Source organism: Mycobacterium sp. SM1, assembly GCF_018361265.1.
Classification (GTDB): domain Bacteria; phylum Actinomycetota; class Actinomycetes; order Mycobacteriales; family Mycobacteriaceae; genus Mycobacterium.
Genome location: NZ_JAFLNH010000002.1, coordinates 1 through 461373, shown reverse-complemented (window position 1 = coordinate 461373; position 461373 = coordinate 1). Strand labels below are relative to the sequence as shown.

The following is a 461373-nucleotide window of genomic DNA, read 5'->3' as shown; positions in this document are numbered from 1 at the left end:
GCACTGGTTGACCAGGGGGCGGCTTTTGCCGCCAGCCGCTTGGGCGCAACCGCTCCCGGCACCGGGGGCGGCAGCGCTTCGTCTCCGCCGGGAGGGTTCGGCAGCTGAGGTGCCGGCTGGATCAGCCGGGCGCATCGCCCCGGGCCGGCGCCGGCTCGGGGCGATGCGGGGCGGGCGGGGGTGTCGGCCCGCTGATAAGGCGCTTCATCGATTTGCCGATGAGCGCCCGACGAGAAATTGTCAAATTGTCACTAATGTGCGGTGAGATAGCACCGGCACGTTAACATCGGTGTCATGCAAGCGAGGCGCCGGCGGTTATCCCCGGACGACCGGCGCGCCGAGTTGCTGGCGCTGGGCGCCGAGATCTTCGGCCAGCGCCCCTACGACGAGGTTCGCATCGATGAGATTGCCGAGCGCGCCGGGGTGTCGCGGGCGTTGATGTACCACTACTTCCCCGACAAGCGGGCCTTTTTCGCCGCGGTCGTCAAAGACGAGGCCGACCGGTTGATCGAGGCCACCAGCCACCTGCCGCTGCCGGGCCAGACGCTGTTTGATGAGGTACGGACCGGCGTGCTCGCCTACATGCAGTATCAGCAAGAGCATCCGCACTCCGCTTGGGCCGCGTATGTGGGCATCGGCCGCTCGGACCCCGTGCTGCTCGGCATCGACGATGAAGCCAAAAACCGGCAGTTAGAGCACGTGATGAGTCGTATCACCGCGATCGCCGGTTCCGACGCGGACTTTGATCCGAAAGTGGAGCGCATCCTGCGGATGGTGGTGCACGGTTGGCTGGCGTTCACCTTCGAGTTGTGCCGGCAGCGGATCATGGATCTTTCGACCGATGCCGGCCAGCTTTCCGACGCCTGCGCGCACGCCCTGCTGGACGCGGTTTCCCGGGTGCCCGGGATTCCGGCCGAGTTGGCCGCCGCGCTGGCACTCGAACGGTGCTGACCACACGAGGGTCGGGTGAGCGCTTCCGCGTCGGCAGACCCGCTGGCCCGGTTTTCCGGGCCGACGCGGGAATGGTTCGCCAGCACGTTCACCGCGCCCACCGCGGCTCAGGCCGGTGCCTGGTCGGCGATTGCCGAGGGCCACAACACGCTGGTCATCGCGCCGACCGGCTCCGGTAAGACACTGGCGGCGTTCCTGTGGGCCCTGGACAGCCTCGCGAGCGCACCGGCTCGCCAAGCGGGTACCCGGGTGCTGTATGTGTCACCGCTCAAGGCATTGGCGGTCGACGTCGAACGCAATCTGCGCGCGCCGCTGACCGGGATAACCCGAATCGCCCAGCGCCGCCACCGGCCCGTCCCGCGGGTCGGCGTGGGCGTGCGCTCGGGTGACACCCCGCCCGCGCAGCGCCGCCGGCTCATCGCCCAGCCGCCCGACGTGCTGATCACCACCCCCGAGTCACTGTTTTTGATGCTGACCTCCGCCGCGCGCCACACCCTGGCCGGGGTGCAGACCGTGATCGTCGACGAGGTGCACGCGATCGCGGGCACCAAGCGTGGCGCGCACCTGGCGCTGTCGCTAGAGCGCCTCGACGATCTCTTGCAACGCCCGGCGCAACGAATCGGGTTATCGGCGACCGTACGCCCGCCCGAGGAAGTGGCGCGGTTTTTGTCCGGGCAATCCCCGACGACCGTCGTCGCGCCCCCCTCGCCGAAGACCGTCGAGCTAACCGTGCAGGTGCCGGTGCCCGATATGGCAAACCTGGCAAACCACACCCTCTGGCCCGACGTCGAGGCTCGCCTGGCTGAGTTGATCGAATCGCACAACTCCACGATCGTGTTCACCAACTCGCGGCGACTCGCTGAACGACTTACCGCCCGGCTCAACGAGATCCATGCCCTACGCTGCGGTGTCGAGTTGCCCGCCCCCGGCAACCCGCAGGTCGCCGGGGGCGCGCCGGCGCAGCTTTTGGGCAGCGGCCAAACCTATGGCGCCCCACCGGTGCTCGCGCGCGCGCATCACGGTTCGGTCAGCAAGGAGCAACGCGCCGCGGTCGAAGAGGATCTCAAACGGGGCCGGCTCAAAGCCGTGGTGGCGACCTCGAGCCTGGAGCTCGGCATCGACATGGGCGCGGTAGACCTGGTGATCCAGGTGGCGGCGCCGCCGTCGGTGGCCAGCGGCCTGCAGCGGATCGGCCGGGGCGGCCATCAGGTCGGCGAAATCTCGCGGGGTGTGCTGCTTCCCAAGCACCGCACCGACCTGATCGGCTGCGCGGTGGCAGCCCAGCGCATGCTCACCGGGCAGATCGAGACGATGCGGGTGCCCACCAACCCGCTGGACATCCTGGCGCAGCACACCGTGGCAGCGGCCGCGCTGGAGCCGCTGAACGCCGAGCGCTGGTTCGACACCGTGCGTCGCAGCGCGCCGTTCGCCACGCTGCCGCGCAGCGCCTTCGAGGCGACGCTGGATCTGCTCAGCGGCAAGTACCCGTCCACCGAGTTCGCCGAGTTGCGGCCACGGCTGATCTACAACCGCGACACCGGTACCCTGACCGCGCGGCCCGGTGCGCAGCGGCTGGCCGTCACCTCCGGGGGCGCGATCCCTGACCGTGGGCTGTTCACCGTCTGGCTGGCCACCGAAAAGCCCTCGCGGGTAGGGGAACTCGACGAGGAAATGGTGTACGAGTCACGCCCGGGTGATGTCATATCGCTCGGCGCGACCAGCTGGCGGATCACCGAGATCACCCACGACCGGGTGCTGGTCATCCCCGCGCCGGGCCAGCCCGCCCGGTTGCCGTTCTGGCGCGGCGACGACGCCGGGCGCCCGGCGGAGCTGGGCCGCGCTATCGGCGCACTCACCGGCGAACTGGCCCACCTCGATCGCAAGATATTCGATGCCCGTTGCGCTGAATTGGGTTTCGATGCCTACGCCACCGATAACCTGTGGCGGCTGCTGCAGGATCAGCGCAGCGCCACCACAGTCATCCCCACCGACACCACGCTGCTGGTGGAGCGGTTCCGTGACGAGCTTGGGGATTGGCGGGTAATCCTGCACTCGCCGTACGGGCTGCGGGTGCACGGCCCGTTGGCGCTGGCGGTCGCTAGACGGCTGCGGGAACGCTACGGCATCGACGAGAAACCGACGGCCGCCGACGACGGCATCGTGGTGCGGCTGCCCGACACGTTCCCCGATTGCGGGCCGGACGGCGGTGGCGCGCCGCCCGGCGCGGAGTTGTTCGTGTTCGACGCCGACGAAATCGACCCGATCGTCACCGCCGAGGTGGGCGGTTCGGCGCTGTTCGCGGCGCGGTTTCGGGAATGCGCGGCCCGCGCGCTGCTGCTGCCGCGGCGCCACCCGGGGCGCCGCTCGCCGCTGTGGCACCAGCGGCAACGCGCCGCCCAACTGCTCGACGTGGCCCGCAAATACCCCGAGTTCCCGATCGTGCTGGAAACGGTGCGCGAATGCCTGCAAGACGTCTACGACGTGCCGGCCCTGACCAGGCTCATGGCCGACATCGCACAGCGCCGGGTGCGCGTCGCCGAAGCCGAGACCGCCACGCCCTCGCCGTTTGCGGCGGCGCTGCTGTTCGGCTACGTCGGGGCGTTCATCTACGAGGGCGACAGCCCGCTCGCCGAGCGCCGCGCGGCGGCGCTGTCGCTGGACGCCACGCTACTGGCCGAGCTGCTGGGCCGTGTCGAGCTGCGGGAACTGCTCGACGCGGACGTGGTGGCCGCCACCGGACGCCAGTTGCAGCAGCTGTCGCCGGAACGGGCGGCCCGGGATGCCGAGGCGGTTGCCGATTTGTTGCGCCTGCTGGGCCCGCTGACCGAGCAGGAGGTGTCCGCGCGCGCCGGCGGCGCCAACGTGGGTGGCTGGCTGGCGGGTTTGCGCGCCGCCAAACGCGCGCTGAGCGTGTCATTCGCCGGACGAACCTGGTGGGTGGCCGCCGAGGACATCGGCCGGCTGCGCGACGGGCTGGGGGTCGCCGTGCCGCTCGGGGTGCCGGCCAGCTTCACCGAGGCGGTCGCCGACCCCTTGGGCGAGCTGCTCGGGCGATACGCCCGCACGCACGCGCCGTTCACCACCGCCGACGCGGCCGCCCGGTTCGGCCTAGGGGTGTCGGTGACCGCCGACGTGCTGGGACGGCTGGCTGCCGACGGCCGTCTGGTGCGCGGCGAGTTCAGCGCGGACGCGGCCGGCGAGCAATGGTGCGACGCCGAGGTGCTGCGGATCCTGCGCCGCCGCTCACTGGCGGCGCTGCGCGCCCAGATCGAGCCGGTCAGCACCAGCGCCTATGCCCGCTTCCTGCCGGCCTGGCAGCAGGTCGGCGCGGAGTCGACATCCGGGATCGACGGGCTGGCTGCCGTTATCGATCAGCTCGCCGGCTTCCCGCTGCCGGCCTCGGCGGTCGAGCCGCTGGTGCTGGCATCGCGGGTGCGCGACTATGCGCCGGCCATGCTCGACGAGCTACTGGCCTCCGGCGAGGTGATCTGGTCGGGCGCCGGGTCGATCTCCGGCAACGACGGCTGGATCGCTTTCCACGCCGCCGACTCCGCGCCGCTGACGCTGGCCGGTGGCGTCCAGATCGAGCTCACCGACGCCCACCGGGTGATCCTGGACACGCTCGCCGGCGGCGGCGCATTCTTCTTCCGCCAGCTCGCGCAGACCGGAATCACCGAGCAGCAGCTTAAAGCCGCGTTGTGGGAACTGGTCTGGGCCGGCTGGGTCACCGGCGACACCTTCGCGCCGGTGCGGGCGATGCTGTCCGGCGGCCCCGGCACCCGCGGACGCGCCACACCCGCGCACCGGCCCCGCCGCTCACCGCGGTTGAGCCGCTACAGCGTCGCGCACGCGACGGCCCGCGCCGCCGACCCGACCGTCGCCGGGCGGTGGTCCGCGCTGCCGGAGCCCGAACCGGACTCCACGCTGCGGGCCCACCACCACGCCGAGCTGCTGCTGAACCGCTATGGCGTCGTGACCCGGGGCACGGTCACGGCCGAAGGAGTGCCAGGTGGTTTCGCCACGCTCTACAAGGTGCTGACCGGATTCGAGGACGCCGGGCGCTGCCAGCGCGGCTACTTCATCGAATCCTTGGGCGGCGCCCAGTTCGCGGCCGCCTCCACGGTCGACCGACTGCGCAGCTACCTCGACGGCCCCGGCTTCGCCACGGACCCCGAGCGCCGCGAACACCACGCCGTGGCGCTGGCCGCGGCCGATCCGGCCAACCCGTATGGCGCGGCGCTGCCCTGGCCGTCCCCCACCGCCGCAGACGATGCGGGAGCCCGCCCCGGCCGCAAGGCCGGGGCCCTGGTGGTGCTGGTGGACGGGGAGCTGGCGTGGTTTTTGGAGCGCGGCGGACGCTCGCTGCTGAGTTTCACCGACGATCCCGGGGCCAACCACGCGGCCGCCGCCGCGCTGGCGGATCTGGTTAGCGCACGCCGAGCCGACTCGATCCTGATCGAACGCGTCAACGGCGTGTCGGTGCTGCAGCTACGGGAGTCGCCGAGTCAGGAGGCACTGGTCGATGCCGGCTTCGCCAGCACACCCCGCGGATTGAGGTTGCGCTAAGCGATGCCCGAGGGTGACACCGTCTGGCACACCGCCGCCACGCTGCGGCAGGCGTTGGCGGGTCGCACCCTGACGCGCTGCGACATCCGGGTGCCCCGGTTCGCGACCGTCGACCTCAGCGGCCACGTCATCGACGAGGTGCTCAGCCGGGGCAAGCACCTGTTCATCCGCGCCGGGTCGGCCAGCATCCACTCGCATCTGAAGATGGACGGCAGCTGGCGGGTGAGCGGCCGCGGCCGGTGGCCCGATCACCGCACCCGGATCATCCTGGAAGCCGGCGATATCCGGGCCCTCGGCATCGACCTGGCCGTCCTGGAGATCCTCGACCGCGACCACGACGGCGACGTGGTCGCGCATCTGGGACCGGATCTACTTGGGGAGGACTGGAACCCCCACGTCGCCGCGGCCAACCTCGTCGCCGATCCGGGCCGGCCCCTCGGGGAGGCGTTGCTGGACCAACGGGTGATGGCCGGGATCGGCAACGTGTACAGCAATGAGTTGTGTTTCGTCAGTGGACATCTGCCGAGCACACCGGTCGGCGTCATCGCCGACCCGGCACGGCTCGTAGCTCGTGCGCGAGATATGCTGTGGGCCAACAGATTCCGTTGGACTCGCTGCACCACCGGCGATACCCGTGCGGGTCGCCAACTGTGGGTCTATGGACGCTCGGGGCAGGAGTGCCGTCGCTGTGGCACGCCGATCCAGCGGGACAACAGCGGCAACCGTGTCACGTTCTACTGCTCGTCGTGTCAGCGTTGACAACTGGATGCCAGCGTGCGCCGCGCGTGCAGATGCTGTTCACGCGATGTTGCGCCCCCGATACCGGGCTGTCATCCACACCCCGGTAACCTGGAAGGCCGAGACGCCGGAACAGCGATCCGGCGCTTTGATGCGGGACCTGTCCCGCGCCACCCGAGCGCGGACCGCGGCGCCGCGTTGCCCTCCCCGTCGGCCGTCGCCGAAGACCACTCAACGACCTCGCCGGATAACGGAGGACACCAACGTGCTAACACTGCAGAACCGTCTCGGCATCAGCGCTCTCGCGACCATCGGCTCCCGCAAAGCGGGCTCCCTGACGACCCGCGCGTGGGGCACGCTGCGCGCCGTCGCGCAGGGTGCGGCGCCTACCCGGGCGGTGGCGTCGCTGTGCAACACCACCCTCGTGTTCGATGCGCTTCGCATGCCCAACGGGACTTGCCGAGGCGCCACGGTCCCCGCACGGGAGCCGGCGCCGAGGGGCGATAAAGAGCTGCTGCGCATCATGCCCCGGGGGGCCGAGCGTTGCTAACGGCACCGACCCGGCCGTCGCCGCCAGACAAGCTCACGCCGCGGGACCCGGGGAAGGCGCCTGGGCCTGAAGCGCACGGCGGCTGACGAACCGGCGCGGCTTGCCGGTGAGCGGGTCGTCGAATTCCAGGGTATGCGCCAGTAATTGCAGAGGCGTCGTGAAGTCGTCGGGCGCAACGTCAATAACGTCGGGATACAGCGGATCGCCCTGAATCGGCAACCCCAGTGAGGCCATGTGCACCCGCAACTGGTGGGTGCGTCCGGTCCGCGGCGTCAACCGGTAGAGGCCATCCGGCGACGCCAGCTCCACCAGGGTTTCCGCGTTGGGCTCACCGGGCTCTTCGACGGCCTGTAAACAGCCGCGCCGTTTGACGATCCGGCTGCGCAACAGGCACGGCAGATCGATCTCCGGATCGCCGGCCGCGCGTGCCAGATAGGTTTTGCGCACCCGGCGGCGCGCGAACAGCGTCTGGTAGGCCCCGCGTAGCTCGCGGCGGACGGTGAACAACAGCACCCCGGCGGTCAGCCGGTCCAGTCGATGGGCCGGGCTTAGCTCTGGCAACCCCAGTTCGTGCCGCAACCGCACCACCGCGCTTTGCGCCACGTGGCAGCCCCGCGGCATGGTTGCCAGAAAGTGCGGCTTGTCGACCACCACGATGTCGTCGTCGCGATAGATCACCGGGATGTCGAACGGCACCGGCACTTCGGCCGGCAGCTCCCGGTGGGGGCGCACCCCGGTACCGGCCGGTTCCGGCCTCGTCACCGCGGGACTCAACTGAGCGGCACCGGTTCGAGGATTTCGGCGCGCGCCTCCGGCGCACTGGCGCGCAACGCGTCCGCCGAGGCGTCATCGGGCTGGGTCTGCGACAGAATCTCGGCTTCCACGCGCGCGGCGTACATGTCGACCTCACGGTCGATCTGCCGATCGGTCCACCCCAGTATCGGCGCGACCACCTCGGCCACCTCGCGGGCGCAGTCGACACCCCGGTGCGGGTATTCGATGGAGATCCGCATCCGCCGGGTCAGGATGTCCTCCAGATGCAGCGCACCCTCGGCGGTGGCGGCGTAAGCGGCTTCCACCCTCAGGTAGACCGGCGCCGCCGCGATCGGGTCCAGCAGGTCGCGGCGGTCGGCCGCCAGAGCGAGCACGTCGCTGATCAGCGACCCGTAACGGTCGAGCAGATGGCGCACCCGGTAGGGGTGCAGGCCCGCCAGGTCGCCGACCCGCTCGGCCTGGTTGACCAGCGCAAAGTAGCCATCGGCGCCCAGCAACCGCACCTTCTCGGTGATCGACGGTGCCACCCGCGCCGGAATGTACTGCGCCGCGGTGTCGATGGCGTCGGCGGCCATCACCCGATAAGTGGTGTACTTGCCCCCCGCGATGGACACCAGGCCGGGGGTGGGCACCGCCACCGCGTGCTCCCGGGACAGCTTGGACGTCTCGTCGCTTTCCCCCGCCAGCAGCGGCCGCAGCCCGGCGTAAACGCCGTCGATATCGGCGTGGGTCAACGGAATGGCCAGCACGGTGTTGACGGTGCCGAGGATGTAGTCGATGTCCGCCTTGGTCGCCGCGGGGTGCGCCAGGTCAAGGCCCCAATCGGTGTCGGTCGTGCCGATGATCCAGTGGCTTCCCCAGGGGATGACGAACATCACCGACTTCTCGGTGCGCAGGATGATAGCGACGTCGCTGACGATCCGGTCCCGTGGAACGACGATATGCACACCTTTGGAGGCCCGTATCTGAAAGCGCCCACGCTGCTTGGACAACGCCTGGATCTCGTCGGTCCACACACCGGTCGCATTGACCACCACGTGCCCGTGGACCTCGGTAACCGCGCCGTCCTCGGAGTCGCGCACTCGCACACCGATCACGCGGTCGGCTTCGCGCAGCAACGCGATCACCTGGGTGGAAGACCGCACCACCGCGCCGTAATGCGCGGCGGTCCGCGCGACCGTCATGGTGTGCCGCGCGTCGTCGACAACGGTGTCGTAATAGCGGATACCGCCGATCAGCGAGTTGCGCTTCAAGCCAGGGCACAGCCGCAGCGCGCCGGCTCGCGTCAAATGCTTTTGCGGCGGAACCGATTTCGCACCTCCGAGCCGATCGTAGAGGAGCATGCCGAAGGCCACGTATGGACGTTCCCAGAACCGCCGGGTCAGCGGGTACAGAAACGGCAGCGGCTTCACCAGGTGCGGCGCCAATGTGGTCAACGACAGCTCGCGCTCGTAGAGCGCCTCACGCACCAAACCGAACTCGAGCTGCTCGAGGTAGCGTAGCCCGCCGTGGAACATCTTCGACGACCGGCTCGAGGTGCCGGAGGCGAGGTCGCGCGCCTCGACCAGCGCCACCTTCAGCCCGCGGGTCGCCGCGTCCAGCGCGCATCCCGAGCCCACCACGCCGCCGCCGATGACCACGACATCGAACTGCTCGTTGCCCAGTCGCTCCCAGGCCGTGGCCCGCTGCGAAGGCCCTAAAAAAGACGCCGGCCAGGCCTGCGCGTTACCCGGCGCGCGGATCGGGTCGCTCACGGAAAGGCCTCCCAGTCGGTTACTCATCGGTAGGCGAGCTGATCCCCAGGCTACCGCGGCTAGTCCAGGTCACCGTGGGCCATCAGCCGGCGGGCCGCCTCGGTGATCGACCCCGACAGCGACGGATAGACGGCCAGTGTCTGCGCCAACTCGTCGACCGTGATGCGGTTTGTCACCGCCACCGCGATCGGCAGGATCAGCTCGGAGGCGATCGGCGCCACCACCACACCGCCGATCACCACACCGGTGGCGCGCCGGCAGAAGAGCTTGACAAAGCCGTGCCGCAGCCCGGACATCTTGGCCCGGGCATTGGTCCGCAACGGCAGCATGATGGCGCGGGCCGGCACGGACCCGTTGTCGATCGCCGACTGGGGCACACCGACGGCCGCGATCTCGGGATGGGTGAACACCGTCGCGGCCACGGTGCGCAACCGGATCGGCGTGACGGCTTCCCCCAATGCGTGATACATCGCGATCCGGCCCTGCATCGCCGCCACCGACGCCAGCGGCAGCAGCCCGGTGCAGTCCCCGGCGGCGTAGATCCCGGGCGTCGACGTACGCGACACCCGGTCGACCCGCAGATAGTTGTCGGGTGATAGCTGGATGCCCACCCGCTCCAGGCCCAGGCCGCCGGTGTTCGGGACCGATCCGATGGTCATCAGGGCATGGCTGCCCGCCACGGTGCGCCCATCGGCCATGCGCACCACAACCCCCTCGCCGGTGCGGGTGACCGATTCCGCTCGGGCGTTTTTGACCAGCCGCACGCCGCGTTCGGCGAACGACTCCTCCACGACCAGCGCGGCGTCGGCGTCCTCGTACGGCAGCACATGGTCCCGGCTGGCCACCACCGTCACCGCGACACCCAGTTCGGTGTAGGCGTTGACGAACTCGGCGCCGGTAACGCCCGAGCCCACCACGATGAGGTGATCGGGCAGCGAGTCCAGGTCGTAGAGCTGGCGCCAGGTCAGGATGCGCTCGCCGTCGGGCCGCGCCGACGGCATGATCCGCGGGGTGGCGCCGGTGGCGATCAGCACAACGTCGGCATCGTGCTCGCTGGCCGCACCGTCACGGCTGGTCGCTTTGATGCGGTGGCGCGCTCGATCCGGGCCGGGGTCGACCAGCTCGCCCCGCCCCGCGATCACCTCCACGCCCGCGCTGTGCAGCTGGGCGGTGATGTCGGCCGACTGCGCGGCGGCCAGCGTTTTGACCCGCTCATGGATCTGTCCCAGCGAGATCTTGGCGTCGTCGATGTCGATGTCAAAACCCAACCCGGAGGCTCGGCGCAATTCGGTGCGCAACCCCGAGGAGGCGATGAAGGTCTTCGACGGCACGCAGTCGGCCAGCACGGCCGCCCCGCCGATGCCGTCGGAGTCGATCACCGTCACCTGGGCGTCGCGGGCGGCGGCGACCAGCGCTGCCTCGTAACCGGCCGGCCCTCCCCCGAGGATCACAATGCGGGTCGCCACAGCTTTAACCTAACCACGGCGTCGAAGCTTCGCCGGGCGGGCGCGTGCCATTTAAGCTTTCTCCGTGCCGCTCTACGCCGCCTACGGCTCGAACATGGATCCGGAGCAGATGGCACAGCGGGCACCCCACTCGCCGATGGCCGGGACCGGCTGGCTGCACGGGTGGCGGCTGACATTCGGTGGCGAGGACATCGGCTGGGAGGGCGCGCTGGCCACCGTCGTCGAGGATCCGCAGTCGAAGGTCTTCGTTGTGCTCTACGACGTCACCCCCGCCGACGAACAGAACCTGGACCGGTGGGAAGGCTCCGAGCTGGGTATCCACAAGAAGATCCGGTGCCGGGTGGAGCGCATATCCTCCTACACCACCACGGATCCGGTGCTCGCCTGGCTCTACGTGCTGGACGCCTGGGAGGGCGGGCTGCCATCGGCGCATTACCTGGGCGTGATGGCGGATGCCGCCGAAATGGCCGGAGCGCCACCCGATTACGTTCATGACCTGCGTACCCGCCCGGCCCGCAACATCGGGCCGGGGACTTAGCTTAGCTTCCCGAACTCGGCTGGCTGCGGGGGATCGGCTACTGCCGCAAGGCTTCCTCACAAGCGGGGTGACAACCGGGATGGCCTGCGGCCACGTGGAGCCGCCGACACGCACTCCGGCCGCGACAGCGGTGCCGCCCGGGCGGATGCTGGAGACCGGTGCACCGTAGTCACCGCGCCCGCCGGGCGCTGCGAACGCCGTCACTGATGACGACCCTCCCGCAAGCCGGTGCCCTCGTGATCGGTTCGGGCCAGTGCAGGCCCGAGCGGGCGGTCAGCAGCCGAAGGGTTAACCCGACCGGGGTAGCCGCTTTGGCTCAGTCCTGACGGGTCGCGGCCACCGCCCAGAACGGCATGTGCAGCAGGTTGGTTTTCAGCAGCGGCCCGATGACGCGAAGTTGCTCCTGCATCGGCTTCACCCGCTCACCCCAGCCAGACGCGCATGCTCGGGTTAACCACTCGTCAAACCCTTCGGGAGTCATGTGAGCTTGATAGGTGGTGGGGCCCAGGTAGTCGATGCGCCACCCCGCCGCGGGCAGCACCCGCTCGAAGTTTTCCGCGGGCAGACCGTGCGTCTGAATCCCATTGACGTTGTGGCATCCGGCCTCGAACATATACAGCCGCGCCCCCGGCCTGGTGGCCCGGTGCAGAGCTTGGGCATACTGACCCTGAAGGTCCTCGTCCTCGCCGAGCACATGGTAAAACGCGCTGTCCAGCACGGTGTCGAATCGGTTCTCCAGCCCCTCGAGCTTGGTCGCGTCGGCCACCTGAAAGTTCACCTGAACCCCGGCACGCTGCGCGTTGCGCCTGGCCCGCTCGATCCCGGCCGCTGAGCTGTCGATCCCGGTGGCCGCATAGCCCTGCTGCGCGAAGTAGATCGCATGATGGCCCGGCCCGGTGCCTGAGTCGAGCACCTCTCCCCTGACCCCGCCGAAGGCCACTAACTGCTGGACCGCCGGCTGCGGTCCCCCGATGTCCCACGGCGTCATCGTCGGCAAGCCGTCTACCGTGCGCTCGTCACGGTAGAACTCCTCGAAATCATACCGCTCAGCTTCGTTAGACATGCTCAGCATTTTAGGCTCGGAAACTTTGGCCGCCAAGGCATCTAATGCTCCAACAGCCGGATGTCCTGGCGACCATAGTCAGCCAGCGACAGGTCGGCGACCTTGAACTTGATCCCAGTCGCTTCGTCGCGCGGGTCGAAACCCGGTACGACAACTCAACTGAGCAAACAAGCCAACCCGGGCCCGCGCAATTCGTCACGGTGACCCCTGGCTAGACGTCAAAACTGTTGTTGCACAATAACGTTACGGCATCATTCATAGATAATTGTCGTTATCCATGAATTCCTGCCGCATGTTTCATCAGATGATCAACGCTCTCTTCGGCGATGGGCGATATCCTTTATTGGAGCGTATTGGAGCGGCACGTGAGATGCTTGACACGATGAGGCCGGCGCCGCCGCTTTGGTGTCACCAAAACGACCCGTTAACCAGACGGGACACCACGTTAGGCATAAATCAATGAACCGGGCAGCCGTGTTGGATGCGCTCAGCGGCGGATGGCGGCGCAGATTCGGTCCCAATTGCCAGACGCGATCTTCTCCCGCTCGACCTCGGTGAGGTTTGCCTCCTCCAAAAAGCGGCGCGCGCCGCCATGAGGGGCAAACCGATAGGGATAGTCGGTGGAGAAAAGGATGCGGTCGACTCCGATGACCTCAAGTGCCCAGCGCAGATACCGCTGACTAAAGATGCCGCTGGGCGTGACGAGCACGTTGGTGCGGAAGTAGTCGGAGATCGGGCGTGCCCGTTGGGCGGCTGTGGCCACGTTGTCGATCCTGTCGAGGTAGAACAGCACCATCTCGCCCCAATGACCGACTATCACTTCTAGATTTGGAAAGTGGTCGAAGACGCCGCAGAGGATCAAACGCAGCAGCGCAATGCCCGCGTCGTAGTGCCAGCCGATACCGTAGGTGGCCAAGCCGGCATCGACTGCGTCATCGACGCCGCTGTAATAGACGGCCTGTACCGGCGGCGGCGGCACCTGCGGATGTAGGTAGAGCGGCGCGTTGAGGGCAGCCGCGGCCTCGAAGATCGGCCAGAAGTCGCGGTGTTCCAGGCTGCGCCCACGGCTACGGGGGAAGATCATCGCGCCGTTGAGGCCCAATGTGGTGACCGCACGCTCCAACTCGCTGGCGGCTTTGACCGGATCGGTGGTGGCCAGCGTCGCGAAGCCCTGCAGGTGGTTGGGGTGCGCGCGCGCGGCGTCTGCCACGAGATCGTTGCAGATCATCTGCAGCGTCACCCCGTCGTTGGGAGCCAGGTTTTGGACACCAGGGCTTGTCAGGGAGAGAACCTGAACGTCGAGCCCGGTGTCCTCCATTGCGGCGAGGCGCTCTCTGTCGAGCTCGGCGAGGCGGTGCGCGATATCGTCGCGGGCGGATAGCCGCGGCGGGTTTTGCCAGTGTGGCTCGAGACGACGCCACGCCTGCACCACGTCGGCCGTAACGAAATGCTCTTCCAGACCAATGATTTTCACGACTGCGACCCTTCCTCACATTCTCTCTTTTGATAATTGTTGTCTCTGAGGTCCGGTATCGAGTAGCTCCGCATCGAATGGTCAATATTGCTGCAGACGCCAAACGAGTCTCCAGCTGGGTGACGGACTCACGAGCTGACGTTGGAGGCCTCATGCGCTGGTGGCAGCGGCGCAACGCACGAGATGAGGCACTGATGGCCGTCGCCACCCCGGCTGTCCCGACCGCGCGCCGCCTGAGGGGAGACTCGCGAGCATAAGACCTCAGGTGCGTACGTCCGCAACGGCCACGTCACACAGTCACGTCACACAGTTGACTGACAAGTTGCAGGCGGCGGTGCCGGAAAACGAGCCGAGCACTGGTGCCGAGGGGTGGCCGGGATGAAACGTGCTGCTCAGCCGCGGCGGCGTGGTCAGCACCGCAGCCCGTGACTGCCGAGTTCCCGAAAACCGCGGATCTCGCAGCTTCGCCAACTACCGGTTCCGACTCCTTCTCAACCACGGACGAATCCGGAACAATCACCAAACATCACGCATCCCAACCCATTGTCCCAGTTGCCAGCTTGGTGGCGTAGAACTCGAAGATGGTGGCCGGTTCTATAACAATGCCGACTGCTCGACGATGTTGACCATCACGCGCACCCCGACCGCCAGGGCTCGCTCGTCGAGATCGAATGTCGGTTGATGCAGGTCCAATTGCGGTCCCCGGCCCGACCACACCCCGAGGCGCGCCATTGCGCCGGGAACTTCCTCCAAATACCAGGAGAAGTCCTCGCCGCCCCCTGACTGCCGGGTGTCGGCCAAAGCATCCGGGCCCAGGGCTTCGATGGCGTGGGTGAGGATGCGCGTGGCAACTTCCTCGTTGACCACCGGCGGCACTCCGCGGCGGTAGTCCAGCGTGTGCCGGATATCCAGCGGTGACAGCAGCGCGGACACCGCCTGGCGGATGACGTTCTCCAGCGAATCCCACGTCTGGCGGCTGGCGGTGCGCACGGTGCCGGACAGCGCACCGGTCTGGGGGATGGCGTTAGCCGCCGTGCCCGCGTTGACCGCCCCCCACACCATGACGGTGCCGTGACGCGGGTCGATGCGGCGCGACAGCACACCGGGCAGCCCGACGATCAAGGTGCCCAGGCCGTAGACCAGATCGGCGGTCAGGTGCGGCCGCGATGTGTGTCCACCCGGTGAGTACAGGGTGATCTCGACCTGGTCGGCCGCCGACGTGATAGGCCCCTGCTTGACCGCCACCTTGCCGACCACGAGGCGGGGGTCGCAGTGCAAGGCGAAAATCCGTGTCACCCCGGTCAGCGCCCCAGCGGCAATCGCGTCCAGCGCGCCACCGGGCATCAGCTCCTCGGCGGCCTGGAAAATCAGGCGCACCGCCACCGGCAATTCCGGTGCCGATGCCAGCGCCAGGGCGGTGCCGAGCAGGATCGCGGTGTGCGCATCATGACCGCAGGCGTGCGCGACATTGGGCATCGTCGACGCGTACGGCGCGCCGGTCCGCTCGGCCATCGGCAGCGCATCCATGTCGGCCCGCAACGCAATCCTGGTCTCCTTCTCCGGGCCCAAGTCACAGGTCAGGCCGACCCCTCCGGGGAGCACCTTCGGGTTAAGCCCGGCGTCGGCCAACCGCTCAGCGACGAACTGGGTGGTGGCGTACTCCTGGCGGCCGAGTTCGGGGTAGCGGTGGATGTGCCGTCGCCATTCGACCAGGTCGCCGTGGTGCGCAGCCAGCCATGTTTCGGCGCGGTCGGCCAGGCTCATGACGGTGCCCGCCAGTCCCGACCCGCTTGCACCCTCTCAGGCTCGGTCAGCGTCTCGGCAACTTGAACGATTCTGCGCCCCACCAGGTTCGCCTTGGTGTGGACGGCGTGAGATAACTCCCCGAGGTCGCTGCCCCGGCGTCGCGCCGCATCCTGCGCGGCATCTAACGCGGTGGCAGCGGGCACGTCGACAGTATCTCACCCAGCGCACCCGCGCCGCTCCGCGGCGCGCATCGTCGCCGGGCCCAGCCCGATTGCCCGGCTCCTCCCCGCGCCGCTCCGCGGCGCGCATCGTCGCCGGGCCCAGCCCGATTGCCCGGCTCCTCCCCGCGCCGCTCCGCGGCGCGCATCGTCGCCGGGCTAGCCTCGATGACCGTGACCGGCCCACCCGATCCTGACGCGCTCGCGCGGCAGGCGGCCAACATCGTCGCGGAGCGAACCGGGATTACCGAACATGACGTCGCGATCGTCCTCGGATCGGGCTGGGGCCCGGTTGTCACCGAACTAGGAGCCGCGACCAGCGTGCTGCCCATGGCCGAGCTGCCCGGATTCACCCCGCCCACCGCGGTCGGGCACCGTGGTCAGGTGCTGTCGGTGCCCGTCGGGGAGCATCGGGTGCTGATACTCGCCGGGCGCCTGCACGCCTACGAGGGCCACGACCTGCGCCACGTCGTGCACCCGGTCCGGACGGCGTGCGCGGCGGGGGCGCGCACCGTCGTGCTCACCAACGCGGCCGGGGCCCTGCGGCCCGACCTGCGGGTCGGCCAGCCGGTGCTGATCTGCGACCACCTGAATCTCACCGCGCGTTCCCCGTTGGTCGGGCCGCAATTCGTCGATCTCGTCGACGCCTATGCTCCTCGGCTGCGAGAGCTGGCCCGCGACGTCGATCCGCAACTCGCCGAGGGCGTGTACGCCGGCCTGCCCGGCCCGCACTACGAGACTCCCGCCGAAATCCGGATGCTCCGGCTGCTGGGCGCCGATCTGGTGGGCATGTCCACGGTGCACGAGACCATCGCCGCACGCGCGGCCGGCGCCCAGGTGCTGGGCGTATCGCTGGTGACGAACTTGGCGGCCGGGATCACCGGTGAGCCGCTCAGCCACGCTGAAGTGCTCTCGGCCGCCGCGGCATCGGTGACCAAAATGGGTGCCCTGCTGGCCGCCGTGATCAACCGGCTGTGAGGCGCGCCGTGACACCGCAGGAGTGGATCGCTCACGACCCCGACCCCGTGACGGCCGCCGAGCTTGCCGCCTGCGCGCCCGATGAGCTTGCCGCGCGGTTCGCACGCCCCCTGACCTTCGGCACCGCAGGACTGCGCGGGCCGGTGCGGGGCGGGCCGGACGCCATGAATCTGGCCGTGGTGCTACGCGTCACTTGGGCGCTGGCCCATGTGCTCACCAAGCATGGTCACCGTGGTTCGCTGGTGATCGTCGGTCGCGACGCCCGGCATGGGTCGCGCGAATTTGCTGTTGCTACTGCTGAAGTGCTTGCCGCCGAGGGCTTCTCGGTAGTGTTTCTGCCCGATCCGGTGCCCACGCCCGTGGTGGCGTTCGCGGTGCGTCACATCGGCGCGGCAGCCGGGGTGCAGATCACCGCATCACATAACCCGGCGAGCGACAACGGCTACAAAGTGTATGGCGGCGACGGCGTCCAGATCACCTCCCCCACCGACCAGGAGATCCACGCCGCAATGGCCGCCGCTCCATTCGCCGACCAAATCCGCAGAAAGCCCGTCGAGCCCAGCGGAACCGGGCTCGTCGAGCACTACATCCGGCGGGCGGCGCAGGTCCGGCACGGCAAGGGTTCGGTTCGGATCGCCCTGAGCCCGTTGCATGGGGTGGGCGGTGCGCCGGCCGTGGAGACGTTGCGCTGCGCGGGCTTCGCCGATGTGCACACCGTCGCTGCGCAGTTCACGCCGGACCCCGACTTTCCCACGGTCACGGTCCCCAATCCCGAGGAGCCGGGCGTCACCGACGCGCTGCTCGCCCTGGCCGGCGACGTCGGTGCCGACATCGCCATCGCATTGGATCCCGACGCGGACCGGTGCGCTGTCGGCATACCCACCCCGTCGGGGTGGCGGATGCTCTGCGGTGATGAAACCGGTTGGCTGCTCGGTGATTACATTTTGTCTCGGGCCGACACACCGGCGAGCAGCGTGGTGGCCAGCACCGTGGTCTCCTCACGGATGCTCGCGGCGATCGCCGCGCGTTACGGCGCACGGCACGTCGAGACCCTCACCGGCTTCAAATGGCTGGCACGCGCGGACGCCGATCAGCCGGGGGCCACCTTGATCTACGCCTACGAGGAGGCGATCGGATACTGCGTGGATCCGGCAGCGGTGCGCGACAAGGATGGCATCAGCGCCGCGGTGCTGGTGTGTGATCTGGCCGCGGCGCTAAAAGCTCAGGGACGCTCAATGCTCGACATGCTCGACGAGCTCGCCCGGCGACACGGCGTGCACGAGGTCGCCGCGGTGTCCCGCCGGCTCAACAGCGCCGATGAGGCCGCCGGGCTCATGGGGCGGCTGCGCACGGACCCGCCGAAGCGGCTGGCCGGGTTGCCGGTGACCACGGTCGATCTGCTGCGCGGGCCTCACCGCGCCGACGTGCTGGTCTTCACCGGCGCCACCGCCGGCGTGTCGGCCCGGGTGGTCGTGCGGCCCTCGGGCACGGAACCGAAACTGAAGTGCTATATCGAGGTTCGCTGCACGGTCACCGATGCCCTGCGAGACGCCCGGGACCGCGCGGGCAGGCTGCGCGATGAGCTGGTTGCCGCGGTGCGGCGCTGGTAGCTAACGCGGCCCAAACTGGCGGTCGCCGGCGTCGCCGAGACCCGGAACGATGTATGCGATCTCGTTGAGCCCCTCGTCGATGGCCGCGGTAACCAACCGCGCGTTCGGCGCCGCTCTCGTCAACGCGGCGACACCTTCCGGCGCCGCGACGACGCACACGACGGTGATGTCCGCCGCGCCACGGCAGTGCAGCAGACCGACGGTGTGCGTCATCGACCCACCCGTGGCCAGCATCGGGTCCAGAACCATCACCGGCAGGGAGCTCAGGTCATCGGGCAGCGACTCCAGGTACGGCACCGGCAGGTGGGTGCGCTCGTCGCGGGCCATGCCGACGAAACCCACCCGTGCTTCCGGTATGAGCGCATGGGCCTGATCGACCATACCCAGCCCGGCGCGCAGCACCGGTACCAGCAGCGGCGGCTTCGCCAGCCGTGCTCCGAGAGTCGCGGCAATCGGGGTGCGCACCGGAGTCGGCTCGCATGGCATGTCACGGGTGGCCTCGTAGACCAGCATCAGCGTCAGGTCGCGCAGCGCGGTCCGGAACCCGGCGTTGTCGGTGCGCTCGTCACGCAGCGCCGTGAGCCGGGCCGCCACGAGTGGGTGATCGACGACACGCACCTCCACGAGGTTCGACACTAACGGGTGCCGGACACGCTCACGGGCGGACTCGTCGAGGTGCAAGCGCCTCCTATACTCCGGGCATGCGTACTCCGGGCATGCGACGGCCGCGGTGCCGGGCGCTCGGCGGATATCCAACCGGCTGGCCGGCCGGCGTACTAGCGGTATGCGCGGCGACCGCTTTTGCTCTTTCGGCGCCCTTCGTCACGCCAAGCGCCAAGGTGAAATTCGCTGCGACCGCCCTGCCGACCCCCGCGCACGTCGTCATCGTCGTGGAGGAGAACCGCTCTCAGGGCGCTATCATCGGCAACGCGTCGGCACCCTACATCAACGCGCTGGCCGCCAACGGCGCCATGATGACCCAGTCGTTCGCCGAAACCCACCCCAGCGAGCCAAACTATTTCGCCCTGTTCGCCGGCAGCACGTTCGGGCTCAACGAGAACAGCTGCCCCGTCAACCTTGGCGCAACCCCTAACCTGGCCTCCGAATTGCTGGCCGCCGGATACACATTCGCGGGCTACGCGGAAAGCCTGCCTGCTGTCGGCTCGACCGTGTGCAGCTCCGGTAAATACGTGCGCAAGCACGTGCCGTGGGTCAGCTTCACCAACGTGCCGAAAACCTGCTCGGTGCCGTTCTCCGAGTTCCCGGCCCCGGCGAACTACGCCGGCCTGCCCACGGTATCGTTCGTCATCCCCAACGCCGACAACGACATGCATGACGGCTCGGTCGCCCAGGGCGACGCCTGGCTGCGCAACAACCTGTCCGCGTACGCCGAATGGGCGAAAGCCAACAACAGCTTGCTCATCCTGACGTGGGACGAGGATGACAACACCGCACGCAACCAAATCCCTACGGTCTTCTACGGTGCGAATGTCAAGTCCGGAACCTATGCCGAGCCGATCAGCCACTACAACGTGTTAGCGACCCTGGAACAGATGTACGGGCTCCCTAAAACCGGCTATGCGGCAAACGCTCCTGCGATCACTGATATTTGGAGCACCTAGCCGCCTCGGCGCCCGGGCACCGAGGCGGCCGCCCGCGGACTCGGCGCCGCGCGGGGGCCGTCCATCGCTATCCTGTGCCGCATGGCTGCTGAGCTAGTGCCCATCCGCTTGAGCCTGACCGCCGGCGAGCGCTACACGTTGTGGGCGCCCCGCTGGCGTGATTCCGGGGACGAGTGGGAGGCGTTTTTGGGTAAGGACGACGACCTCTACGCCTTCAAGACCGTCGCCGACCTGGTCGCTTTCGTGCGCACCGACACCGACAACGATCTGGTGGACCATCCGGCGTGGCCGGATCTAACCAAGGCGAACGCGCACAAGCTGAAGCCGGCCGAGGACAAGCAGTTCGACTTGGCCGCGGTCGAGGAGCTGGTTGCGCAAAAGCCCACCGAGGAATCGGTTACCGCACTGGCCGGCACGCTGGCAATCGTCTCGGCCATCGGGTCGGTCTGCGAGCTGACGGCGGTGTCGAAGTTCTTCAACGGCAACCCCAGCCTGGGCTTGCTGGCCGGGGGCATCGAGCACTTCACCGGCAGGGCCGGCCGCAAGCGGTGGAACGGGATCGCCGAGATCATCGGACGAAGCTGGGACGGTGTGTTGGCCGCGATCGATGGCATCGTCCGCACCCCCGATGTGGACCCGCAGCTTGCGGCGCGGGCCGCCGACGAACTCGCGGAGCCTCTTGCCGACGAGGAGCCGGACAGCGGCGACGGCGAATTACTCGCCGCCGGGGAGGCGGCCCCGGTCGACGCCGCCGACGACGCCGGTGAGACCGAGGACGCCGAGGACGCGCCCCCGGGCGGTGACAGCGTCGTCTTAGGCAGCGACGCGGACTTCTGGCTCAAGGTGGGCATCGACCCCATCCGGATCATGACGGGCACGGGCACCTTCTACACGCTGCGCTGCTATTTCGACGACCGCCCGATCTTTTTGGGCCGCAACGGGCGGATCAGCGTGTTCACCTCCGAGCGGGCTCTGGCGCGCTACCTTGCCGATGAGCATGACCATGATTTGTCCGACCTGAGCACCTACGACGACATCCGCACCGCGGCCACCGACGGTTCGCTGGCAATCGAGGTCACCGACGAAAACGTCTACGTGCTGACCGGGCTGGCCGACGATCTCGCCGCCGGGCCGGACGCGGTGGACCGGGAACAGCTCGACCTGGCGGTTGAGCTGCTGCGCGACGTCGGCGACTACGCCGAGGACAACACCGTCGACAAGGCGCTGCAAACCGACCGGCCGCTGGGCAAGCTGGTGGCCTATGTGCTCGAACCCGACTCGGTGGGCAAACCCGCAGGCCCGTACGCCCAAGCGGTCCGCGAATGGGAGGAGCTCGAGCGGTTCGTGGAGTCGCGGCTAAGGCGCGAATAGCGCCGCCGGCCGCGACGACATCGGCCCCAGGGTCGCGGCTGCGCCGCGAATAGCGGCTTGCCCTCGGCTAGCCCCGAAGGTGGCCGCTATTTCGCGGCATCCCTCAGCAGCAGCGACCGAACTAGCGGACGTGGCCCGTAGGCCCGGAGCAGCTGGCTGGCCGGGCGCGGGCGCACGCGTTGCGGCCACCAGAACCAGCGCCCCAGCAGCGTGGCGATGGAAGGCGTCATGAACGCGCGCACGATCAGGGTGTCGAACAGCAGCCCGAGGCCGATGGTTGTCCCGATCTGACCGAGAATCCGCAAGTCGCTGAACACAAACGAGGCCATGGTGGCGGCGAACACCAGGCCGGCAGACGTCACCACCGAGCCGGAGCCGGCCATCGCGCGGATAATGCCCGTCTTCAATCCGGCGCCGATTTCCTCTTTGAACCGGGAGATCAGCAGCAGGTTGTAGTCGGATCCCACCGCCAAGAGCAGGATGACGGCCAACGCCAGCACGATCCAATACAATTGGATACCAAGCATATCCTGCCAGAGCAGCACCGCGAGCCCAAACGAGGCGCCGAGCGAAAGCGCTACGGTACCCACAATGACGATGGCGGCGACCAGACTCCGCGTGATGAGCATCATGATGAGCAAAACCAGGCTCAGCGCGGATATTCCGGCAATCATGAGATCGTATTTAGCCGCGTCTCGGATGTCCTTGTAAGCTGCCGCGGTGCCTCCCAGATAGAACTTGGCATCCGCGGCGGGGGTGCCCTTCACGGCCTCGTGCGCCGCCTTCATGATCGGATCGATATGCGAGATGCCCTCGGGTGTCGCGGGATCACCCTCATGGGTGATGATCATGCGAGCGGCCTTGCCGTCCGGCGAGAGGAACAGTTTCAGGCCCCGCTTGAAATCAGAGTTGTCGAAAACCTCCGGAGGCAAGTAGAAGGAATCGTCGTTCTTGGCGGCATCGAAGGCTTGTCCCATCGCGGCCGCGTTTTCGATCAGCGCCGACGTCTGGTCATAGATCCCGGACATGGTGGCGTAGTTCGACAGCGTCAGCTCCCGAAGGGTCTGCTGGCTGTCGATCTGTTGCGGTATCAGCGCCAGCAGTTGCGGCTGGAGCGCATCCAGTTTGTCGAAGCTGGCCGCGAGCTTTCCCAGTTGCTCGCTGAGCTTGTCAAGACCGTCGAGTGCGTCGAAGATGGACCGGAAGGCGAAGCAGGCTGGGATATCGAAGCAGTGTTTTTCCCAGTAGAAATAACTGCGCATCGGCCGGAAGAAGTCGTCGAAATTCGCGATCTTGTCTCGCAAGTCATTCAGCGTGACAAGTGATTCGTGAAAGCTTTCGGTCTGGTCGTGGGTAGCGGCGGCGAGCTCTTGCTGCAGGACGTACTGACGCTTGAAAGTGTCGATGGTCTTCGCAATCTCCGCGGCCTGCGTCAACATGTCGCGGGCACGGTCTTTCTGGTATTTCAGGTTCTCGATCTGCCCGACGCTTTGCATGCTGATCTGAAACGGTATCGAGCTGTGGTCGATCGGCGTTCCCAACGGCCGGGTCATCGATTGCACCTGGGCGATGCCGGGGACGTGGAAGACGCTTTTGGCCACCCTGTCCAGGATGAGCATGTCCGCCGGATTACGCATATCGTGATCGGTCTGGATCATCAGCAGTTCGGGATTCAGCCGGGCCGCAGAAAAATGCCGCTCCGCTGCCGTGTAGCCAATATTGGCTGGGGCAGTGGCCGGCATGTAGGGACGGGGATCGTAACTGGTCTGGTATCCCGGCAGCGCAAGCAGGCCTACGAGAGCGACCGCGCACGTCACCGCAAGAATGGGCCCGGGCCAGCGCACGATCGCCGTGCCTATCCGCCGCCATTGCCGGGTTCTCATCATGCGCTTGGGTTCCACGAGCCCGAAATGGCTGGCCACCGTCACCACGGCCGGGCCCAGGGTGAGCGCGGCCGCCAGCGAGACAAGCACGCCTATTCCGGCGGGTACGCCCAGGCTTTGAAAATACGGCATGCGGGCAAAGCTCAGACATGACACCGCGCCGGCAACGGTCAGTCCCGAGCCCAGCACCACGCGGGCGGTGCCGCCAAACATGGTATAAAAAGCGGTTTCCCGGTCCTCACCTGCGCCACGAGCCTCAAGATAGCGACCGAGGAAAAATATCGCGTAGTCCGTGCCCGCGGCGATGACCAGTAAGGTGAGCAGATTCGTCGAGTACACCGAAAGCCCGATGATCCCGGAATTTCCAAGAAAGGCAACGAATCCCCGGGCGGCGGCCAATTCAATGAGGACCGTGAGCAGCACGAGGATCATGGTGACGACGGAGCGGTAGACGAAAAGCAACATCACCGCGATCACCAGGAAGGTTATCCCGGTGACCTTCGCGGTGCTTTTGCTGCCCACCGTGAACTGATCCGCGAACTGCGGCGCCGGGCCGGCGACATAGGCTTTGATGCCCGTCGGCGGCTGTGCGTGGTCGACGATGTCGCGGACAGCGGCGACGGACTCGTTCGCCAACGCGCTGCCTTGATCGCCGGCGAGATACACCTGGACATACGCGGCCCTGCCGTCCGTGCTCTGCGAGGCCGACGACGTCAGCGGATCCCCCCACAAGTCCTGAATGTGCTGCACATGCTTGGTGTCCCGGGACAGCCGGTGGATCAGGACGTCGTAAAACCGATGGGCCGCATCGCCGAGAGGCTGATCGCCTTCCAGCACGATCATGGCCAGGCTGTCGGTATCGAATTCGTGAAACACCCTGCCCAGGTGTTTCAGCGCCAGCAGCGACGGCGCATCCGGCGGGCTCGCCGCCACGTTATGTGCCCTGCCGACCTCCTCCAATTGCGGCACCGTGGCATTCGTTATCGCAACGGTGGCGAGCCAGAACAGCAGGATCGGCACCGAGAGCCGGCGAATGGTGCGCGCCAGGAACGGCCGGTGACCGGGATAGCTACTCATCCGGACTTGTCCAAGCAATAGGTGTAGGCGTTCATTTCGTTGACGGTCCTTTCGTCTTTGACCTCACCGTTGATGGTGATGCGACAGCCAATGAAATTGCCGTTGCCTTGCGCCACCACATTGGCCACGACCGCAGGCAGGGTGGTCGTGATTTCATACCTCCACGGCAGGGCCGCGTCGTCGACTCGCTGCGGCTGGGCATTGACGTCCAGGTAGTTGATGGTTGCGACGGCGCCGGGGGCGCCGAAGACCTCGAGGATCACATGCTTGGGGTTGAAAGGGATGATTTCGTTGGAGATGCCGGCGTCAGCCGATGTTTTGTGGTGCGAGCCGAATATGCCGTGCAGTCGATAGACGCCAAACCCCGCGACCGCCACCACGGCCACGGCCACCAGGAGCATCCACCCTCGCCTAACCAAGCTGGTTATCGTAATACCGTTCACCCGTTAGCCTTTCGATAACCGGTGACACGATCGCTCGGGGGGTCGTCTTTCCTGGGCTAGTTCCGGGGCAGCGACGGCTATAACAGTACGGTACGGGACCGGACGCCACAAGAGAGTACCCGGTGCCCGATGGCCGGTGCCCGTCTTAAGCGATGGGCCGGGTCAGGCCGGGGAGGATCACGTCGTCGACGAGGGTTTGCACGGTGTGACGGGTGGGGGGCCGGCCGGAGATGATGGACCGAAAGATCAGGTAGCCCGGTAGCAGGTCCCAGAGTTCGTCGCTGATCGCGGCGGCGTCGATCTCACCGCGCTCGACGGCCTGCTGCAGGATGTGGCAAATCAACGCTTTCCGCTGATCGACGAAGTGGTGCTGCATGACGTCGTTGAGCGCGGGGTTGCGCGATATCTCGACGAGTACCGCGCGGATGGTGCTGGCATGCTGGCGCGCCTGCTGGCAGACCATGTTCCCCACGTGCAGCAGATCGCCGCGCAGCGTGCCGGTGTCGGGCGGCACCGCGACCTGGCGGATGCCTTCGATGAACGCGGCCAGCACCAGTTCGGCTTTCGAGGGCCAGCGCCGGTAGACGGTGGCCTTGCTGGCCCGGGCGGTGGCCGCCACCGCATCCACCGTCAACCGGTCGTAGCCGTGTTCCTGCAGCAGTCGCAACGTCACCGCGAGCAACTCGGTCTCCCGCGGAGACCATGGCGAGGGCTCGGCGGTGCGATCAGCGGTCGGGGCCACGGCGTTCACGATAGGACGATGTCACAGTACGGGTGAGTACAGTACCGTTTCGGCGAAAGCCCCGCGGGCCCCGGCCATCGCCACACGCTCGCCTTGGGGAGCCAGCGTTTGACGCCGGATCAAGATTGCTCTTTACTGGCGTCGCTAGCAGAGAGGGCGTCCCCCCGCGGGTGGCGGCGCTCAGAGGCGTCAGAGGTGGAGGTGAGCCGGTGGCGCAAGACGGCCCACCGCCGGTTCAACACGATGTATGACACTGCCAGGGATAGGCCCGCTGCCGCTGTCGGGGTTCCAGCGTCCGGGCATGTTGCTCTTCGGGCTGGTTCCGCTGGCGCTGCTCGCCGTCTATCTGGCGACCCAGGCTCGACGCCGGCAACGGCTGCGGCGGTTCACCGAGGAAAGTGTTCCGCAGCCGGCCTGGCGGCACGTACCCCTCGTCGTTGCGCTGGTCGGCTTGGCGCTGCTGACCGTGGCGCTGGCCACGCCCAGCCATAGCATCCGCATACCGCGCAGCCGAGCCATCATCATGCTGGTGATCGACGTCTCGCAGTCGATGCGCGCCACCGATGTCCCGCCTGATCGCCTGCAGGCCGCCGAGCAGGCCGCCGCCCGGTTCGCCGGCCAGCTGACACCGGGGATTGACCTCGGACTTGTCGCCTTTGCGGGAACGCCGTATCTCCTGGTGCCGCCCACGGTGCGCCACCAGGAGACCCTGGCGGCGCTGAAGAACCTTCAATTCGCTAACAGCACGGCAACCGGCGACGCGATCTTTACCGCACTGCAGGCGATCGCCACCACCGCCACCGTCACCGGGGGTGGGCCGTTGCCGGCCCGCGTCGTGCTGCTTTCCGACGGCGCCGAAAACGTGCCGGAAGACCCCAACAACCCGCACGGCGCCTACACCGCGGCTCGTCTAGCCAAGAATCAGGGAGTGCCCATCTCGACGATCACGTTCGGTACCCACGCGGGCTCCGTCGACTTGGACGGCCAGCTCATCCCGGTGCCCGCCGACCCCGAGCAGATGAAGACCATCGCCCGGCTATCCGGCGGCCAGGCCTACGCCGCCGGCAACATTGGCGAACTCAATCAAAGCTACGACGCGATCCAGCAGGCGATCGGGTATCGCACGGTCCGGGGCCCCGCAAGCGCCGGTTGGCTGCGCCTGGGCGCCATCGCCGCCGTGCTGGCCGCCGTGCTGGCGTTGGTGATCAACCGGCGAGCTCCCACGTGACTCACGAAGGAAGCCTGCGGTTCAGCAGCAGGCCCGCCAACACGGCGCCGGCCATGGCGATCGCGCCGAGCGCGATCCACCCGAAGCTGGCGTCCCCGTGCACGGTCTCGAAGCCGACCTGCTGCTGCAAGGTCGTGTAGACGTTTTTCAGCGCCGCTAGGCTGTCGGCGTGCAACGTCTTGCCACCGCTGATCTCGGAGATTTTCTGCAACGTTTGGTCATCGACGGGCACCTTAAGGGTGGCACCGTCGTAAATGACAGTGCCGTTGGGTGTGCCGAAGGAGATCGTCGAAATCTGCACGCCTTCGGCTTTCGCCGCCCGGGCCGCGGTAAACGCGCCCTGCGGGGCATCGGGGTTCATCGGCACGTTTTCGGCGCCATCGGAAAGCAGCAAGATCCGCGCGGGCGGCGGACCGGGGCCCCCGGGCATCACCGCGCCGACTGTGGCGATCGCCTGCAGCGCGGTGTAAATCCCTTCTCCGGTCGCAGTTCTCGGTGATGGCTTGAGGCTCTTGATCGCTGCCTTCACGGCGCTGCGGTCCGTCGTCGGGGCAACCAACAGCGTCGCGGTGGCCGCGAACTCCACCAGACCAAGGTTGATACCCGGCGTGAGTTCGTCGGTGAACTGCGTAGCGGCCTGCTGCGCGGCGCCCAGTCGACTCGGCGCGACATCGGTGGCCGCCATCGATTCGGAGACATCCATGACCAGCATCACCACCGCGCGGTGGACCGGCACCCGGATATCGTGAGTCGGCCCGGCCATCGCGGTGGTCAGCAACACCAATGACAGGACGAGCAGCAGCGTCGGGACGTGGCGCCACCGGCCGGGGCGATGCGGCGCGACCTGCTCCAGCACGTCCATGTTGGCAAAGCGCAAAGTCCGGCGACGGCGGGTGAGCTGGACCGCCACATACAGGCCGACCAGCAGCAACACGATCAGCAGGAACAGGAAAAACCAGGGATCCTCGAACCCCGAGAGCGTCAACGGGCCCAGCAATGGCAACGTCATCGCCGTCAAGTACAGACCGCGCAGCGCAGGACAGTCAATCCGGTCGATAAAGAGTTCACGCCCACGTCACTCCGGCGGCTTGCGCTAACCGATCAACACCGCGTACCGCGGTTTGATCACCTCGTCGATGATCGCCAGCCGCTCGTCGAAAGGAATGAAAGCCGACTTCATCGCATTGATGGTGAAGCGTTCGAGGTCGCTCCAGCCATAGCCGAACACCTCGGCTAGCCGGTGCATCTCACGGCTCATCGACGTGTCGCTCATCAACCGGTTGTCGGTGTTGATGGTCACCCGGAACCGGGCCCGGGCCAGCAAGTCGAACGGATGCTCGGCGATGCTGTCGACCACCCCGGAGTGCACATTGGAGCTGGGGCACAACTCCAATGGGATTCGCTTGTCTCGCAGGATCGACGCCAGGCGACCCAGCCGCACCGTGCCGTTGTCATCGACGTGGATATCGTCGACGATCCGCACACCGTGACCGAGCCGATCGGCGCCGCAGAACGCAATCGCCTCGTGGATGGACGGCAGCCCGAACGCCTCGCCAGCGTGAATAGTGAAGCGGGCGTTGTTGTCCCGCATGTATTCGAATGCATCCAGATGCCGGGTGGGCGGGTAGCCGGCCTCTGCGCCGGCGATGTCGAACCCGACCACCCCCTTGTCGCGGAACCGGATCGCCAGCTCGGCGATCTCCCGTGACAGCGCGGCGTGGCGCATCGCGGTGACCAGGCAGCGCACCGTGATCGTGCGGCCCTCGGCCGCCGCCGCCTTCTCGCCGTCGGCAAAACCCGCCAGCACGGCGTCCACAACCTCGTCGAACGATAGCCCACGCTCGATATGCAGTTCGGGGGCGAACCGCACCTCGGCGTACACCACGTTGTCCGCGGCGAGGTCTTCCACGCACTCATAGGCGACCCGGTGCAGCGCCTCGGGGGTCTGCATCACCGCCACGGTGTGGGAAAACGGCTCCAGGTAGCGCTCCAGTGAGCCGCTGTAGGACCGGGTGTGAAACCAGCGGCCCAGCTCCTCGACATCGGTCGCGGGCAGCTCGTCGTAACCGATCCGGCCGGCGATGTCCAGGACGGTGGCCGGGCGCAACCCGCCGTCGAGGTGATCATGCAGCAGCGCTTTCGGCGCTTTCTCGATCATCTCCAGCGTCAGCGGTGTCGTCATGCGGTGATCCGGTCGATGATCAGTGGCCGCCGCGGAGGCGGTGTGGCACCAACGCTCCAGGCGCCGTCCAGCGCGGCCATCGCCGCGCCGAAACGCTCGGGGGTATCGGTGTACAGCGTAAAGAGCGGCTCACCGGCCATGACCGGTTCTCCCGGACGCCGATGGATCCGGATGCCGGCACCGGGCTGCACCCGCTCACCGGGACGGGCCCTCCCCGCGCCGAGCCGCCACACCGTCATCCCCACCGCCATCGCGTCGATGTTGCCCATTGTGCCGCTCCGATCGGCGGTCACGGTCTCAGAACACGCACCGATGGGTAACGGTACCGACAAGTCACCGCCCTGCGCGGCGACGAGCGCCCGGAAGACGTCCATCGCGGTGCCATCGCGCAGCGTCTGCGCCGGATCACGGCCCTCGATGCCGGTGATCTCGAGCATCTCGCCGGCCAGCCGCAGCGTCAGCTCCACGACGTCGGGTGGGCCACCGCCGGCCAGCACCTCCAGCGCCTCGGCGACCTCAAGCGCATTGCCGGCGCTGGCGCCCAGCGGGCAGGTCATGTCGGTCAGCAGCGCGCGGGTGGGCACCCGGTGCGCCGCGCCCAGCCGCACCATGGTGTGCGCCAGCTCGCGGCTTCGTGCTTCCGAGTTCAGCAACGATCCGCGGCCCACCTTCACATCGAGCACCAGCGCACCCGCTCCCTCGGCCAGCTTCTTGCTCATCACCGAACTGGCGATCAGCGGCAGGGATTCCACGGTTGCGGTGATGTCACGCAGGGCATACAGCTTGGCGTCGGCTGGCGCGAGCCGCCCGGCCGCGAAGATGGCCGCACCGAGATCGCGAAGTTGTTGGCGGACTTGCTGATTGGACAGGCTCGCGGTGAAGCCCGCGATGGACTCCAGCTTGTCCAGGGTGCCACCGGTGTGCCCGAGCCCACGGCCGGCCGCCTGGGGCACCGCACCGCCGCAAGCGGCGATCACGGGCACCAGCACCAGCGTGATCTTGTCTCCGACCCCGCCGGTGGAGTGCTTGTCCACCGTCGCCAGCGGCTTGCCGTCGCGGCGCAGATCGGTGAAGTCCAGCCGATCGCCGGAGGCCACCATCGCCGCCGTCCAGCGCGCGATCTCCCCGTAGTCCATGCCGCGCAGGAAAATCGCCATCAGCAGCGAGGCCATCTGCTCCTCGGCGACGCGCCCGCGGGTATAGGCGTCGATCACCCAGTCGATCTGGGCGTCCGAGAGCCGGCCGCCGTCCCGCTTGGTCCTGATCACCGTCGGAGCGTCGAAACTCACGAGAATCGCCCGGTTGGCTCGTCGGCTCCGAACGCGTCCGGCAGCAGGTCACCGAGCCGGCGGGGCCCGCCCGGATGATCGACCAGCAGCTGCGGCCCGCCGTGTTCGAGGAGCACCTGGCGGCACCGTCCGCACGGCATCAGCAGCGAACCCTGCCCATCGACGCACACCAGCGCCACCAGCCTGCCCCCACCGGTCGAATGCAGGGCGCACACCACCGCGCATTCGGCGCAAAGACTTAGGCCGTAGGAGACATTTTCCACATTGCAGCCGGTGACCACCCGCTGATCGTCGACCAACGCCGCCGCCCCCACCCGTAACCGCGAGTACGGTGCATACGCCGTCGCTGCTGCTTGGGTTGCCTTGTCGCGCAGCATATTCCAGTCAATTGTGTCGGTCATATGAGTAGCGTGGCCATCCTCTGAACGCATCCGGCGGCGCAGTGCGGCCGTCGGTCGATTCCCTGGCCACCTTAACTTTGCCGCCGGCGCAGGCGCCGGCTGCCGCGACCGGGTGCAAAACCGGTGCCGCACGCGCGGCCGCGGTACCCGCGGGAGCCCTGCCCGCGCGGTGAAGCGCCCGCTGATGCTGCGCGCCGGGCGGGCGCCCGCCCCAGTAGTGGCGAGGACACCAGCAGGTAACATCCGCCACGTCTGCCACGAGAGTCACAGCGCGGGTGTGATGCTATGTGCCCGGCTCTGAGCGATTTTCGCTTTCGGGATTTGCTCTTTCGCGGCGCAGTGCCAGCACCCGCTGGTGAATGCGATGCTCCGTGCCGCGTGGCATCCGCCCCGGACCATAGCGGCCGCGCCCCAGGCGGCGCACCCGGCCCCGTCGCATTTCCCACCGCATCGCATCCGACACCGATTTCGGCGCCGGCTGAGCAACGTCGAAGCCCTGCGAGGCGAGCGCCTCGACCAGGTTGGTGATGGTCGCGGGGCCATAGTCGAACAGGTGCGTCGTGAGTGTGTAGCGCAGCTCGATTCCACGCAACCGCAGGCGCCGCACGTCGTTCATCATCAGAGCATCGCATGCCGCTACGACATCACCGTGAAATCGCTCGAAGGCGGGCAAATACCCACTTGACCGCGGAGTGGATGTCGTGACAGACCCTGACAGACCCTGACAGATCGTGACAGATGACGCGCCGTGTTGGACGCTGAACCTCCGGCCCACGTTGCCGCGGTGTCGTGACACATTCCGCGCAGCGCACCCTCGCCGGTGAACGCGGGATGCCGCTGCGACGGGCCCGCGGCGCCAACTGCGGTCCTGGCCACGCTTCCTGGCCAATGCCCTCGGCGCCGGCGCGTGCGGGCAAGATGACTGAGATGGAGTTCCCCGATTTGTCGGCCAAGGCCGATCGCTACCTGTGGGGCCATTTCGCCCGCCACGGCGCGGGCATCACCCCGCCGATCATCACTCGCGGCGAGGGTGTGCGAATCTTCGACGACCGCGGCAAGAGCTATCTCGACGCGACGTCCGGGCTGTTTGTGGTGCAGGTCGGGTACGGGCGTGACGAGCTCGCCGAGGCCGCCGCCCGGCAGGCCCGCACGTTGGCGTACTTCCCGCTGTGGTCATATGCCACGCCGCCCGCGGTCGAGCTCGCCGAGCGCCTCGCCCGGTACGCGCCGGGTGATCTTAACCGGGTGTTCTTCACCACCGGCGGCGGCGAGGCCGTCGAAACCGCGTGGAAGCTCGCCAAGCAATATTTCAAGCTGGTCGGCAAACCCGGTAAGTACAAAGCGATCTCGCGGGCGATCGCCTACCACGGCACCCCGCAAGGGGCGCTGGCGCTCACCGGCGTGCCGAGGTTCAGGGCCCCGTTCGAGCCGCTGACACCGGGTGGGGTGAAAGTGCCCAACACCAACGCCTACCGCGCACCCGAACCGCTGCGCAGCGACGTCAAAGCCTTCGGACGGTGGGCCGCCGATCGCATCGCCGAGGCGATCGAATTCGAGGGGCCGGACACCGTCGCAGCGGTCTTCCTCGAGCCGGTGCAGAATGCCGGCGGCTGCATCCCGCCGCCCCCAGGGTATTTCGAGCGGGTGCGCGAGATCTGCGACCACTACGACGTGCTGCTGGTCTCCGACGAGGTGATCTGCGCGTTCGGGCGGATCGGGTCGATGTTCGCCTGCTGTGACATCGGGGACGCCGGCTATGTGCCCGACATGATCACCTGTGCGAAAGGCCTGACGTCCGGATACTCGCCGATCGGGGCGATGATCGCCAGCGACCGGCTGTTCGAGCCGTTCGCCGACGGTGAGACGATGTTCCCGCACGGCTACACCTTCGGAGGGCATCCGGTGTCGGCGGCCGTCGCGCTGGCCAACCTCGACATCTTCGAGCGTGAAGGCCTCAACGACCACGTCAAACGCAACGCGCCGCTGCTGCGCGCGGCGCTGGAGAAGCTGTGTGATTTGCCCATCGTCGGCGACGTGCGCGGCCAGGGGTACTTCTATGCCGTCGAACTGGTCAAAGACAAGGACACCAGACAAACGTTCACCGCCGGGGAACGCCGACGGCTGCTCTCCGGGGTGTCCTCGGCGCTTTTCGAGGCCGGGCTGTATTGCCGCCTTGATGACCGCGGTGATCCGGTGATTCAGGTGGCACCGCCGCTGATCAGCGGTCCGGCCGAGTTCGACACCATCGAAGCCATCCTGCGCGCCGTCCTGTCTGGCCGCTGATCTGGCCGCGGAGTTGCGTCCATCGATTACAGCGCGGCGCCGCGAGATCCGGGTGCTCATCGCCTAGTCTGCACAGACGATGGCTTTTGTCCGTTTCGCATCGTGCCTGGCGGCAACGGTTGTGTTGGCGTTCGCGCTGCCGGGCACGCCGGGCGCGGGCGCCGAGCCGAACGTGGCGCCTGACGGTTGCCCCTACAAGCTGTCTACCCCGCCCGCGGTGGACTCCTCGGAGATCCCCAGGGTCGGCGACCCCCCTCTTCCGCTGCCCGTGCCCGCTAGCCCCGTCGGCGGGGATGCGCTGGGCAGTTGCGGTGTGATTACCGCACCCGGCGCACCGCCGGTGCCCGGTGATGTGTCCGCCGATGCCTGGCTGGTGGCCGACCTGGACAGCGGCGCGGTCATCGCGGCCAAAGACCCGCACGGGCGTCACCGCCCCGCCAGCGTCATCAAGGTGCTGATCGCCCTGGCAGCGCTCAACGAGCTCAACCTCAACACCGCGGTGGCCGGCACCGCCGAAGACGCGGCGGTCGAAGGCACCAAGGTCGGCGTGGCCCCCGACGGCGCCTACACCGTCAACCAGTTGCTGCATGGGTTGCTGATGCATTCCGGCAACGACGCCGCTCACGCTCTGGCCAGGCAGCTTGGCGGCATGCAGATCGCGCTGGAGAAGATCAACGTGCTGGCCCGCAAGCTCGGAGGCCGCGACACCCGGGTGGCAACGCCGTCCGGGCTGGACGGGCCCGGCATGAGCACCTCGGCCTATGACATCGCCCTGTTCTACCGCTACGCCTGGCAGAACCCCACCTTCGCCGGCATCGTCGCGACGCGGGCCTTCGATTTCCCCGGCCATGGCGACCACCCCGGCTACCAGCTGGAAAACGACAATCAGCTGCTCTACAACTATCCCGGCGCGCTGGGCGGCAAAACCGGCTACACCGACGACGCCGGGCAGACGTTCGTCGGCGCCGCCAATCGGGACGGGCGCCGGCTGATGGCGGTGCTGCTGCACGGGACCCGCCAGCCGATTCCGCCGTGGGAACAGGCGGCTCATCTGCTGGATTACGGGTTCACCACCACCCCGGGCACCCGGGTCGGGACGCTTGTCGAACCCGATCCGGCGCTGGTCGCCGCCAAAGCCAATGCCGATGGGGCCCGCAACGCCGTCCCAGACGGCGCGATCGCCTCGCCCAACGATGCGCTTCCGGTGCGGGTGGGAGTGGCTGTCATCGGCTCACTGATCGTGTTCGGGCTGATGACGGTCGCACGCTCGATGAACCGCCGATTGGCGCCCTAAATCGCCCTAAGTCCGATTACCCGGCTCTCGCCGCGGCCCGCTGCGCCCGTCAGCGCCCGCCGCCTACCTCCCTGGGCGTCCCGAGCAAGCCACCAAGCGCAAAGCAAACGTTACGGCGTGTCCAACTTGTATGTGACCGGGTTGCACAGATATATTACCTGCAACTGACAGATACATATAACTGGAAGGTGCCATGCCCAACGACTTGACCCACGAGCAACTGCTGGCAGCACTGGAGCCGACGGTGGAGCACCTTCTCAACCGTCACCTTGCGAAGTTCAAGGAGTGGAATCCGCACGACTACATTCCCTGGTCCGACGGCAAGAACTTCTACGCCCTCGGCGGTCAGGACTGGGAGCCCGGGCAGTGCCAACTCTCCGACGTCGCCCGAGTGGCAATGGTGCAGAACCTACTGACCGAGGACAACCTCCCCGCATATCACCGCGAGATTGCGATGAACTTCGGCATGGACGGCCCCTGGGGGCAGTGGGTGAACCGCTGGACCGCCGAGGAAAACCGGCACAGCACCGCACTGCGCGACTACCTGGTGGTGACCCGTGCGGTCGACCCGGTCGAATTGGAGAAACTGCGCGTCGAGCAGATGACACGGGGCTTCAGCCCGGGCCAGAACCATCAGGGCGACTTGTTTGCCGAAAGCTTGTTCGATTCGGTGGTTTACGTCTCGTTCCAGGAATTGGCTACCCGGGTGTCTCACCGCAATACCGGCAAGGCCTGCCACGAGACAATCGCCGACCAGCTGATGGCCAGGGTGTCGCATGACGAGAACCTGCACATGATCTTCTACCGCGACGTCACCGCCGCCGGCCTGGAAATCGCGCCCAACCAGGCGATGAAATCGGTGCACCGGGTGCTGCGGAATTTCAAGATGCCGGGGTACACGGTGCCGGAGTTCCGCCGCAAGGCCGTCATCATCGCCGTCGGAGGTGTGTATGATCCCCGGATCCATCTCGACGAGGTCGTGATGCCGGTGCTGAGAAAATGGCGCGTCTTCGAACGCGACGATTTCACCGGTGAGGCCGCCCGGATGCGTGATGACCTGGCGCTGCTGGTCAAGGAGCTTGAGGAGGCCTGCGACAAATTCGAGGTGTCCAAACAGCGCTACCTGGAGCGAGAGGCCCGCAAGGCGGAGAAGATCACCGCCGCGAAGGTGCTCACCACCAAAGGGACCCTCACGATGAGCAAACGCTAACCGGGGTTGGCAACGCTCCTTCGGGTGAGGCGCTTCGCCGACAGCACGCCACGCGGTCGAAACGAGATCATGCAGACGTTGTGACGCTGATCGCCGCCGGCGGATCCTGGATTGCGGCGCCGGCGAACCACCCCGGCCGGCGACCGCCGTCTTCCCGGATTCGATTGCGACGCCCGGGTTCATTGACATGCACGTGCACGGCGGCGGCAGTGCCTCTTACACCGTCGCGAGCGCAACGCAAATCGCGCGCGCCGCCGAGTTTCACTTGCGGCACGGCACCACCACGACGCTGGCCAGCCTAATCGCCGCATCTCCCGGTGATCTGCTCAGCGGGGTGCGGGCGCTCGCCACCGCGGCACGCGCCGAGATCATCGCCGGTATCCATCTGGAGGGGCCGTGGCTGAGCTCGGCACGCCACGGTGCACATGATCCCGAACAGCTGCGGCGCCACGGTTGGCACCCATTTGTTCAACGCGATGCGCCCGATGCATCACCGCGAGCCCGGGCCCGCCCTTGCCCTGCTGGACGATCCGAGGGTGACAGTCGAGCTGATCACCGACGGGGTACATGTTCACCCCGAGGCCGCTGCCGGTCGACATCGTCTCGGGCGTGGCGCGGGTGCGTACAACGTCGACCAGCGCCGGCAGCACCGCTACCATGGATCAGCTCTTTCGCACCGTGGCCGGCGCGCATTCGGATGCGGCGCTGGTCGCCGCCGTGCGGATGACCTCGGGCACACTGGCCCGCGTCCTCGGGCTTGACCGGGTCAGCTGTTAGCCCTCTTTTACGGATCGGGAGGACAGCCGGGCGCCGCGCGAAGGTTGTCCGGTGAGGTCGCCGCCCATGCGGTGGCGAACAGCACCAACCGAGCGGTGATGTACGCGAACACCATCAGGCCCACTACCGGACCAAACGTCGCACCCGCCGGGCTGCGCAGAACCAACCGCAGGTAGATCGACGCCACCTGCTGGAACAACTCGAAACCGATCGCCGCGATCAAGCCTGCCCGGATCGAGCTTTTAAAGCTGATCGCTTCCCGCGGCAGCCTTGCTATCACCCACGTGAACAGCAACCACGACACCACCCAGGACATCACCAGAGATGCACCGCGAAGAAACCCGCCTAACACTGGAAAATAATGGACTCCAAGCCATCGCAATACATTAGCCATTGTCGCCGCATCCCCCAGCGCGGTCAGCGCTACGGTGACGAGGGTCACCACAACCGCTGAGGTCATGGCTGCCAGGTCCGAGAGTTTGGTTCGCGCAAAACCGGCTGACCTCGTGCGTTGTTTCCACATCTGGCTCAGCGCTTCACGCAGATTCGCCATCCACCCCAGACCTGCCCAGGCCGCGGCGACCAGGCCGATGACACCGACCGACGTGCGCGAGGCGATCGCTAACCCCATCAGGTCGATCAGTTGGCGGCCCAACTCGCCCGACACCGACGACCTGATTTTGTCGTCAATCTGAGCCAGCAGATCGAGCCGACGTGACAGGATGAATCCGGTGATCGCGAAACCAACCATCAGCAACGGGAATAACGCGAAGATCGTGTAGTAGGCGAGGCCGGCTGCATAGAAATTACCCTTGCAGTCGGTGTAGCGCTCGTTGGCCCGCACGGCGTGGTCGACCCATCCGTACCTCGCTCGCAGCCGATGCAGAATTCCGGGTGCGGCCGCTTCGCTCATGCCGATACCAGCCTACGAGCGCTGTGGGAGAAACCCGAGCCGATCATAAACGCGGTCAACCGTTTTAGCGGCCACATCCTGAGCCCGTGCCGCTCCCGCAGCAAGTACGGCCTCCAATTCCGCAGTGTCGGCCATCAACTCGTCCACCCGGCTTTTTATCGGCGTCACGAACTCGATGACGGCCTCGGCGGTGTCTTTTTTCAGATCCCCGTAGCCATGCCCGGCGTATCGCTGAACCAGGGTGTCGATTTCGACGCCGGTGACGGCCGACTGGATGGCCAGCAGGTTCGACACTCCTGGCTTGGCTTGCGGGTCATAACGGATTTCGCGCTCGCTGTCGGTCACTGCCGAACGAATCTTTTTGGCGGACACCGCCGGGTCGTCAAGTAGGCTGATCAACCCGGCGTCCGTGGCCGCGGATTTGCTCATCTTCGCCGTCGGATCTTGCAGGTCATAGATTTTGGCGGTTGCCTTGGGGATCAGCAACTCGGGAATGACGAAAGTGCTCGGAAAGCGGCTGTTGAACCGCTGCGCAACGTCGCGCGCCAGCTCGAGGTGCTGACGCTGGTCCTCGCCGACCGGCACCAGGTCGCTGTCATAGGCCAGCACGTCGGCGGCCTGCAACACCGGGTAGGTGAACAAACCGACGGTGGTCGATTCACTACCGTGACGCGTCGACTTGTCTTTGAACTGCGTCATCCGCGCGGCCTGCCCGAAACCGGTGAAACAGCCCAGCACCCACGCAAGCTGGGTGTGGGCGGGCACGTGGCTTTGCACGAAAACAGTGCTGCGGGTGGGATCGATGCCCAACGCCAGATACTGCGCGGCGGTAAGCAGGGTCCGCCGTCGCAGGTCCCCGGGATCCTGCGGGACGGTGATGGCATGCAGGTCAACCACACAGAAGAATGCCTCGTAGTCGTCCTGCAGCGCGGCCCACTGCGTGATGGCGCCCAGCGCATTGCCCAGGTGAAGAGAGTCGGCGGTGGGCTGCACGCCGGAGAAGACCCGCCGAGGTCCGCTGGCAGTGCTCATGATGGTCCGATCTTGTCACGTTGTTGCCGGCCGGCACGCTGCGGCCACCCGGTATGCGACCCCCCAGCACGGCGACACACCTGCACGCGCCTTGCGGTACCGGCGGTATCACCCTTAGTGTCGGCACCATGCCTCGGACCACGACCCGGACACCGATCCACCTGGGAGCCGGTGAACCGGTCCTGCTGCTCCATCCGTTCCTGATGTCACAGCTGGCCTGGGAAAACGTGGCGCAGCGGTTGGCCGATACCGGCCGCTACGAGGTGTTCGCGCCGACAATGGCCGGCCACAACGGTGGGCCGCCCCCGCACACCCGATTCCTCAGTTCCGCGGTGCTGGCCGACCACGTCGAGCGGCAGCTTGACGACCTGGGCTGGAACACCGCGCACATCGTCGGCAACTCGCTCGGCGGATGGGTGGCGTTCGAGCTGGAGAGTCGGGGACGGGCGCGGACTGTCACCGCGATCGCGCCCGCGGGTGGCTGGAAGCGGTGGAGTGTGACGAAATTCGAGGTGATCGGCAAGTTCGCCGGAGGTCTGCCGGTGTGGGTGCTGGCCCGCTGGCTGGGTCCGCGCATGTTGCTTCTGCCGGGGAGCCGGCGAATAGGCACCCTGCCGATCAGTGGATCTCCCGATGGGGTAAGCGAACGCGAACTCAGCGCGATCATCGACGACCTCGCGCATTGCCCGGCTTACTTTCAGTTGCTGGTTAAATCGTTGCTGCTGCCCGGGCTGATGGACCTGGCCGCTACCGCCGTGCCCACGCAACTGGTGCTCTGCGAAAAGGATCGGGTGGTGCCTCCGCGCAGGTTCAGCGCGTATTTCACCGACCACCTGCCTGCCACCACCGTGGTCAGGACACTGGACGGTCTTGGGCACATCCCGATGTTCGAGGCGCCACAGCGGGTCACGGAGGTCATCGCCGACTTTCTCGACCAGCACAGTCGGCCGATCCACACGGTCGAACCGTCGGCGGGTTAGCCGAGTGCCTTTTTCAAATTGTCGGCGATAGCACCGAGGAACTCCTCGGTGTTCAGCCAGGACTGCTCCGGCCCGATCAGCACGGCCAGGTCCTTGGTCATCTGCCCATCCTCGACCGTGCCGATCACGACCTCCTCCAACTTCCGGGCGAAGCCGATCACCTCGGGGGTGTTGTCAAGCTTGCCGCGGTGCTGAAGTCCGCGGGTCCAGGCGAAAATCGAGGCAATCGGGTTGGTGGACGTCGGCTTGCCTTCCTGGTATTGGCGAAAATGCCGGGTGACCGTGCCGTGGGCGGCTTCGGCCTCCACCGTGTTGCCGTCTGCTGTCATCAACACCGACGTCATCAACCCCAGCGAGCCATAGCCTTGCGCAACCGTATCGGATTGGACGTCGCCGTCGTAGTTCTTGCACGCCCACACATAGCCGCCTTCCCACTTGAGGCAAGCCGCGACCATGTCATCGATCAACCGGTGTTCATAGGTCAGCCCGGCCGCTTCGAACTCGTCCTTGAACTCCTCGTCGTAGATGCGCTGAAACTCGTCTTTGAACATGCCGTCGTAGGCCTTGAGGATGGTGTTTTTTGTTGATAGATATACCGGGTAGTGCTCTTGCAGCCCGTAGGCGAATGACGCCCGAGCGAAATCCTGGATGGATTTTTTAAAGTTGTACATCCCCATCACCACACCGCCGTCCTCGGGGATGCGCACCATCTCATGCACGATCGGCTCGCCACCGTCCTCGGGAATGAAGGTCAGTGTGACGGTGCCCGGCCGGTCAACCTTGAAATTGGTCGCCCGGTACTGGTCGCCGAAGGCATGGCGGCCGATGACGATCGGCTTGGTCCAGTGCGGAACCAGCCGTGGGACATTCGAGATTATGATTGGTTCGCGAAAAATAGTTCCGCCCAATATGTTTCGAATCGTCCCATTCGGCGAGAGCCACATCTTCTTCAGATTGAATTCCTTGACCCGCGCCTCGTCGGGAGTAATAGTGGCGCATTTGACGCCGACACCGTGCTTTTTGATCGCATACGCCGCGTCGATCGTCACCTGGTCATCGGTGGCGTCACGATGCTCGATACCCAGATCGTAATACTCGAGATTGATGTCCAGGTGCGGAAAGATCAGCATATCTTTGATGAGCTTCCAGATGACACGCGTCATCTCGTCACCATCGAGTTCTACTACGGTGCCTTCGACTTTGATCTTGGATCCGCTGGACATGTGAACCCGGTCCTCCTGCGCAACGATCGCCTGGTGAGCGCTTGTGGCCGGCCGTGTGAGCGCAGCGGTCGGCCACTCCCAGGCCAGACTACAAGGAGCCATCTGACCGCCCACAGTCGAGCGGAACGCCCTTGCAGCTACTGATGAGTACTTTCGGTCCGGTAGCGCTGTCGCGGAGCCCTGAGCGTCGCTCACTCGCCGTCGCCTTCGGTGCCTGCTACTCGGCTCCTCGCTCGTGAGCGTCGCTCACTCGCCGTCGCCTTCGGTGCCTGGGTGGCGCGGGGTTGGGGTCATGCGATAACCTTTCTCTCGGTCATGAGCGCCAGCGCCAAGCCCCGGCTTGCTGGCCGGCAACCCTCCAACCGCGGTGGGGTGCCCCGGGTGATGACCAGGTTGAGTAGCCACCACCGGCTACGCGGCAAGCGCGGGTCCGCCATGACGGGCCCCCCGAGTAGACAGGGAAACCTGATGCGCTCCTCTGTGGGCCGGCCCGCTATGTGTCGTTGTCACTGAGCCGATGGCCGCCAACTGACGTCATCACCGATGGCGTCGCAGGTGACTGCGGGCACCGCACCCACCCTTACTAAATACCTTTACTAAACCCCGAGCAGAAAGCCACCGAGGTGAGCCTCCAAAACGACACCGGCAACGACAACGACCCGACCGCACACTGGTCGTTTGAGACGAAGCAGATCCACGTCGGCCAACGGCCGGACCCGGTTACCAACGCGCGCGCCCTGCCGATCTATCAGACCACCTCCTACACCTTCGACGACACCGCGCACGCCGCGGCCCTGTTCGGTCTGGAGATCCCGGGCAACATCTACACCCGGATCGGCAACCCGACCACCGAGGTTGTCGAACGGCGCATCGCCGCGCTGGAAGGCGGTGCGGCAGCCCTGTTCCTGGCGTCCGGACAGGCCGCTGAGACCTTCGCGATACTCAACCTTGCCGGTGCGGGCGACCACATCGTGTCTAGCCCGCGGCTCTACGGTGGCACCTACAACCTGTTTCACTATTCGCTGCCCAAGCTCGGTGTCGACGTCAGCTTCGTCGACGACCCCGACGACCTGGACTCGTGGCGGTCCGCGGTCCGGCCGAACACCAAGGCGTTCTTCGGCGAGACCATCTCCAATCCCCAGATCGACATTCTCGACACGCCCGGAGTGTCGGCGGTCGCCCATGAAAACGGCGTACCGCTGATCGTCGACAACACCATTGCCACCCCCTATCTGATCCAGCCGATCACCCACGGCGCCGACATCGTGGTGCACTCGGCTACCAAATACCTAGGCGGGCACGGCGCCGCGATCGCGGGGGTGATCGTCGACGGCGGCACCTTCGACTGGACGAGCGGACGCTTTCCCGAATTCACCACGCCCGATCCGAGCTATCACGGCGTGGTATACGCCGAGCTGGGTCCACCGGCGTTCGCGGTTAAGGCCCGCGTCCAGCTACTTCGCGATTACGGCTCGGCGGCTTCACCGTTCAACGCGTTCCTGGTGGCCCAAGGCCTGGAAACGTTGAGTCTTCGCGTGGAAAGGCACGTCGCCAATGCACAGCGGGTGGCCGAGTTCCTTGCCGGCCACGAGGACGTCCTTGCGGTCAACTACGCGGGACTGCCCGGCTCACCCTGGTTTGAGCGCGCGAAAAAACTGGCGCCCAAGGGAACCGGAGCAGTGCTGTCGTTCGAACTGGCCGGTGGTGTCGAGGCCGGCAAGGCGTTCGTCAACGCACTCAAGCTGCACAGCCACGTCGCCAACATCGGTGACGTGCGCTCGCTGGTGATCCACCCGGCCTCGACGACCCATTCCCAGCTCACCCCCGAGGAACAGCTGTCCACCGGTGTGAGCCCCGGGCTGGTGCGGCTGGCCGTCGGCATCGAGGGCATCGAGGACATTCTCGCCGATCTGGAGCTCGGCTTCGCGGCCGCGCGAGCGCACCGCGGAACCGCCGCCGATCCGCAGTCCGTGGCGGCCTTTTGAGGAGTCTGAGATGACGATCTCCGATGTGCCGACGCAGACCCTACCCGCCGAAGGCGAGGTGGGGCTGATCGACATCGGCTCACTGAGGCTGGAAAGCGGCGCGGTAATCGACGACGTCTGCATCGCGGTGCAGCGCTGGGGAGAGCTGTCTCCCGCCCGCGACAACGTCGTCATGGTCTTGCATGCGCTCACCGGTGATTCGCACATCACCGGGCCCGCGGGACCGGGGCACCCGACGCCGGGCTGGTGGGACGGCGTGGCCGGGCCGGGCGCGCCGATCGACACCACCCGCTGGTGTGCGGTGGCCACCAACGTCCTGGGTGGCTGCCGTGGCTCGACCGGTCCCAGCTCGCTAGCTCGTGACGGAAAGCCTTGGGGATCAAGGTTTCCCAAAATTACGGTGCGCGATCAGGTGGAGGCCGATGTGGCTGCGCTGGCCGCCCTCGGCATCACCGAAGTCGCCGCCGTGGTCGGCGGGTCGATGGGTGGTGCGCGAGCACTGGAATGGATCGTCAGCCATCCCGACCGGGTCCGCTCCGGGTTGCTGCTGGCGGTGGGGGCACGTGCCACCGCCGATCAGATCGGAACCCAGACAACCCAGATCGCGGCCATCAAAGCCGATCCGAACTGGCAGGGCGGCGATTACCACGGCACCGGGCGCACCCCTGACACCGGACTTCAAATCGCCCGCCGCTTCGCGCACCTGACCTACCGCGGCGAGCTGGACCTGGATATCCGATTCGCCAACGACCCCCAGGACGACGCAGACCCGATAACCGGCGGGCGCTACGCGGTGCAAAGCTATCTGGAACACCAGGGGCAAAAACTGGTGTCGCGCTTTGACGCTGGGACCTATGTGGTGTTGACAGAGGCACTGAACAGCCACGACGTCGGCCGCGGACGGGGCGGTGTGGCTGCGGCGCTGCAAAGTTGCCCGGTGCCGGTGGTGGTCGCGGGTATCACCTCCGACCGGCTTTACCCGCTACGCCTGCAAGAGGAGTTGGCCGAGCTGCTGCCGGGCTGTGCCGAGCTGCAGGTTGTCGACTCGATCTATGGGCATGACGGGTTTCTGCTGGAATCGCAAGCTGTCGGCGAGCTGATCCGTCAGACACTGGAGTTGGCTCTTCGACCAGCCACCGCAGAGGGCGTGCATTCGCGGTGACCCGCTCCCGGCACGAGCGTTCGCTGTCGTTCGGCGCGGAGGCCGCCGCCTACGAGCGGGGCCGTCCGTCCTATCCGCCCGAGGCGATCGATTGGCTGCTGCCCGAAGGGGCCCGCACTGTGCTGGACCTGGGTGCCGGAACCGGAAAGCTGACCACCCGGCTGGTCGAACGCGGTTTGGACGTAGTGGCGGTTGACCCGATCCCCGAGATGCTCGAGGTGCTGCGCAGCTCGCTGCCCCAGACACCCGCACTACTGGGTACTGCGGAGGAGATTCCCCTGGCAGACAACAGCGTTGACGCTGTCCTGGTCGCCCAGGCGTGGCACTGGTTCGACCCCGCCCGGGCAATTCCGGAAGTGGCCCGCGTGCTTCGGCCCGGTGGGCGACTGGGTCTGGTGTGGAACACGCGCGACGAACGGCTCGGCTGGGTGCGCGACCTGGGGCGCATCATCGGCCGCGACGGCGACCCCGTGCGCAACAAGGTGTCCCTGCCCGCGCCGTTCGCCGAACAGCAACGCCATCACGTCGAGTGGACGAATTACCTGACGCCACAAGCATTGCTCGACCTAGTCGCCTCGCGCAGCTACTGCATCACATCGCCAGCCGAGGTGCGCGCCAAGACCCTGGACCGAGTCCGCGAGTTGCTGGCCACACATCCGGCATTGGCTAACACCACCGGTCTGGCCCTGCCCTACGTCACGGTCTGCGTCCGGGCCACGCGGGCCACGTCATAGCGCGCCGGACAGCGTCACACGCCACCGCGCTAACGCCGAGGAGCGACGGCTCCTCCTGGCCGTCGCATCGGTGGTATCGCGCCGTGCACGAATCTTTATCCCGTCGTGTCGTCGATGTGACGCCGATAGACCATGGTCATGCAAGAAACTGTCGAGTGCCGTGAGCGCACTCCAAACACCTGAGGAGCGCGAGATGCCGGCGAAGCGGGCGGCCCGAAAGCCGATGATCATTCCCACGCTGGCGGTGTCTCTCGGTGTCGCAGCCGCCGCAGGGGCGGCTGCGACACCGGCACAGGCAAACTCGATCGATGACGGATTCCTGTCCGCCTTAACCGGTGCCGGTATCAACTACGGCGACCCCGGCAGCGCGGTGGCGCTTGGCCAGTCGATCTGTCCCATGCTGGCCCAGCCCGGCGGGACGTTTGCCTCCGCAGTGTCGAGCATCACCGGCAGCAGCGGGATGTCGCCGGCCATGGCGGACATGTTCACCAGCATTGCGATATCGATGTACTGCCCGTCGATGATGGCATCAATCGCCAACGGCAACCTACCAAGCCTGCCGCAATTGCCGGGTGTGCCGAGTATCTAGCGCGTCCCCAGCGGGTCGATCGTCGACGCGATGTACACCATCGCCGCCGCGACCGCCGCCATCATGACGAAGTCGATTCCCTTGCTGCGCACCACCAGCAGACCGGCCCGCTCGTCGGACAACAGCAGCCGCAGTGCCGCCGCCACCCCCACACCGATGCCGATGAGCAATGCCCCGCGCCGCCAGAAATTCGCCGCCACCAAACCGAACCCCGCGAGGAAGATCAGCCCAACCAGCAGTATCGGCGCTTGGCCCCGGATCGTCTCGCGGGCACTCATAGCCGCTCTGCCAGCTCGACGACATTTGTCAGCAGAAACGCCCGGGTGAGCGGTCCGACGCCGCCGGGATTCGGCGAAACGTAACCGGCGACCTCCCACACCTCCGGATGCACATCGCCGACCAGCCCGCTCTCGGTGCGGCTGACGCCGACGTCGATGACAGCGGCTCCGGGGCGCACCATGTCTGCGGTCAGCAGGTGCGGCACACCCGCTGCCGCGACAACGATGTCTCCTTGTCGGGTCAGCCGAGCCAGATCGCAGGTTCCGGTGTGGCACAACGTCACCGTGGCGTTGTGCGAGCGCAGGATGAGCAACAGCCCTAGCGGGCGACCAACGGTCACGCCGCGACCGATGATGACCACATGGGCGCCGGCGATCTCAACGCCGTAGCGACGCAAGAGATGCACGATGCCGCGCGCAGTGCACGGCAGCAGCGCCGGGGCGCCGAGCACCAGCCGACCCAGGTTCATTGGATGCAGACCGTCGACGTCCTTGGCCGGGTCGACACGCTCCAGGGCCGCGTTTTCATCGAGATGCTTCGGCAGCGGCAACTGCACGATGTACCCGGTGCACTCGGGATTGGCGTTCAGCTCGTCGATAGTCTCGTTCAGCTTGACTTGAGAGATATCGGCGGGCAGATCCCGGCGGATGGAGGTAATGCCCACCTTGGCCGAATCGGCGTGCTTGCCGCGGACGTAGGCCTGTGACCCGGGGTCGTCGCCGACCAGGATGGTACCAAGCCCCGGTGTGCGGCCTGCTGCGGTCAGCGCGGCCACCCGCCGCTTCAGGTCGGCAAAGATCTCGTCGCGGGTAGCCTTACCGTCCAGCGTTATCGCAGTCACATCTGACAGTCTGACACCCGCCCGGCCGCCCAGCGCGCCCGGCTACGCAGGCTGCCGAGGCGTCTGCGGACCCGGGGTAATTGTTGCTGGCCAAAGCCTCGGCCGGCGCACCGCCGGCCATCGGCCAGTTTTAGCGCCGTCGAAACCTATTGGGCCACAGTTGATTCGCTAGCCGGTTGCGCTGCTCACTCACGGGCCTGGGACGACACCGAAACAACAGCCCAAAACAACAGTCCAATAAATCAACGAAGCTCGATTGCCGAGGCGTCATCGCGGAGAAACGAGAAATAAGGAGAAACAAGCCGAGACGCAAAATTCCGCGAACCAGCTGGCGGGTCGTTCGTAACCCCCGTCGCCGCAAACCACTACAGTCGGTGCGGTGAGCCAACCCGCTACAGTTGGTGCTGCAATGAATCAGCCAGCCCCGCCCGTGTTGACGGTCCGCTACGACGGGTCACAACGTACCTTCGCGGCGGGCCACGACGTGGTCATCGGGCGTGACCTGCGCGCCGATATGCGCATCACCCATCCGCTGATCTCCCGTGCGCATCTGCTGTTGCGCTTCGACCAGGGTAGGTGGCTGGCGATCGACAACGGGTCGTTGAATGGAACCTTCGTCAACGGTCGCCGGGTACCCGTCGTCGAAATCCACGACGGGCAGAGCATCAACATCGGCAACCCTGATGGGCCGAGGCTGACATTCGAGATCGGGCGGCACCAGGGGATGGTGGGCCGGCCGCCGCTGACGTCGTCGATGCGGATGGTCCAACCGCCCGGCGCGCCATCGCAGCCCATGCGCCCGACAACCAGGTGGGCTCCGGGGCCGCCGTCGCGCCCGCATCCCGGCGCGCCGCCGCGGCAGATGTATCCGGCCGGCGGTGGGCAGCGGGGGCCTGGCTACGGCGCGCCGCAGCCGGTGAACTGGCGAGCGCACGGCGCCGCGCGTCCCGCGCCGCCGTCGAGCTATCAGCCGCGGACCCAGATGGCGCCCGCCGCCGCCAAGCCTCCGGAGGTGTCGAACCTGGCGACGAAGATGATCCAAGCGCTGCGGCCCGGAGCCGCGGCTCCCGCCAAGCCGGCCGGCTCGGCGACGATCGGGCGCGCCACCGACAACGACATCGTCATCCAGGACGTGCTGGCCTCACGTCATCACGCGTTTCTGGTGCCGACGCCACTCGGCACCGAGATCCGAGACGCCCGCAGCGTCAACGGAACGTTCGTCAACGGGGTCCGGGTGGGGTCCGCGATCCTGAATGAGGGCGACGTGGTCACCATCGGCAACGTCGATTTGGTGTTTACCGACGGCACCTTGGTGCGCCGCACCGAAGCCGACACCCGCACCGGCGGCCTGGAAGTCAACTCGGTCTGCTTCAGCATCGACGGAAAGCAGCTGCTCGACCACATCTCGCTGACCTGCCGGCCCGGTACCCTGACCGCGATCATCGGCGGATCCGGTGCCGGCAAGACCACGCTTTCCCGGCTAATCGCCGGATACACTCGCCCCAGCTCCGGCACGGTCACCTTTGAAGGCCACGACATCCACCGCGAGTACGCGTCGCTGCGCAGCAGGATCGGCATGGTTCCCCAGGACGATGTGGTGCACCGCCAGCTGACGGTCAACCAGGCGCTGAGCTATGCGGCCGAGCTGCGTTTGCCGCCCGACACCAGCAAGGCCGACCGCGCCCAGGCGGTCGCACAGGTGCTCGAGGAACTCGAGCTGACCAAGCACGCCGATACCCGGGTGGACAAGCTCTCCGGTGGGCAGCGCAAACGCGCCTCGGTGGCGCTGGAGCTGCTCACCGGACCGTCGCTGCTGCTCCTCGACGAGCCGACCACCGGCCTAGACCCCGCGCTGGACCGTCAGGTCATGCTGATGCTGCGCCAGCTGGCCGACGCCGGCCGCACCGTGCTGGTGGTCACCCACTCGGTGTCCTACCTCGACGTCTGCGACCAGCTGCTGCTGATCGCACCCGGCGGCAAGACGGCGTTTTTCGGCCCGCCCGACCAGATCGAGCCGGCCATGGGAACCAGAAACTGGGCAGACATCTTCGCCAAAGTGGGCGCCGACCCCGACGAGGCCAACCGCCGCTTCCTGGAAAGGGAGGGGCGGCATCGCCAGCAGGTACAAACCACTTCAGCGCCAAGGGATTTGGGTGAGCCGGTGCGCACCGACGTGCTGCGCCAGTTCTCCACGATCGCGCGCCGCCAAATCCGGCTGGTCGTTTCCGACCGTGGATACACGGTGTTCCTGGCGCTGTTGCCGTTTCTCATCGGGGTGCTGTCGGCGACCGTGCGCGGCAAAACCGGACTGGGAATCGCCAACCCGATGAGTGACAATCCCGATCAGCCGGGGCAGATCCTGGTCATGCTCAATGTCGGCGCGGTCTTCATGGGCAACGCGTTGACCATCCGCGACCTCATCGGCGAGCGCCCGATCTTCCAGCGCGAACAGGCCGTCGGGCTCTCGACCAAAGCGTATCTGATGGCCAAGCTCGCGGTGTTCTCCGTGTTCGCGATTGCCCAGGCGGCGATCGCCACCACCATCACGGTGGCCTACTGGGGCCCGCCCCCCACGAACGGCGTGGTCCTGGGCAATGTCAGCTTCGAGCTGTTCGTCACGGTCGCCGCGACCGCCGTGGCCTCGGCGATCCTCGGGATGGCCCTCTCGGCGATCGCCCGCACACAAGACCAGATCATGCCGCTGTTGGTGGTATCGATCATGTCGCAGCTGGTGTTCTCCGGCGGAATGATCTGGGTGACCGACCGCATGGTGCTCGACCAGCTGTCCTGGGAGACGCCGGCGCGCTGGGGATACGCGGCGTCGGCATCCACAATCAACATCGACAAGCTGGTGCCGGGCCCGACCAGCCCGAAAGACCAGCACTGGGCGCACAAGCCGAGCGCTTGGCTGTTCGACATGGCGATGCTGGCGGTGGTGTCGGTCGCCTACACCGGCATCGTGTGGTGGAAAATCCGGCTGAAGCGTCGCTGAGCGGTTCCCGCGAATCACCGGTAACGGCCCGGCGAATTCCGCCCGACACGGCGCGAAATAACCGCCGCGGCACCCAATACTAATGACGTGACCGCATCCGCGCCGCCGGTGCTAACGGTTCGCTATGACGGCGCAGAACGGAGCTTCGCCCCCGGCCATGAGGTGGTTGTGGGGCGTGACCTGCGCGCAGACCTGCGCGTCGCTCACCCATTGATCTCCCGATCGCATCTGTTGCTGCGCTTCGACCAAGGCCGGTGGCTGGGGATCGACAACGGTTCGCGGAACGGAACTTTCGTCGACGGTCAGCGAGTGCCGCTGATCGACATCCACGACGGCCAAAGCGTCAACATCGGAGATCCCGAGGGGCCACGGCTGACTTTCGAGGTGGGGCGCCAGCACGGTGCCGCCCGCCGGCAAGCGCACCCCTCCCCCGGTCCCCAGCGGCCACCCGGCTCCGTCACGATCGGTCGCGCCACCGATAACGACATCGTCATCCAGGATGTCCTGGCCTCGCGCCATCACGCGGTGTTGCTGTCGACGCCGCGCGGCACCGAGATCCGGGACCACAGCATCAACGGCACATTCGTCAACGGGGCCCGGGTCGAATCGGCGGTGTTGACCGCCGGCGATCAGGTCACGATCGGCAACGTCGACCTGGTGTTCAGCGACGGCACCTTGATCCGCCGGACCGAGGCCGCGACCCGGGCCGGCGGGTTAGAGGTGCGCGCGATCGATTTCAGCATCGACCACGGCCGCACATTGCTCACCAACATCTCGTTGACGGCCAAACCCGGCACGCTCACCGCGATCATCGGCGGCTCCGGTGCCGGTAAGACCACGTTGGCCAGGCTGATCGCCGGCTACACCCGCCCCACCCGCGGCTCGGTCACCTTCGAGGGGCACGACATCCACGCCGAGTACACGGTACTGCGCAGCCGGATCGGCATGGTCCCGCAGGACAATGTCGTGCACCGCCAGCTGACGGTCAACCAGGCGCTGGGGTATGCCGCGGAGCTGCGGCTGCCGCCCGACACCAGCAAAGCTGACCGCGCGCGCGTCGTGGCCCAGGTTCTCGAAGAGCTCGAGCTGACCGAGCACGCCAATACCCGGGTGGACAAGCTCTCCGGAGGGCAACGCAAACGTGCCTCGGTAGCGCTGGAACTGCTGACCGGCCCGTCGCTGCTGATCCTCGACGAACCGACCTCGGGTCTGGACCCCGCGCTGGACCGTCAAGTGATGCTGATGCTGCGCCAGCTGGCCGATGCCGGCCGCGTCGTGCTGGTCGTCACCCACTCGCTGACCTACCTCGACATCTGCGACCAGGTGCTGCTGCTGGCGCCGGGCGGCAAGACCGCGTTCTACGGGCCACCCGCCCGCATCGGCCCGGCGATGGGAACCACCAATTGGGCCGATATTTTCGCCAAGGTTGGCGACGACCCGGACGCCGCCAATCAGCGTTTCCTCGCCCAAAACCGCCCACCGCCGCTAGCGATGGCACCGTCAAAAAAGGCAGAGCTGGGTGCCGCTGCGCACACCAGCGTGTGGCGGCAGTTCTCCACGATCGCCCGTCGCCAAGTTCGGCTGATCGTGTCCGACCGCGCCTACTTCGCATTCCTGGCACTGTTGCCGTTCGTCATGGGTGCCCTGGCGCTGGCCGTTCGCGGCACAACAGGATTCGGCCCCGCCCCGCTGCGAGGTGACACCCCGACCGAACCCGAGCAGCTGCTGGTGCTGCTCAACGTCGGTGCTGTCTTCGTGGGTACCGCGCTAACAATCCGGGACCTCATCGGAGAGCGTCCCATCTTTCTCCGGGAGCAGGCGGTCGGCCTATCGACCGGAGCGTACCTGCTGGCCAAGGTCGGTGTGTTTAGCGTGTTCGCGGTCGCTCAGTCGGCGATCACAACCACCATCGTCGTACTCGGCAAGGGAGCGCCGACCAAGGGGGCCGTCGTCTTCGGTGCCACAAAGCTGGCCGCCAGCGCCGAATTGTTTGTGGGTGTCGCCGCGACCTGCGTCGCGTCGGCGCTTCTGGGCCTGCTCCTGTCGTCGCTCGCCCGCTCCAGCGACCAGATCATGCCGCTGCTGGTGGTATCGATCATGGCGCAGCTCGTGCTCTCCGGCGGGATGATCGCGGTGACCGACCGGCAGCTTGACCCGCTGTCGTGGCTGACGCCGGCGCGCTGGGGCTACGCCGCGACCGCGTCGACCGTCGACGTGCGAGCGCTGATATCCCCCAACCTGTGCCCGCAGGACAGCCACTGGGCGCACACCCCGCACGCGTGGGCGTTCGACATGGCGATGCTGGGAGTATTGCTCGTGGCTTACACCGTTTTCGTCCGGTGGCAGATCAGGCTCAAGCGTCCCTGATCGGCTCCTCAGCGGGCCGTCTCGGCCCGCATCGTCGCCGGGGGGAGGCTCGACATTGCGTATTCACTGACGGCGATCAGCGCGTCGGTCGCTGAGCGGCGGTCCCTCGCGTCGATGTTGATAACCGGGATATGCTCGGGCAGCGTCAGTGCCTCACGTACCTCGGCAATGGGATATCTTGGCGCGCCGTCGAACTCATTGACGGCGATCAGGAACGGCAGGTTGCGATGCTCGAAGAAGTCAACCGCGGCGAAGCTGTCTTGGAGGCGACGGCAGTCGACCAGGACGATCGCGCCGATCGCGCCGCGTACCAGGTCGTCCCACATGAACCAGAATCGGCGCTGTCCGGGTGTGCCGAACAAATAGAGCACCAGGTCCTCGTCGAGGGTGATCCGGCCGAAGTCCATCGCCACGGTCGTCGTGCGCTTTTGCGGGGTCGCCTCCAGCATGTCGACGCCGGTGGACGCGTCGGTGACCATCGCCTCGGTGCGCAGCGGCATGATCTCCGAAACCGCGCCCACAAACGTGGTCTTTCCGGCGCCGAATCCGCCCGCGATGACGATCTTCGTCGAGGCGGGGGCCCTCTCAGAGCGCTCGTAGGCCACGGAGCGTCCTTCCTATGAGTTCGCGGCGTTCGTCGGTCGTCGACTGATCGGTGAGCGTCGGCAGCACCCGAAGGAAGCCGGACGTGACCAGATCGCCCACCAAGACCCGGACGACACCGATCGGCACATCCAGACGGGCCGAGATTTCCGCAACCGAAGGGCCATCGATGCACAGGTGGATGATCTCGCCCCGGATGTCGTTGGGTGGCCATCGAGGTAACGGCGCCGGCTGCAGGGTCTGCACCGGAGCTTCCAGGGGAAGATCGACACTGGTGTTGGTGCGTCCGGCCGTCAGGGTGTACGGGCGGACGAGGCTCGCCTCACGCGTGGGTTGTGGCGTCTCGTGTCTGCCCATCGCGGCTCACGGCTGCGCGAAACCCGGCGACGATGCGGGCAGATCGGGCACATCGGGCGCAGTTCGCCGGGACGACTGCACCACCCCGCCCACCCGTTCCACCAGCATGGCCATCTCGTAACCGATCTGGCCGATGTCGCACGAGCTGGCAGCCAGCGCCGCCAGATGCGAGCCGTCGCCCACCCGCATCAACAGCAGGTAGCCGTTTTGCATCTCGACTACCGACTGCAACACATGTCCACCCTCCAACAGCTGTGCGGCGCCGGTGGCGAGACTAGCCAGTCCGGACGCGACCGCCGCGAGCTGATCCGCCCGGTCGGGAGGTAGATGCTCGCTGGCGGCGATCAGCAGGCCGTCAACGGACACCAGCACCGCATGCGACACGCCGGGAACCTCGCGGGCAAAGTGAGAAACCAGCCAATCCAGCGAATTGTTATGCGCGAGATGGGTCATTCGTGATCAGTTCCTCGATTCGTCTCGCGGGCATGCGATCGTGCCGCGTGCACGCCACCGAAATGGCTGCCGATGGAGGCGCGGATGGCGTCCGGGTCGCGGGCCGGCACCGTATTTGCCGGCGTCTGTCGTGCCTGGGATCCGCCGTTTGATGCCGCCGCGCTCTCCCGGTGCTGCTCGGGAGCCCGGTGCCGCGCCGTGTTGACGGGCGAGCCGGCCGATGACGAAGTTTCGGGGAGGGCCGTCCCGGGTACTAGCCGGGCACCGGGATCTCGCACCGGCAGGCCGTGATCGGTGTGCGCGCGGATCGGCACCTTCTCGGCCTCGGCGGCCGCCGACCAGCCCCGGTCCCATACCGACCTCCAATCGAGGTCGGCGCTTCGGCCCAGCTCGCGCGGGTCGACGAGGTACTCCGACAGCATCCGCTGATAGATCACGTCCTCGGCGGAGGTGTCGGCGGGCCGCGGGTCGGGCTCGCCACCCCGGGCCGCATCGTCGCCCGGGGCGCCTGCGCGAGCGGCCCGTGGCCGTGCGGAGGAATACCCCGAGATATCCGATACCCCTTGGTCCGGCGGTTGTTCCGGGTCTTGCCGAGCAGCGTGTTCCCACCACGGCCGGGCGGGCTCCCGTCGCGGGCGTCGGCGCGAATGCTCGGCGGCGTCGCCGGGTGTCGTCGGCCGGGCCGGAAGGTCGGTGATACCGCTGGATCCCGGGTCGCGACGGGGTAATGGCGTGACCGGCGGGCGCGGCCCGTCGCGCTGCGAGGCGTCGGGGTCCGCGGGCCCAAGGTTCGTGGCCGCCACCGTAGAGGCAGCGGTTTGAGTGTCGGGCGCGGCATGCGCCGTGGTCGCGCGCGATGGCCCAGCGCCTGCCCGGGCGCGCGGGCGGGGGACCCGGCCGTCGGCGGAATGGCCGGCGAGGACGCCCGGGGGCAGATAGACCTCGGCCGTGGTGCCGGAGGCACGCTCCTCGGTTGCCGAACTGCGCAGCCGTACCCGCATCCCGTGCCGATCGGCCAGCCGGCCGACCACGAAGAGACCCATATGGCGGGCATTGTCCGGGGTAACTTCGCCCCCGGCACGCAGCCGGATATTCGCCATCCGCCGGTCACCGTCGGTCATCCCCAGTCCGTGATCGATGACCTGCACCACAACTCCCCCGTCGTTTCGTCGCTCCCCGCACACCCGGACCAACGATGTCGGCGGCGAGTAGCGCAGCGCGTTGTCGATCAGCTCCGCGAACAGATGAACGACGTCCGCGGCAGCAGCGCCGGTCACCGTGCACTCGGGCAGCATTGCCGTGCGCACCCGGCGATAGTCCTCCACCTCGGACGCCGCGGCGTTGATCACCGCTGCCAGCGGCATGAAGCCCCGTGGTTCACGCGAAACCCGGGCGCCCGCCAGCACGAGCAGGTTGGCGGCATTGCGGCGCATCCGGGCGGCCAGGTGATCGAGCCGAAAAAGGCTCTCCAGCCGCTCGGGATCCTCCTCGTTGCGCTCCAGTCGGTCGATGAGCGCTAGCTGCTGATCGACCAGCGAACGGCTCCGCCGCGACATGGTCTCGAACATGTCGTTGACGAGGAGCCGCAACCGGGCCTCTTCGCCGGCCAGCAGCAACGCCTGCGAGTGCAATTCGTCGACCGCGTGGGCGACCTGGCCGATTTCCTCGGTGGTGGACACCGGCAACGGCTCGGGGGCACGCTCGTCGCCGGCACGGACCCGGGCGATCTCACGCTCGAGATCCTCGTGGGCAACCTTCAGCGCGCCGTCGCGCAACACCCGCAGCGGCTGAATCAGCGATCGCCCGACAAGCACAATGATGACAAGCGCGGTCGCAATACCGGCCAGGATCAGCGCGGTGTCGCGGATCGCCGCATCGCGCCGGGCCGCGGCCTGGTCCCGGATCGTCTTGGTCAGCGATGCTTCGGTGTCTTTGATCACCCGGTCCGCGATCGCGTCGGTGGTCTGTATCGAGCGCAACAACTGGGGGTTGTTGACGAGCACACTGGCCGGATCGGACATGATCGCCATTCGGCTGACCATCTGCTGCTGCAGTGTCCTGGCTTCGGGCGAGCCGGCTCCGAGCACCTCGCCCAACGCGTAAAGGGTCGATGGCTCGGTGCCGGCCAGGGTAATCATCGAGACCCGCAACTCCGGCTCGGGCAGGTCGGCGCCCCGGGTCACCATCAGCCGCTGCATCATCATCTGGCCGCGCACGCCAACCGCACGGCTCAAGCCCGCTGCCTTGGCCCGCTCCCGCTCGCTATCGACCCGCACCGACCCGGTGATCGCATTCTGCGCGGTCATCAAGATCGGCGCATACGAGGTCACCCGTTCCCGCAAACCGATGTCATTGGACGCCACCTTGTCCAGCAGCGCCTGCCCGCTATCGAGCACGGTGTTCAGCGCGGTGCGGACGTCGGGGGCCACGTCGGTGTCGGCCAGCCGGGCCCGCAGCTCATGTCTGCGTGCGTCGTAGTTTTTGTTCGCCCCCGCGACGTCGCCCACGCCGGAGTTTGCCAGCAACGCGACGTCCAGAGCCGACATGTATTTCGCTATCGCTGGGACCACGTCGGCACGCTCGGCCGCCAGCCGGAGGTCGTGGGCCTCGGTCACCGCCCCATAGATACGGATGCCGCCGAAGCCCATCGACAGCAGCAGCGGCACCAACGCGATCGCGACGACCTTCCACCGAACGGGCCAGTTGCGCAGCGACCAACTCGGTGGACGTTTGGCCGGCGCGGTTTGCGCGGCCGGGGCATTCGAGTCATCGTCGGTAGCCGCCGCGGCCGCCTTGGCCGGGCCGGCAAACACCGTCACTGAGCCGCGGCCGTGCTACCGACCGCCCCCGCATGCAGTGTTAGCGCGTCGTTCATGAGACTTCCTGCTCAATCCGCCCGCCCTGGGCAGATAGGCGAGCGATTTACGCCTGGCAATTCGACGAGTATGACAGGCCGCGCGCGCGGTCGCCACCATTCCTACTGACAACCGGGAGTCCGCTGACCGGGTCCGCGCCCCGAGAGGCGGGCGTGGCAAATCGGCACCGGCGACGGGCGCGCGCAACTGCGATGATCGACGGGTGTTCCGGCTGCTGTTTTACTCGCCGCGCATCGCACCCAACACCGGCAATGCCATCCGGACAGCGGCCGTCACGGGCTGCGAACTGCACTTGGTTGAACCGCTGGGCTTCGAGCTCTCGGAGTCCAAGCTGCGCCGGGCCGGGCTGGACTATCACGACTTGGCGTCGGTCACCGTTCACCCCTCCCTAGAGGCCGCCTGGGGTGCGTTGTCGCCGGCGCGGGTTTTCGCGTTCACGACCCAGGCGACAACGCTGTTCACCGAGGTCGGCTACCGGGCGGGCGACGTGTTGATGTTCGGGCCGGAGCCCGGCGGGCTGGACGCGGTGATCCTGGCCGACGACCACATCACCGAACGGGTGCGAATCCCCATGCTGGCGGGCCGACGATCATTGAACCTCTCGAACGCCGCCGCGGTCGCCGTCTATGAGGCGTGGCGTCAGCATGGCTACGCCGGGTCGACGTGACGGCTACCAGGTGTTCCAGTGCGTCACCTGCGGCGCCGGCAGCCGCTTGGCACGCCTGAAGTCGGTGCCCTTGGTGTAGGCGATCGGAAGCAGCCCGCCCTGGCTGTACTCCTCGACGGGGATCCCGACAATCTCGGCGACCTGTTTTTCGCCGTCGCCCAGCAGGTGCAGCGTCGTCCAGCACGACCCGAGCCCGCGCGAGCGCAACGCCAGGCAAAAACTCCACACCGCCGGGAACAGGGACGCCCAGAATGACGCGCTCCCCAGCGGCGCCCGTTCCACCCGGCCCTGCAGGCAGGGGATCATCAAGACCGGCACCTGGTGCATGTGCTCGGCCAGGTACCTCGCGGAGTCACGGACGAGCGGCATCCGCTCGCCGCGGGTGTCCCCCTGCGGGTATTGCGGTGGGGGCAGGCTGAGGTAGCCCTTCGCGTTGGCCAGGTAGATGTCGGCGATCGCCTGCTTCTTGTCGGCGTCGTCGACGAACACCCACTGCCAGCCCTGCGCGTTGGAACCCGTGGGCGCTTGCAGCGCCAGCTCGAGGCATTCCATCAGCACCTCCCGGCCTACCGGCTTGTCGAGGTCGAGGCGTTTGCGCACCGAGCGGGTGGTGGTGAGGACGTCGTCGACGGACAGGTTCAAGGTCATGTGCGCAGACTACATTTCTACATTTGTACATTTGCCGCTCCGGTCCCCCAGAACCGCCGAACGGACGCAAGACGTTTCCGGCGGGCCCGGCATAGGCCACTGCGGATGGACGGCGCCGGCGGGTGGGCCGTTGCCGCGAAAGTGCGCTCCACGACGCATTGTGCGAGTGAATGCGTCGTTAGTGGCACGCTGGCGGTGTCAGCGGAAATCCCGCGATGTCGATCCCGCTCTCAAGGTAAGCCCCGCCAACCGCTCAGCCACGACGGTGACTGCCCCACTGGCATTTTGGACTTGACCGCGAATCAACAGGGCCGGCGCCGCCTGCGCCAGCTTACGGTGCCGCGCCCATACTCCCGGCGTGCAGAGCACATTGACCATCCCGGTCTCGTCTTCGAGGTTGATAAACGTCACCCCCTGGGCCGTGGCGGGCCGCTGCCGATGAGTCACCGCCCCGGCGATCAGCACCCGCTCGCCATCGGGCACGCCGAGCAGTTTCTCGGCGGGCAGCACCCCCATCGCATCCAGATCCGCCCGCAAGAACTGCGTGGGGTAGCTGGCGCAGGAGATGCCGGTGGCCCACACATCGGCGGCGGCCAGTTCCGGCTCACTCATCCCCGGCAGCGCCGGGATGTGCGGCGCGCAGCCCACGCCGGGCAGCCGGTCGGGCCGCTCCATGGCGGCCGCTCCGGCCGCCCACAGCGCCTCGCGCCGGGAGAGCCCGAAGCAGCCCAGCGCTCCGGCGGTCGCCAGCGCTTCGGCCTGGGGTACGGAAAGCTGCACCCGAGACGTCAAATCCAATAGCGACATAAACGGCCCATGGGCTTTTCGCTCCTCGACCAGCTTCTCGGCCAGCGTGTCTCCGATATGACGCACCCCGCCCAGCCCCAGCCGCACCTCCGTTCCGGCGTTCTCGAGAGTGGCGTGCGCCAAGCTGGCGTTGACATCGGGGCCGTGCACCACCACGCCGTGGCGGCGGGCGTCGGCCACCAGTGACTGCGGGGAATAAAACCCCATCGGCTGGGCGCGCAGCAGCGCCGCGCAGAACGCCGCCGGATGGTGCAGCTTGAACCATGCCGAGTAGAACACCAGCGACGCGAAGCTTAGCGCGTGGCTTTCGGGAAAGCCGAAATTGGCGAAAGCTTCCAGCTTTTCGTATACCCGGTCGATCACCTCGTCAGGGGCGTTATGCAGCCGGCGCATGCCGTCGTAGAACCGGCCGCGTAGTCGGCGCATGCGCTCCGCCGAGCGCTTGGACCCCATGGCACGCCGCAGCTGATCGGCCTCGGCGGCGGAAAACCCCGCGCAGTCGACCGCGAGCTGCATCAGCTGTTCCTGAAACAGTGGTACTCCCAACGTCTTTCGCAACGCTCGCACCATCGACGGATGGTCGTAGACCACGGGGTCAATGCCGTTGCGCCGCCGGATATACGGATGCACCGAGCCGCCTTGGATGGGCCCGGGGCGGATCAGCGCAACCTCGACCACCAGGTCGTAGAACACCCGCGGGCGCAACCGCGGCAAGGTGGCCATCTGCGCCCGGGACTCCACCTGGAACACCCCGATGGAGTCGCCGCGGGCCAGCATCTCATACACCGCCGGCTCGGAGAGGTCGAGCTGGGCCAGGTCCACTTCGACACCCTTGTGCTCGGCCACCAGGTCGATGGCGTAGCGCAGCGCCGAGAGCATCCCCAGCCCAAGTAGGTCGAACTTCACCAAACCGATTGCCGCACAATCATCTTTGTCCCACTGCAGGACGCTGCGATCCTTCATGCGTGCCCACTCCACCGGGCACACGTCGGCGATCGGGCGGTCGCAGATCACCATGCCGCCCGAATGGATGCCCAGATGCCGTGGCAGATTCTGGATCTGGGTCGCCAAATCGATCACCTGCCGGGGGATACCCTCGGCGTCGGGTGATCCAGCCGGCCCGCTCCCGAGGCTGACCTGCTTGCTCCAGGCGTCCTGCTGACCCTGCGAAAAACCCAGGGCACGGGCCACGTCGCGCACCGCGATCCGTTCCCGATAGGTGATGACGTTGGCCACCTGCGCGGCGTAGTCACGGCCGTATTTGTCATAGACGTACTGGATGACCTTTTCCCGCCGGTCCGACTCGATGTCGATGTCGATGTCGGGCGGGCCGTCGCGCGCGGGCGACAAGAAACGCTCGAATAACAGCTCGTTGGCCACCGGGTCGACGGCGGTGATGCCTAGGGCATAGCAGACCGCGGAGTTGGCCGCCGACCCCCTGCCCTGGCACAGGATGTCGTTTTCCCGGCAGAACCGGGTGATGTCGTGCACGATCAGGAAGTAGCCGGCAAACCTCAGGTGAGCAATGACTTTCAGCTCGTGCTCGATCTGCGCGTAGGCGCGCGGCGCCTGCTCGGGCGGTCCGTAGCGCCGCAGCGCCCCGGCCATCACCAGCTCCCGCAGCCAGCTCTCCTCGGTCTGCCCTGCCGGCACGCCGAACGGCGGCAGCTGCGGGGCGATGAGCGCCAGCCCGAAGTCGCACTGCTCGCCGAGTTCGGCAGCGGCGGTGACCGTCTCGGGGCACCAGGCGAATAGCCGCGCCATCTCCTCACCGGACCGCAAATGCGAGCCGCCCAGCGGAGCCAGCCAGCCGGCGGCGGTGTCCAGCGACTGCCGGGCCCGGATCGCGCCCAAGGCCATCGCCAGGCGGGCCCGCGACGGGCCGGCGAAATGCGCGCCGGTGGTCGCGACCAGCCCCACGCCGAAGCGCGGCGCCAACGCCGCTAGCGCCGCGTTACGTTCGTCGTCCAGTGGATGGCCATGATGGGTCAGCTCGACGCTGACCCGCTCCGCGCCGAACCGGTCCACCAGCTCGGCCAGCGCCGCGGCGGCGGCCTCCGGACCGCCTTCGGAAAGCGCCTGGCGGACATGGCCTTTGCGGCAGCCGGTCAGGACGTGCCAGTGCCCGCCCGCCGCGTCGGAAAGCCCGTCGAAATCAAAGCGCGGCTTGCCTTTTTCGCCGCCGGCTAGGTGCGCGGCGGCCAGCTGGCGCGACAACCGGCGATAGCCTTCCGGGCCGCGGGCCAGCACCAGCAGGTGCGGGCCGGGCGGATCCGGCTCGTCGGTGCGAGCACCGGGCCCCAAGGACAGCTCGGCGCCGAATATGGTACGGACATCCAGTTCTGCCGCCGCTTCGGCGAACCGCACCGCCCCGTACAGCCCGTTGTGGTCGGTCAGCGCGATGGCACGCAGATCCAGCCGGGCCGCCTCCTCGACCAGCTCCTCCGGTGTGCTGGCCCCGTCGAGAAAGCTGTACGCCGAATGCGCGTGCAGCTCGGCATAGGCGACCAGCGAGCGGACCCTTCGGCTACCGCCCGGCGGCGCATACGCCGCACGTTTGCGCGAGCACGGCGCGTCATCGCCCGGCTCACCCGCAAGCGACGCGCCGGCGCGACGCGGCTTGCCGTCGAGCACCCGTGCCATCTCCGCCCAGCTCGGCGGTCCGTTACTCCAGCCCACATCGCCACAGCGTATCGAATATACGTTCGATTATCCAGCCGCTCGGCCCCGTGGCACTGCCACGCAACCGAAAAACAGCTGTTTAGAAGATTTAATCTTCCGGCTACATCTCGTGGGGGGATCCGGCGGATACTCGTAGCCATTACCTAGCCAATACCCATTCCCACAGGCAACGGCGGTGACCGGTATGGAGCAACTCAAAACGCTCGATGCCGGCTTCCTCATGGCTGAAGACGCCGACCGCCACGTGAGCCTGGCAATCGGCGGGATCGCGATCATCGAGGGCCCCGCACCCACCGACAGCCGGTTGAGAAGTGTACTGGCAGAACGGATTCGCGCGATACCTCGGTGCACCCAGGTGCTGCGGACACACCCCTTCGATGTGGGCGCCCCCAAGTGGGTCGACGATCCCGGCTTCGACCTCACTCGTCACGTGCGCCGGCTGGCGCTGCCCCGGCCCGGCGGTGATTCAGAGCTGTTCCGGGTGGTCGCGGACGTGCTGGAGCGGCGCCTGGACCGGGATCGTCCGCTTTGGGAATGCTGGGCCATCGAGGGGCTGCAGGGCAACCGGTGGGCGATCTTGATCAAGATCCATCACTGTGTCGCCGACGGGGTCTCGGCGACCCGCATCCTCACCCGGCTGTGCGATAACGCCAACGGTCGCGATGGCCCCGTCTTCGCCCAGCACTTCGGCCCAAGCCGGACCGCACGCCCACCAGCCCAGCTGCGGGCGGTGCCCGATGCCGGCGCGCGCGGGCCGGTCGGCGAGCTTTGGCGGGCTGCCGGCGCCGTCACCAACGCCGCTGCGCGAGCGGTCAGCGGCGCCGCGGAAATCGCCGTCGCCCTGATGCGTCCGGCGGCCGGGTCTTCGCTGGTGGGTCCCGTTACCGCCATGCGGCGCTACCGCGCGGTCCGGGTCCCCCTCGCCGATGTCGAGCGGGTGTGCCGCAGGTTCGGCGTGACGATCAACGACGTCGCCCTTGCGGCGATCACCGAGGGCTTTCGGGAGGTCTTGCTGCACCGCGGCGAGCAGCCCCGCGCGAATTCGCTGCGCACCCTGGTACCGGTCTCGGTGCGCTCCCCGGACGCGCTGGAGGAACTCGGCAACCGCATTTCGGTCATGCTGCCGTACCTGCCCGTCGAGCAGGACGACCCGATTCAGCAGTTACGCGTCGTGCACAGCCGGTTGCGCCACGCCAAGCAGGGTGGCCAGCGCCATGCCGGCCACGTCCTCGTGGCAGCCGCCAATCACGTTCCGTTTGTGGTGTCCTCCTGGGTGATTCGGTTGCTGACCCGGCTGCCGCAACGCGGCGTCGTCACGCTGGCCACCAACGTTCCCGGGCCGCGACACCCGTTGCAGATGATGGGCCGCACGGTGGTGCGGTTGCTGCCGATTCCTCCGATCGCGCTGCGGTTGCGCACCGGGATCGCGGTGCTGAGCTATGCCGATGACCTGGTGTTCGGTATCACCGCCGACTACGACGCGGCACCCGATGTGGAGGAGTTGGCCAAGGGTATCGCAGCAGCGGTGGCGCGTCTGGAGGCGCTAAGCCAAGACGCTGTGTTGCTGTTCGCGAAGTAGCCGTTCGGGCCGACAGCCTGAGCCGGCGTCGCGCCTCAGCACTCAGTAGAGGATGGCCGGCAGATAGGCGCCGCGCGGGGTCGAATAGAGCCCGGTGGCCATGAGGGTGCGCATGTCCACAATCCGCAGGCCGTTGCGCAGGCACCACCGGAACAGCTCGGCGTTGGTGGTGGGCACCAGCACCCCGGTGCCCTCGATCCGCTCGACTGAGGCTATCAGCGCCTTGAGAGCCTCGCTGCATTCGCCGACCGCGTGATCGAACAGGCCGATCCCGGTGGCGTAGCCGGTTATTCGCCCGTCGTGTTCGACGACCATCGCCTTGCCCAGCGAGATACCGTCCGCCAGCTCTGTACCGCGGTCGTGCCTAGGCACATTGCGGCACAGGGTATTACAGGCGTCCAGATCGTCGCTCGTGGCCCGACGGACCCGATAGCCGGGGATTGCGATTCGCGGTGGCGCACCCTGTAGGCAGCCAAGCAGGTCGCGTACTTCGAACCCGAGCGTGGCGTACAGGGCCAGTGAGCGGTTGTGGTAGGCGATTTGCAACAGCCGTACGCTCGGCGCTCCAGGTTGGCGCCGCGGCGCAGGACGTCGAGCATCAGCCGCCGGCCGACGCCCCGGTTCTGCACGGCGGGATCGACCGAGGCCGGGCCAACTCCGCATACCCGGCCGCACTCATCAAGGAAATTGCTCCCAACAATCCGGCCCTCGGCTTCGGCCACGACCGAGTAAAACCCTGGGTGCGCAAGCAGGTGCGCCAACGTCTCCGTCGCGGCCTCCGGCGTGGGGAAGTCCGTTGGAAAGTTGTGCTCGGCGGCGATCGTGCGGAACGCCGAGTAGCAGATCCGCCCACAGATCTCGGCGTCATCGAGTGTGCCCGGACGAAGTGTGATGTCCGTGGTCAACCTCCTCCAGAGTTGCCGCCTGCGCCTCGACGAGTGCGAGCGGGTCGCGAAGGCGTTGCCGGCCGGGGCATCGGCGTTTGGGGAAACGTCATCACCACCGGCGGGGCGAGCACGTGGACCAACGTGAGCGGGACAGCGCGTGTGACTTCTCTGACGGCTGGAAGCCGCCAGCTTCTTCTCACGCCGCGTGGGCGTGAAGGGCCAGTCCAGCCCGTAAGACGTTACGTGCAGCGTGTTCATCTGCTTGAGCGCGATGCGAGCATCGCTGGCAGACGAATTCCGCTTGGGTGACGCGGTTCTCGCGGGCTGCATATCCACATTTCTCGCAGCCGTCGGAGGTGTGCCGGGGGTCGACCTCAATCCAGACACGCCCAGCCTCTTCCGCTTTGGCGCGCAGTTTTGAGACGAAACCTCCCCAGCCCGCGTCGCTGATACTCCGGTTCAGCCCGGACTTCGCCCGGGCACCGTTCTTGAGGAACCGCCCCGGGGTGTCCGGGTCGGGCGCGGGTTTAGCCCGCCGCAACATGTTGACGATCTTCAGATCCTCCACCACCAGCACGTCGTAAGACTCAACCAGAGCCCGTGCCAGTTTGTGATGAAAGTCCTTGCGCTGGTTGGCGATCTTGCGATGCCGAGCCGCCACAGTCTCCCGCCGCCGTTGCCGGTTCTTCGAACCGCGCTTGGCGCGCTGCATTCGCTGCTGCGCGGCGCCGAGCCTCTCACCGGCGGCCCGTCCCCAACGCGGATTGTCGATGTGCTCACCATCGCTGGTGGTGGCGAAACTCGCGATCCCGACATCGATACCGGCCGAGCGGCCGGTGGCCGGCAGCGGATTGGCCGGCACGTCATCGCAGGACAGAACCAGCATCCAGCGCCGCCCCTGGCGCTTGATCTGGATCGTCTTCACCCGGCCCACCACCGGGCGGTGCAGTTCGACCTTGACCTGTCCAATACCCTGCAGATACACCCGCTTGATCTCGGGTAGCCAACGCGCACCATCGCCGTCTTTGGGCCACTCCACGCTGTCGAATCGGGCCTTACCTCTAAAACGCGGATACCCAGCCTTGACACCGGGCTTGGCGGTCTTGACCCGCCGGAAAAAACCCTGGAATGACTTGTTGAGTCGCCGCAGTGTGGCCTGCTGGCTGGAAAACGACCAGACCGCCTGATCCGGGCATGCCTGCCGGATCTCGGTCAACTGTGCCGACTGATCCCCGTAGTAGATGCGAGTCTTGCTGTGAGACCAGGCATCCCGGCGCTCCTGCAGCGCCGCGTTGTAGAGTTCGCGGTGCGCATCCAGGCACCGCGCCAACGCGAGGTGCTGGCGCGCGGTCGGGCGCAGCCGAAACACGTAGGCGCGCCTCACGAGACCACCGCATCCCACTGATGCTCGATATAGCGGCGCACCGTCGACTCCGACACATACCCGACCGACGCGGCGAAATACGACGGCGACCACAACACCTTCGCAAACCGCCGCAGATACGGGAACTCCTCGCGCAGCACCCGCGACGAGCGGCCCTTGAACGCCCGCACCACCTGCGCCGGGGCATCGGTTGGGCCGACCCGCACGAACAGGTGCACCTGATCGGGCATCACTTCCTTGGCCACTATTTCCCAGCCGTGCTCGCCGGCGATTTGTTCCAGCAGCTCGCCACACCGCGCCGCTACACGCCCGCCCAGCATCCGACGCCGATACTTCGGACACCACACCAGGTGCAGCCCCAGCGAGCACACACCACCCGGGGTGCGGCGAAACCGGCGCTCGGACATGCCGCACACGTTACGAGAAGGGACCGACATTTAGTCTCGGTGTGAGTCCACGGGCAGGTCCGAGGGTCCGACTGGGACACCTGGTGATCCCTGAGATTTGAGCGGCCTCCCGTGGACTTTGGTGTCTGGTCGTGCGGTGTTCTTGTTCGGGAACTTGGAGCCAGCCCGTGGTGTGGACTCCTGCTTAGAGAATGTCTGGACCGTGGCCGTGGCGCTCAGTCACCTGGTGATCTGGAAGAGCTTGTGGCAGGAGGGTTGTGCAGTGGCATTGACGTTGGGGATCGACGTCGCGGTCCGGGCGGCGCATCAGGCGACGCTGGCCCGTGACGGCAAGACGGTGTGGCGGGGCCGTAAGTTCTTGACCCGCCCCGACGAGCTGGAGCGGGTGTGGGCCGATGTGGGTGCCGAGGATCCGGGCGAGCTGACGGTGGTGCTCGAGCCCACCAGAAACGCCTGGATTGTGGTGGCGGAGTGGTTTCGCCGGCGCGGCGCGAAGGTGGTGATGGTGCCGACGACTCAGTCAGCGGACCTGCGCAAGTACTACTCCAAGCACGCCAAGAACGACCGGATCGACTCAGAGCTGTTGGCCCGGCTGGCGCTGCTGCGCCCTGAAGGATTGCGTCCCTACACCGGGCAAGGCCCAGCTGATCCGTTGCGGCGGCTCACCAAGCAGCGTTGCACGATGGTCAAGCGCCGCACCGCGGTCTATGCCCGCCTCGACTCCCTCATCGAGCTGCTGGGACCGTCCTGGTATGCGGTGCTCGGGTCGAACTACGGCAACGCCGCGCTGCAGTTTCTGGCGCACTACGCCAATCCCCACGCAGTGATCCGGCTCGGCCAGGCCAGGCTGGCCAGGTTTCTCGCCACGCGGTCCCGTGGCGCCTGGCGTGACGAGCATGCCGCCGGCCTGATCGTCGCGGCCAAAGAAACCCTCGCCCTGTGGAATGTCGACGGCACCGATGGGATGAACTTCGCCGAACTGGCCGCCGACATCGCCCACGAGGCCGAACAAGCGCTGTTTTTGACCCGTCAGATCAAAGAGATCGACGAACGGATCGCAAACCTCTACGCCCAGGCCGACCCGCAGGGGATTGTCGCGTCCGCGCCCGGCCTCGGAGCCACCATCAGCGCGGTCATCGCCGGCCGGATCGGTGATCCGCACCGGTTCACCTCGCTCGCGGCGATCCGCGCCTACACCGGACTGGTCCCGAAAGTCAGCCAATCGGGGGTGGTCAAGACCGAGTCGTCGATCACCAAGGCCGGCGACCCGCTGCTACGCGAAATGCTTTACACCGCAGCCGATCAGGCGCGCAAAGTCGATCCCCAATTTGCCGCGAAGTACCACCGTCTAATGGCCGGGGACCGCCACCATGACTCGGCGATCTGCCACCTGGCCACCATGCTGATCACCCGCATCGCCACCTGCATGCGCAACGGGCAGCCCTACCAACTGCGCGACGTCGATGGCACCGCGATCACCGAATCGGAAGGCCGAGCCATCGTCAAAGAGCGCTACCAACTCGATCCCCGCCGCCGCGACCACGTCCGCCACAAACTCATGCGCCAGCGCCGCAAAAAGGCGGGCCAGGAGTCACAGGAGTCGCCACGCGCTCCAACATCCCAGCCCGCTAAACGCAAGCCTACGAACCCCCAAGTGGCTTGACTTCAGTTAGGAACTCAAACTCACCGCCCACACGCTGTTCACCAGGCCAGATTCCCCCGACGGCTAAAAGCCGCCGGTCCCCTCGGGCCGCACTGATGGCGCTGTCGCGGACCGCCCAGTCAACTGCCGTTTTTGCCGACGATGCGGCGACACCGACCACGATTCCGGGATGCGTCAGCGGGGCCGGCATGTCGTTCCCGCCCTTCTTGCAGGGTATCGACATCGCGGATGGGCGACCCGCTACCACCATGCTAAACCGGCGAGGCCTGCGATTAACTGTCTTTGGCTAGCGCGGACACCCGACGCCCGAGGCCGTGCTCACCACGTTGGTCGCCGACTGCGGGACGCCGGTGTCGGCAGCGCAATGGTGTCGTCGAGCCTGCGCTGCATTTCCGGAAGAGCCCGTTTTATCGGCAAGCGCACAGCAACCATCGCTGCGCTGAAAACACCTGTAGTACAAGATGATTAGTGTTTTTGATGACTGGTTTGGGGGGTGTGGAGGGTGTGATGCTTCGGTGGGGAACTCTTTGGTAGCGGGATGCGACTACTTAAATAGCGCAACCGAATTTGTTTCGCAGATCGGCGCGGGATGATCAAGGAGGGCAACTGGGACGTTCAGGCGGTGGCCGCGCAGAGCGCGCCGACGCAGAACGAGCGCCCGCTCAGCGGCTAGTAGCCCACCGAGTACCCCACCAACACGTTAGGAGAACACCCATGACGATCAACTACCAGTTCGGCGACGTGGACGCCGCCGGGGCGCTGATGGGCGCCCCGGTCGCCGCCGCGCGGGCCGAGCATCAGCCCATCATCCGCGATGTGCTGGCCACCGGGGATTTTTGGGGCGGCGTGGTGCTGGCCATCTTGGCGCTGGCGGCTTGCGCCTTAACGCCGTGGGCGTTGGCCTGGTCGTCGATCACCTGAAAGTTGCGGCCCAACTGGGTGATGAACTCTGGTAGCCCGCCGAGCCCGACCGACAGCGCGGTGGGCCGCCGCGGGTGGACACCACCAACACCCAACCGCAGGGTTTATCGCCGGCGAGGATTTTGCTGTTCCCGAGTGGGCCGCCAATCCTGTTATACGGCAACGTATTCCACCGCACCATCGTCGAGTACCACCCGCGCGCCACTGCCGTCGGGCGCGGCGGCCTCGGTGCGAAACACCGCCCGGCCCGGTTGGGTGCGCCAGATCAAGGTGGTCAGCGTCTCGCCGGGGAACACCGGGGCGCTGAACCGGGCGGCCATCGAGATGATGTTGGCCGCGACACCCTGGCCGAGTTCGGCGACCAGCGCGCGTCCGGCGAAACCGTAGGTGCACAACCCGTGCATGATCGGCCTGGGGAAGCCGGCCATCTGCCTGGCGAACCAGGGGTCGCTGTGCAGCGGGTTGCGATCACCGGAGAGCCGGTAGATCAGGGGCTGATCCTCCCGGGTGGGCAGCGCAATCCGGGCGTCGGGCTCACGGTCGGGGATCTCCGGTGCGGCCGGACGCCGGCCGGGCACTCCGCCGAAACCACCGCCACCGCGGATGACCAGCGTGGTGAGGGTTTCGGCGACCAGCGCACCCGATTCGGGGTCACGGCCGCGGGCGCGCAGCATGACGATGGCGTTCTTGCCTTCGCCTTTGTCCTGAATGTCGGTGACCTCGGAGACCACCGAGAGCTTTCCCGCCGCCGGCAAGGGGGCGTGCAACCGGATGCCCTGCGAGCCGTGCAGCAGCATGGCCCAGTTGAACGTTCCGATCTTCGCCGCCGCGCCGAAGGCTGGGCAGCAGATCACCGCATAGGTGGGCAGCACCTGCTGGGTGATGCCGTGGCTGTTCTCGGTGGTAAAGGACAGGTCTTCGGTGCCGGCGCCCACCCCGAGCGCGTAGAGCAGGGTGTCGCGGTCGGTCCACTCGACGAGCATCGGATCCGTCACCGCGCCGATGGCATTCGGGTCGATCGCCATGCGGGTCTCCTAATCTAGGTAATCTGTGCGGGAAAGCCCCGGTCAGGGGTGTGGTGGCGATAGCCCATAGTGTGGCGCGGGGACCGCTGGCCGGTCAGGGCAGGGGTCAGCGGCACAAGCACACCGGGCATCGGAGCCATTATTTCTTCATCCAACCGCGAAAACACACCACATCATCGCCGTCGGCAAGGCAGGCTATCGCCATGCCCACTCACACTGTCTGGAAAGCCACCCTCGCCCTCGTCGTCACCGTGGCCGTCGGCGCCTGTTCCGGCGGCAATCCGCACCCGCGGTCGATCACCTTGACGTTCATCCGGCATGCCCAGTCGCAAAGCAACGCCGAGAGCATCATCGACACCGAGGTGCCCGGGCCGGGCCTGACCGAGGAAGGCCGCGGGCAGGCGCGGCAGCTGGCCCATCAACTCGCCCGTAACGGCTACGACGCCGTTTATGCCTCCAGCATGGTCGAAACCCAGCAGACCGCCGCGCCGCTGGCCGAGGAGCTGGGCAAGCAGGTCGAAATCCTGCCCGGCCTGCGCGAAATCGACGCCGGCTGGTTTGACCGCAAGCCCCAATCGATGGCCAACTCCACCTATCTGCTTGCCCCCAAGGACTGGCTGAACGGCGACCGCCGAGACGCTATCCCGGGATCGATCAACGGCAACGAGTTCAACGACCGGTTTAGCGCCGCCGTCCAGAAAATCTACGACAGCCACCACAGCAAGCCGGTCGCGTTCTCGCACGGCACCGCGATCATGATCTGGACGCTGATGAACGTCAAAAACCCCAAGGACAGCCTGCTCACCAGTCATCCGCTGCCCACCGGTGGCCGTGTGGTGATCACCGGCAGCCCGACGGCCGGCTGGACGCTGGTGGATTGGGACGGCATCCGCGCCTTCAACTGAACGCCCCCCACGCGCCCGCCCGCCGCGTCACACGTCGGTTGACGGGCGCGGCCGGCGACGGCCACCATAGACGGCATGCGTTATCTCGTTACCGGCGGTACCGGATTCATCGGGCGCCGCGTGGTATCCCGTCTCCTGCAGGCCCAGGCCGGGGCCGAGGTCCGGGTGCTCGTCCGCCGCCGGTCCCTCGGCCGCTTCGAACGCCTCGCCAGCGGGTGGGATGAGCGGGCAAAACCGCTGGTCGGTGACCTGACACAGCCCGACCTCGGATTGACCGAGGACGCTGTCGCCGATCTCGGAGGCATCGATCATGTGGTGCACTGCGGTGCGATCTACGACATCACCGCCGGTGAGGCCGAGCAGCGCGCCGTCAACGTCGGCGGCACCCGAGCCGTGATCGCGCTGGCGCGGCGGCTCGACGCCACGCTGCATCACGTGTCGTCGATCGCGGTCGCCGGCGATTTCGCCGGCGAATACACCGAAGCGGACTTCGACGTCGGCCAGCAGCTGCCCACCCCGTATCACCAGGCCAAGTTCGACGCCGAGCTGCTGGTGCGCTCGACGCCGGGCCTGCGCTACCGCATCTACCGGCCCGCCGTGGTGGTGGGCGATTCACGCACCGGCGAGATGGACAAGATCGACGGGCCGTACTACGTCTTCCCGGTGCTGGCCCGGCTGGCCAAGTTGCCCCGGTTCATCCCGGTCGTGCTGCCCGACGCCGGGGGCGCCAATATCGTGCCGGTCGACTACGTCGTCGACGCGATGGTCGAGCTGATCCACGCCGCGGGCCGCGACGGCCAGACATTTCACTTGACCGCTCCGAACAACATTGGGCTGCACGGCATCTACCGAGGAGTCGCGAAGGCTGCGGGCCTGCCGCCGCTGCGCGGGCCGCTGCCGCGCGCGGTGGCGGCACCGCTGCTCAACGCGCGCGGCCGGGCCAGGGTGGTCCGCGATGTGGTGGCCGCCCAGCTGGGTGTGCCCGCCGAGGTCCTCGGCCTGCTCGACACCGCGCCCACCTTCACCTCCGATAACACCCGCAGCGCGCTGTCCGGCACTGGAATCCAGGTTCCGGAGTTCAACACGTACGCGCCCGCGCTGTGGCGGTACTGGGCTGAGCGCCTGGACCCGGATCGGGCGCGTCGCGATGATCCGGCCGGGCCGCTGGTCGGCAAGCACGTCATCATCACCGGCGCGTCCAGCGGTATCGGCCGGGCCTCGGCGATCGCGGTGGCCGCGCGGGGAGCCACGGTGCTCGCGCTGGCCCGCAACGCCGCGGCGCTCGACGAGCTGGTCGCTGAGATCCGCGCGAACGGCGGTCAGGCACATGCTTTCACGTGTGACGTCACCGACTCCGCGTCGGTGGAGCACACCGTCAAGGACATCTTGGGCCGCTTCGATCACGTCGACTATTTGGTCAACAACGCCGGCCGGTCGATCCGCCGCTCGGTGGTCAACGCCACCGAGCGGCTGCACGACTACGAGCGGACGATGGCGGTGAATTACTTCGGCGCGGTCCGGATGGTGCTGGCGCTGCTGCCGCACTGGCGCGAGCGGCGCTTCGGCCACGTTGTCAACATCTCCAGTGGTGGCGTGCTGGCGCGCAACCCCAACTACAGCGCATACCTGCCGACCAAGGCCGCCCTGGACATGTTCGCCGACGTGGTGGCCTCCGAGACCGTGTCGGATCACATCACCTTCACCAACATCCACATGCCGCTGGTGCGCACCCCGATGATCGAGCCGTCAGCGCGGCTGCCCCCGGTGCGCCCGATCAGCGCCGAACACGCCGCGGCGATGGTCGTGCGGGCGTTGATCGAAAAGCCGGTGCGCATCGACACCCCGCTGGGCACACTCGCCGAGATCGGCTACTACTTCGCGCCGCGGCTCTCACGGCGGATCCTGCACCAGCTCTACCTGGGCTACCCGGATTCCCCGGCGGCACGCGGCCTGGCGTCCCCCGACCCGGAGCCCGCGGCGGCGATCCGGGCCGCAACGGCCGAAGGAGCGGGCGCGGCAGCCAGCACGGGGCATGCGCGCCCGCGGCGCCGGCCGAAACCCCCGGTCCCCGCCATCACCGGGATGCGCGTTCCCGGGCTTGTCCAAAAAGCGGTCCGCCTGCTGCCCGGAGTGCACTGGTAATCCAGCGATCTCATCCAGCGATCCGGGGATGGCTCGCGCCCGGTATCCTTGCCGCGGTGAACGTCGTGGTGTCCCCGGTTTTCGCCGATGTGGACACCGGCGTCGACGACGCGCTGGCGTTGGTGTATCTGCTGGCCAGCCCGGACGCCGACCTCGTCGGTATCGCCTCGACCGCCGGCAATGCCGCGGTGGGGCAGGTTTGCGCCAACAACCTCGCGCTGCTCGAATTGTGCCGCGCCACCGAAATACCGGTGTCCAAAGGAGCCGACCAACCGTTGAGCTCCCCGCTGCGCACCGGTGAGAAAACCCACGGGATACGGGGGTTAGGGTATGCCGAGCTGCCATCCAGCAACCGCCGGCTCACCAGCTATGACTCCGCGACGGCCTGGGTGCGGGCGGCGCGCAGCCATCCGGGCGAGCTGATCGGTGTGGCCACCGGGCCGCTGACGAATCTGGCGCTCGCGTTGCGCGCCGAACCCGCGCTGCCGCGGCTGCTGCGCCGGCTGGTGATCATGGGCGGGGCCTACGACTACCGGGGCAACGCCACGGCGGTGGCCGAATTCAATATCAGCGTGGATCCCGAGGCCGCGGCCGCGGTGTTCACCGGCTGGGCCGCGGAGGCGAGCGAGGGAGGGCCGCGGGAACTCCCGATTGTGTGTGGATTGGAGCTGACCCGAAGGATCGTCATGACGCCGGAGATCCTCGGGAAGTTGGCGGCCGCCGCGGGCTCGAGGACGACGGTGATGAGCCCGGCGGACGAGCGCGGCACCCGCTCGACGGCCACCAACCCGCTGATCCGGGTGATCGAGGACGCGATGCGGTTTTACTTCGAGGCCTACCAGGACCGCGGCCACGGGTATCTGGCGCCCCTGCATGATCCGCTGGCCGCCGCCGTCGCGCTGGATCCGCAGCTGGTAGCCACCCAAGTGGCGACGGTGGACATCGAGCTGACAGGTAGCCTGACCCGCGGCATGACGGTTGTGGACCGGCTAGGTTGTTGGGGCCGAAATCCCAACGCGCAGCTCGGTATCGATGTTGATCCGGCGGCGTTCTTCGACCGGTGCATCCAGCGGGTTGGGCTGTTCGCTCGGCGGCTGGGCTCACCGGGGGTGCCCTGATCACGCTCGGTGCAAGCGAGCTACTCGTAGCGGCCCTCCAGATACCAGCGTCGCTGGCGGTAGCACAGCAGCAGCGCGATACCGGGGTCGCCCTCCAGCAACATCTGGGCGCGCGCGGCGCGGCCCCGCCGGGCCGCCCCGCGATCCGGATCCCACCACCGCTCGTCAACCGGCCAGGGTCCGGCCCACCAGCGCAGCTGGTTGTCTCGACCGTGGGCGATCAGCCGCGCCGGATCGGCGGAGAACAGCCCGCGGCTGGTTACCCTTACTGGATTGCCTTGAGCATCAAGCAAATCCACCGGATCGTCGAGCAGCACCGCCGGTGAGGGCTCGGGCAGCTGACCGGGCCACGGCCGGCCCGGGTCGGCTCGGGGCACCGGCGGATCCCCCAGCGGCGACAAGGTGATGCGCTCGGCCGGCCCGCGGCCCCCGCTGAGCACCGGTGCCTGCACCGCCTGGTGGCCGAGCAGGCTCTGCACCCGCGCCAGTGCCCGACGGGCCCGCAGCCTGTCGTCCTCACCGGGACCGCCCCACAACGGCAACTGCAGCGCCTCGCCGGAAACCACCTCCACCGCCTGCAGCCGTAACAGCACCACCGGGGCTGCGGGGCGATCGGCGGCGGTTCGATTGTGCAACCACCCATCCAGCTGCCAGCGCACCCGATCGGCGGTGGCATCCTCTGTCAACGGCTCGGCGCACCGCCATACCCGTTGCAGCTCTTCGCCATTGGCGGTGACGGCATGAATGGCCAGCCGGGTGCAGGCCACCCCGGCAGCCAGCAGCGTCTGATGCAATGTGGCCGCCAGCGAGCGCCCGGCAAACGCTGCGGCGTCAACCCGGTCGACCGGTGGATCGCAGCGCAGCACGGCCTCGAGCGCCGCCGGCGGCACCCGCCCCGACGGCGCGCGTTCCGGTTCGCCACAGGCGAATCGGTGCGCGGCCACCGCGTCGGCGCCGAACCGCGAAGCGACGTCGGCGCGCGCCAGCGCAGCGAACTGCCCAATAGTGCGAATCCCCATCCGCCACAGCAGATCCGTCAACGCTTCCCGCCCCGGACCGGACAAGCTGGGCTCGACGCAGAGTTGGCGGATCGACAGCGCCGACAGAAACCGCGCGTCTTCTCCGGGCTCCACTACACGGCCCGCACGCGCGGCGAACACCGCGGTGGACAACCGGTCGGCGATGCCGACCTGGCATTCGACGCCGACCGCGGCCACCGCGTCGGTCAACCGCTCGGCGGCGTGCTGCTCGGACCCGAAGAAGCGGGCCACCCCACGCACCGGCAACACCAGCAGTCCCGGCCGCAGCACCTCAGCGCGGGGCGCCAGCTCGGCTACCGCCGCGACTACCTTTTCGAAAAAGCGGGCGTCGCGGTCGGTGTCCGCCGTCACGGCGTGTAGTTGCGGGCAGCGGGCCACCGCGTCCCGCCGCCGCAACCCCCGCAGCACTCCTGCCGAACGCGCAGCCGATGAGCAGGCGATCACCCGGTTGGCCAGGGTTATCGCGACCGGGGCCGTCGCGGGCAGCCCCGCGGCCGCCGCCGCGGCGACCGCGGGCCAGTCCATGCACCAGAGCGCCAGGACCCGGGAAACCACCACGCCCACCTCACCCCGTCGGCGTCCGGACCGCCCGTCCCCCCACCCGGCGGACCTGAAGCCGCACCCCAGCGATCCGTCCGAAACCGGGAACGGCAGTGCCGCAGGTGGTCTCATAGCCGCAGACCCGGGCCTGCAGACGTATCGCCGTCCCGCGCCAGTCGCCGTCGGTGACTAGCAGGGTGCAGCCTTTATGACGGGCACGGGCTGCTACCGCGCGCGCCCGCGCCGGCGGCACCGAGCGACCGCTTAAGCCGAGAACAACCACATCCATCCCGTCCAGAAGCACCGCTGCCACCTCCACCGGATCGGTCCCGGGATCGGGAATCACCGCAAGCCGGCTCAGGTCCGCCCCCATCTCCACGGCGGCGAGCAGTCCGATATCGGGCTGCCCGACAAGGACCGTGTTCCCGCCCGCCGCAGTTACCGCGGCCACCATGCCCAGCAGCAGCGAGCGGGCCCCCGACAACACCGCCACCGTTCCCCGTGGCACCGCATCAGGCAGCACGTCTGCCAGCGCCTGCGGAATGGGCAACCGAGTTTCTGAGTCCAGAACGTCCCGGTCAGCGTGCCCTCGCCGCCCGGCACCGACCTTCCCGGACACCGCCGCCATCTGCCCGCGCAGCACCGTCAGCCGCTCGGCGAGGCCGCCATCCCGGTGGTCGCGAACAAGGAGCGCCGCCATAATCACCTCCGGCGTGACCCTCGAGCCAGGTTGGTCCACTGTTTTCGAATAAATGTTCGATCAATTGAGTAAACACCGCCTCCCCGACAACGTCAAGGGCCCCGAAGGCGAAGCTGGGCTCTTACGGGCTTTACGGGCTACTCCCACTCGATGGTGGCCGGCGGCTTGCTGGTGATGTCCAGCACCACGCGATTGACCTCGGGAACCTCGTTCGTGATCCGGGTCGAGATGCGCTCCAGCACCTCGTAGGGCACCCGGGCCCAGTCGGCGGTCATCGCGTCCTCGCTAGACACCGGCCGCAGCACGATCGGATGCCCATAGGTGCGGTCGTCACCTTGCACGCCGACCGAGCGGATGTCGGCCAGCAGGATCACCGGGCACTGCCAGATCAGGCCGTCCAGGCCGGCGGCGGTCAGTTCCTCCCGCGTGATCGCGTCCGCGCGCCGCAACGTGTCCAGCCGTTGGGCGGTAACCTCCCCGACAATCCGGATAGCCAGACCCGGGCCCGGAAAGGGCTGGCGCGCAACGATCTCCTCCGGCAGGCCTAACTCGCGACCGACCGCGCGCACCTCGTCTTTGAACAGCAGGCGCAGCGGCTCGACAAGTTTGAACTTCAAGTCGCCGGGCAGCCCGCCGACGTTGTGGTGGCTTTTGATGTTCGCGGCGCCGCTGCCGCCCCCGGACTCCACCACGTCCGGATACAGCGTGCCCTGCACCAGAAACTCGATGTTTTCGCCAGCAGCCCCAGAAGCACTGTCGCCCAGGATGTCTCGCACCGCGCTCTCGAAGGCCCGAATGAACTGCCGGCCGATGATCTTGCGCTTGCCCTCGGGCGAGGTCACCCCCGACAGCGCATCCAGGAAGGTCGCCGCCGCATCCACGGTGACCAGGTTGGCGCCGGTAGCGGCTACGAAATCGCGCTGCACCTGCGCGCGCTCTCCGGCGCGCAACAGGCCGTGATCGACGAAGACGCACGTCAACCGGTCGCCGATGGCGCGCTGCACCAGCGCCGCAGCCACCGCGGAATCCACACCGCCGGACAGCCCGCAAATCGCGCGGCCAGCACCGATCTGGTTGCGTACCTGCTCGATCAGTGCATCGGTGATGTTGGCTGCGGTCCACTGGGCACCGATCCCGGCGAACTCGTGCAGAAACCGGCTCAGCACCTGTTGGCCGTGCGGGGTGTGGATCACCTCGGGGTGGTATTGCACCCCGGCCAGGCGCCGCGTGCGGTCTTCGAAGGCCGCCACCGGCGAGCCCGGGCTGGTGGCCACCACGTCGAACCCATCCGGTGCCACGCTGACGGCATCCCGGTGGCTCATCCAGACCGGCTGGGTCTCGGGCAGCTCTGAATGCAATTCGCCGCCCAAAGTTTTCAGTTCGGTGCGCCCGTATTCGCTGGTCCCGGTGCGTTCGACGGTGCCACCGAGGGCCTGGGTCATGGCCTGAAAGCCGTAGCAGATGCCGAACACCGGCACGCCCAGCTCGAATAGCGCCGGATCAAGTTGCGGGGCCCCCTCGGCGTAGACGCTGGCCGGCCCACCGGAGAGCACGACGGCCCGCGGCCTGCGGGCCTTGATCTCCTCGATCGAGGCGGTGTGGCCGATGACCTCCGAAAACACCCGCGCCTCCCGGATCCGCCGGGCGATCAGCTGCGCGTATTGAGCGCCGAAATCGACGACCAGCACGGGGCGGGGCCCGGCAGTATCGAGGTCAGCGGATTCGGCCATTAGCAGCGAGTTTAGTGGCGCCGCGCGTCAGCCCTGAGCCGGTTTGTGCCCCAGCGCAGTCGGCTCTGCCCACACCGCCGGGCGCTTCTCTAAAAAGGCGGCCATGGCTTCCCGGGCGTCGGGAAGCTGGCTGGCCGCGGCCATCACTTCGACGGCATGCGCATAGGCTTTGGGCTGGTCGAGATCGACCTGGGCGTAAAACGCCGCCTTGCCCAGCGCCTTGGAGGCAAAGCTCCCCCGGGTGGCACGAGCCAGCAGATCGGTGGTGGCGGCGTCGAGCTGGTCGGGGGGGACCACCCGGTTGACCATGCCCCACTGCAGCGCGGTGTGGGCATCGATGGGGTCGCCGGTGAAGGCCATTTCCAACGCTCGCTTGCGCTCGACCGACCGCGCCACCGCGACCAGCGGCGTGTGGCAAAACCAGCCACCCTTCCCGCCGGGAAGAGCGAAACCCGCCTCGGTCGATGCCACCGCCAGATCGCACGAGCACACCAACTGGCAGCCCGCCGCGGTGGCCAGCCCCTGGACTTTCGCGATCACCGGCTGGCGGATCGACTGCATGCTCGCCATCAGCTCGGCGCAGACACCGAGAAGGTGACGCATAAAGCCGAGGTCTTGACCCACCATGTCGGCGAAGTCGTGGCCGGCGCAAAACACCGGGCCCGCGCCGGCCAAGATGACTCCGCTGCAGTCCGAGGCGCCGGCGACCCGAAACGCGTCGATCAACTCCAGCATGTGATCGAGGGACAACGCGTTGCGGCGCTCGGGGCGGTTCATGCAGATGGTGACGAACCGGTCACCGTCGACGGTGATATGCCGATAGCTCATGGTGTGGCCCTCTCCGGAGCGGAGCGTCGGTCGTGTGCCTCCCCCTTGAACGGCGATCTCTCAGACTACCCGCAGACTACCCGCGCGGGTGTTTCATGGGCGCGCCGGCGCGCCTGATATATAGGTGAAGACGTGCATTCGCTGACTTCATGCCCGGATTCGCGCCGGGGAACGCGTCCGCGCTTGGTCCGAGGATGCGCAATCAAGAGATCGACGTGATACTGGCCTAGCCGCGTACTGGCCGCGGACTGGACTGGCCAGTGCCACCCAAGCGGGCATGCTGACGCGGTGCCGCCCGACCTGCCCGGGAAGCGAGGTCCAATGCTGGGTCTGCCGAATACCGTGCGCGCCTGTCTGTTTGACCTCGACGGTGTGCTCACCGACACCGCGAGCGTGCACGCCAGGGCGTGGAAGGCCACGTTCGATGAGTACCTTTCCCGGCGGGCCGAGCGCACCGGCGAGAAGTTCGTCCCCTTCGACGTGGACACCGACTACCTGCGATACGTGGACGGCAAGAAGCGCGAAGACGGCGTGCGGTCATTTCTGGACAGTCGCGGCATCCGGCTGCCCGACGGCGGCCCGGACGATCCCCCCGACGCCGAGACCGTGTACGCGCTGGGCCGCCGCAAAAACGACATGTTCCAGAAGACCTTGCATGAGGATGGGGTCGCGGTGTTCGAGGGCTCGCGACGTTACCTCCAGGCGGTCACCGACGCCGGCCTCGGCGTGGCGGTGGTATCCGCCAGCGCCAACACCCGCGAGGTGCTGCAGGCCAGCGGTTTGGACAGGTTTGTCCACCAGCGAGTCGACGGCGTGACCCTGCGCGAGGAGCACCTCGCCGGCAAGCCCGCGCCGGACTCGTTTTTGCGCGCCGCCCAGTTGCTCGACGTCACCCCCGATGCGGCGGCGGTCTTCGAGGACGCGGTGTCCGGCGTGGCGGCGGGCCGGGCGGGCAACTTCGGCTTCGTCGTCGGGGTGGACCGGGTGGGCCACGCCGAGGAGTTGCGCCGCAACGGCGCCGACGTCGTGGTGACCGACCTTGCGGAACTGCTGGAGGCCTGATCATGATCACCGAGGAAGCCTTTACCGTCGAACCCTGGCACGTCCGCGAGACCCGGCTGGACTTGAACATCCTGGCGCAGTCGGAGTCGGTGTTTGCGCTGTCTAACGGCCACATCGGGTTACGGGGCAACCTTGACGAGGGCGAGCCGTGGGGGCTGCCGGGCACCTATTTGAACTCTTTCTACGAAGTTCGCCCGCTGCCGTACGCCGAGGCCGGCTACGGGTATCCGGAGGCCGGCCAGACCGTTGTCAACGTCACCAACGGCAAGATCCTGCGGCTGTTCGTCGGCGACGAGCCGTTCGATGTCCGCTACGGCGAATTGATCAGCCACGAGCGGGTTCTCGACTTGCGGGCCGGGACACTGACCCGCCACGCGCACTGGCGCTCACCGGCGGGCAAGCAGGTCAAGGTCTGCTCCACCCGGCTGGTGTCGCTGGCGCACCGCGCCGTCGCCGCGATCGAGTACATCGTCGAAGCGCTCGACGAATTCTGCCGGATAACGGTGCAATCCGAGCTGGTGACCAACGAGGATCAGCCGGAGTTCTCGGGGGACCCGAGGGTGGCGGCCGTCTTGGAGCACCCATTGGAGGCCGTCGAACACGAGCAGATCGGCCAGGGAGCGCTGCTGATGCACCGGACCAAGGCCAGCGGACTGATGATGGCCGCGGCGATGGACCATGAGATCGAGGTGCCCGGCCGGGTCGAAGTCTCCACCGACGCCCGCCCGGATCTGGCCCGGACCACGGTGATCTGCGGGCTTCGCCCGGGGCAGAAACTGCGCATCGTCAAATACCTCGGTTACGGCTGGTCGAGTCTGCGCTCCCGTCCCGCGCTGCGCGATCAGGCCGCCGCTGCGCTGACCGGCGCCCGCTATTCCGGCTGGCAGGGGCTGCTGGACGCGCAGCGCGCCTACCTCGACGACTTCTGGGACAGCGCCGACGTCGAAGTCGAGGGCGATCCGGAAAGCCAGCAAGCCGTGCGGTTCGGGCTCTTTCACCTGTTGCAGGCCAGCGCGCGCGCCGAGCGGCGCGCGATCGGGGCCAAGGGACTCACCGGCACCGGCTATGATGGGCACGCCTTTTGGGACACCGAGGCCTTCGTGTTACCGGTGCTCACCTATACCGCCCCGCGCGCGGCCGCCGACGCGCTGCGGTGGCGGGCATCGATACTGCACCTGGCCAAGGAGCGCGCGGCCCAGCTCGGTCTTGCCGGCGCGTGCTTCCCCTGGCGCACCATTCGCGGGCAGGAATGCTCGGCCTACTGGCCGGCCGGCACCGCAGCCTGGCACATCAACGCCGACATCGCGGCGGCATTCGAGCGCTACCGGGTGGTCACCGGGGACGACTCGCTGGAAAAGGAGTGCGGCCTGGCGGTGCTGGTCGAAACCGCGCGACTCTGGCTGTCGCTCGGACACCACGATCGCCACGGCGTTTGGCACCTCGACGGAGTGACCGGCCCCGACGAGTACACCGCCGTCGTTCGCGATAACGTGTTCACGAACCTGATGGCGGCGCACAATCTGCGCACTGCCGCCGAGGCGTGCACCCGCCATCCGGACGCGGCACACGCGATGGGTGTCAGCACCGAGGAGATGGCCGCCTGGCGCGACGCCGCGGACGCGGCGCACATTCCCTACGACGACGAGCTGGGCGTGCACCAGCAATGCGAGGGCTTCACCACCCTTGCGGAGTGGGACTTCAAAGCCAACACGACCTACCCGTTGTTGCTGCACGCGCCGTATGTCCGGCTCTACTCGGCCCAGGTGATCAAGCAGGCCGACCTGGTGCTGGCGATGCAATGGCACAGCCACGCGTTCACCCCCGAGCAGAAGGCCCGCAACGTCGACTACTACGAACGGCGCACGGTGCGCGACTCGTCGTTGTCGGCCTGCACCCAGGCGGGGATGTGCGCGGAGGTCGGGCATCTGGATCTTGCGCACGACTATGCCTATGAGGCGGCGCTGATCGACCTGCGCGACCTGCACCACAATACCCGCGACGGCCTGCACATGGCGTCACTGGCCGGCGCCTGGATTGCGCTGGTCGCCGGCTTCGGCGGGGTACGCGACGACGAGGGTGTGCTATCGCTGAACCCGGCCCTGCCTGATGGCATCTCGGATCTGCGGTTTCGGTTGCGCTGGCACGGGTTTCGGCTCACCGTCCATGTCACCCACGCCGATGTCACCTACACCCTGCGCGATGGGCCGGGCGGTTCGCTGACCATCCGCCATGCCGGCGAGGATCTCACGCTGAGCACGGATGCGCCCTCGACCGTTGGCCTGCAACCCCGGGTGCCCTTGCTGCCGCCCCCACAGCAGCCGCCGGGCCGTGAGCCGACACGCCGGAGGCTCGTCAGGCCTCGGGCGCCCGCGGTCAGCCAGGTGGACTGACGGCGCATCGGTGGGCCGTCCGTAGCTGTCCCGGGGATCTGCTGCGCTCAGCGCGGCTCGACGATCCGGGCGGCCTCGGCGCGTACCGCCTCGCGCAGCTCCGCTTCGGTCATCTCGTCGATGCCGGCCGCCGAGCGCAGGAACGACTCGAATAGCCGCCAGCCCAGTTGCAGGGCAACGGCGTGGGCGACCGCCAGTCGCGCGCTGCGGTCGTCATGGTGGCGCGGGCGCACCCGGTCGAGCAGCTGCGACACGCCGGGAAACCGCGTCTGCAGCTGCCCGGCCGGATAGCCGTCGAGAAGTGCCCGGGCCATCACCCGGATGTGCCGGTCGAAAGCCCGTTCTACCTCCCGGGCGGGCGCCCCGGCCTGCGCCAGTTTGTCGGTCGTCATGCCCAGGTGATCGAGCACCGCCCCGACCAGCTGGTCTTTGGTGCCGAAATGGCGAAACACCAGGCCGTGGTTCACCTTCGAGCGGGCCGCGATGTCGCGGATCGACGTCGCGGCCGGACCTCGCTCGGCGAACAGGTCGGCCGCGGCGGCCAGCACGGCCGCCGCCACCTCTTCCCGGCCGACGGGTATTTCGGCGCGCTTCGCGGTTGCGCCCTCCGTAGTCACATGACTACACTAGCCCATAAGCAGTGTAGTCGCATGACTACACTGCCGGGTCAATTGCTGAAAGGAACACCATGACCCCCTCGACCATGAGACCCTCGACAACACCGCTGACCGTGACGAAGCTGGGCAGTCGCATCGGCGCCCGGGTCGACGGGGTGCGGCTCGGCGGCGACCTCGATGCCGCCACGGTCTCCGAAATTCGCCGGGCGCTGTTGACCCACAGGGTGATCTTCTTCCGCGACCAGCACCACCTCGACGACGACCAGCAGCTCGCGTTCGCGCGGCTGCTGGGCACGCCGATCGGCCACCCGGCTACGAAGTATCTCGCGCTGGAGAACGAGCCGATCATTACGCCGATCGACTCCGACTACGGCAAAGCCACCCGCTGGCATACCGACATGACGTTCGCCGCCAACTACCCCGCGGCATCGATCCTGCGGGCGGTCACGCTGCCCAGCTACGGCGGGTCGACGCTGTGGGCCTCGACCGCGGCCGCCTACGCGGCGCTGCCCGAACCGCTCAAGCGCCTTACCGAAAGCCTCTGGGCGCTGCACACCAACCAATTCGACTACGTGCACCCGCAAGCGCGGACCGACAAGCAGCGGGCGTTTCGCGATGCGTTCGAGACGCCGGACTTCCGCACCGAGCATCCGGTGGTGCGGGTGCACCCGGAGACCGGTGAGCGCACGCTGGTGGCAGGGGGTTTCGTGCGCGCGTTCCTCGGCCTGGACGACCACGAGTCACATGCGCTGCTGGAGTTGCTGCAACGGCGTATCACTATGCCCGAGAACACGATTCGGTGGAACTGGGAGGCTGGCGACGTCGCCATCTGGGATAACCGGGCCACTCAGCACCGGGCAATCGACGACTACGACGACCAGTACCGGCTCATGCACCGCGTCACCGTGATGGGCGACGTGCCCGTCGACGTGCACGGTCAACCCAGCCGGGTGGTCGGCGGCGCGCTCCTGGAGCCGGTCGCGGCCTGACGGGCGTTCGCCGCAGCGAGTTCAGCGCGCCCAACCGAGCGGATCGGTCGGCGACCAGCGCAGCGCGCCCCAAGCGCCGGGCGGCACCACCGGATGGCGCGGTGGGATCGGGTCCAGCCGGCGATACGGCTCGCCTTGGCGTGGCCGTTGGTCGTCCTCGCCCTTGTTCGGCCATAGCGAGACCGCCCGCTCGGCTTGCGCGGTGATGGACAGTGCGGGATTGACACCGAGATTGGCGGAGATCGCCGCCCCGTCATGGACCGAGAGCGTCGGATACCCGTACACCCGATGATACGGGTCGATGACGCCGGTTTGCGGACTGTCGCCGATTGCCGCACCGCCGAGGAAATGCGCGGTCAGCGGAATGTTGAGCAGCTCACCCCAGGTGCCGCCGGCGACACCGTCGATTTTCTCGGCGATCCGGCGTGTGACCGTGTTGCCGATCGGAATCCACGTCGGGTTGGGCTGCCCGTGGCCCTGTTTGCTGGTGTAGCGGCGCCGGCCGAAGATCCCCCGCTTGGTGAACGTGGTGATCGAATTGTCGAGGTTTTGCATCACCAGCACGATCACGGTGCGCTCGCTCCACCGCCGCGGCAGCAGCCACAGCAGGACCCGCGGATCCCGGCAGACCCGGTAGCACAACTGCAGCCATCGCGGCACGGCGGTGCCCTCCGGGCCGGGACCGTCGGTCATCAGGGTTTGCAGCAGGGCCATGGCGTTGGAGCCCTTGCCGTAGCGGACCGGCTCGATGTGGGTGTCAGGGGCCGGGTGTATCGAGGAGGTGATGGCCACCCCGTGGGTCAAGTTCATGTCGGGTTTGACCCGCATACGGGACGCGCCGACGATCGACTCGGAATTGGTCCGGGTCAGCACGCCCAGCCGATCCGACAGCTTGGGCAGCTTGCCCGTGTCGCGCATCGTGAACAACAACCGCTGAGTGCCCCACGTGCCGGCGGCCAGCACCAGATGCGTGGCGGTGAACGTGCGTTTCTGCTTGCGCAGCCAGCGCCCGGTGCGCACGCCGTACACCTCCCACACCCCGTCGGCCCGTTGCTGGAACCCGGTCACCGTCGTCATCGGAATCACCTGCGCACCAGCCGATTCCGCAAGGCCAAGATAGTTCTTCACCAGGGTGTTCTTGGCACCGTAGCGACAGCCCGTCATGCACGAGCCGCATTCCACGCATCCGGTGCGCGCCGGTCCCGCCCCGCCGAAGTACGGGTCGGGCACCTCCCGGCCCGGCATTGTGGCGCCACCCGGACCGAAGAACACCCCGACGGGGGTCGGCACCCAAGTCTCGCCGAACCCCATCTCGTCGGCCACCTCCTTGATGATGCGGTCGGCGTCGGTGATGGTCGGGTTGCGCACCACGCCCAGCATCCGTTGCGCCTGCGCATAGTGCGGCATCAATTCGGCGTACCAGTCGGTGATATGCCCCCACTGTCGGTCGGTGAAAAACGACTCCGGCGGCACGTAGAGCGTGTTGGCATAGTTCAGCGATCCGCCGCCCACGCCGGCGCCGGCCAGGATCATGACGTTGCGCAACAAATGGATGCGCTGGATGCCATAGCAGCCCAGCTTCGGCGCCCACAGGAACTTGCGCAGATTCCAGGAAGTCTTGGCGAAGTCCCCGTCGGAAAAGCGGCGGCCGGCCTCGAGCACTCCGACGCGGTAGCCCTTCTCGGTCAGCCGCAGCGCGGAAACGCTGCCCCCGAAACCCGATCCGACAATCAAGACGTCGTAATCCGGCTGCATCGCACCAGCTTAGGCGAGCAGACGCAAAGATCCCCGACACGACGACAATTTGGGGCCGTTTGCGTCTGCTCGTGCCGAGACTCAGCCGCTGACGGTCAGGCCGACCTTCTGGAACTCCTTCAGCTCGCAGTACCCGGCTTTGGCCATCGACCGGCGCAGCCCACCGACCAGGTTCAGCGAGCCGAACGGATCGTCGGATGGCCCGGTAAGGACCCGCCGCAGCGGCGGTCGTTCCCCGGCGGCGATCTGCAGCAGCGCTCCGCGCGGCAGCGACGGGTGCGCGGCGGCGGCCGGCCAGAACCACCCGTCGCCAAGCGCCTCAGCCGCCCCGGCCAGCGGTGTGCCCAGCACCACCGCGTCGGCACCGCAGGCGATGGCCTTGGCCAGCTCGCCGGAGGTATGGATATCCCCATCGGCCAGCACGTGCACGTAGCGCCCCCCGGTCTCGTCGAGATATTCCCGGCGGGCGGCGGCGGCGTCGGCGATAGCGGTGGCCATCGGCACGCTGATGCCCAGCACCTCATCGGTGGTGGTCGCCCCCCGGGTCGAGCCGTAGCCGACGATCACCCCGGCGGCCCCGGTGCGCATCAGGTGCAGGGCGGTGCGATGGTCGAGCACCCCGCCGGCCACCACCGGGACATCGAGCTCGGAGATGAACGTCTTCAGGTTGAGCGGCTCGCCGGTGCCATCTCGATCCTGGGCGACCCGCTCGGCGGAGACGATCGTGCCCTGGATGACGAGCAGGTCGATGCCGGCCGCCACCAACACCGGGGTCAGCGCCCGCGCGTTTTGCGGGCTCACCCGCACCGCCGTGGTCACCCCCGCCTCACGGACACGCGTGACCGCCTCGCCCAACAGATCGGGATCCAGCGGCGCAGCGTGCAGCTGCTGCAGCAACCTGATCGCCGCCGCGGGCTCGGGCTCTTTTTCAGCGGCCTCGATGACCTGCGCGATTTTGGCGTGGTAGTCGGGGTGGCGCCCGATGAGGCCTTCGCCGTTGAGCACACCCAGCCCGCCCAGCCGCCCGAGCTCGATGGCGAATTCGGGTGACACCAGCGCATCGGTGGGATGCGAGACCACGGGGATGTCGAATCGGTAGGCGTCGAGCTGCCAGGCGGTCGAGACGTCTTTCGAGGACCGGGTGCGCCGGGACGGCACAATGTTGACGTCGGCGAGCTCGTAGGTGCGCCGCGCGGTTCGGCCCATGCCGATCTCGACCAGATCACGCATCAGGGGTCAGCCTTGGCACTTGTCGAGGTCCAACACGAGGAGCTCGCTGAAGCGGGTCTCACTCAGCGCTCGTAATAGTTCGGCGCTTCGACGGTCATGGTGATGTCATGGGGGTGGCTCTCCTTGAGACCCGCCGCGGTGATCCGGACGAATTGCGCCCGCTGCAGCGCCTCGATGGTAGCGGAGCCGGTGTATCCCATGGCGGCGCGCAGGCCACCGGTGAGCTGATGGATCACCGTGGCCAGCGGCCCACGGAACGGCACCCGGCCCTCGATGCCCTCCGGCACCAGCTTGTCCTCAGACAAAACGTCGTCGGCGAAGTAGCGGTCCTTGGAGTAGGACCTCCCCTCACCCCTGCCCTGCATCGCGGCCAGCGAGCCCATGCCGCGGTAGCTCTTGTACTGCTTGCCGTTGACGAAGATCAGCTCGCCGGGCGCCTCCTCGGTGCCGGCCAGCAACGATCCCAGCATCGCGGTGGAGGCGCCCGCGGCCAGGGCCTTGGCGATGTCGCCGGAGTACTGCAGCCCCCCGTCGGCGATTACCGGCACACCCGCCGGGGCGCACGCCGCGGCGGCTTCCAGAATTGCGGTGATCTGTGGGGCGCCGACGCCGGCCACCACTCGCGTGGTGCAAATCGACCCCGGGCCCACACCGACCTTGACCGCGTCGGCACCGGCTTCCACGAGCGCGGCGGCCGCGGCTCTGGTGGCGACGTTGCCGCCCACCACCTCAACCCGGTCACCCACTTCCGCCTTGAGCTTGCCGACCATGTCGAGCACCAACCGATTGTGGGCATGCGCGGTGTCGACGACCAGGACGTCGACACCGGCGTCGACCAGCGTCATCGCGCGCACCCAGGCGTCATCGCCCACGCCGACGGCGGCCCCCACCAGCAGCCGACCGTCGGTGTCTTTGGTGGCCAGCGGGTGCTGTTCGGTTTTGACGAAGTCCTTGACGGTGATCAGCCCGGTCAGCTTGCCGTGCCCGTCGACAATCGGCAGCTTCTCGATCTTGTTCCGGCGTAACAGGCCCAGCGCGGCGTCGGCGGACACGCCCTCCTGGGCGGTGATCAGCGGAGCCTTCGTCATCACCTCGGCGACCCGCTTGGAGTGGTCGACCTCGAAGCGCATATCGCGGTTGGTGATGATGCCCACCAGCGTGCCGGAGTCGTCGACCACGGGCAGCCCGGAGATCCGGAAGCGGGCGCACAGCGCATCGACTCGCGCCAGCGTGTCGTCGGGGCGGCAGGTGACCGGATCGGTGACCATACCTGCCTCGGATCGCTTCACGGTTTCGACCTGCGCGGCCTGTTCGGAGACGGGCAGGTTGCGGTGCAGCACCCCAAGGCCGCCGGCGCGGGCCATCGCGATAGCCATCCGCGACTCGGTCACGGTGTCCATCGCCGAGCTGATCAGCGGCACCTTCAGCCTGATCTTCCTGGTGAGGTTGCTGGCGATGTCCGCGGTGGCCGGCACCACGTCCGAAGCCGCCGGCAGCAGCAAGACGTCGTCGAAGGTGAGCCCCAGCATCGCTACCTTGCGCGGATCGTCGCCGCCCGTCGGCACGGTGTCCCCGGCCAAGGCGCCGACGCGGGCGGGGGGGCCGGCGATTCGGTTGGCCCCGCCTTCCACAGGGGGCATGCCAGCAGACATGGATGAGGCCCTTCTGACGTGCGGTGCGAAACCTATCCTATCGGCTCTCCGCCGCCCCGACGACGACGCGCGCCGCGCAGCCACCGGGACGAGGCGGGCACGTCGCGACCCGGTGAGTGCACGACGTGGCACCCGGGGACCGCCGACGCGCTGCGACGGCCGAGTCGCTGGCGCGATACCCGCGAGGCTGGCGTAATGTGGAGACGTGCGCGACTATCTTCCACCGGGTTTGCCACCCGACCCGTTTGCCGACGACCCCAATGACCCGTCGGCGGCATTGGATGACGTCGAGTCCGCCCAGCCGCTGGATCCGCAAGAGCGGATGGCAGTCGAAAGCGACCTCGCGGATCTGGCCGTTTACGAGGCTCTACTGGCGCCCAAGGGGATTCGCGGGCTGGTGGTGTGCTGCGACGAATGCCAGCAGGACCACTACCACGATTGGGACATGTTGCGGGCCAATCTGCTGCAACTGTTGATCGACGGCACGGTGCGCCCGCACGAGCCGGCTTACGACCCGGAGCCAGACGCCTACGTCACCTGGGACTATTGCCGCGGTTACGCCGATGCTTCGCTGAACGAGGCGACATCGGACGCCGACAGGTACCGCCGGGGTCGCTGACCGTACGACCGGCATCAGCGGCCGTACCATGTCCCGCCGCCGCGGCGCACCTGCTGCACGCATCCGTCGCGAATCGTACACAGATATTGTGTTGGGTACCTTGAGCTTTCGATATCGATCAACAGACAAGCCAGTGCCCAGCGCAGCGGAATCAGCCCCAACCGACCGCAGGCGTCCAGAGCGGCATCGGCGATGACGCGCGCCCGATCAAGGGTGCCGCTGCCGCACAACGCGGCGGCCAGTATCGCCTGGCTTTTCACGCGGTGCCGTACCGACGCGAAGCCCGTGCGCGCCGCCTCAACCGCCCGCTGAGCATGACCGACCGCGGCGGCACCGTCGCCGACGGCCATCGCCAGCTCTGCGGTCACCCACTCCAGGCGCACCGCCAGCCGGAGCGCGGGCTCCGGCGACCCCTCGAACGCGGTCAGTATGGACCCCGCGCGGCTCAACAATGTCCCCGCAACGGCGAAGCGCCCGACCCCCAGCGCGTCGGCGGCCAGTCCGATCAGTGCGTCGCCGGTGGCTTCCGGATCGGTGCCGGCCAGCGCCAGTGCGCGCCCGTCCCAACGCCGGGCCACCTGGTGCCAGCCGAGCTGACGCAAAAACGATCCCTGCGCACTGTGGGCCAGCGAGGCCAATCGCCCGGGTGGGCGACCGCGTAGCAGCGCGGCGAGATCGGCGCGAGCGCTGCCGTAACGGCCCTGTCCCGCGGCGGCGACGGCCCGCAGCCACAGTTGTTGTGGTGTGCGCGCCGCCGGCAACGGCCAGAGGCCGGGCTGGCTGCCGAAGGCAATGGCGGTCAGCCTCGCGTCCACCGTCTCGATCGCCGGATCGCGGCCGGTGGTAATCACAGAGATCGTGGACCGCATTAGTTAAAACTTCGTGGTCATTATGTTATCGCAATATTAAACCGCAGGAACCGGCTGGCCAATTCTGACTTCTCTCGCAGCTGGACTTAAGCTGCTAAATCGCGGCATCTGCCGACTTCATGATCGGGTCCTCACCGGGGGTAAATTGCATCACGGCAGTGAACGAGACGTAAATTTGTAAGCGATCATTACGCTTTCGGCAACCCGATCCGCTATTGACTAAATTTGTGCGGCACCCGTACGTTTAGCATCGGCGAGCAGTCATCGGCGACAACCGCTCGAATCAGTTGCACGACTCACGCGTTCGCGAACTTGCCTCGATAGGGGTTAATGAGAGAGGGAATATAATGCCACAGCCGGAGCAACTACCCGGGCCCAACGCCGATATCTGGGACTGGCAGCTGCAAGGTCTTTGCCGGGGTATCGACTCCTCGGTGTTCTTCCACCCCGACGGTGAGCGTGGCCGGGCTCGCCTGCAACGCGAGCGGCGCGCCAAGGAAATCTGCCGGCGCTGCCCGGTGATCGAGCGATGCCGGTCGCACGCCCTGGAGGTGGGCGAGCCGTACGGCATCTGGGGCGGCATGTCCGAGTCCGAGCGCGACCTCGTCCTCAAGCGCGGCCTGGGCCGCACCCGGGGGATTCGCCGCACTGCCTGACACCCGACGGCCGGACGATCGCCTGCGCTGCCGCGGGCCGCGCGCTTGTCTTCACGTGGCCGGGTCAATACCCTACGCACCGTGGTCGATCCGACGGCGATTGGTACCGGCACAGACAGGGGACGCGCGCAGGCTCTGAGGTATGTGCTCGGCCACTCCGAGGATGAACTGGATCGGCTAGCGGCCCAGGCCCGGGTGATCGAGCCGATCACCCGCCGGTTCTTTTCGGCGGCCGGGATCGCGCGGGGGATGCGGGTGCTCGACGTCGGCAGCGGCATCGGCGACGTCGCGTTCCTGGCGGCCGAGTTGGTCGGTGACGCCGGCGAGGTCGTCGGCGTCGAGCGCGCTCCGGTCGCGCTGCAGGCCGCCAGGCGACGGGCGAACTCGCTGGGTGCCGCCAACGTGAGGTTCCTTAGCGGCGATCCGGCGGAGTCGACGTTCGATCGCCCATTCGATGCGATCGTCGGCCGGTACGTCCTGCTGTTCCAACCCGATCCGGTGGCGTGGCTGCGTGGGCTGCTGCGGCATCTAGCCCCCGGCGGCGTCGTCGTGTTCCAGGAGCCGGAGTGGGCGCGCGCGCACTCGGCGCCGCACGTGCCGAGCTGGCAACGCTGCTGTCGCCTGGTGGTCGAGGGTTTCATCGCCGGGGGTGCCGATCCGGAGATGGGCACCAAACTCCCGGCCGTGTACGCCGCTGCCGGTCTTCCCGCGCCGAAACTCGCCATGGAGACCGTGATCGGCGCCGGTGCCGGCAGCATCGAGCAGGTGCGGCTGACCACCGACGTGCTGGTAACCCTGTTGCCTGAGCTGGAACGGCGCGGCCACGTCGCACCGGGCGAAATCGATCCCGCCACCCTGGCCGATCACGTCATGGCCGACATCGCCGCGCGCGGTAGCGTCTTTGTCGGCCGCTCTGAGATCGGCGCCTGGTCTACCAAGCCGGCCTAAGCTGGTCTAAGCCGGTCTAAGCCGGCCTCACCTCGTCCCGGAGCGGCCCTGGCGGTCCCGCGACCGGCAACACCAACCGCATCCGGGTGCGGGTTTCGCGCGGCCATTTTCACCGCGACAGGAAAGCATCCCCGATCCGTTGGATCCGGGGATGCTCCCGCACGCAAGCGCGCGCAGCGCTAGTGCGCGTGGCCGTGATGATTGTGCGCGCCGTTTTCGTCCTTCTCCGCGGGTTTCTCGACCACTGCGGTCTCGGTAGTCAGCACCATCCGAGCCACCGACGCGGCGTTGAGCACCGCCGAACGTGTGACCTTGACCGGGTCGATGACACCCTCCGAAGCCAAGTCACCATAGCGCAGCGTTTCGGCGTTGAGCCCATGACCCGGGGGCAACTCGCTCACCTTGCTGACCACCACCGAGCCGTCCAGGCCCGCGTTGGCCGCGATCCAGTGCAGCGGTGCGCTGAGCGCCTCGGAGAACACGTCGACGCCATGCGCCTCGTCGCCGCTCAGCGAGGCACGCAGCTCGTCAAGCGCCTTGCGGGCCTGCAACAATGCCACCCCGCCGCCGACGACGATGCCTTCCTCCACGGCGGCCTTGGCCGCCGCCACCGCGTCCTCGACGCTTTCCTTGCGTTCCTTGAGCGCCGTTTCGGTTGCCGCGCCCACCTTGATCACGGCCACCCCACCGGACAGCTTGGCCAGCCGCTCTTCGAGCTTCTCGCGATCCCAGTCGGAGTCGGTCGTTTCGATCTCCGCGCGCAGTTGCTTGGCGCGGTTTGCGATCGCCTCCGGGGTGCCGCCGCCGTCAACGATGATGGTGTCATCCTTGGTGACCACCACCCGGCGCGCCGAGCCCAACACCTCCAGACCCACCTCGCGCAGCAGCAGGCCGACATCGGGGTTGACCACCCGGCCGCCCGTCACCACCGCCAGGTCTTCCAGGAAGGCCTTGCGACGGTCACCGAAATACGGCGCCTTGACCGCGACCGCCTTCAGCGTCTTGCGGATGGCGTTGACGACCAAGGTTGCCAGCGCTTCCCCCTCGACGTCCTCGGCGATCACCAGCAGCGGTTTGCCGGTTTCGGCCACCTTCTCCAGCAACGGCAGCAGGTCGGGCAGCGAGCTGATCTTGTCGCGGTGCAACAAAATCAGGGCGTCCTCCAGCACGGCCTCTTGGGCCTGGGAGTCGGTGACGAAGTACGCCGACAAAAAGCCCTTGTCGAACCCGATACCCTCGGTGAACTCCAACTCGGTGGTCAGCGTCGAGGACTCCTCGACGCTGACCACGCCATCGTGGCCAACCTTGGTCATCGCCTCGCCGACCAGCTCGCCGATCTGCGGATCCCGCGAGGACACGGTGGCGACCTGGGCGATGGCCGTCTGGCCGGACACCGGCGTCGCCGCCGCCAGCAGCGCCTCGGACACCGCGTCGGCGGCCTTGCCGATCCCCGCCCCCAGCGCGATCGGGTTGGCACCGGCCGCAACGAGGCGCAACCCGCCGCGGATCAGCGCTTGCGCCAGCACCGTGGCGGTGGTGGTGCCGTCACCGGCGACGTCGTTGGTCTTGGTCGCCACCGCCTTGACCAACTGCGCACCCAGGTTCTCGAACGGGTCTTCCAGGTCGATCTCCCGCGCGACGGTGACCCCGTCGTTGGTGATGGTGGGCCCGCCGAACGCCTTGGCCAGTACCACGTGCCGGCCCCGTGGACCCAGCGTCACCCGCACCGCGTCGGCGAGCTTGTCGACTCCGCTCTCCAAGGCGCGACGCGCGATTTCGTCGTATTCGAGCAGTTTGCTCATGGGTCGGTCCTGTCTCGTCTCACCAGCCCGGCACCGACGCCGTGCGCAACGTGCCCAACGTGTCGGGGCCGGGCAATGTGGCCTGTGCGGTGCACCGCCCCGGAAATCGCCCACGGGTTGTCGCGGGGATCGCCGGGGCGGGACATCGCCTGCGTTACTTGTTGACGACAGCCAGCACGTCGCGGGCCGACAGAATCAAGTACTCCTCGCCGTTGTATTTGATCTCGGTGCCGCCGTACTTGCTGTAGATCACGGTGTCGCCCTCAGACACGTCCAGCGGGATCCGCTTTTCGCCGTCCTCGTCCCACCGGCCCGGGCCGACGGCGACGACGGTGCCTTCCTGCGGCTTCTCCTTGGCGGTGTCGGGAATGACCAGCCCAGACGCGGTTGTGGTCTCGGCCTCGTTGGCCTGGACGAGGATCTTGTCCTCGAGTGGCCTAATGTTCACCTTCGCCACGATTGGAGCCCTCCACTAGTTGCGATCGGGGTCCGGGGCCATCGCCCCGAACCGGTCTTGGTAGTAGGTGCGGGATCGATCCCGTACCCGTCGGATTACCAGGTGCTTCGGCATTCGTCCGTGCCCTCGTGCCGTCGTCGCGGGTGCCGACACGCGGATTGTCCGATTGCCACCTAGCACTCTATACAGGAGAGTGCTAGCACTCAAGGGAGGGTGGCTGCGCTCGCCGCGCTCCTGAAGAGGCGCCTGGCCATCACGCCGGTCACCGGGTCGCCGATGTGCACACCGGCCGGCGCGCAGGCGCCAAGCGTTCTTGCCAAGGTGATCGCCAAAAATCGCTGATCCCAAAAATTCGCTAATAATTGAGGTCATGTTCACCGGCATCCTCACCGCGAACCGCGCCGCCCGGGTGGCCACGCTGATCGTGGCGGCCTGCGTCGGTTCGGCCGGGGTCGGCACCGGGCTAACCAGAGCCGATCCGGACGGGCAAATGTACGGCAACCCCGAGGCCGCCGCCCCCTACTGGCGCTACCAGCACCAGCAAGACTGCGGCCTGATGGCCGTCGCCGACGTGGTCGGCCAGCTCACCGGCAAGGAGCCCTCCCAAGTCGGGATCGAGCTGCGCGGCATATTCACCAAAAGCGAAGCCCACCGCGGCGACATCTACTTCTTCGACGGCACTGCTCCCCAAGACATGGTCGTGCTGCTGCGCAAATACGGCATCCAATCCACCCTCAGCGAGGGCAACACCATGCAGACCGTGGAGCAGGACCTGGCCGGCGGCCACAAGGTGATCGCCGGGGTCAACGCCGAAACCCTCTGGGGCTATCCCCCCGGCAAGGGGCAGCGGACCCGGGCCGACCACGCTGTCGTCGTCACCGGTGTCGACACCCGCAGCGACATCGTCCACCTCAACGACAGCGGCACCCCCAACGGCCGCGACGAGCGGATCCCCATGGCCACCTTCACTCAAGCCTGGGCAACCAGCGACGACCTGCTCATCGTCACCCAGGAAACCAACGACATCTGACGAGCGCCCATGACCGGCGGTCAGGGCAGCCGCCCGCGCACCACCGGCAGACCCGGGTCGCTGGGGGTGTCCAGCGGCGACGGGGGCGCCCCGGCGGCCAGCAAATGCGCCGTGAACGCGGCGATCATCGCGCCGTTGTCGGTGCACAGCCGCGGCTTGGGGATCCGCAGCGTCACGCCCGCCCCCGCGCAGCGCTGCGCGGCCAGCTCCCGCAGCCGCGAGTTCGCCGCCACCCCGCCGGCGATCAGCAAGGTTGACACCCCCAGGGCGGTGGCGGCGCGCACCGCCTTCATGGTCAGCACGTCGGCGACGGCCTCCTGAAACCCCGCGGCGACATCGGCCGGGCGGACACCGCCGTGATTCGCCCGGGTTTCCAGATAGCGCGCGACCGCGGTTTTCAGCCCAGAGAAGCTGAACGCGTACGGGTCGTCGCGCGGTCCGGTCAGGCCGCGCGGGAACACGATGGCGTCGCGGTCCCCGCTGCGGGCCAGCTCGTCGAGCGCCTTGCCGCCCGGATAGCCCAATCCCAGCAGCCGCGCCACCTTGTCGTAGGCCTCCCCGACGGCGTCATCGAGGGTGCCGCCCAGCTCGATGATGGGCTCCCCGAGCGACCGAACGTGGAGCAGGTGCGTGTGCCCGCCCGACACCAGCAAGGCCACGCTCTCCGGCAGCGGCCCGTGCTCGTAGACGTCGGCGGCCAAGTGTCCGCCCAGGTGGTTCACCCCGTAGAACGGCACCCCCCAGGCGGCGGCGTACGCCTTGGCCGCGGCCACGCCCACCAGCAGGGAGCCCGCCAGGCCGGGCCCGACGGTGGCGGCGACGACGTCGGGTCTCGCTCGATCCGTGAGCCCCGCCGCGGCCAGCGCGCGACGCATGGTCGGGCCCAGCGCCTCCAAGTGCGCCCGGGAGGCGATCTCGGGGACCACGCCGCCGAAGCGGACGTGCTCGTCGACGCTGGAGGCGACCTCGTCGGCCAGCAGCGTCACCGTGCCGTCGGGGCCCAGGCGTGCAAGGCCGACACCTGTTTCATCGCAGGACGTTTCGATCGCCAGGATGACCGTCATACGGGATCCCGCCGCATCGTGTAGGCGTCGGCCCCGCTGACCCGGTAGTACCGCCGGCGCAAAGCGACCTCGGTAAATCCCACGCTGCGATACAGCGCGATCGCCGGCGCGTTGTCGGTGCGTACCTCCAGGTAGACGGGGCTGCCGGCAGCGAACTCCAGCAGCGCCTCCAGCAGCCGCCGGCCGATGCCCCGGCCCTGGTAGGCCGGGTCGACGCCGATGGTGTGCACCTCGTAGTCGAAGGGCGGCGTGCGCCCCAGCCGGGAGATGCCGGCGTATCCGACGAGCACGTCGCGGGCGCGCGCGCCCACATACCGGTTGTGCGTGCTGGTGATTTCCCGGACGAACGCCTCCTTCGGCCACGGGCCGTCGCCGCCGAACAGCTGGGCCTCCAGCTGGGCGCATCGATCGGCGTCCCGGGGTGTCAGTGCGTCGATGACGACGGGCTCCCGGCCCGCCGTGGGGGCGCCGATGGCGCGGGTGCTTGCCGGGTGCGCGCCGCCCGCGCCGTCGCCGCGGGCGGCGGCGCGCTCCAGCAGTGTCTTGGCGTCCGGCCGGCGCAGATACATTGGCGCCGGCGGCGCCGCGCCCCCGGACCAGTCGGCCACCGCGGCCACCAGACCGGCGGGTGTGGGGTAGGCCGGCCCGCGCCGCGGCAGGCCGAACAGCTCCGCCTGCTCGGGTGGGCCGGCCACCGCTTGGGCGGCGCGGGTGTCGACGTCGGCCGGGGCGCTGACCGCCGGGCCATGGGTGCGTCGTCCGTTACGGTAACGCGCCCAATAGATTTCGCGTCGACGGGCATCGGTGGCCACCAGCGTCTCACCGGTGGTCAGCACGCCGATGGCGTCCAGGCTGCACACCCCGTGCACCGGTATGCCGAGCGCGTGCCCGTAGGCGGCGGCGGTGGCCATCCCCACCCGCAGGCCGGTGAACGGCCCGGGACCGCAGCCCACCACCACAGCGTCGAGGTCCGCCATCGCCAACCCGGCATCGGCGAGCGCGGCCAACACGTTCGGGGTGATGTGCTCGGCGTGTGCCCGGGCGTTGATGGTGACCCGCTGCGCCAGCACCTCGACCGGGCCACCGGGCGAGCAGCTCCGCCGCACGATCCCCGCGGTAATCGCGGGAGTAGCGGTGTCCAGTGCGAGCACCAGCCCGGCGGAATCACTGCTCATGAGGTCCATGATCCGCGCCATCGTCAGGTCGCGACCCGCTCCAGCGCCAGGTCGCGATCCGGGTGTCGGAGTCACCGGCACGCTCGAGCCGGACGTCGAGATACCGCTCGGAGAGCCTCTCGGCCAGGCCGGCGCCCCACTCCACCACGACAACCGCCTGGTCGAGTTCGGCGTCCAGGTCCAGCGAGTCCAGCTCGGCCAGCAGCTCGGCACCATGGTGATCCAACAGCCGGTAGCAGTCGGCGTGAATCATCGCCGGCGCGCCGGGCCTGCGGGGCCGATGCACCCGGGCGAGCACGAATGTCGGGGAGATCACCGGCCCCTCAACATCCATTCCCTCGGCTATCCCCTTGGCCAGCACGGTTTTCCCAGCTCCGAGCGGACCGGACAGCACCACCACGTCGCCGGCGCGCAGCTGCTTACCCAGTTGCGATCCCAGCGCCACGGTGTCCTCGACGCGCGCCAGCATCGCCCTGCCGGACCGTGGCGAACGCGAGTCCGGCGCAACCGGTTCCTGCGGCCGGATCTGTGGATCACGCATGAGGACGGGCTCGCGCACGCAACCGCCGGGTCAATGCGACCAGCCTGGCCGGGGTGGCCCGCTCGACGAGCCGGACCAATCCCTCGTTGATGGCGCCGGGTTGTTCCAGCTGCACCAGATGCCCGGCGTCAGAGACGATGTCCAGTTCGGCATCCCAGAGCGCGGCCGCCATCGCCCTGGAATACCCCGGCGGGGTGAGCAGGTCGTGATCGCCGCAGGCGATCAGCGTCGGGATTTTCGAGAGCGTGGGCAACGCTGCGCTTTCGTCGTGCACCTCCAGCGCGTGCAGAAAGCCCACCACGGTGGCGATCGGGGTGTCGTGCATCATCTGCTCGGAGAATGCCACCACACTGGGGCTGATCTTCTCGTCCCCGTAGGAGGCGGCCCGCAGTATCGGGCCGACCAGCGGCCGGGCCACGCCCCGGCCGCGGTGCAGCAGGTTGGGCGCGTATCGGGCGGTGAGCTGCACGGCCTCCAGCGCCGGATTCTTCAGGATCTCACCCAGCGGCGATCGTGACACGCCTTTGGCGGCCGATGAGATCAGCGCGGCGCCGACGATCCGGGTGCCGTAGTGGTGCGGGAACTGCCGGGCGTGCGACAGCACCGTCATGCCGCCCATGGAATGGCCGACCAGCACGACCGGGCCGCGCGGCGCCGTCGCCCGCAGCACCGTTTCCAAGTCCACCCCAAGCTGCGGCACCGTGTAGGTGTCAGGGGAGGCTTCGCCGGAGCGGCCATGCCCGCGCTGGTCGTAGAACACCATTCGCACCTGCGGGCCCCACTCGTCGGTCAGCCGAACTCGCTGGAAATAAAACGAATCCATGCGCAGGCAGAATCCGTGGGCGAACACCACGGTCAACCGCGCCTCCCTGGGCCCGACGTCGCGCACCGCCAACCGCACCCCGTCGGGGGTAGTCACCCACGAGATCCGGTCGCCGTCGAGCATCGTGAAGTCCTCGCCGGCGTACGGGTCCTCGGTGGTGGTGCGCCGGGTCATCGAGCGCGCGATGCCGACCCCGGCGACCGTGCCCACCGCGGTCAACCCGGCGGCGCCCGCCAGCCAGCGGGTGCGCCAGCGCACGCGCCGCGCGTCGCTAGTGCTCAACGGTTTCGGCCTCGCGATACGTCCTGGTGATGCGCCCCCGGGGGCTGGTCACCACCTCGTAGTGAATGCTGCCGAGCAGGTCGGCCCAGTCCTGGGCGGTGGGTTCACCGTGGGTGCCGGGCCCGAACAAAATCGCCTCATCCCCCTCGGCGACATCGACCTCGCCGGGACCGAGATCGACGACGAATTGGTCCATGCAGATCCGCCCGACCCCCCGCCGGCGCCTACCGTTGATCAGCACCTCCAGGCGCCCGCCCAGCGCCCGGAACACGCCGTCGGCGTAGCCGACCGGCAGCAACGCCACGGCGGTGTCGCGGTCGGCGATCCAGGTGTGCCCATAGGACACCCCTTCCCCGGCGCGGACCGACCTCACAAGTGCGACAGCGCATTTCACCGTCATCGCCGGCGCCAAACCCATATCGCCGCGCTCGGGGATGGGGCTGAGGCCGTAGACGGCAATGCCCGGCCGCACCAGGTCGAACGCCATGTCAGGGCGAGTCAGGGTGGCCGACGAATTCGCAAGGTGCGCCACCTCGAAGCGCACACCCTGGCTGTCGGCCTGCCTCAGCATCTCGCGAAACCGTTGCGCCTGCAGCTCGTTGGTCGGATGGTCGGGATTGTCGGCATACACCAGATGCGACATGATCCCCCGCAGCCGGATGGCGTCATCGCCGATCGCCCGGCGCAACGCGGCCAACATCTGCGGGTATTGGGCCGCGCCGACCCCGTTGCGGTTCAACCCGGTGTCGACCTTGACGGTCACCGTTGCCGGCCGCCCGGTCCGGCGCACCGCCTCGAGCAGTTCCCCAAGCTGGCGCACCGAGGACACGGCGATCTGCACATCGGCCTGCAGCGCGGGCCCGAAGTCGGTACCGGGCCGGTGCAGCCACGCCAGCACCGGTGCGGTGATGCCGTCGGCGCGCAACTGCAGCGCCTCGTCGATGGTGGCCACCCCGAGTTCGGCGGCTCCGGCCGCCAATGCGGCGCGCGCCACCCGCGTCGCGCCATGCCCGTAGCCGTCGGCTTTGACGACCGCCATCAGCTGCGCGGAGCCAGCACGCTCACGCAGCACCCGCACGTTGTGCGCGATCGCCCGCAAGTCAACCGCCGCCTCGGCGAGCAGGCCGGAGGACGTCGGTGTCCTGGCGGACAGCGGGGTTGTCTGCATGGGTTTCTCGCATCCGATTGTCCCAGAGGCCGATGGTCTCAGAGGCGCTGGCGGCGTCACCGGCCCGGTGACGCCGCATCGTCGCCGGGCGTCAGTGGGCAAAGTGCTTGGCGGTGAAGTAACCACCGGGTTTGAGCCTATCCAGGTGGGACAACGCGGTGCTGATATCGTCGCACAACGCGCGGGCCAGATCCGCGGAGAATCCCTCCCGCACCACGATGCGCAGCACGGACACGTCGGTGGCGTTGGCCGGCATGGTGTAGGCGGGCACCTGCCAGCCGCAGGTCCGCAGCTCGTGGGACAGGTCGCACTCGGTGTAGTCGCGGGCCCCGCGAAGCCGGGCACACACCACCGGGATCGCCGAGCCGTCGGAGATCAGCTCGAAGTGCTCGCTGGCGGCGAGCCGGTCGCCCAGCCAGCGCGCGGTCTGGGCGAGAGTGCGCATCACCGTGGTGTACCCCTCGCGGCCCATCCGCAGGAAGTTGTAGTACTGGCCGACCACCTGGTTGCCGGGGCGGGAGAAGTTCAGCGTGAACGTCGGCATATCCCCGCCCAGGTAGTTAACCCGGAAGATCAGTTCCTCAGGCAGGTGCTCGCGGCTGCGCCACACGACGAACCCGATACCGGGGTAGGTCAGCCCGTATTTATGGCCGCTGACGTTGATGGACACCACCCGGGCCAGCCGAAAATCCCACACCAGGCCCGGGTGCAGGAACGGCACCACAAAGCCGCCGCTGGCCGCGTCGACGTGCACCGGGACATCCACCCCGCCGGCGGCGGCCAGGGCGTCCAGCGCCGCGCAGATCTCCGCGACCGGCTCCAGCTCGCCGGTGTAGGTGGTGCCCAGAATCGCCACCACGCCGATGGTGTTCTCGTCGACGGCCGCGACCACTTGCTCGGGGGTGATGACATAGCGGCCCTTCTCAACGGGCAGATAGCGGGGTTCGACGTCGAAGTAGCGGCAGAACTTCTCCCAGACCACCTGCACGTTGGAGCCCATCACCAGATTGGGGGTGCGGGCCTTCCAGCCGTTGCCGAGGCGCTCTCGCCAGCGCCACTTCAGGGCCAACCCACCCAGCATCACGGCCTCACTGGATCCGATGGTGGACACCCCGGTGGCGGTGGCCGGGTCGTCATCACGCAATCCCTCGGCGTGGAAGAGGTCGGCCACCATCGCCACGCAGCGCGCCTCGATGGCGGCGGTGGCCGGGTACTCGTCCTTGTCGATCAAGTTCTTGTCGAACGCCTCGGCCATCAGCTTCTCGGCCTCGGGATCCATCCAGGTGGTGACGAAGGTGGCCAGGTTCAGCCGGGAACTGCCGTCCAGCATCAGCTCGTCGTGGACGAAGCGGTAGGCGGCCTCGGGATCCATTGACTCGTCGGGCAGCCGCAGCGCCGGGACCGGCGCGGTGAACAGCCGCCCGGTGTAGGCGGGGCTGATCGAGTGCGGGATGGGTGGGTGCTGGGGCACGGCAATCCTTTCTTGAAGCCTTTCTTGAAGCCTTCGTGAAGCCTTTCGTGAAGTGCTGCTAGAGGGCGGCCAGGGCGGCTCTGATGTGGTCGATGATTCGCGACGCCGAGGTCGGTGCGTGGCCGGGCCCGGGATCGGCGGCCGACAGGTTGGCCGCACGCGCGTGCACGAACGCCGCGGCGGCCGCCGCCTCGGCTGCCGGCAGCCCGGCGGCCAGCAGCGCGCCGATCATCCCGGACAGCACGTCACCGGAGCCCGCGGTGGCCGCCCATGACTGGCCCGCTGGGTTCACGTAGACCGGGCCGCCGGGCTCGGCAATGATGGTGACATTCCCCTTCAGCAGCACGGTCGCGCCGAACGTGTCGGCGAGCTTGCGGGTGGCCCCGACGCGGTCCTCGCCCGGTGGGGAGCCGGCCAGCCGGGCAAACTCGCCGGCATGCGGCGTCAACACCGTCGGCGCGCCGCGGTTGACCACCAGCTCGGGGTCGGCCGCCAGCGCGGTCAGCCCGTCGGCGTCGACAATCACCGGCAGGTCGGTGTCCAGCGCGTGCCTCAGTGTGGCGGCGCCGTCCTGGTCGGTGCCGATGCCCGGCCCGACGACCCAGGACTGGACTCGCCCACAGGCAGCGGCCGTGGGCACGGCGATGACTTCTGGCCAGCGCGCGAGCACGTCGCGCAGCGCGCTGCCGGCGTAGCGGACCATGCCGGAGGTGGCCGCGACCGCCCCCCCGGTGCACAGCACGGCCGCGCCCGGATACCTCGACGAGCCCGCCAGGATGCCGGTCACGCCCTGGGTGTACTTGTCATCGGTGGGGCCGGGCACCGGCCAGCGGGCCTTGACGTCGGCGGCCTCGAAACCCAGCATGTCGGCCTTCGGTAGCTCGAGGCCGATATCGACCAGCTCGACGCGGCCGCAGTCGGCGAGCGCGTGCACGGGTTTAAGCCCGCCGAAGGTGACGGTCAGCGTGGCGTGCACGGCAGGGCCGGTGATCGCCCCGGTGTGCACGTCGATCCCGCTGGGAATATCGACGGCCACCACCGGGATCCTGGCCCTCTCCACGGCGGCGAACACCTGTGCCGCCTCCGGGCGCAACGGCCCGGAGCCCGAGATGCCCACCACCCCGTCGATGACCAGATCGGTCTTCGGGTGCCGCGTCGCGACCCGTTCCACAACACGCCCACCGGCTTTTCTGAATGCCGCCAGTGCCGTGCGGTGGGCACGCTGGGGGTTGAGCAGCACCGCGTCGGCGGCGGCCCCGCGGCGGCGCAGGAAGGTCGCCGCCCACAAGGCGTCACCGCCGTTGTCGCCGGTTCCGACCACCGCGCACACCCGCCGGCCGACAACCCCGCCGGTGCGGGCGATCAACTCCCGGATGCACGCGGTGGCCAGCCCGAACGCGGCGCGTCGCATCAGGGTGCCGTCGGGCAGGCTGGCCAGCAGTGGCGCCTCGGCCGCACGAATCGTGTCAACGGAGTAGTAGTAGCGCATCAACGTCAGGATTCCACGCTTGCGGGCGATGCTCTCCCCGACACCCACAGTTCGCCGGCGATTCGTCGCGTCGGCCGGCCGTCGAGCCGCGCACGCTTCTCGGCCACGACCGAAGGCTTGGCTATTCGACGGTGACGGACTTGGCGAGGTTGCGCGGCTTGTCGACGTCGTAGCCGCGGGCCTGCGCCACCGACGCGGCGAACACCTGCAGCGGGATGGTGGACAGCAGCGGTTGGAAAAGTGTTGACACCGCTGGAATCTCGATCAAATGATCCGCATAGGGCCGCACCGTGTCGTCGCCTTCCTCGGCGATCACAATGGTGATCGCCCCGCGGGCCTGAATCTCGCGGATATTGGACAGCAGCTTGGCGTGCAACGTGGCGGCGTTCTTCGGCGAGGGCATCACGACGATGACCGGCAAACCGTCTTCGATCAGCGCGATCGGACCGTGCTTGAGCTCGCCGGCCGCGAAACCCTCGGCGTGCATGTAGGCCAGCTCCTTGAGCTTCAACGCGCCTTCCAGGGCCACCGGGTAGCCGACATGGCGGCCCAGGAACAGGATGGTCGAGGCCCGCGCGAATCGGCGGCCCAGCTCGGCCACCGACCCGGTGCCGGTGAGCACCCGGGCCACCAGCTCGGACATGGCCGCCAGCTCACGGTATTCGCGCTCGACCTCGTCGGGGTATTTCGTTCCCCGGGCCTGAGCCAACGCCAGCCCCAGCAAGTAGTTGGCGGCGATCTGCGCCAGGAACGTTTTCGTCGCGGCCACGCCGATCTCGGGGCCGGCGCGGGTGTAGAGCACCGCATCGCTTTCCCGCGGGATCTGCGAGCCGTTGGTGTTGCAGATCGCCAGCACCTTGGCCTTCTGCCCCTTGGCGTGCCGCACCGCTTCCAGGGTGTCGGCGGTCTCACCCGACTGCGAGATGGCCACCACCAGCGTGCTGCGGTCCAGCACCGGATCCCGATACCGGAATTCGCTGGCGACTTCCACCTCCACCGGCAGCCGGGTCCAGTGCTCGATCGCGTATTTGGCCAACAGCCCCGAGTGATACGCGGTGCCGCAGGCGACCACGAAGACTTTGTCGATTTCGCGCAGCTCCTGATCGGAAAGCCGCTGCTCGTCGAGCACGATCCGGCCGTCGACGAAATGGCCCAGCAGGGTGTCGGCCACCGCGGCGGGCTGTTCGGCGATCTCCTTGAGCATGAAGTACGGGTAGCCGCCCTTCTCCGCGGCCGCCAAATCCCAGTCGATGTGGAACCGGCGGGCGCTCGCGTCATCGGGGTTGCCGTGGAAGTCGCTGATCCGATAGCCATCGGCGGTGATCACCACCGCCTGGTCCTGACCCAATTCGACGGCCTGGCGAGTGTGCTCGATAAATGCCGCCACGTCCGAACCGACGAACATCTCACGCTCACCGATCCCGAGCACTAACGGCGTCGACCGGCGGGCGGCGACGATGGTGCCGGGCTCATCGGCGTTGGCGAACACCAGGGTGAAGTGGCCCTCCAGCCGGCGCAGCACGGCCAGCACCGACCCGACGAAGTCACCTGCGGTATCGCCATGGCGATACGCCTGCGAGACCAGATGCACCGCAACCTCGGTGTCGGTGTCGCTGGCGAACTCCACGCCGGCCGACTCCAGCTCGCGGCGCAGGCTCGCGTAGTTCTCGATGATGCCGTTGTGGACGACGGCGATCTTGCCGGCGGCATCGCGGTGAGGGTGCGCGTTGCGGTCGGTGGGGCGCCCATGGGTGGCCCAGCGGGTATGGCCGAGGCCGGTGGTGCCGGTCAGCGACGCCGGCGCCAGCTCTGCCACCGCGGCGTCCAGGTTGGCCAGCCGCCCGGCGCGCCGGCGCACGGTGAGGGTGCCGGTTCCGTTGACCAGGGCGATGCCGGCCGAGTCGTAGCCGCGGTACTCCATCCTGTGCAGCGCATTCATGACGACCTCGCGGGCGCAGCGATGCCCGACGTAGCCGACGATCCCGCACATAGCCCCTCAGGGTAGTGCAGCGGCCCCAAAGAAACGGCTGCACCACGAACGGCCGCACCCGGGCCGACCCCGCTACTGGCTAGTTTCCGGACTGCACACGTAGGTCACGGGTGCTGTGTCACCTCAGTGCTGCCATTGATCCCGGTCGCCGGGGCCGCCGGGTTGCCAGTTACCGGGGCCGCCGGGTTGCCAGTTACCGGGGCCGCCCGGGCCGTCGGGATGCCAGGGACCCTGGCCGTGCCAATGGGCCGCGTCGTGGGGCTCGCCGTCGTAGTAACCGTCGTCGTGGCAGCGGTTCCAGTCCCAGTTGACGCCCCAGGCAGGATCCCACGCTTGACCGGGGCACCAGTGATAATCCGGTTGGGCCTGGGCGACACCGGCCGCACCCAAACCGGCAAGCCCCAACCCCGAAACGGCGACGGCTGTGGCCGCCGCGACGCGTTTGACGTTTTTCATCCGCCTTTCATAGCACATGAGCCGGCCGCCCCACCGTTTCCCAGTGCTCGACACACCCCCCAACGAGATTGCTCTGGCGGGTTTTCACGAGCTGCTGCGGCCGATCTTGACCGCCATGCCTCCCCTCGCCGCCCCGGTCGTCGCGGTGACGGCCGCGGTGACAACGGGCCGCGCGGCGCTGCGGTGCGCTACCGTCGACGGGTGGCTCGTCCTCGCAACCTCGTTGCCGCCCTCGTCCGGCGTGGGCCGCACCATGTCCTGCGTGGCGACTTGGCGTTCGCCGGCCTGCCCGGGGTGGTGTACACGCCCGAGGCGGGGCGGAATCTGCCCGCCGTCGCGTTCGGCCACGACTGGCTGACCGGCGTCGATCGCTACTCCGCTCTGCTGGAGCACCTGGCATCCTGGGGCATCGTGGCCGCCGCCCCCAAGACCGAACGAGGTCTGGCGCCCTCGGTGCTCAACCTGGCCTTCGACTTGGGCACCGCGCTCGACATCGTCTCGAGTGTGCGTCTCGGGTCCGGTGACATCAGCGTGCACCCCGCCAAGCTCGGCCTGGCGGGCCATGGTTTCGGTGGTTCGGCAGCGGTGTTCGCCGCGGCCGGCATGCGACCTAAGCCGGCAGCGGTGGCGGTCATCTTTCCGGCGGTCACCAAGCCATCCGCGCAGCAGCCCGCCGCGGCACTGACCGTCCCGGGTGTGATCTTCAGCGCACCGGGTGATTCAAAAACGTTGCTTTCCAACGCTGTTGAATTGTCCCAGGCTTGGGGCACCGCGCCGCTGCGCATCGTCAGCAAAGCCAGAGCCGAAGGCCTGGCCGAGGGCCGTCGGGTGACGATGGGGTTCGGGCTGGGCGGGCCGCACCGCAAGACGCAAAAGGCCATTCGGGCGCTGCTAACCGGATATCTGCGCTACGCGCTGAGCGGCGACAAAGCTTATCGCGACTTCGCCGATCCGGATGTGCGCCTGCCCTTTACCGCGCCGGCAGACCGGGCCGCGAAGCCCGTCGGCCCGGAGGACAAAATCGTCGCCTTACTGAAGCAGTAGCGCCGGCACCCGCGCGCCGCAGGGGGCGCCGCAGCCCGGCGTCGCCGCCGTGATATGTGTCGGTGGTGCGAATCGGCGTCGTCGTAGACTACTCGGGCGGCTTTCGCGAAGCCGTCGATCAGATCGTGGAACTGGAAAAGACCGGCATCGACATCGCCGTCGTCGCCGAGGCGTATTCCTTTGACGCCGTCAGCCAGCTGGGGTATCTGGCCGCCAAGACGTCGACAATCGAGCTGGCGTCGGGGATCTTGCCGATATACACGCGCACCCCGACGCTTTTGGCAATGACGGCTGCTGGTTTGGACTTCGTGTCCGGTGGCCGATTCCGCTTGGGTATCGGCGCCTCCGGGCCGCAGGTAATCGAGGGGTTCCACGGGGTGGAGTTCGACGCCCCCCTGGGCCGAACCCGTGAGGTCGTGGACATCTGTCGGCGGGTGTGGCGTCGCGAGGCAGTGCACTACACCGGCACGTATTACCAAATCCCGTTGCCGCCAGACCGCGGCACAGGGTTGGGCAAGGCCCTACACATCATCAATCGTCCTGTGCGCGAGCGAATTCCGATATCCATTGCGGCTCTGGGGCCGAAAAACGTTGAGCTGACCGCCGAAATCGCCGAAGGTTGGCAGCCGGTATTCTTCTATCCGGAGAAGGCGCAGTCGGTTTGGGGTGCGGCGTTGAAAGCCGGCTACGCCAAACGGGATCCGGCGTTGGGCGCGCTGGACATCATGGTGGGCGCGGCGCTAGCCGTCGGCGAGAACGCCGATGAGCGGCTGGCGTGGATCAAGCCCCAGCTGGCCCTCTATGTCGGGGGCATGGGCGCCAAAAACCGCAACTTCTACCACAACCTGGCCACCCGCTACGGGTTCGGCGGGGTGGCGGACCGGATTCAGGAGCTGTACCTCGCGGGACGCAAGAAGGAGGCCATCGATATGGTACCCGACGAGTTGGCGCGGGCCATCTCGCTGATCGGTCCGCGCGGATTCATCGCCGAACGCGTCGCGGCGTTCGCCGATGCCGGGGTGACGACGCTGTTGATCAACACCCTGGCGGCAGACCGCGCCGAATCTGTGCGCTACATCGAAGAATTGCGGCGGGTGCTGCCCACCTGACCCGGTGTCGTTAGCGCGGTGCCGCTGGGAGCCGTCATCGCCCGGCCTGGGGAAGGTCGTCCGCGGCGATCTCGCACGGGGTCGATCCACCGGGCTGCGGGTCTGGCGGTGAAGGTCGCGACGGCTCGGCGGGCGGTGACGCGCCGACCGGCGCACCCGGGGCCGGGCCGTCCGGCGCACCCGGGGCCGGGCCGTCCGGCGCACCCGGGGCCGGGCCGTCCAGCGCACCCGGGGCCGGGCCGTCCGGCGCACCCGGGGCCGGGCTATCCGCCGGCGACGCGGTGCCTCCAGAGGTCGCCTCGGCGAGATCGTCCGGTGGGCCGTCGGCGGCCGACCCGGTGGCTTTGTCGTCGTCGGGCAGCTCGCCGGCCTTCGCGGCCTCGGGCAGATCGTCGGGATCCTCGTCGGACCCGTCGCCGTCGGATCCCTCGTCGACCAGGTCAGCGACACCGGGCGGATCGCCCAACGGGGATTCGTCACTGCCGACCGGATCGGCCAGCCCCTCGGCCAGCGACCCCACCAGGCCGCTGATCGCCTCGGCGATCCGACCGACAAGGCTGCCAAGGCCACCCAGAACGCCACTCCCACCGAGGTGTCCGAGGTCCCCGGGGCCAGTGGGCAGGCCCCCGGCCTCCCCGAACGGCGCCATCTGCGGCATCGGCGGCGCAGTCCCCAGATCTCCATAGTCGGCTATGGGATCGCGCGACGGAGTTTCCGGTGTTGTCGGCAGCGGATGCGGCGTGGTGAGGAGATGGGCTTCGGGAGCGAGAGGCAGCGGCTCGGCCGCCGGCGACACCGCGGTGGCGCCCTCGGAAGACGATCCCGCCGCAGTCGGCGTCACCGCAACGCTGGTGGCCGGTGCGACCGAGGGCACCGGTTGGCCCGCGGGTACCGGGCAACTCCACGCGGGATCACCGGGAAGCGGGAAGCTTGCCGCGGGCAGCGTTGCCAGCCGGTCGGTGAGCGCGTCGTAGGACGCCGCCACCGACTCCAAGGTCGAGCGCATCGCGGTCAGCCAGTCCACGCGAATAGCACTGTCTACGTAAGGCGTTATCTCATGGTGCACGATCTCGTCGGCGGCCTGCCGCTCGCTCGCCCCGGCCGTCACCGCCTGCGCCGCGGCCACCCATGCCGCGCGCTGCGCCACGGTGCGATCATCAATGGCTACGGCCGTCATCACCTTGGCGTCGATCAGCTGCCAGAGGTGGTCGCGCAAGTCCGCGCAGCCCTCGGCGGCAGCTCGCACACCGGTCACCACCGTATTGGCGGCGTCACAATGACGCTGCAGCGACCCGGCCATGGCGGCCGCTGCCGATCCCGCCCAGGCCGCCGCGAGTTCGCCGACCTGTTCTCGCTGGATCCGCAGCGCCTCCTCGATCGCGGTGCCCGCCGCCCACAGCTCGGCGCAGTCGCGATCCAGCGCATCCAGGTCGAGACCGGCTTCGCCGGCATACCAGTCGCGGACCTGCGAGGCGTGTGCGGTCAGGCCGGGATGCTGATAGCCCAGCAGGTGGCAGGCCCACACGTAACTTTGGGTGCGCTCCACGGCGGCTGTGCCCTCGGCGTGGCGCGCGGCGACGTCATACCGCTCGGCCACCGGTCAGCCTATCCGGGCCGCGACGCGCAGCTCGGCGTCGGCGTAACGGTCCGCACTCACCCGCAACGCCAGGGCGATCTCGCCGGTCGCCCGCGACCATTGCGCCACCTCGACAGCCAACCGCGTCAGCGCGGTGTGCAGCGCGTCCCCCCGGGCGATGTGCGCCCGTCCCGCCGCCGTCCCGCTGAAAGCCAACCGCGCCAAGTGGTTACGTACGGCCTCGTCGAGGATCTCCGCGGAGGCGTGGAAGTGGCCGGCGACCGCCCGCACCGCCGCGACGTCGATACTGGCCGCGTTCCGATATCCCATACCCGCTTACGACGCCCGGCGCCGCGCCACGGTTCCATCGGGCCGGCTTCAGCGCACCGCGCGCACCGCCTCCGCCACCCGGGTGGCCAGCCGTCGCGCGACACCTTCGTCGGCCGCTTCCACCATGACCCGGATCAACTGCTCGGTTCCCGAGGGCCGCAACAGGATTCTCCCGGTGTCGCCGAGCTCGGCCGCCGCCTGCCGTACCGCGGCACGGACCGGCGCTGCGGCGACGGCGCCGGCCTTATCGGTGACCTCGACGTTGATCAGCACCTGTGGCAGCGCCCGCATCGCCGACGCGAGGCTGGCGAGCGACGACCCGGTCTGCGCCATTCGCGACATCAGCCGCAAGCCGGTGAGGATCCCGTCCCCGGTGGTGGCCAGCGCGGGCATTACGATATGCCCGGACTGCTCGCCGCCAAGGCTGTACTCGCCGGCGCGCAACTCCTCGAGAACGTAGCGGTCGCCGACGTCGGTGGTGCGAACGGTGATGCCCGCCGAGCGCATGGCCAGGTGCAACCCCAGGTTGCTCATCACGGTGGTCACCAAGGTGTCGCGGGCCAGCTCACCGGCCTCCCGCATCGCCAGGGCCAGCACCACCATGATGTGGTCGCCGTCAACCACCTCACCGTCCGCGTCGACCGCCAGGCAGCGGTCGGCGTCCCCGTCGTGTGCGAGGCCCAGATCGGCGCCGTGGGCCAGCACCGCCGAGCGCAGCGCATCCAGGTGCGTCGAGCCGCACCCGTCGTTGATGTTCAGCCCGTCGGGCCGGGCGTTGATCGCAATGACCCGGGCCCCGGCGGCCCGGTAGGCGCGCGGCGCCGCCACCGACGCCGCGCCGTGGGCACAGTCGACGACCACGGTCAGCCCGTCGAGCCGCGTCGTGCATGCCTTGCCCACCTGGCGCAGGTAGCGTTGCATCGCGTCCCTCGCCTCGATGACGCGCCCGATTCCCGCGCCGATCGCCCGCAGACCGGGCCCGGCTGCCAGCAGATCCTCGATCTGGTCCTCGGTGGCATCGTCGAGCTTGCACCCGCCCGGGCCGAAAATCTTGATGCCATTGTCGGGCATCGGGTTGTGCGACGCCGAGATCATCACCCCGAAGTCGGCGTCATAGCAACGGATCAGGTACGCCACCGCGGGGGTGGGCAGCACACCGACCCGCAGCGCGTCCACCCCCTCACTGGTCAACCCGGCGATCACCGCGGCCTCCAGCATCTCGCCGCTGGCCCGGGGATCGCGGCCAACCACCGCGATCTTCCGTCGTCCGGGGCGCGGGCTCGTCAGTCTGCGAGCCGCCGCGCCGCCCAGGCCAAGCGCCAGCTCGGCGGTCAGCTCGCGATTGGCGGTTCCGCGGACACCGTCGGTGCCGAACAGCCGACCCATTCGAACACACCTCCCACCGTCGACGGACCGTATCCCCGTGGCGGAGCTATCGCCGGATGCGCTGGCCACCGATTCCGCATCCCGACGCGGGTGGCTGCCGCCCGACGGAGGTCAGCGCTTGCTGTACTGCGGTGCTTTGCGGGCCTTTTTCAGACCGTACTTCTTGCGTTCGGTAGACCGCGGATCCCGGGTGAGAAATCCCGCCTTTTTCAGCGCGGGCCGGTCCTCGGGCGAAACCAGAATCAACGCCCGGGCGAGAGCCAGGCGCAGCGCGCCCGCCTGGCCGGATGGCCCACCGCCGTTGAGGTGGGCATAGATGTCGAAGCTGTTCAGCCGGTCGACGGTGACCAGCGGAGCCTTGATGAGCTGCTGGTGCACCCGGTTGGGGAAGTAATCCTCCAGGCTACGGCCGTCCAGGTCAAACTTGCCGGTGCCCGGCACCAACCGCACCCGCACGACGGCCTCCTTGCGGCGGCCGACGGTCTGAATCGGGCGCTCGAAAACAACCGAGGCGGGGGCTTCCCGCTGCGGCGCCGCGCCGGCGGAAGCCTCCGCGGGCGCGGTGTCGCCGACGTCGGTTTCAGCGGTCTGTGTCATTGCCTCACCTGCCTGATCTCGAACGGAACCGGCCGCTGGGCGATATGGGGATGCTCGGGGCCGGCGTAGACACGCAGCTTGCGCTTGATCTGCCGGCCGAGCTTGTTCTTGGGCAGCATGCCGGCGATCGCTTTTTCGACCACCCGATCAGGGTGTTTGGCCATCAGGTCACCGATGCTGCGCTGATGCAGGCCGCCGGGGTAACCCGAGTGACGGTAGGCCATTTTGGTGCGCAGTTTGTTACCGCTGATAGCGACCTTGTCGGCGTTGACGATGATGACGAAATCACCACCGTCGACGTTGGGTGTAAAGGTCGGCTTGTGCTTGCCGCGCAGCAAGGTGGCCGCGGCGACGGCTAGGCGGCCGAGCACCACGTCCGTGGCGTCGATGACATACCACGACCGCGCGGTGTCACCGGCCTTCGGCGTGTATGTAGGCAAAGCGCTTACCCCACTTTCTCTGCAAGCCCGTCTTCCGGGAGCTGGATCCCCGGGTATGTCACCCGGGTGCCGGTCCGGCGTCGACGGCGGGGGAATGCTCCCGGCGACCGACATTGACCCGGGCCCCTGCACACCCTACGGCGTACCGCACGCCAACCCGACAGCTTACCGACGGGTATCCGCGCAGGTCAAAACGCCGACCCGGGTCGTCAGGCAAATGACCTGTGTGGTCCCGACGGCTCTCCTCCATCGGGACCACACAGGCTCCACCCAGGCCGGGTGCCACCGGCCGCTAACGGGGCGTCGGGTCGCTACACCGCCCAGCTGCCGGCCGCTCGACGATCCGTGCCAGCCATGTCCTCAGCACCGTCTCGCACCGCGTTGCCGAGGCCGACCAGGATCTCGTTGAGCGCGCTGGCCGCCTGATGCCATCTGAGCTGCTCCGCTCGGTAGGCGGAGCCGGCTTCTCGCGTCCAGAGTTCCTGCAGGGGCGCGATCTGAGACCTCAGCTGCGCCAGGGCGGCGTTGAGGCGGGCCGAGGTGGCGTGGATCTCTTGACGAACGGAGTATTCGATCTCGTCAAAGTCATATGACAACATCGGGTCCACGAGTGCCTCGGCTCACAGGGCCTGGCCGGCAACGGCGATGTGATGGGCATGGATCTCGCCCGCCTGGCGCAGCGCGGCCTCGTTGCGCCGGATGGTCTCGGCGATAGTGTGCAGGGCGTCGTGCAGCCTCAGTGACTCCGTGTTCCAGCGCTCGATCATTGCTTTAAACCGGACGGCCGCAACCCCGCCCCACACCGACGGGGGCACGCTGCTCATCCGGGCGATGAATGCCTGCAGCATCGCCCGGATCTCTTCGTTACGGGTATCCGTCGTCGCGGCGACGGAGCGCATCAAATCCAAGTCGGTATTAAGCGTGTTGGTCGCTGACGATGTGGTCACACTAGGTACGACCGCGGGGGTTGACGTTCGGTTCCCGGTTTTTTCCGGCTAATTGGCCCCGCGTTGCACGGCCCGGGCGGAGCGCACGGCCTGCTCGCAGACCTCGCGCACGGCGTCCTCGCCGCCGCGCCGGCTCTGACATCCGACACCGATGCGGACCGCGCCGTCGAGCACCACCGTCCACCGGATGTCATGCCCGGCGCGCACCTCGCGGTAGGTGACCGCCGGGCGCCCGGCGGTGTGCCCGGCCGGGTCGAAGTCGACGAAAACCCCGGCCGGTTGCGCATCCAGGGCGCGTTTCAGCGATTCCGCGATGCCGCGCAGCGTTTTCTCCCCGACCGGCGCCTGCGTAATGTGCAGCGCCGCCTCCGGATCCGACGGGGACGTGAGCTGTATTCGCGCCGACCCGGGCCCGGCGTCGAGGCGCTGCGCGGGCCACGCCGCGGGAACCGTCAGCGCGACCCGTCCCGTTACCAGGAACACCGTCGGCGGTCCCCCGGTGGCCGGCGCGCGCCGGTTCCCGAGCGAGACGACCACCGGCACCGCAGCGGCGAGCGCGAGGCCCGCAAGCAGCACCGGCACCAGCCGGTTCCGGCGCCGCACCCCGGCGCCGCACGCACGTTCTGCGGAACCTGGTGGGGGCCGCCCGGTCGCGGCCGGCACCCTCGTGAGGGCAATCCGTTGCAGCCGACGGTCGTCAACCACCGCCGCGGTCAATCCGCCGCCGCCGCGGCGCACCGCGGTGGCCACCATCGCCGCCAGCGCCGCCGCCCCGCTGATCGCGTCCGGAGCGTCGATCAGCACGGCCGCCCCCGAACCCCGGGTCATTTCCGCGACGACCTGCGCGATCCGCTCGGCGATGCGGCGCGGGGGTCCGCGGCGGGGCTCGGCCACCCGCTCTGCCCCGGTGACGAGCACCAGCCGCTCGGCGATCTCCACGACCACAGTCGCTCGCCCCTCGGGAGCTGCCCGCGCGAGCAGCCAGCACCTCCGGTATGTCTCGACCTTGTCGGCGAAAGCCCCGGCGGCGGTGGTGAGCACCTCGACCCGCGCCGGCGACCACCACGACGGGTGGATGAGGGCAATGTCGGTGCGGGTGTCGTCTGTGCGGGTGTCGTCGTTGCGGGTTTCCGGGTGCCCACAGTCCAGCGACCCCAGCACCGTGCGCCACAACGCGGCGACGGCAACCGGGCGCTCGTTTACCAGGGCGACCGCGTCATCCATTGCCTCCAGCGCCGTGCCGGCCGTCTCGGTGTCGACGATGGCTGTTCCGCAGCACAGTCGGCGTATCACGCCGGGGCCCGTCTCGATGACCGCGCAGTGGGGGCTCACGGCGGGGGACTCCAGGCCACCTGCACCACCTGCTCGTCACCGTCGCCCGTGATCAGGATGCCGCGCCCGGGTGGCAGCGGTACCGCGCCGACGGACCCGATCAGCGGTCCCTCCTCCGGAGAGCCACTCATGATCAATCCCTGGCAGCCGAGGTCGCGCAGGCTTGCCAGCAGCGGCTCGAACAAGGCACGTGCCGCGCCCCCGCTGCGGCGGGCCACCACCAGATGCAGGCCGAGATCCCTTGCGTACGGCAGGTATTCCACGAGCGGCAGGAGCGGGTTGGCGGCGGACATGGCGACCAGGTCGTAGTCGTCGACGACGACGTACACCGATGGGCCCGACCGGCAGGATGCGGCTCTCAGCTGCGCCTGCGTGGCGTTCGGCGGCGGCAGCCGCCGGCGCAGCAGTCCGATCAGATCGGGCAGCAACGCACCCAGCGCCGGCGCTGACATCGCATAGCCGGCCAGGTGATCCGATTCAACGACCCCGAGCAGGGTCCGCCGGAAATCGACGAGGAGCAGTTGCGCGTGCGCCGCGGTTGTGGTCCGCGCGATTTCGCGGCACAGCAGCCGCAGGGCGCTCGTCTTGCCGCACTCGTTCTCGCCGAGGATCAGCAGATGCGGCCACCGCGCGAAATCCAGAGGGACCGGGCGCAGCCGGCGGTCCTCCACGCCCAGCAGAATATGCGAGCGTAACCCCTCGCCCGCCCGCTCGACGAGGCCGTGCCGGTCCACCTGGGCGGGCAGCAGCGGTATCGGCGGTGCGCCGGATGTGCCGTGCCGGCGGCGCAGCAGCTCGCCGGCCCGCGCGCCGGCCTCGGCCAGTCCGGCCTCCGACGACACGCCGTCCAGCCTGGGCAGGGCGATCACCATGTGCCGCCCCTCGCGGGACAGCCCCCGGCCCGGGCGATCGAGGGGAACCAGCTGCGCCTGCTTGCGGTCCAGTTCGGAATCGGCGGGATCGCCCAGCCGCAACTCGATTCGGGTGCCGAGCTGATCTTTGAGGGCGGGCCTGATCTCCGCCCACCGTGTCGCCGATAACACCACGTGCACGCCAAACGACAGGCCTTGGGCCGCAAGAGCAGTGATCGGGCCCTCGAGTGTGTCGAACTCACGGCACAGGCCCGCCCATCCGTCGATCACCAGAAACACGTCGGCGCGGCGCCCGGCAGCGGTGTGCCCTGCGGGCTGCGGACAATCGCGGGTGCTCACGTCGACGCCGCGCTCGCGCAACTCCGCTTCCCGCTCGCGAACCACCGACTCCAGCTCGGCGATCATGCGTCGGGCCAGCTGCGGCTCGGCCCTGCTGGCCACCGACCCGACGTGCGGCACCGCGCGCGTCCAAGCCAGCGTGCCCCCGCCGAAGTCCAGGCAGTAGAACTGCACCCGGTCGGGATCATGGGTGGCGGCGAGCGCGGTGATCAGGGTGCGCAGGGTAGTCGACTTGCCCGATCGGGGTGCGCCCACCACCGCCACATTGCCTGCGACCCCGGATAAGTCGACGATCAGCGGTGCCCGGCGCTGCTCGAATGGGCAATCGACGATGCCGATCGGCACGGCCAGCCGGTCGGGGCCGAGCCCACCGGTCACCGAGGCGGCATCGCGGAGCACGCTGTCCAGCGCCGGTGCCGCCCCGAGCGGCGGCAGCCACACCTCACGCGCGGGTGGTCCATGCCCGGCCAGCTGTTCGACGACGGCCTGCAGCACGGTGCGCGCGGGCGTCTTACGGCCCCCGGTGCGAGCGGGTGACCCAGGCCTGACCCGCCCGGCCGGCGCCGCGGTGAACCGGTATACCGATGACGCTCTTTGCGCGCCGTGGGGGGGTGCGCTCGAGGCTGGGCACGGCCCGGAAACGAACGCGCCCTGGAAGGGGATCAGCTCCGCCGTCGCCGTCCGCAGCACGGCCGCACCGGGCGTGCTCGGCAGCTGATAGGCGTCCTGGGTTCCAAGCACGATCCGAGACTCGTTGGCGGAGAGGGTCTTCAGGCACACCCGATATGAAAGGTGAGATTCCAGCCCGCGCAGCCTGCCCTCGTCGAGTCGCTGACTGGCCAGCAGCAGGTGCATCCCCAAAGACCGTCCCAGCCGCCCGATCGCCACGAACACGTCGGCGAAATCGGGGTGCTGGCTCAACAATTCGGAGAACTCGTCGACGATGATGAGCAACGCCGGCAGCGCGGCCAGCCGGGCGTCGGTGCCGCGCGCCTGGGTGTAAGCGGTGACGCTCACGAAACTGCCTGCCGCCCGAAGCAGCTGCTGGCGCCGGTTCATCTCACCGGTCAGCGCATCTCGCATCCGGGCAACCAACGGCGCCTCGTCGCACAGGTTGGTGATGACGGCGGCGACGTGCGGCGCCCCGTCCAGGCCCAGGAACGTCGCACCGCCCTTGAAGTCAACCAGCACCAGGTTCAGCACGTCGGGAGGGTTGCGGGCCATCATGCCCAGCGCGACGGTGCGCAAGAACTCCGATTTGCCCGATCCGGTGGCGCCGATGCACAGCCCGTGCGGGCCGACGCCGTTTTCGGCGGGCTCCTTGATGTCGAGCTCCAGCACCGTGCCCGCAACGGTGGTGCCGATCGGAACACGCAGCCGATCGCCGTGGTTTCCGTTGCGCCACAGCGTGGTCGGGTCGAACGCGGCGACGTCGTCGATGCCCAGGAGATCCTGCCAACGCACGGCTTGGCGGGCGCTGTCGACGCTCGGCCCGGCCAAACGGTAGCCCGCCAGCCGCCGGGCGCACACCAGCGCGTCCACGAGATCCATCCGGTCCGGCCGGGCGGTCGCCTCGCCGTCACGCCCGACCACCAGCTTCTCGGGGGCGACGCACAGCCGCAGGCCGGCGGCGACCGCCGGACCGCAACCGCTGCCGACCTGCAGGACGGTCAGGTCTGCGATCCCGCCGGCGGTGAGGCGGTCACCGACGCGCACCCCGTCGACGAGCGCCACCACGTGCGGTAACGCGGCCCCTGGCGGCCGGCTCAGCCGCAGGTGCCGAAGCGCGGCGTCGGCCTCGGCCGCGGACGCGTAGCTCATCCGGGTGGCGCCCACCGCGTCGGTGACATGAGGATGTTGGTTGTGCGGCAACCACTTCAGCCAGTCCCAGTGGCCTCGGGCGCAGTCACCGATCACGCCGATGATCAGCAGCCGGTCCGGGGGGTGCAGCACGGCGAGCTCGCAGAGCATCGCGCGAAGAAGTCCCCGCGCCAGCGCCGGGTCGCCGTCCACCGTCACGACGGCCAGCTCACTCAGCGCGATGGTGAGCGGAGCCTGCGTGATCGCCGAGTGCGTGTCGATGAAGCGTCGCAGCGCCGCGGCGGTGACCGGATCCGCCCGGTGCCCCGGCCCGGGTTTTGGTGGCACCAAGGGGGTGGCAAGCGGCCGGGTGCCGACGCCGACCCGAACTTGGCAGAAGTCGGGGTCGGAGTCGCGACGCTCCCACATCCGGCAACCGCCGATCACCGTCCACAACGAGCCCGGGTCGGGATGGCACCAGCTCAGTGATGAGCGCTGCGCGGCCGCGGTCGCGGCAACGGAGTCGCGCAGCCCGCTCAGGTAGTCGAGGTAGTCGGCGCGGTTAGCGGCGATCTCGCCGCCGCGCCCGCCAGCACGTCCGGCCGCCACCGTCACGGCCACCGAAACCAGCATCATCGCTGGGAAAACCACGAACATCGGGCTGTGCGCAGCGGCCGGGCCGGCGCGCCAGACCGTGGTCGTCATGACAGCCGCCCCGAGAGCCGTGATGACCGGAAGCAGGCGGAGCGGCAACCCGGATCGTGACGAGCGCGGTAGCGCCGGGGGGAGCGCGACCGCGATCTCGGTGGTCGCGAACGCCGGCGGCGCCCGCCGCGGCGCCGGGGTGAAACCCGCCGTCGCGGCGTCGCGGTCGCGGTGCGTCATCGGGGCACCGTAAGCGGGGCGCCCGCACGCCGCAAGCCGGTTGTGGATCGGCGGGCGCACCCCCGGGCGCTAGCGCCTAGCGTGCCGATAGCGGCTCGTGGATCGAAGGGGGTGCGGGTGTCGGACTCCGATCGCTGCCTGCGGCGGGTCTCGGTGTACGCCGATGCCGTCCAGGTCGACCTGGCGCTGCCCGCCGCGGTGCCGGTGGCGGTCCTGATACCAGCGATCGTCGATATCCTGGCGGGCGGCGACGGCCGCGGCACCGGCCGGCCCGCCGAAGCGGTGCCGGCGGGCTATCAGCTGTCCCGCCCGGGCGTCCCGGCGCTGGATGCTTCGGCGACATTGGCGCAGAGCGGTGTCCGCGACGGCGCCGTCCTCGTCCTGACCCGATGCACGACCGAGTTGCCCGCCCCGCGTTTCGACGATGCGGCCGAGGCGGTGGGCGCGACACTGAAGCGGGTGGCACACCCGTGGACCCGCCGGACGGGGGTGCTCACCGCCGCCGTGTCGGCGAGCTGGCTGGCGGGCAGCGGCGCCCTGGTGCTGATCCGCAACGCGCATGCCGCGGCGGTGCCCGTCGCGGCGACGGCCGCCGGCGTGGCCCTGCTGGGCGCGGTGTGGGCGCAGCGGGCCTACCGGCAGCCGGTTGCCGCGCTGACGCTCGGCCTGCTGGCCGTTGGATTCTCCGCGGTTGCCGGGTTTCTCGCGGTGCCGGGCAACGCGGGGGCCCCCAAGGTGCTGCTCGCCGCGCCGGCCGGGACCCTCGCCGCCGTTGCCACGATACGGGCCGCGGGCTGCGGCACTCTCACGCTGACCGCCATCGGGTGCTTCGCGGCTCTCATGGCCCTCACCGCGCTGGCCGGTGTCCTGACCGCGGCCCCGCCGGCGGCGGTCGGCTCGTTATTGGCGGTAATATCATTGGCCCTGCTCGAGGTAGCCCCGCGGGCCTCGATCATGCTGGCCGGCCTGGCGCCCCGGTTACCGGGCCCTCACGACGCCCCAATACCCTCACCGGACCCGGATTCTGTCGGCGGCAAGGCGATCCGTGCAGACACCTGGCTGACCAGCCTGACCGCGGCATTCTCGGCGTCGGCCGCCGCGGATGCCATCGTGGTCGGCGTGGATCACCCGGCGACACCGCGCTGCAGCGGGATTGCCTTCACCGGCCTGGTCGGCGCGGCGCTGTTGCTGCGCGCCCGCGCACAGGTCGACCCGCGGCGCATCCTGGTGCTCGTCGGCGCTGCGCTGGCCGCGATCAGCGCCACCCTGGCCGGGGCGGCAGCGGGTTTTCCGCGGCAAGCGGTCTGGATCGGTGCGGCGGCCTTGATGCTTGCCGGGTTCCCGCTGGCGCTGGGACCTCTCACCGCGGCGATCACGGCCTCACCCGTCGCGCGCCGAGCGGTTGAGCTGGCCGAGTATCTGCTGTTGGCTGCGCTGGTGCCGATGGTGTGCTGGATATGGGGCGTCTATGACGCCGCTCGCGGCCTGAACCTGAGGTGAACGTGTCGGGGTCCCCGGTGCTGGGTCTGGTGGCGGGTCTGGTGCTGCGTTTGGTGCTGGTGATGGTGGTGACGCTGCTGTCGCTGGGTATCGCCCCGACGGCGCAGGCCGTTTCGCCTCCACCGATCGACCCCAGCCGGCTGCCCGAGCCGGCGCCGCCGGCGCCGCCGGAACCCACGGCGCAGCGGGAAGTATGCGCGACGCTGGCGGCGGACCCGGATCGTGGCACTGCTGGCGGTCAGCTTGCCGGACTTGGCTTACCGCAGGCCTGGCAGCTCACGCGCGGATCGGGGCAACGGATCGCGATCATCGACACCGGCGTCTCGCCGCATCGACGGCTGCCGCATCTGGTGGCCGGCGGTGACTACGTGTTCACCGGTGACGGCACCCGCGATTGCGACGGGCACGGTACCGTGGTGGCGGGAATTGCGGCGGCCGTGCCGGATTCGAATTCCGACGGTTTCAGCGGCGTGGCTCCCGAAGCCACCGTGATCAGCATCCGCCAGTCCAGCACCAAGTTTGGTCCGCTCAGCAACCGCTCAAGCACCGGTGTCGGCGATGTCGACACCATGGCGAAAGCCGTGCGGACGGCCGCCGATCTCGGCGCGTCGGTGATCAACATTTCGTCGGTCGCCTGCGTTGCGGCCACGTCGGTGCTCGACGATCGGGCACTCGGTGCCGCGCTGGCCTACGCGGTCGACGTCAAGAATGTCGTCGTGGTCGCCGCAGCCGGCAACACCGGCGGCACCGGGCAGTGCCCGAGCCAGCGACCACCGGCGACCTGGGACGAGCTCACCGTAGCGGTCAGTCCAGCGTGGTATGACGACTATGTGCTGAGCGTCGGCTCGGTGAACGCCGCAGGTGCGCCGTCGTCGTTCACGCTCGCCGGACCGTGGGTGGATGTCGCGGCCCCCGGTGAGGCGGTCACCTCCCTTAGCCCGACGGGCGAGGGAATAGTCAACGCGGCGCAAGGACCGGGAGGGTCGACGGTGCTGTCGGGCACCAGCTACGCCGCGCCGGTCGTCGCCGGACTAGCGGCACTGATCCGGTCCCGGTTCCCGGTGTTGACCGCGCGGCAAGTGATGCAACGCATCCAGACCACGGCACACCACCCGCCGGGTGGGTGGGATCCCTTGATCGGCAACGGCATTATCGACCCCTTGGCGGCGGTCAGCACGGATTCTCGGCCACCGGACGCCGGTCCCGAGACCGGCAACACGCCGGCGGTGATCACTCCGCCACCCCCGCCCCGGCCCCCCGACCGTCGCGCACGCACCACCGCGCTCACCGGCGCGGCAGCCTGTCTGGCGCTCCTGGTCGTGGTCCTCGCCGTCACCACCGCGGCGGGTCGACTACGGCGGCCGGGAATGTCGCCGGACCGGCGCGGCCGTGACGGTGTCCCAGGCGGTTAGGGCGCTATCCCTGCCCAGATCGGGTCCGGCCGGCAGCGCCGTCAGCACCGGCCAGGGTGCCGGAATCGCTGCCACCGGGAGCCCGAGGTCTCGCGCCGCATCGTCGTCGTGGATGCTAAACCGGGTACCGGTGTCCGTGATGAGGTATCGGGTGCCGGACTGGGGGTGATCCCCGGACAGGCCGGTGGACCGCACATAGGCGCTGCGCCCGGGCGGAAGATAGACACGGTCCAAGGCCGGTCCGGTGCCGTCGGCCTGCGACAGGGTCACCGCCGCCTGACCGTCCGGGATAGGCGGGGTGCCCACGGCGCGCAACGAGGCCTCCGCGTGACCGGGTTGGGTGGACGCCCAGGTCACGCACAGCGTGGAGAAATCCCCGGTCAACGGTGGTGAAGCCCGGTCCGGAAATGTCGACACCGGCAGCGCGCTCACGATCGGGTTGGCGCCGATCACATCCGGCGCCACCGCGATGATGGTGGCGGCGCCCTGCGAATCGGCAAGGCGAATCAGGTCGGCGGCGACTTGTCCGATGCGCTGGACACCCGTGCTGAGCACCACGTAGTACTCCTGGCCGTCGGCGCGGGCGGTCACGAGGACGCTGCCCACCGGAAATCCCGGCAGCGTTCGCGGTCCGCGGCCGCCCGCACCCGGAACCCGGGGCGGCGCGATCGGTGGCACCTCCGGCACCGCGTTCAGCAGTGACCACGAAACGGTATGTGGAACAACGCTTTCCAAGCGCAATGCCTGGACAACCGTGCGGTCGGAGAGGTTCACCAGCGCCCGTCGCCCGTGGTAGAGCAGGTAGGTCGATAAACCGGAGTCGGGCGTCACCAGCACGGCCTGCTCGGCCGGCCGCGGGGCACCCGGGCCGTCCCGGGGACCGACGATGAGGGTGGTGCCCGAAGACGCGCCGCTGTGGGTGTCGCAGAGTGTCCAGGCGGGTTCGTCGATCGGTGGGCCCAGCAACTGCGGAGCACCCGGAATACCCAGAAGCGAACCGCGTTTGGTGCGGCGCAGCTCGGATTCGGCCACCGGCGTCGGGTCGGCGTCCGCCGCTGCGATCAACCGTGCCGATGCCAGGTTCAGCACCGGATGCCAGGTGTCACCCACGCGCACGTACAGCGCCCCGGAGTTTTGGCCCATCACAATCGGCTCGTCGCCCAACACCGGCTGCGGGCGGATGACCGCGAGCAGGGCGCATCCGGCCGCGGCGGCGGCGGCCAGTGCGCACCCCGTGATCAGTGACACCGCCGGCGCGCGCAGCGGCTCGTCGACGACGGAGACGTCCCTGCGCAGCAGGGCGCACTCGAGGCGGCGCATCAGGAATCGGTAACCACTGACCTGCAGCGCTGTTGGTGGCTGGCGCGCCATTGTCGTCCCCTGCTCGGCAACCATGCAGCCTCACCGTAGGCCGCAGGCAATGACGGCGGCGCCATCGATCCACAGCACCAGCCCGGCACGCTCACACACGGTCGCGCACCCGGCGTCATCCGCGCCACCGGCACGGACAGCGCCCGCGACCCGCTACCCGCCTGGCGCCCGGTACCATTTTTTCGTGCATAGCCACCGCCAAAGCGTCCTGCGGCCGGGCCACCCCCGAGACACTGGTGTGCGGCGTGCCCGTCGCCGTGCGGGCATCGGCGCCGGCGCACTGCTCGCTGCCGGGGCGCTGTGGATCGCGCCCGGTGCGGTTTCGGCGAGCGGCCCGGTCGCCAACGCCGGCGACTGCCCGGATGCCGAGGTGATCTTCGCCCGCGGCACCGACGAGCCGCCCGGCATCGGGCGAGTCGGCCAGGCCTTCGTCGACTCGCTCCGCCAGGACACCGGTATGAACATCGGGGTGTATGCGGTCAACTACAAGGCCAGCCTGCTTCAGCTGCACGGCGACGACGGCGCGAAAGACGCCATCAACCACATCGAGTCCATGGCTAGCAAATGTCCGAACACCCCGCTCGTGCTGGGCGGATACTCGCAGGGCGCATCGGTTATCGACATTGTGACCGGGGTGCCCGTCGGGGGCATCAGCTGGGGCAGCCCGTTGCCGGCCCAATACGCCAATATGATCGCGGCGGTTGCCACTTTCGGCAACGTGGCCGACCGCTCCGGTGGGCCGATAACGACCCAGAGTCCGCTCTTCGGCTCCAGGGCCATCGACCTGTGCAACCCCACCGACCCAATCTGTCACGCGGGCCAGGGCAACGAGTGGAGCGGGCATACCGAAGGCTATGTACCCGTGTACACCAGCCAGGCAGCGAGTTTCGTCGCGGCCCGGCTGTTGGCAATCCAACCCTCCACGCCCGGGCCCGGCGAGTCCCCCGTCGCCGAACCGCCCACCGGTGTCCATTAAGACGACCGCTCAGAGCCGGTCAAGCACCGCAAACCGCTGGGCCAGGTCTGCGCTGACCGGTTTGCTTGGCGCCACACTGACCACCGTGGCGGCAACGGTATCAGCGCCCGCCGAACGGGTGCCCACGGCCTCCGCCGCGTCCTGTCCCGATGTCGAGGTGGTGTTTGCCCGGGGGCGGCTGGAGCCACCCGGTGTGGGGGTGGTCGGTGGCGCCTTCGTCAGCGCGTTGCGCTCCAAAGTCAACAGGGACATCGGTGTCTACCCGGTGCGCTACCCCGCCGACACCGAAGTCGACATCGGCGCCGACGACATGAGCCGCCACGTCCAGTCCATGATCACCAACTGCCCGAACACCCGCCTTGTGCTGGGTGGCTATTCGCTTGGCGCGGCGGTCACCGACATGGTGATCGCGGTCCCATACCGCATGCTCGGTTTCCACAATCCCCTACCACCGGGAGCCGATACCCACATCGCCGCGATCGCCCTGTTCGGCAACGGAAGCCAATGGGTCGGCCCCATCACAAACTTCAGTCCCGTATACGCCGACAGGACAATCGATTTGTGTCACGGCACCGATCCGGTCTGCAACCCGGCCGACCCGAACAGCTGGGCGGAGAACTGGCCACAGCACGGCGCGGACGCCTACATCCAGTCCGGCCTGGTCAATCAGGCCGCCGACTTCGTGGCGGGCAAACTGCGGTAACCCCGCAGCCGGCGCGCGTCCGGGTCGGCCGTGCGCGGGAATTCAGCGAGAGGCCTGCGAATCAACGGGACGCGAACGAAGATCGCGGGTGATCCGGGCGCGCGTGCGCAGGTCGCCATCGGGTGGATAGTCCACACCCGTGAGCGTCAAACCCTGGGCCGGGGCGACCGCAAAATCGCTCGACCGCTGCGGGGACGTGAGCAGATCCCGGCACCAGGAGACGGGGCGCCGGTGCTCCCCGATGGCTAGCAGCGCACCAACCAGTGAGCGCACCATCGACCAGCAGAACGCATCCGCGGTGACGGAGGCAGTGATCAGATCGCCGTCACGGGACCAGTCGAGCCGCTGCAGCTCGCGGATCGTGGTGGCACCGGCACGAGGTCGGCAAAACGCCGCGAAGTCATGCAGACCCAGCAAGTGCTGCGACGCTGCCGCCATCGCGTCGACGTCCAGGGCCCGCGGCCACGCCGTGACGTAGCGGGCGTGGTGTGGCTCGGCCCCGAAGGGCGCCGTCGTCAACCGATAGGCGTAGTGACGCCGCAGCGCGGAGAACCGCGAGTCGAAACCCGCTGGCGCCCGGACGATCCGGCGAACGCGGACGTCGGGCGGCAGAAACCGGCTCAGGCGCCGCACCAGCGGCAGGAATTCCGGATCACCGGGGCGGGACGAGCGCGGATAGGCATTGAACAACGCGTCGACGGGAACATCGACATGGGCCACCTGGCCGCTGGCGTGCACACCGGCATCGGTGCGTGCGGCCACTCGCAGCCGAACCGGCGTCCGAAACACCGTGGACAGCGCCTCATCGAGAACGCCGCCCACGGTCCGTTGCCCCGGCTGAGCTGCCCAGCCCGCGAATTCGGTTCCGTCGTAGGCGATATCGAGTCGCAAGCGAACGTGCCCGCCACCGGCACCGGTGGCGGGCACCCGGTTCGCGCGGGAATCGTCGGCAGACAAGCCGGCCGAGCCACCGTCGGGGGGGTTCACTGCGGCCGGTCGGCGTCCTCGCCTGACTCCCGCGGCTCGGGTGTCTGCGCCTCGGTGGCCGCTGAGGCCAGCTGGGCGCCCTCGGCCGAAGCCGCGGCACCCTCGGCCGGAGCCGCTGCGCCCTCGGCCGAAGCCGCGGCTTTCTCGGCCGGCGCCTCCTGGGGCGGCTGAGCCTTCCCGGGCTCCGCTTCCCGCTCCTCGGCCTTCTGGGACTCGGCCTTCTTGATCTTCGCCTGTGCGGCCGCCGCTCGGCGCGCCCGGTTCGCCTCCGAGGTGACCGTCTTCTGCTGCACCAGCTCGATTACGGCCATCGGGGCGTTATCGCCCTGGCGCGGCTCGACCTTGATGATTCGGGTATAGCCACCGTTGCGATCGGCGAAGAACGGACCGATCTGCGCGAACAAGGTGTGTACCACGTCCTTGTCGCGGATTTTCTTGAGCACTTCACGCCGGTCGTGCAGCGTGCCCTTCTTAGCGCGGGTAATCAACTTCTCCGCGTATGGCCGCAGCGCCCGGGCCTTGGGCTCGGTGGTCTTGATGCGACCATGCTCGAAAAGCGACGTGGCCAGGTTGGCCAGCAGCGCCTTCTGGTGCGAGGACGACCCGCCGAGGCGACGACCCTTGGTGGGCTTGGGCATGAGCGATGCTCCTGTCTTGAGTGCGGGCTCGGGCCTGTCAGCCCCACTTCTCCGCGGGCCGTCCCCCGCAAGCTGGGGTCCCCCGCACGGCCCGCGTCGGTCGTGGAGCTGTCAGAGTTGTTCGGTTTCGGCGTAGTCCTGGTCGTCGTAACCACCGTTGTTGGACCAGGTTCCCGTGGCGGCGTCGTAACCGGCAACCTGCGACGGATCGAAACTGGGTGGGCTGTCTTTGAGCGAGAGCCCCAGCTGGTGCAGTTTGACCTTCACCTCGTCGATGGATTTCTGGCCGAAGTTACGGATGTCCAGCAGGTCAGACTCGGTGCGTGATACCAGTTCACCGACCGTGTGCACGCCCTCGCGCTTGAGGCAGTTGTACGACCGCACGGTGAGGTCCAAGTCCTCGATCGGCAACGCAAACGCCGCGATATGGTCGGCCTCCGCGGGCGACGGCCCGATCTCGATACCCTCCGCGTCGACGTTAAGCTCACGTGCCAGGCCAAACAACTCCACCAGCGTCTTACCCGCCGACGCCAACGCATCCCGTGGGGTGATGGAGCTCTTGGTCTCCACGTCGATGGTCAGCTTGTCGAAGTCGGTGCGCTGCTCGACGCGGGTGGCGTCCACCTTGTACGTCACTTTGAGCACCGGTGAGTAGATGGAATCGACCGGGATACGGCCGATTTCGGCTCCCGACGCCTTATTCTGGACGGCCGGGACATACCCGCGCCCACGCTCGACGACAAGCTCAATTTCCAGCTTTCCCTTGTCGTTCAACGTCGCGATGTGCATATCCGGGTTGTGCACGGTGACGCCGGCGGGCGGCACGATATCGCCGGCGGTGACCTCGCCCGGACCTTGCTTGCGCAGATACATCGTCACCGGCTCATCTTCCTCGGAAGACACCACAAGGCTCTTGAGGTTCAAGATGATTTCGGTGACATCTTCTTTGACTCCGGGGACCGTGGTGAACTCGTGCAGCACGCCGTCGATGCGAATGCTGGTGACCGCCGCGCCGGGGATCGACGACAGCAGCGTGCGGCGCAGCGAATTGCCGAGGGTATAACCGAACCCCGGTTCCAACGGTTCGATGATGAATTGAGATCGGTTGTCGCTGATGACCTCTTCAGAGAGTGTGGGTCGCTGGGAGATCAGCATGTGTTTCCTTCTCCTTCTCGACACCCGCTATTTGATGTCGCTTAGGTTCCTGCGCCGGCGGGGCAGGACGTTTACTTCGAGTAGTATTCGACGATCAGCTGCTCGGTGAGGGGGACGTCAATCTGCGCCCGCTCGGGTAGCTGATGGATCAGGATGCGCGGGCGCTCCCCGACAACCTGCATCCAGCTCGGGACCGGCCGATCGCCGATGGTCTCGCGCGCGATCTGCAACGGCACGGTGTTCAGCGACTTGTCCCGCACGTCGATGATGTCATACGGCGAGACCCGGTAGCTGGGGATGTTGACCTTCACGCCGTTGACCAGGAAGTGGCCGTGGCTGACGAGCTGGCGGGCCATCCGGCGGGTACGGGCCAACCCCGCACGATAGATCACGTTGTCCAGTCGGCTTTCCAGAATCTGCAACAGCCGCTCGCCTGTCTTCCCGGTCTGGCGATTCGCCTCTTCGTAGTAGCGACGAAACTGCTTTTCCATCACGCCGTAGGTGAAACGGGCCTTCTGCTTCTCCTGCAACTGCAGCAGGTATTCGCTCTCCTTGACCCGGGCGCGCCCATGCTGACCGGGTGGATAGGGACGCTTCTCGAACGCCTGGGAACCACCGACGAGGTCGGTGCGCAACCGGCGCGATTTCCGGGTAACGGGTCCCGTGTAACGAGCCATGGGTTCTTCTCTACCTCCTGGACCCCGACTAGACCCTGCGCCGCTTGGGTGGCCGGCAGCCGTTGTGCGGCTGGGGGGTGACGTCGGCGATCAGACCGACTTCCAGCCCAGCGGCCTGCAGCGACCGGATCGCGGTCTCGCGACCCGAGCCCGGGCCTTTCACGAACACATCCACCTTGCGAACACCATGCTCCTGCGCCTTGCGGGCGGCATTCTCCGCGGCCAGCTGCGCGGCGAACGGGGTCGATTTGCGTGAACCCTTAAACCCCACGTGGCCAGATGATGCCCACGCGATCACATTGCCCTGCAGGTCGGTGATCGTCACGATCGTGTTATTGAAAGTGCTCTTGATGTGGGCGGCGCCATGCGGCACGTTCTTCTTTTCCCGCCTGCGGGTCTTCTGACCCTTCTTCGGCGCAGCGGTTGCCTTCTTCGGTGGCATGAGTTACCTGGCCTTCTTCTTGCCTGCGATGGTGCGCTTGGGACCCTTGCGGGTCCGGGCGTTCGTTTTGGTCCGTTGGCCGCGCACCGGCAGACCGCGGCGATGCCGCAGACCCTGGTAGCAGCCGATCTCGATCTTGCGGCGAATGTCGGCCTGCACCTCGCGGCGCAGGTCACCCTCCACCTTCAGGTTGCCCTCGATGTAGTCCCGCAACCGAGTGAGTTGCTCCTCGGTGAGATCCTTGGTCCGCAGATCCCGGTCGATGCCGGTTGCGGCCAAGATCTCGTTCGAGAGGCTTCGACCGATGCCATAAATGTAGGTGAGGGCGACCTCCATGCGCTTATCGCGGGGCAGATCGACACCGACAAGTCGAGCCATGTGTGGCATTACCTCTTTCTTGGCGGAGGTCTGGTCCCAGTCCGCTCCCGCCTGCCGACGGGCCCCGGCCTCCGTTCCGGGCGTGGGTGAGCGGCCTATCCGCTCACAGGTACTGGGAGGTCTGCATTCAATTGTGTATGGATTGCGTATGGATCTGTGGTAGGGATCTGCGGTACGGATCGCGCGGCTAGCCCTGGCGCTGCTTGTGACGCGGATCGGGGCAAATCACCATAACCCGCCCATGCCGACGGATTACCCGGCACTTATCACATATCGGTTTGACGCTTGGCTTCACCTTCACGGCGCTTCGGTCCTGTGTCTCTCGCTCGGGTGGTCTTCGATAGGGTCGTTCGGGCGTGCTGCTACTTGTATCGGTACACGATGCGCCCCCGGGACAGGTCATAGGGCGACAACTCCACCACCACCCGGTCCTCCGGCAGAATGCGAATGTAGTGCTGGCGCATCTTGCCACTGATGTGAGCGAGCACCTTGTGTCCGTTCTCCAGCTCGATGCGAAACATCGCATTGGGCAGGGGCTCGATCACACGGCCCTCGACCTCGATGGCACCGTCCTTTTTGGCCATTACCTTTCGGCCATCCTCCGTGTCCTTGCTCTTCGTATGCTCTTCGTATGCTCGTCGTTACTGCTCGTCGCTCATGCTCACGCTAATGTCGGTGCACCCGATTCGGCGCAGCACGTGTTCGAACTGCAAACGTGAACAGGTGGCAGGAAGTTCCGCGGGTACTGGACACGCAAAAAACCGGCACGGGCGCCGCACCGTTGTTCCACAATACCCGTAGCGTCGCGCCGCACGCAAAATGCCATGGCAGCCCGGCCGGCGGGGCATTGCCGGCGCCGTATCGGCTGTTTCGTGGCACTGCGGATCGGTCAACCCGGCGACAGGAATCGGGGTGCTCGGCTACGGGTGGCCCGGCATGAAGTGACACCGCCGAGCCCGCACCCAGACGACTGCGTAACGGGCCGACCGCGTCGCCACCGTCTGGCCGGTGGCTGATCTGGGCGGCGACGGGACGCGCCGCCGGTCGCAGCGCCCCGACACCTCGGCCCTCGCACTGCCCTGGTTGCCGACGGCCCGCCTGAGGTCATCGCGGAGAACTCAACGAACGCCCCGGTGCGCACCCGCAACCCGTCGCTGGCCGGATCCTCGTCCGAGGTGAGAAACTGACACCGGCGCCGGGCGGGCCGACCATCCGCTGAGCGAGGTTTCCGTCCAGCCACAGAAAGCCTTCCGGCCACAGAAAGCCACAGCAAGAAAAGGATGTCGATGGGCGAGACAGTGTCGCTCAAACCCAACCTGGGCCGGTTCGGTGTCTGGTTGGGAACCCGCTCCATAACTCCCGCCTTCGCCAAACAGATCGAGTCGCTTGGCTACGGCGCCGCGTGGGTCGGCGGGTCACCGGACGCCGACCTGGCCTGGGTCGAGCCCGCCCTGGCCCAAACCACATCCCTGCGGCTGGCAACCGGGATCATCAACATCTGGTCGGCCCCCGCCGCGGTGGTCGCCGAGTCCTACCGGCGCATCGAAACGCGCTACCCGGGACGATTCTTACTCGGTATCGGGGTAGGCCACCCCGAGCGCACGAAGCAATACGCAAAGCCCTACGCCGCGCTCGCCGGCTACCTCGATGACCTGGACGCCGCGTCGGTGCCGACCAGCCGCCGGGTGATCGCGGCGCTCGGGCCCAGGCTGCTGACGCTGGCGGCGCGCCGCAGCGCCGGTGCCCACCCGTATCTCACCACACCGGAACACACCGCCTGGGCCCGCGAGTTGGTGGGCGAGACCGTATTCCTGGCACCGGAGCACAAGGTGGTGCTCACCAGGGACATTGAGGAAGCCCGCGCGGTCGGCCGCGCGTTCATCGACTTCTACCTGGGCTTGAGCAACTACGTCAACAACTGGCGCCGACTCGGGTTCACCGACGACGACATGCGCAAGCCCGGCAGCGACAAATTGATCGACGCGCTGGTCGCCTCGGGCACCCCGGAGGCCGTTGCCGAACGGCTCAACCAGCATCGTGACGCCGGCGCCGACCACGTGGTGATCCAAGTGCTGGGCAAACCCGACGAGCAGCTGCGGACGCTGGCCGAACTGGCCGGCCCGCTATCGCTGGCGGGCCCGAGCTGATCGCCCACCTCCTCCTCGGGCCTACGGCCCGCATCGTCGGCGGGCCCGAGCTGATCGCCCACCTCCTCCTCGGGCCTACGGCCCGCATCGTCGGCGGGCCCGAGCTGATCGCCCACCTCCTCCTCGGGCCTACGGCCCGCATCGTCGGCGGGCTATGGTTTGAGCATGCGACTGCTGGTCACCGGCGGCGCCGGATTCATCGGCGCCAATTTCGTGCACAGCGCGGTGCACCAACATCCCGAGCACACGGTGACCGTCTTGGACGCGCTGACCTATGCGGGTAGTCGCGAGTCTCTCGCCGACGTCGCCGGTGAAATCCGGTTGGTCCAGGGCGATGTCACGGACGCGGAACTGGTTTCCCGGCTGGTTGGCGAGTCGGACGTGGTTGTGCACTTCGCCGCCGAGACCCACGTCGATAACGCTCTGGCCGATCCCGCGCCCTTTCTGCGCACGAATGTCATCGGGACGTTCACCATTTTGGAAGCGGTGCGCCGCCACGGTGTCCGGTTACACCACGTCTCCACCGACGAGGTCTACGGTGACCTCACGCTCGATAACCCCGCGCGATTCACCGAGTCCACGCCTTACAACCCCTCAAGCCCGTACTCGGCGACCAAGGCCTCCGCCGATATGCTGGTACGATCCTGGGTGCGGTCTTACGGTGTGCGCGCGACTATTTCCAATTGCTCGAATAATTACGGGCCGTACCAGCACGTGGAGAAGTTCATTCCGCGCCAGATCACCAATGTGCTCACCGGGCGGCGTGCCAAGCTCTACGGCAGCGGAGCCAACATCCGCGACTGGATCCATGTCGACGACCACAACGAGGCGGTGTGGCGAATCCTCGAAAACGGCCAAATCGGACGAACTTACCTCATCGGAGCCGAAAGTGAGCGAGACAACCTGACCGTGTTGCGCACACTGCTGCAGCTAATGGGCCGCGACCCCGACGACTTCGATCATGTCCCCGACCGCGCCGGCCACGACCTGCGCTACGCCATTGACCCATCAGCGCTATATAGTGAATTATGCTGGGCTCCAAAGCACGTCGATTTTGAAGAGGGGTTACGCGCTACCATCGAGTGGTACCGTGCCAACGAATCATGGTGGGGCCCACTCAAGGACGCTGTGGAGGCACGGTATGAAGAGCGCGGTCAGTGACATGCGCGTGCGAGAGCTCGAGGTTCCTGGTGCCTGGGAGATCGTCCCGCTGTTGCATTCGGATCCTCGGGGACTGTTCTTCGAATGGCTTACCGAGCGAACGTTCACTGCGTTTGCCGGTCATCGCCTGGATGTCCGCCAGGCCAACTGCTCGGTGTCGTCGGCCGGTGTGCTGCGAGGCCTGCACTTCGCCGAGTTGCCGCCAAGCCAGGCCAAATATGTGACCTGCATTTCTGGCGCCGTATTTGATGTCATCGTCGACATTCGGGTGGGCTCACCGACATACGGTCGGTGGGCCTCGGTGCTGCTTAACGATCGAGAGCGCCGATCGGTGTACATCTCCGAGGGTCTTGCACATGGTTTCCTTGCACTGCAGGAAAATTCCACGGTGATCTACCTGTGCTCCAGCGAATACAACCCCGCGCGAGAGCACACCATCTGTGCGACGGATCCGGTGCTGGGAATCGACTGGCCGGAGGTCGACGGGTCCCCGGTGTTGTCGGAGCGGGACGCCACAGCGCCCACCCTGGCCGAGGCTCGGGCCGCTGGTCTGCTGCCCTCCTGGGATGACACCCGAGCGTTCATCGACCGGCTGCGCCAGAGCTAGCCCTTAAACCGAAGTTACTGCTGTTTGGGTAGGGGTTTTTGGCTTTGACCTGGGGTTTTGCTGGTTTTCTGGTTTGTGTTTGTGGCTACGCGGTGATGGTCAGGGGGATGGTGGCTTCGATGAGGTCGAAAGCCCGACGTTGTTGAGAGGTTGGGTCGGCGAGTTTGTCTATCTCGATGTCGGTGTCCTGGTAGCGGATCCTATCGCGGGTAAGGGTTTTGAGGTGTGCGAGCAGGCCAGCGAAGCTGCGTATGGGGTTAGCGTCGGTGTCTTGTTTGTGGGCGGCTTTGGTGTCAGCGTCGGTTGAGCGTTGGGCGGGGGCTACGGGATTGTCGCGGGCTGGTGGGTTTTCATCGGTGAAAGTCAATGGCGCCCAGGCTTTGCGGAGATGCCATACCAGGTAGCGGGCCAGCATGCAGATTAGTAGGTGCGCTTTGACACGGTCGTCGAGGCGGTGGCGGATGGGCCGCACTTGGAGGTCGTCGGTTTTGATGCTGCGGAAGTCGCGTTCGATGTTGGCCAGGTCTTTGTAGCTTTGCACCACAGCGGCCGGGGTGAGTTCTGCGGCATCGACGCTGGTGCGTATCACGTAGATGCCGTCGATGGCGGCTTCAGTGTCGATGGCGGTTTGGTTGCGGCGGTAGGTGAAACTCTCATCGCTGATGGTGGTGTCAAAATGTTTGGCCATCTTGTACTTTCCCAACACTTTGCCCACAGCCTTGCCGATGTCAGCGGCGCCGGACAATCGGCCGGCCGCCACCCGCTTTTCGATGGGCGCTAACAGTTTTTCGGTGGCGGCCAGCAGCTGGGTGCGTTTGGCCGCACGCTGGGCGGCCAACAGTGGGTCGCGGCACGCGATCAGCCGTTCGCCGGGATAGTCGGGGTGGTTGATCTCGACCAGATCCTGTTGGTCGAACAGGCTCATCTGCAAAGGGCCCCGGTCGGCGGCCAGCGCGGCGATCGCTGGTGCGCGTAACGCGGTGATCCACCCGAAATCGGCTCCGGCATTGTTGAGTTCGCGCAGGGCGTTGATGCGGGCGGTGGTGATCATTCCCCGATCACCGACCATCACCAGATTGTCCAATCGAAACGTGTCTTGCAGATCGCCCACGATCGTGGTGAACGCCTTGGGATCAGCAGTGTTGCCAGGGAATACCCGCACCGCTATCGGGCGGCCCTCGCGGTCGCCAAGCAACCCGAAGTTGATCTGCGGCAACCCTTTTTTACCGTCACGGGAATACCCGCGTGCCGCCAACTCGCAGTGACGCCCGGTCATCCACGTACTCGACAGATCGAACAACGCCATCTTCGACGGGTTAACCCGCGGCCCAAGATGTTGAGCGACCAGCTTGCGCTCTATAGCGTCTTGGCGCCCACGAGCCAGTCCATCGCGGCGTAGATCTCGTCGGTGCAGGCGTCGGCGATACCCAGGTCGGTGCCCAAGGTGGTCTCAGCCCACCACGCCCGTGTGTCCAGCTTGCTGGCTGGTCGCACCACTCGGGAGATGATCAACCCCAACACCAGATCCCGTGACCGGCCAGAAGGCCCCAGCAGGGCGGGCATACCCACCTTGCGGGCCATTGCCGCTACCGCTGCCACATGCCCGTGCGGCAAGGCGCGGGTGATGGCGAACTCAGTACCGGCCTCCACCAATGTTTGACCTTTCAAGATGGCCTCGAACGCGGTGACCGCCTCGGCCGGCAGCTTGGACAGGTTGGCCAGCGTTTCGTGACGCACCTTGCCGCCCTGGCGGAACGTGCGGCGCACCAAGATCGATTCGTAGTGGCGAACATTGCCCCCCTTGTCCACATAGTTACTCGACGTCCGGGCTACATGCATGCCGGCTGGTTTTGTCACATCCCAATGCTACAACGTGAATTCGTAATAGCAGCAGCATAGACACACCTAATTTAGTGGCCACATTTTTGGCTCTTCTGACGCTTCCGTGGGCCGGTTGTTGATGTAAGGGGCGCACGTCGTTGTGGCTTAAGGTTTCTGGCTTGTGGAAGGTCAGGAACCAAAGGAGCCAACAACGACGTGCGCAATGTGAGGCTATGGCGTGCGCTGCTAGGTGTCGACCAGCGCACCGTGATCGAAGACATCGAGTTCGAGGAGTTCGGGCAGGAAGACGCCGACGGCGACACGCTGGTGGTGGCGCGGGTGCGGCCGCGAAGTGGTGTTTCGCGCCCTTGTGGCAGCTGCGGTCGCAGGGCGCCCTGGTATGACCGGGGTGAGGGTCGGCGCCGGTGGCGGGGCCTGGACTGGGGCACGATGCAGGTGGTGCTGGAGGCCGATGCGCCGCGGGTGAACTGCCCCGCCCATGGGCCTACGGTGGTGGCGGTGCCGTGGGCGCGCCATGCCGCCGGGCACACTTTGGCCTTTGATGACACGGTGGCCTGGCTGGCGGTGGCGTGCTCGAAAACCGCGGCGTGCGAGTTGATGCGGATCGCCTGGCGCACCGTCGGCGCGATCGTGGCCCGCGTGTGGGCCGACACCGAAAAGACCGCTGATCGGTTCGCGGACCTGCGCCGGATCGGCATCGATGAGATCTCCTATAAGCGTCACCACAAGTACCTATAAGTTACGTGGAATTAGACCAGCGTGTCGATCGGCGGGGACCACGGCGCGGCCCAGTAACGTCACGGATCAGCGTGATTGGGCGACGGGGTGGTCTGCGGCGTGCCTGAGGCTATGGAGACGAAGTGGCCGGTACTGGCTCGGCATGAGCGGGCCATGGAGTGGCTGCGGATTTGGATCGATTTGGGGCGCGCGCCGCGGACCATCGATGCATATACGCGGGGATTGGCCGAGTACCTGGAAGTCTGCGAACGGGAGGAGATCGACCCGCTGACCGCGACCCGAGCGCACGTGGCGGTGTTCGTGCGGGAGCTGAAGAGCCGGCCGAGTCGGCGCGGCGTCAACGTGGTGGCCTTGGACTCGGGGTCAGGGCTGGCAAACGCGACCTTGCAGCAGCGTCTGGTGCCGGTTCGGCTGTTCTACGACTTCCTGGTCGAAGAAGGCGTCCGGGAGTCGAATCCTGTTGGCCGGGGCCGTTATACGCCTGGCGCACGATCCGGTGCAGGGGTGGGCTCGCTGGTGCCGCGGATGGTGAAATTGCCGTGGATACCCAGCGAGGCCGACTGGCTGAAACTGCTGGGCGTGGTCGCCGACGAGCCGATCCGCAACCGGGTAATGCTCGCACTGGCCTACGACGCGGCGCTGCGGCGCGAGGAACTGTGCTCGCTGCGCAGCGACGATCTCGACCCGGCGCATCGCACTGTGCGGGTGCGCGCGGAGACAACCAAGACCCGCCGTGAGCGGGTGGTGCCGTACTCGGCGCCCACAGGCGTGCTGCTGTCGGCCTACCTGCAGCACCGGGCGACAGTGAGCCGGGCGCGGGGAGCGTTGTTTTTGTCGGAGTCGCGTCGCAACCGCGCCGAACCTATCACGGTGTGGACCTGGTCGAAGGCGGTGCGGCGACTCGCTTTGGCGGCCAACCTTCCTCGATTCTCTACTCATACCACGCGGCATTTGTGTCTAACGGACCTGGCGCGGATGGGCTGGGAGCTGTACGCGATCGCCACGTTCGCCGGGCACCGCAGCACCGACTCCACGCTGCAGTACATCCACCTGTCCGGGCGGGAGTTGTCGGCGAAGCTGAGCTCCTCCATGGCGCAGATCCACGCGTGGCGGATCGGCATGCTCACCGGACCCGACGCGCACGGGCAGGACTCGCCGTGACCGCCGTGACGCCGGCGTTGCCGGCCGGGATGCGCCCGGACCAGCAGCCGTCTGGGCAGCTTCGGCGGGACGGTCGCTGGGATCACCGGGTCGCTTTGGGCGAGGACGAATCCGCGGCGCTGGCCGCGCTGGGTTGGGTAGGGCTGCGGCGCCGGGTGGCCGGCATTCCACGACGAACCGCAGGACACTGGGATGCGCTGGCGCGGCTGACCACGCCGCTCGATGAGACCCTGGCCGGGCTGCATCATGGCGATCACGTCCGTTTCCGGCGTGCCGGTACCCAGGCTGCGGCGATTGTGTTGCAGCGCTGCGCCGACACCGGTCAGTCCTGGTGGGGCTGGACGCCGTGGGAGTGGGCACGGCTGTGCGGCCCCAGCGTGCGGGAGTTCATCACCTGCCAGCCGCTGTCAACCGAGTCGACGCTTCGCCCGTTCGTGGTGGCGCTGGCCTACCTGCTGGGCGGGTTTGAGCGACTTTCACCGGCTGGGCATGTTCAACCGGCTTCACTTGGCCTGCTTGATCTTTGGTGAACCCGCCGTCGAGGAGTCGCTGCGGCGGGCCAGCGAGGTGCTCGACCGGTGGGGATACCGCGATAGCTTGGGCGCCAAGCACCGGTTGCGGGGCGTGTTCAGCCAGGCCCTGCTGCTCAACCGCAGTCCCCGGCTCGACGATTTGAGCGCCGAGGCGTTCGCCGCGTTGCGTGCCCATCCGGCCACCGACGGGCACCAGGGCTCGATGCTGTATGCGCTGCAGCGGGCGGTCGCCGCGCTGGGCTACTGTGATCCGCCGGTGCGCACCGAAAACAACCACTTCACCCACATCGAAGGCGCCGATCCGGCGTGGACCGCCTGGATCCAGCGCTGGCAGGCAACCTCGACACTGACCCCGAAGGTGCGCGCCACGACCCGCACCATCATGGCCAAGGCCGGGCGGTGGATGGCCGCCGAGCACCCCGAGATCACCGAGCCTGCTCAGTGGACCAGGGCGACCTGCGCGGCCTGGGTCGCCGCGGTCGACCGAATGAGCGTCGGCGACGGGGTTCAGCGTCACGACGGGCTCGGCGACCGCGTCGGACAACCGATCTCGCCGCGCACCAAAGCGCACAACCTCGTGGCCACGCGCATGTTCTTCCACGACTGCCAGGAATGGGAATGGATCCCGCGCCGGTTGGACCCGAATCGCGCGCTGGCCCTTCCGCGTAGCATCGCCGCCCTGATCGGCGCCACTCCACGCGTGATCGCCGACCAGGTGTGGGCCAAGTTGCTGTGGGCGGGGTTGAACCTGAATTCTGCTGATCTGCCCGGTAGCTCCGCCGAAACCTACTATCCGATGGAGTTGATCCGCGCGGTCACATTGACCTGGCTGTTTTCCGGGCTGCGCAGCGACGAGATCTCACGACTGCGGGTCGGATGCATCCGCTGGCAGCACGCAGGGCAACCCATTTGCGACGACTCGCGTGAGATTCTCGCCGAGGACTCAGCCTGCCTGCTCGACGTGCCCGTGCACAAGACCGGCACCGCCTTCACCAAGCCCGTCGACCCGATCGTCGGGCAGGCCATCGAGGCCTGGCAGGCGCTGCGCCCCAACCAGCCCAAACGGCTGGACCGCAAGACCGGCGAACACGTCGACATACTTTTCTGCGTGCGCGCCCAGCCCGTCGCCAAGGCTACATCAACCACACGATCATCCCGGCGTTGTGCGCTAAAGCCGGTGTCCCCACCTCCGACGTCCGCGGCAACATCACCAGCCACCGCGCCCGCTCCACCATCGCCAGCCAGCTCTACAACGCCAAGGAGCCGATGACGCTGTTCGAGCTGCAGGCCTGGCTCGGGCATCGCAGTCCCACCACCACCCAGCACGACGCCAAGATCACCCCGAACACGCTGTCGAAGGCCTACTCCGAGGCCGGATACTTCGCCCGCAACGTCCGCGCTATCGAGGTCCTCGTCGACCGCGACGCCGTCATCGCCGGCGCGGCCGCCGCGGGAGAACCATGGCAGCACTATGACCTCGGCCACGGCTGGTGCGCCTACAGCTTCTTCGAACAATGTCCGCACCGAATGGCTTGCGCCCGTTGCGATTTCTACACCCCAAAAGGCTCGACCAAGGCCCAGCTGCTTGAAGCCAAGGACAACCTACAGCGTATGCGCGCCACCATCCCGCTCTCCGGCGAAGAACGCGCCGCCGTCGACGACGGTCACGCCGCCCTCGACGCCCTCCTCCACCGGCTCGCCGACGTCCCCACCCCGGCCGGACCAACACCCCACCACATCGGAGCCCGCCCGACCCCGACCATGCTGCCCATCGTCGAGATCAGCCACAAATAAGCCCCCACCTGAAACCGGATTCGATCGAAAAATCCGCCCGGGGTTTGACGCCGGATCAGATTCCACATAATCACGGTGGTGGTCGACCACGACAGCGGCCGGCTGGTGTGGGCCGCCCCGGGCCGCGACACCAAGACGCTGCGGCGGTTTTTCGACGCTCTGGGCGCCCAGCGGTGCGCGCAGATCACCCATGTGTCCGCCGATGCCGCGGAGTGGATTGCCGATGTGGTCACCGAGCGCTGCCCGGGCGCGATCCGCTGCGCAGATCCGTTTCATGTGGTCGCCTGGGCCACCGAGGCGCTGGACGCCGAGCGGCGCCGGGCCTGGAACGACGCGCGAGCGATCGCGCGCGGCGAGGCCAAATGGGGCCGTGGTCGGCCCAGCAAAGACACCCCGCCGCGGCCGGGTCATGAGCGGGCCCGCACGCTCAAGGGCGCCCGCTATGCGCTGTGGAAAAACCCCGAAGACCTCACCGAACGCCAAAGCGCCAAACTGGCCTGGATCGCCAAGACCGACACCCGGCTCTACCGCGCGTACCTGCTCAAAGAGGGCCTGCGGCATGTGTTTTCGGTCAAAGGCCAGGACGGCAAAGACGCCCTCGACAAGTGGATCTCCTGGGCGCGGCGCTGCCGCATCCCGGTCTTCGTCGAGCTGGCCCGCCGCATCAAACGCCACCGCGAGGCCATCGACGCCGCCCCCGACCACGGCCTGTCGCAGGGACTGATCGAATCCACCAACACCAAGATCCGCCTGCTCACCCGCATCGCATTCGGATTCCACAACCCCGCCGCGCTGATCGCCCTGGCCATGCTCGCCCTCGGCGGCCACCGCCCCACCCTGCCCGGCCGCGACTAACACCCCTCCACCAGGGCACCCCTCGGGTTTCCCCTCTCAGACGTCGCCGATTCTGCGCTACCCGCTCGTCGGTGTCCATGTCGTTCCGCCTCGCTGCGCTCGGGGGCTCCACATGGACACCTCCCACCCGGGCAGCGCTACAGGCAACTATCGCGGAAGCGAGCACAAACGAATTCAACCATCAGATCACGGCCCCGAATCGGCCCCACCCACCCACGGATACGTCAGGAGGGCCACATTTTTTATGTCCGATCATCACAAATTCCAGCTCAGCGCCCCATTTCCCCCACTCACCACCAGTAACTTCGGCTTAAATAAGCGAGTCGCTGCCAGCGGATTGCAGGATTGTGCGGGAGTTCGATTTGGTTTGGCGGTCGGGCGGTGTCTGGGGCGTCGATGACTGTTTTCGGATGGGTGAGCGGTCGTCGATTGGCTGGATTATTGCTTCTGCGTGGGTTGTTCGGGTGTGAGGGCATGCGGGGACGCCGCGAGGTGCGCTGGTTTGGACAACGGAGACAGGGCTGGCGTGCTGTGGGGTGCGGCAGGGCCGTAGGCGAGTGGCGGGTGTGGGTGTCAGCCGAAGCGAGTGCGCTCAATGGTGTTGTAGGCGCTGAAGAATCGGTCCAGGCTGGGGTGGTAGCCGATGATCCGGACGGTAATGGCACGGGCGCGGCGGATGATCATGGCGGGGATGAGGATCACCTGGGTGCAAAAGCGGCGGAACTCCATGTTGATCCAGTCGCGCCGGTCGGCCTTGTGGTGCAGCATCATCGCAAACCAGGACTTGATGTTCCAGGCCAGGGCGGCGATGACCATGTGGGCCCAGTTGGAGACCAGGTCATAAAGGGGCACCCGCAGCGCGTTGACACCGTTTTTCAGCTGCTCGATGACGTTTTCCTGGTCGCAGCGGTCGTTGGCGCAGGCCACGACCTGCGCGGGGGTCAGATCGGTGCGGGTGGTGATGTAGAAGAAGTAGCGGACCTCGTCGATGAGCGCCTGCTCACCGCGGGTCTTGCTGATGTTCTTGCGCAGCGCGATCACCCGGTAGGGTCGGCCACACTTGCCGGGCTGGGAGGTGAACTCGGCGACATCCTCGCCGTTGAGTTCAAGGTTGACATAGCCGCGTTCAGCGACGATGCGCCGCTTGTGGTTGGGCTCGCGCCGGCGCTGCTGCCCGCTGCGCGGCGGCGCGGCTGCGGGCCGCTGCAGCGGTGTCCAGCAGGCCTCGGCCAGCGCCTCGGCGCGCGAGCGCAGCGCGGCACTGGCGTCCATGCCGAACACGAAGTCGACCTGCTTGGCCCATCGGTCGAAGTGCGCGGTCAACGAGAAGTCGGTGTCCCCGCGCAAACACACCCGTGCGGCGTGCGGGGTGACCAGCTCGATGGCCTTGTCGATCCACTGCGCCGCCCCGGCGTGGCTGGGCGCGTTGCCGGGCCGGTTGACCAGGTAGAGCACTTCCTTGGTGTTGGCCAGCGACACGATCAGCGGCGCATACCCCCAGATGCCCTTGTAGGACATGTCCATCCCGGCCTTGTGTTGGCCGTAGGTGGGTGCGATGGTGCCGTCCACGTCAAGGTAGGCGATCGGGCCCAGCAGCTCAGCGCCCCGGCCCGCCCACAGCTGTGGGCGCACCGCGTTGATGGCCTCCATCAACGTGGCCACGTCGGCCTCGCTGAACCGGCGGCAGAAATCGCCGGCCGTGGTCGGATCCGGGATCAGCTGCGCGCCCAAAGCGTTCATGTAGGCGCTGTCGTGGCGCAGCCGCTCGATGTCTTCAAGGCGGGTGCCGCCACAGGCCACGTTGTAGGCCAAGTTCAACACATGGTCGGATTCGTGATAGGGCAGGTGCACCTTCAACAACTGCAGATCCTCGTCGATCCGCTCGACCAGCCCCAGCTTGGTCACCAGCCGGTGCACCGCGGCGATCCCCCCGAAGGCGGTGGCGTCGATGTTGGCGCCAACCTCGTAGCGCACCGGACCCGAGTTCAGCATCGGCTTGGGCCGCGCGCCCCAACGCCCCGCCCGCGCGTGCCGCACCGCCACCCGACGCCGCCGCCGCGCAATGTTTCGCCGACTCTGCTCATGCGGTATCTTCTTCACCACAAAGGCCTTTCTTGCTGGGCTGCGTTGATGTCGCAAACCCAGTCAGGGTAAGGCCTTTGCCCTATCCACCCCAGCCGACACGCTTACTGAGGGACTAGTCCTTAAATAAGCGAGTCGCTGCCAGCGGATTGCAGGATTGTGCGGGAGCTCGATTTGGTTTGGCGGTCGGGCGGTGTCTGGGGCGTCGATGACTGTTTTCGGATGGGTGAGCGGTCGTCGATTGGCTGGATTATTGCTTCTGCGTGGGTTGTTCGGGTGTGAGGGCATGCGGGGACGCCGCCAGGTGCGCTGGTTTGGGCAACGGAGACAGGGCTGGCGTGCTGTGGGGTGCGGCAGGGCCGTAGGCGAGTGGCGGGTGTGGGTGTCAGCCGAAGCGAGTGCGCTCAATGGTGTTGTAGGCGCTGAAGAATCGGTCCAGGCTGGGGTGGTAGCCGATGATCCGGACGGTAATGGCACGGGCGCGGCGGATGATCATGGCGGGGATGAGGATCACCTGGGTGCAAAAGCGGCGGAACTCCATGTTGATCCAGTCGCGCCGGTCGGCCTTGTGGTGCAGCATCATCGCAAACCAGGACTTGATGTTCCAGGCCAGGGCGGCGATGACCATGTGGGCCCAGTTGGAGACCAGGTCATAAAGGGGCACCCGCAGCGCGTTGACACCGTTTTTCAGCTGCTCGATGACGTTTTCCTGGTCGCAGCGGTCGTTGGCGCAGGCCACGACCTGCGCGGGGGTCAGATCGGTGCGGGTGGTGATGTAGAAGAAGTAGCGGACCTCGTCGATGAGCGCCTGCTCACCGCGGGTCTTGCTGATGTTCTTGCGCAGCGCGATCACCCGGTAGGGTCGGCCACACTTGCCGGGCTGGGAGGTGAACTCGGCGACATCCTCGCCGTTGAGTTCAAGGTTGACATAGCCGCGTTCGGCGACGATGCGCCGCTTGTGGTTGGGCTCGCGCCGGCGCTGCTGCCCGCTGCGCGGCGGCGCGGCTGCGGGCCGCTGCAGCGGTGTCCAGCAGGCCTCGGCCAGCGCCTCGGCGCGCGAGCGCAGCGCGGCACTGGCGTCCATGCCGAACACGAAGTCGACCTGCTTGGCCCATCGGTCGAAGTGCGCGGTCAACGAGAAGTCGGTGTCCCCGCGCAAACACACCCGTGCGGCGTGCGGGGTGACCAGCTCGATGGCCTTGTCGATCCACTCCGCCGCGCCGGCGTGGCTGGGCGCGTTGCCGGGCCGGTTGACCAGGTAGAGCACTTCCTTGGTGTTGGCCAGCGACACGATCAGCGGCGCATACCCCCAGATGCCCTGGTAGGACATGTCCATCCCGGCCTTGTGTTGGCCGTAGGTGGGTGCGATGGTGCCGTCCACGTCAAGGTAGGCGATCGGGCCCAGCAGCTCAGCGCCCCGGCCCGCCCACAGCTGCGGGCGCACCGCGTTGATGGCCTCCATCAACGTGGCCACATCGGCCTCGCTGAACCGGCGGCAGAAATCGCCGGCCGTGGTCGGATCCGGGATCAGCTGCGCGCCCAAAGCGTTCATGTAGGCGCTGTCGTGGCGCAGCCGCTCGATGTCTTCAAGGCGGGTGCCGCCACAGGCCACGTTGTAGGCCAAGTTCAACAGTTGTAGGCCAAGTTCAACACATGGTCGGATTCGTGATAGGGCAGGTGCACCTTCAACAACTGCAGATCCTCGTCGATCCGCTCGACCAGCCCCAGCTTGGTCACCAGCCGGTGCACCGCGGCGATCCCCCCGAAGGCGGTGGCGTCGATGTTGGCGCCAACCTCGTAGCGCACCGGACCCGAGTTCAGCATCGGCTTGGGCCGCGCGCCCCAACGCCCCGCCCGCGCGTGCCGCACCGCCACCCGACGCCGCCGCCGCGCAATGTTTCGCCGACTCTGCTCATGCGGTATCTTCTTCACCACAAAGGCCTTTCCCGCTGGGCTGCGTTGATGTCGCAAACCCAATCAGGGTAAGGCCTTTGCCCTATCCACCCCAGCCGACACGCTTACTGAGGGACTAGTGCAGTGAGAGGCCTTCCGGAGACAGATGTTGCGCGGGTGCAGCGGTGGTGCCGGGACAGGGTGCCTGAGCATGTCCGTGATCAGGTGCGCGTGGAGGCCGACGTTGCTGAGCGTCATCTGACGATCGTGGAGTGCCGCCCACCGTGGCGGGCGGATATGGGGACGGAGTGGACCCGCGTCCCGATTGCCCGGCTGCGCTACACGAAGACCAGCGGAGTGTGGTCGCTGTATTGGCGCGACCGCAACTTGCGCTTCCATGCCTATGACTTGGTGTCGCCCACGGCCGTTATCGAGGAGTTGTTGGCCGAGGTGGATCGCGATCCGACAGCCATCTTTTGGGGCTGACTCTGCTTGTCGGGCAAGCGAATGCGAGATGAATCGCCACCCCGTTGTTGATGGGCCAGGATCGGGTCAACTCGAATGATGTCGATGTCGCCCGATCTGGTCGTGCAAGCTTGCCCGCAATGGTTGTGCCCCTGCGGGCCTTCGGCCGTGCGGCGTTTATCTTATCTTGTCCAGCCTCAGGAGGGGCGATGTGAGGATGAACGCTCCGCCGGGGAGGTTGCGCCCGCTTATGCGGTCTTGGCGGCAGCGCCGGTGATCAGATCGGCTGGACGGGCCCAACCGAGAGTTTTGCGTGGCCGGTCGTTGATTTCGTCGGCGACCCGCTGTAGTTCCTCGGGCGAGATGAGCGACAGGTCGGTGCCTTTGGGGAAGTAGTCCCGTAGCAGGCCGTTCATGTTCTCATTGGAGCCGCGCTGCCATGGTGAGTGCGCGTCGCAGAAGAACACCCGGGTGCCGGTGCGAGCGGTGATCTGCTGGTGCAACGCAAGTTCCTTGCCCTGATCCCATGTCAGTGTCCGTCGAAGATCGGGGGCCAGCTCACCCAGCGCGTCAACGACGCCGTCACGCATCGCTTCTGCGCTCGGGCGCCCAGTGCACACGTGGACCAGGATCACAAATCGGGTGACGCGTTCGACGAGAGTGCCGATCGCTGAACGGTTTCCAGCTCCCATGATGCAGTCACCCTCCCAATGCCCGACCTGCACCCGATCGTCAACCTCGGCAGGTCGATCAGCGATCATCATCATACTGGTGAGCCGACCACGCCGTTCCAGGCCCTGGATGCAGCGGCGGCGCCGCCGGCGCCGCCGCTTGGCTGGACGGGTCACACCGATCCGCGGGTCATAGATCGCCTGGTAAATGGATTCGGTGCATAGGCGCCGTTCGGGTTGGTCAGGGAACCGGATCACCAACTCGTGGGCGATCTGTTCGGGACTCCACCTCTTGCCCAGCAGCTCAGAAACAACAGCACGGAGTTCCTCATCACGCACTACGCAGCGAGTGCGTGATGGCCGGGACTGCCGCTCAACGGTCAGCCGCTGCGCAGTAGCGGGCAAGTAGCGGCCCTGATCGTCTACGTTGCGGCGCAACTCCCGGGAGACCGTCGAGGCCGCCCGACCCAGCTCCTCGGCGATGGCGCGCACGCTGACACCCGCGCGGTGCAAGTCGGCGATCGTCGTCCTCTCGGCCAACGACAAATATCGAGGATGACGTGGTTTGGGTGCTGTAAGACTCACCGGTGGATAGCGCACCGGCTCGCCGGCCCTATTGCGGATTGTGCGCCCGCAGCGCCAGCGTGTCCCGGTCCTGCGGTCGATCCCCACGATCCGGCACGCTTGGCGGTTGCTTACCCCTTGGGCAATCAGCCGACCGAACCACTCCTGCTTCTCCACGTCGCCGTGTCGGGTCTTTCGCTGTGCTTCCACCGCAACCTCCGCATAGCCTCGGTGTTGCGACGTTGACTGGAATCCGCCCTGTCAGCGCTACCGCAAAGGATCATGAACGCAAGCGAGCGGAATCTACGTCAGGCCACTTTTACACCGCTCCTGGGACGCCACTGTGCCGTTCGAGCGCCGGGCTGAGTGGTCGCGCTGGCGCCGCGCGGTGGAGGCGCAGCAGGCGGGCCAGGCTCCAACTTATCCGTCGCGTGCGGTCCCAACGGTCACGGAATCTTATGGCTTTTTCACACGGACCCGTTCGCCAATTGGGGTGCTGTGACCGGAGGTGGTTGTTCCGGGTGATTAGAGGCTGCCTGGCGTGCCGGCGGGTACTTGCATACCCCACCAGTTACAGGGCATCCAAGTCATCCACGCGACCAAGCCGCACTGCTGCTCAGGCGTAAGTGGCCCAGGACCAGCACACGGCGGCAGCCCCGGTGCGTTACAGACTGGCCCAGGAGGGTCAGCGTGGCTCGCAGGCGGGTTAACCGCTATGTCTGCGGCATACGTGACCATGGCTCCGGCCGCCGCAGCTATACATAGGGCAATTTTGCATTTCATGGTGCCCTCCGCCAAACCTCGTTGTTTGACTCCTACAGCGTAAGCACCGTCCGAGTCGGCGCGATAACATTTGGGCTCTTCTGACGCTTCCGTGGGCCGGTTGTTGATGTAAGGGGCGCACGTCGTTGTGGCTTAAGGTTTCTGGCTTGTGGAAGGTCAGGAACCAAAGGAGCCAACAACGACGTGCGCAATGTGAGGCTATGGCGTGCGCTGCTGGGTGTCGACCAGCGCACCGTGATCGAAGACATCGAGTTCGAGGAGTTCGGGGAGGAAGACGCCGACGGCGACACGCTGGTGGTGGCGCGGGTGCGGCCGCGAAGTGGTGTTTCGCGCCGTTGTGGCCGCTGCGGTCGCAGGGCGCCCTGGTATGACCGGGGTGAGGGTCGGCGCCGGTGGCGGGGCCTGGATTGGGGCACGATGCAGGTGGTGCTGGAGGCCGATGCGCCGCGGGTGAACTGCCCCGCCCATGGGCCTACGGTGGTGGCGGTGCCGTGGGCGCGCCACCATGCCGGGCACACTTTGGCCTTTGATGACACGGTGGCCTGGCTGGCGGTGGCGTGTTCGAAAACCGCGGTGTGCGAGTTGATGCGGGTCGCCTGGCGCACCGTAGGGGCGATCGTGGCGAGGGTGTGGGCCGACACGGAGAAGAGGATCGACCGGTTTGCGGGTCTGCGTCGGATCGGCATCGATGAGATCTCCTATAAGCGTCACCATAAGTACCTCACGGTGGTGGTTGACCACGACAGCGGCCGGCTGGTGTGGGCCGCCCCGGGCCGCGACACCAAGACGCTGCGGCGGTTTTTCGACGCTCTGGGCGCCCAGCGGTGCGCGCAGATCACCCATGTGTCCGCCGATGCGGCGGAGTGGATTGCCGATGTGGTCGCCGAGCGCTGCCCGGGCGCGATCCGCTGCGCAGATCCGTTTCATGTGGCGGCCTGGGCCACCGAGGCGCTGGATGCCGAGCGGCGCCGGGCCTGGAACGACGCGCGAGCGATCGCGCGCGGCGAGGCCAAATGGGGCCGTGGTCGGCCCAGCAGGAACACCGCGCCGCGGCCGGGTCATGAACGAGCACGGCGGCTCAAAGCCGCCCGCTATGCACTGTGGAAAAACCCCGAGGACCTCACCGAACGCCAAACCGCCAAACTGGCCTGGATCGCCAAGACCGACACCCGGCTCTACCGCGCGTACCTGCTCAAAGAGGGCCTGCGGCATGTGTTTTCGGTCAAAGGCCAGGACGGCAAAGACGCCCTCGACAAGTGGATCTTCTGGGCGCGGCGCTGCCGCATCCCGGTCTTCGTCGAGCTGGCCCGCCGCATCAAACGCCACCGCGAGGCCATCGACGCCGCCCTCGACCACGGCCTGTCCCAAGGATTGATCGAATCCACCAACACCAAGATCCGCCTGCTCACCCGCATCGCATTCGGATTCCACAACCCCGCCGCGCTGATCGCCCTGGCCATGCTCGCCCTCGGCGGCCACCGCCCCACCCTGCCCGGCCGCGGCTAACACCCCTCCACCAGGGCACCCCTCGGGTTTCCCCTCTCAGACGTCGCCGATTCTGCGCTACCCGCTCGTCGGTGTCCATGTCGTTCCGCCTCGCTGCGCTCGGGGGCTCCACATGGACACCTCCCACCCGGGCAGCGCTACAGGCAACTATCGCGGAAGGGAGCACAAACGAATTCAACCATCAGATCACGGCCCCGAATCGGCCCCATCCACCCACGGATACGTCAGGAGGGCCAACATTTGCCCAAATTTGTCATCGGCGACCACCGCCGGTGCCGCTGCAATGGCGCAAAGCGATAAGCACCCGAAAGCTGGCCTGGCGCATCGAACTTACTCGCGTGCTTCGTTCTTCTTGCTTGGACCAGGATAAGGCACTCCGGTGGGGGAACGACCTGATTGGCGCGTTTCCGCTTGGGGAGCCTGTTTGGCGTTGGCTTCCGCCTCGCGCCGCAGCCGGATTGCGCGCGCCCGCGCCTCGGCAGCCAGCGCTTCGGCTTCGGCTGCATCCGCCTCGGCTTCTAGCTCCATTCGTGCCCGCTGGCGCTTGAGTTGCGGCCTCGGCTGGTCGGGGCACTTCTTTGTTTCCGCTTCCGTCCGGGCCGCAACTAAAGGATCGTCCAGAGCGCGCTGCTTTGCGCTCTGAAGGAGTATCAGCGAGCCAATGAGGGCGGCAGCGACTCCCGCCCCCGCAACGTAGATGGCGATGCCAAGGCTGGCGACCATCCCAGGTTGGCTGGTGTCGACAGTTCCGTCGGAGCGGACCGGGTAAAGAGTCCGCACGTCCTTGTCATTGGCATCGAGGAGGACTAGTGCCGCTGCAATGGCGCACAGGATGATGGGCATCCACCGCTCCTTCGGCCTGCCCCGGCTAACCCGATAGCCGCTGGTGGCGATCCCTAAGGCAAGCGCGATGAGCACCCAACCACCGTGCTGGATAAGGGTGTTGTCCTCGACCATGCGTAACGCGCTCACCGGTTGGACAAGCGGCAAGAACGCGGAGATAGCCAGGGCAGCCGCACCGACGATGATTAGTCCCAGCCCGAGAGGATTCTCGGACGCCGCGCTATTCACGCGCCCAAACCTCCATGTTCGACGTTTGTCGAAAAGCGTATGCCCCCACGAGCTTGCTCACTCGGTGTTTGGCGAAGCGTCCACCCGGTGAACGCCAGCCAGCAACCGCAGCTCGGAGTCGATGGTCTCGCGGTCGCGCATGGTGCCGAAGCCTAACGATCGAGTGGGACCGCGCGAGTGGGACCGCGCAAGTCAGCAGCCGAGCCCCGCCATCGCGGCGCCGACAATCTCCCCAGCAGCGAAATCTGACACGGACAAGTCCGACTTGACCATGTTAATCGCTCCCATCTCATCGTCGCCTTGCTCATCAATGTCGTCGCACACCTTGTACCCTTCGCTGAGCAGCACTTGCGGACCAAGCTCCTGGTAGAAGTATTTGTCCGAAAGCGCATTTAGGTAGTCGCTGTCATCGGCGCGCGCGTGCGGCGCAGCCGCGCCGAGAGCTATCGCCGCTATCGCGGCTGCTATCCAAATCTTCACCTTCGCCTTCCTACGGCAAGTACTGTGCAACGCCGCCATGGCCGTGGCATGTGCCACCGGAGTGGGGGTGTTCGCTGAATGAGTAGTCACCGTCTCGACAAATCGCGGTTGCACCTGGCGGTGCTGTGGGTGCCGCTTCTGGGTCATGGACACAGTCGCCCGAGGCGGCCACGTAGTCCGGCCCGTCTCCGCATTGCGATTGCGGACCCGCACTCACCGGTGGTGCAGCACCAATAGGCGCCGCCGCTATGGCTGAAGCAACCAAAATTGGACGACAGAACACAAGCCCACCTACCTCGTCGACAGTGGTGGCGTCCCAATCGCGGTGTAAAAGTTCGGGCATAGATTCCGCTCACTTGCGATTGTGATTTTATGCGATGGCGCCGACAGCATCGGCCGGCGCCGCTCCGGTTTCGGCGCGTACTTCCGAATTTCGTTGCGGCAGTTTGGTCGGTGGGTCATGCAACGACCTTCGCAGGTCCTGTAGTAGCCGTAGCCCGGCCGGTGTCATGGTGAACCCGCGCCAGCCGGCCGAGGCGCGGTCAAGTACGGCCCACACCAGCTTCAGGCAGGAGTGCTCGCCGGGCAGTCGGCCGATGACCTTGACTCGGCGGCGGGTCTCCCCGAAGGTCCGCTCGATGAAATTGGAGTGGCGCACCCGGGCCCAATGCTCCCGTGGGAACCGCAGGTAGACCGTCAGCGAGTCACGGTCATCAAGCAGACACCGCACCGCCGCCGGATACGAGTCGCGCCAACGCTTGGCGAACGCGTCGATCCTCTTGTGCACGTAGGTGACCGCGTCGCGGCCAGGCGCGATGTTCTCGGGCACATCGAAGATCGCCCAGTAGTCGGCCTTCACCTCGGCTTGGGCGTTTTTGGGCACTTTGGCAAGGATGTTATCCGTTAACCGGCCCTCGCAGGGGCGACACGCTCGGCGCAGGTGAGGTCCCACTAGTGGGGCTCGTGTGTGTTCACACTGGAGGTCGGTGGCTTTCCGTGTGGAGGTGCCGATGGGGCTTCGGGTGGCCGGCGATGGAGACGTCTTTCTGATTGCCGGTGAGGTTGCCGCTGGGCAGCGCGACGACGTCGCGGTGGTGAACCGGTTCTTGGCGCATCTGCAGGGCAGAAACTTCGCTCGGGCGACGCGACGCGCGTATGCGTATGACGTGTTGAACTTTTTGCGGTTTCTCACCGGGCAGGGCGTTGGTCTGGCCGAGGTGCGGCCGACCGACTTGTTTGATTATCTGGACTGGCAGACCCAGCCCAAGCGCACTGCGGGTTCGACAGTGGTCCGGTTATCCGAGCGGCGGGGCGCCGCTGCCGCGACGCAGAACCGGCGCATCGCCGCGGTGCGGGCCCTGTTCGAGTTCGCGGTGATCACTGGCGTGGTGATGGCCAGTCCGGTGCCGGCGGCGCGGCGCACCAGCGGGCTTCGGGCGCGTCGGGGCTTGCTGGGCCATATCCGGGCTCGTCACTCGCGGTCAGGCGGCCGGCTGGTGCGCCAGCAGCGGCTATTGCCGGAAAGCCTTGAGCTGGCTGAGATTGAGGCGTTTCTGACTGACCTGGGCACCCATCGCGACCGCGCGATGGTGCTGCTGATGCTGCTCGGCGGACTACGCGCCGCCGAGGTCCGCGGTCTGCTGTTGGCCGAGGTGGACATCGCCCGCCGGCAGTTGCGGGTGGCCGGCAAGGGTGGTCGGGAACGGGTGGTTCCGGTGGACCGGCCGTTCTTCGCTGAACTGGCTGCTTATCTACGGCTTGAGCGTCCAACAGATTGCACGACCGAGCAGTGTTTTGTCGTGCTGCGCGGGCCGACCGCAGGGCAGCCGTTGACCGAGGCTGGGATGCGTCGAATCTTCCGCACCCACCGGGCCAGCTCGGGCGCAGCCCGGGTGCGCCCCCACCGGCTGCGCCACACCTACGGCACACAGTTGGCCGCGGCCGGGATCGACCTGCTGGTGCTGCGGGACTTGATGGGACATGCCAGCCCCGAGACAACGGGAAAATACGTGCACCTATCGGCTGAGACCCTCTGCGCCGAGTACAGCACCGCTCGCAAGGCATCGCCGTGGTAAGTGTCGCGGTTAGCGCGGCCGACGCCGCGCCGTTGCCCGGCGCAGCCGGGCTGATCGCTGCCTACGACGCGCACGTCGAGGCGGTGTCGCTTTGCGCGAGTGTGCGATTCGCACGGCGTCGCAGTGCGCGCCGCTTCGTGGACCGCTTTTCCGACCTGGCGGTGTGGATGCGTCGGCCCACTCCTGCCCGGCTGACAGACCTACACCGGTTCAAAGCGTGGTCGTTCGTCTCGTGGTGTTTCATTCAGCGGCACCTGGTCCCCGACGTGGAGCTACTGCTGGCCAAACCAGCCGGGTGCGGGCTACCGGTCGAGTGGGCTGCCCACGAGCCCGACAACGTGGCCGCAGTCGCCGAGGCCGCTGCGGTGCTGGGCTGGAGCGCCAACTGGCAGCGTCAGGTCGGGCTGCTGGCCGCCTCGACGATTTGCCTGCACGTGGGAAAACCCGTGCGGCGGTTGACCGAGGACGACTTCGCCTGTGTGCTCGGACAATTGGATGGATCGGCCGCGCTGTCTGCCTCGGCGCGCCACCATGCCCGCACCCGGCTGTTCGCCTTGCAGCAGGCCTGTTATCAGCTCGGCAGCCTGAGCACCCCGCCGCGGCAGAGCCGACCGGTGGCGGTCGGGCCACTCGTGCATGCCTCCGGTGTGCGCCAGCCGCTGATCCGCACCGAGGTCGTTCGCTATGTGCAGACGATCACCACCACGCTGCGCCCCTACACCGTGGCCGGGCCAACCAAGGCGCTGCGGGTGTTCTTCGACTACCTCGCTGAGCACCACCCCGAAGTGACCCGGCTGCAGGAGATCGAACGGACCCGCCATATTGAGCCGTATCTGGCGTGGGCGCGGGCCCGGCCGTGGCGCGGCAAGAACCGCCAGCGCCGCACCATCGGCGTGGTCGCGTTCCACCAAGACGTGGTCGACCTGCGCTGCTTCTTCGAAGACATCGCCGGCTGGAGCTGGCCGTCGGCCCCGCCGCGGCGGCTGCTGTTCTACGCCGACATCCCACGCACCCCCGACGCGCTGCCCCGAGCCCTGACCCCAGACGTCGACCGGGCGCTGACGACGGCCGTCGCCAACCTCGATGACGCACTCGCGCGTACCGGCCTGCTGCTGCTACGCGCCACCGGCATGCGCCTCGGCGAACTGCTCGACCTGGAACTGGACTGCCTGCTGGACTTCGCCGGGCATGGCACCTGGCTGCGAGTGCCGGTCGGCAAGCTGAACTCCGAACGCATGGTGCCGCTGGAGCCGGATACCGTGCAGGTGATCGATGCCTGGATCGCCCAACGGGGCCGCCAGCGTGCGCTGCCTCACCCCCGCGGCGGCCGGCTAACTGAGTTCTTATTCCTCGAACACGGCCGTCGGCCAACGTCATTGCGGCTGCGCAAGGGCCTGCTCGATGCCGTCGCCGCCGCCGGGCTGCGCGGCCGCGACGGGCAGCTGCTGCACGTCACCCCACACCAGCTGCGGCACACCTTCGGCACCAGCCTGATCAACGGCGGTATCGGGTTACCCGCGCTGATGGCGCTCATGGGCCACGTCACCCCGGAGATGACGTTGCGCTACGCCAAGCTCACCACCCCGACCATCCGCAGTGCCTACCAGGCGGCGATGGACAAGGTCCGCGCCGGTCAACTGCTGCCACTGACCGCCGTCAACGCCGCACCGCCAGTACCTGACAAGGTCGCCTGGATGCACGCCGAGATGCTCAAAACCCGGCTCGCGCACGGCTTTTGCGCCCGGCCCAAAGCCGCCGGGCCTTGCCCCTACGCCAACATCTGCGAACAGTGCGACTTCTTCGTCCCCGACCCAGCGGCCACCACGACGATCAGCGCGCAACTCGACGACATCCGCGCCCTGCAAGCCGATGCCCACGCCCGCGGCTGGGACGACGAGGCCGCCCGGCATCAGCGCGTCGCGGCCAATCTCGATCAACACCTCCAACGACTACGCCGCCATCACTCGACCGATCTGCCTTCTTGACTCCGGCCGCGAGGGCCGGTTAATTCTGGCGCGATGCACCAGACACCGCTGGCGCAGCGCGGCACCCATGGTGCGCTCCACCGCGCCGATCAACCCCGGCGCGCCATCGGACGATCACCAGCAGCGGGCACGCCAGCCCGCGCTCGCCGAGCCCGCGCAAAAACCCCTCCCAGGCATCCCCGGACTCACTGCAGGCGGCCTCCAGCCCGACGAACACCGGTTTGCCGTCGGTGTCGATGCCCCACGCGGCCAGCACCGGCTCGGCCGAGGCGTTGGCGTGGTACGTGAAATGGCTGCCGTCCAAAAACAGGTAGTCCAGCTCCACCTCGTCGAGGCGCCGACGGCTCCAGGACTCGACCTGGGTCTTGATGTCTTCGCAGACCCGCGACACCGTCGACTTCGACACCGCCGCGCCCTCGCCGAGCGCCTCGACCAAGGTGGCCTCCACGTCGCGGGTCGACAACCCGCGCACGAACCCGGCGATCACCAGCGACTCCAGCGCGTTGGTCTTGGTCACCCCCGTGCCGAACAACTGGCTGGCGAACCGCTCGGTGGTGCCGCGCACCTTCGGCCGCTCCAGCGTGATCGGGCCGGCGGTCGTGGTCGGGCAATACCCGTTACGCATCCCAGCCCGCGGATCCTCGCTGGTAGCGGCCCGCTGGTAGCGATCCCGGCCCAAAAACGCGCTCACCTCGGCCTCCAACGCGCACTGCAGCAGTAGCTGCGCGCCCAACTGGGCCACCCGCTCGACTGCACGCGACAAATCCTCACCACCGGCGAACACCCCATCAATCTCTGCCTGCAACCGCTGCGCAGGCGATATCCTCTTCGACACGGACGTAGGCTCCTTTCCTCAGACTTCCCGTCTTGGAGGGAACCTACGTCCGAACCCTTTTACACCGCCGCAGGGACACGACCTCGACAGTCGCCGTCCGATGGATTAGGAGAGTAAGCCTGGCGCGCATGATCCATCCCGTGATTGGCAAAAACGCAGTCGGCCACCGCAGCGCTACTCGCGCGGGCACCGGCTCGGCGCCGACCGGGTCCCAGCGGCGGCTGGGCGGATTGCAGTGAACGTCGCAACACCGAGGCTGTGCGGAGGTTGCGGTGGAAGCACAGCGGAAGACCCGACACGGCGACGTGGAGAAGCAGGAGTGGTTCGGTCGGCTGATTGCCCAAGGGGTAAGCAACCACCAAGTGTGTCGGATCGTGGGAATCAACCGCAGGACCGGGACACGCTGGCGCTGCGGGCGCACAATCCGCAACAGTGCCGGGGATCCGGTGCACTATCCACCGGTGAGTCTTGCAGCACACAAGCCGCGCCATCCTCGATATTTGTCGTTGGCCGAGAGGACGACGATCGCCGACTTGCACCGTATGGGTTTCAGCGTGCGCGCCATCGCCGAGGAGCTGGGTAGGGCGGCCTCGACGGTCTCCGGGGAGCTACGCCGCAACGCCGACGATCAGGGCCGCTACTTGCCCGCCACGGCGGAGCGGTTTAGCGTCGAGCGGCAATCCCGGCCGCGGACGCGCCGCGTAGCGCGTGACGAGCAGCTATGTGGTGTCGTCGCCGAGCTGTTGGGCAAGCGGTGGAGTCCCGAGCAGGTTGCCCATGAACTGCCGGTGCGGTTCCTGACCAACCCGAGCGCGTCTGTGTACCGAGTCGATTTATCAGGCGATCTACGATCCCAGGACCGATTTAACCGGTCCGGCCAAACGGCGGCGCCGGCGGCGCCGACGCCGGGTCCAGGGCCTGGAACGTCGTGGTCGGCTCACCAGTATGGCGATGATCGCTGATCGGCCCGCCGAGGTCGAAGACCGGGTGCAGGTCGGCCACTGGGAGGGTGACTGCATCATGGGCGCCGGAAACCGTTCGGCGATCGGCACTCTCGTCGAACGCGTAACCCGCTTTGTGATCCTTGTCCACGTGCCCACGAGCCGACCGACCGCGGAGGCGATGCGCGATGGCGTCACCGACGCACTGGGCGTTCTTCCCGCCCATCTTCGGCGGACACTGACCTGGGATCAGGGCAAAGAACTTGCGTTGCACCAACAGATCACCGCCCACATCGGCACACGCGTGTTCTTCTGTGACGCGCACTCGCCGTGGCAGCGGGGCTCCAACGAGAACACGAACGGCTTGCTGCGCCACTACTTTCCCAAAGGTGTTGATCTGGCCCACATCTCACCCGGGGAACTGCAGCGAGTCGCCGACGAACTCAACGACCGGCCCCGTAAAACCCTCGGCTGGGCCCGACCCGCCGACCTGATCACCGACGCCGCCCTAAAGACGACATAACACCGCGTGCTCCATTCGGTAGGCTCAGCGTCCATGGCAGAGCCGATAGGCCCCTTCCTCGGTCTCGACGCCGCCGACGCGGTCGAGCTCGGCGAACTTTTGGCCTTCCTAAGCCTAAGCGACTGGCTAGCCAGCGACCCCAACCGACTTGACACGTCGCTACACGACTACGTCGCGCCACCCGACCACAACGCAGCCGCCTGACCGCGAACCCCCCGAGATTCTGACCATGATGGCCGACCCGCTGCTGGCCCAGTCCGCGATGGACCGGCTGCAATCGGCAGCCTACGAACTGGTCGTTGAAGGCGAGTCCTACCGACAACGCCAAAAACCCCGGCTCGCCAATCCGGCCGAGCCGGATTGACTCGCAGACCAGTCCTCAGTCACCATCACCACACGGCCCGCGACCGGAACAAGCCGGTCCCATCCTTATGGCAAAGCGGTGGTCCCATCACCCTGGCAGGCGACACAATACCGCCCCTGCTGACAGGCTTCGGCACTGTAAACGCGAACCTGAAGATAATCCGTCAGCAACAGGCTGAAGCGTTGTCTGCCTGCACCCATCGTGGACGTCGACTCCACGGGTTCGCCACCGATCGTTGCGGCATTGACCCCGACCATACGATCCCGGGGCGGGTCCCCGCATGCGTCGAAGGTGAGGGTTCTGGGCCGGGTTACCGGCCGGGGGCTACAGTCTCGGCGCCAGCCCTACAGCGGCCTCTTGCGCTGCGGCGCGTAGCCGCTGGTCCCACACGGCGAACACGCCGTCGTGGACCCCGATAGCAAGGACGCTGGCAAGGTGGACCGCATCGGCGCCACGCAGCGCATGCGCTGTGGCTAAATGCCCGGCGTGGTGGGCGATGTTCTCAGTCAGCTCCACCGCCCGGGTGGCTGCCCAGTACTCTTCCCACATCGTCTGCGCGGCGTCGCAGCCATCCCATAGCGCCGCCCGGCGATGTCGCTGTGATCCTCCTCAACCAGGAGTTTGACGAACGCGCTGCTGTCGAAGTAAACGATCGGCACGGATCAGCGCCGTTATTCCCTTACCAGGTCAGAGCCTGTTCGTAAACTTGTGTTGCTGTAGTGACTGGTGGTAACAGTGTGATAACGATTGGGTGTCGTTCAACGGCACAAGACGGGGCTCGCGGTAGCAGATGGACACCATATCCCTTGCTGCCGGAGCCCCGTGAATGCCTGTCTACCCTGTCGAGTTCCCGAAGACCAGTTGCGCCGCGGCGGGTTGCCTTTGTCGTTACCGAAAACCGCAGTATCCATCTGATCTGACCGATGAGCAGTGGACGCTTTTGCGCCCGGAGGTCGAGGCGGTGATGGCCGAGTTGCGCCGCGGCCCAGGCGGGCGGGCGATGGTCCACGATCTGCGGGCGGTGCTGGATGCGATCGGTTACCTCACCCGCTACGGTATCGAATGGCGGGCTCTGCCAGCCGATTTCCCGCCGTGGCGGGCGGTGTATGCGTTCTTTGAACGCTGGAGCCAGCGGGGGATGCCGCAGCGGCTGGTCGACGGGTTGCGCGCCCGGCTGCGTGTGACGTGGGGCCGGGCCGCGCTGCCCACGGCCGGAGTGATCGACTCACAGTCAGTCAAGGCCGCCGACACCGTGGGCGCCGCCACCCGCGGCTACGACGCCGGCAAGAAGATCAACGGCCGCAAGCGCCACATCGTGGTGGACTCGCTGGGCCTGCTGCTGGTCGTGGTCGTCACCGCGGCCTCGATGCAGGACCGCGACGCCGCGTTTCGGGTGCTGGGCGTGGTGCGGGAACGCTTCGCCACGATCTCGCTGGTATGGGCCGACGGCGGCTACGCCGGACGTTTGGTCGACTGGGCGAAATCCGTTCTGGCACTTACCGTCCAAATCGTCAAGCGCAGCGACGACATGGTCGGCTTCACGGTGCTGCCGCGCCGCTGGGTCGTCGAACGCACCTTTGGCTGGATGCTGCGTCATCGCCGCCTGGTCCGCGACTACGAACGCCGCCCCGACCATCACGAAGCCATGGTGCTCTGGGTCAACGTCACGATCATGACCAGAAAACTCCAACAAGCGACCTCAGGGGCACCACCGGATACCAGATGGGGACGCCCCCGCACCGGCCCGCCCGCGCCCATCGAGCGGGCAGCGTAACCGTTTACGATGTCACACAGGGGGGTCCACCGCTGGATGTCTTCAGAGAACTCGGCCAACACAGCCTCGGTCAGCGAGGGCCGGGTTTCGGCGATCGCGGTCAGGTAGTCCTTGGTGCGGGCCGGCTCGCCGCGGCGGAATTCGACCTCGCGCTCGAACCCGAACTGCGCGCCCTTGCGGGCAGCGAACTCGATATCGGCCGGGGTGAACATCTCACTGGCGGCGACCAGTTCGTCGACGTCGACCGCGTCGGCCGCCGGACCGAGATATCGGGTCCAGATCGCCGCCCGCGCGGCCGCATTCGGGGGTCTAACCGGAATGATGTAGTCGAACCGTCCAGGCCGCAGGAACGCCGAGTCCAGTGAGCGCACCGAGTTCGTCGCGCAAATCAGCAGCCGCTCGTCGCGCTGGCGAAACGCCGGGATCAACTTGAGCAGCTCGTTGGTGACACCGTGCGCCGGATCGGATGGCATCCCTGAGCGTGAGCCGGCGATTTCCTCGACCTCGTCGATGAACACCACGACGGCTTCCAGCTCCATTAGCGTGGTGAACGCTTCCCGCAGCGCGCTGGCCATCGCCATGTCCGGGGCCGCCAGCCGCGACGGGAATAGCTCGACGAACGGCCAACCGAGCCGTCCGGCGACCGCCTTGGCGAAGCTGGTCTTGCCGGTACCCGGGGGCCCAAAGAGGATGACCGCCTTCGGCGGCGAAACGCCGTACCGCTGGGCGGCTTCCGGCTCGGTCAACGGCAACACGATCCGCCGCTCGATGACCTGCTTTTCGGCTTCCATCCCCGCCATCGCCTGCCATAGGCCACGGGGAATCGCCTGCCCACCCAGCTCGGCCAGCAGGCCCGCATCCGAGGGGCCGACATGGTCGACCTTCTCGAAAAACGACAGATCGGTCCGCTCCTGGTAGCCGGAGTTGCGCAGCGCTGCCGTCCCGGTCGCCTCCGGTGGGAGCAGCGCACTGATTCGCCGGACACCAAGGGTGCGCAGCCGCAGCTCGAGCTCGCCGAGTAGTGCGCTGCCCACACCCCGGTTCCGCCACCGGCTGCTCAGCCCGACGATCGAAATCCACGCTCGTTCCCCCTGGAACTCGGCGACGGCTATGCCCACCAGTTCGTCGCCGACGACGGCGACCACCGCAGGCTGCCCCGGCCTGGCCGCCGACACCACCGCAGAGATCGGAAAGACCGGTGGCGGCTCACCGGGATGGCGACTTTGGTCCCAGACCGAGATCGCCTCATCAAGGTCGTCGTCGTGAAAGTCGCGCAGCCGCCACGGGGGCATTGGGGCACCTCCCTGCTCCGGTGGCGGTAAACGGCAGGGCACACACGGTGCAGCAATTACAGGCGGGGCGAACCACCCATTCGGGTGTCCGCGCGGGTGATTCGCCAGTCCGGACGCATCGTTAGCCACGGGAACAAACTCGTCGTCCCCAGGGTTGAGCGCAGCAGGCTTAACTTTGGAGGTTTGATGGCTGACGCCAAATCATTGCCGGTTTTGTTCGTGAGCAACCCGATTGTGCTGCCCGGCATGGTAGTGCCGATTGCGCTGGACGACGCCGCGCGTGCGGCTGTCGATGCAACTCGCGCCAGCGAGTCGGGCAAGCTATTGATCGCGCCCCGGCTCGAGGACCGCTACCCGTCGTGCGGGGTGGTTGCGACGATCCTGCAGGTCGGACGCATCGCCGGCGGTGGAACCGCCGCCGTGGTTCGCGGCGAGCGCAGGGCCCGTATCGGGTCGCTGATCCCGGTGGTGACGTTCCTCGGCGCGGACCTGGGTGCGCTGATGGGCGGGGCGATCGTCACCGAGGGCATCTTCAACATCCACGGCATCGGCGGTGCGCTGTATCAGGCGGTCATCCGGCAGGAGGCGCCCACGGTGGTGTCGATCGTGACCGTATTGGTGGTCGTCTACCTTTTCACGAACCTGCTCGTCGACTGCTGTAGCAATGCTGGACCCACGGATTCGCTATGGGTGACGGGCAGCAGCGTTTCGTCGCCGCCGACGAGCCCGAGACCGTGATGCAAACGGCTGCGTCGGTGGGTTTCTGGCGAACCACATGGCAGCAGCTGCGCCGCCGTCCGAAGTTTGTGGTGTCGGTGGCGCTCATCGCCGTGATGGTGGTGATGGCGGCGTTCCCGCAGCTGTTCACCAGCACCGACCCCACCTACGCCGACCCGTATCAGAGCCTGCTGCCCTGCTCCGCGAATTTCGACCAATAGCTCTCGATGTAGCGTTCCGGATCACCCCAGATGTTGCGCAGCATCGCCGGCCACGGCTGGTCCACGACCAGGTACCCGGTGACATGTTCGCCATGGTTGGGGCATGGTTGCAGTTGATTGCCCTGGTCGTCGACGATCTTGGCTGAGATGCCCGGCAGCGGCGTCATCGCCGAACCGGGTTTGGCCGCCGCGATGCCGGGCAGCGGCGAGATCATCGCGGCGCCGGTCTCGGTCTGCCACCAGGTGTCCACGACCGGTGTGCGGCCCGCGCCGATAACGTCGCGGTACCAGCGCCAGGCCTCGGGGTTGATCGGTTCGCCGACCGACCCGAGTAGGCGCAGGCTGGACAGGTCGTGGGCGTCCGGGATCTCACGGCCCCACCTCATGAATGTCCGGATGAGTGTCGGCGCCGCGTAATAGATTGTCACGCCGTATTTTTCGATGATCTGAAAATGGCGGTGCTGGCTGGGTGTGGCTGGTGTGCCCTCATAGATGACTTCGGTGATGCCGTTGGACAGCGGGCCGTAGACACCGTAGGTGTGCCCGGTGACCCAACCGATATCGGCGGTGCACCAAAACACGTCGGTCTCCGGTTTGACGTCGAAGACGCTGTAGTGCGTGTACGAGGACTGGGTGAGATACCCGCCGCTGCTGTGCATGATGCCCTTGGGTGCACCAGTGGTTCCGGAGGTGTACAGCAAAAACAGCGGATGCTCGGCGTGGAACGCCTCCGGGGTGTGTTCGGGCGAGGCGGAGTCGACGACCTGGTGCCACCACAGGTCGCGGCCCTGGGTCCATGGCACGTCGATCCCGGTGCGCCGGACCACCAGGACGTGCTCAACCGGACTGTCGGGCCCGAGCGCTTCGTCGGCGGCGTGCTTGAGCGGCACCGGCTTACCGTGCCGGAACTGTCCATCGGCGGTGATCAGCAGCTTGGCCTGAGCATCCGCGATCCGGGCCCGTAGCGCCGTCGCGGTGAAACCGGCGAATATGACGCTGTGCATCAGACCCAGCCGCGCGCAGGCCAGCATGGCGACGACGGCCTCCGGGATCATCGGCAAGTAGATGGCTACCCGGTCGCCGGCGACCAGACCAAGGTCGCTCAGCGTGTTGGCGGCCTTGCATACCCGCGTCAGCAGGTCGGAATACGTCAGGGTGCGGCCGTCGCCGGGCGGCTCGCCCTCCCAGAAGATGGCGACCCGGTCGCCGTGGCCGGCCTCGACGTGGCGGTCGAGGCAGTTGTAGGCGACGTTGAGTTTGCCGTCGGCGAACCACCTGGCGAATGGCGCCTGTGACCAGTCCAGCACCTGGGTAAACGGCGTGGCCCAGGACAGCCGGTTGGCCTGCTGGGCCCAAAACCCAAGCGGGTCTTTCGCGGCCTCACGGTACACCTCGGCAGTGACGTTGGCCTGCTGGGCGAATTCCGCCGGCGGCGGGTACGACGGCGATGCTCCGGCGTTTATCTCGGTCACGCGTGCGAGCCTAGTCAGAGAGCGCTTCTTCGGCATCGCCGACGGCCTGGATGGTCGGTAGCGCCTGCCTGGATTTTTCATCGAATGTGGAACTCAGGGGTGTCGCTAACGTGAAAGGTGCACTACCGCAAGGATAATCGGAGTATTCGAGGCTCGGTTATCCAGGATGGGAGTGCACCTGTCAGATGCAGGATACTACGGGTTGGTCGAAGAATGTCCGAGTTGAGGTCCGTGGCGACGACGTGGTCGGGCACGCCGGTAACGTGATACCCCGGTTGCTGGCCGACAATCTGGGTTTGACCAGCGGTTTGTCGTCGGTGCTGTCGCGCCCAGAAGTCACCCACGACCGAGGCGCGGTGTTGCGCGATGTGGCGGTATCGATCGCGGGCGGCGCACAGAACCTGGCCGGCACCGCGGTGCTGCGCGATCAGCAGCGGTTGTTTGAGGCGGTGGCGTCGGTTCCGACGATGTGGCGGTCCCTGGGCGAGATCGACAAGCAGAGCATCACCGAGGTCACGGCCGTGCGCAACAAGGTCCGCTCTCGGGTGTGGGAGGCGATCGAGGCCCGCCACGGTGCGATCCCGGCTTCGCAGACCTGCTATGGGGACCTCGGGGACACGATCGTGATCCGCATCGACGCCTCGCTGATTTAGTCGCACAGCGATAAGCAGCACGCCGCAGGCAATTTCAAAGGCGGGTTTGGCTTCCACCCGCTGTTGGCGTGGTGTGACAACACCGGCGAACTGCTGGCGGTGATCGCCCGTCCCGGCAACGCCGGCTCGAACACCGCGGCCGATCATATCGCGATCATCGACGCCGCGATCGCGGCGATCCCGGCCACGTGGCGCCGCAAGTTGCTGGTCACCATCGACGGCGCGGGTTCAAGCCACGCCGTCGTCGAACACCTGGAGAAACTCAACGCCCGGCCGGGGATGTCGGTGGGCTACTCGGTCGGATTCGACCTCGATGAGCGGGTCCGGGTCGCGATCGGCCAGATGCCCGATGCGGGATGGCAAGCCGCGCTGGATGCCACCGGGGCGGCCCGCGACGACGCCCAGGTCGCCGAGTTGACCGGGCTGCTGCGCCACAGCACCGGAGGGGATCAGCTGGTCGGCTGGCCGGCCGGCATGCGCGTCCTGGTGCGGCGCGAAGAAATCGAACACGGCACCCAGTTGTCGTTGTTCGAGCAGCTGGCCGGCTACCGCTACCAGGTCCTTGCCACCTCGACTGCCGGTGGACAACCCCAGCGACTAGAAGCCCGCCACCGCGTCCACGCCCGGGTGGAGGGCTTCATCCGCACCGGCAAAGACACCGGCCTGGCCCGCTGGCCCTCACACTCGTTCGCCATCAACACCGCTTGGGTCACCGCCGTCGCGATCGCCATCGACCTGCTGTGCTGGATGCGACTGCTACTGCTGGACGGCCCACTGGCCAAAGCCGAACCCGCCACCCTGCGCTACCGGCTGCTGCACGCCGCGGCCCGGCTGATCAAAAGATCCCGCTACCTGATCCTGCGGATCCCCCAAACCTGGCCCTGGGCAAAAGAATTCGCCGACGCCCTCAACAGGGTCCGCGCCATACCCTGACCCACAGGCCCCTGTGCCCGCTCGACCCCAAAAAAGGAGTAACCACCCCCGGGATAAAGGACCCGGCGTCACCGCACGACACGCGGCGCCGCCGCCTACCCCCAACCTCAAAACCTCGACAAAGCTGCCACCTCGCAGACCGCCACAGCAGAACCCGGGCCACCGTGAAATTCTGAGGCCTGCAAGAATTGGACAAAGCGCAACGGCAACAAGCAGGTTGGCGCTACTGAACGAAACGGCGGTTTCGGATTGTAAGGTCGCTGGGTGGGCTTTCTATTGAGGCGGTACGCTGATGAGGTTACTTGCAGGGCGGGCAAGGTGTGAGCTATGGATATTGCCAGCGAAAAAATACTCGTTGAGGGTCTCGACGACTCGGTGGATCTGAGCCAAGTTCATTGGCACGTTGCTCGTGAAAATCCCTCGGCGCCTCTGTCCGAGGTGCAGAAGAAAACTCTGGAGACGATTCGTTCCCTGGTGGAAGGTGGATTATTTACATTGGGGTCCATGTCAGGAGAGGGCGGACGCTTTGTTGCCTGGGATACCCCGCTCGATGAATCGATAAAAGAAATTCACGATGTCTATGTCAACCAGTTCGACGATCGACCACAATGGGTTTGGTACTGTTGGTTGGACCTCACTGACAAAGGTCGGCAGATCGCACAATCATTTTATGACAAATATAAAGATACGCTCTTAGACTAGTGGAAGCTTTGACCTTTAAACCATTAAATTCTTCCAGTGGGGACAATTGTATTGGTGGCCATCACATCAGCTGAAGGTCGTGTCCCTGCGGCGGTGTAAAAGGGTTCGGACGTAGGTTCCCTCCAAGACGGGAAGTCTGAGGAAAGGAGCCCACGTCCGTGTCGAAAAGAGTATCGCCTGCGCAGCGGTTGCAGGCAGAGATTGATGGGGTGTTCGCCGGTGGTGAGGATTTGTCGCGTGCAGTCGAGCGGGTGGCCCAGTTGGGCGCGCAGCTACTGCTGCAGTGCGCGTTGGAGGCCGAGGTGAGCGCGTTTTTGGGCCGGGATCGCTACCAGCGGGCCGCTACCAGCGAGGATCCGCGGGCTGGGATGCGTAACGGGTATTGCCCGACCACGGTCAAAACGACCGCCGGCCCGATCACGCTGCACCGGCCGAAGGTGCGCGGCACCACCGAGCGGTTCGCCAGCCAGTTGCTCGGCACGGGGGTGACCAAGACCAACGCGCTGGAGTCGCTGGTGATCGCCGGGTTCGTGCGCGGGTTGTCGACCCGCGACGTGGAGGCCACCTTGGTCGAGGCGCTCGGCGAGGGCGCGGCGGTGTCGAAGTCGACGGTGTCGCGGGTCTGCGAAGACATCAAGACCCAGTTCGCGTCCTGGAGCCGTCGGCGCCTCGACGAGGTGGAGCTGGACTACCTGTTTTTGGACGGCAGCCATTTCACGTACCACGCCAACGCCTCGGCCGAGCCGGTGCTGGCCGCGTGGGGCATCGACACCGACGGCAAACCGGTGTTCGTCGGGCTGGAGGCCGCCTGCAGTGAGTCCGGGGATGCCTGGGAGGGGTTTTTGCGCGGGCTCGGCGAGCGCGGGCTGGCCTGCCCGCTGCTGGTGATCAGCGACGGCGCACCGGGGTTGATCGGCGCGGTGGAGCGCACCATGGGTGCCGCGCTGCGCCAGCGGTGTCTGGTGCATCGCGCCAGAATTAACCGGCCCTCGCGGCCGGAGTCAAGAAGGCAGATCGGTCGAGTGATGGCGGCGTAGTCGTTGGAGGTGTTGATCGAGATTGGCCGCGACGCGCTGATGCCGGGCGGCCTCGTCGTCCCAGCCGCGGGCGTGGGCATCGGCTTGCAGGGCGCGGATGTCGTCGAGTTGCGCGCTGATCGTCGTGGTGGCCGCTGGGTCGGGGACGAAGAAGTCGCACTGTTCGCAGATGTTGGCGTAGGGGCAAGGCCCGGCGGCTTTGGGCCGGGCGCAAAAGCCGTGCGCGAGCCGGGTTTTGAGCATCTCGGCGTGCAGCCAGGCGACCTTGTCAGGTACTGGCGGTGCGGCGTTGACGGCGGTCAGTGGCAGCAGTTGACCGGCGCGGACCTTGTCCATCGCCGCCTGTAGGCACTGCGGATGGTCGGGGTGGTGAGCTTGGCGTAGCGCAACGTCATCTCCGGGGTGACGTGGCCCATGAGCGCCATCAGCGCGGGTAACCCGATACCGCCGTTGATCAGGCTGGTGCCGAAGGTGTGCCGCAGCTGGTGTGGGGTGACGTGCAGCAGCTGCCCGTCGCGGCCGCGCAGCCCGGCGGCGGCGACGGCATCGAGCAGGCCCTTGCGCAGCCGCAATGACGTTGGCCGACGGCCGTGTTCGAGGAATAAGAACTCAGTTAGCCGGCCGCCGCGGGGGTGAGGCAGCGCACGCTGGCGGCCCCGTTGGGCGATCCAGGCATCGATCACCTGCACGGTATCCGGCTCCAGCGGCACCATGCGTTCGGAGTTCAGCTTGCCGACCGGCACTCGCAGCCAGGTGCCATGCCCGGCGAAGTCCAGCAGGCAGTCCAGTTCCAGGTCGAGCAGTTCGCCGAGGCGCATGCCGGTGGCGCGTAGCAGCAGCAGGCCGGTACGCGCGAGTGCGTCATCGAGGTTGGCGACGGCCGTCGTCAGCGCCCGGTCGACGTCTGGGGTCAGGGCTCGGGGCAGCGCGTCGGGGGTGCGTGGGATGTCGGCGTAGAACAGCAGCCGCCGCGGCGGGGCCGACGGCCAGCTCCAGCCGGCGATGTCTTCGAAGAAGCAGCGCAGGTCGACCACGTCTTGGTGGAACGCGACCACGCCGATGGTGCGGCGCTGGCGGTTCTTGCCGCGCCACGGCCGGGCCCGCGCCCACGCCAGATACGGCTCAATATGGCGGGTCCGTTCGATCTCCTGCAGCCGGGTCACTTCGGGGTGGTGCTCAGCGAGGTAGTCGAAGAACACCCGCAGCGCCTTGGTTGGCCCGGCCACGGTGTAGGGGCGCAGCGTGGTGGTGATCGTCTGCACATAGCGAACGACCTCGGTGCGGATCAGCGGCTGGCGCACACCGGAGGCATGCACGAGTGGCCCGACCGCCACCGGTCGGCTCTGCCGCGGCGGGGTGCTCAGGCTGCCGAGCTGATAACAGGCCTGCTGCAAGGCGAACAGCCGGGTGCGGGCATGGTGGCGCGCCGAGGCAGACAGCGCGGCCGATCCATCCAATTGTCCGAGCACACAGGCGAAGTCGTCCTCAGTCAACCGCCGCACGGGTTTTCCCACGTGCAGGCAAATCGTCGAGGCGGCCAGCAGCCCGACCTGACGCTGCCAGTTGGCGCTCCAGCCCAGCACCGCAGCGGCCTCGGCGACTGCGGCCACGTTGTCGGGCTCGTGGGCAGCCCACTCGACCGGTAGCCCGCACCCGGCTGGTTTGGCCAGCAGTAGCTCCACGTCGGGGACCAGGTGCCGCTGAATGAAACACCACGAGACGAACGACCACGCTTTGAACCGGTGCAGGTCTGTCAGCCGGGCAGGAGTGGGCCGACGCATCCACACCGCCAGGTCGGAAAAGCGGTCCACGAAGCGGCGCGCACTGCGACGCCGTGCGAATCGCACACTCGCGCAAAGCGACACCGCCTCGACGTGCGCGTCGTAGGCAGCGATCAGCCCGGCTGCGCCGGGCAACGGCGCGGCGTCGGCCGCGCTAACCGCGACACTTACCACGGCGATGCCTTGCGAGCGGTGCTGTACTCGGCGCAGAGGGTCTCAGCCGATAGGTGCACGTATTTTCCCGTTGTCTCGGGGCTGGCATGTCCCATCAAGTCCCGCAGCACCAGCAGGTCGATCCCGGCCGCGGCCAACTGTGTGCCGTAGGTGTGGCGCAGCCGGTGGGGGCGCACCCGGGCTGCGCCCGAGCTGGCCCGGTGGGTGCGGAAGATTCGACGCATCCCAGCCTCGGTCAACGGCTGCCCTGCGGTCGGCCCGCGCAGCACGACAAAACACTGCTCGGTCGTGCAATCTGTTGGACGCTCAAGCCGTAGATAAGCAGCCAGTTCAGCGAAGAACGGCCGGTCCACCGGAACCACCCGTTCCCGACCACCCTTGCCGGCCACCCGCAACTGCCGGCGGGCGATGTCCACCTCGGCCAACAGCAGACCGCGGACCTCGGCGGCGCGTAGTCCGCCGAGCAGCATCAGCAGCACCATCGCGCGGTCGCGATGGGTGCCCAGGTCAGTCAGAAACGCCTCAATCTCAGCCAGCTCAAGGCTTTCCGGCAATAGCCGCTGCTGGCGCACCAGCCGGCCGCCTGACCGCGAGTGACGAGCCCGGATATGGCCCAGCAAGCCCCGACGCGCCCGAAGCCCGCTGGTGCGCCGCGCCGCCGGCACCGGACTGGCCATCACCACGCCAGTGATCACCGCGAACTCGAACAGGGCCCGCACCGCGGCGATGCGCCGGTTCTGCGTCGCGGCAGCGGCGCCCCGCCGCTCGGATAACCGGACCACTGTCGAACCCGCAGTGCGCTTGGGCTGGGTCTGCCAGTCCAGATAATCAAACAAGTCGGTCGGCCGCACCTCGGCCAGACCAACGCCCTGCCCGGTGAGAAACCGCAAAAAGTTCAACACGTCATACGCATACGCGCGTCGCGTCGCCCGAGCGAAGTTTCTGCCCTGCAGATGCGCCAAGAACCGGTTCACCACCGCGACGTCGTCGCGCTGCCCAGCGGCAACCTCACCGGCAATCAGAAAGACGTCTCCATCGCCGGCCACCCGAAGCCCCATCGGCACCTCCACACGGAAAGCCACCGACCTCCAGTGTGAACACACACGAGCCCCACTAGTGGGACCTCACCTGCGCCGAGCGTGTCGCCCCTGCGAGGGCCGGTTAACGGATAACATCCTTGCCAAAGTGCCCAAAAACGCCCAAGCCGAGGTGAAGGCCGACTACTGGGCGATCTTCGATGTGCCCGAGAACATCGCGCCTGGCCGCGACGCGGTCACCTACGTGCACAAGAGGATCGACGCGTTCGCCAAGCGTTGGCGCGACTCGTATCCGGCGGCGGTGCGGTGTCTGCTTGATGACCGTGACTCGCTGACGGTCTACCTGCGGTTCCCACGGGAGCATTGGGCCCGGGTGCGCCACTCCAATTTCATCGAGCGGACCTTCGGGGAGACCCGCCGCCGAGTCAAGGTCATCGGCCGACTGCCCGGCGAGCACTCCTGCCTGAAGCTGGTGTGGGCCGTACTTGACCGCGCCTCGGCCGGCTGGCGCGGGTTCACCATGACACCGGCCGGGCTACAGCTACTACAGGACCTGCGAAGGTCGTTGCATGACCCACCGAACCAACTGCCGCAACGAAATTCGGAAGTACGCGCCGAAACCGGAGCGGCGCCGGCCGATGCTGTCGGCGCCATCGCATAAAATCACAATCGCAAGTGAGCGGAATCTATGCCCGAACTTTTACACCGCGATTGGGACGCCACCCAGCTGAAGGCCGATAGCACCATAAGGTTAGCTGCTTGGTGCGGTGATTTCCGTGCCGGAGCTAGACCCGACTTAGGACAATTTAGTGTGCATGGCCGGCGTTGATCTTGGCGAGGATCTTGGCGAGCGCGTCACGGAGGTCGTCGGGTAGCGGGTCGGCGGCGGTCAGTATTTGTCTGCCGGCCTTGATGCGCACGGTGCGGCAGCGGCGGGCGGTGCGGACGAATTTCTTGATGGTCCAACCTGTTTGGTGCTCGATCCAGTGGCTGACGGCCAGGGCGGCGAAGACGATCGTCAGGTGGGCATCGATCGATTCGCGTTTGTGGTGGTAGATCGGGCGGGCTTGCAGGTCGTGCTTGGACATGCGGAAGCTTTTCTCGATGCGCCACAGCTGGTGGTAGGCGTCAATAACGAACTCGGGTATCTGGCTGGTGAGGTTGGTGGTGTAGCCCTTCAATCCGGCCAGGCCGCGGGCCTTGGCCTCCAGATCCCTGTTCACCGACTTCGTGGCCCCCGACAGCTTGATGAACCGGTTGCGCTTGACCGGGGCGTGACCGCCCACGGCACGCTCTGCTTTGGCGACCTGCTCGTCGATGCCGCGCAGGGTGCGCCGGGCCCGGTCGTGGCGGTACTGGTAGTAGATGACCCGGTCGGGTATCCCGCGGGCCTTTTCTGCGCTGGTGGCCGGCCAGGGCTGGGTGAAGATCTGCCCGTCGGGGATCTGCTCACCGGGGTGTTTGTCGCGCCACCGGGCGAGCACGTCGGGCACGAACGCGATCTTGGTGCCCAGGATGAACGACAACCTCGAGGCCTGCAGTGCGATCTGATTGGCCTCCGAGATCATCCCGGCATCAGCGACCACGGTGACGTCGGTCAACTGGTGGGCGGTCTTGAAGGTGTTGATGACCGGCAGCATGGTGGCGGTCTCGGCTTTGTTGCCCTCGAAGGCTTCCACGGCCAGCGGGAACCCACTGGCGTCGGTGAGTAGCCCGATGGTGATCTGCGGTTCTAGCTTGCGCTCTTTGGAATACCCGGGCTCGCGAAACCCATCGCCGATGTCGGTTTCGAAATACAGCGTGCTCACGTCGTAGAGCACCAGCGGCGCCGGACCCAGCCCGGCACGGGCGGCGCACCCTGCTGATAGTGCTTGGCGCACTTTCGGTTTGGCGATCACCGGCAGGCGCCGTGTCACGGTCCGATAGTCGACCGGCTCGACGCCGGCCTCGGCGAGCACCCGCAGCGAGTCGACCTTGCTGGTCGGTTCGATGATCCGCGCCAGAACCAGATCGCGAAATACCTCGTCTCCGCCGGTGGCGGTATCAAAACCGAGGATCTGGTAGGCCCGGCACAAGCCATCCCATAGGTGGCTAGCCTTGGAGGCGGCGATCTCCAACGGTTCGCCGTCGACGCCGACGGTGTTCAGCCCCAGATCCAGCGCACCCTGGCCCTCGGAAAGCCGTTGGCGCGCGGCGGCCTTGAGCGCTTCGACCTCGGCGTCGTCATGGGCTGAGCCCAGATGCTCGATCTGGCGCGAACCGCGCCGTGTGGACCACACGATCTGCACCGCGGTCGCCCCCGAGCTGGTCTTCACGGTGCGCACGTAGGCCACCACAGCACCCTACGAACCCGAAACTCGTGTGCAAATATCAGCTCGACAACGATGAAAACTGCAGATCAGCGGTCCGTACGAACGTCAACAGCCGAAAAAGTCCTAAGTCGGGATCCACGACGTCTATGTCATTCACCCACTTCGACGATGACCTGACGTGGACGGTATTTTGTTGGTTGAATCTCACCGACAAAGGCGAACGGATCGCACAGTCACTCGAAGATGATCACGAAGACTCACTCAATTGACTAAGCTAAAGCGGCGGACATTTTCAAGTCGCCTCATTCGCCAACCTCCAGTTCGTTTTCAGCGTGCTCCAACAGAGGTGAGGAATGCACGGTGGATGGCGTTGCTGAGCCGGGTGATGTCGTCGTTTAGCGCTGCTCGAGAGCCTGATTCGACGAACATGCTGTGTTGGATCAGGCGGCCCTTACCCGGTTGATTTGAGCCGGCGATGTAGGTGCTGTATTGGGCCCACACGCGTAGCCCGGTGGTGTTGAAGTATCCGCTGCTGCGCACCGCGATCACCCCTGGAACTGGCGGTGTCATCAGAGTCTGGGCGGTGATGTCGTTGGCACGCAGGTCGCGCAGCGTGCAGTCGGCGTTGGCTCGCACGACATCGACGGGAGCGATGCCGGTGAATCGAAACACGCTGATCGTCTCACACGCCTCCCCGCCGCCCTGGGATTGCCGACTGCACACCGCGATCCGTGAGGGCTGAACAGCGTTGCCGTCCAACCGGGCGATACGCCAGCCCGCGGGCACACCCAACACGGTCAACCACTCCGGTAAGCGCTCGGCGGGGAGCTGAATTAGGTCGTCAACGTGGCGCGCCACCACATCGACCAGCGAGGACACCGCCGCCAACCGGTGCCACTCTGAAGGTTCCTGCGCCGCGGCTGTCATGGGCTGAACGGGTGCGAGAGCTTACGCAGTTGGGAGAGGATCCACGCTCCGACCGCTCCGGCTCCTGCAAGTGCTCCTCCGACGGCTGCATCGCCAGGCGACACGGGGGGAGGCGACGGGATCGTGATTGGTGGGCCAGACGGCGGTGGCATAGGCGCGACCAGAGGTGGCGCATCGGGAACGTCCCAGTCGAAGATTGGCGGGGGCTGGCTGGGGGTGACCTGAAACCCGGGTGGTAAAGGGTTTTGCAACCACGGCGGGAGCGTCGCTGGATCGACGACCTGCGTTGGCGGCAGCGTGATCGGTGGATGGCCAGATTGCACCGGCAGCGGCGCAACGGGGGGATGATTTAGCTCCGGCGGCAGCGTCGGAGGAGCACTAATTACTGGCGGTGTTTGCGGGCTTGCGGGTGGCGGTTTGGCACCCTCCACGGGTTCCGGCAGATGAACCTTCTGATTAGTTCCGTCCGGGTAAGTAACGTCTAATGTCGGCCCCCATTTCTGGCTCTCTCGTATGCCGATAATGGTTCCATCATCGAGAATGCGCCGCGTCCCTGCATAGGGTCTCTTGGTAGGAGGCGCATCGGGCGCATTCTGGGTGAGGATCCCAAACTTCTCTCGAATTTCCTCCGGCGTGGGAAGCTCTTTGACGCCCTTGTTCATCCCACTGGGAAGCGGATCTAGCGCCTTGTGTACATCTTGCGCTGTTTTGGTCGGTTTGTGCGGAGGTGTGGGATTGCCGGGGCTCGGTGCCTCCGGTTGGTGGCCGTAGCCGACCAGCTGCACCCCGTTGTGCTCTGTCTTCGGTGATCGCATCTGGTCGATGCCGAGGAGCGGAGTGTCGCCGAAGCCGATGGTGCCGAGCCCTTGGGTGGCGGCCAGCATGTTAGCCGAAATTTCGCGATCGACGGCGACCAGCCCGGCGGCGCAGTGGCGGATATAAGCGGCATGTGCTTTGGCTTGGGCTTGTCGGGCGGCCTGCCCCTCGCGCGAACCGCCCGTGCGGGTGTCAGTGACCGACAGGTCTTCAGCCACCCGGAACCCGTCGGCGCGGGCCTCCGCCACCGCATCCAGCGTGTGCTGCTGGGCGCCGTCAAGCTGATCGGCACCCCGCTCGGCGATGTCCGCGGCCTCATGCAGCTGATTGGCCTTCCCGACGGTGATCACCCAGTCGTTGTAGGTGCGCGCTTCCAGGGCATCGGCGGTCGCCCCCTGCCACACCACCTTTTGCGCGGCCTCATCGCGCAGCTGGGCGGACACCTGCTCCCAGCGGGTGCCGGTGGCCCGCCAAATGCGGGCGGCTTCGCGCAGCTGCTCGCTGGGCACCGACTGGATCTGCGACAGCGTCGGCAGCCACCCCGCCGCAGCCATTTACACCGTCGCCGACTTGTCCACCGCGGCCAGCTCGGTCGCCGAGTCCGCCTCGTGGGCGACAAAGGAGGCGTCGGCCGCGGCGATCTTGGCGGCCGTGGTCTGTGTCCGTGCAGCCAGCGCATCACCAGTCACCGTGGCAGCGGCATGCACAATGTTCACCGCTGCCGAGCTGTCCCAACACGAGACCCCAGGCGCCGTCGGCGCCGTCCCGGCGACCAGCTCGCTGGCCAGGCCCTCGGTGCGGCCAACCAACGCCTGCACGCCACCGACGTCGACCCGCAGCTTTTCCATTCCCGGGAGTGTAATCGGTATCCCAGCATCGAAGCAGTCGAGAGCAATTGTCAAGACCTAATAGCCGGGTAGGGCACAGGACGATTCCTTGTCAAGACCGTGGGGCTGGACCCCTGTCCACAGGCTGGAGCTGGCCTGCTGCTTTGCGACCTTTCGAGTGGGTGGTCGGTCATCAAGTGTGTCGGCGGAATGCCTGACCGATACCGCGGTCGGCAAGACCCCGTCGGGAGAACGGCGACGTCGGCGTGTCGTGACCGGCCGCTCCTCGGAAGGGGTTGAGGCTGGATTCGTGGTTCGAGCCCGCCTGCACGATCGACACCTGGTGGCGTCCCAATCGCGGTGTAAAAGTTCGGGCATAGATTCCGCTCACTTGCGATTGTGATTTTATGCGATGGCGCCGACAGCATCGGCCGGCGCCGCTCCGGTTTCGGCGCGTACTTCCGAATTTCGTTGCGGCAGTTGGTTCGGTGGGTCATGCAACGACCTTCGCAGGTCCTGTAGTAGCCGTAGCCCGGCCGGTGTCATGGTGAACCCGCGCCAGCCGGCCGAGGCGCGGTCGAGTACGGCCCACACCAGCTTCAGGCAGGAGTGCTCGCCGGGCAGTCGGCCGATGACCTTGACTCGGCGGCGGGTTTCCCCGAAGGTCCGCTCGATGAAATTGGAGTGGCGCACCCGGGCCCAATGCTCCCGTGGGAACCGCAGGTAGACCGTCAGCGAGTCACGGTCATCAAGCAGACACCGCACCGCCGCCGGATACGAGTCGCGCCAACGCTTGGCGAACGCGTCGATCCTCTTGTGCACGTAGGTGACCGCGTCGCGGCCAGGCGCGATGTTCTCGGGCACATCGAAGATCGCCCAGTAGTCGGCCTTCACCTCGGCTTGGGCGTTTTTGGGCACTTTGGCAAGGATGTTTCTGGCGCGATGCACCAGACACCGCTGGCGCAGCGCGGCACCCATGGTGCGCTCCACCGCGCCGATCAACCCCGGTGCGCCGTCGCTGATCACCAGCAGCGGGCACGCCAGCCCGCGCTCGCCGAGCCCGCGCAAAAACCCCTCCCAGGCATCCCCGGACTCACTGCAGGCGGCCTCCAGCCCGACGAACACCGGTTTGCCGTCGGTGTCGATGCCCCACGCGGCCAGCACCGGCTCGGCCGAGGCGTTGGCGTGGTACGTGAAATGGCTGCCGTCCAAAAACAGGTAGTCCAGCTCCACCTCGTCGAGGCGCCGACGGCTCCAGGACGCGACCTGGGTCTTGATGTCTTCGCAGACCCGCGACACCGTCGACTTCGACACCGCCGCGCCCTCGCCGAGCGCCTCGACCAAGGTGGCCTCCACGTCGCGGGTCGACAACCCGCGCACGAACCCGGCGATCACCAGCGACTCCAGCGCGTTGGTCTTGGTCACCCCCGTGCCGAACAACTGGCTGGCGAACCGCTCGGTGGTGCCGCGCACCTTCGGCCGCTCCAGCGTGATCGGGCCGGCGGTCGTTTTGACCGTGGTCGGGCAATACCCGTTACGCATCCCAGCCCGCGGATCCTCGCTGGTAGCGGCCCGCTGGTAGAGATCCCGGCCCAAAAACGCGCTCACCTCGGCCTCCAACGCGCACTGCAGCAGTAGCTGCGCGCCCAACTGGGCCACCCGCTCGACTGCACGCGACAAATCCTCACCACCGGCGAACACCCCATCAATCTCTGCCTGCAACCGCTGCGCAGGCGATATCCTCTTCGACACGGACGTAGGCTCCTTTCCTCAGACTTCCCGTCTTGGAGGGAACCTACGTCCGAACCCTTTTACACCGCCGCAGGGACACGACCTAATCGACGGGGAGCCGCTGAGCTCTGATCGTAAAGACCGGGGTCGTGCGGGTTGCTGGGATCGCGAACGGCTCAATCGGAGGTCAGGCTGGGGTGTTCCCGGTGAATGAGTCCGCCTTGTTTTAGAGTCTTGTGGCCCCCGTGGATGGGTGTGGAAGGGACGATGAAACACATGGCTGGTCGGAAGCGGCATTCCGCGGAGGACATCGTGCGCAAGCTGCGCCGTGCGGATGAGCTGGGGGCGGCAGGCAAGACCGGTGAGGAGATCGCCGCCGAGCTGGAGGTGTCGCCGGCGACGCTGTATAACTGGCGGCGCACCTATGGCGGGATGGATATCGATGCCGCCAGGCAGCTCAAGGAGTTGCGGGAGCAGAACGCGAGGTTGAAGCGGCTGCTGGCCGAGGCGGAGTTGGAAAAGGATGCGTTGCGGGAGGTTGCGAAGGGAAAATTCTGAGCCCGGCCGCCAAGCGTCGCGCCGTGGACATGCTCAAAGAGGTGTTGAGCATGTCGGAGCGGTTGGCGTGCAAGGCGGTTGGGCTGGCTCGTTCTACCTACCGGCGCACTCCGGTCGCGCAGACCCCGGCCGACCCGGATGCCGATCTGCGGGCCTGGCTGCGCGCCTATGCCACCAAACATCCGTGCCAGCCAAAGGCACCGGGAGGGCTTTCTATTGAGGCGGTGTGCTGACGGTGGTCGCACGATTGACAGGTGTGAGGGATGAGTACAGCGCGCGAGAACATACTTATTCAGGGGCTAGCACGCGCAGGTAAAAGCACCCGCACAGCATCAAGATCGTTGAGCTTGGCACCGGGGCTGAAAATATCCGCCGACGCCTCCCCGACGTCCCGACGTCACCCGCCGCGCATCTTGCCAAGCCGGCCCTTCGTTACTAGGATGTCCTAGTATTCCTGATGTTCACTCCGTCGCCAAGGACGCCCCATGACCACACAGATTCCACACTTCATCGACGGCAGGCGCACCACCGGGCAATCCAAGCGCAGCGGTGACGTGTTCAACCCCAACACCGGCCAGGTCCAGGCCACCGTGCCGATGGGCACCAAGGCCGATGTCGACGCTGCGGTGGCATCGGCCGTGGAAGCACAGCAGGGCTGGGCCGCATGGAACCCGCAGCGCCGGGCGCGAGTGCTCATGCGCTTCGTCCAATTGGTCAACGACCACATGGATGAGCTGGCCGAGTCGCTCTCGCTCGAACACGGCAAGACACTGTCGGATTCCCGTGGCGACATCCAGCGGGGGATCGAGGTGATCGAGTTCTGCATCGGCATACCCCACCTGCTCAAAGGCGAGTTCAGCGAAGGCGCCGGACCGGGCATCGATGTCTACTCGCTGCGCCAACCGCTCGGCGTGGTCGCCGGTATCACCCCGTTCAACTTCCCGGCGATGATCCCGCTGTGGAAGGCCGGTCCCGCCATCGCGTGCGGAAATGCATTCATTCTCAAGCCTTCTGAGCGAGACCCGTCGGTACCTGTGCGGCTTGCCGAGCTGTTCGCCGAAGCCGGACTGCCGCCCGGTGTCTTTCAGGTCGTCCACGGCGACAAGGAGGCCGTCGACGCCATCCTCGGTCACCCCGACATCAAGGCGGTCGGTTTCGTCGGCAGTTCCGATATCGCCCATTACATCTACGCGACGGCCGCCGCCAACGACAAGCGTGCCCAATGCTTCGGGGGCGCAAAGAACCACATGGTCGTGATGCCCGACGCCAACCTGGATCAGGCCGTCGACGCCCTGATCGGTGCCGGATACGGCAGTGCCGGCGAACGCTGCATGGCGATCAGCGTTGCGGTTCCCGTCGGCGAACAAATTGCCGAGCGGCTGCGCGCCAGACTAATTGAGCGCGTCAACGCCCTACGGGTGGGCCACAGCCTGGATCCCAAGGCCGACTACGGGCCCCTGGTTACCGAGGCCGCGCTAAAGCGAGTGCGCGATTACATCGGCCAGGGGGTGGCGGCGGGCGCTGAAGTGGTGGTCGACGGCCGCGAGCGCCGCAGCGATGACCTGACGTTCGGTGACGCGAACCTCGAGGGCGGATTCTTTATCGGGCCCACCCTGTTCGACCATGTCACCCCGGACATGTCGATCTACACCGACGAGATCTTCGGACCGGTGCTGTGCATCGTCCGCGCCCACGACTACGAGGAAGCGCTGCGACTGCCATCACAGCACGAGTATGGAAACGGGGTGGCGATCTTCACCCGCGACGGGGACACCGCGCGCGACTTCACCTCCCGGGTGCAGGTCGGCATGGTTGGTGTCAACGTGCCAATCCCCGTCCCGGTGGCCTACCACACCTTCGGTGGCTGGAAGCGCTCCGGTTTCGGTGACCTCAACCAGCACGGACCGGCGTCGATCCAGTTCTACACCAAGGTGAAAACCGTCACCTCTCGCTGGCCATCGGGCATCAAAGACGGTGCCGAGTTCGTCATCCCCACGATGAAGTAGCGCCAGCGATGCAACTCTTCGGTCTCAATGACGACGAACGGGTGATCGTGGAGACGGCGGCGGCGTTCGCCGAGAAACGGATCGCCCCGCATGCCCTGGAATGGGACGCCACCAAGCACTTCCCGGTGGACGTGTTGCGTGAGGCGGCCGAACTCGGGATGGCGGCAATCTACTGCCGCGACGACGTGGGGGGCAGCGGGCTGCGCCGGCTTGACGGGGTGCGCATTTTCGAGCAACTGGCCATCGCCGATCCGAGCATCGCCGCATTCTTGTCCATCCACAACATGTGCGCCTGGATGATTGATGCCTTCGGCACCGAGGAACAGCGCAAGATCTGGGTGCCACGGCTGGCGACGATGGATTCCATCGCCAGTTACTGTTTGACCGAGCCTGGAGCGGGATCGGATGCCGGCGCGTTGCGCACCCGCGCCGCCCGGGAAGGTGGTGACTACGTTCTTGATGGTGTCAAGCAGTTTATTTCCGGCGCCGGAGCCTCGGACGTGTACATCGTGATGGCTCGCACCGGAGCCGAAGGCCCCCGCGGGATATCGACGTTCGTCGTAGAAAAGGGAACCCCCGGGTTAAGTTTCGGTACTCATGAAGAGAAGATGGGCTGGAATGCGCAACCGACGGCCCAAGTGGTGTTCGAAGGGGTACGGGTTCCCGCCGACGCGATGTTAGGTGGCGCAGACGGCGAAGGCGCCGGTTTCGGCATCGCGATGAACGGCCTCAATGGGGGCCGGATCAACATCGCGGCGTGCTCGCTCGGTGGCGCTCAGGCCGCGTTCGACAAAGCGGTGCCGTATTTGCGGGATCGCCAGGCGTTCGGTGGCAGTTTGCTCGACGAGCCGACCATTAGGTTCGCCTTGGCCGATATGGCCACCGCGTTGGAAGCATCGCGAATGCTCTTGTGGCGGGCGGCGAGCGCGTTAGACAGCGACGACGCCGACAAGGTCGAGCTGTGCGCGATGGCCAAACGCTATGTCACCGACGCGTGCTTCGACGTCGCCGATAAGGCTCTGCAGTTACACGGCGGCTACGGCTATTTGCGCGAGTACGGTTTGGAGAAGATCGTGCGTGATCTGCGGGTGCACCGAATCCTCGAGGGAACCAACGAAATCATGCGGATGGTCATCGGCCGCGCCGAGGCCGCGCGCGTCCGCGCCACCGCGTAGGAGAGCCGATGGCCAATTCCGTCAGGATCGCGTTCCTAGGTTTGGGCAATATGGGTGGGCCGATGTCGGCGAATCTGGTTGCCGCGGGCCATCTCGTCCATGGCTTCGACCCGATGCCCGAGGCCGCGGCCGCCGCCGCCGAACACGGTGTCGTCATGTTCGACAGCGGAGCCGAAGCGGTAGCCGGGGCGGAGGTGGTCTTCACCATGCTGCCCAACGGTGACGTCGTCAAACGCTGTTACGCCGAGGTCCTGCCCGCCGCGGCATCGGGAGCGCTGTTCATCGATAGCTCTACCATCTCGGTCAGCCACGCCCGCGAGGTGCATGCCTTGGCCGACTCGCGGGGAAACCCCCAACTCGACGCTCCCGTCTCCGGTGGCGTAGCGGGTGCGGTGGCGGGCACATTGGCCTTCATGGTCGGTGGCGACGAAGCCGCCCTCGAACGCGCGCGCCCGGTGCTGGAACCCTTGGCGGGCAAGATTATCCACTGCGGGGCGGCTGGAGCGGGCCAGGCCGCCAAGCTGTGCAACAACATGGTGCTCGCGGTGCAGCAGATCGCGATCGGCGAGGCCTTCGTGCTGGCCGAGAGGCTGGGATTGTCCGCGCAGTCGCTGTTCGACGTCATCACCGGCGCGACCGGCAACTGCTGGGCGGTGCACACCAACTGCCCGGTGCCCGGGCCGGTGCCCACGTCACCGGCCAACCATGACTTCAAGCCGGGCTTCGCCACCGCCTTGATGAACAAGGATCTGAGCCTGGCGATGGATGCGGTGGCCGCCACCGGCTCGGCCGCCCCGCTGGGCAGTCATGCCGCGGAGATCTACGCCAGGTTCGCCGCCGAGCATCCCGACAAGGACTTCAGCGCGGTCATCGAGATGCTGCGCGGGAGCTGACGGGGGATCCGGACCGCTTCCGGCGGGTCCACCATTGCCCATGCAGCCGCTGGCAACCCGCGGCCAGCAACGGCTCGGGTTCCCCACGTCGCGAGTCGTAGCCGGATCGGACAGCGACCGCACCGGGGAACTTCTGGCCGGCGGTGTAAGCGGTGGTGACGACGACAGCGGGTAGCCCGGCGGCGCCGGCCGCTGCGAGTCCCTGAACCGAACCCGTCACAGCCAGGGCGCTTTCGGGCGTCACTCCCAGCTCCCACAACGCTAGCCGGTATAGCTCGACATCCCCGTCGCGCGGGTCCACATCGTCACCGGTCACAATGGTCTCGGCAAGCCCGTCGCCCACGAGTTGGCGTACCAGCGATTCGACTAGCCCCCGAGGCTGGGCGCTGAGCACGCCCACCCAGATACCGGCGACGAACAGGCTCATGATCAACTCGATGAGCCCGGCCCTGGGCGCAACATCGCCACCGAGGACGCACTCGCCGAACACCGCTGTCTTGGTTCGGTAGATCTGGGCCGCAAGCGCGCCGGCGGAGCGGCCGAAGCCCCGCCGCCGAAGCTCTGTCGCGACACGGCGCTCACCGTCGGAAATGCGCAACAGCCGCCCGTACTCTTCGGCTGCCCAACTGATGTCGAGACCGTGTGCGGCAAATGCGGCGTTGTACGCCACCCGATGGCCATCCCGTTCCAGGTCGGCCAGCGCGGTCTCGGCATCGAACAACACCGCACGCAGGGGCTGGACCGCGGTGCCCGCCGGACGTGCCCGCTCCCACCAGAACGTCCGCGTCTGCATCGGCACGGTTCGCACACCGGTAGCCTGCCCGGCAGCGTCGCGCTGGTCGTCCCCCATGAGGGGGATTGCCATGGCTAATCACGGCGGGACGCCGGCCGGCGCCGGGCCTCTGCCCCACCCCTGGTGGCCGTGGTGCGCTGCGCGGACGACGCGTTCTAAGGTGTTGCCATGGTGGTCGCGTCCGCCAGCAAACCTGTGCGACTCGTGCTCGTCGACGACCACGAAATGGTCATCGAGGGTCTCAAGGCGATGCTCGCCGCATTCGGCGATAGGGTCCAGGTGATCGGGCAGGCGGTAGGGGCGGAACGCGCGATAAGCGTCATCGACCGCCTGGATCCCGATATCGTGCTGTGCGATGTCCGCATGCAAGGCTGCAGCGGATTAGACCTGTGCCGGGCGCTGCGCGAGCGCAACCCGCACCGCAAGGTCGTCATGTTGTCGGTGTATGACGACGAGCAGTATCTGTTTCAGGCGTTACGGGTGGGCGCACGCGGCTACCTGTTGAAAAGCGTCAGCAGCGACGAGCTGGTGCGCCAGCTCGAGTTGGTTCGCGACGGGGAGACGGTCATCGATCCCGGAATGGCGGCCCGGGCGGCGGACACGGCGGCGCGGCTGCAGCGCGACGAGTTCTGGCCGGGCGCGCGGCAGGGATTGACGCAACGCGAGAGCGAGATCCTCGCGTGCATCGTCAGCGGGTTGTCCAATCGCGGCATCGCCAACAGGCTCGTCATCGGCGAGGAGACGGTTAAAAGCCACTTGCGGTCGATATATCGCAAGCTCGGTGTCAGCGACCGTACCGGCGCGGTGGCGACCGCCCTGCGCGAGGGAATCTACCTGTGACGCCCGCGGGCCGGGATAAACCCGACAAACGTGGACCACATGCGGTGCGCGACCTCGTCGACGCCGATCGCGAACTGGTCCTGCTGCGCGAGCTCATCCAGGCCGCCTCGAGCGGGCCCGGGGTCGAACCGCTGGCGGCGGCCGCCGCGCGGATGATCACCGCGGCCACCGGGACCGACGTCTGCTTCGTGCACGTCCTGGACGACAGTGGTCGCTCGCTTACGCTCGCCGGCGCGACACCGCCGTTCGACGCGCAGGTGGGCAAGATCCGGTTGCCGCTGGGCTCCGGGGTCTCCGGATGGGTGGCGACGCACCGGGAGCCCGTGGTGATCACCCACAACAAGGAGGGCGACCCGCGCTACCTGCCGATCCCATCGTTGCGTGGACGGGATTTCACCTCGATGGTGTCGGTCCCCATGGAAACCGACCCGGGCGGCCTGGTCGGCGTGCTCAACGTGCACACGGTCGCGCGGCGGGAGTTCACTCACGGTGATGTCGAGCTGTTGTCGGTCATCGGCCGGCTGATCGCCGGGGCCATGCATCAGGCGCGGTTACACCGGCAGCTGGTGGCTCGAGAACGCGCCCACGAGCTGTTCGTCGAGCAAGTAATCGAGGCGCAGGAGATCGAGCGCCGCCGGCTTGCCGGCGATATCCATGACGGGATCTCGCAGCGCTTGATCACCTTGTCATACCGCCTGGACGCCGCGGCCCGCGCCGTCAGCGACGATCCGGTCGAAGCCGCTCGACAACTCGATGAGGCCCGCCAGCTCGCCCAGTTGACTTTGCAGGAGGCGCGTGCCGCCATCAGCGGGCTGCGCCCGCCGGTGCTCGACGACCTCGGCCTGGCCGGCGGTCTAGCCAGCCTGGCCCGCTCGATGCCGCAGCTGGATGTGCGCGTGGATGTCTCTGATGTCCGGCTGCCCGAGCACATCGAGCTGGCGCTTTACCGCATCGCGCAGGAAGGCCTGCAAAACGTCGTCAAACACGCCCATGCGACGATCGCCCGGTTGAAGTTCGCAGTCGAGGATGGCGCCGCCCAGCTGGAAATCGTCGACGACGGCGTGGGTTTCGACACTTTCGAGAATCCGCTCGGCGGCGACGAGATGGGCGGCTACGGTGTGCTGTCGATGGCCGAGCGCGCCGAACTCGTCGGCGGCAAGCTGAACATCCGATCGCGCCCCGGCGCCGGGACGGCGGTGATGGCCACCATTCCGCTGCCGTCTGCCTAGTCTGTTCGCGTCCCCTAGGGGCCTGCGACGCGACGGTGGCCCGCACCGATCGTGTTTGCCTTGGCGCACACGCGAACCGGTGCGGCGATCCTTACGGGTCGTCTTCGTTGTCGTCGTGGAGGAGTTTTTCGGGGTGGTGAAAGGTGTTGACTCTGGGTTGGCCGTGGTCGAGGTGTGCCGGGGGGATCCATTCGGTGTCGCCGTTGGCGCGTTTGCGGGTGCTCCAGCCCCCGGGGGTGATCAGCCGGTGATGGCTGCCGCAGCCTAGGGTCAGGTCATCGATGTGGGTGGTTTTGGTGTGGGCCCACTGGCGCACGTGGTGCACCTCGGTGAGATAGCCGGGCACATCGCAGCCCGGGGCGCTGCACCCGCGATCTTTGGCGTAGAGCACGATTCGCTGACCCGGTGAGGCGAGTCGTTTGGTGTGATAGAGCCCGATCGCGCGCCCCTTGTCGAAAATCGCCAGGTAATGGTGGGCGTGCTGCGCCAGGCGGATGACGTCGCTCATGGGCAGCAGCGACCCACCCCCGGTGAGCGCGCGCCCGGCGCAGGCCTCCAACTCGCGCAGGCTGGTGGTGACGATGATCGACGCCGGCAACCCGTTGTGCCGCCCCAGTGTCCCCGACGCCAAGATCGCCCGCAGCGCGGCGTGCAGCCCGTCGTGGTTGCGCTGGCCGCTGCTGCGGGTGTCGTGGGTGATGGCCTCCTGCGACGGCGCGCCATCCAGGACCGGGGTGGGATCCTCGGGGTTGGCCATGCCGGGGGCGGCCAGCTTGGCCAGCACCGCCTCCAGGGCGGCGCGCGCGGCCGGGGACAGCCAGCCCCGCAGCGGCGCCATGCCGTCGGGGCCTTGGGGGCCCACCGTAAGCCCGCGCCGGCGCGCGCGATCCTCATCGGTGAAATTCCCGTCCGGGTTCACACAATCGCTGAGCTTATCGGCCAGCTTGGCCAGCTGCTCGGGGCGAAACAGCGCGGCGTGCTTCGCGAGCTGCGCCTCGGCGCACTGCCGGGTGTCGACATCGACCCAGCAGGGCAGCTGGTCGAAAAACCGGCGGATCACCGCGACGTGTCCGGCACCGATCTGGCCCTCCCGCTGCCCGGCGGCGGTCGCGGGCAGCCGTGGCGGCAGCGGCTCGCCGGTCACCGCCACCCGCCGCCCCAGATCCTGGGCCTCACCGATGCGCCGGTTGGCCTCCGCGCGGGTGATGCGCAGCCGCTCGGCCAGCGCCTGCGCCAGCGTGCCGCCCAGCTCCGCGGCGCTGGCCTGCCGGCGCACCCCGTTGATCAGCTCGTGGCGCGGCACCGGAAGCCGGCGGGCCTCCCGCTCCAGATCCTCCAGCAATCGCAACCGCTCCGGTGTGGTTAACACCTCAAAAGACAGCTCCAGCAGCCCGGAGACCGCCTCGTGCAGCGCGTCGAAACGCCGCGCGATCTGCTCCCGACTACTAGAAAACATGTTCGAACACTATCAGGCGGCGCCGACACACCGGCCTGCGCGCACGGCGTCCTGTGGATCAACCGCAGGCTGTGGACAACTCCCTGCCGCCAGGGCCCAGGGGCCAGGGGCGACGCAGGTGAGTGACACAAGTCAATTCGGTGATCCGTCGGCGAGCCCGACCCATTCAGAAATCCCCGGCGTTGTGCCGCAACGTTTCGATCGACGACACCAGCGCCCGGGCTTGTTCGACGGACATCCCGATATCGGCGAACACCTGCTCGTTGAGGGTGACGGTGGCGTCTTCGACCGTGGCTCGGCCCAGGTCGGTGATCTGCACCAGGGTGGTCCGGCCATCGGTGGGGTGCGGCAGCCGCTTGACCAGCCCGTCGGCCTCCAGCCGGCGAATCGCATGGGTGACGCTGGTGACGTGCACTTGCAACCGGTCGGACGCCTTGGTGATCGGCAACGCCCCGGTGCGGCTAAACGCCAGCAAGCGTAATAACTCAAAGCGGGAGAAACTCAGGTCGTATGGGCGCAAGGCCGCCTCGACGCGGGCGAGCAGGATCTGGTGCGCCCGCATCACCGAGGTCACCGCGACCATGCCGTCGGCAACCTCGCCCCAGCCGGCACGCTCCCAGTTGGCCCTCGCCTGAGCGATCGGGTCGGGTTTGGCGGATCGCTTGTCGGGTTGCTCGGCAGCCACGCTTTTTCTTACCGCACTTTTGCCGCGAGCGGGTCAGCCCGGCGCCTTTCCCAGCGCGGACAGCACCGCTAGGGTGGACGCCCGGCCGCCGACGGCGATGCGCACCGCACCATCGGTGTAGTGGCGCACCCGCAGTCCGGTACCGGCGAACACCTCGTGCCATGGCCGACCCCTCGGCGGCAGGTACACAAAGCTCGCGTGTGAATCGGTGCTGTAGACGCTCATGGCGCACAGGCGTCGCCGCAGGTAATTGCGCTCGGCGTTGATCCGCCGAATGCGTTGCCGTAACTGATCTTCGGCGTCATAGGACGCCGCGACCGCCACCGCGCTGGTGTTACTTACGCCGAACGGCAATTGCATGGCCCACAGCGTGCCGGCCAACTCGGGTGCCGCGAACCCGTATCCGATACGCAGTCCGGCAAGTCCGTAAGCCTTGGAGAACGTCCGCAGCACAACGACATTCGGAAAATGCTGGATCAGCTCCGGTCCATCGATGCGATGCCCCGGGGCGACGAACTCGATATAGGCCTCGTCGAGCAGTACCACCGTGTCACGCGGCACTCGCGCCAGGAGCCACTCCACGGATGCCAGTGGCTCCAGCGTTCCGGTGGGATTGTGCGGGCGGCACAAGACGACCACCCTTGCGTCCGCGGCGGCGTCGGCCATCGCCGCCAGGTCGTGATGGCCGTACTTGTCCAGCGCCACGATGGTCGGTCGCAGCCGGGCCATCTCGGCGAAAATCGGATACCCGTCGAATGTGGGCTGACTCAGCACAATCCGATCCCCCGGCAGCGCCACCGTGTGCAACACCTGCATCGCGACCCCGGACGCCCCCGCTCCCAGCACCACCTGATCGTCGCGAACGCCGATGCGGTGTGCCACTAACCGGCGCAACCGGTCTGGCCGGAACTCCGGATAGCGGTTGGCGGTGTCGATAGCGCGAGCCAAAGCCGAGCGCACCGCCGGTAATGGCGGGAAAGGGTTCTCGTTGAGGGACAGCGCGAACGGATCGACCGCCGGCGAAAGCGCGCCGAAGATCGCAGCGGTGGCCGAACTCGGCCGCGCCGCTTCACTCATCAGTCTCGCCCACCCCACCGCACGGCGGCCGCGCCGGCAAAGTCACCGGCATGGGCGAAGGCCGCCATCAAGACGACATCGCCGGAGTGGAGCTGTCCCTCGGTTATCGCGCGGTGCAGATTGATCGGGATACCGGCACCGAAGAGGTTGCCGCATTCGTCGAAGGTATCCCGATGGCGTTCGCATGGCACCCCGAGGGCTTCGCGCCAGTTACGCAGGAACACACGGCTGGGCTGGTTGGTGACCAGGAGATCAATGTCTTTGGGCGATATACCGATTCGATCGCACACCGCAAGCGCTACCTCGGGAACCAGGCGGTTGCCGCGGGCGAGCACCTTGGCGATCTTGGTGTCGGTGAAACCGATGAAACCCTCGCCGGGCCCGGGCTGCCACCACTTGCGGGGTGGGTCGATGGCGAGGGTCATGTCGCCGGCGTATGCGCCGTAGGTGCGGCACTCGACGTCGAGGATGGGTGATCGATCGGAGAGCGTGACAAGGCCGACCGCCGCACCATCGCCGGGAATCGCCGCCTGCGCCTTGCGGCGCACCGCGGGTTGGTCGAAAACCTGGCCGGCGGCATTCTGTGCGACCGCGATCAGCGCGGTCCGCCCTTCACCGGACGCCAGCAGGCAGCGGGCGACCTTGAGCCCCAGCACGAATGCTGCGCACCCGCCGTTGTGCAGGTCGAGTACCCAGGAGGGGTGCATGCCCAGCCGGTGAGCGATCCCACCGCCCGCGCCGTAGAACGGGATGTCGGGCAGCTGGGTGTGGGTGATCAGCACATCGACATCGGCGATGACGTCTCGGCCGTGGCGTTCGACCAGTCCTTGCGCGGCGCGCTCCACCATGTCGATCGCGGTTTCCTCCGGCCCGACGTGGTGACGAAACGCAGGCGCGCGAAACATGAGATTGCCGCGTAACTCGTCGGAGTCGGCGAATTGTGCGTAGTAGTCGGCGCTGACCGGCTCACCGGGCAGGTAGCTGGAGACATCGATCAGGCTCACGGGGGGCTGGCTCACGCTGGCCTCATCTCATCCAGGCCGGCGTAATCGGCAGGCCGTTGCGGTGCCGGTATTCGGCGATCGTCTTCAGGTTGTTCAGCTCCAGCCCGTGACCGGCACCGAACAGGTCCCAGAAGTCGCCGACCCAGCCCGTGCGCCCGGGTGGGGCGGTTTCGGGGTAGGGGTTCTCGTCGTAGAACGGGTGACGGCAATTGGTCCACAGGACAACCGAACCCGGCTTGTTGAGCACCACCTGCGCGTCGAGCACCCGCATCAGATAGATCATCCACAGGTGTTTACCCTGATCCCAGGCGCAGTGGTAGTCGACGGTCCGCGCCTCGGCATTGGCCACGGTGCGGGTGTAGATCTTGGTGTCCGGCAGCAACCGGTCGTAGGCCACCCAGAGCCCGGGCTCCTCGGTGGGCGTGAAGCCGCGTAGGGTGTAGGTCCACTCCTCGCAGCTGCGGGTGTCGGCCAGATATTCGAGCAGCTCGCCCGGCGGGCAGTCGATGTAGTCGTTGACGGTGCAGTACCGGCCGAAGACTTCGTCGTGCGGGTACACCGCGCGCATCTTGGCCATCATGACCGGGGCGGTCTGCTCCAGTGGCGAGGTCTCGATTCGCACCAAGCCCTCGATCGGCTCGGTGGTGCGCCGATGGGCGACGATATCGTCAAGCGCTGGCAGCGACATCGTTTCTGTTCTCCTTGCTAGTTGGGATATGTTGTCTAGCAGTGATGTTGGTTATCTGACCGGTGAGAAATGGTGCAAACGGAGGGATTTCGTCGGCCGCGCATTCGACGCTGATCACCGCCGGCCCGTCGAGATCGAGGACCGTGCGCATCGCCGCGCTTAACCCGTCGGCGTCGCTGACCTCGACACAGGTCAGTCCCGGGAACATCGCTGCCAGGCCGGCCCCGAGCCGGCTTGGAGCGAACCGGTTGTAGCTGTAACGGCCGCCGTAGAACAGCTGTTCGCGGGTCACGCACATCGCGTGGGCGTTGTTGTTGAACAATACGAACGTCACCGGTAGCCGATACTGCACCGCGGTGTGCACCTCCATACCATGCATGAAAAACGCACCGTCCCCGGCGATCACCACCACACGCCCGCCGGGTGGCTGTTGCTTCGCCCGGGCGAACGCCATCCCGATACCGGCACCGAAGCTGTAACCCATGCCGCCCATGCCCAGCGCCACGGCGAACCGGCCCCGGCGCCGCGCGGGCAGATAATGCACGGCCGCCGCGCCGGTGTTGCCGGCATCGACGACGATGTCGACACCGTCGGGTAGGACGCGATCGAGCACACCCATGGCGTCGCGGTAGCGCACCCCGGCACCGTCGAACACCGGCGGCCTTAACTCGGCGCTCGACACCACATCGGGCACCCGGATCCCCGTTGGCCGCCCGGGACCGGTGAGCGCTCTGGTCAGCATCCGCAACGATGTCCGCAGGTCGTCGGTGTGCACGTGGGTGCACGGAATGTATGGCGGCGCGGACCCGATCGAGATCGTGCGCACCGCCGCCAGCGCGTCGTCGAGACCCGTGCGCGCGGTCACCGGCAGCCGGGTGCCCACCACCAGGCACAGCGCGCTGGCCGCCACCGCCTCCGCCACACTGGGGTGGCCCATAACCCCGGTGACCCCGAGTGCCGACGATAGCCCGAAACCCGGTGTGCCGGCGGCATCTTTGGCATCGGGGACACACGCCACCCGGGCCCGCAGCACCGACCGCAGCGATGCCAGTTCGGCCTGCGCGTCATCGCGGGCGACTTGTTCGCCGGCGATAATGGTTACCGGTCCGGTCACCCGGCGCAGCGCTTGCACGATCGGGTGTGGGTCACCGATAGCCCGTCGGTCACCGACAGCCGGTGGGCGCTCGCCAGCCCCCATAAAACCGCTGGTCGGCACGTCGGACTGTTGAATGTCTTTCGGCAGCAGCAACACCGCGGGTCCGCCGGTTCGGGCCGCCGCCACGGCGGCCGACAATGCCGCGGCGATGTCGGCGGGCGTCAGCACCCGTCGGCAGAATACCGACACCGCGGAAAACAGCGCCTCGGCGTTCAGCGAACCGTTGCGCCCGCTGGTGTCCTGGAAGCTGCCGCGGCCATCCATCGTGGTCGCCGGCTGGCCCACCAGCGCCAATACCGGAACCCGGCTGGCGAACGATTCCCCCAGTCCTGGAACGAGGTTCAGCGCGCCTCCGCCGGAGGTCGCCGCTACCACGCCCAGGACGGCTCCGCTGCGGCTGTAGCCGTCGGCCATCGTGGCCGCCGAGAACTCGTGCTTGGCCAGCACGGCGGTGATGTCGGGCCGGAAATACGCGGCGTCGTAAAGATCTTCGATGTTGGCGCCGTCGACACCGAAGATGTGATCGGCGCCGATTCCCGCGAGGTGCCCGACGATGTGGTCGACCACCCGGTGCTTTCTGAGCATGTCATGTACACGACGCGCGGACGACGTGAGTTCACGGCGTGGGAAATTCCGCAATTAGCGCGTGGCCTCGACCACGCTGAGAGGCGAAGCTGTCCGCACCACCCGAGCCATCCGGAATCCGGCTTGGTGGAGCAGGTTTCGGTACTGAGAAACGCTGCGTTCACGGGAGCCCAAATTCAGCAGCATCTCCAGATCCGACCAATTCCCCGGGAAGTCACGCCCGTGCTCGGGGATCACCAGTTCGATCAGCAGCACCGCGGCGCGTGGCCCGGCTGCCGCGTGAACATTACGCAGGATCTGCACAGCCCGCTCGTCGGGCCAGTCGTGCATGATGTTCTTGAGGATGTAGGCGTCACCGCCGCCCGGAACGCTGTCGAAAAACGACCCTGCGACGATACGCACCCGCTCGGCCACACCGTGCTCGCGCAACAGGCCGGGGGCCCGTGCGACGACCCGCGGCAGGTCGTACAGGACCCCCCGGGAAGCCGGAGCCGCCTCCAGGATGGCCGCCAGCAGATGTCCCTGCCCGCCGCCGACGTCGACGATCGTGCGGTAGGCGCTGAAGTCGTAGCCGGCGACCAGGGGTGCGGTTGTCAGCCCCGAAATGCTTGTCATGGTCTGGTTGAACAGCTCGGCAAGCTCGGGTTTTTCGGCGAAGTAATCGAAGCTTTCCTTGCCGCGCAACTCGGGGACAACCGAATCCCCGGTCCGAACCGAATGCGCAAGCAGGGTCCAGCGTTCGCGCTGCTCGGGCGACCCGTAAAACCGCGCCGCACACGCCATCGACACCGGCACGTTTGCGCGCAGGGTTGCGCCAAGGGAATTCAGCTCATAACGGCCGTCTCGGCGCTGACGGAAGATACCCCGGCCGATCAACGCCCGCAGCAGCCGTTGCAGCGCATCGGCGTCCGCTCCCACCCGGGCCGCCAGCTCGTCGATCGGCAGCGGCCCGTCAGCGAGGGCATCGGCCACACCGAGTTCGGCCACCACGGTGATCGCCTGCGACGCCCAGGCGGCAGTGATCATTTCCATCATCGCTGCCGGCGCGGGTGTCAGCCGCTGATGAAGCCGGTACAGGTGGTGGCGCATCCACTCGACAACGCGGGCCAGCGTGGCCGGCGGCACCCGAGACGTGGTCATCGCGGTCGAGCACCGGGGACGGTCCTCGCGGTCAGCAGGTCCCGGCAGATCTCCGCGGACACCCGCCGGTGACTCACCGAACGCAGAAACCTCGCAAGCGCCCAGGTCATGACCCGGTCCGGAAGCATCCCCGCCGGTCGAAGCACCGACTCGGGACGGGATACCTGCAACGTGGTTACCCAGGACACCGCCTTGAGCTGGCGTCGCCTCGTTTTCTCGTACCAGCGCAGCGCCGTCGGCAGATCGCCATTGCTGCCGTTGCTTGAGTTCCGGACATCCGACAGCGCCTTGCGCAGCACCATCGCGTCGAGCAGCGCCTGATTGGTTCCCTGTGCGAGGGTGGGCGGCATCGTGTGCGCGGCGTCGCCGAGCAGCGTCACCGCGCCCCGGCCCGGGCCCGGAATCGGATGCCGGAAATGCGGGAACGGCGAACCGGCGAGATCGTCATCGGTCAACGTTGCCAGCACTCGATCCGCTGCGTCGCACCATCCGGTGAAACACGACCGGATCATGTCCATCGGACGCGCCGGCCTGACGAACTCGGGCGACCATCGCAGGTCGAACCACCACTGAAGCTTCGAACCGCCGGCCGGCCACAGGCCCAGGTTTGCCTGCCGGCCGATAGCCATCAGGGCGATGGGCGTTGCGCAGACCTCCGGAAGCGTGACCAGTCCCTGCCAGCTGCACCAGCCGGTGGGCTTCGCGGGCTGCGCGCCGACGAGACGCCGAACCATCGAGTGCAGCCCATCCGCGCCGATCAGCACGTCTCCTGCTGCCGCGCTGCTGTCTTGGAACTCGACTCGCACGCCGGTGCGGGTATTGACCGCCGCGACCGCCCGGGAGTTGCACCAAATGCGCTCGCCGGGAAAGTCTTCCAGCAGCCGTTCCAGCAGGATCCGGCGAGGGGCCATCCGCACGGGCGCGCCCAGCCGGGCCGCGAGCGCGGTCAGGTCCACCGTGGTGATCGGGTGACCGGTGGCGGTCACGACCCGAACGCTGGACAGCGGCTGCCCCGCCCCGTCCATATCGACACCCAGCTGGCCCAAAACCGTCGCGCCATTGGGCCAGATGGTCACGGCGCCGCCGCCCGGCGCCACATCCGGCCGCTGTTCGAAGACGGTGACGTCGTGGCCGTCGCGCAGTAATCCCCGGGCAACGGAAATTCCGCCCACCCCGGCGCCGACAACGAGAATGCGAAGCTTCGGCGGCGGGTTTGGTACCGGCAGCAGCCTCGCCGAACGCCGGCCAAATGGCGCAATCGGCTCCCGATCCGCTCTGTCAGGACGCCTCAAGTCGACACCTCACCTCGCCTCACCTAGTCTTCTGCGTGCCGTTCATAAGCCCATAGCTCCAGTCGTGCTTGCAGCTTCAGCAGGCCAAATCCGGCGAACGGCGTGGCCGCCGAAAATAAGGCCACCACCCACGGACTCATCTCCAACCTCCTGGTGCTGACACGCTGCACGCCGACGAGAGGTTCACCACGGCGCCACCCGAGCCCGATGAACCACACGGGGTCCCCGACCGTGTTACCGGCGGACCCGTGGATAGCCCGTGGAGAGACGTCATGCCGCCTCAGCAATCGCATGTCTGCCCTGGACGGACCCGCAACCGCGCGACTCAACACCGCGAAACGCTGGGAGATGATGAGATGACCTGTGCCGGTCGGCAAAGCCGCTCCGACGTCGTTGTCATCGGAGCGGGACCTTCCGGTCTGGCTGTGGCACGCGAGCTGGGGCATCGGCACCGAATCACGGCGCTTGTCGTCGAGAGGGCCGAGGCGCCGGCGGTGTCGTGGCGCACCCGCTATGACGAGTTTCGCCTCAACACGAGCGGTTTCTTGTCGCATCTTCCCGGACAGCGAATCCCGCTGGCGGCCGGCCGTTGGCCCACCAAAGAGGACATGGTCCGCTACTTCGACCGCTATGTGCGGGTTCAGCGCATCGCGGTGCAGCTCGGCTGTGAGGTCAACCGCATCGAGCGCGCCGCGGGCTGCTGGCTACTGGAGACCTCGTCGGGCGAAATCCGGGCACGCGTCGTGGTGCTCGCCACCGGCAGGTACCACACGCCCGTCGTCCCTGCCTGGCCCGGCCTTGCGTGTTTCACCGGCGAGCTCGTGCACTCCGGCGAATTTCGCAATGCCTGGCCGTACCGCGGCCGCGACGTCCTGGTTGTCGGCGCCGGCAATTCGGCCGCCGACATCGCTGTTCAGCTCGCCAACGACGGGGCGCGCCGGATTTGGCTCGCGGTGCGCACCCCGCCGCATCTGGTGCGCCGCGCGATGGGACCGTTCCCGTCGGACATCTTTCTCGAGCTGTTCGCCCGGGTGCCGGCGGGGGCGATCGATCCGCTGATCGCACGCCTCAGCCGTCTGTTGTGGGGTGACCTGTCGCCCTACGGCTTTCAGCAGCCCCCGCTCGGACTAAAAGCAACAGTGGAACAGAAAGGCCGCATTCCCACCCTGGCCGACGAGCTGATCCCCTTGGTACGGGCCGGGCGTGTCGAGGTGGTCGGTGCGGCGCAGGCGGTCGAATCCGGGCGGGTGGCCCTCGCCGACGGCAGGTCGGTCGAGCCGCAGGTGATCCTCGCCGCCACTGGCTTTCGCGCCGATCTCGACCGCCTGGTTGGGCACCTCGGCGTACTCGACGAGTGCGGCAACCCGCGCGGCGGCTTTTCCTCGCACCTGGGCGACGGGATGTTCGCGATCGGATATGGCAGCCCGCCCAATGGCCCACTGCGAGCGATCCGCCTGCACGCCACACCCTTGGCCCGTGAGATCGCGACCTACCTGGTCACGGCATCATCTCGTCCCGCTCAACCTGAGCGGTCGGTAACGGCATTGCCTTAACCGGTGCCGCCGCGCAAAAGTCAAAAGGAGATCAGTGGTTTCACTTGCTGCGGACAGAACCTTCTTTCGGGGCACGGACGGATACGAAGCCACCCGCCGCCAGACGGTGTGGAACGGTCTTGTGCCAGAACGCTTCCCCGATGTGATCGTGCAAGCGTGTGATATCGAAGACGTTGTCGCGGCGATCCACTATGCGTGCGCCCACGGCCAGCAAGTCGGCGTGCGCTCCGGTGGTCATAGCTGGACGGCCAGCCACCTGCGCGACGGCGGCATGTTGCTCGATGTCAGCCGCCTCGATCACTGTGCCGTCGACGCAGATCGGATGACCGCGCGTGTCGGGCCCGGCAAGGGGGCCAGCGTATTTGCTGCCGAACTGGATGCGCAAGGCCTTTTCTTTCCGGCCGGTCATTGCGCTGGCATCTGTCTCGGAGGCTATCTTTTGCAGGGCGGTTACGGCTGGAACAGCAAGGTGGTCGGGCCGGCGTGCGAGAGCGTGCTCGGGCTGCAGGTCGTCACCGCCGACGGCGAGACGATCTACTGCGACGCCGATAACCATCCCGATCTGTATTGGGCCGCCCGCGGCGCGGGGCCGGGTTTTTTTGGGGTGGTCACCTCGTTTACCCTGCGGCTGCACCGGCGCCCGGCGGTCTGGGGCACCTGTTTGTACCTGTACCCGATCGACGTCGCCGACGAGGTGTATGCCTGGGGGCGCTCCATCAGTCCCGAGATCGACGACCGGGTCGAACTGCAAATCCTCGCGTCGCGCAGCTTTCCGGTGGCCGGGCTCGACCACCCCGGCGTCGCCGTCGCATCGCCGGTTTTTGCCGAAACCGAAGAGCAGGCGGTGAAAGCCCTTGCGCTGCTGGGTACCTGCCCGGTCGCCGATCAAGCGATCATCAGTGTTCCCTACGCGCCGACAACCTTGGCCAGTTGGTATGCGACAACCGCGGGCAACTATCCGAAGGGCCACCGGTATATCGCCGACAACATGTTCACCTCGGCTTCCGCCGAAGAACTACTGCCCGGCGTCCGCATGATCATCGAAACGATGCCGCCGCACCCCTCGCACTTCGTCTTCGCCGGATGGAAGCCCTCCCCGAGCCGAGCCGACGCGGTGTACGGCTTGGAGGACGAGATCTACCTGGCGCTCTACGCCGTCTGGAGACATCCAGCCGACGACGAACGCTACCGCAATTGGGCCGGCTCCAACATGGCGGCGATGTCGCACCTTGCGACCGGCAGCGCGCTCGCCGATGAGAATCTCCCCCGGCGTCCAGCGAAGTTCATCACCGACGCAAACATGGCACGCCTCGACGAAGTGCGATCGGCCTACGACCCGCACGGTCGATTCCATGGCTGGATGGGAAGCGGGATGGGACGGTAAATGCGAACCGCCGTTCGGCTCAGGCGGCCCGCGGCATCCACGTGAGGCTGCGCATTTCGGGAAGTCGCGGCGCCAGCGCGTCAGCGACGCTGCGACCGATCCGATCGGCCGCGGCGAGTGTGGTGTCGGGATCCAGAAAGCCTTCGATGTCGACGCGTAGGGTCCGCCCCGTCCAGCGGGCCCGGGCATGCGCATGGTTGACACCGTGCACCGTGGCGGCGACGGTTTCGGCGATCGTGATGATCTCGGGGTCGACTCCGTCGAGTAGCCGGTGCGCGATATCGGAGGTCACCTCCCATCCGACATGGCAGATGAACCCGGTGACCATGATTCCGGCGATCGCGTCGGCCCAGGTCCAGCCGAGCGCCACGCCGATCAGCCCGGCCATTGCCCCGGCTGAGGAGAGCGCGTCCAGCCACGAATGCTTGGCATCGGCCACCATGGTCGCCGAGCTGATCCGCCGTCCCACCACCAGCTTGTAGCGAGCCACAAGCTGGTTGCCCACGATGCCCACCACCGCCGCGGCGATCCCCCAGCCCAGGTGTGTGGTGCCACCATGACGGAGCAGCTTGGTGACACTTTCAACGCCGGCGACGCCGGCGCTGCCCCAAATCACCAGTGCCACACCCATCCCCGCGAGGTCCTCGGCGCGTTCGTAGCCGTGGGGATATCGCGCGCTGGCGATCCTGCGGGATGCCCGGAACCCGACGAACACCACGATGCTGGTCGAGACGTCCGACAAGTTGTGCAGCGCATCACCTAACAGCGCCACCGAGCCCGACACCAGCGCGATAGCCAATTCGATGAGCCCGGTCAGCGCCAGGCCGATGGCACTTACTACCACCGCACGGTTGGCCTGCCGGCGCTCGCCCGCATCATCCACGGCGGTGGTAAGTGGAAATCGTGCCGCCGGGTCGCGCACTCCGGTAATCAGATGCATGCAGCAAGCATGCCCCGTCCGCGCGACACCAACCACCCCTGGGTGCGATCCGCACCACGCCGCGCGACCGGGCGAGTGGGATCAGCGCTAGTGACGGCGTCGTTCCTCGCCGCCACTACCGGGCGAAGTTCACAGCGTGCGCTCCAGCAGCACCTTGCCGTTGTCGGCCGAAACCACTTGCACCGCGGCGATCTGGTCAACCGGCGTCGAGATGCTGGCCGCGGGTGTCGCAGTGTGTCCGGGTTCGGCCACCCAGGTTGCCAGCCGAGTCTGACTGCCGTCGCGACCGACCACCGCCATCGCCAGCCTGTCATGGTGTGCATACACCGGGGCCAAGCAGACACACTTCATGGTGATAAAGGTGCCCCAGCGTTGGCTGCTCACCGACACCGTCGAAGCCAGCATCGTGGTCCCGACCTGCGCCATCGGCAGCGCCGACACGCTGGTCTGCGGCGGCGGAGAGGTCGCCGAATAGCCGGCAACGCCGACGAGCACACCGATCGCCAGTGCCACCGCGGCCGCCGCCGAACACGTCCAGGCTAGCAAGCGGGCACGGCGGCGGCGTAACCGCACAGTCGCCAGCAACGATGACAGCAGCTCCGGAGAAACCTCCGGCGATGCCTGGTCGGCATCGCCTATCGCGGCCACTTCGTCCCGGTCGAGCTGTGACAGCACGGCCGGCATTCCGCTCAGCTCACCGACTGCCTCCCGGCATGCCGGGCAGGACGCCAGGTGCGCCTCGAATTCGCGCCGGTCGGCAGCGGACAGTGATCCCAGCACGTACGCGGCGTCCCACATCGCGTAGTGGTGCTCGCCATTCTGAGACAGGCCGCCAACGTCGCTGCCCGCAACCCCCCGGATCTTCCGCGGCGCCGTCACCGTGTCACCCCCATCTCTTGCAGCATGAGCCGCAGTGCCCGAAGCCCGTAGTGCAGTCGTGACTTCACCGTTCCCTCCGGGATCTGAAGGTCGGCGGCCACCTGAGCGGTGGTCCATCCCCGGTAGTAGCACCGATCGATCACTGCCCGGTGTTCGGCCGACAGTTGGGCCATCGCGTCGGCGATCAGCAGCCGGTCCAGCGCCGCGTCCACCTCGTCCGGTGTGAGCCGCTCGGGCGCGCTCGGGTCGTCGAGCGAACCGGCCTGATTGCGGAATCGTGGGCTGCGTCGCTCGTCGATGATCATGTTGCGGGCCACGGTGAATAGCCACGCGCGCGCCGACCGGTCGGTGTCACCGGTGACTTCTGGATGCTGCCACGCCCGCAGCAGCGTCTCCTGGACGACGTCTTCGGCCCGGCCGGGGTCGCCGGTCAACCGCAGCGCATACCGCCACAAAACCGCCGCGTGCTCGTCGTAGAGCACCCTCATCAACGCGGCTTCGTAGTCCAGGGTGCTGGTGACACGAGGCACTCGATCACCTCCTGGTATTGACACGAGTCGAGTGCCTGCGTGGTTCAGCGCCGCCCCCGCATCCGCGATCAATCCGGGATCCAGTTTCCGTGGAATCCGTGCGGCACCCGCCGCGGAAGCCGTACCCGGGCCACCGGCGCGCCCTCGAAGTCCGACGCGTCGATGATCACCAGGTCGCTGCCATCGCGCACCGGATCGTAAACGTACGTCAAATACCAGCCGGATGATTCATCCGACAGTCCGGGCGACGGGGCGAACACCGCCTCGCCGGGGGTGCCGGGCGAACCGGCGGCGCCGAAACGATGCTCGGATGCGGCATCGCGCTCGAGGTCGTAGCGGACCAGGGCGCCGCCGCCGACAGCCACCGAGAAGCGCGCGGCCGTGCCGACCAGTCGGTCATCAACGCGCGGGAATTCCACAGCGCGGTCGTCGAGCTGGCTTTCCGCGACGTTACCGGTGTCCAGGTCGATCGTCCAGCGCCACAGCGCGGCATCGACTTGGAACTCGCTGCTGCCCCGCCACATTTCGGGATAGCGGACTACCTCCAGCACAATGGAATTCGCGCTGGTCGATGTCGCATCGTAGGCATTGGCAATGTGGAAGACGTAGCACGGGTCGATGTCGAACCAGCGCACCGGGCCATAGGGGTCGTCACGGCGCAGCACACCGAGCCTGGCCCCGTAGCGATCGTCCCACCGGTAGGGCACGTCGCTGCGTTCGTCCAGCTGCGCGAGCGCGACCCGGACGTCGAACACCAGTGGCAGGTCCAGGAAAACGACGTGCTCGGCGGTCAACGCGAAATCGTGCATCAACGTCAGACCCGGAACGTCAAGAGGCCGGCTGATGATCAGCTCACCGTCGGCGTTGGCGCGATGATAGGTCACATGCGGCTCGAAGATGTTGCCGCTGCTGAAAAAATGCAACTCCCCCGTGGCGGGGCAGATCTTCGGGTGCGCGGTCATCGAATTCATCAGCTTGCCGCCAAAGTCGTAGACGCCCACCGTTTTCAGATCGTTGGTGATTTCGTAGGGCAGCGAGAACTCCATCAGCGCCAGGGTTTTGCCGGCGTGGCGGACGACATGAGTGTTGGCGATGCTGGAGTGCAGGTTGCGGCTGCCGTCGGGGTTGTACAGCGGGAACGGCCGCTCGAAGCTCTCGGTGCGCACCCAGCGGTTGCGGTACCAGGCCGCCCGGCCGTTCTCCAGCCGGACCCCATGGATCATGCCGTCGCCGGTGCACCAGTGGCCGGCGGCCTCCCGCGGGTTGGGCCCGTTGCGCAGATACCACCCGCTCAACTCGGCAGGGATGGCACCCTCGACGGGCAAATCGAAGGCGGTCAGCTCGTCGGGCACCGGAGCGTAGTTGCCGGTGCGAAAGATCGGCAAGACGGTCTCCGGCGCATAACCCACGGCCGCCAGCGGACTTCGCGAAGCCCGCGTGTCAAAGGGGGCCGGCGCACCGCGCAACCGGCCGGCGGTCGCGAGCATCACGGGCCGCGGCGACGGCGCCCGCACCGCCGCCACGTCATCGTCGTCGGTGATCTCGTCGCGGTCGAGGAGCGACAGCAGGGCGGGCATGCCGGAAAGTTCAGTCACCGCGTCCCGGCAGGATGCGCATTCGCCCAGGTGCGCCTCGAATTCGCGCCGGTCGGCGTCCGAAAGCGACCCCAGCACGTAGGCCGCGTCCCACAGGGCGTAGCGGTGGCCGTCCTGGCCGCGCGGTTCAGGGGCGGGCGCTCCCTGCCGTGGAAACGTGGTCATTGGGCCACCCCCATCTCCAGTAGCGTCTGCCGCAGGGTTCGCAGCGCGTAATGCAACCGTGATTTCACGGTATCGTCAGCGATTCCCAGGTCGGCACCGATTTGCCCGGTGGTCCAGCCGTGATAGTACGCGCGTGAAACGATGGCCCGATCCTCGGCGGGCAGCTGGGCTATCGCGTCGGCGACCAGCGCCCGGTCGAGCGCCGACCCGCCGTCAGACGGGCCGGACTCCGGCGCTGCAGGGCCGTCGGGTGAGACCACCTCCGCGCCGAAGCGGACACCGCGCGCGTCATCGAGGATCAGGCCGCGCGCGACGGTAAACAACCAGGCGCGCGCCGACCGCTCATTGCCGTCGAGGACCTCCGGATGCTGGCGTGCCCGCAGCAGCGTTTGCTGCACCACAGTGTGGGCGTGCGCCGTATCCCCGGTCAGCCGGTACACATAGCGCAACAACGCCGCGGCGTGCTTGCTGTGCAGCGTCCGCATCGCGCCGGTTTCCGGCCTGTCCATCACCAGCCTCTCGGTGGTGACACGAGTGTCGGCCCCAATTTGGTTCACGAATTTGGTTCACGGTTCGTGCAGTGCTAGCCGAGGGTCGAAACGCGCGAACCGGTTGGGGCTACCGCTGCGGGTGTGCCCCCGCAGCGCCGACGATGCCCCTCACCCTACTCGGCTCAGATCGGAAACACCATGGCGAGGAACTCGATAGCCATGCCGGTGGCCATCATCGCTTGCTTCAGGTCATGCACCGGCCGGAGCCCGGCTATCCCGTGCCGGTGCTCCCTGACGTACCTGGCTGTCCAGAAAACGGCGGCAGCCGCGAAACTGAAGGTACCGAGCCAGTTCACAGCGCTGAACCATGCCGGCGGCCCGCCGCCCGCCGGCATGTCCATCGCGGTCATCGCCAGGGCCATGCCCGGCATCGACGCCGACATTGCCCGGTTCGTGCTGGCAAACATCCAGGCGCATGCCAGCATCATAAAGCCGTGATAGCCATACAATTCCCGCAAGGTGGTCGTTCGGGCGGCAAAGATCGCCAGGGCCACAAACCAGACGGTCGCCAGCGAGAAAAACGCTACCGGTCCTGCCTGCGGGAATCGCCCCATCCACGGCCAGGCCATCACCGCCATCGCCACCGCCATCGCGAAATGCAGCCCGTGGGTCAGCACCGTCGTCCACGGCCGGCGTTCACGGATGGCCAACCGGGCAGATTCAACGGCGCTCACCGCGAATAACCCGGTGACCATCCAACGAAGCAACAGGTCATGGATCATGTGAGGCTTGGCGGCTCCGATCGGAAAACGGCATGGCGAATCGGTGGTGCAGCTGCTGCAGCAGTCCCCCCTCGGCCGAAGCGGCGCAGCCGCAGCGAGTTGCTGACCACGCTGACCGAGGAGAATCCCATCGCCGCGCTGGCGAGGATCGGGTTGAGCAGGCCCAGCGCGGCCAGGGGGATGGCGGCGATGTTGTAGCCGAACGCCCACCCCAGGTTTTGGTGGATGGTGCGCAGGGTCTGCCGGGAGAGCTGGATCGCGCGCACGACACCGTCGAGCCGGTCGGACATCAGGGTGATGTCGGAGGCCTCGATGGCCACATCGGTGCCGGTGCCGATCGCGATGCCCAGATCGGCCTGCACCAGCGCGGGGGCGTCGTTGACGCCGTCGCCGACCATCGCCACCCGCCGGCCCTCCCGTTGCAGCCGGCGGATCTCGCTGACCTTGTCTTGGGGCAACACCTCGGCCAGCACCCGCTCGATACCCAGCTGCCCGGCGATCGCGGCCGCCGTGCGGGCGTTATCGCCGGTGATCATGGCGACCTGCAGCCCCATGGCGTGCAGCCGGCGCACCACGGCGGCGGCCTCGTCTTTGACGGTGTCGGCCACCGCGAGCACCCCCACAACCCGCCCGTCATAGCCGACGAACACCGCGGTGAGCTCCCGTTCTTCGAGCTCTGTGGCCGCCGCGGCCAAATGCTCGGGCAGCAGGCAGCCGTGCTCCTCGATTAGGGGGCGCCGCCCCACGCACACCGGTGCGCCGTCGATCTCGGCGCGCATCCCCAGCCCCGCGCGGTTGGCGAAACCCGTGGCCGCGGGGATCGCCAGCCCCCGCTGGCGGGCGGCCGCCACGATCGCCGCCCCGATGGGATGCTCCGAGCCCGACTCCGCCGCGGCGGCCACCCGCAACACCGGATCGGCCTGCTGGCCCCGCTCGGGGATCACCTCGATGAGCTGCATCCGCCCGCGGGTGAGGGTGCCGGTCTTGTCGAACACCACGGTGTCGATCCTCTTGGAGCCCTCCAGCACCTCGGCGCCTTTGATCAAAATCCCCAGATCCGCGCCCCGGCCGGTGCCGACCATGATCGCGGTGGGGGTGGCCAGCCCCAGCGCGCACGGGCAGGCGATGATCAGCACCGCGATCGCGGCGCTCATCCCGGCCAGCGGGTCGAGGATGACCAGCGCCCACTCGGCGAACGTCAACACCGCAATAGCGATGACCACCGGCACAAACACCGCCGAGATCCGGTCGGCCAGCCGCTGCACCGGGGCCTTGCCGGCCTGGGCCTGCTCAACCAGGCGCACGATCTGCGCCAGCGCGGTATCAGAGCCCACCGCGGTGGCCCGCACGCTCAACAGCCCATCGGTGTTGAGGGTCGCCCCGGCGACATGATCGCCCACCGCTTTCTCCACCGGCGCCGACTCCCCGGTAAGCATCGACTCGTCCACCGCGGCGCGCCCCTCGATGACCTCACCATCGACGGGGATCTTCTCCCCCGGGCGCACCCGCATCACATCCCCGACCCGCACCCGCTCCACCGGCACCAGCCGCTCCCGGCCATGCACGAGCAACCGGGCCTCCTTGGCGCCCATCTCCAGCAGCTTGCCGATCGCCTCGGAGGCCTTGCCCCGCGCCCGGGCCTCCAAAGAGCGGCCCAACGTCAAAAACGCGATAATCAGCGCCGCGGTGTCAAAAAACAGCGGCCCGCCCACGAAAAGCCCATAGGTGGAATAGCTGAACGCGGTCAGCGTGCCCAGCGTGATCAGCGTATCCATGTTCGCGCTTAGCGCCCGCGCCCGCTGCGCGGCCCCCCGAAGAAACGGCCAACCGGCCACGAACTGCACCGGTATCGTCGCGGCGAACGCCGACCAGCGCGCCCACGAGTAATCACAGCAAAACATGGTCAACACAAACACCAGAAGCCCCAGCGGCCAGGCCAGCCACACCCGCCACAACCAGGTGCGCTGCGCGCGCCGACTCTCCTCGCCCGGCGAGGGTGGGCTCGCGGTGACCGGCTCCAGGTGATAGCCCAGGCGCTCGATCGCCTCGCGCAGCCGCTCGACATCCACCTCACCGGGCCGGCAATCCACGTGCGCGATCCCGGTGGCGAAGTTCACCTCCGCCTCGGCCACCCCCGGCTGCTTGGACAACGTCTTCTGCACGCGGGCCGCACACGACCCACACGTCATGCCCGCCACCGCGAACTCGACCCGCGCCGTCAGGGCCCGATCGGCGGCCTTGGCATCGGTGGCCTTAGTAAGGCCCAGCGCTTTGGTCATGATGCCTCTTTTTTCTTCCCGACAAGCCGCATCACCACGGGTGCCAACGCAGCATTCGGGGCCGGCCCCTTCAGTCTATGATCGTTCCTCTTCGCCCAGGCTGAGAATTTGCGGTGCATCGCTGAAGAGGCCGAACACCATAGCGTGCAGCCGAGCCCCTGCCCTACTTTCGGCCGCGTCACCCGGCCCCGCCGGTGCGCGATTCCGTGCCGGTGCTTAGCCGAGGGTCAAGATGCGGGGGCCGTCCTCGGTTGCCGCGACGGTGTGCTCCCAGTGTGCGGCACGCGACCCGTCGACGGTGGTGACCGTCCACTGGTCATCGAGCACAACGGTTTTGCCGGATCCCAGCGTCAACATGGGTTCAATCGCCAGCACCGAACCCGGGGCCAGCAGCGGACCGCGCCCCGGAGATCCCTCGTTGGGTACGAACGGCTCCATGTGCATGCGCCGTCCGATGCCATGACCCCCATAGCCTTCGACGATGCCGAACCTGCGCCGATAGCGGACCTCGGCGGCGTGCGTCCCCGTTTCGATGGCGTGGGACACATCGCTCAGCCGATTGCCGGGAGTCATCGCGGCGATCCCGGCCTCCAAAGATTCCCTGGTCGCCCGTGACAGCGCGTCGTCGTCGGCGCTGAGCGCCTCGACGCCAAAGGTGATGGCGGCGTCCCCGTGCCAGCCCTCCAGGATTGCGCCGCAGTCGATGGACACCAGGTCACCGGGTGCCAGGATCTCCGCGGCGGACGGGATGCCGTGCACCACCCGATCGTTGATCGACACGCAGATCGACGCCGGATAGCCGTGGTACCCCAGAAATGACGGGGTGGCACCGGCATCGCGGATCACCGATTCGGCGATCTCGTCCAGGGTCAGGGTTGACGTCCCGGCGATTGCGGCGCCCTGCACCGCACGCAGCGCGGCGGCGACCACGGCACCGGCCGCGGCCATCGCGTCGAGTTCGCCCGCGCTGCGCCGCGGAACCACCTTGCGCTGGCGCAGTCCTGCCAGGGTGATCACCGTTATTTCCCTAACGCTCGCAGCGCTCGGGCGGACACCTCGTCGACGGCGCCGACGCCATCGACGCTCTTCAGCTGGCCACGGTAATACGCCAACAGCGGCGCGGTCTCCTCGCGGTAGACCTTCATACGGTTCACGATGACGTCCTCGGTGTCGTCGGGGCGCCCCCGCCCGTTGAGTCGCTTGAGCAACTCCTCTTGCGATACCCGCAATTCCAGTACCGCATCGATCTTGGCGCCACGGCGTTCCAGCATGTCGTGCAACGCTTGGGCCTGCTCGAGGGAGCGCGGATAGCCGTCCAAGACGAAGCCGGCCGCGGCGTCGGGCTTGCCGAGGCGGTCCTCGACCAGCGCGTTGGTCAGCTCGGAGGGCACCAAATCACCGGCGTCTAGGTAACGCTTGGCCTGCAAACCCAGCTCGGTGCCCGCGCGGATGTTTTGCCGGAACAGCTCTCCGGTAGAGATGTGGGGAACCCCGAGTTTCTCGGCCAACCTCTCAGCCTGGGTGCCCTTTCCCGCCCCGGGCGGCCCCAGCAAAACGACTCTCACTTCAAAAATCCCTCATAGTTACGTTGCATGAGTTGGCTCTCGATCTGTTTCACCGTGTCCAAACCGACGCCGATCATGATCAGAACCGCGGTGCCGCCGAACGGCAGATTCTGCACCGTCCCGGTGGTGCCGATCTGCAGGAACAGATTGGGCAGCACCGAGATCACACCGAGATAGATCGAGCCCGGCAGCGTTATCCGGCTCAGCACGAAGCGCAGGTAGTCAGCGGTCGGCCGGCCCGGCCGGATACCGGGAATGAAGCCGCCGAACTTTTTCATCTCGTCGGCACGCTCGTCGGGGTTGAACGTGACCGAGACGTAAAAGTATGTGAAGAAAATGATGAGCCCGAAGTAGATGGCGATGTACACCGAGTTGCCGGGGTTGGATAGATAGCTGGCGACGAATTTGTCCCACCAGCTATTGCCCAGGCCGCCTCTGCCGCTGCGTACCAGCTGGGTGATCAGCTGCGGAATGTAGATCAGCGAGGACGCGAAGATCACCGGGATAACACCGGCCTGGTTGACCTTCAGCGGCAGATACGTCGAGGTGCCGCCGTACATGCGCCGGCCGACCATGCGCTTGGCGTACTGCACCGGGATGCGACGCTGCCCCTGCTCCACGAACACCACGCCCACGATGATGATCAGCGCGGCCACGCACACCGCGGCAAACACCACCCCACCCCGGCTGTCCAAGATGGATTTGCCCTCGACCGGGATGCGGGCGGCGATACCGACGAAGATCAGCAGCGACATGCCGTTGCCGATGCCACGCTCGGTGATCATCTCGCCCATCCACATCACCAGCGCCGCGCCGGCGGTCATCACCAGCACGATGACGACCAGGGTGAAAATGCTCTGGTCGGCAATGATGTTCAGGGTGCAGCCCTGCAGCAGCCCGCCGTTGGCCGCCAGCGCGACAATGCTGGTGGCCTGCAGGATGGCCAGCGCGATCGCCAGGTAGCGGGTGTACTGGGTCATTTTGGCCTGCCCGGACTGGCCCTCCTTGCGCAGCTCCTCAAATCGCGGGATCACCACGGTGAGCAGCTGCACGATGATGCTGGCGGTGATGTAGGGCATCACCCCGACCGCGAACACCGTCAGCTTCAGCAGCGCGCCGCCGGAGAACAGGTTGATCAACGAGTAGATCTGCCCCGCTTCGCCGCCGCTGACCTGCGCGATGCACTTCTGCACATTCGGGTAGTTCACGCCCGGAGACGGCAGGGAGGCCCCGATCCGGTAGACGATGACGACGCCCAGCGTGAACAGGATCTTTCGCCTCAAGTCGACTGTCCGCAGCGATGAGATGAAAGCCGAAAGCACTTTTCCTCCTGCGCGGCCGAACCCCGGTCACGGCTTGCCGACCGGGCCGGCCGGCGTCGGGCAATCCATGTCACGCGCCCAGCACCCGCAGGCTGGGGAGCGGTCCGGGCACGCGTCGAACAGTCTTATGAGACTATGTCGAACAGTCTACGAGACTAGCAGCGCGAACAGCGGGTCCCGACGCCAGGCGTACAGTTGCGGTGAGTTGTTATATTGGCTAAGTATCAGCTGGGCTTTAGCTGTCGCCTGGAGAGCTGGGGAGAGTCCTATGACACGCAGCGATAGGGATACCTGGGATTTGGCCTCCAGCGTGGGTGCGACGGCGACGCTGGTCGCCGCGGCCCGGGCGCTGGTCAGCCGGGAAGCCGACCCGATCATCAGCGACCCGTTCGCCGCGCCGCTAGTGCGAGCGGTGGGCATCGACTTTTTCACCCGCCTGGTCGACGGTGAGATCGTAACGGCGAAGGCCCCTGACGAGGCACGGCGAGAGCTGCAACTGGTGACCGACTCGATAGCGGTGCGCACCCGCTTCTTCGATGAGTTCTTCACGAACGCCATGGCCGCCGGTATCGGTCAGGCGGTGATCTTGGCCGCCGGCTTGGACGCCCGGCCGTACCGGTTGGCGTGGCCGGCGGGCAGCGTCGTCTACGAGGTCGACCAGCCCAAGGTCATCGCGTTCAAAAACGAGACCATGTCGCGGCTGGGCGCCACGCCGGCCGCCGAGCGTCGCACGATCGGCATCGACCTGCGAGACGACTGGCCGACCGCGTTGCGGCGCCACGGTTTCGATGACACCAGGCCGTCGGCCTGGAGCGCCGAGGGCCTATTGATGTACCTGCCGCCGCAGGCCCAGGACCGGCTGTTCGACGACATCACCGCGCTTAGCGCTGCCGGCAGTCGACTCGCCACCGAATACCATCCGGATGGCGATGCGACGATGACCCAGCGCGCCCGGGCGTTCCACGATCGATGGGCCAAGCTCGGCTGCGACGTCGATTTGTCGGGTCTTTTCTACGAAGGCGAGCGCAGCAACGTCGTCGACTATTTGACCGAGCGGGGTTGGCAGGTAGCCACTAGGCTGCGGCGGGAGTTGTTCGCCGACTACGGCCGCAATTTTAATTTTCCGGACGACGATGACACCGTGGCCCCGTTCCGCAATGTCGTCTCCGTCATCGCCACCCGCCGTTGACTTGCCGGCTGCACGGTCGGCTGCTGCCGTGGCCACCGCCAGGTCACTTCTGGTCTTCGGCCCTCGACCGTGATACCTGGCCCTGGACCGCGCGAACTTCTTACACTGGCTAAGTAAGCATCCGTAGGGAAGGGATTGATTGATGGCGGGCGCCGGCACAGCACGATCTGAGGGCGATAGCTGGGACCTGGCGACCGGCGTCGGGATGACCGCCACCATGGTGGCGGTCTCGCGGGCGCTGGCCTCGCAGGGGCCTAACCCGCTACTGGATGATCCGCTGGCCGACCCGCTGGTGCGGGCGGTGGGGCTGGAGCCGTTTGTGCGGATGATCGACGGCGAGATCGCGTTCGAGGATGACGCATTTCTGCGTCCGCAGACGATGAGGGAGCGAATCACCGTTCGCACCCGATACTTCGATGACTTCTTCACCGCGGCCGCCGACGAGGGGGCGCGTCAGGCCGTGATCCTCGCCTCAGGCCTGGACACCAGGGCCTACCGGTTGCGATGGCCCGCGGGCATGGTGGTCTACGAGATCGACCAGCCGCAGGTCATCGGCTTTAAGACCCGCACCCTGGCCGGTCTGGGTGCTCGTCCGGCAGCAGATCACCGTGCGATCGGCATCGACCTGCGAAACGACTGGCCAACCATGTTGCGCCAGCATAGTTTCGATACGCACCGGCCGACAGCGTGGAGCGCCGAGGGCCTGTTGCCGTATCTGCCGCCCGACGCCCAGGATCGGCTATTCGACAGCGTCACCGCCCTCAGCGCACCCGGCAGCTGGGTCGCCACCGAATATCTGCCAGACCCCGACGCCTTCTTCGAGCAGCGAGCACCGCGACTCGCCGAGCGGTGGCGGCGGCTGGGCCTGGACCTGGACATGGCGGAGCTCGTCTACCGCGGTGAACGCAGCAGCGTCATCGACTACCTGACCGCTCACGGCTGGCAGGTGACCGCACACACTGCCAGAGAACTGTATGCGCGCAACGGTTTTGAGTTTCCCGACGATGACACGATGACTAACTTCGGCGATATGAGCTACGTCACCGCGAAACTACCGGAATCGTGACTCTCCCAGCCACAGCACGCTGACCCCCGTCGACGTCTGCTCGGCCTGCCCGATGATCCCGGCAACCGCCCGGCCCAGTACGCCGGCCACGCCGGGCAGCGACACCGCACCCGGCTGTGAGGACGGCCGTTGCCGGATGAGCTCCCGCAGGGAGGCGCTGGGGTAGCTGACGAGCCGGACCTCGGTGTCTTCATCCAGGCCGGCCAGAATTTTGGCGCGGCGCACCGCTGCGCGCAACCCGCCCAGCTCGTCGACCAGGCCCCGCTCGAAGGCGTCCACTCCGGTCCAGATCCGGCCCCGCGCAACAGCCTCCACAGCTTCGGTGCTCAGATGGCGCCCCTCCGCGACGCGCTGCACGAAGTCGCGGTAGCACAGGTCTATTTCGGCCTCGACCCGGGCCTGCTGCTCCGGTGTGAAGGGCGCGTTGATCGACCAGGCATCCGCGTTGGCGTTGGTGCGTACGCCGTCGAAGCCGATGCCCAGCCGGTCCTTGAGCTCCCGCGCCACGAACTTGCCGGCCAGGGCACCGATCGAACCGGTGATGGTGCCCGGGTTGGCCACGATTGCGTTGGCGCCCATTGCAATGTAATAACCGCCCGAGGCCGCGACGGCACCCAGCGATGCCACTACCGGCTTGCCGCGTTCGCGGGCTTTCGCTACCGCCCGCCAAATGGTTTCCGAGGCGGTGAGGGTACCGCCGCGGCTGTCGACCCGCAGCACGATCGCCGACACCGAGTCGTCGGCGGCCGCGTCGCGCAGCGCTGCCGCGATGGTGTCGCCGCCGGCGACGGAAGGACCGAAAGGCACCATCGTCGGGCCGCCGCGTCCGTTGACGATCAGCCCGGCCACGGTGACAACCGCGATCTTCGGTTTGGGTTTGCGGCCCGGAACCCGCGGCAAGGGTGGCAAAGGCAGTGTGGACCGCGGCCCGCTCGCCCGGGCGTAGCGCGCCAGATACCGCCGCGGCGGTGCGTTCCGGTCCGTGTCGGCATCTCCGGTATCTGGTGAAATTCCCTCCGCGCCAACGAGTTCCGCGATCCGGGCATAGGCTTGGTCACGAAATCCGATCCGGTCGACCAAGCCCGAGGCCACCGCCTCGTCACGCAGCAGCGGTGCCCGGTCGGCAAGCCGGTCAATCACGTCGGGTGCGATCTTGCGGGACTCGGAGACCGCCTGCCACACCTGGGCGTGCAGGCTCTCCAGCAACCTCGTGTCGGCTTCACGGTGCGCGTCGGTGTAGCGGTCCTGGGTATAGCGATTCGCCGCCGACTTGTATTCACCGCGCATGACCAGCTGGGCTTCGATGCCCACTTTGCGCAGCGCGTGGCGTAAGAACACGGCGTGGGTGGCAAAGCCGACCAGCCCGACGGTTCCCGAGGGCTGCATCCAAATCTCGCCGAACGCCGACGCCAGGTAGTACGACAGCGTGCCCGGGTAGGTTTCGGCCCAGGCCAGCGACGGCTTCGCCGCGGTAAACGCCGTGATCGCATCGCGCAGCTCTTGAATGGGCCCCACCGGCTCCGCCGTAAGCTGCACGCGCGCAATCAACCCGGCGACGCGCCGATCGTCGGCGGCGCGGTGGATCGCGGCCACCACGTCGCGGAGCACCAGCGGTCGGCCGCTGCCGGTGATGATCGCAAGCGGGTCAAAGCCGGCGGTCTCCGGCGGCGCGGAGCGCAAATCCAGCTCTAGCACGCACCCGGTGGGCACACCGTGATGGCGGGCGGCATCGACGCGGCGAGCCAGGGCCCGCACTCCGCCGATGCCGGGAAGCTCAGGCAGCAAGGCGAACATGCGTCGAGCCTACCGGCGCGCGAACCGCGCACTGCCTTACAGCTCGGTGACCGACCCGCCGGCGGCGGTGATCTTCTCCCGCGCGCTGCCGCTGAACTTGTGCGCGGTCACCTCGACTTTGGCGGTCAGCTTGCCGTCGCCGAGCACTTTGACCAACGAATTCTTGCGTACCAAACCCTTGGCCACCAGGTCGTCGACACCGATCGACCCGCCGGCAGGAAACAGCCGGTTGATATCGCCCACGTTGACGATCTCGTATTCGATACGAAACCGGTTGCGGAAACCCCTCAACTTCGGCAGCCTCATGTGAATCGGCATCTGACCGCCCTCGAACGTCACCGGAACGCTCTTGCGGGCCTTGGTCCCCTTGGTGCCCCGACCGGCGGTCTTGCCTTTGGAGCCCTCACCGCGACCGACACGAGTGCGTTTGGTTTTCGCCCCGCGCGCGGGGCGCAGATCGTGAAGCTTGATCGTCACTTCTCACCTCCGCTGGGCGCCTCGACGGGTTCCACCCGGACCAGATGGCGCACGACCGCGATCAGCCCGCGGGTTTGCGCGTTGTCCTCCCGGATCACCGAATGGCGGATCCGCCGCAGGCCCAGTGTGCGCAGGCTCTCACGCTGGCGCCAGCGCGCCCCGATCGTGCTGCGCACCTGGGTGATCTTCAGCTCAGCCATGGTATCCCGCTCCCTCACGCGCAGCGATCGTCGCCGCCACTCCACTCTCCCGGCGCGCCTTGAGCATCCCCGCCGGAGCGACGTCCTCGATTGGCAAGCCGCGCCGCGCCGCCACCTCCTCGGGGCGCTGCAACAGCTGCAGCGCGGCCACCGTGGCGTGCACGACGTTGATCGCGTTGTCGCTGCCCAGCGACTTCGCCAAAATGTCCCGCACCCCAGCGCATTCCAGCACAGCGCGGGCGGCACCCCCGGCGATCACGCCGGTGCCGGGGCTGGCCGGACGCAACAGCACCACTCCGGCGGCAGCCTCACCCTGCACCGGATGGGTGATGGTGCCGTCCAGCAGCGGCACCCGGAAGAAGTTCTTGCGCGCCTCCTCGACCCCTTTGGCGATCGCGGCCGGGACTTCTTTGGCCTTGCCGTAGCCGACCCCGACCAGGCCGTTGCCGTCGCCCACGATGACCAAAGCGGTGAAGCTGAACCGCCGGCCGCCCTTGACCACTTTGGAGACGCGGTTGATCGCGACAACACGCTCCAGGTAATTGGTCTTCTCGCCGTCGCGGCCCCGACCGCCCTCCCGGCGGCTTCGGCTTTCCCGCGTGTCTCGGCCCTCGGCGCGGGTGTCGGCACCGCCTATGGTCGCCGACCCTTCCTGCGCGGCCGCCCCGGCCGGTCGCTCCGCCATTATGCGGTCCTTCCCGTCATGTTCGAAAAGTCGATGAGCGCGCTGGTCATCAGAACTTCAATCCGCTCTCCCGCGCGGCGTCGGCCAGTGCCGCGATCCGCCCGCCATACTTGTACCCGCCCCGGTCGAACACCACGGTGTCGATGCCCGCGGCCTTGGCCCGCTCGGCAATCAACTGCCCCACGCGCACGCTGCGGGCCTTCTTGTCGCCCGGCACCGCGCGCACGTCGGCTTCGATCGAGGAGGCAGCGGCCAGGGTGGTGCCATTGACGTCGTTGACCAGTTGCACGTGGATGTGCCGCGCGGAGCGGTGCACCACCAGCCTGGGACGCTCCGGTGTGCCGGAGATCTTTTTGCGGATCCGTGCGTGCCTGCGCAGCCGTGCGGCCCTGCGCACCCCGGAAATGCCCTGCCCCACCCGTTTTCGCGAGGCAATGTCCGATTGTGCTGTGGCCATGATTACTTACCTGTCTTTCCGACCTTGCGGCGAACCTGCTCACCTTCGTAGCGCACACCCTTGCCCTTATACGGGTCGGGGCGGCGCAGCCGCCGGATGTTCGCCGCGACCTGGCCCACCTTTTGCTTATCGATTCCGGAGATGGAGAACTTCGTGGGTGACTCGACCGTGAACGTGATGCCTTCGGGCGCCTCGATGACCACGGGATGGCTATAACCCAGGGCGAACTCCAGGTTGGGGCCTTTGAGCTGCACGCGGTAACCGACACCGAAGATCTCCATCTTGGTGGTGTAGCCCTGCGTCACCCCGGTCACCAGGTTGGCCACCAGGGTGCGGGACAACCCATGCAGTGAGCGGCTGCGTCGCTCGTCGTCGGGACGGCTCACCACGATAGCGCCGTCGTCGTTGCGGGACACCGTGATCGGCTCGGCTACCCTCAGCTCCAAGGTGCCCTTGGGTCCTTTGACCGACACCTGCCGGCCGTCAATCGTCACATCGACTCCGGCGGGAACCGGAATCGGTTGCTTACCAATGCGTGACATCTGTTGGCCCCCTCACCACACGTACGCGATGACTTCGCCGCCCACGCCCTGCCGGGCCGCCTGGCGGTCGGTGAGCAGACCCGACGACGTCGAGATGATCGCCACCCCCAGGCCACCGAGCACCCGTGGCAGCTTGTCGGATTTCGCGTAGACCCGTAAGCCCGGTTTGGAGACCCGGCGCAGCCCGGCCAGGCTGCGTTCTCGGTTTGGGCCGTACTTGAGCTGAATGACCAGGGCCTTTCCCACCCGGGCGTCCTCGACGCGGTAATCGCTGATATAGCCTTCGTTCTTGAGGATCTCGGCGATGTTGGCCTTGAGCTTGGAGTGCGGCAGCCGGACTTCGTCGTGGTATGCCGAGTTGGCGTTGCGCAGACGCGTCAAGAAGTCTGCGATCGGGTCCGTCATTGTCATAAGCGCCGCTCCTCCTCATCGCCGCGCTTTGCGTCGTCGACAGCGCGTGTCATCAGCGCCGGCTCACCTTCCTCACGGTTCACCAACTGCTCTTTCGCACACCCGGCAGCTCGCCGGCATGCGCCATCTCCCGCAAGCAGATTCGGCATAACCCAAACTTGCGGTAGACCGCGCGGGGCCGGCCACACTTGCTGCAGCGACTGTAGGCGCGCACGGCGAACCTCGGTTTGCGCTGAGCTTTAATTACCAGTGCCTTTTTCGCCATCCGCTCAATTCTCCTTAAACGGGAAGCCGAGGGCCCGCAACAGCGCCCGTCCTTCGTCGTCTGTCGTCGCCGAGGTGACGACACTGATATTCATGCCGCGGGGCCGGTCTATCTTGGCCACGTCGATCTCGTGGAATACCGATTGCTCGGACAGCCCCAGCGTGTAGTTGCCGGCGCCGTCGAACTGCTTGGGCGAAAGCCCGCGAAAGTCACGGATACGCGGCAGCGCGATCGAGGTGAGCCGGTCGAGAAACTCCCACATCCGGTCGCCCCGCAGCGTCGCCCGTACCCCGATCGGCATGCCTTCGCGCAGCTTGAACTGGGCGATCGACTTGCGGGCCCGGCGGATTTCGGGTCGCTGGCCGGTAATCATCGCCACGTCGTTGACCGCGGCATTGATCAGTTTGGCGTCGCGGGCGGCCTCGCCGATGCCCATGTTGACGACGACTTTCACCACGGTCGGGATCTGCATGACGTTGGCATAGCCGAACTGCTTCTGCAGCGCATCCCGGATTTCCTCGCGGTAGCGCACCTTCAGCCGCGGCTGAAGCTTGGCCGGCGTATCAGTGGTGCTCATCGCCTAAATGTCCTTGCCGTTACGCTTGGAGATACGGATCTTTTTGCCGGTCTCCTCATCGATGCGATAGCCGACTCGGGTGGGCTTTCCGTCGGAGTCGACCACCATCACATTGGAGACGTGGATCGGGGCTTCCTGAGTGACGATCCCACCGGATCGAGCGCCACGCTGGGTGGCCGAGACCGGTGTGTGCTTCTTGATCCGGTTCACACCCTCGACGAGCACCTTGTTGCGCGCCGGATAGGCTTGCAGCACTTTTCCTTTAGCGCCCTTGTCCTTACCCGAGATGACCAGCACGGTGTCGCCCTTGTGCACTTTCATCTACAGCACCTCCGGGGCCAGCGAGATGATCTTCATGAATCGCTTCTCCCGCAGCTCACGACCGACCGGCCCGAAGATACGGGTTCCGCGTGGGTCGTTGTCGGGTTTGATGATCACCGCGGCGTTTTCATCGAACTTGATGTAGCTGCCGTCGGGCCGGCGCCGTTCCTTGGCCGTGCGCACCACCACGGCTTTCACCACGTCGCCACGCTTGACGCTGCCACCGGGGATCGCGTCCTTGACCGTCGCCACGATGACGTCGCCGATGCCGGCGTAGCGGCGCCCGGAGCCGCCGAGCACGCGGATGCACAGGATCTCCTTGGCGCCGGTGTTATCGGCCACCTTCAGCCGCGACTCCTGCTGGATCACCAGATCTCCTCTGTCCCGCCTGTCCCGGCGTCTCGGCGCGAACTGCCCGTCGGGCGACCGGGTCGAACGTGTGCACACCGCCGTCCCGGTGGGGGTTCCCACCGAAGACCTGGCGTGGGTGGTCTTTGCCGCCGATGGGCACGCAGGGCCGACAACCGCCAGCCGAGGTCTGCCCACGGCAACCCCTAGAGTCTAGGTGAGGACCTGCCCGAAGCCAAATCTCCTGGCCGCTTTGCTGCTGCAGGCTGCCGCGCAAACCAGGGCCGGCGACGCTCAGCGACGACGCGGTGGCGAACTGACCGCGATGGTCTAAAACGATGGTGGATCGTGGTCATTCTGGGGTGGGGTCGGCCCGAAGTAGCTCAGGCATTCGGCCCGCCGGACGTAGCGGGCCTGGTGGTTTTGCCGACGTTCGGTGGCGATGCGCCAGGCCCGGTTTTGCGCCCGGGTGCGCCGCCGGGTGGGCATCATCGCGGTGCGGTCCCCGCAGTAGTCGATCGCAGGGTCGGCTTCGGGTACCGGCATGGCGCCGGTGGCGCGGCACAAGCTGGGAAACAGCAGGGCGCTACCGGGGGTGGTCACATAGGTGTGTCCCGACGGCGAGGTCAAAATCAGCGTCCCGTCCGGCAATTGCTTGTCCCGCCAGCCCCAAAACGTCTTCACCAAATGGTGAGTGCGGCAATAGCACTTCAGGTTCGACGCATGCGTGGGCCCGCCGTTGGAGTACGGGATCGTATGATCCAGATCGCAGTCGTGCGCTGGGCGGTCACAGCCGGGCCAGCGACAGGTCAGATCTCGGCAGCGCACAAAATCGGCCAGCGCCTTGGAGGGCACATAGCCCGGCTCGGGCGGGCCATCACCGGGATGCACCAGCGGCACCAGCTTGGCCGAGCGGGCTAGCTCGGCAACCAGTTCGGGCGGGATAAGCCCGTCGGCGCCCACCAACGACCCCGCCTCGGTGCCCGTTCCATCCAGGGTGGCCTGCTCGGCGATCACATGAATCACCACCGGACCCGGCGCTGGCTTGGCGCCCGCCACGCAGTCCGGCCGCCCGCAACGGCATGCCAGCCGATCCGCCCTGACCGCCAGCGCCCCCAGGGCATCGGCGCGGCGCTGCTGATGGCTGCGCGGATCATGCTCACAGACCGTGGCCGCCAGCGCCGTCAACCGCTTGTCCAGAGCATGCGCATCAGGGGTCAACAGACTACCGTGGATCGCAGAGATACCGCCCTCGAGCAGGTCACCGATCCAGATCTCGCGCTCGCTCTGACGCTGGGTGCGACGGCGCACCGCATCGGCGTCGGCCTTGGCGACGATCTTATCGATCTGGGCGGCCAACCGGCCCCGCGTCATCGACGGCCAGCGCGCCGCGTTGACCGCCAACCGGGCATCCACCGCCGCCAGCACCTCGGGCTCGGTGATCAAATCGGTGCGATACACCATCGTGGCGAACATCCGAAAATCGATATCCCCCGCCTTGAACACCTCGCCCACCCTGGGCAGCCGCTCCCGCATCGCTCGCGCATAGCGCAACCGGCTGGCCGCCAATCCCTGGCTGATCCGCAGCGCGGCAGCCAGCTCCGCGGTCACCGCCTCCTCGGTGTCCACCGCCCACTCCTTGTTGTCCGAGCAGCGCGAGAGCCGATAGGCGAACAGCTCCCCAATCGCGGCCAGCTCCGCGGCAGCCGCCCGATTCTCTGCCCGCGCGCACGCGCAGATCCGATCCAGCAGCGCCGCCGACTCGGGCGTGCGCGACGGATACCGCCGCTCAAACAACTCGTCAAAGCGGGCCATCGCCTCCGGCGGGGACACAAGGCCAGGCGACTGCTCGAACATGGTTTCGATACTAGGCGAGGCGTCCGACAAGCAATCTGGCCCGAGCAGCCGGCTGTGGATGAAGTGGGAGCTGTGGTTAACCGGCAACAAGCTGATCGCGCCGCCGGTGGCAAGGCGAGCGGAACGTGCGGACATGCCAACAGCGTTTCGTCGCGAAGGCCTCCCCCTCACACTTCCCTTGAGCCCGTGGGACTCGGCTGTGTGGCCGATTCTGGCGATATCGTCGAGGCAACCGCAGCCGGCCGCAACTGCCGCGGCGGTCAGATTGAGCGGCTACCGGCGATCTCCGAGCGTCGCCGACACCGCTGCTTCCAGCATCGGGTAACTGATTCGCTCTTGCTCCAGCCGCACCGCCGTGCCGAAGGTGTCCTCGACGAGATCCCGATACAGCGCGGCCTCTTCGCCGGTCAGATGCGCCAGATCCGTATTCACCGGGACGGGCTCACGGTCCCAATGGGTTTCGTGGGCCAGCAGGGTGGCGCGGTCCATCAGCATCGACCGCGCGGACGGGAAGCCGGCGCGCAGCCGGTCGAGAATCGCAAAACCGTGGGTGTCGATGTCACCCCAGTAATACAGCGGGACCTCGCGCAGCCAGCCCAAACGGCTGACACGAGACACCGCGTATCCCCCGCCGAAGATCAGCAGCGACCGCGCAACAGCAGGAAACGCCAGGCAGGTCACCTCGTTCTCCACGACGAAGACCCGCTCGACGCCCAGCGGCAGAAGGGCCAGCTCGTCGGCGCATAGTTCCACGTCGGTGATGCCCGCCGGAAAACGCGACACCACCGGGTCGAGGATGCGGATCCGGACCCGTGACGGCTTGCCGCGGAAGCCATACCGGGCCGCGAAGTCGTGCGCGTCTGCGACCGTGCGGCACGCCGCGACAACGTCGACGAGTTCGGCCAGGATCGCGCGGTGGCCTTCGATGAACTTGGTGTCCACACCGGGCACGTCGATCTGGCGCAGGTAACGGCCACGGCCGGCGTTGTCAACGACCCAGCGCACGCATGCCAGCAGCCGCTCGAAGTACTCCTGGTGCGCCAAGGCGCGCATGGGTTTGTCAACAACCCATGAATGAAGCTGGGGGAGAGCCTCGTTGGTTAGCGTCAGCAGCTCGCGATGCCGGTGGGCCTCGCCGGTGGTGCCCAGGAAGCAGCTGAGATCCTCGAATGTCTCGATGCGGAAGCGGTCGGGGACCGCGTTGGCCCCGATGTGGCGCCCACCGATCGTCTTCGTGGACAGCGTAAACGGGCCAGGATGATCAGCCCACTGCCGTACCCACGCGGAAACCTCGGGGTATCGCGGACCGAGCTCGCCCGCCGTCGGTCCGCGGAGCCGCAGCTCGATCGGGGTGAACGCCTCACCCCGGGCCCGCTGCGCCAACAGGGCGCCGGTGTCCCACTTCTTGCGCAGCCGAGCGCGGATGCTCGCCGGAGTCGACCACTCGGTCACGGCGCGCCGTCGACGCTGACCATGCTGTGCAGCCGTTTGCGGGCGCGGTATTCCTCGATGGTCAGGCATTGCAGCGCAGAGCTGTTGCCGTGCTTGTTCTCAACGAAACCCACCGAGGATACGAACGGCTCGATGACGTGGATCTTCTGCAGCGGGGTGACGATCAGCAGTTGCAGGCCCAGCTTGGCGAACAACGACAACGCAAAGCGGGTCGAGTCATCCGAGCCGCGGCCGAACGCCTCGTCGATCACCACGAAACGAAAGTCCTTGGAGCGCTTCACTCCCCACTTGAGGTTGAACTGATAGGCCAATGATGCCGCCAGGATGGTATAAGCGAGCTTCTCTTTCTGCCCACCGGACTTGCCGCCGGAGTCGGTGTAGTTCTCGTACTCGCTGTCGTCGCTGCGCCACCGCTCCGAGGCGGCGAACGTGCACCAGTTGCGCACATCGGTGACCCGCTTCACCCAGTTGCGGTCGGCCTCGGTCATCCCCTCCCGGCCGCGGAACTTCTCGATCAGATCCTTGACCAGCAAAAACCGCTCTTCGGAGTACTGGTCGCCCGCCTCGGCGCCGATCGAGCCGTCGCTGCATCGGCGCAGCTCATCGCGGAACTCGCGGATCTCCCGGTTGGGGGTGGGCGATTCCTCGAGCCGGATGTAGCGGCCAGGGTTGTAGTCGATCCCCACCAGGGACTCGTTGATGACCTCGATGCGCGACCCGATCAGCTCGACTTGTTTGCTCAGCTCGGAGTGGAATCCGGCGATGTCACGAATCGTGTTGGTGTTCAAGTATTCCTTGAACGCGGCCTCGAAACGCGGCAGATCGTCGCTGAGCAGTCGCGCGCGCAGGGCGCGGTACTCGCCGGCGGCCGCCAGGCTGTCGTCCATCTCGAGGGCGTCATGAGGATACTTACGGCGGAACTCGGCCATCCGCCCGACAATCCGGCGACCGAGCTGCTCGGCTTTGGCGCCGAGGGCTTCCGCTTCCGTGGTCAGCGCCCGGTAGTGCTTGGGTTCCTCGTCCGCACAGGCGTCCGCGGTCGCCGGGTCGGCGCCGACCCGGGCGGCCAGCGCGTCGTAGTACCGCACGGCCGCGGCGGCGCCCGGCTCGGCCGCGATCGTTGCCGCCGCGGCTGCGCCGGCTTCGGCCCGCTCCCGATCCTGAGACAGCTTGCCGATGTCCTGCTCGGCGCGGCGACGCTGCTCGTCTGCCGCCTCGATCTCGGCCTCGACCCGCGCGATCTCACGGCCGATGCGGGCCAGCTCACCGGATGACGCCTCCAACTCGCGCTTGCGCCTGGCGAGGCGATCGATCTCGGTGACCAGTGACTCCCAGTCGATGTCGTCATAGCTGGTAGCCAATGCCTCGAGCTGGTCGAGCGCCGACTTGCGGCGGCCGATCGTCTCCAGCTCGGCGGCCAGCCGGGCCAGTGTGGCCTCGACGCGGTTGAGTTCGGCGTGCACCCGCTGACCGTCGGCAAGCAGCGCATCGATCTTCTGCTCGTTGCTCCAGCCCAGGACGTAAAACCGGCGATCGTCGATGCGGTGCGAATCGTCCTTTTCGTGCCGGCCACCGCGGCCGCGGATCTGCCCGGCGCGGGTCACCGCGAACTCGTGCCTGCGGAAGTCGTCCATGCTGTCCACGCAGGCGTGCGGCGCGCGCCTGGCAAGCTCACGCTCGAGCCACGCGTAGAAGGGCCCGTCCTTGATCTGCAGCTTGTGGGCAAGGGCGGTGGGCCCGGGTCTTTCGACGCCTTGCCGGGAAACGGTCGCCGGCACCCGGTAGTAGACGAGCTTGCCGCCCAGATGGTTGACATCCACGCAGTCGGAGACCGGCCGATACAGCTCCTGGGGCACCAGCAGCGACACCCCCAGCCCGTGCAGGACACGTTCGGCGGCGCCTTCCCAGTCGGCTTGCTCCGGGGCAACCTGAATCAGCTCGCCGGCGAACGGAATTCTCGACGGATCGACGCGCAACTCGGCACACAAGCGTTCGCGGATCCGCACGTGGTGATCCGGGATGTTGCTCGGGCGCTGACGCAGGCTCGCCAATTCGGTTGCGATCTCGGTGGCTTCCGCCTGCAACGCCCGGTGGACCACCTTGGCATCGGTGCTCTGGTTGTAGACATCGGCCATTGCCGCCCGCACATCCGTCGAGCCCGCGACGATCTCGGCCCTGCGCTGCTGGAACTGGCCCGCGTCGGCGACCGCATCCAGGCCGGCGCGCCGCAGACAGTCGTCGTACTGGCCGTGACGGCGCTGCCGGTCCTCCCGCCGCGACGATCGGTCCTCGATCTGCCGGTCGATCTCGGCGATCACGGCGCCGCCATGACCGGCCCGCTCCAGTTGTAGGCTGGCCAGCGCCGCACGCAGCGACGCCAAACTCTTCTCGACCCCGGCGCGACGATGCTCGGCGTCGGCCAGTGCCCGGGTCAGCGCCCGGGCGTGCTCGGTGTGCAGCCGCGCCCGAAGCCCGGCGAAGTAGTAGCGCAACGCATCCCGCTGGCCGTGCAGCTCGGTGAGCCGTTTCGCCAGTTCGTCGTGAGCGTCGCAGTCCGCCACCAGCGGGGCCAGGTCGGCGAGTTTGGCCCGCGCCATCACGACCGCGTCGTGTGCCTTGGTCAGGTCGTCGAAATGCGCGATCAGCTTGTGCACCCACGCGGCGGCGTCGAACGGTTCGAGCATGTGGTCGCGGACGAAGTCGTTGAGATCGCCGACCGACTTCATCGACACCGTTTGGTGGAAGAGCTCCACCGCCTGCTCGGAGGCGATGGACAGCTTGCGCCGGAAATCACGGCTGTACTCGGGGAAATGGTCGAAAACCGCTGCGCCCGCCTGCCGCAACCGCTTGCGCAGGGTGGTGAGTTGGCAGCCGAAGCCGCTGAAGTGCTCGGTGATGGATAATTCCGCGTCGGCGATGACGTAGAAGCGGTCCGGCCGGCCGCTGACGCCCTCTTTCATCGAGAACACCTGCGCCAGCGTGACATCGGCGCCGAACCCGGCCCCAAAACCAGCATTGCGGAAATACCCCAGCACCACCGAGTAGGTGCCGGGGCCGCGCAGCCCGACGGGACGCGAGCTTCCCGTCGCCTCGTTGCGCTCGGACTTGTAGTAGCCCAGCACATATGACCGCAGATCCCGTTCCCGCGCCGTGGCGCCGGCCGCCTTGTTGTAGGCGATGCGGTGCGCGGGCACCAGCAAGGTGGTGACGGCGTCGACGAGGGTTGATTTGCCCGAGCCGATATCCCCGGTGAGCAGGCCGTTGCGCCCGTCGAGCTGCAGTCGCCATACCCGTCGATCGAATGTTCCCCAGTTGAGCACCTCGAGCCGCTGCAACCGGAAACCGGTCAGCGCGTCAAGCCCATCGTCGAGGTCGATCGGCGAGAACAACCCGGTCACCGCTCGCGCTCCAGCTCGGCCGCGTACTCGGCCAGACGGGCGTCGAAATCCGAGAGCCACTGCCCGTCCACAAACGCCTTCAGTACCCGACGCACCTCGAACTGGTTGTCTTGCTTGGGTATTCGCCTTAAGAACCCGAGGTCGACAACCTTGGCGATGGTGCGGTCGATGTTCTCGGTGATCTTGGCCTCGTTGGTGGAGGTGGGCATGAGCATCGCCATCATCTCGAGAAGCTGCTCGCGGCTCAGGATCACCCGATAGCTGTCGTCGGCGGCGTCGGATTCGGCGAGTTTCTTGCGCAGCAGGGCGAGCAGGAGGCTGGTGTGAAACGACAACGCGTGCCGCGGGATCAGCCGGGGAATATCCCGATCGTCGTCCGGGTCGTCGGGCTTGGAGCGCAGGAACGCATATCCCTCGGACTCGTCGACCACCACGACAAGCCCCATGGTCGCGACGTAGTCGCCGACCCGCGGCACCAGCTGGACCAAGTGCTGCCACACCTTTTCATGCGTGTCGCGGTACACCACACCCTTCATCAGGTGGGTCACCACCAGCGGCAGGTTGAGCTCGTCGCGGGGCACGGTGCGCGTCGTTGCCATGTCAATCTCCGTGTAATCCATTGCGCGCGTAGATAATCCTTGGAAGCGTGGCGACGCGGACCAGCCCGGCCTCGTCGGTCCATGCCACGGTATCGCGGGCGGTCTCGTCGAACACGGTGCGAAACGCCTCGTCGTCGAGCGACATGTAGGTGATGAGCTCGGCGAGCCCCTGGCTGATCGGATTCTCGGCGATGACGTCACGCAAGCCGACCTGACCGGCACGTTGCAACGCCCGGCGCACCGAGCCGATCAGCGGCCGCGGATCGACATAGGTCTGCTCGAACAGCGCGGCGACCTCGCTGTCAAACCGTCCCTGCTCGACACCGCTGCTGTCCACCGCGGCGGCGCGGGGCCTGCTGTAGAGCGGCCGCTCCATGGGCAGCCGCACCACCGGGGCGCTGGCGTCGATCTTTTGGGTGAGCCCGGCGGTGCGCTGATCACGCAGCGCCAGCGCATTGGCCTCGATGCTGCGCAGCAGTTGCATTACCCGGCGGTTTTCCAGCCACACCTGGTCGTCGAGGAAACGCCGCAGCTGCTCGGACAACTGCCGCACCGTGGCTTGGGCGCGCTCGCCGGCGTCGAGCCAGTCGTGGTGGATGAAGCGCAGCCGGGCGTTATCCGGGTTGTTCTTGGGATCCATCAGACCCAGCCGGTGCACCTTTTCCAGCAGCTCGGTCAGCTCATGCTGGCGACGCGGCGAGAGCAGCAGGTCGTAGAAGGCCTGAAAACTGCGGCCCTGGTCGGAGTCGCTGATGTGGCTGCGTCCGCCCACGATGTCGTCGAGCAGCTCCCCCTTCGCCCCATCCCAGGTGGCGATGCGTTCCCGCATCTCCCGGTCGAGGCGGCGGAAATTGGCCTCCACCTCCCGGAAGTCGGCCAGCAGCCCCCGCGCGGTGTCGGCGAACTGTTGATACCGGTCGCGCGCGGAGGCGGGATCCAGGACCGCGAAGTCGCCGCCAGCGACCGCGGCGATCTCGTCGTCAATTTCGGCGCGTCGGCGTTCGAGCTCGTCAAGGCGGGCTCGGGCATCGGTCTGCAGGCCGAACACCAGCTGACGCAGCAGCTCGAAGATGGTGTTGAGCCGGGACTCGGTGCCGACGAACGACCGGTCACGCAGGCCGCGTACCCAGGCCACGGCCTTCTCGACCGCCGGGGTGGCGTCGTAGTGCGGCTCGTCGCAGCCGGGCGGATAGTACTTGCGCAGCCAGCCGACCTCGGGCGCCGACCAATCGTCGAGATACGCCCGCGCCGATTTCGGGTAGGCTTGCTCGCCCAGCCGCTCGCCCAGGGCGAACAGCTCGTCGTCCAGCCGGCTGATCAGCTGCGACGCCGCGATGTCGCGGACGTTCTCCTCGATGAACACCCGGCCGAGGAAGGACAAGATCAGCGCCGCGTTGTCGGCGCGCAGCAGCCGCCAGGCCGGGCTTCCGGCGCGCAGCGCCGCGATCTCCTCGTACCGCACCGGCCAACCGTATCGCCGGTCACCGACATCCTCTGCTAGGCGTGCGTGTCTGTCTGGGAGCCGTCGCAGATCCCCGGGCGGCCGATTCGGCGGATGTCGCCGAGGTGAGCGGAGTGTGCGGACGGACCACCTTTGCCCACTTGCTCAGCATCTGACGATGTCATCGAGTCGCGACGTTGGCGCTGGAAGAGCGGCTAGTCGAGCACGAACGCGGCAAAGCTGCTGCCACCCAACACACTCGGTCCATGCCACGACGGCGCGACAGGCGCAGGGCAACTCCGAAACGTGCTCACCGGCCCGCGGACAATCTCGACGCCGGGCAATTCGACGATCCCGAGTGGGTCTGGGTGGGCGATCAGCGGATGCTCGTCGTCGGCTACACCCCCGGCGGGGCACCGTTCGGGTGCTTCGAGGACGAGCGTGAGGATCTCGGGTAGCTGCCCGGCGCGGCGCAGCCGCGCGGCGGCGTCCCCCGGTTAGCGTGGTAGCGCGCGGCACGATGAGAGGGAACTGAATGCTGGTCCTGCACGGCTTCTGGTCCATGTCGGGGGATTTGCGGCTGTGGGCGGAGGACTCCGATCTGACGGTGAAGAGCCCGAGTCAGGCGTTGCGTTCGGCGCGGCCGCACCCGTTCGCGGCGCCCGCCGACGCGATCGCGGAGATTCATCCGGGCAAGCAGGGTAGTTCCGTGCTGCTGTTGCCGTCGTTGCGGTCGGCGCCGCTGGACTCGCCGGAGCTGATCGGGATCATCCCGCGCCCGGCCGCGCGAACCAACCCGACGCTGCTGGCGTGGGCGGTTCCGGTCGTGCAACTGGATGCCGGAGCCGCGCTGGCGGCGCTCGACGAGCCGGTGGCCGACATCCGCTATGGCGCGTCCGTCGGCTACCTGGCCGAACTGGCTGCGTTCGCACGTGAGCTGGCCGAGCGGGGTCGCGTCCTGCCACAGCTGCGGTGCGATACGCACGGCGCGATCGCCTGCTGGCGTCCGGTGTTGCAGGGGCGCGACGTGGTCGCGATGAGCTCGCTGACCTCGGCGATGCCGCCGGTGTGCCGGGCCGAGCGGGGCGGACACGACCCGCACGAACTGGTGGTGTCGGCGCTGAATGCGATGGTCGATGCCGCGATGCGCGAGGCGTTGGCCGGGATCGACCTGGCGCCCCCGCGCCGGGGCCGCGCCAAGCGTCAAGCAGTCGTGGCGGAATGGTTGACGGCGCTGACTGGTCCGGACGGCCGGTTCGAGGCCGAACCCGACGAACTCGATGCGTTGGCCCAGGCGTTGCGGCCCTGGGACGACGTCGGCACCGGCGTGGTCGGCCCGGCAAGGGCGACATTCTGGTTGTCAGAAACCGAAGCCGACGACGGCGAGGCCGAGACCGAGGCTGGGGCCCGCTCGTTGTGGCGGCTGGAGTTCCTGTTGCAGTCGACGGAGGACCCGAGCCTGCTCGTCCCCGCCGAGCAGGTGTGGGATGACGACGGCAGTCTGCGCCGGTGGCTGGAGCGACCGCAGGAGCTGCTGCTGAGCGAGCTGGGCCGGGCCAACCGGATCTTCCCGGAGCTGGCGACCGGCCTGCGCACCGCGCACCCATGCGAGCTCACCCTCGACGCCGACGGCGCCTACCGGTTCCTGTCGGACACGGCCGCGGTGCTCGACGAGGCGGGGTTCGGCGTGCTGCTGCCGTCCTGGTGGGATCGGCGGCGCAAGCTGGGGCTCGCGCTGTCGGCGCACACCCCGGTCGACGGAGTGGTGAGCAAGGCCAGCAAGTTCGGTCGCGACCAACTCGTTGAGTTCCGCTGGGAGCTGGCCGTCGGCGACGACACGCTCACCGAGGACGAAATCGCGGCGCTTGCCGAGACCAAGGCCCCGTTGATCCGGCTGCGCGGCCAATGGGTGGCGGTGGATCCCGAGCAGCTGCGCCGCGGGCTGGAGTTCTTGGCACGCAAGCCCGCCGGCCGCAAGACCGCGGCCGAGATCCTCGCGCTGGCCGCCCGCCACCCAGACGACGTCGACACCCCCCTCGAGGTCACCGCGGTGCGCGCCGACGGGTGGCTCGGGGACCTGCTCGGTGGGGCCGCGGCGCAGACGCTGCGGCCGCTGTGGCCGCCGGACGGATTCACCGCGACGCTGCGCCCCTACCAGCAGCGCGGCCTGTCGTGGCTGGCGTTTTTGTCCTCGCTGGGCTTGGGCAGCTGCCTGGGTGACGACATGGGCCTGGGTAAGACCGTTCAGCTGCTGGCTATGGAAGCCTTTCAGCGACACCAGGATCCGAATGCCGGTCCCACGCTGCTGCTGTGCCCGATGTCATTGGTCGGTAACTGGCAGCGGGAGGCGGCGAAATTCGCGCCCGGCCTGCGCGTCTACGCGCACCACGGCGGCGCGCGGCTGCACGGCGACGCGCTGGCTGAACTCGTCGAGCGCACCGATCTGATCGTCAGCACCTATGCCACCGCCACCCGCGACATCGACGAGCTGGCCGGCTACCAGTGGAACCGGGTGGTGCTGGACGAGGCGCAGGCCGTGAAGAACAGCCTGTCGCGGGCGGCCAAGGCGGTGCGGCGGCTGCAAGCGGGGCACCGGGTGGCGCTAACCGGCACGCCGATGGAAAACCGGCTGGCCGAGCTGTGGTCGATCATGGACTTCCTTAATCCCGGCCTGCTCGGATCCTCAGAACGGTTCCGCACCCGCTACGCGATCCCGATCGAACGGCACGGCCAGACCGAGCCGGCCGAGCGGCTGCGCGCGATCACCCGGCCCTACATCTTGCGCCGCGTCAAAACCGACCCGGCGATCATCGACGACCTGCCGGACAAGATCGAGATCAAACAGTACTGTCAGCTCACCACCGAGCAGGCCTCGCTGTATCAGGCCGTCGTCGCCGACATGCTCGACAAGATCGAGAACACCCGGGGAATCGAGCGGCGCGGCAACGTGCTGGCCGCGATGGCCAAGCTCAAGCAGGTGTGCAACCACCCCGCGCAGCTGCTGCACGACCGCTCCCCCGTCGGCCGGCGCTCGGGCAAGGTGATCCGCCTCGAGGAGATCCTCGAGGAGGTCCTGGCCGAGGGTGACCGGGTGCTGTGCTTCACCCAGTTCACCGAGTTCGCTGAGCTGCTGGTGCCGCACCTGGCCGCGCGCTTCGGCCGCGACATCGCCTACCTGCACGGTGGCACCCCCAAGAAGCGCCGCGACGAGATGGTGGCCCGGTTCCAGTCCGGGGACGGGCCGGCCATCTTTTTGCTGTCGTTGCGGGCGGGCGGCACCGGGCTGAACCTCACCGCGGCCAATCATGTTGTGCACCTGGACCGGTGGTGGAACCCGGCGGTGGAGAATCAGGCGACCGACCGGGCGTTTCGGATCGGACAGCGCCGCACGGTGCAGGTGCGCAAATTTATCTGCACGGGCACTCTCGAGGAGAAGATCGACGAGATGATCGAGGAGAAGAAGGCGCTGGCCGAGCTGGTGGTCACCGACGGGGAAGGCTGGCTGACCGAACTGTCCACCCGCGACCTGCGTGAGCTGTTCGCACTGGCCGAGGGAGCCGTCGGTGAATAAGGCTCGCCGGCGGACACCTCCACGGGGCTGGTATCCCCAGCCCTCGCGACCCCGTCCCGTGCAGGGCGGGCTCAAGGCCCGCAGCGCCCGCGGCGCCATCGCGCAGACCTGGTGGTCGCAGCGGTTCGTCGCGGTGCTGGAGGACATCGGCCTGGGTAGTCGGCTGCAGCGCGGCCGGACCTACGCGCGCCAGGGGCAGGTGATCGCGCTCGAGGTGGATCCGGGCTTGGTCAGCGCCGAGGTGCAGGGCAGCAGGGCCCGCCCGTACCGGGTCCGGATTCAGATCCCCGCATTCGGCAAGTCCGAATGGTCCCGAGTTGAGCGCCGCCTTGCTGAAAATGCTTGGTACGCAGCTAAACTACTGGCCGGCGAGATGCCTGAGGACATCGAGGACGTGTTCGCCGGGTTCGGCCTGTCGCTGTTCCCCGCGACCGCGCGGGAGCTGTCGCTGGATTGCGCCTGCCCCGACTACGCCGTCCCCTGCAAGCACCTGGCCGCCGTCTTCTACCTGCTGGCCGAGTCCTTCGACGATGACCCGTTCGCCATCCTGGCGTGGCGGGGCCGCGAGCGCGAGGATCTGCTGGCCAACCTGTCCGCCGTCCGCGCCGGCGGAGCACCGGTCGCCGACCGCGCAGAACAGCCAGCCCGACCGCTCGCCGACTGCATTGACACTTATTACGCATGCCAGGCCGAGGTGCGGGTCCCCAACCCGCCGGCGACGCCGGCGGCGGCGCTGCTCGACCAGCTGCCCGACATCAGCGCCGCTGTCCGCGGACGGGCGCTGACCGAGCTGCTGCGACCCGCCTATCACGCCCTCGGACACGGTGGCCAGGCCGAACCCGCATGAACGCCACGCGCACTGGCCGCTGCCGGCGAACCGGGCCGAAGGCTCCATGTTGTCGGCGACACGTTGGCGCCGCCCCCTTCGATCCACCGATCTTGCCCATAGCAGCCACCCCACGAGCCGCCGCCTTTTTAGCTGTGGCCCAAGCGGTCCGAGACGCACCGGAACCCGATGTGCGTGGTGGCGGTGTCTTGCGACTGGGGAGAGCGCGCCGCCGGCCGGTAGCGGTGGCAGTACTCCGGCGCGCACAGGTGCGAGCCCCCTTTGAGCGTCTGGCTGATCGCGGGGTCCGCGGGGCCCGACGGCGCACAGCAGGCCTTCGGCGGCCGCTCGAGCCGATGGTGCGCGCGAAACTCGGTGGCCGTCCACTCCCAGACGTTGCCGATCATATCCAGCAATCCAAACCCGTTGGGCGGGAACGTGCCCACCGGAGAGGTGCCCACCCAGCCGAGGGCGCCGTCGTTGCGGTACGGGAACTTGCCCTGCCAGGTATTGGCCATCAGCCGCCCACCCGGCTTTTCCTCGTCACCCCATGCGTATGTCGTCGTGGTCCCGCCGCGGGCCGCGTACTCCCACTCGGCCTCGGTGGGCAGCCGCCGCCCCGCCCACCGCGCGTACGCCGCGGCGTCCGGGTAGGCGACTTGCACGACGGGGTGATCGGCCTTGCCCTCGATATCGCTGTCGGGCCCGAACGGGTGCCGCCACGAGGCGCCCGGCACCCAGTGCCACCACTGGCGCCAGTCCCGCAGATCCACCGGGCCGGGCGTCGGGCGAAACACCATCGCACCCGGCTGCAGCTCACCGGGGTCGGCTCCCGGGTAAAGCGCGGGATCGATCGGTTGCTCCGCGACCGTCACATAGCCTGTCGCGGCGACGAACGTGGCGAACTGCGCGTTGGTCACCGGGTGGCGTTCCACCGCGAACGCGCCCACGGTCACGGTGTGGATCGGCGCCTCTTCGGGGTAGCAACTCGAGCCCATCCGAAACGTTCCGCCCGGCAGGTCCACCAACTCGGTGAGCACGGTTTCAGGGTATGACGATGGCGAACTCCGGCAGCAACGCGGCTTTCGCTGCGTCGAACCCGGGCGCGCCGACCGGTCCTTCCAGGTGGATCGTGACCAAATAGGTCTTGGTGTTGGTCCAGATGTCGGTGATGCGGTCGGCGAAAGCGACCTCACCGCTCGGCCCGCCAAATGCCCCGGTCAACTTCTGGCTGCTGTAACCGCAAAACTGGGCCGCCGCAACGTCGACCCGAACGTCCGGATGCGCTGCGCGCAGCGTGGCCGCGTAGTCGGCGAAGGCCGCAGCGGGGTCGAGGGTTGTCGCGGCGACGGTGATCTTCCCCGTCAGGTCGTCGGGCCCGCTCAGGGTCAGCGCCACGTCGCCGTCTCCTGGCTCCGAGGTCCAGCCGTCGGGCACCGCCACCGTGATCCGGGGCGCGGCCGGATCGGAGACCGTAGCGACGCTGGGAGTTCCGATACCGCTTGGCTGCGGAAAGCACGCGAACGCGTTCGGTGGAATGTGCTCCGGCACTGTGGTCTCGACTCCTGGTTCCGCAGTCGGGGTTGTGGGCGTTGTCGTCATAACCACCGACGGAGCCGTTTGATCCGCCCGGATAGCGGTGCCTGCGCTGATCCTGTCGCACGCGCACACTGCGAAGGCCACCGCGCATGCGGATCCCAGCGCGGCGCACCACGGCCTCAACGGCCTTTCAGTCACACGCAAAGGCAAGTGCCAGTTTCCTTTCCAAATCTGTGTACGCTGCACCCGAGAGATCGACGGTGACGTGTGTGATGGCGCCCCCGGTGAACTCGAACGGCGCTGGGTAGCGCCTGGACACCCCCGAGCCACTGTCGCGCCCGACGGTGGTGGTGACGCCGGCCAGCCCGAACGTGCCCGGCTGGGTCTTCATGTCCGGCATTGCGGCAACCGGGGTGCCGTCGATGTAGAGGGTGGCTGCACCCAGCGGGGTGTGGCTGTCCGCGACCGTGCCGGTCCGGGCATAGCGCACTCCCAGCAGATGCCTGCCCGGCGGCACCGCCGCGGGAGAGGAGAGCAGCTGCTCCTGCTCGCCGAGGAAATTGTAGACGTAGTGCAGCCGCCCGTCCTGGATGAACAGGACATGCCCCCCGTGGCGGCCGCCCTGTTTGAACAACACACCTTCGGCACCGGCGGTGCCGATGGTCACGTCGGCCAGCACCGAAAACGACCGGCCGCGTATCTCGGCGCCCGCACCCATGCCCACGCCGGCGGTGCCGGGGTAGTAGGTGTAGGTGGACCGCTCGCCGGCCACGTACGGCCGCCACCGCGACATCGTTTCCAGCAGGGTCAAATCGGCCAGGGGCAGCCCGTTGTACTTGGCGGCCTCGGCAAACCACAGCGCCTTGAGTTCCTCGAGCTTGCCGGGCTGCTGCGCGGCCAGGTCATGACACTGGCTGCGATCGGCGGCGATGTGAAAGAGCTCCCAGCGGTCGGCGGCGAAATGCGACCACCCCGCCGGGACGGCGGCGTGCACGGTGTTGGCGAACCAGCCGTCATGCCAGATCCCGCGGGTTCCCAGCATGGTGTAGAACTGGGTGCTTTTTCCAGTGTCGGCGTTCGGGTCAGCAAGCGCCGCTTTGAAACTCATTCCGTCCAGCGGTTTTTGCGGGATTCCCCTCACCGTCTGCGGCGGGGTCAAGCCCAGCAGGTCGTACACGGTCGGGGTGATGTCGCAGACGTTGACGTAGTTGTCACGGACCTCACCGTGCGCGGCGATGCCGTTGGGCCAGCTGAGGATAGCCGGGTCGGCGATGCCGCCCTCGTGTGAGGCGTAGCGCTTGAACAACTTGTAGGGCGTGTTGAAGGCCATCGCCCACCCGATCGAGTAGTGGTTGTAGGTCTGCGGGCCGCCCAGATGCTCAAGGTGCTTCAAGCTCTCTTCGACGGTGTCGATGTAGCCGTTGAAGAACTTCGCCTCGTTCACCGATCCGTTCGGCCCGCCTTCACCGCTGGCGCCGTTGTCGGAGATCACCACGATCAGGGTGTTGTCCAGCTGTCCGGAATCCTCGAGATAGTCCAGAATCCGCCCGATCTGGGCGTCGGTGTAGCTGAGGAAGCCCGCGAATACCTCGGCCATGCGGGAAAACAGCTTCCTCTCGTCAGCGTTCAGCGTTTCCCATGGCCGCACCGTGTCCTGTTGCGGCCATGGCTGTCCGGCAGGGCCTTTCACGTCACGATAGGGGTTTATCGCGGATAACTCGGTGCCGGCCGGCACGATGCCCATCGCCTTCTGGCGCTCCAGCGCGATTTCGCGGTAGCGCTCGTATCCCATGTCGAAGCGTCCGGCGTAGTTGTCCGCCCACTCCTTGAAGACGTGATGGGGCGCATGGCCGGCGCCCGGGCACACGTAGGCGAACCATGGCTTCGCGGGCGCGATCACCTTGGCGTCGCGGATGAATTCGATCGTCTTATCGGCGATGTCCTTCGACAGGTGGTAACCGTCCTCGGGGGTTGCCGGCGGCGCCACCGGGTGATTGTCGTACACCAGGTCGGGGTACCACTGGTCGGTCTCACCGCCCAAGAACCCGTAGAACCGTTCGAAGCCTCGCGAAAGCGGCCAGTTGCGCCTCGTCGCCGCCAGGTTGGACTCCTCCAGCGGTGTCAGATGCCACTTGCCGATGCAGTAGGTGTTGTAACCACGCTCGACAAGCACCTCCGAGATCAGCGCGGTGTCGGCGGGTATGCGCCCGTGGCAGTTCGGGAAACCGTCGGTGAGCTCCTCGATGGTTGCCATGCCCACGGTGCTGGCGTTGCGCCCGGTCAACAGCGACGCCCGAGTCGGCGAGCACAGGGCGGTGGTGTGAAATTGCGAGAGCCGCACCCCGCGGCGGGCGATGCGGCTCATGGCCGGCATGTCGACCAGCCCGCCAAAACAGTCCCACGTCGCGATGCCGACGTCGTCCCACACCAGATAGAGCACGTTAGGCGCGTTCTCCGGCGCGGTGGGCGCCGCGTACGGGCCCCAATCGGGCTCCGAATCGCGAATATCCAGCTCGATCTTGCCGTGAAACTCCGCTGCCATCACCGGCTCCGTTCTGCATGACCCTCGGTGCGGCGAGCCTATACCCGCGAAGTGTCGGGGAGGTGCCAAACCGGCGCAGGCACGGGCGCTCAGCGCAGCCGGAAGACCGCGCCCTCGTGACCCCATTCACCGAAGGGTGGCCGCTCGCCGCGGTCGATCGCCCGGATGCTGGGCCGGCCGATGTGGGCGAAGACCAGCCGGCGCACGCCCGCGCCGCGAGCCGCCTCGGCCACGTCCCGCACGCACGCGTGCCCGCCAGCGCCGTGGGCGAATCGGATCGGGCGGTTCCATCCGGCGGCCTCGGCGAACATCAGCGCCGAGCCCGCCGCCCAGTCCGGGAATTCCCAGAACTCGGGCGCCCACACCGCGCGCTGGCGGGCCGTCTCGATCAGGTAGCCCACGGTGGGGTGCGAGGTGTGCCGCACCGGCAGCGGCCGCAGCCGGGTGCCGCCGGCCACGAATGGGCCGACAGCGGGGCGGACACCCAGCTCGGCGGCCCGGCGCCGGATCCGCGGCGCCAACTCCGCGTGCTCGTCGCAGACCAGCCACGCATCCAGCGGCGCTCCGGGATCCGCGGAGCGGCCTCCGTCCAGCATGACGCGGTGGCCGCCCCAGGCCACCAGCAAGCCGGCCGGGCGGTAGCGCGGCGAGCTCATCGCCCCGACACCGAGGAGCACCAGCCGAGGCACCGGCGCCGGCGGAGCCGGAAACTACTTGGCCTTCTCGAGAATCTCGACGAGCCGCCAGCGCTTGGTCGCCGACAGCGGCCGCGTCTCCATCAACGCCACCCGGTCACCGACACCGGCGATGCCGTTCTCGTCATGCGCCTTGACCTTCTTGGTGGTCCGGATGACCTTGCCGTAGAGCGGATGCTTCATCCGGTCTTCCAGTTCGACCACGATGGTCTTTTGCATTTTGTCGCTCACCACATAGCCGATACGGGTTTTGCGCCGGCCGCGGGGCTTGGGTGTCCGCGGAGTATGCCTGGGGCCCTTTTCTTTCGGTTCTTTCGGCGCGGCATCCCCACCAGGCCCCGCCGGTGCCGCGGCGGCCCGTGACACCTTCGGGGCGGCCGTCGCTTCGCTGCCGGGCTCTGCCATCACGACTCCTCACCTTCGGGTCCGGAGGCCAGACCCAGCTCTCGTTCGCGCAGCACGGTGTGAATGCGCGCGATTTGCCGGCGTACGGTGCGAATTCGACGATTGTGATTGAGCTGCCCGGTCGCCATTTGGAAGCGCAGATTGAACAGCTCCTCCTTGGATTCGCGCAGGCGCTCGGTCAGCTCCTCGTCGGTGAGCTCACGCAGTTCGCCAGCAGAGACTCCCACTGCCATCAGAACTGCTCCTCTCGGGTGACGATGCGCGCCTTGATCGGCAGCTTATGAATCGCTCTGGTCAGTGCCGCCCGGGCGACCGTCTCATTGGGATAACTAAGCTCGAACAGCACCCGGCCCGGCTTGACATTGGCCACCCACCATTCCGGCGAGCCCTTGCCCGAGCCCATCCGGGTTTCGGCGGGCTTTTTCGTCAGCGGGCGGTCCGGGAAGATGTTGATCCACACCTTACCGCCACGCTTGATGTGCCGGTTGATGGCGATACGGGCGGACTCGATCTGGCGGTTGGTGATGTAGGCGTGCTCGAGGGCCTGGATGCCGTAGTCGCCGAAGCTCACCGAAGTGCCACCGCTGGCGATGCCGCGCTGACGGGGATGGTGCTGCTTACGGTGCTTAACCTTACGGGGAATCAACATGACTCAGCTCTCCGTGCTCTGTGTTTGTGCCGGCTCGCCGACCGCGGCGGCTTCCTCGGCACCCGCGCGTCCGGCCTCGGTGCCCGTCGCCGTGGTGCCCGCGGCGCCGCTGCGGCGCGGGCGCGTTCCCGACGGCCGCTCGCGGCGCGGACGTTCGCCGCCCACCGGCGCGACGACCGCCTCGCGTTTGCCCCCGACGATGTCGCCCTTGTAGATCCACACTTTCACGCCGATCCGGCCGAACGTGGTCTTCGCCTCGTGCAGCCCGTAGTCGATGTCGGCGCGCAGCGTGTGCAGCGGAACCCGGCCCTCGCGGTAGAACTCCGAGCGGCTCATCTCGGCGCCGCCGAGGCGCCCCGAGCACTGTACCCGGATGCCCTTGACGTTGGGCTGGCGCAGCGCCGACTGGATAGCCTTGCGCATCGCCCGGCGAAACGCCACCCGGTTGCTCAGCTGCTCGGCAACTCCCTGGGCCACCAGCTGCGCCTGCGCCTCGGGGTTTTTCACTTCCAGGATATTAAGCTGCACCTGCTTGCCGGTCAGCTTCTCCAGGTCGGCACGGATGCGGTCGGCCTCCGTCCCGCGACGGCCGATGACGATGCCCGGACGGGCGGTGTGGATGTCCACCCGAACCCGGTCGCGGGTGCGCTCGATCTCCACATCGGCGATCCCCGCGCGCTCCAGCCCGTTGCGCAGCAACCGGCGGATCGCGACGTCTTCTTTGATGTATTCGGCGTACTGCTTATCGGCGTACCAGCGTGATTTCCAGTCGGTGGTAATGCCAAGGCGAAAGCCGTGCGGATTGATTTTCTGGCCCACTACTGCGAGCCTCCCTTCGCGTCAGAAGTCGTAGCGGGTGTCCCCGAGATAGCCGTGGGCGACGCGGTGGACGTCATTTTCGCCGGCGGCGCCTTTTCCGCCAGCGTTTTAGCGGCGGCCTTGCTGGCTTGGGCGCGACGGGCCCGGGCCGACTGCGACGCTCGCCGACCTTTGACCGGACGGCTTTCCACCACCACGGTGATATGGCTGGTACGGCGACGGATCCGGAAGGCGCGGCCCTGCGCGCGCGGGCGGATTCGCTTGGCGGTCGGGCCCTCGTCGGCATACACGGTCGCGACCACCAGGGTCTCCGGGTCCAGCCCATTGTTGTTGGTGGCGTTAGCCGCAGCGCTCGCGATTACTTTGGCCACCGGTTTGCTGGCGGCGTGCGGTGCCCAGCGCAGGATGTCCAGCGCCTCCGACACCGGCTTGCCGCGCACCAGGTCGATCACGCGGCGGGCCTTGCTCGCCGACACCCGCACATACCGCGCTTTGGCGATCGCCGACGGAAATTCGGTCATGGTGGTGGTCATCGGCGCTTGCTCTTCCGGTCTTCCTTGATGTGGCCCTTGAAGGTACGCGTCGGCGCGAACTCACCCAGTTTGTGGCCCACCATCGCCTCGGTGACAAACACCGGGACGTGCTTGCGCCCGTCGTGCACGGCGAAGGTGTGGCCGACGAAGTCGGGAGTAATGGTCGACCGGCGCGACCAGGTCTTGATGACCTGCTTGGTGTTTTTCTCGTTCTGCGCGTCGACCTTCTTGAGCAGGTGATCGTCGACGAACGGCCCTTTCTTAAGGCTGCGTGGCATTTCCCAACTCCTGGCTACTCTCGACCTCTAGCGCGAGTGCTTCTTGCCGGTGCGCCGGCGCCGGACAATCAGCTTGTCGCTGAGTTTGCGTCGTTTGCGGGTGCGTCCCTCGGGCTTGCCCCATGGGCTGCACGGGTGGCGGCCGCCGGAGCTTTTACCCTCTCCGCCGCCGTGCGGGTGATCCACCGGGTTCATGACGACACCGCGAACCGACGGGCGCCTGCCCTTCCACCTCATCCGGCCGGCTTTGCCCCAGTTGATGTTCGCCTGCTCGGCGTTGCCCACCTCCCCGACCGTCGCCCGGCAGCGCACGTCGACGCGGCGGATCTCCCCGCTGGGCATGCGCAGCGACGCGTAGCTGCCCTCTTTGCCGAGCAACTGGATGCTCGCCCCGGCCGAGCGGGCCAGCTTGGCGCCGCCGCCCGGGCGCAGCTCGACGGCGTGGATCACGGTGCCGGCCGGGATATTGCGCAACGGCAAGTTGTTACCCGGCTTGATGTCGGCGTTAGGCCCTGACTCCAGCACGTCGCCCTGCGAGATTCCCTGCGGCGCAATGATGTAGCGCTTCTCACCGTCGAAATAGTGCAGTAACGCGATGTTCGCGGTGCGGTTGGGGTCGTATTCGATATGCGCAACCTTGGCGTTGACACCATCCTTGTCGTTGCGCCGGAAGTCGATCACCCGGTAGGCGCGCTTGTGCCCGCCGCCCCGGTGGCGGGTGGTGATTCGGCCGTGCGCGTTGCGTCCACCGTGACCGTGCAGCGGGCGCACCAGCGACTTCTCCGGGGCCGAGCGGGTGATCTCGGCGAAATCGGAGACGCTTCCGCCGCGACGACCTGGACTCGTCGGCTTGTACTTGCGAATTGCCATGTCGGTTGGGTCTCTTTCTCGCTTTCGTGCGGTCGGCTAGGCCGGTGTCCCGAACAGGTCGATCTGCTTGCTGCCCGGCGCGAGGGTGACGATGGCGCGTTTGGTGCTCTTGCGCTTGCCGTATCCGGTCCTGGTGCGCTTGCGTTTGCCCGGCCGGTTCGCGGTGTTCACCGACGCGACCTTGACGGAGAAGATCTTCTCCACAGCGATTTTGATCTGCGTCTTGTTGGAGTCGGGATGCACCAGGAAGGTGTACACGTTGTCGTCGATCAGCCCATAGGACTTCTCGGAGATGACCGGAGCCAGGATGATGTCGCGCGGGTCGGTGAGGGTCGCCATCAAGCCGAAACCTCCTGCGGCTGCTGGGTGTTCGCGTTGATGTACGTGTTGAGCGCCTCGACGGAAAACACCACATCATCGGAGCGCAGCACGTCATAGGTGTTGAGCTGGTCCGGTGCCAGCACGTGCACACCCGGCAGGTTGCGCACGCTCTTCGCCCCCGTCACGTCACTGCGCCCGATGACAACCAGCACGCGCTTACGGTCGGTCAGGGTGCTCAGAAACGCCTTGGCGCTCTTAGTCGACGGGGTCTGGCCCGACACCAGTTCGGTGACCGCGTGGATGCGGCCATTGCGCGCGCGGTCCGACAAAGCGCCGCGCAGCGCGGCGGCGATCATCTTCTTCGGAGTGCGCTGGCTGTAATCACGCGGCTTGGGGCCGTGCACCACTCCGCCTCCGGTGAATTGCGGGGCCCGCGTCGAACCCTGCCGGGCCCGGCCGGTGCCCTTCTGCCGGTAGGGCTTGCGGCCACCGCCGCGTACCTCGCCGCGAGTCTTGGTCGAGTGCGTGCCCTGGCGGGCCGCCGCCAGCTGCGCGGTGACCACCTGGTGCATCAGCGGGATGTTTGCCGGCGCGTCGAACAGCTCCGCCGGCAGCACGACGGTGCCTTCGACCGTGCCGTGCGGTGTCTTGACGTCGATCGTTAGCGTCTTCTCCCCCTGGGCAGCCACTACGTATCACCTCGCTTGATCGCGCTGCGGACCATGACCAGTCCTCCCCTGCGGCCGGGCACCGCACCCTTGATCAGCAGCACACCGTTTTCGACATCGACCTTGTGCACCACCAGGTTCTGCGCAGTCACCCGGTCGTTGCCCATGCGGCCGGCCATCCGGGTGCCCTTGAACACCCGAGCCGGGGTAGCGCAGCCGCCGATGGACCCCGGCCGGCGGTGCACCGCCTGGGCGCCGTGGCTGGCGCCCTGCCCGCGGAACCCGTGCCGCTTCATGGTTCCGGCGAAACCCTTGCCCTTGGACGTGCCGGTCACATCGACATAGCTGCCGTCGGTGAAGATCGCGGCCGTCAGCTCCTGGCCCACCTGGTATTCGGCCGCCGCGGCCGGGTCGTCGAGTCGCAGTTCGGCCAAATGCCGGCGTGGGTTGACACCGGCGGCCGCGTACTGACCGGCCAGCGGCTTGTTGACCTTGCGGGGGCTGATCTCCCCGTAGGCCAGCTGCACGGCGCTGTATCCGTCGCGCTCCGGGGTGCGGATGCGGGTCACCACGTTCGGGCCGGCCTTCACCACCGTCACCGGCACAACCCGGTTGTTCTCATCGAACACCTGCGTCATGCCCAGCTTGGTGCCCAGGATGCCTTTTCGTGCCATCGGTCCGGATCTCCTACTGGATGTTGACGTCGACGCTGGCCGGCAGATCGATACGCATCAGCGCGTCCACCGTCTTGGGTGTCGGATCGAGGATGTCGATCAGCCGCTTGTGGGTGCGCATCTCGAAGTGCTCCCGCGAGTCCTTGTACTTATGCGGGGAGCGGATGACGCAGTAGACGTTTTTTTCGGTCGGCAACGGCACCGGGCCGACCACGCTGGCGCCCGTGCGGACGACGGTCTCCACGATCTTGCGCGCTGAGGCGTCGATCGCCTCATGGTCGTAGGCTTTAAGCCTGATGCGGATCTTTTGTCCCGCCACGCTTCGCTACCTCACTCCCCGCTCGGGGTCCCTATGGGTCCGACTCCGGTGTCCAACGCGGCGCCGGTCGATCTGGGTCGATCCAGCGCGTTGGACGCTGCGCCGCTGTTTACCTGTCCTGGTGCACCGGTCCCGCGATCGGGCGCGTCGCCGGCACACAGCCTGGTCGGCGGCTGAAAGGTGTCGCGCTCCGAAGAGGGGGCCGCACGCGCCCGTACGGACGCCGGTCGGTTGCCCGGCCAGGCGCGAACCCGGCGCAAGGCAACCTGAACAGTATGCCCTAGAACATGGTATCGGCCAAATCCCGGCCGGTTGACCCCAGCAGCCCCGAAACCCGGCGGGTGCCCGCAGATTCCGCCCGATCCTGGGGGAGGCGGGGCTGGGCCGCCGTCGCCTCGGGCTTTAGCGCCGCCTTGCCGTGGACCATCGGCTCGGCCCGCGGGTCGGCCGTCACCGCTTCCCTTTCAGGGCCGCCCAGAGCACACACTGGTGCGACTGCGCGAAGTCGGTGATGACCCGGCTGCCGTCGGGACGCAACGACATCCAGGCACTGTGGTTGGGATCGCCGCCGAGCGCGGGCCAAGCCGGCTCGCCGGGCGCGTCCGGGGCGCCGGTGGTCACGAATCGGCTCCAGTAGCTGATCATCTGATCGGACAGCTGGCGCCGCGCGGGATCCAGCGAGGAGGACTCCCCGGCGTTGAACAGGTAGCGCAGCTCCAGCGAGTGGCTGGCGCCGATCGGGAAAGGCGCCTGGCGGAGTGGCTTGGGCGCGGGAGCGTCGCGGTCGTCGAACTCGTAGCCATAGACCGGCGCCCCGCGGCGCAGCCCGGCCGCCATCCGATCGGCCGGGCACGCGAAGACACCGTCGGTCACCGCGGCGGAATAGGCGAGCGAGACATCCCCGCCGTAGCGCTCCGGCGGATAATGCGCCAGCACGGCCCGCCCGCCCGCGCCGAAAACGTCTGCGAGCATGCGGGGATACTCTTCGGACGCCACGGCCCGGCCCAACCGCAAATATCGCAGCGCCGCGAACATGGTGAACTCGTCACGGTTGATGCCGATCAGCACCGGAACTTTGGCCGCGCGACCCGAGACGAGGGCGGCCACCGGGTCGACCGGCAGCGTTGTCGTCCCGGTCACCGGACCGGACAACGAGTCGGAGTCTCCGATGCGCGCATACCACGGCGGGCGGGCCAGCGCCGCAGCCGGAAGAGCCCGCAGACACTGCGCGGCCACGACTAAATCGGGGCAGCCCACCGAGGCGGCGTAGTCCACGCTGAGGCGCTGCGCGGTGGCGAGGTCGGCCTGCGCCTGACACGGGCCGCTCTGGATGATCGCGGCGTGGAAAAGTCCCGCCGACCCGGGCGCCACGAGATGGTCGCATACCGACATGGCGCCGGCGGATTCGCCGGCCACGGTGACCTTGGCCGGATCACCCCCGAAGCTGGCGATGTTGTCACGGACCCAGCGCAGCGCGGCCTGCTGATCGGCCAGCCCGTAGTTGCCCACCTCGCCCGCCGGGCCGAGCGCGGGGTGCGCCAAAAATCCGAGGGCGCCCAGCCGGTAGTTGATGGTCACCACGACAATGTGGCCGCGGGCCGCCAGCGACCGCGCGTTATAGAGGTCTCCGCTGCCGTTGACGAAGCCCCCGCCGTGAATCCACACCATCACCGGGCGCTGGCCGCCCCCGGCCGCCGGTGTCCACACGTTGAGGGTGAGGCAGTCCTCACTGGCCGGTCTGGCGCCGTGCTCGCGGGTGTTTCCCTGGATGCACTGGGGGCCGGGCTTGCTGGCGTCCCGCATCCCGGGCCACGGCGGCGCCGGCCGCGGCGGCTGCCAACGCAGCGCCCCCACCGGCGGCGCCGCATAGGGAATACCCTGAAACAGCCGATAATCCGCGGCGACCCGACCGCGCAGTAAGCCCGAGGAGACGCGCACCACCCCGGCATCCGCCGGGTGCGCATCGGCCGCCCGCGGCGGTTGCGGTACCGCGCGGACACCACCTCCGCAACCCACGGTCAACGCCGCCGCCGCCATCAGCGCAACGGCGCGCCGTCCGTGGCGGCCTGGGCGGCGAGGCGATCCGACCGGCATAAAACCTGAGCCTAAGGGCAAGCGGCTCGACGCGGGCCGCCTAAGCACCCACCGATTCGGTGCCGGTTGCGCTGACCGTCTTGCGCTGGCGGCGCTGCACGTGCAAGAAACCGTCCACCGCCGCGCGCGCGCACTCCCGATAGTCGAAGTCAGGCAAGGTGGAAAGCCGGCCCACCACCAGTGGGCCGATCAGCAGCGCGATCGCGCGGGCACGGTCGATCTCACCCAGCTCGGCCGCCTCCGGGCTGTCGAAAATAGCGTCGAACGGCGCCGCGTACTGCTGGGCAATGCGTTCCCGCAGCGTGGTTATGGCCGTCGTGTCCGCGCCCTCGTCGTGACGACCCGGTGGCATCTGCTCTAGGTTGGGCCCCAGCGCCAGCCAAGACATTGCGGTCAGCATGCCAGGGGCCTCGGCGATCAAGTCGGCTTGGGCCTGCACCAGCGCGATCAACCGGTCGCGCAGCGAGCCCTGCGTCGGCGGCATCGGCGCCGGTGGCAGCAGGCTGCTGAACGCCGCCGCCAGCAACTCTTTCGCGCTGGGGAAGTGGCGGTACAGCGTGGCGCGGGCGACGTTGGCCGCACGAGTGACCGCGTCGACGGTCACCGCGCCCGGACCGCCCTGCCGCAGCAACGACGTCGCCGCATCGACTAGCCGGGCACGCGATATGGCCGGCCGCGGGTCGGCGCGTCGTGGAGTGGTCATCTGTCCGCCCTTTCTCGAACTGCAAGCCTCGCTACAAGGCCGACGGTCTGCAATCTCGGCTACCCGTAGCCACCGGCGGGCGTCGTCCGACACAGCGAGCATGTCCTTCGCACGCAGCCTACCGATTCTCCCGTCACCATACGGGCCACGCGGGGATCGGCCGCTCGACGCCGGCCGCGGTGTCACGGCACGCCGATTTTGCTCAACGAACGAACTCCGCCGCCCGATGGCCGAGCATCACGATCGTGGCATGCGGCCCGCGGCTGGTGATCCTGGGCAGAATCGAGCCGTCGATCACCCACAGGCCGTCGATGCCGTGCACCCGGCAGCACTGGTCGACCACGGCACCCTGCTCGGGTGCCGCTCCCATTGGCGCGCTGCCGCACAAGTGCTGCGACGTCGACCACACCGGCGATCCTATCACCGTTGCCGCACCGGCTAATTCACGAGCTAATTCGGTTCCGCGGCAAAGCGCCGCGACATCCTCGGGCGCGCTGTCGTAGCGGTGCTCGATGCGTGGCGGCACCCCCGGGTCAGGCGAGATCAGCGTGACGCGTCCCCGCGCCCGCGGCCGCATGAGCGCCACCCCGATATGCGGCCAGTCCCGATGCCCGGCGGTACCGTTGCCCGTCATGACGACGAAGCCACCCGTGTACGGCCTGATCTCGAGACCATCCGCGGTGCTTAGCATCACTTCCAGGACCGGTCTGCCCTCCGCCACCGCCCAGCTCGTCGGCGACACCCATTCCGGGTGGTCACTGCATGCCATTCCCACCGCCAACGGCACGACCACCGGCACCCCGGCGGCACGCAGCATGGACTCGTCACCGATTCCGGAAAGCATCAGCAGATGCGCCGACTCAATCGCGCCGGCGCACAGCACGATGCGGTCCGCGGTGACGGTTATCGGGCCGTCGGCGCCGACAGCGTCGACACCGGTGGCACGCGTGCCCGAGAAACGCAATCGCACCGCGCGAGTCTGCGTGTGCAGCATCAGATTGGGGCGTCGTAGCGCGGGCATCAGATAGGCCGCCCCCGAGCCGGTTCGCACACCGTCGACGATGTTCAGCGGGATCGCGCCCACACCCGCTGGCATCGTAGGCCCCACATCGTTCAGGTCATCGATCCAGCCGAACCCGGCCCTCTCTGCAGCAGATATGAAAGACGCTGTGCTGCCTACGAATTCGTCAGTACGGTGCACGGGTATCGGACCGTCGCGGCCATGGGCGGCGCCGTCGAAATCGAGGTCTGTTTCGATCGCCCGAAAGTGCTCCAGCACCTCCGGCCATGCCCAGCCGGGAGCCCAGCCGAAGTCGCCCGGCAGGCCGCGGCAGAAATAGCCGCCGTTGACCGCGCCACAGCCGCCCACCGTCGTGCCGCGCACGATGGGCACGTAGTGCGCCGGCCGGACCGTGAGCTGCGTGAGGTAGCGCCGCACCAGCGGGCTGGCGGCGCCGATCGGCAGCTGCAACCCGTTGGCGGTTTTCGCCAGCAATGCGGGATCGGTGAGACCGGGGCCCGTTTCCAGCACCCTGACCGTGCAGCTAGGGTCGGCAGAAAGGCGCTCGGCCACAACAGATCCAGCGCTACCGGCACCGATGATCAACACATCGCTGTGCGTCGCGGGCGTGCTCAAGGCAGCGGTCAGGCCCGAATCCGCGGTACCAGCGGGCCGAGGTTGCGCTCCCGCGCGACACCCCACCACACACCGGCGCCGTAGGCCAGGTCATCAAGGCGTTTGAGCGCCAGGTAGGACACCAAGCCGATCGGGGGGGTCTCTGCGGCGAGGGCCGCCCGGCGGTTAGCCCAGTCCACCGCGCCGTCGACGATGGCCGCGACGACGACGGCTCGCCGGCAGCGGCGGGACACGATGGCCGCGAGCAACGCCACCGGCCAATAGTGCCGGCAAATCGCCGACGCCAGTTGCAGCGTCGCTGACGATAAGCCGGCGGCGGCAACGGCCGCCACATCACAGAGCTTGGTGTCGACACCGCGCATTGCGGCCACGACTCGGCGGCCCGTCAGGGCGGCGACGGCCAGTGAGGCCAGATAGCCGACGCCCGAGCCGAAGGCCGCCACGATCCAGATGGTCAGTGCCCAGCCGGAGATCACCAGGGGCGCCGGCTTGCCCGGGTGCCGCGCCGATAGCGCTGCCGCGGCACCACCATAAAGTGCCTTGCGCGCAAGCCAGTCCGGTAACCGTGTGCGATGGTCGTGTGCCACCAGAGCGATCGGCTCGTAGCGCAGCCGGGCGCCCGCGTCGACCAGCCGCCAGCACAGGTCGACGTCCTCGCCGGATCGTAAGGTCTCGTCGAACCCGCCGATGCCACGCAGCGCCGAGGTACGGCCAATGATCGCGACGCCGGGAACATGCCGCACCGGGCCGTAGGGGCTGACCGGGGCCTCGTGGCGGCCGAGATCCAGCGACGAGCCCACCGCCTCGTAACGCGCGACCAGATGATCGCTTTGGGCCAGGCTGACGATGCGTGGTGCCACCAGTGCGACGGTGGGATCACAGAAATGCCCGAGCAACGCCTCTAGCCATCCGCGGTGCGGCACCACATCGGAATCCAGAAAAGCGACGAAATCGGTGCTACAAACGGCTAATCCGGTATTGCGTGCGGCTGCGCGTCCTTTGCTGCAGCAATGATGCAGCACTTCGATGTCGCAGTTCGCGCCGGGGAAGTCGTCCGGTGTTACCGGCCGCGACGAGTTGTCGTCGACAACGATGACCCGGAGTCCCCGGAGCGTCGCGACCAAACGCCGCAACCCGAACGCATTGTCCCGCACTGGGATTACCACAGTAACATCACGATGTGAGGGCCCACCCGCCGGCCGCGGGTGCGCCACCGTCGCATCCAGCAGGGTGCGGGCCAACTCGGCGCTGACCGCGTCACGCACGTTCAGCCGGCCGTCTGCGAGCATGCCTCGGGCCAGCGGGGCCAACGGCAACACCCTGGTGGGAGCGCCCCCGAGCAGGGTGGAGCCGTGCCCGAGCACACGAACGCGCCGGTCGACTTGCACGGCAAACCCGTTGGGCAGTCGGCTCTGGGTCATGTCAGCATCCCATCCGGCCCGGGCTGCCAGCGGGAAACCCGGCGCGCACAGCCCTCGACCATCTCGGCGAAGATCCGTTGTCCCTCAGCCGCGGTCGCCGTCGTGGGATCCCCCAAGACGCCGACGTCGGTGACCGCGGCAACGCCACCACGCCGCATCGCGGGCAACAGGTCGCGCAACGGTGCCCCGTTGCCCGCGCGCCACCGGTCGGTGAGCACATCGGCAGGCGAAATATGCAGCACCACCGACGTTTCGGTGTGCCCGGCGTGGGCGTCCGCGCCCACCGTGGTGCACGGGCACCAGCCGACGTCGCGGCCTTCCGATCGCAGCCGCCGCACCGCGCGACCCAATGCCGTCACATTGCCGCCGTGGCCGTTGACGAAGACCAGCCGCTGCGCCCAGCAGGTCGCCGAACGGGCGTACTCTACCAGCAGCATGCGCAGCGCCTCGGTGCCGATCGAGATCGTTCCGGCGAAGCTTTGGTGCTCGCCACTGTCGCCGTAGGCGATGGCCGGTGCCACCAGCCACCGCGGCGGCGATTCGCCGGGGAACCGCTCGCCGGCAAGGCGGTCGGCGACGGCGCGGGCGACCGCCGTCGCTATCCGGGTGTCGGTGTCCAGCGGCAGATGAGGGCCGTGCTGTTCGGTGGCCCCCACCGGAGCCACCACGACCACCGAAGACCCGCCGCGCAGCTGGCTCCACGTCGCGCTCCCGAGGTCCGCGGCCACAGTCACCCGCCGATAGTAAGCCGAATTTGGCTGGCGTGTATCGGTTGTTGGATCTTCCGGCCGATTTTTCCGCCCCGGCCATTGCCACGGCGCAACCGGAACATCCGCCACCTGCGTATCAGATTCGGCCGGGCTGTGCCGCCGGCGGCGGGTGTCTCGGGCCGGGTTAGACGGGGCTTTCGCTGCAAAGGCGTGCGGGCGGGCGCGGCGACAGCCTCAGCGGCACCGGCCCGCCGGCCCGCCCTGCATGGGAGTGATCGCTGCCCGGGCGCGGCTTGACGCGCTGGTGGGCCAGCGCCGCCGCGGCGTAGCCCTGCACGCATTCGGGGTCCGGGCCGTCCACAGGCAAACCGGTGAAGAATTTCGCCGCCATGCACCCGCCGCGGCAGCTGTCGTAATGCCCGCAGCTGCCGCAAGCGCCCGCGGACTGAGGCGCACGCAGCTCGCGAAACAGCGGAGCGTTCTTCCACACGCTGTCAAAGCCGCCGTCCGTCAGCACGTTTCCCGCGAGAAACCGCTCGTGGATGGCGAACGGACAGGCGTACACGTCGCCCACCGGGTCGATCAGGCACACCACCCGTCCGGCTCCGCACATGTTCAGCCCGGCCAGCGCCCCCGGCGCACCGAGCCCCGAGAGATGAAAGAACGAATCACCGGTGAGCACCCGCTCACCCTTGGCGACCAGCCAATCGTAGAGCTGAACCTGCTGCTCGGCGGTCGGGTGCAACTCGTCCCAGACATCTGCCCCGCGTCCCGACGGTCGCAGCCGGGTGATGCGCAGCGTCGCGCCGTAACGAGTCGCCAGTGCCGCGAAGTCGTCGAGCTGATCGATGTTGTGGCGGGTCGCGACCACGGAGATCTTGGCGTCGGAAAAGCCCGCCGCCGCGAGGTTCTCCAGCGCGCGCGTCGCCATGGCGAACGACCCCGCCCCGCGGATCGCGTCGTTGACCTCGGCGGTCGCGCCGTCGAGCGAGACCTGAACGTCCACGTAGTCGCTGGCGGCCAACCGCGCCGCCACCACCGGGGTGATCCGAAGCCCGTTGGTGGAGAACTTCACCCCGACGTGGTGCGCGGTCGCATAGTCCACCAGCTCCCAAAAGTCCGGCCGCACAGTGGGTTCTCCGCCACCGATGTTCACGTAGAACACCTGCATGCGTTCCAGCTCATCGATGACGGCCTGGCACTGCGCGGTGGAGAGCTCACGCGGATCGCGTTTGCCCGAAGACGACAAGCAGTGCACGCACGCCAGATTGCATGCGTATGTCAGCTCCCAGGTCAGGCAAATGGGCGCGTCTAGCCCGTGCTCGAACTGATCGACAAGGCGCGGCGCGGCTGATGTCATGACTGATCCCCGGGGTTCTGGGGCACCACCATCGTCGAGTCGGCCAGCACGCCCAGCGCGTGCAGGTACGGCCCCTGCCGGCGGTCATCGACCCCGGCGGCGCGGCACGCGGACCTGGCGTCGGGATGGTCGGCCAGCGATCGCACCACCGCGACGATGATGCGATCTTTCAGAAACGACAGCTTGCGGGTGCCGAAGTGATATAGCAGGGCGCCAAACGGTTCCGGCCGCAACGCCACCTGCGGATGCAACCGCCACCCCCGATCGGGGTCGAACCCGCCCAGCGACGACGCGTGCCCGGGCACGGTCAGTAGACCCCGCACATCCCGTCGATGGACACCTCCTCGACCAGCGTCTCGGTGACAAGCTGGGCGTCGGCGTCGGTCTGGTGCTCGGGGTCGGCCTGCCGGTGCATAAAGATGCCTTTCCTCAAGGGTCGACACGGTGCGGTCGACGCGGTCAGAATCGTCGTCAGAATATGGCATCGAGTGCAGAAATGGAAGGGCGGGTCATGCTGCCTGAGTCCCGGGCGGGCCGACGCCGCTTGACGACACCGCACCACATCGCCGACGCCGCCATCGGCTTGTTCGCTGCGCACGGGTTTGATCAGGTCAGCGTCGACGACATCGCGAAGGCCGCCGAGATCGGGCGGCGTACGTTGTTCCGCTACTACCCGTCCAAATATGCCATTCCCTGGGGGGATTTCGACGCGCACCTGCAGCGCTTGCGGAATCTGCTCGACCTGGTCGATCCGCAGGTTCCGCTGGGCGCGGCGTTGCGCGCAGCGTTGTTGGCGTTCAATACTTTTGACGAATCGGAGACCGTCCGGCATCGACAGCGCATGCGGGTCATCCTGCAGACCGCAGAGCTGCAAGCCTATTCGATGACGATGTATGCCGGGTGGCGCGGGGTGATCGCGGGGTTCGTAGCCCGCCGCCTGGGTATCAAGGCCACGGACCTGATACCGCAGACCATCGCGTGGACAATGCTTGGAAGCGCGCTGGCGGCCTACGAGCATTGGCTGGAGGACGAATCCGTCTCGTTGCTCGAGGCACTCGGCGAGGCGTTCGACCTCATTCGCGACGGAATCGACACGCTGGACCGCTAAGTGCGAGCAAGGATCTGATTGCAGAACGAACATCTGCGATGTCACATAGCGCCACACCATGGCGTGCCCTCACATCGCCGCGGGTTTGCTTCAGGTTAGCCCGCGACGCGAAGCGGCGCCCACCTGGTAGATGAGCGCCGCGTCGTCCGCTCGTTTTGGAGCCGGATTACTTGATGATCTTGGTGACCCGGCCCGCGCCCACGGTGCGGCCGCCTTCGCGAATGGCGAAGCGCAAACCCTCCTCCATCGCGACCGGCTGGATCAGCTTGACCTTGATATTAGTGTTGTCACCAGGCATCACCATCTCGGTGCCCTCCGGCAGCGTCACCACACCGGTCACGTCGGTGGTGCGGAAATAAAACTGCGGACGGTAATTGGTGAAAAACGGCGTATGCCGCCCGCCCTCGTCCTTCGAGAGGATGTAGACCTGCCCCTCGAACTCGGTGTGCGGCGTGGTTGTGCCGGGCTTGGTAACCACCTGGCCGCGCTCCACCTCCTCGCGCTTCACACCGCGCAGCAGCAGCCCGACGTTGTCGCCGGCCTGCCCCTGGTCAAGCAGCTTGCGAAACATCTCCACCCCGGTGACGGTGGTCTTCATCGTGGACGGACGGATGCCGACGATTTCGACTTCCTCGTTGACGTTGATCACGCCGCGCTCGATGCGGCCGGTGACCACGGTGCCACGGCCGGTGATCGTAAAGACGTCTTCGACGGGCATCAGGAACGGCTTGTCGGTCTCCCGGACCGGGTCGGGAATCGACTCGTCAACCGCTTGCATCAGCTCTTCGATACTTGCCACCCACTTCGGGTCGCCCTCGAGCGCCTTGAGTGCGGAGACCCGCACCACCGGGGCCTCCTCGTCGAACTCCTGGGCGGCGAGCAGTTCCCGCACTTCCATCTCGACAAGCTCGAGCAGCTCCTCGTCCTCGACCATGTCGGCCTTGTTCAGCGCGACCAAAATGTAGGGGACACCAACTTGACGCGCCAGCAGCACGTGCTCGCGGGTCTGCGGCATCGGGCCGTCGTTGGCCGCGACCACCAGGATCGCGCCATCCATCTGGGCGGCGCCGGTGATCATGTTCTTGATGTAGTCGGCGTGGCCGGGGGCGTCGACGTGCGCGTAGTGCCGCTTCTCGGTCTGGTACTCCACATGCGCGATGTTGATGGTGATACCGCGCTGGCGCTCCTCGGGTGCGTTGTCGATCTGCTCGAACGCCTTGACCTCGTTCACATCGGGGAATTTGTCGTGCAGAACCTTGGTGATGGCCGCGGTCAGCGTCGTCTTGCCGTGGTCGATGTGACCGATGGTCCCGATGTTAACGTGCGGCTTCGTGCGCTGAAACTTCGCCTTCGCCACTTTGGTGTCCTCCTGGACTTGTTGGTGCTTGGTTAAAGCAGTGTTGATGTTTCCGTTGTGCGGCGCCCGCTGCACTACAGTAACCGGGAAAGGCTACTCTCCAGCGCCCGGGGACGGTGCCCGGCTCCTTACTCACTCACCGGTCGCCTTCGCGATGATTTCCCTGGAAATCTGCGCCGGGACTTCCGCGTAAGAGTCGAACAGCATGGAGTAGTTCGCCCGGCCCTGCGTCTTGGACCGCAAGTCACCGACGTAGCCGAACATCTCCGACAGCGGCACAAGCGCCCTCACCACACGCGCCCCCCCGCGCTCCTCCATGGCCTGGATCTGACCCCGGCGGGAGTTCAGGTCGCCGATCACATCGCCCATGTACTCCTCCGGTGTAATGACCTCGACAGCCATGATCGGCTCGAGGATCACCGGCTGAGCTTGCGCCACAGCTTTTTTCAGGGCCTGCGAGCCCGCGATCTTAAAGGCCATCTCGGAGGAGTCGACCTCGTGGTACCCGCCGTCTTCCAGGGTGACTTTCAGGTTCACCAGGGGATAGCCGGCCAGCACACCGTACTGCATGGCGTCCTGCGCGCCAGCGTCCACCGCCGGGATGAACTCGCGTGGGATATGCCCACCGGTGACCTTGTTCTCAAACTCGTAGGTTGCGCCGTCTTCGCCGGTGAACGGTTCGACGCTGATGATGACCTTCGCATACTGGCCCGAGCCTCCGGTCTGTTTCTTGTGGACGTACTCGACGTGCTCCACCTTGCGGCGGATGGTCTCCTTGTACGCCACCTGCGGCTTGCCGACGTTGGCCTCGACCTTGAACTCGCGGCGCATGCGGTCCACCAAGATGTCCAGGTGCAGCTCACCCATGCCGCCGATCACGGTTTGGCCGGTCTCGGGGTCTTGGTGCACCTTGAAGGTCGGGTCTTCCTCGGCGAGCTTCTGGATCGCTCCGGAAAGCTTCTCCTGGTCACTCTTGGTCTTCGGCTCGATGGCCACCTCGATGACCGGGGCGGGGAATGTCATCGACTCGAGCACGATCTGATTGTTCGGGTCGCAAAGCGTGTCACCGGTGGTGGTGTCCTTGAGGCCGATCACCGCGTAAATGTGGCCCGCCGAGGCGTACTCGACCGGGTTTTCTTTGTTGGAGTGCATCTGGAACAGCTTGCCCAGCCGCTCCTTTTTGCCCTTGGTCGCGTTGATCACCTGGCTACCGGAGTCCACCCTGCCCGAGTAGACGCGGATATAGGTCAGCTTGCCGAAAAACGGGTGGGTAGCGATCTTGAACGCCAGTGCCGCGAACGGCTCTTCGGTTGTCGCGTGCCGCACGACCTCGATGTCCTCGTGGCCGGGCGCGTGCCCGATCGCGGGCGGCAGGTCCAGCGGGGAGGGCAGGTAGTCGACGACCGCGTCCAGCATCGGCTGCACCCCTTTGTTCTTGAACGCGCTGCCGCACAGCACCGGGGTGATCTCGATGGCAATGGTGAGCCTGCGGATCGCGGCCTTGATCTCGTCGACCGTGATCTCTTCCCCGCCGACGTATTTCTCCAGCAGGTGCTCGTCGGACTCGGCGACGATTTCCAGCAGCTTGCCGCGGTATTCCTCGGCCGTCTCGGCCAGCTCGGCCGGAATGTCGATGACGTCGTAGCGCTCGCCGAGTTTGGTTTCGCCGCGCCAGACCTTGGCGTTCATCTCGACCAGGTCGATGACGCCTTCGAACTCGCTTTCGGATCCGATCGGCAGCTGAATGGGCACCGCGCGGGCGCCGAGGCGCTCCTCCATCGTCTTGACCGAGTAGTAGAAGTCGGCCCCGACCTTGTCCATCTTGTTGACAAAGCAGATCCGCGGCACGTGGTAGCGGTCGGCCTGCCGCCACACCTGCTCGGACTGCGGCTCAACGCCCTCTTTGCCGTCAAAAACCGCGACCGCGCCGTCAAGCACCCGCAGGTTGCGCTCCACCTCGACGGTGAAATCGACGTGTCCGGGGGTGTCGATGATGTTGAGCTGGTGGCCCTTCCAGAACGTCGTGGTGGCCGCGGAGGTGATGGTGATACCGCGCTCCTGTTCCTGCTCCATCCAGTCCATGGTGGCGGCGCCGTCGTGCACCTCACCGATCTTGTAGGTGATGCCGGTGTAGTAGAGGATCCGTTCGGTGGTCGTCGTCTTACCGGCATCGATGTGCGCCATGATGCCGAAATTGCGGACCTTGCTCAGGTCGGTCAGCACGTCCTTCTGTGCCACAGAAGCCTTCCCACTCTTTCGCTTACCCGATTAACTGTCGTTCGCTCTTCTTTCGCCTTCGGCCACGCTGCCGAACAATCGCCGCCAAGCGGCTCCAATGCTGGCGATTCTCACCAGCGATAATGCGCAAAGGCGCGGTTCGCCTCGGCCATCTTGTGGGTGTCCTCGCGCCGCTTGACGGAGGCCCCGAGGCCGTTGCTGGCATCGAGGATTTCGTTTGCCAGACGCTCGACCATGGTCTTCTCCCGACGCTGGCGCGAATAGCTGACCAGCCAGCGCAACGCCAGTGTGGTGGAGCGGTCCGGGCGTACCTCGACGGGCACCTGATAGGTCGCGCCCCCGACACGCCGGCTTCGCACTTCCAGTGCGGGCCTGACATTGTCCAGCGCGCGCTTAAGCGTGATCACCGGATCGGTACCAGTCTTTTCGCGGGCCTGTTCGAGCGCACCATAAACAATGCGCTCGGCGAGCGATTTCTTCCCGCGCAGCAGGACTTTGTTCACCAGCTGGGTGACCAGCTGGGATCCGTAGACCGGATCGTTGACCAATGGCCGCTTGGGGGCCGGCCCCTTGCGCGGCATTAGCTCTTCTCCTTCTTGGCCCCGTAGCGGCTACGAGCCTGCTTGCGATTCTTGACGCCCTGGGTGTCCAGCGAGCCGCGGATGATTTTGTACCGCACACCGGGCAAGTCCTTCACCCGTCCGCCACGCACCAGCACCATCGAGTGCTCTTGCAGGTTGTGACCCTCACCTGGGATGTAGGCCGTGACCTCAACCTGGCTGGTCAGCTTCACGCGCGCGACTTTGCGAAGCGCCGAATTCGGCTTCTTCGGCGTGGTGGTGTACACCCGAGTGCACACCCCACGGCGCTGCGGGCTGCCCTTGAGAGCCGCGGTCTTGACCTTGCCGATCTTGTCGCGGCGCCCCTTGCGGACCAGCTGCTGAATGGTTGGCATCTACCGGCTTCCTGTGGTCGCGTTCTTCCTGTGTTGCTTCCTGGTGTCGCTGTTGTGGCGTTTGCCCGGTTTTACGTGTCTGTCCTGCAGTTATACCCAGTTGCGCTGCCCCGCGGCCACGTGTGTCGCATGCGCGTGCCCGGGGTCATCCCCGGTGCAGCAAGGACACGCGAATTGACCCGGCGGGCGCATCTGCCTTAACCGAGCGCCTTAGGCCGCCAGGCACGAGCTACCACAATACCCGTCGCTGGTCGAGCGGGTCAAAGCGACCACGCCGCGGTCCGGCGCCACCCGGTAGCGTAACGACGGGAGGCGCCCGCCGCGGCCCGCGCCCGCGAGGCCCAGGCCGGGCGGGCGCGGGGCGGCGCATGACCGGGCGAAGGCGGCTCGTGGCCCGGCCGATGCGCATCGGCTCTCGGGCGGATGCCAACCCCAGAAAAAAACCAGAAACCCCCCAGGAAAAAGCCCAGGAAAAGCCCATAGGAACCCCGATGAATCGAAAAACACTGCGTGCGCCCGCCAGCGGCGGCTCCCCGAGTTGGGTGACCGGGGCGCTGATCCTGACACTTGCGCTGACACCGGTGGTTCTCGGGCCGACCGGTTGCGGCGGCAAGCACAACAACCCCGCGCCTTCGACCACGAGCACGGCAAGCACGGTCGCGCAGTTCGAGGTGGGCAACATGCTCAACTACGGGTCGGTGGGCACGACCGCCGAGCTTGACTGTGCCGACGGCAAATCGCTGAACGTGGGCGGCGGCAACAACACCCTCACGGTCAAGGGCACCTGCTCGTCGGTCACCATCGCCGGGATGGACAACAAGATCACGATTGACAAAGTCGACAAGCAGCTGACGGTCACCGGGATCAATAACACCGTCACCTATAAGGCCGGCGCACCGAAGGTCGACAACCTCGGCTCGGGCAACACGATCAACGGGAGCTGATCTCGGGTCGATCCGGCGCGCCGTGGCGGCCCGCGCCGGCCGAAAATCGGCTCGCGCCTTCCATGGCTTCGGCGGCGACCCGGGAGATGCTGGCGAATTCGACGTCAAGCGCCTCGGCTTCGGTCTGTCCCCACTGCCGCAGCGCCGACAGCCGATCCGATCGCAGGCACTGCTGCGGCAGCGACGCCAACTGGGTTGCCAGCTCCTCGGCGGCCTGGCGGGCCTGCCCTTTGGGCACGACACGGTTGGCCAAACCGATCGCCAACGCTTCCCCAGCCGCGACGGCACGCCCGGTCAGGATCATGTCCATCGCCCGACTGTGCCCGATCAGCCGCGGCAGCCGGACGGTGCCGCCGTCGATGAGCGGCACGCCCCAGCGCCGACAGAACACCCCGAACACGGCATCTTCCTCGGCTATCCGCAGATCACACCACAACGCCAGCTCCAGGCCTCCGGCGACCGCGTAACCACTGACCGCGGCGATCACCGGTTTGGACAGCATCATCCGCGTCGGCCCCATCGGACCCGGGCCCGTGCGATGCACGGCGTTAGCCTCTGCTGTGCCGAAGGCCTTCAAATCTGCGCCGGCGCAAAAGGTTCCGCCCTCACCCCATAGCACCGCCACCGAGGCGGTGTCGTCACGGTCGAATTGCTCGAACGCCGCGTACAGTGCGGCCGCCGTGGGGCCGTTGACCGCGTTTCGCACCTCGGGCCGGTTGAGGATCACCGTGGTGACCGGACCACGGCGCTCTACCCGCACCACATCGGTCATCTCACCTCCACCAGTTGGGTGCCATCGCGCCGTTTCGCCAATTCGGCGGCGAAGTCGTGGTAGGCGGCGCGCAGCTGCGCGCCCGGCCAGTCGGCGGGCAGCAGTTCCGCCGGCAGCATCGGGTCGGTCAACAGGTGGCGGACCATGCCCGCCGCCACCACGAAACGCCCGGGGATGTCAGCGGCGGCGGCCATCTCGTCGAGCAGCCGGCACCCGTTTCGGCGCCACGCCACCAGGTCCCACAGTTGCGCGGCCAGCGCTGCCGGCGCGCGGTCGCGGGCCTGCAAGATGCGCATCCGCGCCCGGATGTCGGTGTCCAGGTCGAGGTCGAGATTGTTCGGGCGCATCCACACCCCTTCGCGTAATTCACCGAAACGCTTGCCGCGCAAAGTCGTCCGCAGCATCGCACGGGTGCGCGCGTCATGGCCCACGCTGGTGATGATCAGTGTGGTCCAGTCTCCGCGCCAGGGCCGCACCCGCATGTTGATCACCTCATCCTGGCGGCGCTGGCGGGCCAGCAGCCGGTCGGAGAGCTGGTAGCCATCGGCCGAGCGGATCAGGTCGCCGGCGCCGACCATCCTGGTCAGCGCGACCCGCAGAGTCGTCTCCTTGATGCCGAAATCTGCGGTGAGCCTTATTAATTCGCTGGCACTCGCCCAAGCTGGGTGGGCGCCTAGCAACACCGACAGCACTACCGATCGCGCCGTCATGCGCGCCAACGTTGTCGGCATGCCTAGACCCCGGAGGCTTGACGGCCGTAGTCGCCGAATGGTTCGTCGCGATGACGCACCGCTTCCCGGAACCCGTTCTTGACCGCATCGGCAACGAAGGCATGCCCTTCGGGAGTGTGCCGGGCGAGCCCGTCGAACACCGTGCCGATCACCCTGCTGGTCGCCACGCCCTGCTGCAGCAAGGCGGTGTTCAGTGCGAGCTTGACCATAATCAGCTGGTTCACCGGAACCGCGGCGATGCGGGCCACCAGGCGCTCGGTGCGCTCGTCGAGGTCGTCGGGATCTGGTGCCTCCACCGCCAGCCCCCACTTAGCGGCTTGCGCGCCGGTGATGCAATCCCCGGTCAGCAGCAGGCGCTTAGCGCGCTGGTCGCCCAGCCGGTGCGCCCACAGGCCCGCGGCCGGCACCCCCCACACCCGCGTTGGCGGGTAGCCGATCTTGGCGTCGGCGGCGGCGATCACCTGATCGGCGTGCAATGCGATATCGGTGCCGCCGGCCACGCAGTAGCCGTGGATCTTGACCACCGTCGGCTTGTCGGCGTGCATCAGGGCCGAAAAGCCGCGGACGAAGCGGCTCATCATCTGGTAGTCGATCATCGGATCCCACGGCTGATTCGGCAGGTGGTTAATCGCCTGGGTCTTGCCCTCGAGCACGGTGCCCCGGTATGCATCTCCGCCGCCGGCGGGTGACGACCCCTCGGCGTAGGCGGACAAGTCGAAACCCGCGCAGAATCCGTCGCCGCGCCCGGACACCAGGATGACGTGCACCTTGGGGTCCAGATCGGCGCGTTCGACCAGCGCCGACAGCTCCAGCGGCGTATCGGCGACGATGGCGTTGCCCGTCTCCGGCCGGTTAAACGTGATCCGCGCAACCCGGTCGGTGACCTCATAGGTCATCGTCTTGAGGTTGTCGAAGTCAACCGGCCTGATCGCGTGGGTCACCCTTTCACCAGAGCCCGCTCGAGGATGGGTTCGAGATCCAGCCCGGTGGGCAGGGTGCCGAACGCGCCGCCCCACTGCCCGCCGAGCCGGGTGGCTAAAAACGCCTCGGCCACGGCGGGATGCCCATGGCGCACCAGCAGCGCCCCCTGCAGCGCCAGGCAGATGTCCTCGGCAACCCTGCGGGCGCGATAGGCGATGGTATCCGTGTCACCGAGTTGGCCCTTAAGCTGCGTGACGTGGGCGTCCAGCCGGAGATCCTGCCCGGCGCTAAGGGCCAGCTCAGCGAACAGCACCTCGACGCATTCGGGGCGAGTTGCCATGGCGCGCAACGTGTCCAGCGCGCTAATGTTACCTGAGCCCTCCCAGATGCCCATCAGTGGCGCCTCCCGGTACAGCCGTGGCATCCCGGAGTCTTCGACATAGCCGTTGCCGCCCAGGCATTCCAACGCCTCCGCGGCATGCGGCGTCGCGCGTTTGCACACCCAGTATTTGCTCGCGGCCAGCCCGATACGGCGCAGCAGCGCCTCCGTGTCGTCGCCGCGGACGGCGTTGTCGGTGGCTCCGGCCATCCGCATCGCCACGATAGTGGCCGCCTCGGCCTCCACCGCCAGGTCAGCCAGCACATTGCGCATCAACGGTTGGTCGATTAGATAGGCGCCGAACGCTTTTCGATGTTGGGCGTGATGGATGGCCTGGGCCAGGCCGGTGCGCATGCTGGTCGCACTGGCCAGGGTGCAGTCCAGCCGCGTCAGGTTGACCATCTCGATGATGGTCGGCACACCGCGGCCCTCCTCCCCGACCAGCCACGCGGTGGCGCCGTCATACTCGACCTCGGCCGAGGCGTTGGCGTGATTGCCCAGTTTGTCCTTCAGGCGCTGCAAAAACATCCGGTTGCGGGTGCCGTCGGGCAGCACCCGGGGCAGAAAGAAGCACGACAGCCCGCCCGGGGCCTGCGCGAGCACCAGGAAGATGTCACACATCGGCGCCGAGGTGAACCACTTGTGCCCGGTGAGCGAATAGCTGCCGTCGGCGTTGCGGGTTGCCCGGGTGGTGTTGGCACGCACGTCGGAGCCCCCCTGTTTCTCAGTCATCGACATGCCCGCGGTGATACCGGCCTTTGTCGTCGGCACCACCAGCTCCGGGTCGTAGCTGCGGCTCGTCAGCAGCGGCTCGTACACCCTCGCCAGCTCCCGGTTGTGCCGCAGTGCCGGCACCACCGCATAGGTCATCGAAATCGGGCACATGTGACCGGGCTCGACGTTCCACACCGAGGTTTTCGCGGCCCGCACCACGTGCGCGCCCGGGCGCCCATCGGCCCAGGGTGCGGCGTGCAGGCCGTGGGCGATGGCGGTGCGCATCAGCTCGTGATACGCCGGGTCGTATTCCACCTCGTCGATACGATGCCCGTAGCGGTCATGGGTGCGCAAAATGGGCCGGTTGCGGTCGGCAAGCTCGCCCCATCGCCGAGCCTGCCCGGAGGCGGCGACCGTGCCCAACTCGGTCAGTTCGTCCAGGCCCCATTGCCCACCCTCGCGGACCACGGCCTCCACAAGCACCGGCGAGGAGGCGGGGTTGTGGTTCTCCAGGGGCGGAACCTGGTTGGCGACGACATGGGTATCGGGCATACGTGAACTATTACATTTTTCCGACAGTTGCACAAGATACGTAACGCTTAACGGGGGTGGGCGGCGAAGAACCCCCACAGCTGGTTATCCGGCGAGGTGTGAGCGCAGGAAGGCGATGTCGTCTCTGCGACCCTCGTCGGGGGTCTCGCAGATGACGGGTGCGGCCGCCGCTTTGACGACCGCGACCAGCAGCTGCGGGTCGATCCGCCCGACACCGATGTTGGCGTGGCGGTCTGCGCCCGAGCCCGCCGCATCCCGTGAGTCATTGCAGTGCACCAGGTCGACGCGGCCGGTGATCGCCCTGATGCGATCGACCGCGTCGGCCAGCGGCTCGCCCGCCGCCCAGGCATGGCAGGTGTCCAGGCAAAAGCCGATGCCGGTGTCGCCGATGTGGTCCCAGAGCCGGGCGATGGTGTCGAAGTGGCGGGCCATTGCATGGTCGCCGCCCGCGGTGTTCTCCAGATACACCGGAACGTCGGTGTCGAGCCGCTCCATCGCCTTCCGCCAGCGCTCACAGCCCGCCCGGATGTCGTCGTCGTCAGCATGACCACCGTGCACAATCACCGCGGTGGCCGCTATGTCCGCCGCGGCGTCGCAGGTGTCCTGGAGCATCTTGCGGGACGGGATCCGCACGCGATTGTTGGCCGACGCGAGGTTGATCAGATAGGGGGCGTGCACATATACCGACACCGAGGATTCCCGCAACCGGGCGGCGTCGTCGCGGCGCTTGGGTTTTTTCCAACTCTGCGGGTTACCCAGAAAGATCTGCACGACGTCGGCGCCCTCGGCCTGCGCCGCGGCGAGCGGATCCCGCGGGCTGACATGCGAACCGATGAGCACGTCGGCCAGTGTAGTGGGTCACCCGTTCGGCGAGCAGTCGCAAAAGTCCCCAATTCGGGGGTGGAACTGGGGCTTTTGTGCCTGCTCCGCCCGTCAGGCGAGGCCGCGACAGGTGGGCGCGCCTCGCTCTCCATTGGCGACTCCGCGCGACCGTCGGCGTAGCCGACCAGTTCTCGGACCTTGCGATGCCGCGGCGGCCCCTTTTGTTCGCGGATTGCGGCGTGCAATTCCCCTGGAGCACAAGCGCCGACCGCCTTCACGAGCCTGGCCAGACGCTTGCGAGAGATCACCGTCGGCAGCTCGGCGGTGGTCACCGGCCCATCAGCAGGCACACGCGAAGCATGGGCGCGCCACCCGGTATCGGCTAGCCACCGCGGCACCGGCTGTGGATAACGGCGCGCCCAGCGGACGCAAACGCCCCCGACACGCCGGGTGCGCGGGGCGTTTGCGTCTGCTCGCGGTAGTTAGCGGTAGTCGTTGTAGCCGTAGTCGTCCAGCGGAACCGCCGCACCGGTGCCCTGGCCAAAGCCCGGGCTATAGTACTGATCCTCGTAGGACGGTATCGTGTACGCCGCCGCCCGCGCCTCCTCGGTGGGCTGCACCTGGATGTTGCGGTAGCGGGAAATGCCGGTGCCGGCCGGGATCAGCTTGCCGATGATCACGTTCTCCTTCAGACCAGTGAGCCGGTCGCTGCGGCGGTTGATCGCCGCGTCGGTCAGCACGCGGGTGGTCTCCTGGAACGACGCCGCCGACAGCCACGAGTCGGTGGCCAGCGACGCCTTCGTGATACCCATCAGCACGGGGCGACCGGCGGCGGGCTCGCCACCTTCAGCCACCACCCGACGGTTCTCGGCTTCGAACTCCGCCCGATCGATCAGCGAGCCGGGCAGAAACTCCGTCGAGCCGGAGTCGATGATGGTCACCCGGCGCAGCATCTGGCGGACGATCACCTCGATGTGCTTGTCGTGGATCGACACCCCCTGGGCGCGGTAGACGTCCTGGACTTCTCGCACCAGGTGGATCTGCACCTCACGGGGGCCCTGCACCCGCAACACCTCGTGTGGGTCGGCGGAGCCTTCCATCAACTGCTGGCCCACCTCGATGTGGTCGCCGTCGGCCAGCACTCGTTCGGTGCCGTCCTCATGCTTGAACACCCGCAGCCGTTGGCGCTTGGAGAGCTTGTCGTAGACCACTTCCTCGCCCCCGTCGTCGGGCACGATCGTGATCTTGTAGAACTTGTCGCCCTCCTCGATCCGGACCCGCCCGCTGACCTCCGCGATCGGCGCCCTGCCCCGCGGCACCCGGGCCTCGAACAGCTCCTGCACCCGCGGCAAACCACTGACGATGTCCTCGCCGACACCACCCTGGTGGAAGGTCCGCATGGTCAGCTGGGTGCCCGGCTCACCGATGGACTGCGCGGCCACGATCCCGACGGCCTCGCCGATGTCAACCAGCTTGCCGGTGGCCATGGACCGCCCGTAGCAGGTGGCGCAGACGCCCATGCTGGTGGCGCACGTCAACACCGAGCGCACCTTCACCTCGGTGATGCCCGCCGCCAGCAGCGCCTCGATCTCCGGGTCGCCGAGGTCCTGGCCGCGCGCGACGATGACGTTGCCGTCCTTGTCGAGCACGTCGGCGCCCAGCGTGCGGGCGTACGCCGAGGTTTCGAGGTAGGGATCGCGAACCAACGTGCCGTCGGGCTGGCGTTCGGCCAACGCGACGACAATGCCGCGCTCGGTGCCGCAATCACCCTCGCGGACGATGACGTCTTGGCTCACGTCCACCAGACGCCGGGTCAGATAACCCGAGTCCGCGGTCCGTAATGCGGTGTCCGCCAAACCCTTCCGCGCGCCGTGGCTGTTGATGAAGTACTCCAGCACCGTCAGGCCCTCGCGGAACGAGGACTTGATCGGCCGCGGGATGAATTCGCCCTTGGGGTTGGTCACCAGACCCTTCATCCCCGCCAGGGTGCGGGTCTGGGTGAAGTTCCCGGTAGCTCCCGACTCGACGATCATGATGATCGGGTTGTCGTCGGGGTACCGCTCCCGCAGCCGCTGGCCGACCTCGTCGGTGGCCTCCTTCCAGATCTCCACCAGCGCCTCGTTACGTTCGTCGCGGTTCAAAGCGCCGCGCTGGAACTGCTTTTCGACCTTGTCGGCCCGTTCCTCGTAGGCGTCGAGGATCTGCTGCTTGCCGGGCACCACCAGCACATCGGCCATCGACACGGTGACACCCGAACGGGTGGCCCAGTAAAAACCGGCGTCCTTGAGCTTGTCCACCGTTTGCGCGACCACGATCATGGGATAACGCTCGGCCAGGTCGTTGATGATGGTCGCCTGCGCTTTTTTGTGCATCTGCTCGTTGACGAATGGGTACCCCACCGGCAGCAACTCGTTGAACATCACCCGGCCCAGCGTGGTCTCGGCCATCCAGGCATCGCCGGGGCGCCAGCCATTTTCGCCAAACAGCTCGGCCTCGATCTCGGCCGGCGGGCGCTGCTGAGAAAGCCGCACCTTGATCCTGGCCCGCACGCTCAACGCGCCACGGTCCATCGCCATGATGGCCTCCGCCGGGGAGCTGTAGACACCGCGCTCCGGTGAGTCCTTGGTGGCTGGCCGGTATTCACCGACGTCGCCGGGAACTTCGGTGGTCAGGTAGTACAGCCCGGTCACCATGTCCAGCCGCGGCATCGCCAGCGGACGCCCCGATGCCGGGGACAAGATGTTGTTGGAGGACAACATCAATATTCGGGCCTCGGCCTGCGCCTCGGCGGATAGCGGCAAATGCACCGCCATCTGATCGCCGTCGAAGTCGGCGTTGAACGCCTCGCACACCAGCGGGTGCAGCTGGATCGCCTTGCCTTCCACCAGCATTGGCTCAAACGCCTGGATACCCAGCCGGTGCAGGGTGGGGGCGCGATTCAGTAGCACCGGATGCTCGGCGATGACCTCTTCGAGCACGTCCCATACCTGCGGACGCTGGCGCTCCACCATTCGCTTGGCGCTCTTGATGTTCTGCGCGTGGTTGAGGTCGACCAGCCGCTTCATCACGAACGGCTTGAACAGCTCCAGCGCCATCAGCTTGGGCAAACCGCACTGGTGCAACTTGAGTTGCGGGCCCACCACGATGACCGAACGCCCCGAGTAGTCGACACGCTTACCGAGCAGGTTCTGGCGGAACCGCCCCTGCTTGCCTTTGAGCAGATCGGAAAGCGACTTCAGCGGCCGGTTGCCCGGCCCGGTGACCGGACGGCCGCGGCGGCCGTTGTCGAACAGCGCATCCACCGACTCCTGCAGCATGCGCTTCTCGTTGTTGACGATGATCTCGGGCGCGCCAAGGTCGATCAGCCTCTTGAGCCGGTTGTTGCGGTTGATCACGCGCCGGTAGAGGTCGTTGAGGTCGCTGGTGGCGAACCGGCCGCCGTCGAGCTGCACCATCGGGCGCAGCTCCGGCGGGATCACCGGCACCGCGTCGAGCACCATCCCCAGCGGGGAGTTCCCCGACTGCTGAAATGCCGCCACCACCTTCAACCGCTTCAGGGCACGGATCTTCTTTTGCCCCTTGCCGTTTCGGATGATCTCGCGCAGCGCCTCGGCCTCGGCGTCGATGTCGAAGTTCTGAATGAGCTTTTGGATCGCCTCCGCTCCCATGGAGCCGGTGAAGTACTCGCCGTAGCGGTCGACCAGCTCGCGGTAGAGATTCTCGTCGACGATCAGCTGCTTGGGGGCCAGCTTGATGAAGGTGTTCCAGATCTCCTCCAGCCGGTCCAGCTCACGCTGCGCGCGGTCGCGGATCTGGCGCATCTCCCGCTCCCCGCCGTCACGCACCTTGCGCCGCACGTCGGCCTTGGCGCCCTCGGCCTCCAGCTCGGCCAGGTCGGCCTCCAGCTTCTGCGCGCGCGCCTCCAGCTCGGCGTCGCGCTGATCCTCGATGGCCTTGCGCTCCACGGCCATCTCGGCCTCGAGCGTCGAGAGCTCGTTGTGCCGCAGCTCCTCGTCAACCTCGGTGATCACGTACGCCGCGAAGTAGATGATCTTCTCGAGATCCTTCGGAGCCAGATCTAGCAGGTAGCCCAGCCGGCTCGGCACACCCTTGAAATACCAGATGTGGGTGACCGGCGCGGCCAGCTCGATGTGGCCCATCCGCTCCCGTCGCACCTTGGCGCGGGTCACCTCGACACCGCAGCGCTCACAGATGATGCCCTTGAACCGCACCCGCTTGTACTTGCCGCAGTAGCACTCCCAGTCGCGTGTCGGCCCGAAGATCTTCTCGCAGAACAGGCCGTCCTTTTCCGGCTTTAGGGTGCGATAGTTGATGGTCTCCGGCTTTTTGACCTCGCCGTACGACCATCTCCGGATGTCGTCGGCGGTGGCCAGGCCGATGCGGAGCTCATCGAAGAAGTTGACGTCGAGCACGTAACTCCCTTTCCCCTTGCGGGACTAGTGACGATTAAGTACTAAGCGAGATCCTCGGCAGAGGCGGACTCGTTGCGGGACAAGTTGATTCCCAGGTTCGCCGCAGCGCGCTCCAGATCTTCGTCTTCGCCTTCGCGCAGCTCGATGGCCGCGCCGTCTTTTGCCAGCACCTCGACGTTGAGGCACAGCGATTGCAGCTCTTTGAGCAGCACCTTGAACGACTCCGGAATACCCGGCTCGGGAATGTTCTCGCCTTTGACGATGGCCTCGTACACTTTGACCCGCCCGACGGTGTCGTCGGACTTGATGGTCAGCAGCTCCTGCAGCGTGTATGCCGCGCCGTAGGCCTGCATGGCCCAGCATTCCATCTCGCCGAACCGCTGGCCACCGAACTGCGCCTTACCGCCCAGCGGCTGCTGGGTGATCATCGAGTACGGACCGGTGGATCGGGCGTGGATCTTGTCGTCCACCAGGTGGTGCAGCTTCATGATGTACATGTAGCCGACCGTCACCGGGTACGGGAACGGCTCACCGGACCGCCCGTCGAACAGGATCGCCTTGCCGTCACCGTCGACCAGCACGTCGCCGTCGCGGTTGGGCCGCGTGGCCGACAACAGCCCCTGCAGCTCCTCCTCCCGGGCACCGTCGAACACCGGTGTCGCCACGATCGTGTTCGGCTCGGCCTCCAGCAGTTCCTCGGGCAGCCGCTGCGCCCAGTCCGGCACGCCCGCGGACGTGTCGACCTTCCAGCCACTGTGGGCGCACCAGCCCAGATGGGTTTCCAGGATCTGGCCGATGTTCATCCGTCGCGGCACGCCATGGGTGTTGAGGATGATGTCCACCGGGGTTCCGTCCGCCAGGAACGGCATGTCCTCGACGGGCAGGATCTTGCCGATCACACCCTTGTTCCCGTGCCGGCCGGCGAGCTTGTCACCGTCGGAGATCTTGCGTTTCTGCGCGACATAGACGCGGACCAGTTCGTTGACCCCCGCCGGCAGCTCGTCGTCGTCCTCGCGGGAGAACACCCGGATGCCGATGACCTTGCCGGACTCGCCGTGTGGCACTTTCAGCGAGGTGTCTCGAACCTCGCGGGCCTTTTCCCCGAAGATAGCCCGCAACAGCCGCTCCTCGGGGGTCAGCTCGGTCTCCCCTTTCGGGGTGACCTTGCCGACCAGGATGTCGCCGTCGCGCACCTCGGCGCCGATGCGCACAATGCCGCGCTCGTCGAGGTCGGCCAGCACCTCATCGGAGACGTTGGGGATGTCGCGGGTGATCTCCTCGGCGCCCAGCTTGGTGTCGCGGGCGTCGATCTCGTGCTCCTCGATGTGAATCGAGGTAAGAATGTCCTCCTCGACCAGACGGTTGGAGATGATAATCGCGTCCTCGTAGTTGTGGCCCTCCCACGGCATGATCGCCACCAGCAGATTTCTGCCCAGGGCCATCTCGCCGTGGTCGGTGCACGGGCCGTCGGCGATCACTTGTCCCGCCTCCACCCGATCACCCGCATCGACGATGGGACGCTGGTTGGCGCAGGTGCCGGCGTTGGAGCGGGCGAACTTGCGCAGCCGGTAGGTCTGGCGGGTGCCGTCGTCGGCCATCACCGTGAGGTAGTCACCCGACACCTCCTCGATGACGCCGCCCTTCTCGGCGACCACCACATCGCCGGCATCGATCGCGGCGCGCAGCTCCATTCCCGTGCCCACCAGCGGCGCCTCGCTGCGCACTAGCGGAACCGCCTGGCGCTGCATGTTCGCCCCCATCAGCGCGCGGTTGGCGTCGTCATGCTCCAGGAACGGGATCATCGCGGTGGCCACCGAGACCATCTGGCGCGGCGAGACGTCCATGTAGTCGACCTCCGACGAGGCCACGTACTCGACCTCGCCGCCCTTGCGGCGCACCAGGACCCGTGGCTCGGTGAACCGTCCCTGGGCGTCGATCGGCGAGTTGGCCTGCGCCACGACGTGGCGGTCTTCCTCGTCGGCGGTCAGGTACACGATCTCGTCGGTGACCACGCCGTCGACCACCTTGCGGTACGGCGTTTCGATGAACCCGAACGGGTTGACCCGCGCGTACACCGACAACGAGCCGATCAGACCGATGTTCGGCCCCTCCGGGGTTTCGACCGGGCACATCCGCCCATAGTGGCTGGGGTGCACGTCGCGGACCTCCAGCCCGGCACGCTCCCGGGACAGCCCGCCGGGCCCCAGCGCCGAGAGCCGCCGCTTGTGCGTCAGGCCCGACAGCGGGTTGTTCTGGTCCATGAACTGCGACAGCTGGCTGGTGCCGAAGAATTCTTTGATGGCGGCGACCACCGGGCGGATGTTGATCAAGGTCTGCGGCGTGATCGCTTCCACATCCTGGGTGGTCATCCGCTCCCGGACGACCCGCTCCATCCGCGACATGCCGACCCGGATCTGGTTCTGGATCAGCTCGCCGACCGTGCGCAGCCGACGGTTGCCGAAGTGGTCGATGTCGTCGGTTTCCACCGGCACCTCCACACCGCCGGGCACGGTCATCGTGGCGTGTCCTTCGTGCAGGCGCACCAGATATTCGATGGTGGCGACCACGTCCTCTTCGGTCAGCGTCAATGTCGACAGCGGGATGCTCAGGCCCAGTTTTTTGTTGACCTTGTAGCGGCCGACCCGGGCCAGGTCATAGCGCTTCTCCTTGAAGAACAGGTTCTCCAGCAGGGACTGCGCCGATTCCTTGGTCGGCGGCTCACCGGGGCGCAATTTGCGGTAGATGTCCAGCAGCGCCTCATCGGCGCCGGCGGTGTTGTCCCTCTCCAGCGTCGAGCGCATGATCTCGGAGAAGCCGAACCGCTCGATGATCTGCTCACGGGTCCATCCGAGCGCTTTGAGCAGCACGGTAACCGGCTGGCGGCGCTTGCGGTCGATGCGTACCCCCACGGTGTCGCGCTTGTCGACGTCGAACTCCAGCCAGGCGCCGCGGCTGGGGATCACCTTGACCGAATGCAGGGTCTGCTCGGTGGACTTGTCGATGGTCTCGTCGAAGTACACGCCCGGCGAGCGCACCAACTGGCTGACGACCACCCGCTCGGTCCCGTTGATGATGAACGTGCCCTTCTCGGTCATCATCGGGAAGTCACCCATGAACACCGTTTGGCTCTTGATCTCACCGGTGTTGTTGTTGATGAACTCGGCGGTGACGAACAGCGGGGCCGCGTACGTCATGTCCTTGTCTTTGCACTCGTCGACGGGTGCTTTGACCTCGTCGAAGCGCGGATCGGAAAACGACAGCGACATCGATCCGGAGAAGTCCTCGATGGGCGAGAGCTCGTAGAGGACTTCTTCTAGGCCACTGAGCGGGTTGGCCTCACCGCGGGCGATCGCCGCCTCACGCCAGCGCGGCGCGCCGATCAGCCACTCGAACGAATCGATCTGCACGTCCAGTAGCCCCGGAACTTCCAGCGGTTCGCGGAACTTCGCGAAGGAAATTCGGTTAGGTGCTCCGGGGACGGAATTGCTCGAGGAAATTTGAGGACTTTGGCCAGTACCTGGGGGAGTTGTCTTGCTCTGGCGGGAAACTGCCAAGATGCATCCTTCCAGCACCTCGTGCGGCTAACGGATCCGACGGCAGCCGGACCACTTCACCGCGATAATTGTGTCGGTTCGGCTGGCGAACGATCTGTCCGGGCCTCACGCACGCGACCAGATCGCTGAGCCGCGAAAGGGGGCTCAGTAGAAATCCACGATGTCAAGTGGCGGGTGAGGTGGGCAAGAGGTAGCCAGCGCAACGTCCAACGATAGCGCAGGACTGCGCATTCCTCAACTATCGTGCCACCGGAACCCGCGCTGGCGAGCATCTCGGCCGTTCCGTGCACCGATGCTGACCAACAGACTGGCCTGTTTGCGTCCGTCCGTCAAGAGGTTGACCGGCAATGTTGGCGTTCGACGGCTTCTCGGAGGCGGGTGCGGCCGGTCAGTCCCGCTACTGGGTGGGGATGACCGCGGTGGGTGCTTCGTCCTCCCCGCGATGGCGCCCGATTCCGACCTCATCGGCGAACGTGTGCCCCACATACTTGTGGGTGCCCTCCAGGTCGTCGAGGATCGCTTCCTGAGCACGCCTGGGCAGCGTGTGCAGGATCTCGCGCACCCGGGCCCGCCGGCGGGCAACCGCCCTGCGCTCGGGCATGCCCGGGGTCGCGGTGATCTGTGGCGGCACGCCTTCGATCTCCTCGACACCGCCGTCGTGATGGCCGGCCTCCAGGTGAGCCTGCTCCTCGGCCATGGTGGCCTCGTCTTTTTCCTCGGACATGCCGATCGGACCGATCCGGCGCCCGTTGAGGAATTGCCGCACCACCGGCTCGTCGCTGGTCAGCAGCACCTCGCGGGGACCGAACATCACCAGCCTGCGGCGAAATAGCATGCCGATGTTGTCCGGCACCGTGCGCGCGATGTTGATGTTATGCGTGACGATCAAGATGGTGGCGTCGATTTGCGCGTTGATGTCGATGAGCAGCTGGCTCAGATAGGCGGTGCGCACCGGATCCAGACCCGAGTCGGGCTCGTCGCAGAGGATGATCTGCGGATCGAGCACCAGCGAGCGGGCCAGCCCGGCACGTTTGCGCATGCCGCCGGAGATCTCGCCGGGGAACTTCTTCTCATCGCCCGCGAGCCCGACCAGCTCCAGCTTCTCCATGACGATGTCACGGATCTCGCTTTCCTTTTTCTTGGTGTGCTCACGCAGTGGGAACGCGGTGTTGTCGTAGATGTTCATCGAACCGAACAGCGCGCCGTCCTGGAACATCACCCCGAACAGCATGCGGATCTCATAGAGTTCCCTGGCCGTGCATTGGGTGATGTCGGTGCCGTCGATAATCACCGAGCCACGCTCCGGGCGCAGCAGGCCGATCAGCGACTTCAAAAACACCGATTTGCCCGTGCCCGACGGCCCCAGCAGCACACTGACCTCACCAGCCGGGATGTCGAGCGTGACGTCCTCCCAGATCCGCTGGGCCCCAAAGGACTTGGTCAGCCCCTCAACCTGGATAGCGGTACCCATACAAATCCTTCCTCCGACGTTGCCCCACTCTGCCCGCCTGCTTGTGGCATGAGTCACTGTAGCGCAACGGCGCGCCGGAGACCACGCTCGCGGACTGCCCCCGATTGGACTGCCGAGGTTGTGCGGTGCGCCTACTTGACGGTGACGGTGGCGCCTGCGGCCTCGAGTTTCGCCTTGGCCTCCTGGGCGGCCTCCTTGGCGACCTTCTCCAGAACCGGCCTGGGCGCGCTGTCGACCAAGTCTTTCGCCTCCTTGAGGCCCAGTCCCGAGACGATCTCGCGAACGACCTTGATGACCCCGATCTTCTTTTCGCCGGCGGCCTCGAGGATGACGTCGAACTCGGTTTGCTCCTCGGCCTCCTCGGCGGCGCCCGGGGCCGCGCCCGGGGCGGCCACCGCGGCCGCGACCGGGACGGCGGCGGTGACCTCGAAGGTCTCCTCGAACTTCTTGACGAACTCGGAGAGCTCCAACAGGGTCATGTCCTTGAACGCGTCGAGCAGTTCGTCGGTGGAGAGCTTGGCCATGGTGTGGGTCCTTCCTAATCGGTACGGAATCGGTACGAAGTCATTCGGTTTCGGCCGGTGCGTGCGCCGGCGGGGCCGCGCCGGTGTCTTCCGGTGGAGCCGGGGCGGATTGCTCCTGCCCGGTGGCCTTTTTCTCCTGCAGCGCGGCCAGCAGCCGGGCCAGCTGTGATGCCGGGGCATTGAACAGCGCGGCAGCCTTGGCGAGGTTGCCCTTCATCGCCCCGGCGAGTTTGGCCAGCAACACCTCCCGGGACTCCAGGTCGGCAATGCGCTCGACGTCGGCGACGGTCAACGGGTGGCCGTCCATGTAACCGCCCTTGATGACCAGCGCCTTGTGGTCTTTGGCGAAGGTCTTGATGGCTTTGGCCGCATCCACCGGCTCACCGGTGACAAACGCGATCGCCGTGGGGCCCACGAACAACTCGTCGAGGCCCTCGATCCCGGCCTCCGCGGCAGCCCGCCTGATCAACGTGTTCTTGGCCACGGCATAGCTGGCCGACCCCCGCAGCGACCGGCGCAGCTCGGCCAGGTTGGCCACCGTCAGGCCACGGTAGTCGGTGATCACCGTCGCCGTGGAGGCCTTGAACTGCTCGGCGATCTCTGCGACGGTGGCAGCCTTTTCGGCCCGGCCCATGCGCGTCTCCTCGGAGTCCCTGCGACGTGTCTTGTCCGCCTGTCCCGTCCGCGACCGGGACCGGGAACGACAAGCGCCCCGCCGCAGGACGCGATCGGGGCGGGGCCGGCGCGCGCCGGCGGCCATGCCTCGTCCTCCTGCGTGGGCCGCCGGGGTGCTCCCGGGCCTTCGACCGATTTCTCGGTGGCCGACGGTCTTCGGTGGATCGCCAACAACAATAGCGTGGGCCCGCCGATCAGCCCAAACACGGGTGGCCCGGCGCGGCGGCGGCACTGCGGGCCGAAGCCCGATAATCGCTCGAAGGTGGGCACCATGGCACGCCGGCCCTCCCGTGAATTTCGTGACGGATGTGACCAGCGTGACGCAGCGCGCTCACCGGAGCCCCGCGAGGGCGGCCGCGCCGATCAGTCCGGCGTCACCACCGAGTTCCGCGGGCACGACCCGCAGGCCGGCCAGATAGCCCAGCCGGGCGTAATCGGGCAATGCCGCGCGCAGCGGCTCGAAGAGCACCCGACCGGAGTCGGCGACGCCGCCACCTAGGACGACGAGATCGATGTCACAGACCGCCGCCACCGACGCGATCGTCGCCGCGAGCGCCCTAGCACCGCGACGAAACGCCCGCTCGGCCACCGGATCGCCGGCCGCCGCCGCGGCGGCCAGCTCCTTGGCCCCCGCGCCGGGTGCGCCGGCCCAGCCGTTGTCCCGCGCCCATCGCACCATCGACGGGCCGGCCGCGACCGTCTCGACACAGCCTCGGCCCCCGCACGCGCACGGCTGGCCGGCGGGATCGACCACAACGTGACCGACGTGCCCGGCGTTGCCGCTGCGGCCGTGGTAGACGGCGCCGTCGAGCACCAATCCGCCGCCCACACCGGTGGAGACCACCATGCCCAGCAGGAAGCGTGCGCCCCGCCCGGCACCATGGCGGTGCTCGCCGAGCGCCATGCAGATGCCGTCGCCACTCAGCCGGACCGGCACGCCGGGCACCGTCGCCGCGACCCGGTCCCGCAGCGGAAAGCCGCGCCAGCTCGCGATGTTGAGCGGGCTGACGGTACCCGCCTGGCGGTCGATGGGACCGGCGGAGGCAATGCCCACCGCGCGAACCGCGCCGTCGGCGGCACGCAGCGCGTCCCCGGCGGTTTCTGCCACCGCAGCCCAAACCTCCTCCGCATCGAGGGTTTTCGGCGTCGGCCGGCGAGCACTGTGCACTAGGGCGCCGCCGGGACCGACCAGCCCGGCGGCGATCTTGGTGCCACCGATGTCCAGAGCGAGAGTGACGCTCATCGGACGGTCACCATCACCGCGGGCGAGTAGGCCAGCCGGCCCGCGCAGCCGATCCGCACCAGGGCCCACCACCGACCGGGTTCCAGGTCCACCGGCGGCGTCACGTCGAAGCCGAGCTCGACACTGCCGCGCGCGGGCAGCACGGCGCCGCGTGCCGGTGGGCCCATCCACTCCCAGGTCCCCCAGGGGCTGATCAGGTGCGCCTCCACCGCCAGGTCGGCGCGGGCGTGTGTGCCAACCGTGACGCCCAGACGGGCCGACTCGCCGGCCGCGAGGTCGACGTCGGCCGGTCCGTCGATGAGATAGAGCAGCCGCTCCTCCCCGACCACACCGACGGCAACGGTGCACACATCCTCGACCAGCTGCCGCCATGCGGGGGGCACTTCGCTGCCGGTGAGGCGCAGCTGAGCCCGCACCGGATACAGTCCCGCGGGCGCGTTCGCCGGCACCGCCACCACCACGTCGGCCTCCAGGTACTCACCGGGCCGCAGCGTGAACGGCAGGACGGCGGGCATGACCGCCCAGCCGCCCGGGAAGCGCAGCCCGATCACGCCGTCCAGCACCTGATCGGCGCAGTCGCTGGCCGCGGTGAGCCGCAGCACCACGGTGCCGCCCGGTTCCGCGGCTACCCGCGGGGGGCGCAGGTGGGCGACGGCCGGCAGGCCGCCAAGCGGGGCGGGCCCGCGATTGTGCAGCCAGTAGCGCGCGTAGAGCGGCTGGGCGGCCTCGGCTTCGGGCGCCAGCGCGCCACCCCGATCACCAGGGCCCGCCAGCGCCCTGGGCACGTCGAGCCTGGCCAGCACGGTAGCGATCTGGAAGCCGCGCAGCGTGACCTGCCGCGGGCGCTGCCGGGGCTGTTCGAGCAGGCTGGCGTGGTGCACGTCACGCACCGCGCCGAGCCCGCAGCCGAGGACGACGTCGGTGTCGACCCCGGTCGTCTCGACCAGCCGGATCGCCACCGCGCCCGGATCCACCCGCCGAGCACTGCCGCGCGCCAGCGGGTTGCCGGCCGCCTTGAGGGCGCCCACCCGCACCGTGCGGGCCGGCTCCACATGCAGCAGCGAGCCAACCGCCGGCAGCGTGCCGGCGGGCTGCCGGACGGCCACAGCGACCAGCGGGTGGGAGAACTCCGCGCTGCGGGACGGGACTTCCGCTTGCCGCCAATCGCCCTCACCGGAGATCAGCGCATAGTCGAAGGTGTGGGTCCAATGCTGCAGCTGGAAGCCCTGGCCGTCGGGCGCGGCGCGGCGCGGTTCGGTGATCCAAACGCCGGACGGCCAGCCCGTGCAGGACCGCATGAGCGCGATGTGCAGGGTGCCGTCGGGGTCGACGGCAAAGCTGGGCGTTCCGCGGTTGAGCAGCGCGACCGTCCGCCCCTCGAAGGGGCCCAGCCCCGCGGGGGCCTGCTGGGTGACGGTGATCTCCGCGTCGGCGAGGTCGTCGGCGAGCGACCCGATCGCGGAGGACAGCTGCGTCTCGTCGCGGGCCGCGATCACCAGGACCGGAAGCGCCCGCGGGTGACGCAGGTCGGCGCCGGGCACCCAGGCCGCCGCGAGCGGCGACGCCGCTGGCACCCATACCCGGGCCCGCCCGGTCTTGCCGAGTTGCCGGTCAAGTTCGGTGGTGTACACCGGGTCGGCCTCGGCCAGCACGCGCTTGGTGAACACGTTGTGGCCCGGCCCGCCCAGCGCGATCCGAAAGTCCGGCAGGTTGGAGTCGACCTCCAGGTGACCGTAGCGGGGCTTGTCGGCGCTGCCGCAGGTGGCGGTGACACCGGCGCGGACCAGCGCGACCAGCAGGCCACGTGCCAGGGAGTGAGACATCGTCTCGGCCGGCACCACCACCTCGGCCACCGACACCGCGCGCACACCCGCGCCGACACGCACCCGTGCGGCCGAGGACAGCCCGAACCAGCCGTAGGCGGGGTTGTCCAGAGTCCAGGGGTGTCGGGCGGCGTCCACACACCGGCCGGTCTCCGGGTCGTGCCACAATGCGAAACCGCGCCCGATCACCGCGTCGCCCACCTCACTGACGGGCAGGGCGCCCGGCACCGGGCACGGCCAAAGCAGCCGCAACACCCAGTCCGCGCCGGTGAACTCGTCGATGCGGGTGCGGCAGTCCACCCGGGCCACCCCGTGCCAGAGCGTGAGCGTCTGGGTATAGCGTGCCAGCGTGCCGATCCGGCCGCGGACGACCAGCCGCTGACCCAGCGGGCCGGTGTAGGCGCGCACCTCGGCGGGTGCTTCTGACGAGCGGATGACCGGCCCCTTGGGCGCCAGCTGCCACGGGCCTTCCCCCGAGACGGGATGGGCCGGGTATTCCTGGTAGAGCGCGAGCTCGTTGCCCACCCGGCCGGCGGCGATCAGCTGGCGGCCGTCCGCGAGCAGGACGGACACCCCGCCGCCGCGAGCCGGGTCAACGGCCAGTCGGTAGCGCTCATTGGCGATCTCGGGTCCGCGCATCGGCTCCCAGGCCGCCCCATCGCCGGTGACCAGCCGGTAGGCCCGCCACCCCAGTGAGGGCACGTCGCGCGCCAGCCAGCTGACCGTGCGCCCGTCGTGCTCGACGTGGGTGGGCACCTCGACGCCGTCGGCGTCGATCACCCGCACCCCGCCACCGCGTGGGAGCCGGGCCGTCACGATGTCGCTGCGCGGGTGCGCCAGCGGGTTCCACACGACCGCTATGGGCCGCCGGTCACCGGCCACCGCGGGGGACAGCGCGGCGGAGAGCAGCGTCACCGCGTTGTCACGGGCGGCGCGGCCGAGTTCCCAGGCGTCGCGCCACCCGGTGAGCAGGTCGAGGTAGACCTGGTCGGATTCCGAGCCGGTGATGGCGTCGTGGTGCGCGCCGTAGGCCAGTTGCGCCCATGCCTTGGCCAGCGCGGCCTGCGGGTAGTCGGCGCCGGCCAACAACGCCGCGAACACCGCGAAGCGTTCCGCGTCCAGCAGGGTGCTTTCGGCGGCCCGGCCGGCCTGCTTGGTGTCGATGAACGACACGTCCTTACCGGTGTAGATCGGATTCATATCGCGGGTTTGCGGTGACGGTCGGCACCCGCGCGCTGCCAGTTCGGCGCGCACGGCGGCAAAGAACTCCCGGGGCAGCGCGCACACGAACTTCGGCCAGGTGTAGCGCGCGCCCCAGTCCCGGTGGATGGCGGTCACCCACTTGTTCGGCGGCGTGTAGTCACTGCCGACCGGCAGCAGCACATTGCGCGTCAGCGCGACCTTCTTCAGCTCCTCGTAGAGCCGGTACGTGGCTCGCTCGGCTTCGGCCAGCGAGGCCGACGAATCCATCCACCAGCCGGTCGAGTAGTGCGCCGGCATGTAGTGGGTGAGCAGCCCACGACCCGATGGCGCGAGCCATTCGAATTCGCTGGAAAACTGCATCCGCGCCACGCCCCCGCCGGCCATCGGGCCCCACTGGTGATGGGGGCCGCGGGCCCAGGAACTCGACGTCAGCCCGGCGTCGGCGGCCATGGCGGGAAACTGCGGGTCGTGGCCGAACACGTCCAGCTGCCAGGCCGTGGCGGGATCCGCGCCCAGCACATCGCACTGAAACCCCATGCCACACACTAGATTTCGAATTGTGGTCTCCGGACTGACGAGGTTGGTGCTGGGTTCGTTGTAGGTGCCGCCCAGCACCTCGACGCGGCCGTCTTCGATGAGCCGCCGTAGTACGGCGCGGTCCTCGGGGTGGGTGTCCCAGTAAGGCTTGAGATAGTCCACCTCGGCCAGCACGAACTTGTATTCGGGCTCGCGGCGCGCCATGTCCAGATGCGCCCGCACCAGATCGAAGCCGTTGACCTGACGGGCCGGCCCCGGCGGGTCTGCGCGCCACCCGCTGGTGTAGGCGCCCTGGGTGTTCCACCACACCGGGTCGTAGTGAAAGTGGCTGATCATGAACACCGTCCACCCGGGTTCGGCCACGGTAAACGTGAACGACGTGCCGACGCCGCAGGCGTGCGCCCGCGCGGGCCGGTGCTCCCCGACGATTGGGGCCTCGACGGTGATCGGGATCTCCACGGCGCCAGCACCAGCGGCCGCCAGCCCCTCCCCGGTCAGGCCGGGACCGTGAACTCGAACCCGCGTGGGCTGCGCGCAGCCGGTGTAGGTGACGCGGGCCAACTGCAGCGGCGCGTCCGGCGGCCCGACGAAAAGCTCGGTCGACTCCGCGGAGATAACTCGCATCACCGCACCCTACGGTTGTTCTCGTTTGGCACACTGCTGGGGTGAGTTCCACCAAACACCGTGAGTCCACCAAATACCGCGAGGCAGCCAAGCTGGGTCGGGTGTCCCTGCCGGTCGAGGCGGCCCGTGTCGGAGTGACCGGGTGGCAGCTCACCCGCACCGCGGCCCGCGTCCTGGCCCAGCTCCCCGCGCGTGGCCCCTGGCAGTACCAGGTGATCAAGGAGCTGCCGCGCACCTTCGCCGACCTGGGGCCCACCTACGTCAAGTTCGGGCAGATCATCGCCTCCAGCCCCGGCGCGTTCGGGGAATCGCTGTCGCGGGAGTTCCGCAGCCTGCTGGACGCAGTGCCGCCCGCCAAGCCCGCCGAAGTGCGCAAGCTGCTCGCCCGCGAACTCGGCGGCGATCCCGCGGAGTTGTTTGCGACTTTCGACGAGGAGCCGTTCGCGTCGGCGTCGATCGCCCAGGTGCATTACGCCACACTGCACAGCGGTGAGGAGGTAGTCGTCAAAATTCAGCGGCCGGGCATTCGCCGCCGGGTCGCCGCGGACCTGCAGATCCTTAAACGCTTCGCGCAGCTGGTCGAGCTGGCCAAGCTGGGCCGCCGGCTCTCGGCCCAAGATGTAGTGGCGGATTTCGCCGACAACCTGGCCGAGGAGCTGGACTTTCGCCTGGAGGCACAGTCGATGGAAGCCTGGGTGGCGCACATGAACGCCTCGCCGCTGGGCCGTGACATCCGGGTGCCACAGGTGTACTGGGACTACACCTCCGAACGGGTGTTGACCATGGAGCGGGTGCGCGGCATCCGTATCGACAACGCCGCCGAGATCCGCAAGGCCGGGTTCGACGGCACTGCGCTGGTCAAGGCGTTGCTGTTCAGCGTCTTCGAGGGCGGGCTGCGCCACGGACTGTTCCACGGCGACCTGCACGCCGGCAACATCTACGTCGACGCCGACGGCAAGATCGTGTTCTTCGACTTCGGCATCATGGGCCGCATCGACCCGCGCACCCGCTGGCTGCTGCGCGAGCTGGTGTATGCGCTGCTGGTGAAAAAGGACCACGCCGCCGCGGGCAAGATCGTGGTGCTGATGGGCGCGGTCGGCACCACGCGCCCCCAGGAGCAGGCCGCCAAGGACCTGGAGGCCTTCGCCACCCCGCTGACCAGGAAGACCCTCGGCGACATGTCCTACGTGGAGATCGGCAGGCAGCTCTCGGCGCTGGCCGACGCCTATGACGTCAGGCTGCCCCGCGAGCTGGTGCTGATCGGCAAGCAGTTCCTCTACGTCGAGCGGTACATGAAGCTGCTGGCGCCCCAGTGGCAGATGATGTCCGATCCCCAGCTCACCGGCTACTTCGCCAACTTCATGGTCGAGGTCGGCCGCGAGTACAACCCCGACGCCACTGGTGTCGTCCATGGGCGATAAACCCGCCGACAGCCGCCGTCGGCAATGCCCGGACGCCGGCGCGGCGTCGGTCGCAGTGCGCTACGGCACGGCGCGATCGGGTGAGCTGGATATCTATTACGAGGACATGGGTGACCCCAACCACCCGACGGTGCTGCTGATCATGGGGCTGGGCTCGCAGCTGCTGCTATGGCGCACCGGCTTCTGTGAAAAGCTCGTCGCCCAGGGGCTGCGCGTCATCCGTTATGACAATCGTGACGTCGGCCTGTCCGGCAAAACCGATCCGCGGCGTGGCAGCGGACCGCTGCTGCCCCGGATGATCAAGTTCTGGCTGGGAATCCCCAGCCGATCGCTGTACACGCTGGAACACATGGCCGACGACGCCGCCGCGCTGCTCGACCACCTCGGGATCGAGCGTGCGCACGTTGTCGGGGCCTCGATGGGCGGCATGATCGCGCAGATCTTCGCGGCGCGGTTTGCCGAGCGGACCCGCTCGCTGGCGGTGATTTTCTCCAGCAACAACCGCCCTTTCCTGCCGCCGCCGGCACCGCGCGCCCTGCTAGCGCTGCTCAAGGGGCCGCCGCCCGGGTCGCCGCGGGAGGTGGTCGTCGACAACGCCGTGCGGGTCAGCCGGATCATCGGCAGCCCCGCCTATCCCGCTCCGGAGGAGCGGATCCGCGCCGAGGCGATCGAAAGCTACGAGCGCAGCTACTACCCGTGGGGCGTCCCGCGGCATTTCAGCGCCATCCTGGGCAGTGGCAGCCTGGTGCGCTATGACCGGCGTATCACCGCCCCGACCGTGGTGATCCACGGCCGCTCCGACAAGCTGATGCGGCCCTCCGGTGGACGGGCGGTGGCGCGAGCCATCCGTGGCTCGCGCCTGCTGCTGCTCGACGGCATGGGCCACGAGCTGCCCGAGCAACTCTGGGATCTGGTTGTCGGCGAGCTGAAGAGGAATTTCGCCGGGCAGTGACACTGCCGGCCCGCGCACCGCGGGCCGGGTCCAGGACACGCACGCCGGGTTGTCGCTTGATCGCGGCCAGGGGTTGGGGAACGATTGGCGAGCGTGTCTAAGTTAGAGCCGCGTTACGCGTTATTGCAGTCGATTTACGACATTTCCAACGAGTTCTTCGAGCTGTTCTTAGGGCCCACGATGGGCTACACCTGCGGGTATTTCGAGCGCGCCGACGCGACGCTCGACGAGGCGCAAAACGCCAAGTTCGATCTGGCGCTGGGGAAACTGGGCCTTCAGCCCGGGATGACGCTGCTCGACATCGGCTGCGGCTGGGGGGGCGGGATGCAGCGGGCGATCCAGAACTACGACGTCAACGTCATCGGGCTGACACTCAGCGAGCGCCAGCGTGACTACGCGGAGGCGAAGCTGGCCGGGATGGCGACGACGCGCACGGTCGAAGTGCGGCTGCAGGGCTGGGAAGAGTTCGACGAGAAGGTCGACCGGATCGTGTCCATCGGCGCGTTCGAGCATTTCCGCCACGAACGCTACCCTGACTTCTTCACCATGGCCTACCGCGCGTTACCCGAAGACGGGTCGATGCTGCTGCACACCATCACCGCGATCACCCAGGATGAATGCCACAGGCGGGGCCTGCCACTGACGTTGGGGATGGCCCGTTTCGTCAAGTTCATTTGCACCGAGATCTTCCCCGGTGGTCAGCTGCCGACGGTGGCCATGGTCGAGGATCACGCCGCCCAAGCCGGGTTTGCCGTGACCCGGGTGCAGGAGCTCGGGCAGCACTACCCGCGGACGCTGTCGCTGTGGGCCGACGCGTTGCAGGCGCACCGCGACGAGGCCATCGCCGCACAGTCACAGCAGGTCTATGACCGCTATATGAAGTACCTCACCGGGTGCGGGCGCTTGTTTGCCGACGGGTATACCAGCGTCCACCAGTTCACGCTGCAGAAGTAGCGCCAGATGGGAGCGCGACACCATCGTGGCGCGCCGGTCGGTCGTGGTTAGGCGGTGCGGGCGCAATCGGATAGCATGCCTGCAACGCCCGATGGGTGGATCAGGGTGCTCCCGTGCGGCCCTCGTCGACTCGCTGCGGGGTTCTGGAGTCCAGAAAGGCGCGCAACAGCCATGGCCGAAATGCTGAGGCCGCACTTCGAAGACGTGCAGGCACACTACGACCTCTCCGATGACTTCTTCCGGCTGTTCCTCGACCCCACCTTGACCTACAGCTGCGCGTACTTCGAACGTGCGGACATGAGCCTGGAAGAGGCCCAGATCGCCAAAATAGACCTGGCGCTGGGCAAACTGGGTTTGCAACCGGGGATGACGCTGCTGGATGTCGGCTGCGGGTGGGGGGCCACGATGCGGCGCGCGATCGAGAGGTATGACGTCAACGTCGTTGGCCTGACACTGTCCAAAAACCAGGCCGCCCACGTGCAGAAGATGCTTGACGCGATGGATGCCCCGCGCAGCGGGCGGGTGCTGCTGGCGGGCTGGGAGCAGTTCGACGAGCCCGTCGACCGGATCGTCTCCATCGGCGCGTTCGAGCACTTCGGGCACGACCGCTACGATGACTTCTTCGCTATGGCCCACGGCGCCATGCCCGACGACGGGGTGATGCTGTTGCACACGATCACCGGGCTGACCGGGCCGCAGATGGTCGAACGCGGCCTGCCGCTGACGTTCGAGTTGGCCCGCTTCATGAAGTTCATCCTCACCGAGATCTTCCCGGGGGGGCGGCTGCCGTCAATCGAGAAGGTGCAGGAGCACTCGGCTAAAGCCGGTTTCACCCTGACCCGCATGCAGTCGCTGCAGCCGCACTACGCCAAGACCCTCGACCACTGGGCTGCCGCCCTGCAGGCACGCCGGCACGAGGCCATCGCGATCCAGTCCGAAGAGGTCTACGAGCGGTATGTGAAGTATCTCACCGGCTGCGCCAAGGGTTTTCGAATTGGTTACATCGACGTCAACCAATTCACACTGGAAAAGTAGTTTCGGCTTCGCGTCTTGGGCACTGTGTGCCATGCCGGCAACTGCCGGACCGCCATTGGGTAGGGTTATACGTCAGTGGCAACTCGTGGTGCGTAGCCCCGAGCATCCAGGAGAATGACGACGGCAATGCCTGACACCCCCAGCACCACCGCGCAGATTCGAACACGATGCGAAGACATTGAGGCGCATTACGACTTATCCGACGATTTCTTCGGCCTGTTCCAGGATCCAAGCCGCACCTACAGCTGCGCGTATTTCGAACACGAGGACATGACCCTCGAAGAGGCCCAGATCGCCAAAATCGACCTGAACCTGGACAAACTGGACCTGCGGCCCGGCATGACACTGCTGGACATCGGCTGCGGGTGGGGTTCCACCATGAAGCGGGCCATCGAAAAGTACGACGTCAACGTGATCGGACTGACCTTGTCGAAGAACCAGTTGGCCCGCTCCCAGCAGGTGCTCGAGGCGATCGACACCGATCGATCACACCGAGTGCTGCGGTGCGGCTGGGACCAGTTCAGCGAACCCGTCGACCGGATTGTCTCCATCGAGGCCTTCGAGCACTTCGGTTTCGAGAACTACGACGATTTTTTCAAAAACTGCTTCGCGATATTGCCCGACGACGGGCGCATGACGGTTCAAAGCAGCGTCAGCTACCACCCGTATGATCTGCATGCCCGGGGCAAGAAAATCACCTTTGAGACGGCACGATTCATCAAGTTCATCGTCACCGAGATATTCCCAGGTGGTCGCCTGCCCAGTACCGACATGATGACCCGGCATGGCGAGAAAGCCGGCTTTGTCGTCCCCGAACCGCTATCGCTGCGACCGCACTACATCAAGACCCTGACGATCTGGGGTGACACCCTGGAGGCCAACAAGGACAAGGCCATCGAGATCACCTCCGAAGAGGTCTATCACCGGTACATGAAATACCTGCGTGGCTGCCGGGACTACTTCGCCTACGAGGCCCTCGACTGCAGTCTGGTCACCTACCTCAAGCCCGGCGCGGTAGCGTAGGCACACTGCGACGACGAGCTGCGGGCAGGACCGTCGCGGCTGGGATCGTGGCCGCATCGCCCGCGGGCTGCAGCAACTGGAGCTGGCCGAAGGATCGACCGGTCCCTACCTGCCACAGGCGGTGATCGCCGCACGGCACGCGACCGCACGTCTCCCAAGAACGTCTGTCGACAGCGGCACTCTCGCGGGGGAACCGTCGGCCTGCCCTAGGCCCAATGCCGGGTAGTTAAGGCGTCGCGGGAGCTGTCAAGGTGACACGCGGTGCTTATGTGGCGCGTGTTGTGTAACGATATGGGTGCGACTCCTGGTAGAAGAACGGTCGACGAAGATCCAATTCTGCTACCGAGGAGTCGCGGTGCCGAATTCTGCCATGCCCGAATCCGTACGTCGTGCCGAACTCTTGGCTCCAGGTCATCTGGGCGAGCTGACCTGGCAGATCCCGGTGGAGTTGGTGGACGCGGTGCTGGCTGAGACCGGCAGCACCCAGCGGCGGCTGCGGGTGCTGCCCTCGCGGGTGGGGGTGTACTTCGTGCTGGCGATGTGCCTATTCCCCGGATTGGGTTACCGCAAGGTTTGGGCCAAGCTCACCGCAGCCCTGCCGGGCCGCCGCAGATCGTTGTCGGACAAGGCGCTTCGAGATCTGCGTCGCCGCCTTGGCGCCGCACCGATGCGGTCGTTATTCGAAGTGCTGGCCGGCCCGGTGGCCGCACCGGACACCCCAGGCGTGCGGTTCGGGCACTATCGCACCGTCGCGTTCGATGGGTGCGTGTCGTTCAAGGTCGCTGACAGCGACCGCAACCGCTGCTGGCTGGGCAAACTCAAGGCCTCGCTCGGGGTCACCGGGTATCCGGTGATCAGGCTGATGAGCGTGGTCGAGACCGGTACCCGGGCGCTGCTGGGGGCGGTGTTCGGACCGCCGTCCACCGGCGAGACCGACTACGCCCGGCGACTGTTGCACCTGCTCAACGCACAGATGCTGGTGCTATGCGACCGCGGATTCGACGGTGAAACCTTCCTGACCGAGCTGGCCGGCACCGGCGCGCAGTTCCTCGTCCGGCTGTGCGCCACCCGCCGCCTGCCCGTACTCGCGCGCCTCGACGACGGCTCCTACCTGTCGCGCATCGGAACATTGCCGGTGCGGATCATCACCGCCGATATCACCGTCACCTGCGCTGATGGCACCCGCTACACAGCGGCCTACCGGTTGGCCACCACCTTGTGCGACCCGCGCCGCTATCCCGCGCGGCGGTTCATCGCCGTCTATCACCAGCGCTGGGAGCACGAGATCGCCTACCTGGCGCTGCGGCACACTCTGGCCGCCGGCCGCGTGTTGCGATCGACCGACCCGGCCGGACTCGAACAGGAAATGTGGGCGCTGCTGACCGTCTACCAGGCGCTGCGGCGTGCCATGGTCAGTGCGGTCGAATCCCGCCCCGGTACTGACCCGGACCGGGCCAGCTTCACCACCGCTTTGGAAACGGCGAAAGACCTGCTGGTCAACGCCGCCAACGTGACCAACGACACCGACCTCGTCGGGCACATCGGCCGCGCCGTGCTCGCTGACCTGCTCCCACCCCGGCGACCACGTACCAGCGTCCGCAAGGTCAAATCCCCACTGTCGCGCTACAACAAGAAAGACCCCTATCGGCCCGAACGCAGCACACCGATCACCAGCATCACCGCCATCATCAACGACCCCGAACCCAAACATGCGACACACGAGTCGAAATCGTTGACAACAGCCCTCGGACCTTAACTACCCGGCATTGGCCCTAGGCCTCCGCGAAGTGGCGGGTGATCGACGGGTCGACCGGGATGCCCGGACCTGTCGTCGTGGACATGGTGACCTTCTTCAAGTAACGCCCCTTCGACGTCGACGGCTTGAGCCGCAGGATCTCGTCGAGCGCAGCGCCGTAGTTCTCCGCGAGGCGCTTCTCGTCGAACGAGGCTTTGCCGATGATGAAATGCAGATTGGCCTGCTTGTCCACCCGGAAGTTGATCTTGCCGCCCTTGATGTCGGCGACGGCTTTGGCGACGTCGGTGGTGACGGTGCCGGTCTTGGGGTTGGGCATCAGGCCGCGCGGGCCCAGCACCCGGGCGACCCGGCCCACTTTGGCCATCTGGTCGGGTGTCGCGATGGCGGCGTCGAACTCTAGCCAGCCACCCTGGATTTTCTCGATCAGGTCATCGCTGCCGACGACATCGGCCCCGGCGCCCTCGGCCTCGGCGGCCTTCTCGCCCACCGCGAACACCGCGACGCGGGCCGTCTTGCCGGTACCGTGCGGCAGGTTGACCGTGCCGCGGACCATCTGATCAGCCTTGCGCGGATCGACACCAAGCCGGACGGCCACTTCCACGGTCGCGTCTTGGTTCTTCGACGACGTCTCTTTGGCCAGCCTGGCCGCTTCCAGGGGGGTGTATAGCTTTGTGCGGTCCACTTTTTCGGCGGCTGCCCGGTATGCCTTGCTGTGCTTGCTCATCTGCTTCCAATCTGCGTTGGTTGTGGTTACGGCGCGGGCCGAAGCTGGCCCTCCCACGGGTTTGACTTGTCGGGGCTAACTAGGCTCACGACGTGACGGCAATGCCCATGGACCGGGCCGTACCGGCGATCGTCTTGGCGGCGGCGTCGATGTCGTTGGCGTTGAGGTCGGCCATTTTGGTCTGGGCGATCTCGCGGACCTGATCCCAGCTGACCGTGGCGACCTTGGTCCGGTGCGGATCGGCCGCCCCCTTGGGCACACCCGCGGCCTTAAGCAGCAGCTTAGCGGCGGGCGGCGTCTTGAGCGCAAAGGTGAAGCTACGGTCTTCGTATACGGTGATCTCCACCGGGATGACATTGCCGCGCTGGTTTTCGGTTGCGGCGTTATACGCCTTGCAAAACTCCATGATATTGACGCCGTGCTGGCCGAGCGCGGGGCCGACCGGCGGCGCCGGGTTGGCCTGACCCGCCTCGATCTGCAGCTTGATCAGCCCAACGACCTTCTTCTTTTTCTTCGGGGGCATCGGGGGTGGTGTTCCTTCCGTGTCTGAGTGCCGTGTCTGAGTGCCGAGGCGCCGACGAGCCGGCGCACGGCGTACCTGACTAGATTTTGGAGACCTGGCTGAAGGTGAGCTCCACTGGTGTCTCCCGTCCAAAGATGGACACCAGCACCTTGAGCTTCTGCTGCTCGGCGTTGACCTCGCTGATCGTGGCCGGCAAGGTCGCAAACGGTCCGTCCATAACGGTGACCGACTCGCCCACCTCGTAGTCGACCTCAACGACCCGGCGTTCCAGCCCACCCTCGGCGGCGGCCACAGCGGTGGCGGCGGCGCCCTTGGTGGTCTTCCTCGCCTGCCCCTGCGGCAGCAGGAACTTCACCACGTCATCCAGCGAGAGCGGCGACGGGCGTGAAGTCGCGCCGACGAACCCGGTGACGCCCGGGGTGTTGCGCACCGCCGCCCATGACTCGTCGGTCAAGTCCATACGCACCAGGATGTAGCCCGGCAGCACCTTGCGGTTGACCAGCTTGCGCTGGCCGTTTTTAATCTCGGTGACCTCCTCGGTGGGCACTTCCACCTGGAAGATGTAGTCGCCGACATCCAGATTTTGCACCCGGGTCTCGAGGTTGGCCTTCACCTTGTTCTCGTAGCCCGCGTAGGAATGGATGACATACCAGTTACCGGGCTTTTTGGCCAGCTCCGCCTTGAGCGCGGCCGCGGGGTCGAGTTCATCGGCCGGCTCGGCACTGGGCTGCGTAGCCGGCTCCGCACCGGTATCGACCACCGCATCCGGGCCGGTCTCCTCCACGTCGACCGCCTGCCCTGCGCGCGTATCGCCCTCGAAGGTAGTCACAGCTTTCCGTCCTCCCTATAGCCCTGCGCGCCTCATCCAAACACCAGCATCACCAGCTTGGCGAGGCCAAAATCCGCCAAGCCGATCAACGCCACCATGAACGCCAGGAACACCAGGACCACCGAGGTGTACGTGATCATCTGCTTGCGGTTAGGCCAGATCACCTTGCGCATCTCGGCAACGACCTGGCTGAGGTAGTTGTAGACGAAGGCTATCGGGTTAACCGACGGGCGCGCTGGTTTTTTAGCCTTCTCGGCCGTCTTGGTCGTGGTGCCGGCACCGTTCTTGGACACGTCGATCGCCGTGGACGGTCCCGGGCCGTCGGCGCCAGCTGCCCCGATCCGCTGTCGGGACCGCTTACCAGTGGGCCGCTGCGGCCGCGTCACCACAGCCGTCTGACCGCCTTCGCGGATATCCCCCGTGCTGCCGTCGCGGGCGGCGTCGGCACCGTCGCGCTCGTCGCTCACCGCATGCTCCTTCGTTCGCCTCGTCTAGCGGTCACCCTCCAGTGTCCACCTTTGCACGAATCCTTACGCTCCGGCCGCTCCCGGGCCGACTCGGCCCGCATCGCCACCGGGTGTTAGCCGTCAGCAGGGGCGACAGGACTTGAACCTGCAACCTGCGGTTTTGGAGACCGCTGCTCTGCCAGTTGAGCTACGCCCCTTCACGGTTGGCGGGCCAACCTGCGGGGCTTTACATGACGCGCGCGCTCCCCGTCCGGCAATCACGGGCAGCGCGCAGGTAGCGGGAAAACCCCGGGGTCCGAGTGTACATCGGCGCAGATGTGGTTACTAATCACGTACCAATCACGTGCTGATCACGCGGTTCTGACGACCTGGCCGGATTCCATGTCCCACCTGAGCTGGACCGAGTCGGTGGCCTCATGGCCCATCATCGTCGTATAGGCCTCCAGCACCACCTCGCCGGCGTCGTTGGTGCAGATGTTCTTGGTGACGACGATGTCGGCGCCGAACCGCTCGTCGACGGACTGGATCTCCATCCGGGCGTGCAACACCTCACCGGCAACGATCGGTTTGTGGAAGATGAACCGCTGGTCGACCTGGACGATCTGCATCGTCTCGTAGCCGGTGTCGACGTGCCGGAAGAAGTCCGCCTGCACCAGCTTCGCAAAGATCGTGGTGAACGTCAGGGGCGCGACGAGGCCGTCATACCCGAGTTCGGCGGCCGCCTTGTCGTCCAGGCAGGCCGGGTCGTCGGCCTTGATCGCCTTGGTGAACTCCCGGATCTTCTCTCGGCCCACCACGTAAGTGTCCGGATACGTCCAGACCATCCCCCGGATGTCGGTTTTGATCGCCATGCCTACGCCAGCTTCGCCGACGCGATCGCCCGCCCGAAGATCTTCTTGCCGCCGGTGGTCGCGGTGAGGGCAATCGTCACCGACTTGGTCTCGGGGTCAACCGACTTGATCCGGCCGTTGAAGGTGATCTCGGCGCCCTTGCCGTCGTTGGGCACCGGCACCACCGAGGTGAACCGCACGTTGTACTCGGTCACCGCCCCCGGGTCGCCGACCCAGGAGGTGACGTAGCCGCCGCCGATGCCCATGGTCAGCATCCCGTGCGCGATCGCGGTGTCCAGGCCGACCATCTTGGCGATCTCGTCGTCCCAGTGGATCGGGTTGAGGTCGCCGGACACCCCGGCGTAGTTGACCAGATCCTGGCGGGTCAACGGATACACCCGCTCGGGAAGCCGGTCACCCACCTTCACCGAGCTGAACTCACGCCGTGGCATCGCTGAAACCCTCTTCTCCTTCGTCGCCGGCACGTCCCGCCAGGGTCGTGTAGGTCTCCATCACAAGCTCTCCCGCGTCGTTGGTGCAGATGTTCTTGGTGACGATGATGTCGGCGCCGTGCGCCTTGCGCACCGAATCCACGTAGACGTCGCAGTACAGCTTGTCGCCCACCTGGATCGGCTTGAGATACTTGAGCACCTGATCGACCTGGACGATCTGGGCCTCGTGGATCGCGATGTTCGCGTTCTCGAAGAACGCCGACTGGGCCTGGTAACCGAACACCGAGATGAACGTCAGCGGCGCCACCAGCCCGCGATAGCCGAGCTCGGCGGCGGCCTTCTCCTCGAAAAATGCGGGGTCGTCGTTCTTGACGGCCGTCGCGTACTCGCGGATCTTCTCCCGCTCCACCTCGTAGTGGTCGGGATAGCGGTAATGCCTCCCGACGATGCTTTCGTTCAGTGACACGGCTGTAGAACCTACCGGATCTCGGCAACTGCCCACGGGTAGGCGCTACCGGGTTTCGCGGTGGGGCTGGTGCTTACCGCAGTTCGGGCAGAACTTCTTCAGCTCCAGCCGGTCGGGGTCGTTGCGGCGATTCTTCTTGGTGATGTAGTTGCGGTGCTTGCACACCTCGCACGCCAAGGTGATCTTCGGGCGCACATCGGTCTTGGAGGCCATATCAGTCCCCTTTGTCCTCTTTCGCAGCTGACGACTTGCCTGGTAGCGATGGCCGGACTCGAACCGGCGACCTAACGATTATGAGTCGTTCGCTCTAACCGACTGAGCTACATCGCCACGGGACCACATGCCTTCGGTTCTGGGCCGCCAGCCTGCTCGGTGTCCGCCGAGCCCCCTAACGGAATCGAACCGTTGACCTTTTCCTTACCATGGAAACGCTCTGCCGACTGAGCTAAGGGGGCGTCACCCGTCGCGACCGGCCGACTCACGCTGCGGGCCTACAAGAGGGTACAGCCTCGCCGGTAACGCCACCAAACTACGCGAGTGGCGCCGCCGTCACCCACCCGGGCGAGCGGGAGTAGGCGGCGCTGGATTAGGCGGTGTCGGAGGACCGCTTCGGACGCAGGGCGTCCAGGTTGCTGAATTCATCTACTTCCTCATCCAGCGAAGAACCCGGGGTGTCGGGGCCGTGGACGAGGCTTCGCAGCGCGAGATTGACAGCTTCCCGCGCGCCGTGCAGGTGGTATCGGCGAATTACCTCGTCGACGAGCTCTTCGTCGATCTCGATTTCAACCTTCCGCTGCGCCATGGGCTAACGATACCCAACCGCGAAGCCGCCCGTGAGGCAAACCTTGCTACTGCCGCCCTTGCTACTGCCGCCTCACCCCGCCGAGCGCGGGCCGCGTCATGGCCGAGCGGGCGGCCGTATCTTACGCTGATGGGGTGGGGCGGCTTTATTTCCGGCAACTGCTATCCGGGCGCGATTTCGCCGTCGGTGACGCGCTGGCGATGCAGATGCGCAACTTCGCCTACCTGATCGGGGATCACCAGACCGGCGAAGCCGTCGTGGTCGACCCGGCGTATGCCGCCGGGGAGCTGGCCGACGCGCTCGAAGCCGACGAGATGCGCCTGACCGGGGTGCTGGTTACCCATCACCACCCCGACCATGTGGGCGGTTCGATGCTGGGTTTCCAGCTGAAAGGCCTGGCCGAGCTACTGGAGCGCACCAGCGTACCCGTGCATGTCAACAGCCATGAAGCGCTGTGGGTTTCGCGGGTTACCGGGGTTGCCATGAGCGACTTGACCACCCATGAGCACCACGACAAGGTCGCCGTCGGTGATATCGAGATCGAGCTGCTGCACACCCCGGGTCACACACCCGGCAGCCAATGCTTCCTGCTCGACGGCAGGCTGATCGCAGGTGACACGTTGTTCCTGGAGGGTTGCGGGCGCACCGACTTTCCCGGCGGTGACTCCGATGAGATGTACCGCAGCCTGCAACAGCTCAAGCGGCTTCCCGGTGATCCAACGGTGTATCCGGGGCATTGGTACTCGGCCGATCCCGCCGCCCCGCTCTCCGAGGTCAAACGGCGCAACTACGTCTACCGTGCTGCGAATCTCGATCAGTGGCGAATGTTGATGCGCGGCTGAGGACGCTGATTCCCTGGCCAGCGAAGGCTCGCGCGCCCGCAGGGGAGGCCATCAGCGAATTCTCGCTCGCCGATGGTCGCCGGCGGTGTGGTATAAGCGGAAGGTGCAACCGATGGGGTGGATCCAGGACCGTTGGCACGCCGTGGCCCAGGCCGGATCGGCCACCTGGCTGGCGTGGGGGGCGTGGGCCGCGCTTGCCCTCGGCGCGGTCGCGCTGGTATACGCCAACAGGCAGATTCAGCGCAACCGTCAGCTGACGACCGACCAGATCCGGCCCTACGTGAGCATGTTCATGGAGCCGCACGCCGCCGACTGGCACGTGATCGAGCTCGTGGTGAAGAACTTCGGCAAAACCGCGGCCTACCACGTCAAGTTCGCGTTTACGAATCCCCCGACCGTCGCCGCATACGAGCAGGCCTCCGACGGCTACGCCGATGTCGTCGAGTTGGGGCTGCCCACAGAGCTACCGTTGCTGGCGCCCGGGCAGGAGTGGCGGATGGTGTGGGATTCGGCGCTCGATCGTGCCCAGCTCGGGGAGGCCATCGAGTCCCGTTTCACCGGGACCGTGACCTACTACGACCGCCCCGAGCGGTCACGTGGATGGCGGGTTTGGCGGCGCGAACCGCGCCCGCTGCACACCGACGTGGTGCTGGACTGGAATACGCTGCCGCCGGTTCAGCGGGTGGAGTTGATGGCCAACCATGATCTGGCCAAGCGGGAAAAGCAGAAGCTGGAGCTGCTGCGCGGCCTGTTGACCTACTTCCATTACGCCAGCAAGGAAACTCGACCCGAGGTATTTCGCAGCGAGATCGAGCGAATCAACACCGCGGTGCGCGAAACCCAGGACAGGTGGCGCGCCCGCCAGGTCGACGAGCCCACCGACGTCAGCCTGCGTTGGGGTGACGCCAAAAACGGGCTCGGCAAGCACCACAGCGAGCGGATCTGAGAAACGTGAGCGGCCCGGTCACCTACCGCCGTGACGAGTCCGTTGCGGTGATCACGATGGACGACGGCAAGGTCAACGTGTTGGGCCCGGACATGCAGCGGGCCATCAACGCGGCACTGGACAGCGCCGAGCACGACGACGTCGGGGCGATCGTGATCGCCGGCAATCACCGAGTGTTCAGCGGCGGGTTCGACCTGAAGATCCTGACGTCCGGCGAGGCGCAGCCCGCGATCGACATGCTCAAGGGCGGCTTCGAGCTGGTACACCGCCTACTGGCGTGCCCCAAGCCGGTGGTGATGGCCTGCACCGGTCATGCCATCGCGATGGGGGCGTTCCTGCTCGCCAGCGGTGACCATCGCATTGCCGCTCCCGCCTACAACATCCAGGCCAACGAAGTGGCGATCGGCATGACCATCCCGTCCCCGGCTCTGGAGATCATGAAACTGCGGTTGACGCCGTCGGCGTACCAGCAGGCGGCCGGGCTGGCCAAGACATTCTTTGGTGAAACCGCGATCGCCGCGGGCTTTCTGGATGAAATCGTGCTACCGGAGATGGTGCTCAGGCGCGCCGAGGAAGCCGCCCGCGAATTTGCCACGCTCAACCGGCACGCGCATGCCGCCACCAAGTTGCGGACACGCGCCGAAGCGCTGACGAGCATCCGCGTCGGCATCGACGCAATGGCCGCCGAGTTCGGGCAATAGCATCGGGTGATTGCCGGTGACGCGGTTGGCCCCGACGGGCAACCGCGTCACCGTCGCCTCCTCCGGCCCGCAGTGTGACACGGTGGGCGGGATCGCGCACCTCACTCCGATGGGGGCAGCCGCCATCGGGAGTGCCGGAACTGGTCGAGGTATGCCGACCAGTCCCAGGTCGCCAGGAACTCCTGCGCCGCCGCATACCCCTTCTCGTAGAGCTCTTCGAGACGTGTTCTGGAGACGTCGAAGTCCAGCACACCGACATCGGTCGACTCCACCTGGATGGTGCGGGCCCGTACCCACGGCCGGCTCAGTTGATGCTGGTCGTGGCCCACCAGCATGGTGGTGAGCAGGCTTTCTAGCAAGGACGTTTGCTCGAAAAACCGCAGTGGCTTCAGCACGGGCATGACCTCGTCGATTCCCTCGGCAGGCCTCGGCAGCACCGTGATCCCGAACGTGGGCCAGCGCGGTGGCCTGCCGTCGGGCCGGTCGAAGCAGTCGATCGGAAAGCTCGTCAGCACGCCGCCGTCGACCAGCTGGGAGGTTCGCCCGGTGGCGCTGGTCAAGCTGACCGGCGGGTAGAAGAACGGGATCGCCATCGAGGCGCGCACCGCGTGGGCGACGGACTGCTCATCGGGGTCCAGCCCGTAGGTGCGCCGGTAGTGCCACGGCAGCCGCACCAGCTGGGCGATCGTCACGTCGGCCACGGTGACCGCCAGTCGGTAGCGCCGTTCCTCGATCAGGTGGTTTTCGTTCAGGGCCAGGTCACCGAAGGTGCTGACGCCGAGGTTTTTCAGCTCACTGCGTATCCAGTCGTAGGCGAAGTCCCCGCGGTACAGGCTGGCGTCCCGCAGCAGCCCCCAGGCGGCGCCAAGGAACGGGACGGGCCCGGCGTCGCGCCATTTGCGCAGCGGCACGGACAACGCGAGTTCCCTGACGTCCCCGCCGCTCAGCTGGTTACCTTTGGAGGCGGCCGCCAAGATCGCCGCCACCACGGAGCCGGCCGAAACCCCCGAAGCCCTTTTGAAGGAGTATCCGGCATCCATCAGCGCGACGATGGCACCGACCAGGCCGATGAACTTCACCCCGCCGCCCGACAGCACAATATCGGCGAACTTTGGCTGCGGGTCGCTGGATCGATCGTCTGCCATGATGCCCTCCGGTTGCCGAGGAGCTTAGCGGCCTTTCCCGGCAGCACGTTTTGCGGCGGCGAACATCGCAGCCGACCCGATTGCCGGAAACAGGTACCCTAACTTAGCCGACCGCCAAGTGAACTTAGCCGGCCGCCGAGACGCCCGGCTTGGTCGCTGTGACCAGACGGGTGGACACCCACGGCCCGCCGTACCACATGCGCCAGCCGAGGTTGCGATGTCGCACATTGCGCCAGCCGAGCGCCCGTAACCGGTCGGCATGCTCGCGTGTTCCCCACAAGTCCGCGATGGCCAGACGACCGCCCGGACGGAGCACCCGAACCGCCTCACTGAGAGCCTGCCGTCGGCCGCCGGGGGTTCGGATGTTATGGATCGCCAGGCTGCTGACGACCACGTCGAAGCTGGCGTCGGCGAACGGCAGCGCGGTCATGTCGGCGGTGCGCACCTCGACGCGGTCGGCGACGTTCTCCAGCGCAGCGTTGGCCAGCGTGGCCGACGGGGAGTTGCCGGTCTGGTCGGCGCGCCACAGGTCGACGCCGATGGCGCGGCCGCGCGGTAGCCGTTTCGCCGCGGCCAACAGCACGGCGCCACGGCCACAGCCCAGGTCGAGCAGTGTCTCATCGCCCCGCAGTCGCAGGTCATCGAGCACCCGGTCCCACACCACGAATTTGCCTACCCGGGTCGCGTACCCGTAAAGGGCTGCGCTGCCCGCGACCCCGCCGCCACCAGCGGCCGCCAGCGCCGCGGTCAACCGTCTGCCTCGGGCCCAGCGCGTCACCGACCACAGCAGCAGCGCGGCACTCACGCCGGCGACACCCACGAGCTGTGCCCGCGCGGAGACAATGTGAAACGATCCGTCGATCCCGTAATCGCCCGTGTGTCCCCGCACGATCGCATCCTAGGAGGCGGGCCGAGATGCGGGCGCGGGGATGCGCGTGGCGGCGCGGCGGCACGCCGGCCCGCGATGTCGGGGCGGCCGTCTAAGGTGGCCCGCGATGGCACTTCACGTTCACCGCGCCGAGCGCGCCGACCTGCTTGCCGAGCGGCTCGGGACGCTGCTGGCCGACCCGCCGCCCGACCCGTTTGCCCCGGATTTGGTGCTGGTTGCGGCGCGCGGCCTGGAGCGCTGGTTAAGCCAGCGGCTTTCGCACATCTTGGGGCGCGGACCGGGAAAGGCGCGCGGCGACGGGGTGTGCGCCGGGATAGTGTTTCGCAGCCCGGGCTCGCTGATCGCCGAGATCACCGGCACGGCAGAGGACGATCCGTGGTCGCCCGACGCCATGACGTGGCCGTTGCTGGAGGTCATCGACCGCTCGTTGGATGAGCCATGGTGTCACACGCTGGCACAACACCTGGGGCACTTCGACAGTGGCGCCGAGGCGGAGCTACGGCGGGGCCGACGATACGCGGTGGCACGCCGGCTGGCCGGGTTGTTCGCCTGCTACGCCCGCCAGCGCCCGCGGCTGCTGGCCGACTGGCTAGACGGCAGCGCATCGCTCGACGCAGACCTGGCCTGGCAACCGGCATTGTGGCGGGCGCTGGTGGCCGCCGTCGACGCCGATCCGCCGCACGTCAGGCATGAGAAAACCGTGGCGCGGCTGCGAGCGGGCCCGGCCGATCTGCCGGCCCGGCTATCGCTGTTCGGGCACACCCGGCTGGCGGGTACCGAAGTGGAACTGCTCGACGCTGCGGCCGCCCACCATGAACTGCACCTGTGGCTACCCCACCCCAGCGACGAGCTCTGGCAGGCGCTGGCCGATATCCACGGCTCCGTTCCGCGCACCGAGGACAGCAGCCGACACGCTGCCCGCCACCCGCTGCTGGAAACCCTCGGGCGTGACCTGCGAGAGCTGCAACGCGCCCTGCCGGCCGACCGGGCCACCGACGAATACCTGAGCGGCGCAACCAAACCCGAGACTTTGCTGGGCTGGCTGCAAGCCGACATCGCCGCCAACGCGGTCCGGCCCGAGGGCCGGGCGCTCCGGCCCGGCGACCGCTCGGTGCAGGTGCACGCCTGTCACGGGCCGGCCCGGCAAATCGACGTGCTGCGCGAGGTGCTGCTGGGGCTGCTGGCGGACGACCCGACGCTGCACCCCCGCGACATCGTGGTGATGTGCCCCGACATCGAAACCTATGCCCCGCTGATCCTCGCCGCTTTCGGACTGGGCGAAAACGCCGGTGCCGCCCACCCGGCGCACCGGTTGCGGGTCCGGCTCGCCGACCGCGCGCTCACCCAGACAAACCCGCTGCTGGCGGTGGCCACGCAGTTGCTGGCCATCGCCGGGAGTCGCGCCACCGCCAGCCAAGTCCTCGACCTGGCGCAGGCCGCGCCGGTGCGCGCCCGCTTCGGTTTCACCGACGACGACCTGGACGCGATCACCGATTGGGTGCGCGCATCCAACATCCGCTGGGGTTTCGACCGCCAGCACCGCCAGCCCTACGGGCTGGACCACATCCACCACAACACCTGGCGTTTCGGGATCGACCGCATCCTGACCGGGGTGGCGATGTCGGATGACTCGCAGGCCTGGCTGGCCAGCGCGCTGCCGCTCGACGACGTGGGCAGCGACAAGGTGGAGCTGGCCGGGCGGCTGGCCGAATACGTCGAACGGCTGCATCGTGTCGTCGAAAGTCTCAACGGCACAAAACCTTTGACACAATGGCTGGAGGCGCTGCGCGATGGTGTCGCGCTGCTCACCGTGTCGCGCGAGCCTTGGCAACACGCGCAGCTGCAGCGGGAGTTCGCAGACGTGCTAAGACACGCCGGTCCTCGCTGCGCTACCGTGCTGCGGCTGCCCGACGTGCGCGCCCTGCTGGACGGGCATCTTGCCGGGCGGCCCACCCGGGCGAATTTTCGCACCGGCACGCTGACAATCTGCACCATGGTGCCGATGCGCTCGGTGCCGCATCGGGTGGTGTGCCTTCTCGGGCTGGACGATGGGGTGTTCCCGCGGCTCGACATCCCCGACGGCGACGACGTGCTGGCCCGCGAACCGATGACCGGGGAGCGTGACATCCGTTCCGAGGACCGTCAATTGCTGCTCGACGCGGTATGTGCGGCCACCGAGACGCTGGTGATCACCTATACCGGTGCCGACGAGCACACCGGGCATCCGCGTCCGCCCGCGGTGCCGCTGGCGGAGCTGCTGGACGCCCTGGACCGCACCACGACGGCCCCGGTGCGCGAGCGCATCCTGATCAGGCACCCCTTACAACCGTTCGACCACAGAAACGTCCTGCCCGGCGCTTTGGTGCCCGGCAAGCCGTTCACGTTCGAGCCCGCCGCACTGGCCGCGGCCCGGGCCGCCGCTGGAAAACGCCGCGCGCCCACGCCATTTGTCACCGACACGCCGGTCGTCGCCGACATGCGGCCCACCGGGCCGACCACCGACGTTGCCTTAAGCGATCTGCTGGAGTTTTTCAAGGATCCGGTCAAAGGGTTCTTCCGGGCCTTGGACTGCGCGCCGCCGAGGGACGTCGGCACGATCGAAGACGCGATTCCCGTCGAGATCGACCCGCTGCAAGAGCGCAGCGTTGGCGCCCGGATGCTGCGCGACATGCTGGGCGGCATGCATCCGGAGACCGCCGCCAACGCCGAGTGGCGCCGCGGCACGCTGCCGCCCGGACGTCTCGGTGTGCGCATCGCGAAGGAGATCCGCGACCGCGCGCGCGAGCTGGCGCTCGCCGCGCTGCGGCACCGAGCGGATGCGGCCGAAGCGCACGACATCGACGTCGATCTCGGCGGCGGGCGGCGGCTCACCGGCACCGTCACGCCGGTGTTCGGGGAATGCACGGTCTCGGTGACCTACTCGAGGCTGGCGCCCAAGCATGTGCTGCAGGCGTGGATCGTCTTGGTGGCCCTGGCCGCTGGGCAGCCGCGCCGAGCGTGGACGGCGCTGTGCATCGGGCGCGCCACGGACGAAAACCGCGTCGCAAACCGCATCGCCACACGGTGGTTCGCTGCGCCGCCCGACCCGCTGGGGGTCGCACGGGAGCTGGTGGCGCTGTACGACGCGGGACGGCGTGCGCCGCTGCCGCTGCCGCTGAAGACGTCGTATGCGTGGGCCGAAGCCCGCCACAACGGCGACGACCCACACCGTGCCGCGACGAGAGAATGGACGACCACCAGAAATTACCGAGGGGAGAGCAGCGAGCCCGCGCACCGCAAGGTGTGGGGCGAGGGCGCCCCGCTGGAGAGGCTGCTCGGCGGCGGCTGCCGGCTGGGTGTGCTGGCCGAACGCCTGTGGCTACCCGTGCTGCAGGCCGAAAGGCGGGGGTGCTGATGAACCACTTCGACCTGTTGGGTCCGCTGCCCGACGCGGGCTCCACCACCGTGCTGGAGGCCAGTGCGGGCACCGGAAAAACGTTCGCGCTGGCCGGGCTGGTCACCCGTTATCTGGCCGAGACCGGCGCCACTCTCGACGAGATGCTGCTGATCACGTTCAACCGCAACGCCAGCCGCGAGCTGAGAGAACGCGTCCGCGGCCAGATCGTCGAGGCGGTGGCCGCACTGGAGGGCCACCCGATGCCACCCGGCAGTGACCTCCTCCGCCATCTGGCCAGCGGCGGCGATGACGAGCGTGCGGCCAGGCGATCGCGGCTGCGCGACGCGCTGGCGAACTTCGACGCCGCCACCATCGCCACCACCCACGAGTTCTGCGGCCGGGTGCTGAGATCGCTTGGCGTGGCCGGTGACACCGCGGCCAACGTCAAGCTCGCCGAAAGCCTCGACGACCTGGTCGGGGAGATCGTCGATGACCTCTACCTCGCGCTGTTCGGGCGCGGCGAGCAGGCCCCGGTGCTGACCCGCAAGCAGGCGCTGGAGCTCGCCCGAGCCGTCGTCAACGACCCCTGCGCACAGCTGCGGCCGCTCGATCCGGACCCGGATAGCGAAGCCGGCATCCGGTTGCGCTTCGCCAGCGCCGTGAGAGCCGAGCTTGACCACCGCAAACGCCGGCTGGGCATCCTCGGATACGACGACCTGCTCACCCGGCTCGCCAAAGCCCTTGAGGCAGCAGACTCCCCGGCCCGCGAGCGGATGCGGCGCCGCTGGCGCATCGTGCTGGTCGACGAGTTTCAGGACACCGACCCCGTCCAGTGGCAGGTGCTGGAGCGCGCGTTCAGCGGGCATGCGACGCTGATTTTGATCGGAGACCCCAAGCAGGCCATCTACGGTTTCCGCGGCGGCGACATCCACACCTACCTCAAGGCGGCCCGCACCGCCAGCGCCCGCTACACGCTGAGCGTCAACTACCGCGGCGACAACCCCCTCGTCGAGGGCCTGCACACCGTGCTGGGCGGCGCGGCGCTGGGCCACCCCGAGATCGTGGTGCGCGACATCGTCGCGCACCACCGCCGGCACCGGCTGGTCGGCGCACCGCACAACGCGGCGTTTCGGCTGCGCGTGGTCAAACGCCCCACCCTCGGCTACAGCGGCACCGACAACATCCCAATCGCTCTTTTGCGCCGCCACATTCCCGCCGATCTGGCCGCCGACATCGCACGCCTGCTGGCCAGCGGCGCCACCTATGACGGTAGGCCGGTCGAGGCCGGGCATATCGCGGTGATCGTCGAACACCACGAGGATGCCCGCGCCTGCCGCGATGCCCTGGCTCAAAAGGGGATTCGCGCCGTCTACACCGGCGACGCCGACGTGTTCGACTCGCAGGCGGCCCAGGACTGGCTGTGCCTGCTGGAGGCGCTCGACGCACCGCACCGCAGTGGGCTGGTTCGGGCCGCCGCGGGCACGATGTTCTTCGGTGAGACCGCGGAAACCCTGGCCGCCGGGGGAGATGCGCTCACCGACCGGATAGCGGCCACGCTGCGCCAGTGGGCCGATCACGCCCGCCAACGCGGGATGGCCGCGGTGTTCGAGGCTGCGCAGCTGGCCGGCTTGGGTCGCCGGCTGCTCAGCCAGCATGGCGGCGAGCGGCAGCTGACCGACCTGGCGCACATCGCGCAGCTGCTGAACCAGACCGCCCACCGGGAACACCGCAGCCTGCCCGCGCTGCGGGACTGGCTGCGCCGCCAATGCGACACCCGCACGCGGGTGAGCGAGCACAACCGCCGCCTGGACAGCGACGCCGCCGCGGTGCAGATCATGACCGTCTTTGTGGCCAAGGGCCTGCAGTTCCCCATCGTGTATCTGCCGTTCGCGTTCAACCGCTATGTCCGCATCGGCGACATCCTGCTCTATCACGATTCCACCGAGACCCGCTGCCTGTACGTCGGCGGACAGCGCCGCACCCCCGAGCGCCGGGCCGTCGAGGAGCTGAGCCGCCTGGAGGCGGCGCGCGACAACATCCGGCTCACCTACGTCGCGCTCACCCGCGCGCGGTCACAGGTGGTGGCGTGGTGGGCACCGTCGTCGGACGAGCGCAACGGTGGGCTGTCACGGCTGCTGCGCGGCCGCGGCGCCGGGCAGGCCGAGGTGCCCGACAAGTGCGCGCCGCGCATCACCGACGAGGAGGCGTGGGCGGTGTTCAAACGCTGGGAAGCCGCCGGCGGCCCGTCGGTGGAGGAATCGGTGGTCGTCGTCGCTGCGACCAGCGAAACCGCGCCCCCGGCAGGCCATTTCGAGGTGCGACACTTTCACCGCACGATCGACACCACCTGGCGGCGCACCTCATATTCGGCGCTGGTGCGCGGCGCGCAGCCCACCGGCGTGGACAGCGAACCGGAGATCGCCGCGCGTGACGACGAGACCGAGGGCCTCGTCATCACCGCGCCGAGTCAGGGTTTGGCGCTCCCTTCGCCGCTGGCGGGGATGCCGTCCGGCGCGGCGTTCGGGTCACTGGTGCATGCGGTGCTGGAAACGGCGGACCCGTCCACGCCCGACCTGGTGGACGAGCTCGAGGAGCAGACGCGTCGGCACCTGACGTGGTGGCCGGCCGGCGTCGGCCCCGCCGAACTGGCCGCCGCGCTGGTGCCGATGCATGACACCCCGCTGGGGCCGTTGGCCGATGACCGAGCGCTCAGGCAGATCGGGGTGGGTGATCGGCTGCGGGAGCTGGACTTCGAACTTCCGCTGGCCGGGGGCGACCTACTGGCCGGGGGCGACCTAGGGGGTCCGGCGCGGGAGGTGTCGTTATCCGATGTGGGCGAGCTGCTGCGATCATATTTGGCCGCCGATGACCCGTTGGCGCCATACGCCGGCCGGTTGACGTCGCCCGGGCTGGGCGACCAGGCGCTGCGGGGCTATCTGGCCGGGTCGATCGATGTGGTGCTGCGGGTGCCCGGGCCACGCTACCTCGTGGTGGATTACAAGACCAACCACCTGGGCGATTTCGCGCCGGACTACTCTTTCGCGCGGCTGGCCCAGGCCATGCTGCATTCCGACTACCCCCTGCAGGCCATGTTGTATGTTGTTGTGCTGCATCGCTTTCTGCGCTGGCGACAACCCGGCTATGACCCGCTTCGGCACCTCGGCGGGGTGTTATATCTCTTCGTGCGCGGCATGTGCGGTGCCGATACCCCGGTGGTTGACGGGCACCCGTGCGGGGTGTTCGGTTGGCGCCCGCCGGCCCGATTCGTGGTGGCGCTGTCGGATCTGCTCGACGGCGAGAGGCGGGCAGCGTGACGCTCGGCGACGTCGCGGTGGCGATAGGCGCGACCGGGCTGCTGCGGGCCTTCAATGAGGCCGGGGTGCTGGATGTCTCGGATGTCCATGTGGCTCAACGGGTTTGCGTCCTAGCGGAGGAACACGACGAGCGGGTGGAGCTCGGGGTCGCCCTCGCGGTGCGCGCACTGCGCGGCGGATCGGTGTGTATCGACCTCTCGGGCATCGTGGCGGATATCGGCACCGGTGGGTTGCCGTGGCCCGAGCCCGCGGGATGGCTGGCGGCGCTAAGGGCTAGTCCGCTGCTGAAGCAGCCGCCGGTGCTGCGTCTCGAGGATGATCGGCTGCTCTACCTCGACCGGTATTGGCGTGAGGAAAAGCAGGTGTGCGCCGACCTGCTCGCGCTGTCGGCTCCCCGGCCGGCCGCCGTTGTGCCCGGCTACGAGCGACTTTTCCCCCGGGGCTTCGAAGAACAGCGCAGCGCCGCGGACATCGCCTTGTCGCAGGCGGTTACGGTGTTGACCGGGGGACCGGGGACGGGCAAGACCACCACCGTCGCCCGGCTGCTGGCGCTGCTGGCCGAACAGGCGCAGCTTTCCGGCCGGGCCGGCCTGCGGATAGCGTTGGCGGCGCCCACCGGCAAGGCCGCGGCCCGGCTGCACGAGGCGGTGCGCCACGAGGTGGCCAAGCTGGATACCACCGACCGGGCACGGCTGGGTGACTTGCGGGCGATGACGCTGCACCGGTTGCTGGGCCCCATGCCGGGCACCTCGTCGCGGTTTCACCATCATCGCGGAAACCGGTTGCCGCACGACGTGATCGTGGTCGATGAGACCTCGATGGTGTCGCTGACCCTGATGGCTCGGCTGTTGGACGCGGTGCGGCCGGATGCGCGGCTGCTCCTGGTCGGCGACGCCGATCAGCTCGCGTCGGTGGAAGCCGGCGCCGTGCTCGCGGATCTCGTGGACGGCCTTTCGGCGCGCGACGACGTGCGAGTCGCGACGCTGCGCACATCGCACCGGTTCGGGGAGTCGATCGGAGCCCTGGCGGACGCGATCCGGGCGGGTGACGCCGAGCGCGCCGTGGGGCTGTTGCGAACGGCAGACGAGCATGTCGAGTTCGTCGAAGACCCGGATGCGACCGATCGGTTGCGCTCGATCCTGCTGCCGCACGCGCTTCGGCTCCGGGAGGCGGCGCTGTTGGGAGCCGCCGATGAGGCGCTGGCGACGCTGGACGAGCATCGCCTGTTGTGCGCGCATCGGGACGGGCCTTTTGGTGTGCGGCACTGGAACCGGCAACTGCAAATGTGGCTTGCCGAAGAAACCGGCGAGCCACCGTGGTCGGAGTGGTACCCCGGGCGGCCGGTGCTGGTGACGCGGAACAGCGACGGGCAGGGCATCCGCAACGGCGACACCGGCGTGGTGGTGGCGGGTCCGGACGGCCTACGGGCCATCATCGCGGCCGCGGCCGGGCCGCTGGACTTCGCGACCAGCCGTCTCGGCGATGTCGAGACGATGCACGCGATGACGATCCACAAAATCCAGGGAAGCCAGGCCGACCAGGTCACGGTGCTGCTGCCGCCCGAAGAATCGCGCTTGTTGACGCGGGAGCTGCTCTACACGGCGGTGACGCGGGCCAAGGCCAAGGTCCGTGTCGTCGGTTCCGAGGCCGCGGTCCGCGCCGCGATCACGCGCCGGGCGCTGCGCGCCACCGGACTGCGCCACCGGCTGCGGTCAGCCCGCGCGCTTTAGCCGTTCAGGCCGGGCCCGGCACCGTGGCCCAATGACCTCCACGATCCGGACCTCGCCGGTTTTCAGGCCGATTTTCAGCCGCTCCTCCAGGACGGGCTTGACCTCGCGCAGCTCGTCGCCCCGCAGCCGGCCCGACACACGAATTCCGATCACACCCTCCGGCATGTCGGGCAGCATCTCGATCATCGGATTCTCCGTCCCCGAGCGCCGCCCGCCGGCGCGCGATCAGGTCGTGCCATTCAGCGGGCCAGCGGCTTGTAAAACACCAAACCGTTGCCTTTGTTGTCATAGACGACGGCGCGGCGCTCGTGCGCGTCGTCGTAGGGACCCTTCACGATACCGCCACCGGCGGCCTCGACAGCCTTCGCCGCGCCGTCGACATCAGCGGTCTTGATACCGACGACGACCTGCCCGGGCATGGGGTGGTCCACCGCCGTCGCCAGCGCGAGCGTGACCGGCCCACCGTCGAGGGCCGCGAAGTGCGCGCCGTCACGAAACTTCAGCGGCATTCCCAGGGTCTCGCTGTAAAACCGGATCGACTCGTCCAGGTCATCGGTCGACAAGACGATCATTTTCACTTCGTGCTCGCTCATTGCTACCTCCCGTAGGTGACCCGATCGGCTCCACACTAAAACCCGGACCACACGAAGGGGTGCGATTCCCGGCCCGAGGCCGGTACCGCGATGACAATCTAGCGGCTTGCCCGCGCGCTCAGTTGCGCGACATTGCCACCCGCCGCGCGGAGACAAACACGTTCCGTGGGGCGCCGTCCTCGAGTTCCTCGGGCGGTTTGCGGCCATAGCCGGCGATCAACTGCTCGGCCGACGTCACCGTCACTTCCCAGCCATGGCGGCGCAACCACTCGCCGACGTCGTCGCGTTCCTCGAAGTACCACAGCTCATCGGCTCTGGGGACCTCGCGCCGCGGGTCGGCCCTGGCCATCAGTGCCCGGATGCGATCCATCCGCGCTCGCCGGCGCGCGCGGGCCCCGGGGTCGGCGAAGTCGGGTGCCAGGGCCTCGACCGCGATCCGGCTGCCGGTGATGGTGAGCCGCTGAATACAGTCGAACAGCAGGTCTGGGCGCCCGCCGGCAAATAAGGCAGTAGCCCCTCGGCTGACCACGCGCTCGGCGCCGACGCATCGAAACCGGCGTGTAGCAACGCTGCCGGCCAGTCCTGACGCAGGTCCACCGGGACACCGACCCGGTTACATGTCGGCCGGGCGCCATGGCTGCGCAATGTCGAGGACTTGAACTCCAGCACCCTGGGCTGGTCAAGTTCGAAGACCGTCGTGTTGTCGGGCCACGGCAACCGCCAGCACCGCGCGTCCAAACCCGCGGCTGCGAAGTAGTCGACCATTACCCGCATCCGCAGCGGCAGATCCGGCTCGGCCTCGATGACTTCCACGGGCAGGTCGGGCGCCTCGTACCAGCTCCACACCTCCTCGCCGACGGTATCGAGGAACACCCGCGCGAACGGATCGCGGATCAGTGGGTTTTCACTTTCGGTCTCCGCTGCGCGCGCCGCCGCGACACCCCGCGCCGTGGCGCCCACGCTCTCGGTGATCTCCCAGGTGTCGTTATCGGTTCTCGCCACGCTCACCGCCTTCCGGTCCTTCGTGCCTCGAGACCCGGCCCTACGCGTGGCGCGGCTGCGGGTGTCGCCCGCCGGCGTGCAGGCGGGCTGGTTGGGCTGAGAACCAGGTATTGCTTTACCCTGCTGGGCCATGTCGGCTCGGTGGGCTTTTCCGCATGCTTGGGATCAACGCCGCGACTCCCATGAAGCGACCACACGGCGATGAGCGCAAGGAGGAAGACCGATGGACCTGTGGAACACGGTGTTGAGCATGCAGGAGTGGGGGGAGCTGATTCACCGGGCGGAGCTCGGGGAAGTGGCCGAGCCGCTGGTGAACGTCGACCCCGACAACTCCGCTCCCTTTGACGCGATTTTCATAGGGGGTGGGGCCGGTGGCCGCTTCGGGTCGGCGTACCTGAAGGCCAGAGGCGGCCGGCAGCTTGTGGTGGACAAGTGGCCGTTTTTGGGTGGCTCGTGCCCGCACCAGGCGTGCGTGCCGCACCACCTGTTCTCCGAGGCGGCCCGGGAGATGGACTACATGCGCTGGAACTCCGGGACGCTGTGGTTTCCGGAATTCGATGAGAAGCGTGCCTCGATCCTGGATGTGGTGGAGTTGTTTAAGGCCGGCCGCAACAACCCGCACGCCTTTATGAACTGGCAAAGCAAAGAACAGCTGGGGATGGAATACATCCTCAACGCCAAAGCCAGGGTGATCGACGCCAACACCGTCGAGGTGGCCGCCAGGCGGTACACCACACGCAACCTCGTGCTTGGCACCGGCGCTCGCGGGCACCTGCCCGACATCCCGGGGATCACGACGCGTGGGGTGTATGACTTCGCCACTTTGATTGAGGAGCTCGACTACGAGCCGTCGCGATGCGTAATCGTCGGCGGGTCCAAGACCGCCCTGGAGTACGGCTCGTTCTTCCAGGCTGCCGGCTGTCAGACCACGATCGTCTCCCGCAGCCCGCTGATGCGTACCCGCAGCCTGCACCATGTGGACGAGGACCTGCGGGTCTATGTGGTGGACGGGATGCGCAAGCGCGGCATCGAGATTCTCGAGGGAGCGCACGTGTTGGAGGTGATCGGCAACAGCAAGGTCACCGGTGTGCGGCTGCGGCTGGCCGACGGCAGCGAGCGCACAATCACCACCGATTTCGTTTTTTTGGGCACCGGGGAACGGCCTCATTCGCAGCCCTTCGTCGACGCGCTGGGCGTGCAGGTCGACGACAAAGGCTTCATCAAGGTCGACTCACGGATGCGGACCTCGGTGGCGGGAGTGTATGCGATCGGTGACCTGATCGGCGCGCCGATGGAGATGTTCAAGGCCCGCAAATGCGGGGTGACCGCCGCCCGCAACATCATGGGCGACGCCTATGAGTTCGACTTCTCGGAATACCCCGACTTCCTGCACACCACCTACGAGGTGACCTGGGTGGGACTGTCCGAGGCCGAGGCGCGGCAACGCTATGACGACGTGGTGGTCATCCAGATGCCACCCAAGGGCATCCGCAACGACGAACTCGCCCTGCCCTGTGCGGAGGGGTCGATGCTCTACGCCTTCACTCGCCCTGAGCTGACCGGCTTCCAGAAGGCTGTCTATGACGGCAAGAGCCGCCGCCTACTTGGCGCCCACCACGTCGGCTTCGGTGCTAAGGACGCCTTCCAATACCTTGACTACCTGATACGCAAAGGCATCACTGTCGATGAGATGGGCGAGATGAATGAGCTGTTTCTCAACCCCGACCATTTCATTCAACTCTCCCGGCTCCGGGCGGGCCAGGCCAACCTCGCCGACCTGTGAACACGCAGGCCAGGAGGAGCCAGAGGTACGGGGTCAAAGTGACCATGCGCACCCTGGCCGGTAGCTGACAGCGGTGTCGAGGTCTCCTTTTCCCATGCGCGAGGCCGCTTCCGGCCACACCCGCTGCTGTCCCAAGGACCCACGGACTCGATCACGCGGGAGCCGGATGCGCGGCGAGGCGTTGCGCGGTACCGAGGAGACTGTCTTCGGCGCCGCGAGCGCGGGCGTGCTGCTCGATCCGCCATCGGTCGGCCTCGGCGCAGCGATCGTGAAGAGCGCGGCAGTGCTCTCTGACCCGCTCCGGGGCGCTCCCGCCGAAGGCGGTGCGACTGTGGACGATCCGCGCCGGCTCGGATGCGATGGTGACGATGCTCGGATCGACCTCGATGGCGTGGCCGAGCGCGTCGACGGCGGCACGGGTGAGGTCGGCCTCGCTGAGACATGAGCGGCCGGCTTCCACCGCGGCTGCGACGGCTCGACCAACGATCCGGTAGGCCGACCGATAGTCCAGCCCGTTCGCCAGCACCAGCTCCTCAGCGAGATCGGCCGCACCGGTGAAGTGAGCGCCGGCCGCTGCCGCGAGCGCGTCACGGTCGACCGCTAGCGTCCGGGTGACCTCGGCGCCGAGCGCGACCACCCGCCGGGCCAGGGCGAGGGCTCGCGCCACCTCGCCGTAGGCGTGCAACCAGTTGTCGGTCCGGGCAGACGGCGAGCGCTGGGTTACCATGAGTCCGGTCGCTCGGCCGATCAGTGTGCCAGCGCTAGCCCGAATGACCGCCAGGGCATACGGGTTGCGCTTTTGCGGCATGAAGACCGAAGCCCGGCACAGCGAGGCGTCAAGGGTGACATAACCGAAACCCGGACTAGCGAAGATCTCCAGGTCTTCAGCCAGCCGGTCCATGGTGGTTGCTGCCTGCGCGGCAGCGACCACGGCGTCGGTGAGCCCGTCGACCGCCCACATGATGTCGCGGGTGTGCGCGCCGGGCGCCGCGAAGCCGAGAAGATCGGCGAGCGCGGCCCGGTCTATCGGAACACGGCTGCCGCCGACACCGCCAACCCCCGCCGGGGAGCGGTCTGCCCACTGGTAGACGTGCTCGAGCCGGTCCAAGTGCCGGGCCGCTTCCTCGCCGAAGGCGCCGAGATAGTGGCCGAACGTCGACGGCTGCGCCGGCTGAAGGTAGGTCGTGTCCGCCCAGACCGTGTCTGCGTGCCGCCTCGCCTGCTCGATTACTGCGTCGATAAACCGACACACTTGCTCGTGCAGGTCGAGGAGAAGGTCGCGCAGGGCTATTCGGAACGCGATCCGTCCCGCCTCCCGCCGGGTACGCCCGGTGTGCAGCCAGCCCGCAACGCTGCCCAGCCGTCGCTCCAGCTCATGCTCTCGGCTGTTGTAGGCGTCTCCGTAGACCGGGTTGTAGGGAAACTCCTCCACCGGCGTTGCCAGCACGTCGAGCAGAGCGGAGAGCAGCACGCGGGCGTCGCCGGCCGGGATCACCCCGGCCTGGCGCAGCGTAACGACGTGCGCGAGGTCGGCCACGGTAAGGCCACGGTGCAGCAAGGGAGCGTCGGCCAGCTCGAGGGCATAGCCGGCATCGATTAGCTCCGGCGCCGGGCCGCTGGTGATCCGGGCCTCCGCACCGAGATAGCCGTCAGGGATCGCCCGACGCGCGTTTGGTCGCGCTCTGCGGAAGCGTTCCGGGGATTCGGCTGCCCTGACCTCCTCGGGCGCAGGCTCTGCCACGGCAGCTCGCGACTCGGCGAAAAGGGTCGGTGCGCCGCCGGTGACTAAGAACACGACGGGACCGGGGATGTGGCCCTCGGTCGCCGCATCGACAAGCGCGGCCATCGCCTTCGCTCCGAAGACCGGGTCAAGGAAGATCCCCTCGGTGCGTGCCACAAGCTGGGCCGCGGACTCCCCTGCGGTCGACGGCTTGCCGTAGCCAGGCCCCAGAAACCCCTCGAGCACCGTTACCTCTGTCGGCTCGGCGGAGGGCAGATCCAGCAGCCCCGCCGCGCCTGCCGCGAGCGAGGTGATCCGGGTGATGCACTCGCTGGCGGGACGGCTGACCGTGACACCGACGACGTCGTACGGGTTGCCCAGGCCGCGAGCCCCGGCGACCAAACCGGCTTGCGTCGCACACGAGCCGGTGGCCAGCCAGAGCTGGGAGGGGCGTAGGCCAGCGGCTGCGAGCTGGTCGAACAGCTCGAGACTGGCCTGCACGTAGCCGACCGAACCCAGCGCGGTAGCACCACCACGAGGAAGCGGGTAGGGCCGGCGCCCTTGCTTGGAAAGCTTTGCCACGAGTGTCTCGATCGCGTCGTCGACCGAAGCGCGACCGGGAACGCCGGTGTAGCGGATGTCCGCGCCGACGAGCTCATCAAGCAGCAGGTTTCCGCTGGGTGGGGCCGGGGAGCCGTAGAAGACGAGGTACGGGTCGAGGCCGCAGCGCCGGGCGGTGACGGCGGCCAGCATGGCCCAGTTCGACTGCGCACCGGCGCCGGTAACCAGGCAGTCGCAGCCCTGAGCCTGCGCATCGGCGAGGAGATATTCCAGGCCGCGCAGTTTGTTGCCGCCAAGTCCCAGCCCGGTCAGGTCGTCGCGCTTAAACCACGTTTCCACCCCGAGGACGGCCGACAGCCGCGGCGCCGGCTGCAGCGGCGTGGGCGCGGCGACCAGCGGCACGCGGGGAAGCTCCCTCATGGCGGCCCCACCTGCCTGATCCGGTCGACGAACGCACCAGCGGCACCCAGAGCGGCCCGCGGATCGAGGCAGCGCGCGATGTCGTCCGGGCTAAGGTGCTCGCTGACTCTCGGGTCGGCGAGCAGGGCGGTCTTGAAGTCGCTGCCACGCTCGAAGCCGGCCAGCGCCGCCTCATACACCACTTGGTGGGCGGCGTGCTTGCCGATCCGATCGGCAAGTCGGCGCATCACCGGCTCGGAAAACAGGTACCCGCGTTGTGCCTCAAGGTTAGCCCACATCCGATCGGGGTCGACCTCAAGCCGTTCCAGAAGATCGCAGGCGAAGGCGAGCGCTGCCCCGGCAAGCAGGCACACCTCCGGTAGGACGACCCACTCGGCCTTCCAGGATCGCCCATCGCGCTCATGCTCGTGAACCATGCCTTCCACAGCCACAGTCGCAGCGGCCCGCACCACCCGGGCCAGGGTGACCAGATGCTCGGAGATTTCGGGGTTACGTTTGTGCGGCATGGTAATGCTGCCGACACGGCCTACAGTGGACGGCTCGCGGAGTTCGCCGATCTCCGGACGGGCCAGCTCATACACCTCCTGGCCAATCTTGGCCAGGGTGGCCGTGACCATCGCCAGCAGGCCGGCGAACTCTGCGACCCCGTCACGGGCGGTGATCCACGGGATCTCGGGGGTGATCAAGCCGAGGCGGCGGGCAAACGCGTCGAGCAGCGGAAGCGCCTGATCCCCCCAGAATTCCATGGTGCCCAGCGCTCCGCCGAGCTGGACGACCTCCCAGCGACGGCGACCCTCTGCCAGCCTCATGCGGTGGCGGTGCAGCTCGGCCGCCCACACCGCGGCCTTGAATCCGAACGTGATCGGCAGACCGGGCTGGCCATGGGTGCGGCCGGGCATCATTGTGTCGCGATATTGACCGGCCAGCTTCACCGCCGCGGCTTCGGCGCGGGCCAGGTCGCGCTCCGCGATATTTCCAACCTGACGCATCACCAGGGTTGTCCAGGTGTCCGTGAGGTCCTGCACCGTGGCGCCGTAATAGACCCACTGCCGGGCGCTCTCGGGAAGGATCTCCTGGAAGCAGCGAATCAGGCCGAGCGTCGAGTGTCCCGCAGCCCGGGTTTCCGCCGCCACCCTCTCCAGATCGAACAGATTGACATCAGCGTGCTCGCGGATCGCAGCGGCCGCGCCCGCAGGCACGAGCCCGACATCGCATTGGGCTTCAGCCAGCGCCGCGAGAATCTCCAGCCACGACTGCAGTCGGCCATCGTCGTCGAACAAACGGTGCATCTCGGGCGTGCCCCAAAGGTGCCCGTACAGCACGGAGTCAATGAGATGCGCGCCCATCGCCATCCCGCCCTCTACACCACCGGCGCCCGGCTGTGCTTGTCCACCCCTGTCAGCAAGCGCAGCACCGACCGGATCTCGTCGAGCTTCGATCCCCATGGCACGATCCCGGTGGTGCCCTGAACCTCGATGCCGCGCTCGAGCAGGCAGCACTTGGTCAACGTTGGCTCTCCGTCGGTTCGTTGTTCCCGGCGCCGGGGGCAGATATCGACCCAGGTAGGCTCGCCGCCATAGAAGTGGCGGTAAAACTGCAGGGAGCGCTCGCAGCCGATCATCAGCCAGTCCGGCCGCTGCGCCGGCCGGGTGTCGAGGAAGGCGAGCTGACCGCCCAGGCTGACGCCGGATCCCCGGCACGGCAGCAGATAACTGTCCGCGGGGTTGGCGGCTGCCAGTCGACGGATGTCCACCACGTCGAGCACGAGGTCGATCGGTGGGAGATCTTCGTCAAAGGCCACGACCTGCTCGGCCATGGCAAACAGCTTCGGCGGATCAGGCGGCACCACCTCGGTGACCCGAATCCGCACCGGCGCCGGCTGCCAGATGAAGTTGACGTGCTCGTAGCGGCCCCGGATCACGTACGCCTTCGCGCCGGGCCGGGCGTGGCGAAGGGCCGCACGGGCCAGCGCTGTCGCGTTGCCGACGTCGGTCAGCGGAGAGTTGACGCAGACGACCTCGTCGGGTCCGGCCAGCAGCCTGGCCTCGATAATGGGGGAGAACAGCGGCTCGCTTGAGGCCTTCCGGACCGTGACAACCGCGGTGTCGTCGCCGTTGCGCAGGACGAGGTAATCGGTACGGCGGTACGCCTCACGCCCCAGCAGGTACGGCACGAGGTCCATCTCGGTGAGCGGGACGTCGACCTCCTGCACGGACAAGCCGCGGTAGGGCCGGGTTATGGTGTTGGGCTTCGGGTCGGGAATCACCGCGACACTCCGAGGTCGGCGAGGGCGGCGGTATCCGCGCGCAGGCCGAGACGCAGTGTCTCAAGCGGGAGCACCTCGTCGAGGGGCACGTTGCCGAGGTTCACGGCCGGCCCAAGCCGCCGCACAAACCAGGCATGCTGGGATTTTCGCGGCGCCTCGAAGATCACCTGATCCAGCGGTAGGCGGGCCGCGATGGCGTCGACCAGGTCGGTGCGCACGCTGCCATCCTCGCGGTACACGCCAACGGTGCCGCTCTCGCGGCCCTCGGCGACCACCCACGTCGCGCCGGCGGCCAGGTCCGCCTCCATCTCGGCCAGCCACTCGTCGGCCACGACAGGAACGTGCCCGTGCTTAGCGCCCGTCTCGGCAAGGACGGTGAAATCCTCCGCCAGCGCGCGCACGAGCTGGGTCTTGCGTCCGGGGGACAATGCCTGAAGGCCATTCGACACCTCCAGAGAGTCGACGCCGAGGTCGGCAGCCCACCGTCGCAGCTCATCAAGCCGGCCTTGAATCGTGGCGATCTCCAGCAACGTCCCGCCGAGACACACCTTGACGCCGGCGTCGCTGCACAGCGCCACCCGCTGCTTGAGCATCGGGTCGACGTAGGAGATTCCCCAGCCGATCTTGACCACATCCACCAGGTGTCCGGCCTGTTCAAGTCTTGCCTCGAGTTCCACGAGCGTTGCGCCCCGATCCAGGACGTGGGTCACACCGCGGCGCCGCGGCTTGCCGTCGCGCTCCGGCACATCAAGGAAGCCGGGACAGTCCCACATGGTCATGCCTCCCTTTAATCCTGAACAGGCTGCTTCTCGATCGTGAACAGCCCGCGTCGTGGACGGGTCACTGCTCCAGAACCTAGCGGCATTCGTCACGGGTGTCCGTGTCCTGTCGCTACCAACAGACACCGAGTCTTCGTCTATTTAGGACATGGGATATCAAGCATCTGATTCGTAATGTTTGAGCACAGCCATGACGGAGCGACTTGTTGTGATCGGCGGCGGCGCGGCCGGGATGTCGGCAGCGTCCGCAGCCCGCCGCACCGACCCGGTGCGCGACGTGGTGGTGCTGGAGGCTGGCGGATACGCTGCATACGGTGCGTGCGGTATCCCGTACTACGTGGGCGGGCACGTCGACCGGGCCGAGTCTTTGCTCGCCTATCCGCCGTCGTTCTTCCGCGATCAGCGCGGCATCGACCTGCGCTTGCACACCCGGGTGAGCTTGATCGACGCGGAGCGGCGAATGGTCTGCTACCGCAACGGTCCGCGCGAGTCCCGTCTGAGTTACCGGCACCTGGTGGTGGCTGCGGGCGGAACTCCTATTCGCCCTCCGATTCCGGGGCTTGACGACCCGTACGCCTTCACCGTTCGCACCCTCGAGGACGCCATCCGGCTGCGCAGCCTGCTCGACGCTGGGCACGTCGGCCGTGCTCTCGTTGTGGGCACCGGGTACCTCGGGCTGGAGATGACCGAGGCACTGACCGCCCGCGGCGTCCAGGTGACCGTCGCCGAGCAGCTCCCCCGGGTCATGCCTAATCTCGACCCGGAGCCGGCGGCGCTCGTCGAGGACGAGGTGCGTCGCCACGGCGTGGACCTTCGCCTCGGGGCCCGGATAGACAGCGTCCGCCGAACCGCCAACGGCCTCGAAGCGTCGGTCGACAGCGCGATCGTGCGGGTGGACGCCGTGGTCGTCGCCACCGGGGTCCGAGCCGAGTCGAACCTGGCAGCGGCGGCGGGTGCGCTCACCGGACCGGGCGGCGCGCTGCTCGTCGACGACCGGATGCGAACCTCGTTGCCGGACGTGTTCGCCGCCGGCGACTGCATCGCGCCCTACCACCGGGTGCTGGGGCGGCCGGCCTTCGTTCCGTTGGGTCCGGCAGCCAACAAGACCGGCCGGGTGGCCGGTACCGTCGCAGCCGGGGGGGACGCCCGTTTCGCCGGGATCCTCGGCACCGCGGTGGTCAAGGTCTTTGACCTCGCAGTCGCCTCCACCGGGCTGACGCTGACGGACGCAGCTGCAGAAGGGATTGCGGCTGTCGCCACCGATGTGATGGGCAGATCTCGCGCCAAGTACCTTCCGGGCTCGGCCCCGGTCTGGGCGCGGCTGGTTCATGAGAATGGGGGTCGGTTACTCGGCGCGCAGTTGATCGGCCCTGGCGATGGTGTGGCCAAACGCATTGACGCGGTAGCGGTGGGGTTGCAGGCCGGTTTGGATGTCGAGGACCTCAAAGACCTCGACCTTTGCTATGCCCCGCCGTACGCGCCCGTCTATGAGCCGCTGCTGCTTGCCGCCCAGGCCGCCACGGCGGTGGGCGCGCCCCGGCATGCCATGAAGGTACTGTAAGCATGCCTATAGAAACACTTCGTCCGACGACCGCACCGGATCGGGTCGCGGTTGTCACCGGTGGTGCTTCGGGCATCGGCAAGGCGACCGCGGCCCGGCTGACTTGCGACGGCCTGCGCGTGGCGGTCCTCGATTTGAACGACCAACCTGGCGGGGCAGCCGATCTCTACCTGCGCGCCGACGTGACTGACCCCGTTGACGTGGAGCGGGCGTTCGCCGGCGTGCTCGACGCCTTCGGGCGTATCGATCTGCTGGTGAACAACGCGGGCATCACCGGGAACGCCGAGGCCACCGTCTGCCACCAGACACCGATCGAGGAGTGGGAGCGAGTGCAGGCGGTTAACGTGCGGGGCCCGTTCCTGTGCGCCCGCGCCGCGCTACCCACCATGGTCCGGCAAGGCTCCGGGCATGTGATCACTATCGCGTCGGTAGCCGGGCTGGTCGCGTTCCCGGGGCGGTGCGCCTATACGACCTCTAAGGGCGCGGCGGTGCAGTTCACCAAGTCCCTGGCGGTGGACTATGCCGCCGCGGGGATCCGGGCCAACGCGGTCTGCCCGGGCATGGTGGAGACCCCGATGACCCTTTGGCGCCTCTCCCAACCCGCACTGCGAGCCCAGGTGGAGTCGAAGATCCCGATGGGCCGGGTGGCGCAGCCCGAGGAGATCGCCGAGGCGGTGGCAGCGCTCGCGTCCGAGCGCTTGGCCTACCTCACCGGCCACTTGTTCGTGATCGACGGCGGCTGGACCGCCCTCTAACCCCTCTAACCGATGAGGAGCACTGTGATGGCTGGACGACTGGACGGCCGTGTCGCGTTTGTCACCGGTGCCGGTTCCGGCATCGGGCGGGCGGCGGCGAAGCTGTTCGCCGAGGAGGGCGCCGCGGTCGCCGTGGTCGATGTGCGCTCCGAGGCCGCCAAAGAGACAACCGAGAAAGTCGTCGCCGCAGGCGGTCGGGCTGTCGCGATCGTAGCCGACGTCGCCGACGACGGCGACGTGCGGGCAGCCATGACACGCGCGATCGGGGAGCTGGGCCGTCTCAACGTGGTCTACAACAACGCCGGCGTGGGCAGCAGCGGTTCGGTTGCCGAGGCAACCGAGGAGGACTGGGAGCGGTGCTTCGCGGTGAACGCCAAGGGTACCTTCCTGGTCTCTCGTGCGGCGGTGCCGCACTTAATCGAGGCGGGAGGCGGGGCGATCGTCAACCAGGGTTCGGTGGCCGGGCTGGTGGCGGTGCCGAACTTCGCGGCGTACTGCGCGGCCAAAGGCGCGGTCGTGTCGCTTACCCGTTCAATGGCGATCGACCTCGCTCCGCACCGGATCCGGGTCAACGTCATCTGCCCGGGCACCGTCTTCACCCCGCTGATGGACCCGTTGCTGCGTGCGCGAGGCGGCGGCGACCTTGAGGCCGGCCTAACCAAGACGCTGGTGAAATACCCTATCGGCCGACTTGGCACGCCCGAGGAGATCGCCCAGGTCGCGCTATTCCTCGCCAGCGACGAGGCGTCGTTTCTTACCGGCTCGGTTATCACCGCCGACGGCGGCATGACCGCTCAGTAGACGGACATATCATGCCCTTTCACCTGGATGCGGATAAGCTGGTCGACCTGCCCACGGCCGCGGCAGAAGTCACCGACGGCGCGCTGGTCGCCCTGGGCGGCGGGCTGTCCGCTCGGCTGCCGATGGCCCTGGTGCGCGAGCTGATCCGTCGGGACCGCCACGCACTGCACGTCGTCGGCTCGGCACACGGCATCGACGTCGATCTGCTGGTGGCCGCCGGCGCGATCGCTGTCTGTGAGGAAAGCTACGTCGGGTTCGAGCAGGACCTCGGGCTGGCCCCGGCCTACCGGCGGGCCGCAGAGACCGGCGCGATCGAGATCCGGGAAAGCTGTTGCGCGACGATGCTGGCGCAGCTGCGGGCCGCCGAGTTCGGTCTGCCGTTCATGCCGGTGCGTGGCATCAAGGGCTCTGACATCAGGCGAATGCACCCCGAATACCGCGAGGTCAGCTGTCCGTTTACCGGTGAGACTTTGGTGGCCGTCCCGCCGTTACGACCCGACGTCGCCCTGATCCACGCGCCCCTGGGCGACCGGCGCGGCAACCTGCATCTCGAGCAGCCCTATGTCCTTGACGAGCGGTTCGCCGCCGCCTCACGCAAGGTGGTCGCCACCGTCGAGCGGATCGTGTCGACGGAGGAGGTGGCGACGGCCGGCGTGACCATCCCCGCCCATCTGGTGCGCGCGGTCGCAGAGGTGCCGTACGGCGCTCACCCCAGCTCCTGTTACCCCGCCTACGCCTATGATCGGGCTCACCTCGCCGACTATGTGCGACGCGCGGCGGCGGGTGGCCAAGAGCTGACGGGCTACCTGGACACCTTCGTGATGGGGGCACCGACCGAAGATGCCTACCGCAAGCTCGTCGGCGAAGCGCGTCTGGCTCAACTGCGTGGCTGGTCGCAGTCCACCGACGCGTGGAAGGAGCTTTTCGCATGACGTTCACGATCGACGAGTGGTTCGTCGTCCTGCTGGCCAGGACCATCAAAGAGCGAGAAATCGTCTTCCACGGTTTCGGCAGCCCGTGCGCGCAGGTAGCCATGCACGTTGCCCGGCGCACCCACGCCCGCGACATGCTGCTGGTCGAGGGCGCGACGTACGCCGTGAACCCGGACCCGCCGTTCATCCCTCCGACAGGCAACGACTACAGCCTCCAGCGGGGAGCGCTGTACCGGATGCGGTTCGAGGAGTTCTTCGACGCCGCGGTGCGCGGCGATGTTGACCGGATGTTCCTGTCTGGCGCGCAGATCGACCCATACGGCAACACGAACGTGACGGCAATCGGCCCGCTCGATTCGCCTAAGGTAAAACTGGGGGGTGGCGGAGGCGGGTGCAACCTGGCCGCGACGATCGGCAACCTGACGCTCTGGACCACCCGGCACCGGTCGGGGCGCACGCTGGTCGAGCGGTGCGACTTCGTCACCGACATGGGCCATCGGACCAGCGAAGGGACACGCGTCGAGCTGGGTTTCTCCGGCCGCGGACCGGAGTGGCTGATCACCGAGCTCGGCGTGTTCGACTACGAAACCGATGGGCACGCCCGGCTGCGCCAGCTGTTCCCCGACGTAAGTCTCGAGGAGATCCAGGCCAGGACCGGTTTCAAGCTGCGGGTTGCCGCCGACCTGCGGCCGGTGCTCCCGCCCAGTGCGGGCGAGCTCGCCGCACTGCGGGCCATCGACCCGCTCGGCGTACGGCGCTCGGAGTTCGCCCCCGGCGAGCTGAGCCGCACCTTTAGCCACGGGTCGCGGGCGTCCTGCTCATGCTGCAGCTGATCGATCCGCTCAACGCGGTGTTCGACCCCCGACGGGTCGCGCTGGTCGGTGCGTCCGACCGGTCCGGCTCGATGGGGGAGCTGCTCTGGCGCAACCTCGCGGAGTTCCCCGGCGAGGTGGTACCGGTGACCCGGTCCACCGAGAGCGTTGCCGGCCGTAAGACGTACCCGACGCTGACGGCAGTCGAAGGAGACGTCGACCTGGCTGTGGTCGTCGTCCCCGCAGCCGCGGTTCCGGGAGTCGTCCGGGAAGCCGCCGCGAAGGGGGTGCCGGCTGTGCTAGTCATCAGCGGTGGCTTCGCTGAATCGGGGCCGGACGGCGCGCGCCTTCAGGATGAGCTGGTGGCCGCGGCCCGCGGCGGCAGCGTGCGGATCGTCGGGCCCAACTCCTTCGGCGTGCAGAACTGCGACCTGCCGTTGAACGCCTCGATGGCGGAGGGAACGCCGCCCGGTCGCGGCGGCATCAGCCTGGTCACCCAATCTGGGGCATACGGCATGTCGATCCACACGCTGGGCACCGAGGAGCATATGCGTTTTGCCAAGGTGTATGCGGCCGGAAACAAGGTTGACATCGGCGACGCGGAGCTGCTGCGCTACCTCGGCCGCGACCCTGCCACCAGCACGGTGTGCTTCTTCCTGGAGTCGCTGTCCGACGGGCGTGCCTTCGTCGAGGAGGCCCAGCGGATCACGGCACACAAGCCAGTCATCGTCGCGCGGACGGGCCGGTCGGCGGCCGGCGCGCGGGCCGCCCAGTCGCACACCGCGGCACTGGCGGGCTCCGAACGGGTGTGGCGCGCGGCATTGGGCCAGGCGGGTGTCATCCTGGCCCGGTCCGGGCTGGAGATGATGGACGTTGCCGCTGCACTCGATACACAGCCGCCGCCGGTGGGGCCGCGGGTCGGGATCATCACCAACTCGGGGGGCACCGGAGTCGAGCTTGCCGACTTGCTCGCCGACGAGGGCTTGATGGTACCCGAACTCTCGGCGGGGCTTCAGGAACAGCTGGCCGCCCTGTTGCCACCGTTCGCGAGCCCGCACAACCCGGTCGATATAACCCCGGTGTGGAAGAGGTTTTCTGATTTGTACCCGCTGCTCGTGGAGCAGCTCGCCCGCTCGGGAGAAGTTGACGCCGTCGTGCCTGTTCTCCTCCAGCGGTCCGCCGATCCCTCGGTCGTCGGCGCAATCCGCGATGCGGTCATGCGCCTTCGAAAGGACGGGGTGCGGGTTCCCGTGTACGGCTGCTGGGTGGCCCCCCGAGCCGCCCGTCACCATGCCCGGCCACTGCAGGAGGCCGGTGTTCCCTGTTTCGAGTGGCCCACCCGCACGGCTCGCGCTATCGGGCACGCCGCGCGATACGGTGCAGCCCGGACACCGCAGACCTTGCCGCGCACGACAGTCCCCCGGCCGGCAAAGCTGCCACCAATGCCGCCTGGTTGGCTCGACCCCGAGACCGGGTCGCAGCTGCTCGGCTTATTTCGGATCCCCACGGTGCAGGGGGAGATCTGCACCGACCCAGCCGGGGCGGCGACGGTGGCGGAGCTGCTCGGCTTCCCCGTCGTGGCGAAAGCCGTGCACACAGATCTGGTGCACAAGACGGATGTGGGTGCCGTGCGGCTCGCCATCACCGACCCCGATGCCATGCGAGCAGCCGCTGCCGATCTGCTTACGCTCGCTCCCGGGGCGGCGGTTCTCGTGCAGCCTCAGGTCAGCGGCGTCGAACTGCTCGTCGGCGGTGTCCGCGACCGGGAGTTTGGCCCGGTCGTCACGGTGGCGCTCGGGGGCGTCCACGCGGAGGTGCTCGACGACGTCGCGATAGGGCTCGCCCCGGTGCCGGTCGAACAAGCACGGCGTCTGGTCATGGGGCTGCGGGGGGCCCCACTGCTCACCGGCGCCCGCGGTGCCGATCCGGTAGACCTGGACGCCCTCTGCGCAGTGCTGTGCGCGGTCGGAGACCTCCTCGCCGCCGTGCCCGAAGTAGCAGAGCTCGACCTGAACCCCGTGATATCAGGCACCGGAGGAAGCCTCGCCGTGGACTGGCGCATCAAGATCGCAAATCCATCCCAGTAGGACGAGACGGTAATCCTAATTCGCCCCGTCACACCGGAGAAACGGCGGCTTTCCCGGATGAGACTTAACAGCACCAGAATGACAACCACAGGCGGCGCCGCCGTCGAACGAAGGGGAAACCGGAATGCGCGTGGGATCCCAGGACATCCTGCTGCCCACCACGATGGTGGGCAACTACCCCAACCCTCGGTGGTATGACGGGCAGGCATTCGCCAGATACCCAGTTGGCGAGTTCGTCTACGACGCGATCAGCCGGGAGGCGCTCGAGGACGCCGTCGGCGCAATCGTTCACGACCAGGAGGCCGCCGGCATCGATGTCATCAGCGACGGCAAAGTGTACGGGGGCGACTCGCCGTACGGTCAGATCCTCTACCACTACGTGGAACGGATGAGCGGGTATAAGCTGTCCGGCCCACCGATCGGCCTGCCGATCTACTCGACGCTTTTCGCGCCCACCTGTGTTGGCGAGGTGCGCCGCGAGCACCCGTTCCACCTCGCCACGTTACGGGCGACACGCAAGGCGACCAAGAAACCGGTGAAGATCTCCTATACCGGCCTTGGGGTTCTTGCGGCGGCGACCAGCAACCAGTACTACAAGGACACCAAGGAACTCGCTCTTGCGCTCGCCAGGGCGTTTAACGAGGACTTCAAAGAACTGGCCGACAATGGCTGCGACATCATCCAACTCGATGAGTTCGTCTGGCCATATGGCATGGGCGATTGGGAAATCGAGGCGCTCAACAAGGCCGTCGAAGGCGTCGGCACCCAGTTCTGGGTGCACACCTGCTGGGGCAACTATTCAGGCACGCCGGCCTACCTCCCTGACGACGAGGAGAAAGAGTTCGGTGCCTGGATACTCGACCGCCGACCCGCCTCGGCACCGGCGCCTGAGCGTGCCCGGGCGATCTTCCCGCAGGTACTTGACGCTCAAATCGACGCGCTCAACTACGAGGTGGGCCGCATGGGCCCCGACGACCTCAAGCCGCTGCTCGACCATGGATGGCCGAAGGACTTCGTGGCCGGTGTCATCGACGTCAAGAGCACTATCACCGAGACCGCCGACGAGGTCGCCGACCGAATCCGTCAGGTGCTCGAATTCGTGCCCGCCGAACGGCTTGGCCTGTCCACCGACTGCGGCTTGATCAACTTGCCGCGCATGGTCGCGGCCAGCAAACTGCGCGCCCTCGCCGACGGGGCAGCCATCGTGCGCAAAACCCTGACCAGCGGTTAGTAGCCAGACCGGGCCCGGCAGAGACGGCAGGCCGGTCTGGGATGGCAAGCAGCGAGCGGCGGGGCAATTACGGCGCCCGAATGCGGTTAATTCAATATCTGAAAGTTGTCCTTATGGGACAATCTTCGTTGAGGTATGAAGCCATTGAGAACAAATTGAGCACCACTCGTCTTGTCGGGTCTGGATAAGCCTGTCAATGAGAGAGAAGACACGGGATGACGTTTTCCACCGAACTGATAGCAACGGGGATCCCTGGAGTTCAGCTCGCGCCCGGTGACCATATCTGCGTGTTCTACGCGAACGAGCAGGAGCGGGACAAGATCCTGCTGCCGTTCCTCCGTGAGGGTCTGGAAGCTGGCGATAAGTGCATCTGCGTGATTGACCATACCGATCCGGAATCGCTGTTGGCCAGCCTTGGTGCCGATCTTGGCACACGCTGGGACCGCCATCAGCTCGACATCTTGCGGTCACGGGATACGTATCTCAGCGGTGGGGGGTTTTCCACCAAGGCAATGCTTGACTTCTGGGACCGCTCGGTCGGCGATGCCATCACCGGTGGGTTCCGCTTCACCCGTTCGGTGGGGGAAATGACCTGGGCGACGCGACAAATGCCCGGGGTTGAGGGGCTGGTCGAATACGAAGCGAGGCTGAATGACTTTTTGCCCCGCTATCCCCAGGTCATCCTGTGTCTGTACCAGCTCGATCGCTTCGGCGGCGAGGTTCTCGTCGACGTGCTCAAGACGCACCCCAAGGTGATGCTTGGGGAGGTGGTCCTCGACAATCCTTACTACCTGGAGCCTGGGGAGTACCTCGCTACCTGGCGGGATCATGGGGCCAGTAACATCTGACCAGGCACCGGCGGCGGACACGGCGCTTCGTGACCAGCTGTCCAACCTACAGGCTCTGCTAATGCTCTCGATGCTGATGACCGAATGCCGGGACGAGAGCAAGATCCTGCACCTCGCTGCAACCTCGGTCCCGTCCTTCGGCGGTTGCCGTACGGTCGGTGTGCACCTTGGCGATCGGGGTTGGTCCACTGCCTTGCCGATTGCCAACCCGACGGTGCGGGCCGGGCTCGAGGACCAGATACCGAGCTTGGGGCGAAGCGGTGGCCCGGTGGCCATTGCGGGATCCGGATGGAGCTGGGCGTTCCCGTTGCGGGGTCTCGACGTGCACATGGGATACGTCTTTGTGGTGGCCGATGACGAGCCCGGGCTACATGAGCAGTTCCTGTTGCGGGTGTTGGCGCAACAAACGGGGGTGGCCCTGGCCAACGCACACCTGCTTGTCAAGGAACGAGCCACCGCCGAGGAGTTGCGCGCGTCCAACGAGGCCCTCGCCGAGACGGTGCAGGCGCTGGAGCACACCACAGAGATTCATAAGCGGTTCACGCGAGTCGCCGTGGCGGGTGAGGGGCTCGACGGTATTGCCCTCACCCTGCACGAGGTGACCGGTATCCCGGTCGCTGTGGAGGACCAGTACGGAAACCTTCGTGCGTGGGCCGGACCGAACCGGCCGCAGCCCTACCCGAAGGATCCGCCGGCCCGCCGGGAGCAGATGCTGCGCCGTGCCTTGCGGGAACGGCGGCCGATCCGTGAGGGCGGCCGGTTGCTGGCTGTAGCCAATCCCCGCGCCGACGTGGTGGGCGTTCTTGCGTTGGTCGACCCGGCGGGCGAAGCGGGAGAGCGGGAAAAGATCGCGCTTGAATATGCCACCACCGTCCTCGCCATGGAGCTTGCCCGGCTGCGTAGCCTCGCCGAGACCGAGTTGAGGTTGCGACGTGACCTGGTGGAGGAACTGCTCGCCGGCACGGACGAGGAAAGCGCGCTGGCCCGGGCGCAGGCGCTTGGGTACGACTTGGAGCGGCGTCATCGCGTCGTGGTGGTCGAGGGGCGCGGCCGCACCCAGGACGAGGACACATTCTTCCACGCTGTACGGCGGTGTGTTAGAGCCCACAACGTCGGCTCACTGCTGGTATCGCGGGGTGGTGCGGTGGTGGTGCTCTCCGATGCCGAACCCGATTGGGAGCGGCTACGGTCGGCCGTGCTGACCGAGCTGGGCGGCGGCCGCTGCCGGGTAGGCGTCGGCGGCTGGTGCGAACGGCCGAGCGACTATCCTCGCTCGTATCGTGAAGCCCAGTTGGCGCTCACTCTGCAGGACTCAGTCCGCGCCGAGGATCGGGTGACATGCTATGACGATCTCGGCGTGTACCGGATCTTCTGCGAGGTGAAAGAGCCCGCGGCCCTCGAGCGGTTTGTCCGTCAATGGCTGGGCACGTTGCTCGACTACGATACCTGCAAGCACTCCGAGCTAGTCGCTACGCTCGGCTGCTACCTTGAGTGCGGCGGTAATTATGACTGCACCGCGGCCATGCTCTGCGTGCACCGCAGCACCCTCAAATACCGGCTGCAGCGGATTCGGGAGATCTCCGGGCACGACTTGGCGCATCCGGGCATCAGGTTCAACTTGCAGCTCGCAACGCGGGCCTGGCAGACGCTGCAGACGCTTCAAACCTCGAGGACACAGACGCTCAGCGGCCATAGCGTTTCCAGTAGGCCGCGAACAGCTCCTCTTCGCTGACCAGGTGGCGTTCGATGGGCCGCGACACCCAGGTGAGGTTCACGAAATGGCGGGCATTGATGTTTTCGGTGGTGATGTTGCCGCCCCACGTGCCGCAGCTCAGGCTGAGCGTGAAGGGCAGGCCGTTGCGGGGGCTGCCGGCCCCCTCGTTGAGGTTCTGGTTCACTAGGACCCGGGCCGTCTTGGTCCGGAACGCGAGCGCATCGACATTGTCGTTTCGGCTGGTGTGAATACCGCAGGTGTGCCCGAGCCCCTGATACCCGGTGATCGCGTTAATCAGATCGACGGCATGGTCGATGCCACCCTCGTACTGGTAGACGGTGAGCACCACGGAAAGCTTCTCACCGGAAAACGGGTGGTCCGCACCGACACCGTCCTCCTCGACCATCAAGAAGGTACGGTCGGCGGGGATCATGAATCCGGCAACCGCTGCGATCGCTGTCGCGGGCTTGGCGATGACGTCGGGGGTCGGGATGTGCGCGCCATTAGGCCACATCGCGCCTTGCAGCGCGGCCTTTTCCTCGGGGCTGCATAGATAGCCCCCGGCAGCGATGAGCTTGTCCACGAGCTGGTCGTAGACGCTTGCCTCTACCACCACCGCGTTGTCCGCCAGACAGCTGGTTGCATAATCGAAGGTCTTCGCGGCGGCGATCGCTACCGCGGCGTCATCGAGGTCTGCTGTCTCGTCGACGACATGCACCGTGTTGCCGACCCCGACGCCGTATGCCGGCGTTCCGGAGCTGTATGCCGCCTTCACCATGGCCGCTCCGCCGGTTGCCACGATCAGATCCACCTGGCGCATCAGCTCCTGCGTCTTGGCAATGGAGGGCTCACTGAGCATCTGCACAAGACCAGCGGGCGCTCCAACCAGCGTGCACGCCTCGCGCATGGATGCCACCACGGCGGTGGTGGTGTCCTTCGTCCGTGGGTGCGGCGCCACCACGATCGCGTTGCGCCCCTTGAGCGCGAACAGCGTCTTGACCGCAGGAGTGGCATCCGGGCCGGTGGTGGGGATCACGGCCGCGACAACACCAATGGGCTTGGCGATCTTCACCAGCCCGCGCTCGGGGTTCTCTTCGACGACGCCGACACTGCGGAGGGTATGCATGTCGGCCAATACGCCCAGGACCCGCTTGGTGATCTTCGTGACTTTGTCGTTGGAGTTGCCAAACCCGCCCTCATCGACCGCGAGCTTCGCTAGCGCCGCAGCCCTCTCGGGGCGGACCACCGCCCAGGCCACCGCGGTGCACAACTCGTCGACATGGGGTGGGTCGCTTGGCGGCAGTCGACAGTTGATTGCGGGAGCCGGGTAGCTGCGGCGGGTCGTTTTGCGGCGGCCGTCGGCAAACGGCGGCGACATTGCCCGTTCCGTCGCGCCCACCGGTGGCGCATCATGGAAGGGTGCGAATCGCAGTCGGGGTTTCCGCCGCGGCTGAGACGCGGCGGGCCGCGGTGCAGGCGGCGACGCAGGCGCGCGACGGACTCGCCGGCGAGGCGCCATCGCTGGCGGTGCTGTTCGCGTCCCGACCGCATACCGGGCAAGCCGCCGACGCGCTGGGCGCGGTGCAGCAGATGCTCGCCCCGCCCTGCTTGATTGGGTGTGTTGCCCAGGGAATTGTCGCCGGGCACCATGAGTTCGAGGACGGCCCCGCGCTGGCGCTGTGGGTGGCCTCCGACCTGCCGGCGGAGCCGTTTCACCTGGACTTCATCCGCACCGGCTCGGGTGGGCTGCTCACCGGCTACCGGTTCGACCCGGGCGCCCAGGATCTGCACCTGCTGCTGGCCGACCCCTACACCTTTCCCACGCATCTGCTTGTCGAGCACCTCAACACCGACATGCCCGGGGTGAAAGTGGTGGGCGGCCTGGTCGGCGGGGGGCAAGCACCCGGGGACACCCGGCTGTTTTGTGGGCGCGACCTGTTTAGCTCGGGCCTGGTCGGGGTGCGGCTGCCCGGCCGGCACGCCACCCCGATCGTGTCGCAGGGGTGTCGGCCGATCGGTCAGCCCTACATTGTCACCGCCGCCGACGGGCCGGTGATCACCGAGCTGGGCGGACGCCCGCCGCTACTGCGGCTGCGCGAGATCGTCGAGGGGTTGCCGCCCGGCGAGCAGGAACTCATCGGGCGCGGGGTGCAGATCGGGATCCTCGTCGATGAGCATCTAGCGGCCCCCGGTCCGGGCGACTTTTTGATCCGCGGGCTGCTGGGTGCCGACCCCGCCAGCGGGGCAATCGAATTGGGCCAGATCGTGCAGGTCGGCGCGACCGTGCAGTTTCAGGTGCGCGACCCCATGGGGGCCGACAAAGATCTGCGCCTGGCCCTGGAGCGGGCCGTCGCCGAACTGCCCGGGCGCCCGGTGGGCGCACTGCTGTTCACCTGCAACGGGCGGGGACGGCGCATGTTTGGAGTCACCGACCACGACGCGGCAACGATCCAGGACCTGCTGGGGCCGATTGCCCTGGCCGGGTTTTTCGCCGCCGGGGAGATCGGCCCCATCGCCGCCCGCAACGCGCTGCACGGATTCACCGCCTCGATGGCGCTATTCATCGACTGAGCCCCGCGGCGCCGGCCTGGCTATCCGTGCAACGGCGGAAGCGGAACATGATCTTCTGGTCGTAGTAGTAGTCGAGCCACTCGCGCAGCCCGCCCTTGCTAGGCTCCCGCGCAGCGATCGGAACAAAGCGTATGCGCAGTCGGGCGGCGGCAACCTCAAACCCGGCTTCCGAGAACCACGCGGTCACCTCATCGAGGTCGTAAAGCGCCGGCAGACCCATCTTCCCGGCGTTCTCCGCATGCCAGGCCGCCATCAGCGGGCTGGCGGCATGCACGCCCATCACGGCGTAGTACACGCCGCCGGGCTTAAGGACCCGGAAAATGGCCGCCGCATGCGCGGGCAGATCATCTAACAGGTAAAGCACCTCGTGACTAAACGCCACATCAAACCCACTCCACCCCGCCGGTGGCGCTGCGGCGGTCTCGAAGCGCAGCGGGCGCGCGCCCGCTAGGCGACGTGCGTCCTCGACCGCGCCCGCCGCGGGATCATAGCCAAAACCCTCCCCGATACCGCACTCGTCGGCGAGCAAACGCAGAAAGCCGCCCCGATTGCATCCGACGTCGAGCACCCGCTTACCGGCGAGGTCGACATCGATGGTGTCCAACATCGCTTTCCAGACGAAGCGGTGCTCGTTCTGCATCGCCTCGTCCTCGGCTGCGCTTCGCCAATAGCTCATCCGCGTGTCCCCATGACGATCGCCGATCCTAAGTGACCCCGGCTCACCCGACTCCCCGAACCGATAGCCAGCCGTGGCGAGCCGGGGGCGGGTCAGTCCCGTAAACCGTAGCCTGGGGTGCTATGCCGGTAGCTATTCGGGCGCTGTCGGCGATGTCCACGCTGCTGCTGGCGATCGCCGGCGCCGGTGACGCGGGCGCAGCGCCCGCCGAGCCGGCTCTCGCAGGACCCGGCGCCACGCTGGTGGGCTGGGACACCTTGCGCCGATTGGACCGGTTGCCGTATCTGAGCGCGGGCACCCAAAGTCTGGAGGTGTCGAGCTTCGATCGCACCGGCGGTGATTTCGACCTATCCACCGGTAACCGCAACGGCACCGGCGGGTGTCTGGCGCCCGGCGGTGCCGGTTGTGTCGTCGCGGAGGATCGCGGCGCCGGGGAAATCGACTCGATCTGGTTTACCCGCGACCGCGGCAATGTGCGGGCGATCGGAGCGATCCGCATCGAGCTGGATGGGCGTCCGGTGATAGACGCGCCGCTGCAATCGGTGGTCGATGGTGCGCTGGGCGCGCCGTTCGTGTGGCCTCTGGTCGCCAATGCGGCGCAGTCGCCGGGGGGCGTTTACATCAAGGTCCCCATGCCGTACCGACGGTCGATGCGTGTCAGTGTCACATCGAATGTGGAGTACTACCACGTGGACTATCGCCAGTTTTCGACCGCCGAGGGCGTACCCACCTTCTCCCCCTCGGACCCCGCGCTCGACGTGCTCGCCACCCTCCGCGCCGCGGGCACCGTCGACCCCAAACCCGCCGCGCCCAGGGCAACGCATACCCATCGTGTGGTCGCACTGGCCGCTGACACCGGGCAGACTATTGCGGAATCTGTTGGGCCGGGCAGTATCTCGGCGCTGCATTTATGGCTGCCCAAACCGGCGGACCAGCTTCTGCACGGGCTGCGCCTGGTGATCGAGTTCGACGGCCGCACCACGGTCGACTCGCCCCTGGGGGAATTCTTCGGCGCCGGGCTGGGGGTCGCCAATGTGCGATCGCTGATGTTCGCCACGATCCCCCAACCCGGCGGAGAGGTGGCGTTATCATCATGGTGGCCAATGCCTTTCGCCAGCACAACCCGCGTCACCCTCCTTAACGCGACCGGCGGTCCGGTAAGCGGGATCAGCAGCGATGTGGTGACCGTGCCCGACCCCCAGTGGGCACCCGCCCTGGCCCGCGGGCGCGCCGGCTACTTCACCGCGCGCTCGCATGCCGGGCCAACGACTCCCGGCCAGGACTGGTTGTTCGCCGACGAGCACGGCCACGGCAAGTTCGTCGGCGTCAACCACACCATGAGGGGTGCGGTGATCAAAACGGCGTTTATGGAGGACGCCCCGTACTTTCTCGAAGGAGCCGAACGCGTGTACACCGACGGTTCCGCATCCCCGCAGTGGTATGGAACCGGCACCGAAGACCTCTACGAGGGCGGCTGGTACTTCAACAACGGCAGCCGCTACAGCGCCCCCCTCACCGGCCAGCCCGATCAGCGCACGGCCACCGGCGGGTGCGCAGGTTACTGCGTCGCCGCCTATCGGCTCATGCTCGCCGACGCGATCGGCTACCACTCGGCAATCCGGTTCGGCATCGAGCACGGCAAACGCAACATGGTCCAACCCGACTACAGCTCAACAGCATTCCTCTACACACAACCCAACGACACCACTGCTGCCAGCGACGATGTCTACCCCACCGACCCCGTCAGCCGAATCCTGCACGGCTACACCGATGCTGACGCCACCGATGAACTACTCCTCAGCGGGTATGAGGGCAGCGACGACACCCGCATCGTTGCCGGGCTGGTCCGCACCGCCGAGGCTGCGATCACCTTCCAGGTCCGCGCCGGCCCCGCTAACCACGGAATCTTGGTGCGCCGCACCTCGGACCAACTCAACGGCTTCCAATCGGCGCAGCTTGCCATTGACGGGATCCCCGCCGGGACCTGGCTACAGCCGCGCAGCAACAGCACCCACCGGTGGCTTGACGACACTTACCTCATCGCGGGCTCTTTCACCGAGGGAAAATCTCTCATCACTGTCACGCTCACGCCTACCCCCGGCTCCCCGCCGTGGACCGCCAGCCACTACCACATCGACACCGTGGCGGGGTTGCCCGACCCCATCAGCTAGCCGGCGCGGACGAGACGCGGTCGCAGCCGCTCCGGCGGGATGGCGGCACCTGCCTTCAGGTCCTCGATCAACGCGTCCGCGAACTCCACCAAACCGGCGACATCGACACCGTGGGGTGCGGGGCGATGGTCATGAGCAAGGCGGGTTGAGGCGCTGCGCAACAGGCTCATCGCACCCGTGACGTTGCCGCGCTGGACGTGCGTGATGCCAACCGCAAGCTGGGTCAGGCCCTGCCACAGCCCCCGCTCACCGGGCGGGCCGTGCTTCCACGCGGCCTCGAGCACCTCGTGCGCGTTGAATGCCAGGCCCCGGTCGAGCAGCTCCTGCGCATAGGCGAGGGTGTCGGCCGGCCCCAGGGCGAGATCGTCCGGGACAGCGGGGATCCCTAAACTGCCGCGGACAAGCGGTCGGCCCAGCGCGTCGCGCGGGCGCGCGCTTCGGGGCCGACCGGACGCGTCGCGATCACGGTGGGCCATGCAGCCATCATGGCAGCGTCAACGGCCACCCGCGCGCGCCGCACACAGCGGCACGGCGGGTGCGGTGTCAGCGGATAGTGCGTTCCGCCACCTGCTCGTAAGGCCGCCTGGCCTCCGGGGACAGGACCGAAGAGAACACCAGCACCACGTCTTCCACTTGGAACATGTGCGCAACCGAGGCCGCATACAGTTCCGCCTTGCCGGTGCTCGGAAACTTCACGATGGACACGGTGTCGGTGTCCACGGCGTCAATGCAGCCGATCCGCGGGCATTTCTGCGGCCCGACATCGTGGGCGTTGGGCACCGCGAGCCCCGCATCGGCGAAGGCGGCGACGAACTCCGCGACGGTCGTCGTATTGAGGATCGCCGCGCCACCCGGGTGGCGGGTCCGGTCCTCGTCGCCGGAGGTGCGGGCACCGCACGCCGCGACCATAAGACCGGTCACCGTAACCACCGTGGCCAGAAGCCCACCGGCGGTGTGTGGCCACGCTCTCGCGCGGCGCGACGGCTGCGACATCCCCCGACTCGCCGTCGCCGACATCTCTCGCCAGCTTACGCTCTCGGCCACTGCTCGGCCCCGGCCTGGCCGACCGCGACCAGGAGCATAAACGTCCGGGTGCCTTCGCCGGAGGTGGTGGTCAGAACGAGCGGGTAATACCCGTCAAGCACGGACGGGGCGACGCTGATCGCAACGGTCGCGCTGGCTGAGCCGTCGGAGGCAAAGCGTCCGGACACGGGCGCCACCGTGATCCCCGCGCTGTAAGCGGTGCCGGTGATGGTGTAGTCGGGGGCGCCGCCGATCATCCGCTGCGCATCAACGGTCACGGTCGCCGTGGTCCCCGGAGCGCTTGCGACGACATCGGGAACGACGTTGACCGTCACCGCCGAGCTGCCCGCGCCGAACGACGGCGGGGCGGCGGACGCGGCAGTGCCCCAGCCGTTGCCGGGGGTGGCGGACAGCGCGAACACCAGCGTGCCACCGCCGCGCAGGATCGACTCCGGAAGAAACGTCCGATCGGTGGGCCGGCCGTTGACGCTGAGGCCGTTGATGTACCTCAGGCGGTTGGGTGCGGAGACGCCGGACGCGAAGATGCGAATGAATCGGCCTGCGGGCAGCGCGATCACGATACGGTCGAAGAGTGGGGTGCTCACGGTGAGACTCGCCGTTCCCGGGGTCCCGGGATACAGGCCGAGGGCGGCCCAGACATACCAGCTGGACAGCGCGCCCAGGTCATCATTGCCCGGCTCACCGTCGGGTGTGGGTCCGAACAGGCTGCCGCGCACCCGGTCGACCAGGTCTTGAGTTTTCCAGGGCTGACCGACGTAGTTGTACAGCCACGGCACCCCGAAGCCCGGCTCGTTACCGATCCACAGATAGGGCTTGTCCGGACCCGCGTTGAGCTCCCGGGTGAAGCGGTCGAGCCGCTCGGTCACCGCCTTGCGGCCGCCGAGCGCGGTCACCAGCCCCGCGATGTTCTGCGGCACCCACCACACGTATTGCGCGGCGTTGCCCTCGTCGAAGCCGACCTGGCCGAAGCAGAAGGGCGGGGGCCTGACAAATCCGGGGCCCCGGGCAAAGAAGCCGAAAACGTTGCGGGGCGAGAGATACCGGGTGGTGGGGTTGAACAGGTTCTGCCAATACTGCGCCCTGCGCTGGAATTCGCCGGCCGTCGCGGAGTCACCCAGCGCGCCGGCGAATCGTGAAATCGCGAAATCGTCGACCGACCACTCCAGCGTGATCGAGGCACCAGGGACGGAACCATCGAGGCACGACTCCGATGTCACCGGCAGGTAGCCTCGCTGCAGGTAGGTCGCGATTCCCGGGCGCTCCACGTAACCGCCCCGCCCGACGCCGCCGTCGGTCGCCGCGCCGACCATGTAACGCAGTGCCGTGTGAGCGTCAAAGTCCTTGGCCCCGAAGACGTAGAGATTGACGATCAGCGGGACGACGCTGTCACCGGTCATCTCCGCGGTTGCCGCGTTGGCCAGCGCCCACCGCGGAAAAGACCCGCTTTGCTCCGCGTCGTTCACCAGCGATTGGGCCATGTCGCTGGCCCGCTCGGGAAACAGCAAGCCATGCAGGGCGGCGACGCCCCGGTAGGTGTCCCAGTCGGAAAAGTTGGTGTATTGGGTGTGCCCGGGGGGCACCGCGTGTATGGCGCCGTCGAATCCGAGGTAGCGGCCGTCGGCGTCGTTGAAGGTGTTGGGATGCAGCAGCGAGTGGTAAAAGGCGGTGTAGAAGGTCTTGACGGCGGCGCCATCGGCGCCGGCCACGGCGATGCGCGATAAGACCGTGTTCCATTCTCTCGTCGCGGTGGCCCGCACGTCATCAAAGCTGGCCCCGCCCTCGGCGGCGAGGTTCGCTCGCGCCCCCTCCACGCCGACGTAGGACAACGCGGTGCGCACCTCGAGCGCCGAGCCGGGCGGAAACTCCACATAGCCCCCGCTGTCACTCGAAAATGCCACGCGGCCACCGGGATACACCCAGTCGCCGTCCCAGGTGCCGTAGGAGGTGAACGGGCGGTTGAACTTCATCGCGAAGTACACCGTGTACGTGTTCTTTTTGCCGCAGAACCCGCCGCTGGTCGCCGACCCGGTGATCGTGGCGTTGTCCTCGCCGATCTGCAGAGTCGCGGCGGAGTTCCCCGCGAGAGACCCGCCGGAACGCACGTGCAACCGTGCCGGCCGGCCGTTGCGCGGATAGCGGAACCGGCCGACGCCGGTGCGGGTGCTGGCGGTGAGCTCCGCGATCACCTTGGTGTCGGGGAATCGCACCGTGTAGTAGCCCGGCACGCCCACCTCGGTGTCGTCGTGGGCGATTTTCTCGGTAGCGTCCCAGGGGTGCGAGCCGACCGGGGCGGTGGTGGGCAGCATCGAGATGTCCCCAAAGGCCGCGCAACCCACCGAGGCGTGGGTCATGCTGAACCCGGTGACGCGATCCTTGTGGTAGTTGTAGCCGGCATAGGTGTCGACGGTGTCCGGCGAGTACTGGACCATGCCGAATGGCAGCGAGGCGCCGGGAAAGTTGTTGATCTCTCCCACCGTCCGGCCTCCGCGGCCGGTGCCGATGAGGGTGTCGACGTGGTCAACCGGATTCGCGACGAACGCCGGCTGGCTCTCATAAGCCGTCGGCGGAGCGGTAATCACCATCACGGCGACGAGCGCCGCGGCCAACAGCGCCGCGAGGGCGCTACCCGGCCCGGCGCGTCCTAGCATCCGATGCTGGCCCGAAGCGCGCGGCAGGCTTGGTGCAGGCGCGCCGGGGACAAGCGGGTGATCCTGCGGCGGAAGGCGCTGCGTGGCAGCGTGTGAATGTTGTCGAAGTTGACGACGCAATCGCTTGGCACCTGGTCCTCGGCGGCGGTCAGTTCCAGCTCCGAGACCAGCCCCCGGCGGGTTCGGCTCAACGCCGCGACGACGACGGCGCCGATACGGTCCGCGACCGGATCCCTGGTGAGCACGAGCACCGGCCGGTCGCCGCCAGGGGTGGCCACGAACCACAGCTCACCGCGCCGCAGCGGCCCAGTCGGCCCAGTCATCGGCGGGTCCCCAGTCAGCGATGTGAGCGGGCGCCATCTCTTCTGCCGTCACCGGCTGCTCGGCGTAGCCCCGCGCGTCCTCGTCGGCCGCCAGCTCGGCCAAGCGCCGTCGCAGGGCATCGCGGAGCAGCTCAGAGCGGTCGATGCGCAGCCGCCGCGCCCACCGGGCAAGCTCGGCCACGTCCGCGTCGGCGACGCGAAAGCTGATCATTGTCATACACCGATGTTAATCCGTATGACAGCAGGGTTCCGCTGTTGCCACGCCCGGCCACCGGTGATCCGGTTAAGTTGTCGGCGGGCGCCGACACGGCGCTTCGCCGATCCGAAGGATCGTGGACCATGCGAGTAGACGGGCACGAGGTCGCCGTTACCGGCAGCTTGCTGCAGCCACCTGCCCGGCGCACCAACGACATTCTTCGGCTCATCTCGGCGGCGACGTTTTTCGCGCTGGTGATCGCCGGTTCCCTGATCACCCGCCCGCAGTGGATCGGCCTCGAGAAATCCGTCTCGGAGATCATCGGGGTGCTTTCCCCCGCTCAAGCCGAGCTGGTGTACCTGATATACGGCATCGCGATCGTGGCGCTGCCGTTCGTGATCCTGATCGGCTTGATCGCCGCCCGGCAGTGGAAACTGCTGGGCGCCTACGGCGCCGCGGGGATCATCGCCATTTTGGCGCTGTCGATCAGTGGCACCCACATCGCGGCGCCGCAATGGCATTTCGACCTCTCACAGCGGCTCGACACGCTGCCCTCCCAGTTCCTCGACGATCCCCGCTGGATCGCCATGCTTGCCGCGGTGCTCACCGTGTCCGGCCCGTGGCTACCCGCGCGCTGGCGACACTGGTGGTGGGCCCTGCTGCTGGGGTTCGTGCCGATCCATCTGCTGGTCAGCGCGGTGGTGCCGGCCCGCTCATTGCTGGGGCTGGCGGTGGGCTGGTTCGTCGGCGCGCTGGTGGTCTTGGTCGTTGGGACCCCGGCCCTGGAGGTGCCGCTGCACGGCGCGGTGCGCGCCATGGCCAGGCGGGGGTTGGCCGTATCCGCGCTCACGGTGCTGCGGCCGGCCGGGGCCGGGCCCCTGATCCTTGCCGCCGAATCCCCGGATTGCGATGTCGCGGCGGTGATGGAGTTATACGGGCCCCATCAACGCAGCGGCCGCGCACTGCGCCAGCTCTGGGCCAAGGTTCGGCTGCGAGATACCGAGACCGCGCCCGTGCAGGCTTCCCTGCGCCGCGCCGTGGAGCATCGCGCCCTGATGGCCATCGCCGTGGGTAACCTGGGCGTCGCCAACACCTCGACGATCGGCGTCAGCACGCTCGACCGGGGCTGGATGTTGTACGCGCACACGCCCACCCGCGGACTGCCGATCGGCCAGTGCGCGAAAACGACGCCGGTCGCCCGGGTATGGGAGGCGCTGCGCACCCTGCACGATCACCAAATCGCCCATGGCGACCTGCGCGGTAAGCAAATCACGGTGGCCGACGGCGCGGTGCTGTTCGGCGGCTTCGGCAGCGCCGAATATGGCGCCACCGACGCCCAATTGCAATCCGACATCGCCCAGCTGCTGGTGACGACGTCGGCGCTTTACGGCGCACGGTCGGCGGTGGGCGCCGCGATCGACACGTTAGGCAAAGACGCTGTGCTGACCGCGTCCCGCCGGCTCACCACATCCGCGGTCCCGGCCCGAATCCGGGCCTCGGTTCCCAACCCGGGCGCGGTCATCGCCGACAGCCGCGCGGAGGTGATGCGCCAAACCGGCACCGATCAGATCCGCGCCGAAACGATCACCCGGTTCACCCGAGGGCAGCTCATTCAACTGGTGCTGCTGGTTGCGCTGGTCTACGTCGCCTCCCCATTCATCAGCACCGTGCCGACGTTCTTCTCCGAGCTGGCCAGGGCGAACTGGTGGTGGGCGTTGCTGGGGCTGGGAGTCTCGGCGTTGACGTATTCCGGTGCGGCCGGTGCCTTGTGGGCCAGCGCCGACGGGCTGGTGAGCTTCAAGAGCCTGTCAATCATGCAGGTAGCCAACACGTTTGCCGCGACCACTACCCCGGCCGGCGTCGGCGGGCTCGCGCTGTCCACACGGTTCCTGCAAAAAGGCGGCCTCAGCACCGTGCGCGCCACCACGGCGGTGGCGCTGCAGCAGTCGGTCCAGGTTCTTGTCCACGTCACGTTGCTGATCCTCTTCAGCGCCGCTGCGGGCGCGGGCACCGATTTGTCGCACTTCGTGCCGAATGCGACCATGCTCTACCTGATCGCGGGTGTGGCGCTGGGAATCCTCGGCGCATTTTTGCTCGTGCCCAGGCTGCGGCGCTGGCTCTCCACAGCGGTGCGCCCACAGATGAAGGAGGTAAGCAGCGACCTGCTCGCGCTTGCCCGCGAGCCGAAGCGGCTGGCGTTAATCGTACTCGGCTGTGCCGGAACAACTCTCGGTGCAGCGTTAGCGCTGTGGGCCAGCGTCGAGGCATTCGGCGGGAGCGCGACGTTCATCACCGTCACCGTGGTGACGATGGTCGGCGGGACGCTCGCCTCGGCGGCCCCCACCCCGGGCGGCGTCGGGGCCGTGGAAGCGGCGCTGATCGGCGGGCTCGCCGCCTTCGGTGTGCCCGCGGCCGTCGGCGTGCCGTCGGTGTTGCTGTATCGGGTGCTCACCTGTTGGTTACCGGTCTTCGTCGGCTGGCCCGTGATGCGGTGGCTGACGAGGAACGACATGATCTGACAGGTCCCGGCGGGCACATCCGCGCGGCGGGCGCGAGCCCGCCGGCACACATTATGCCCGCCTCCGAGCGATTCGCGACGCCCGCGCGGCGCCACGCTCGGCAGCGGCACGCCTAGGGGCGCTGCGCCGTCACGAACAGGCTGTGCGGCGCCGCATCGTCGATGTCGGCCGGCGGGCGCCCATAGCGGGCCATCAACTCCTCGGCCGGGATCACCGACACCTGCCAGCCGTGGCGGCGAAACCAGTCACCGACGTCGGTGCGGTCCTCGAGATACCACAGCTCCTGAACGTCGGGGATGTCGCGCTGCTCACCCAGTTTGGCCATGATGTCGCGTACCCGCCGCATCCGCTCACGCCACCTGGCGTGGGCCTGTGGGTCGTTGAAGCCGGGGCCGGGCGCCTCGACCGCGATCCGGCTGCCCGTGGCGGCCAGTTCTCGCACCCGGTCGAACAGCAAATCCTGGGCCGCCGCCGGCAGAAACGGCAGCAGCCCCTCGGCCGACCAGACACTCGGCACCACGACATCAAAACCAGCCTCCCGCAACGCTGTTGGCCAGTCTTGGCGCAGATCTACCGCAACGTCGACCAGCTTGCATCTGGGCTGCACGCCCTGCTTGCGCAACGTCGACGACTTGAACTCCAGCACCTTGGGCTGGTCCAGCTCGTAGACCGTCGTGCCGCCGAGCCACGGCAACCGCCACGCCCGCGAGTCCAGGCCCGCCGCCAGGATCACCACCTGGCGCCCGCCGGCATTGTTGGCCGTGAGGAAGAACTCGTCGAAAAACGCTGTCCGGGATGCCATGTAGTTGACCATCGACTGCCTCCGCAGCGGCAGATCGGGTTCGGCCTCGACGACCTCGGCGGGCAGCTCGCGACCGGAGAACCAGTTCCACATACCGTCTCCGGCGGCGTCGAGGAACACCCGCGCGAACGGATCGGAGATCAGCGGGCTCTCACCCTCGGTCTCTGCGGCGCGAGCCGCCGCCACACCCAGCGCCGTCGCGCCCACGCTTTCGGTGATGTCCCACGTGTCGTTCTCGGTTCTCGCCACCATCGCTCCCTGCATCCTCGCCCGATCTGGAGGGTACGCCGACCGACCGTGGGGCGCATCCGTCACGGTAGCGCGGCTGCCCCGCGGCCAACGGTGTTTCAATTGTTTCGATTGCTCGGACACGTGGTAGGCTGCAAGGATGCCCACCGCCGTTGCGCCGCTCGCCCATCAGATCGCGGATCGCGCACACCGCGACTGGCAGTTCGCGAAACTCCTCGACGCCATTCTGGCGGCCCCGACGGGGCCGCAGGGAACCCTCGAACGCGTGGCTGCCCGTGCGCTGAACGACCAGCGCCGCGCCGCCGTCGTGCAGGAGTTCGTCGAAGGCTCGCTGCCCACGCCGCAGGTCCAGGCGCTGCTGGGACTCCGGACGCCACAGGCAGTGCATCGGCTGCGCACCCGGGGCAAGCTCCTGGGCGCGGCCGTCGGCAACCGGACGTGGTTCCCGGCCTGGCAGTTCGACGACGGCCGCCTGCGACCGGATCTGCCGCGGATCCTGGAACTGCTCGCGCGCTTCACCGCTGATCCGTTGGCCGCCGACCGCATCATGCGCATCACGCACGACGAGCTCAGTGGCGCGTCGATCGCCGAGGCGTTGCGCCGCGCGACGACGGCGGACACGGCTTGGCGGATGCTCGCGGCCCTCGGTGCCTGACCTTCCCGCCGGATACCTGGCATCTCTCCCCGACGCCCGGCCTCGCGGCCTGCGCCGCCGACGCGTCACCGCCGGGACCGAAATCTGGCGGCTCGACGCGACAGCGCCCGCAGACTGGACCTGGGCGGGATTCCCGACACCGCGGCACCGCTTCGACCCCGAATCCGGTGCGTTCCGAACCCGTTACGCCGCAGCCAGTCTCGTGGGCGCATTCCGCGAGCGCTACCGGGCCACCGGACTGGTGATTCCCGCCGACCACGCCGCCCACCACCTGGTCCGGCTGGTCGCGGCCCGGCATCTTCGGGTACTCGACCTGCGCACGGAACGCAACCTTGACGCCTTGCGCGTCGACGATCAGATCAGCACCGGCATGCATCCCGAGGTGTGGACCACGTGTCACCGGCTGGCCGACGCCGTCAGGCGGTGGTGGCCCGACCTCGACGCCATCGTGTACCGGTCACGCACCACGCCCGAAACCTCGGCCAACTTCGCCTTTTTCGCCGCGGACGCGTTCGCCGTCGACTCCTGTACAGTCGGCGAACGCACCGACATCCTCACCAATCTTGTGCTGCACCATGGCTTCACAGCGCTTCAGCGCTGCACGCAGCCTACCGGTGCTTGAGTCGACCCTCGGCACGGCGCTGCTGACCAGCGACGCCCGGATTGAACGATGCAAGCCCGCCGAACCAAAGCTTGATATCGCATGCGCTATCGCTCCCCGGCTTTGGCCCTAAGGCCCTAAGGTGTTTGCATGACAGAACAGTCGCATGCGATCACCGTTTCACACCCGCCGGACGCGGTACTTCGTGCGGTCAACCCGATTCTGCGGGGGTCGTGTCCCTGCGGCGGTGTAAAAGGGTTCGGACGTAGGTTCCCTCCAAGACGGGAAGTCTGAGGAAAGGAGCCCACGTCCGTGTCGAAGAGGATATCGCCTGCGCAGCGGTTGCAGGCAGAGATTGATGGGGTGTTCGCCGGTGGTGAGGATTTGTCGCGTGCAGTCGAGCGGGTGGCCCAGTTGGGCGCGCAGCTACTGCTGCAGTGCGCGTTGGAGGCCGAGGTGAGCGCGTTTTTGGGCCGGGATCGCTACCAGCGGGCCGCTACCAGCGAGGATCCGCGGGCTGGGATGCGTAACGGGTATTGCCCGACCACGGTCAAAACGACCGCCGGCCCGATCACGCTGCACCGGCCGAAGGTGCGCGGCACCACCGAGCGGTTCGCCAGCCAGTTGTTCGGCACGGGGGTGACCAAGACCAACGCGCTGGAGTCGCTGGTGATCGCCGGTTTCGTGCGCGGGTTGTCGACCCGCGACGTGGAGGCCACCTTGGTCGAGGCGCTCGGCGAGGGCGCGGCGGTGTCGAAGTCGACGGTGTCGCGGGTGTGTGAGGACATCAAGACCCAGTTCGAGTCCTGGAGCCGTCGGCGCCTCGACGAGGTGGAGCTGGACTACCTGTTTTTGGACGGCAGCCATTTCACGTACCACGCCAACGCCTCGGCCGAGCCGGTGCTGGCGGCGTGGGGCATCGACACCGACGGCAAACCGGTGTTCGTCGGGCTGGAGGCCGCCGCGAGCGAGTCCGGGGACGCCTGGGAGGGGTTTTTGCGCGGGCTCGGCGAGCGCGGGCTGGCCTGCCCGCTGCTGGTGATCAGCGACGGCGCACCGGGGTTGATCGGCGCGGTGGAGCGCACCATGGGTGCCGCGCTGCGCCAGCGGTGTCTGGTGCATCGCGCCAGAAACATCCTTGCCAAAGTGCCCAAAAACGCCCAAGCCGAGGTGAAGGCCGACTACTGGGCGATCTTCGATGTGCCCGAGAACATCGCGCCTGGCATCGACGCGGTCACCTACGTGCACAAGAGGATCGACGCGTTCGCCAAGCGTTGGCGCGACTCGTATCCGGCGGCGGTGCGGTGTCTTCTTGATGACCGTGACTCGCTGACGGTCTACCTGCGGTTCCCGCGGGAGCATTGGGCCCGGGTGCGCCACTCCAATTTCATCGAGCGGACCTTCGGGGAGACCCGCCGCCGAGTCAAGGTCATCGGCCGACTGCCCGGCGAGCACTCCTGCCTGAAGCTGGTGTGGGCCGTGCTCGACCGCGCCTCGGCCGGCTGGCGCGGGTTCACCATGACACCGGCCGGGCTACGGCTACTACAGGACCTGCGAAGGTCGTTGCATGACCCACCGAACCAACTGCCGCAACGAAATTCGGAAGTACGCGCCGAAACCGGAGCGGCGCCGGCCGATGCTGTCGGCGCCATCGCCTAAAATCACAATCGCAAGTGAGCGGAATCTATGCCCGAACTTTTACACCGCGATTGAGACGCCACCTCTGCGGGCGCTGCTGCGCACCCCGGTGATGGGCCCCGCGCGCAAGCAGCTGATGGTGCTGACCTTCAACGGACGCAAAACCGGGCGGCGATACTCAATTCCGGTGAGCGCCCACCGGATCGACAGCGATCTCTATGCCCTGACCGACGCGCCCTGGAAGCAGAACTTCCGCGACGGCGCCACCGCCGAGGTCCTTCTCGACGGCAAGACGACGACCATGCGCGGTCAGCTCATCAAAGACTGGGCGGCCATCGCCGATCTCTACCGGCGCGCCGCCGAGTCCTACGGCGTCAAGACCGCACAGCACATGATGGGACTGAAATTCCGCGATCAGCGGATTCCGACACTCGAGGAGTTCGGCGAGGCCATCCACAGCGAGCACCTGGGCGCTATCCGGCTCACACCGGCCGGGTAGCTCAGAGGCGGTCGCGGAGCCGGTCGATGAGCCTGACCAACCGCGCTTGATGAGACCCCCGCCAGTAGATTTGCCCGCATCCGGTACAGCGGCTGAATTCGTCGTAGTAGCGGCGGGTCAATGGCTGCAGGTGGTCGGCCACCTCGTCCTTGGTGACGGTGGCCAGCCTGCCGTTGCAGTGCGCACAGCGGGTTAACGGCGCCAGCCGCTCTCGCAGGTCCAGCCGCCGGATCACCTCACGCGTCTGCTCCTCGGGCTCGTCGGCGTGTACGAATAGGCCGTGGGTGATCGCGCGACGCTTCAGCAGGCCGCGGTCTCGGGTCAGCAGGATGCGCTGCTGGTGCAGGCTGATATCGGTCAGCGTCTGGTCATCGGCGTCACTTGACCACCACACGTCGAAACCCAGCACCCGCAGCAACCGCGCCAGCCGGCCCAGATTGACATCGACGACAAAACGTGGATCCCGCAGCGGCACCGGCCGCAGCCTCGCCGTCGAGCCAATGTCAAGCGCCTCGAACATCGGGTAGGCGGCGATGCGCTCGCCGGTGGCTGGGCGATGGGAGAAGCCCACCGGTTTGCCCTCCACGAGGATGAGGTCGACCTCGGTGTGCGGAATGCCCATCGCCTCCAGAACGTCCTTGACCGTCTGGTGGGGCCGGAACGGACGGCGCACGGTGACACCACGCGACTGCGGGTCGAGGAAGTCGTTGAGCTCGGCATAGGCCCGCACATCGACATAGCCGCCCATGCCCCATGCTCTCCCACCGGACCTGCCGGTGCAACGGTGTTATCGCTCACCCGCAGGCGCCCGCGCCGCGGGCGGCGTGGGTGCGGGTGATCACCGGCTGCGGATACCCCGCGGCGCGCGTCACCCGTCGCACCGCCTCGTCGACGGCCGGCACCCGCGCATGCGGCACCAACGCGATCACGCAGCCGCCGAAGCCGCCTCCGGTCAACCGGGCACCCAGCGCCCCGGCGCGCACCGCGGTGTCGGCGATCAGATCGAGGGGCGCCGTGGTGATTTCGAAGTCATCACGCATGGAGGCGTGCGAGGCGGTCAGGATGCGACCGGCCTCGGCGAAGTCCGAATCACTCAGCGCTGCCACGAAATCGAGCACCCGGCGGTTTTCCGTCACAACGTGGCGGGCGCGCCGGGCCGCAACCGGGTCGGCGATCGCGTGCAGCGACGCCACATCCTCGACGTCGCGCAGCGAGGACACCCGCAGCTCGGCGGCGGCGTGCTCGCATGCGAAGCGACGGGCCGCGTATTCGCCGCCGGCGTGGCTATGCCGCTGCCGCGAGTCGATCAGCAGCAGCGCCGCACCGGACGCGTCCGGATCGAAGGCCACCGGCCGTAGGGTGACGTCGCGAAAGTCGATCAGCACAGCCGTCGACGGCTGCCCGAACAGCGACGCCAGCTGATCGAGCAACCCCGTTGGGACGCCGACGTAGTCGTTTTCGGCGCACTGCGCAAGCCGCGCCTGCTCGATGAGCTCGATGCGAACACCGGCGGCGGACGCGATCGCGCCCAGGGCCGCGCACGTCAGCGCCGCCGACGACGCCAGGCCCGATCCCATCTCGATGGCGCTGCTGACCGACATCGTGCCGCCGGGCAGCGGGTGTCCGCGACGGCGCAGCGCCCACACCACCCCCGCCACGTAGCCGGCCCAGCCGGTCACCTCACCGGGGGCGGTGGTAAGCGGAATTCGCGCCGAGCCGGGCATGCGGTCGCTGCGCACGGTGATCGAATCGGTGTCCTGGGGTTCAAAGGCCGCCACCGTGCGTTGCGGCAGCGCGATCGGCAGCGCCAAGCCCTGGTTGTAGTCGGTGTGCTCGCCGATCAGGTTGATCCGCCCCGGTGCGGCGTAGCGGGTCGTCATCCGAGCTCGCGCAGCCGCCGCGCCACGCTTTCGGGCGTTACGTCGCTGATGAACGCGTCCATCGCCGACTCGGAGGCCGCGAGGTACTTGAGCTTGGTGGCGCTGCGCCGGATCGACATCAGCTCCACGTGAAAGTATCCCTCGCGCTGGCTATCCGAGTCAGTGAACTGGTGCAGCGCCGAAATATAGGGCAGCGGAGCCGAATACATCCGATCGAACCGGCGCAGCACGTCGAGGTACATCTGCGCGAACCCCTCCAGCTCGGCGGTATCGAACTCGACAAGGTTGCGCACGAACCTGTTCGGGTAGATGTGCACCTCAACCGGCCAGCGTGCGGCAAACGGCACGAACGCGGTGAACAGCTCGCTGCGTGCGATCACCCGGCAACCGTCAGCGAGCTCGTGGGCGAGCAGGTCTGCAAAGAGGTTGCTGCCGTGGCTGGCGCGATGACCACCGGCTTGACGCAGCATCGTTTGCAGACGCGGGGTCAGATACGGATAGCCATAGATCTGACCATGGGGATGGGTCAGCGTCACCCCGATCTCCTCGCCGCGGTTTTCGAAGCAGAACACCTGCTCGATCCCCGGTGCGGCCATCAGCTCGGCGGTGCGGTGCCGCCACGCCTCCACGACCAACCGGGCGTGCAGCGGATCTAAATCGGCGAACGAAGCGCTGTGGTCGCTGCAGAAGCAGATGACCTCACAGCGGCCGTGGGCCGGCGCCGCCACGAAGCCCGCGGGCGCCGGTAGAGCCCCCCGCCCCGCATCCGACAGGCTGGGGAACCGGTTTTCGAAGACGACGACGTCGTAGGTGGGCGCGGGCACCTCGCTGGTCAGCCCGGTCGGACCGGGGCACAGCGGGCACTGATCCGGCGGCGGCTTGTAGGTGCGGTCCTGGCGCAGCGCCGCGACGATCACCCACTGCCCGGTCGAGCGGTCGAACCGCAGCTGCGATTGGCCCGGATGCCGCGCCGGCAGCCGCCGGCGGTCAGCCACCGGCGCCGGCGTGTGCCCGGGCAACGCGAAGAACAGCAGGTCACGGCCATCGGCCAGCTTTACCCGCGTCGGCGCCGTCACGATGTCGAACAGTAACCGACGGGCGGGCCAGCCGTGCCGGCCCGGATGCTTACGCCCGCGCCACCAGCCGCGAAACGAGGGGCGTGGCCGGTGTCAGCGGAGTCGAGGCGAACTTCGCCTTCATGCCGTTGACCCAGCGCCGACAGCGCTCGGTGAGCTGGTAGTCGTCGCTCTGCAAGCGCCCGCGGGTGATGAGAACACCGAGTTGGGCGCCCGCGCAGCGTAACTCGCCGGGCGCTGCGACCCGCATGTAGAAGGCCTCGGACCCGTCGATCAGCGTGGCCCAGTCGTTGGCGGAGCGGGCAAAGCAGACCCGGCCGTCGTCGTCGATGCGCCACACCCCGGTGCGCGGCGTCGCGGTGAAGAGCTCGACATCCGGTGAGGTCTCGCTGATTATCACTTGGCCCCAGACCTCGTCCTCGCCGTAGCCCCGCTCCCAGCGCGAGTTGATCTCGTCGATGTCGAGCTGGTAGTCCACGTCCAGGTACTCGAGCAGGTGGAAGAGGAACAGCGGCATGTCGGCGTAGGCCTCGGTCGTCAGGTTCGTCATGGGACTGGCGCCGCTCAGTCGGGGGTTGACCTCGCCGAGGTAGAGCTCGCCGGAGTCCAGGTCATGAAGGAGGTCCACCTCGAAGTACCCGCGGTAGCCCTGGCGGCTCAGAACGTCACCAAGCTTGCGCACCATCTCGCGTGCGGCATGCGTCTGGTCCGGTGGCAGCGCTTCGCGCCAGATGTCGTTGCCACACCAGGCGCCCGGGTACGGGGTCAGCTCCGGGTAGCCGACGAGACTGGTCATCGCGGGGCCGATCACGGTGCCGTGGCGGGTCACGGTGCCCTCGATGCACACTTCGACATTGCGGATGCGCTTCATGACCTTGATTTCCTGCTGGCCGGCCAGGGCGCCGGCGCACTGGTCCCAGTCGCCCGGGCCGCGGATAAAAAACGTCCCGCTGCCGGCATTGCCATAAGCGGCCTCGACGACGAGATCCCCTCCCAATCCGGCCGTCTGGGCCAGCGTGCGCAGCTCGTCGTAGGAGCCGGCCCGTCCGATCGCGTGGGGCACGCTCGGCACGCCCGCCTCATCGGCCAGGCGGGTCATCACGATCTTGGAGTCAAGTCGGTGGCGCAGCTCCGCCGGGGGGTGCATCACCTCGAGACCCGCCTGCCGCGCGAGAGCCTGGGTCTCCTCGTCCAGCATCACAAAGCAGGCCTTGCCACCCGGTCCCCGGCCGGCGACGAATTCGAGTGTCTCGGGATCACGCAGCAGGTGATTGCACACCTCGCCCATGGACCCGAAATCAACGCGGTCACGGCGCCGGGGCACGAACACCCGCGAATGTTCGCCCTCGAACGAGTCAAAGTAGGTCAGGTAGAAGAAGTTTCGTACCCAGCGGTCGATGCCGAGCAGGTTGAACGGGGTCGGTGAGATGAAGTACAGCGGCGTGAGGTTGGTGTGAAAAAACGCGCGCACGTCCGAAAGCCTGCGCAGCGGACGACGCGGCCCGGTCGCCATCACGCCGGCCCCGGTGACATCGACACGGGAGCGCTGCGCGGGGATCGCGACACCGGCAAGGCCGCGATGCCCGGCACTTCGTGGGTGAAACGGCGGTCCGTCATGCCCCGATTCTGCTGCACGCACGCGCAGCGTCCCGCGTGGGGCGTATGCGGGCGTATCGACAACACCGCCCCGGTATCCGGCGCGTGAACCCACGCGAATAGCACATGAATACCTCGAATATTTCCAGGTCGTGCCGGCTCAGGCAGCGTTTTTTCGGCTTACGCTGCTGCTGTGAGCACCCGTGAGATCGCCGATTGCCAGACCACCGAGCTGGCGTTGGCGGCCGGACGTGGCGACCGGGACGCGCTGGCGGAATTCGTGCGCGCAACGCAGCATGACCTGTGGCGTTTCCTTGCGCATCTGTCCGGCGCCGATGCCGCCGAAGACCTCGCCCAGGAAACCTACCTGCGCGCGATCACCAGCCTGCCCAGGTTTGGCGGCCAATCCAGCGCGCGCACCTGGCTGCTGGCGATCGCACGCCGGGTCAGCATCGATCACACCCGCCGGGAAATGGCCCGTCCGCGCATCGCGGCCCGGGCCGACTGGGCCGCCGCCGCCGACCGGGCGGCCGCCCGCCGCTCCTGCGGCCATGAGGACATCGTCGAGTTGGGCCTGCTGCTGGACGGGTTGTGCCCCGAGCAGCGTGAGGCGCTGGTGCTCACCCAGGTGATCGGCATGTCCTACGCGCAGGCCGCCGACGTCATGGGATGCCAGGTGGGCACCATCCGCTCCCGCGTCGCCCGGGCCCGCGAGGAGCTCCTCGAGGCCCGCAGTGTCCGGGCGGACGCGGGCTGAGCCGGGCTGCCCGCGGCGGGCAACGCTGACAACAGACGGGTTGGGGGGTTTTTGGGAGCCGCTCGGGGCGGATCAACCACCTTCGGCCGAATCCGCGGCGGCAACGTGCGCGAGTCCGGCACCGTGCCGGCGGCGTGCGCACCGGGCGATTTCGGCACGCGCGATGCGCACGATCTCCTCGGCGGCCCGGAATGCTTGGGTGTTCCGGTCCGCCGGGTCGATCTGGTAAGCGGCGGCGTGGCGCAACACCATTACGGCCAGCGCGCTGGAGGTTCGGCACGGTACCACCAGCAGATTCGCCGAGGCCCGAGTTCCGGTGATCATCATCAGGCGTTGGCGGCCCGCCGCCCTGCGGGGATCCGCTATTTTGCTGCGATTCAGCGAATCCAGATCCGGTGGCCCCTCCAGCGGTGACCAGTTGACGCTGATGTCGACGATTCGGCCCAGCCGTCTGGACAGGGCGTCAATCAGCTCGGGCAGCTCGCGCGCCACCGAGCCTTTGCGCGGCCACCACGCTCCGTCGAGTTGCTCGCCCAATTCACTGGCCAGGGTCAGCCGGACCGGGCTGGCCACCCGCCGCCCGTGCGCCGCGCTGTTCATGGCGGCGTCGCCGCAAGGCGATACGTGTGTGACGCTCGATGGCCCATGGGCGGTTCCTTCGCCTCGAGGTTGACCCGGCGCACGAGCGCGGGGCTCGACAAACGATTCCGGTCGCAGACGGTCATTTTCGGTCGACGGCCCGCCCGAGAGGCACCGCTGGCCACGAAACGTCCAGGGTCGACGCTACACCCCCTACGGATCGCCGGGAGACCCTGGCGCCGGCCGGCCGGGCGAGCGGGCGGCCGCAGCCGATAAGCCGCGCCGTTTCACCGACCCCACCGTGGCCACCGCGAGCCTGCGCTCATCCGTGGACGACCTATACTCCCGGGCCGGAACAAACGAGAAATCCCGGGCATGAAACCGCGTGGCGCGCATAAAATAAAGATTGATAGCGCGCTGGAGGGCGCGCGGATGGCTAATTACTCGTGCTACACTGGGTCAGGATGTTTTTCGTACATCCATTCTGAATGAGAGAAGTTGAAAAATATGGCACAGGGAACTGTGAAATGGTTTAACAGCGAGAGAGGCTTCGGTTTTATCGCTCCCGACGACGGCACCGCAGACGTGTTCGTGCACTACACGGAAATCCGCGGAACCGGTTTGCGATCGCTCGAGGAAAACCAGCGAGTTCAATTCGACGTCGGCCACGGAACCAAGGGGCCTCAGGCGGTGGGGGTGACACTCGTTTAGCGCAGCGCGATCTTATCGCGGCGGGTGGGCCGGCAGGCGCTGTCCTGTCGGCCCACCCGCATGTGAAGACCCCGAACCCGCAGGCCCCGGCCAATGGGCCCCGACTCCGCGGCGCCCCTATGGCATCGAATACGGGCCCTGTCAACGCTATCGGCGGCCGGCCGCAGAAGATCGGGTGGTTTGTGGCAGGTGCAGGATTCGAACCTGCGTAGGCGTACGCCGACGGATTTACAGTCCGCTCCCATTGGCCGCTCGGGCAACCTGCCGCTTAGCAGGGTACAACGATCCGGCTGACCGGGCACACACGGCCATGACCCGGGCTACTGGCCGACCTGCGGCCGGAGCGCAGTGAGGACCTTGCGCAGCAAGTTCACCGCGTGATAGCCAACCACCGCCGCGATGACCAGGGCCACAACGGGATCCAGCCAAAACCAGCCACCGGCAACCAGGATGACGGCACCGCTGATCGCAACCCCGGCGGCAGCGGCGGCGTCGGCCGCCGTGTCCAGCATGACCGCCTTCATATTGAGGTCTTCGCCGCCGCCCTCACGGTCGACGTCGCCACCGAGGATCAAAACGCCCGCCAGCATCACCACCGCGGCGACAGCGCTCGCGATCAGCACCGGCAGCGCCACGATTTCGGGTGCGCCCGCCACCAGACGCCGGATCGCGGTCGCGACGACCATCACGCTCAGCACCAGCAGCCAGCCGCCGTTGACCAGGGCGGCCACCTCGGTCGCGTTGCGATAGCCGCCCGGCCTGCGGGAACTCGGCGGTCGGTGTGACAGCCAGATAGCAAGCAGCGACAGGCCGATCGCCGCGGCGTCGGCGAGGTAATCGCCGCCGGCCGCCAATATGCCCAGGGAGTGGGTGCTGAGCCCCACAGCGACCAGCCCGGCGACCAGAGACAGGTTCAGCGCCAGCACAAGCATCAGCCGCTTCGGCCGTGACATGGGCCAATCGTAGGCCGACGGGCGCCGTGGACTCGGCACCGTCTCCGAAACGCCCCACCTGGGACCGGCCCCCACCACAGACTGGATAAGAATGGGCGGCGGTGAAGATCTCAAAGAACTCGGCCCCAGGGAGCGGTTGCCATGGCGGATTCCTCGTTTGATGTCGTCAGCAAGGTTGACCGGCAGGAGGTCGACAACGCCCTCAACCAGGCGGCCAAGGAGCTGGCCACCCGCTTCGACTTCCGCGGCACCGACACCAAGATCGCCTGGAAGGGCGACGAGACCGTCGAGCTGACCAGCACGACCGAAGAGCGTGTCAAGGCCGCCGTCGACGTGTTCAAAGAGAAGCTGATCCGTCGCGACATCAGCCTGAAAGCCTTCGAGGCCGGTGAACCCGCTCAGTCCGGCAAGACCTTCAAAGTCACCGGCACCCTCAAGCAGGGAATCAGCGCCGAAAACGCCAAGAAAATCACCAAACTGATCCGTGACGAGGGCCCCAAGGGCGTCAAGACCCAGATCCAGGGCAACGAGGTCCGTGTCTTCAGCAAAAAGAAGGACGACCTGCAGGCCGTTATCGCCCTGCTGAAAAATGCCGACCTGGACGTCGCGCTGCAGTTCGTCAACTACCGCTAGCGCCTGGCCCAATCAACCGGTGGGTTGCTATCGTTGAGACGATGCCGACTCTCGACAACGTGAGGTTCACGATGACCGTGACTGCCGGGGAAGCCGCCAAACACGCGCCGCTGGAGGCGGACAGCGAATACTTCGACCTGATCATCATCGGCGCCGGCATCTCCGGGCTGGGGGCGGCCTACCGGATCACCGAGCGCGATCCCGGCATCGGCTATGTGATCCTCGAGCGCCGCGGCCAGATCGGCGGCACCTGGGATCTGTTTCGCTACCCCGGGGTGCGCTCCGACAGCAGCATCTTCACGCTGTGCTTCCCCTACGAGCCGTGGACCCGTAAGGAAGGTGTCGCCGACGGGGCGCACATCCGCGAGTACCTCATTGCCACCGCGCACAAGTACGGCATCGACCGTCACATCCGGTTCAACAGCCAGGTGCGCTCCGCGGACTGGGACTCGTCTACCGACACCTGGACTATCACCGCCCAACAGGACGGCGCGACACGGCGTTACCGTTCGCGGTTTGTGTTCTTCGGATCCGGCTACTACAACTACGACGAGGGCTACACCCCCGAATTCGCGGGCATCGAGCGGTTCACCGGGACCGTTGTGCACCCTCAGCATTGGCCGGAGGACCTGGATTACACGGGCAAAAAGCTGGTGGTGATCGGCAGCGGCGCAACCGCGATCTCGCTGATCCCGTCACTGGCCGGGCGGGCCGCAAAAGTCACCATGCTGCAGCGCTCGCCTACCTATATGATTGCCGCGTCACGGTATAGCCTATTTGCCGATGTGTTGCGGAAAGTGTTGCCGCGCAGGCTGGCCCATCCGATCATCCGAATGCTCAACGCGCTGATCGAGGGGGTCGTCTGGTTTTTGGCGCGCAAGACGCCGGCCTTCATGAAGTGGCTGCTGCGCCGGATCGCGGTGAAGAACCTGCCCGAAGGCTATGACGTCGACACTCACTTCAAGCCGCGCTATCAGCCGTGGGACCAACGGCTGTGCCTGATCCCCGACGCCGACCTGTACAAGGCGATCAGCGAGGGCCGTGCCGAGGTGGTCACCGACCACATCGACCATTTCGACGAAACCGGCATTCTCCTGAAATCCGGGACGCACCTGGCCGCCGACATCGTCATCACCGCCACCGGGCTGCAGCTGCAGGCGCTCGGCGGTGTGGCCATCAGCCTCGACGGGGCTGAGATCAAACCGCACGACCGCTTCGTCTACAAGGCGCACATGCTCGAAGGGGTGCCAAACCTGTTCTGGTGCGTGGGCTACACCAACGCCTCGTGGACACTGCGCGCCGACATGACCGCCAGGGCGACAGCAAAGCTGTTGGCGTACATGAAATCTCACGGTTACACGCACGCCTACCCGGATCGCGGTGGCGAGCCGATGCCCGAAAAGCCGTCGTGGGACATCCAGGCCGGCTACGTGCTGCGATCGCCGCATGCGCTGCCCAAGTCGGGCACCAAGCGGCCGTGGAATGTGCGGCAGAACTACTTCGTCGACGCCATCGACCACCGGTTCGACCGGATCACCGAGGCGATGGTGTTCGGCCGGGCCGGCGAGCGGGCGCAGCCGGCGTCGTAGCGCCTCCCGCACGGTGCCGCAGTTCGCAAACCACCGGTAAACGCCGGGTGCCGGCAATACGCTGATGCCATGACACCCGCGATGCGCGTCCCGAAAGTCGTCGTCTTTGGTGGAGGCTCCTGGGGCACCACCGTCGCGTCCATCTGCGCACGACGCGGCCCCACTCTGCAGTGGGCGCGATCCGAGCAAACCGTCAACGACATCAACGAAAACCACCGCAACACCCGCTATCTCGGCAAGGACATCGCCCTCAGCGACACCCTGCGCGCCACCACCGACTTCTCCGAGGCGGCCCACTGTGCCGACGTCGTCGTCATGGGTGTGCCCTCGCACGGGTTCCGCCGGGTGCTCACCGAGCTGGCCGGCGAGCTGCGCCCCTGGGTGCCGGTGGTGTCGCTGGTCAAAGGGCTCGAGCAGGGCACCAACATGCGGATGACCCAGATCGTCGAGGAGGTGCTGCCCGGGCATCCGGCCGGCATCCTGGCCGGTCCCACCATCGCCCGGGAGGTGGCCGAGGGCTATGCGGCCGCGGCGGTGCTGGCGATGCCCGACCAGCACCTGGCCGCACAGCTCGCGCTGCTGTTTCGCACCAAGCGTTTTCGCGTGTACACCACCGATGACGTGGTGGGCGTGGAGATGGCCGGGGCGCTGAAGAACGTCTACGCGATCGCCGTCGGCATGGGCTACTCGCTGGGCATCGGCGAGAACACCCGCGCCATGGTGATGGCCCGCTCGGTCCGCGAGATGTCCAAGCTCGGTGAGGCTATGGGCGGGCGCCGCGACACCTTCGCCGGCCTGGCCGGGATAGGCGATCTCATCGTCACTTGCACCAGCCAACGCAGCCGCAACCGCTACGTCGGCGAGCAAATCGGCGCGGGCAAACCGCTCGATGAGATCATCGCATCGATGAACCAGGTCGCCGAAGGCGTCAAGGCCGCCGGCGTCATCATGGAGTTCGCCAACAAATACGGGCTCAGCATGCCGATCGCGCGCGAAGTCGACGCCGTGATCAACCACGGCTCGAGCGTCGAGCAGGCCTACCGCGGGCTGATGGTGGAAATGCCGGGAGACGAAGTCCACGGCCCCGGGTTCTAGCGCGGGCCCATCACGGCGGGAGCGCACTCGGTGATCAGCGAATTCAGGTTCTCCTGAACACGTTCGGCAGGGATGCCGATCGATGGGGCGTAGAGCATGATGTGGTCCAGCACGCCTTCGTAGCGGCGCAGTCCGTCGCGCACCTGGTCGGCGGTGCCGGCCACCCCCATGGTGTCGATCATCTCGTCGGAGACGGCGTCGAACATTGCGGCAAGGTCCCGGCGGGCGAAGGCATCGCGAATCGCTTGGCCTTCCTTGGTGAAGCCGTTCACGTCGAGCACCGTGTCGTAGGTCTTGACCGAGGCGTAAAAGGCGATCTGCTGGGCGAGCTCGCGGCGGGCTACCTGCGGGTCGTCGTGGATGGAGCACATCACCATGGAGATGATCTCAACGTCTTTGGGGTCCCGGCCGGCGTGCGCGGCGCCCCTGGCGATGGCGGGCTGCACGACTTCTTCGACGTAGGCGGTGGTGAACAACGGGTGACCGGCCAGGCCGTCGGCGACCCTGCCGGCGGCTTCGCACATGCGGGGCCGCACGCCGGCGGTGACGATCGGGATCGTGCGGCGCGGGGGCGGGACCGCCTCGGTGGGCACCAGGTGCATCCGGTAAAACCGGCCCTCGTGGTGGATCGGTCCCTCGTGCAGGTTCCAGATGCGGCGCACCAGCGTCACGAGCTCCTCCATCCGCAGCGCCGGCGCGGAGGTGTCGGCGACGCCGTGCCAGTCGCTCATCATCCGCCTGGTTCCGTTGCCGATCCCGAGCACCACCCGGCCGTTGGACAGCTCATCGAGGTCGCGGGCTTCGGTGGCCAGCACCAGCGGGCTGCGGCCGATGCCGTACAGAATCGACGAGCCCACCCGGCAATTCCGCGTCGCCGCGGCCATCGCCGCCATCGAGATGGTCCCCGAGCGGGAATAGAACTCCGAGGCCCACACCGCGTCGAACCCGGCGCGGTCGGCCGCCGCGGCGGTCGCGGCGAGTGCGTTAAGGTCGGGGCTAAGGATCGCTACGCCGTAAGTGCTCATGCCCCATTAGAACCCGACGGCTGACCCGGTCGTAGATCGGCCCGCGGGCGGGCACAGACCCGGACCACACCAGCCACATCGGCACCAGCGCCAGCCGTGGCATGCCGCTGAGAGACGATGGCCCTGGGAAGCGACGCAAGAGACTGCTGAGTCTGGTGCGGTGAGCTGCCCGAGTCCGGCCTTAGCCCCGCGCCATCGCCTCGAGCCGGCGGATCCGGTCGGCGATCGGCGGGTGTGTCGAGAACAACGACCCGATGCGCTCGCCGGCGCGGAACGGGTTGGCGATCATCAGGTGCGCCTGGCTGGCCAGTTGCGGCTCAGGCGGCAGCGGAGCCGCCTGCACCCCCTCGGAGATCTTGCGCAGCGCCGACGCCAACGCCAGCGGGTCCCCGGTCAACACCGCGCCCGACTCGTCGGCCTGGTACTCCCGCGAACGTGACACCGCCAGTCGCACCACCGTCGCCGCGATCGGGCCCAGCAGCGAAACCAGCAGCAGCGCAAACGGGTTCTCGCCTTGCCGGTTGCCGCCGAACATCCCGGCCCACATGGCCATGTTGGCCAGCCCGGTGATCACCGAGGCCATCGCGCCGGCGACGCAGGAGATCAGGATGTCGCGGTTGTAGACGTGCGACAACTCGTGGCCCAGCACGGCGCGCAGTTCGCGCTCGTTGAGGATCTGCAGGATGCCGGTGGTGCAGCACACCGCGGCGTTGCGCGGGTTGCGTCCGGTGGCGAACGCGTTGGGCGCGGCGGTGTCGCTGATATACAGCCGCGGCATGGGCTGGTGCGCGGCGGTGGCCAGCTCCCGCACGATGCGGTACATCACCGGGGCCTGCACCTCGGAGACCGGCTGGGCGTGCATGGCCCGCAGCGCCAGCTTGTCGCTGTTGAAATACGTGTAGACGTTCATCCCCACGGCAAACAGCACCGCCAGCCACAACGCCGTCCGGCCGAACAGCCCCCCGATGAGCACGATCAGCGCCGACATGCCGACCAGCAGCGCGAACGTCTTCAAACTGTTGTGATGCGGATGCCAGGTCATCGAGTGCTTGCCTTTCTCGTCGGGACGCACATGCTCTCGCCGGATAAACGCTCGGGATGACCGCGGGGGTTCCGAACCCGAAAGCGCGGTGACTCAGCCGTGGCGGTTGATGGTGTAGTCGATCAGCGTTGCCAGGGCGTGGCGACCGGGGACATCGGGCAGCGCGGCCAGCTCCCGGCGCGCCTGCTCCGCGTATCGGGCGACGGTGTCTTTGGCTTTGGTCATGCCCGCCGAGGCGCGCAACAGCGTCAGCGCCTCGGCCAGCGCGGCGTCGGCGCCGACGGGGCCGGCCAGCAGCTCGCGCAGCCGCTCGGCGTCCGGCCCGGTTTCGGCCAGCGCATAAAGCACCGGCAGCGTGTACACCCCCTCACGCAGGTCGGTGCCGGGCAGCTTGCCGGACTCGTCGGGGTCGCTGTCGATGTCGATGATGTCGTCGGAAATCTGAAACGCCGTGCCGACGATGCCGCCCAACCGGCTCAGCCGCTCCACCTGATCCCCGTCGGCGCCGGAAAACATCGCACCGAACCGGCCCGCCGCACCGATCAGGCAGGCGGTCTTTTCGCGGACCACCTGCAGGTAGTGCGTGATCGGATCCATCCCCACGGCCGGGCCGCGGGTCTCACGGATCTGCCCGGTCACCAACTGGGCGAACGTGTCGGCGATCACCCGCACCGCTTCCGGTCCCAGCCGGGACACCAGCCGCGACGCCGTCGCGAACAGATAGTCACCGGCCAGGATCGCGACGTTGTTGCCCCAGCGCACGTTCGCGCTCGGCGCGCCGCGGCGCAGCTGCGCCTCGTCCATCACGTCGTCGTGGTAGAGGGTCGCCAGGTGCACCAACTCGATGACCGCGCCGGCGACGGTCACCTCCCAGGCGTCCGGCGTGGGACCGAGCTGCGCGCACAGCACCGTGAACAGGGGCCGGAACCGTTTGCCGCCGGCCTGGAACAGATGCAGCACCGCATCGGTCAGCAGGTCGTCGGAGCCGCGCAGCTCCGCCTGCACCAGCCGCTCGATGCGTGCGACACCGTCGCGCACGTTCGCGGCGAACGCGGCGTCTCCCAGATCCACGCCCGCCACCACCGTCGCCGGAGTCCTCACCCGACCAACATACTGGTGTCCATGGATACCAAAGCCGACGTGGTCGTCGTGGGTGCCGGGCCGGCCGGGTCGGCGGCGGCGGCGTGGGCCGCCCGGGCGGGCCGCGACGTGCTGGTCATCGACTCGGCCAGCTTCCCCCGCGACAAGACGTGCGGCGACGGGCTGACCCCCCGCGCGGTCGTGGAACTGCGACGGCTGGGCTTGAACGACTGGCTGCGGGGCCGGATCTGCCATCTGGGCTTGAAAATGAGCGGATTCGGCCGCGAGCTGCTGGTGGATTGGCCGGGCCCGTCATTCCCGTCAACCGGCAGCGCGGTGACCCGCGTCGAACTCGACGACCGCGTCCGCAGGGTCGCCGGGGAAGCCGGCGCACGCATGCAGCTTGGCGTGAAAGCCATCGACGTTCAACACAATTCGTTAGGAAGGGTGTGCGCGGTGCTATTGGCCGATGGCTCCCGGGTGGGCTGCGGTGAGCTCGTCGTGGCCGACGGCGCCCGCTCCCCGCTGGGCCGCAAGCTCGGACGCCGCTGGCACCGGGACACGGTGTACGGGGTCGCCGCGCGCGGGTATCTTCCCTCCCCCCGCAGCGACGAGCCCTGGTTGACGGCCCAGCTCGACCTGCGCTCCCCCGCCGGGGTGGTGCTGCCCGGCTACGGGTGGATTTTCCCGCTGGGCAACGGCGAGGTGAACATCGGCGTGGGCGCGATGTCGACCGCGAAGCGGCGCGCCGACCTGGGGCTGCGGGCGCTGATCTGCCACTACACCGACCTGTGCCGCGACACCTGGGGATTCACCGGCCACCCGCGGGCGATGTCCTCGGCGCTGCTGCCGATGGGCGGCGCGGTGTCGGGGGTGGCCGGGCCGAACTGGATGCTGATCGGCGACGCCGCGGCCTGCATCAACCCACTCAACGGCGAAGGCATCGACTACGGGCTGGAAGCCGGGCGGCTGGCCGCCGAGCTGCTGGGCTCCGGGGATCTGTCGCGGGCGTGGCCGGCGGTGCTGGCACACCACTACGGGCGCGCGTTCTCGGTCGCGCGCCGGCTGGCGGTGTTGCTGACCTTGCAGCGCTTCCTGCCCACGGCCGGACCGGTCGCGATGCGCTTCCCCGCGATCATGCGGGTCGCCGTGCGGGTGATGGCCAACCTGGTCAGCGACGACGACGTGGACTGGGTGGCGCGGGTGTGGCGGGCCGGCGGGGTGACGTCGCGGTTGGCGGATCGCCGGCCACCGTTCAGCTAAGGCCGATGCGCCGCGCATCGCGCGCCCGCTGCCCGCCGCCGCGGGCTCCGGGAACCCCGGCTCCCCGGCTCCCCGGCTCCCCGGAGGGGGTACCATCCAGCCCATGAGGCCCAGAAGGCTCGCCGCCGTTGCCGGTGCGGCCGCCGCAGCGATCGTGCTGGCGGTGCCGGTGCACGCCGATGACTACGACACCCAATTCGAAGACCAGATCAACCGGTTCGGCATCTACGGCTCCCAGGACTACAACGCGTGGCTGGCCAAGATCGCCTGCGAAAGGCTGGCCACGGGCGTGGACGCCAATGCCTACCAATCGGCGACGTTCCTGCAGCACAACCTGCCGCGCGGCACCACCGAGGGCCAGTCGCTGCAGTTCCTCGGCGCCGCCGTCGGCCACTACTGCCCCGCGCTGGCGCCGCGGCTGCAAGAGGCCGGGACGCACCAGGGCTGATCGCGGCGGGCGCCCGCCGTCACCCCTGCGGTTTGTAGCCGGCGTGCAGGGCGACGATGCCGCCGGTGAGGTTGCGCCAGCGCACCGCCGACCAGCCGGCCCGGGAAATCAGGCACGCCAGCGTCGCCTGGTCGGGCCAGGCTCTGATCGACTCCGCGAGGTACCCGTAGGCCTCCGGGTTGCTGGATATCACCCGCGCCACCCACGGCAACGCCCGCATCAGGTACTCCTTGTACCCGGTGGCGAGCACCGGGGTGCTCGGCGTGGAGAATTCGCACACCACCAGCCGGCCGCCGGGGCGGGTGACGCGGGCCATCTCGCGCAGCGCCGATTGCGGGTCGGCGATATTGCGCAACCCGAAACTGATGGTCACCGCGTCGAATACCGCGTCGGCGAACGGCAGCCTGGTGGCGTCGCCGGCGATTTTCGGCACATGACGCGCCGCCCCGGCGGCGAGCATACCGACCGAGAAATCCGCGGCCACACACCAGGCACCCGACTTGGCCAGCTCCGCGGTCGACACGGCGGTTCCCGCGGCCAGGTCTAAAACCTTGTCACCGGGGCTGATCCGCAGCGCCGAGCGGGTGGCGCGCCGCCAGTAGCGGTCCCGGCCCAGCGACAGCACGGTGTTGGTCAGGTCGTAGCGGCGCGCCACGGCGTCGAACATCGACGCCACCTCGTGGGGGTCTTTGTCCAGGGTCGCGCGGCGCACAACGCCGAGGCTACCCGGTGCCTCAGGCGGCCGCCGCCCGCCGGCTCCCCCGCACCGCCTCGTAGTGGCCGAGCAACTCGTCGCAGACGACGGGCCAGCCGCGGTGCAGCACACTGCGCCGGGCCGCCACCGAATAGCGCATTCGCTGCTCGAGCAGGTGGGCGACCGCGGCGGGCAGCCGCGCCTCGAACTCGTTGACGGGAAGCAGTAATCCGGTGCGCCACGGCCGGACAAGGTCACGCGGTCCGCCGGCGTCGGGGGCGATCACCGGCAGCCCCGACGCCAGCGCTTCTTGCACGACCTGACAAAACGTTTCGTGCTCGCCGGGATGCACGAAAACGTCCATGCTGGCATACGCCGCGGCGAGCTCATCGCCATCCAGCGCTCCGGTGAAAACGGCTGTGGGCATCGCAGATCGCAGCTTGGCGCGGTCGATCCCATCGCCGACGATGACAAGCTGCACGGCGGTGCCGCGCGCCAGGGCCGCCAGCCGATCGACATGCTTCTCCGGTGCCAGCCTGCCCACGAAGCCGACGATCGGCCTGCCGTCCGGCGACCAGCGGCGCCGGAGCGCCTGGTCGCGCGCCGACGGTGCGAACCGCGCCACGTCGACGCCGCGCGCCCACCGATACACCCGTGGGATACCGTGGGCGCTAAGGCTTTCCATTGCCGACGTCGACGGGGCCAGGGTGCGGTCGGCGAGCCGGTGCAGGTGGCGCAGCCACGCCCACGCCGCCCGCGACAGCGTGCCGACGCCGTAGCTGGCCGCGAAACCCGCGACGTCGGTCTGAAATACCGCAACCGTCGGCACCCCCAGGCGCCGTGCCGCCAGGATTCCGCCGTAGCCGAGCAGCGCCGGGGACGCCAGATGCACCACATCGGGGCCGAATCCGCGTAGCACCCGCAGGATTCGGGGGGTGGGCACGCCGAGGGGCAACGTGGTCACCTTCGGGAGCATCCGCGACGGTGTGCGGTGCACCCGGATACCGTCGTAAACCCGCTCGGCGGGGGGCGCACCCGGGGGGGTGTCGGGTGCGATAACCAGGGCTTCCAGCCCGCTGCGACGCAGGTGCTCGAGAATCCGGACAACCGAGTTGCTGACGCCGTTGACATGGGGGAGGAAGGACTCGGCGACGATGGCGACGCGCACGCCATCACGGTGTCAGCACCGGCTGTCGACGAGGTTGCCGGCCGGCATACGGGACGCGAACTCTGTGGATGTCTCGGCCGGAGCGCGGCCCCGAACGCGGCGGCAAAGGGGCGTGCTAACGGCGCAACCGCTTCTCCACCACCGCAAGCCCGACCAGCGCAAGTCCCGCGATCAACCAGCCCACCAGCGCGACGGAGCCCGCCGGCACGATGGCCAGCATGGCGTTGCGGTGCTGGACCCGCACCAGGTTGGGGTCTCGCTTGTCATACTCCACGTAAATCCGCATCCCGGTGGATAGCTCGGAGGGGTAGAGCACGCCCAGTTCCGGGCGGTAGGTGACGCGGTCGGGGGTGACGAATTCGATGGTGGAGCGCCGCGGCCCGGCACTGAGCACTTCGGCTTGCGCGACCCCCATGTTGTGCTCGATGGCTAGGTCGTTGCGCCACGCCCCGGCCACCAGCAGCACCGATTGCAACGTGACCAGCACGGCCGCGACCAGCACGCCGACCCGGATCCAGCGCAGCGTGCGCGGGGTGTCGCGATCGCCGGTATGGCCATGAATCAGTATGCGCCACAGAATTTTTGGCGAGCCAACCCGAATCACCACATCCTCACAGCGCGGCCCTGATGGCCGCATGCAGCTGTCGCAGCGAGGACCGGTCGGCCTTGACCTCCAGTACCCGCATGCCGGCACCCGGCTCATCGAGGGCGGGCCGCAGGTCGTCGATCTCGATCTGGCGGCTTTCGACATGGTAGGCCCGACATAGGGCGCCGACATCGACGTCGTGCGGGGTGCCAAAGATCCGCGCAGACACGTCGGAGAACCGCGGATCGCCCTGCTCGAGCAGTTCGAAGATGCCGCCGCCGTTGTCGTTGGACACCACGATTGTCAGGTTTTGCGGCACCGGCTCGGTGGGCCCGATCAGCAGCCCGGAGCTGTCGTGCACGAAGGTCAAGTCGCCGATCAGCGCGATGGTGCGGGGCGGGACACCCCCGCGAGCGTGCGCCTGCTCGTAGGCCAGCGCCGCCCCGATGGCGGTGGACACGGTGCCGTCGATCCCGGCGACACCGCGGTTGGAGCGCACCGCGATGCCGTGGGTGTCCAACCCGACCAGCGCGGCGTCGCGCACCGGGTTGGACGCGCCCAGCACCAGCTGGTCGCCCGGGCGCAGCGCGTCGGCCACGGCCGCGGCCACATGCAGCCCCGTGGTCAGCGGGTGGGCCTTGAGCTGGGAGCGCACCGCCGTGATCGCCTGCCGGTGCAGGTCCGCGCAGCGACGCAGCCACGCCGGGCTCGGCGCCCCGGTGGTGACCGCCCGGGTGCCGGTGGCCTGCGAGTTACCCGACACGTCCGGCCAGCGGGGTCCGGTCGTCAGCGCGTACACCGGCACCGACGGGTCGGCCAGCAGGGCCGCCACCGGGCGGTGCAGTGTCGGGCGGCCGACCATGATCACCTGCTGGGGGTGCAGCAGCGGCAGCACCCAGGGATGCAACGGGTTATCCGCTGGCGGTGCCGTCGGCTCGGCGACGGTAGGCAGCCCCGCCAGGTTGGGGTGCGCGCCGGCGCCGTGTCCGCAGATGACTACCGTGTCCCGGGACAGATCGATCTCCAGCGGCTGGTCGAAGGTGGCCGGCGGGGCGCAGGTCCACGGCACCCCGCCGGGCCGCCCCCCCGGGGTGCGGGTGTCGGCGGGATCGGGTTCCTGATCGGGCACCAGCGGTTCGCGCAGCGGGATGTCGAAGTGCACCGGGCCGGCGTTAGCGGTGCGAGCGCCGGTGGCGGCCACCAACACCCGGCAGGTGGCCGATCGCCACGTCGCGTTGAGGGCATCGACGCGCTCGGGCGCGTCTTCGGCCAGGCCCAGGCTGATGGTGGCCCGGACCTGGGTGCCGAAGTAGCCCAGCTGCTCCATGGTCTGGTTGGCGCCGGTGCCGAGCAACTCGTAGGGGCGGTTGGCCGACAGCACAATCAACGGCACCCGCGCGTAGTTGGCCTCCACCACCGCGGGCCCCAGGTTGGCCACCGCGGTACCCGAGGTCATCGCCACGCACACCGGTGCGCCGGAGCCGATCGCCAGCCCGATGGCCAGATACCCCGCGGTGCGCTCGTCGATGCGCACGTGCAGCCGGATCCTTCCCCGGCGGTCCGCGTCCTGCAGTGCGAACGCCAGTGGGGCGTTGCGCGAGCCCGGGCACAGCACCACATCACGGACGCCCCCGCGAATCAGCTCGTCGACGACGACACGCGCCTGCATGGTGGACGGGTTCACCACTCCAGCGTGGCACACACCGATGGCGGCGCACCCCCGACGGGTGGCAGGGAGCCGGGCGGCCTCACGCCGGCACGGCGGCGAAAAACTGCAGCGCGGCGGCATTGACCGCCTCCGGCCGCTCGACGAACCCGAGGTGCCCGGCGTCGGGTATCTGCAGGTAGCGGCCATTGGGTATGGCGTCGGCGACCTCGCGGCCCAGATGCGGCGGGGTCATCACGTCGTCGGCGAAGCCGATCACCAGCACCGGCGCGGTAATGGCCCGGTAGGCCGGCAGCCGGTTGTCCCGCGGCGTGACGTTGAGCTGGCAGCGCAGGCCCGGGGTGAGCTTGCTCGGCCACATCGTGAACATCGCGATCCAGTCGGCGACGGCGGTGTCATCGTTCAGGGTCTTAGGTGAAAAGCTTTCCAGCAAGCGAACTTTCGCGTCGTACGAGTTCGGCAGCCGAACGCCGGAGTCGACCAGCTCGGCCTCGGCGGTGTGAAAGAACTCGCGGGCGCGGTCCAGGCGCCCCCGGGTCGCTATCAGGACGGCGGCGCTGACCAAGTCGGGCCGGGTGAGCATGAGTTCCTGGGCGATGAACGCGCCCATCGACGCCGCGACGATGCGCGCCGGAGCCGCGCCGAGGGTCTCGATCAGCGCCGCGGTGTCGGCAACCATGGTCTGCGTCGTGAAGCCGTCGGTGTTCTCGGTTGCGCCCACCCCGCGATTGTCGAAGGTGATGGCGCGGTATCCGGCGGCCAGGAACGCCGGAACCTGATGCAGATGCCAGGTACGTCCCATACCGCCACTGCCCGCGATGAAGACCACGGGCTCGCCGGATCCGCGGTCGTCGTAAGCCAACGTGGTCACGCAGACGAAGGGTACTGCCCGGCCAGCCCACCCCGGTTACCCGCCCGCTACCCGGTGAAGCACCGGGGCCGGTGCTTCATCGGGCGGCTCCGGCCCGGCGGGATTTACTTGCGGGCGATGTAGTAGATGTTGAGCGGGTCGTCGTCGATCTCCGCCGTGCGCACCTCGGCGAATCCGGCCTCCTCGAGCATCGACAGCGCCACCTGCTGGCCCCACGCCGTGCCCAGCCCGGCGCCGCCGTGTGCCAGCGACACGCTCATGCAGTGCATCGTGGAAATCGTGTAGAGAAACGGGGTGAACGGCAGGCCGATGTTGTCTTCCAACCGGCTGGACGCCTTGACGTCGGCCATCAGGAACACCCCGCCGGGTCGCAGCGCCCGGTGGATGTTCGCCAGCACCCGCGCCGGCTGGGCCTGGTCGTGGATCGCATCGAACACGGTGATCACGTCGTAGGCGTCGGGGCGATCCAGCTCGGCCAGGTCGCAGCGTTCGAACCTGGCGTTCTGCAGGCCCAGCCGGTCGGCCTCGGCGCTGGCCGCGGCAACGGCTTCTTCGGAAAAGTCCACGCCGGTGAACCGGCTGGCCGGAAACTCCTGCGCCATCACGTTGACGGCATGGCCACTGCCGCAAGCGAAGTCGGCGACGTCCAGGCCAGCGCGCAGACGCTGCGGCAGGCCGTCGGCCAATGGCAGGATCACGTCGATCAGCGCGGCGTCGAACACCGCGCCGCTCTGCTCGGCCATCAGGGCGTGAAACCGGGGGTATTCGCTGTAGGGCAATCCGCCGCCGTTGCGAAAGCAGGTGATGACCTTCTGCTCGACCTCGCCCATCATCGGAATCATCTGAGCCATCCGGGCCAGGTTTTTCGGCCCGGCAGCCCGGGTCAGCACCGCGGCACGGTGGCCGGGCAGGGCGTACGTCCCCGCGGCCGGGTCGTAGTCGACGATCCCCCCGGCGGCCGCACCGCCCAGCCATTCGCGCACGTAACGCTCGTTGAGCCCGGCGGCCGCGGCGATCTGCGCACTGGTGGCCGGTGGCAGTTCGGCAAGGGTGTCGAACAGGCCGGTCTGATGCCCGATACTGACCAGCACCGTCACGCAGGCACTGTCGATCGCCCCGGCGATCCGGGCCACGAACCGATCGGTGCTTTCCTCGGTTGCCCAGGCATTTTCCCGGGCTGGCGCCACCGGATCGTCATCACGTGTCCTCATGGCCGTGACGCTACGCCCGCCACCGTCTTCGCCGGCGCCGGGGCGGCGCCGGCGCCCACGGGTCCGGCGAGCCTGGACCACCAGGGGACTCGACGAACGAGGACGGCGTCCAGCGCAAGATGCCCGCCGTGGCCCCGCTCGAGCATCACCAGCAGGCTGACAAACACCAGCGCGTAGATGATGCCCGGCCCGATGTCGGTGGCCCCCGGACCATACGGCGCGCCGAAACCGTCCGCCGTGCACCAGATCGACATGCCATATACGGCGCCGCCCGCGTAGACGGCGCGCCGGCCCACCCCGAGGAGCAACGTGATCGCGAGCGTCGTCTCGACACCCGCGGCCAGATACGGCCACACGTGCGGCGCGGTGCGCAGCACCCGAAGGACGAAAGCGAACCACGGCGCAAGCCAGTGCGGCTCCGCACCCGCGGTGGTGATCATGTTCGGCAGGAAGGTGGTGCGAAATCCCGGCTGCCACTTCAGCCAGGCGTCGATCGCCCAGATGATCCCGAAGATGATCCGCACCGCCTCCGGCGCCCAATCCCGCCGGACCGTGGGTGTGCTCATGTGCGCCTTTCTCGTGTGCCGCTCCCGGGGGTCAGAACCGTCTCGCCGGGTCGTGCCGCATCGGCACTCAAACCCCTCAAACCCCCCTCAAACCTATGCCGGCGCAGGTCGCGATCGCCGCAGCCACGCGCGATCGCCAATCACCAGCGCAACAGCCGGTAGCAGGCCGTGACCCGCTCGTGCCACCAGCGCCGTCGCCCCGGCGGGGCGCCCAGCGCGTGCAGCCGCGCCGGGTCCGGCGTCACCGGCGCCACCGGCAGCGAGCCGTCGACGGGCACCCGATCCGCAACGTCCTCGACGAACAGCCCGCCGGTGCCCAGCCCGCAGGCGTGACCCAGGCGCGGCAAGGCCGCGGCCGCGCTCAGCCCGGCGGCGATGCCGACCGCCGAATCCAACGCGCTGGAGATGACCACCGGGATGTCGATCTGGGCCGCGATCTTCAGCACGGCTGAAATCCCTCCCAGTGGGGCCACTTTCAGAACAGCGATATCGGCGGCGCGCGCCCGGATGACCCGCAGCGGGTCGGCGGCTTTGCGGATGCTCTCATCCGCGGCGATCGGCACGTCGACGCGGCGCCGAAGCTCGGCGAGCTCCGCCACGGTGGCGCACGGCTGCTCGAGATATTCCAGCGGGCCGCCCGCGGTGAGCGCGCGCACGGCCTCGGCGGCCTGCGCGACCGTCCAGCCGCCGTTGGCGTCGACCCGCACCGTGGGGACCAGGGCGCGAACCGCCTCCACGCGGGCGACGTCGTCGGCCAGGGCCTGGCCCGGTTCGGCGACCTTGACCTTGGCGGTGCGCGCACCGGGGAACCGCGCCAGCACGTCCGGAACCTGCGCGGCGGGCACGGCCGGAACGGTGGCGTTGACGGGGATGCGCGCCCGGCGGGCCGGTGGTGGCGCGCGGTACGCCGACTCCACCGCGGCGGCCAGCCACGGCGCGGCCTCGTGCGGGCCGTACTCGGGGAAGGCGCCGAATTCCCCCCAGCCGGCCGGGCCGTCGAGCAACGCCACTTCACGGGTGCTGATACCGCGGAACCGGACCCGCATCGGCAGCGCGACGACGTGCAACCGGTCCAGGATGTCATCCAGCGAGGGCCGCGAGCCTTCGGCCCGCCGGGGCGGGCCCACCGGGGTCACCCACCCACCCGATTCGTTGCCACCACGATGACCATCCAACTCGCACCCGCTCGACACGCAACGGCCGCGGCACGGGCACCCGCGGACGACAACCCCCAGGCTCAGGTGATCGCCGCACCGACCAGATGGCCGATCAGATAGGTGGTCGCCAGGGCCAGGCCCCCGCCGACGAGGTTGCGCAGCACCGCACGACTCTTGGGCGCCCCGCCCAGGGTCGCCGACACCACACCGGTGGCGCCCAGGGCCGCCAGCACCGCCGCCACGGTGATCGGGATGCGCACTCCGACCGGTGCGACCAGGATGGCGATCAGCGGCAGCAGCGCGCCGACACCGAACGACAACGCCGATGACAGCGCCGCCTGCCACGGGTTGGTCAGCTCCGACGGATCAAAACCCAGCTCGACCTCGGCGTGCGCGGCGATCGGATCGTGATCGGTGAGTTCCTCGGCGACGGCGCGCGCGGTGGCCGCCGACAGCCCTTTGGCCTCGTACAGCGCGGCAAGCTCCGCCAGCTCGGCGGCGGGATCCTCGTGCAGCTCCCGGCGCTCCTGGCGCAGCAGGGCCCGCTCGGTGTCACGCTGGGCGCTCACCGAGACGTATTCGCCCAGCGCCATCGACGCCGCGCCCGCGGCCAGCCCCGCGATTCCGGCCGTCATCACGGGAGCCCGTGCCGCGGTCGCCGCGGCGACACCGACCACGATGCCCGCCGTCGACACGATGCCGTCGTTGGCGCCCAGCACCCCGGCGCGCAGCCAATTCAGCCGGGCGGAGACCGACCCCACATGCGGCTCATGCCGGTGCGACGAGCTGGACACGCAGCCCAACCTAGACACCGGAAACCGCGCTCGCCAGCAAACGTAGCCTTGCCAAAGCGTTGCCCCGCGATGACGGTAACGTCCTGATATGCCCATGAGCAAACCAGTACGGCCGCTGTGGTCTGGAAAGCCGGTGCGCACTATGCTCCCCGAGGTGTCGCGGTGGGGTCTGCCTTGACCGACAACCCTTTTGATCCCAGCGTCTGGCGGCGGGTCGCGGACTCCGAGGCCGAGTTCGCCAACCTGACCGACATCACGTATCACCGCCATGTCGCCGATGCCACGGTGCGAGTCGCCTTCAACCGGCCGGAGGTGCGCAACGCGTTTCGCCCGCGCACCGTCGATGAGCTCTACCGCGCTTTGGATCACGCCCGGATGTCGCCGGACGTCGGTGTGGTGCTGCTGACCGGCAACGGTCCGTCGCCGAAAGACGGCGGCTGGGCGTTTTGCTCCGGGGGCGATCAGCGTATCCGCGGGCGCACCGGCTACCAGTACGCCTCCGGGGAGACCGCCGACACCGTCGACCCGGCGCGCGCCGGCCGGTTGCACATCCTGGAGGTGCAGCGGTTGATCCGGTTCATGCCCAAGGTGGTGATCTGCCTGGTCAACGGCTGGGCGGCCGGTGGCGGGCACAGCCTGCATGTGGTTTGCGACCTGACCCTGGCCAGCCGCGAACACGCCCGCTTCAAGCAGACCGACGCCGACGTCGGAAGTTTCGACGGCGGCTACGGCAGCGCGTACTTGGCGCGTCAGGTGGGTCAGAAGTTCGCCCGGGAAATCTTCTTCCTGGGCAGGGCCTATACCGCGGAGGAGATGCAGCGCATGGGCGCGGTCAACGCCGTCGTGGATCACCGTGACCTGGAAACCGTCGGCCTGCGGTGGGCGGCGGCCATCAACGCGAAATCCCCTCAAGCGCAACGGATGCTAAAGTACGCGTTCAACCTGCTGGATGACGGGCTGGTGGGTCAGCAGCTGTTCGCCGGCGAGGCCACGCGACTGGCGTACATGACCGATGAGGCCATCGAGGGCCGCGACGCCTTCCTGCAGAAGCGCCCCCCCGACTGGAGCCGGTTTCCCCGCTACTTCTGATCCGAGTGATCCGAGCCGAGGGTGCCCGCCGGCCCGCCGCATAGACTGCCGGTTCATGAGCAAGACTCCGCTTCGCCGGGTCGCCGAGGCGCTCGCGCTGGCCGGCATGCGGCCGCCGGCCGCGCCGCGACTGCTGCTGCGCCGGTCGGCGGCAAAGCCGGTTGAGCTGGCCGGCAAGCGTGTGCTGCTCACCGGGGCATCCTCGGGCATCGGGGAGGCGGCCGCCGAGAGATTCGCCCGGCATGGCGCCACCGTGGTCGCCGTCGCCCGCCGCAAAGGCCTGCTCGACGCGGTGGCGGACCGGATCACCCGGCGGGGCGGCAGCGCGATCGCGATCGCCTGCGATCTATCCGACATGGACGCCGTCGACGCGCTGGTGGCCGATGTCGAGCGCCGTCTCGGCGGGGTGGACATCCTGGTCAACAACGCCGGCCGGTCCATCCGCCGGCCGCTGGCCGAGTCGCTGCAGCGCTGGCACGACGTGGAGCGCACCATGGTGCTCAACTACTACGCCCCGCTGCGGCTGATCCGCGGGGTCGCGCCCGGGATGCTCGAGCGCGGCGACGGCCACATCATCAACGTCGCGACGTGGGGGGTGCTCTCGGAGGCCGCGCCGCTGTTCTCGGTGTACAACGCCTCGAAAGCCGCGCTGGCCGCGGTCAGCCGGGTCATCGAGACCGAGTGGGCCGCAAAGGGAGTGCATTCGACGACGCTGTACTACCCGCTGGTGGCGACCCCGATGATCGCGCCGACGAAGGCCTACGACGGCATGCCCGCGCTCAGCGCGCACGAGGCCGCGAACTGGATGGTCACCGCCGCGCGCACCCGCCCGGTCCGGATCGCCCCACGGGTCGCGGTCGCCGTCAACGCGCTGGACAGCATCGGTCCCGGGTGGGTCACCACCCTGATGAGGCGGCGACACGTCGACCCGGCGTCGCCTCCGGGGTGAAACACCCAGGAAAGACACCCAGGACAGACACCCCTGACAGACACCCATGATAGACACGGGGACATGGAGATCCTGGCCAGCCGGATGTTGCTTCGGCCGAGCGACTATCAGCGGTCGCTCAGCTTTTACCGTGACCAGATCGGGCTGGCCATAGCCCGTGAATATTATTCTGGCACAGTGTTTTTCGCAGGACAGTCATTACTTGAGCTGGCCGGCTACGGCACGCCGGACCACTCCCGCGGGCCGTTTCCGGGCGCGTTGTGGCTGCAAGTGCGCGACCTCGCCGCCACCCGGGCCGAACTGCAGAGCAGACGCGTGCCGATCACCCGCGAGCCCCGCCGCGAGCCCTGGGGGCTGCACGAGATGCATGTCACCGACCCGGACGGCGTGACGCTGATCTTTGTCCAGGTGCCCGAGGATCATCCGTTGCGCCGCGACACCCGGGGTGAGCTGCGTGGCGGACGGGGTTGACCACGGCCCGCCACGCTTCCCCGGTGCACGTACCATTCCCCCGTCGTGATATTCCCCCGTCGTGCGCACCCGGTTTCTCACCCCGGCCATCGCCCCGCCGCGCCCGGGCTACCGCCCGGCTGTGCCCGTTGCGCCCCCGGTAGGGCCCGCGAGAGCGAGGTGGCCCCATAGCCGTTCTGCGTGCGCTTGCCGTTGCGCCGGGGTCCGCAGCGTCATCGATGCTGCCGGCCCTGGAAGAAGTGCTGTCCGGGCGCGCGCCGGCGATCGCTCCGGTGCCCGCCGGTCACCGGTCCGAGCCGCTGATGACGGGCCTGCGGGTAGGTGAGGACATCGACGATGACGTCGCGCTGGTGGTGGCGACGTCGGGAACGGCCGGGGCGCCCAAGGGTGCGCTGCTGTCCGCCGCCGCGCTGACCGCCAGCGCGGCGGCGACCCACGGCCGCCTCGGCGGGACCGGTCGCTGGCTGCTGGCGCTGCCGGCCTATCACATCGCCGGGGCGCAGGTGCTGGTGCGCAGCGTGCTGGCCGGCACGACCCCGGTGGAGCTGGACGTTTCCACCGGGTTTGACGCCGCGGAATTGCCAAGGGCGGTGCAACGGCTGGGCTCCGGTCGCCGATATGTGTCCCTGGTCGCCGCGCAGCTGGCCAAGGCGCTCGCCGACCCCGCGGCGGCGGCCGCGCTGTCCGAGTTGGACGCGGTGCTGATCGGCGGTGGGCCGGCCCCGCCCCGGGTGTTGGACGCCGCCGCCGCCGCCGGCATTCCAGTGGTGCGCACCTACGGGATGAGCGAAACCGCCGGCGGCTGTGTGTATGACGGGATCCCGCTCGACGGGGTACGGCTGCGCATCGCCGCCGGCGAGCGGATTGCGATCGGCGGCGCGACCCTGGCCAAGGGCTATCGCAACCCGGTGCGCCCCGACCCGTTCGCCGAACCGGGCTGGTTTCACACTAACGACGTCGGAACCGTCGATGACTCGGGTGCGCTGACCGTGCGGGGCCGCATCGACGAGGCGATCAGCACCGGCGGGCTGACCGTGCTGCCGCAGCCCGTCGAGGCGGCGCTGCGCACCCACCCTGCGGTCGAGGACTGTGCGGTGTTCGGGGTTGCCGACGAGCGGTTGGGCCAGCGGGTGGTGGCCGCGGTGGTGGTGCGCCATGGGTGCGCCCCGCCGACACTGCAGGCGCTGCGGGCACACGTGGCCCGCGCCCTGGACGACACCGCGGCCCCGCGCGAGCTGCGCCTTGTCGACGCGCTACCGCGGCGGGGCATCGGCAAGGTGGACCGGGCGGCGCTGACGCGCCGGTTCGGCGGCACTGCCAGCGGCGGCCCGTGGGCCCCATAGGCCGTCCGGCGAGATTGGCGGCGGCGGGCTCGCCCGGCCAGGATGCCCGCCGGGGCGGCGCGAGCAGAAACCGGGCAATGGGGCGGGGCCGGGCGTGACGGTCGATCGCCGGGAGAGGGTCGCGCTCGGGCTCGGGCTCGTCCTGGTCGCGGCCGCGTTCGTCCTGCCCCGCGTGCACCGGGGCGTGGTTGCCCTGCGCAACGCCGCGCCGGAACGCTTCGCCGCGCATGCCGGCGCCGCACCGATTTCCGGTTGGTGGGAAGCCCACGCCGGCTGGGGCACCGGCCCGGCGGTTCTCATCGGCGGGGCCGCCGTCGTGTGGGGACCGGTCGTCGCCCAGCGGCTTCGCTGGGCCGTGCTGACACTCGGCACCTGGGCCACGGCCGGTGCGTGGGCGTTTTCGCTGGCCATGATCGACGGCTGGCAACGCGGCTTCGCCGGGCGGCTGACCGACAAGAACGAGTACCTGTGGCAGGTGCCCAGCATCACCGGAATCGGCGAAACGGTACGCACGTTCGCCGGGCGGATTCTCGATTCCCAGCCGAACTCGTGGACCACCCACGTCTCCGGGCACCCGCCGGGGGCGCTGCTGACATTTGTGTGGCTGGACCGGATCGGCCTGCGCGGAGGTGCCTGGGCGGGCCTGCTGTGCCTGCTGGCCGGGTCCAGCGCGGCGGCTGCGGTGGTGATCACCGTGCGGGCCGTGGCCGGCGAAACCACCGCGCGGCGGGCCGCGCCGGTTGTCGCGGTGGCGCCGACGGCGATCTGGGTCGCCGTCTCCGCCGACGGCTATTTCGCCGGGATCGCGGCCTGGGGTATCGCGCTGCTGGCGGTGGCGGTGCACCGTGCGGTTCGTTTCCCCGGCCTGGCCGCGGCCGGGGCGGGCCTGCTGCTGGGGTGGGCGGTGTTCCTCAACTACGGGTTGACGCTGATGGCGCTGCCGGCATCGGCCGTGCTGATCTGCGCGCCCGACCGGCGGTCGGTCCTGCGCGCAGCAGGCCCGGCCACTCTGGCCGCCGCGGCGGTGGCGGTGGCGTTTGCGGCCGCGGGCTTCTGGTGGTTTGACGGCTACCTCCTGGTGCAGCGGCGCTATTGGCAGGGCATCGCTCGTGACCGGCCCTTCGGATACTGGGGCTGGGCCAATCTGGCGGCGGCAACGTGCGCCATTGGGCTGGGCAGCGTCGCCGGCCTTGGCCGGGTGCTCGATCTCGCCGCGATCCGCCGCCGATCCGGCCTGCACCTGCTGCTGCTGGCGGTCCTGGCCGCTATGGTGTTAGCCGACCTGAGCCGGCTGAGCAAAGCTGAAACCGAACGGATCTGGCTGCCGTTCAGCGTCTGGCTGACCGCCGCGCCGGCACTGCTGCCGCTGCGGTGGCAGCGGGTGTCACTGGCGCTTAACGCCGTGGGGGCGGTGCTGTTGAACAGCATCATCGTGACCAACTGGTAGCCGGCGTGCGCGGCATGTCACAGCCCCGCCGCCCGGGTAACCCGGGCGAACCGGCTCGTCGGACCACAGGCGTCGCGTACCGCGGCGACGTCGCCGACGACGTCGAAATCGGCCAGCTCAGGGCCCAGTCTGACAGCAATGCCGTTGTCCCGCAACGCATTCAACGTCAGCACACCAGTATCAGGCTGTGACATCGGCACACCGCGCAGGCACTCCGCCGTCGCCGGGCTTCGCACCCCCAGCGCCCACCATCCCCCCGTCGCTGGCCGGCCCCAGCACAGCCGGCGCCTCACGTAGCAGACACGCGCAATCGGCAAGCAGCTGCGCGGTCACCTGCGGGGTATCCATCCCGATCTGCAGCACCGGTTGCCCGTCGGCGGTGTCGGCGTGGGCGTTGGCCAGTCGATCGGCGAAGTCGCCACCACGCTGCTCGATCACGGTGAAAGCCGCGAGCCGCCGACGCAGCTGCGCGAGGCCCGCGGCCGCGTGCAGCTCGCCGGCGAGCGCCACCACCCGGCCGGCCACCGGCGCTTTCGCCACGGCATCGAGGGTGTCAAGCAGCGCGGCGGCGGCAATGTCGGCGGCGAGCCGGTCCCCCACCGTCGCCGCCAGCCGGGTCTTGACGCGGCCGGGCACCGGCGCTTTCGCCACCACCAGCACCGTCACCGGCAGGTTCACGACATCGCCTTCCAGAAGTCCAGGATCGCCATGACGCTGCCCCGCAGCGAGCCGCTGACCTTGGATGTGCCGCCGATCCGGGGACCGTACCTGACGTCGCGCTCGACGACGCGCCAGCCGGCGGCGGCGGCCCGGAGCAGCAGTTCCAGCGGATACCCCGATCTGCGGTCGGTGACACCCAAGCTCAGCAAAGCCTCCCGGCGGGCGACCCGCATGGGCGCGACGTCATGTACCGGCAGGCCGTAGCGGGTGCGCAGCAGCCAGCTCACCACGGTGGTGCCCAGCCGCGCGACCCAGGGCCAGCGCACCCCCGGCAGCGGGCGGCGCCGGCCCAAAACCAGATCGGCGCCATGGTCGAGCTCGGCCACCAGCCGCGGCAATTCGGCGGCGTCCAGTGACCCGTCCGCGTCCAGGACCGCCACGATGGGCGTCGTCGCCGCGACCACTCCGGCGTGAACCGCGGCGCCGTAGCCGGGCCGCGGTTCGGCCACCACCCGGGCCCCGTGGCGGCGGGCCACCTCGGCGGTGTCATCGGTGCTGTTGTTGTCCACCACCACCGCCTGGTAGCCGGCGGGGATTGCCGCCAGCACGGCGGGTAGCGGCTCCGCCTCGTTCAGGCAGGGCAGCACCACCGTGACCGCGTCGTCGGGCATGTCACCAGAGGTTAGCCCGACGACGCCGGCCGAACGGCCCGCGACCCAGCCCGAGGTTCGCTCGCCGGCCCAACCGGCGCCGAGCGCGGCTCACCCACCACGTAACGGCGCAAAGGCGAAGTCGCGTAATCCTTCCCGCGGATCGACGGCAGCCCGGAAGCCCAGCAGCTCGGCGGCCCGGGTGGGGTCGGCGAGGATGTGGCGCACGTCGCCACTGCGGTAGCGCCCGGTGATGACGGGGGACACCTCAGCTCCCCGCGCGGCGCACAGTGCCGTCGCCACCTCCAGGATTGATATCGGCCGCCCGGAGCACACGTTGACCGCGGTGAACCCGCCACGGTCTAGTGCCGTCGCCGCCAGGTTGGCGGCCGCCACGTCGTCGACGTGCACGAAATCGCGCATCTGTCCACCGTCTTCGAAAACTGGTGGCGGCTCGCCCTTTTCGATGGCGGAGCGGAAAATCGCCGCCACACCCGAGTAGGGGGTGTCGCGCGGCATGCCGGGACCGTAGACATTGTGGTAGCGCAATGCCACCACCGAGCCGCCCGTGGACTCCGACCACGCCAGCGCGTAGTGCTCCTGGGCCGCCTTGCTGGCGGCATACAGGCTGCGCGGTCGCAAGGGGGCCTCCTCACCGACCGGCAGCCAGCGCACCTCGCGCCCGCAGAGCGGGCAATGGTGCTCGAAGACGCCGGCGTCGAGGTCCGCCCGCCGCCGCGGAGGCGGATCAACGGGCCCGTGCTCGGGACAACCATAGCGGCCCTGGCCGTAGACCGCCATCGACGACGCCGGCACCAGGCGCCGCACACCGGCGGCGAACATCCGGGCCAGCAGCACCGCGGTGGCGTAATCGTTGTGGCTGCCGTAGACCGGCGCGTCGGCGGCGTCGACGCGCCGGTCTACGGCGCGTCGGCGGCGTCGACGCCGGCGCCCACCACCGCCGCCTGGTGGCACACCAGGTCCACACCGTCCAGCAACGGAGCCAGCGCATCGCCGTCGCGAATGTCGACTCGTCGGCATCCCTTCGGCGCCAATGGGTCTCGCCCGTGTGCAACGGGGAGCATGGCATCCACGGCGATAACCTCGTGGCCCGCAGCCCGCAGCGCCGCCTCCACTCGGGCCCCGATGAACCCGGCGGCCCCAGTCAAAAGCACCCTCACGGCAAGTCCCACGGCAACGCGGCACCCACCTGTCCGCGACACTGCGTGCAGGTGTGTGGCACGGCGAGCCGGCCGATCGCCGCGTGTATCAGCTTTTTGAAGCCCTCGATGTTTTTCTCGAACTCGGCGTACACGTCAACGGCCTTGACGCCACCGCCGGCCACCGCCCCGGCATCTAGATCCGTCACCAAAGCTATTGCTGCATAGCATATTTCGAGTTCTCTGGCGAGCACTGCCTCCGGGTAGCCCGTCATGTTGATCAAAGTGAACCCGGCAGCGGCAAACCACCGGCTTTCAGCGCGGGTGGAAAACCGGGGTCCCTGCACCACCACCAGGGTGCCGCCGTCGACCACGCCCGGCAGGCCGGTGACCGCGGCCCGCAATGTCGGGCAGTACGGGTCGGCGAAACTGACGTGAATCCCGCCGGACTCGTAATAGGTGTCCGCGCGGCCGTGGGTGCGGTCGACCAGCTGGTCGGGCACGACCACCGTGCCGGGCCCGATCGCGGGAGTCAGGCTGCCGACCGCGCACGGAGCGAAGACCCGGCGGACTCCGAGCGCCCGTAAGGCCCACATGTTGGCCCGGTAGGGCACCCTGTGCGCCGAGTACTCATGGTTGACGCCGTGGCGGGGGAGGAAGGCGACTTTATGCCCGCCGACCGCGCCCACGGTGATTGGGGCGCTGGGCTTGCCAAACGGGGTGTCCAAGCTGATGGCGCGCGTCTCTCCAGCGAAGAAGGTGTAAAAGCCGCTGCCGCCGATCACCGCGAGCACCCGCTCATTGTCGGGCATTGCCGTGCAAGGATCGCAGCGTGGCCAGCTTCGCGCAGTGGATCGACGGCGCGCGGCCCCGGACGTGGCCCAACGCGGTGGCGCCGGTGATCGCCGGTACCGGCGCCGCCGCCTGGCTGCATGCCGCCGTGTGGTGGAAAGCGCTCCTGGCACAGCTCGTCGCGATGGCGCTGATCGTCGGGGTCAACTTCGCCAACGACTACTCCGACGGGATCCGCGGCACCGACGACGATCGGGCCGGGCCGCCGCGCTTGGTGGGCTCGCGGCTGGCCACCCCCGGGGCGGTGCTGGCCGCGGCCGTCGGGAGCCTGACGGTCGCCGCGCTGGCGGGACTGGTCCTGGCGCTGTGCAGCGCGCCGTGGCTGATCGCCGTGGGCGCGCTCTGCCTCGCCGGCTCCTGGCTGTACACCGGTGGCTCCAGGCCCTACGGCTACGCGGGCCTCGGCGAGCTGGCGGTGTTCGTGTTCTTCGGGCTGATCGCGGTGCTCGGAACCCAGTACACGCAGGCGCGGCGGGTGGACTGGGTGGGGCTGGTGCTGGCGGTGTCGGTGGGCGCGCTGTCGTCGGCGGTGCTGGTGGCCAACAATCTCCGGGACATCCCCACCGACCGGCGATCCGGCAAGACCACGCTGGCGGTTCGCCTGGGCGACGCCGGCACCCGAGTCTTCTACCAGACGCTGCTGGCGACCGCCGGGGTGCTGACCCTGGCGCTGATGGCGGCCACGCCGCGGTGCGCAGCGGGACTGCTTGCCGTGCCGCTGGCGGCGCGGGCGGTGCGGCCGGTGCGCAGCGGTGCCGGCGGAGGTGAGCTGATCCCGGTGCTGCGCGACACCGGGCTGGCGATGCTGGTCTGGTCGACGGCTGTCGCGCTCGCATTGACGCTGGCCCACTGAGGGGCGCCGGAGGTGCCGACGGCAGGCCCCGGGCCGTCACTGCTCACCCGGCGGCGGTTCCCCACGCAGTCGGGCGCGCAACTGCTCGCGCTCCCGCCGCCGCCGCTGCCCGATCATCGCCAGGCCCGCGGTCGCCCGGCGGCGCAGCGGGCCGAACACCCAGATGCCCAGCGGCATCGCGATGACGAGACCGAACAACGCGGCGACCACGACCGGGAACTCGGCCACCCCGACCGCCCGGGCCACGGCGTAGATCGCCGCGCTGAGCGCGACCGCCAAGAGCATCCGGGCTGCCGCGTAGAGCAGCACGTCAACAGCCACCCGGCCCGTGGAGCGTGGATCATCCGGCACGGTTCGAGATTACGGCGCAGGTATATTCGGAGAAAGGAGGTGTCGAGTGCTCTACCTGCTCCTGATCCTGGTTTTGGCAACCCTGATCTACATCGGCTGGCGTGCGGCCCGATCGCAGGCCAGCCGGCCGACGACGCGGGTGACCGGACCCGACGATGACCCGGAGTTCCTGCGCCGGTTAAGCCGGGGCGGCAACAACCCGTTAGACCCGCATTAGACCAGCATTAGACCAGCATTAGACCCCGGTAGAGCTACAGGAATGCTTCGTGGGGCCGTCGCTGGTCGCTGGGAAACCCGTCGGCGACAACCGCCGCCAGCTCGATTAGCGCCTCGCGTGTCTCCCGCCTCAGCAGCTCCAGGCTGATCTCGGCGCCCTCTTCCAGGTGCGGGTCGAACGGCACCAGCCGCACCGCCCGGCACCGCCGGGAGAAGTGATCGACCACTTTTTGCATATCGACCTTGCCCGAGCGCGGCCGCACCGCGTTAATGACCGCGATGGAGTTGCGGACCTGGTCTTCGTGGCCGTGCGCGTCGAGCCAGTCCAGGGTCGCTGAGGCACTGCGCGCGCCGTCGATGGACGCCGAGCTGATCACGATCAGCAGGTCGGCCTTGGCTAGCACCGCCGCCATCGCCGAATGCAGCAGCCCGGTGCCGCAGTCGGTGAGCACAATGCCGTAGAACCGTTCCAGGATGTCCAGGGTGCGGGCGTAATCCTCGTCACTGAACGCCTCCGACACGGCCGGATCGGTCTCCGACGCCAGCACTTCCAGCCGGCTCGGTCCCTGATTGGTATAGCTGCGGACATCGCTGTAGCGCTGGATGCCCTCGGCGTCGCGCAGCAGGTGGCGCACCGTCGCCGAGGTCTCCAACGGCACCTTCTGGCTCAGCGTGCCGCGATCGGGATTAGCGTCCACCGCCACCACCCGATCACCGCGGATTGAGGCGAAAGTGGCGCCCAGACACGCCGTGATGGTGGTCTTGCCGACCCCGCCCTTCAGGGACAGCAGGGCGATCTTGTAACAGCCCCGCAGCGGCCGGTTCGCCTGCATGACCAGGTCGTTGTAGCGGGTGACCCGTGGGCTTTCCCCCAGGTTGATCAACCGGCCCGACAGCAGATACAGCCAGCGCCGCCAGCCCTCCGAGGGCGGCGGCTTGATCTGGCGCAACAGCGTGCTGGTGGATAGCTCCGGATAGCGGGTGGGCGGCATGGGCGCTTGCCGATACGGCATCTGCGGCAATCCCTCGGCCGGCGGTGCGCCGTAAGGGCCGTAATGGGTGTAGGGCGGGCTGTCGACAACCTGCTGCGGAATCCCCCGAGCGGGCGTCGCGGCCCCCCATGCCCGCGGCTCGGCGCGGGTTGGCGGGGGCGCCACGGCACGGGTCTGGGTGTCGACGAAGCGCCGCTGGGTGCGAAAGCCGGCGAAGGCCTTGGTCTCGGCTTCGCTGGCTTTCGTGTCGGGCTCGCCGGCGTGCGGTTGCGCCGCCAACTCCGTTGTCGGATGATCCCCGTGATCTCGGGGCACCCCGCCGGCCTGCGTTGGATGCTCAGACACGTGCACTTCCCCTCATCGCCGTACTCCGGCCGGTTGTCGACAACCATCCGGTAATGGTTGTCGCGACCGCCCCGGTACTCCGGGCCCGGTCTGCCGGCCCGGTGATAACCGCGCGATTAGCGGCGGTATCGCAGCCGCCGAACCCCGCACGGTGTCCGGTCAGCCCACCCCAGCATAGGAGTGCAGGCCAACGGTCACCAGGTTGACGAAGAACAGGTTGAACACCATGACCGCGAAGCCGATCACGTTGACCCAGGCCGCCTTCTTGTCGCGCCATCCCGCGGTCGACCTGGCGTGCAGGTAGGCCGCATACACGATCCAGGCGACGAACGCGACCGTCTCCTTGGGATCCCAGCCCCAGTACCGCCCCCATGCTTGCTCGGCCCAGATCGCCCCGAAGATCACCCCGAAGCCGAACACCGGAAACGCGAAGATCGTCGTCCGGTAGGCAATCCGGTCCAGGGTCTGCGCGTCGGGCAACCGGCGCACCATCCGCGCGAACGTTCCGGGTGTGTCCGGGTCACTCAACCGCGACATTCTCGCCAAAAACAGCATGCTGGCCACGCCGGCGACCAGAAACACCCCCGAGCCCAGGCTGACCACCGAGACGTGAATCGGCAGCCAGTAGGACTGCAACGCGGGCATCACCGGGGCGGCGCTGGTGTATAGCCAGCGCCCGGACACCGTCAACAGGATCAGCACTGGCATCAGCAGGAAGACCCACAGCCCGCGGTACTGCGGCCGTCGCAACACCGCTGCCCCGGCCAGCAGACCGCAAAGGCAGGTCACGTTGATGAACTCGTACATGTTGCCCCAGGGCACCCGCATGGTGGCCAGCCCGCGCAGCCCAATGCACGCCAGCAGCAGGCCGATCCCCACATAGACCGCCGCCAGGCCGGCCCGGCCGACGCGTTCCTCGAACCGCTCCGCCGCGTCGAGAGCGGGGCGGGGTGTCGGCCGGCTGGTGGCCGCCGGGCCGGCCGTGACCAGCCTCTCGGTGCGGCTGCGGGTGTAGGCCAGCTCGACGGCCAGCAGCAGCAGCGCCACCACCAGCGCCACCACCGCCGCGGTGAACGCCCAGTCGGAATAGCGGGCCAATCCGATGTTCACATGCATGGTGTTCATTGGCGCCACTCCTCGATCCCGGCTCCGCCGGCATTATCGTCGTCGGCACGGCTCATCTGACGTCCCTTCCCGCCGGTGCGGGTTCCTGCGGCGCCGGCGGCTCGGCCGCAGCCGGGAGGACACCGGCGAGCAACCGCTCGCTCAGACGCTCGAACTCGTTGCCCCAGCCGGCGTTGTCCGTCCGCGCCAGGCCGCCCAGCTCGATAGTCGCCGTATCGGCCGCCACTGCCGGCAGGATCCGGGCCCACACCCGGCGGCGGCGCACCACCAGCGACACCACCAGCCCGGCCATCATCGTGATAGCGAAAGCCAGTACCCAGGCCTGGCCCGGATCGTGGGAGACTTGCACGTTGACGAACGGCACCGCGCCGTCGAAGCGCACGACGGTCCCGTCGTCCTCCAGCCGGACCTGCTCGCCGGCACGCAAATTCACCCGCTTTTGCCTGGTCAGCCGGCCATCCCGGATGAGCCGCGGATCGAGGGCGTACAGGGACTGCGGCCGGCCGGTATCCAGGCCGGTGTCACCCCGGTAGATGTCGACCGCCACCGCGGGGTCGTTCAGCGCGGGAAAGCTGGACGAGAGCAGGGTGCCGTCGAGCTGCTCCGTGGGCGCGAACAGGCCCTGAATCGCGATCTGGTGGTTGCGACGCTCGCCGGGATCGGGGTATTGGCCGGCGGGCGGGTCGATACGCACCGCGCCCGACGAGAGCAGCGTGGCGGCGTTCTCGGGGCGCCATTGCACGGTCGAGGTGCGGGTCTGCCCGTCCGGGAAGGTCACCGTGAAGGTGGGGGCATACCCGTGGCCCTGCAGGTAGACCCGGTCGCCGCCGAGCCGCAACGGGTGGTTGACCGCCAGCCGGTAGGGCCGCCAGCTGTTGGCGGCCAGATCGCGGCCGGCTTGGTAATCGATGTTCGCCACGAACGAGGTGGCCTGGCCGGATGGCAGGTAGTGGGCCTGAAAATCGTTGACCCGGATGCATATGGGATACAGGGAGGTGCCGTCGACGCTATTGCCGGCGCGGAACGAGTCGAAGGCGGCCGGGGATGCCGAGCAGAAGCCCGGGCCACCGTCGGCGATGACGACCACGGTGCCCTCGTAGCCGAACAGCTTGCCGACGGCGACCGCGACCAGCAGGCCCAGCAGCGAAAAGTGAAACACCAGGTTACCGAATTCACGCAGGTACCCCTTCTCGGCGGACACCTCGACAACGCCGGCGTTTTGGCGACGGGTGACGGTGCGCCAGCCGCGCAGCCGCCGGGTTATCGTCGCAGCCACGGATTCGGGGCTGCCGACGACGGTGGCGGCGGCGTGCTTGGGCAGCCGGGCCAGGTTCCGGGGTGCGGCCACGGGGGTGGCGCGCCAGCTGCGGGCATGCTCGACCAGCCGCGGGACAAGGCAGCCTACCAGGGACACGAACAGCAGCACGTAGACGGCGGTGAACCAGAAGCTGGAGAACACGTCGAACGCCTGCAGCCGGTCCAGCCACGGTCCGATCACCGGGTGGGTGGCCAGATACTCGTCCACCTTGCCGGGGTTGAGGCTCCGCTGCGGCAGCAGCGCACCGGGTATCGCGCCCAGCGCAAGCAGGATCAGCAGCACCAACGCGGTGCCCATCGACGTCAGCGCTCGCCAGGTGTTGCGCGCCCGTTGCGCGAGCAGAGCCCCGGGGGTCAAATCGGCAACCTCACGTCCGACACCACCGCGTCCCGCAACCACGAGACGAAGGTGTCCCACGCCCCGGTGAGCAGCGCCACACCGACCATGATCAGCAGGGCGCCGCCGAAGAGCTGTATCGCCCGGGTGTGCCGGCGCAGCCAGCTCAGTCCGGCCACGACCTGCGCCGAGCCGAACGCCAGCAGCACAAACGGGATTCCCAGTCCCAGGCAGTAGGTGGCCACCAGCACGATCCCCCGCAGCGCCGTCGGGCCCTGGGTGGCGGAGGCGACGGTGATCACGCCGGTCAGCGTGGGCCCCAGGCACGGTGTCCAGCCCAGCGCGAACACCGCGCCCAGGATCGGCGCCCCGGCCAGCGTCGACCACCGCCGTGGGGCGAAACGGGCCTGGCGCTGCAGGGCCGGAATGAAGCCCACAAAGACCAGGCCCATGACTATGGTCAGGGCCCCGCCGGCCCGTTGGAGCACCAGCCGGTCGGTGATCAGGGCGGTGGTCATCCCGAGCACGGCGACCGTGTCGAGCATGAACACCACGGAGAACCCGGCCACAAACAACGCCGCCGAGCCGGCGACCCGCCACCGCGCGGCGCGCGGCGCCGTGAGCGCACCCGGCCGCTGCTGTTCGTCGACGCCGACCAGGGCTGCCAGATACGACACGTAGCCCGGCACCAGCGGCACTACGCACGGCGAGGCGAATGACACCAGCCCCGCCAGCAGGCACACCGCGAGCGCCGGCAGCAGCGGCCCGGTCGCAGCGAGCGCCGACAGCCCGGTGATCCCGCTCATTGCGCTCATTGCGGTCATTGCGGTCGTTGCGCTCATCGCGGTCATTGCGGTTCCGCCGGGAGTGGGGTGGTGCGTTTTCCCACGGCCATTCCGACGGCCTTCGCCGTGGCTTTTTCCGTGGCGTTTTCCGTGGCCACCCGGCGCACCACCGGCTGCAGGTCCTCGGCGAGCAGTTCCCGCAGAAATACCGCCGCCACCCGGTGGCGGCGGTCCAACACCAGCGTGGACGGGATGACGGCGGTCGGGTATTTGCCGCCAAAGGCGATCAGGGTGCGCATCGCCGGGTCATAGATCGACGGGTAGGTGACGTGCCGGTCCGCGACAAAGTCGCGGGCCGGCTGCGGGTTGGTGTCTCGCACGTCGATGCCGAGGAACGACACGCCCTCGCTGCGGGTGGCCTCATGCACCCGCTGTAGCTGGCCGACTTCGGCGCGGCAGGGCCCGCACCACTGACCCCAGATGTTGATGACGACGACGCGGCCCGCGAAGTCGTCCAGCGACAGGGTGCGTGCCGGGTTCGTCAGATCCGGTCCGCTCAGCGGCCCGGGGCGGCCCCGCCGCGAGGGGGGATCATAGAAGATGTCGGTCTTGCCGCCAGGGGCGACGAACTCGAAAGTGCCGCCCTGCGCGACCGCGTCGCGACCGCTTGCGCAGCCGGCAATCAGGGCGGCCAGGACCGCCCCGAACAGCAGCCATCGGCGCGTGGTCACGTTACCGCCCGCGGCGAGTACACCACATCCACCAGGCGATCCCCCTCGTAGACCAGGGAGGTCAGCGACGCGAGCGCGCACTGCCGCCGCGTCGGCAAATGCCAGAGCCGTTTGCCGGTCAGGTAGAGCCGCAGTGTCCATATCGGCAGCTGATGGCTGACACATACCGCCTCGTGCCCGGCGGCCCGAGCCCGCGCCTTGTCGATCGCCGTCGCCATCCGGGCCGCGATCTGCGAGTAGGGCTCCCCCCACGAGGGGGTGAGCGGATTGCGCAGGTGCCACCACACGCGCGGGTCGCGCCAGGCGCCGTCACCCGGCGAAACACCCCTGCCCTGCAGGACGTTGGCCGATTCGATCAGGTCGGGATCGGTGTCCACGGCCAGGTCGTGGCGCGCGGCGATGGGCGCGGCGGTCTCCTGGGCCCGCTGCAGCGGAGAGGCGATCACCGCGACGATGTCGTGGTGAGCCAGCGCGTCGGCGACCGCTGCGGCCTGCCGTCTGCCGGTATCCGACAGGTGGAATCCCGGCAGCCGGCCGTAGAGGATGCCGTCGGGGTTGTGCACCTCGCCGTGGCGCACCAGGTGGATGCGGGTGTGCTCGCCCATCAGGGTTCGCGCTCCCGGGCGGCGGCGGTGGCGGCGGCGGGCAGCGCCTCGGCGATCCGCGCGAAGGCAGCGTCGTCGAGAGCGGCCGAGACGAACCACGTCTCAAACGGGCTGCACGGCGGGTACACGCCGGCGTCCAGCAACGCGTGGAAGAACGCCGGGTAACGCCACGTTTGACTGGCCTTCGCCGCCGCGAAGTCGGTCACGGGATCGCCGGCAAAAAAGACGCTGAGCATATTGCCGCCCCGGGCGATTTGATGGGGCACACCAGCGTCCCCCAATGCCCCGGACAGCAGCGTGGCCAGCCGCTCCGCGTTGGCGTCCAAGGTGGCGTAGACGGCGTCGTCGGCGGCCCGCAGTGTCGCCAGCCCCGCGGCCACCGCGACCGGATTACCCGACAGTGTTCCGGCCTGATACACCGGCCCGAGCGGGGCCAGACGCTCCATCACCTCGGCGCGCCCGCCAAAGGCCGCGGCCGGCAGCCCGCCGCTCATCACCTTGCCGAAGGTGAACAGATCGGCATCGACGGGATCGAGTCCGTACCACCCGCTTCGGCTGACCCGGAAACCCGTCATCACCTCGTCGATGATCAGCAGCGCGCCGTGCTCGGCGGTGACCGCGCGCAGCGCGGCGTTGAATCCCGGCACGGGCGGAACGACCCCCATGTTGCCCGGACTGGCCTCGGTGATCACCGCGGCGATCTGCTCACCGAACCGGGCGAAGGTTTGACGGATCGCGTCGATGTCGTTGTAGGGCAACACGATAGTGTCGGCAGCGGCGGCTCCGGTGACCCCCGGCGAGGATGGCAGGCCCAGGGTCGCCACCCCCGAGCCGGCGTCGGCAAGCAGCGCGTCTACATGGCCGTGGTAGCAGCCGGCGAATTTGACGATCTTGGCCCGGCCGGTGAACCCGCGGGCCAAGCGGACGGCGCTCATGGTGGCCTCGGTGCCGGAATTCACCAGCCGGATCCTCTCGACCGGCGCCACCCGGGCGATGATCTCGGTGGCCAGCTCCGTCTCGGCCGGTGTCGGCGCCCCAAAGGACAGCCCGTCGGAGGCGGCCTTGGCGACGGCGTCAACGACCGCGGGGTGGGCATGACCCAGGATCATCGGGCCCCAGGAGCAAACGAGGTCGACATAGCGGTTGCCGTCGGCGTCGGCGAGCCAGCAGCCCCGCGCCCGGGTGATGAAGCGGGGCGTGCCGCCGACCGCCGTAAAGGCCCGCACCGGGGAGTTCACGCCGCCGGGGATCACCGCCCGGGCATGCTCGAACAGCTCGGCCGACGCCCTCGCGGATGTCCCGGCCGGGGTTGTCACCGGGTCAGCACTGTGCACGACCACCAGTGTCCCAGCTGCTCCGACCGTGTCCACTACGGGGTGTAAGAGTTGACGCCAGCCGGGCGGGCCCAGCCGTTTTCCGCCCCACTTTTTAACGCCCGGATTTCCCGCCCGGTTTGGGTGCCGCACGCCAATGCGAATCGGGTCGCAGATATCCCCCCCAATGCCTATGGCGTCTCCAGCGGGCCTTTTCGAATGTGCTGATCACGCGACAAACCGAGGCGGATTCCTCAACAACACCCCGCCTTTCGTGACGACAATTCACCCGGTGATGGGGCACTGTCAGCTGCCTGACAGGGTAAAGGAGGCACTGCAATGCGCCTATTGCCCGCGGTGCCGACCCACACATCGAGGGGCCCGACACTTGCCGAGTCGGCCTCACCGACGGTGATCGAGGTCTTGCCGGCCACCGGGATCGCCACCGAGCACAGGATCGCGTCGGCGACGGCTACCCAGCCGTTACGGCCCACCTTCCGGAGAACCGAGGCGGTTACCGGTGCCGTCGGGCCAGTGGCTGCGGCGTCACTGCCGGGGCGCCGTTTGTCACCGCATTATCCGCCCCCGCTAGATTTTCTCGAGCCGTTCCGAATGAAACGAGAAATGCGCCGGCTTTGAGCACACGAGGACTTTGAGCCCACGAGGGTAGCCGGGCGCTTCGCGCCGGGCGAGGTTTGTTGATCGACTGCGTCACCGCCTAACCAACAACCGGCCCCGAATAGAATCGGATAGTGCGGCGCAGGTAAAGCATGCCGGACGCACTGTCGGGTGACCGATTCACCCACGAGGGTATTTTGCGCGGAGAATTTGCGCGAGATCACCGAAGTCGACTCACCGGCATGGCGGTGCCGCTATAGCCCGGGGCCGTCGGCGCGTTCCGCCGGTGGCATCTGCGGGCGCGTGCAGCAGTCCGTTGCGACGTCGGTGCTGTGGTTGCTGGCCCGAGTGACAAGCGCGGCGACCGCGGTGAGCAGGGCAATACCGAGCGCGACAAACGTGACCGCCAGTTGATGTGCGCTGATCCAGGCCGACACCGCGGCGGCCACGCCACTGAACGCACTGGCGCCGGGGCGACCGCCAACTAATTGCGGCAGCCAGTACAGCACCAGGTAGCCGCCGGAAAAAGCGAGGACGGCACCGGCGAGACGGTTCATGTACGGGACCAGGCGACGCAGAAACCGGGTGATCAAGCCGCTGGCGAATGCGGCAAACACCGCCAGGGACAACAGCAGCGTCGCCGCGCCGGCGGCGTAGGCGCCGAACACCAGCAACACCCCCGAGATGTTGGTGCTGGCCAGGGCCTGGGTGATCACCGCGAGCAACACCGCGATTGAGCACGAAGCCGAGGCCAGCGCGTATCCGGCACCGAAGGCCACCATCCCCATCGGCGCGCGTTGCGGGGCGCCGGAACGGCGCGCCGGCAGCCGCACCGGCAGCTGCCAGCCGATGAGCATGAGCAGGCCAACAACGGCAAGGCTCGCGCCGAGCGCGGCCGCCAGCCACGGGATGAGCCGCACCAGGGAGCGCAACCCGAGGGCGAGCAGCAGCCCGATCACGGTGAGGGTGCCGGCGAATCCGGCCGTCAGGGCCGATCCGGCCCGCAGCCCACCGGCCAGCCGGGACAGCGCGCCCGCCCGAGCGGCCGGGTTAGCCGCGGTCTCGACCGCGTAGGCGAGGTAGGCCGGCAGCACCGCGAAGCCGCACGGGTTGACCGGGGCCAGCATCCCCGCGCCGAACGCGAGCGCCAGCAGCGGTCCGATCACGCGCCCAGCTTCGCCAGTTGGGCGCCGATCTGATCGGCGGTGGGTTCCACGGCCCGGAACATCACCGCGCCGGCGCCATCCAGCACGACGACCGTGGAGGGCTGGGTGACCTGGTAGCTGCTCATCAATGCGGCGCGGGCGTCACGGGTGAAGGCCACACCGCCTGCCTGGTTGGCGATCAGGAAGTCCTTGATGGCCTGCTCGCTGTCGGACGGGTCGATGTCGACGGCGACGAAAACCGCCTTGGGGCCGGCGGCCTGCTGGGCCTGACCGACGGCCCGGGCGCTGGGGCCGCAGTTGCCGCAGGTGGCGGAGAAGAAAAACAGCACACTGGGCCGTGCGCCGTCGGGCACCCTGACCCGCGTGCCCTGCATGGTCTGCGCGGTCACCGCCGCCCCACTCGCGGCGGGGCCGGCGGGGTGCTGGGAGGGTGTGCGTTTCCCGCCCGGGGACAGCGCCGCATACAGCGCGAACGCGATCGCGAGGACCGCCGCGCCGGCGAGCACGATCACCACCGGACGGAGGCGAGAACCCGGTGGGACGCGGCGAGTGGTCGAGGGCTGCTCGGGCATGGGCTAACGCTCCTGGGTCAAACTGGACGACGGGCGGGGCTGATCGGATCGGCCGGCATCGCCCGGCGCACGTGCGCAGCCCCGGCGACCTCCCACGGAGCCGCGCCGGCGCCGCGCAAACAGCGTCGCGACGACGACAACCACCATCGCGGCCGCGCCGATCACCCATGGATCGGTCAGAGCCGCGCCCGCGGCACCGATCGCGCCGGCGGCGATCAGCACCGGCAAGCCACAACACAACGCGGGCACCAGCAAACCCGCCACCACGAATGCGACCGGGGTGCGGCGGGGGCCGAAGGGCGTCGACATGGCAGACCTCTCTCGCCTCTCTCGCCTCTCTCGCCGATCACGCGTTCGGGGTGGTGATACGCATGCACGCAGCCAGGGCGGCGGCGTTGTCCGCGGCCAGCGAGCGGGCCAGCAGCACCAAGTCGGCGACGCGCGGGTCGCTGACTCGATAGAACGTGAAGCGGCCCTGGCGACGCAGTTGCACGTAGCCGCAGTCGGATAGGCACGCCAAGTGGCTGGACACCCGCCCCTGGGAGAGCCCGATGTGCGCAATGCAGTCGCTGACGGTGTGCTCCTCGTCCAACAAGAACTCCAGCAGCCGCAACCGGGCCGGATCGGCAAGGGCGCGGAAGAATTTCGCCACCGTCTCCACCCCGTTAGCGGTGGTGGGCAGCAGGGCGGCGCGCGGCGGAGTGACGTCGGTCACGAAACCCCATCCTAATCTATCGATATCCGAATCTCCAAATAGGTTACCATAAGGAAATTTGGCAATGCGAATGGAAGTGGAGGATCGGATGGTGCGCTATGACCTCGCGGTGATCGGGTCGGGAAGTGCGGGGTTCGCCGCGGCGATCGCCGCCCGCGGCAAGGGCAAGAGGGTGGTGATGATCGAGCGCGGCACGGTCGGCGGGACGTGTGTGAACACCGGATGTGTGCCGTCAAAAGCGCTGCTGGCCGCCGCGGCGATCCGCCGCGAAAGCCTTGAGGAGCGGTTCCCGGGCATCAGCGTGACCCCGTTTGGCGTCGACGTGGCACGGCTGATCGGCGCCAAGGATGACTTGGTGGCCACGATGCGCGCCGCGAAATATACCGACCTGGCCGCCGAGTACGGATGGGACATCGTGGCGGGATCCGCCCGCTTCGCACCGGGACCCGTCCTGGATGTCGCCCTCACCGGGGGCGGGTCCATGGCGGTGGAGGCCGAGCACTATCTGATCGCGACCGGGTCGGCCCCATGGGCGCCGCCGATTGACGGGCTGGCCGAGACCGGTTTCCTGACCTCGACCACCGCAATGGAGATGCCGGCGCTGCCGGAATCGATGATCGTGCTCGGCGGCAACGCGGTAGGCCTCGAGCAGGCCCAATTGTGGTCGCGATTGGGGGTGGACGTCACCGTGGTGGAGGTGCTGGAGCGGTTGGCGCCGCTCGAAGAACCCGAGATCTCCGCCGTCATCGAACAGGTGTTCACCGGTGAAGGGCTGCGGGTGCTCACCGGCGCCACCACCACCCGGGTCGGATACGCGCACGGCGGCTACCAGTTGGCCTACCGCGCTGCTGACGGGCACGCCGGTGAGCTACGCGCTCGGCAGTTGTTGGTCGCCACCGGCCGCCGGCCGGTCACCGCGTCACTGAACCTGGCCGCCGTTGGCGTGTCCACCGGCACCAAGGGCGAGGTGCTCGTCGATGACTTTTTGCGCACGGCCAACCCGCGGATCTGGGCGGCTGGCGACGTCACCGGGGCCCCACAGTTCGTCTACGTCGCGGCAGCACACGGAAACCTGGTGGCCGACAATGCATTCGACGGTGCACAGCGCAGCCTGGACTACACGGCGCTGCCGCGGGTGACGTTCACCAGTCCGGCTATCGCCGCGGTCGGGATAACCGAGAGCGAGGCGATCAAGGCCGGCTACGAGTGTGAATGCCGAGTACTTCCCTTGGATTACGTACCCCGAGCGATCGTCAATCACGATACCCGCGGCCTGATCAAACTCGTTGCCCAGCAAGACTCGGGCCGGCTGTTGGGCGCCCATGTGGTCGCCGACGGCGCGGGCGAGGTAATCGCCGCCGCCGTGGGCGCGCTGGCCAACAAGGCGACCGTGGTCGAGCTGGCCGAGCAGTGGTGCCCGTATCTGACCATGGCCGAAGGGCTCAAGCTGGCCGCGCAAACCTTCACCCGTGATGTCACCAAACTGTCTTGCTGTGCCTCCTGAGGCTCGGTGATACCGGGGAAGGGGTGAAATGGGCACGTAGCTGCTCGTATCGCCATGCCGGCGACGGTCGGGTTGAGCGAGCACGGCGCGGCCGGGGGGATCGCGGATAAGCGCGCACACCGGTGACCTTGCCGGCCGATTCCCCGATTGCGCAGGCCCGTGCCGTGCCCAAGTCAAACCCGGTGGCGTGCACCCGCATCCGGTCCGAGGAAAGCGCGGTCAGCTTTGCCGTGGTACCGGTGGCGGCATCACGGATGAGAATCAGCGGTCTTGGGCGGCACTGGACTCCGCCGCCGGCGGTGGCACTTCCTCCCCGATGCGCTCGACAGCCTCGGCGAGCATGTCGGCGAGCATCAGTCGAGCCTTCTCGGCGCTGCCCTTGGCCGTGCTCTCCACCTTTCGGGCAGCCCGCAGACCCCAGGCGGTAGTGCTGACCGTTGCCTTTCGCCAGGGAACCTTCGCCAAAGCCCTATGCAGCGCCTCATACCCCGCAAACACCAACACGTGAGTCCCCACCATGGGCGCCGCCTTCGCCAGCCATCCGTGTCGTGCTGTCATGTCAACCACTCCTCCACACCGTCGCCCCGGTAGCTGCCGCAATAAAACCTCTGCTCCCGCGCGATCAACCCGTCTGCGGTAACGGCCAAATTTAGGGGTTGCCCTTGGGACAAGGTCAAGCGCTGCAGCGCGGCTGCCGGATCGCGGGATCTGCCCGGTGGCCGATCGGCGACGGCACCGGGCGCGTCACAAGACCGCTCACCGCGTGCCCCGACGCCGCGGTCATGCCAGGCAGCGACAAACCGCCTCAATTGGTGTAGCAGTACGAGTCGCTTGACGCGTCACCACCCTGCAGCCGGGTCTGATGCACTCTAAGACCTCGAAAGTCGTTGCCGTGAAGGAAGAACTCGCGGTCGGCAGTGAGCCCGCCGAAGCCGGTGTCGGCGTCAAGCTTCGCCATCCAGGCCCCGACACCATCGGGATAGAACACGTCGTCCCACGTCGCATACAGCGAGTTGGTGACGTAGACCCGCTGCCCATCGCGGCTGATCTCCACCATCTGCGGTCCGCCGGCCAAGGGTGTATCCGGCGCCGCCGGGTGCGGCTGGCGGCGTACGATTCCCCCGAGGCGCACCGACGCGGTATGCCGGGGACGGAACGGGTCACTCACGTCAAACTGCTTGAGTTCACCAGTGCCCCAACATGAAACGTAAAGCCAACGGTCGTCCACCGATAAGTCGATGTCGGAGACCAGCGGCGGCACAGCGCCGAACGACTTCAGCGCCGGAGGCAGGTCGTCGCGGGCGGCGGGCTCGGCCAGGACGGTGATGACCTTCTCGACCGCCCACCGGTCACCTTGCCGGTGCCACAGCCAGATCGACGACGAGAGGTCCTCGACGTTGATCACCACGCCGACGAATCCGAACGCCTTGGCCGGGTCGTGGGCCGGGCGCAGTTCGAGCACCATTTGGTGCTCATCCCCGAGATCGACGCGCTGGGTGAGCTTCCGCTCGGACATGCTCCAGAAGTTCAGGTGATGGCCAAACCGCCGACCGAGCAGATCCTCGGGGTTGAGCCCGTTTTCGAGCATCGAAGGCGTCGCCCACTCCGAGGTGATCATCGTGTTGTAGCTCAGATGCCACCATACGTCGTAGGCGAAGAACTGCTCGCCACGATCCCGCTCCCACGGCCCGATGACCTCGAACGTGTCGTGGTCGATCAGGGCAACACCGCCAGGGCCGTCGTTGCCGTCGGCGCCGCCCAGCCCGGACATGAAAATGCCGTTGGGTCCGCAGTGCACGGTGTGCGGGCGAGAATACCCGGCCTTGGCGGCGAGCTCGCCCGCCTCGATGACGTGCGCTACCGACGGCTGTCGCGGGTCGGGCTTGGTATCGAGGACATACGTCGCCGAAGAGCGGATACCCGGCACGATCAGGTAGCGGCGCTCGAGCGCGTGAGCTCCGCCGTGCCCGTCATGGCACAGCGCGCTCGAGCATGCGTTCCAGCCGAAATGGTGGAGTTCGTTACCGGCCGTGGGCAACTCGGCCCAGCCGACCACACCGCCATACGTCGAGGAGGTCCGGTCGCAGTCCACAACGGCCAGCGCATCCCTCGCCCGTCCGGCCGGGTCGAAAGCGGCAACGTAGGCCAGCTTCTCGGGCGGGGCCCCGATGGCCGCGCCCGGACTGCGGTAAAACGTGGGATCCGTTGCCTCGGGCATAGGTCTCCTTCGGGTCAGGCCGCTCCACCGGGCTGTCGGGAGGTCATCATGCTGAATCCTCCCGGGCCCGTCGCGCTCTCAGTCTCTCCTGCCGGCGCGTCGTTGTCCACCAGCTGAGCCCGGCATTTACCGTTGCAAGTGAGTGATCTTTAGTGGTCACGCGACTTGCACCCCGTCTCGGGGTTGTTCGGCGGCCTTGCGGCCGCGTCCCTTCCGCGCTTCACGGCCACCTGCCCGGCCAGGCCGGGTCTTACGGTCGGCTCCACGCTTGACGGCGGCCCCAACTGGGCCGACGACGCTAATGGTTTCCCCGTAGCGCGCGAGGTTGATCGCGGCGTTGTCATCGCGCTGATGGACCGCCAAACACGTGGCACATTGCCACGTTTCGTCCCATCCGATGTCCTGCACATGCCCACGAAGGTGGCAGGTTTTGCTCGACGGGAACCAGCGGTCAGCGACCACCAGCCGTGACCCGTACCAGCCAGCCTTGTAATACAGGTGCCGGCGCGGGGTGCCCAGGGCGGCATCGGAGAGTCCGCGCCGTCTGGCGCGGGCACCGGGCAGCCCTCTTTGCCGCAGCATCCCGGCGGCGTCTAATCCTTCCACCACGACCCGGCCGTGGGTTTTGGCCAATCGTGTTGTCAGAACGTGCAGGTGATGGGTGCGGGCATCGTTGGCCCGGCGATACAGCCGAGACATCTGCGTGGTGCGCTCACGATATTGGCGGGAGCCTTTCACACAGCGTGAACGGGCCCGCGACACGCGCCGTAATTCGCGCAGCGCCGCCTCCAGCGGGCGCGGGTTAGCCACCTGTTCGATCACGCCGCCGCCGGCGCTGGCCACGCTCGCCAGCCGGCGCACCCCGACGTCGACACCGACCCGCGACTCGGGCAGCGCCACGCCGGGCTGAATCGGCCGCTGCACCAGCACCCGCACGCTCGCGTCGAGTCGGGCGCCGTCGCGCCGCACGCTGATCGCCAGCACCCGCGCCCGCCCAGCACGGATGAGGCGCTCGATGCGGCGGGTGCTCTCATGGGTGCGGGCGGTGCCGATCACCGGCAAGGTGACATGCCGGCGGTCGGGTTCGAGGCGCATCGCCTCGGTGGTGAACGTCACGCGGTCGGCGTCGCGTCTTTTCTTCTTCAACCGGGGGAAGCCCATCGGCTTGCCGTCGCGTTTGCCCGATCGGGAGCTCTGCCAGTTCCAGTAGGCGTCCACCGCGGCGGCGATCCCGCCCGCGTAGGCCTCTTTGGAGCACTCACCCCACCACGGCTGGCCCGTCTCGGCGTTGACGCACACCTCGTCTTTGACCTGATTCCAGCGTTTCCGCAGCACCCGCAGCGAGGGCCTCGCTGTCTTAACACCGGTGGCGTGCCAGGCCCGGATATCGGCTTTCAGCGTGGCGACGGCCCAGTTGTAGGCCTTGCGGCGGCCCCGAAATGCCGCGCCAGCGCGCGGTCCTGGCCCCCGTTCGGGTCCAGGGTGAAACAGAACGCCTGCACACACCAGCCGTCGGGCACCTCGAAACGCGGCATCTCAGGCCACCTCCACCTCGTCGGACGCCGCGGCCGCCAGCGCGCGCTTGGCCCCGTTCTGCGCAGCGCGTTTGCCATACAACCAAGCGCACATACTGGTGAGGATCTCGCTCATATCGCCCACCGGGTCGTCATCGACCTCAGCGGAATCGACCACCACCAGCTCACGGCCCTGGGCGCCCAGCGCCGCCTGCACGTACTCCGAGCCAAACCGGCAGAACCGATCCCGATGCTCGACCACGATCCGACTCACCGTCGGGTCACCCAGTACGGCGAGAAACTTCCGGCGGTGCCCGTTGAGCGCGAAACCAACCCCGGTCACCACCGTGTCGACCGGGATCTGTTGGGCGGTGGCCCGCGCGGTCACCCGCGCCACCTGCCGATCCAAATCAGCCTTCTGATCAGCCCAGGAGCCGCGCGCGTACACGGTCGTGCGTGATCTTCGGCCAGCCGCGCCGATCGGCTCATCCACCAGAATCAGCCGACCCACTCGCCGCGCCGGCACCGGCAACAACCCGGCGCTAAACCAGCGATACGCACTCACCCGCGCAACAGCGTTGCGCTCAGCCCACACCGCAAGATTCACACCCCTGTTCCTACAGCACACCACCGACAACTACCGACCACTCAACCCGCAACGGTTGGCAGCCCCGTGCCAACGCGCCGCGGATGAACGGCGCGAACGACACCATGGCGTCCGCGCGCACCCGGGTAGGCTGAGGGCTAAGCACTGGGAGGTCAAGGTGGCCAGCGCCACCCCGCACGACCTGCATCGACAGGGCGTAATGCCCTGCAAGCAAGTCATTGCGGTGCTCGATCAGCAGGTGCGCGACATCGACCAAACGATTGCCGCCCTGGGCGCCCTGCGCGCCAGGCTGGTCGCCGCGCTACAGACCGCGCATGGCGATCAACGCCCCAGCGGCCAGGCCACCACCGTGTGCCGCATTATCGAAAGCGCCGCTGACTGCGCAGCATCCGCCGGACACGAACGCAAACGTGCCTCGACGCGGCGGCCAGGGCATTCGCACTGATCGGCCGGGATCAGTGCGGCTCGTGTCACCGGTAGCCGCCGGATCGTCCGATCCGGCGCACGCGAGCCCCACGGCAACCCATGGGGGGCAAGATTGTAGGCACGTTGACATCGTCTGGGCGGCGGAGGAGGAGCGGTGTCAGACCAGCCGGCGGAGCCGGTCACGCACATCGCGGGGCCGCTGGCCGGGCGGCCGGTCTCCGGGGCAAAGATGCGACATGCCGCCTGGGTCGCGCGGTACCTCGGTCGCGGCGCCACTGTCCCGCTGCACCCCCAAGACCTCTCTGCACTGGCCGAAAGCCTGCAGGTCAGGACCTTTAGCGCCGGGGAAGTGGTTTTTTCCGCCGCTCACGTCGCCAGCGGGGTGTGGATTGTGCGGGCGGGGCAAATTGAGCTCACGGCCGGCTCCGGACGCCGGCGGGCTGTGATAGATGTCCTTCGCGCCGGCGACGTGGTCGGCGATATCCCGCTGCTGCTGGATTTGCCGGTGCCATACACTGCGCGCGCGTTATCGGACACATTGTGTTTGTTTCTGGATCGGAACGCCTTCGAGCGGTTGCTCGCCGCCCATCCGGCCATCTCCAGACGGTGGCTGTCGAGTGTGGCGCAACGGGTGCTGGCCGGACGGGTCAGGTTGAGCCTGCTTGGCAGGCCGCTTCCGACGCAACTTGCGCAGCTTCTTCTCGACTTAGCAATCGACGGCCAGGTCGAACTCACGCAACACACCCTGGCAGCCATGCTCGGCGTACGGCGCCCCTCGATCAACAAGATTCTCAAAGAGTTCGAGCACGATCATCTCATCCGTATCGGATACGCCGTGATCAAGATCATCGACGCCGATGGGTTGCGCGCTCGCGCTGGATGACGCTCACCCGCAGGCCCTGCAGATCCGCCCTATTGCCATAGCCCCACGGTCACCCGGGCTGAGCAGGCTGTTTTCGAGCGCTGACCGCGGCGGCCACGCCGGCGCTCAGGCGCCACGCGGCCGACCACAGCGCCGCCTGCGGGATTGGGGCGAGAATAACTGGAACCGGCAGGGCTGTCGCGCCGCAACCGCCCCCGAGCTCGCACCCGCCCTGGTGTTGTACCGCCCTGCTGTGTTACCAAGCCCGCACCAGTTCGAAGCGGTGGATCCGCAGGTGGCCGCTGCGCATGGCTAGCTTCAGCGGCAGTGGAATCCGGGTGTGGCGGCTGATCTCCTCCAGCGGAACCCGCGCGCTGGCGCGCAGCTCCCATCCGGGGAAGCGACACAGGTCGCGTTCCGAGATGCCGATACCGGTGCCCGCGATTTTGCTGAAGCCGGCCATCAGCAGGAGCGCGCCGGGCGCGGCGACCTGGGTGACGCCGGCGGCGTAGGTGTCGCGCTGGGCGGCCGAAAGCCCGTAGAAGCAGCCGCTGTCGATGATCAGGGTGTAGCCACCGCCGAGGTTTAGCTCGGAGAGTCTGGTCACATCGCCTTGCAGGAAGCGCGCTTTCGCGGCATGCCCGATGGCTTTTGCGCGCCCCTTTTTTACCGCCTGGCCGAGTATGTCGATGCCGACCACGTCCCACCCGTTTCTGGCGAGATAGAGCGCATTGCGTCCCGCGCCGCAGCCGAGGTCCAGCGCTCGGCCCGGTGGGAGCCGATGTGCGCCTTCGACATTTTCCACCAGCCAGGTGTCAGGTACGTCGGTAGCGGCAAGCGATGGGTTGAGTCCAATGCGGGAGAGCGCCTCAGGCGCAAGCCTTTTGTTGACCCACAGTTCCTAATTCCATGGCAGTTCATGGGTTTTAGGTCACGCAGCCGTTGGGCTGCGTCCACGGGCACCTGTCATGCCGTGGACCGCGCCTTGTGTCGGCAGGTTCCACCGTTTGCAGTGGTCGCTGTCGAGCAGTCGGCGGGTGTTCTCCCGCGAGCGTGGACCAGTGCCATCCGGTAGTGGTCGAGAACGTCTCGACGCGATGGTCCTGGACGCGTTCACGTCCGCGTGAAGTTTCTTGCCGCAAAACCCACACACGAACCGTGCCTGGGTTTTGCGGTTGGTCTTGTGCACGTAGCCACATCCCGAGCACTGCTGGCTGGAGTACGGTGCGGGAACTATGGTGACGGCGATTCCGTGGCGTTCGGTCAATCGCTGCAAGCGGGCTTTCAGGACGCGCCGACCAGTGCGGGTGCACAGCCGATTCATGCGTTTAGAGAGCCCGCCGCCGCGGAAATCCAGCCGCTCGACCACCAGTTCACGGATATCATCAGCGGCGAGACGGTTGAGCAGCCGCCCAATCTCGTTGGCCACGTAATCGCGGATTCGTGTCTGGAGTTTGCGGTAGGTGGGATCGGTTTTAAGTGGGATGCAGCTGCGCTGTAGGTCGGTCGCGATGGATTGCAGCACGACGTCCAGTTCGCGCAGCCGCGCCAGCATCGCGCGGCCCAGCAATTGTCCCTCACTGGTGGCGAAAAGCGCTGAGGAGAAACCAAAGTCGAGCCCGACCACGGATCCGGTTTTCCGTAGCGCGGTGTCGGGTTGGTCGGTGATCAGCGAAACCTCGACACCGTGTTCAGTGCGGTGCAGTTGAATCGCCGAGCACAACTTCCCGCCCCTGCCGCGTGCCTGGTCGAGTTCCCGTGTGAACCTGGGGTTGGTGTTCAGTGGCACGTACACGGGTTTCCCACGGACCAGGGTCGCCACTTTCACCCAGTAGCCGACACGGCCGCGTTGGGTGGCGGTGCGCGCCACCTCTGTCTTGGCCACGATGCCATCCAAGGTGAGAGTGTTGACCCGCGAGAGGTTCGGGAACCCGATCTGCTTCTGCGCGTGTTTAGCCAGACGCCGGGCCAGGTTCAAGGTCTGCGGAGCCACCGCAATCCACACCACCTCCGGCGTGGTGGCAACACGATTGTGGTCGACGGGCACTAGGCGCTCACCGTCGATGACCCACGGCAATTCCAGGCTCGACACCCACCAGGCCCTACGGGCGTTGATCCGGTAGAGCACCGTTTTCTCGAATTCCGGCAGAGTCGAACCGGTGATCAACTTCCGTACTCGGTCCTGCAGCCGCGCCAACCATCCAGACAGGCTGGCGTGCACCATGTTCTGGGCAGACTTCAGCTGCCGAGCCGACAACCGCGTATCAAACCACAGCCGCTCATTGGGCATCGCCCGCCACTGCACCAGTTGCTCACCCGCCAGCAGTTCGCGGCGCGATTTCGCCGCCAAATGCCCCATCGCGGAACGGAACTGCGGGAACAACGCCCGCAGCGCCGCCACCTTCCCCGGATTAGCGGTGACAGTGTGGCGATGCGCGGCGATCATCGATCACACCAGCCCCGCCGCGAGTTTCGGGTCGATCCCCAGCGCCGCGATCACGTCATCGGTCCTGCGTCGCGCCGACCGCAACCCGTACAGGCGGGCAGCGAAGCTGTAGATGATCGATACGAAGTCCTCCAGCAGGTCGGCTTTCTCCTCGGTGGCGGCGTCGGCAACCACGATACGGCGGCCCTGCAACCCGAGCAGAACCTCGAACCAGCCGAACCCCACTCGCGACAGCCGATCTTTGTGCTCGACCACCAACGTGCCCCACGAATCCTCCTTCAACAACGCCGTCAGCCTCGGGCGGGTGTCGTTCACCCCGGAAGCGACTTCCTTGATAACAGCCACCACCGACAACCCCGCCGCGTTCGCGAACGCGGTCATCCGCTGCGCCTGACGATCCAGATCATCGCGCTGCTTGTGGGTGGAGACACGGGCGTACACAGCGGCCTTACCGATGAGGGCATGCTGCGGGTCAGGTACCACCACATGCCCCGAATCGTCGAGGTACGCACCCTCGATCTTCCCCGCCTTGTACCGGTTCCAGGCAGCGCGGTATTTGATCCCGTTCCGCGCCGCGTACTCCGACAACTTCACACGCTCATAGTATCAACTACTATCGACATACCATTATATTCTATCTATTAGGGAACTAGTTGCTACACCATCGAGCCCATGCCCCGATGGGCTGGCATCGACGCGGATCGGGCCGAGATTCGGTCGCTCTCTCCGCGGTCACGGTGTGATAACTAATTCGGCGTGGCCTTGCGGGCAACGCTATTCGACCCGGCAGGATCACGCTCATGCCTCAGCTGACCCGCCGTGTTGCGCTGCGCCTTGGTGCCCGTGCCCTGGGAGCGGCCATGAGCATCTGGGCATTGAGCGCGTTGCAGGAGCCACCCGAAGTCAGCGCCTCGCCCGCCCCGTTTGAGCCGACAGCGGGCAATGAGTTGCCGACTCGTCTGTCTGGATCGTTTATCTCCGCCGCCCGCGGCGGCATACCAACCAATTGGGTGATCTTGCGCCCGCCCGGTGGAAGCGCGGCGTTGCACCCGGTGATCGCCTTGCACGGCAAGGGCGGCAACGCCAACAGCGTGGTCGACCTCGGGATGGAGGACCAACTTGCCCAGTTGGCCCGGGCGGGCCACCCGCCGTTTGCCGTGGTGGGTGTCGACGGCGGCGATACCTATTGGCATCGGCGGGTTTCCGGCCACGACTCGGGAGCGATGGTACTAGGCGAGCTGTTGCCGATGCTGGCGGCGAGGGGCTTGGACACGTCGCGCGTCGCATTCCTCGGGTGGTCGATGGGCGGATATGGGGCGTTGTTGCTGGGCGCCCGGCTGGGCGCGCCACAGACCGCGGGGATCTGCGCGGTGAGCCCGGCCCTGTTCACGTCCTACACCGGTAGCGAACTGGGGGCATTCGACAGCTACGAGGATTGGGCGCAACACAACGTGTTCGGGCTGCCCGCGCTGGCCAAGATCCCGATCCGGGTGGACTGCGGCACCAGCGACCGCTTCTACCCGGCCACCCAGCAATTCGTCGCCCAGCTGCGCACACCGCCGGCCGGTGGATTCTCGCCCGGCGGGCATGATGTCGCGTTTTGGCGCAAGCAGTTGCCCGGCGAGCTGGCGTGGTTGGCCTCCTAGCCGGACCCATCGCCGCCGCGACACCCGCGCCTCAACCGGGGAGCCACGCTGAAAATTGGCGCCCTGCACCACCCAACGCCCGGTGCGCTTAGCCGGCCGGCCGACGGCGCGCGGTTTGACCGCGATGCGATCGGGTCATCGCGGGATTCGGCGTTGCGCCACCCGCGAACGGCGCAGCCCGGCAGCCCCGATCACAGCGAGCACCCCGGCGAGCGCCGCCAACAGCAGGGTCAGCAGCAACAGCGGCGGGTTGTAGACCACCGACATGGTGACCGGCTGCCCGTCGGCAACGGGTGCGACCGGCACCGTGGAGCGAACGTTTGACCAGCTCACCGCGCAGCCTAGCGCCGCAGCTGCGGCCAGGCTGAGTTCGGCGAGAGCGCGGGAGCGGGCCTTCACCGCGGGGACCCGGTGTCGCTGTCGTCCTCATCGGCATCCGGGGTGGCCGGCCCGACGCGCTCCTCAACCAACGGAGTCAGCACCGCCCGCAAGTGGCGATGATGACGCGCCCAGGCCTGTGCGGTACGCCCGTGGGTGAGCTTGAGGCCGATACCCACCCGTCCTCGGGGCACCCCTACCAGTTCGCCGAGCGCCCGCGCCGATTGCCAACGCTCGACGTCCTTGTCGACGGCCAGTGGATGCCCGGGTTCGGGGTAGACCTTGAGAATCTCGGATACCCGGATGGTCTCGGTGCCCTGACGCAGGGTCTGTTCCGTCAGCTCTACCGACGTATGGATGCGCGCCGCCTTTACCTGTAAGGCAACAAATCCGGTCACCAGCACCAGGAACACCGTCGGGACCAGAAATTGCCAGCCGTAACCGCTGGATTTTTCGATCAGCAGCATGGCCATCGCCGAGGCAGGACCAGCCAATACCCAGTACCAGCTGGCGCCGCACTCGTGAAACAGTGGCGCAGGCTTGGTTCCTGTCGCTCGGGTCATCAAAGGCTCACCACCCCGACTTCTGATTGCTTCCCGCAGCCGGCGGCGCTAACCAGCGGCCGACGCCAATCCGTGTCCTCACCTGGTGAAGTACTCCTGGGCGTCCTTGCGGTGCAATAGGACCACTCCCCCGCCGATCAGCACCGAGCCGACGATTCCCGTGACGGCACAGACCACCGCCGCCACCGGTGGCCAGTTCACGGTGAACAACCGCGTCGCCACGTAGACGATCGTGGCCAGGCCGCCACCGGTCAACACGGTGCGGGCCCACCGGTAACCGGCCCGCATCAGCACCAGGAACGTCACCACTACCGCGCATATCACGGCCGCAAACAAGGCCGAGGCGGCGTAGATCGGCGGGGATGCGTTGCGTGACTGTGAGGAGACCACGTCCACGAGGTACCCGATGACCATCAGCGGCACCGCAGCCACCCATAACCAGAAGCCGGTGTCGACGTCCACCGGCCGCCTGGGCGGTTGCGGCGGGGCTGGGGGCTGCGGGCTCGGCGGCTGCGGCCAGCCCGGCGGGGCGGGCGGACCAGGAGGCTGCGGCCAGCCCGGCGGCTGCGGCCAGCTCGGCGGACCGGTCATGATAGCCAGCTCGCCGCCTCGGCGGCCCAATAGGTGAGCACGATGTCCGCCCCGGCCCGGCGGATGCAGGTCAATGACTCCAGCGCGGCGGCACGCCTGTCGATCCAACCGTTGGCGGCCGCCGCCGAAATCATCGCGAATTCGCCCGACACCTGGTAGGCGGCCACCGGCACCGGGGAGACAGCCGCCGCCGCGGCCACCACGTCCAGGTAACCCATCGCGGGCTTGACCATCACAATGTCTGCGCCCTCATCGAGATCCAGCTCAATCTCGCGTAGTGCTTCCCGGGCGTTGCCGGGATCCTGCTGGTAGGTCCGGCGATCACCGGACAGGCTGCAGGCCACCGCGTCACGGAAGGGGCCGTAGAAGGCCGAGGCAAACTTCGCGGCATAAGCCATGATTATCACGTCGGCATGCCCGGCAGCGTCCAGGCCATCGCGGATGGCTCCCACCTGGCCATCCATCATCCCGCTCGGCGAAACCACGTGGGCACCCGATTCTGCTTGTGCCACAGCCAATTGCACATATCTAGCCAAAGTGGCGTCGTTATCCACCCGGCCCCGCTCGTCAAGGACACCGCAGTGCCCATGGTCGGTGAACTCATCCAGGCAGGTATCAGCCATCAGCACGGTGGCGTCACCGAGCTCCTTGGCTAGATCCCTCAACGCGACGTTGAGGATGCCGTCGGGGTTGGTGCCCGCCGAGCCCGCCGCATCCTTGTCGTCGTGCCGCGGCACCCCGAAGAGCATGAGTCCGCCGACCCCGGCGGCGACGGCGGCGGTGGCGGCGGCGCGCAATGAATCCCGGGTGTGTTGCACCACGCCCGGCATGGACACGATCGGACGCGGCTCATCGATACCGTCGGCGACGAACAATGGCAGCACCAAATGCCTTGGCTCCAATGAGGTTTGCGCAACCAGGCGACGCATCGCCGGGGTGCCGCGCAGCCGACGGGGGCGATGTCGCGGGTAGCCGTCAGCACTCACCGCGACCACCCGTCGCGCCCACACACCCCCGATGGCGACCCGCCGCGCCCGGCCTCGCCGCGCTTGCGGTCGCCATCAGCGCCTGCGGCTCTTCTTGCGGGGCGGTGGCAGCGCTCCCTCGGCGCGCAGCCGGGAGGCATGCTCGGCCAGGGCGTCAACCAGTGGGCCCACCGCGGCGACCTCGGGCTGCACGTCGACCCGCAGGCCGAACTCCGCAGCGGTCTCGGCCGTCTTGGGGCCGATGCAGGCGATGATGGTGCGCGCGTGCGGCTTGCCGGCGATACCCACCAGATTGCGCACCGTTGAGCTGGAGGTGAAGCACACCGCGTCAAACCCCCCGGTTTTGATCATTTCGCGGATCTCCGCAGGTGGCGGGGCCGCACGCACGGTCCGGTAGGCGGTGACATCCTCGATTTCCCAGCCGCGCTCCCGCAACCCTTCGGCCAGTGTCTCGGTGGCGATGTCGGCGCGCGGCAGCAGCACTCGGTTCACCGGATCGAAAACGCTGTCGTAGGGCGGGAATTCATCGAGCAGACCCAGCGACGACTGCTCCCCGGACGGCACCAGCTCCGGACTGATCCCGAACGCGCGGACCCGGTCGGCGGTCGCTTCGCCGATGCAGGCGATCTTCACCCCGGAGAATGCGCGCGCATCCAGGCCGAATGCGGCGAACTTCTCCCACACCGCGCGCACCGCGTTGGTGGACGTGAACACCACCCACTGGTAGCGGCCGTCGACCAGGCCTTTGACCGCCCGTTCCATCTGAGCGGGGCTGCGTGGCGGCTCGACAGAGATGGTCGGCACCTCGATGGGCAGGGCGCCATAGAACGTCAGCCGCTCACTCATCTCGCCGGCCTGGTCCTTGGTCCGCGGCACCAGCACGGTCCAGCCGTACAGCGCACGGCTTTCCCACCAGTTGAGCTTGGCCCGACCGGCCACCGTCTTGCCGATGGTCACCACCAGCGCACCGGTCAGCGGTTCGGTGCCGCCAATCGCGGCCGGCTCGGTCAACCCCCGCAGGGTGGTGTCCACCGAGCGCTGCAGACAAGTGGTGCCGTGCGCGGTCACGACGCACGGGGTGGTCTCGGCCAAGCCGTAGTCGATCAGGGTGCGGGCGGCCTCGGTGAGATGCTCGGGGGTGGCCTGCAGGATCAGGGGGCCCGGGGCGGCGGCCAGCGCCGCCCAATCCACCTCACCGCGCACGTCGGCGACGGTATGCGCCGATCCCAACGGCAAGCCCGCGTACGCGGGAACCGCGGTGCTCGCGGCCAGGCCCGGCACGATCTCGAAGTGCAGGTGGCTGCGTGCCACCGCGTTCACTTCGCTGATCACGGCATCCACCGACAGCGGATCACCGGCTACCAGCCGGACCACGTCGGCTCCCGAACGCGCCTCGGCCACCAGGGTCTTAGCGACCTCTGCGGGCTCACCGAGCGCCGGGCGGACATCGGGGCCGCCCGTCACGGCGGTGGCTTCAGCGTCGACGCCGCCGGTCGCGTTCGGGGAGCCGTCACCGGCGTCGGCGCCTTCGACGGCCACGGTCCTCGCGGGCTCCGGCCCGGATACCGGCGGCAGTTCGGTGCCGATCAGCGCCAGCACCGGCTCGGCCACATCGGGGTCAGTGAACACCAGGGCAGCGTTCGCCAGCACGGTGGCGGCCCGCGTTGTCAGCAAACCCGGATCACCCGGACCGGAGCCGACGAACGTAATGCGGCCCGGCTTTGGCTTGCGGCCTCGCATGTTCACTTGGGGGGTCATGTGCGTGCTCCCAGTATCACTTCCTCACGCGGGATCTCACCGCGCACCGGCCATCAGCTTCCGTGCCCCCAGCGCAAACAGCTCCCCGGCCACCGAGAGCCCCAGCTCTCGTGCCCGGCCCGGGCTGCCGATGCCGGACGCGCGGATCACGTCGGATCCATCCAGCGCCGCCACACAGCCGTGCAGCGACAATTCCTCGAAGACTCGGCCGTCCTCATCGATGGACTCAACCACCTCGGCGATGGCACCCACCGGTGCGGAGCAACCCGCCTCCAGTTCGGCGAGCAGGGCCCGTTCCGCGGTAACGGCCGCGCGGGTGCCGGCGTCGTCCAACTCCGCCAACAGCGCGGCCAAGTCGGTATTGCGGACGCCGCACTCGACCGCCAGCGCACCCTGCGCCGGCGCGGGCACCATCTGCACCGGCTCCAGAGTCTCGGTGACATCATCGAGGCGACCCAACCGGGCCAGACCCGCCCGGGCCACCACGATGGCATCGACATCACCACTGCGTACCCTGTTCAACCTGGTATCTAGGTTGCCTCGCAGGGGGCGGATTTCCAAACCGAGACCCAATGCTCTAAGCTGTGCGGCCCGTCGCGGCGACGAGGTGCCCACCACCGAGCCCGCCGGTAGTTCCGCCAGCAACAGCCCATCGCGGGCGACAACGGCGTCGCGGGGGTCATCCCGCTGGGGGATCGCCGCGACCGTAAGCCGCGGATCGGTGGCGGTGGGCAGATCCTTGTGCGAGTGCACGGCGGCATCGACCCGGCCGTCCATGATGGCCTCCCGCAGCGCAGTGGTGAACACCCCCACCCCGAGCTCGGCTATTGGTGCCGACGAGCGGTCTCCCGCTGTGGTGATGACCACCAGCTCCGCAGGATGCCCCTTGGCGATCAGGGCGTCTCGGATGGTGGCGGCCTGTGTGGTGGCCAATCGGCTGCCCCGGGTGCCTATCCGGATCACGTCGGTCAATCGGCTAGTCGATAGATCGTCTTCTGCTGTTTGCCCGGGCGGCACCGGCGTCAAATTCAGTTGACACCATTGGCAATTCGCCCGCCGTGGCAACGGCGTCGACGGCGGTCTGGTCGAGTTCGAACAGCTCACGCAGCGCCTCGGCGTAGCTGTCGCCGCCGGGCGCGCTGGCCAACTGCTTGATCCGCACGGTGGGCGCATGCAGCAACTTGTCCACCACCCTGCGCACGGTGCGGGCGACCTCGTCGCGTTGGGCGGGATCCAGGTCCGGCAGCCGGTTTTGCAGGCGCAGTAACTCCGCTTCTACCACGTCAGCGGCCCGCTGACGCAGCGCGGTCACCGTCGGGGTCACCTCCGCCATCCGCTGTCCGGCCAGGTAGGTGGCAACCTCGGTGGCGACAATGCGGCGGGCGGCGTCGACGTCGGCCGTCGCCGCGCGGGCCGACGGCTCGTGTTGGATGCGATCCATGTCGACGACCCACACCCCGGGTAAACCCGCCACCGCCGGATCCACGTCGCGCGGCATCCCCAGATCGCAGATCACCAGGGGCCGGGCTGCTTCATCGCGGCGCGCCGCGGCCAGCGCGTGGTGGACATCGGCCAGCGACACCACCGGACGCACCGCCCCGGTGCAGCTGACCACCATGTCGGCGTCGGAGAGAGCGCCGGGCAGGTCATCGAGAGTGAGCGCCTCGGCGCGCGTGCCCGATTCGCGAACCTTGCGGGCCAGCCGCTGCGCGCGGGGCAACGACCGGTTGACGACGCGGACGTGGCCGACACCGAGCCGGGTCAGGTGCGCCACCGACAGCGCGCCCATGGCCCCGGCACCGACGACCACCACGGTCTTGCCGGCGAGCCCGCCCAGCTTGTTCTCGGCCATCCCCACCGCGACCGACACCACTGAGGCGCCGGCGGCGTCGATCGCGGTCTCGGTGTGCACCCGCTTGCCGACCGCCAGCGCCCGCTGGGCCAGCTCATGCAGCACCCGGCCGACGCTGCGGTTGGCCTCGGCGGTGGCGTAAGCCCGTCGCACCTGCCCCAGCACCTGCTGCTCGCCGATCACCGCCGAATCCAGGCCGCTGGCGACCGCGAACAGGTGCTCAACGGCGGCTTCGCTGTAGCGCACGTAGGCGTAGCGGGTCAACTCCGCCATCGACATGCCGGAATGCTCGGAGAGCACCTGGCCGATCGCCGACAGCCCGCCGTGGAACGCGTCCACCACCGCGTACACCTCGACCCGGTTGCACGTCGACAGCAGCATCGCCTCGGTCACCAGCGGTGACTGCAGCACCCGGTCGATGATCTTGACCCGGTCAGCTTCGTCGGTGCTCAGCTGCTCCAGAACCGCCACCGGCGCGCTGCGGTGCGACACCCCGAAGAGCAGGACACTCACGAAAACATCACCTGGCCTGCTCCCTTGCTTGCACCAGTGGATTGACTCCACGGTAGACGTTGACGAGGTGGGGTACCAAATTTCCGGCCCGCCGCCGCTGTCGTTGGCAGCCGATCCGGAGGGCTCGATGTGGGGGGGTCAGCGGGCGGCCAGATCGGCGCGCAGCCGGGCCTCGTCGACCTCCCAATAGCTGTGCTCGCGGCCGTCCAGCAAGATCACCGGCAGCCGGTCGCCGAACTGGGCCCGCAGCGCCGGATTGCCCAGCTGCGCAGCGGAGTCGACGTCGGTGACCGACAGGTCAAAGTTCAGCTCGTCGGCCAGTTCAGCCAGCCGCGCCTGCACCCGCGCGCAAATCACGCACCCGGCGCGGGTCAGCAACTGCACCTGCGGACGGCTCATGAGACCAGTGTGGCAGCGGCTCAAGCCTGAGTGCTCGGTATGGCGGTGTTCGGCATGGCGGCGCAACCCTGCGTCTTTGGCGGCACAGGGCACGCCGTCACCCGGTGGTTGTCGCGCTTGACGGACACCGGCAGGCGCACCGGGAATCGGATACGCCACGTTTGACGGCGCCGTGCTACCTGGCCGCACGCGCACTACCGGCACTATGGGCGGCATCGCAACGGTTCAAGGCGATCATCGGCGCTTCAAGCCGTTCATCGACACAGCAACCCCGAGCTTTGGCGCCGGGTGGCCATCGGTGTCGACGGCCACACCGCCCCGTTTGCCAGCTGGCCGGATACTGTTGAACTGGCAACTGAACTGGCAACCGTACTCATCTTCGCGGGCGCACAGATTAGGAGGTCCGTGATGACTTCCACCGACTCGGGCAGCACGGCCGCCGGCGGCACCCGGCCCGCCGGCCCGGGTAGCGGGGACGCCGCCGGCGTCCAGGGCTCCGAGCCGGCCGGCGCAGGCCCCGTCCGCGTCGACCTCGAGACGCTGGCCGCCAACGCCAGCGCCGACCGGGCCCTCGATGATCTGCGCCCCGGGGACACCCAGCCGCCTGTCGACCTGACCGCCGCAGCATTTTTCGATGTGGATAACACGCTGGTGCAGGGCTCCTCGCTGCTGCACTTCGGCCGGGGGCTGGCCGCCCGCAAGTACTTCACCTATCGCGACGTTCTCAGGTTCGTGTACGCCCAGGCCAAGTTTCAGCTGCTCGGAGAGAACCCCGACGACGTCGCCGCGGGACGAAGCAAGGCGCTGGCGTTCATCGAAGGCCGCTCCACCAGCGAGCTGACGGCCCTCGGCGAGGAGATTTACGACGAGATCATCGCCGATAAAATCTTCGCCGGTACTCGCGAACTCGCGCAGATGCACCTTGACGCGGGCCAGCAGGTGTGGCTAGTGACGGCCACGCCTTATGAGCTTGCGGTGACCATCGCTCGCCGACTCGGCCTGACCGGGGCGCTGGGCACCGTCGCCGAATCGGTCGGCGGGGTATTCACCGGCAGGCTGGTCGGCGAAATCCTGCACGGCAGCGGCAAAGCCCACGCGGTACGCTCGCTCGCAATCCGGGAGGGGCTCAACCTCAAGCGCTGCACCGCCTACTCCGACAGCTACAACGATGTGCCGTTGTTGTCGATCGTCGGGACGGCGGTCGCGATAAACCCCGATGCGCGCCTGCGCAGCGTAGCCCGCGAACGCGGTTGGGAAATCCGCGATTTCCGGCACGCCCGCAGAGCCGCGCGGATCGGGGTGCCCTCGGCGCTGGCGCTGGGCGCTGCCGGAGGAGCGCTAGCCGCCGCCGTGTCGCGTCGCCACGAGCGCGGCTAGCGCGCGAGGGGCGCACCGACCGCGACCAGCCCCGTGTCGCGTCGCCACGAGCGCGGCTAGCGCGCGAGGGGCGCACCGACCGCGACCAGCCCCGTGTCGCGTCGCCACGAGCGCGGCTAGCGCGCGAGGGGCGCACCGACCGCGTGCGCCTTTCCCTTGAGCCGGCGGCCACGCTGATAAGCTGCCCAGCTGAGCCCCCCACGCGAGCGGAGACCACCCGGATGACAGTTCCCGATGAAGCCCGAGACCTCATCGGCAAGCATTACCGATTCCCAGACTACTTCGATGTCGGGCGCGAAAAGATCCGCGAATTCGCACGGGCGGTCAAAAACGAGCATCCGGCGCACTACGACGAGGCGGCTGCGGCCGAGGCGGGCTACCCGGCGCTGGTGGCGCCGCTGACCTTCCTCGCCATCGCCGGCCGGCGCGTGCAGCTTGAGTTGTTCACCAAATTCGACATCCCGATCAACATCGCCCGGGTAATCCACCGCGACCAAAAGTTCACCTACCATCGACCGATCCTGGCGCACGACCGGCTGTACTTCGACGCCTATCTGGACTCCGTCATCGAATCCCACGGCACCGTCATCACCGAGATCCGCAGCGAGGTCACCGATGCCGACGGCAACCCGGTGGTGACCAGCGTCGTCACCATGCTCGGAGAGGCCAGACACCAAGAAGCCGACGCGGCCGCGACGGCGGCCGCTGTTGCGTCGATCCGCAGCGGAGCTTAGCGTCAACTGCGATCGAATGATCAGACAGGGGGCTGCTCAGGGGTGAAGCGCGCCGACCTCACGCCACACTTCGACGACGTTCAGTCGCACTATGACCTCTCCGACGACTTCTACCGGCTTTTCCTGGATCCCACCCAGACCTACAGCTGCGCGTACTTCGAACGCGAGGACATGACTCTGGAAGAGGCGCAGCTAGCCAAGATCGACCTGTCCCTAGGCAAGCTCGGGCTGCGCCCGGGGATGACACTGCTTGACATCGGGTGCGGCTGGGGTGCCACGCTGAAGCGCGCGGTCGAACGCTACGACGTCAACGTGATCGGGCTGACGCTCAGCAAGAATCAGCAGGTCCATGTCGAGCAGATGTTCGCCGCACTGGACAGCCCGCGCGTGAAGGACGTGCGGCTGGCTGGTTGGGAGCAATTCCACGATCCGGTGGACCGGATCGTGTCGATCGGCGCGTTCGAGCACTTCGGCGCCGATCGATACGACGCCTTTTTCCGCATGGCCTACGAAGTGCTGCCGGCCGACGGCGTCATGCTGTTGCACACCATAGTTAGGGTCAGCGACGAGGATGCCCGCAAGCGCCAGCTCAAGCTCACCATGAGGCTGTTGCGGTTCATCAAATTCATCATGGAGGAGATCTTTCCCGGCGGCTATTTGCCGAAGGCGGCCGAGGTCGAGGAGCATGCGACCAAAGCCGGGTTCGAGGTCGACCTCGTGCAACCGCTGCGGTTGCACTACGCGCGGACGCTGGACACCTGGGCGGCGGCGCTGGCAGCGCACAAGGACGAGGCCATTGCGATCCAGTCCGAAGAGGTTTATGAGCGCTACCTGAAGTACCTCACCGGTTGCGCCGAGCTTTTCCGCAACGGCTACACCGACGTTTGCCAGTTCACCTTGGTCAAGCGGACCTGACAGCGCGACGGTGCTTTTTGGGCTCCAGGGGCGGCCCGCTTTTTAGCTCTACGGGTTGCCGTCAAGGCCGGCGGCGAGTTGATCGCTGTCGGCGAATACCAGTCCACCGGTATCGAGCGCGACGGCCCACCGCCGCGCCGGTGCGCTAATGTGCTTGTCTCCGACATCCACGCCGTAGCCGGCCAGGTCGCTGAAGTCTTCGATGATGGTTCCGGGCTCTTCGAGTGCGGTTCCCGGATAAACCCGCACCGCCATGCCCACCGAGAACGGCTCGACCCGATCCGCCATCCCGCGGCTCCTTCAACTGCGCTGGGCGTTATTTACACCAGATTTACACCAGATGTACGCCAGTAGAGCACACAAAACTGGCGACGGTGACAATATTGCGGCGGGTATCGACGAACACGCTCCCATCGCGGCACGCCGACGGGCGCAGTGACGCAATGCAATATCACCCAAAGAAGATATTGCGCCGGCCGGCCAGCAAGCGGTAGAGCATCTGCTGGATCGTCTCGCGCACCTGATCGGTCAAGTCGAAGGTGACCATGGGATCCTCGGCGTCGCCGGGCTGATAGCCCGCGGTGGGGATCGGCTCGCCAAACGCGATATGCCATTTCGACGGCAGCGGCACCAACCCGGCGGGACCGGCCAGCGGGAACAACGGCGTGATCGGGAAGTACGGCACATTGAGCAACCGTGCCAGCAGCCTCACGTCGGCGAGCATCGGGTAGATCTCCTCGGAGCCGACGATCGAGCACGGCACGATCGGAGCCTTGGTGCGCAGTGCCGCCGACACGAAGCCCCCGCGGCCGAACCGCTGCAATCGGTAGCGGTCCTTGAAGTTCTTGCCCAGGCCCTTGTAGCCCTCGGGGAACACCGCGGTGAGCTCGCCCGCGCTCAGCAGCCGGTGCGCATCGGTGACACATGCCATGGTGCAGCCCGTCTTTCGGGCCGCCACGCCGATCACCGGCAGGTCGAATACCATGTCGGCGCTCAGCAGGCGCAGGTCGCGATGCGCCGGGTGCTTGTCGTGCACCGCGATCGAGGCCATCAACCCGTCGAACGGCAACACCCCGGCGTGGTTGGCCACCACCAGCGCGGCGCCGATGCTCGGCACGTTCTCGATACCACTGACCTCGACCCGGAACCAGGACTTGAAAAAGAACCTCAGCAAAGGCCGGGCGATCGCGTTGGTGAAGTGCGGGTCGAACCCGAATTCGTCCACGCCGTAGTCGCCGGTCAGCCGCTGCCGAAGGAATTCAGCAACCGCGGCGACCCGCCGAGCCGCGTTGCTGAGCGGTACCTCCGCTGCCGGCGTCACGCCGTGGCGCCGCTCGATTTCGCGCACCACGGCAGCGATCTGCTCCGTGGGTTCCCGGGCGCCGGGATCGGAGAGCGCCGACGGATGCCGTCGCGACGTCTCGGCTCGCCGCTGCCCCGCAGCTCGACCCGTATTCGTCCGTAGCGGAATGACTTTGGCCCTGGTTTCAGCCGCCACGATAGTTACCTAACCCCAATCCCCGGAATTGGTTTTCGGCTCCCCCAGCGCTGCGCTACCGCCACCGCCTTACCTTCCAAGGATCGTACCCACTGCGGGTCGATAATGGGAGTCAAACCTCGGCCGCGGATGTAGTCGTCGAACGCCTCAGCCGTCGTCCACTTGGGGTGGTAGCCGAGTTCGACTCGCATTCTGGTCGTATCCATCACCCGGCCATAGCTGAGGTAGTCGAGTTGCTCGCGGTTGATCTCGGGGTAGCGATTGGCCCGCCGCAACGAATCGAGGACCCAGAGGGCGCACCCGGGAACCGGGAGCGGGATCCGGCCGGCTCGCCGGATCGCTTGCGAGAGCATGATGATCCCGTCGGCGCCGATGTTGAACGTGCCACGCTTGCCGGCCATCACCGCGCGTTCCAGCGCGCCCAGGGCGTCCTGCTCGTGCAGCAACTGCAACCGGGCATCGCGGCCGATGATCGTCGGAACCAGTGGCCCGGCAAGATAGCGGGACAGCGCGGTGTCCATCGCCGGGCCGATCATGTTGGCCAGCCGCAGGATTGTCACCGCGATATCCGGACGGCGTCGGCCCAGCCCACGCGCGTAACCCTCGATGTCGAGGCTGTCCTTGGGAAACCCCTCGCGGAATGGTCGGCGGCTGGTGCTGTCCTCGGTGAACACCACCGGGTCATGCGCGCTCGATCCGTATACCTCCGATGTCGACTTCAGCACCACGCGACGCACCGACGGTGCCTTTTGGCAGGCCGCGAACAGTTGCATCGCGCCCATGACGTTGAGTTCCTTCAACGCTGCGCCGTTGCCGGCCCGCGGCGCGTAGGATGCCGCCGCGGCGTGCACCACGGTGTCGACGTTATTGTTACGAATAACCTTGAGAATAAAAGGATTACGAATATCGGCGCGGACGAACTCGGCACGCCCCATCCGGCGCGCCAGGTCCTTGCTAGGCGCGATGGCGTCCACCGCGATCACGCGGCTCACCAGCGTGTTTTGTGCCAGCCTGGCGGTCAGGTAGCCCCCCAGAAACCGGCACGCACCGGTGACCAGCACAACTTTGGGGTAATGCACGGTGTCGCTGACGGTGTTTCGGTTGCCCGTCTCCGCACCCGACGAGTCCATCCCGATAGCGTATCGGCGGGGGAAAACAGCGTCGTTACCGCCGCGTAACGGCCAACGCTGCGGAGTTTACTTCCCGAGCTTTCTGCGCTGCACCCGGGTTCGGCGCAGCAGCTTGCGGTGCTTCTTCTTGGACATGCGCTTGCGTCGCTTCTTGATTACTGAACCCATGAACTCCGCTATCTGATCAGTGGCCGGCTGCTGGAAATGACCCGGTCACTTTACCCGGCCGCCCGCATGAGATACCAAAGCCACCTGGCGACGACGCCCCACGCAGCGGGTGCGACTGGCGGCGCGCAGCCCGGGACCGGGGTGGTAGGCGCCGTGAGCGCGCCACCCGGGTCTCGCCGGCACGACTCCTCCGCCGACCGCTCTGCGGATCTGCGTCGCCGCTGGATGGTTAACCCGCGTCGAAGTAGGAGGTCTCCAACATGTCGTGCACGGCTTTGGCGTGCACTCGGAAGGACCGCCCGACCCGTACCGCCGGCAGCTCTCCGTTGTGCACCAACCGGTAGACCGTCATCTTGGAGACCCTCATCAGCGCCGCCACCTCGGCCACGGTGAGGAATTGCGTCCTTGCCGGCTGGCCGTCGGGAGAACCGGTGTCCCGCGCGGACTTACCGCCAGCCGAATCGCGCGCCGATGGCCCGTTCTTTGACGTCATCGCAACCCATTCCGATCAGGCGCACGCATCCCAGCGACTTCCCCTTCGCTGGCATTAACGCACGCATACAACGAGGAGAATAGCGGGACTACTGGGGTTATTGCGACAGGTGGTGGATTTTCAATGGAAATTTTGTAAATTACTCCGATGTAATTCGTAGCTGCTCAGCGCGGTTTTTCGCGGCCTGTACGGCGGCGTCGACCGCCGCGCGAAACCCGGAGCGCTCGAGTTCGCGAAGCGCCGCCACGGTGGTACCGGCGGGCGAGGTAACACTCGCGCGCAGTTGGGCCGCGGTGGTGTCGACACGCATGCCCGGCGCCGCGTCGCCGCTCATGCCTCGCTCGTGCTCGATTCGCTCGGCGAGCATCGCGGCCGATCCAGCGAAGGTCCGAACGACCAGCTCGATGGCCACCTGGCGGCTCAGACCTACCCCGACGGCGGCGTCGACGAGGGCCTCGACCATCAGGAAGAAATACGCCGGACCCGACCCGGAGACCGCCGTCACCGCGTCCAGCTGGGTCTCGGCGACAACAAGCACACCGCCGACCGCCTCGAACAGCGCTGAGACCTCTTTGAGCTGCTCGGAGGTGGCAAAGCGGCCCTTCGCCAGGGCCGTGACCCCGGCACCGACCAGTGCCGGGGCATTGGGCATCGCCCGCACGACGGCGGCGCCATCCGGCAACTTGGATTCGAGGTAGGCGGTGGTGACGCCGGCGGCAACGGTGACGAACACCTGCTCGTTTTCCGCCCGGGCGGCCCCTCGGGCGATCTCCCCGATCACCGACTCGATGTCGGTGGGCTTGACCGCCACGATGACGAACGCCGCGTTCGCTACCGTGTCGCTCACGGGTGCCACCGCCACCGAGTAGGTCTCCGCCAGGTATCTGGCGCGATCAGCCAACCGTTCGGCCACCATCAGGTCGTGGACCGCTCGTCCAGACCGCAGCAGGCCCGACAGCAGGGCTTCGCCCATGCTGCCACCACCGATGATCGCGATTCTGGCCATGCCGGAAAGCATGGTAGACCGTTGCAAGTGAGTGATCGTTAGTGGTCACGCGACTTGCACCCCGTCTTGGGGTTGTTCGGCGGCCTTGCGGCCGCGTCCCTTCCACGCTTCACGGCCACCTGCCCGGCCAGGCCGGGTGTTACGGTCGGCTGCACGCTTGACGGCGGCCCCAACTGGGCCGACGACGCTAATGGTTTCCTGGTAGCGCGCGAGGTTGATCGCGGCGTTGTCATCACGCTGATGGACCGCCACACACGTGGCACATTGCCACTTCTCGTCCCATCCGATGTCCTGCACATGCCCACAAAGGTGGCAGGTTTTGCTCGACGGGAACCAGCGGTCAGCGACCACCAGCCGTGACCCGTACCAGCCCGTTTTGTAGGCCAGGTGCCGCCGCGGGGTGCCCAGGGCGGCATCGGAGTGCCCGCCGTCTGGCGCGAGCACCGGGCAGGCCCTTTTGCCGCGGCATCCCGGCGGCGTCTAATCCCTCCAGCACGATCCGGCCGTGGGTTTTGGCCAATCGTGGTGTCAGAACGTGCAGGTGATGGGTGCGGACATCGGTGAGCCGGCGATACAGCCGAGACATCTGCGTGGTGCGCTCACGATACCGGCGGGAGCCTTTCACACAGCGTGAACGGGCCCGCGACACCCGCCGTAATTCGCGCAGCGCCGCCCCAAGCGGGCGCGGGTTAGCCACCTGTTCGATCACGCCGCCGCCGGCGCTGGCCACGCTCGCCAGCCGGCGCACCCCGACGTCGACACCGACCCGCGACTCGGGCAGCGCCACGCCGGGCTGAATCGGCCGCTGCACCAGCACCCGCACGCTCGCGTCGAGTCGGGCGCCGTCGCGCCGCACGCTGATCGCCAGCACCCGCGCCCGGCCCTTGGCGATGAGGCGCTCGATGCGGCGGGTGCTCTCATGGGTGCGGGCGGTGCCGATCAGCGGCAAGGCGACATGCCGGCGATCCGGTTCGAGGCGCATCGCCCCGGTGGTGAACGTCACCCGGTCGGCGTCGCGTCTTTTCTTCTTCAACCGGGGGAAGCCCATCGGCTTGCCGTCGCGTTTGCCCGATCGGGAGCTCTGCCAGTTCCAGTAGGCGTCCACCGCGGCGGCGATCCCGCCCGCGTAGGCCTCTTTGGAGCACTCACCCCACCACGGCTGGCCCGTCTCGGCGTTGACGCACACCTCGTCTTTGACCTGATTCCAGCGTTTCCGCAGCACCCGCAGCGAGGGCCTCGCTGTCTTAACACCGGTGGCGTGCCACGCCCGGATATCGGCTTTCAGCGTGGCGACGGCCCAGTTGTAGGCCTTGCGGCGGGCCCCGAAATGGCGCGCCAGCGCGCGGTCCTGGCCCCCGTTCGGGTCCAAGGTGAAACAGAACGCCTGCACACACCAGCCGTCGGGCACCTCGAAACGCGGCATCTCAGGCCACCCCCACCTCGTCGGACGCCGCGGCCGCCAGCGCGCGCTTGGCCCCGTTCGGCGCAGCGCGTTTGCCAGACAACCAAGCGCACATACTGGTGAGGATCTCGCTCATATCGCCCACCAGGTCCTCATCGACCTCAGCCGAATCGACCACCACCAGCTCACGGCCCTGGGCGCCAAGAGCGCCGGCACCGGCAACAGCCCGGCGCTAAACCAGCGATACGCGGCCACCCGCGCAACACCGTTGCGCTCAGCCCACACCGCAAGATTCACACCCCTGTTCCTACAGCACACCACCGACAACTACCGACCACCCCACGCCGCAACAGTTGCCAGCCCCTCCCGGGCGATCGCAAGCGCGGCGCGGCCGCGCGCAGCGGGTCGCCCGCCAGCAGCACCGGCGATCGCAATACCGAAGTGTGCCGCCGGGCTCAGCGCATCAGATGCGTGCGGGCGAACTGCAATGACTCGGCCAGCATGGCTTCGCGCTCCCGGGCCGAACGTGCGCCGGAGGTGCTCACCTCCAGGATGACGTGGCCGGTGAAGCTGCCGGCGGCCAGCATCTGGCATACCTCGACGGTGGGTTGGGTGCCGCGCCCGGGCACCAGGTGCTCGTCTACCGGCAGGCCGCTGCCGTCACACAGGTGCAGGTGCACCAACCCGGAACCCATCCGTCGCGCCATCTCCAGCGCGTCGACTCCCGCCGTGGCGGTGTGCGACAAATCCAGCGTGTAGTGCGCGTGGTTGCCGTCAAGCGGATCGTAGGACGGCGTGAACGCCGAAATCGCCGGACCCGGTCCGCCGCCGCGTTTACGCATCCGCTCCCGGGACTGGTCGGCCGGGAAAAACCGGTCCGCCCGGAAAGGGAACATGTTCTCGACGGCCACCATCACCTCACTGGACGCCTCCAGGGCGGCAACCTGGTCGCTGAATCCTTCGGCGTAGCGGCGTTGCCACCGAAACGGCGGATGCACCACAACCGTCTGAGCGCCCAGCTGTTCGGCCGCCCGCACACTGCGTTCCAGCTTGGGAATCGGGTTGGAGCCCCAGACTCGCTGCGAGATCAGCAGGCACGGGGCATGCACCGACAGCACCGGGACGAGGTAGCGCTGCGACATCGTCTCGACGGCGTCGATGTCCTGGCTGGCCGACTCGCCCCACACCATCAGCTCGACCCCGTCGTAACCGAGCCGGGCCGCGTACTCAAAGGCGGCCTCGGCCCGCAGCGGATAGACCGAAGCCGTAGACAGGCCGACGTTGATGGCAGGACGCACGCTATGTCGTCTCTGGGGCCTAGGCCGATTGCAGCAGCGCCAGCGGGCCGAGTGTGACCAACGCTCCCACCGCAACCGCGATCAACGTGCTGACGATGTCCTCAGTTTTGCGCACCACTCGCACCCCCACCACCAGACCGAGGATGACGACAACCGAGAGCACCAGCGCCACAATGTTATTCCAGCGCCAGAGCTGATCGAAAGCGACAAACAAACCGGCACCTAACATCACCGCAAAAATCGACTGCAGCACCACCAGCCCGCCGTGCAGCAATGTCTGTGCTCTGCTCGGCCCCGCATAGCCGTCGTCACCGGGGACGGCCGAATCCGCCCCGCTGTCGACGTTGCCGAGGTCCTCACCGACTGCCGACTCGGCACCCTCCGGCCCACGGGCCATGGTCGTGCCGCTGACCAGCCGACTCGCCGGACCGTTCAAATAGGAACGCACGTAGGCCGAATCCTCGGTCACGGGTTGCGCTTCGCGCACCTCGGTATCCATCACGTCGACCGGGATGTCGGCATAATCCACCAATGGGTCGGGGCTCATCCCCTCGGCGCCGACGGCGGCCGGCCCGGGCGGCCCCTCGAATCCCGGCGGCTCCTCGGACATTTGCTCGGCGTCCCGGACACCCCCATTCGCGCGGCGGGAATGCGCCGTCGAATGAGTGGTCTTGGCGTGCTGATCATCGTCACCGACGACGGGTATTTCGCCGGTTAGCTCGGCGACCGTCACCGCTTCGGCGTTGCCTCGGCGGCGCCGCCGGCGACCGCTGATCGGCGGGGAGCCGATCATGTCGTTCTTGGCCAGCAATTCGGCCACCGATATCGGCCGGGTGGTTGCGTTCTGGGAATCGGAGTGTGGTCCAGTCATCCTGCGTCGCCTCTCGATCGGTCGACCGCGATCCGATCAACAGTTTGGCTGCCGGCATCGCGCACGGGCGCCTCGACAAGAGCGCTGCCGTCGGCTTCGCTGTCGAGTTTGCGCAAAATAAGCCCTTCCCGCAGTGCCCACGGGCAAATGTCCACCGTTGGTATCGACAACGCTCGCATACTTGCCTCCGCCACCAAAGCTCCCGCCACGATCTGCGGTGCCCGCTCGGCGCTCACCCCTTCTAGTTCTGCACGGTCAGCCGTCGTCATCCTAGAGATAAACGCTATGAGCTGCCGCAAGCCGCTGGCAGTCAGGGTGCGTTTCGCCCGCGGTCCGGCGGCGGACGGCGCCGCGCCCGTCAGACGCGCCAGCGAACGAAAGGTCTTCGAGGTTGCTACCGCAAGGTCGGGGGTGCCGGCTTTCAGCACGGTCGCACAGGCGTCGGCCAGCTCGGTGTCGAGCCAGTCACGCAGCATGGCGACCCGGCGCCGGCCGGGCGGGTCGTCGGGCAGCCACTCGCGGGTCAGTCGCCCGGCACCCAGCGGCAGCGACAGCGCCACGTCAGGCTCCTCGTCGACGCCGCTGGACAGCTCCAGAGAGCCGCCGCCGATGTCGATGTTGACGATCCGCCCGGCGCTCCACCCATACCACCGGCGCACCGCCAGAAAGGTCAGCCGCGACTCGTCCACGCCGCGGAGCACCTGCAGCTGCACGCCGGTCTCGGCGCGCACCCGCGCCAGCACGGCTTCGGCGTTCTTGGCCTCGCGGACCGCCGAGGTGGCGAAGGCCATCAACTCGGCGCAGCCCGAGCTGATGGCGATTTTGGCGAACTCGTCGATCGTCGAGATCATTTTGTCGGCGCCGCGACGGGAGATCTTGCCGGAGCCGTCGATGGCCTCGGCCAGCCGCAAGGTGGCCTTGGTCGAGCTCATCGGCGTCGGATGCCCACCACGGTGGGCATCGACCACCAGCAGATGGATGGTGTTACTGCCCACGTCGAGCACGCCTAATCGCATGGAACACCAGCTTACGTGGCGGGAACCCGATCGCCGGAATCTCGTCTACCGTAGGAAATTGTGGCAATACCGCAGCCGGGCAATCGCCGAGAGGTGGAACTGGATTTCACCCGGGAATGGGTGGAGTTCTACGACCCGGACAATCCGGAACACCTGATCGCGGCCGACCTCACGTGGCTCCTGTCGCGCTGGACGTGTGTGTTTGGCACCCCGGCCTGCCGGGGCACCGTGGCCGGGCGGGAACATGACGGCTGTTGCTCGCACGGCGCGTTTTTGTCCGACGACGACGACCGCACCCGGCTGGCCGGCTCGGTATCAAAACTGACCGACGACGACTGGCAGTACCGAGACCAGGGGTTGGGGCGCAAGGGTTATCTGGAACGCGACGAGCACGACGGCGAGCGGCAGTGGCGGACTCGCAAATACAAGGGAGCGTGCATCTTTTTAAACCGGCCGGGGTTCAAGGCCGGTCCCGGCTGCGCGTTGCACACCGCGGCGCTTCGGCTCGGTGTGCACCCGCTGACCATGAAACCCGATGTCTGCTGGCAGTTGCCGATCCGGCGCAGTCAGGAATGGGTCACCCGTCCCGATGGCAGCGAGATCCTCAAAACCACCATCACCGAATACGACCGCCGCGGCTGGGGCGCGGGCGGTGCCGACCTGCACTGGTACTGCACCGGTGATCCGGACGTGCACGTCGGTGCCCAGCGGGTGTGGCAGAGCCTGGCCGCAGAACTCACTGAACTGATAGGCGAGAAGGCCTATGCCGAACTCGCGGCACTGTGCAAGCGGCGCAGTGTATTAGGACTCGTCGCCGTGCACCCGGCAACGCGGGTGGCGGAGTATCGCCGCTCGGCAGTGAATCCCGGAGGCGAATCCGGGAAGTGAGTCGTGCTAAGTCCCTCGATTAGCGCGTTTGTAGGCCTCGACCATGCGCAGCGCGCTGGCGCGCAGGTACGCCTCGACCGCTGCACCGGCGGCCGCGGGCTCGCGCGCCCGCACCGCATCGCTGATCGCCCGCAACTCGGCCACCACCGCAGGGACATCGTCGTAGGCTGCGGTGAGCTCGTGCTCCCGGCCGCCGAACGCCTGCTCGACCCAGCGATACAACAATCCCAGCGCGCGGTTGCGGGTGGCGTGAATGAGCTCCCGGAAGAACGCGAGGTCGGCCGCCTGCCGTGCCGCAGACGTGTCGGCGGTCTCGATGTCGTGCAAGGCCTCCCGCAACGCGTTCACGTCACCTGGTGTGCTGCGTTCGGCGGCCAGCCGCCCGACAAGCGAGCCCAATGCCGTTCGGATTTCCAGCAGCTCGACCAGAAAGTCGGCGCCCAGCTTGCGCACCAGCGCCTCGATGACCGTGGGATGGGTAAGGCCCTGGGGGTCACGCACCACGTTGCCGCTGCCGTGGCGGGCCTCGATCAGGCCCATGTGCTGCAGCCGGGCCAGGCCCTGGCGTAATGAGGTGCGGTTGACGCCGAGCTGTGCGGCCAGCTCCCGCTCGGGCGGCAGCGTGGAACCCGGCGGGAAAACCCCGTCGAGGATGGCGTCGGCAACCGACGCCGCGATCTGCTCATCCAGACGCTGACGCTCGGGTGGCCGAATCCGGCTTGACTGGCTCATTGGCTCAACCAATATAGTGGATGGGCGTCGTGGGCATCCCATCCGAGCGGCGCGCCTACGGGAACGCAGATGTTGCCGCTGGAGCGGAGGTAGGACACATGGACCACAATGCCGAGGCGGCCGCTGCCCCCCGCTGGCGGGGTCAGCCCGGCCGCCTGGAGGCGTGGTATGCCACCCTCTCGGATCCGCTGACCCACGCCGGGATGTGGGTGCACTACGAAACGATCGCGCCGGCGGCCTCACTGGCCAGGGCCGGGCGAACCGCCTACGCCCACGGCTGGGTGACCTGGTTTCCGGTGGGTGGCCCCCCGCGCACCGAACGGTTCGGTCCCGTTCCCGCCCGGCCCGCAGCAGGCATCGCCTGGTTCCAGGCCGCGGGCGCACACGCGGCACCCGAAGAGCTCGGTGGGCGTGCCGGATCGATCGCATGGGCGCTGAGCTGGAAGGACACCGGTGCGCCGTTGTGGACCTTCCCACGAATCGCCTGGGAGCGCGAGGTGCTGCCGGGCGCTCAGGTGGTGATCGCACCCACGGCCGATTTCACCGGTTCGGTGAGCGTCGGTGACGTCACTCACCACGTCGAGAGGTGGCAGGGCGGCGTGGCCCACGTCTACGGGCGCGGGAACGCCAAGCGCTGGGGATGGATCCACGCTGATCTCGGTGACGGTGACGTGCTCGAGGCAATCATCGCAGTGCCACGCACCCCCGCAGTGCTCAGGCTCGCGCCGATGGCATTCATCCGATGCCGTATTGATGGAAAGGATTGGCCGGCAATGGGTTTGCCGTCCATTCGGATGCGTACCACCCTCGGGTTGCGACACTGGCAGCTGGCCGGGCACATCGGCCGCCGCTATGTGCTGGTCCGCGTTGACCAGCCCGAAAGTCGTTGCGTCAGCTTACAGTACACCGATCCTGACGGTGCCCGAGCGGTGTGCACCAACACCGAACAAGCCGATATTTACGTCGAGATCGGTGATCGCCGCTGGTCGGTATTGGGCGCCGGTCATGCCGAGGTCGGCCTGCGTGGCGCTGAGGCGCCCGCCATCAACGAGAGGATCGTGTCATGAGCTTCCTGTTCGACCCGCCGATGCTGCTCGCCTCCGGGGTGCTGATCGAACGGGTGGTGGCTGAGGAGAAACGCGATTTCGCCGAGGCCGCGACCCTGGGGGCCTTCTTCGGCACGTCGTTCGGCCTGTACCACAACGTGCCAGGCCTTGGGCTGATGTGGCGCCCGTTCCGCGCGCAAAACGGGCGCGACTTCATGTGGAACAGCGGAGTTTTCGACCTGAATACCGAGCAGCTGAAGTGGCCCATGCACGCCGCTGCGGGCGCCATGTTCGCCACCTACCCGCTTTTCATCAAGCTCGGCCGTCGCCTCGGCCGGCGGCGCCCATTTCGGCGATGAGCTGGCTTGCACAACGGGCCATCGCCTCGTTCGGTGCCGCGCTGCTGCCCGAGGAACGCGGCGGCCCGCCACCGGCTCAGCTGGTGGATCGGGTGGACCGCTATGTCGCCCAGCTGCCCGCTGCGGCGCGGTTCGCTGTGGGCTGCGGGCTGCTATCGGTCCTCGCCGCCACCTATCTCACCACCGGCCGGTCGCCGTTACGGCTGGATCCGGATGCCCGCGCGAACGTGTTGCGCAGGGTGGCATCACTCGGACCGGATGCCGGCGCCGCGATCGAGGGTCTGAAAGCTATCGTGTTGCTCGCTAATGGCGCCGACAGCTACGCGGCCGAACTGCTCGCTCGCGCAACCGAACACGATATCGCTCGCCCCGACGCTGCGCTGAGCGTCACCTCATCGGTGGATAGCCCATCGGTGCTGAGGGCGGATGCCGTCGTCGTCGGCTCCGGCGCCGGGGGTGCGATGGCGGCCCGCACACTGGCCCGGACGGGTCGGCTCACCGTCGTGCTCGAGGAGGGCCGGCGCTGGACCGTCGAGGAGTTCCGTACCCGCCACCCGATCGACCGCTACGCCGGCCTGTACCGTGGGGCCGGAGCCACCATTGCGTTCGGCAGGCCCGCGGTGGTGTTGCCGATCGGCCGGGCAGTCGGCGGCAGCACCGTCGTCAACTCCGGTACCTGCTATCGACCCCCGTTGGCCGTCCAGCAGCGTTGGCGCGACAAATTCGGCCTGGAGCTCGCCGACCCCGACCGGTTAGCGGGGCATCTCGATGAGGTGGAGCACACTTTGCGGGTCGCCCCGGTGCCGCTGGAAATCATGGGGCGTAACGGACGGCTGCTCCTCGACGGCGCCCGTGCGCTGGGCTGGCGCGCAGCGCCCATCCCTCGCAATGCGCCGGGGTGTGACGCGTGTTGTCAATGCGCGATCGGCTGCCCGCGCAATGCCAAGTTCGGCGTGCATCTCAACGCGCTGCCGCAGGCCTGCGCGGCCGGCGCGCGCATTATCAGTGACGCCCGCGCCGAGCGGATCCTGCTGCACGACGACGCGCGCGCCCGCGGGGTGCGGGCACGCCGGCCCGACGGCACGGCGCTGGACGTTCTCGCCGACACGATCGTGGTTGCTGCCGGCGCGACAGAAACACCAAACCTACTGCGGCGTAGCGGTATTGGTAACCATCCGCAGATCGGGCGAAACCTTGCCCTGCATCCGGCCGTCGCGGTCGCCGGACGCTTCGACGATGATGTCTTCGCCTGGCGCGGGGTGCTGCAGAGCGCCGCGGCCGACGAGTTGCACACGTCCGATGGCGTGTTGATCGAGGCAACCTCAACGCCGCCGGGCATGGGCTCGATGGTGTTCCCCGGGTACGGCAGCGAATTGCTCGCTTGGCTGCGGCGGGCACCGCAAGTCGCGACGCTGGGTGCCATGGTGGCCGACCGGGGGGTGGGGCGGGTGCTATCGGTGCGCGGCGAGACGGTGCTGCGCTACGACATCACCCCGCGCGAGATCACCAAGCTCATGGTCGCAATAGAGGCGATGGGGCGGCTGTTGTTCGCCGCCGGGGCGGTTGAGGTGCTCACCGGCCTGCCGGCGGGGCCGACGGTGACGTCGTTGCCGGAGCTATCGGACGTGCTGCGCCGAGCAAACCCGAAAAGCCTGCACCTGGCGGCTTTTCACCCGACGGGCACCGCTGCCGCCGGTACCGACGAGCAGCGCTGCCCGGTCGATCAGCGCGGCGGGCTGCGCGGTGTGAAGGGGGTGTGGGTCGCCGACGCATCAATCCTGCCCAGCTGCCCCGAAGTCAATCCACAAATGTCGATCATGGCGCTGGCGCTGGCGGTCGCCGACGAGCTGGTGGCGGCCCAGGAACGATAGTATGCGCCCCGCGATGCCAGACTTTGACCCGCAGGCCGACTCAGGACCCGATCATCTCGTCATCGTGGATATCACGTTGACGCAGAGCTTCTGCACACCGCCCCGGAACAATGCCACGCGCCGCAACGGGGACGTCAACCCTCCAGCTTGTAACCCAGCCCCCGCACCGTCACCAGGTGCACCGGATTGGCCGGATCGGCTTCGATCTTGGAGCGCAACCGCTTGACGTGCACATCAAGTGTCTTGGTGTCGCCGACATAATCGGCGCCCCATACCCGGTCGATCAACTGCCCACGAGTCAACACCCGCCCACTGTTGCGCATCAGGTATTCGAGAAGATCGAATTCTTTGAGCGGCAATGTGATCGGCTTACCATTCACCGATACCGTGTGCCGCTCAACATCCATCCGCACCGGCCCAGCCTCCAGGATGCCATCACTGACGTCGGACTCCTCGTCACCACCGCGGCGAAGCACCGCACGGATCCGGGCAATCAGCTCTCGCGCCGAGTAGGGCTTGGTCACGTAGTCGTCGGCACCCAACTCTAGACCGACGACCTTGTCGATCTCGCTGTCGCGGGCGGTCACCATGATCACCGGCACGCTGCTTCGGGCCCGCAACTGCTTGCACACATCGGTGCCTGACATCCCCGGCAGCATCAAATCGAGCAACACGATGTCGGCGCCGGCCCTGTCGAACTCGGCAAGCGCCGACGGCCCGTCGGTCACCACCGTCGCCTCAAAGCCCTCCTTACGCAGCAGGAAAGCCAGCGGATCAGCCAGCGACTCTTCGTCTTCCACGATCAGCACACTGGTCATCAGCGCCACTCCTCTTCATCGCTTCGCTCTGCTTCGTCGTCGGCGCGGGTCATCAGCGCCACTCCTCTTCATCGCTTCGCTCTGCTTCGTCGTCGGCGCGGGTCATCGGCTTAGCTCTTCCTCGCGTTGAGTAACGGTGGGCCGCCCGTCGCGCCCCGACGCTATCTCGACTTCCTCGCCGACGTCCTGATATGCCGGGATGGACAAGGTGAACGTCGACCCGGTGCCTGGCTGGCTCCACAATCCGATGCTGCCATTGTGATTGGCCGCGACATGCTTGACGATCGCCAAGCCGAGCCCCGTTCCACCGGTGGCCCGCGAGCGCGCCTTGTCCCCCCGGAAGAACCGCTCGAACACCCGCTCCTGGTCTTCGCGGGCGATGCCGATGCCCCGGTCGGTGACCGCGATCTCGATGAAGTTGGCCCGGCGGCGACGGCTGATTGACACCAGTGAGCCGCGCGGCGAATACGCGATCGCGTTAGACACCAGGTTGGCCAGCGCGGTGACCAGCAAGGTCTGATCCCCCAACACCTTAAACCCGCTCGGGGCATCGGTTCTAATTTCGATGTCTGAATTGTCGGCGGCCACTTTATGACGTGAAATAGCTTCTGCCACAATTGTATCCACGTCGACCGCGCTCAGGTTGGGCAATGGCCCACCACCCTGAAGCCGGGACAGCTCAATCAGTTCGCCCACCATGTCGCCAAGTCTGTTGGCCTCGATGAGCACCTTCTCGCCAAAGCGGCGCACCGTCTCAGGGTCTTCCGCCGAGGCCAGCAAGGCCTCGGCCAGCACGGCCATAGCGCCAACCGGCGTCTTGAGTTCATGGCTGACGTTGGCCACGAAATCACGCCTGGTCGCCTCCATCCGGGCATACTCGGACTGGTCGTAGACAAAGACCACGGCGAAGCGGCGGTCTTCCTCGCTCAGCAGCCGGGCCTGGCCGTGCACGGACAGCCCGGCCCGGCCGGCTGGGGCACGCTTGCCCGGTGACAGGTCGAACTCGGCGTCCTCGCCGGCGAGCGCCCTCAGGGCCGCTTGCCACGCCTCCTCGTCGAGCTGCCGGTCGCGCACCAATCCCAGCTGCTTGGCCTGGTCATTGAGGTAGACCACGTCGCGATGGGCGTCCACCACCGCGGTGCCCAGCGGCATCAGCGCGACGATGCGCTGCAGCATCTGCGAGACCGTGATCCCCGCCCATTCGGCGGCCGCACGCTGCCGTCGTTCGGCTACCCGCGGTGCCATCCGGGTTCCCGCGGCAACACCGACGGCCAGTGCCGACAGCGACAACACCCCGGCCGACAACAGCGCCGAGAACATAGTCACGCGAAAATCCTACAAATCCGGTGAACATCGCCCTAGCTGCCCAGGGCTTAAATCGGACATGTCACAGATTGCAACACAGGAATTCGTCCACTGTTCACGCGTTGTTTTCGGTTTTCCGGGTTCTCTCATGAAGACCTCTCAAGTGCCCTGGCGTGCTACCGCGGCAGCGCCAGCAGCGGCAGCTTCGGGGTCGAGATAGGTGCCGCCGGCCACCAGGGGCCGCAACCCGGCATCCAGGTCGTAGCGCAGCGGAATGCCGGTCGGGATGTTCAGCCCGACGATCTCCTCGTCGGACATGCGGTCCAGGTACTTGACCAGCGCGCGCAGCGAGTTGCCGGACGCCGCGATCAGCACCGTCTTTCCCACGCGCAAGTCCGGGACGATGACATCGGTGTAGTACGGCACAAACCGGGCCACCACGTCGGCCAGGCATTCGGTCAGCGGCCCTCCCCCGATGTTGGCGTAGCGCGGGTCGGCATCCTGACTGAACTGGCTGCCCCTCTCGATCGGCGGCGGGGGGGTGGCGTAACCGCGCCGCCACGCCATGAACTGCTCCTCGCCGTAGCGCGCCCTGACCTCGGACTTGTTGAGGCCCTGCAGCGCGCCGTAGTGACGCTCATTGAGCCGCCAGCTACGCCGCACCGGGATCCAGTGCCGATCGGCGGTGTCCAGTGCCAGATTCGCGGTGGTGATCGCCCGTCGCAGCAACGAGGTGTAGACCACATCAGGCAACAGGTTGTGCTCGGCCATAAGCTCGCCGCTGCGCACCGCCTCGGCGCGGCCCTTGTCGGTCAGGTCGACGTCGACCCACCCGGTGAACAGATTCAACGCGTTCCATTCACTCTCGCCGTGACGAAGAAGTACCAGCGTCGCGGTTGCGTGTTGTGATCCCATGGCGGCCTAGTCTGTCATGGCCTAGCCGTCTGCAGCGTGGCGCCCGCTCCGCCGCCATCAAATCGCCCCCAAGGCCCGCGAGCCGTACCGGGACCGCTGGACGGGTTGTGAACTGCTGAGTGTTAAGTTCAGATGCACGGGCCAGCGAATCGTTATCGTGGGCGCGGGGATTGCCGGACTGGCCACCGCTGTCGGGCTGCAGCAACGCGGGTATGAGGTCGCCGTTGTCGAAAAGCGCACCGACACTTCGGAGGGTGCTGCGATCAGCATCTGGCCAAACGCGCTGGCCGCCCTGGACCACCTCGGCGTGGGTGACGCGGTCCGCACGGCCGGTGGCCGGATTAGCACCGGCGCGCTGCGCTGGCGCGACGGCTCGTGGCTACGCCGCCTGGGCGCTCAGTGGTTTGTCAACGCCCTCGGCGAGCCGCTGGTAGTGCTGCAGCGCGCGGTGCTACGTGACATTCTTACCGCGGCACTGGCGGCAGAAACGGTGGAATACGGGCTCGCCGCCAACCGGCTGATCGTTGACGGCAACAAAGTGTGCCTTCGGTTGTCGGATGACACGGTCCGCGTCGCCGACGCGGTGATTGGCGCCGACGGCACCATCATCGTCTCGGAGCCCGCGGCGTGGGCCGATGTGGCGTGCATCGCGCGCAGACACCCCCAAACCGAGCGACCGTACAGCGACACACAGCAGCCGCAGCAGCACTGGTTACGTCCGCGGCGTTTGTTACGATGACCGACCAGTGGACGGCCGCCGCCCTGGTCGCTGGAGCAACTCTCGACGATGCCCGCTGGCTTGGACATCAGCACGACACCCTTATCGTGAAGGTTTCGGTTGTTAGTTCGCTCGGTTTGGCGTTGTTGAAGCCCATAGCGGCGCCGGTGATCGTGTAGGTGGCACCAGTCATCGTGACGGCAGCCTTGCCTTGTAAGTCGCGATCGTAGGAACCGGTGAAGCCGTTTACATTACGGATCCGGACGAATTCGGCGGTCAGTTGTTGTGCATTGGATACCATCACGGTCACGCCTGAAGCCTCGTGGCTGGTCCTGATCGTCGTCAGCCATTCGTCCGGTGTGCATTGCACAGAGTCCGTAAGGCCCAGATCTTTGTCGTTCATGGTGAGCGCAGCAGTACCAGGCGGCAACGTCCCGGGTTTGGGTTGTTTTGGGGATACCTGGGTCGATGAGCAGCCGACGGCACCGCCGATCACCAGCACCGCTGTAGCAGCGGCGACAAACCTGTTTTTCATAGCAGCCTTCCTGCCTGATGACGTGCAAGGAATCTACCGCCGCACAGGTGCTTTGCGCCAGGATATGGATACATGGGAGCAATGATTAGAACCTGTGGATGAGCCGCGGCGAGGCGGCGTGAAAGTGGGGCACCTTCCCGAGGATGATCTGGAAGTCGAAGGTCTGATCAAAAGCCGGTGTTGGTTCGAGAAGGTACGCGCGTGCCCACGGTAGTTCACGAGGTGGAGGAGGGGAAATCCCCCGAAAGTGTGGAGGCATGCACTATGAGGTAAGGGCATGTCAGAGACGCGCAGGAAGTTCGACCGGGAGTTTCGGGAGGGAGCGGTACGGATAGTCCGGGATACCGGTAAGCCGATCGCGCAGGTGGCCCGAGACCTCGGGATCCATCCGGGCACCCTGTGTAATTGGGTTGCCAAAGATCGTGCTGAGCGGGAAGGCGCCCAGGGGCTTTCCACCGGTGATATCGCCGAGTTGAAGCGGCTGCGCGCCGAGGTCGCCGAGCTGCGCATGGAGCGTGATGTGCTCAAGCGATCCGTGGTCGGCTGGGTAAAGGAGGCGACGAGGTGAGTGTGGCCCGCTTTATCGCCGACCAGAGGACCGTGCATCGGGTGCCACACACGGTGTGCTGCGCGCTTTTGGGGGTCAGCGTTTCCTGGTTCTATAAGTGGCTGGACCGCGAGCCCACTGAGCGGCAGCGACGCCGCGCGCGGCTGGATGCGCGAGTGGCGGAGCTGTTCGAGCGCTCCCAGCGCACCTACGGCTCGCCGCGGATCCACGCCGACCTGCTCGCTGAGGGCTGGAAGGTCAGCGTGAACACGGTGGCCGACTCGATGCGCCGGCAAGGGCTGGCCGGGCGCAAGCCTAAGCGCCCCAGGGGGTTGACCCGCCAGGACAAGAAGGCACCTAAGTTCCCCGACCTGCTCAAACGGGACGCCACCGCCGCAGCGCCCAACCGGGCGTGGTGCGGTGATATCACCGAAATCCCCACCGATGAGGCCAAACTGTCTTTGGCTTCGGTCCTGGACCTGTGCGGGCGACGTTTGCTGGCTTGCCCGATGTCGGAGCACCCCGATGCCGAGCTGGCCAGCGACGCGATCAAGATGGCCGTCGCAGTACGTGGCGGGCGCGCAGCGATCGCTGGCGTGATCTTTCACACTGATCGCGGATCTACCTACACCGCCAATGATTTCACTAAGCTGTGCCGCAAGCTCGGGGTGCGCCAATCGATGGGACGTGTCGGGTCGTGCTTCGACAACGCCGCCAGCGAGGCGTTCTTTTCCACCCTCGAACACGAGGTGCTGTCCCGCCACCACTTCGCCACCAAGGCACAGGCACGCGAGGCCATCACCACCAGGTGCTACGAGTTCTACAACACCCGACGTCGGCACAGCTCAGCCGGGTTGCTGCCACCCGTCGAATACGAAAAAATCACGGCCATCCAACCGGAGGCCGCATAACGGAAACCTCCACGTTTTCGGTGGCGTCCCAATCGCGGTGTAAAAGTTCGGGCATAGATTCCGCTCACTTGCGATTGTGATTTTAGGCGATGGCGCCGACAGCATCGGCCGGCGCCGCTCCGGTTTCGGCGCGTACTTCCGAATTTCGTTGCGGCAGTTGGGTCGGTGGGTCATGCAACGACCTTCGCAGGTCCTGTAGTAGCCGTAGCCCGGCCGGTGTCATGGTGAACCCGCGCCAGCCGGCCGAGGCGCGGTCGAGTACGGCCCACACCAGCTTCAGGAAGGAGTGCTCGCCGGGCAGTCGGCCGATGACCTTGACTCGGCGGCGGGTCTCCCCGAAGGTCCGCTCGATGAAATTGGAGTGGCGCACCCGGGCCCAATGCTCCCGTGGGAACCGCAGGTAGACCGTCAGCGAGTCACAGTCATCAAGCAGACACCGCACCGCCGCCGGATACGAGTCGCGCCAACGCTTGGCGAACGCGTCGATCCTCTTGTGCACGAGGTGACCGCGTCGCGGCCAGGCGCGATGTTCTCGGGCACATCGAAGATCGCCCAGTAGTCGGCCTTCACCTCGGCTTGGGCGTTTTTGGGCACTTTGGCAAGGATGTTATCCGTTAACCGGCCCTCGCAGGGGCGACACGCTCGGCGCAGGTGAGGTCCCACTAGTCCTTAAATAAGCGAGTCGCTGCCAGCGGATTGCAGGATTGTGCGGGAGTTCGATTTGGTTTGGCGGTCGGGCGGTGTCTGGGGCGTCGATGACTGTTTTCGGATGGGTGAGCGGTCGTCGATTGGCTGGATTATTGCTTCTGCGTGGGTTGTTCGGGTGTGAGGGCATGCGGGGACGCCGCCAGGTGCGCTGGTTTGGGCAACGGAGACAGGGCTGGCGTGCTGTGGGGTGCGGCAGGGCCGTAGGCGAGTGGCGGGTGTGGGTGTCAGCCGAAGCGAGTGCGCTCAATGGTGTTGTAGGCGCTGAAGAATCGGTCCAGGCTGGGGTGGTAGCCGATGATCCGGACGGTAATGGCACGGGCGCGGCGGATGATCATGGCGGGGATGAGGATCACCTGGGTGCAAAAGCGGCGGAACTCCATGTTGATCCAGTCGCGCCGGTCGGCCTTGTGGTGCAGCATCATCGCAAACCAGGACTTGATGTTCCAGGCCAGGGCGGCGATGACCATGTGGGCCCAGTTGGAGACCAGGTCATAAAGGGGCACCCGCAGCGCGTTGACACCGTTTTTCAGCTGCTCGATGACGTTTTCCTGGTCGCAGCGGTCGTTGGCGCAGGCCACGACCTGCGCGGGGGTCAGATCGGTGCGGGTGGTGATGTAGAAGAAGTAGCGGACCTCGTCGATGAGCGCCTGCTCACCGCGGGTCTTGCTGATGTTCTTGCGCAGCGCGATCACCCGGTAGGGTCGGCCACACTTGCCGGGCTGGTAGGTGAACTCGGCGACATCCTCGCCGTTGAGTTCAAGGTTGACATAGCCGCGTTCGGCGACGATGCGCCGCTTGTGGTTGGGCTCGCGCCGGCGCTGCTGCCCGCTGCGCGGCGGCGCGGCTGCGGGCCGCTGCAGCGGTGTCCAGCAGGCCTCGGCCAGCGCCTCGGCGCGCGAGCGCAGCGCGGCACTGGCGTCCATGGCGAACACGAAGTCGACCTGCTTGGCCCATCGGTCGAAGTGCGCGGTCAACGAGAAGTCGGTGTCCCCGCGCAAACACACCCGTGCGGCGTGCGGGGTGACCAGCTCGATGGCCTTGTCGATCCACTGCGCCGCCCCGGCGTGGCTGGGCGCGTTGCCGGGCCGGTTGACCAGGTAGAGCACTTCCTTGGTGTTGGCCAGCGACACGATCAGCGGCGCGTAGCCCCAGATGCCCTTGTAGGACATGTCCATCCCGGCCTTGTGTTGGCCGTAGGTGGGTGCGATGGTGCCGTCCACGTCAAGGTAGGCGATCGGGCCCAGCAGCTCAGCGCCCCGGCCCGCCCACAGCTGCGGGCGCACCGCGTTGATGGCCTCCATCAACGTGGCCACGTCGGCCTCGCTGAACCGGCGGCAGAAATCGCCGGCCGTGGTCGGATCCGGGATCAGCTGCGCGCCCAAAGCGTTCATGTAGGCGCTGTCGTGGCGCAGCCGCTCGATGTCTTCAAGGCGGGTGCCGCCACAGGCCACGTTGTAGGCCAAGTTCAACACATGGTCGGATTCGTGATAGGGCAGGTGCACCTTCAACAACTGCAGATCCTCGTCGATCCGCTCGACCAGCCCCAGCTTGGTCACCAGCCGGTGCACCGCGGCGATCCCCCCGAAGGCGGTGGCGTCGATGTTGGCGCCAACCTCGTAGCGCACCGGACCCGAGTTCAGCATCGGCTTGGGCCGCGCGCCCCAACGCCCCGCCCGCGCGTGCCGCGCCGCCACCCGACGCCGCCGCCGCGCAATGTTTCGCCGACTCTGCTCATGCGGTATCTTCTTCACCACAAAGGCCTTTCTTGCTGGGCTGCGTTGATGTCGCAAACCCAGTCAGGGTAAGGCCTTTGCCCTATCCACCCCAGCCGACACGCTTACTGAGGGACTAGTGGGGCTCGTGTGTGTTCACACTGGAGGTCGGTGGCTTTCCGTGTGGAGGTGCCGATGGGGCTTCGGGTGGCCGGCGATGGAGACGTCTTTCTGATTGCCGGTGAGGTTGCCGCTGGGCAGCGCGACGACGTCGCGGTGGTGAACCGGTTCTTGGCGCATCTGCAGGGCAGAAACTTCGCTCGGGCGACGCGACGCGCGTATGCGTATGACGTGTTGAACTTTTTGCGGTTTCTCACCGGGCAGGGCGTTGGTCTGGCCGAGGTGCGGCCGACCGACTTGTTTGATTATCTGGACTGGCAGACCCAGCCCAAGCGCACTGCGGGTTCGACAGTGGTCCGGTTATCCGAGCGGCGGGGCGCCGCTGCCGCGACGCAGAACCGGCGCATCGCCGCGGTGCGGGCCCTGTTCGAGTTCGCGGTGATCACTGGCGTGGTGATGGCCAGTCCGGTGCCGGCGGCGCGGCGCACCAGCGGGCTTCGGGCGCGTCGGGGCTTGCTGGGCCATATCCGGGCTCGTCACTCGCGGTCAGGCGGCCGGCTGGTGCGCCAGCAGCGGCTATTGCCGGAAAGCCTTGAGCTGGCTGAGATTGAGGCGTTTCTGACTGACCTGGGCACCCATCGCGACCGCGCGATGGTGCTGCTGATGCTGCTCGGCGGACTACGCGCCGCCGAGGTCCGCGGTCTGCTGTTGGCCGAGGTGGACATCGCCCGCCGGCAGTTGCGGGTGGCCGGCAAGGGTGGTCGGGAACGGGTGGTTCCGGTGGACCGGCCGTTCTTCGCTGAACTGGCTGCTTATCTACGGCTTGAGCGTCCAACAGATTGCACGACCGAGCAGTGTTTTGTCGTGCTGCGCGGGCCGACCGCAGGGCAGCCGTTGACCGAGGCTGGGATGCGTCGAATCTTCCGCACCCACCGGGCCAGCTCGGGCGCAGCCCGGGTGCGCCCCCACCGGCTGCGCCACACCTACGGCACACAGTTGGCCGCGGCCGGGATCGACCTGCTGGTGCTGCGGGACTTGATGGGACATGCCAGCCCCGAGACAACGGGAAAATACGTGCACCTATCGGCTGAGACCCTCTGCGCCGAGTACAGCACCGCTCGCAAGGCATCGCCGTGGTAAGTGTCGCGGTTAGCGCGGCCGACGCCGCGCCGTTGCCCGGCGCAGCCGGGCTGATCGCTGCCTACGACGCGCACGTCGAGGCGATGTCGCTTTGCGCGAGTGTGCGATTCGCACGGCGTCGCAGTGCGCGCCGCTTCGTGGACCGCTTTTCCGACCTGGCGGTGTGGATGCGTCGGCCCACTCCTGCCCGGCTGACAGACCTACACCGGTTCAAAGCGTGGTCGTTCGTCTCGTGGTGTTTCATTCAGCGGCACCTGGTCCCCGACGTGGAGCTACTGCTGGCCAAACCAGCCGGGTGCGGGCTACCGGTCGAGTGGGCTGCCCACGAGCCCGACAACGTGGCCGCAGTCGCCGAGGCCGCTGCGGTGCTGGGCTGGAGTGCCAACTGGCAGCGTCAGGTCGGGCTGCTGGCCGCCTCGACGATTTGCCTGCACGTGGGAAAACCCGTGCGGCGGTTGACCGAGGACGACTTCGCCTGTGTGCTCGGACAATTGGATGGATCGGCCGCGCTGTCTGCCTCGGCGCGCCACCATGCCCGCACCCGGCTGTTCGCCTTGCAGCAGGCCTGTTATCAGCTCGGCAGCCTGAGCACCCCGCCGCGGCAGAGCCGACCGGTGGCGGTCGGGCCACTCGTGCATGCCTCCGGTGTGCGCCAGCCGCTGATCCGCACCGAGGTCGTTCGCTATGTGCAGACGATCACCACCACGCTGCGCCCCTACACCGTGGCCGGGCGAACCAAGGCGCTGCGGGTGTTCTTCGACTACCTCGCTGAGCACCACCCCGAAGTGACCCGGCTGCAGGAGATCGAACCCGACTTCCGCAGTTCGTAGGCATATTTCGGGGTAGCGCGGAGCGATTGTGCTGGTAGGAGGCTTGCAGAGTCACCGAAACGGCGGATTCGTGTAGGCACACGAGTTCTGGCGTGTCGCTGGACTTCACCAGCGAATATGTGCTAGCAGTGTAGGGGTGTACCTGCGGGAGACGAAGCGGCGCAACCGCGACGGGTCGACGGTGTCGTATCTGCAGCTGGCGCACAGCGAACGCCATCCGGTCACCGGGGTGCCCTCGGCGAAGGTGATCCACAACTTCGGCCGCGCTGACACCGTGGACCGCGACGCGCTGGCCCGACTGGTCGCCTCGATCTCGCGGTTCCTCGACCCGGCACAGGCGATCGCGGCCGCGCACACCGGCGAGATCGAGATCTTGGACTCGCGCCGCTTCGGCGGGGCATGGGTGCTCGACCAACTCTGGGACCGGCTGGGTGTGGGCGCGGCGCTGCGCCGGGTCGCCGCGGACCGGCGCCTGGACGCCGCGACCGTGGAGCGGGTGCTGTTCGCGCTGGTGGCGCAGCGGGCGCTGGAACCGGGCAGCAAGCTGGGCGCCGCACGGTGGGTCGCCGAACGGGTCGCGATCGCCGAGTGCCCCGGGTTTTCCGATGACGCGGCGTATCGGTCGATGGACTTTTTGCTCGCCGCGCTAGGCGAGATCGCCGCGCAGATCTTCGATTCGGTCGCGCACCTGCTCAACCTGGACGTCGACATCGTCTTCATCGACACCACCTCCACCTACTGGGAGGTCGATGTGCCCGACGAACTGGCCGACCTGGCCCCCGAACCCGAGGTCGACGACGGCACCGCGAAAGCGGTCGAGCGGGCCGCGCGCCGGTTCGGCAAGTCCAAGGACCACCGCGACGACCGGCCTCAGGTGGTGATCGCGATGGCGGTGACCCGCGACGGAATCCCGGTGCGCTGCTGGACCTTTCCCGGCAGTGAGAGCGATCAGCGGATCATCCGCACGGTCAAAGACGATCTGGGATCGTGGAATCTGCACCGGCTGGTGTGGGTGGCCGACGCCGGGTTTGCTTCCGCGGCCAACCGCGCCTATCTCACCCGCGGCGGCGGGCACTACATCCACGCCGAGAAGCTGCGCCACACCAACGCCGAGGCCGCCGACGCGCTGGCCCGCCCCGGCCGTTACCACGACGTGGCCGACAACCTGCGGGTCAAGGAGATTCGGGTGGCACCCGGCGGCGGCAACAACGAGGGGGTGCGTGCGGAGCGGTTCGTGGTGTGCCACAACCCGGATGCCGCCGACCGTGACGCAGCAGTGCGTGAGCGGCTCATCGAGCACCTCTCCGGGCTGATCGATGGCTCGGACGCCTGGCCGAAACGCAAGCGCGACGAGTTCGTCGGCTCCTTGAAGGGCAAGCCCGGGCTGCGCAGGCTGTTGCGGCGCACCAAGACCGGGCTGCTGCGCATCGACCGCGCCGCCGCCCAACGTGAAGCCCACTACGACGGCAAGTGGCTGCTGCGCACTTCCGACCTCACGCTTACCGCCGAGGATTTGGCCGCCGCCTACAAGCAGCTGCTCGCGGTGGAACGCGGCTGGCGCGACGCCAAGAGCTCGCTGGGGCTGCGCCCGGTCTACCACCACCGCGAGGACCGCATCCGCGCTCACGTCCAACTGTGTTGGCTGGCACTGCTTCTCATCCGCGTCGCAGAAACCCGCACCGGCGACACCTGGCGCAATCTGCGCCACGAACTCGACCGCATGCACCTGGTCACCTTCGCCACCGCCGACGGCCGCGTGGCGCAACGCTCCGCCCTCACCGGCGATCAGAAAACCATCCTCGCCGCGCTCGACCTACCCGAACCACCCAAGTACCTCGCCTTCACACCCGGCATCGACGCCGCCGTCGCCGACTGACGAACCCCGCCCGGATCGCTGGCGTCGTGTAGTAACACGACCCAAATCGGCTCATCCCACGTTTGCGCTAGTAAACGCCCAAATCCGGCGATCCGTGTGCCCACTATCTGCGGAAGTCAGGTCGAACGGACCCGCCATATTGAGCCGTATCTGGCGTGGGCGCGGGCCCGGCCGTGGCGCGGCAAGAACCGCCAGCGCCGCACCATCGGCGTGGTCGCGTTCCACCAAGACGTGGTCGACCTGCGCTGCTTCTTCGAAGACATCGCCGGCTGGAGCTGGCCGTCGGCCCCGCCGCGGCGGCTGCTGTTCTACGCCGACATCCCACGCACCCCCGACGCGCTGCCCCGAGCCCTGACCCCAGACGTCGACCGGGCGCTGACGACGGCCGTCGCCAACCTCGATGACGCACTCGTGCGTACCGGCCTGCTGCTGCTACGCGCCACCGGCATGCGCCTCGGCGAACTGCTCGACCTGGAACTGGACTGCCTGCTGGACTTCGCCGGGCATGGCACCTGGCTGCGAGTGCCGGTCGGCAAGCTGAACTCCGAACGCATGGTGCCGCTGGAGCCGGACACCGTGCAGGTGATCGATGCCTGGATCGCCCAACGGGGCCGCCAGCGTGCGCTGCCTCACCCCCGCGGCGGCCGGCTAACTGAGTTCTTATTCCTCGAACACGGCCGTCGGCCAACGTCATTCCGGCTGCGCAAGGGCCTGCTCGATGCCGTCGCCGCCGCCGGGCTGCGCGGCCGCGACGGGCAGCTGCTGCACGTCACCCCACACCAGCTGCGGCACACCTTCGGCACCAGCCTGATCAACGGCGGTATCGGGTTACCCGCGCTGATGGCGCTCATGGGCCACGTCACCCCGGAGATGACGTTGCGCTACGCCAAGCTCACCACCCCGACCATCCGCAGTGCCTACCAGGCGGCGATGGACAAGGTCCGCGCCGGTCAACTGCTGCCACTGACCGCCGTCAACGCCGCACCGCCAGTACCTGACAAGGTCGCCTGGCTGCACGCCGAGATGCTCAAAACCCGGCTCGCGCACGGCTTTTGCGCCCGGCCCAAAGCCGCCGGGCCTTGCCCCTACGCCAACATCTGCGAACAGTGCGACTTCTTCGTCCCCGACCCAGCGGCCACCACGACGATCAGCGCGCAACTCGACGACATCCGCGCCCTGCAAGCCGATGCCCACGCCCGCGGCTGGGACGACGAGGCCGCCCGGCATCAGCGCGTCGCGGCCAATCTCGATCAACACCTCCAACGACTACGCCGCCATCACTCGACCGATCTGCCTTCTTGACTCCGGCCGCGAGGGCCGGTTAATTCTGGCGCGATGCACCAGACACCGCTGGCGCAGCGCGGCACCCATGGTGCGCTCCACCGCGCCGATCAACCCGGGTGCGCCGTCGCTGATCACCAGCAGCGGGCAGGCCAGCCCGCGCTCGCCGAGCCCGCGCAAAAACCCCTCCCAGGCATCCCCGGACTCGCTCGCGGCGGCCTCCAGCCCGACGAACACCGGTTTGCCGTCGGTGTCGATGCCCCACGCGGCCAGCACCGGCTCGGCCGAGGCGTTGGCGTGGTACGTGAAATGGCTGCCGTCCAAAAACAGGTAGTCCAGCTCCACCTCGTCGAGGCGCCGACGGCTCCAGGACTCGAACTGGGTCTTGATGTCCTCACACACCCGCGACACCGTCGACTTCGACACCGCCGCGCCCTCGCCGAGCGCCTCGACCAAGGTGGCCTCCACGTCGCGGGTCGACAACCCGCGCACGAACCCGGCGATCACCAGCGACTCCAGCGCGTTGGTCTTGGTCACCCCCGTGCCGAACAACTGGCTGGCGAACCGCTCGGTGGTGCCGCGCACCTTCGGCCGCTCCAGCGTGATCGGGCCGGCGGTCGTTTTGACCGTGGTCGGGCAATACCCGTTACGCATCCCAGCCCGCGGATCCTCGCTGGTAGCGGCCCGCTGGTAGAGATCCCGGCCCAAAAACGCGCTCACCTCGGCCTCCAACGCGCACTGCAGCAGTAGCTGCGCGCCCAACTGGGCCACCCGCTCGACTGCACGCGACAAATCCTCACCACCGGCGAACACCCCATCAATCTCTGCCTGCAACCGCTGCGCAGGCGATATCCTCTTCGACACGGACGTAGGCTCCTTTCCTCAGACTTCCCGTCTTGGAGGGAACCTACGTCCGAACCCTTTTACACCGCCGCAGGGACACGACCACGTTTTCAGGGGAAACCCACTACCGGCCTTCGGTTGACCGCCGCGAACCGGCCCGTCAACGCACACCTCGCACCCCATCTTCAACCCTCCACCGCCACAACGCGATCGACCCGGACCAAAACCGGTCACCACACCGCCGCAGCCGCGCCCACACCCAATTACACCATCACCCAACAGCCTCCAACCCCCATCAGCGCAGCCCAACAACGCAGCCACCACCGACCCGACCACCGAAAACAAGATCATCACAGTCCAGCTGAGAAATCAGGGTCTGAGCTGAGCTGACCTGCGCGCCCACGCTGGCAGGATCGCCGGCCGGCACCGCTGCCCGGTCTCCACGTCAATATTCTTGACGTTGACCCGCGGCGCCCTCACACGCGAAAAACATTGGCGTCGATAGGTAATCCGACCACACCGGCAGGTTCGTTGGAGAAAAGCCGGTTATGGGTTAGACGGCCTGCGAATAGACGGCGTTTTGAGCTACTTCGGCGGCATGGCAGGCGGCGGATACACACCGCGGAGGATCCAGGGCAACCAGTCAACGCCAAACTCGATTTCATCGCTGGCATCGTAGTCTGGGCTGGGATCGATTGGCATATTCTGCGACCTGTCGCCAGGTGAAGCCAGGGGCGACGCTTCTGCTCCGTGCCCAGCAGTGCCGGTTGGTTGCTGTGGCTGGCCATAAACGGCCACCACAACAGTGCGGTCCAGGCTGTTTTCCGACCACACGCCGATCTGGGTGTTGGCGCAGTCGGACATAATTGCGAAATAGTTTGGTTTGTAATACCACTGGTTTATCAGTTCAACGCCGCTGATTGCTAAGGCTGGATTGATCGCCACTGTTTCGGCCACCTTGCCGCGAAATCCCGCAGCATTGGCTCGCACCTGCGGGGTGGACCCGTCGGAGCCGATGTCTCCGTCTAGGTCACGATTTATCAAGACGTCCCTGGTGTGGCGCTGGGCGGCGAGTTGCAGTTGCGGGCTTATCTTAACGTCGTTGCTGCAACCTGCCTGATGCTGGATAGTGTAGACGTTGGCGACCACGCCGTCATTCAGTCGCTTATTGTTCGGTATGAGGGTGTTGTCGTCACCATCCGCACGTGTCACGGGGATGCTCAGCAGGTTACCCGTCGCGGCAACAGCGAGGGCAGATAAGGTCAGCGACATAAGGTGCATTGCGTTTCTCCAGTTCAAAAACAGTATTGATGAACAATTTGCAAGTGATTGGTTGCCGATTCGTAGGCTTTCGCGTTGCGTGCAGGTATTGACATCAGTCGCAGCAACCTCCCGCGGCGCGGTAGCAGGCTGTTGGTGTCGTCTGTAAAGGCTAGAGCCACAGCCCATCGTCGAACGCTCCGATGGACAACGCACGCAGCCACACGGTTTTCTGGCTTCAAGAAGTACGTCATCTGGCTGATTCTTGATAGGACGCGGTGTGCTGAAACGAGAAGGGAGTGGTGAAGCCCAAGTATGAAACGGGGATCCTGCAAGCGTAGCGGTGGAAGATTGCTCAGCGAAAAGGACTCAAGACAGTCGACGCATTGCTGTGGCTGCGACTGGGCAGGGCCTTCTTCAGCCAGCAGATTAGGCAGCGCCATTGAAGGGCAACGATCTAAATTTAGTGCGGAGCAAATCAAGCGAGCACAGCCGAGCGGGCGTTGACGATGACCGTCCCGCGGGCCCACCGAGGCGGATTCGTTGTGGTGGAGGGTGACCCCATGGTCCTGTCGTGTGTTTTCGCGTTTCCCCGCAAGCGTTTGATACGCCCCCCTCTGCGCATCCTCGTCGGTGAGGGCCACAGAGCTAGGTGACGGAGTCTGGAAACGTTTCTGGCAAAACTCTTTTCGGTGATCTAATACAACTGGTGGATGACATTGTTCACCGAATTGATGTTGGCATTTTTCTCCGGCACGCGGACCAAGAACGAGCACAGTTCTGGCCGCTCCGTGTTCTCTCACCGGTCGACCGACCACTGCGGGTTGATGAGTCGTAGTGATCGCAATCGAAGGTTGATCACGTCGGCCGCCGGCAATCCTTGGTGCAGCAAACCGAGTGCTGCTCGCGAACTGCGTCGGTAACCTGTGTGAGGCAAAACCGCATGCACGGGTTGCGGTGGCGCGAACTGGATTAGCCATCATCTGGCCACGGACATCAGGGGATAGGCAGCCGACCGGGATACTGTTGAAGGTTAGGCCGTAGGCCCTTCCGTCAGTGATCATTGGCTCCTCCCGTTCCCGACCAGACTCATTCTCAACCGCCGCCGGGTGGTGGCCGGTATCCAGCTGCCGAGTTGCGTAACTGCCAGATCAGCGCGGGACAGAGTTCGTTGACCGCCTGACTGATCAGATACGAGGCCTGGTACTCATCGGAGGTATCGAAGTCAGCCTTCACGTCGCCCACGAGCTTCGCATAGCTCTGCCCGTGTAATACGTTGTCGCAGATACCGTATCCGTAGCTCAAGGCGTCGCCAGCGTTGACGAAATTGTAGCCGGGCCGTACCGTGACGTTGACCAGGTAAGCCACCGCGTCGGCATGTGCGCTGGGAGATGTGAGTGCCATTGTGGCAAAGGCGCATACTCCTGTCCAGGCCCAGACTGGGCCTACCAGCAGTTTGCTCTTGACGCTGAGGAGTAAGGGTCGGCGCAGCATCGTTGTGGTCTCACACGGGGTCGAATCCAGCGATCAGCCAACGGCCATGGATCCTGTCAAGGGTGACCCGAACTGTGGAGGCCGTGTTGGTGGGTGGATCCTGACCGATGATGATGGTTTGGTTCACGAATAACAGCACAACAGCGTGGCTATTAGTCGCCTTGATCGATGCGGCGGCGGGTACGGTGGCCACCGCGGAGATCTGCTTCTGTTTTGACCCCGGAATCACTACATCGTGGGTCAGTGATGTGTAGGCGTTTAGAAAGGTCCCGGTCAGTCGCCCTCGGGCAGCTTCCAGATCCTTTTCCACAGTGTCGGGCCTGTAGGATAGTAGAGCGACGGTGCCGTCGGTGGCAGCCTGCACGGATTCCGTGCTAGCCACGCGTGACTCGTGGAGCGAGCCGTCCTGCCACTTCAAAAAACCCGCGCCTGCAGCGAGCAGCAGGGCCAGCCCGGGCAGTACCCCGTAGGCGATCGTCTGTGTCCAGCGAATGCGGGGCACCGCGCGCGTGGTCCCTTGTCGAAGTTCTGACCCTTTGTGCTGTGTGGAAGCGTCGTTGTCCCCGTGCCCTACAGTCGCTGTTTGCGCCGGTTCCGAAGGTGTGTCGTCCACCGCGTGGGTATCGGTGGCGCGCTTGGTGCGCCAGAATTTCGGCCAGCTCATGGTACGAACTCGACGTTAGACATTTTGACTTTATCGCCAAGTTTCTGCATGAAGATGCGCATTCGCCATCGCCGCGGAACCTGCTCGGGTGCACCGAGGTTCGACACCTTCACGGTCATGGCTACCAGAACCTGGGCTGTATCACCCGACGCCGATTCCAGCCCAGCCTCGTCAACCGTGCCGACTGTTGTCGCCTTGACTTGTTTTGCCGCATCAACGAATGGCTGTGAGCGCTTCGCAAAGTCGTCGTGGAATTGCCCCGTCGCGCCCTCGAGAATGCGCTGCACGTCGGCCTCAGCGTGCTCCCAGTTGATTGTCGTCAGATTCAGCGCGCTCTGCTTCGCGGCTTGTAGAAATTGGCTACGCTCGATTTGCGCTTGGTGGGCTTGCTGGACGCGGAACGCCCACCACCCTACCAACGCGCCCAGGGCGACGATAACGACCAGTCCGAACAGCAGGGCGTGCCGCAGCGCCGACGCGGATTTTCTTGGCCGCGGTTCGGGTGCCTCGTCCTCGTTGGCCGCAACCGTTTGGAAGGTGTCGAGCGAGTCCGATTCAAGGGTGTTGTCTTTGGCCTCGGGATCGTCGTCGCCGAGAGACAGTTCGGAATCAGTCGCTAGCTGCATGCCGGCCTCCGTCCGCGGCTGCTGGCGATGACGCCGCCGGATGCCTGCCGCCTGGGCGAACCGGTGCGGTCATGTCCCCGGCGGGACCAGCATTGCTTGCCATGTCTTCTCCTTCGGTGCGGATTGCGCCAGGTCCGATTGTGTGTATTGCTTTCCATCCGATCCGATATAGGTGCCGGTGGCCGGGTCGTACTCGGCCGCCGCGATCGGCAGCGGCGCCGCGCCGGGCGGACCCGCCGATGCCGGCGGTGATCCTGGTGGCAGCTGTGGGATGTCTTGGCCGGATAGGGTGGCATTGGGGTCGCCTTTCCAGTTGTAGCCGTCGTTGAGCGGCACATACTCCTCGTCGCTTTCGCACATCTTCACGGTGGGCGCTCGCTTGCCAGGCCGGGTTTCACACGGAAGGTTACGGACACCCCGCACGTCGATCGGTGAATCCTGGGGCACCCTGCAATACAGCCCGGGGGGTGGGGGTGGGGAGTCCTCGAAGATCGGGTTGCGCTGCTGCTGGGCTGGTAGATATCCGGTGGTGCACGGCGGCGGCAGGTTGAGGTTGAGGTTGGTGTGGATGTAAAAGCCCACGTAATCCTGCTTGGTGTTTGCGTTGGCCGCGATGGCCATTTGGTGGTTGGCAACCATCTGCGGCAACGCCACAAGGGACTGTTCGATGCCGTTGTGGTAGGTGAGTCCAACCTGGGCGACGCTGACCAGATTGGCCAGCAGGATCGGCAGGGTAGGTTGCAGCCGCTCAACCAGTCGACGAGCTTCCCCAAGCGCTGGGCCGCCGTTGTCCACCACGCCGGCGACGGCCTGGTCGTGGGTCTGCAACTCGCTGGTCACGGTGGCCAGGCGCGACGCCCATGCTTGAATCGCGTCGGCGGTGTGGGTCTGCGAGTCAAGCACCGGCGGCGATTGGTCGATCAGCGCGATCATCGGGTCGAGGTTCTTGCGCGCCTCGATCGCCAGATCGGACGAGCCCTTGACCAGGCGCGACAATTCGGGACCGAGACCTCCCACGGCTGTATACGACTCGTCGATGACGGTCTTCAGGTTGTTGCGGGGTATTGCCCGCAAAGCGGTGTTCACGGCCGTGATCAGCGTGTTGATGTCGGGCGGCACCGAGGTATCGGCCAGCGGAATGACGTCACCGTCCTTCAGTGGTGGTGAGGTGCCGTTACGCGGCAGCAGCTCGACGTATTGTTCGCCGATCGCGGTTTGGCTGTGCACCTCGGCTTTGAGGTCGGAGGGGATGTGGATGTCCGATTTCAATGACAGCACTGCTTCGACACCGGTTTGGGTCAAGTGCAGGGATTGCACCCGGCCTACTTCGATGCCGCGATAGGTGACGTTGGCCCAGCTATAAAGCCCGCCGGTTTGCGGTAGTTCCATTTTCACTGTGTAGCGGCCGACGCCGAAAAGCACGGCCGGCAGTTTGGTGAAGTGCACAAATGTCACCGGCAGCGCGACCAGTGCGATCACACCGAGGATGGCCAGTTGGATCTTGATCCGTTTCTGAAGCATCTAACGCCCCTGGTCCCAGTGGTAGGGAATCGTGAGCGGATTGCCTGGGTTGTGGGGCCCGCCTGCTGTGCAGGGACTAGGGAATTGACCGATGGTTCGGCCCCACTGCAGCTCGAGCTCTGTCAGATCGCACTCCCACCGGGTGCCCGTGAAAAACCCGGCATCGATGCGGCTGAGCGTGAGGTCCACGATCATCGTCAGGTTGCCGTAATCACCGCGCATGAATTTTTCGAGTGTTTCGTTGGCGAACGGGTATGTGGTTAGCCAGCTGAGCCAGTGGGTCATGCTCGGACCGGCGTTGGCGAGTGATTCCAGCACCGGCCCGACTTCCTTGAGTTCCTTGATCAGATTCTGTTTCGTCTTGTTGACCGTGTCGGTCGTCATGGCGCTGAATTTGCTGAGCTGGCCGGCAGCCTCGGCAAGGTTGTCGCGTTCGTCGTTGAGCACCGCCAGCGCGTCAGGGACAGTGTTGAGCGCTCGATCCAGGACGGGTTGTTGTGCGGCGAACTTTCCCACCAAGCGATTCAGACTGTCGGTGGCCGCGATAATGTCACCGGTCTGGTCGTTGAGGTTGGCGGTGAAAGTGTCCAGCTGGCCGATGAGGCTCCGCAGGTCTTGCTCGCGGCCCTGAAATGCGGTGCTGAGCGCCTCGGTGATGTCCTGTGCTTGGCCCAGCCCTCCCCCGTTGAGCACCAATGCCAGCGCCGCCAGCGTCTGCTCGACGGTCGGGAAGGTACCGGCGTGTGACAACGGGATCAGCGAGCCTTCGTGCAGCCTACCCGCCGGACGAGTGTCCGTGGGGGGCGCCAGTTCGATGTGCTGCGAACCCAGCACGCTGGTTTGGCCGAGCTTGGCGGTCGCGTTGGCGGGCAGGTCAACGTCGCCGTTGAGGCGCATGGTCACCAGCGCATGCCAGCCTTGGAGTTCGATTTTCGTTACCCGGCCAACGGTCACATCGCCGACTCGCACCCGCGCGTTCGCTTGGAGGGTGTTGACATCGGGCATCTGAGCCTGGACAACGAACGAGCCCGGTCCGTTGCCCTGGGTGCCGGGAAGCGGCAGCGAATTCAGTCCCGGCCAGCCGCATCCGGCTATCCCAGCTATGACCAAAATCCCCGCTAGGGTCGTCCCCGCGAGAGGCCGCCAACCGGTGAGTCTCATGAACTAGCTCCAGAGGGCACCATCATGCCGGGCAGGCCGGCGGAAGGATCGGCGGTGATTGTCTTGGCGGCCTGGGCCGGTCCTTCGATCGGAGGCGCCGCATCAGGGGGCGCTGATACTGGAGACGGCGCAGCTGCCGACGCTGGTGGAGCATCCGGGGCGGGTGGAACGTAGTCGGGTCGCAGCCAGTCCTCGCTGTAAGTGATCTCATTGGGTCTGGCCTGGGCGCCGACAAAAAAATTCTCGCCCAACGGTAGGAAGTTGTACTGGCGGTTTTTGACGATCGGCGCCAGGTACTGGACACAGAGCTTCGCCGCTTTCTCGCCGCCCAATCGGGACGCGGCCTGCACCGCTCCGCAAAGGAAGGCAAGTGGATTGGCGAAGTTGGGAATGGCCAGCACCCCCGCAATTCCGCCCGTGGCAGGCCGACCCAGGTTCGCGATGTCCGCCAAACCTGTAGGCCCAATGTGGAGCAGCTGCTTGATGTCGTCGAGGCTGTCGATCAGCGCTTTGGTGATTGACGCCAGTTTGTCCGACGCGGTGCCTAGTGCCTCGCGGTTGTCGGCGGTGAAGCTCTGCACATCGGCCACAACCGAATTGAGGTCTTCGACCGCGTGCCCGACCTTGCTCGGGTCATCAGCCAGCAGCGCCGACACGGCGGCCAGGTTTCGGTTGAGCTGCTCAAGCAGTCCAGTACTGTCGTGCAGCGCCGTCACCAGCGTTGACAGATTTTTCAATGTGGAGAATATGTCAGTGCTATGGTCTCCAAGCGCGGAGACCGCCTGCGACAGCTTGATGATGGTGTCTCGGATGCTTGCACCTTGCCCCCGCAAGTTGTCGGCGGCGGTGTTGACCAGGGCGCCAAGTGTGCTCACACCACCTGGTTGGGTGGGCCGCAGCAGCTGGGTCAGTCGGTCGAGCTGCGCCCGCAGATCATCCCATTCCACCGGCACCACGGTGCGCTCTTGTGGGATGACCGCGCCGCTGCTCATCGCGGCCCCCCCAGTGTAGGGCGGGGTCAGCTGGATGGCCCGACCCGTGACAAGCTGTGGTGACAGTATCACGGCCTTCGCATCGGCAGGAACCTTGTACCTACGGTCAAACCAGAACGTGATCTTGGCCCGCTGCGGCTGTGGTTCGATCTTGACGACCTTGCCCACAGGCACGCCCCTGATGCGTACATCGTCGCCAGGGAAAACGCCGGTGCTGTTGTCGAAGTACGCGACCACCGTTGTTCGCGCGATCTGATTGGTTGCGCGCAGCTCCACAACCAGGCCGGCAACGAGCAGTGCCACAAGGCTGGCCACCACGACAAGCCGCGGACGCCTCCGTAGCGTTGCTGTCATGGTCTGCAGTCGTGTCATCACGGTCGACCTCCGGGCGGGGGCGGCGCCTCTCCCGGTGCCGGCACGTAGATCGGCGCGGGCGTCGGCGCGGGTATGGGTATGGCCGGCGGGCCGGGCGGCGGGCCGCCGGGCGGGGGGGCAGGCGGTGGCTCCCGATACGGGTAGCAGCCAGGGCCGGGAAGCGCCAAGCCAGGCAAACCGCACTGATGGTCGCCCGGATTTCCGGTGATCGCGTCGGGCACATTCAACCGCGGCTCGCCGCCCTGACCCGTCCGCGGGTACGGCACTGGCAATGGCGGCGTGGCGCGTTGGCCCGTTTGCGGGTCGGTCAGCTGGGATGGCAGCAACGTGGCCGGATCCAGTCCTAGGTCGGAGAACGCGGCATCGATGAACGGCTGAATAAACTGCCCCGGCGGAAGGTTCGCCACGGACACGTGTAACCATGGACCGCCCGCAGCCGCTTCACTCATCTGCATGACGTATTGGTTGAAAAATGGAAGAGCTTGCTGCACACGCTCTTTGCGCTTGTCGAGGATCGCCAATACGTCGTTGAGCTTATCTAGCGCCGGCTTGAGCTGCTGGCGGTTTTCGCCGATAAGTCCTTTCAGTTGCCGCGACACTGCTGAAAGGTTGGCCCAGATTTGATCCAGAGCAGCACTTTGTGTCCGCAGTTGAGCAAGCAACGCAGTGGTGTCCTTCACCAGGCTGACGACCTGATCGGTGCGTTTGGCCAACACCTTTGTAGATTTGGCTGCGTTGTCCAATAGGTTGCGCAGTTGCGCATCGCGGGTATCGAGGGTTTGCGCAAGTCGCGCCATCCCCTGTACCGCGTTCCGAAGATCCGGGGGGGTCGTGGAGAAGGTTTGTGCCAGGGTGGCCAGCGAGTCGGACAGTTGACCGGTGTTGAGCCCGCTGATCGTGGTGGCCAAGTCGCCGAGCGCGTCGGGCAACTGGTAGGGCGATACAGTCCGGTCGATCGGGATAGCGCCCTTAAGCTTGCCGCCGCCGCGGGGGGTGACGTCGAGGATCTTGCTGCCCAGCAGTGTCCTGGTTTTGATCGCCGCCTCGGTGCGATCTCCCAAATGAACGTCCTTATCGATTTTGAACGTGACCAGGACGCCGGGTCCCTCCAGTTTAATGCTCGATACTTTTCCGACAGGGTAACCGGAGACCTCGACAACCGCGTTGGTCTGCAGCCCACCCGCATCGGCGAAATAGGCACCGAAACTGTTCCTTTGGTTGACGAACGGCAACCGTTGGTACTGAAGTCCGGCCAACACCACCCCCACGATCACTGCGGTGCTGACGGCACCGACGAGTAGGGGGTTGCGCTCAGAAAACGATTTCATTTCGGCGCGCACCGCCCCGTGCTCTGACCGGCCACCTTGACATAGACTGGCTGGCCTCCCTTTCCGTTGATTTTGAGCACCAGATCGCACAGGTAGAAGGCGAAGAAGTCACCGTAAATCCCCTCACGGGCTAGCATCCGGTGCTTGTCCGGCAGCGTGTCAAGCAGCTTGTCGAGATAGTCGCGTTCGGCGATTGCGGCGCCCGCGACCCGGTCGGTTTCACTGACCACCTTCCGCAGCGGCTCTCGGGCCTGCGACAGCAGATCGACGATGGAAGCCGCTGCCGCGTTGGTGTAGGCCACCGCGTTGGAGATGTCGGTTTTGCGGTCGGCCAGTCGGTGGACGAGTTCCGACAGCGACGTCACCGCCTTGTCCAACTGGTCGGTTTGGCCGCCGAGCGACCCCAGCACCACGTTAAGGTTGTCGATGACCTGCCCGATCAGCTGATCGCGGTCGGCCAGCGTGCTGGTTACCACCGCCGCCTGGTCCAGAAATGAGCTGATCGTGGGCCCCTGACCCTGAAGCGCCTGGATCAGCTGCGCGCTGAGAGCGTTGACCTGCTCTGGGTTCAACGCCCGTAACAGTGGCCGAAACCCCCCGGTCACGGCGTCCAGATCCAGTGCGGGTTGGGTGCGGGCCAGCGGAATCGTACGAGCGGGATTAAGCTTCGTTATCCCCCCAACCCCTTCCTCCAGGGCCAGGTAGCGAGCGCCAAACAGGTTGTCATAGCGGATCACCGCCCTGGTTCCCTCGGTCAGCAAGACCGAATCCTCGACGGAAAACTCGACTCGCACTGTCGCATCGGGATTGATCGAGATCTTCTTAACCTTGCCGACCTCCACCCCCGCGATACGAACGAGATTGCCCTTTTTCAGGCCAGACACGTTGATGAATTCGGCGCTGTAGGTCGTACCCTTACCGACCCGCACATGGCCGTATTCCATCAGCAACCCCACCAGCACCAACAGGCCAACCATCAGGAAAATTCCGAAGCGCCAGGCCGCGCCTCTCAGGTTGTTGCGCACGGGTCGTTCTCCTGCTCAGAGATGGTTTTCGGCGGTCATGGCTGAGGACGGACTTCGGCCGGTGGCTGACCGGCCTGTGGCGACGCAGAGCTGGGTTGGGCCGGGGGCACTCCCGGCCATAGCGGCACCCCACCCGGCCCGTATAGCGGAGCGCCGTAGGGAGGCGCCCCGGGATACGGGATGGGGCCGGGCGCCGGCCCCGGAATGCACTGGCGGATGCTTGGCAATTCCGGCACAGCGCGGGTCACCGGGAAGTAGTCGGCCCAGCAGGGATGGCCGATGCCGGGATTCGGGCGGACATCGACACCGGTTCCCCAGCCAACGTTCATGATCAGCTTTCGTGAGGGGAAGTTCTTCGTGACATCTGGCAACGACCCACACCCAGGCTTGCCATCGGGCCCGCCCTTAGCGGCGACAATGGGCAGGTTGTCGGGATACACGTACGGGTCGGCACCAAACGACAAGCCGAAATCGAAAATCAAAGACCGGCCATCGGCGCCGCCCATCGACGAATAGCCCCCATGGTCGAGAAACCAGGTGGCGCCCTGCATCATGCACGTGTATTCGGGGTTGTACTTAAGCAGCAGGTTGGTTGTCGGCTCGAGAGCGTTGACCGATGCGTCGAGACTATCCCTACTCGTGGCCAGCAGGTTCGTTCCGGCCGTCGTGAATCCGATCGCGTTGAGTAGCAGAGTATCCAACGCGGCCGAATGATTCACGACGGTGGTGCTGGTGGTGCTGACGGCGTTCAGGATAGTTATGATGTCCCGGGCAGCTGGGTCAATGGCGTCCGCGAAGCCTTTAACTGAGCGCAAATCCTGGCGGAAGGTGTTGCTGCGCGTGTTGAGGGCCAGCAACACTTGGTTGAGATCGGTGGCGGCCTCGCCGATTCGTGGACCTTGTCCGCGCACCCCCTCAGCCACCGCGGTCAGCACCGCGTTCAGCTTGACCGGATCGACCATCTTGAGCAGATCAACGACATTCTCAAAGACCGTGTTGACCTCGGTGGCGACGTTCCTCGAGTGCAGCACCGCACCCGCGGCAAGCCGATTTGGGCTTGGGAGCGGTGGGGGCACCAGCTCAACGAATTTGGCACCGAAGATGCTGGTGGCTTTGATCTCTGCTTCCGCGTTCGCCGGGATGTAGCGGATCTGATCACGGTTGATCTGTAGTCGCAAGGCCGCCCCGTTCGCGCCGCTGTCGATTCGGCTGACCCGACCGACCTCGATGCCGCGTAGCATGACCTTAGCGTTGGGCGCCAGCACGAGGCCAGCTCGATCAGATATCAATGTCACCGGTACATGGGGCTTGTACTCGCCGGTGAAGGCCGCAGCAGTCGTGATCCCGAACGCGCCGATTGCCGTGAAAAGGATCAGCGTCCACCATGCGGCGTGAAGCCGGTGTTCCCGGGCCCGATGTTTGACACCGCTAGCTCGCGACATGGAAGCCCCCCGATTGACCGTAGGCTGCCAAACTGATCATCGCGAGCCCTACTACCGAGGTCACCAGTGAGGCACGCACCGACCGGCCCACCGCTTCACCGACCCCGGCCGGACCGCCGCTCGCGGTGTACCCGTAATAGGTGTGCACCACCATGATGACCACAGTCATCGCAAGCGTAATGAAGAACGACCAGAGCACATTGCTGGGATACAAAAAGGTGTTGAAATAATGGTCATAGACACCTGATCCCTGACGATAGAATACAGTGGTCGTAATGCGGGAGGCGAGAAAGCACACTACCGTCGCCGAGCAGTACACCGGAACCACCGCAACCAGTGCGGCGATGACTTGGGTAGACGCCAAGTAGGTGATGCTGCGAATCCCAAGTACTTCAAGCGCGTCGATCTCCTCGTTGATCCGCATCGCTCCCAGCCGGGCGGTCGCGCCGGAACCAATCGTCGTCGCGATGGCGACGATACAACTGCCGGGGACCATGAACCGCAAGTTGAGTATCGATCCCGCTAAACCCGTCATGGCATCGATACCGATGTTGCCCAGCTCTTGATATGCCAATACCCCGACGAGGATGCCGTTAGCCGTGACAATGAGGCCGACGACACCAAGACTGCCGCCGATCATCGCAAGCGCCCCTGCGCCCATCCCCATTTCGGCGAGCAGCCGCAACAATTCGGTTCGGTAGCGGACAACAGCCTCGGGAACCGAACCGAGCACCGTGGCATAAAAACGCGTCTGCGCTCCGATCCGATTCCATTCGGCGATCAGGCTGCTAGTCGCGCGGCGCAGCCGCGGAAACTGTTTGCTCACCTGGGCGCTCAGCGCTGAATCCATGGGGCCTCACACCAGCATTAACGGGATAGTGATTGAGTCCACGGTGGTGTTAATTGCAAACATCGCCACGAACGCGAACACCACCGTCTCGTTGACGGCCCTGCCGACACCCGCTGGGCCGCCGCCGACCGTGATGCCCTTGTAGCAGGCGATCAAGCCTCCCGTGAGCCCGAATATCGTTGTCTTGAACACTGAGACCACGACGTTGCGGACGCCGATCAACAAGGTCAGGTGGTCCACAAAGGCGCCGGGAGAAACGTGCTGGACAAACACAGCAAAGACGAAGGTGACCGTGAGAGCCGCCACAGTCACCGCTCCGGCTAACAAGAAGGCCACCGTGCCCACAGCCAGCACACGCGGGACGACTAACGCTCGGATCGGGTCGACTCCCATCACCCGCAGCGCGTCCAATTCCTCCCGAATCACCCGCGCACCCAGATCGGCGCAAATGGCGGTGGCGCCCGCCCCGGCGATCACCATTACATTGCTCACCGGTGCCATCGAGGTCACCACGGCGAATGACGCGGCCGCCCCGCTATAATCCGCGGCGCCGATATCTATCAGCAAAGTGTTGAGGGTGAAGATAATGAGCACCGACCACGGCAGCACTAACACCAGGGACGGCACGATTGATACTCGCGCCACAAACCAGCTCTGCAATGTGTATTCACGCCAGGCGAACGGAGGCCGAAACATCCCCGCCAACGCGTCCAGCGACATCGCAAAGAAACCGCCCCACGCCTGCAGCAACTTAACGGGCGCAAAAACCGACGTCAGAGTAGCTATGCTGGACACATCAACACGAGACCTGGTAGTAGTCATGGCAACTCGTTTCTGCCAGATGTCACGGCGGGCTGCTTGGTGCAGCGCCGATCCCCGCGGCACAAGAGACGCGCCACCACCGGCATCAGATAAGGTCGGGCGGTTCTCACGGCCTGGTGCCCCCACAAACCCAGGCTTGTCATCGCTCCTCCGGAAACAGATGGTCGGTGTAGCCGAGATACGAGATGGCAAGAAACAGGTAGACATCGGCCATCTCAAGGGCACGGGCCACCGCCGGTGTTGGCGCGTTGGCTTCTTCAGCTAGCAGTGCCCGACGCACGTTTAACAGGCGGTGCAGGGATTCGTGCTGGCCGTTCGTGGCCTGCGGCGGCATAGGTGCGCTCATGCGTTGCCCCCGAAAGTGAACTGGGGGCGCTCAGCCGGCTCGCGGTGGTCGAAGATCCGCTTGGTCTTCAGCTGGTAGCGTGGCAATGTGCCGGGGTCGAGCACCTGGACTTCGAGATGCACTCCCAGATGGGTGTAGAGATGGGAGGCTAGTCGGTGGTTTAGGAAATCGCGGTCGGCGTCGTTGACGGCCGACTCCACCTTAATGAGCATGCGGTCCATTCCCTCCCGACGGGAGATGTGCAGCTCGTAATGGCCCGACAAACCAGCGATTTCGCCGATAAGGTTCTCCACGGCGGTAGGAAACACGTTGACACCGCGGATGGTGACCATAAAGTCTGTCCGGCCCAAGACGCTTCCCCGATAATGGCCCCAGGTCCAGCCGCAACCATGCTCTGGATTGCGATCCAGACGAACTAGATCGTGTGTGCGGTACTTGATAAACGGTTGCGCCAGGCGCGTGTAGCTAGTAATGACGTTCTCCCCTATTGCATTCGGATCGCTCACTGGCTCACCCGTGTTGGGGTCCGCGGTGTAGGCATGGCACACGTCCTCGATGAGGTGCACGCCACCCGCCCACTCCCGGCACGACTGAGCGATGAACAGCGCTTCACCGATTCCGTAGGCGTCGTAGATGCGGTCAGTTCCCCACGCCTCGGCGAGCTTCTGGCGGGTCAACGGAATAGCGAAGCCCGCCTCGCCGCCACCGGCGAGCATCTGCACGCCGGCTCCTCGGATGTCAATCCCCTCAGCCTGTGCGATATCGGCAAGGTGCAGAAGGTAGGTCGGGGTGCCGCAGACGATGGTGGGGCGCAGCTCCATGATCTTGCGGACCCGGTCGCGACCGGATAGACCGCCACCCGAGATGATCGTGAGCCCAAGGTTGCGTGCACCCCAATAGAAGCTCCAAAGCCCGATCCACATGCCGAAGTCGAAGCAGAAGAACATCGAGTCCGTGGACCGGATTCCATAGTCCCAAAGGCCATAGCAGTACTGAGAGCCCGCCTTGTGCATGTCGTAGTGGGTCATGACTTCGTTCATGAACCGACCAGTGGTTCCGCTGGTGTGAAAGTATTGCTGCCAGTCGCGTTGCTCCAGGGCCAAGCCACCGTAGCCGTGTCTCTCCTGCTCGGCCATGTAGTCACCTTTGTCGGTGAACGGCAGTCGGCGGTAGTAGTCGTCCCAGGTACGAATATCCGATGGCTTAATACCCGCGTCGTCATAGAGGCGGCGATGCAGCGGTGAGCGTTCGTAGGCCAGGGCGACCAGGTGCTGAATCCGTCGGAGGTGTAACTGATCGAGCACCTCACGCGGTGCGGTTTGGGTAGCGCGATTCCAGTAGCGGTCACCCCGGGCGTTCATCGTGCCTCCCAATGCGGGCGACGTTTGGCGAGAAACGCCGCTACCCCCTCACGGTGGTCGCTGGTGGTCTTCAGGACGCTCTGACCCAAACGCTCCAGGCGGCGACCTGTCTCGGCATCAACATCGGCGCACGTGTTGAGGACAAGCTTGGCCATGCCGAGAGCAAGCGGCGCCAAGCTCAACAGCCGGTCGGTGAGCTTGCGAGCCGCCTGGACGGCCTCCCCATCGCCAACGACTTGGGTGGCCAACCCCAGCTCGAGGGCGCGGCGCGACGACAGGGCGTCGCCCAGCATGACGAGTTCCTTGGCCCGCCCGAGCCCAACATGCCGGACCAGGCGAGAGCATCCACCCGAGCCTGGGATGAGTCCGACTTTCGCCTCGGGCATCACGAACCGCGACCGCTCGGTCATTACCCGAAAGTCGCACGACAACGCGAGTTCAAAGCCACCACCAGCGGCGACACCGTCGATCGCAGCGATGACGGGAACTTCCATGGCTTCGACGGTGTCGAACACTTCGTGAATGCCGCGCGCCACAGCGCGAAATCCGCGGGTGCCAATCGCGGCGAGTTCCTCCATGCCAGAGACGTCTTCGCCCGCGGAGAATGCACGGCCAGCACCGGCCAGGATCAGCGCCCGTAGGCTCGGGTCGGCCGCCGCACGCTCGACCGCGTCGCGAAGCTCACGACGCATCGGGGTATTCCAGGCGTTGAGCCTGTCGGGCCGGTTAAGCGTTAGGACCCGCACGCCGTCTGCGCTGTCCTCCTCAAGCAGGTACTCGTAGCTCACGGATTCTCCACGACAACAGTGGCGGTTGCCACGACTTTGCCTGCCTCCGTGCGGATCTCAACACCATCACCCGACGGCACGACGGTGAGAGTGTCACCCGGCAAAACGGGTGCGCGCAGGCGAGCATCGAACCGACGCAGCGTTCTGGCACCAACTTGAGAGATCAGGGCGTCGATTGCCAAGGTCACAGTCAGGGGTCCGTGGGCGATCACCGAGGGCATGCCGGCCGCACGGGCGAACTCCTCGTCGACGTGGATAGGGTTGAAATCGCCGACCGCGCCGGCGTAGCGGGCGATTTGCACCCGGGTCACAGGCGGGATACTCGCAGGCCGAAACTCGGTCATTTGGCCGTCGCCTCGATGAAGGTCGTGCGCTGCTGCTGGACCAGTTCGCCCGATTCGGCGCGGATTTCGGTCGCGACCACCCCGAACGTGTTGCTGCCTTTTTCATACACGTCGTCGATGTAAACTCGGATCGTGACGGCCTCTTGAGGCTCGAACGGCCGTTGCCACTCGTAGGATTGGCCCGCGAGCAATGCGCGCGACAGGTCGAGCCCGAGTCGATCCACCAACAGCTGTTCGCCAGCCACGGTGGGGCCGAAATAGGGCGTAAGCCGCGCCGTCTCATCGGCGCTCTCGGTCCCAATCGCGGCCGCCACCTCAGCGAGCTTGACCGGTTCGACCCGCTGGCGAACCTCAATCAAAATCTCACCCTTCGCAGTTAGGTTCATCGCGCTCCTTTCCTTGTTAAAATCGCGCCGCAGGAGGATGGTGGTGCGTCATCCTTGACCTCCCGAGACCGGATGACTCCAAGAGGCCGCAAGCTCCGATAGGCTTCGTTGGCCGTGAGAGCCCCCCTTTCCAGCGACCGTGACGCAGTCCACACTTTCTATCGACTGTGAGGTAGAATATATTCGCAGTAGCCGTTGTCAAGTCCCAATATGGGCCTAGGAGTCGGTCTGCTCCTGCAACCGAGGTACAAACACAAAACCGCACTTCAAAGGGTATGGTCAGCACTCGATGTCATCAGGTACGCATATAAGACGACGAGGCCGTCCTCGGCTTACTGAGCCGACGCCGGAGTACTTGGAGCGACGCGAGGCAATCATCGCTGCCGCGATTCGCGCCTTCCACCTCCACGGGTATGACGCCGCCTCACTCGACGACGTCGCCGCTGAACTGGATATTCGTAAGGCCAGCCTGTACCACTACATCGAGTCCAAGGCGTACCTGCTGTACCTCATCTTCGATCGCGCCATCAGTCAGGGACTCCAGCGACTCGAGCAGATCTCAACACTCCCCGACCCCCGGGAACGGCTTGCGGCCATGATCACCCATCAGGTCGAATTGGTCGCCGAAGAGCCCAGCCTATTCGCGGTTTTCTTCGGCAACAGGCCACGCCTCTCCTCCGAATACGAGGCCGACATGCTGGCTAAGGAGCGTCGGTACGCGCGCCACTTCATCGAGGCGGTAGATTTTGCCGTCAAAGAGGGTGTGATAACGCCAGTGGACCCGAAGTATGCCGCGCACGCGCTCCTCGGGTTAACCAGTTGGATCTACAAGTGGTTCAGCCCCGAGGTCGACGACTGGCAGGAAGTCGCCCGAAACTTCGTGCGTCTGGTGCTCGGCTCAGACGTCTCTGTTGACCTTAGCAAGATGACTATCGACGCCGCCAGCGCCAAATAGCAACAGCGTATCCGCCGGACTCCCGCAACACCGGATCGCTTGCGGATACGGGGCTTTCTCGGGCTTATCGGGCTCGAGAAGGACGCTTGTCGCCACCTCTTGGCGGGAAATTAATTCGTCCGACTGGTCGGTTGACATATTTGGGCGTCTCCGGTTTGATGTCTGTATAGCGTGGATCCCCTAACAAGGAGGCCCTTCATGACCGCCGCTACCCACGGGAAGGTTTATGCCGAAAACGACCCCGACATGCCGGAGGAGTTCCGTACGCTGCTGATTCGGATGCTTACCCACCATCTAGAGAACACTACCAACCCCCACTACATCGACCTGCTGAATCAGTTGTGGGTCAAGGGGATGACCCTGATACCGGACGAGAAGCTCAAGGTCACCTACGCCAAGCTCATGCAGCAAGAGGTCGAGCACGGCGCTATCACCGCCCGGATTCTCGAAGGCCTCGGTGTAGGCCCCGTGACCAGCGAGATCCAACAGTACTTTTTCAAGCTACCTATCGAGACGTTCTGCGACCTCGCCTACTTCAATGGGGTGGGCGACCGGGTGGGCTGCTATATCGGCGAGACCTGGGAAGGGGTCCCGTATGAGCCGTTGCTGAACGTAGCCGATCGCCTGCACAAGGACGAAGTGTTTCACGCAACCTTCGGGATGAACAATCTTCGCCGTATCTGTAGCACACAGGATGGCTTGGCAGAGGCCAACGAAAAGATCAAGATCTGGTGGCCGGCCGCTCTCGACATGTTCGGCCGATCGGACTCGGAGTTCTCCGACGCATATGTCAAGTGGGGACTGCGCCAGGAGAACAACGAAGAGCTCCGGCGGCGATATATTCGCGACACTCGACCCATCCTGGAGAAGATGGGCATCGAGGTGCCGGATGATACCGCTAGCCGGAGATACCTGTGACCGAGATCCTGGGCTCGGACAGCGAGCTGGTTGGCGACCGGCGCGGGGCGGTACGGACGTTGCATCCCCACCCCGCGATCACCGTCTTCGATGTTCAGCTGTCGGATTACCACGAGTACTTCCTCGTCGCAGTAGGGCAGCGTTCGATCTCCGTCACGACTTTCGATGTCAGCGACGCCACATACCCGGAACCGCAGACGTTCGTGTTCGCCAAGCCCTATGGCTGGGACGAGAACCTCGAGGGCGACGAGGGACTGCTGCAGGTATGGCAGTCGATAGGGGTCCTGCGGTGACACTGTTGGAAGGGGGCAACAAAGTTCCAAGGCGCCGCTTCACCGTGCGCGGCAGCCGCAACGGCAGCCGGGTTCATGTCACGTGGACCGACGGCAAGCTCACCGGCGATCCTCCTACAATCGACCTCATCCTCGTTGAGGCCGAACTCGCACTGTTCCACCCCGAGGACCGCCAATCGTGGGCGGGCTTAGTGTATGCCGGCGCCGGGTTAAGCAACCAGCCGCTCAGCGACGCGCCCTCGGCCTACCGGCTTATCAATAGCGTGCTCGACACCATCACCACCGTCGAGGGTGATGCTCCTGCCGAGTCAATCGATGCGCAGCCGCAGCTCCAGCGATGATCACACATCTTCCGGCAGTCCAGAGCCATCCGGAACCGGCTAGCAATGCCTGGTCGTGCGCGGTATCTCCTGAAGGCGGCGATAGCTCAACGGCCCAACAGGTCGCAGGGCCACGCGCCGCCCAAAATTCAGACGTCAAACAGTCCTGCGGACTACAGACCCTGCGGGTCGAGCGCGCGCGACGTGAGGCCCGGGAGGTCATTTCGCTGCGCCTCGTCCACCCGCGCGGTTTGCCGTTGCCGGCGTGGACGCCGGGAGCGCATATCGACGTCATCTTGCCGTCTGGAAGAGTCCGCCAGTACTCGCTGTGCGGAGACCCGGCCGACCGTGACGCGTATACCGTCGCGGTGCTGCGAGAGCCGGCCGGTCGCGGCGGATCCATCGAAATCCACGATCCTGCACTGGTGGGACAGGATGTCGGTGTCAGCCAGCCGCGGAATCACTTCCCGCTGGTGGAAGCGAAAAGGTATCTGTTTATCGCCGGAGGCATCGGGATAACACCGATCTTGCCGATGGTGCGCGCCGTCGAGGCGCGAAGGATCCCGTGGCGGCTCGTCTACGGCGGACGGTCCCGCGACTCGATGGCCTTTGCCACCGACGTCAAGTCGCTGGGAGGCAACCGCGTCGAACTGTGTCCTCAAAACGAGACCGGGGTACTCGACGTCGAATCCATCGTGGGGAATGCTTCCACAGACACCGCCATCTACTGCTGCGGGCCAGAGGGGCTCATTAAGGCAGTAGAGAGCGCATGTCAACGCTACTTACCGCCCGATGCGCTACACGTCGAGCGCTTCGCCTCGTCAGAACCATCCTCCACACACCCACAGGAAACCGGCAAAAGCTTCGAGGTAGAACTGCGGCGCACCGGTGTGGTGCTTCACGTCCCCCCGGACCGTTCCCTTCTGGACGTTGTCCGTGAGGCGGTGCCCACTGTGTTGTCTTCGTGCGAGGAGGGATTCTGCGGCGCCTGCGTGACCACGGTTCTAGACGGCCTACCCGAACACCACGACACCGTGCTCACCGACGCCGAGCGCGAGAAAAACGACACGATGATCATCTGCGTTGGGCGCGCGAAGTCAGCGCGGCTTGTGCTCGATCTTTAAAGCTGGCCTCGCGACCCAACCTGTGACCACTGGGCAGATGAAGCAGATAACTAAGGAGTAAGGAGTAACCCCTTGACCACGGCAGTCATCGTCGACGGCGTTCGGACACCATCAGGCAGAGGAAAACCGGGCGGCGCGCTATCCGGTGTACACCCCGTCGACCTGCTCTCCGGCGTGCTAAGCGCACTCGTTGAGCGCAACGACCTAGATCCCGAACTCATCGATGATGTGATCACCGGGTGTGTCGGACAGGTGGGGGAGCAGTCAACAAACGTGGGGCGCAACGCCGTGCTCGCAGCTGGTTTTCCGCAGCGGGTACCCGCGACAACGCTGGACCGCCAATGCGGATCCAGTCAGCAGGCCGCCCACTTCGCCGCCCAGGGGGTGATGGCCGGTGCCTATGACGTGGTCGTCGCGTGCGGTGTGGAGTCCATGAGCCGAGTACCCATGTTCTCGGCTCAGCAGGGTGCGAACCCCTTTGGGAGTCGGTTCGCTCAACGGTACCCGGATGGCCTGATCCAACAAGGCGTCTCCGCGGAACTCGTTGCGGCCAAATGGGGGCTGGAACGAGAGGAACTTGACGAGTTCGCGTTCCAGTCGCATCAACGGGCGGCCGCTGCGGGCGCGAGCGGCGCTTTCGACAACGAGATCGTTACGCTGCGTACAACGGCATCAGACGGCTCTCAGGTCGTGGTGAGTGCGGATGAGACGGTGCGCGCCACGACGACGCGTGAAGGACTGGCCCAATTGAAGCCGGCGTTCGCGAACGTGCCAGAGGCCGCCCGCTACCCAGAAATCGAGTGGAAGATTACAGCCGGTAATTCGTCACCACTCACCGACGGAGCGTCAGCGGTCCTCATTATGAACGAACAAAAGGCCCACCAACTTGGCCTGCGGCCCCGCGCCCGATTCTGCTCCTTCACCGTCATTGGCGATGACCCGATCCTCATGCTCACTGCGATCATCCCGGCCACCCAACTCCTTCTCGAGCGTGCCGGAGTTGGCATCGATGCCGTCGACGCGTTCGAGGTCAACGAGGCGTTCGCCAGCGTGCCTTTGGCGTGGCAACGCGAACTCGGCGTCGACCCGGAGCGGGTTAACATCCACGGTGGGGCAATCGCTTTGGGGCACCCGCTGGGAGCCTCGGGCACACGGCTTTTAACCACACTGGTCGGTGTACTCGAATCCATCGGAGGTCGGTTCGGGCTTCAGACGATGTGCGAGGGCGGCGGCATGGCCAACGCCACTCTCATCGAACGACTCTGATACACCGATGCATGAACCTGGCTCTCTTAACGGGATCCCAGCCTTCGTGACAGGGGGATCGCGCGGCATCGGCGCCGCGATCGCCCGACATCTCGCAAGCGTGGGTGCTGCCGTGGCGATCGGATATCGCAATCGCGCTGCGCAGGCCGAGCAGGTCGCCATGAGCATCACGACGGCAGGGGGAACGGCCATCTGCGTTGCCGGGGACGTCTCGAACGAGAATGAGGTTGATCAAGCATTCGCCCGGATCGAAGCCGAGCTCGGCCCGGTGGGGATACTTGTGAACAATGCCGGCGCGCACCGTGGCGGGCGGGTGCAGAAACTGACCCTCGATGACTGGCGGCTTGTACACGACGCCAGCCTGACGAGTGCATTTTTATGCGCCCGCCGTGCAGTTCCCCGGATGATCGAGCGCCGAGGGGGCCGCATCATCAATGTCACGTCCGTGGTGGGGCTCAACGGCTTCCCCGGTGACGCTGCCTACGCGTCGGCGAAGGCAGGCCTCATTGGTCTAACCAAGGCACTCGCTCTCGAACTCGCGCGAGACCAAATCGCGGTAACCGCGGTGGCACCCGGTTTCGTCGATACGGAGATGACCCGCGGGCTGGCGCCGTCGGTGCTCGCGCGCATCGAGCGCACGATCCCTGCCCATCGTCAGGCCACTGCGGACGAGATCGCCCAAACGGTCGGCTTCCTGGCGGCCGGTCCCGACTACATCACCGGAACCGTCATCGTCGTCGACGGTGGCTGGAGGATCGCCTGAGGAGGCCCAATGACAATTGACTTCACCCTCGATCCCGACCTGCAGAACCTGCGGGACCGCGTGCATAGCTTTATCGCCGACGTCGTCATCCCGGCCGAAAACGAGATGCTTTCCGATCCGCACGGTATCTCCGACGAGCACCGCGTCGTACTGCAGGCCGCCGCTCGCCAGGCGGGCCTCTTGGCGCCTCACGTTGGTGAAAGGTGGGGCGGGCGGGGTCTCGATATGCGTGGGCGCGCGGTGGTATTCGAGGAGGCGGGCTACAGTCTGCTCGGCCCCCTCGCACTTAACTGCGCGGCCCCCGACGAGGGCAACATGCATCTGCTCGAACACGTCGCCACCGAGGAGCAAAAGCTCCGCTACCTCGCCCCCCTCGCCCGCGGTGAGGTCCGGTCCTGCTTCACGATGACCGAGCCTGCTCCGGGAGCAGGCGCCGATCCGTCCCTGCTTCGTACGACGGCGCGCCCTGTTCGCGGCGGCTGGGTCATCGATGGTAGCAAATGGTTCATCACCGGAGCTGAGGGAGCAGCATACGCCATCTGCATGGCGCGCACCCCTGCCGTGGGAAAAGATGCGGCCACAATGTTTTTTGTGGACGCGGAAACACCAGGCTTCCGCATCGGGCGCCGGCTCGACACCCTCGATGCCGGGTTTGCCGGGGGCCACTACGAGGTTCATTTCGAGCACTGCGAGGTTCCGGAGTCATCGGTCCTCGGCGAGGTGGGCAAAGGCTTCGCATACGCACAGGTGAGGCTGGCCCCTGCGCGGCTCACGCACTGCATGCGGTGGCTTGGCCTCGCCCGCCGCGCGCAGCACATCGCCGTCGAGGTGGCCACCAGCCGCCACCTGTTCGGGAGCCGACTCGGTGACCTCGGGATGGCACAACAGATGCTGGCAGACAACGAGATCGACATCGCCGCATCGCGTGTACTCATACTGCACGCGGCCTGGGTGCTCGACAGTGGCCACCGCGCTAGCGCGGAAAGCTCTATCACCAAAACGTTCGTGTCCGAGGCGGTCAACCGGGTCGTGGACCGAGCGGTCCAGCTGGCCGGTGCGCGAGGCATCTCCGGCGACTTTCCCCTCGCCCGCTTTCTGCGGGAGGTGCGTGCGTTCCGCATCTACGATGGACCCTCCGAGACCCACCGGTGGTCGATAGCGCGGCGGCTGTTGCGCGCCCACGATAGGCAGGAACTCGCGAATGCCTGACCTACTCGATTCGGTACGGGAGGACGACATCCTGATTTTGACCCTGAACCGCCCGAGCGTACGCAACGCGCTAAACTTCGCGCTCGCACATCGCCTGCTCGACGCCGTGAACCAGGCGAAGTACGACGACACGATCGCGGCCATCGTGATCACCGGTGCGCCACCCGCATTCTGCGCTGGCGGAGATCTCGCCGACATCCCCACGCGCGCCGACGCCGTGACACTCGCCGCACGTCACCGCGCGTTCGTCGAACTCGCTCACGCGATAACCTCGTCGCCCAAACCTGTCGTCGCGGCTGTCAATGGAGCCGCCGTTGGCGCCGGAGCCTCCCTCGCGCTCGCCTGCGACTACATCGTCATGGCAGACACGGCCGTATTGCGCCTGTCGTTTCTAAGCGTCGGCCTTCCGCCAGACTTGCTATCAATCTCGCTGCTTCGCAACCGCGCCGGCTCTACCGTCGCCGCAAACATTCTTTACTCCGCTAGCCCCGTCGACGCCGATGACGCTGTGCGCCAACAGCTCGCCAATGATACCGCGGCCAGCGCTGACGTCGTCGCCAAAGCCATCGCCGCTGCCCGCCGCCTGGGCGCACTGCCGCCGTTCGCATTCGCAACGACCAAGTCACTACTGCGACACGCGACAACCCTTGCCGACATGCTCGTTGACATCGAACCGCTTGCGGTGGGCGCCGCCGCAGCATCGCACGAGTTTCTTAGCGCCACCAGCCGGTACCGACGATGAACGCTCCCGATCCCCGAATCACTCCGGCTCTGGTTTGGATGACCGAGCAGATCAGTGACGCGGACGAACCGCTCTCGTACCAGCTGATCACCGGGGGACGATCAAATCTCACCTACCGTGTCACCGGATCGCGCGGCCGCAGTTGGATACTGCGGCGGCAGCCTATCGGCCCGTTGGCGGCACGGGCGCATGATTTGCGCCGCGAATACCGCATCCTTAGCGCGCTTTCCCGACACACGGCGCTGCCCGTCCCCAAACCGATTGCGCTGTGCGAAGACCAGTCTGTGCTAGGAGTGACGTTCTATGTCATGACCGACGTGCCCGGAACGGTGCTCCGCGATCCAACGGATACCGCCACCCTGGCTGAGACAACCCGACCCGCCGCGGCTCGCTGCGCTGTCGAGGCCCTAGCCGCACTGCACGCGGTCGACCTCGACCGGACCGGGCTAGCCGATCTGGGACCGCGAGACGGCTACGTCGCCCGCCAGCTACGCCGCTGGCTTTCCCAGGTCGAACAGACCGGCGACGTCGACGCGTTCTACCGCCTGGGTAAGCAGCAGGCAGCGCTCGCGGACACACTGCCGAGAACCACGGAAACCTCCCTTGTACACGGCGATTACCGATTCGACAACCTCGTGCTAGACCCTTTTGGCGGGACCGTCCGCGCGATTCTCGACTGGGAGATTGCCGCTCTGGGCGATCCGCTCGCCGATCTGGGTTACTTTCTCGTCTCCTGGGACGAACCGGACGGCGAGCGGCCCGCGCTCGGGCTCCCAGGTCCAACGTCGGCCAACGGCTTCCCCTCCCGGCGCGAGGCAATTGAATGGTATGCCAGTGCGCGCGCCATCGACGTCGACGTGCTCGATTTCTATCTGGCGTTCGGATACTGGAAGCTCGCTTGTGTCTTGCACTGCGTCGCCCAGCGCTACCGAACCGGCGGCGGCGGCGGCGCTAGCGACACCCTCCCTCCCGACATGACCGAACACGTTAGATGGCTGACGCACCGCTCGGCCACGCATCTCACCCGGCATAAAGCGGTCACAGGGTGAACCAACCAACACGACCCAGACGAACCGTGCCATTACATGTATTTCCGATTTCCCTCGACTATTTCCCTCGACGCGCCCAGCCGACGTACCCCGGCACGCCGTTCGACCTACGCCCAAACACCACCCCCTGTTGCATCACGTCGTCCCTGAAGGGCCGAGGCCCTGTCAACTGGTTGCCGACCAGGGGTTTTGCTGGCTTTCGGCTTCCGTGTGGGAGGCATCGGGTAAGGGCCGGGGTCAAGACGCAGCGCCAGCACCGTAGCGAGGACGAACAGTCTCGACGCCAGGCCGGGCCGAGGCATACTGCCCGGTGCCGGAAGGTCGACAGCGTGATTGTTGGGTTGTGGGCCTTCTCCAAGCTGCGATGGTGCAGATACTTTGGGGCAGGGCCGGACTGTTTCGGCTGCCGGTCACCCCTTCGCCCACCGGTGTAGGCATGGACTGGGGTTGACCCCTGATGGTGGACACCTGACTGGTGGGGCTGCTGGTCCCGCGGGAAGGATGTCCGCATGTCGGGCAAGCGTCGCAAGTACACCCCGGAGTTTCGGGAGCAGGCTGCCCGCCTGGTGATTGAGACCGACCGGCCGGTGGCTCATGTGGCCGCCGAGATCGGTGTTGGTGAACAAGTGCTGGGGCGTTGGGTGCGCCTGCAACGCCGAGCCCTATCGGCTGGTGATACTGGCGCGGTGTTCGATGCTGATGAACGCGCAGAGCTGGAGCGGCTGCGCCGCGAAAACGCTGAATTACGCGTGGACCGTGAGTTTCTGAAAAAAGCCGCGGCCTTCTTCGTCGCCGAGCAGCACCGGTAGCAGCCTACCGGGTGATCGAGGCGCAGCAGGCCACCGACCCGGTTAAGCGGATGCGCGAGCTGCTGGAGGTGTCGCGCTCGGGGTACTACAAGTGGCGCACATCCCGTGATAGTGGGCCGACCCCGGCGCAGCAGCGCCGCGCCGAGCTGGACGCCAAGGTCGCGACGTTTCACGCGGCCTCTGACGGTGTGTACGGCGCCCCACGCATCCTGGCCGATCTAGGCGACGACGGTGAGACGGTGTCACGGAAAACGGTGGCGGCCTCGCTGCGCCGGCGGGGTTTGGCCGGGATCAGCCCCCGCCGGCTCGCGCCGGCGACCACGGTGGTTGACCTGGCTGCCGCGGTGCCCAAAGACCCGCTCAAACGCCGTTTCGACACCGCGATACTCAACCGGGTGTGGACCAGCGACATCACCTATTTGGGCACGGGTGAGGGCTGGCTGTATTTGTGTGCCGTGCGCGATGGCTGCTCACGAAAGGTGATCGGCTGGGGCAGCGACGATTGCCTGCACACCGATCTGGTCCAGGGCGCTTTGGAGATGGCCGTGGCGATGCGCGGCGAGCCCGCCCCAGCAGGTCGTGGTGCACGCTGATCGCGGCTGCCAGTACACCTCAGCGCAGCTCGCGCGGTTCGCCCGCGAGCACAACCTGGCCCGCTCGGTTGGCCGCACCGCGGTGTGTTGGGACAACGCCCAGCAGGAATCATTCTGGGCGACACTGAAAGTCGAGTTCTACGACCGCTACGTGTGGCGAACCAAAGCCGCCGCCAAACTCGCCGTCGGCGATTGGATCGAGCGCGTCTACAACCGACGCAGGCGCCATTCATCCCTGGGTATGATTTGCCCCGTCGAGTTCGAGAACCGACTCACTCAGACGGCACAAGCCACCTGACCGTGTGTCCACCAAACGGGATCAAGCCCAAGCCTGGTTGGCCGAGCACTGTCCCGACGGCAACGCGGAATTCGCGCTGGAGGGTTGCACGGGGTGGCGGTATGTAGTCGAGGAGTTGGTCGCGGCGGGGGTGGTGGCGCATTTGGGCGATCCGGCCGAGACCGCGGCGCTACGGGGCCGCAAGAAGCGCGCCAAGACTGATCGCGCGGATGCGCGGCTGCTGCGCACCTTGCTGTTGCAGGGCCGGTTCCCCGAGTCGTGGATCCCGCCGGTGCACGTTTTGGAGACCCGCAACCTGGGTCGGTTGTACTGCACGCTGATGGACGAGCGGCGGGCCTGGCAGCAGCGTATTCATGCCCAACTGTTTCATCAAGGCTGCCCACCGATTAGAGCGCTGCTGTCGGCGGCGGGCCGTGAGGCGCTCGCGGGTGCCGAGTTGTCGGCGGCTGGACGCCAGTACGTCGATACCGCGCTGCGGCACATTGATGAGCTGACCGGCGAGATCTAGCCGCTGCGAGCACAATTGATCAACTTCGCCCGCCGCCAGCCGGGCTGTCAAGCTTTGCAACGCCATACGGCATTGGCTGGTTGTGCGCGGTGATCATGTGGGCTGAGATCGGCGATGCGCGCCGGTTTTCTAGCTCCGATCAGCTGGTGCGCTTCGCCGGCCTGGATGTGACCGTCTACTCGACCGACGGCAAATGCTTGCCGGGGCATCTGTCGCGGCAGGGCTCATCCGAGCTGCGCTGGGCGGCGTTTGAAGCGGCCAAGTGCGCTGCCCGGCGCAGTTCCCCGGATTACGCCTACTACCACCAAATCGCCGCCCGCCCCCGCGGCAACGGCAAGGACCCGACCCTGGCGGTGGAACGCAAGCTGCTGCGTCGCTGCTATCACAGCCTGCGTGACCTCGGCGATGCAGCGCTGACGCCACCAGTCGCCGAACCCAAGGAGGTGGCCGCCTAACCATGCGTTGCGTGCGTGCCCTGCCCATAAATCCACTGATGCTTGCGGCTGGCTCCCGAGTGTCTCCTGCCGCCGCCCCTTGCTGGGCGGACCTCCTGGGGAGAATGAGCGGCCGCACTTTCTTCGGCGGCCCGCACCGTGTCGGGCACCCCATCGATCATCATGTCGCCGGACCATTGTCCGTGGACCCAGATAAGGCTGGGCGCCGGCACGCCCGACGCGTCTCGCGCACCACTTTTCCTCACCGGAGGCACCAGATGGCTTGAACCACAACGATTTCGACTCGTTCCTCGCTGACCGAGTATGCGGCTGGCTTCTCGTCGGCCTCAAGGTCGTTCGTCCTCGCTGCGCTGCGGGCGCTCCACCTTGACCCCGACTGCGATCCACCGCATAAAAGCATCGCCTAGAACGAGGCCATTCAACAAAACAACCCGGATCCACCCCTTTACCGGGGTCCGCATCACAGATAAGGAGATCGGGATGCGGGCGTTTTTGGTGAGGTTGCCGTCTGGGGTGAGGTACTGGGCGGTGCTCGATGAGGATCTGGCGGCGCTCGACGAGGCGGACGCATTCTTGCGCCATGTCCGATTCGGTCGTGACGGCTCGGAGTTGACGACTAGGTCGTATGCGGGTGGCCTCGCGTTGTTCCTGCGTTGGTGTGTTCGCACCGGCCGGCACTGGCATGACGGGGGGGCGGCGCTGGGGTTGTTCATCACCTGGCTGCGTCACGCGGGGCCGCAGGCCAGCGGCGCTGATGTTGTGGTGGGTGGGCAGGTGCTGGCCGGTCCGGGCACGGAACCGGCGCGTGGGGCGCGGCGGATCAACGGTGTGCTGACCGCGGTGCGGGGGTTCGTCGCCCACGCGGTGACATCGGGGCAGGCGCCGGGCGAGCTGATGCCGCTGATTTATGAGCTGGCCGACGAGCGTGACCTGCCCGCGCAGGCTCGCGGTGAGGAACATCGGATGACCTGGCGGATGCGGGCGCGGCATCGGTTGCATGAGCCGGAGGCGATGGTGGACCGGGCCAGCGACGCCGAGATCGTGGCGTTGCTGCGGGCCTGCCGGTCGGCGCGGGACCGGCTGATCGTGTTGTTGATGGCCAGGGCCGGGCTGCGCCGCGGGGAGTTGTGTGGCCTGCGGCGCTGGGATGTTCACCTGCTGGCCGACGCGCGTCTGCTGGGCTGTGAGATCCCGCGGGCGCACCTGCATGTGGTGCGCCGGGAGAATCCGAACGGGGCGTGGGCCAAATCCCGTCGCCAGCGGGTGGTGCCGCTGGATTTTCTGCTGGTGCAGGTGTTCGACGTCTACGAGTTTGAGCGGTTTGCGGTGCTGCGGGCGGCTGAGTCGGATTTCTTGTTGGTCAACCTGTTTCGCGAGCCGATCGGTGCTCCGATGCGCCCAGATGCGATCAACGAGCTGATCGCCGCGTGTGCGCGGCGGGCCGGGATCGAGCATGTGACGCCGCATCGGCTGCGGCACGCGTTCGGCAGCAACCTTGCCGACGCCGGTGCCGCCCTCGATGAGATCGCCACCCTGATGGGGCATGTGTCGATGAGTTCGTCGCAGGTCTACCTGCATCCCGACCCGGCCCGACTGCGTGAGGCCGTCGACCGGGTCCCCAGTCCCCGCGGACTGGCCGGGATGAACCGGTGAGCGCCGAGGCGGTGCAGGCGGGGGCGGTCGTCGCCGGCGGAGCGCACGTGTTCGCCGACCCGGGGATCGATCGGCACACTGCAGCGATCGCCACGGTGATCGACCCCGCGTTTCTCACCGAGGCCGGATGGGACCCGGCGCGGCGGGTGCTGTCGTTTGCCCCGGAGCATCCACTGCTGGGCCGGCCCGTCTGCCGCGCGGCGGACTGTTCGACAACGGCGCAGGCTGCGTCGCGGATCTGCGCCTCGTGCCGCCGTAGGCTCGCCGAACACGGGCTCGGTGAGGATGAGATCGCCTCGCTTCCACCGCGCGATCGCCCACGATCGGGGCGCGGACCGCATGGCTGTGTCGTGGACGGTTGTGGCCGCGAGTGGGAATAAGCAAGCTCGGGGTTGTGCCGCACACATGCAGAACAGTTGCGCGCCTTGCTGGTTGCCGATATCGACGAGTTTCTTGCCCACCGGCAAACCCGCCCCCTTGCGCCGTGCGGTCCGTGCGTGGTGGCCGCCTGCACCCGCCAGCGCCGCAACCCCGACGGGCTCTACTGCGACGCGCGCCACCAACGGCTGCGCACCGCCCGCGCACGCGACCCACAGCTGGATGAAATCCGCTGGCGAGTCGCCGAGCCGGCGATCGGTCGCGGCGGTGAGGTCAGTCTGCGCGGTCTGCCGCCGCTGGTCGTCGCCGAATTGCTGGTGGGCTTGCAGCAGCGCTGCCGGATCAACGCGGTCAAAACCGATGATGCCGTGCTGCGGGCGTTCTGCAACGACGCCCGGAGGCGGCAGGTGGGCTCGCTGGCCGACTACATCCCCGGCGATGAGCGTGATCTGGAGTTCACCGGGCTGGCCAACTGCCTGATCGGTCATGCCCGCCGCGCCCTGTCGAGCCCGGAAACCGAAGTCGCCCAAGACGAGTGGGATCTGACGGTGTTTGGGCATCACGGTACGGTGTCGTTGACCGGTATCAGCTAGACCTGGCTGCGGGAAACGGCCAAACGGTGGGCCGCCGACGACCTGCCCAAACGGCGTGTCCGGCCGGGGCGGCGCGCCAGCGCGGGCCTGGCGGCGCGTCACCATATCGGCTGCCTGACACGGTTGTCGGAGTCGCTGCGCATGCGCGATGACCGCGGCGATCACCCGGCGGCGTTGGGACGAGCCGACATGGAGGCGTTCCTGCACCGGCTGGCCTACCTCGAATCGGTCGGCCAAATAGCGGTGATGCCCGGATCCGAGCCTGCCGCGAGGTTCGTGGCGTGCTCACCCGCATCCGCGCGATGGGGCTGACCCGCCCCGGCGGCATCGCCGCCGGACTGGGCGAGGACTTCGCGATTGGGCAGGCCGACGTGCCCGCCGAACCCGAACCGGCAGAACCCAACCGGGACCTGCCGCAGGAAATCATGCGGCAACTGCGCAGCCACCCGGCTGAAATGACGTCACCAGAGACGCGCACCGCGGTGGAGTTGGCCATCGACACCGGCCGCCGTCCCGAAGAGATCTGCGAGCTGGACTTCGACTGCCTGACCCGAGACGACGACGGGCAGCCCGTGCTGATCTATGACAACCACAAGGCCAATCGTCCCGCACGGCGCCTGCCGATCGGCGAGCAGACCGCTGAGGTGATCCTCGCCCAGCAGCAACGGGTCCGGGCACGCTACCCGCACACTTCGATCGGCGAGCTCAAGCTGCTGCCCACCGACCGGCGCAACCCCGGCGGGCGCCGCGCAATCACCGCCTTCAGCCTCGCATTCGCCCACCGCACCTGGGTCGACCGCATGCCGGTGCTGCACACCGCCGACGGCGTCGAATACGACAAAGCCAAGGTCGTGCTCTACGCCTACCGGCACAGCTACGCCCAACGCCACGCCGACGCCGGTGTTCCCGTCGAGGTGCTGCGAGAGCTGCTGTCGCAGCGCAAACTCGAAACCACCAGCGGCTATTACCGAGTCGGCGAAGCCCGCCGCCGTGAGGCCGTCGACCGTGTCACCGCGATGCAGTTCGACCGGCACGGCAACCGCGCCTGGCGGCAAGCCCAAGCATTATTGGACTCCGAGCACGCCCGCCGCGCCGTCGGCGAGGTCGCCGTCCCGTTCGGTGTCTGCGCCGAACCGTCCAACCTCAAGGCCGGCGGCGGTGCCTGCCCGTTTCGGTTCCGCTGCGCTGGCTGCGACCACTTCCGCACCGACGTCTCCTACCTGCCCGATCCGCATGCCTACCTCGACGACCTGCTGCGCACCCGAGAACGCCTGCTCGCCACCACCGAACTCGATGACTGGGCACGCGCCGAGGCGATGCCGTCGGGGGAGGAGATCCGCCGCATCCGTCGCCTGATCGACCAGATCGGCAGCGGGCTCGAAGAACTAGAACCCGAACAGCGACAACAACCTCAACGAGCCATCACTGTGGTGCGCCGACACCGCAGCGTCATGCTCGGCATACCCCGCACTCGCCAACCCCTGCCCGACCTGCGCCCGCAGAGGACCCCATGACCACCACCACCCCTGCCGTCGACGCGATGATCGACGGACGTCGAGCCGACTCCACCAGACGCCGCCAGCGCGTCCTTTCCGCGCTCGACACCGCCATCAAAGACGGCGCCGAGCTCAGCGCCAGCGGCATCGCTCGCAGCGCCGGAGTCGACCGCACCTTCCTCTACCGCCACCGCGACCTGCTCGAACGCATTCACACCGCCGAAACCCAGCCACCAGACAAACCCGAGATCGGCCCGCCGGTCACTCGCGCCTCACTGCAAGCTGACCTGCTCGCCGCCCAGCAACGCTGCACCCGCATGGCCGCACGCACCCAACAACTCGAAACCCGCTTATCTGAGCTGCTCGGCGAAAAAGCCTAGCGCGCAAGCGGACTCGGTGCCCCCACCGACATCGACCAACTTCAGCAACGCATCGTCACACTCGAACAACAAATCGTCGAGCTACGGCTGCAACTCGAAGAACGCGACCAAGACCTCGCCGCCGCCCGCGCCGCCAACCGCGAACTCATGGCCCAGCTCAACATCTCCCAGCCGACCGGCTGACACACGAGTGCTTGCACCACACCTGTTGCGCACCATATGCTTCACCAGCCAGCCGCGTGAACTGCGGAAACGCAGGGGCACTACAGCAGCTCAGGCCGCGACCCCGAGAGAAGCACCGCCATTCATCCCTGGGTATGATTTGCCCCGTCGAGTTCGAGAACCGACTCACTCAGACGGCACAAGCCGCCTGACCGTGTGTCCACCAAACGGGTCAAGCCCATGGAGCGGTGCGGTGTTGACACGCGGGGTCAATCAAGGGGCGACCACGCCGATTGGGAATCAGACATGAGAACGATCGCGCGTGTTGTGTCCGGAGTTGCTCACGCCGCCCTGGTCAAGCGCGAGGATGTGCCTGTCGCACAGCCCGTAGTAGACCGCTGTGAGCAGTTTGCGTGGCGCGGCGACCCTGGCGATGTTCTTGCCGCGGCGGACTTCGTGCGGTCCTTGTCGGCTGAGATCTTGCGTGTTGTCTGATGACGCTGTGTGGCCTCGATGGCTGCCCACCGAACCAGTTTTGAGCCCTCTTGGCTTTGAGGCGGCGGCTTGGGTCGGCAAGGATGTCTCGGTGCTGTTGGGCGAACCGGAAGAAGCCCTGCGGCGTATGCAGGTGGCGCGCCCGGTTACTCGAGTTGGTGATGGTGGCGAGGAAGGCTTCGATGTCGCCGGTGCCGACCGGGGGCCAATCGGCGACCCCGGTCCGGTGGGCGATCAGGTAGCGGGCCAGATCACGGACAGTGGTGAGGTTGATCTCGATGGTGCGGTCGGACCGGGGGCTTGGTTCCGGCTCGTCGGGCGCGCTCGCGTGACCGCAGCTGATGGGTGTCGAATACTGCTGGCAGGGGTCGAAATCGGTCGGGGACCCCGCTGATGCGACGTACGCGCCGATCTGCCGCGGCCTGGGTCGTGATGTCAAGGGCCGGCGCCAGCCTGGATTCGACGAAATAGGCTTCCAGCGCCGGCGCCAGCTCGCCGACGGCAGGGCCGGGTTTTCGGGCTTCTTCTAGAACCGCAGTCGGGTCAGCACCGGGGATGCGGGCGAGGACCGTGGCGAGCGGGTGCAGCATGGAGACCGCACGGGTCGCCGCCGTCCGCTCGGCGAAAAATACGCCGAATCCTCTCCACCACCGCGGTTCGGGATCCAGTTGCGTAGCAAGCTTTTCGGGTAGCGGTGCACCAGCGCTGGATCATTATGGTAGCAGTGCGAGCACTGGCCACGTGCCTGATTTGGACGCTGCTGCCCGCACGTCACGCAGACCACGACACCGCGCGGGCGAGCCACAACGGCGGCATGGACCGCCCCGGCCGCGCTTGTGCCGTTGCTCGGGCGGCCACAGCTGGCGGCGGACATGGCGCAGCCACGGGGGTGGTGTCGATGTCGAGCAGATCGTTGGGGCGCATTCCAGCGCTGTGAACAGCGCGGCGAGTGTTTCGAGCTTGAGCTGGGCGGGTTGTTTGGCCAGCAGCGCTGACACCGACGCCGCCCGACAAGTGCAGGCCGGCTTTCTCGGCTGTCAGCGGTCACGCAATTCCCCAGGTTTGAGGGGTTGTCCGTCACGGAATTCCCCACCCTGGCTGTCAGGTAATTCCCCACCCTGGGCGGCGTGTCTACCGGGTGTGGGCCTCGCACACAAGTTCGCTCTGAAGTCGTCGGAGAACGGCGGACGGAAGGGCGCTGATGGCGAGGAGAGATATCGAGATGTTCGATCTGATCGAGTTGTACACGCATTGGCAAGCTGGCCGCTCACAGGTGCAGTTGTGGCAGTCGCTGGGGATGGATCGCAAGACGATCCGCAAGTATCTTGCCCCGGCAATCGCCGAGGGCATCGATCCTGGCGGCGAACCATTGACCGCCGGGCAGTGGGCTCAGCGGATCGCGGAGTGGTTTCCCGGACTGGATGATCGGGGTGCACGGGCGTCGGCGTGGCCGCTTATCGAGCCGCATCGCGACCGGATCAAGGCTTGGTTGGACGCCGATGTCACGGTCGCGACGATCGCGCAGCGGCTGCGGGATGACCACGGGGTCGAAGCGTCGGAGTCATCGGTACGGCGTTGGGTGGCGACGCAGTTCGCTGAGGAGGTGGCCCGGGCGCGGGTAACCGTGCCGCGTGGTGAAGTGCCACCGGGCAGTGAGGCGCAGATCGACTACGGCAAGCTGGGGATGTGGCTGAACCCGGCGACAGCCAAGCGGGTCGCGGTGTGGGCGTTCGTGATGGTGTTGGCGTGCTCGCGGCACCTGTTCGTGCGACCCGTGATCCGCATGGACCAAACTACCTGGTGTGCTTGCCATGTCGAGGCATTTGAATTCTTCGATGGTGTCCCGGCCCGGCTGGTGTGTGACACCCTGAAGACCGGGGTGGACAAGCCCGACCTGTATGACCCCAAAATCAATCGCGCCTACGCCGAGCTCGCCGCCGACTATGACTGCTTGATCGACCCGGAGAGAGCGTTCAAACCCAAGGACAAGACTCGGGTTGCATATTGCACCTCATTGGGTTGATGCGTGGGGAGTTTCTTGTTCGGGTTGGCCAGCGCGTTTTGGTCGTCTTCCGATTTTGGGTCGTTGCGGTGGGTTGTCGGGGTCGGGTGGGTGGTAGAGCGTTTCGCCTTTGTCGTTATAGCGCAGGCCACTGACAATTCCGGTGCGGTGCCAGGCCTTGAGGGTGTGTCTGCTGATGCCGAGCAGGGTGGCCGTCTCGGTGGGGGTGAGCATTCCGGCTGCGCGTAGGCGCTGGCGGCGGCTGCGCAGCCGGTAGGTGTGGATGATGTTGTCCACGATCTTGTGGTGGAAGGGCTGCCCGGTGCCGGTGGTCAGACCACGCTGGTTAAGGATCTCGGCGACTTCGCCGCTGATGTGTTCGTCGAGTAGTTCGTCAACGACGGCGACGATGTTGGCGGGTGTTTTGCGTTGCTCTCCAACGGGTTTGGGGGCGGGCAGGGTGAGCGTGGTGTCGGTGCCGCCGGAGAAGCGGACGTGCGCGTGATGGTGT

General features: G+C 67.3%; 419 protein-coding genes, 4 tRNA genes, 28 pseudogenes and 1 riboswitch (1 of these 452 only partly in view). Of the genes and pseudogenes, 167 read left to right on the top strand and 284 right to left on the bottom strand.

Features of this window, described 5'->3' with window-relative positions:
• From MSM1_RS11825 to MSM1_RS11805, 5 genes are all read left to right on the top strand, one after another.
• On the top strand, positions 1–108 hold the 3' portion of the coding sequence (locus MSM1_RS11825) for a cutinase family protein (protein ID WP_374101709.1). The gene continues 660 nt to the left of window position 1, outside the view; only the last 108 of its 768 coding nucleotides appear in the window; the start codon falls outside the window, past its left edge; it ends in the stop codon at positions 106–108.
• Between the two features lie 186 nt (positions 109–294).
• Positions 295–951 carry a TetR/AcrR family transcriptional regulator gene (locus MSM1_RS11820; protein WP_213442366.1) on the top strand — a complete coding sequence of 219 codons (657 nt, stop codon included), beginning with the start codon at positions 295–297 and terminating at the stop codon, positions 949–951.
• A 15-nt stretch (positions 952–966) separates the two neighbouring features.
• Positions 967–5517 (top strand): ATP-dependent helicase, encoded by a 4551-nt coding sequence (locus MSM1_RS11815; protein WP_307857368.1) that lies wholly within the window; start codon positions 967–969, stop codon positions 5515–5517.
• Between the two features lie 3 nt (positions 5518–5520).
• Positions 5521–6276: an endonuclease VIII Nei2 gene (gene nei2 / locus MSM1_RS11810; protein ID WP_213442365.1), complete on the top strand. Its 756-nt coding sequence runs from the start codon at positions 5521–5523 to the stop codon at positions 6274–6276.
• A 244-nt stretch (positions 6277–6520) separates the two neighbouring features.
• A complete protein-coding gene (locus MSM1_RS11805) occupies positions 6521–6805 on the top strand; it encodes a hypothetical protein (protein WP_213442364.1) in 285 nt (94 codons plus the stop codon).
• A 33-nt stretch (positions 6806–6838) separates the two neighbouring features.
• Here the strand turns inward: MSM1_RS11805 and MSM1_RS11800 are convergent.
• The 3 genes and pseudogenes from MSM1_RS11800 to MSM1_RS11790 form a co-directional block, all read right to left on the bottom strand.
• A pseudogene (locus tag MSM1_RS11800) lies at positions 6839–7528 on the bottom strand (pseudouridine synthase); the annotation flags it as partial.
• Positions 7529–7575: 47 nt separating this feature from the next.
• Positions 7576–9333, bottom strand: coding sequence for a glycerol-3-phosphate dehydrogenase/oxidase (locus MSM1_RS11795; protein ID WP_213442362.1), 1758 nt, complete (start codon positions 9331–9333; stop codon positions 7576–7578).
• 59 nt (positions 9334–9392) lie between these two features.
• Entirely contained in the window at positions 9393–10799 is a 1407-nt protein-coding gene (locus tag MSM1_RS11790; RefSeq protein WP_213442361.1) for an NAD(P)H-quinone dehydrogenase, read from the bottom strand.
• Between the two features lie 64 nt (positions 10800–10863).
• Between MSM1_RS11790 and MSM1_RS11785 the strand changes: the two genes are divergently transcribed.
• Positions 10864–11337, top strand: a complete 474-nt coding sequence (locus MSM1_RS11785) for a gamma-glutamylcyclotransferase (RefSeq protein WP_213442360.1) — start codon at positions 10864–10866, stop codon at positions 11335–11337.
• Positions 11338–11653: 316 nt separating this feature from the next.
• On the opposite strand, the gene MSM1_RS11780 is transcribed toward MSM1_RS11785, so the two are convergent.
• The 4 genes from MSM1_RS11780 to MSM1_RS11765 form a co-directional block, all read right to left on the bottom strand.
• Positions 11654–12400 (bottom strand): class I SAM-dependent methyltransferase, encoded by a 747-nt coding sequence (locus MSM1_RS11780; protein ID WP_374101708.1) that lies wholly within the window; start codon positions 12398–12400, stop codon positions 11654–11656.
• A gap of 487 nt (positions 12401–12887) precedes the next feature.
• The gene (locus MSM1_RS11775) at positions 12888–13874 is read right to left on the bottom strand and encodes an amidohydrolase family protein (protein ID WP_213442358.1); all 987 of its coding nucleotides are present in this window, start codon (positions 13872–13874) and stop codon (positions 12888–12890) included.
• Positions 13875–14468: 594 nt separating this feature from the next.
• A complete protein-coding gene (locus tag MSM1_RS11770) occupies positions 14469–15638 on the bottom strand; it encodes a M20 family metallopeptidase (RefSeq protein WP_213442357.1) in 1170 nt (389 codons plus the stop codon).
• Positions 15635–15823 (bottom strand): hypothetical protein, encoded by a 189-nt coding sequence (locus tag MSM1_RS11765; protein ID WP_213442356.1) that lies wholly within the window; start codon positions 15821–15823, stop codon positions 15635–15637. The genes MSM1_RS11770 and MSM1_RS11765 overlap by 4 nt, the downstream gene beginning before the upstream one ends.
• A 183-nt stretch (positions 15824–16006) precedes the next feature.
• Here MSM1_RS11765 and MSM1_RS11760 point away from each other — a divergent pair, with 183 nt between their 5' ends.
• The gene (locus MSM1_RS11760) at positions 16007–16816 is read left to right on the top strand and encodes a purine-nucleoside phosphorylase (RefSeq protein ID WP_236055969.1); all 810 of its coding nucleotides are present in this window, start codon (positions 16007–16009) and stop codon (positions 16814–16816) included.
• An 8-nt stretch (positions 16817–16824) separates the two neighbouring features.
• Positions 16825–18426, top strand: a complete 1602-nt coding sequence (locus MSM1_RS11755) for a phospho-sugar mutase (RefSeq protein ID WP_213442352.1) — start codon at positions 16825–16827, stop codon at positions 18424–18426.
• Here the strand turns inward: MSM1_RS11755 and upp are convergent, their stop codons facing one another.
• Positions 18427–19050 carry a uracil phosphoribosyltransferase gene (upp, locus tag MSM1_RS11750; RefSeq protein ID WP_213442350.1) on the bottom strand — a complete coding sequence of 208 codons (624 nt, stop codon included), beginning with the start codon at positions 19048–19050 and terminating at the stop codon, positions 18427–18429.
• A gap of 92 nt (positions 19051–19142) precedes the next feature.
• Here upp and MSM1_RS11745 point away from each other — a divergent pair, with 92 nt between their 5' ends.
• The gene (locus MSM1_RS11745; protein ID WP_213442928.1) at positions 19143–20048 is read left to right on the top strand and encodes an alkaline phosphatase family protein; all 906 of its coding nucleotides are present in this window, start codon (positions 19143–19145) and stop codon (positions 20046–20048) included.
• Between the two features lie 81 nt (positions 20049–20129).
• A complete protein-coding gene (locus MSM1_RS11740; protein ID WP_213442348.1) occupies positions 20130–21419 on the top strand; it encodes a primosomal protein in 1290 nt (429 codons plus the stop codon).
• Between the two features lie 86 nt (positions 21420–21505).
• Here MSM1_RS11740 and MSM1_RS11735 read toward each other — a convergent pair whose 3' ends face one another.
• The 3 genes from MSM1_RS11735 to MSM1_RS11725 all read right to left on the bottom strand — a co-directional run bounded on the left by MSM1_RS11735 (position 21506) and on the right by MSM1_RS11725 (position 25576).
• Positions 21506–24379, bottom strand: a complete 2874-nt coding sequence (locus MSM1_RS11735; RefSeq protein WP_213442346.1) for an RND family transporter — start codon at positions 24377–24379, stop codon at positions 21506–21508.
• Positions 24376–24780, bottom strand: a complete 405-nt coding sequence (locus MSM1_RS11730) for an MmpS family transport accessory protein (protein WP_236055959.1) — start codon at positions 24778–24780, stop codon at positions 24376–24378. The genes MSM1_RS11735 and MSM1_RS11730 overlap by 4 nt, the downstream gene beginning before the upstream one ends.
• A 187-nt stretch (positions 24781–24967) precedes the next feature.
• On the bottom strand, positions 24968–25576 hold the full coding sequence (locus tag MSM1_RS11725; RefSeq protein WP_213442926.1) for a TetR/AcrR family transcriptional regulator: 609 nt from the start codon (positions 25574–25576) through the stop codon (positions 24968–24970).
• Between the two features lie 235 nt (positions 25577–25811).
• Between MSM1_RS11725 and MSM1_RS11720 the strand changes: the two genes are divergently transcribed.
• On the top strand, positions 25812–26792 hold the full coding sequence (locus tag MSM1_RS11720; RefSeq protein ID WP_213442342.1) for a VWA domain-containing protein: 981 nt from the start codon (positions 25812–25814) through the stop codon (positions 26790–26792).
• Position 26793: 1 nt separating this feature from the next.
• Here the strand turns inward: MSM1_RS11720 and MSM1_RS11715 are convergent, their stop codons facing one another.
• From MSM1_RS11715 to MSM1_RS11695, 5 genes are all read right to left on the bottom strand, one after another.
• The gene (locus tag MSM1_RS11715) at positions 26794–27801 is read right to left on the bottom strand and encodes a VWA domain-containing protein (RefSeq protein WP_213442341.1); all 1008 of its coding nucleotides are present in this window, start codon (positions 27799–27801) and stop codon (positions 26794–26796) included.
• 84 nt (positions 27802–27885) lie between these two features.
• Positions 27886–28974, bottom strand: coding sequence for an adenosine deaminase (locus MSM1_RS11710; RefSeq protein WP_213442339.1), 1089 nt, complete (start codon positions 28972–28974; stop codon positions 27886–27888).
• Positions 28971–30269, bottom strand: a complete 1299-nt coding sequence (locus MSM1_RS11705) for a thymidine phosphorylase (protein ID WP_213442923.1) — start codon at positions 30267–30269, stop codon at positions 28971–28973. Before MSM1_RS11705 ends, MSM1_RS11710 begins: the two co-directional genes overlap by 4 nt.
• On the bottom strand, positions 30260–30664 hold the full coding sequence (locus tag MSM1_RS11700) for a cytidine deaminase (RefSeq protein ID WP_213442337.1): 405 nt from the start codon (positions 30662–30664) through the stop codon (positions 30260–30262). Before MSM1_RS11700 ends, MSM1_RS11705 begins: the two co-directional genes overlap by 10 nt.
• 283 nt (positions 30665–30947) lie before the next feature.
• Positions 30948–31283, bottom strand: a complete 336-nt coding sequence (locus tag MSM1_RS11695; protein WP_374101707.1) for a hypothetical protein — start codon at positions 31281–31283, stop codon at positions 30948–30950.
• 299 nt (positions 31284–31582) lie between these two features.
• On the opposite strand from MSM1_RS11695, the gene MSM1_RS11690 reads away from it, so the two are divergent.
• From MSM1_RS11690 to MSM1_RS11675, 4 genes and pseudogenes are all read left to right on the top strand, one after another.
• Positions 31583–32947: an aspartate aminotransferase family protein gene (locus MSM1_RS11690; protein ID WP_213442919.1), complete on the top strand. Its 1365-nt coding sequence runs from the start codon at positions 31583–31585 to the stop codon at positions 32945–32947.
• 79 nt (positions 32948–33026) lie between these two features.
• Entirely contained in the window at positions 33027–34241 is a 1215-nt protein-coding gene (locus tag MSM1_RS11685; RefSeq protein WP_213442335.1) for a D-alanyl-D-alanine carboxypeptidase family protein, read from the top strand.
• A 193-nt stretch (positions 34242–34434) separates the two neighbouring features.
• A complete protein-coding gene (locus tag MSM1_RS11680) occupies positions 34435–35451 on the top strand; it encodes an acyl-ACP desaturase (RefSeq protein ID WP_213442333.1) in 1017 nt (338 codons plus the stop codon).
• 100 nt (positions 35452–35551) lie between these two features.
• Positions 35552–36219 (top strand): annotated as a pseudogene (locus tag MSM1_RS11675) (amidohydrolase family protein); the annotation flags it as partial.
• Between the two features lie 16 nt (positions 36220–36235).
• Here the strand turns inward: MSM1_RS11675 and yhjD are convergent.
• Together yhjD and trpS are read right to left on the bottom strand one after the other, a co-directional pair.
• The gene (gene yhjD / locus MSM1_RS11670; protein WP_213442331.1) at positions 36236–37141 is read right to left on the bottom strand and encodes an inner membrane protein YhjD; all 906 of its coding nucleotides are present in this window, start codon (positions 37139–37141) and stop codon (positions 36236–36238) included.
• A 12-nt stretch (positions 37142–37153) separates the two neighbouring features.
• Complete coding sequence (gene trpS, locus MSM1_RS11665) at positions 37154–38173, bottom strand: tryptophan--tRNA ligase (RefSeq protein ID WP_213442328.1); 1020 nt, start codon at positions 38171–38173, stop codon at positions 37154–37156.
• 182 nt (positions 38174–38355) lie between these two features.
• Between trpS and MSM1_RS11660 the strand changes: the two genes are divergently transcribed.
• Entirely contained in the window at positions 38356–39153 is a 798-nt protein-coding gene (locus MSM1_RS11660; RefSeq protein WP_213442916.1) for an alpha/beta fold hydrolase, read from the top strand.
• Here the strand turns inward: MSM1_RS11660 and MSM1_RS11655 are convergent.
• The gene (locus MSM1_RS11655; RefSeq protein ID WP_213442326.1) at positions 39150–40376 is read right to left on the bottom strand and encodes an NADP-dependent isocitrate dehydrogenase; all 1227 of its coding nucleotides are present in this window, start codon (positions 40374–40376) and stop codon (positions 39150–39152) included. The two genes, MSM1_RS11660 and MSM1_RS11655, sit on opposite strands and share 4 nt — an antisense overlap.
• Before the next feature lie 311 nt (positions 40377–40687).
• A riboswitch (SAM riboswitch) is annotated at positions 40688–40807 on the top strand.
• A 192-nt stretch (positions 40808–40999) separates the two neighbouring features.
• Here MSM1_RS11655 and MSM1_RS11650 point away from each other — a divergent pair.
• The 4 genes from MSM1_RS11650 (at position 41000) to MSM1_RS11635 (ending at position 44846) form a co-directional block, all read left to right on the top strand.
• Positions 41000–42361, top strand: a complete 1362-nt coding sequence (locus tag MSM1_RS11650) for a bifunctional o-acetylhomoserine/o-acetylserine sulfhydrylase (RefSeq protein WP_213442324.1) — start codon at positions 41000–41002, stop codon at positions 42359–42361.
• 10 nt (positions 42362–42371) lie between these two features.
• Complete coding sequence (locus MSM1_RS11645) at positions 42372–43523, top strand: homoserine O-acetyltransferase (protein WP_213442322.1); 1152 nt, start codon at positions 42372–42374, stop codon at positions 43521–43523.
• Positions 43520–44257: a class I SAM-dependent methyltransferase gene (locus MSM1_RS11640; protein ID WP_213442320.1), complete on the top strand. Its 738-nt coding sequence runs from the start codon at positions 43520–43522 to the stop codon at positions 44255–44257. The genes MSM1_RS11645 and MSM1_RS11640 overlap by 4 nt, the downstream gene beginning before the upstream one ends.
• A gap of 193 nt (positions 44258–44450) precedes the next feature.
• Positions 44451–44846 carry a DUF732 domain-containing protein gene (locus MSM1_RS11635; protein ID WP_213442318.1) on the top strand — a complete coding sequence of 132 codons (396 nt, stop codon included), beginning with the start codon at positions 44451–44453 and terminating at the stop codon, positions 44844–44846.
• Here the strand turns inward: MSM1_RS11635 and MSM1_RS11630 are convergent.
• Positions 44843–45124 (bottom strand): DUF3017 domain-containing protein, encoded by a 282-nt coding sequence (locus MSM1_RS11630; RefSeq protein WP_213442316.1) that lies wholly within the window; start codon positions 45122–45124, stop codon positions 44843–44845. The genes MSM1_RS11635 and MSM1_RS11630 overlap by 4 nt on opposite strands.
• A complete protein-coding gene (locus tag MSM1_RS11625; RefSeq protein WP_213442314.1) occupies positions 45121–45966 on the bottom strand; it encodes a bifunctional methylenetetrahydrofolate dehydrogenase/methenyltetrahydrofolate cyclohydrolase in 846 nt (281 codons plus the stop codon). Before MSM1_RS11625 ends, MSM1_RS11630 begins: the two co-directional genes overlap by 4 nt.
• 409 nt (positions 45967–46375) lie before the next feature.
• Between MSM1_RS11625 and MSM1_RS11620 the strand changes: the two genes are divergently transcribed.
• Both MSM1_RS11620 and MSM1_RS11615 read left to right on the top strand, forming a co-directional pair.
• The gene (locus MSM1_RS11620; RefSeq protein ID WP_213442312.1) at positions 46376–48958 is read left to right on the top strand and encodes an FHA domain-containing protein; all 2583 of its coding nucleotides are present in this window, start codon (positions 46376–46378) and stop codon (positions 48956–48958) included.
• Between the two features lie 87 nt (positions 48959–49045).
• A complete protein-coding gene (locus MSM1_RS11615; RefSeq protein ID WP_213442310.1) occupies positions 49046–51325 on the top strand; it encodes an ATP-binding cassette domain-containing protein in 2280 nt (759 codons plus the stop codon).
• A gap of 8 nt (positions 51326–51333) precedes the next feature.
• On the opposite strand, the gene MSM1_RS11610 is transcribed toward MSM1_RS11615, so the two are convergent.
• Genes MSM1_RS11610 through MSM1_RS11595 form a run of 4 tightly spaced genes read right to left on the bottom strand, consistent with a single transcriptional unit; the run spans position 51334 to position 55557 of the window.
• A complete protein-coding gene (locus MSM1_RS11610) occupies positions 51334–51930 on the bottom strand; it encodes an ATP/GTP-binding protein (protein WP_213442308.1) in 597 nt (198 codons plus the stop codon).
• Positions 51911–52285, bottom strand: coding sequence for a DUF742 domain-containing protein (locus MSM1_RS11605; RefSeq protein ID WP_213442306.1), 375 nt, complete (start codon positions 52283–52285; stop codon positions 51911–51913). The genes MSM1_RS11610 and MSM1_RS11605 overlap by 20 nt, the downstream gene beginning before the upstream one ends.
• A gap of 6 nt (positions 52286–52291) precedes the next feature.
• The gene (locus tag MSM1_RS11600; protein WP_213442304.1) at positions 52292–52738 is read right to left on the bottom strand and encodes a roadblock/LC7 domain-containing protein; all 447 of its coding nucleotides are present in this window, start codon (positions 52736–52738) and stop codon (positions 52292–52294) included.
• Positions 52735–55557 (bottom strand): ATP-binding protein, encoded by a 2823-nt coding sequence (locus MSM1_RS11595; protein WP_213442302.1) that lies wholly within the window; start codon positions 55555–55557, stop codon positions 52735–52737. Before MSM1_RS11595 ends, MSM1_RS11600 begins: the two co-directional genes overlap by 4 nt.
• A gap of 259 nt (positions 55558–55816) precedes the next feature.
• Between MSM1_RS11595 and MSM1_RS11590 the strand changes: the two genes are divergently transcribed.
• Entirely contained in the window at positions 55817–56281 is a 465-nt protein-coding gene (locus MSM1_RS11590; protein WP_213442300.1) for a tRNA (cytidine(34)-2'-O)-methyltransferase, read from the top strand.
• Positions 56282–56284: 3 nt separating this feature from the next.
• Here the strand turns inward: MSM1_RS11590 and MSM1_RS11585 are convergent, their stop codons facing one another.
• Both MSM1_RS11585 and MSM1_RS11580 read right to left on the bottom strand, forming a co-directional pair.
• Complete coding sequence (locus tag MSM1_RS11585) at positions 56285–56929, bottom strand: nitroreductase family protein (RefSeq protein WP_213442298.1); 645 nt, start codon at positions 56927–56929, stop codon at positions 56285–56287.
• Between the two features lie 198 nt (positions 56930–57127).
• Positions 57128–60415: an error-prone DNA polymerase gene (locus MSM1_RS11580; RefSeq protein ID WP_213442296.1), complete on the bottom strand. Its 3288-nt coding sequence runs from the start codon at positions 60413–60415 to the stop codon at positions 57128–57130.
• Between the two features lie 187 nt (positions 60416–60602).
• Here MSM1_RS11580 and MSM1_RS11575 point away from each other — a divergent pair, with 187 nt between their 5' ends.
• Positions 60603–61997, top strand: coding sequence for a wax ester/triacylglycerol synthase family O-acyltransferase (locus MSM1_RS11575; protein ID WP_213442293.1), 1395 nt, complete (start codon positions 60603–60605; stop codon positions 61995–61997).
• Between the two features lie 42 nt (positions 61998–62039).
• Here the strand turns inward: MSM1_RS11575 and MSM1_RS21835 are convergent, their stop codons facing one another.
• The 4 genes and pseudogenes from MSM1_RS21835 to tnpA form a co-directional block, all read right to left on the bottom strand.
• On the bottom strand, positions 62040–62543 hold the full coding sequence (locus MSM1_RS21835) for a hypothetical protein (RefSeq protein ID WP_236055956.1): 504 nt from the start codon (positions 62541–62543) through the stop codon (positions 62040–62042).
• A gap of 32 nt (positions 62544–62575) precedes the next feature.
• Positions 62576–63142, bottom strand: a pseudogene (locus tag MSM1_RS22965) (GNAT family N-acetyltransferase); the annotation flags it as partial.
• The gene (locus MSM1_RS11560) at positions 63081–64268 is read right to left on the bottom strand and encodes a transposase (protein ID WP_307857366.1); all 1188 of its coding nucleotides are present in this window, start codon (positions 64266–64268) and stop codon (positions 63081–63083) included. The pseudogene MSM1_RS22965 and the gene MSM1_RS11560, both read right to left, overlap by 62 nt.
• Complete coding sequence (tnpA, locus tag MSM1_RS11555) at positions 64265–64675, bottom strand: IS200/IS605 family transposase (RefSeq protein ID WP_213442287.1); 411 nt, start codon at positions 64673–64675, stop codon at positions 64265–64267. Before tnpA ends, MSM1_RS11560 begins: the two co-directional genes overlap by 4 nt.
• 262 nt (positions 64676–64937) lie before the next feature.
• Here tnpA and MSM1_RS11550 point away from each other — a divergent pair, with 262 nt between their 5' ends.
• Complete coding sequence (locus MSM1_RS11550; protein WP_213442912.1) at positions 64938–66338, top strand: IS110 family transposase; 1401 nt, start codon at positions 64938–64940, stop codon at positions 66336–66338.
• 714 nt (positions 66339–67052) lie between these two features.
• Positions 67053–67184: pseudogene (locus MSM1_RS11545) on the top strand (type VII secretion protein EsxI); the annotation flags it as partial.
• Here the strand turns inward: MSM1_RS11545 and MSM1_RS21830 are convergent.
• Both MSM1_RS21830 and MSM1_RS11540 read right to left on the bottom strand, forming a co-directional pair.
• Positions 67136–67285, bottom strand: a pseudogene (locus MSM1_RS21830) (hypothetical protein); the annotation flags it as partial. The pseudogenes MSM1_RS11545 and MSM1_RS21830 overlap by 49 nt on opposite strands.
• Positions 67286–67411: 126 nt before the next feature.
• A complete protein-coding gene (locus MSM1_RS11540) occupies positions 67412–68284 on the bottom strand; it encodes a MaoC family dehydratase (protein ID WP_213442285.1) in 873 nt (290 codons plus the stop codon).
• A gap of 203 nt (positions 68285–68487) precedes the next feature.
• Here MSM1_RS11540 and MSM1_RS11535 point away from each other — a divergent pair, with 203 nt between their 5' ends.
• From MSM1_RS11535 to MSM1_RS11525, 3 genes are all read left to right on the top strand, one after another.
• Positions 68488–69189 carry a histidine phosphatase family protein gene (locus MSM1_RS11535; protein WP_213442283.1) on the top strand — a complete coding sequence of 234 codons (702 nt, stop codon included), beginning with the start codon at positions 68488–68490 and terminating at the stop codon, positions 69187–69189.
• Positions 69190–69264: 75 nt separating this feature from the next.
• Positions 69265–71331, top strand: a complete 2067-nt coding sequence (locus tag MSM1_RS11530; protein ID WP_213442280.1) for an SDR family oxidoreductase — start codon at positions 69265–69267, stop codon at positions 71329–71331.
• Positions 71332–71396: 65 nt separating this feature from the next.
• Positions 71397–72449: a nucleoside hydrolase gene (locus MSM1_RS11525; protein ID WP_307857386.1), complete on the top strand. Its 1053-nt coding sequence runs from the start codon at positions 71397–71399 to the stop codon at positions 72447–72449.
• Between the two features lie 20 nt (positions 72450–72469).
• On the opposite strand, the gene MSM1_RS11520 is transcribed toward MSM1_RS11525, so the two are convergent.
• From MSM1_RS11520 to MSM1_RS11505, 4 genes are all read right to left on the bottom strand, one after another.
• A complete protein-coding gene (locus MSM1_RS11520; RefSeq protein ID WP_213442908.1) occupies positions 72470–74014 on the bottom strand; it encodes a DNA polymerase Y family protein in 1545 nt (514 codons plus the stop codon).
• A 40-nt stretch (positions 74015–74054) separates the two neighbouring features.
• Positions 74055–74729: a hypothetical protein gene (locus MSM1_RS11515; protein ID WP_213442278.1), complete on the bottom strand. Its 675-nt coding sequence runs from the start codon at positions 74727–74729 to the stop codon at positions 74055–74057.
• 137 nt (positions 74730–74866) lie between these two features.
• Positions 74867–76459 (bottom strand): glutamine-hydrolyzing GMP synthase, encoded by a 1593-nt coding sequence (guaA, locus tag MSM1_RS11510; protein ID WP_213442276.1) that lies wholly within the window; start codon positions 76457–76459, stop codon positions 74867–74869.
• Between the two features lie 27 nt (positions 76460–76486).
• Complete coding sequence (locus MSM1_RS11505; protein ID WP_213442274.1) at positions 76487–77287, bottom strand: enoyl-CoA hydratase-related protein; 801 nt, start codon at positions 77285–77287, stop codon at positions 76487–76489.
• Positions 77288–77608: 321 nt separating this feature from the next.
• Here MSM1_RS11505 and MSM1_RS11500 point away from each other — a divergent pair, with 321 nt between their 5' ends.
• Entirely contained in the window at positions 77609–78349 is a 741-nt protein-coding gene (locus MSM1_RS11500; protein WP_213442272.1) for a beta-phosphoglucomutase family hydrolase, read from the top strand.
• A gap of 2 nt (positions 78350–78351) precedes the next feature.
• Positions 78352–80739 carry a glycoside hydrolase family 65 protein gene (locus tag MSM1_RS11495; protein ID WP_213442270.1) on the top strand — a complete coding sequence of 796 codons (2388 nt, stop codon included), beginning with the start codon at positions 78352–78354 and terminating at the stop codon, positions 80737–80739.
• A gap of 47 nt (positions 80740–80786) precedes the next feature.
• On the opposite strand, the gene MSM1_RS11490 is transcribed toward MSM1_RS11495, so the two are convergent.
• Positions 80787–81356 carry a TetR/AcrR family transcriptional regulator gene (locus tag MSM1_RS11490; RefSeq protein ID WP_213442268.1) on the bottom strand — a complete coding sequence of 190 codons (570 nt, stop codon included), beginning with the start codon at positions 81354–81356 and terminating at the stop codon, positions 80787–80789.
• An 86-nt stretch (positions 81357–81442) separates the two neighbouring features.
• On the opposite strand from MSM1_RS11490, the gene MSM1_RS11485 reads away from it, so the two are divergent.
• Positions 81443–82345 carry a TauD/TfdA family dioxygenase gene (locus tag MSM1_RS11485; protein ID WP_213442907.1) on the top strand — a complete coding sequence of 301 codons (903 nt, stop codon included), beginning with the start codon at positions 81443–81445 and terminating at the stop codon, positions 82343–82345.
• A 21-nt stretch (positions 82346–82366) separates the two neighbouring features.
• Here MSM1_RS11485 and MSM1_RS11480 read toward each other — a convergent pair whose 3' ends face one another.
• From MSM1_RS11480 to guaB, 3 genes are all read right to left on the bottom strand, one after another.
• Positions 82367–84100, bottom strand: coding sequence for a GMC family oxidoreductase (locus MSM1_RS11480; RefSeq protein WP_213442266.1), 1734 nt, complete (start codon positions 84098–84100; stop codon positions 82367–82369).
• Between the two features lie 81 nt (positions 84101–84181).
• Positions 84182–85321: a GuaB3 family IMP dehydrogenase-related protein gene (locus MSM1_RS11475; RefSeq protein WP_213442906.1), complete on the bottom strand. Its 1140-nt coding sequence runs from the start codon at positions 85319–85321 to the stop codon at positions 84182–84184.
• A 71-nt stretch (positions 85322–85392) separates the two neighbouring features.
• Entirely contained in the window at positions 85393–86982 is a 1590-nt protein-coding gene (guaB, locus tag MSM1_RS11470) for an IMP dehydrogenase (protein WP_213442264.1), read from the bottom strand.
• A gap of 205 nt (positions 86983–87187) precedes the next feature.
• Here guaB and MSM1_RS11465 point away from each other — a divergent pair, with 205 nt between their 5' ends.
• A complete protein-coding gene (locus MSM1_RS11465) occupies positions 87188–87601 on the top strand; it encodes a DUF5319 domain-containing protein (protein ID WP_213442262.1) in 414 nt (137 codons plus the stop codon).
• 14 nt (positions 87602–87615) lie between these two features.
• Here the strand turns inward: MSM1_RS11465 and MSM1_RS11460 are convergent, their stop codons facing one another.
• Positions 87616–88470 carry a hypothetical protein gene (locus MSM1_RS11460; RefSeq protein WP_374101706.1) on the bottom strand — a complete coding sequence of 285 codons (855 nt, stop codon included), beginning with the start codon at positions 88468–88470 and terminating at the stop codon, positions 87616–87618.
• A gap of 347 nt (positions 88471–88817) precedes the next feature.
• Between MSM1_RS11460 and MSM1_RS11455 the strand changes: the two genes are divergently transcribed.
• Together MSM1_RS11455 and MSM1_RS11450 are read left to right on the top strand one after the other, a co-directional pair.
• Positions 88818–89126 carry a WhiB family transcriptional regulator gene (locus tag MSM1_RS11455; RefSeq protein ID WP_213442260.1) on the top strand — a complete coding sequence of 103 codons (309 nt, stop codon included), beginning with the start codon at positions 88818–88820 and terminating at the stop codon, positions 89124–89126.
• Between the two features lie 81 nt (positions 89127–89207).
• Entirely contained in the window at positions 89208–90074 is an 867-nt protein-coding gene (locus tag MSM1_RS11450) for a class I SAM-dependent methyltransferase (protein ID WP_213442258.1), read from the top strand.
• Positions 90075–90253: 179 nt separating this feature from the next.
• On the opposite strand, the gene groL is transcribed toward MSM1_RS11450, so the two are convergent.
• Entirely contained in the window at positions 90254–91876 is a 1623-nt protein-coding gene (gene groL / locus MSM1_RS11445; protein ID WP_213442256.1) for a chaperonin GroEL, read from the bottom strand.
• Between the two features lie 154 nt (positions 91877–92030).
• Positions 92031–92333 carry a co-chaperone GroES gene (gene groES / locus MSM1_RS11440; RefSeq protein ID WP_213442254.1) on the bottom strand — a complete coding sequence of 101 codons (303 nt, stop codon included), beginning with the start codon at positions 92331–92333 and terminating at the stop codon, positions 92031–92033.
• 213 nt (positions 92334–92546) lie between these two features.
• Between groES and MSM1_RS22430 the strand changes: the two genes are divergently transcribed.
• A complete protein-coding gene (locus tag MSM1_RS22430) occupies positions 92547–92675 on the top strand; it encodes a hypothetical protein (RefSeq protein WP_282100895.1) in 129 nt (42 codons plus the stop codon).
• A gap of 28 nt (positions 92676–92703) precedes the next feature.
• Complete coding sequence (locus MSM1_RS11435) at positions 92704–93363, top strand: C39 family peptidase (protein WP_213442252.1); 660 nt, start codon at positions 92704–92706, stop codon at positions 93361–93363.
• Between the two features lie 20 nt (positions 93364–93383).
• Here the strand turns inward: MSM1_RS11435 and tsaD are convergent, their stop codons facing one another.
• The 10 genes and pseudogenes from tsaD to MSM1_RS11390 form a co-directional block, all read right to left on the bottom strand.
• Positions 93384–94427: a tRNA (adenosine(37)-N6)-threonylcarbamoyltransferase complex transferase subunit TsaD gene (gene tsaD, locus MSM1_RS11430; protein ID WP_213442250.1), complete on the bottom strand. Its 1044-nt coding sequence runs from the start codon at positions 94425–94427 to the stop codon at positions 93384–93386.
• The gene (gene rimI / locus MSM1_RS21825) at positions 94424–94900 is read right to left on the bottom strand and encodes a ribosomal protein S18-alanine N-acetyltransferase (protein ID WP_307857385.1); all 477 of its coding nucleotides are present in this window, start codon (positions 94898–94900) and stop codon (positions 94424–94426) included. Before rimI ends, tsaD begins: the two co-directional genes overlap by 4 nt.
• 54 nt (positions 94901–94954) lie before the next feature.
• Positions 94955–95602 (bottom strand): annotated as a pseudogene (gene tsaB / locus MSM1_RS21820) (tRNA (adenosine(37)-N6)-threonylcarbamoyltransferase complex dimerization subunit type 1 TsaB); the annotation flags it as partial.
• Positions 95592–96071 carry a tRNA (adenosine(37)-N6)-threonylcarbamoyltransferase complex ATPase subunit type 1 TsaE gene (gene tsaE / locus MSM1_RS11420; protein WP_213442904.1) on the bottom strand — a complete coding sequence of 160 codons (480 nt, stop codon included), beginning with the start codon at positions 96069–96071 and terminating at the stop codon, positions 95592–95594. The pseudogene tsaB and the gene tsaE, both read right to left, overlap by 11 nt.
• A gap of 64 nt (positions 96072–96135) precedes the next feature.
• The gene (locus MSM1_RS11415) at positions 96136–97248 is read right to left on the bottom strand and encodes an alpha/beta fold hydrolase (protein ID WP_236055955.1); all 1113 of its coding nucleotides are present in this window, start codon (positions 97246–97248) and stop codon (positions 96136–96138) included.
• Positions 97238–98416 (bottom strand): alanine racemase, encoded by a 1179-nt coding sequence (gene alr, locus MSM1_RS11410; protein WP_213442246.1) that lies wholly within the window; start codon positions 98414–98416, stop codon positions 97238–97240. Before alr ends, MSM1_RS11415 begins: the two co-directional genes overlap by 11 nt.
• A gap of 91 nt (positions 98417–98507) precedes the next feature.
• Positions 98508–99887, bottom strand: coding sequence for a glutamate decarboxylase (locus tag MSM1_RS11405; RefSeq protein WP_213442244.1), 1380 nt, complete (start codon positions 99885–99887; stop codon positions 98508–98510).
• Positions 99888–99945: 58 nt separating this feature from the next.
• Positions 99946–101376: an NAD(P)H-hydrate dehydratase gene (locus MSM1_RS11400; protein ID WP_213442901.1), complete on the bottom strand. Its 1431-nt coding sequence runs from the start codon at positions 101374–101376 to the stop codon at positions 99946–99948.
• A 121-nt stretch (positions 101377–101497) separates the two neighbouring features.
• Positions 101498–103366 (bottom strand): glutamine--fructose-6-phosphate transaminase (isomerizing), encoded by a 1869-nt coding sequence (glmS, locus tag MSM1_RS11395; protein ID WP_213442242.1) that lies wholly within the window; start codon positions 103364–103366, stop codon positions 101498–101500.
• Positions 103367–103489: 123 nt separating this feature from the next.
• Positions 103490–103822 carry a hypothetical protein gene (locus MSM1_RS11390; RefSeq protein WP_213442240.1) on the bottom strand — a complete coding sequence of 111 codons (333 nt, stop codon included), beginning with the start codon at positions 103820–103822 and terminating at the stop codon, positions 103490–103492.
• Between the two features lie 201 nt (positions 103823–104023).
• Between MSM1_RS11390 and MSM1_RS11385 the strand changes: the two genes are divergently transcribed.
• Both MSM1_RS11385 and MSM1_RS11380 read left to right on the top strand, forming a co-directional pair.
• A complete protein-coding gene (locus MSM1_RS11385) occupies positions 104024–104866 on the top strand; it encodes a dienelactone hydrolase family protein (RefSeq protein WP_213442238.1) in 843 nt (280 codons plus the stop codon).
• 65 nt (positions 104867–104931) lie between these two features.
• Entirely contained in the window at positions 104932–105975 is a 1044-nt protein-coding gene (locus MSM1_RS11380; protein ID WP_213442899.1) for an LLM class F420-dependent oxidoreductase, read from the top strand.
• 34 nt (positions 105976–106009) lie between these two features.
• Here the strand turns inward: MSM1_RS11380 and MSM1_RS11375 are convergent, their stop codons facing one another.
• The 9 genes from MSM1_RS11375 to eccCa form a co-directional block, all read right to left on the bottom strand.
• Positions 106010–107572, bottom strand: coding sequence for a hypothetical protein (locus tag MSM1_RS11375; RefSeq protein ID WP_213442236.1), 1563 nt, complete (start codon positions 107570–107572; stop codon positions 106010–106012).
• A 3-nt stretch (positions 107573–107575) separates the two neighbouring features.
• Positions 107576–107881, bottom strand: a complete 306-nt coding sequence (locus MSM1_RS11370; RefSeq protein WP_213442234.1) for a type VII secretion target — start codon at positions 107879–107881, stop codon at positions 107576–107578.
• A 48-nt stretch (positions 107882–107929) separates the two neighbouring features.
• A complete protein-coding gene (gene glmM, locus MSM1_RS11365) occupies positions 107930–109267 on the bottom strand; it encodes a phosphoglucosamine mutase (protein WP_213442232.1) in 1338 nt (445 codons plus the stop codon).
• 111 nt (positions 109268–109378) lie between these two features.
• On the bottom strand, positions 109379–109864 hold the full coding sequence (gene rpsI, locus MSM1_RS11360; RefSeq protein WP_236055954.1) for a 30S ribosomal protein S9: 486 nt from the start codon (positions 109862–109864) through the stop codon (positions 109379–109381).
• Positions 109861–110304, bottom strand: a complete 444-nt coding sequence (rplM, locus tag MSM1_RS11355) for a 50S ribosomal protein L13 (protein WP_213442230.1) — start codon at positions 110302–110304, stop codon at positions 109861–109863. Before rplM ends, rpsI begins: the two co-directional genes overlap by 4 nt.
• A gap of 311 nt (positions 110305–110615) precedes the next feature.
• Entirely contained in the window at positions 110616–110903 is a 288-nt protein-coding gene (locus MSM1_RS11350; protein ID WP_213442894.1) for a WXG100 family type VII secretion target, read from the bottom strand.
• Positions 110904–110924: 21 nt separating this feature from the next.
• Positions 110925–111251 (bottom strand): WXG100 family type VII secretion target, encoded by a 327-nt coding sequence (locus MSM1_RS11345; protein ID WP_307857363.1) that lies wholly within the window; start codon positions 111249–111251, stop codon positions 110925–110927.
• A 48-nt stretch (positions 111252–111299) separates the two neighbouring features.
• Positions 111300–112583, bottom strand: coding sequence for a type VII secretion-associated protein (locus MSM1_RS11340; RefSeq protein WP_213442228.1), 1284 nt, complete (start codon positions 112581–112583; stop codon positions 111300–111302).
• Positions 112580–116479: a type VII secretion protein EccCa gene (gene eccCa / locus MSM1_RS11335; RefSeq protein WP_213442226.1), complete on the bottom strand. Its 3900-nt coding sequence runs from the start codon at positions 116477–116479 to the stop codon at positions 112580–112582. Before eccCa ends, MSM1_RS11340 begins: the two co-directional genes overlap by 4 nt.
• Positions 116480–116596: 117 nt before the next feature.
• Here eccCa and eccD point away from each other — a divergent pair, with 117 nt between their 5' ends.
• Positions 116597–117979, top strand: coding sequence for a type VII secretion integral membrane protein EccD (gene eccD, locus MSM1_RS11330; protein WP_213442224.1), 1383 nt, complete (start codon positions 116597–116599; stop codon positions 117977–117979).
• Positions 117980–118041: 62 nt separating this feature from the next.
• Positions 118042–119391, top strand: coding sequence for a type VII secretion-associated serine protease mycosin (gene mycP / locus MSM1_RS11325; protein ID WP_213442890.1), 1350 nt, complete (start codon positions 118042–118044; stop codon positions 119389–119391).
• On the opposite strand, the gene eccB is transcribed toward mycP, so the two are convergent.
• A complete protein-coding gene (gene eccB / locus MSM1_RS11320; RefSeq protein WP_213442888.1) occupies positions 119332–120762 on the bottom strand; it encodes a type VII secretion protein EccB in 1431 nt (476 codons plus the stop codon). The genes mycP and eccB overlap by 60 nt on opposite strands.
• A gap of 265 nt (positions 120763–121027) precedes the next feature.
• Here eccB and MSM1_RS11315 point away from each other — a divergent pair, with 265 nt between their 5' ends.
• Both MSM1_RS11315 and MSM1_RS11310 read left to right on the top strand, forming a co-directional pair.
• Positions 121028–121738, top strand: coding sequence for a cutinase family protein (locus tag MSM1_RS11315; protein WP_307857384.1), 711 nt, complete (start codon positions 121028–121030; stop codon positions 121736–121738).
• Positions 121739–121814: 76 nt separating this feature from the next.
• Positions 121815–122441, top strand: a complete 627-nt coding sequence (locus MSM1_RS11310; protein WP_236056148.1) for a cutinase family protein — start codon at positions 121815–121817, stop codon at positions 122439–122441.
• Positions 122442–122483: 42 nt separating this feature from the next.
• Here MSM1_RS11310 and truA read toward each other — a convergent pair whose 3' ends face one another.
• From truA to infA, 8 genes are all read right to left on the bottom strand, one after another.
• Positions 122484–123398 carry a tRNA pseudouridine(38-40) synthase TruA gene (gene truA, locus MSM1_RS11305; RefSeq protein WP_213442220.1) on the bottom strand — a complete coding sequence of 305 codons (915 nt, stop codon included), beginning with the start codon at positions 123396–123398 and terminating at the stop codon, positions 122484–122486.
• 26 nt (positions 123399–123424) lie between these two features.
• A complete protein-coding gene (gene rplQ / locus MSM1_RS11300; protein WP_213442218.1) occupies positions 123425–124066 on the bottom strand; it encodes a 50S ribosomal protein L17 in 642 nt (213 codons plus the stop codon).
• 111 nt (positions 124067–124177) lie between these two features.
• On the bottom strand, positions 124178–125221 hold the full coding sequence (locus MSM1_RS11295; protein WP_213442216.1) for a DNA-directed RNA polymerase subunit alpha: 1044 nt from the start codon (positions 125219–125221) through the stop codon (positions 124178–124180).
• A 71-nt stretch (positions 125222–125292) separates the two neighbouring features.
• Complete coding sequence (gene rpsD, locus MSM1_RS11290; protein WP_213442214.1) at positions 125293–125898, bottom strand: 30S ribosomal protein S4; 606 nt, start codon at positions 125896–125898, stop codon at positions 125293–125295.
• 28 nt (positions 125899–125926) lie between these two features.
• The gene (gene rpsK / locus MSM1_RS11285) at positions 125927–126340 is read right to left on the bottom strand and encodes a 30S ribosomal protein S11 (protein WP_213442212.1); all 414 of its coding nucleotides are present in this window, start codon (positions 126338–126340) and stop codon (positions 125927–125929) included.
• Positions 126341–126343: 3 nt separating this feature from the next.
• Entirely contained in the window at positions 126344–126718 is a 375-nt protein-coding gene (gene rpsM, locus MSM1_RS11280; protein ID WP_213442210.1) for a 30S ribosomal protein S13, read from the bottom strand.
• Positions 126719–126905: 187 nt separating this feature from the next.
• Complete coding sequence (rpmJ, locus tag MSM1_RS11275; RefSeq protein WP_213442208.1) at positions 126906–127019, bottom strand: 50S ribosomal protein L36; 114 nt, start codon at positions 127017–127019, stop codon at positions 126906–126908.
• Positions 127020–127080: 61 nt separating this feature from the next.
• A complete protein-coding gene (gene infA, locus MSM1_RS11270) occupies positions 127081–127302 on the bottom strand; it encodes a translation initiation factor IF-1 (protein WP_003886926.1) in 222 nt (73 codons plus the stop codon).
• Between the two features lie 702 nt (positions 127303–128004).
• On the opposite strand from infA, the gene MSM1_RS11265 reads away from it, so the two are divergent.
• The 3 genes from MSM1_RS11265 (at position 128005) to rfbC (ending at position 130633) form a co-directional block, all read left to right on the top strand.
• Positions 128005–128865: an LLM class F420-dependent oxidoreductase gene (locus MSM1_RS11265; protein ID WP_213442206.1), complete on the top strand. Its 861-nt coding sequence runs from the start codon at positions 128005–128007 to the stop codon at positions 128863–128865.
• Between the two features lie 165 nt (positions 128866–129030).
• Positions 129031–130026, top strand: a complete 996-nt coding sequence (rfbB, locus tag MSM1_RS11260) for a dTDP-glucose 4,6-dehydratase (protein WP_213442203.1) — start codon at positions 129031–129033, stop codon at positions 130024–130026.
• A 1-nt stretch (position 130027) separates the two neighbouring features.
• Entirely contained in the window at positions 130028–130633 is a 606-nt protein-coding gene (gene rfbC / locus MSM1_RS11255) for a dTDP-4-dehydrorhamnose 3,5-epimerase (RefSeq protein ID WP_213442885.1), read from the top strand.
• Between the two features lie 85 nt (positions 130634–130718).
• Here the strand turns inward: rfbC and MSM1_RS11250 are convergent, their stop codons facing one another.
• On the bottom strand, positions 130719–131939 hold the full coding sequence (locus MSM1_RS11250; protein WP_236055953.1) for an IS1634 family transposase: 1221 nt from the start codon (positions 131937–131939) through the stop codon (positions 130719–130721).
• A 50-nt stretch (positions 131940–131989) separates the two neighbouring features.
• Positions 131990–132490, bottom strand: coding sequence for a hypothetical protein (locus MSM1_RS21815; RefSeq protein ID WP_236055952.1), 501 nt, complete (start codon positions 132488–132490; stop codon positions 131990–131992).
• Positions 132491–132670: 180 nt separating this feature from the next.
• On the opposite strand from MSM1_RS21815, the pseudogene MSM1_RS11245 reads away from it, so the two are divergent.
• The 6 genes and pseudogenes from MSM1_RS11245 to MSM1_RS11220 form a co-directional block, all read left to right on the top strand.
• Positions 132671–133210 (top strand): annotated as a pseudogene (locus MSM1_RS11245) (transposase family protein); the annotation flags it as partial.
• A 102-nt stretch (positions 133211–133312) separates the two neighbouring features.
• Complete coding sequence (locus MSM1_RS11240; protein ID WP_307857362.1) at positions 133313–134374, top strand: site-specific integrase; 1062 nt, start codon at positions 133313–133315, stop codon at positions 134372–134374.
• The gene (locus MSM1_RS11235) at positions 134371–134904 is read left to right on the top strand and encodes a hypothetical protein (RefSeq protein ID WP_213442201.1); all 534 of its coding nucleotides are present in this window, start codon (positions 134371–134373) and stop codon (positions 134902–134904) included. The genes MSM1_RS11240 and MSM1_RS11235 overlap by 4 nt, the downstream gene beginning before the upstream one ends.
• The gene (locus MSM1_RS11230) at positions 134840–136177 is read left to right on the top strand and encodes a hypothetical protein (protein WP_213442199.1); all 1338 of its coding nucleotides are present in this window, start codon (positions 134840–134842) and stop codon (positions 136175–136177) included. Before MSM1_RS11235 ends, MSM1_RS11230 begins: the two co-directional genes overlap by 65 nt.
• Positions 136174–136701, top strand: coding sequence for a hypothetical protein (locus MSM1_RS11225; RefSeq protein ID WP_213442197.1), 528 nt, complete (start codon positions 136174–136176; stop codon positions 136699–136701). Before MSM1_RS11230 ends, MSM1_RS11225 begins: the two co-directional genes overlap by 4 nt.
• A 69-nt stretch (positions 136702–136770) precedes the next feature.
• Positions 136771–137556, top strand: a pseudogene (locus MSM1_RS11220) (transposase); the annotation flags it as partial.
• A 573-nt stretch (positions 137557–138129) separates the two neighbouring features.
• Here MSM1_RS11220 and MSM1_RS11215 read toward each other — a convergent pair.
• Together MSM1_RS11215 and MSM1_RS11210 are read right to left on the bottom strand one after the other, a co-directional pair.
• Positions 138130–139656, bottom strand: coding sequence for an IS1380 family transposase (locus MSM1_RS11215; protein ID WP_374101719.1), 1527 nt, complete (start codon positions 139654–139656; stop codon positions 138130–138132).
• Between the two features lie 367 nt (positions 139657–140023).
• Positions 140024–141570: pseudogene (locus MSM1_RS11210) on the bottom strand (IS1380 family transposase).
• Between the two features lie 162 nt (positions 141571–141732).
• Between MSM1_RS11210 and MSM1_RS11205 the strand changes: the two are divergent.
• On the top strand, positions 141733–142017 hold the full coding sequence (locus MSM1_RS11205) for a DUF3024 domain-containing protein (protein ID WP_307857361.1): 285 nt from the start codon (positions 141733–141735) through the stop codon (positions 142015–142017).
• A gap of 227 nt (positions 142018–142244) precedes the next feature.
• On the opposite strand, the gene MSM1_RS11200 is transcribed toward MSM1_RS11205, so the two are convergent.
• On the bottom strand, positions 142245–143378 hold the full coding sequence (locus MSM1_RS11200) for an IS30 family transposase (RefSeq protein ID WP_374101718.1): 1134 nt from the start codon (positions 143376–143378) through the stop codon (positions 142245–142247).
• An 819-nt stretch (positions 143379–144197) separates the two neighbouring features.
• Between MSM1_RS11200 and MSM1_RS11195 the strand changes: the two genes are divergently transcribed.
• Entirely contained in the window at positions 144198–145520 is a 1323-nt protein-coding gene (locus tag MSM1_RS11195) for an ISL3 family transposase (RefSeq protein WP_213442193.1), read from the top strand.
• Positions 145521–145850: 330 nt separating this feature from the next.
• Here MSM1_RS11195 and MSM1_RS11190 read toward each other — a convergent pair whose 3' ends face one another.
• The 4 genes from MSM1_RS11190 to MSM1_RS11175 all read right to left on the bottom strand — a co-directional run bounded on the left by MSM1_RS11190 (position 145851) and on the right by MSM1_RS11175 (position 148023).
• Complete coding sequence (locus tag MSM1_RS11190; protein ID WP_213442191.1) at positions 145851–146591, bottom strand: hypothetical protein; 741 nt, start codon at positions 146589–146591, stop codon at positions 145851–145853.
• Positions 146592–146783: 192 nt separating this feature from the next.
• Positions 146784–147128, bottom strand: a complete 345-nt coding sequence (locus MSM1_RS11185; protein WP_236056354.1) for a hypothetical protein — start codon at positions 147126–147128, stop codon at positions 146784–146786.
• On the bottom strand, positions 147082–147414 hold the full coding sequence (locus MSM1_RS11180) for a DUF3761 domain-containing protein (protein WP_213442187.1): 333 nt from the start codon (positions 147412–147414) through the stop codon (positions 147082–147084). The genes MSM1_RS11185 and MSM1_RS11180 overlap by 47 nt, the downstream gene beginning before the upstream one ends.
• A gap of 27 nt (positions 147415–147441) precedes the next feature.
• Positions 147442–148023, bottom strand: coding sequence for a transposase (locus MSM1_RS11175; protein ID WP_307857360.1), 582 nt, complete (start codon positions 148021–148023; stop codon positions 147442–147444).
• A 34-nt stretch (positions 148024–148057) separates the two neighbouring features.
• On the opposite strand from MSM1_RS11175, the gene MSM1_RS11170 reads away from it, so the two are divergent.
• Both MSM1_RS11170 and MSM1_RS11165 read left to right on the top strand, forming a co-directional pair.
• The gene (locus MSM1_RS11170) at positions 148058–149146 is read left to right on the top strand and encodes a tyrosine-type recombinase/integrase (protein ID WP_307857352.1); all 1089 of its coding nucleotides are present in this window, start codon (positions 148058–148060) and stop codon (positions 149144–149146) included.
• A complete protein-coding gene (locus MSM1_RS11165) occupies positions 149140–151131 on the top strand; it encodes a tyrosine-type recombinase/integrase (RefSeq protein WP_213442183.1) in 1992 nt (663 codons plus the stop codon). The genes MSM1_RS11170 and MSM1_RS11165 overlap by 7 nt, the downstream gene beginning before the upstream one ends.
• Before the next feature lie 19 nt (positions 151132–151150).
• On the opposite strand, the gene MSM1_RS11160 is transcribed toward MSM1_RS11165, so the two are convergent.
• Positions 151151–151966: a transposase gene (locus MSM1_RS11160; RefSeq protein WP_213442181.1), complete on the bottom strand. Its 816-nt coding sequence runs from the start codon at positions 151964–151966 to the stop codon at positions 151151–151153.
• 461 nt (positions 151967–152427) lie between these two features.
• Here MSM1_RS11160 and MSM1_RS22960 point away from each other — a divergent pair, with 461 nt between their 5' ends.
• From MSM1_RS22960 to MSM1_RS11145, 4 genes and pseudogenes are all read left to right on the top strand, one after another.
• Positions 152428–152928, top strand: a complete 501-nt coding sequence (locus tag MSM1_RS22960) for a transposase (RefSeq protein WP_374101705.1) — start codon at positions 152428–152430, stop codon at positions 152926–152928.
• A complete protein-coding gene (locus tag MSM1_RS22955; protein WP_374101717.1) occupies positions 152810–153430 on the top strand; it encodes an IS30 family transposase in 621 nt (206 codons plus the stop codon). Before MSM1_RS22960 ends, MSM1_RS22955 begins: the two co-directional genes overlap by 119 nt.
• Before the next feature lie 33 nt (positions 153431–153463).
• Positions 153464–153634 carry a hypothetical protein gene (locus MSM1_RS11150; protein ID WP_213442179.1) on the top strand — a complete coding sequence of 57 codons (171 nt, stop codon included), beginning with the start codon at positions 153464–153466 and terminating at the stop codon, positions 153632–153634.
• Positions 153633–153794 (top strand): annotated as a pseudogene (locus MSM1_RS11145) (ATP-binding protein); the annotation flags it as partial. The gene MSM1_RS11150 and the pseudogene MSM1_RS11145, both read left to right, overlap by 2 nt.
• Positions 153795–154118: 324 nt before the next feature.
• Here the strand turns inward: MSM1_RS11145 and MSM1_RS11140 are convergent.
• Positions 154119–154453 (bottom strand): annotated as a pseudogene (locus MSM1_RS11140) (type II toxin-antitoxin system VapC family toxin).
• A 167-nt stretch (positions 154454–154620) separates the two neighbouring features.
• Between MSM1_RS11140 and MSM1_RS11135 the strand changes: the two are divergent.
• Positions 154621–155487: pseudogene (locus MSM1_RS11135) on the top strand (IS5 family transposase); the annotation flags it as partial.
• Here the strand turns inward: MSM1_RS11135 and MSM1_RS11130 are convergent.
• Positions 155430–156860: an ATP-binding protein gene (locus MSM1_RS11130; RefSeq protein ID WP_213442177.1), complete on the bottom strand. Its 1431-nt coding sequence runs from the start codon at positions 156858–156860 to the stop codon at positions 155430–155432. The pseudogene MSM1_RS11135 and the gene MSM1_RS11130 overlap by 58 nt on opposite strands.
• Before the next feature lie 186 nt (positions 156861–157046).
• On the opposite strand from MSM1_RS11130, the pseudogene MSM1_RS11125 reads away from it, so the two are divergent.
• The 3 pseudogenes from MSM1_RS11125 to MSM1_RS11115 form a co-directional block, all read left to right on the top strand.
• A pseudogene (locus tag MSM1_RS11125) lies at positions 157047–157316 on the top strand (LON peptidase substrate-binding domain-containing protein); the annotation flags it as partial.
• Positions 157311–157554: pseudogene (locus MSM1_RS11120) on the top strand (ABC transporter permease subunit); the annotation flags it as partial. The pseudogenes MSM1_RS11125 and MSM1_RS11120, both read left to right, overlap by 6 nt.
• Positions 157555–157597: 43 nt before the next feature.
• Positions 157598–157780: pseudogene (locus tag MSM1_RS11115) on the top strand (ABC transporter permease); the annotation flags it as partial.
• On the opposite strand, the pseudogene MSM1_RS11110 reads toward MSM1_RS11115, so the two are convergent.
• A pseudogene (locus tag MSM1_RS11110) lies at positions 157771–159306 on the bottom strand (acetate--CoA ligase); the annotation flags it as partial. The pseudogenes MSM1_RS11115 and MSM1_RS11110 overlap by 10 nt on opposite strands.
• A gap of 149 nt (positions 159307–159455) precedes the next feature.
• Between MSM1_RS11110 and MSM1_RS11105 the strand changes: the two are divergent.
• From MSM1_RS11105 to MSM1_RS11095, 3 genes and pseudogenes are all read left to right on the top strand, one after another.
• A pseudogene (locus tag MSM1_RS11105) lies at positions 159456–160856 on the top strand (IS1380 family transposase).
• 327 nt (positions 160857–161183) lie between these two features.
• Positions 161184–161558: a hypothetical protein gene (locus MSM1_RS11100; protein ID WP_236055946.1), complete on the top strand. Its 375-nt coding sequence runs from the start codon at positions 161184–161186 to the stop codon at positions 161556–161558.
• A gap of 158 nt (positions 161559–161716) precedes the next feature.
• Positions 161717–162595 (top strand): transposase, encoded by an 879-nt coding sequence (locus tag MSM1_RS11095; protein ID WP_213442175.1) that lies wholly within the window; start codon positions 161717–161719, stop codon positions 162593–162595.
• On the opposite strand, the gene MSM1_RS11090 is transcribed toward MSM1_RS11095, so the two are convergent.
• From MSM1_RS11090 to MSM1_RS11080, 3 genes are read right to left on the bottom strand one after another with little or no spacing between them, the layout of a single operon-like run.
• Positions 162560–162931, bottom strand: a complete 372-nt coding sequence (locus MSM1_RS11090) for a transposase (protein ID WP_236055943.1) — start codon at positions 162929–162931, stop codon at positions 162560–162562. The genes MSM1_RS11095 and MSM1_RS11090 overlap by 36 nt on opposite strands.
• Entirely contained in the window at positions 162895–164550 is a 1656-nt protein-coding gene (locus MSM1_RS11085) for a tyrosine-type recombinase/integrase (protein WP_213442173.1), read from the bottom strand. Before MSM1_RS11085 ends, MSM1_RS11090 begins: the two co-directional genes overlap by 37 nt.
• Positions 164544–165632 (bottom strand): tyrosine-type recombinase/integrase, encoded by a 1089-nt coding sequence (locus MSM1_RS11080; RefSeq protein WP_307857352.1) that lies wholly within the window; start codon positions 165630–165632, stop codon positions 164544–164546. The genes MSM1_RS11085 and MSM1_RS11080 overlap by 7 nt, the downstream gene beginning before the upstream one ends.
• 34 nt (positions 165633–165666) lie before the next feature.
• On the opposite strand from MSM1_RS11080, the gene MSM1_RS11075 reads away from it, so the two are divergent.
• Positions 165667–166248: a transposase gene (locus MSM1_RS11075; RefSeq protein ID WP_307857359.1), complete on the top strand. Its 582-nt coding sequence runs from the start codon at positions 165667–165669 to the stop codon at positions 166246–166248.
• 145 nt (positions 166249–166393) lie between these two features.
• On the opposite strand, the gene MSM1_RS11070 is transcribed toward MSM1_RS11075, so the two are convergent.
• From MSM1_RS11070 to MSM1_RS11050, 5 genes are all read right to left on the bottom strand, one after another.
• Entirely contained in the window at positions 166394–167875 is a 1482-nt protein-coding gene (locus MSM1_RS11070; protein WP_213442870.1) for an IS1634 family transposase, read from the bottom strand.
• Positions 167876–168226: 351 nt separating this feature from the next.
• Complete coding sequence (locus MSM1_RS11065) at positions 168227–168826, bottom strand: hypothetical protein (RefSeq protein WP_213442169.1); 600 nt, start codon at positions 168824–168826, stop codon at positions 168227–168229.
• Positions 168823–170196 carry a WXG100 family type VII secretion target gene (locus MSM1_RS11060; protein ID WP_213442168.1) on the bottom strand — a complete coding sequence of 458 codons (1374 nt, stop codon included), beginning with the start codon at positions 170194–170196 and terminating at the stop codon, positions 168823–168825. The genes MSM1_RS11065 and MSM1_RS11060 overlap by 4 nt, the downstream gene beginning before the upstream one ends.
• Complete coding sequence (locus tag MSM1_RS11055) at positions 170197–170490, bottom strand: hypothetical protein (protein WP_236055940.1); 294 nt, start codon at positions 170488–170490, stop codon at positions 170197–170199. It abuts the gene before it with no gap.
• 384 nt (positions 170491–170874) lie between these two features.
• Positions 170875–172221, bottom strand: coding sequence for an IS256 family transposase (locus MSM1_RS11050; RefSeq protein WP_213442165.1), 1347 nt, complete (start codon positions 172219–172221; stop codon positions 170875–170877).
• A 255-nt stretch (positions 172222–172476) separates the two neighbouring features.
• On the opposite strand from MSM1_RS11050, the gene MSM1_RS11045 reads away from it, so the two are divergent.
• The 5 genes from MSM1_RS11045 (at position 172477) to mmsB (ending at position 176832) form a co-directional block, all read left to right on the top strand.
• Positions 172477–172758: a transposase gene (locus MSM1_RS11045; RefSeq protein WP_236054795.1), complete on the top strand. Its 282-nt coding sequence runs from the start codon at positions 172477–172479 to the stop codon at positions 172756–172758.
• 23 nt (positions 172759–172781) lie between these two features.
• Positions 172782–172991 carry a hypothetical protein gene (locus MSM1_RS11040; RefSeq protein ID WP_213442163.1) on the top strand — a complete coding sequence of 70 codons (210 nt, stop codon included), beginning with the start codon at positions 172782–172784 and terminating at the stop codon, positions 172989–172991.
• A gap of 252 nt (positions 172992–173243) precedes the next feature.
• Positions 173244–174764: a CoA-acylating methylmalonate-semialdehyde dehydrogenase gene (locus MSM1_RS11035; RefSeq protein WP_213442161.1), complete on the top strand. Its 1521-nt coding sequence runs from the start codon at positions 173244–173246 to the stop codon at positions 174762–174764.
• Positions 174765–174772: 8 nt separating this feature from the next.
• Positions 174773–175939 (top strand): isobutyryl-CoA dehydrogenase, encoded by a 1167-nt coding sequence (locus MSM1_RS11030; protein WP_213442159.1) that lies wholly within the window; start codon positions 174773–174775, stop codon positions 175937–175939.
• Positions 175940–175947: 8 nt separating this feature from the next.
• On the top strand, positions 175948–176832 hold the full coding sequence (gene mmsB / locus MSM1_RS11025) for a 3-hydroxyisobutyrate dehydrogenase (protein WP_213442157.1): 885 nt from the start codon (positions 175948–175950) through the stop codon (positions 176830–176832).
• Here the strand turns inward: mmsB and MSM1_RS11020 are convergent.
• On the bottom strand, positions 176807–177697 hold the full coding sequence (locus tag MSM1_RS11020; protein WP_236055936.1) for an HAD family hydrolase: 891 nt from the start codon (positions 177695–177697) through the stop codon (positions 176807–176809). The two genes, mmsB and MSM1_RS11020, sit on opposite strands and share 26 nt — an antisense overlap.
• Positions 177698–177793: 96 nt before the next feature.
• On the opposite strand from MSM1_RS11020, the gene MSM1_RS11015 reads away from it, so the two are divergent.
• Both MSM1_RS11015 and MSM1_RS11010 read left to right on the top strand, forming a co-directional pair.
• Positions 177794–178465 carry a response regulator transcription factor gene (locus MSM1_RS11015; RefSeq protein ID WP_213442153.1) on the top strand — a complete coding sequence of 224 codons (672 nt, stop codon included), beginning with the start codon at positions 177794–177796 and terminating at the stop codon, positions 178463–178465.
• 44 nt (positions 178466–178509) lie between these two features.
• The gene (locus MSM1_RS11010; RefSeq protein ID WP_213442151.1) at positions 178510–179694 is read left to right on the top strand and encodes a GAF domain-containing sensor histidine kinase; all 1185 of its coding nucleotides are present in this window, start codon (positions 178510–178512) and stop codon (positions 179692–179694) included.
• Positions 179695–179785: 91 nt separating this feature from the next.
• Here MSM1_RS11010 and MSM1_RS11005 read toward each other — a convergent pair whose 3' ends face one another.
• The 8 genes from MSM1_RS11005 to MSM1_RS10970 form a co-directional block, all read right to left on the bottom strand.
• Positions 179786–181150 carry an HNH endonuclease signature motif containing protein gene (locus tag MSM1_RS11005; protein ID WP_213441140.1) on the bottom strand — a complete coding sequence of 455 codons (1365 nt, stop codon included), beginning with the start codon at positions 181148–181150 and terminating at the stop codon, positions 179786–179788.
• Positions 181151–181316: 166 nt separating this feature from the next.
• Entirely contained in the window at positions 181317–181835 is a 519-nt protein-coding gene (locus MSM1_RS11000; RefSeq protein WP_213442149.1) for a MarR family transcriptional regulator, read from the bottom strand.
• A 33-nt stretch (positions 181836–181868) separates the two neighbouring features.
• On the bottom strand, positions 181869–182912 hold the full coding sequence (locus tag MSM1_RS10995; RefSeq protein WP_213442147.1) for a histidinol-phosphate transaminase: 1044 nt from the start codon (positions 182910–182912) through the stop codon (positions 181869–181871).
• Positions 182912–183931 carry a 3-oxoacyl-ACP synthase III family protein gene (locus MSM1_RS10990; RefSeq protein ID WP_213442145.1) on the bottom strand — a complete coding sequence of 340 codons (1020 nt, stop codon included), beginning with the start codon at positions 183929–183931 and terminating at the stop codon, positions 182912–182914. Before MSM1_RS10990 ends, MSM1_RS10995 begins: the two co-directional genes overlap by 1 nt.
• Before the next feature lie 7 nt (positions 183932–183938).
• On the bottom strand, positions 183939–184604 hold the full coding sequence (locus MSM1_RS10985) for an SRPBCC family protein (protein ID WP_213442143.1): 666 nt from the start codon (positions 184602–184604) through the stop codon (positions 183939–183941).
• Positions 184585–186345: a thiamine pyrophosphate-binding protein gene (locus tag MSM1_RS10980; RefSeq protein WP_213442141.1), complete on the bottom strand. Its 1761-nt coding sequence runs from the start codon at positions 186343–186345 to the stop codon at positions 184585–184587. Before MSM1_RS10980 ends, MSM1_RS10985 begins: the two co-directional genes overlap by 20 nt.
• A 54-nt stretch (positions 186346–186399) precedes the next feature.
• On the bottom strand, positions 186400–187485 hold the full coding sequence (locus tag MSM1_RS10975) for a methyltransferase (RefSeq protein WP_213442139.1): 1086 nt from the start codon (positions 187483–187485) through the stop codon (positions 186400–186402).
• Positions 187482–188678: an NAD(P)/FAD-dependent oxidoreductase gene (locus tag MSM1_RS10970; protein WP_213442866.1), complete on the bottom strand. Its 1197-nt coding sequence runs from the start codon at positions 188676–188678 to the stop codon at positions 187482–187484. Before MSM1_RS10970 ends, MSM1_RS10975 begins: the two co-directional genes overlap by 4 nt.
• Before the next feature lie 455 nt (positions 188679–189133).
• Between MSM1_RS10970 and MSM1_RS10965 the strand changes: the two genes are divergently transcribed.
• Positions 189134–190330, top strand: coding sequence for an NAD(P)/FAD-dependent oxidoreductase (locus MSM1_RS10965; protein ID WP_213442137.1), 1197 nt, complete (start codon positions 189134–189136; stop codon positions 190328–190330).
• Between the two features lie 34 nt (positions 190331–190364).
• Positions 190365–191714, top strand: a complete 1350-nt coding sequence (locus MSM1_RS10960; RefSeq protein WP_213442135.1) for an FAD-binding oxidoreductase — start codon at positions 190365–190367, stop codon at positions 191712–191714.
• Between the two features lie 19 nt (positions 191715–191733).
• Here MSM1_RS10960 and MSM1_RS10955 read toward each other — a convergent pair whose 3' ends face one another.
• The 10 genes from MSM1_RS10955 to secY all read right to left on the bottom strand — a co-directional run bounded on the left by MSM1_RS10955 (position 191734) and on the right by secY (position 202262).
• Positions 191734–192654 carry a cation diffusion facilitator family transporter gene (locus MSM1_RS10955; RefSeq protein ID WP_213442133.1) on the bottom strand — a complete coding sequence of 307 codons (921 nt, stop codon included), beginning with the start codon at positions 192652–192654 and terminating at the stop codon, positions 191734–191736.
• 129 nt (positions 192655–192783) lie between these two features.
• A complete protein-coding gene (locus MSM1_RS10950) occupies positions 192784–193452 on the bottom strand; it encodes an anti-sigma factor (RefSeq protein ID WP_213442865.1) in 669 nt (222 codons plus the stop codon).
• 77 nt (positions 193453–193529) lie between these two features.
• Positions 193530–194021, bottom strand: coding sequence for a sigma-70 family RNA polymerase sigma factor (locus tag MSM1_RS10945; protein WP_213442864.1), 492 nt, complete (start codon positions 194019–194021; stop codon positions 193530–193532).
• Between the two features lie 110 nt (positions 194022–194131).
• The gene (locus tag MSM1_RS10940) at positions 194132–195823 is read right to left on the bottom strand and encodes a carotenoid oxygenase family protein (RefSeq protein WP_213442131.1); all 1692 of its coding nucleotides are present in this window, start codon (positions 195821–195823) and stop codon (positions 194132–194134) included.
• On the bottom strand, positions 195820–196332 hold the full coding sequence (locus MSM1_RS10935) for a sigma-70 family RNA polymerase sigma factor (RefSeq protein ID WP_213442863.1): 513 nt from the start codon (positions 196330–196332) through the stop codon (positions 195820–195822). Before MSM1_RS10935 ends, MSM1_RS10940 begins: the two co-directional genes overlap by 4 nt.
• A 164-nt stretch (positions 196333–196496) precedes the next feature.
• Entirely contained in the window at positions 196497–197096 is a 600-nt protein-coding gene (locus MSM1_RS10930) for a DUF5134 domain-containing protein (protein WP_213442128.1), read from the bottom strand.
• Positions 197093–199375, bottom strand: a complete 2283-nt coding sequence (locus MSM1_RS10925) for a cation-translocating P-type ATPase (protein WP_213442125.1) — start codon at positions 199373–199375, stop codon at positions 197093–197095. Before MSM1_RS10925 ends, MSM1_RS10930 begins: the two co-directional genes overlap by 4 nt.
• Positions 199376–199591: 216 nt before the next feature.
• Positions 199592–200392, bottom strand: a complete 801-nt coding sequence (map, locus tag MSM1_RS10920) for a type I methionyl aminopeptidase (RefSeq protein ID WP_213442123.1) — start codon at positions 200390–200392, stop codon at positions 199592–199594.
• 2 nt (positions 200393–200394) lie between these two features.
• Positions 200395–200940, bottom strand: a complete 546-nt coding sequence (locus MSM1_RS10915; RefSeq protein WP_213442121.1) for an adenylate kinase — start codon at positions 200938–200940, stop codon at positions 200395–200397.
• Positions 200937–202262 carry a preprotein translocase subunit SecY gene (gene secY / locus MSM1_RS10910; RefSeq protein WP_213442119.1) on the bottom strand — a complete coding sequence of 442 codons (1326 nt, stop codon included), beginning with the start codon at positions 202260–202262 and terminating at the stop codon, positions 200937–200939. The genes MSM1_RS10915 and secY overlap by 4 nt, the downstream gene beginning before the upstream one ends.
• Before the next feature lie 268 nt (positions 202263–202530).
• Here secY and MSM1_RS10905 point away from each other — a divergent pair, with 268 nt between their 5' ends.
• Complete coding sequence (locus tag MSM1_RS10905) at positions 202531–203451, top strand: SAM-dependent methyltransferase (protein WP_213442117.1); 921 nt, start codon at positions 202531–202533, stop codon at positions 203449–203451.
• A gap of 142 nt (positions 203452–203593) precedes the next feature.
• Positions 203594–204517, top strand: coding sequence for a class I SAM-dependent methyltransferase (locus MSM1_RS10900; protein WP_213442115.1), 924 nt, complete (start codon positions 203594–203596; stop codon positions 204515–204517).
• Here MSM1_RS10900 and sppA read toward each other — a convergent pair.
• From sppA to MSM1_RS10820, 16 genes are all read right to left on the bottom strand, one after another.
• Positions 204503–206311 carry a signal peptide peptidase SppA gene (gene sppA, locus MSM1_RS10895; RefSeq protein ID WP_213442113.1) on the bottom strand — a complete coding sequence of 603 codons (1809 nt, stop codon included), beginning with the start codon at positions 206309–206311 and terminating at the stop codon, positions 204503–204505. The two genes, MSM1_RS10900 and sppA, sit on opposite strands and share 15 nt — an antisense overlap.
• Before the next feature lie 36 nt (positions 206312–206347).
• Positions 206348–206788 (bottom strand): 50S ribosomal protein L15, encoded by a 441-nt coding sequence (gene rplO, locus MSM1_RS10890; RefSeq protein WP_213442111.1) that lies wholly within the window; start codon positions 206786–206788, stop codon positions 206348–206350.
• Entirely contained in the window at positions 206785–206988 is a 204-nt protein-coding gene (gene rpmD / locus MSM1_RS10885) for a 50S ribosomal protein L30 (protein ID WP_213442109.1), read from the bottom strand. The genes rplO and rpmD overlap by 4 nt, the downstream gene beginning before the upstream one ends.
• Complete coding sequence (rpsE, locus tag MSM1_RS10880; protein WP_236055935.1) at positions 206981–207673, bottom strand: 30S ribosomal protein S5; 693 nt, start codon at positions 207671–207673, stop codon at positions 206981–206983. Before rpsE ends, rpmD begins: the two co-directional genes overlap by 8 nt.
• A gap of 49 nt (positions 207674–207722) precedes the next feature.
• A complete protein-coding gene (gene rplR, locus MSM1_RS10875) occupies positions 207723–208130 on the bottom strand; it encodes a 50S ribosomal protein L18 (protein WP_236055934.1) in 408 nt (135 codons plus the stop codon).
• Positions 208131–208132: 2 nt separating this feature from the next.
• Entirely contained in the window at positions 208133–208672 is a 540-nt protein-coding gene (rplF, locus tag MSM1_RS10870; protein WP_213442107.1) for a 50S ribosomal protein L6, read from the bottom strand.
• Between the two features lie 12 nt (positions 208673–208684).
• Complete coding sequence (rpsH, locus tag MSM1_RS10865; RefSeq protein WP_213442105.1) at positions 208685–209083, bottom strand: 30S ribosomal protein S8; 399 nt, start codon at positions 209081–209083, stop codon at positions 208685–208687.
• Positions 209084–209162: 79 nt separating this feature from the next.
• Positions 209163–209348 (bottom strand): type Z 30S ribosomal protein S14, encoded by a 186-nt coding sequence (locus MSM1_RS10860; protein WP_213442103.1) that lies wholly within the window; start codon positions 209346–209348, stop codon positions 209163–209165.
• A 4-nt stretch (positions 209349–209352) separates the two neighbouring features.
• Complete coding sequence (gene rplE, locus MSM1_RS10855; RefSeq protein ID WP_213442101.1) at positions 209353–209925, bottom strand: 50S ribosomal protein L5; 573 nt, start codon at positions 209923–209925, stop codon at positions 209353–209355.
• Positions 209926–209928: 3 nt separating this feature from the next.
• Positions 209929–210246 carry a 50S ribosomal protein L24 gene (gene rplX / locus MSM1_RS10850; protein ID WP_213442100.1) on the bottom strand — a complete coding sequence of 106 codons (318 nt, stop codon included), beginning with the start codon at positions 210244–210246 and terminating at the stop codon, positions 209929–209931.
• Positions 210247–210615 (bottom strand): 50S ribosomal protein L14, encoded by a 369-nt coding sequence (rplN, locus tag MSM1_RS10845; RefSeq protein ID WP_213442098.1) that lies wholly within the window; start codon positions 210613–210615, stop codon positions 210247–210249. It abuts the gene before it with no gap.
• A 309-nt stretch (positions 210616–210924) separates the two neighbouring features.
• Positions 210925–212451: an HNH endonuclease signature motif containing protein gene (locus MSM1_RS10840; protein ID WP_213442857.1), complete on the bottom strand. Its 1527-nt coding sequence runs from the start codon at positions 212449–212451 to the stop codon at positions 210925–210927.
• Positions 212452–212724: 273 nt separating this feature from the next.
• Positions 212725–213903, bottom strand: a complete 1179-nt coding sequence (locus tag MSM1_RS10835; RefSeq protein WP_213442096.1) for a Wadjet anti-phage system protein JetD domain-containing protein — start codon at positions 213901–213903, stop codon at positions 212725–212727.
• Complete coding sequence (locus MSM1_RS10830; protein ID WP_213442094.1) at positions 213900–217301, bottom strand: ATP-binding protein; 3402 nt, start codon at positions 217299–217301, stop codon at positions 213900–213902. Before MSM1_RS10830 ends, MSM1_RS10835 begins: the two co-directional genes overlap by 4 nt.
• Positions 217298–217900 (bottom strand): DUF4194 domain-containing protein, encoded by a 603-nt coding sequence (locus tag MSM1_RS10825; RefSeq protein ID WP_236055932.1) that lies wholly within the window; start codon positions 217898–217900, stop codon positions 217298–217300. The genes MSM1_RS10830 and MSM1_RS10825 overlap by 4 nt, the downstream gene beginning before the upstream one ends.
• Before the next feature lies 1 nt (position 217901).
• Positions 217902–219362 carry a DUF3375 domain-containing protein gene (locus tag MSM1_RS10820; protein WP_213442092.1) on the bottom strand — a complete coding sequence of 487 codons (1461 nt, stop codon included), beginning with the start codon at positions 219360–219362 and terminating at the stop codon, positions 217902–217904.
• A 245-nt stretch (positions 219363–219607) separates the two neighbouring features.
• On the opposite strand from MSM1_RS10820, the gene MSM1_RS10815 reads away from it, so the two are divergent.
• The 3 genes from MSM1_RS10815 to MSM1_RS22705 all read left to right on the top strand — a co-directional run bounded on the left by MSM1_RS10815 (position 219608) and on the right by MSM1_RS22705 (position 223759).
• Positions 219608–219799: a hypothetical protein gene (locus MSM1_RS10815; protein WP_213442090.1), complete on the top strand. Its 192-nt coding sequence runs from the start codon at positions 219608–219610 to the stop codon at positions 219797–219799.
• Between the two features lie 77 nt (positions 219800–219876).
• Positions 219877–222912, top strand: coding sequence for a DEAD/DEAH box helicase (locus tag MSM1_RS10810; RefSeq protein ID WP_213442088.1), 3036 nt, complete (start codon positions 219877–219879; stop codon positions 222910–222912).
• Positions 222905–223759 (top strand): SWIM zinc finger family protein, encoded by an 855-nt coding sequence (locus MSM1_RS22705; protein ID WP_213442086.1) that lies wholly within the window; start codon positions 222905–222907, stop codon positions 223757–223759. Before MSM1_RS10810 ends, MSM1_RS22705 begins: the two co-directional genes overlap by 8 nt.
• Positions 223760–223887: 128 nt before the next feature.
• On the opposite strand, the gene MSM1_RS10800 is transcribed toward MSM1_RS22705, so the two are convergent.
• From MSM1_RS10800 to mftA, 24 genes are all read right to left on the bottom strand, one after another.
• The gene (locus MSM1_RS10800; protein ID WP_213442084.1) at positions 223888–224778 is read right to left on the bottom strand and encodes a formylglycine-generating enzyme family protein; all 891 of its coding nucleotides are present in this window, start codon (positions 224776–224778) and stop codon (positions 223888–223890) included.
• A gap of 4 nt (positions 224779–224782) precedes the next feature.
• On the bottom strand, positions 224783–225289 hold the full coding sequence (locus MSM1_RS10795) for a hypothetical protein (RefSeq protein WP_307857358.1): 507 nt from the start codon (positions 225287–225289) through the stop codon (positions 224783–224785).
• Positions 225290–225467: 178 nt separating this feature from the next.
• Positions 225468–227819: an arylsulfatase gene (locus MSM1_RS10790; RefSeq protein ID WP_213442082.1), complete on the bottom strand. Its 2352-nt coding sequence runs from the start codon at positions 227817–227819 to the stop codon at positions 225468–225470.
• 89 nt (positions 227820–227908) lie between these two features.
• Positions 227909–228475: an MBL fold metallo-hydrolase gene (locus MSM1_RS10785; RefSeq protein ID WP_213442080.1), complete on the bottom strand. Its 567-nt coding sequence runs from the start codon at positions 228473–228475 to the stop codon at positions 227909–227911.
• Between the two features lie 54 nt (positions 228476–228529).
• Complete coding sequence (gene rpsQ, locus MSM1_RS10780) at positions 228530–228919, bottom strand: 30S ribosomal protein S17 (protein ID WP_236056100.1); 390 nt, start codon at positions 228917–228919, stop codon at positions 228530–228532.
• Complete coding sequence (gene rpmC, locus MSM1_RS10775) at positions 228919–229152, bottom strand: 50S ribosomal protein L29 (RefSeq protein WP_213442076.1); 234 nt, start codon at positions 229150–229152, stop codon at positions 228919–228921. The genes rpsQ and rpmC overlap by 1 nt, the downstream gene beginning before the upstream one ends.
• Entirely contained in the window at positions 229152–229568 is a 417-nt protein-coding gene (gene rplP, locus MSM1_RS10770) for a 50S ribosomal protein L16 (RefSeq protein WP_213442074.1), read from the bottom strand. The genes rpmC and rplP overlap by 1 nt, the downstream gene beginning before the upstream one ends.
• Positions 229569–229571: 3 nt before the next feature.
• A complete protein-coding gene (gene rpsC / locus MSM1_RS10765) occupies positions 229572–230387 on the bottom strand; it encodes a 30S ribosomal protein S3 (RefSeq protein ID WP_213442072.1) in 816 nt (271 codons plus the stop codon).
• A complete protein-coding gene (gene rplV / locus MSM1_RS10760) occupies positions 230387–230920 on the bottom strand; it encodes a 50S ribosomal protein L22 (RefSeq protein WP_213442070.1) in 534 nt (177 codons plus the stop codon). Before rplV ends, rpsC begins: the two co-directional genes overlap by 1 nt.
• On the bottom strand, positions 230917–231198 hold the full coding sequence (gene rpsS, locus MSM1_RS10755) for a 30S ribosomal protein S19 (protein WP_213442068.1): 282 nt from the start codon (positions 231196–231198) through the stop codon (positions 230917–230919). Before rpsS ends, rplV begins: the two co-directional genes overlap by 4 nt.
• 27 nt (positions 231199–231225) lie before the next feature.
• Positions 231226–232068 carry a 50S ribosomal protein L2 gene (gene rplB, locus MSM1_RS10750; RefSeq protein WP_213442066.1) on the bottom strand — a complete coding sequence of 281 codons (843 nt, stop codon included), beginning with the start codon at positions 232066–232068 and terminating at the stop codon, positions 231226–231228.
• 36 nt (positions 232069–232104) lie between these two features.
• Positions 232105–232407, bottom strand: coding sequence for a 50S ribosomal protein L23 (gene rplW, locus MSM1_RS10745; RefSeq protein ID WP_213442064.1), 303 nt, complete (start codon positions 232405–232407; stop codon positions 232105–232107).
• The gene (gene rplD / locus MSM1_RS10740) at positions 232407–233078 is read right to left on the bottom strand and encodes a 50S ribosomal protein L4 (protein WP_213442062.1); all 672 of its coding nucleotides are present in this window, start codon (positions 233076–233078) and stop codon (positions 232407–232409) included. Before rplD ends, rplW begins: the two co-directional genes overlap by 1 nt.
• On the bottom strand, positions 233078–233731 hold the full coding sequence (gene rplC / locus MSM1_RS10735; protein ID WP_213442060.1) for a 50S ribosomal protein L3: 654 nt from the start codon (positions 233729–233731) through the stop codon (positions 233078–233080). The genes rplD and rplC overlap by 1 nt, the downstream gene beginning before the upstream one ends.
• 13 nt (positions 233732–233744) lie before the next feature.
• Positions 233745–234050, bottom strand: a complete 306-nt coding sequence (gene rpsJ, locus MSM1_RS10730) for a 30S ribosomal protein S10 (protein ID WP_003873519.1) — start codon at positions 234048–234050, stop codon at positions 233745–233747.
• A 280-nt stretch (positions 234051–234330) separates the two neighbouring features.
• Positions 234331–234504: a hypothetical protein gene (locus tag MSM1_RS10725; protein ID WP_213442059.1), complete on the bottom strand. Its 174-nt coding sequence runs from the start codon at positions 234502–234504 to the stop codon at positions 234331–234333.
• Entirely contained in the window at positions 234501–236144 is a 1644-nt protein-coding gene (locus tag MSM1_RS10720; protein WP_213442057.1) for a carboxylesterase/lipase family protein, read from the bottom strand. Before MSM1_RS10720 ends, MSM1_RS10725 begins: the two co-directional genes overlap by 4 nt.
• 40 nt (positions 236145–236184) lie before the next feature.
• Entirely contained in the window at positions 236185–236847 is a 663-nt protein-coding gene (locus tag MSM1_RS10715; RefSeq protein ID WP_213442055.1) for a TetR/AcrR family transcriptional regulator, read from the bottom strand.
• Positions 236848–237049: 202 nt separating this feature from the next.
• A complete protein-coding gene (gene mftG, locus MSM1_RS10710) occupies positions 237050–238495 on the bottom strand; it encodes a mycofactocin system GMC family oxidoreductase MftG (RefSeq protein WP_374101716.1) in 1446 nt (481 codons plus the stop codon).
• The gene (mftF, locus tag MSM1_RS10705; protein WP_213442051.1) at positions 238492–239904 is read right to left on the bottom strand and encodes a mycofactocin biosynthesis glycosyltransferase MftF; all 1413 of its coding nucleotides are present in this window, start codon (positions 239902–239904) and stop codon (positions 238492–238494) included. The genes mftG and mftF overlap by 4 nt, the downstream gene beginning before the upstream one ends.
• Complete coding sequence (gene mftE / locus MSM1_RS10700; RefSeq protein ID WP_307857357.1) at positions 239901–240638, bottom strand: mycofactocin biosynthesis peptidyl-dipeptidase MftE; 738 nt, start codon at positions 240636–240638, stop codon at positions 239901–239903. The genes mftF and mftE overlap by 4 nt, the downstream gene beginning before the upstream one ends.
• A 160-nt stretch (positions 240639–240798) precedes the next feature.
• Positions 240799–241974, bottom strand: coding sequence for a mycofactocin radical SAM maturase (gene mftC, locus MSM1_RS10695; protein ID WP_213442046.1), 1176 nt, complete (start codon positions 241972–241974; stop codon positions 240799–240801).
• Positions 241971–242297 carry a mycofactocin biosynthesis chaperone MftB gene (mftB, locus tag MSM1_RS10690; protein WP_307857356.1) on the bottom strand — a complete coding sequence of 109 codons (327 nt, stop codon included), beginning with the start codon at positions 242295–242297 and terminating at the stop codon, positions 241971–241973. The genes mftC and mftB overlap by 4 nt, the downstream gene beginning before the upstream one ends.
• Positions 242282–242389, bottom strand: coding sequence for a mycofactocin precursor MftA (gene mftA, locus MSM1_RS10685; protein ID WP_213442851.1), 108 nt, complete (start codon positions 242387–242389; stop codon positions 242282–242284). Before mftA ends, mftB begins: the two co-directional genes overlap by 16 nt.
• A 96-nt stretch (positions 242390–242485) precedes the next feature.
• Between mftA and mftR the strand changes: the two genes are divergently transcribed.
• Positions 242486–243082 carry a mycofactocin system transcriptional regulator gene (gene mftR, locus MSM1_RS10680; protein WP_213442847.1) on the top strand — a complete coding sequence of 199 codons (597 nt, stop codon included), beginning with the start codon at positions 242486–242488 and terminating at the stop codon, positions 243080–243082.
• A 166-nt stretch (positions 243083–243248) separates the two neighbouring features.
• Here the strand turns inward: mftR and tuf are convergent, their stop codons facing one another.
• From tuf to rpsL, 4 genes are all read right to left on the bottom strand, one after another.
• On the bottom strand, positions 243249–244439 hold the full coding sequence (gene tuf / locus MSM1_RS10675) for an elongation factor Tu (RefSeq protein ID WP_213442044.1): 1191 nt from the start codon (positions 244437–244439) through the stop codon (positions 243249–243251).
• Between the two features lie 132 nt (positions 244440–244571).
• Positions 244572–246677, bottom strand: a complete 2106-nt coding sequence (gene fusA, locus MSM1_RS10670) for an elongation factor G (protein WP_213442042.1) — start codon at positions 246675–246677, stop codon at positions 244572–244574.
• A 110-nt stretch (positions 246678–246787) separates the two neighbouring features.
• A complete protein-coding gene (gene rpsG / locus MSM1_RS10665) occupies positions 246788–247258 on the bottom strand; it encodes a 30S ribosomal protein S7 (RefSeq protein WP_213442039.1) in 471 nt (156 codons plus the stop codon).
• A complete protein-coding gene (rpsL, locus tag MSM1_RS10660; RefSeq protein ID WP_003879423.1) occupies positions 247258–247632 on the bottom strand; it encodes a 30S ribosomal protein S12 in 375 nt (124 codons plus the stop codon). The genes rpsG and rpsL overlap by 1 nt, the downstream gene beginning before the upstream one ends.
• 491 nt (positions 247633–248123) lie before the next feature.
• Here rpsL and MSM1_RS10655 point away from each other — a divergent pair, with 491 nt between their 5' ends.
• Entirely contained in the window at positions 248124–248576 is a 453-nt protein-coding gene (locus MSM1_RS10655; RefSeq protein ID WP_213442845.1) for a DUF3060 domain-containing protein, read from the top strand.
• Here MSM1_RS10655 and MSM1_RS10650 read toward each other — a convergent pair.
• The 12 genes from MSM1_RS10650 to MSM1_RS10595 all read right to left on the bottom strand — a co-directional run bounded on the left by MSM1_RS10650 (position 248563) and on the right by MSM1_RS10595 (position 269554).
• A complete protein-coding gene (locus MSM1_RS10650) occupies positions 248563–249348 on the bottom strand; it encodes a crotonase/enoyl-CoA hydratase family protein (protein ID WP_213442037.1) in 786 nt (261 codons plus the stop codon). The genes MSM1_RS10655 and MSM1_RS10650 overlap by 14 nt on opposite strands.
• Complete coding sequence (locus MSM1_RS10645; protein WP_213442843.1) at positions 249345–250067, bottom strand: PaaX family transcriptional regulator C-terminal domain-containing protein; 723 nt, start codon at positions 250065–250067, stop codon at positions 249345–249347. The genes MSM1_RS10650 and MSM1_RS10645 overlap by 4 nt, the downstream gene beginning before the upstream one ends.
• 14 nt (positions 250068–250081) lie before the next feature.
• Positions 250082–251020: a crotonase/enoyl-CoA hydratase family protein gene (locus MSM1_RS10640; RefSeq protein ID WP_213442035.1), complete on the bottom strand. Its 939-nt coding sequence runs from the start codon at positions 251018–251020 to the stop codon at positions 250082–250084.
• The gene (locus MSM1_RS10635) at positions 251017–252645 is read right to left on the bottom strand and encodes an acyl-CoA dehydrogenase family protein (RefSeq protein WP_213442032.1); all 1629 of its coding nucleotides are present in this window, start codon (positions 252643–252645) and stop codon (positions 251017–251019) included. Before MSM1_RS10635 ends, MSM1_RS10640 begins: the two co-directional genes overlap by 4 nt.
• Positions 252646–252729: 84 nt before the next feature.
• Complete coding sequence (locus MSM1_RS10630; protein ID WP_213442030.1) at positions 252730–253485, bottom strand: deoxyribonuclease IV; 756 nt, start codon at positions 253483–253485, stop codon at positions 252730–252732.
• 464 nt (positions 253486–253949) lie between these two features.
• Positions 253950–257900: a DNA-directed RNA polymerase subunit beta' gene (locus MSM1_RS10625; RefSeq protein WP_213442028.1), complete on the bottom strand. Its 3951-nt coding sequence runs from the start codon at positions 257898–257900 to the stop codon at positions 253950–253952.
• A gap of 41 nt (positions 257901–257941) precedes the next feature.
• The gene (locus MSM1_RS10620) at positions 257942–261454 is read right to left on the bottom strand and encodes a DNA-directed RNA polymerase subunit beta (protein ID WP_213442026.1); all 3513 of its coding nucleotides are present in this window, start codon (positions 261452–261454) and stop codon (positions 257942–257944) included.
• A gap of 397 nt (positions 261455–261851) precedes the next feature.
• Positions 261852–262925 (bottom strand): ABC transporter ATP-binding protein, encoded by a 1074-nt coding sequence (locus MSM1_RS10615; protein ID WP_213442024.1) that lies wholly within the window; start codon positions 262923–262925, stop codon positions 261852–261854.
• Between the two features lie 131 nt (positions 262926–263056).
• Positions 263057–263449 carry a 50S ribosomal protein L7/L12 gene (rplL, locus tag MSM1_RS10610; protein WP_213442022.1) on the bottom strand — a complete coding sequence of 131 codons (393 nt, stop codon included), beginning with the start codon at positions 263447–263449 and terminating at the stop codon, positions 263057–263059.
• Between the two features lie 40 nt (positions 263450–263489).
• Positions 263490–264083 carry a 50S ribosomal protein L10 gene (rplJ, locus tag MSM1_RS10605; protein ID WP_213442020.1) on the bottom strand — a complete coding sequence of 198 codons (594 nt, stop codon included), beginning with the start codon at positions 264081–264083 and terminating at the stop codon, positions 263490–263492.
• A gap of 372 nt (positions 264084–264455) precedes the next feature.
• Positions 264456–265367, bottom strand: coding sequence for an ROK family protein (locus MSM1_RS10600; protein ID WP_213442018.1), 912 nt, complete (start codon positions 265365–265367; stop codon positions 264456–264458).
• Positions 265364–269554 carry an NEW3 domain-containing protein gene (locus tag MSM1_RS10595; protein WP_213442016.1) on the bottom strand — a complete coding sequence of 1397 codons (4191 nt, stop codon included), beginning with the start codon at positions 269552–269554 and terminating at the stop codon, positions 265364–265366. The genes MSM1_RS10600 and MSM1_RS10595 overlap by 4 nt, the downstream gene beginning before the upstream one ends.
• A 41-nt stretch (positions 269555–269595) precedes the next feature.
• On the opposite strand from MSM1_RS10595, the gene MSM1_RS10590 reads away from it, so the two are divergent.
• From MSM1_RS10590 to MSM1_RS10560, 7 genes and pseudogenes are all read left to right on the top strand, one after another.
• The gene (locus MSM1_RS10590) at positions 269596–270975 is read left to right on the top strand and encodes an AarF/ABC1/UbiB kinase family protein (RefSeq protein WP_213442014.1); all 1380 of its coding nucleotides are present in this window, start codon (positions 269596–269598) and stop codon (positions 270973–270975) included.
• Between the two features lie 106 nt (positions 270976–271081).
• Positions 271082–271927, top strand: coding sequence for an alpha/beta fold hydrolase (locus MSM1_RS10585; protein WP_374101715.1), 846 nt, complete (start codon positions 271082–271084; stop codon positions 271925–271927).
• A gap of 93 nt (positions 271928–272020) precedes the next feature.
• Entirely contained in the window at positions 272021–272881 is an 861-nt protein-coding gene (locus tag MSM1_RS10580) for a cyclopropane mycolic acid synthase family methyltransferase (protein ID WP_213442010.1), read from the top strand.
• Between the two features lie 171 nt (positions 272882–273052).
• Positions 273053–273916, top strand: a complete 864-nt coding sequence (mmaA2, locus tag MSM1_RS10575; protein WP_213442008.1) for a cyclopropane mycolic acid synthase MmaA2 — start codon at positions 273053–273055, stop codon at positions 273914–273916.
• Between the two features lie 126 nt (positions 273917–274042).
• Complete coding sequence (locus MSM1_RS10570; protein WP_213442841.1) at positions 274043–274939, top strand: cyclopropane mycolic acid synthase family methyltransferase; 897 nt, start codon at positions 274043–274045, stop codon at positions 274937–274939.
• 25 nt (positions 274940–274964) lie between these two features.
• Positions 274965–275087, top strand: a pseudogene (locus tag MSM1_RS10565) (RNA polymerase subunit sigma-24); the annotation flags it as partial.
• A gap of 222 nt (positions 275088–275309) precedes the next feature.
• Positions 275310–276695, top strand: a complete 1386-nt coding sequence (locus tag MSM1_RS10560) for an IS4 family transposase (protein WP_213440082.1) — start codon at positions 275310–275312, stop codon at positions 276693–276695.
• A gap of 16 nt (positions 276696–276711) precedes the next feature.
• On the opposite strand, the gene rplA is transcribed toward MSM1_RS10560, so the two are convergent.
• From rplA to MSM1_RS10500, 12 genes are all read right to left on the bottom strand, one after another.
• Positions 276712–277419 (bottom strand): 50S ribosomal protein L1, encoded by a 708-nt coding sequence (gene rplA / locus MSM1_RS10555; protein ID WP_213442006.1) that lies wholly within the window; start codon positions 277417–277419, stop codon positions 276712–276714.
• A gap of 85 nt (positions 277420–277504) precedes the next feature.
• Positions 277505–277942: a 50S ribosomal protein L11 gene (rplK, locus tag MSM1_RS10550; RefSeq protein ID WP_213442004.1), complete on the bottom strand. Its 438-nt coding sequence runs from the start codon at positions 277940–277942 to the stop codon at positions 277505–277507.
• Between the two features lie 79 nt (positions 277943–278021).
• Positions 278022–278771 (bottom strand): transcription termination/antitermination protein NusG, encoded by a 750-nt coding sequence (gene nusG / locus MSM1_RS10545; RefSeq protein WP_213442002.1) that lies wholly within the window; start codon positions 278769–278771, stop codon positions 278022–278024.
• Positions 278772–278803: 32 nt separating this feature from the next.
• Positions 278804–279238: a preprotein translocase subunit SecE gene (gene secE, locus MSM1_RS10540; protein WP_213442000.1), complete on the bottom strand. Its 435-nt coding sequence runs from the start codon at positions 279236–279238 to the stop codon at positions 278804–278806.
• A 124-nt stretch (positions 279239–279362) separates the two neighbouring features.
• Positions 279363–279435 (bottom strand) — tRNA-Trp (locus tag MSM1_RS10535).
• A gap of 153 nt (positions 279436–279588) precedes the next feature.
• Positions 279589–280089: a (3R)-hydroxyacyl-ACP dehydratase subunit HadC gene (hadC, locus tag MSM1_RS10530; RefSeq protein WP_213441998.1), complete on the bottom strand. Its 501-nt coding sequence runs from the start codon at positions 280087–280089 to the stop codon at positions 279589–279591.
• Between the two features lie 2 nt (positions 280090–280091).
• Complete coding sequence (gene hadB, locus MSM1_RS10525; RefSeq protein WP_213441996.1) at positions 280092–280520, bottom strand: (3R)-hydroxyacyl-ACP dehydratase subunit HadB; 429 nt, start codon at positions 280518–280520, stop codon at positions 280092–280094.
• Positions 280507–280986, bottom strand: coding sequence for a (3R)-hydroxyacyl-ACP dehydratase subunit HadA (hadA, locus tag MSM1_RS10520; RefSeq protein ID WP_213441994.1), 480 nt, complete (start codon positions 280984–280986; stop codon positions 280507–280509). Before hadA ends, hadB begins: the two co-directional genes overlap by 14 nt.
• Before the next feature lie 45 nt (positions 280987–281031).
• Positions 281032–281199, bottom strand: coding sequence for a 50S ribosomal protein L33 (gene rpmG / locus MSM1_RS10515; RefSeq protein WP_213441992.1), 168 nt, complete (start codon positions 281197–281199; stop codon positions 281032–281034).
• A gap of 40 nt (positions 281200–281239) precedes the next feature.
• Positions 281240–281316 (bottom strand) — tRNA-Met (locus MSM1_RS10510).
• Positions 281317–281368: 52 nt separating this feature from the next.
• Positions 281369–281441 (bottom strand) — tRNA-Thr (locus MSM1_RS10505).
• Between the two features lie 131 nt (positions 281442–281572).
• On the bottom strand, positions 281573–281788 hold the full coding sequence (locus MSM1_RS10500) for a type II toxin-antitoxin system VapB family antitoxin (protein WP_213441990.1): 216 nt from the start codon (positions 281786–281788) through the stop codon (positions 281573–281575).
• A 134-nt stretch (positions 281789–281922) separates the two neighbouring features.
• Here MSM1_RS10500 and MSM1_RS10495 point away from each other — a divergent pair, with 134 nt between their 5' ends.
• From MSM1_RS10495 to MSM1_RS10485, 3 genes are all read left to right on the top strand, one after another.
• Positions 281923–282630: an MBL fold metallo-hydrolase gene (locus tag MSM1_RS10495; RefSeq protein WP_374101704.1), complete on the top strand. Its 708-nt coding sequence runs from the start codon at positions 281923–281925 to the stop codon at positions 282628–282630.
• 112 nt (positions 282631–282742) lie between these two features.
• Positions 282743–283576: a hypothetical protein gene (locus MSM1_RS10490; protein ID WP_213441986.1), complete on the top strand. Its 834-nt coding sequence runs from the start codon at positions 282743–282745 to the stop codon at positions 283574–283576.
• A gap of 5 nt (positions 283577–283581) precedes the next feature.
• Positions 283582–284277, top strand: coding sequence for a crotonase/enoyl-CoA hydratase family protein (locus MSM1_RS10485; RefSeq protein WP_213441984.1), 696 nt, complete (start codon positions 283582–283584; stop codon positions 284275–284277).
• Positions 284278–284378: 101 nt separating this feature from the next.
• Here MSM1_RS10485 and MSM1_RS10480 read toward each other — a convergent pair whose 3' ends face one another.
• Together MSM1_RS10480 and MSM1_RS10475 are read right to left on the bottom strand one after the other, a co-directional pair.
• Positions 284379–285422 carry a patatin-like phospholipase family protein gene (locus MSM1_RS10480; RefSeq protein ID WP_213441982.1) on the bottom strand — a complete coding sequence of 348 codons (1044 nt, stop codon included), beginning with the start codon at positions 285420–285422 and terminating at the stop codon, positions 284379–284381.
• A gap of 124 nt (positions 285423–285546) precedes the next feature.
• Complete coding sequence (locus MSM1_RS10475; RefSeq protein ID WP_213441980.1) at positions 285547–286311, bottom strand: class I SAM-dependent methyltransferase; 765 nt, start codon at positions 286309–286311, stop codon at positions 285547–285549.
• A gap of 106 nt (positions 286312–286417) precedes the next feature.
• Between MSM1_RS10475 and recC the strand changes: the two genes are divergently transcribed.
• The 3 genes from recC to recD are packed head-to-tail and all read left to right on the top strand — an operon-like array spanning position 286418 to position 294731.
• Complete coding sequence (gene recC, locus MSM1_RS10470; RefSeq protein ID WP_213441978.1) at positions 286418–289705, top strand: exodeoxyribonuclease V subunit gamma; 3288 nt, start codon at positions 286418–286420, stop codon at positions 289703–289705.
• Positions 289705–293001 (top strand): exodeoxyribonuclease V subunit beta, encoded by a 3297-nt coding sequence (gene recB, locus MSM1_RS10465; RefSeq protein ID WP_213441976.1) that lies wholly within the window; start codon positions 289705–289707, stop codon positions 292999–293001. Before recC ends, recB begins: the two co-directional genes overlap by 1 nt.
• Complete coding sequence (gene recD, locus MSM1_RS10460; RefSeq protein WP_213441973.1) at positions 292998–294731, top strand: exodeoxyribonuclease V subunit alpha; 1734 nt, start codon at positions 292998–293000, stop codon at positions 294729–294731. Before recB ends, recD begins: the two co-directional genes overlap by 4 nt.
• A 30-nt stretch (positions 294732–294761) precedes the next feature.
• Here the strand turns inward: recD and MSM1_RS10455 are convergent.
• The 3 genes and pseudogenes from MSM1_RS10455 to MSM1_RS10445 form a co-directional block, all read right to left on the bottom strand.
• Positions 294762–294917 (bottom strand): annotated as a pseudogene (locus MSM1_RS10455) (STAS/SEC14 domain-containing protein); the annotation flags it as partial.
• 53 nt (positions 294918–294970) lie between these two features.
• Complete coding sequence (locus tag MSM1_RS10450) at positions 294971–295324, bottom strand: VOC family protein (RefSeq protein WP_213441971.1); 354 nt, start codon at positions 295322–295324, stop codon at positions 294971–294973.
• 118 nt (positions 295325–295442) lie between these two features.
• A pseudogene (locus tag MSM1_RS10445) lies at positions 295443–296326 on the bottom strand (SAM-dependent methyltransferase).
• Between the two features lie 223 nt (positions 296327–296549).
• On the opposite strand from MSM1_RS10445, the gene MSM1_RS10440 reads away from it, so the two are divergent.
• Entirely contained in the window at positions 296550–298109 is a 1560-nt protein-coding gene (locus tag MSM1_RS10440) for an NAD(P)/FAD-dependent oxidoreductase (RefSeq protein ID WP_213441969.1), read from the top strand.
• A 151-nt stretch (positions 298110–298260) separates the two neighbouring features.
• On the opposite strand, the gene MSM1_RS10435 is transcribed toward MSM1_RS10440, so the two are convergent.
• Genes MSM1_RS10435 through MSM1_RS10420 form a run of 4 tightly spaced genes read right to left on the bottom strand, consistent with a single transcriptional unit; the run spans position 298261 to position 303855 of the window.
• Complete coding sequence (locus tag MSM1_RS10435) at positions 298261–300810, bottom strand: pyridoxal-phosphate dependent enzyme (protein ID WP_236055927.1); 2550 nt, start codon at positions 300808–300810, stop codon at positions 298261–298263.
• Positions 300807–302156, bottom strand: coding sequence for an adenylosuccinate lyase family protein (locus MSM1_RS10430; protein ID WP_213441967.1), 1350 nt, complete (start codon positions 302154–302156; stop codon positions 300807–300809). The genes MSM1_RS10435 and MSM1_RS10430 overlap by 4 nt, the downstream gene beginning before the upstream one ends.
• 14 nt (positions 302157–302170) lie before the next feature.
• Positions 302171–303076 (bottom strand): hypothetical protein, encoded by a 906-nt coding sequence (locus MSM1_RS10425; protein WP_213441965.1) that lies wholly within the window; start codon positions 303074–303076, stop codon positions 302171–302173.
• Complete coding sequence (locus tag MSM1_RS10420; RefSeq protein ID WP_236055926.1) at positions 303073–303855, bottom strand: phosphosulfolactate synthase; 783 nt, start codon at positions 303853–303855, stop codon at positions 303073–303075. Before MSM1_RS10420 ends, MSM1_RS10425 begins: the two co-directional genes overlap by 4 nt.
• Positions 303856–304045: 190 nt before the next feature.
• Between MSM1_RS10420 and MSM1_RS10415 the strand changes: the two genes are divergently transcribed.
• From MSM1_RS10415 to MSM1_RS10375, 9 genes are all read left to right on the top strand, one after another.
• Positions 304046–305416: an FAD-dependent oxidoreductase gene (locus tag MSM1_RS10415; protein WP_213441962.1), complete on the top strand. Its 1371-nt coding sequence runs from the start codon at positions 304046–304048 to the stop codon at positions 305414–305416.
• 2 nt (positions 305417–305418) lie between these two features.
• The gene (locus MSM1_RS10410; protein ID WP_213441960.1) at positions 305419–306171 is read left to right on the top strand and encodes an SDR family NAD(P)-dependent oxidoreductase; all 753 of its coding nucleotides are present in this window, start codon (positions 305419–305421) and stop codon (positions 306169–306171) included.
• Positions 306172–306198: 27 nt separating this feature from the next.
• The gene (locus tag MSM1_RS10405) at positions 306199–306972 is read left to right on the top strand and encodes an SDR family NAD(P)-dependent oxidoreductase (RefSeq protein ID WP_213441958.1); all 774 of its coding nucleotides are present in this window, start codon (positions 306199–306201) and stop codon (positions 306970–306972) included.
• A gap of 11 nt (positions 306973–306983) precedes the next feature.
• The gene (locus MSM1_RS10400) at positions 306984–307904 is read left to right on the top strand and encodes a CoA transferase subunit A (RefSeq protein WP_213441956.1); all 921 of its coding nucleotides are present in this window, start codon (positions 306984–306986) and stop codon (positions 307902–307904) included.
• Entirely contained in the window at positions 307901–308737 is an 837-nt protein-coding gene (locus MSM1_RS10395) for a CoA-transferase subunit beta (RefSeq protein WP_213441954.1), read from the top strand. Before MSM1_RS10400 ends, MSM1_RS10395 begins: the two co-directional genes overlap by 4 nt.
• On the top strand, positions 308725–310803 hold the full coding sequence (locus MSM1_RS10390; protein ID WP_213441952.1) for an acetate--CoA ligase family protein: 2079 nt from the start codon (positions 308725–308727) through the stop codon (positions 310801–310803). The genes MSM1_RS10395 and MSM1_RS10390 overlap by 13 nt, the downstream gene beginning before the upstream one ends.
• Before the next feature lie 124 nt (positions 310804–310927).
• Entirely contained in the window at positions 310928–312034 is a 1107-nt protein-coding gene (locus MSM1_RS10385) for a cobalamin-independent methionine synthase II family protein (protein WP_213441950.1), read from the top strand.
• A 215-nt stretch (positions 312035–312249) separates the two neighbouring features.
• Positions 312250–312882, top strand: a complete 633-nt coding sequence (locus MSM1_RS10380; RefSeq protein ID WP_213441948.1) for an MEDS domain-containing protein — start codon at positions 312250–312252, stop codon at positions 312880–312882.
• Positions 312883–312943: 61 nt separating this feature from the next.
• Positions 312944–314614, top strand: a complete 1671-nt coding sequence (locus tag MSM1_RS10375) for a CdaR family transcriptional regulator (RefSeq protein WP_236055924.1) — start codon at positions 312944–312946, stop codon at positions 314612–314614.
• Here MSM1_RS10375 and MSM1_RS10370 read toward each other — a convergent pair.
• Complete coding sequence (locus MSM1_RS10370) at positions 314565–315854, bottom strand: aldehyde dehydrogenase family protein (RefSeq protein WP_307857355.1); 1290 nt, start codon at positions 315852–315854, stop codon at positions 314565–314567. The genes MSM1_RS10375 and MSM1_RS10370 overlap by 50 nt on opposite strands.
• Positions 315855–316015: 161 nt before the next feature.
• Between MSM1_RS10370 and MSM1_RS10365 the strand changes: the two genes are divergently transcribed.
• Complete coding sequence (locus tag MSM1_RS10365) at positions 316016–317167, top strand: FIST N-terminal domain-containing protein (RefSeq protein ID WP_213441942.1); 1152 nt, start codon at positions 316016–316018, stop codon at positions 317165–317167.
• Here MSM1_RS10365 and MSM1_RS10360 read toward each other — a convergent pair.
• Entirely contained in the window at positions 317157–317843 is a 687-nt protein-coding gene (locus MSM1_RS10360) for a bifunctional 2-polyprenyl-6-hydroxyphenol methylase/3-demethylubiquinol 3-O-methyltransferase UbiG (RefSeq protein ID WP_213441939.1), read from the bottom strand. The two genes, MSM1_RS10365 and MSM1_RS10360, sit on opposite strands and share 11 nt — an antisense overlap.
• A 122-nt stretch (positions 317844–317965) precedes the next feature.
• On the opposite strand from MSM1_RS10360, the gene MSM1_RS10355 reads away from it, so the two are divergent.
• On the top strand, positions 317966–320014 hold the full coding sequence (locus MSM1_RS10355) for a glycoside hydrolase family 172 protein (protein WP_213441937.1): 2049 nt from the start codon (positions 317966–317968) through the stop codon (positions 320012–320014).
• On the opposite strand, the gene MSM1_RS10350 is transcribed toward MSM1_RS10355, so the two are convergent.
• The 5 genes from MSM1_RS10350 to MSM1_RS10330 all read right to left on the bottom strand — a co-directional run bounded on the left by MSM1_RS10350 (position 320011) and on the right by MSM1_RS10330 (position 324246).
• Positions 320011–320490, bottom strand: coding sequence for a DUF309 domain-containing protein (locus MSM1_RS10350; protein WP_213441934.1), 480 nt, complete (start codon positions 320488–320490; stop codon positions 320011–320013). The two genes, MSM1_RS10355 and MSM1_RS10350, sit on opposite strands and share 4 nt — an antisense overlap.
• A gap of 67 nt (positions 320491–320557) precedes the next feature.
• Positions 320558–320935: a hypothetical protein gene (locus MSM1_RS10345; RefSeq protein ID WP_213441932.1), complete on the bottom strand. Its 378-nt coding sequence runs from the start codon at positions 320933–320935 to the stop codon at positions 320558–320560.
• A gap of 107 nt (positions 320936–321042) precedes the next feature.
• A complete protein-coding gene (locus MSM1_RS10340) occupies positions 321043–323706 on the bottom strand; it encodes a GH92 family glycosyl hydrolase (protein ID WP_213441930.1) in 2664 nt (887 codons plus the stop codon).
• Positions 323700–324008 carry a type II toxin-antitoxin system PemK/MazF family toxin gene (locus MSM1_RS10335; RefSeq protein ID WP_213442833.1) on the bottom strand — a complete coding sequence of 103 codons (309 nt, stop codon included), beginning with the start codon at positions 324006–324008 and terminating at the stop codon, positions 323700–323702. Before MSM1_RS10335 ends, MSM1_RS10340 begins: the two co-directional genes overlap by 7 nt.
• Positions 323995–324246, bottom strand: a complete 252-nt coding sequence (locus tag MSM1_RS10330) for a ribbon-helix-helix protein, CopG family (protein WP_236055919.1) — start codon at positions 324244–324246, stop codon at positions 323995–323997. The genes MSM1_RS10335 and MSM1_RS10330 overlap by 14 nt, the downstream gene beginning before the upstream one ends.
• Before the next feature lie 122 nt (positions 324247–324368).
• Here MSM1_RS10330 and MSM1_RS10325 point away from each other — a divergent pair, with 122 nt between their 5' ends.
• Positions 324369–326744: a lysylphosphatidylglycerol synthase transmembrane domain-containing protein gene (locus tag MSM1_RS10325; protein ID WP_213441928.1), complete on the top strand. Its 2376-nt coding sequence runs from the start codon at positions 324369–324371 to the stop codon at positions 326742–326744.
• A gap of 112 nt (positions 326745–326856) precedes the next feature.
• Here the strand turns inward: MSM1_RS10325 and MSM1_RS10320 are convergent, their stop codons facing one another.
• Positions 326857–327795: a class I SAM-dependent methyltransferase gene (locus MSM1_RS10320; RefSeq protein WP_213442831.1), complete on the bottom strand. Its 939-nt coding sequence runs from the start codon at positions 327793–327795 to the stop codon at positions 326857–326859.
• Between the two features lie 139 nt (positions 327796–327934).
• On the opposite strand from MSM1_RS10320, the gene MSM1_RS10315 reads away from it, so the two are divergent.
• The 4 genes from MSM1_RS10315 to MSM1_RS10300 all read left to right on the top strand — a co-directional run bounded on the left by MSM1_RS10315 (position 327935) and on the right by MSM1_RS10300 (position 331188).
• The gene (locus MSM1_RS10315) at positions 327935–328450 is read left to right on the top strand and encodes a hypothetical protein (RefSeq protein ID WP_213441926.1); all 516 of its coding nucleotides are present in this window, start codon (positions 327935–327937) and stop codon (positions 328448–328450) included.
• A complete protein-coding gene (locus MSM1_RS10310; protein WP_213441924.1) occupies positions 328443–329072 on the top strand; it encodes an RES family NAD+ phosphorylase in 630 nt (209 codons plus the stop codon). Before MSM1_RS10315 ends, MSM1_RS10310 begins: the two co-directional genes overlap by 8 nt.
• 291 nt (positions 329073–329363) lie before the next feature.
• A complete protein-coding gene (locus tag MSM1_RS10305; protein ID WP_213441922.1) occupies positions 329364–330710 on the top strand; it encodes an IS256 family transposase in 1347 nt (448 codons plus the stop codon).
• Entirely contained in the window at positions 330691–331188 is a 498-nt protein-coding gene (locus tag MSM1_RS10300) for a hypothetical protein (protein WP_374101714.1), read from the top strand. The genes MSM1_RS10305 and MSM1_RS10300 overlap by 20 nt, the downstream gene beginning before the upstream one ends.
• A gap of 1 nt (position 331189) precedes the next feature.
• Here the strand turns inward: MSM1_RS10300 and MSM1_RS10295 are convergent, their stop codons facing one another.
• The 4 genes from MSM1_RS10295 to MSM1_RS10280 are packed head-to-tail and all read right to left on the bottom strand — an operon-like array spanning position 331190 to position 335657.
• On the bottom strand, positions 331190–331936 hold the full coding sequence (locus MSM1_RS10295; protein ID WP_213441918.1) for a Mut7-C ubiquitin/RNAse domain-containing protein: 747 nt from the start codon (positions 331934–331936) through the stop codon (positions 331190–331192).
• Between the two features lie 46 nt (positions 331937–331982).
• Positions 331983–333068, bottom strand: a complete 1086-nt coding sequence (locus MSM1_RS10290) for a galactokinase (protein WP_213441915.1) — start codon at positions 333066–333068, stop codon at positions 331983–331985.
• The gene (gene galT / locus MSM1_RS10285) at positions 333065–334156 is read right to left on the bottom strand and encodes a galactose-1-phosphate uridylyltransferase (RefSeq protein WP_213442828.1); all 1092 of its coding nucleotides are present in this window, start codon (positions 334154–334156) and stop codon (positions 333065–333067) included. Before galT ends, MSM1_RS10290 begins: the two co-directional genes overlap by 4 nt.
• 37 nt (positions 334157–334193) lie before the next feature.
• Positions 334194–335657, bottom strand: coding sequence for a biotin carboxylase (locus MSM1_RS10280; protein ID WP_213442826.1), 1464 nt, complete (start codon positions 335655–335657; stop codon positions 334194–334196).
• Between the two features lie 276 nt (positions 335658–335933).
• Here MSM1_RS10280 and MSM1_RS10275 point away from each other — a divergent pair, with 276 nt between their 5' ends.
• Positions 335934–336497 carry a sigma-70 family RNA polymerase sigma factor gene (locus MSM1_RS10275; protein WP_213441913.1) on the top strand — a complete coding sequence of 188 codons (564 nt, stop codon included), beginning with the start codon at positions 335934–335936 and terminating at the stop codon, positions 336495–336497.
• 72 nt (positions 336498–336569) lie between these two features.
• Here the strand turns inward: MSM1_RS10275 and MSM1_RS10270 are convergent, their stop codons facing one another.
• On the bottom strand, positions 336570–337097 hold the full coding sequence (locus MSM1_RS10270; protein ID WP_213441911.1) for a DUF5994 family protein: 528 nt from the start codon (positions 337095–337097) through the stop codon (positions 336570–336572).
• 486 nt (positions 337098–337583) lie between these two features.
• On the opposite strand from MSM1_RS10270, the gene MSM1_RS10265 reads away from it, so the two are divergent.
• Positions 337584–337787 (top strand): cold-shock protein, encoded by a 204-nt coding sequence (locus MSM1_RS10265; RefSeq protein ID WP_213441909.1) that lies wholly within the window; start codon positions 337584–337586, stop codon positions 337785–337787.
• A 183-nt stretch (positions 337788–337970) separates the two neighbouring features.
• Here the strand turns inward: MSM1_RS10265 and MSM1_RS10260 are convergent.
• Together MSM1_RS10260 and MSM1_RS10255 are read right to left on the bottom strand one after the other, a co-directional pair.
• Positions 337971–338053, bottom strand: a tRNA-Tyr gene (locus MSM1_RS10260).
• A gap of 54 nt (positions 338054–338107) precedes the next feature.
• The gene (locus tag MSM1_RS10255) at positions 338108–338740 is read right to left on the bottom strand and encodes a cation diffusion facilitator family transporter (protein WP_213441907.1); all 633 of its coding nucleotides are present in this window, start codon (positions 338738–338740) and stop codon (positions 338108–338110) included.
• Between the two features lie 141 nt (positions 338741–338881).
• On the opposite strand from MSM1_RS10255, the gene MSM1_RS10250 reads away from it, so the two are divergent.
• The 3 genes from MSM1_RS10250 (at position 338882) to MSM1_RS10240 (ending at position 342057) form a co-directional block, all read left to right on the top strand.
• A complete protein-coding gene (locus MSM1_RS10250; protein ID WP_213441905.1) occupies positions 338882–339373 on the top strand; it encodes a YajQ family cyclic di-GMP-binding protein in 492 nt (163 codons plus the stop codon).
• Between the two features lie 71 nt (positions 339374–339444).
• On the top strand, positions 339445–340962 hold the full coding sequence (locus MSM1_RS10245; RefSeq protein WP_213442824.1) for an NAD(P)/FAD-dependent oxidoreductase: 1518 nt from the start codon (positions 339445–339447) through the stop codon (positions 340960–340962).
• 69 nt (positions 340963–341031) lie between these two features.
• Complete coding sequence (locus MSM1_RS10240; RefSeq protein ID WP_213441903.1) at positions 341032–342057, top strand: NAD(P)H-dependent glycerol-3-phosphate dehydrogenase; 1026 nt, start codon at positions 341032–341034, stop codon at positions 342055–342057.
• On the opposite strand, the gene MSM1_RS10235 is transcribed toward MSM1_RS10240, so the two are convergent.
• The 3 genes from MSM1_RS10235 to grcC1 all read right to left on the bottom strand — a co-directional run bounded on the left by MSM1_RS10235 (position 342054) and on the right by grcC1 (position 345225).
• A complete protein-coding gene (locus MSM1_RS10235; RefSeq protein WP_213441901.1) occupies positions 342054–343082 on the bottom strand; it encodes an LLM class flavin-dependent oxidoreductase in 1029 nt (342 codons plus the stop codon). The genes MSM1_RS10240 and MSM1_RS10235 overlap by 4 nt on opposite strands.
• Before the next feature lie 181 nt (positions 343083–343263).
• Entirely contained in the window at positions 343264–344124 is an 861-nt protein-coding gene (htpX, locus tag MSM1_RS10230; RefSeq protein ID WP_213442822.1) for a zinc metalloprotease HtpX, read from the bottom strand.
• A 93-nt stretch (positions 344125–344217) separates the two neighbouring features.
• A complete protein-coding gene (gene grcC1, locus MSM1_RS10225; RefSeq protein WP_213441899.1) occupies positions 344218–345225 on the bottom strand; it encodes a nonaprenyl/(2E,6E)-farnesyl/geranylgeranyl diphosphat synthase in 1008 nt (335 codons plus the stop codon).
• Positions 345226–345240: 15 nt separating this feature from the next.
• On the opposite strand from grcC1, the gene menJ reads away from it, so the two are divergent.
• Both menJ and MSM1_RS10215 read left to right on the top strand, forming a co-directional pair.
• Positions 345241–346467, top strand: coding sequence for a menaquinone reductase (gene menJ, locus MSM1_RS10220; protein WP_213441897.1), 1227 nt, complete (start codon positions 345241–345243; stop codon positions 346465–346467).
• 103 nt (positions 346468–346570) lie between these two features.
• Positions 346571–346915 carry a DUF732 domain-containing protein gene (locus MSM1_RS10215; protein ID WP_213441895.1) on the top strand — a complete coding sequence of 115 codons (345 nt, stop codon included), beginning with the start codon at positions 346571–346573 and terminating at the stop codon, positions 346913–346915.
• A 19-nt stretch (positions 346916–346934) separates the two neighbouring features.
• On the opposite strand, the gene MSM1_RS10210 is transcribed toward MSM1_RS10215, so the two are convergent.
• The 9 genes from MSM1_RS10210 to MSM1_RS10170 all read right to left on the bottom strand — a co-directional run bounded on the left by MSM1_RS10210 (position 346935) and on the right by MSM1_RS10170 (position 355628).
• Positions 346935–347627 carry a demethylmenaquinone methyltransferase gene (locus MSM1_RS10210; protein ID WP_213441893.1) on the bottom strand — a complete coding sequence of 231 codons (693 nt, stop codon included), beginning with the start codon at positions 347625–347627 and terminating at the stop codon, positions 346935–346937.
• A 22-nt stretch (positions 347628–347649) separates the two neighbouring features.
• Positions 347650–348777 (bottom strand): glycosyltransferase family 1 protein, encoded by a 1128-nt coding sequence (locus MSM1_RS10205; RefSeq protein WP_213441891.1) that lies wholly within the window; start codon positions 348775–348777, stop codon positions 347650–347652.
• 115 nt (positions 348778–348892) lie between these two features.
• The gene (locus tag MSM1_RS10200; RefSeq protein ID WP_307857382.1) at positions 348893–349378 is read right to left on the bottom strand and encodes a DUF3592 domain-containing protein; all 486 of its coding nucleotides are present in this window, start codon (positions 349376–349378) and stop codon (positions 348893–348895) included.
• Between the two features lie 10 nt (positions 349379–349388).
• Positions 349389–351047: a 2-succinyl-5-enolpyruvyl-6-hydroxy-3-cyclohexene-1-carboxylic-acid synthase gene (menD, locus tag MSM1_RS10195; protein WP_213441887.1), complete on the bottom strand. Its 1659-nt coding sequence runs from the start codon at positions 351045–351047 to the stop codon at positions 349389–349391.
• A 64-nt stretch (positions 351048–351111) separates the two neighbouring features.
• Complete coding sequence (locus MSM1_RS10190) at positions 351112–351900, bottom strand: alpha/beta fold hydrolase (protein ID WP_213441885.1); 789 nt, start codon at positions 351898–351900, stop codon at positions 351112–351114.
• Positions 351901–352004: 104 nt separating this feature from the next.
• Positions 352005–353111, bottom strand: coding sequence for a methyltransferase domain-containing protein (locus MSM1_RS10185; protein ID WP_213441883.1), 1107 nt, complete (start codon positions 353109–353111; stop codon positions 352005–352007).
• Complete coding sequence (locus tag MSM1_RS10180) at positions 353108–353677, bottom strand: hypothetical protein (RefSeq protein ID WP_213441880.1); 570 nt, start codon at positions 353675–353677, stop codon at positions 353108–353110. Before MSM1_RS10180 ends, MSM1_RS10185 begins: the two co-directional genes overlap by 4 nt.
• Before the next feature lie 140 nt (positions 353678–353817).
• A complete protein-coding gene (locus MSM1_RS10175) occupies positions 353818–354804 on the bottom strand; it encodes an o-succinylbenzoate synthase (RefSeq protein WP_374101713.1) in 987 nt (328 codons plus the stop codon).
• Between the two features lie 110 nt (positions 354805–354914).
• Complete coding sequence (locus tag MSM1_RS10170) at positions 354915–355628, bottom strand: VIT family protein (RefSeq protein ID WP_213441878.1); 714 nt, start codon at positions 355626–355628, stop codon at positions 354915–354917.
• Positions 355629–355802: 174 nt separating this feature from the next.
• Between MSM1_RS10170 and MSM1_RS10165 the strand changes: the two genes are divergently transcribed.
• The 5 genes from MSM1_RS10165 (at position 355803) to MSM1_RS10145 (ending at position 360927) form a co-directional block, all read left to right on the top strand.
• A complete protein-coding gene (locus MSM1_RS10165) occupies positions 355803–356717 on the top strand; it encodes a 1,4-dihydroxy-2-naphthoyl-CoA synthase (protein WP_213442817.1) in 915 nt (304 codons plus the stop codon).
• A gap of 55 nt (positions 356718–356772) precedes the next feature.
• Positions 356773–357666 (top strand): SDR family oxidoreductase, encoded by an 894-nt coding sequence (locus MSM1_RS10160; RefSeq protein ID WP_213441876.1) that lies wholly within the window; start codon positions 356773–356775, stop codon positions 357664–357666.
• A gap of 63 nt (positions 357667–357729) precedes the next feature.
• Entirely contained in the window at positions 357730–358137 is a 408-nt protein-coding gene (locus MSM1_RS10155; protein WP_213441874.1) for a VOC family protein, read from the top strand.
• Positions 358138–358355: 218 nt separating this feature from the next.
• Complete coding sequence (menE, locus tag MSM1_RS10150) at positions 358356–359480, top strand: o-succinylbenzoate--CoA ligase (RefSeq protein WP_213441872.1); 1125 nt, start codon at positions 358356–358358, stop codon at positions 359478–359480.
• 94 nt (positions 359481–359574) lie between these two features.
• Positions 359575–360927: a hypothetical protein gene (locus tag MSM1_RS10145; RefSeq protein WP_213441870.1), complete on the top strand. Its 1353-nt coding sequence runs from the start codon at positions 359575–359577 to the stop codon at positions 360925–360927.
• 17 nt (positions 360928–360944) lie between these two features.
• On the opposite strand, the pseudogene MSM1_RS10140 reads toward MSM1_RS10145, so the two are convergent.
• From MSM1_RS10140 to MSM1_RS10125, 4 genes and pseudogenes are all read right to left on the bottom strand, one after another.
• Positions 360945–361605: pseudogene (locus MSM1_RS10140) on the bottom strand (DUF2064 domain-containing protein).
• The gene (locus tag MSM1_RS10135; protein ID WP_213441868.1) at positions 361602–362258 is read right to left on the bottom strand and encodes a glycosyltransferase family 2 protein; all 657 of its coding nucleotides are present in this window, start codon (positions 362256–362258) and stop codon (positions 361602–361604) included. Before MSM1_RS10135 ends, MSM1_RS10140 begins: the two are co-directional and overlap by 4 nt.
• Positions 362259–362348: 90 nt before the next feature.
• Positions 362349–363418: pseudogene (locus MSM1_RS10130) on the bottom strand (NAD-dependent epimerase/dehydratase family protein).
• The gene (locus MSM1_RS10125; protein ID WP_213441866.1) at positions 363415–364209 is read right to left on the bottom strand and encodes an S-methyl-5'-thioadenosine phosphorylase; all 795 of its coding nucleotides are present in this window, start codon (positions 364207–364209) and stop codon (positions 363415–363417) included. Before MSM1_RS10125 ends, MSM1_RS10130 begins: the two are co-directional and overlap by 4 nt.
• A gap of 20 nt (positions 364210–364229) precedes the next feature.
• Between MSM1_RS10125 and MSM1_RS10120 the strand changes: the two genes are divergently transcribed.
• A complete protein-coding gene (locus tag MSM1_RS10120) occupies positions 364230–365102 on the top strand; it encodes a 1,4-dihydroxy-2-naphthoate polyprenyltransferase (RefSeq protein WP_213441864.1) in 873 nt (290 codons plus the stop codon).
• A gap of 36 nt (positions 365103–365138) precedes the next feature.
• On the opposite strand, the gene MSM1_RS10115 is transcribed toward MSM1_RS10120, so the two are convergent.
• On the bottom strand, positions 365139–365453 hold the full coding sequence (locus MSM1_RS10115) for a DUF4229 domain-containing protein (RefSeq protein ID WP_374101703.1): 315 nt from the start codon (positions 365451–365453) through the stop codon (positions 365139–365141).
• 46 nt (positions 365454–365499) lie between these two features.
• Here MSM1_RS10115 and MSM1_RS10110 point away from each other — a divergent pair, with 46 nt between their 5' ends.
• Positions 365500–365670: a hypothetical protein gene (locus tag MSM1_RS10110; RefSeq protein WP_213441862.1), complete on the top strand. Its 171-nt coding sequence runs from the start codon at positions 365500–365502 to the stop codon at positions 365668–365670.
• A 34-nt stretch (positions 365671–365704) separates the two neighbouring features.
• Here the strand turns inward: MSM1_RS10110 and MSM1_RS10105 are convergent, their stop codons facing one another.
• The 11 genes from MSM1_RS10105 to MSM1_RS10055 form a co-directional block, all read right to left on the bottom strand.
• Positions 365705–367012 (bottom strand): AAA family ATPase, encoded by a 1308-nt coding sequence (locus MSM1_RS10105; RefSeq protein ID WP_213441860.1) that lies wholly within the window; start codon positions 367010–367012, stop codon positions 365705–365707.
• 153 nt (positions 367013–367165) lie between these two features.
• The gene (gene ccsB / locus MSM1_RS10100) at positions 367166–368131 is read right to left on the bottom strand and encodes a c-type cytochrome biogenesis protein CcsB (RefSeq protein WP_213441858.1); all 966 of its coding nucleotides are present in this window, start codon (positions 368129–368131) and stop codon (positions 367166–367168) included.
• Positions 368132–368183: 52 nt separating this feature from the next.
• Complete coding sequence (locus MSM1_RS10095) at positions 368184–369746, bottom strand: cytochrome c biogenesis protein ResB (RefSeq protein WP_213442811.1); 1563 nt, start codon at positions 369744–369746, stop codon at positions 368184–368186.
• Between the two features lie 56 nt (positions 369747–369802).
• Complete coding sequence (locus tag MSM1_RS10090) at positions 369803–370591, bottom strand: cytochrome c biogenesis CcdA family protein (RefSeq protein WP_236056046.1); 789 nt, start codon at positions 370589–370591, stop codon at positions 369803–369805.
• 41 nt (positions 370592–370632) lie between these two features.
• The gene (locus MSM1_RS10085) at positions 370633–371301 is read right to left on the bottom strand and encodes a TlpA disulfide reductase family protein (protein ID WP_307857354.1); all 669 of its coding nucleotides are present in this window, start codon (positions 371299–371301) and stop codon (positions 370633–370635) included.
• On the bottom strand, positions 371298–371906 hold the full coding sequence (locus MSM1_RS10080; RefSeq protein WP_236055912.1) for a histidine phosphatase family protein: 609 nt from the start codon (positions 371904–371906) through the stop codon (positions 371298–371300). The genes MSM1_RS10085 and MSM1_RS10080 overlap by 4 nt, the downstream gene beginning before the upstream one ends.
• Positions 371906–373240, bottom strand: coding sequence for a glutamate-1-semialdehyde 2,1-aminomutase (hemL, locus tag MSM1_RS10075; RefSeq protein ID WP_213441854.1), 1335 nt, complete (start codon positions 373238–373240; stop codon positions 371906–371908). The genes MSM1_RS10080 and hemL overlap by 1 nt, the downstream gene beginning before the upstream one ends.
• 851 nt (positions 373241–374091) lie before the next feature.
• On the bottom strand, positions 374092–375003 hold the full coding sequence (locus tag MSM1_RS10070; protein ID WP_213441851.1) for a cytochrome c biogenesis protein CcdA: 912 nt from the start codon (positions 375001–375003) through the stop codon (positions 374092–374094).
• Positions 375000–375575 (bottom strand): thioredoxin-like domain-containing protein, encoded by a 576-nt coding sequence (locus tag MSM1_RS10065; RefSeq protein WP_213441849.1) that lies wholly within the window; start codon positions 375573–375575, stop codon positions 375000–375002. The genes MSM1_RS10070 and MSM1_RS10065 overlap by 4 nt, the downstream gene beginning before the upstream one ends.
• 3 nt (positions 375576–375578) lie before the next feature.
• Positions 375579–375884, bottom strand: a complete 306-nt coding sequence (locus tag MSM1_RS10060; protein WP_213441847.1) for a hypothetical protein — start codon at positions 375882–375884, stop codon at positions 375579–375581.
• A gap of 37 nt (positions 375885–375921) precedes the next feature.
• Positions 375922–376290, bottom strand: a complete 369-nt coding sequence (locus tag MSM1_RS10055; RefSeq protein ID WP_213441845.1) for a helix-turn-helix transcriptional regulator — start codon at positions 376288–376290, stop codon at positions 375922–375924.
• Positions 376291–376360: 70 nt separating this feature from the next.
• On the opposite strand from MSM1_RS10055, the gene merA reads away from it, so the two are divergent.
• A complete protein-coding gene (merA, locus tag MSM1_RS10050; RefSeq protein ID WP_236056035.1) occupies positions 376361–377794 on the top strand; it encodes a mercury(II) reductase in 1434 nt (477 codons plus the stop codon).
• A 261-nt stretch (positions 377795–378055) separates the two neighbouring features.
• On the opposite strand, the gene MSM1_RS10045 is transcribed toward merA, so the two are convergent.
• From MSM1_RS10045 to MSM1_RS10030, 4 genes and pseudogenes are all read right to left on the bottom strand, one after another.
• Positions 378056–378352, bottom strand: coding sequence for a DUF1490 family protein (locus MSM1_RS10045; protein ID WP_213441843.1), 297 nt, complete (start codon positions 378350–378352; stop codon positions 378056–378058).
• 247 nt (positions 378353–378599) lie between these two features.
• Complete coding sequence (locus tag MSM1_RS10040; protein ID WP_213441841.1) at positions 378600–380012, bottom strand: selenium-binding family protein; 1413 nt, start codon at positions 380010–380012, stop codon at positions 378600–378602.
• Positions 380013–380168: 156 nt separating this feature from the next.
• Positions 380169–381547, bottom strand: a pseudogene (gene tnpB / locus MSM1_RS10035) (IS607 family element RNA-guided endonuclease TnpB).
• Position 381548: 1 nt separating this feature from the next.
• Positions 381549–382133 carry an IS607 family transposase gene (locus MSM1_RS10030; protein WP_213441839.1) on the bottom strand — a complete coding sequence of 195 codons (585 nt, stop codon included), beginning with the start codon at positions 382131–382133 and terminating at the stop codon, positions 381549–381551.
• A 157-nt stretch (positions 382134–382290) separates the two neighbouring features.
• Between MSM1_RS10030 and MSM1_RS10025 the strand changes: the two genes are divergently transcribed.
• Positions 382291–382578 (top strand): hypothetical protein, encoded by a 288-nt coding sequence (locus tag MSM1_RS10025; protein WP_213441837.1) that lies wholly within the window; start codon positions 382291–382293, stop codon positions 382576–382578.
• A 135-nt stretch (positions 382579–382713) separates the two neighbouring features.
• Positions 382714–383442, top strand: coding sequence for a Crp/Fnr family transcriptional regulator (locus MSM1_RS10020; protein WP_213441835.1), 729 nt, complete (start codon positions 382714–382716; stop codon positions 383440–383442).
• A 235-nt stretch (positions 383443–383677) separates the two neighbouring features.
• Here MSM1_RS10020 and MSM1_RS10015 read toward each other — a convergent pair whose 3' ends face one another.
• The 3 genes from MSM1_RS10015 to MSM1_RS10005 form a co-directional block, all read right to left on the bottom strand.
• Positions 383678–384226: a methyltransferase domain-containing protein gene (locus MSM1_RS10015; protein ID WP_213441833.1), complete on the bottom strand. Its 549-nt coding sequence runs from the start codon at positions 384224–384226 to the stop codon at positions 383678–383680.
• A gap of 126 nt (positions 384227–384352) precedes the next feature.
• On the bottom strand, positions 384353–385867 hold the full coding sequence (locus tag MSM1_RS10010) for a zinc ribbon domain-containing protein (protein WP_213441831.1): 1515 nt from the start codon (positions 385865–385867) through the stop codon (positions 384353–384355).
• A gap of 3 nt (positions 385868–385870) precedes the next feature.
• Entirely contained in the window at positions 385871–386455 is a 585-nt protein-coding gene (locus MSM1_RS10005) for an IS607 family transposase (protein WP_213442806.1), read from the bottom strand.
• Between the two features lie 212 nt (positions 386456–386667).
• On the opposite strand from MSM1_RS10005, the gene MSM1_RS10000 reads away from it, so the two are divergent.
• A complete protein-coding gene (locus MSM1_RS10000; protein WP_213441829.1) occupies positions 386668–387513 on the top strand; it encodes an alpha/beta hydrolase-fold protein in 846 nt (281 codons plus the stop codon).
• 135 nt (positions 387514–387648) lie between these two features.
• Here the strand turns inward: MSM1_RS10000 and MSM1_RS09995 are convergent, their stop codons facing one another.
• The 8 genes from MSM1_RS09995 to MSM1_RS09960 all read right to left on the bottom strand — a co-directional run bounded on the left by MSM1_RS09995 (position 387649) and on the right by MSM1_RS09960 (position 394553).
• A complete protein-coding gene (locus MSM1_RS09995; protein WP_213441827.1) occupies positions 387649–387912 on the bottom strand; it encodes a hypothetical protein in 264 nt (87 codons plus the stop codon).
• Entirely contained in the window at positions 387909–388454 is a 546-nt protein-coding gene (locus MSM1_RS09990) for a DUF3093 domain-containing protein (protein ID WP_213441825.1), read from the bottom strand. The genes MSM1_RS09995 and MSM1_RS09990 overlap by 4 nt, the downstream gene beginning before the upstream one ends.
• A 78-nt stretch (positions 388455–388532) precedes the next feature.
• Positions 388533–389045 carry a hypothetical protein gene (locus MSM1_RS09985; protein ID WP_236055907.1) on the bottom strand — a complete coding sequence of 171 codons (513 nt, stop codon included), beginning with the start codon at positions 389043–389045 and terminating at the stop codon, positions 388533–388535.
• Positions 389042–390031: a porphobilinogen synthase gene (gene hemB, locus MSM1_RS09980; protein ID WP_213441823.1), complete on the bottom strand. Its 990-nt coding sequence runs from the start codon at positions 390029–390031 to the stop codon at positions 389042–389044. The genes MSM1_RS09985 and hemB overlap by 4 nt, the downstream gene beginning before the upstream one ends.
• 75 nt (positions 390032–390106) lie before the next feature.
• Positions 390107–391771 (bottom strand): uroporphyrinogen-III synthase, encoded by a 1665-nt coding sequence (locus MSM1_RS09975; protein WP_213442802.1) that lies wholly within the window; start codon positions 391769–391771, stop codon positions 390107–390109.
• Positions 391772–391825: 54 nt separating this feature from the next.
• Positions 391826–392752 (bottom strand): hydroxymethylbilane synthase, encoded by a 927-nt coding sequence (gene hemC, locus MSM1_RS09970; protein WP_213442799.1) that lies wholly within the window; start codon positions 392750–392752, stop codon positions 391826–391828.
• 13 nt (positions 392753–392765) lie between these two features.
• The gene (locus tag MSM1_RS09965; RefSeq protein ID WP_213441821.1) at positions 392766–394154 is read right to left on the bottom strand and encodes a glutamyl-tRNA reductase; all 1389 of its coding nucleotides are present in this window, start codon (positions 394152–394154) and stop codon (positions 392766–392768) included.
• A gap of 138 nt (positions 394155–394292) precedes the next feature.
• The gene (locus MSM1_RS09960) at positions 394293–394553 is read right to left on the bottom strand and encodes a glutaredoxin family protein (RefSeq protein ID WP_213441819.1); all 261 of its coding nucleotides are present in this window, start codon (positions 394551–394553) and stop codon (positions 394293–394295) included.
• A 405-nt stretch (positions 394554–394958) separates the two neighbouring features.
• Here MSM1_RS09960 and MSM1_RS09955 point away from each other — a divergent pair, with 405 nt between their 5' ends.
• The 3 genes from MSM1_RS09955 to MSM1_RS09945 all read left to right on the top strand — a co-directional run bounded on the left by MSM1_RS09955 (position 394959) and on the right by MSM1_RS09945 (position 397579).
• A complete protein-coding gene (locus MSM1_RS09955; protein WP_374101702.1) occupies positions 394959–395930 on the top strand; it encodes an HAD family hydrolase in 972 nt (323 codons plus the stop codon).
• Between the two features lie 221 nt (positions 395931–396151).
• Entirely contained in the window at positions 396152–396664 is a 513-nt protein-coding gene (locus MSM1_RS09950; RefSeq protein ID WP_213441816.1) for a MaoC family dehydratase N-terminal domain-containing protein, read from the top strand.
• Between the two features lie 42 nt (positions 396665–396706).
• Positions 396707–397579 carry a cyclopropane mycolic acid synthase family methyltransferase gene (locus tag MSM1_RS09945; RefSeq protein WP_213441814.1) on the top strand — a complete coding sequence of 291 codons (873 nt, stop codon included), beginning with the start codon at positions 396707–396709 and terminating at the stop codon, positions 397577–397579.
• A 48-nt stretch (positions 397580–397627) separates the two neighbouring features.
• Here the strand turns inward: MSM1_RS09945 and MSM1_RS09940 are convergent, their stop codons facing one another.
• The 11 genes and pseudogenes from MSM1_RS09940 to MSM1_RS09890 form a co-directional block, all read right to left on the bottom strand.
• Complete coding sequence (locus tag MSM1_RS09940; protein WP_213441812.1) at positions 397628–397867, bottom strand: hypothetical protein; 240 nt, start codon at positions 397865–397867, stop codon at positions 397628–397630.
• A gap of 163 nt (positions 397868–398030) precedes the next feature.
• Positions 398031–399077 (bottom strand): lysophospholipid acyltransferase family protein, encoded by a 1047-nt coding sequence (locus MSM1_RS09935; RefSeq protein WP_213441810.1) that lies wholly within the window; start codon positions 399075–399077, stop codon positions 398031–398033.
• Between the two features lie 5 nt (positions 399078–399082).
• Positions 399083–400207: an SDR family oxidoreductase gene (locus MSM1_RS09930; protein WP_213441808.1), complete on the bottom strand. Its 1125-nt coding sequence runs from the start codon at positions 400205–400207 to the stop codon at positions 399083–399085.
• A 66-nt stretch (positions 400208–400273) separates the two neighbouring features.
• Positions 400274–400375 (bottom strand): 30S ribosomal protein bS22, encoded by a 102-nt coding sequence (locus MSM1_RS09925; RefSeq protein ID WP_003402602.1) that lies wholly within the window; start codon positions 400373–400375, stop codon positions 400274–400276.
• A 229-nt stretch (positions 400376–400604) separates the two neighbouring features.
• Positions 400605–400868 carry a helix-turn-helix domain-containing protein gene (locus MSM1_RS09920; RefSeq protein ID WP_213441806.1) on the bottom strand — a complete coding sequence of 88 codons (264 nt, stop codon included), beginning with the start codon at positions 400866–400868 and terminating at the stop codon, positions 400605–400607.
• 139 nt (positions 400869–401007) lie between these two features.
• Positions 401008–401874 (bottom strand): pyrroline-5-carboxylate reductase, encoded by an 867-nt coding sequence (gene proC / locus MSM1_RS09915; protein WP_213441804.1) that lies wholly within the window; start codon positions 401872–401874, stop codon positions 401008–401010.
• A 45-nt stretch (positions 401875–401919) separates the two neighbouring features.
• Positions 401920–403297: pseudogene (gene tnpB, locus MSM1_RS09910) on the bottom strand (IS607 family element RNA-guided endonuclease TnpB).
• 1 nt (position 403298) lies between these two features.
• A pseudogene (locus MSM1_RS09905) lies at positions 403299–403484 on the bottom strand (IS607 family transposase); the annotation flags it as partial.
• Positions 403485–403731: 247 nt separating this feature from the next.
• Positions 403732–404574, bottom strand: a complete 843-nt coding sequence (locus tag MSM1_RS09900) for a sugar phosphate isomerase/epimerase (RefSeq protein WP_213441802.1) — start codon at positions 404572–404574, stop codon at positions 403732–403734.
• Between the two features lie 19 nt (positions 404575–404593).
• Positions 404594–405445: a hypothetical protein gene (locus tag MSM1_RS09895; RefSeq protein ID WP_213441800.1), complete on the bottom strand. Its 852-nt coding sequence runs from the start codon at positions 405443–405445 to the stop codon at positions 404594–404596.
• Positions 405442–406461 carry a Ppx/GppA phosphatase family protein gene (locus tag MSM1_RS09890; protein WP_213441798.1) on the bottom strand — a complete coding sequence of 340 codons (1020 nt, stop codon included), beginning with the start codon at positions 406459–406461 and terminating at the stop codon, positions 405442–405444. Before MSM1_RS09890 ends, MSM1_RS09895 begins: the two co-directional genes overlap by 4 nt.
• A 60-nt stretch (positions 406462–406521) precedes the next feature.
• Between MSM1_RS09890 and MSM1_RS09885 the strand changes: the two genes are divergently transcribed.
• A complete protein-coding gene (locus MSM1_RS09885) occupies positions 406522–407349 on the top strand; it encodes a hypothetical protein (protein WP_213441796.1) in 828 nt (275 codons plus the stop codon).
• Positions 407350–407355: 6 nt separating this feature from the next.
• Here MSM1_RS09885 and MSM1_RS09880 read toward each other — a convergent pair whose 3' ends face one another.
• Entirely contained in the window at positions 407356–408081 is a 726-nt protein-coding gene (locus MSM1_RS09880; protein WP_213441795.1) for a FadR/GntR family transcriptional regulator, read from the bottom strand.
• Positions 408082–408179: 98 nt separating this feature from the next.
• Here MSM1_RS09880 and MSM1_RS09875 point away from each other — a divergent pair, with 98 nt between their 5' ends.
• From MSM1_RS09875 to MSM1_RS09865, 3 genes are read left to right on the top strand one after another with little or no spacing between them, the layout of a single operon-like run.
• Positions 408180–409148, top strand: coding sequence for a hypothetical protein (locus MSM1_RS09875; protein ID WP_213441792.1), 969 nt, complete (start codon positions 408180–408182; stop codon positions 409146–409148).
• On the top strand, positions 409145–409486 hold the full coding sequence (locus MSM1_RS09870) for a hypothetical protein (protein WP_213441790.1): 342 nt from the start codon (positions 409145–409147) through the stop codon (positions 409484–409486). The genes MSM1_RS09875 and MSM1_RS09870 overlap by 4 nt, the downstream gene beginning before the upstream one ends.
• Positions 409483–411357: a GMC family oxidoreductase gene (locus MSM1_RS09865; protein ID WP_213441788.1), complete on the top strand. Its 1875-nt coding sequence runs from the start codon at positions 409483–409485 to the stop codon at positions 411355–411357. The genes MSM1_RS09870 and MSM1_RS09865 overlap by 4 nt, the downstream gene beginning before the upstream one ends.
• A 134-nt stretch (positions 411358–411491) precedes the next feature.
• On the opposite strand, the gene regX is transcribed toward MSM1_RS09865, so the two are convergent.
• From regX to MSM1_RS09850, 3 genes are all read right to left on the bottom strand, one after another.
• Positions 411492–412175, bottom strand: coding sequence for a two-component sensory transduction protein RegX (regX, locus tag MSM1_RS09860; RefSeq protein ID WP_213441786.1), 684 nt, complete (start codon positions 412173–412175; stop codon positions 411492–411494).
• A gap of 102 nt (positions 412176–412277) precedes the next feature.
• A complete protein-coding gene (locus MSM1_RS09855) occupies positions 412278–413501 on the bottom strand; it encodes a cell wall metabolism sensor histidine kinase WalK (RefSeq protein ID WP_213441784.1) in 1224 nt (407 codons plus the stop codon).
• Positions 413502–413639: 138 nt separating this feature from the next.
• The gene (locus tag MSM1_RS09850; RefSeq protein ID WP_213441782.1) at positions 413640–414395 is read right to left on the bottom strand and encodes a phosphoglyceromutase; all 756 of its coding nucleotides are present in this window, start codon (positions 414393–414395) and stop codon (positions 413640–413642) included.
• 157 nt (positions 414396–414552) lie between these two features.
• Here MSM1_RS09850 and MSM1_RS09845 point away from each other — a divergent pair, with 157 nt between their 5' ends.
• Positions 414553–415134 (top strand): NAD(P)-binding protein, encoded by a 582-nt coding sequence (locus MSM1_RS09845; protein WP_307857353.1) that lies wholly within the window; start codon positions 414553–414555, stop codon positions 415132–415134.
• A 67-nt stretch (positions 415135–415201) separates the two neighbouring features.
• Here MSM1_RS09845 and MSM1_RS09840 read toward each other — a convergent pair whose 3' ends face one another.
• Positions 415202–415648 carry a lipoprotein LpqH gene (locus MSM1_RS09840; protein ID WP_213441780.1) on the bottom strand — a complete coding sequence of 149 codons (447 nt, stop codon included), beginning with the start codon at positions 415646–415648 and terminating at the stop codon, positions 415202–415204.
• A 277-nt stretch (positions 415649–415925) separates the two neighbouring features.
• On the opposite strand from MSM1_RS09840, the gene MSM1_RS09835 reads away from it, so the two are divergent.
• Entirely contained in the window at positions 415926–416216 is a 291-nt protein-coding gene (locus MSM1_RS09835; protein ID WP_213441778.1) for a transposase, read from the top strand.
• Positions 416213–417106, top strand: a complete 894-nt coding sequence (locus MSM1_RS09830; RefSeq protein ID WP_213441776.1) for an IS3 family transposase — start codon at positions 416213–416215, stop codon at positions 417104–417106. The genes MSM1_RS09835 and MSM1_RS09830 overlap by 4 nt, the downstream gene beginning before the upstream one ends.
• An 82-nt stretch (positions 417107–417188) precedes the next feature.
• On the opposite strand, the gene MSM1_RS09825 is transcribed toward MSM1_RS09830, so the two are convergent.
• Positions 417189–417605 carry a transposase gene (locus MSM1_RS09825; RefSeq protein WP_213441774.1) on the bottom strand — a complete coding sequence of 139 codons (417 nt, stop codon included), beginning with the start codon at positions 417603–417605 and terminating at the stop codon, positions 417189–417191.
• Between the two features lie 433 nt (positions 417606–418038).
• Positions 418039–419565 (bottom strand): IS1380 family transposase, encoded by a 1527-nt coding sequence (locus MSM1_RS09820; RefSeq protein ID WP_374101691.1) that lies wholly within the window; start codon positions 419563–419565, stop codon positions 418039–418041.
• A gap of 132 nt (positions 419566–419697) precedes the next feature.
• Here MSM1_RS09820 and MSM1_RS09815 point away from each other — a divergent pair, with 132 nt between their 5' ends.
• The 4 genes from MSM1_RS09815 to MSM1_RS09800 all read left to right on the top strand — a co-directional run bounded on the left by MSM1_RS09815 (position 419698) and on the right by MSM1_RS09800 (position 424794).
• Complete coding sequence (locus MSM1_RS09815) at positions 419698–420786, top strand: tyrosine-type recombinase/integrase (protein ID WP_307857352.1); 1089 nt, start codon at positions 419698–419700, stop codon at positions 420784–420786.
• Positions 420780–421616: a hypothetical protein gene (locus MSM1_RS09810; protein ID WP_213441772.1), complete on the top strand. Its 837-nt coding sequence runs from the start codon at positions 420780–420782 to the stop codon at positions 421614–421616. Before MSM1_RS09815 ends, MSM1_RS09810 begins: the two co-directional genes overlap by 7 nt.
• A 136-nt stretch (positions 421617–421752) precedes the next feature.
• The gene (locus MSM1_RS09805) at positions 421753–423492 is read left to right on the top strand and encodes an IS1634 family transposase (RefSeq protein ID WP_213441770.1); all 1740 of its coding nucleotides are present in this window, start codon (positions 421753–421755) and stop codon (positions 423490–423492) included.
• Between the two features lie 96 nt (positions 423493–423588).
• Positions 423589–424794, top strand: coding sequence for a tyrosine-type recombinase/integrase (locus MSM1_RS09800; protein ID WP_213441768.1), 1206 nt, complete (start codon positions 423589–423591; stop codon positions 424792–424794).
• Here the strand turns inward: MSM1_RS09800 and MSM1_RS09795 are convergent.
• The 18 genes from MSM1_RS09795 to MSM1_RS09710 form a co-directional block, all read right to left on the bottom strand.
• On the bottom strand, positions 424759–425637 hold the full coding sequence (locus tag MSM1_RS09795) for a transposase (protein WP_213441766.1): 879 nt from the start codon (positions 425635–425637) through the stop codon (positions 424759–424761). The genes MSM1_RS09800 and MSM1_RS09795 overlap by 36 nt on opposite strands.
• A 564-nt stretch (positions 425638–426201) precedes the next feature.
• On the bottom strand, positions 426202–426897 hold the full coding sequence (locus tag MSM1_RS09790; protein WP_374101701.1) for a CAP domain-containing protein: 696 nt from the start codon (positions 426895–426897) through the stop codon (positions 426202–426204).
• Positions 426898–427971: 1074 nt separating this feature from the next.
• Entirely contained in the window at positions 427972–428280 is a 309-nt protein-coding gene (locus MSM1_RS09785; protein WP_236055901.1) for a DUF732 domain-containing protein, read from the bottom strand.
• Positions 428281–428380: 100 nt separating this feature from the next.
• Positions 428381–429034, bottom strand: coding sequence for a hypothetical protein (locus MSM1_RS09780; RefSeq protein WP_236055899.1), 654 nt, complete (start codon positions 429032–429034; stop codon positions 428381–428383).
• Positions 429031–429660 carry a mammalian cell entry protein gene (locus MSM1_RS09775; RefSeq protein ID WP_213441762.1) on the bottom strand — a complete coding sequence of 210 codons (630 nt, stop codon included), beginning with the start codon at positions 429658–429660 and terminating at the stop codon, positions 429031–429033. Before MSM1_RS09775 ends, MSM1_RS09780 begins: the two co-directional genes overlap by 4 nt.
• Positions 429661–429729: 69 nt before the next feature.
• Positions 429730–431181, bottom strand: coding sequence for an MCE family protein (locus tag MSM1_RS09770; protein ID WP_213441760.1), 1452 nt, complete (start codon positions 431179–431181; stop codon positions 429730–429732).
• Positions 431182–432342 carry a virulence factor Mce family protein gene (locus tag MSM1_RS09765; RefSeq protein ID WP_213441758.1) on the bottom strand — a complete coding sequence of 387 codons (1161 nt, stop codon included), beginning with the start codon at positions 432340–432342 and terminating at the stop codon, positions 431182–431184.
• Positions 432339–433688: a virulence factor Mce family protein gene (locus tag MSM1_RS09760; protein WP_213442789.1), complete on the bottom strand. Its 1350-nt coding sequence runs from the start codon at positions 433686–433688 to the stop codon at positions 432339–432341. Before MSM1_RS09760 ends, MSM1_RS09765 begins: the two co-directional genes overlap by 4 nt.
• Before the next feature lie 17 nt (positions 433689–433705).
• Positions 433706–435037 (bottom strand): MCE family protein, encoded by a 1332-nt coding sequence (locus tag MSM1_RS09755; protein WP_213441756.1) that lies wholly within the window; start codon positions 435035–435037, stop codon positions 433706–433708.
• Positions 435034–436062: an MCE family protein gene (locus tag MSM1_RS09750; RefSeq protein WP_213441754.1), complete on the bottom strand. Its 1029-nt coding sequence runs from the start codon at positions 436060–436062 to the stop codon at positions 435034–435036. The genes MSM1_RS09755 and MSM1_RS09750 overlap by 4 nt, the downstream gene beginning before the upstream one ends.
• A 35-nt stretch (positions 436063–436097) precedes the next feature.
• Positions 436098–437504, bottom strand: coding sequence for an MCE family protein (locus MSM1_RS09745; protein ID WP_213441752.1), 1407 nt, complete (start codon positions 437502–437504; stop codon positions 436098–436100).
• Positions 437491–438354, bottom strand: coding sequence for an ABC transporter permease (locus tag MSM1_RS09740; protein WP_213441750.1), 864 nt, complete (start codon positions 438352–438354; stop codon positions 437491–437493). Before MSM1_RS09740 ends, MSM1_RS09745 begins: the two co-directional genes overlap by 14 nt.
• A 6-nt stretch (positions 438355–438360) precedes the next feature.
• Complete coding sequence (locus tag MSM1_RS09735; RefSeq protein WP_213441748.1) at positions 438361–439176, bottom strand: ABC transporter permease; 816 nt, start codon at positions 439174–439176, stop codon at positions 438361–438363.
• Positions 439177–439315: 139 nt separating this feature from the next.
• On the bottom strand, positions 439316–439522 hold the full coding sequence (locus MSM1_RS09730; protein WP_213441745.1) for a hypothetical protein: 207 nt from the start codon (positions 439520–439522) through the stop codon (positions 439316–439318).
• Positions 439519–440883: a phenylacetate--CoA ligase family protein gene (locus MSM1_RS09725; protein WP_213441743.1), complete on the bottom strand. Its 1365-nt coding sequence runs from the start codon at positions 440881–440883 to the stop codon at positions 439519–439521. The genes MSM1_RS09730 and MSM1_RS09725 overlap by 4 nt, the downstream gene beginning before the upstream one ends.
• On the bottom strand, positions 440880–441671 hold the full coding sequence (locus MSM1_RS09720; RefSeq protein WP_213441741.1) for an enoyl-CoA hydratase/isomerase family protein: 792 nt from the start codon (positions 441669–441671) through the stop codon (positions 440880–440882). The genes MSM1_RS09725 and MSM1_RS09720 overlap by 4 nt, the downstream gene beginning before the upstream one ends.
• The gene (locus MSM1_RS09715) at positions 441668–441982 is read right to left on the bottom strand and encodes a MaoC/PaaZ C-terminal domain-containing protein (protein WP_213441739.1); all 315 of its coding nucleotides are present in this window, start codon (positions 441980–441982) and stop codon (positions 441668–441670) included. The genes MSM1_RS09720 and MSM1_RS09715 overlap by 4 nt, the downstream gene beginning before the upstream one ends.
• 29 nt (positions 441983–442011) lie before the next feature.
• Complete coding sequence (locus MSM1_RS09710) at positions 442012–442401, bottom strand: MaoC family dehydratase N-terminal domain-containing protein (protein WP_213441737.1); 390 nt, start codon at positions 442399–442401, stop codon at positions 442012–442014.
• 289 nt (positions 442402–442690) lie between these two features.
• Here MSM1_RS09710 and MSM1_RS09705 point away from each other — a divergent pair, with 289 nt between their 5' ends.
• The 21 genes and pseudogenes from MSM1_RS09705 to istA all read left to right on the top strand — a co-directional run.
• Positions 442691–443356, top strand: coding sequence for a TetR/AcrR family transcriptional regulator (locus MSM1_RS09705; protein WP_213441735.1), 666 nt, complete (start codon positions 442691–442693; stop codon positions 443354–443356).
• A 198-nt stretch (positions 443357–443554) separates the two neighbouring features.
• A complete protein-coding gene (locus MSM1_RS09700; protein ID WP_213441734.1) occupies positions 443555–444274 on the top strand; it encodes a Phenylacetic acid catabolic protein in 720 nt (239 codons plus the stop codon).
• Positions 444271–444567, top strand: coding sequence for a hypothetical protein (locus MSM1_RS09695; protein ID WP_307857351.1), 297 nt, complete (start codon positions 444271–444273; stop codon positions 444565–444567). Before MSM1_RS09700 ends, MSM1_RS09695 begins: the two co-directional genes overlap by 4 nt.
• Positions 444564–444908 (top strand): hypothetical protein, encoded by a 345-nt coding sequence (locus MSM1_RS09690; RefSeq protein WP_307857350.1) that lies wholly within the window; start codon positions 444564–444566, stop codon positions 444906–444908. The genes MSM1_RS09695 and MSM1_RS09690 overlap by 4 nt, the downstream gene beginning before the upstream one ends.
• Positions 444905–446011: a PDR/VanB family oxidoreductase gene (locus MSM1_RS09685; protein ID WP_213441732.1), complete on the top strand. Its 1107-nt coding sequence runs from the start codon at positions 444905–444907 to the stop codon at positions 446009–446011. The genes MSM1_RS09690 and MSM1_RS09685 overlap by 4 nt, the downstream gene beginning before the upstream one ends.
• Before the next feature lie 72 nt (positions 446012–446083).
• The gene (locus MSM1_RS09680; protein ID WP_213441730.1) at positions 446084–447277 is read left to right on the top strand and encodes an acetyl-CoA C-acyltransferase; all 1194 of its coding nucleotides are present in this window, start codon (positions 446084–446086) and stop codon (positions 447275–447277) included.
• Positions 447278–447284: 7 nt separating this feature from the next.
• On the top strand, positions 447285–448040 hold the full coding sequence (locus tag MSM1_RS09675) for a 3-oxoacyl-ACP reductase family protein (protein WP_213441728.1): 756 nt from the start codon (positions 447285–447287) through the stop codon (positions 448038–448040).
• A 9-nt stretch (positions 448041–448049) separates the two neighbouring features.
• Positions 448050–449249 carry an acyl-CoA dehydrogenase family protein gene (locus MSM1_RS09670; protein ID WP_213441726.1) on the top strand — a complete coding sequence of 400 codons (1200 nt, stop codon included), beginning with the start codon at positions 448050–448052 and terminating at the stop codon, positions 449247–449249.
• A complete protein-coding gene (locus MSM1_RS09665; RefSeq protein WP_213441724.1) occupies positions 449242–449991 on the top strand; it encodes an enoyl-CoA hydratase/isomerase family protein in 750 nt (249 codons plus the stop codon). The genes MSM1_RS09670 and MSM1_RS09665 overlap by 8 nt, the downstream gene beginning before the upstream one ends.
• A 38-nt stretch (positions 449992–450029) precedes the next feature.
• Entirely contained in the window at positions 450030–451040 is a 1011-nt protein-coding gene (locus tag MSM1_RS09660) for a phosphotransferase family protein (RefSeq protein WP_213441722.1), read from the top strand.
• A 509-nt stretch (positions 451041–451549) separates the two neighbouring features.
• Positions 451550–452740, top strand: a pseudogene (locus MSM1_RS09655) (IS3 family transposase).
• A gap of 4 nt (positions 452741–452744) precedes the next feature.
• Positions 452745–453248: a hypothetical protein gene (locus MSM1_RS21800; protein WP_307857349.1), complete on the top strand. Its 504-nt coding sequence runs from the start codon at positions 452745–452747 to the stop codon at positions 453246–453248.
• Between the two features lie 95 nt (positions 453249–453343).
• Positions 453344–453703: a transposase gene (locus MSM1_RS21795; RefSeq protein ID WP_236055998.1), complete on the top strand. Its 360-nt coding sequence runs from the start codon at positions 453344–453346 to the stop codon at positions 453701–453703.
• 480 nt (positions 453704–454183) lie between these two features.
• Positions 454184–455356, top strand: coding sequence for a site-specific integrase (locus MSM1_RS09645; protein ID WP_213441720.1), 1173 nt, complete (start codon positions 454184–454186; stop codon positions 455354–455356).
• Positions 455353–455736 carry a hypothetical protein gene (locus MSM1_RS09640; RefSeq protein ID WP_213441718.1) on the top strand — a complete coding sequence of 128 codons (384 nt, stop codon included), beginning with the start codon at positions 455353–455355 and terminating at the stop codon, positions 455734–455736. Before MSM1_RS09645 ends, MSM1_RS09640 begins: the two co-directional genes overlap by 4 nt.
• A gap of 36 nt (positions 455737–455772) precedes the next feature.
• Positions 455773–456327, top strand: a complete 555-nt coding sequence (locus tag MSM1_RS09635; RefSeq protein WP_213441716.1) for a hypothetical protein — start codon at positions 455773–455775, stop codon at positions 456325–456327.
• A gap of 141 nt (positions 456328–456468) precedes the next feature.
• The gene (locus tag MSM1_RS09630; protein ID WP_213441714.1) at positions 456469–456639 is read left to right on the top strand and encodes a hypothetical protein; all 171 of its coding nucleotides are present in this window, start codon (positions 456469–456471) and stop codon (positions 456637–456639) included.
• Positions 456609–457841 carry a site-specific integrase gene (locus tag MSM1_RS09625; protein WP_307857348.1) on the top strand — a complete coding sequence of 411 codons (1233 nt, stop codon included), beginning with the start codon at positions 456609–456611 and terminating at the stop codon, positions 457839–457841. Before MSM1_RS09630 ends, MSM1_RS09625 begins: the two co-directional genes overlap by 31 nt.
• The gene (locus MSM1_RS09620) at positions 457838–458203 is read left to right on the top strand and encodes a DUF6262 family protein (RefSeq protein ID WP_236055897.1); all 366 of its coding nucleotides are present in this window, start codon (positions 457838–457840) and stop codon (positions 458201–458203) included. The genes MSM1_RS09625 and MSM1_RS09620 overlap by 4 nt, the downstream gene beginning before the upstream one ends.
• Before the next feature lie 998 nt (positions 458204–459201).
• Positions 459202–459390 carry a hypothetical protein gene (locus tag MSM1_RS09615; RefSeq protein ID WP_213441712.1) on the top strand — a complete coding sequence of 63 codons (189 nt, stop codon included), beginning with the start codon at positions 459202–459204 and terminating at the stop codon, positions 459388–459390.
• Between the two features lie 692 nt (positions 459391–460082).
• Positions 460083–460859, top strand: a pseudogene (gene istA / locus MSM1_RS09605) (IS21 family transposase); the annotation flags it as partial.
• 12 nt (positions 460860–460871) lie between these two features.
• Here istA and MSM1_RS21790 read toward each other — a convergent pair.
• Positions 460872–461373 (bottom strand): annotated as a pseudogene (locus tag MSM1_RS21790) (helix-turn-helix domain-containing protein); the annotation flags it as partial.

Excerpts from the sequence above, each read along its gene's own strand:
- MSM1_RS10490 (WP_213441986.1), top strand. The coding sequence starts at position 282,743 with ATGGGGTGGATCCAGGACCGTTGGCACGCCGTGGCCCAGGCCGGATCG.
- MSM1_RS11760 (WP_236055969.1), top strand. The coding sequence starts at position 16,007 with ATGACCGTGACCGGCCCACCCGATCCTGACGCGCTCGCGCGGCAGGCG.
- eccB (WP_213442888.1), bottom strand. The coding sequence starts at position 120,762 with ATGGCGCGCCAGCCACCAACAGCGCTGCAGGTCAGTGGTTACCGATTC.
- MSM1_RS09615 (WP_213441712.1), top strand. The coding sequence starts at position 459,202 with ATGGGTGTCGAATACTGCTGGCAGGGGTCGAAATCGGTCGGGGACCCC.
- nei2 (WP_213442365.1), top strand. The coding sequence starts at position 5,521 with ATGCCCGAGGGTGACACCGTCTGGCACACCGCCGCCACGCTGCGGCAG.
- MSM1_RS09760 (WP_213442789.1), bottom strand. The coding sequence starts at position 433,688 with ATGACAGCAACGCTACGGAGGCGTCCGCGGCTTGTCGTGGTGGCCAGC.
- recB (WP_213441976.1), top strand. The coding sequence starts at position 289,705 with ATGAACCACTTCGACCTGTTGGGTCCGCTGCCCGACGCGGGCTCCACC.
- MSM1_RS09670 (WP_213441726.1), top strand. The coding sequence starts at position 448,050 with ATGACAATTGACTTCACCCTCGATCCCGACCTGCAGAACCTGCGGGAC.
- tsaE (WP_213442904.1), bottom strand. The coding sequence starts at position 96,071 with ATGCTGGCGCGCGTCGAGGACACCGTGGCGCTGGGATCGCAACTGGGT.
- MSM1_RS10040 (WP_213441841.1), bottom strand. The coding sequence starts at position 380,012 with ATGCCCGAGGCAACGGATCCCACGTTTTACCGCAGTCCGGGCGCGGCC.
- MSM1_RS11130 (WP_213442177.1), bottom strand. The coding sequence starts at position 156,860 with ATGCCCCCGTGGCGGCTGCGCGACTTTCACGACGACGACCTTGATGAG.
- rplP (WP_213442074.1), bottom strand. The coding sequence starts at position 229,568 with ATGTTGATTCCCCGTAAGGTTAAGCACCGTAAGCAGCACCATCCCCGT.
- MSM1_RS09840 (WP_213441780.1), bottom strand. The coding sequence starts at position 415,648 with ATGAAAAACAGGTTTGTCGCCGCTGCTACAGCGGTGCTGGTGATCGGC.
- mftC (WP_213442046.1), bottom strand. The coding sequence starts at position 241,974 with ATGACATCAGCCGCGCCGCGCCTTGTCGATCAGTTCGAGCACGGGCTA.
- MSM1_RS09850 (WP_213441782.1), bottom strand. The coding sequence starts at position 414,395 with ATGGGATCACAACACGCAACCGCGACGCTGGTACTTCTTCGTCACGGC.
- MSM1_RS10935 (WP_213442863.1), bottom strand. The coding sequence starts at position 196,332 with ATGGACAGGCCGGAAACCGGCGCGATGCGGACGCTGCACAGCAAGCAC.
- mftF (WP_213442051.1), bottom strand. The coding sequence starts at position 239,904 with ATGACCCAGAGCCGACTGCCCAACGGGTTTGCCGTGCAAGTCGACCGG.
- MSM1_RS11535 (WP_213442283.1), top strand. The coding sequence starts at position 68,488 with ATGCCCACTCACACTGTCTGGAAAGCCACCCTCGCCCTCGTCGTCACC.
- MSM1_RS09660 (WP_213441722.1), top strand. The coding sequence starts at position 450,030 with ATGACCGAGCAGATCAGTGACGCGGACGAACCGCTCTCGTACCAGCTG.
- recC (WP_213441978.1), top strand. The coding sequence starts at position 286,418 with ATGGCACTTCACGTTCACCGCGCCGAGCGCGCCGACCTGCTTGCCGAG.
- MSM1_RS11500 (WP_213442272.1), top strand. The coding sequence starts at position 77,609 with ATGCTGGGTCTGCCGAATACCGTGCGCGCCTGTCTGTTTGACCTCGAC.
- MSM1_RS10945 (WP_213442864.1), bottom strand. The coding sequence starts at position 194,021 with ATGAGGGTGCTCTACGACGAGCACGCGGCGGTTTTGTGGCGGTATGCG.
- rpsE (WP_236055935.1), bottom strand. The coding sequence starts at position 207,673 with ATGGCGGAGCGACCGGCCGGGGCGGCCGCGCAGGAAGGGTCGGCGACC.
- MSM1_RS10135 (WP_213441868.1), bottom strand. The coding sequence starts at position 362,258 with ATGCCCGACGACGCGGTCACGGTGGTGCTGCCCTGCCTGAACGAGGCG.
- MSM1_RS11620 (WP_213442312.1), top strand. The coding sequence starts at position 46,376 with ATGAATCAGCCAGCCCCGCCCGTGTTGACGGTCCGCTACGACGGGTCA.
- rplJ (WP_213442020.1), bottom strand. The coding sequence starts at position 264,083 with ATGGGCCGGGCCGAAAAGGCTGCCACCGTCGCAGAGATCGCCGAGCAG.
- MSM1_RS09775 (WP_213441762.1), bottom strand. The coding sequence starts at position 429,660 with ATGCAGCTAGCGACTGATTCCGAACTGTCTCTCGGCGACGACGATCCC.
- MSM1_RS10390 (WP_213441952.1), top strand. The coding sequence starts at position 308,725 with ATGCTGCAGCTGATCGATCCGCTCAACGCGGTGTTCGACCCCCGACGG.
- MSM1_RS10185 (WP_213441883.1), bottom strand. The coding sequence starts at position 353,111 with ATGAGGACACGTGATGACGATCCGGTGGCGCCAGCCCGGGAAAATGCC.
- MSM1_RS09985 (WP_236055907.1), bottom strand. The coding sequence starts at position 389,045 with ATGACCGGTCCGCCGAGCTGGCCGCAGCCGCCGGGCTGGCCGCAGCCT.
- MSM1_RS10080 (WP_236055912.1), bottom strand. The coding sequence starts at position 371,906 with ATGGGCGAGCACACCCGCATCCACCTGGTGCGCCACGGCGAGGTGCAC.
- MSM1_RS09665 (WP_213441724.1), top strand. The coding sequence starts at position 449,242 with ATGCCTGACCTACTCGATTCGGTACGGGAGGACGACATCCTGATTTTG.
- MSM1_RS10155 (WP_213441874.1), top strand. The coding sequence starts at position 357,730 with ATGGAGATCCTGGCCAGCCGGATGTTGCTTCGGCCGAGCGACTATCAG.
- MSM1_RS10385 (WP_213441950.1), top strand. The coding sequence starts at position 310,928 with ATGCGCGTGGGATCCCAGGACATCCTGCTGCCCACCACGATGGTGGGC.
- hadB (WP_213441996.1), bottom strand. The coding sequence starts at position 280,520 with ATGCCACGGCGTGAGTTCAGCTCGGTGAAGGTGGGTGACCGGCTTCCC.
- groL (WP_213442256.1), bottom strand. The coding sequence starts at position 91,876 with ATGAGCAAACTGCTCGAATACGACGAAATCGCGCGTCGCGCCTTGGAG.
- glmM (WP_213442232.1), bottom strand. The coding sequence starts at position 109,267 with ATGGGTCGGCTGTTCGGCACCGACGGTGTCCGCGGAACCGCCAATCGC.
- MSM1_RS11690 (WP_213442919.1), top strand. The coding sequence starts at position 31,583 with ATGACTGAGATGGAGTTCCCCGATTTGTCGGCCAAGGCCGATCGCTAC.
- MSM1_RS10395 (WP_213441954.1), top strand. The coding sequence starts at position 307,901 with ATGACGTTCACGATCGACGAGTGGTTCGTCGTCCTGCTGGCCAGGACC.
- MSM1_RS09700 (WP_213441734.1), top strand. The coding sequence starts at position 443,555 with ATGACCGCCGCTACCCACGGGAAGGTTTATGCCGAAAACGACCCCGAC.
- MSM1_RS09645 (WP_213441720.1), top strand. The coding sequence starts at position 454,184 with ATGCGGGCGTTTTTGGTGAGGTTGCCGTCTGGGGTGAGGTACTGGGCG.
- MSM1_RS10350 (WP_213441934.1), bottom strand. The coding sequence starts at position 320,490 with ATGGCCCACCGTGATCGCGACGCGTCCGGTCGGCCCCGAAGCGCGCGC.
- MSM1_RS10315 (WP_213441926.1), top strand. The coding sequence starts at position 327,935 with ATGCCCACCGCCGTTGCGCCGCTCGCCCATCAGATCGCGGATCGCGCA.
- rpsS (WP_213442068.1), bottom strand. The coding sequence starts at position 231,198 with ATGCCACGCAGCCTTAAGAAAGGGCCGTTCGTCGACGATCACCTGCTC.
- MSM1_RS11065 (WP_213442169.1), bottom strand. The coding sequence starts at position 168,826 with ATGACAGCCGCGGCGCAGGAACCTTCAGAGTGGCACCGGTTGGCGGCG.
- MSM1_RS10785 (WP_213442080.1), bottom strand. The coding sequence starts at position 228,475 with ATGAGCTCGCCGCGCTACCGCCCGGCCGGCTTGCTGGTGGCCTGGGGC.
- MSM1_RS11730 (WP_236055959.1), bottom strand. The coding sequence starts at position 24,780 with ATGCTCCTGGTGGCCGTGGCCGTGGTGGCGGTCGCGGGGTTTGGCGTC.
- MSM1_RS10655 (WP_213442845.1), top strand. The coding sequence starts at position 248,124 with ATGAATCGAAAAACACTGCGTGCGCCCGCCAGCGGCGGCTCCCCGAGT.
- MSM1_RS10840 (WP_213442857.1), bottom strand. The coding sequence starts at position 212,451 with ATGTTCGAGCAGTCGCCTGGCCTTGTGTCCCCGCCGGAGGCGATGGCC.
- MSM1_RS11005 (WP_213441140.1), bottom strand. The coding sequence starts at position 181,150 with ATGTTTTCTAGTAGTCGGGAGCAGATCGCGCGGCGTTTCGACGCGCTG.
- MSM1_RS09770 (WP_213441760.1), bottom strand. The coding sequence starts at position 431,181 with ATGCTTCAGAAACGGATCAAGATCCAACTGGCCATCCTCGGTGTGATC.
- yhjD (WP_213442331.1), bottom strand. The coding sequence starts at position 37,141 with ATGAGCGAAGCGGCCGCACCCGGAATTCTGCATCGGCTGCGAGCGAGG.
- MSM1_RS10600 (WP_213442018.1), bottom strand. The coding sequence starts at position 265,367 with ATGAGCGTCACTCTCGCTCTGGACATCGGTGGCACCAAGATCGCCGCC.
- MSM1_RS09790 (WP_374101701.1), bottom strand. The coding sequence starts at position 426,897 with ATGCACCTTATGTCGCTGACCTTATCTGCCCTCGCTGTTGCCGCGACG.
- MSM1_RS09755 (WP_213441756.1), bottom strand. The coding sequence starts at position 435,037 with ATGAAATCGTTTTCTGAGCGCAACCCCCTACTCGTCGGTGCCGTCAGC.
- MSM1_RS11655 (WP_213442326.1), bottom strand. The coding sequence starts at position 40,376 with ATGTCCAGCGGATCCAAGATCAAAGTCGAAGGCACCGTAGTAGAACTC.
- MSM1_RS09730 (WP_213441745.1), bottom strand. The coding sequence starts at position 439,522 with ATGAGCGCACCTATGCCGCCGCAGGCCACGAACGGCCAGCACGAATCC.
- MSM1_RS10825 (WP_236055932.1), bottom strand. The coding sequence starts at position 217,900 with ATGGCAACGACGCGCACCGTGCCCCGCGACGAGCTCAACCTGCCGCTG.
- MSM1_RS09870 (WP_213441790.1), top strand. The coding sequence starts at position 409,145 with ATGAGCTTCCTGTTCGACCCGCCGATGCTGCTCGCCTCCGGGGTGCTG.
- MSM1_RS11735 (WP_213442346.1), bottom strand. The coding sequence starts at position 24,379 with ATGAGTAGCTATCCCGGTCACCGGCCGTTCCTGGCGCGCACCATTCGC.
- MSM1_RS11585 (WP_213442298.1), bottom strand. The coding sequence starts at position 56,929 with ATGACCTTGAACCTGTCCGTCGACGACGTCCTCACCACCACCCGCTCG.
- MSM1_RS10400 (WP_213441956.1), top strand. The coding sequence starts at position 306,984 with ATGCCCTTTCACCTGGATGCGGATAAGCTGGTCGACCTGCCCACGGCC.
- MSM1_RS11460 (WP_374101706.1), bottom strand. The coding sequence starts at position 88,470 with ATGCGGTCCACGATCTCTGTGATTACCACCGGCCGCGATCCGGCGATC.
- MSM1_RS11645 (WP_213442322.1), top strand. The coding sequence starts at position 42,372 with ATGACGATCTCCGATGTGCCGACGCAGACCCTACCCGCCGAAGGCGAG.
- MSM1_RS11455 (WP_213442260.1), top strand. The coding sequence starts at position 88,818 with ATGCCACAGCCGGAGCAACTACCCGGGCCCAACGCCGATATCTGGGAC.
- MSM1_RS10360 (WP_213441939.1), bottom strand. The coding sequence starts at position 317,843 with ATGAGCTATTGGCGAAGCGCAGCCGAGGACGAGGCGATGCAGAACGAG.
- MSM1_RS11695 (WP_374101707.1), bottom strand. The coding sequence starts at position 31,283 with ATGATGAACGACGTGCGGCGCCTGCGGTTGCGTGGAATCGAGCTGCGC.
- MSM1_RS11435 (WP_213442252.1), top strand. The coding sequence starts at position 92,704 with ATGTTCACCGGCATCCTCACCGCGAACCGCGCCGCCCGGGTGGCCACG.
- MSM1_RS10000 (WP_213441829.1), top strand. The coding sequence starts at position 386,668 with ATGCCTCAGCTGACCCGCCGTGTTGCGCTGCGCCTTGGTGCCCGTGCC.
- ccsB (WP_213441858.1), bottom strand. The coding sequence starts at position 368,131 with ATGAACACCATGCATGTGAACATCGGATTGGCCCGCTATTCCGACTGG.
- merA (WP_236056035.1), top strand. The coding sequence starts at position 376,361 with ATGGAAGTGGAGGATCGGATGGTGCGCTATGACCTCGCGGTGATCGGG.
- MSM1_RS10340 (WP_213441930.1), bottom strand. The coding sequence starts at position 323,706 with ATGCTAGGACGCGCCGGGCCGGGTAGCGCCCTCGCGGCGCTGTTGGCC.
- MSM1_RS10500 (WP_213441990.1), bottom strand. The coding sequence starts at position 281,788 with ATGGCGCAGCGGAAGGTTGAAATCGAGATCGACGAAGAGCTCGTCGAC.
- MSM1_RS11020 (WP_236055936.1), bottom strand. The coding sequence starts at position 177,697 with ATGGCAATCCCCCTCATGGGGGACGACCAGCGCGACGCTGCCGGGCAG.
- MSM1_RS11090 (WP_236055943.1), bottom strand. The coding sequence starts at position 162,931 with ATGGACAAGGTCCGCGCCGGTCAACTGCTGCCACTGACCGCCGTCAAC.
- MSM1_RS10905 (WP_213442117.1), top strand. The coding sequence starts at position 202,531 with ATGACACGCAGCGATAGGGATACCTGGGATTTGGCCTCCAGCGTGGGT.
- MSM1_RS11055 (WP_236055940.1), bottom strand. The coding sequence starts at position 170,490 with ATGGAAAAGCTGCGGGTCGACGTCGGTGGCGTGCAGGCGTTGGTTGGC.
- MSM1_RS10250 (WP_213441905.1), top strand. The coding sequence starts at position 338,882 with ATGGCGGATTCCTCGTTTGATGTCGTCAGCAAGGTTGACCGGCAGGAG.
- MSM1_RS09675 (WP_213441728.1), top strand. The coding sequence starts at position 447,285 with ATGCATGAACCTGGCTCTCTTAACGGGATCCCAGCCTTCGTGACAGGG.
- rplK (WP_213442004.1), bottom strand. The coding sequence starts at position 277,942 with ATGCCCCCGAAGAAAAAGAAGAAGGTCGTTGGGCTGATCAAGCTGCAG.
- hadC (WP_213441998.1), bottom strand. The coding sequence starts at position 280,089 with ATGGCGATCAAAACCGACATCCGGGGGATGGTCTGGACGTATCCGGAC.
- rpsL (WP_003879423.1), bottom strand. The coding sequence starts at position 247,632 with ATGCCAACCATTCAGCAGCTGGTCCGCAAGGGGCGCCGCGACAAGATC.
- MSM1_RS10375 (WP_236055924.1), top strand. The coding sequence starts at position 312,944 with ATGCTCTCGATGCTGATGACCGAATGCCGGGACGAGAGCAAGATCCTG.
- rpsG (WP_213442039.1), bottom strand. The coding sequence starts at position 247,258 with ATGCCGCGCAAGGGGCCGGCCCCCAAGCGGCCATTGGTCAACGATCCG.
- MSM1_RS09785 (WP_236055901.1), bottom strand. The coding sequence starts at position 428,280 with ATGGCACTCACATCTCCCAGCGCACATGCCGACGCGGTGGCTTACCTG.
- MSM1_RS09620 (WP_236055897.1), top strand. The coding sequence starts at position 457,838 with ATGACCACCACCACCCCTGCCGTCGACGCGATGATCGACGGACGTCGA.
- MSM1_RS11495 (WP_213442270.1), top strand. The coding sequence starts at position 78,352 with ATGATCACCGAGGAAGCCTTTACCGTCGAACCCTGGCACGTCCGCGAG.
- rpsI (WP_236055954.1), bottom strand. The coding sequence starts at position 109,864 with ATGACACAGACCGCTGAAACCGACGTCGGCGACACCGCGCCCGCGGAG.
- MSM1_RS11780 (WP_374101708.1), bottom strand. The coding sequence starts at position 12,400 with ATGTCTAACGAAGCTGAGCGGTATGATTTCGAGGAGTTCTACCGTGAC.
- MSM1_RS11045 (WP_236054795.1), top strand. The coding sequence starts at position 172,477 with ATGGCTGGTCGGAAGCGGCATTCCGCGGAGGACATCGTGCGCAAGCTG.
- MSM1_RS10965 (WP_213442137.1), top strand. The coding sequence starts at position 189,134 with ATGACCTGTGCCGGTCGGCAAAGCCGCTCCGACGTCGTTGTCATCGGA.
- MSM1_RS11540 (WP_213442285.1), bottom strand. The coding sequence starts at position 68,284 with ATGGCGATCGACCCGAATGCCATCGGCGCGGTGACGGATCCGATGCTC.
- proC (WP_213441804.1), bottom strand. The coding sequence starts at position 401,874 with ATGGCCAGAATCGCGATCATCGGTGGTGGCAGCATGGGCGAAGCCCTG.
- MSM1_RS09780 (WP_236055899.1), bottom strand. The coding sequence starts at position 429,034 with ATGAGCTGGCCGAAATTCTGGCGCACCAAGCGCGCCACCGATACCCAC.
- MSM1_RS09920 (WP_213441806.1), bottom strand. The coding sequence starts at position 400,868 with ATGACGTCAAAGAACGGGCCATCGGCGCGCGATTCGGCTGGCGGTAAG.
- MSM1_RS11505 (WP_213442274.1), bottom strand. The coding sequence starts at position 77,287 with ATGAGCTATCGGCATATCACCGTCGACGGTGACCGGTTCGTCACCATC.
- MSM1_RS10435 (WP_236055927.1), bottom strand. The coding sequence starts at position 300,810 with ATGAGGGAGCTTCCCCGCGTGCCGCTGGTCGCCGCGCCCACGCCGCTG.
- MSM1_RS10570 (WP_213442841.1), top strand. The coding sequence starts at position 274,043 with ATGCCTGACACCCCCAGCACCACCGCGCAGATTCGAACACGATGCGAA.
- MSM1_RS10635 (WP_213442032.1), bottom strand. The coding sequence starts at position 252,645 with ATGCCCGATACCCATGTCGTCGCCAACCAGGTTCCGCCCCTGGAGAAC.
- MSM1_RS09705 (WP_213441735.1), top strand. The coding sequence starts at position 442,691 with ATGTCATCAGGTACGCATATAAGACGACGAGGCCGTCCTCGGCTTACT.
- MSM1_RS11265 (WP_213442206.1), top strand. The coding sequence starts at position 128,005 with ATGGGCGAGACAGTGTCGCTCAAACCCAACCTGGGCCGGTTCGGTGTC.
- MSM1_RS10180 (WP_213441880.1), bottom strand. The coding sequence starts at position 353,677 with ATGAGCACACCCACGGTCCGGCGGGATTGGGCGCCGGAGGCGGTGCGG.
- rfbC (WP_213442885.1), top strand. The coding sequence starts at position 130,028 with ATGCGCGTGCGAGAGCTCGAGGTTCCTGGTGCCTGGGAGATCGTCCCG.
- MSM1_RS10480 (WP_213441982.1), bottom strand. The coding sequence starts at position 285,422 with ATGGCAGACGATCGATCCAGCGACCCGCAGCCAAAGTTCGCCGATATT.
- MSM1_RS10440 (WP_213441969.1), top strand. The coding sequence starts at position 296,550 with ATGGACCTGTGGAACACGGTGTTGAGCATGCAGGAGTGGGGGGAGCTG.
- MSM1_RS10295 (WP_213441918.1), bottom strand. The coding sequence starts at position 331,936 with ATGGGCGGCTATGTCGATGTGCGGGCCTATGCCGAGCTCAACGACTTC.
- MSM1_RS09950 (WP_213441816.1), top strand. The coding sequence starts at position 396,152 with ATGACAGTTCCCGATGAAGCCCGAGACCTCATCGGCAAGCATTACCGA.
- MSM1_RS10860 (WP_213442103.1), bottom strand. The coding sequence starts at position 209,348 with ATGGCGAAAAAGGCACTGGTAATTAAAGCTCAGCGCAAACCGAGGTTC.
- MSM1_RS10950 (WP_213442865.1), bottom strand. The coding sequence starts at position 193,452 with ATGTGGGACGCCGCGTACGTGCTGGGATCACTGTCCGCTGCCGACCGG.
- alr (WP_213442246.1), bottom strand. The coding sequence starts at position 98,416 with ATGCAGACAACCCCGCTGTCCGCCAGGACACCGACGTCCTCCGGCCTG.
- MSM1_RS21795 (WP_236055998.1), top strand. The coding sequence starts at position 453,344 with ATGTGGGCTGAGATCGGCGATGCGCGCCGGTTTTCTAGCTCCGATCAG.
- MSM1_RS09745 (WP_213441752.1), bottom strand. The coding sequence starts at position 437,504 with ATGTCGCGAGCTAGCGGTGTCAAACATCGGGCCCGGGAACACCGGCTT.
- MSM1_RS11740 (WP_213442348.1), top strand. The coding sequence starts at position 20,130 with ATGGCTGCTGAGCTAGTGCCCATCCGCTTGAGCCTGACCGCCGGCGAG.
- MSM1_RS11575 (WP_213442293.1), top strand. The coding sequence starts at position 60,603 with ATGGAGCAACTCAAAACGCTCGATGCCGGCTTCCTCATGGCTGAAGAC.
- MSM1_RS11530 (WP_213442280.1), top strand. The coding sequence starts at position 69,265 with ATGCGTTATCTCGTTACCGGCGGTACCGGATTCATCGGGCGCCGCGTG.
- MSM1_RS11600 (WP_213442304.1), bottom strand. The coding sequence starts at position 52,738 with ATGACCCATCTCGCGCATAACAATTCGCTGGATTGGCTGGTTTCTCAC.
- MSM1_RS11770 (WP_213442357.1), bottom strand. The coding sequence starts at position 15,638 with ATGAGCCTGGCCGACCGCGCCGAAACATGGCTGGCTGCGCACCACGGC.
- MSM1_RS09765 (WP_213441758.1), bottom strand. The coding sequence starts at position 432,342 with ATGAGACTCACCGGTTGGCGGCCTCTCGCGGGGACGACCCTAGCGGGG.
- htpX (WP_213442822.1), bottom strand. The coding sequence starts at position 344,124 with ATGACCTGGCATCCGCATCACAACAGTTTGAAGACGTTCGCGCTGCTG.
- MSM1_RS10415 (WP_213441962.1), top strand. The coding sequence starts at position 304,046 with ATGACGGAGCGACTTGTTGTGATCGGCGGCGGCGCGGCCGGGATGTCG.
- MSM1_RS10245 (WP_213442824.1), top strand. The coding sequence starts at position 339,445 with ATGACCGTGACTGCCGGGGAAGCCGCCAAACACGCGCCGCTGGAGGCG.
- MSM1_RS11030 (WP_213442159.1), top strand. The coding sequence starts at position 174,773 with ATGCAACTCTTCGGTCTCAATGACGACGAACGGGTGATCGTGGAGACG.
- MSM1_RS10430 (WP_213441967.1), bottom strand. The coding sequence starts at position 302,156 with ATGGGCGCGCATCTCATTGACTCCGTGCTGTACGGGCACCTTTGGGGC.
- MSM1_RS09740 (WP_213441750.1), bottom strand. The coding sequence starts at position 438,354 with ATGGATTCAGCGCTGAGCGCCCAGGTGAGCAAACAGTTTCCGCGGCTG.
- MSM1_RS11720 (WP_213442342.1), top strand. The coding sequence starts at position 25,812 with ATGACACTGCCAGGGATAGGCCCGCTGCCGCTGTCGGGGTTCCAGCGT.
- MSM1_RS10985 (WP_213442143.1), bottom strand. The coding sequence starts at position 184,604 with ATGTCGCTGCCAGCGCTTGACGATATCGTCGCCCATCGGCGCACCACC.
- MSM1_RS10090 (WP_236056046.1), bottom strand. The coding sequence starts at position 370,591 with ATGAGCGGGATCACCGGGCTGTCGGCGCTCGCTGCGACCGGGCCGCTG.
- MSM1_RS10720 (WP_213442057.1), bottom strand. The coding sequence starts at position 236,144 with ATGCCGGTCGGATCGCCTCGCCGCCCAGGCCGCCACGGACGGCGCGCC.
- MSM1_RS10060 (WP_213441847.1), bottom strand. The coding sequence starts at position 375,884 with ATGTCGACGCCCTTCGGCCCCCGCCGCACCCCGGTCGCATTCGTGGTG.
- rfbB (WP_213442203.1), top strand. The coding sequence starts at position 129,031 with ATGCGACTGCTGGTCACCGGCGGCGCCGGATTCATCGGCGCCAATTTC.
- MSM1_RS10280 (WP_213442826.1), bottom strand. The coding sequence starts at position 335,657 with ATGGCGACCGGGCCGCGTCGTCCGCTGCGCAGGCTTTCGGACGTGCGC.
- MSM1_RS10420 (WP_236055926.1), bottom strand. The coding sequence starts at position 303,855 with ATGACCATGTGGGACTGTCCCGGCTTCCTTGATGTGCCGGAGCGCGAC.
- MSM1_RS09890 (WP_213441798.1), bottom strand. The coding sequence starts at position 406,461 with ATGCGATTAGGCGTGCTCGACGTGGGCAGTAACACCATCCATCTGCTG.
- rplW (WP_213442064.1), bottom strand. The coding sequence starts at position 232,407 with ATGGCGACCCTCACCGACCCGCGCGACATCATCCTGGCTCCGGTCATC.
- MSM1_RS10975 (WP_213442139.1), bottom strand. The coding sequence starts at position 187,485 with ATGACCACGTCTCGGGTGCCGCCGGCCACGCTGGCCCGCGTTGTCGAG.
- MSM1_RS10940 (WP_213442131.1), bottom strand. The coding sequence starts at position 195,823 with ATGACCACGTTTCCACGGCAGGGAGCGCCCGCCCCTGAACCGCGCGGC.
- rplA (WP_213442006.1), bottom strand. The coding sequence starts at position 277,419 with ATGAGCAAGCACAGCAAGGCATACCGGGCAGCCGCCGAAAAAGTGGAC.
- MSM1_RS09940 (WP_213441812.1), bottom strand. The coding sequence starts at position 397,867 with ATGGCGGATCGGGTCGAGCCGTTCTCGGTGGGCATGGCGGTGCGGGTT.
- MSM1_RS11015 (WP_213442153.1), top strand. The coding sequence starts at position 177,794 with ATGGTGGTCGCGTCCGCCAGCAAACCTGTGCGACTCGTGCTCGTCGAC.
- MSM1_RS10270 (WP_213441911.1), bottom strand. The coding sequence starts at position 337,097 with ATGAACAGCGCGGCGCACGGGCGGCGGGTGGCCAGCCCGGTCCGGCTG.
- MSM1_RS09960 (WP_213441819.1), bottom strand. The coding sequence starts at position 394,553 with ATGAGCCGTCCGCAGGTGCAGTTGCTGACCCGCGCCGGGTGCGTGATT.
- MSM1_RS10290 (WP_213441915.1), bottom strand. The coding sequence starts at position 333,068 with ATGACGACCCGCTACGCCGCACCGGGGCGGATCAACCTGATCGGCGAG.
- MSM1_RS10330 (WP_236055919.1), bottom strand. The coding sequence starts at position 324,246 with ATGACAATGATCAGCTTTCGCGTCGCCGACGCGGACGTGGCCGAGCTT.
- MSM1_RS09865 (WP_213441788.1), top strand. The coding sequence starts at position 409,483 with ATGAGCTGGCTTGCACAACGGGCCATCGCCTCGTTCGGTGCCGCGCTG.
- mmsB (WP_213442157.1), top strand. The coding sequence starts at position 175,948 with ATGGCCAATTCCGTCAGGATCGCGTTCCTAGGTTTGGGCAATATGGGT.
- MSM1_RS09735 (WP_213441748.1), bottom strand. The coding sequence starts at position 439,176 with ATGACTACTACCAGGTCTCGTGTTGATGTGTCCAGCATAGCTACTCTG.
- tnpA (WP_213442287.1), bottom strand. The coding sequence starts at position 64,675 with ATGTCCGAGCGCCGGTTTCGCCGCACCCCGGGTGGTGTGTGCTCGCTG.
- MSM1_RS11390 (WP_213442240.1), bottom strand. The coding sequence starts at position 103,822 with ATGAAAAACGTCAAACGCGTCGCGGCGGCCACAGCCGTCGCCGTTTCG.
- rpmD (WP_213442109.1), bottom strand. The coding sequence starts at position 206,988 with ATGGCTGAGCTGAAGATCACCCAGGTGCGCAGCACGATCGGGGCGCGC.
- guaA (WP_213442276.1), bottom strand. The coding sequence starts at position 76,459 with ATGGCCGAATCCGCTGACCTCGATACTGCCGGGCCCCGCCCCGTGCTG.
- MSM1_RS11485 (WP_213442907.1), top strand. The coding sequence starts at position 81,443 with ATGAGACCCTCGACAACACCGCTGACCGTGACGAAGCTGGGCAGTCGC.
- MSM1_RS10595 (WP_213442016.1), bottom strand. The coding sequence starts at position 269,554 with ATGCGAGTTATCTCCGCGGAGTCGACCGAGCTTTTCGTCGGGCCGCCG.
- guaB (WP_213442264.1), bottom strand. The coding sequence starts at position 86,982 with ATGTCTGCTGGCATGCCCCCTGTGGAAGGCGGGGCCAACCGAATCGCC.
- MSM1_RS11035 (WP_213442161.1), top strand. The coding sequence starts at position 173,244 with ATGACCACACAGATTCCACACTTCATCGACGGCAGGCGCACCACCGGG.
- eccCa (WP_213442226.1), bottom strand. The coding sequence starts at position 116,479 with ATGACGCACCGCGACCGCGACGCCGCGACGGCGGGTTTCACCCCGGCG.
- rplV (WP_213442070.1), bottom strand. The coding sequence starts at position 230,920 with ATGACCACCACCATGACCGAATTTCCGTCGGCGATCGCCAAAGCGCGG.
- regX (WP_213441786.1), bottom strand. The coding sequence starts at position 412,175 with ATGACCAGTGTGCTGATCGTGGAAGACGAAGAGTCGCTGGCTGATCCG.
- MSM1_RS10715 (WP_213442055.1), bottom strand. The coding sequence starts at position 236,847 with ATGACCACTCCACGACGCGCCGACCCGCGGCCGGCCATATCGCGTGCC.
- rpsM (WP_213442210.1), bottom strand. The coding sequence starts at position 126,718 with ATGGCTCGACTTGTCGGTGTCGATCTGCCCCGCGATAAGCGCATGGAG.
- MSM1_RS10955 (WP_213442133.1), bottom strand. The coding sequence starts at position 192,654 with ATGCATCTGATTACCGGAGTGCGCGACCCGGCGGCACGATTTCCACTT.
- MSM1_RS11295 (WP_213442216.1), bottom strand. The coding sequence starts at position 125,221 with ATGCTGATCTCCCAGCGACCCACACTCTCTGAAGAGGTCATCAGCGAC.
- MSM1_RS10045 (WP_213441843.1), bottom strand. The coding sequence starts at position 378,352 with ATGACAGCACGACACGGATGGCTGGCGAAGGCGGCGCCCATGGTGGGG.
- rpsH (WP_213442105.1), bottom strand. The coding sequence starts at position 209,083 with ATGACAATGACGGACCCGATCGCAGACTTCTTGACGCGTCTGCGCAAC.
- MSM1_RS11150 (WP_213442179.1), top strand. The coding sequence starts at position 153,464 with ATGGCAGAGCCGATAGGCCCCTTCCTCGGTCTCGACGCCGCCGACGCG.
- rpmG (WP_213441992.1), bottom strand. The coding sequence starts at position 281,199 with ATGGCCTCCAAGACCGATGTGCGCCCGAAGATCACCTTGGCGTGCGAG.
- MSM1_RS11715 (WP_213442341.1), bottom strand. The coding sequence starts at position 27,801 with ATGACGTTGCCATTGCTGGGCCCGTTGACGCTCTCGGGGTTCGAGGAT.
- MSM1_RS10065 (WP_213441849.1), bottom strand. The coding sequence starts at position 375,575 with ATGCCCGAGCAGCCCTCGACCACTCGCCGCGTCCCACCGGGTTCTCGC.
- MSM1_RS10410 (WP_213441960.1), top strand. The coding sequence starts at position 305,419 with ATGCCTATAGAAACACTTCGTCCGACGACCGCACCGGATCGGGTCGCG.
- MSM1_RS11685 (WP_213442335.1), top strand. The coding sequence starts at position 33,027 with ATGGCTTTTGTCCGTTTCGCATCGTGCCTGGCGGCAACGGTTGTGTTG.
- MSM1_RS10325 (WP_213441928.1), top strand. The coding sequence starts at position 324,369 with ATGCGAGTAGACGGGCACGAGGTCGCCGTTACCGGCAGCTTGCTGCAG.
- MSM1_RS11400 (WP_213442901.1), bottom strand. The coding sequence starts at position 101,376 with ATGCGCTACTACTACTCCGTTGACACGATTCGTGCGGCCGAGGCGCCA.
- MSM1_RS11680 (WP_213442333.1), top strand. The coding sequence starts at position 34,435 with ATGCCCAACGACTTGACCCACGAGCAACTGCTGGCAGCACTGGAGCCG.
- rplE (WP_213442101.1), bottom strand. The coding sequence starts at position 209,925 with ATGAGCACCACTGATACGCCGGCCAAGCTTCAGCCGCGGCTGAAGGTG.
- rplR (WP_236055934.1), bottom strand. The coding sequence starts at position 208,130 with ATGGCCACAGCACAATCGGACATTGCCTCGCGAAAACGGGTGGGGCAG.
- MSM1_RS10790 (WP_213442082.1), bottom strand. The coding sequence starts at position 227,819 with ATGGCAGCGGAGTTTCACGGCAAGATCGAGCTGGATATTCGCGATTCG.
- MSM1_RS09930 (WP_213441808.1), bottom strand. The coding sequence starts at position 400,207 with ATGGACTCGTCGGGTGCGGAGACGGGCAACCGAAACACCGTCAGCGAC.
- MSM1_RS10255 (WP_213441907.1), bottom strand. The coding sequence starts at position 338,740 with ATGTCACGGCCGAAGCGGCTGATGCTTGTGCTGGCGCTGAACCTGTCT.
- MSM1_RS09875 (WP_213441792.1), top strand. The coding sequence starts at position 408,180 with ATGGACCACAATGCCGAGGCGGCCGCTGCCCCCCGCTGGCGGGGTCAG.
- MSM1_RS11635 (WP_213442318.1), top strand. The coding sequence starts at position 44,451 with ATGCCGGCGAAGCGGGCGGCCCGAAAGCCGATGATCATTCCCACGCTG.
- MSM1_RS10450 (WP_213441971.1), bottom strand. The coding sequence starts at position 295,324 with ATGAGCGAGCACGAAGTGAAAATGATCGTCTTGTCGACCGATGACCTG.
- MSM1_RS10925 (WP_213442125.1), bottom strand. The coding sequence starts at position 199,375 with ATGACCAAAGCGCTGGGCCTTACTAAGGCCACCGATGCCAAGGCCGCC.
- MSM1_RS10810 (WP_213442088.1), top strand. The coding sequence starts at position 219,877 with ATGCTGGTCCTGCACGGCTTCTGGTCCATGTCGGGGGATTTGCGGCTG.
- MSM1_RS10010 (WP_213441831.1), bottom strand. The coding sequence starts at position 385,867 with ATGATCGCCGCGCATCGCCACACTGTCACCGCTAATCCGGGGAAGGTG.
- MSM1_RS11250 (WP_236055953.1), bottom strand. The coding sequence starts at position 131,939 with ATGGCGTTGTTCGATCTGTCGAGTACGTGGATGACCGGGCGTCACTGC.
- MSM1_RS10815 (WP_213442090.1), top strand. The coding sequence starts at position 219,608 with ATGCCACGACGGCGCGACAGGCGCAGGGCAACTCCGAAACGTGCTCAC.
- MSM1_RS11350 (WP_213442894.1), bottom strand. The coding sequence starts at position 110,903 with ATGTTGTCATATGACTTTGACGAGATCGAATACTCCGTTCGTCAAGAG.
- MSM1_RS10980 (WP_213442141.1), bottom strand. The coding sequence starts at position 186,345 with ATGCTCAGAAAGCACCGGGTGGTCGACCACATCGTCGGGCACCTCGCG.
- menE (WP_213441872.1), top strand. The coding sequence starts at position 358,356 with ATGCTGCCGGCCCTGGAAGAAGTGCTGTCCGGGCGCGCGCCGGCGATC.
- sppA (WP_213442113.1), bottom strand. The coding sequence starts at position 206,311 with ATGTTCGCCTTGCTGCCTGAGCTTCCCGGCATCGGCGGAGTGCGGGCC.
- MSM1_RS09725 (WP_213441743.1), bottom strand. The coding sequence starts at position 440,883 with ATGAACGCCCGGGGTGACCGCTACTGGAATCGCGCTACCCAAACCGCA.
- MSM1_RS10650 (WP_213442037.1), bottom strand. The coding sequence starts at position 249,348 with ATGACCGATGTGGTGCGGGTAGAGCGCCGTGGTCCGGTCACCACGGTG.
- MSM1_RS09880 (WP_213441795.1), bottom strand. The coding sequence starts at position 408,081 with ATGAGCCAGTCAAGCCGGATTCGGCCACCCGAGCGTCAGCGTCTGGAT.
- MSM1_RS11370 (WP_213442234.1), bottom strand. The coding sequence starts at position 107,881 with ATGGGATATCGGAACGCGGCCAGTATCGACGTCGCGGCGGTGCGGGCG.
- infA (WP_003886926.1), bottom strand. The coding sequence starts at position 127,302 with ATGGCCAAAAAGGACGGTGCCATCGAGGTCGAGGGCCGTGTGATCGAG.
- MSM1_RS10560 (WP_213440082.1), top strand. The coding sequence starts at position 275,310 with ATGCCCGAATCCGTACGTCGTGCCGAACTCTTGGCTCCAGGTCATCTG.
- trpS (WP_213442328.1), bottom strand. The coding sequence starts at position 38,173 with ATGAGCACTGCCAGCGGACCTCGGCGGGTCTTCTCCGGCGTGCAGCCC.
- mftR (WP_213442847.1), top strand. The coding sequence starts at position 242,486 with ATGCTGCCTGAGTCCCGGGCGGGCCGACGCCGCTTGACGACACCGCAC.
- MSM1_RS10095 (WP_213442811.1), bottom strand. The coding sequence starts at position 369,746 with ATGGGCACCGCGTTGGTGCTGCTGATCCTGCTTGCGCTGGGCGCGATA.
- MSM1_RS10900 (WP_213442115.1), top strand. The coding sequence starts at position 203,594 with ATGGCGGGCGCCGGCACAGCACGATCTGAGGGCGATAGCTGGGACCTG.
- MSM1_RS10930 (WP_213442128.1), bottom strand. The coding sequence starts at position 197,096 with ATGATCCATGACCTGTTGCTTCGTTGGATGGTCACCGGGTTATTCGCG.
- rplQ (WP_213442218.1), bottom strand. The coding sequence starts at position 124,066 with ATGCCCAAGCCCACCAAGGGTCGTCGCCTCGGCGGGTCGTCCTCGCAC.
- MSM1_RS11820 (WP_213442366.1), top strand. The coding sequence starts at position 295 with ATGCAAGCGAGGCGCCGGCGGTTATCCCCGGACGACCGGCGCGCCGAG.
- MSM1_RS10995 (WP_213442147.1), bottom strand. The coding sequence starts at position 182,912 with ATGAGTGAAGCGGCGCGGCCGAGTTCGGCCACCGCTGCGATCTTCGGC.
- MSM1_RS09895 (WP_213441800.1), bottom strand. The coding sequence starts at position 405,445 with ATGACTGGACCACACTCCGATTCCCAGAACGCAACCACCCGGCCGATA.
- rplC (WP_213442060.1), bottom strand. The coding sequence starts at position 233,731 with ATGGCACGAAAAGGCATCCTGGGCACCAAGCTGGGCATGACGCAGGTG.
- MSM1_RS11710 (WP_213442339.1), bottom strand. The coding sequence starts at position 28,974 with ATGACGACACCGCTGACGCTGGAGATGATCGAGAAAGCGCCGAAAGCG.
- rplB (WP_213442066.1), bottom strand. The coding sequence starts at position 232,068 with ATGGCAATTCGCAAGTACAAGCCGACGAGTCCAGGTCGTCGCGGCGGA.
- MSM1_RS11060 (WP_213442168.1), bottom strand. The coding sequence starts at position 170,196 with ATGGCTGCGGCGGGGTGGCTGCCGACGCTGTCGCAGATCCAGTCGGTG.
- MSM1_RS11605 (WP_213442306.1), bottom strand. The coding sequence starts at position 52,285 with ATGGGCAGACACGAGACGCCACAACCCACGCGTGAGGCGAGCCTCGTC.
- rpsQ (WP_236056100.1), bottom strand. The coding sequence starts at position 228,919 with ATGGCAGAGCCCGGCAGCGAAGCGACGGCCGCCCCGAAGGTGTCACGG.
- MSM1_RS10355 (WP_213441937.1), top strand. The coding sequence starts at position 317,966 with ATGCCGGTAGCTATTCGGGCGCTGTCGGCGATGTCCACGCTGCTGCTG.
- mftA (WP_213442851.1), bottom strand. The coding sequence starts at position 242,389 with ATGCACCGGCAGGCCGACCCCGAGCACCAGACCGACGCCGACGCCCAG.
- MSM1_RS10125 (WP_213441866.1), bottom strand. The coding sequence starts at position 364,209 with ATGCCCGACAATGAGCGGGTGCTCGCGGTGATCGGCGGCAGCGGCTTT.
- rplF (WP_213442107.1), bottom strand. The coding sequence starts at position 208,672 with ATGTCACGCATTGGTAAGCAACCGATTCCGGTTCCCGCCGGAGTCGAT.
- MSM1_RS10380 (WP_213441948.1), top strand. The coding sequence starts at position 312,250 with ATGACGTTTTCCACCGAACTGATAGCAACGGGGATCCCTGGAGTTCAG.
- MSM1_RS09990 (WP_213441825.1), bottom strand. The coding sequence starts at position 388,454 with ATGACCCGAGCGACAGGAACCAAGCCTGCGCCACTGTTTCACGAGTGC.
- MSM1_RS11225 (WP_213442197.1), top strand. The coding sequence starts at position 136,174 with ATGACGCTGTTCGAGCTGCAGGCCTGGCTCGGGCATCGCAGTCCCACC.
- mmaA2 (WP_213442008.1), top strand. The coding sequence starts at position 273,053 with ATGGCCGAAATGCTGAGGCCGCACTTCGAAGACGTGCAGGCACACTAC.
- rpsD (WP_213442214.1), bottom strand. The coding sequence starts at position 125,898 with ATGGCTCGTTACACGGGACCCGTTACCCGGAAATCGCGCCGGTTGCGC.
- MSM1_RS10215 (WP_213441895.1), top strand. The coding sequence starts at position 346,571 with ATGAGGCCCAGAAGGCTCGCCGCCGTTGCCGGTGCGGCCGCCGCAGCG.
- rplL (WP_213442022.1), bottom strand. The coding sequence starts at position 263,449 with ATGGCCAAGCTCTCCACCGACGAACTGCTCGACGCGTTCAAGGACATG.
- MSM1_RS09685 (WP_213441732.1), top strand. The coding sequence starts at position 444,905 with ATGATCACACATCTTCCGGCAGTCCAGAGCCATCCGGAACCGGCTAGC.
- MSM1_RS09630 (WP_213441714.1), top strand. The coding sequence starts at position 456,469 with ATGCGCGATGACCGCGGCGATCACCCGGCGGCGTTGGGACGAGCCGAC.
- MSM1_RS10235 (WP_213441901.1), bottom strand. The coding sequence starts at position 343,082 with ATGAGCACTTACGGCGTAGCGATCCTTAGCCCCGACCTTAACGCACTC.
- MSM1_RS11515 (WP_213442278.1), bottom strand. The coding sequence starts at position 74,729 with ATGGCGGCGCTCCTTGTTCGCGACCACCGGGATGGCGGCCTCGCCGAG.
- MSM1_RS09710 (WP_213441737.1), bottom strand. The coding sequence starts at position 442,401 with ATGAACCTAACTGCGAAGGGTGAGATTTTGATTGAGGTTCGCCAGCGG.
- glmS (WP_213442242.1), bottom strand. The coding sequence starts at position 103,366 with ATGTGCGGGATCGTCGGCTACGTCGGGCATCGCTGCGCCCGCGAGGTC.
- MSM1_RS11630 (WP_213442316.1), bottom strand. The coding sequence starts at position 45,124 with ATGAGTGCCCGCGAGACGATCCGGGGCCAAGCGCCGATACTGCTGGTT.
- MSM1_RS10240 (WP_213441903.1), top strand. The coding sequence starts at position 341,032 with ATGACACCCGCGATGCGCGTCCCGAAAGTCGTCGTCTTTGGTGGAGGC.
- MSM1_RS11520 (WP_213442908.1), bottom strand. The coding sequence starts at position 74,014 with ATGGACTGGCCCGCGGTCGCCGCGGCGGCGGCCGCGGGGCTGCCCGCG.
- MSM1_RS11100 (WP_236055946.1), top strand. The coding sequence starts at position 161,184 with ATGGATATTGCCAGCGAAAAAATACTCGTTGAGGGTCTCGACGACTCG.
- MSM1_RS10405 (WP_213441958.1), top strand. The coding sequence starts at position 306,199 with ATGGCTGGACGACTGGACGGCCGTGTCGCGTTTGTCACCGGTGCCGGT.
- MSM1_RS09975 (WP_213442802.1), bottom strand. The coding sequence starts at position 391,771 with ATGCGAGGCCGCAAGCCAAAGCCGGGCCGCATTACGTTCGTCGGCTCC.
- MSM1_RS11480 (WP_213442266.1), bottom strand. The coding sequence starts at position 84,100 with ATGCAGCCGGATTACGACGTCTTGATTGTCGGATCGGGTTTCGGGGGC.
- MSM1_RS11745 (WP_213442928.1), top strand. The coding sequence starts at position 19,143 with ATGCGACGGCCGCGGTGCCGGGCGCTCGGCGGATATCCAACCGGCTGG.
- rpmC (WP_213442076.1), bottom strand. The coding sequence starts at position 229,152 with ATGGCAGTGGGAGTCTCTGCTGGCGAACTGCGTGAGCTCACCGACGAG.
- mycP (WP_213442890.1), top strand. The coding sequence starts at position 118,042 with ATGGTGGTGACGCTGCTGTCGCTGGGTATCGCCCCGACGGCGCAGGCC.
- MSM1_RS10615 (WP_213442024.1), bottom strand. The coding sequence starts at position 262,925 with ATGGGTACCGCTATCCAGGTTGAGGGGCTGACCAAGTCCTTTGGGGCC.
- MSM1_RS10585 (WP_374101715.1), top strand. The coding sequence starts at position 271,082 with ATGGGTGACCCCAACCACCCGACGGTGCTGCTGATCATGGGGCTGGGC.
- MSM1_RS10265 (WP_213441909.1), top strand. The coding sequence starts at position 337,584 with ATGGCACAGGGAACTGTGAAATGGTTTAACAGCGAGAGAGGCTTCGGT.
- MSM1_RS11180 (WP_213442187.1), bottom strand. The coding sequence starts at position 147,414 with ATGCCCGAACTTTTACACCGCGATTGGGACGCCACCACTGTCGACGAG.
- rpsK (WP_213442212.1), bottom strand. The coding sequence starts at position 126,340 with ATGCCACCGAAGAAGGCAACCGCTGCGCCGAAGAAGGGTCAGAAGACC.
- MSM1_RS10160 (WP_213441876.1), top strand. The coding sequence starts at position 356,773 with ATGAGCAAGACTCCGCTTCGCCGGGTCGCCGAGGCGCTCGCGCTGGCC.
- rplX (WP_213442100.1), bottom strand. The coding sequence starts at position 210,246 with ATGAAAGTGCACAAGGGCGACACCGTGCTGGTCATCTCGGGTAAGGAC.
- tsaD (WP_213442250.1), bottom strand. The coding sequence starts at position 94,427 with ATGACGGTCATCCTGGCGATCGAAACGTCCTGCGATGAAACAGGTGTC.
- MSM1_RS11700 (WP_213442337.1), bottom strand. The coding sequence starts at position 30,664 with ATGACCGACACAATTGACTGGAATATGCTGCGCGACAAGGCAACCCAA.
- MSM1_RS09925 (WP_003402602.1), bottom strand. The coding sequence starts at position 400,375 with ATGGGTTCAGTAATCAAGAAGCGACGCAAGCGCATGTCCAAGAAGAAG.
- MSM1_RS09835 (WP_213441778.1), top strand. The coding sequence starts at position 415,926 with ATGTCAGAGACGCGCAGGAAGTTCGACCGGGAGTTTCGGGAGGGAGCG.